The 377,692-nt window shown below is 67.6% G+C and carries 341 protein-coding genes, 11 tRNA genes, 1 other RNA gene, 1 pseudogene and 1 riboswitch; of the genes and pseudogenes, 124 read left to right on the forward strand and 230 right to left on the reverse strand.

Translation table 11 applies throughout. From position 1 onward, the window contains the following. Positions 1–36 precede the first annotated feature (36 nt). From AC6CHY_RS06680 to AC6CHY_RS06745, 14 genes are all read right to left on the reverse strand, one after another. Positions 37–387: a zinc ribbon domain-containing protein YjdM gene (locus tag AC6CHY_RS06680; RefSeq protein WP_217387825.1), complete on the reverse strand. Its 351-nt coding sequence runs from the start codon at positions 385–387 to the stop codon at positions 37–39. A gap of 81 nt (positions 388–468) precedes the next feature. Further along, positions 469–1,017 carry a hypothetical protein gene (locus tag AC6CHY_RS06685; protein ID WP_498226215.1) on the reverse strand — a complete coding sequence of 183 codons (549 nt, stop codon included), beginning with the start codon at positions 1,015–1,017 and terminating at the stop codon, positions 469–471. After that, positions 1,014–1,619, reverse strand: a complete 606-nt coding sequence (locus tag AC6CHY_RS06690) for a SatD family protein (RefSeq protein WP_217387823.1) — start codon at positions 1,617–1,619, stop codon at positions 1,014–1,016. The genes AC6CHY_RS06685 and AC6CHY_RS06690 overlap by 4 nt, the downstream gene beginning before the upstream one ends. Before the next feature lie 244 nt (positions 1,620–1,863). Beyond that, positions 1,864–1,939 (reverse strand) — tRNA-Ala (locus tag AC6CHY_RS06695). A 72-nt stretch (positions 1,940–2,011) separates the two neighbouring features. Next, positions 2,012–2,425, reverse strand: a complete 414-nt coding sequence (gene rsfS, locus AC6CHY_RS06700; protein ID WP_217387822.1) for a ribosome silencing factor — start codon at positions 2,423–2,425, stop codon at positions 2,012–2,014. Between the two features lie 39 nt (positions 2,426–2,464). After that, entirely contained in the window at positions 2,465–4,051 is a 1,587-nt protein-coding gene (locus tag AC6CHY_RS06705) for a hypothetical protein (RefSeq protein WP_498226217.1), read from the reverse strand. A 21-nt stretch (positions 4,052–4,072) separates the two neighbouring features. Then, on the reverse strand, positions 4,073–4,702 hold the full coding sequence (gene nadD / locus AC6CHY_RS06710) for a nicotinate-nucleotide adenylyltransferase (protein WP_256449133.1): 630 nt from the start codon (positions 4,700–4,702) through the stop codon (positions 4,073–4,075). A gap of 4 nt (positions 4,703–4,706) precedes the next feature. After that, positions 4,707–4,931: a hypothetical protein gene (locus AC6CHY_RS06715; RefSeq protein WP_217387820.1), complete on the reverse strand. Its 225-nt coding sequence runs from the start codon at positions 4,929–4,931 to the stop codon at positions 4,707–4,709. A 103-nt stretch (positions 4,932–5,034) separates the two neighbouring features. Next, the gene (locus AC6CHY_RS06720) at positions 5,035–6,354 is read right to left on the reverse strand and encodes a glutamate-5-semialdehyde dehydrogenase (RefSeq protein ID WP_217387819.1); all 1,320 of its coding nucleotides are present in this window, start codon (positions 6,352–6,354) and stop codon (positions 5,035–5,037) included. An 82-nt stretch (positions 6,355–6,436) separates the two neighbouring features. Then, positions 6,437–7,576, reverse strand: a complete 1,140-nt coding sequence (gene proB, locus AC6CHY_RS06725; protein WP_217387818.1) for a glutamate 5-kinase — start codon at positions 7,574–7,576, stop codon at positions 6,437–6,439. 9 nt (positions 7,577–7,585) lie between these two features. Further along, positions 7,586–9,157: a GTPase ObgE gene (gene obgE, locus AC6CHY_RS06730; RefSeq protein WP_498226219.1), complete on the reverse strand. Its 1,572-nt coding sequence runs from the start codon at positions 9,155–9,157 to the stop codon at positions 7,586–7,588. Positions 9,158–9,307: 150 nt separating this feature from the next. Then, a complete protein-coding gene (gene rpmA / locus AC6CHY_RS06735; protein WP_217387816.1) occupies positions 9,308–9,562 on the reverse strand; it encodes a 50S ribosomal protein L27 in 255 nt (84 codons plus the stop codon). 48 nt (positions 9,563–9,610) lie between these two features. Further along, positions 9,611–9,919 carry a 50S ribosomal protein L21 gene (rplU, locus tag AC6CHY_RS06740; RefSeq protein ID WP_217388267.1) on the reverse strand — a complete coding sequence of 103 codons (309 nt, stop codon included), beginning with the start codon at positions 9,917–9,919 and terminating at the stop codon, positions 9,611–9,613. 192 nt (positions 9,920–10,111) lie between these two features. Continuing rightward, positions 10,112–13,498 carry an Rne/Rng family ribonuclease gene (locus tag AC6CHY_RS06745; RefSeq protein ID WP_498226221.1) on the reverse strand — a complete coding sequence of 1,129 codons (3,387 nt, stop codon included), beginning with the start codon at positions 13,496–13,498 and terminating at the stop codon, positions 10,112–10,114. A gap of 552 nt (positions 13,499–14,050) precedes the next feature. Between AC6CHY_RS06745 and AC6CHY_RS06750 the strand changes: the two genes are divergently transcribed. After that, positions 14,051–14,677, forward strand: a complete 627-nt coding sequence (locus tag AC6CHY_RS06750) for a vitamin K epoxide reductase family protein (protein ID WP_418888824.1) — start codon at positions 14,051–14,053, stop codon at positions 14,675–14,677. After that, a complete protein-coding gene (locus AC6CHY_RS06755; RefSeq protein ID WP_217387813.1) occupies positions 14,667–15,092 on the forward strand; it encodes a ribosomal maturation YjgA family protein in 426 nt (141 codons plus the stop codon). The genes AC6CHY_RS06750 and AC6CHY_RS06755 overlap by 11 nt, the downstream gene beginning before the upstream one ends. Before the next feature lie 95 nt (positions 15,093–15,187). On the opposite strand, the gene ndk is transcribed toward AC6CHY_RS06755, so the two are convergent. From ndk to ileS, 4 genes are read right to left on the reverse strand one after another with little or no spacing between them, the layout of a single operon-like run. Continuing rightward, complete coding sequence (gene ndk / locus AC6CHY_RS06760; RefSeq protein WP_217387812.1) at positions 15,188–15,604, reverse strand: nucleoside-diphosphate kinase; 417 nt, start codon at positions 15,602–15,604, stop codon at positions 15,188–15,190. Positions 15,605–15,655: 51 nt separating this feature from the next. Continuing rightward, on the reverse strand, positions 15,656–16,117 hold the full coding sequence (locus tag AC6CHY_RS06765; protein WP_498226222.1) for a DUF4233 domain-containing protein: 462 nt from the start codon (positions 16,115–16,117) through the stop codon (positions 15,656–15,658). 4 nt (positions 16,118–16,121) lie between these two features. Continuing rightward, positions 16,122–17,486: a bifunctional folylpolyglutamate synthase/dihydrofolate synthase gene (locus AC6CHY_RS06770; RefSeq protein WP_217387810.1), complete on the reverse strand. Its 1,365-nt coding sequence runs from the start codon at positions 17,484–17,486 to the stop codon at positions 16,122–16,124. Beyond that, the gene (gene ileS / locus AC6CHY_RS06775) at positions 17,483–20,788 is read right to left on the reverse strand and encodes an isoleucine--tRNA ligase (RefSeq protein ID WP_498226224.1); all 3,306 of its coding nucleotides are present in this window, start codon (positions 20,786–20,788) and stop codon (positions 17,483–17,485) included. The genes AC6CHY_RS06770 and ileS overlap by 4 nt, the downstream gene beginning before the upstream one ends. A 397-nt stretch (positions 20,789–21,185) precedes the next feature. Here ileS and AC6CHY_RS06780 point away from each other — a divergent pair, with 397 nt between their 5' ends. Further along, positions 21,186–22,898 carry an HNH endonuclease signature motif containing protein gene (locus tag AC6CHY_RS06780; RefSeq protein ID WP_498226226.1) on the forward strand — a complete coding sequence of 571 codons (1,713 nt, stop codon included), beginning with the start codon at positions 21,186–21,188 and terminating at the stop codon, positions 22,896–22,898. 53 nt (positions 22,899–22,951) lie between these two features. On the opposite strand, the gene AC6CHY_RS06785 is transcribed toward AC6CHY_RS06780, so the two are convergent. The 14 genes from AC6CHY_RS06785 to AC6CHY_RS06850 form a co-directional block, all read right to left on the reverse strand. Further along, positions 22,952–23,326 carry a DUF898 family protein gene (locus tag AC6CHY_RS06785; protein WP_254455838.1) on the reverse strand — a complete coding sequence of 125 codons (375 nt, stop codon included), beginning with the start codon at positions 23,324–23,326 and terminating at the stop codon, positions 22,952–22,954. Between the two features lie 138 nt (positions 23,327–23,464). Then, positions 23,465–24,970, reverse strand: coding sequence for an FAD-dependent oxidoreductase (locus tag AC6CHY_RS06790; RefSeq protein WP_498226229.1), 1,506 nt, complete (start codon positions 24,968–24,970; stop codon positions 23,465–23,467). A 48-nt stretch (positions 24,971–25,018) separates the two neighbouring features. Continuing rightward, entirely contained in the window at positions 25,019–26,269 is a 1,251-nt protein-coding gene (gene cobA, locus AC6CHY_RS06795; RefSeq protein ID WP_498226231.1) for a uroporphyrinogen-III C-methyltransferase, read from the reverse strand. Between the two features lie 82 nt (positions 26,270–26,351). Further along, entirely contained in the window at positions 26,352–27,254 is a 903-nt protein-coding gene (locus tag AC6CHY_RS06800; RefSeq protein WP_498226233.1) for an ABC transporter permease, read from the reverse strand. Then, the gene (locus AC6CHY_RS06805; protein WP_498226235.1) at positions 27,244–27,966 is read right to left on the reverse strand and encodes an ABC transporter ATP-binding protein; all 723 of its coding nucleotides are present in this window, start codon (positions 27,964–27,966) and stop codon (positions 27,244–27,246) included. Before AC6CHY_RS06805 ends, AC6CHY_RS06800 begins: the two co-directional genes overlap by 11 nt. Then, positions 27,963–29,093, reverse strand: coding sequence for an ABC transporter substrate-binding protein (locus AC6CHY_RS06810; RefSeq protein ID WP_498226237.1), 1,131 nt, complete (start codon positions 29,091–29,093; stop codon positions 27,963–27,965). Before AC6CHY_RS06810 ends, AC6CHY_RS06805 begins: the two co-directional genes overlap by 4 nt. Positions 29,094–29,174: 81 nt before the next feature. Then, entirely contained in the window at positions 29,175–30,554 is a 1,380-nt protein-coding gene (locus AC6CHY_RS06815) for a sulfate adenylyltransferase subunit 1 (RefSeq protein ID WP_498226239.1), read from the reverse strand. Beyond that, a complete protein-coding gene (cysD, locus tag AC6CHY_RS06820; RefSeq protein WP_498226241.1) occupies positions 30,554–31,477 on the reverse strand; it encodes a sulfate adenylyltransferase subunit CysD in 924 nt (307 codons plus the stop codon). Before cysD ends, AC6CHY_RS06815 begins: the two co-directional genes overlap by 1 nt. A gap of 47 nt (positions 31,478–31,524) precedes the next feature. Beyond that, positions 31,525–32,247: a phosphoadenylyl-sulfate reductase gene (locus AC6CHY_RS06825; protein WP_217387800.1), complete on the reverse strand. Its 723-nt coding sequence runs from the start codon at positions 32,245–32,247 to the stop codon at positions 31,525–31,527. Then, positions 32,244–33,959 (reverse strand): nitrite/sulfite reductase, encoded by a 1,716-nt coding sequence (locus AC6CHY_RS06830; protein WP_498226242.1) that lies wholly within the window; start codon positions 33,957–33,959, stop codon positions 32,244–32,246. The genes AC6CHY_RS06825 and AC6CHY_RS06830 overlap by 4 nt, the downstream gene beginning before the upstream one ends. A 76-nt stretch (positions 33,960–34,035) precedes the next feature. Beyond that, the gene (locus tag AC6CHY_RS06835) at positions 34,036–34,776 is read right to left on the reverse strand and encodes a sirohydrochlorin chelatase (RefSeq protein ID WP_498226244.1); all 741 of its coding nucleotides are present in this window, start codon (positions 34,774–34,776) and stop codon (positions 34,036–34,038) included. After that, a complete protein-coding gene (locus AC6CHY_RS06840; RefSeq protein ID WP_498226246.1) occupies positions 34,773–35,543 on the reverse strand; it encodes an SDR family oxidoreductase in 771 nt (256 codons plus the stop codon). The genes AC6CHY_RS06835 and AC6CHY_RS06840 overlap by 4 nt, the downstream gene beginning before the upstream one ends. Positions 35,544–35,634: 91 nt before the next feature. Next, positions 35,635–36,000: a DUF488 domain-containing protein gene (locus AC6CHY_RS06845; protein WP_217387797.1), complete on the reverse strand. Its 366-nt coding sequence runs from the start codon at positions 35,998–36,000 to the stop codon at positions 35,635–35,637. Between the two features lie 106 nt (positions 36,001–36,106). Beyond that, positions 36,107–37,303, reverse strand: a complete 1,197-nt coding sequence (locus AC6CHY_RS06850; protein ID WP_254455837.1) for an ROK family transcriptional regulator — start codon at positions 37,301–37,303, stop codon at positions 36,107–36,109. A 138-nt stretch (positions 37,304–37,441) separates the two neighbouring features. On the opposite strand from AC6CHY_RS06850, the gene AC6CHY_RS06855 reads away from it, so the two are divergent. The 6 genes from AC6CHY_RS06855 to valS all read left to right on the forward strand — a co-directional run bounded on the left by AC6CHY_RS06855 (position 37,442) and on the right by valS (position 47,142). Further along, on the forward strand, positions 37,442–39,589 hold the full coding sequence (locus AC6CHY_RS06855; RefSeq protein ID WP_217387796.1) for an alpha-galactosidase: 2,148 nt from the start codon (positions 37,442–37,444) through the stop codon (positions 39,587–39,589). Between the two features lie 9 nt (positions 39,590–39,598). Further along, positions 39,599–40,894 (forward strand): ABC transporter substrate-binding protein, encoded by a 1,296-nt coding sequence (locus tag AC6CHY_RS06860; RefSeq protein WP_217387795.1) that lies wholly within the window; start codon positions 39,599–39,601, stop codon positions 40,892–40,894. A gap of 2 nt (positions 40,895–40,896) precedes the next feature. Further along, complete coding sequence (locus AC6CHY_RS06865) at positions 40,897–41,811, forward strand: carbohydrate ABC transporter permease (protein WP_254455836.1); 915 nt, start codon at positions 40,897–40,899, stop codon at positions 41,809–41,811. Between the two features lie 71 nt (positions 41,812–41,882). Then, positions 41,883–42,713 carry a carbohydrate ABC transporter permease gene (locus AC6CHY_RS06870; protein ID WP_217388262.1) on the forward strand — a complete coding sequence of 277 codons (831 nt, stop codon included), beginning with the start codon at positions 41,883–41,885 and terminating at the stop codon, positions 42,711–42,713. Beyond that, positions 42,713–44,401, forward strand: a complete 1,689-nt coding sequence (locus AC6CHY_RS06875; RefSeq protein WP_498226249.1) for a glycoside hydrolase family 13 protein — start codon at positions 42,713–42,715, stop codon at positions 44,399–44,401. The genes AC6CHY_RS06870 and AC6CHY_RS06875 overlap by 1 nt, the downstream gene beginning before the upstream one ends. A gap of 113 nt (positions 44,402–44,514) precedes the next feature. Further along, positions 44,515–47,142: a valine--tRNA ligase gene (valS, locus tag AC6CHY_RS06880; protein WP_498226251.1), complete on the forward strand. Its 2,628-nt coding sequence runs from the start codon at positions 44,515–44,517 to the stop codon at positions 47,140–47,142. Between the two features lie 423 nt (positions 47,143–47,565). On the opposite strand, the gene AC6CHY_RS06885 is transcribed toward valS, so the two are convergent. From AC6CHY_RS06885 to AC6CHY_RS06930, 10 genes are all read right to left on the reverse strand, one after another. Further along, entirely contained in the window at positions 47,566–48,213 is a 648-nt protein-coding gene (locus tag AC6CHY_RS06885) for a mycothiol-dependent nitroreductase Rv2466c family protein (RefSeq protein WP_498226253.1), read from the reverse strand. Between the two features lie 85 nt (positions 48,214–48,298). Next, positions 48,299–49,591: an ATP-dependent Clp protease ATP-binding subunit ClpX gene (gene clpX, locus AC6CHY_RS06890; protein ID WP_217387791.1), complete on the reverse strand. Its 1,293-nt coding sequence runs from the start codon at positions 49,589–49,591 to the stop codon at positions 48,299–48,301. Between the two features lie 165 nt (positions 49,592–49,756). After that, positions 49,757–50,419 (reverse strand): ATP-dependent Clp protease proteolytic subunit, encoded by a 663-nt coding sequence (locus AC6CHY_RS06895; protein WP_217387790.1) that lies wholly within the window; start codon positions 50,417–50,419, stop codon positions 49,757–49,759. Positions 50,420–50,464: 45 nt separating this feature from the next. Beyond that, positions 50,465–51,061, reverse strand: a complete 597-nt coding sequence (locus AC6CHY_RS06900) for an ATP-dependent Clp protease proteolytic subunit (RefSeq protein ID WP_217388261.1) — start codon at positions 51,059–51,061, stop codon at positions 50,465–50,467. A gap of 277 nt (positions 51,062–51,338) precedes the next feature. Continuing rightward, a complete protein-coding gene (gene tig / locus AC6CHY_RS06905) occupies positions 51,339–52,712 on the reverse strand; it encodes a trigger factor (protein WP_498226255.1) in 1,374 nt (457 codons plus the stop codon). 86 nt (positions 52,713–52,798) lie between these two features. After that, positions 52,799–52,873: transfer RNA gene (locus tag AC6CHY_RS06910), tRNA-Pro, on the reverse strand. 322 nt (positions 52,874–53,195) lie between these two features. Further along, positions 53,196–53,269: transfer RNA gene (locus tag AC6CHY_RS06915), tRNA-Gly, on the reverse strand. A 142-nt stretch (positions 53,270–53,411) separates the two neighbouring features. Continuing rightward, a complete protein-coding gene (locus AC6CHY_RS06920) occupies positions 53,412–54,374 on the reverse strand; it encodes an Fpg/Nei family DNA glycosylase (RefSeq protein ID WP_498226256.1) in 963 nt (320 codons plus the stop codon). Positions 54,375–54,394: 20 nt separating this feature from the next. Next, positions 54,395–54,868 carry a ribose-5-phosphate isomerase gene (locus tag AC6CHY_RS06925; protein WP_217387787.1) on the reverse strand — a complete coding sequence of 158 codons (474 nt, stop codon included), beginning with the start codon at positions 54,866–54,868 and terminating at the stop codon, positions 54,395–54,397. Between the two features lie 222 nt (positions 54,869–55,090). Continuing rightward, a complete protein-coding gene (locus AC6CHY_RS06930) occupies positions 55,091–55,915 on the reverse strand; it encodes an aspartate dehydrogenase domain-containing protein (RefSeq protein ID WP_498226258.1) in 825 nt (274 codons plus the stop codon). Between the two features lie 195 nt (positions 55,916–56,110). Here AC6CHY_RS06930 and pepN point away from each other — a divergent pair, with 195 nt between their 5' ends. From pepN to AC6CHY_RS06950, 4 genes are all read left to right on the forward strand, one after another. After that, entirely contained in the window at positions 56,111–58,654 is a 2,544-nt protein-coding gene (gene pepN / locus AC6CHY_RS06935) for an aminopeptidase N (RefSeq protein WP_217387785.1), read from the forward strand. A 79-nt stretch (positions 58,655–58,733) separates the two neighbouring features. Continuing rightward, positions 58,734–59,207 (forward strand): OsmC family protein, encoded by a 474-nt coding sequence (locus tag AC6CHY_RS06940; protein WP_498226259.1) that lies wholly within the window; start codon positions 58,734–58,736, stop codon positions 59,205–59,207. A 3-nt stretch (positions 59,208–59,210) separates the two neighbouring features. Further along, on the forward strand, positions 59,211–59,909 hold the full coding sequence (locus tag AC6CHY_RS06945; protein ID WP_217387783.1) for a DNA alkylation repair protein: 699 nt from the start codon (positions 59,211–59,213) through the stop codon (positions 59,907–59,909). Between the two features lie 125 nt (positions 59,910–60,034). Next, complete coding sequence (locus AC6CHY_RS06950) at positions 60,035–60,616, forward strand: globin (protein ID WP_336245029.1); 582 nt, start codon at positions 60,035–60,037, stop codon at positions 60,614–60,616. Here AC6CHY_RS06950 and AC6CHY_RS06955 read toward each other — a convergent pair. Then, on the reverse strand, positions 60,613–61,272 hold the full coding sequence (locus AC6CHY_RS06955; RefSeq protein WP_217387782.1) for a DUF8185 domain-containing protein: 660 nt from the start codon (positions 61,270–61,272) through the stop codon (positions 60,613–60,615). The genes AC6CHY_RS06950 and AC6CHY_RS06955 overlap by 4 nt on opposite strands. Positions 61,273–61,434: 162 nt before the next feature. Between AC6CHY_RS06955 and AC6CHY_RS06960 the strand changes: the two genes are divergently transcribed. Further along, the gene (locus AC6CHY_RS06960; protein WP_217387781.1) at positions 61,435–62,319 is read left to right on the forward strand and encodes an acyl-CoA thioesterase; all 885 of its coding nucleotides are present in this window, start codon (positions 61,435–61,437) and stop codon (positions 62,317–62,319) included. Positions 62,320–62,436: 117 nt separating this feature from the next. Here AC6CHY_RS06960 and ettA read toward each other — a convergent pair whose 3' ends face one another. Both ettA and AC6CHY_RS06970 read right to left on the reverse strand, forming a co-directional pair. After that, positions 62,437–64,119, reverse strand: coding sequence for an energy-dependent translational throttle protein EttA (ettA, locus tag AC6CHY_RS06965; RefSeq protein ID WP_217387780.1), 1,683 nt, complete (start codon positions 64,117–64,119; stop codon positions 62,437–62,439). A gap of 150 nt (positions 64,120–64,269) precedes the next feature. After that, positions 64,270–64,764: a single-stranded DNA-binding protein gene (locus tag AC6CHY_RS06970; RefSeq protein ID WP_217387779.1), complete on the reverse strand. Its 495-nt coding sequence runs from the start codon at positions 64,762–64,764 to the stop codon at positions 64,270–64,272. A gap of 363 nt (positions 64,765–65,127) precedes the next feature. Between AC6CHY_RS06970 and AC6CHY_RS06975 the strand changes: the two genes are divergently transcribed. Beyond that, on the forward strand, positions 65,128–65,973 hold the full coding sequence (locus AC6CHY_RS06975; RefSeq protein ID WP_217387778.1) for an aldo/keto reductase: 846 nt from the start codon (positions 65,128–65,130) through the stop codon (positions 65,971–65,973). Here the strand turns inward: AC6CHY_RS06975 and AC6CHY_RS06980 are convergent. Next, positions 65,970–67,217: an MFS transporter gene (locus tag AC6CHY_RS06980; protein WP_217387777.1), complete on the reverse strand. Its 1,248-nt coding sequence runs from the start codon at positions 67,215–67,217 to the stop codon at positions 65,970–65,972. The two genes, AC6CHY_RS06975 and AC6CHY_RS06980, sit on opposite strands and share 4 nt — an antisense overlap. A 188-nt stretch (positions 67,218–67,405) precedes the next feature. Here AC6CHY_RS06980 and AC6CHY_RS06985 point away from each other — a divergent pair. After that, positions 67,406–67,478 (forward strand) — tRNA-Arg (locus tag AC6CHY_RS06985). Positions 67,479–67,593: 115 nt separating this feature from the next. On the opposite strand, the gene AC6CHY_RS06990 is transcribed toward AC6CHY_RS06985, so the two are convergent. Further along, positions 67,594–67,821, reverse strand: a complete 228-nt coding sequence (locus AC6CHY_RS06990; protein ID WP_217387776.1) for a hypothetical protein — start codon at positions 67,819–67,821, stop codon at positions 67,594–67,596. A gap of 209 nt (positions 67,822–68,030) precedes the next feature. Further along, on the reverse strand, positions 68,031–68,477 hold the full coding sequence (locus AC6CHY_RS06995; protein WP_217387775.1) for an Lrp/AsnC family transcriptional regulator: 447 nt from the start codon (positions 68,475–68,477) through the stop codon (positions 68,031–68,033). A gap of 185 nt (positions 68,478–68,662) precedes the next feature. Between AC6CHY_RS06995 and AC6CHY_RS07000 the strand changes: the two genes are divergently transcribed. Continuing rightward, entirely contained in the window at positions 68,663–69,439 is a 777-nt protein-coding gene (locus tag AC6CHY_RS07000) for a LysE family translocator (protein ID WP_217387774.1), read from the forward strand. Between the two features lie 138 nt (positions 69,440–69,577). Here AC6CHY_RS07000 and AC6CHY_RS07005 read toward each other — a convergent pair whose 3' ends face one another. From AC6CHY_RS07005 to soxR, 3 genes are all read right to left on the reverse strand, one after another. Continuing rightward, positions 69,578–70,207: a superoxide dismutase gene (locus AC6CHY_RS07005; RefSeq protein ID WP_217387745.1), complete on the reverse strand. Its 630-nt coding sequence runs from the start codon at positions 70,205–70,207 to the stop codon at positions 69,578–69,580. A gap of 58 nt (positions 70,208–70,265) precedes the next feature. Then, a complete protein-coding gene (locus AC6CHY_RS07010) occupies positions 70,266–70,784 on the reverse strand; it encodes a flavin reductase family protein (protein ID WP_217387772.1) in 519 nt (172 codons plus the stop codon). A 76-nt stretch (positions 70,785–70,860) separates the two neighbouring features. Then, complete coding sequence (gene soxR / locus AC6CHY_RS07015; protein WP_217387771.1) at positions 70,861–71,340, reverse strand: redox-sensitive transcriptional activator SoxR; 480 nt, start codon at positions 71,338–71,340, stop codon at positions 70,861–70,863. 216 nt (positions 71,341–71,556) lie between these two features. On the opposite strand from soxR, the gene AC6CHY_RS07020 reads away from it, so the two are divergent. The 3 genes from AC6CHY_RS07020 to AC6CHY_RS07030 are packed head-to-tail and all read left to right on the forward strand — an operon-like array spanning position 71,557 to position 73,562. Next, a complete protein-coding gene (locus tag AC6CHY_RS07020) occupies positions 71,557–72,168 on the forward strand; it encodes a biotin transporter BioY (protein ID WP_217387770.1) in 612 nt (203 codons plus the stop codon). A gap of 57 nt (positions 72,169–72,225) precedes the next feature. Further along, positions 72,226–72,939, forward strand: coding sequence for an energy-coupling factor ABC transporter ATP-binding protein (locus AC6CHY_RS07025; RefSeq protein ID WP_217387769.1), 714 nt, complete (start codon positions 72,226–72,228; stop codon positions 72,937–72,939). Then, on the forward strand, positions 72,936–73,562 hold the full coding sequence (locus AC6CHY_RS07030; RefSeq protein ID WP_217387768.1) for an energy-coupling factor transporter transmembrane component T family protein: 627 nt from the start codon (positions 72,936–72,938) through the stop codon (positions 73,560–73,562). Before AC6CHY_RS07025 ends, AC6CHY_RS07030 begins: the two co-directional genes overlap by 4 nt. 40 nt (positions 73,563–73,602) lie before the next feature. On the opposite strand, the gene AC6CHY_RS07035 is transcribed toward AC6CHY_RS07030, so the two are convergent. Continuing rightward, positions 73,603–74,496, reverse strand: a complete 894-nt coding sequence (locus AC6CHY_RS07035) for an SDR family oxidoreductase (RefSeq protein ID WP_498226263.1) — start codon at positions 74,494–74,496, stop codon at positions 73,603–73,605. Then, on the reverse strand, positions 74,493–74,942 hold the full coding sequence (locus tag AC6CHY_RS07040) for a nuclear transport factor 2 family protein (RefSeq protein WP_498226265.1): 450 nt from the start codon (positions 74,940–74,942) through the stop codon (positions 74,493–74,495). Before AC6CHY_RS07040 ends, AC6CHY_RS07035 begins: the two co-directional genes overlap by 4 nt. A gap of 55 nt (positions 74,943–74,997) precedes the next feature. Between AC6CHY_RS07040 and AC6CHY_RS07045 the strand changes: the two genes are divergently transcribed. Together AC6CHY_RS07045 and ypfJ are read left to right on the forward strand one after the other, a co-directional pair. Beyond that, complete coding sequence (locus AC6CHY_RS07045; protein WP_217387765.1) at positions 74,998–75,654, forward strand: TetR/AcrR family transcriptional regulator; 657 nt, start codon at positions 74,998–75,000, stop codon at positions 75,652–75,654. Between the two features lie 94 nt (positions 75,655–75,748). Beyond that, entirely contained in the window at positions 75,749–76,663 is a 915-nt protein-coding gene (gene ypfJ, locus AC6CHY_RS07050; protein ID WP_217387764.1) for a KPN_02809 family neutral zinc metallopeptidase, read from the forward strand. 72 nt (positions 76,664–76,735) lie between these two features. Here ypfJ and AC6CHY_RS07055 read toward each other — a convergent pair whose 3' ends face one another. The 5 genes from AC6CHY_RS07055 to AC6CHY_RS07075 form a co-directional block, all read right to left on the reverse strand. Then, positions 76,736–77,080, reverse strand: a complete 345-nt coding sequence (locus AC6CHY_RS07055; RefSeq protein ID WP_217387763.1) for a metal-sulfur cluster assembly factor — start codon at positions 77,078–77,080, stop codon at positions 76,736–76,738. A gap of 2 nt (positions 77,081–77,082) precedes the next feature. Beyond that, positions 77,083–77,841 (reverse strand): Fe-S cluster assembly ATPase SufC, encoded by a 759-nt coding sequence (sufC, locus tag AC6CHY_RS07060; RefSeq protein WP_217387762.1) that lies wholly within the window; start codon positions 77,839–77,841, stop codon positions 77,083–77,085. 75 nt (positions 77,842–77,916) lie between these two features. Further along, complete coding sequence (gene sufD / locus AC6CHY_RS07065; RefSeq protein ID WP_498226268.1) at positions 77,917–79,200, reverse strand: Fe-S cluster assembly protein SufD; 1,284 nt, start codon at positions 79,198–79,200, stop codon at positions 77,917–77,919. A 2-nt stretch (positions 79,201–79,202) separates the two neighbouring features. Next, positions 79,203–80,663 (reverse strand): Fe-S cluster assembly protein SufB, encoded by a 1,461-nt coding sequence (gene sufB, locus AC6CHY_RS07070; RefSeq protein WP_254455834.1) that lies wholly within the window; start codon positions 80,661–80,663, stop codon positions 79,203–79,205. Beyond that, on the reverse strand, positions 80,660–81,448 hold the full coding sequence (locus tag AC6CHY_RS07075) for a helix-turn-helix transcriptional regulator (RefSeq protein WP_217387760.1): 789 nt from the start codon (positions 81,446–81,448) through the stop codon (positions 80,660–80,662). The genes sufB and AC6CHY_RS07075 overlap by 4 nt, the downstream gene beginning before the upstream one ends. 158 nt (positions 81,449–81,606) lie before the next feature. Between AC6CHY_RS07075 and AC6CHY_RS07080 the strand changes: the two genes are divergently transcribed. The 4 genes from AC6CHY_RS07080 to AC6CHY_RS07095 all read left to right on the forward strand — a co-directional run bounded on the left by AC6CHY_RS07080 (position 81,607) and on the right by AC6CHY_RS07095 (position 84,592). Continuing rightward, positions 81,607–82,554, forward strand: a complete 948-nt coding sequence (locus tag AC6CHY_RS07080) for an ABC transporter ATP-binding protein (protein ID WP_498226479.1) — start codon at positions 81,607–81,609, stop codon at positions 82,552–82,554. Further along, entirely contained in the window at positions 82,544–83,317 is a 774-nt protein-coding gene (locus AC6CHY_RS07085; protein ID WP_498226270.1) for an ABC transporter permease, read from the forward strand. Before AC6CHY_RS07080 ends, AC6CHY_RS07085 begins: the two co-directional genes overlap by 11 nt. Positions 83,318–83,336: 19 nt before the next feature. Further along, positions 83,337–84,269 (forward strand): COX15/CtaA family protein, encoded by a 933-nt coding sequence (locus tag AC6CHY_RS07090; protein WP_217387758.1) that lies wholly within the window; start codon positions 83,337–83,339, stop codon positions 84,267–84,269. Between the two features lie 182 nt (positions 84,270–84,451). Then, positions 84,452–84,592 (forward strand): hypothetical protein, encoded by a 141-nt coding sequence (locus tag AC6CHY_RS07095; RefSeq protein ID WP_217387757.1) that lies wholly within the window; start codon positions 84,452–84,454, stop codon positions 84,590–84,592. 106 nt (positions 84,593–84,698) lie between these two features. Here AC6CHY_RS07095 and AC6CHY_RS07100 read toward each other — a convergent pair whose 3' ends face one another. Continuing rightward, complete coding sequence (locus AC6CHY_RS07100) at positions 84,699–85,682, reverse strand: heme o synthase (protein ID WP_217387756.1); 984 nt, start codon at positions 85,680–85,682, stop codon at positions 84,699–84,701. A 325-nt stretch (positions 85,683–86,007) separates the two neighbouring features. Between AC6CHY_RS07100 and tkt the strand changes: the two genes are divergently transcribed. The 6 genes from tkt to pgl all read left to right on the forward strand — a co-directional run bounded on the left by tkt (position 86,008) and on the right by pgl (position 94,239). Next, positions 86,008–88,119 (forward strand): transketolase, encoded by a 2,112-nt coding sequence (gene tkt, locus AC6CHY_RS07105; RefSeq protein WP_498226272.1) that lies wholly within the window; start codon positions 86,008–86,010, stop codon positions 88,117–88,119. Between the two features lie 28 nt (positions 88,120–88,147). Next, positions 88,148–89,263 (forward strand): transaldolase, encoded by a 1,116-nt coding sequence (gene tal / locus AC6CHY_RS07110; protein WP_498226274.1) that lies wholly within the window; start codon positions 88,148–88,150, stop codon positions 89,261–89,263. After that, entirely contained in the window at positions 89,260–90,891 is a 1,632-nt protein-coding gene (locus tag AC6CHY_RS07115; protein WP_217387753.1) for a phosphoglucose isomerase-related protein, read from the forward strand. The genes tal and AC6CHY_RS07115 overlap by 4 nt, the downstream gene beginning before the upstream one ends. Positions 90,892–90,987: 96 nt before the next feature. After that, positions 90,988–92,547: a glucose-6-phosphate dehydrogenase gene (gene zwf, locus AC6CHY_RS07120; protein ID WP_217387752.1), complete on the forward strand. Its 1,560-nt coding sequence runs from the start codon at positions 90,988–90,990 to the stop codon at positions 92,545–92,547. Next, positions 92,544–93,485 carry a glucose-6-phosphate dehydrogenase assembly protein OpcA gene (locus AC6CHY_RS07125; RefSeq protein ID WP_498226276.1) on the forward strand — a complete coding sequence of 314 codons (942 nt, stop codon included), beginning with the start codon at positions 92,544–92,546 and terminating at the stop codon, positions 93,483–93,485. Before zwf ends, AC6CHY_RS07125 begins: the two co-directional genes overlap by 4 nt. After that, positions 93,469–94,239: a 6-phosphogluconolactonase gene (pgl, locus tag AC6CHY_RS07130; RefSeq protein WP_498226277.1), complete on the forward strand. Its 771-nt coding sequence runs from the start codon at positions 93,469–93,471 to the stop codon at positions 94,237–94,239. The genes AC6CHY_RS07125 and pgl overlap by 17 nt, the downstream gene beginning before the upstream one ends. Before the next feature lie 92 nt (positions 94,240–94,331). Here pgl and secG read toward each other — a convergent pair whose 3' ends face one another. The 13 genes from secG to AC6CHY_RS07195 form a co-directional block, all read right to left on the reverse strand. Continuing rightward, positions 94,332–94,583 carry a preprotein translocase subunit SecG gene (secG, locus tag AC6CHY_RS07135; RefSeq protein WP_217387749.1) on the reverse strand — a complete coding sequence of 84 codons (252 nt, stop codon included), beginning with the start codon at positions 94,581–94,583 and terminating at the stop codon, positions 94,332–94,334. Between the two features lie 28 nt (positions 94,584–94,611). Beyond that, entirely contained in the window at positions 94,612–95,427 is an 816-nt protein-coding gene (gene tpiA, locus AC6CHY_RS07140; protein WP_498226278.1) for a triose-phosphate isomerase, read from the reverse strand. Continuing rightward, positions 95,424–96,656 carry a phosphoglycerate kinase gene (locus AC6CHY_RS07145; RefSeq protein WP_498226279.1) on the reverse strand — a complete coding sequence of 411 codons (1,233 nt, stop codon included), beginning with the start codon at positions 96,654–96,656 and terminating at the stop codon, positions 95,424–95,426. Before AC6CHY_RS07145 ends, tpiA begins: the two co-directional genes overlap by 4 nt. A 28-nt stretch (positions 96,657–96,684) precedes the next feature. Continuing rightward, on the reverse strand, positions 96,685–97,698 hold the full coding sequence (gene gap, locus AC6CHY_RS07150; RefSeq protein WP_498226280.1) for a type I glyceraldehyde-3-phosphate dehydrogenase: 1,014 nt from the start codon (positions 97,696–97,698) through the stop codon (positions 96,685–96,687). A gap of 240 nt (positions 97,699–97,938) precedes the next feature. Continuing rightward, a complete protein-coding gene (locus AC6CHY_RS07155; protein WP_217387745.1) occupies positions 97,939–98,568 on the reverse strand; it encodes a superoxide dismutase in 630 nt (209 codons plus the stop codon). Between the two features lie 92 nt (positions 98,569–98,660). After that, positions 98,661–99,641: a DNA-binding protein WhiA gene (gene whiA / locus AC6CHY_RS07160; protein WP_217387744.1), complete on the reverse strand. Its 981-nt coding sequence runs from the start codon at positions 99,639–99,641 to the stop codon at positions 98,661–98,663. A 10-nt stretch (positions 99,642–99,651) separates the two neighbouring features. Continuing rightward, positions 99,652–100,692: a gluconeogenesis factor YvcK family protein gene (locus tag AC6CHY_RS07165; RefSeq protein ID WP_498226282.1), complete on the reverse strand. Its 1,041-nt coding sequence runs from the start codon at positions 100,690–100,692 to the stop codon at positions 99,652–99,654. A 6-nt stretch (positions 100,693–100,698) separates the two neighbouring features. Continuing rightward, positions 100,699–101,592, reverse strand: coding sequence for an RNase adapter RapZ (gene rapZ, locus AC6CHY_RS07170; protein ID WP_498226284.1), 894 nt, complete (start codon positions 101,590–101,592; stop codon positions 100,699–100,701). 36 nt (positions 101,593–101,628) lie between these two features. After that, positions 101,629–103,590, reverse strand: a complete 1,962-nt coding sequence (gene uvrC / locus AC6CHY_RS07175; protein ID WP_498226285.1) for an excinuclease ABC subunit UvrC — start codon at positions 103,588–103,590, stop codon at positions 101,629–101,631. A gap of 16 nt (positions 103,591–103,606) precedes the next feature. Continuing rightward, positions 103,607–104,275 (reverse strand): lysophospholipid acyltransferase family protein, encoded by a 669-nt coding sequence (locus AC6CHY_RS07180; RefSeq protein WP_498226287.1) that lies wholly within the window; start codon positions 104,273–104,275, stop codon positions 103,607–103,609. Continuing rightward, positions 104,276–104,995 carry an HAD hydrolase-like protein gene (locus AC6CHY_RS07185; protein ID WP_498226480.1) on the reverse strand — a complete coding sequence of 240 codons (720 nt, stop codon included), beginning with the start codon at positions 104,993–104,995 and terminating at the stop codon, positions 104,276–104,278. It abuts the gene before it with no gap. Between the two features lie 80 nt (positions 104,996–105,075). Further along, positions 105,076–107,958 carry an excinuclease ABC subunit UvrA gene (gene uvrA, locus AC6CHY_RS07190; protein WP_217387738.1) on the reverse strand — a complete coding sequence of 961 codons (2,883 nt, stop codon included), beginning with the start codon at positions 107,956–107,958 and terminating at the stop codon, positions 105,076–105,078. A 62-nt stretch (positions 107,959–108,020) separates the two neighbouring features. After that, positions 108,021–108,404: a GntR family transcriptional regulator gene (locus tag AC6CHY_RS07195; protein ID WP_498226289.1), complete on the reverse strand. Its 384-nt coding sequence runs from the start codon at positions 108,402–108,404 to the stop codon at positions 108,021–108,023. Positions 108,405–108,490: 86 nt separating this feature from the next. Between AC6CHY_RS07195 and AC6CHY_RS07200 the strand changes: the two genes are divergently transcribed. Then, a complete protein-coding gene (locus AC6CHY_RS07200) occupies positions 108,491–109,153 on the forward strand; it encodes an MBL fold metallo-hydrolase (RefSeq protein WP_498226290.1) in 663 nt (220 codons plus the stop codon). On the opposite strand, the gene AC6CHY_RS07205 is transcribed toward AC6CHY_RS07200, so the two are convergent. The 3 genes from AC6CHY_RS07205 to AC6CHY_RS07215 all read right to left on the reverse strand — a co-directional run bounded on the left by AC6CHY_RS07205 (position 109,140) and on the right by AC6CHY_RS07215 (position 111,866). After that, entirely contained in the window at positions 109,140–110,495 is a 1,356-nt protein-coding gene (locus AC6CHY_RS07205; protein ID WP_498226292.1) for an HNH endonuclease, read from the reverse strand. The genes AC6CHY_RS07200 and AC6CHY_RS07205 overlap by 14 nt on opposite strands. A 232-nt stretch (positions 110,496–110,727) precedes the next feature. Then, entirely contained in the window at positions 110,728–111,039 is a 312-nt protein-coding gene (locus AC6CHY_RS07210; RefSeq protein ID WP_498226294.1) for a hypothetical protein, read from the reverse strand. Between the two features lie 38 nt (positions 111,040–111,077). Further along, the gene (locus AC6CHY_RS07215) at positions 111,078–111,866 is read right to left on the reverse strand and encodes a trans-aconitate 2-methyltransferase (RefSeq protein ID WP_498226295.1); all 789 of its coding nucleotides are present in this window, start codon (positions 111,864–111,866) and stop codon (positions 111,078–111,080) included. 52 nt (positions 111,867–111,918) lie between these two features. Here AC6CHY_RS07215 and AC6CHY_RS07220 point away from each other — a divergent pair, with 52 nt between their 5' ends. Beyond that, complete coding sequence (locus AC6CHY_RS07220) at positions 111,919–114,450, forward strand: DEAD/DEAH box helicase (RefSeq protein WP_498226297.1); 2,532 nt, start codon at positions 111,919–111,921, stop codon at positions 114,448–114,450. A gap of 56 nt (positions 114,451–114,506) precedes the next feature. Here the strand turns inward: AC6CHY_RS07220 and AC6CHY_RS07225 are convergent, their stop codons facing one another. Further along, positions 114,507–115,358, reverse strand: coding sequence for a metal-dependent hydrolase (locus tag AC6CHY_RS07225; protein ID WP_498226299.1), 852 nt, complete (start codon positions 115,356–115,358; stop codon positions 114,507–114,509). A gap of 118 nt (positions 115,359–115,476) precedes the next feature. Between AC6CHY_RS07225 and AC6CHY_RS07230 the strand changes: the two genes are divergently transcribed. Together AC6CHY_RS07230 and AC6CHY_RS07235 are read left to right on the forward strand one after the other, a co-directional pair. After that, a complete protein-coding gene (locus tag AC6CHY_RS07230; RefSeq protein WP_498226300.1) occupies positions 115,477–115,956 on the forward strand; it encodes a GNAT family N-acetyltransferase in 480 nt (159 codons plus the stop codon). After that, positions 115,953–117,248, forward strand: coding sequence for an alpha/beta fold hydrolase (locus AC6CHY_RS07235; protein ID WP_498226302.1), 1,296 nt, complete (start codon positions 115,953–115,955; stop codon positions 117,246–117,248). The genes AC6CHY_RS07230 and AC6CHY_RS07235 overlap by 4 nt, the downstream gene beginning before the upstream one ends. Here the strand turns inward: AC6CHY_RS07235 and AC6CHY_RS07240 are convergent. The 7 genes from AC6CHY_RS07240 to AC6CHY_RS07270 all read right to left on the reverse strand — a co-directional run bounded on the left by AC6CHY_RS07240 (position 117,245) and on the right by AC6CHY_RS07270 (position 125,694). Further along, on the reverse strand, positions 117,245–118,561 hold the full coding sequence (locus AC6CHY_RS07240; protein ID WP_498226303.1) for an MFS transporter: 1,317 nt from the start codon (positions 118,559–118,561) through the stop codon (positions 117,245–117,247). The genes AC6CHY_RS07235 and AC6CHY_RS07240 overlap by 4 nt on opposite strands. 108 nt (positions 118,562–118,669) lie before the next feature. Next, positions 118,670–119,704 (reverse strand): TerC family protein, encoded by a 1,035-nt coding sequence (locus AC6CHY_RS07245; protein WP_498226305.1) that lies wholly within the window; start codon positions 119,702–119,704, stop codon positions 118,670–118,672. Positions 119,705–119,907: 203 nt separating this feature from the next. After that, a complete protein-coding gene (gene uvrB, locus AC6CHY_RS07250; RefSeq protein ID WP_217387728.1) occupies positions 119,908–122,010 on the reverse strand; it encodes an excinuclease ABC subunit UvrB in 2,103 nt (700 codons plus the stop codon). A gap of 47 nt (positions 122,011–122,057) precedes the next feature. Then, positions 122,058–122,531 (reverse strand): hypothetical protein, encoded by a 474-nt coding sequence (locus AC6CHY_RS07255; protein ID WP_498226307.1) that lies wholly within the window; start codon positions 122,529–122,531, stop codon positions 122,058–122,060. Continuing rightward, on the reverse strand, positions 122,528–122,863 hold the full coding sequence (locus AC6CHY_RS07260) for a hypothetical protein (RefSeq protein WP_217387726.1): 336 nt from the start codon (positions 122,861–122,863) through the stop codon (positions 122,528–122,530). The genes AC6CHY_RS07255 and AC6CHY_RS07260 overlap by 4 nt, the downstream gene beginning before the upstream one ends. After that, entirely contained in the window at positions 122,853–123,461 is a 609-nt protein-coding gene (gene coaE, locus AC6CHY_RS07265; RefSeq protein ID WP_498226309.1) for a dephospho-CoA kinase, read from the reverse strand. Before coaE ends, AC6CHY_RS07260 begins: the two co-directional genes overlap by 11 nt. Positions 123,462–123,465: 4 nt before the next feature. Further along, a complete protein-coding gene (locus tag AC6CHY_RS07270) occupies positions 123,466–125,694 on the reverse strand; it encodes an FAD-binding protein (protein WP_498226311.1) in 2,229 nt (742 codons plus the stop codon). 117 nt (positions 125,695–125,811) lie between these two features. Here AC6CHY_RS07270 and AC6CHY_RS07275 point away from each other — a divergent pair, with 117 nt between their 5' ends. Next, positions 125,812–126,486, forward strand: a complete 675-nt coding sequence (locus AC6CHY_RS07275; RefSeq protein WP_217387723.1) for an IMPACT family protein — start codon at positions 125,812–125,814, stop codon at positions 126,484–126,486. Next, entirely contained in the window at positions 126,483–127,622 is a 1,140-nt protein-coding gene (locus AC6CHY_RS07280) for a class I SAM-dependent methyltransferase (RefSeq protein ID WP_498226313.1), read from the forward strand. The genes AC6CHY_RS07275 and AC6CHY_RS07280 overlap by 4 nt, the downstream gene beginning before the upstream one ends. Positions 127,623–127,643: 21 nt before the next feature. On the opposite strand, the gene AC6CHY_RS07285 is transcribed toward AC6CHY_RS07280, so the two are convergent. Further along, positions 127,644–128,435 (reverse strand): PIG-L deacetylase family protein, encoded by a 792-nt coding sequence (locus tag AC6CHY_RS07285; protein WP_217387721.1) that lies wholly within the window; start codon positions 128,433–128,435, stop codon positions 127,644–127,646. Between the two features lie 98 nt (positions 128,436–128,533). Here AC6CHY_RS07285 and AC6CHY_RS07290 point away from each other — a divergent pair, with 98 nt between their 5' ends. The 5 genes from AC6CHY_RS07290 to AC6CHY_RS07310 all read left to right on the forward strand — a co-directional run bounded on the left by AC6CHY_RS07290 (position 128,534) and on the right by AC6CHY_RS07310 (position 132,193). Further along, positions 128,534–129,103, forward strand: coding sequence for an isochorismatase family protein (locus AC6CHY_RS07290; protein ID WP_498226315.1), 570 nt, complete (start codon positions 128,534–128,536; stop codon positions 129,101–129,103). A gap of 108 nt (positions 129,104–129,211) precedes the next feature. Further along, positions 129,212–130,543 (forward strand): S8 family serine peptidase, encoded by a 1,332-nt coding sequence (locus AC6CHY_RS07295; RefSeq protein ID WP_498226317.1) that lies wholly within the window; start codon positions 129,212–129,214, stop codon positions 130,541–130,543. After that, positions 130,536–130,802: a hypothetical protein gene (locus tag AC6CHY_RS07300; RefSeq protein WP_498226319.1), complete on the forward strand. Its 267-nt coding sequence runs from the start codon at positions 130,536–130,538 to the stop codon at positions 130,800–130,802. Before AC6CHY_RS07295 ends, AC6CHY_RS07300 begins: the two co-directional genes overlap by 8 nt. 180 nt (positions 130,803–130,982) lie before the next feature. After that, positions 130,983–131,786, forward strand: coding sequence for an FHA domain-containing protein (locus tag AC6CHY_RS07305; protein ID WP_498226321.1), 804 nt, complete (start codon positions 130,983–130,985; stop codon positions 131,784–131,786). A 17-nt stretch (positions 131,787–131,803) separates the two neighbouring features. Next, positions 131,804–132,193: a hypothetical protein gene (locus tag AC6CHY_RS07310; RefSeq protein ID WP_498226323.1), complete on the forward strand. Its 390-nt coding sequence runs from the start codon at positions 131,804–131,806 to the stop codon at positions 132,191–132,193. A 78-nt stretch (positions 132,194–132,271) separates the two neighbouring features. Here the strand turns inward: AC6CHY_RS07310 and AC6CHY_RS07315 are convergent, their stop codons facing one another. Further along, complete coding sequence (locus AC6CHY_RS07315) at positions 132,272–132,733, reverse strand: AfsR/SARP family transcriptional regulator (protein ID WP_217387716.1); 462 nt, start codon at positions 132,731–132,733, stop codon at positions 132,272–132,274. Between the two features lie 744 nt (positions 132,734–133,477). Between AC6CHY_RS07315 and AC6CHY_RS07320 the strand changes: the two genes are divergently transcribed. The 3 genes from AC6CHY_RS07320 (at position 133,478) to AC6CHY_RS07330 (ending at position 136,552) form a co-directional block, all read left to right on the forward strand. Then, positions 133,478–134,848 carry a PLL family lectin gene (locus AC6CHY_RS07320; protein ID WP_472857760.1) on the forward strand — a complete coding sequence of 457 codons (1,371 nt, stop codon included), beginning with the start codon at positions 133,478–133,480 and terminating at the stop codon, positions 134,846–134,848. Positions 134,849–134,857: 9 nt separating this feature from the next. Further along, entirely contained in the window at positions 134,858–135,439 is a 582-nt protein-coding gene (locus AC6CHY_RS07325; protein ID WP_217387714.1) for a hypothetical protein, read from the forward strand. An 84-nt stretch (positions 135,440–135,523) separates the two neighbouring features. Continuing rightward, positions 135,524–136,552, forward strand: coding sequence for a M12 family metallopeptidase (locus AC6CHY_RS07330; protein ID WP_498226326.1), 1,029 nt, complete (start codon positions 135,524–135,526; stop codon positions 136,550–136,552). 131 nt (positions 136,553–136,683) lie between these two features. Here AC6CHY_RS07330 and rpsA read toward each other — a convergent pair whose 3' ends face one another. From rpsA to polA, 4 genes are all read right to left on the reverse strand, one after another. Continuing rightward, positions 136,684–138,150 carry a 30S ribosomal protein S1 gene (gene rpsA / locus AC6CHY_RS07335; protein ID WP_217387712.1) on the reverse strand — a complete coding sequence of 489 codons (1,467 nt, stop codon included), beginning with the start codon at positions 138,148–138,150 and terminating at the stop codon, positions 136,684–136,686. Positions 138,151–138,339: 189 nt separating this feature from the next. Beyond that, positions 138,340–139,635 carry a GNAT family N-acetyltransferase gene (locus AC6CHY_RS07340; protein WP_498226328.1) on the reverse strand — a complete coding sequence of 432 codons (1,296 nt, stop codon included), beginning with the start codon at positions 139,633–139,635 and terminating at the stop codon, positions 138,340–138,342. 52 nt (positions 139,636–139,687) lie between these two features. After that, positions 139,688–140,983, reverse strand: coding sequence for a GNAT family N-acetyltransferase (locus tag AC6CHY_RS07345; protein ID WP_498226330.1), 1,296 nt, complete (start codon positions 140,981–140,983; stop codon positions 139,688–139,690). Then, entirely contained in the window at positions 140,983–143,604 is a 2,622-nt protein-coding gene (gene polA / locus AC6CHY_RS07350) for a DNA polymerase I (RefSeq protein WP_498226481.1), read from the reverse strand. Before polA ends, AC6CHY_RS07345 begins: the two co-directional genes overlap by 1 nt. Before the next feature lie 85 nt (positions 143,605–143,689). On the opposite strand from polA, the gene AC6CHY_RS07355 reads away from it, so the two are divergent. Continuing rightward, positions 143,690–144,208 carry a hotdog fold thioesterase gene (locus tag AC6CHY_RS07355; protein ID WP_336245027.1) on the forward strand — a complete coding sequence of 173 codons (519 nt, stop codon included), beginning with the start codon at positions 143,690–143,692 and terminating at the stop codon, positions 144,206–144,208. Then, positions 144,201–144,770: a P-loop NTPase family protein gene (locus AC6CHY_RS07360; protein WP_217387707.1), complete on the forward strand. Its 570-nt coding sequence runs from the start codon at positions 144,201–144,203 to the stop codon at positions 144,768–144,770. The genes AC6CHY_RS07355 and AC6CHY_RS07360 overlap by 8 nt, the downstream gene beginning before the upstream one ends. Here the strand turns inward: AC6CHY_RS07360 and AC6CHY_RS07365 are convergent. The 3 genes from AC6CHY_RS07365 to AC6CHY_RS07375 all read right to left on the reverse strand — a co-directional run bounded on the left by AC6CHY_RS07365 (position 144,767) and on the right by AC6CHY_RS07375 (position 146,923). Then, positions 144,767–145,330: a dihydrofolate reductase family protein gene (locus AC6CHY_RS07365; RefSeq protein WP_498226333.1), complete on the reverse strand. Its 564-nt coding sequence runs from the start codon at positions 145,328–145,330 to the stop codon at positions 144,767–144,769. The genes AC6CHY_RS07360 and AC6CHY_RS07365 overlap by 4 nt on opposite strands. A gap of 148 nt (positions 145,331–145,478) precedes the next feature. Further along, positions 145,479–145,718, reverse strand: coding sequence for a hypothetical protein (locus AC6CHY_RS07370; RefSeq protein WP_217387705.1), 240 nt, complete (start codon positions 145,716–145,718; stop codon positions 145,479–145,481). Beyond that, positions 145,718–146,923, reverse strand: a complete 1,206-nt coding sequence (locus tag AC6CHY_RS07375) for an inorganic phosphate transporter (RefSeq protein ID WP_498226335.1) — start codon at positions 146,921–146,923, stop codon at positions 145,718–145,720. Before AC6CHY_RS07375 ends, AC6CHY_RS07370 begins: the two co-directional genes overlap by 1 nt. Before the next feature lie 347 nt (positions 146,924–147,270). On the opposite strand from AC6CHY_RS07375, the gene AC6CHY_RS07380 reads away from it, so the two are divergent. After that, the gene (locus AC6CHY_RS07380) at positions 147,271–147,891 is read left to right on the forward strand and encodes an L-threonylcarbamoyladenylate synthase (RefSeq protein ID WP_217387703.1); all 621 of its coding nucleotides are present in this window, start codon (positions 147,271–147,273) and stop codon (positions 147,889–147,891) included. 13 nt (positions 147,892–147,904) lie between these two features. Here the strand turns inward: AC6CHY_RS07380 and AC6CHY_RS07385 are convergent, their stop codons facing one another. From AC6CHY_RS07385 to AC6CHY_RS07395, 3 genes are all read right to left on the reverse strand, one after another. Beyond that, a complete protein-coding gene (locus AC6CHY_RS07385) occupies positions 147,905–148,333 on the reverse strand; it encodes a VOC family protein (RefSeq protein WP_217387702.1) in 429 nt (142 codons plus the stop codon). Between the two features lie 49 nt (positions 148,334–148,382). After that, a complete protein-coding gene (locus AC6CHY_RS07390; protein WP_498226337.1) occupies positions 148,383–149,315 on the reverse strand; it encodes an aldose 1-epimerase family protein in 933 nt (310 codons plus the stop codon). Between the two features lie 187 nt (positions 149,316–149,502). Next, the gene (locus AC6CHY_RS07395) at positions 149,503–150,123 is read right to left on the reverse strand and encodes an ANTAR domain-containing response regulator (RefSeq protein WP_217387700.1); all 621 of its coding nucleotides are present in this window, start codon (positions 150,121–150,123) and stop codon (positions 149,503–149,505) included. 157 nt (positions 150,124–150,280) lie between these two features. Between AC6CHY_RS07395 and AC6CHY_RS07400 the strand changes: the two genes are divergently transcribed. Next, positions 150,281–150,361 (forward strand) — tRNA-Leu (locus AC6CHY_RS07400). A 229-nt stretch (positions 150,362–150,590) separates the two neighbouring features. Beyond that, entirely contained in the window at positions 150,591–150,998 is a 408-nt protein-coding gene (locus tag AC6CHY_RS07405) for a RidA family protein (RefSeq protein WP_498226339.1), read from the forward strand. A gap of 86 nt (positions 150,999–151,084) precedes the next feature. Here the strand turns inward: AC6CHY_RS07405 and pyk are convergent, their stop codons facing one another. The 11 genes from pyk to hisI form a co-directional block, all read right to left on the reverse strand. Then, the gene (pyk, locus tag AC6CHY_RS07410) at positions 151,085–152,602 is read right to left on the reverse strand and encodes a pyruvate kinase (RefSeq protein ID WP_498226341.1); all 1,518 of its coding nucleotides are present in this window, start codon (positions 152,600–152,602) and stop codon (positions 151,085–151,087) included. 66 nt (positions 152,603–152,668) lie between these two features. After that, complete coding sequence (locus AC6CHY_RS07415) at positions 152,669–154,126, reverse strand: glutamate synthase subunit beta (RefSeq protein WP_498226343.1); 1,458 nt, start codon at positions 154,124–154,126, stop codon at positions 152,669–152,671. Further along, positions 154,119–158,723 carry a glutamate synthase large subunit gene (gene gltB, locus AC6CHY_RS07420; protein ID WP_498226344.1) on the reverse strand — a complete coding sequence of 1,535 codons (4,605 nt, stop codon included), beginning with the start codon at positions 158,721–158,723 and terminating at the stop codon, positions 154,119–154,121. Before gltB ends, AC6CHY_RS07415 begins: the two co-directional genes overlap by 8 nt. 577 nt (positions 158,724–159,300) lie before the next feature. Next, positions 159,301–160,302, reverse strand: coding sequence for a prolipoprotein diacylglyceryl transferase (gene lgt, locus AC6CHY_RS07425; protein ID WP_498226345.1), 1,002 nt, complete (start codon positions 160,300–160,302; stop codon positions 159,301–159,303). After that, positions 160,299–161,132 carry a tryptophan synthase subunit alpha gene (gene trpA / locus AC6CHY_RS07430; RefSeq protein ID WP_498226347.1) on the reverse strand — a complete coding sequence of 278 codons (834 nt, stop codon included), beginning with the start codon at positions 161,130–161,132 and terminating at the stop codon, positions 160,299–160,301. Before trpA ends, lgt begins: the two co-directional genes overlap by 4 nt. Further along, entirely contained in the window at positions 161,090–162,373 is a 1,284-nt protein-coding gene (gene trpB, locus AC6CHY_RS07435; protein WP_498226482.1) for a tryptophan synthase subunit beta, read from the reverse strand. Before trpB ends, trpA begins: the two co-directional genes overlap by 43 nt. A gap of 58 nt (positions 162,374–162,431) precedes the next feature. Next, positions 162,432–163,262 (reverse strand): indole-3-glycerol phosphate synthase TrpC, encoded by an 831-nt coding sequence (gene trpC / locus AC6CHY_RS07440; RefSeq protein ID WP_217391002.1) that lies wholly within the window; start codon positions 163,260–163,262, stop codon positions 162,432–162,434. A gap of 2 nt (positions 163,263–163,264) precedes the next feature. Beyond that, positions 163,265–163,516 (reverse strand): HGxxPAAW family protein, encoded by a 252-nt coding sequence (locus AC6CHY_RS07445; RefSeq protein WP_217391003.1) that lies wholly within the window; start codon positions 163,514–163,516, stop codon positions 163,265–163,267. A 113-nt stretch (positions 163,517–163,629) separates the two neighbouring features. Continuing rightward, a complete protein-coding gene (locus tag AC6CHY_RS07450; protein WP_217391004.1) occupies positions 163,630–164,235 on the reverse strand; it encodes a Trp biosynthesis-associated membrane protein in 606 nt (201 codons plus the stop codon). Next, positions 164,232–165,791, reverse strand: a complete 1,560-nt coding sequence (locus AC6CHY_RS07455; RefSeq protein ID WP_217391005.1) for an anthranilate synthase component I — start codon at positions 165,789–165,791, stop codon at positions 164,232–164,234. The genes AC6CHY_RS07450 and AC6CHY_RS07455 overlap by 4 nt, the downstream gene beginning before the upstream one ends. 46 nt (positions 165,792–165,837) lie before the next feature. Then, the gene (gene hisI, locus AC6CHY_RS07460; protein ID WP_217391006.1) at positions 165,838–166,239 is read right to left on the reverse strand and encodes a phosphoribosyl-AMP cyclohydrolase; all 402 of its coding nucleotides are present in this window, start codon (positions 166,237–166,239) and stop codon (positions 165,838–165,840) included. Between the two features lie 143 nt (positions 166,240–166,382). On the opposite strand from hisI, the gene AC6CHY_RS07465 reads away from it, so the two are divergent. Further along, positions 166,383–167,015, forward strand: coding sequence for a TIGR03085 family metal-binding protein (locus AC6CHY_RS07465; protein ID WP_217391007.1), 633 nt, complete (start codon positions 166,383–166,385; stop codon positions 167,013–167,015). A 62-nt stretch (positions 167,016–167,077) separates the two neighbouring features. Here the strand turns inward: AC6CHY_RS07465 and AC6CHY_RS07470 are convergent, their stop codons facing one another. After that, positions 167,078–167,485 carry a winged helix-turn-helix transcriptional regulator gene (locus tag AC6CHY_RS07470; protein WP_217391008.1) on the reverse strand — a complete coding sequence of 136 codons (408 nt, stop codon included), beginning with the start codon at positions 167,483–167,485 and terminating at the stop codon, positions 167,078–167,080. Positions 167,486–167,754: 269 nt separating this feature from the next. Between AC6CHY_RS07470 and AC6CHY_RS07475 the strand changes: the two genes are divergently transcribed. Next, positions 167,755–168,432, forward strand: a complete 678-nt coding sequence (locus AC6CHY_RS07475; RefSeq protein WP_217391009.1) for an FMN-dependent NADH-azoreductase — start codon at positions 167,755–167,757, stop codon at positions 168,430–168,432. Here the strand turns inward: AC6CHY_RS07475 and AC6CHY_RS07480 are convergent. Together AC6CHY_RS07480 and AC6CHY_RS07485 are read right to left on the reverse strand one after the other, a co-directional pair. Continuing rightward, on the reverse strand, positions 168,422–170,461 hold the full coding sequence (locus tag AC6CHY_RS07480) for an amidase (RefSeq protein ID WP_498226351.1): 2,040 nt from the start codon (positions 170,459–170,461) through the stop codon (positions 168,422–168,424). The genes AC6CHY_RS07475 and AC6CHY_RS07480 overlap by 11 nt on opposite strands. 108 nt (positions 170,462–170,569) lie before the next feature. Continuing rightward, positions 170,570–171,652, reverse strand: coding sequence for an agmatine deiminase family protein (locus tag AC6CHY_RS07485; RefSeq protein ID WP_498226352.1), 1,083 nt, complete (start codon positions 171,650–171,652; stop codon positions 170,570–170,572). A 201-nt stretch (positions 171,653–171,853) separates the two neighbouring features. Here AC6CHY_RS07485 and AC6CHY_RS07490 point away from each other — a divergent pair, with 201 nt between their 5' ends. After that, the gene (locus AC6CHY_RS07490; RefSeq protein ID WP_217391012.1) at positions 171,854–172,489 is read left to right on the forward strand and encodes a TetR/AcrR family transcriptional regulator; all 636 of its coding nucleotides are present in this window, start codon (positions 171,854–171,856) and stop codon (positions 172,487–172,489) included. Between the two features lie 44 nt (positions 172,490–172,533). On the opposite strand, the gene AC6CHY_RS07495 is transcribed toward AC6CHY_RS07490, so the two are convergent. From AC6CHY_RS07495 to AC6CHY_RS07560, 14 genes are all read right to left on the reverse strand, one after another. Then, a complete protein-coding gene (locus AC6CHY_RS07495) occupies positions 172,534–173,310 on the reverse strand; it encodes a GNAT family N-acetyltransferase (RefSeq protein WP_217391013.1) in 777 nt (258 codons plus the stop codon). Continuing rightward, positions 173,285–174,055 (reverse strand): imidazole glycerol phosphate synthase subunit HisF, encoded by a 771-nt coding sequence (hisF, locus tag AC6CHY_RS07500; protein WP_217391014.1) that lies wholly within the window; start codon positions 174,053–174,055, stop codon positions 173,285–173,287. Before hisF ends, AC6CHY_RS07495 begins: the two co-directional genes overlap by 26 nt. A 70-nt stretch (positions 174,056–174,125) precedes the next feature. Continuing rightward, complete coding sequence (gene hisG, locus AC6CHY_RS07505) at positions 174,126–174,974, reverse strand: ATP phosphoribosyltransferase (protein ID WP_217391015.1); 849 nt, start codon at positions 174,972–174,974, stop codon at positions 174,126–174,128. A 108-nt stretch (positions 174,975–175,082) separates the two neighbouring features. After that, entirely contained in the window at positions 175,083–175,346 is a 264-nt protein-coding gene (locus tag AC6CHY_RS07510; protein ID WP_217391016.1) for a phosphoribosyl-ATP diphosphatase, read from the reverse strand. A 232-nt stretch (positions 175,347–175,578) separates the two neighbouring features. Beyond that, positions 175,579–176,061: a 6,7-dimethyl-8-ribityllumazine synthase gene (gene ribH, locus AC6CHY_RS07515; RefSeq protein WP_217391017.1), complete on the reverse strand. Its 483-nt coding sequence runs from the start codon at positions 176,059–176,061 to the stop codon at positions 175,579–175,581. Next, a complete protein-coding gene (gene ribB, locus AC6CHY_RS07520; protein WP_217391018.1) occupies positions 176,058–177,341 on the reverse strand; it encodes a 3,4-dihydroxy-2-butanone-4-phosphate synthase in 1,284 nt (427 codons plus the stop codon). The genes ribH and ribB overlap by 4 nt, the downstream gene beginning before the upstream one ends. Next, on the reverse strand, positions 177,338–177,970 hold the full coding sequence (locus AC6CHY_RS07525) for a riboflavin synthase (protein ID WP_217391019.1): 633 nt from the start codon (positions 177,968–177,970) through the stop codon (positions 177,338–177,340). Before AC6CHY_RS07525 ends, ribB begins: the two co-directional genes overlap by 4 nt. Before the next feature lie 11 nt (positions 177,971–177,981). After that, entirely contained in the window at positions 177,982–179,034 is a 1,053-nt protein-coding gene (gene ribD, locus AC6CHY_RS07530) for a bifunctional diaminohydroxyphosphoribosylaminopyrimidine deaminase/5-amino-6-(5-phosphoribosylamino)uracil reductase RibD (RefSeq protein ID WP_217391020.1), read from the reverse strand. After that, positions 179,034–179,735 carry a nicotinamide riboside transporter PnuC gene (pnuC, locus tag AC6CHY_RS07535; protein ID WP_217391021.1) on the reverse strand — a complete coding sequence of 234 codons (702 nt, stop codon included), beginning with the start codon at positions 179,733–179,735 and terminating at the stop codon, positions 179,034–179,036. The genes ribD and pnuC overlap by 1 nt, the downstream gene beginning before the upstream one ends. Positions 179,736–179,889: 154 nt before the next feature. Next, positions 179,890–180,035, reverse strand: a riboswitch (FMN riboswitch). Between the two features lie 21 nt (positions 180,036–180,056). Then, the gene (rpe, locus tag AC6CHY_RS07540) at positions 180,057–180,728 is read right to left on the reverse strand and encodes a ribulose-phosphate 3-epimerase (protein ID WP_498226356.1); all 672 of its coding nucleotides are present in this window, start codon (positions 180,726–180,728) and stop codon (positions 180,057–180,059) included. Positions 180,729–180,762: 34 nt separating this feature from the next. Continuing rightward, complete coding sequence (locus tag AC6CHY_RS07545; RefSeq protein ID WP_217391023.1) at positions 180,763–182,316, reverse strand: RsmB/NOP family class I SAM-dependent RNA methyltransferase; 1,554 nt, start codon at positions 182,314–182,316, stop codon at positions 180,763–180,765. Continuing rightward, positions 182,313–183,251, reverse strand: coding sequence for a methionyl-tRNA formyltransferase (fmt, locus tag AC6CHY_RS07550; protein WP_498226358.1), 939 nt, complete (start codon positions 183,249–183,251; stop codon positions 182,313–182,315). The genes AC6CHY_RS07545 and fmt overlap by 4 nt, the downstream gene beginning before the upstream one ends. Continuing rightward, positions 183,248–183,823 carry a peptide deformylase gene (gene def / locus AC6CHY_RS07555; protein WP_217391025.1) on the reverse strand — a complete coding sequence of 192 codons (576 nt, stop codon included), beginning with the start codon at positions 183,821–183,823 and terminating at the stop codon, positions 183,248–183,250. The genes fmt and def overlap by 4 nt, the downstream gene beginning before the upstream one ends. A 116-nt stretch (positions 183,824–183,939) precedes the next feature. Beyond that, the gene (locus AC6CHY_RS07560) at positions 183,940–184,791 is read right to left on the reverse strand and encodes a PD-(D/E)XK nuclease family protein (RefSeq protein ID WP_498226360.1); all 852 of its coding nucleotides are present in this window, start codon (positions 184,789–184,791) and stop codon (positions 183,940–183,942) included. Between the two features lie 210 nt (positions 184,792–185,001). On the opposite strand from AC6CHY_RS07560, the gene AC6CHY_RS07565 reads away from it, so the two are divergent. The 6 genes from AC6CHY_RS07565 to AC6CHY_RS07590 all read left to right on the forward strand — a co-directional run bounded on the left by AC6CHY_RS07565 (position 185,002) and on the right by AC6CHY_RS07590 (position 185,743). Then, a tRNA-Gly gene (locus tag AC6CHY_RS07565) sits at positions 185,002–185,074 on the forward strand. Between the two features lie 63 nt (positions 185,075–185,137). Continuing rightward, a tRNA-Cys gene (locus AC6CHY_RS07570) sits at positions 185,138–185,208 on the forward strand. Positions 185,209–185,231: 23 nt separating this feature from the next. Next, positions 185,232–185,303 (forward strand) — tRNA-Val (locus tag AC6CHY_RS07575). 34 nt (positions 185,304–185,337) lie between these two features. Then, positions 185,338–185,410: transfer RNA gene (locus AC6CHY_RS07580), tRNA-Gly, on the forward strand. Between the two features lie 151 nt (positions 185,411–185,561). Further along, positions 185,562–185,633: transfer RNA gene (locus AC6CHY_RS07585), tRNA-Val, on the forward strand. A gap of 34 nt (positions 185,634–185,667) precedes the next feature. Continuing rightward, positions 185,668–185,743, forward strand: a tRNA-Gly gene (locus AC6CHY_RS07590). Between the two features lie 143 nt (positions 185,744–185,886). Here the strand turns inward: AC6CHY_RS07590 and AC6CHY_RS07595 are convergent. Beyond that, entirely contained in the window at positions 185,887–187,047 is a 1,161-nt protein-coding gene (locus AC6CHY_RS07595) for an IS1249 family transposase (RefSeq protein WP_498226362.1), read from the reverse strand. A 376-nt stretch (positions 187,048–187,423) separates the two neighbouring features. Between AC6CHY_RS07595 and AC6CHY_RS07600 the strand changes: the two genes are divergently transcribed. Continuing rightward, positions 187,424–187,651, forward strand: a complete 228-nt coding sequence (locus AC6CHY_RS07600) for an antitoxin (protein WP_217389791.1) — start codon at positions 187,424–187,426, stop codon at positions 187,649–187,651. Positions 187,652–187,813: 162 nt separating this feature from the next. After that, entirely contained in the window at positions 187,814–188,953 is a 1,140-nt protein-coding gene (locus tag AC6CHY_RS07605) for a benzoate/H(+) symporter BenE family transporter (protein WP_217389792.1), read from the forward strand. Between the two features lie 132 nt (positions 188,954–189,085). Here AC6CHY_RS07605 and zapE read toward each other — a convergent pair whose 3' ends face one another. Beyond that, complete coding sequence (gene zapE / locus AC6CHY_RS07610; protein WP_217389793.1) at positions 189,086–190,123, reverse strand: cell division protein ZapE; 1,038 nt, start codon at positions 190,121–190,123, stop codon at positions 189,086–189,088. A 268-nt stretch (positions 190,124–190,391) separates the two neighbouring features. Between zapE and AC6CHY_RS07615 the strand changes: the two genes are divergently transcribed. The 3 genes from AC6CHY_RS07615 to ybaK all read left to right on the forward strand — a co-directional run bounded on the left by AC6CHY_RS07615 (position 190,392) and on the right by ybaK (position 192,337). Continuing rightward, positions 190,392–191,300 (forward strand): sulfurtransferase, encoded by a 909-nt coding sequence (locus AC6CHY_RS07615; RefSeq protein ID WP_217389794.1) that lies wholly within the window; start codon positions 190,392–190,394, stop codon positions 191,298–191,300. A gap of 13 nt (positions 191,301–191,313) precedes the next feature. Then, a complete protein-coding gene (locus tag AC6CHY_RS07620; RefSeq protein ID WP_217389978.1) occupies positions 191,314–191,754 on the forward strand; it encodes a SufE family protein in 441 nt (146 codons plus the stop codon). A 76-nt stretch (positions 191,755–191,830) separates the two neighbouring features. Further along, on the forward strand, positions 191,831–192,337 hold the full coding sequence (gene ybaK, locus AC6CHY_RS07625) for a Cys-tRNA(Pro) deacylase (protein ID WP_498226365.1): 507 nt from the start codon (positions 191,831–191,833) through the stop codon (positions 192,335–192,337). Here the strand turns inward: ybaK and AC6CHY_RS07630 are convergent. After that, positions 192,334–193,581, reverse strand: a complete 1,248-nt coding sequence (locus AC6CHY_RS07630) for an alpha/beta hydrolase (RefSeq protein ID WP_498226366.1) — start codon at positions 193,579–193,581, stop codon at positions 192,334–192,336. The two genes, ybaK and AC6CHY_RS07630, sit on opposite strands and share 4 nt — an antisense overlap. 163 nt (positions 193,582–193,744) lie before the next feature. On the opposite strand from AC6CHY_RS07630, the gene msrB reads away from it, so the two are divergent. From msrB to AC6CHY_RS07680, 10 genes are all read left to right on the forward strand, one after another. Then, on the forward strand, positions 193,745–194,143 hold the full coding sequence (gene msrB, locus AC6CHY_RS07635) for a peptide-methionine (R)-S-oxide reductase MsrB (protein ID WP_217389979.1): 399 nt from the start codon (positions 193,745–193,747) through the stop codon (positions 194,141–194,143). 228 nt (positions 194,144–194,371) lie between these two features. Further along, positions 194,372–195,745: a DUF6421 family protein gene (locus AC6CHY_RS07640; RefSeq protein ID WP_217389797.1), complete on the forward strand. Its 1,374-nt coding sequence runs from the start codon at positions 194,372–194,374 to the stop codon at positions 195,743–195,745. Positions 195,746–195,786: 41 nt separating this feature from the next. Beyond that, entirely contained in the window at positions 195,787–196,515 is a 729-nt protein-coding gene (locus AC6CHY_RS07645) for an SDR family NAD(P)-dependent oxidoreductase (protein WP_217389798.1), read from the forward strand. A 44-nt stretch (positions 196,516–196,559) separates the two neighbouring features. After that, positions 196,560–197,621, forward strand: coding sequence for a threonine aldolase family protein (locus tag AC6CHY_RS07650; RefSeq protein ID WP_498226369.1), 1,062 nt, complete (start codon positions 196,560–196,562; stop codon positions 197,619–197,621). 96 nt (positions 197,622–197,717) lie between these two features. Beyond that, positions 197,718–198,344: a DUF3000 domain-containing protein gene (locus AC6CHY_RS07655; protein ID WP_336245127.1), complete on the forward strand. Its 627-nt coding sequence runs from the start codon at positions 197,718–197,720 to the stop codon at positions 198,342–198,344. 64 nt (positions 198,345–198,408) lie between these two features. After that, on the forward strand, positions 198,409–199,725 hold the full coding sequence (locus AC6CHY_RS07660; RefSeq protein ID WP_498226371.1) for an HRDC domain-containing protein: 1,317 nt from the start codon (positions 198,409–198,411) through the stop codon (positions 199,723–199,725). A gap of 145 nt (positions 199,726–199,870) precedes the next feature. Beyond that, the gene (locus AC6CHY_RS07665) at positions 199,871–201,109 is read left to right on the forward strand and encodes a thiolase family protein (protein ID WP_498226373.1); all 1,239 of its coding nucleotides are present in this window, start codon (positions 199,871–199,873) and stop codon (positions 201,107–201,109) included. Between the two features lie 4 nt (positions 201,110–201,113). Beyond that, positions 201,114–203,252 carry a 3-hydroxyacyl-CoA dehydrogenase NAD-binding domain-containing protein gene (locus tag AC6CHY_RS07670; protein WP_498226375.1) on the forward strand — a complete coding sequence of 713 codons (2,139 nt, stop codon included), beginning with the start codon at positions 201,114–201,116 and terminating at the stop codon, positions 203,250–203,252. 91 nt (positions 203,253–203,343) lie between these two features. Further along, positions 203,344–203,775: a QcrA and Rieske domain-containing protein gene (locus AC6CHY_RS07675; RefSeq protein WP_498226377.1), complete on the forward strand. Its 432-nt coding sequence runs from the start codon at positions 203,344–203,346 to the stop codon at positions 203,773–203,775. A 79-nt stretch (positions 203,776–203,854) separates the two neighbouring features. Then, complete coding sequence (locus AC6CHY_RS07680) at positions 203,855–204,334, forward strand: Rieske (2Fe-2S) protein (RefSeq protein ID WP_498226379.1); 480 nt, start codon at positions 203,855–203,857, stop codon at positions 204,332–204,334. Positions 204,335–204,369: 35 nt separating this feature from the next. Here the strand turns inward: AC6CHY_RS07680 and AC6CHY_RS07685 are convergent, their stop codons facing one another. The 6 genes from AC6CHY_RS07685 to AC6CHY_RS07710 form a co-directional block, all read right to left on the reverse strand. Next, the gene (locus AC6CHY_RS07685) at positions 204,370–205,032 is read right to left on the reverse strand and encodes a hypothetical protein (protein WP_498226381.1); all 663 of its coding nucleotides are present in this window, start codon (positions 205,030–205,032) and stop codon (positions 204,370–204,372) included. A gap of 99 nt (positions 205,033–205,131) precedes the next feature. Next, on the reverse strand, positions 205,132–206,526 hold the full coding sequence (locus AC6CHY_RS07690; protein ID WP_498226382.1) for an ATP-binding cassette domain-containing protein: 1,395 nt from the start codon (positions 206,524–206,526) through the stop codon (positions 205,132–205,134). Further along, a complete protein-coding gene (locus AC6CHY_RS07695) occupies positions 206,523–207,281 on the reverse strand; it encodes a CbiQ family ECF transporter T component (RefSeq protein WP_498226384.1) in 759 nt (252 codons plus the stop codon). Before AC6CHY_RS07695 ends, AC6CHY_RS07690 begins: the two co-directional genes overlap by 4 nt. A gap of 10 nt (positions 207,282–207,291) precedes the next feature. Continuing rightward, positions 207,292–208,098, reverse strand: coding sequence for an ECF transporter S component (locus tag AC6CHY_RS07700; RefSeq protein WP_498226386.1), 807 nt, complete (start codon positions 208,096–208,098; stop codon positions 207,292–207,294). A gap of 129 nt (positions 208,099–208,227) precedes the next feature. Beyond that, complete coding sequence (locus tag AC6CHY_RS07705; RefSeq protein WP_498226388.1) at positions 208,228–209,292, reverse strand: nucleoside hydrolase; 1,065 nt, start codon at positions 209,290–209,292, stop codon at positions 208,228–208,230. A gap of 3 nt (positions 209,293–209,295) precedes the next feature. After that, positions 209,296–210,279: an aldo/keto reductase gene (locus AC6CHY_RS07710; protein WP_498226390.1), complete on the reverse strand. Its 984-nt coding sequence runs from the start codon at positions 210,277–210,279 to the stop codon at positions 209,296–209,298. A 183-nt stretch (positions 210,280–210,462) separates the two neighbouring features. Here AC6CHY_RS07710 and argG point away from each other — a divergent pair, with 183 nt between their 5' ends. Next, on the forward strand, positions 210,463–211,890 hold the full coding sequence (gene argG / locus AC6CHY_RS07715; protein ID WP_217389811.1) for an argininosuccinate synthase: 1,428 nt from the start codon (positions 210,463–210,465) through the stop codon (positions 211,888–211,890). A gap of 144 nt (positions 211,891–212,034) precedes the next feature. After that, positions 212,035–212,712 (forward strand): maleylpyruvate isomerase family mycothiol-dependent enzyme, encoded by a 678-nt coding sequence (locus AC6CHY_RS07720; RefSeq protein WP_498226392.1) that lies wholly within the window; start codon positions 212,035–212,037, stop codon positions 212,710–212,712. 63 nt (positions 212,713–212,775) lie between these two features. On the opposite strand, the gene AC6CHY_RS07725 is transcribed toward AC6CHY_RS07720, so the two are convergent. The 3 genes from AC6CHY_RS07725 to dxs are packed head-to-tail and all read right to left on the reverse strand — an operon-like array spanning position 212,776 to position 215,925. Beyond that, entirely contained in the window at positions 212,776–213,348 is a 573-nt protein-coding gene (locus AC6CHY_RS07725) for a hypothetical protein (protein WP_217389813.1), read from the reverse strand. 13 nt (positions 213,349–213,361) lie between these two features. Then, a complete protein-coding gene (locus AC6CHY_RS07730; RefSeq protein ID WP_217389814.1) occupies positions 213,362–213,961 on the reverse strand; it encodes a DUF402 domain-containing protein in 600 nt (199 codons plus the stop codon). Beyond that, positions 213,958–215,925: a 1-deoxy-D-xylulose-5-phosphate synthase gene (gene dxs, locus AC6CHY_RS07735; RefSeq protein ID WP_217389815.1), complete on the reverse strand. Its 1,968-nt coding sequence runs from the start codon at positions 215,923–215,925 to the stop codon at positions 213,958–213,960. The genes AC6CHY_RS07730 and dxs overlap by 4 nt, the downstream gene beginning before the upstream one ends. Positions 215,926–216,129: 204 nt before the next feature. Between dxs and AC6CHY_RS07740 the strand changes: the two genes are divergently transcribed. Further along, positions 216,130–216,558 (forward strand): arsenate reductase/protein-tyrosine-phosphatase family protein, encoded by a 429-nt coding sequence (locus tag AC6CHY_RS07740; RefSeq protein ID WP_498226395.1) that lies wholly within the window; start codon positions 216,130–216,132, stop codon positions 216,556–216,558. Positions 216,559–216,689: 131 nt separating this feature from the next. Here the strand turns inward: AC6CHY_RS07740 and AC6CHY_RS07745 are convergent, their stop codons facing one another. From AC6CHY_RS07745 to AC6CHY_RS07760, 4 genes are all read right to left on the reverse strand, one after another. Next, positions 216,690–217,085, reverse strand: coding sequence for a hypothetical protein (locus AC6CHY_RS07745; RefSeq protein WP_498226397.1), 396 nt, complete (start codon positions 217,083–217,085; stop codon positions 216,690–216,692). Between the two features lie 312 nt (positions 217,086–217,397). Next, on the reverse strand, positions 217,398–220,103 hold the full coding sequence (acnA, locus tag AC6CHY_RS07750) for an aconitate hydratase AcnA (RefSeq protein WP_336245128.1): 2,706 nt from the start codon (positions 220,101–220,103) through the stop codon (positions 217,398–217,400). 180 nt (positions 220,104–220,283) lie between these two features. Next, a complete protein-coding gene (locus AC6CHY_RS07755; RefSeq protein ID WP_217389819.1) occupies positions 220,284–221,636 on the reverse strand; it encodes a class I SAM-dependent RNA methyltransferase in 1,353 nt (450 codons plus the stop codon). Continuing rightward, complete coding sequence (locus AC6CHY_RS07760) at positions 221,633–223,681, reverse strand: APC family permease (RefSeq protein WP_498226399.1); 2,049 nt, start codon at positions 223,679–223,681, stop codon at positions 221,633–221,635. Before AC6CHY_RS07760 ends, AC6CHY_RS07755 begins: the two co-directional genes overlap by 4 nt. Positions 223,682–223,839: 158 nt before the next feature. Here AC6CHY_RS07760 and AC6CHY_RS07765 point away from each other — a divergent pair, with 158 nt between their 5' ends. After that, positions 223,840–224,523, forward strand: a complete 684-nt coding sequence (locus AC6CHY_RS07765) for a potassium channel family protein (RefSeq protein WP_217389820.1) — start codon at positions 223,840–223,842, stop codon at positions 224,521–224,523. Beyond that, positions 224,523–225,194, forward strand: a complete 672-nt coding sequence (locus tag AC6CHY_RS07770; RefSeq protein WP_217389821.1) for a potassium channel family protein — start codon at positions 224,523–224,525, stop codon at positions 225,192–225,194. The genes AC6CHY_RS07765 and AC6CHY_RS07770 overlap by 1 nt, the downstream gene beginning before the upstream one ends. A gap of 60 nt (positions 225,195–225,254) precedes the next feature. Here AC6CHY_RS07770 and AC6CHY_RS07775 read toward each other — a convergent pair whose 3' ends face one another. Genes AC6CHY_RS07775 through dut form a run of 4 tightly spaced genes read right to left on the reverse strand, consistent with a single transcriptional unit; the run spans position 225,255 to position 227,760 of the window. After that, positions 225,255–225,980 (reverse strand): DUF3159 domain-containing protein, encoded by a 726-nt coding sequence (locus tag AC6CHY_RS07775; RefSeq protein ID WP_217389822.1) that lies wholly within the window; start codon positions 225,978–225,980, stop codon positions 225,255–225,257. Positions 225,981–226,034: 54 nt separating this feature from the next. Next, positions 226,035–226,424 carry a hypothetical protein gene (locus AC6CHY_RS07780; RefSeq protein ID WP_336245130.1) on the reverse strand — a complete coding sequence of 130 codons (390 nt, stop codon included), beginning with the start codon at positions 226,422–226,424 and terminating at the stop codon, positions 226,035–226,037. 22 nt (positions 226,425–226,446) lie between these two features. Continuing rightward, a complete protein-coding gene (locus tag AC6CHY_RS07785; RefSeq protein ID WP_217389823.1) occupies positions 226,447–227,241 on the reverse strand; it encodes a DUF3710 domain-containing protein in 795 nt (264 codons plus the stop codon). A 48-nt stretch (positions 227,242–227,289) separates the two neighbouring features. After that, positions 227,290–227,760 carry a dUTP diphosphatase gene (gene dut, locus AC6CHY_RS07790; protein ID WP_217389824.1) on the reverse strand — a complete coding sequence of 157 codons (471 nt, stop codon included), beginning with the start codon at positions 227,758–227,760 and terminating at the stop codon, positions 227,290–227,292. A gap of 135 nt (positions 227,761–227,895) precedes the next feature. Between dut and AC6CHY_RS07795 the strand changes: the two genes are divergently transcribed. Next, positions 227,896–228,447 (forward strand): DUF3093 domain-containing protein, encoded by a 552-nt coding sequence (locus AC6CHY_RS07795; protein WP_217389825.1) that lies wholly within the window; start codon positions 227,896–227,898, stop codon positions 228,445–228,447. A gap of 100 nt (positions 228,448–228,547) precedes the next feature. Here the strand turns inward: AC6CHY_RS07795 and AC6CHY_RS07800 are convergent, their stop codons facing one another. Then, the gene (locus AC6CHY_RS07800; RefSeq protein ID WP_217389826.1) at positions 228,548–228,856 is read right to left on the reverse strand and encodes a DUF4193 domain-containing protein; all 309 of its coding nucleotides are present in this window, start codon (positions 228,854–228,856) and stop codon (positions 228,548–228,550) included. A gap of 332 nt (positions 228,857–229,188) precedes the next feature. On the opposite strand from AC6CHY_RS07800, the gene sepH reads away from it, so the two are divergent. Further along, positions 229,189–230,280, forward strand: coding sequence for a septation protein SepH (gene sepH / locus AC6CHY_RS07805; protein ID WP_498226403.1), 1,092 nt, complete (start codon positions 229,189–229,191; stop codon positions 230,278–230,280). Positions 230,281–230,378: 98 nt separating this feature from the next. Here sepH and AC6CHY_RS07810 read toward each other — a convergent pair whose 3' ends face one another. The 3 genes from AC6CHY_RS07810 to AC6CHY_RS07820 form a co-directional block, all read right to left on the reverse strand. Continuing rightward, on the reverse strand, positions 230,379–231,563 hold the full coding sequence (locus AC6CHY_RS07810; protein ID WP_498226405.1) for an alkaline phosphatase family protein: 1,185 nt from the start codon (positions 231,561–231,563) through the stop codon (positions 230,379–230,381). A 24-nt stretch (positions 231,564–231,587) separates the two neighbouring features. Further along, a complete protein-coding gene (locus tag AC6CHY_RS07815; RefSeq protein WP_217389829.1) occupies positions 231,588–232,265 on the reverse strand; it encodes a DUF5998 family protein in 678 nt (225 codons plus the stop codon). A 72-nt stretch (positions 232,266–232,337) separates the two neighbouring features. Next, positions 232,338–235,040 (reverse strand): bifunctional acetate--CoA ligase family protein/GNAT family N-acetyltransferase, encoded by a 2,703-nt coding sequence (locus AC6CHY_RS07820; protein WP_498226407.1) that lies wholly within the window; start codon positions 235,038–235,040, stop codon positions 232,338–232,340. A 125-nt stretch (positions 235,041–235,165) separates the two neighbouring features. On the opposite strand from AC6CHY_RS07820, the gene AC6CHY_RS07825 reads away from it, so the two are divergent. Beyond that, positions 235,166–237,823, forward strand: a complete 2,658-nt coding sequence (locus tag AC6CHY_RS07825) for a DNA gyrase/topoisomerase IV subunit A (RefSeq protein ID WP_217389831.1) — start codon at positions 235,166–235,168, stop codon at positions 237,821–237,823. Positions 237,824–237,943: 120 nt separating this feature from the next. Next, entirely contained in the window at positions 237,944–238,462 is a 519-nt protein-coding gene (locus AC6CHY_RS07830; protein ID WP_217389832.1) for a hypothetical protein, read from the forward strand. 16 nt (positions 238,463–238,478) lie between these two features. On the opposite strand, the gene cydC is transcribed toward AC6CHY_RS07830, so the two are convergent. From cydC to AC6CHY_RS07845, 3 genes are read right to left on the reverse strand one after another with little or no spacing between them, the layout of a single operon-like run. Next, positions 238,479–241,832, reverse strand: a complete 3,354-nt coding sequence (cydC, locus tag AC6CHY_RS07835; protein ID WP_498226409.1) for a thiol reductant ABC exporter subunit CydC — start codon at positions 241,830–241,832, stop codon at positions 238,479–238,481. Positions 241,833–241,858: 26 nt separating this feature from the next. Further along, positions 241,859–242,881: a cytochrome d ubiquinol oxidase subunit II gene (gene cydB, locus AC6CHY_RS07840; protein WP_498226411.1), complete on the reverse strand. Its 1,023-nt coding sequence runs from the start codon at positions 242,879–242,881 to the stop codon at positions 241,859–241,861. 30 nt (positions 242,882–242,911) lie between these two features. Further along, positions 242,912–244,486, reverse strand: coding sequence for a cytochrome ubiquinol oxidase subunit I (locus AC6CHY_RS07845; RefSeq protein ID WP_498226413.1), 1,575 nt, complete (start codon positions 244,484–244,486; stop codon positions 242,912–242,914). Between the two features lie 203 nt (positions 244,487–244,689). On the opposite strand from AC6CHY_RS07845, the gene AC6CHY_RS07850 reads away from it, so the two are divergent. Continuing rightward, positions 244,690–245,064 (forward strand): BlaI/MecI/CopY family transcriptional regulator, encoded by a 375-nt coding sequence (locus tag AC6CHY_RS07850; protein ID WP_217389836.1) that lies wholly within the window; start codon positions 244,690–244,692, stop codon positions 245,062–245,064. Positions 245,065–245,088: 24 nt separating this feature from the next. After that, entirely contained in the window at positions 245,089–246,051 is a 963-nt protein-coding gene (locus tag AC6CHY_RS07855) for a M56 family metallopeptidase (protein WP_498226415.1), read from the forward strand. A 118-nt stretch (positions 246,052–246,169) separates the two neighbouring features. Here the strand turns inward: AC6CHY_RS07855 and AC6CHY_RS07860 are convergent, their stop codons facing one another. Beyond that, a complete protein-coding gene (locus tag AC6CHY_RS07860; RefSeq protein ID WP_498226417.1) occupies positions 246,170–248,275 on the reverse strand; it encodes a DNA gyrase/topoisomerase IV subunit B in 2,106 nt (701 codons plus the stop codon). Between the two features lie 199 nt (positions 248,276–248,474). On the opposite strand from AC6CHY_RS07860, the gene AC6CHY_RS07865 reads away from it, so the two are divergent. Next, positions 248,475–248,699, forward strand: coding sequence for a DUF7455 domain-containing protein (locus AC6CHY_RS07865; RefSeq protein WP_217389839.1), 225 nt, complete (start codon positions 248,475–248,477; stop codon positions 248,697–248,699). Between the two features lie 188 nt (positions 248,700–248,887). On the opposite strand, the gene AC6CHY_RS07870 is transcribed toward AC6CHY_RS07865, so the two are convergent. The 4 genes from AC6CHY_RS07870 to AC6CHY_RS07885 form a co-directional block, all read right to left on the reverse strand. Beyond that, positions 248,888–250,111, reverse strand: coding sequence for an RNA polymerase sigma factor (locus AC6CHY_RS07870; protein ID WP_217389840.1), 1,224 nt, complete (start codon positions 250,109–250,111; stop codon positions 248,888–248,890). A gap of 294 nt (positions 250,112–250,405) precedes the next feature. Then, positions 250,406–251,563: a DUF4192 domain-containing protein gene (locus AC6CHY_RS07875; protein WP_498226419.1), complete on the reverse strand. Its 1,158-nt coding sequence runs from the start codon at positions 251,561–251,563 to the stop codon at positions 250,406–250,408. A 148-nt stretch (positions 251,564–251,711) separates the two neighbouring features. After that, a complete protein-coding gene (locus AC6CHY_RS07880) occupies positions 251,712–253,031 on the reverse strand; it encodes an MFS transporter (RefSeq protein WP_217389842.1) in 1,320 nt (439 codons plus the stop codon). Then, positions 253,031–253,966, reverse strand: coding sequence for a proteasome assembly chaperone family protein (locus AC6CHY_RS07885; RefSeq protein ID WP_498226422.1), 936 nt, complete (start codon positions 253,964–253,966; stop codon positions 253,031–253,033). Before AC6CHY_RS07885 ends, AC6CHY_RS07880 begins: the two co-directional genes overlap by 1 nt. Positions 253,967–254,374: 408 nt before the next feature. Here AC6CHY_RS07885 and AC6CHY_RS07890 point away from each other — a divergent pair, with 408 nt between their 5' ends. The 5 genes from AC6CHY_RS07890 to AC6CHY_RS07910 all read left to right on the forward strand — a co-directional run bounded on the left by AC6CHY_RS07890 (position 254,375) and on the right by AC6CHY_RS07910 (position 260,565). Continuing rightward, positions 254,375–255,889: a leucyl aminopeptidase gene (locus tag AC6CHY_RS07890; protein ID WP_498226424.1), complete on the forward strand. Its 1,515-nt coding sequence runs from the start codon at positions 254,375–254,377 to the stop codon at positions 255,887–255,889. A 302-nt stretch (positions 255,890–256,191) separates the two neighbouring features. Beyond that, positions 256,192–257,571 carry a dihydrolipoyl dehydrogenase gene (gene lpdA / locus AC6CHY_RS07895; RefSeq protein WP_217389845.1) on the forward strand — a complete coding sequence of 460 codons (1,380 nt, stop codon included), beginning with the start codon at positions 256,192–256,194 and terminating at the stop codon, positions 257,569–257,571. Between the two features lie 148 nt (positions 257,572–257,719). Beyond that, positions 257,720–259,471: a 2-oxoglutarate dehydrogenase, E2 component, dihydrolipoamide succinyltransferase gene (gene sucB / locus AC6CHY_RS07900; RefSeq protein ID WP_498226426.1), complete on the forward strand. Its 1,752-nt coding sequence runs from the start codon at positions 257,720–257,722 to the stop codon at positions 259,469–259,471. A 125-nt stretch (positions 259,472–259,596) separates the two neighbouring features. Continuing rightward, positions 259,597–259,947, forward strand: a complete 351-nt coding sequence (locus AC6CHY_RS07905; RefSeq protein ID WP_217389847.1) for a hypothetical protein — start codon at positions 259,597–259,599, stop codon at positions 259,945–259,947. Between the two features lie 180 nt (positions 259,948–260,127). After that, complete coding sequence (locus tag AC6CHY_RS07910; protein ID WP_217389848.1) at positions 260,128–260,565, forward strand: OsmC family peroxiredoxin; 438 nt, start codon at positions 260,128–260,130, stop codon at positions 260,563–260,565. Between the two features lie 56 nt (positions 260,566–260,621). On the opposite strand, the gene AC6CHY_RS07915 is transcribed toward AC6CHY_RS07910, so the two are convergent. Next, positions 260,622–262,235 carry a serine/threonine protein kinase gene (locus AC6CHY_RS07915; RefSeq protein ID WP_498226428.1) on the reverse strand — a complete coding sequence of 538 codons (1,614 nt, stop codon included), beginning with the start codon at positions 262,233–262,235 and terminating at the stop codon, positions 260,622–260,624. A gap of 103 nt (positions 262,236–262,338) precedes the next feature. Here AC6CHY_RS07915 and lipB point away from each other — a divergent pair, with 103 nt between their 5' ends. Genes lipB through AC6CHY_RS07930 form a run of 3 tightly spaced genes read left to right on the forward strand, consistent with a single transcriptional unit; the run spans position 262,339 to position 264,804 of the window. Further along, on the forward strand, positions 262,339–263,019 hold the full coding sequence (gene lipB, locus AC6CHY_RS07920) for a lipoyl(octanoyl) transferase LipB (RefSeq protein ID WP_217389982.1): 681 nt from the start codon (positions 262,339–262,341) through the stop codon (positions 263,017–263,019). After that, positions 263,016–264,017, forward strand: coding sequence for a lipoyl synthase (gene lipA / locus AC6CHY_RS07925; protein ID WP_498226429.1), 1,002 nt, complete (start codon positions 263,016–263,018; stop codon positions 264,015–264,017). The genes lipB and lipA overlap by 4 nt, the downstream gene beginning before the upstream one ends. Positions 264,018–264,048: 31 nt before the next feature. Beyond that, a complete protein-coding gene (locus tag AC6CHY_RS07930; RefSeq protein ID WP_217389851.1) occupies positions 264,049–264,804 on the forward strand; it encodes a DUF4191 domain-containing protein in 756 nt (251 codons plus the stop codon). A 111-nt stretch (positions 264,805–264,915) separates the two neighbouring features. Here the strand turns inward: AC6CHY_RS07930 and AC6CHY_RS07935 are convergent, their stop codons facing one another. Next, positions 264,916–265,305, reverse strand: a complete 390-nt coding sequence (locus AC6CHY_RS07935; RefSeq protein ID WP_217389852.1) for an RDD family protein — start codon at positions 265,303–265,305, stop codon at positions 264,916–264,918. A gap of 326 nt (positions 265,306–265,631) precedes the next feature. On the opposite strand from AC6CHY_RS07935, the gene glnA (AC6CHY_RS07940) reads away from it, so the two are divergent. After that, positions 265,632–267,056, forward strand: a complete 1,425-nt coding sequence (gene glnA, locus AC6CHY_RS07940) for a type I glutamate--ammonia ligase (protein ID WP_217389853.1) — start codon at positions 265,632–265,634, stop codon at positions 267,054–267,056. Positions 267,057–267,173: 117 nt separating this feature from the next. Here the strand turns inward: glnA (AC6CHY_RS07940) and AC6CHY_RS07945 are convergent, their stop codons facing one another. The 4 genes from AC6CHY_RS07945 to glnA (AC6CHY_RS07960) all read right to left on the reverse strand — a co-directional run bounded on the left by AC6CHY_RS07945 (position 267,174) and on the right by glnA (AC6CHY_RS07960) (position 272,232). Further along, a complete protein-coding gene (locus AC6CHY_RS07945) occupies positions 267,174–267,377 on the reverse strand; it encodes an Lrp/AsnC family transcriptional regulator (protein ID WP_498226430.1) in 204 nt (67 codons plus the stop codon). A 91-nt stretch (positions 267,378–267,468) separates the two neighbouring features. Next, positions 267,469–267,798, reverse strand: a complete 330-nt coding sequence (locus AC6CHY_RS07950; RefSeq protein ID WP_498226431.1) for a cupin domain-containing protein — start codon at positions 267,796–267,798, stop codon at positions 267,469–267,471. A gap of 55 nt (positions 267,799–267,853) precedes the next feature. Further along, a complete protein-coding gene (locus tag AC6CHY_RS07955) occupies positions 267,854–270,883 on the reverse strand; it encodes a bifunctional [glutamine synthetase] adenylyltransferase/[glutamine synthetase]-adenylyl-L-tyrosine phosphorylase (protein WP_498226483.1) in 3,030 nt (1,009 codons plus the stop codon). Positions 270,884–270,891: 8 nt separating this feature from the next. Further along, positions 270,892–272,232, reverse strand: coding sequence for a type I glutamate--ammonia ligase (glnA, locus tag AC6CHY_RS07960; RefSeq protein WP_217389856.1), 1,341 nt, complete (start codon positions 272,230–272,232; stop codon positions 270,892–270,894). Between the two features lie 120 nt (positions 272,233–272,352). Between glnA (AC6CHY_RS07960) and panB the strand changes: the two genes are divergently transcribed. After that, positions 272,353–273,210, forward strand: a complete 858-nt coding sequence (gene panB, locus AC6CHY_RS07965; protein WP_217389857.1) for a 3-methyl-2-oxobutanoate hydroxymethyltransferase — start codon at positions 272,353–272,355, stop codon at positions 273,208–273,210. A 3-nt stretch (positions 273,211–273,213) separates the two neighbouring features. Here panB and AC6CHY_RS07970 read toward each other — a convergent pair whose 3' ends face one another. Then, a complete protein-coding gene (locus tag AC6CHY_RS07970; protein WP_217389858.1) occupies positions 273,214–273,408 on the reverse strand; it encodes an SPOR domain-containing protein in 195 nt (64 codons plus the stop codon). Positions 273,409–273,560: 152 nt separating this feature from the next. Between AC6CHY_RS07970 and map the strand changes: the two genes are divergently transcribed. Both map and ppgK read left to right on the forward strand, forming a co-directional pair. Then, positions 273,561–274,436, forward strand: a complete 876-nt coding sequence (gene map, locus AC6CHY_RS07975; protein ID WP_217389859.1) for a type I methionyl aminopeptidase — start codon at positions 273,561–273,563, stop codon at positions 274,434–274,436. A 47-nt stretch (positions 274,437–274,483) separates the two neighbouring features. Then, the gene (ppgK, locus tag AC6CHY_RS07980; protein ID WP_498226432.1) at positions 274,484–275,269 is read left to right on the forward strand and encodes a polyphosphate--glucose phosphotransferase; all 786 of its coding nucleotides are present in this window, start codon (positions 274,484–274,486) and stop codon (positions 275,267–275,269) included. A 118-nt stretch (positions 275,270–275,387) separates the two neighbouring features. Here the strand turns inward: ppgK and nrdR are convergent, their stop codons facing one another. Together nrdR and hisD are read right to left on the reverse strand one after the other, a co-directional pair. Further along, positions 275,388–275,876 (reverse strand): transcriptional regulator NrdR, encoded by a 489-nt coding sequence (nrdR, locus tag AC6CHY_RS07985; RefSeq protein ID WP_217389861.1) that lies wholly within the window; start codon positions 275,874–275,876, stop codon positions 275,388–275,390. 148 nt (positions 275,877–276,024) lie between these two features. Further along, positions 276,025–277,383 carry a histidinol dehydrogenase gene (gene hisD / locus AC6CHY_RS07990; RefSeq protein WP_498226433.1) on the reverse strand — a complete coding sequence of 453 codons (1,359 nt, stop codon included), beginning with the start codon at positions 277,381–277,383 and terminating at the stop codon, positions 276,025–276,027. Between the two features lie 150 nt (positions 277,384–277,533). Here hisD and AC6CHY_RS07995 point away from each other — a divergent pair, with 150 nt between their 5' ends. After that, positions 277,534–278,031, forward strand: coding sequence for an SRPBCC domain-containing protein (locus AC6CHY_RS07995; RefSeq protein ID WP_498226434.1), 498 nt, complete (start codon positions 277,534–277,536; stop codon positions 278,029–278,031). Between the two features lie 21 nt (positions 278,032–278,052). Here AC6CHY_RS07995 and dnaE read toward each other — a convergent pair whose 3' ends face one another. From dnaE to dinB, 22 genes are all read right to left on the reverse strand, one after another. Beyond that, complete coding sequence (gene dnaE / locus AC6CHY_RS08000; RefSeq protein WP_498226435.1) at positions 278,053–281,619, reverse strand: DNA polymerase III subunit alpha; 3,567 nt, start codon at positions 281,617–281,619, stop codon at positions 278,053–278,055. A gap of 97 nt (positions 281,620–281,716) precedes the next feature. Next, positions 281,717–282,655, reverse strand: a complete 939-nt coding sequence (locus tag AC6CHY_RS08005; protein WP_498226436.1) for an RluA family pseudouridine synthase — start codon at positions 282,653–282,655, stop codon at positions 281,717–281,719. Beyond that, positions 282,652–283,254 (reverse strand): signal peptidase II, encoded by a 603-nt coding sequence (gene lspA, locus AC6CHY_RS08010; protein WP_498226484.1) that lies wholly within the window; start codon positions 283,252–283,254, stop codon positions 282,652–282,654. The genes AC6CHY_RS08005 and lspA overlap by 4 nt, the downstream gene beginning before the upstream one ends. Positions 283,255–283,341: 87 nt before the next feature. After that, positions 283,342–284,031, reverse strand: coding sequence for a DivIVA domain-containing protein (locus tag AC6CHY_RS08015; protein WP_217389865.1), 690 nt, complete (start codon positions 284,029–284,031; stop codon positions 283,342–283,344). A gap of 214 nt (positions 284,032–284,245) precedes the next feature. Continuing rightward, entirely contained in the window at positions 284,246–284,551 is a 306-nt protein-coding gene (locus AC6CHY_RS08020; protein WP_217389866.1) for a YggT family protein, read from the reverse strand. A 21-nt stretch (positions 284,552–284,572) separates the two neighbouring features. Then, positions 284,573–285,106: a cell division protein SepF gene (locus AC6CHY_RS08025; RefSeq protein ID WP_217389867.1), complete on the reverse strand. Its 534-nt coding sequence runs from the start codon at positions 285,104–285,106 to the stop codon at positions 284,573–284,575. 177 nt (positions 285,107–285,283) lie between these two features. Beyond that, entirely contained in the window at positions 285,284–286,024 is a 741-nt protein-coding gene (locus tag AC6CHY_RS08030) for a purine nucleoside phosphorylase YfiH/LACC1 family protein (protein WP_498226437.1), read from the reverse strand. Positions 286,025–286,060: 36 nt separating this feature from the next. After that, the gene (gene ftsZ, locus AC6CHY_RS08035; RefSeq protein ID WP_217389869.1) at positions 286,061–287,245 is read right to left on the reverse strand and encodes a cell division protein FtsZ; all 1,185 of its coding nucleotides are present in this window, start codon (positions 287,243–287,245) and stop codon (positions 286,061–286,063) included. A gap of 199 nt (positions 287,246–287,444) precedes the next feature. Next, positions 287,445–288,200 (reverse strand): cell division protein FtsQ/DivIB, encoded by a 756-nt coding sequence (locus tag AC6CHY_RS08040; protein ID WP_217389870.1) that lies wholly within the window; start codon positions 288,198–288,200, stop codon positions 287,445–287,447. Continuing rightward, positions 288,200–289,600: a UDP-N-acetylmuramate--L-alanine ligase gene (gene murC, locus AC6CHY_RS08045; protein ID WP_498226438.1), complete on the reverse strand. Its 1,401-nt coding sequence runs from the start codon at positions 289,598–289,600 to the stop codon at positions 288,200–288,202. Before murC ends, AC6CHY_RS08040 begins: the two co-directional genes overlap by 1 nt. A 5-nt stretch (positions 289,601–289,605) precedes the next feature. Beyond that, the gene (murG, locus tag AC6CHY_RS08050) at positions 289,606–290,736 is read right to left on the reverse strand and encodes an undecaprenyldiphospho-muramoylpentapeptide beta-N-acetylglucosaminyltransferase (protein WP_498226439.1); all 1,131 of its coding nucleotides are present in this window, start codon (positions 290,734–290,736) and stop codon (positions 289,606–289,608) included. Between the two features lie 36 nt (positions 290,737–290,772). Then, positions 290,773–292,074: a putative lipid II flippase FtsW gene (ftsW, locus tag AC6CHY_RS08055; protein WP_498226440.1), complete on the reverse strand. Its 1,302-nt coding sequence runs from the start codon at positions 292,072–292,074 to the stop codon at positions 290,773–290,775. Positions 292,075–292,083: 9 nt separating this feature from the next. Next, positions 292,084–293,628, reverse strand: coding sequence for a UDP-N-acetylmuramoyl-L-alanine--D-glutamate ligase (gene murD / locus AC6CHY_RS08060; protein WP_217389874.1), 1,545 nt, complete (start codon positions 293,626–293,628; stop codon positions 292,084–292,086). Further along, on the reverse strand, positions 293,610–294,713 hold the full coding sequence (gene mraY, locus AC6CHY_RS08065) for a phospho-N-acetylmuramoyl-pentapeptide-transferase (protein WP_217389875.1): 1,104 nt from the start codon (positions 294,711–294,713) through the stop codon (positions 293,610–293,612). The genes murD and mraY overlap by 19 nt, the downstream gene beginning before the upstream one ends. Further along, complete coding sequence (locus AC6CHY_RS08070) at positions 294,710–296,188, reverse strand: UDP-N-acetylmuramoyl-tripeptide--D-alanyl-D-alanine ligase (RefSeq protein WP_498226441.1); 1,479 nt, start codon at positions 296,186–296,188, stop codon at positions 294,710–294,712. The genes mraY and AC6CHY_RS08070 overlap by 4 nt, the downstream gene beginning before the upstream one ends. 13 nt (positions 296,189–296,201) lie before the next feature. Next, entirely contained in the window at positions 296,202–297,827 is a 1,626-nt protein-coding gene (locus AC6CHY_RS08075; RefSeq protein WP_498226442.1) for a UDP-N-acetylmuramoyl-L-alanyl-D-glutamate--2,6-diaminopimelate ligase, read from the reverse strand. Beyond that, a complete protein-coding gene (locus AC6CHY_RS08080; RefSeq protein WP_217389878.1) occupies positions 297,827–299,659 on the reverse strand; it encodes a peptidoglycan D,D-transpeptidase FtsI family protein in 1,833 nt (610 codons plus the stop codon). The genes AC6CHY_RS08075 and AC6CHY_RS08080 overlap by 1 nt, the downstream gene beginning before the upstream one ends. Before the next feature lie 76 nt (positions 299,660–299,735). Beyond that, positions 299,736–300,473: a cell division protein FtsL gene (gene ftsL / locus AC6CHY_RS08085; RefSeq protein ID WP_498226443.1), complete on the reverse strand. Its 738-nt coding sequence runs from the start codon at positions 300,471–300,473 to the stop codon at positions 299,736–299,738. A gap of 2 nt (positions 300,474–300,475) precedes the next feature. Beyond that, positions 300,476–301,471: a 16S rRNA (cytosine(1402)-N(4))-methyltransferase RsmH gene (rsmH, locus tag AC6CHY_RS08090; protein WP_498226444.1), complete on the reverse strand. Its 996-nt coding sequence runs from the start codon at positions 301,469–301,471 to the stop codon at positions 300,476–300,478. Between the two features lie 172 nt (positions 301,472–301,643). Next, positions 301,644–302,072 carry a division/cell wall cluster transcriptional repressor MraZ gene (gene mraZ / locus AC6CHY_RS08095; protein WP_217389986.1) on the reverse strand — a complete coding sequence of 143 codons (429 nt, stop codon included), beginning with the start codon at positions 302,070–302,072 and terminating at the stop codon, positions 301,644–301,646. A gap of 588 nt (positions 302,073–302,660) precedes the next feature. Beyond that, on the reverse strand, positions 302,661–303,035 hold the full coding sequence (locus AC6CHY_RS08100) for an SCO2097 family morphological protein (protein ID WP_217389881.1): 375 nt from the start codon (positions 303,033–303,035) through the stop codon (positions 302,661–302,663). 175 nt (positions 303,036–303,210) lie between these two features. Further along, positions 303,211–304,413, reverse strand: a complete 1,203-nt coding sequence (dinB, locus tag AC6CHY_RS08105) for a DNA polymerase IV (protein ID WP_498226445.1) — start codon at positions 304,411–304,413, stop codon at positions 303,211–303,213. 98 nt (positions 304,414–304,511) lie between these two features. Between dinB and AC6CHY_RS08110 the strand changes: the two genes are divergently transcribed. After that, complete coding sequence (locus tag AC6CHY_RS08110; protein WP_217389883.1) at positions 304,512–305,618, forward strand: polyprenyl synthetase family protein; 1,107 nt, start codon at positions 304,512–304,514, stop codon at positions 305,616–305,618. Positions 305,619–305,730: 112 nt separating this feature from the next. On the opposite strand, the gene AC6CHY_RS08115 is transcribed toward AC6CHY_RS08110, so the two are convergent. Further along, complete coding sequence (locus AC6CHY_RS08115) at positions 305,731–306,087, reverse strand: Rv2175c family DNA-binding protein (RefSeq protein ID WP_217389884.1); 357 nt, start codon at positions 306,085–306,087, stop codon at positions 305,731–305,733. A gap of 200 nt (positions 306,088–306,287) precedes the next feature. Here AC6CHY_RS08115 and AC6CHY_RS08120 point away from each other — a divergent pair, with 200 nt between their 5' ends. After that, the gene (locus AC6CHY_RS08120) at positions 306,288–307,808 is read left to right on the forward strand and encodes a LysM peptidoglycan-binding domain-containing protein (protein WP_217389885.1); all 1,521 of its coding nucleotides are present in this window, start codon (positions 306,288–306,290) and stop codon (positions 307,806–307,808) included. Positions 307,809–307,908: 100 nt separating this feature from the next. Here AC6CHY_RS08120 and AC6CHY_RS08125 read toward each other — a convergent pair whose 3' ends face one another. The 5 genes from AC6CHY_RS08125 to AC6CHY_RS08145 all read right to left on the reverse strand — a co-directional run bounded on the left by AC6CHY_RS08125 (position 307,909) and on the right by AC6CHY_RS08145 (position 316,938). Beyond that, entirely contained in the window at positions 307,909–309,381 is a 1,473-nt protein-coding gene (locus AC6CHY_RS08125; protein WP_217389886.1) for a sensor histidine kinase, read from the reverse strand. Between the two features lie 3 nt (positions 309,382–309,384). Then, positions 309,385–314,199 (reverse strand): NAD-glutamate dehydrogenase, encoded by a 4,815-nt coding sequence (locus tag AC6CHY_RS08130; RefSeq protein ID WP_498226446.1) that lies wholly within the window; start codon positions 314,197–314,199, stop codon positions 309,385–309,387. 105 nt (positions 314,200–314,304) lie between these two features. Beyond that, positions 314,305–315,555: a CpaE/TadZ family protein gene (locus tag AC6CHY_RS08135; protein WP_217389888.1), complete on the reverse strand. Its 1,251-nt coding sequence runs from the start codon at positions 315,553–315,555 to the stop codon at positions 314,305–314,307. Beyond that, on the reverse strand, positions 315,552–316,208 hold the full coding sequence (locus AC6CHY_RS08140) for an SAF domain-containing protein (RefSeq protein ID WP_217389889.1): 657 nt from the start codon (positions 316,206–316,208) through the stop codon (positions 315,552–315,554). Before AC6CHY_RS08140 ends, AC6CHY_RS08135 begins: the two co-directional genes overlap by 4 nt. 184 nt (positions 316,209–316,392) lie before the next feature. Then, the gene (locus AC6CHY_RS08145; protein WP_217389890.1) at positions 316,393–316,938 is read right to left on the reverse strand and encodes a hypothetical protein; all 546 of its coding nucleotides are present in this window, start codon (positions 316,936–316,938) and stop codon (positions 316,393–316,395) included. Between the two features lie 119 nt (positions 316,939–317,057). Between AC6CHY_RS08145 and AC6CHY_RS08150 the strand changes: the two genes are divergently transcribed. Further along, positions 317,058–317,843, forward strand: coding sequence for a LysM peptidoglycan-binding domain-containing protein (locus AC6CHY_RS08150; protein ID WP_217389891.1), 786 nt, complete (start codon positions 317,058–317,060; stop codon positions 317,841–317,843). Positions 317,844–317,894: 51 nt separating this feature from the next. Further along, positions 317,895–318,578 (forward strand): Rv3235 family protein, encoded by a 684-nt coding sequence (locus tag AC6CHY_RS08155; protein WP_217389892.1) that lies wholly within the window; start codon positions 317,895–317,897, stop codon positions 318,576–318,578. Here the strand turns inward: AC6CHY_RS08155 and secA are convergent. The 7 genes from secA to mtrA form a co-directional block, all read right to left on the reverse strand. After that, positions 318,575–321,298 (reverse strand): preprotein translocase subunit SecA, encoded by a 2,724-nt coding sequence (secA, locus tag AC6CHY_RS08160; protein ID WP_498226447.1) that lies wholly within the window; start codon positions 321,296–321,298, stop codon positions 318,575–318,577. The two genes, AC6CHY_RS08155 and secA, sit on opposite strands and share 4 nt — an antisense overlap. Before the next feature lie 77 nt (positions 321,299–321,375). Continuing rightward, positions 321,376–322,596 carry a winged helix-turn-helix domain-containing protein gene (locus tag AC6CHY_RS08165; RefSeq protein WP_498226448.1) on the reverse strand — a complete coding sequence of 407 codons (1,221 nt, stop codon included), beginning with the start codon at positions 322,594–322,596 and terminating at the stop codon, positions 321,376–321,378. A gap of 24 nt (positions 322,597–322,620) precedes the next feature. Then, positions 322,621–323,331: a ribosome hibernation-promoting factor, HPF/YfiA family gene (gene hpf / locus AC6CHY_RS08170; protein WP_217389895.1), complete on the reverse strand. Its 711-nt coding sequence runs from the start codon at positions 323,329–323,331 to the stop codon at positions 322,621–322,623. A gap of 151 nt (positions 323,332–323,482) precedes the next feature. Then, positions 323,483–324,364: a ComF family protein gene (locus AC6CHY_RS08175; RefSeq protein ID WP_498226449.1), complete on the reverse strand. Its 882-nt coding sequence runs from the start codon at positions 324,362–324,364 to the stop codon at positions 323,483–323,485. Positions 324,365–324,444: 80 nt separating this feature from the next. Continuing rightward, entirely contained in the window at positions 324,445–326,160 is a 1,716-nt protein-coding gene (locus tag AC6CHY_RS08180; protein WP_498226450.1) for an LpqB family beta-propeller domain-containing protein, read from the reverse strand. After that, positions 326,153–327,964, reverse strand: coding sequence for an MtrAB system histidine kinase MtrB (gene mtrB / locus AC6CHY_RS08185; RefSeq protein ID WP_217389898.1), 1,812 nt, complete (start codon positions 327,962–327,964; stop codon positions 326,153–326,155). The genes AC6CHY_RS08180 and mtrB overlap by 8 nt, the downstream gene beginning before the upstream one ends. 20 nt (positions 327,965–327,984) lie before the next feature. Further along, on the reverse strand, positions 327,985–328,662 hold the full coding sequence (mtrA, locus tag AC6CHY_RS08190) for an MtrAB system response regulator MtrA (protein ID WP_217389899.1): 678 nt from the start codon (positions 328,660–328,662) through the stop codon (positions 327,985–327,987). Positions 328,663–328,886: 224 nt separating this feature from the next. Between mtrA and AC6CHY_RS08195 the strand changes: the two genes are divergently transcribed. Continuing rightward, positions 328,887–330,062 carry a hypothetical protein gene (locus AC6CHY_RS08195; RefSeq protein ID WP_498226451.1) on the forward strand — a complete coding sequence of 392 codons (1,176 nt, stop codon included), beginning with the start codon at positions 328,887–328,889 and terminating at the stop codon, positions 330,060–330,062. Here AC6CHY_RS08195 and AC6CHY_RS08200 read toward each other — a convergent pair whose 3' ends face one another. The 6 genes from AC6CHY_RS08200 to AC6CHY_RS08225 form a co-directional block, all read right to left on the reverse strand. Then, the gene (locus tag AC6CHY_RS08200; protein ID WP_217389901.1) at positions 330,063–331,118 is read right to left on the reverse strand and encodes a uroporphyrinogen decarboxylase/cobalamine-independent methonine synthase family protein; all 1,056 of its coding nucleotides are present in this window, start codon (positions 331,116–331,118) and stop codon (positions 330,063–330,065) included. It abuts the gene before it with no gap. Positions 331,119–331,130: 12 nt separating this feature from the next. Then, positions 331,131–331,523 carry a chorismate mutase gene (locus tag AC6CHY_RS08205; protein ID WP_217389902.1) on the reverse strand — a complete coding sequence of 131 codons (393 nt, stop codon included), beginning with the start codon at positions 331,521–331,523 and terminating at the stop codon, positions 331,131–331,133. Between the two features lie 197 nt (positions 331,524–331,720). Continuing rightward, positions 331,721–333,403 (reverse strand): dipeptide ABC transporter ATP-binding protein, encoded by a 1,683-nt coding sequence (locus tag AC6CHY_RS08210; RefSeq protein WP_217389903.1) that lies wholly within the window; start codon positions 333,401–333,403, stop codon positions 331,721–331,723. Next, positions 333,400–334,374 (reverse strand): ABC transporter permease, encoded by a 975-nt coding sequence (locus AC6CHY_RS08215; RefSeq protein ID WP_217389904.1) that lies wholly within the window; start codon positions 334,372–334,374, stop codon positions 333,400–333,402. The genes AC6CHY_RS08210 and AC6CHY_RS08215 overlap by 4 nt, the downstream gene beginning before the upstream one ends. A gap of 2 nt (positions 334,375–334,376) precedes the next feature. After that, on the reverse strand, positions 334,377–335,462 hold the full coding sequence (locus tag AC6CHY_RS08220; RefSeq protein ID WP_217389987.1) for an ABC transporter permease: 1,086 nt from the start codon (positions 335,460–335,462) through the stop codon (positions 334,377–334,379). Between the two features lie 131 nt (positions 335,463–335,593). Further along, positions 335,594–337,231, reverse strand: a complete 1,638-nt coding sequence (locus tag AC6CHY_RS08225; RefSeq protein ID WP_498226452.1) for an ABC transporter substrate-binding protein — start codon at positions 337,229–337,231, stop codon at positions 335,594–335,596. A 224-nt stretch (positions 337,232–337,455) separates the two neighbouring features. Here AC6CHY_RS08225 and AC6CHY_RS08230 point away from each other — a divergent pair, with 224 nt between their 5' ends. Together AC6CHY_RS08230 and AC6CHY_RS08235 are read left to right on the forward strand one after the other, a co-directional pair. Beyond that, a complete protein-coding gene (locus tag AC6CHY_RS08230; protein WP_217389906.1) occupies positions 337,456–337,821 on the forward strand; it encodes a hypothetical protein in 366 nt (121 codons plus the stop codon). A gap of 443 nt (positions 337,822–338,264) precedes the next feature. Further along, on the forward strand, positions 338,265–338,447 hold the full coding sequence (locus tag AC6CHY_RS08235) for a hypothetical protein (protein ID WP_498226453.1): 183 nt from the start codon (positions 338,265–338,267) through the stop codon (positions 338,445–338,447). Positions 338,448–338,646: 199 nt separating this feature from the next. Here AC6CHY_RS08235 and AC6CHY_RS08240 read toward each other — a convergent pair whose 3' ends face one another. From AC6CHY_RS08240 to srmL, 5 genes are all read right to left on the reverse strand, one after another. Next, positions 338,647–339,261: a dihydrofolate reductase family protein gene (locus AC6CHY_RS08240; protein ID WP_498226454.1), complete on the reverse strand. Its 615-nt coding sequence runs from the start codon at positions 339,259–339,261 to the stop codon at positions 338,647–338,649. Between the two features lie 210 nt (positions 339,262–339,471). Then, the gene (locus AC6CHY_RS08245; protein WP_498226455.1) at positions 339,472–339,888 is read right to left on the reverse strand and encodes a DUF4259 domain-containing protein; all 417 of its coding nucleotides are present in this window, start codon (positions 339,886–339,888) and stop codon (positions 339,472–339,474) included. 263 nt (positions 339,889–340,151) lie between these two features. After that, positions 340,152–340,532, reverse strand: coding sequence for a VOC family protein (locus AC6CHY_RS08250; protein ID WP_498226456.1), 381 nt, complete (start codon positions 340,530–340,532; stop codon positions 340,152–340,154). A gap of 138 nt (positions 340,533–340,670) precedes the next feature. Next, positions 340,671–341,159 carry a GNAT family N-acetyltransferase gene (locus tag AC6CHY_RS08255; protein ID WP_498226457.1) on the reverse strand — a complete coding sequence of 163 codons (489 nt, stop codon included), beginning with the start codon at positions 341,157–341,159 and terminating at the stop codon, positions 340,671–340,673. Between the two features lie 149 nt (positions 341,160–341,308). After that, complete coding sequence (gene srmL / locus AC6CHY_RS08260; protein ID WP_217389911.1) at positions 341,309–342,427, reverse strand: PheS-related mystery ligase SrmL; 1,119 nt, start codon at positions 342,425–342,427, stop codon at positions 341,309–341,311. 356 nt (positions 342,428–342,783) lie between these two features. Between srmL and AC6CHY_RS08265 the strand changes: the two genes are divergently transcribed. Further along, complete coding sequence (locus AC6CHY_RS08265; protein WP_217389912.1) at positions 342,784–343,332, forward strand: GNAT family N-acetyltransferase; 549 nt, start codon at positions 342,784–342,786, stop codon at positions 343,330–343,332. 492 nt (positions 343,333–343,824) lie between these two features. On the opposite strand, the gene mnmA is transcribed toward AC6CHY_RS08265, so the two are convergent. From mnmA to AC6CHY_RS08280, 3 genes are all read right to left on the reverse strand, one after another. Then, positions 343,825–344,961 (reverse strand): tRNA 2-thiouridine(34) synthase MnmA, encoded by a 1,137-nt coding sequence (gene mnmA / locus AC6CHY_RS08270; RefSeq protein WP_498226458.1) that lies wholly within the window; start codon positions 344,959–344,961, stop codon positions 343,825–343,827. Next, a complete protein-coding gene (locus AC6CHY_RS08275; RefSeq protein ID WP_498226459.1) occupies positions 344,958–346,193 on the reverse strand; it encodes a cysteine desulfurase family protein in 1,236 nt (411 codons plus the stop codon). Before AC6CHY_RS08275 ends, mnmA begins: the two co-directional genes overlap by 4 nt. Before the next feature lie 91 nt (positions 346,194–346,284). Further along, positions 346,285–347,196: a hypothetical protein gene (locus AC6CHY_RS08280; protein ID WP_498226460.1), complete on the reverse strand. Its 912-nt coding sequence runs from the start codon at positions 347,194–347,196 to the stop codon at positions 346,285–346,287. A gap of 133 nt (positions 347,197–347,329) precedes the next feature. Here AC6CHY_RS08280 and folP point away from each other — a divergent pair, with 133 nt between their 5' ends. The 5 genes from folP (at position 347,330) to AC6CHY_RS08305 (ending at position 351,316) form a co-directional block, all read left to right on the forward strand. After that, positions 347,330–348,298, forward strand: a complete 969-nt coding sequence (gene folP, locus AC6CHY_RS08285) for a dihydropteroate synthase (protein WP_217389915.1) — start codon at positions 347,330–347,332, stop codon at positions 348,296–348,298. Further along, complete coding sequence (locus AC6CHY_RS08290) at positions 348,298–349,080, forward strand: dihydrofolate reductase family protein (RefSeq protein ID WP_498226461.1); 783 nt, start codon at positions 348,298–348,300, stop codon at positions 349,078–349,080. The genes folP and AC6CHY_RS08290 overlap by 1 nt, the downstream gene beginning before the upstream one ends. A 63-nt stretch (positions 349,081–349,143) precedes the next feature. Next, positions 349,144–350,067 carry a J domain-containing protein gene (locus AC6CHY_RS08295; protein ID WP_498226462.1) on the forward strand — a complete coding sequence of 308 codons (924 nt, stop codon included), beginning with the start codon at positions 349,144–349,146 and terminating at the stop codon, positions 350,065–350,067. 96 nt (positions 350,068–350,163) lie between these two features. Continuing rightward, a complete protein-coding gene (locus AC6CHY_RS08300; protein WP_498226463.1) occupies positions 350,164–350,634 on the forward strand; it encodes a tRNA (cytidine(34)-2'-O)-methyltransferase in 471 nt (156 codons plus the stop codon). A 124-nt stretch (positions 350,635–350,758) separates the two neighbouring features. Further along, complete coding sequence (locus AC6CHY_RS08305; protein WP_336245134.1) at positions 350,759–351,316, forward strand: anti-sigma factor domain-containing protein; 558 nt, start codon at positions 350,759–350,761, stop codon at positions 351,314–351,316. Between the two features lie 110 nt (positions 351,317–351,426). Here the strand turns inward: AC6CHY_RS08305 and AC6CHY_RS08310 are convergent, their stop codons facing one another. From AC6CHY_RS08310 to AC6CHY_RS08325, 4 genes are all read right to left on the reverse strand, one after another. Further along, a complete protein-coding gene (locus AC6CHY_RS08310) occupies positions 351,427–352,188 on the reverse strand; it encodes a PIG-L deacetylase family protein (RefSeq protein WP_498226464.1) in 762 nt (253 codons plus the stop codon). A gap of 3 nt (positions 352,189–352,191) precedes the next feature. After that, positions 352,192–353,145 carry an electron transfer flavoprotein subunit alpha/FixB family protein gene (locus AC6CHY_RS08315; protein ID WP_498226465.1) on the reverse strand — a complete coding sequence of 318 codons (954 nt, stop codon included), beginning with the start codon at positions 353,143–353,145 and terminating at the stop codon, positions 352,192–352,194. Positions 353,146–353,164: 19 nt separating this feature from the next. Beyond that, a complete protein-coding gene (locus AC6CHY_RS08320; RefSeq protein ID WP_217389920.1) occupies positions 353,165–353,986 on the reverse strand; it encodes an electron transfer flavoprotein subunit beta/FixA family protein in 822 nt (273 codons plus the stop codon). A 344-nt stretch (positions 353,987–354,330) separates the two neighbouring features. Beyond that, positions 354,331–355,926, reverse strand: a complete 1,596-nt coding sequence (locus AC6CHY_RS08325) for a S1C family serine protease (protein ID WP_498226466.1) — start codon at positions 355,924–355,926, stop codon at positions 354,331–354,333. Between the two features lie 331 nt (positions 355,927–356,257). Here AC6CHY_RS08325 and AC6CHY_RS08330 point away from each other — a divergent pair, with 331 nt between their 5' ends. The 3 genes from AC6CHY_RS08330 (at position 356,258) to AC6CHY_RS08340 (ending at position 361,140) form a co-directional block, all read left to right on the forward strand. Then, positions 356,258–358,258, forward strand: coding sequence for a TPM domain-containing protein (locus AC6CHY_RS08330; protein ID WP_254456251.1), 2,001 nt, complete (start codon positions 356,258–356,260; stop codon positions 358,256–358,258). 120 nt (positions 358,259–358,378) lie between these two features. Further along, the gene (locus tag AC6CHY_RS08335; protein ID WP_217389923.1) at positions 358,379–359,119 is read left to right on the forward strand and encodes a PspA/IM30 family protein; all 741 of its coding nucleotides are present in this window, start codon (positions 358,379–358,381) and stop codon (positions 359,117–359,119) included. 251 nt (positions 359,120–359,370) lie between these two features. Next, positions 359,371–361,140 carry an HNH endonuclease signature motif containing protein gene (locus AC6CHY_RS08340; RefSeq protein WP_498226467.1) on the forward strand — a complete coding sequence of 590 codons (1,770 nt, stop codon included), beginning with the start codon at positions 359,371–359,373 and terminating at the stop codon, positions 361,138–361,140. An 85-nt stretch (positions 361,141–361,225) separates the two neighbouring features. On the opposite strand, the gene ssrA is transcribed toward AC6CHY_RS08340, so the two are convergent. The 13 genes and pseudogenes from ssrA to AC6CHY_RS08405 all read right to left on the reverse strand — a co-directional run. Then, positions 361,226–361,595, reverse strand: a transfer-messenger RNA (tmRNA) gene (ssrA, locus tag AC6CHY_RS08345). Between the two features lie 155 nt (positions 361,596–361,750). Next, positions 361,751–362,233: an SsrA-binding protein SmpB gene (gene smpB, locus AC6CHY_RS08350; RefSeq protein ID WP_217389925.1), complete on the reverse strand. Its 483-nt coding sequence runs from the start codon at positions 362,231–362,233 to the stop codon at positions 361,751–361,753. A gap of 56 nt (positions 362,234–362,289) precedes the next feature. Next, positions 362,290–363,741: a peptidoglycan DD-metalloendopeptidase family protein gene (locus tag AC6CHY_RS08355; RefSeq protein WP_217389926.1), complete on the reverse strand. Its 1,452-nt coding sequence runs from the start codon at positions 363,739–363,741 to the stop codon at positions 362,290–362,292. Between the two features lie 55 nt (positions 363,742–363,796). Further along, positions 363,797–364,711 carry a permease-like cell division protein FtsX gene (ftsX, locus tag AC6CHY_RS08360; RefSeq protein WP_217389927.1) on the reverse strand — a complete coding sequence of 305 codons (915 nt, stop codon included), beginning with the start codon at positions 364,709–364,711 and terminating at the stop codon, positions 363,797–363,799. Continuing rightward, positions 364,708–365,535: a cell division ATP-binding protein FtsE gene (gene ftsE / locus AC6CHY_RS08365; RefSeq protein WP_217389928.1), complete on the reverse strand. Its 828-nt coding sequence runs from the start codon at positions 365,533–365,535 to the stop codon at positions 364,708–364,710. Before ftsE ends, ftsX begins: the two co-directional genes overlap by 4 nt. Positions 365,536–365,831: 296 nt before the next feature. Continuing rightward, positions 365,832–366,461: a CoA transferase subunit B gene (locus tag AC6CHY_RS08370; RefSeq protein ID WP_498226468.1), complete on the reverse strand. Its 630-nt coding sequence runs from the start codon at positions 366,459–366,461 to the stop codon at positions 365,832–365,834. A 3-nt stretch (positions 366,462–366,464) separates the two neighbouring features. Next, positions 366,465–367,271: a CoA transferase subunit A gene (locus AC6CHY_RS08375; protein ID WP_498226485.1), complete on the reverse strand. Its 807-nt coding sequence runs from the start codon at positions 367,269–367,271 to the stop codon at positions 366,465–366,467. A 362-nt stretch (positions 367,272–367,633) separates the two neighbouring features. Beyond that, on the reverse strand, positions 367,634–368,749 hold the full coding sequence (gene prfB / locus AC6CHY_RS08380; protein WP_498226469.1) for a peptide chain release factor 2: 1,116 nt from the start codon (positions 368,747–368,749) through the stop codon (positions 367,634–367,636). A gap of 167 nt (positions 368,750–368,916) precedes the next feature. Next, positions 368,917–369,321, reverse strand: a complete 405-nt coding sequence (locus AC6CHY_RS08385; RefSeq protein WP_498226470.1) for a hypothetical protein — start codon at positions 369,319–369,321, stop codon at positions 368,917–368,919. An 85-nt stretch (positions 369,322–369,406) separates the two neighbouring features. Next, positions 369,407–369,874, reverse strand: a complete 468-nt coding sequence (locus AC6CHY_RS08390) for a hypothetical protein (RefSeq protein WP_217389933.1) — start codon at positions 369,872–369,874, stop codon at positions 369,407–369,409. Beyond that, positions 369,867–370,274: a TadE family protein gene (locus AC6CHY_RS08395; RefSeq protein ID WP_217389934.1), complete on the reverse strand. Its 408-nt coding sequence runs from the start codon at positions 370,272–370,274 to the stop codon at positions 369,867–369,869. Before AC6CHY_RS08395 ends, AC6CHY_RS08390 begins: the two co-directional genes overlap by 8 nt. Before the next feature lie 11 nt (positions 370,275–370,285). Then, positions 370,286–370,480 carry a hypothetical protein gene (locus AC6CHY_RS08400; RefSeq protein ID WP_254456278.1) on the reverse strand — a complete coding sequence of 65 codons (195 nt, stop codon included), beginning with the start codon at positions 370,478–370,480 and terminating at the stop codon, positions 370,286–370,288. A 205-nt stretch (positions 370,481–370,685) separates the two neighbouring features. Then, positions 370,686–370,880 (reverse strand): annotated as a pseudogene (locus AC6CHY_RS08405) (type II secretion system F family protein); the annotation flags it as partial. 23 nt (positions 370,881–370,903) lie between these two features. Here AC6CHY_RS08405 and AC6CHY_RS08410 point away from each other — a divergent pair. From AC6CHY_RS08410 to AC6CHY_RS08445, 8 genes are all read left to right on the forward strand, one after another. Further along, positions 370,904–372,511, forward strand: a complete 1,608-nt coding sequence (locus AC6CHY_RS08410) for a recombinase family protein (protein ID WP_498226471.1) — start codon at positions 370,904–370,906, stop codon at positions 372,509–372,511. Positions 372,512–372,572: 61 nt separating this feature from the next. Next, positions 372,573–372,902, forward strand: a complete 330-nt coding sequence (locus AC6CHY_RS08415; RefSeq protein ID WP_498226472.1) for a hypothetical protein — start codon at positions 372,573–372,575, stop codon at positions 372,900–372,902. A gap of 1,143 nt (positions 372,903–374,045) precedes the next feature. Next, positions 374,046–374,855 carry a hypothetical protein gene (locus AC6CHY_RS08420; RefSeq protein WP_498226473.1) on the forward strand — a complete coding sequence of 270 codons (810 nt, stop codon included), beginning with the start codon at positions 374,046–374,048 and terminating at the stop codon, positions 374,853–374,855. A gap of 64 nt (positions 374,856–374,919) precedes the next feature. Then, positions 374,920–375,654: a hypothetical protein gene (locus AC6CHY_RS08425; RefSeq protein ID WP_498226474.1), complete on the forward strand. Its 735-nt coding sequence runs from the start codon at positions 374,920–374,922 to the stop codon at positions 375,652–375,654. A 30-nt stretch (positions 375,655–375,684) separates the two neighbouring features. Further along, positions 375,685–376,005, forward strand: a complete 321-nt coding sequence (locus tag AC6CHY_RS08430; RefSeq protein WP_498226475.1) for a hypothetical protein — start codon at positions 375,685–375,687, stop codon at positions 376,003–376,005. 103 nt (positions 376,006–376,108) lie between these two features. After that, positions 376,109–376,432 (forward strand): hypothetical protein, encoded by a 324-nt coding sequence (locus AC6CHY_RS08435; RefSeq protein WP_498226476.1) that lies wholly within the window; start codon positions 376,109–376,111, stop codon positions 376,430–376,432. A gap of 300 nt (positions 376,433–376,732) precedes the next feature. Continuing rightward, positions 376,733–377,020 (forward strand): hypothetical protein, encoded by a 288-nt coding sequence (locus AC6CHY_RS08440; protein WP_498226477.1) that lies wholly within the window; start codon positions 376,733–376,735, stop codon positions 377,018–377,020. Further along, positions 377,017–377,346, forward strand: a complete 330-nt coding sequence (locus tag AC6CHY_RS08445) for a hypothetical protein (RefSeq protein WP_498226478.1) — start codon at positions 377,017–377,019, stop codon at positions 377,344–377,346. Before AC6CHY_RS08440 ends, AC6CHY_RS08445 begins: the two co-directional genes overlap by 4 nt. The last annotated feature ends 346 nt before the right edge of the window (positions 377,347–377,692 follow it).

Raw genomic sequence — 377,692 nt, forward strand, 5'->3', positions numbered from 1 at the left:
AGAGGTGGCGCTTGGCCAATGGCTGAATGCGGCGTATCAGACCTTTTTTACGACGGAAGACTTGAGCTGCATGGGCCCGAACCCATCGACCTTGCAGTCGATGTCGTGGCCGTCGACGCCGTTGACCAGACGGATGTTGCGCACCTTGGTGCCGACCTTGATGGACTGGGCTTGCCCCTTGACTTTCAGGTCCTTGACGATGGTGACGGTATCGCCGTCGGAAAGCACCTTGCCGACGGAATCCTTGATAACGGCTTCCTTCGGCTCGTCCACTGCGTCGGCTTCGGCCGACCATTCGTGGGCGCACTCGGGGCAAACCAGCAGGGCGCCCATTTCATACGTATAGGGGCTTGAACACTGCGGGCACGATGGCAATACGTCACTCATGCCCATCATTCTAGTACGACCGCAGAACTCGTCCGCCTGGCCGTAAACGCCACGCGGCAGTACATCCCCGCGGCCCCTGGCCTAGAGACTGATGATCCGGCCCACTCCAACTGCCGCGCATGCCCACAAAACGCTGACGAAGGTTCCCAGAATGAACTGCTCCGCGGCCGCGTGTTGCTTAAGCTCGGAAAATCGCCCCAGACCCTTCACCGCCAGAACCACTGCCAGGCCCTCCGGCCAGGAGGCCCACAGGGTCGAGGCTATTGCCGCGCGTTCCAACAACCCGATCCACATGCCTCCGCGCAGCGGGCTCGGCTCCACATCATCGGAAGCGTCGTCCCCGGCGGCCCTTTTGAAGGCCGCAAGCCGGAAGACCGTTTCGGTGACCGGGCCCCCACCCAGGGTTGCGGCCGCAACGCTTGCCACGACCACAAGTCCATGCGGGATGGAGGATGCGGCGGGAAGGTGGTCGCCGATCGCAGCGGCGAGACCTGCCAGGCCAAGCACGGCCACGAGCAGGTAGCTGGCGGTCGACTGCTTCAACGGCCAGCGAAAGCCGGAATCCGCGAAGTATCTAGGGGTGCCCAACGGAATAACACTGACCAGCAAGGCCCAGGCAATCCAGCTCATGAACCCTGCCCGCCTTCCATCGTCATCGAATAGTCTGCCAGCGCCCGACCCGCCAGATCGGTGAGCCTGGCGGTCTCGTACCAGAGGCCCGAGGCCAGGCGCGCCGAAACGGCCTGCTGCGTGATCTCCAGACGTGCAGCGACCTGCTGCTGGGTCAGGCCCTGTGACACCAGTGTGCCGGCCTCGGCCGACGTTTTGGTTCGTCGGGCGTTGACCAGCGCGAGGAGCTGCAGTTCGGCCTCGATCCGCTCCGCTTCCGGCCCGGGGCCCGACAGCGCCAGGGCGCCACTTGAGTTCTTTGCCCGCTCGACCGAATCCCGCGCATATTCAAAGGCCTGCCCTCGTCCCGCCCGGGTTTCCCGGGGCATCGGGGTCTGCACCGACCCCACCCCGATTCCCACGCTCCACTCCCCCGTGTGTGCGACGTCCAGGGCCAAGGCAACGGCCATGGCACCGTCGTCGAGCACTCCCTGCAGCTCATCGCCCGCGGTTCTCTCGAATCCCCGCACCGCGTTGTACTCGCCGTCCAGTCGGCGCAGCAGGGACTCGACCTTGTCCGGCCCCGAGCGGGACCTACGCTGGTCTATGGTGATGACAATCATGACACAAACTTACAGACTTGTAGCGAGATTCACAATGCCTAGGACTTGTCGACCCTTTCACAAAGGCGAGCACATGCGAGGCCCCCACACCATCTGCAGAAAACGATGGGCCTTTTCCGCACGGGACCCGGCTACGCTCGGGTCATCTTCCCGCTTCCGGGCCCGGAACCGGGCCCGAAGACAGGGCCTTGGGCAAGCAAAAAGGTCCCCGGCCGAAGCCGGGGACCTTTTCATTCATACATTTTGGTGGAGGTAAGGGGATTCGAACCCCTGACCTTCTGCATGCCATGCAGACGCGCTACCAACTGCGCCATACCCCCAAATGAGAGCCGCCCTTGCGGGCAACTCAACCATCATAGGCCACACAAAACGTGTGGCGCAAATCGAGGGACCTAGAGCGAATCCGGGAGCGTTTCGACGTGCGACATGTCGGTGGCCGGCTCGCCCGTGGTCGGCAGTTCGATGACCGGGCAGTCGCCCCAGAGGCGCTCCAAGGCGTAGAAAACGCGGTCCTCGTTGTGCTGGACGTGAATGACGACATCCGCGTAGTCGAGCAGGACCCAGCGGCCCTGGCCGCGACCCTCGCGGCGAACCGGACGGATCTCGAACTTCTCGGCGAGCTTGTCTTCGATCTCGTCAACAATGGAATTGACCTGGCGCTCGGAAGCGGCCGAGGCGATCAGGAACGCATCGGTGACGCCGAGGCGTTCGGAAACGTCCAATGCGACCAGGTTTTCAGCCTGCTTCTCGGCAGCGGCGAGGGCAGCGGTCTGCACCAGGTCGATGGAATGTTCGTGGGCGCTCATGGGGTTCTCCTTGAGAAATTGGGTGCGACGCGGTGGGCGCTAGTTTGAGTTCAGGAACATAATGAGACCGGCAACAAGTGCCGCGCCTCCAACGGACAAAGCCGCGATGACCATCAAGTACATGTTGTTGGCACGGCGCATTCCGGCGGTCTGCACATCCAGTGGCTCAAGCCCCTGCGCGCGAACGGCACGCACGGGTGGGCGAGCCACCGAAGACCCAACATTTTCGGCGGGGGCATCCTTGGTATCGGGTGCTTGCCCTGCCTTGCCGGCGCCCGGGGCCACGGGGGCCTTGGGGCCGGCGGGTGCGGAGGCAGCGGGCCTGGCCGCCGCCGTCCGTGCCGGTGCTGCTGCGGCAGCTTGTGAAGCGGCGGGCGACGTGGAGTCGCGAGCCGGTGCCTGGGCCGGAGTAGCAGCCTTTGGCTTGTGCGCAGGTGTGACCGCCGGGGCTTTCGCTGCCGGGGTCGTCGGCTTCGGCGCGCGGGGCGCCGATGCCGGAGTCTTGGTGGCCGGAGCCGCGGGGGTTTGCCGATTCTCGACGATGGTGCCCTGGTCGGTCATGGCAATGTTGTAGCCGCGCGTCAGCGGACCGGTGATGCCGGTGTTGACCAGCTTCTTCTCGATGTCCTCTTCGCGCAGGTGGTTCATCGCCCCGGTAAAGGGGTCGGAGCGGCGGGCGCCGGCACGCTGGCTGTTTTCTTCCTGCATGCGCTGGCGTTCGGCGGCGCGGCGGGAAATGATGGCCGCACGGGCGGCAAGTTCGCGTTGCTGGGCCAGGACCTCCAGGTCCACGTCGGCCAGGTCTTCCTCGGGCTGGATCAGCAGCGGCTCGCTCGGGGCCGCCCCGCCGGAGCGCCGGCGCAGCGCCAAGGCCTCTTCGACGCTCATCTGGGGTGCCACGGCACCGGGTGCCTGCGCCGCGGGATCAACACGCGGCTTGGCGGGAGCCTTCGCTGCGGCAGCGGGCTTGGCGTCCTCTGGCTTGGATGCAGCAGGCTTGGCCGTTGCACTGGCTTGGGGCTGTGCAGGGGCGTTGGCCGGGCCCGGTTCGGCGCCGGAGCCTGCCTCCTTGGCGGTGCTGAGCGCCTGCAGGCGCATCTGCTTGCGCGTCAGCGGTGCGGGGTCGTCGGCCGGAGACGGATCCTTGGGGGAAAGCTCGGAGACTTCCTGTTCCAGCCGGCGGCGGGTACGCAGTGCCTCGCGGTCGCGGGCACGCTGTAGCGAGGTGCGTTCGGTGCGCTGGGACACGGCGTCCACCACGCCGGCGGCGGCGCGGCGGCTGCGCACGGGCTCATCGGCTTGCGGCGCTGACTTGGCGGCGGGCGCAGGTGCGGCCGGGGCTGCCGGCTTGGCGGCCGGAGCCGGGCTCTTCGCCGCGGGTGCTGGGGTCTTGGTCCCGGGAGCAGGCGTCTTTGCCGCGGGTGCGGGAGCCTTGGGCGCCGGCGGGGTCTTTGCAGCCGGAGCGGCGGGAGCGGGCACGGAAGGCTTGGCGTTGGCCGGCTTGCCGGCGGGGGTCGCGGGCGCCTGGCCCTGCGCCTGCTCTTGGGCAAGCTGGGCTTCGGCCTCGGCACGTCGCTGCTCCCGCAGGGCTCGCCTGCTGAGCGCGGGCCCGGTCTCGTCGCTCATCTTGTCCATTCCCGGCCGTCTCTATACCTGGCCGTTGCTTACTGCGTTGTTCTTGTCGTTGTACAGCTTGTACTTGGCGATGTATTGCACCACGCCGTCCGGCACCAGGTACCACACCGGATGTCCGGTCCGCACCCGTTCCCGGCAATCAGTCGAGGAAATCGCCATGGCCGGGACCTCCATCAACGAGACGTCGTTGCGGTCAAGCACCGGCAGCTCGTGGCCGGGCCTGGTGACCCCCACGAAGTGCGCCAGCTGCCAGAGCTCCTCGGCGTCCTTCCAGCCCAGGATCTGGGCCATGGCGTCCGCGCCGGTGATGAAGAACAACTCGGCGTCCGGACGCTGCGCGCGCAGGTCCCGCAGCGTATCGATCGTGTACGTGGGGCCGGGACGGTCGATGTCCACCCGGCTCACGGTGAATCGGGGATTCGCCGCCGTGGCGATCACCGTCATCAGGTAGCGATGTTCGGCCGGGGCCACGTCGCGGTCCAGCTTCTGCCAGGGTTCCCCGGTGGGCACGAACACGACTTCGTCCAGGTCGAAGACCGCTGCAACTTCGCTGGCGGCCACCAGGTGGCCGTGGTGGATCGGATCGAACGTGCCGCCCATGACGCCCAGGCGAAATGGGCGGTCCGTTCGTTCGGCCGTCAGACGGCTAGTGATGGCCGTGCTTGTTGGTGTGCGTGCGGTGCGTGTCCTCGGGCTCCGGCTTGACCTGGTGGCGGTTGCCGACGTTGGAGTAGGACATCGTGATCAGCAGCATCACCATGAAGAGCAGGAAGATGCCGCCGCCGACAATCAGTGCCTGCGTTTCGGTGGACATGCCGCCACCGGCGTTTTCGGAAGCGGCGAGGGCCGCGTTCAGGGACTGGGTAAACATGTTTCTCCAGGTTGTTGCGTGCCGGACGCGCACATGCGTGGGCGGCACTGTGTTGTATCTTTTATGACTCGTTAGCCTCTATCGTACCCACCTTGGCACGCGGCTACGAACGAACATGCCCATCGCCCTGCACAATCCACTTGGTGGTGGTGAGCTCGCGCAGGCCCATGGGACCGCGCGCATGCATCTTCTGCGTGGAAATGCCGACCTCCGCCCCCAGGCCCAGCTGCCCGCCGTCGGTGAAGCGGGTGGAGGCGTTGACGATCACCGCGGCCGAATCGACCTCGGCAATGAAGCGCTCGGCGTGCGAGAGATTGTTGGTCAGGATTGCCTCGGTGTGCCCGGTGCTGTGCGCCCGGATGTGCTTGATGGCGCCGCCCAGGTCATCGACCACGGCAACGGCCAGGTCAAGGTCCATGTACTCGGTGTCCCAGTCCGCCTCGACCGCGTCGACGGTGGGTGTCGCGCCGGCAAGCGCCTTGGCGCGGGCGTCGACGTGCAGGCGCACCCCGGCCTTGTGCAGGGCCGCGAGGACCTCGCCGGAGGCCTTGGCGTTCGCGTTGAGCAGCAGCGTCTCCACGGTGTTGCACACCGAGGGGCGCTGGGTCTTGGCGTTGAGCAGGATCGGCACCGCCATCGCGGCGTCGGCCGATTCGTCGAGGTAGATGTGCACGTTGCCCTCGCCGGTCTCGATGACCGGGACGCTGGCGGTGGTGACCACGCGCTGGATCAGCTCGCGGCCGCCGCGGGGAATCAGCACGTCGATCTTCCCGCGCGCACCCATCATCGCGTCGGCGCCGTCGCGTCCCCAGGCGTCGACCGAGGCCACGGCGTCGGCCGGCAGACCCACGGATTCCAGGGCGTCGCGGATCAGCGCCAGCAATGCCACGTTGGAGTGCGCCGCGGCGCTTCCCCCGCGCAGCAGCACCGCGTTGCCGCTCTTCAGGGCCAGCCCGGCGATGTCGACGGTGACGTTGGGGCGGGCCTCGTAGATCGCGCCGATGACGCCCATCGGGACGTGGACCTGGCGCAGCCGCAGCCCGTTGGGCAGGGTCTGGCCGCGCAGCACGGTGCCCACGGGGTCCGGCAGCCCGGCCAGTTCCTCGAGCGCGGCGATCAGCGCGTCCACGCGCGCGTCGTTGAGCTTGAGCCGGTCCAGCAGCGCGTCGGAGGTGCCGTTGGCGCGGCCCGCGGCAATGTCCTTGGCGTTGGCCTTGATGACGGCGGCGCGGTTGGCATCCAGCGACGCGGCAATGGCCAGCAGCGCCCGGTCCTTCCAGTTGCGGTCGGCGCGGGCCAGCACGCGCGAGGCGGACCGGGCCCGGTCGGCGAGCTTGCCCACGGCCACCGTGGCGGCCGCGATGCCGTCGGCGGGACCTGCTACGTCGGTAAGATTCAGCGATGCGTCAATGTTCTGGCTCATGATCACCCATTCTACGGTGGATGCACAGCGGCCCGCCCCCATGTTAAGCACGGGGACGGGCCGGGCATCGCGTGCCCGGGTCCTAGACGACGACCAGGTCGTCGACGTGCACCACGGCGCGTTCGAATTGGCTCCCCAGGTCCTCGCCGAGTTCCCGGGTGGAGCGGCCCAGCATCTGCGGCAATTCCGCGGAGGAGAAGTTCACCAGTCCCCGGGCGATGACCCGCCCGGCGGCGTCGGTGATTTCCACCGCGTCCCCGGCCTCGAAGGACCCCTTGACCCCGGTGATCCCGGCAGGCAGCAGCGAGGCGACACCCGAGGCCACGGCGCGCACGGCCCCGGGATCCAGCAGCAGCCGCCCCTGGGTGGTGGCGAGGTGGGCCAGCCACAGCATCCGGGTGGAGCGCCGTCCGCCGCGGGCGGAGAACCAGGTTCCCACGTCCGCCCCGGCCAGCGCGGCTGCCGCGTTGGCGGTGGAGGTGACCAGCGTGGGGATGCCCGATTCGGCGCTCATGGTGGCGGCCTCGACCTTGGTGGCCATGCCGCCGGTGCCCAGCCCGGCTCCCCCGGTGGAGCCGATGCGCAGGCTCGCCAGGTCCTCGGCCCGGTCGACCCGGGAGACGCGCACTCCCCCGGCGTTCGGCGGTGCGTCGTAGACCGCGTCGACGTCGGAGAGCAGCAGCAGCGCATCGGCCTTGACCAGGTGCGCCACGAGGGCCGCCAGCCGGTCGTTGTCGCCGAAGCGGATCTCGTGGGTGGCCACCGTGTCGTTTTCGTTCACGATCGGCACCACGCCCAGGGCCAGCAGCCGGTTCAGCGCGCGGAACGCGTTGGCGTACTGCTGGCGGCGGATCAGGTCGTCGGCCGTCAAAAGCACCTGGCCGACGGTGACCCCGTGGGCGGAGAACGCCTGGGTGTACTTGGCCATCAGCAGCCCCTGGCCCACCGAGGCGGCTGCCTGCTGCGTGGCCAGGTCCCGCGGGCGGCGCCCCAGGTCCAGGGGTGCCAGCCCGGCGGCGATGGCGCCGGAGGAGACCAGGATCAGCTCGGTCCCGGCGGTGTTGACCGCGGCAAGGCGGTCAACCAGGGAACTGAGCGCCTCCTCGGAGATGCCCCCGGCCAGCGTGGTCAGGGACGAGGAACCGACCTTGACCACGATGCGTGAGGCACGGGGCAGGTCCTGGCGTTGCGTGATGCCCGAGGGCTGGTGGGTGGCGCGCACGGTGCTGTGTTACTCCCCGGACTTGGGAAGCTGGTGCTTGTAGTTGACGGACTCCGTCCAGATTCCGGCCTTGCGCTCGGCTTCCAGGTCCTCGCGGGCCGCGGCCTTGGCGCCCTTGCGCGCCTCGTGCTGCGCACGCTTCTCCTCGCGGGAGGGGCGTGCGCCGAATTCGGCCAGGCGCTCGTCCTGTCCGCGGCGCGAGCCCAGGAGCTCGGCACCGGCGGCCATCGTCGGCTCCCAGTCGAAGACCACGGCGTCGACCTCGGAGCCGATGACCACCGCGTCGCCGGGCTTGGCACCCAGCTTGTACAGCTGGTTTTCGACGCCGAGCTTGGCCAGGCGGTCGGCGAGGTAGCCCACTGCCTCGTCGTTGCGGAAGTCGGTCTGCATGATCCAGCGCTCGGGCTTTTCGCCGATGACGCGGAAGAGCGGCTCGAGGTTGCGCTCCTCCTTGCGGATGATGAATCCGGCCTTGCTGGCCTTGCTGCCGCGCGGGCGCAGCACCTCGACGGGAACGGGCAGCGGGGCTGCCTCGATCTTGGCGCGCGCCTCGGTGACCAGCTCGGACATGGCGAAGGAGAGCTCGCGCAGCCCCTCGCGGCTCATGGCCGAGACCTCGAAGACGCGGTAGCCGCGCTTCTCCAGTTCCGGGCGCACGAATTCTGCCATGTCACGGCCGTCCGGCATGTCGACCTTGTTCAGGGCGATCAGGCGGGGGCGTTCGTTCAGCGGAATGATCTGGCCGTCGGCGCCGGCAAACGAGGAGTCGACCTCGTAGGCGTCAAGCTCGGCCTGGATGGTTTCCAGGTCGGCAACCGGGTCGCGGTCCGTTTCCAGGGCGCCGCAGTCAAGTACGTGCACCAGGGCGGCGCAGCGTTCGACGTGGCGCAGGAACTCCAGGCCCAGGCCGCGGCCCTGCGAGGCTCCGGGGATCAGGCCAGGCACGTCGGCGACGGTGTAGCGCACGTCGCCCGCCTGGACCACGCCGAGGTTCGGGACCAGGGTGGTGAAGGGGTAGTCGGCGATCTTGGGCCGGGCCGCGGAGAGCGCGGCGATCAGCGAGGACTTTCCGGCCGAGGGGTAACCCACCAGGGCGACGTCGGCGACGGACTTCAGCTCGAGGATGACCTCGGCGGCGGTGCCGGGGGTGCCCAGCAACGCGAACCCGGGGGCCTTGCGGCGCTGGCTGGAGAGCCCTGCGTTGCCCAGGCCGCCCAGGCCGCCGGAGGCAACGACGTATTCGGATCCGTCACCGATCAGGTCGGCCAGGATGTCGCCGTCGCGGTTCTTGACCACGGTGCCCTCGGGCACGGGCAGGACGAGGGACTCGCCGTTCTTGCCCGGGCGCAGGTCGCCCTTGCCGCCCTCGCCGTTTCCGGCGTGGCGGTGCGGCGAGTGGTGGTAGGAAAGCAGGGTGGTGGTCTGCGCGTCTACACGCAGGACCACGTTTCCGCCGTCGCCGCCACTGCCGCCGTCGGGTCCGCCGAGGGGCTTGAATTTTTCGCGTTTGATGGAGACACAGCCGTGCCCACCGGTACCACCGGAGACATGGAGGACCACTCGGTCGATGAAGGCTGCCACGGTTGAAAGCTCCTAGCAAAAAAGGATGGTGTTTTCCGCTGCCCGCCCGGGGGCGGGGTGCGGCAAAACACTGGGGGTTTTGGAAAAACACATAGAGGGTGAGCCGTGCGGCCCACCCTCTACAGTGTAATGAATGCGGTTACGCGCTAGTTAGCCAGCGGTAACGATGTTCACGACTTTACGGCCGCGGCGAGTGCCGAATTCGACAGCCCCGGCTTCCAGTGCGAACAGGGTATCGTCCTTGCCACGTCCCACGCCGGCGCCCGGGTGGAAGTGGGTGCCACGCTGGCGAACGATGATTTCGCCGGCCGAAACGACCTGACCACCGAAGCGCTTGACGCCAAGGTACTGGGCGTTGGAATCGCGACCGTTGCGAGTGGAACTCGCGCCCTTCTTATGTGCCATTGAAAATGCCTACCTTCAGGTAATGAGAATTCTTGGAATCAACCGCAATTAAGCGATCGAGGTGACCTTGACCTTGGTCAACATAGCGCGGAAACCCTGGCGCTTCTTGTAACCGGTCTTGTTCTTGAACTTCTGGATGACAATCTTCTGGCCGCGAAGGTTCTCAATGACCTCAGCGGTCACCTTAACCTTGGCAAGCTCATCGGCTGCCGAAGTTACCTTCTCGCCATCAACCAGCAACAGGGCTGGCAATTCAATGGAGGCGCCTGGGGCGGCCTTCAGGCGGTCAAGGGTAACGAGGTCTCCAACAGAAACCTTTTCCTGGCGGCCGCCAGCGCGGACAATTGCGTACACCACGTGGGTACTCACTTCTACTCGACGTTCAATCTGTCTTGCTGCGCATCACTACCCCAAAACAAACCGGGGATTGCGCTGTGCTGGCACGCCGAGCGGAAGAATCCGATAGCTGGCGTTCGCACCGAGGATCTAGACTACGCTAAAAAGCGCTGCGGGGGCAAATACAGACTGCCCCGCGAGTCGTCAAGACCCCTACTCTTTCAACTCTTTGACCGGCACCCCGACACCCAGCATAATCGGCGCATTGGCGGCGATTGGCGGCTGCGGGGCCTTGGTTGGGTCAGCGAGCGAAGCGACATGGGAGGTACCCGATGCCGCAAGCGTGTCCGATGCCACAGAAACTGCGGTGTCGGATCCACCCTGCGGGCTCGTGGCACGGCGGCTGCGCTTGGCGCGCGCCACCGGCTCGATGCCCGAAGTCTTTTTGGTTGAGGTTGCCGCCGGCGCCTCGGAAGGCGCATCGTCGGAGGCCTGCCCGGCCACACCCGAGATCACGGGTGCCGATGCCGCAGCCGGCTGTTCGGCGGCGGGGGCGGCACTTGCCTCGGGAGCCTTGGCACGGGCCTTGCGGCGGGTGCGGGAGCGGGCCGGACGCGATTGCGCGGACTCGCCTTCCTCGGCCTCGGCTGGCGCGTCGGCCACCGGGGAGTTGTCCGGCAGCGCGGCTTCCAGGTTCTCCAGGGTCAGCGACGGCGCGCTGGCCTCGGAGGAGGCGGCACGGCGGTTGCGGCGCGCGGCGGGAACCACCACCGACTCCCCTGCCACGGTCAGCGTCGCGCCGCCGTCGGCGGCTTCCGCATCGTCGTGTTCGTGGGCTGCATGTGCCGCCGCGGCGATCGTGGCAAAGGCGTTGCGCGTGGCGGTGGCCTTGGCCTCGTTCGGCGCGGACACCGCTGCGGGGGCCTCGGTGGTTTCCTCGGCACCGCCTTCGGTGCCGGCCTCGCCGTCGGTGGAACGGTTGCGGCGGCGGCGCTCGGCCCGCGAGGGCTTCTCCGCGGCGCGGCTGCTCGGGCCGTGGGCCTCGCCGGCCGAGTTGAAGGACCGGCGGTGTTCCACCGGCACGTCGTGGGTGATCACGCCGCGGCCGTTGCAGGCCTCGCAGTTCTCGCCGAAGACCTCCAGCAGACCGGTGCCCATGCGCTTGCGCGTCATCTGGACCAGGCCAAGGGAGGTGACCTCTGCAACCTGGTGCTTGGTGCGGTCGCGGCCCAGGCACTCGACCAGGCGGCGGAGCACCAGGTCGCGGTTGGACTCCAGGACCATGTCGATGAAGTCGATGACGATGATGCCGCCGATGTCGCGCAGGCGCAGCTGGCGCACGACCTCCTCGGCCGCCTCCAGGTTGTTCTTGGTGACGGTTTCCTCGAGGTTTCCGCCGGATCCGGTGTACTTGCCGGTGTTCACGTCGACCACTGTCATGGCCTCGGTGCGGTCGATCACCAGGGAGCCGCCGGAGGGCAGGAAGACCTTGCGGTCCAGGGCCTTGTGGATCTGCTCGTCGAGGCGGTAGTGGCCGAAGATGTCCTCGTCGGACTCCCACTTCTCCAGGCGCGAGACCAGGTCCGGGGCCACGTAGGTCACGTAGGCCTCGATGGTGTCCCAGGCCTCGTCGCCGGAGACGATGAGCTTGGTGAAGTCCTCGTTGAAGACATCGCGGACGACCTTGATGGTCAAATCCGGCTCCCCGTAGAGCAGCTCGGGCGCCAGCGTCTTGGTGGAGGTCGAGGCGGCCTCGATCCCTTCCCACTGGGCGCGCAGGCGGTTGATGTCGTTCATCAACTCTTCCTCGGAAGCCCCCTCGGCGGCGGTGCGCACGATGACGCCCGCGTTCTCCGGCAGGTGGTCCTTGAGGATCTTCTTCAGGCGGTTGCGCTCCACGTCGGGAAGCTTGCGCGAGATCCCGGTCATCGAGCCGCCCGGCACGTACACCAGGTAGCGGCCCGGAAGCGAGATCTGGGAGGTCAGGCGGGCGCCCTTGTGGCCCACCGGATCCTTGGTGACCTGCACCAGGACGGTGTCCCCGGACTTCAGGGCGTGCTCGATGCGGCGCGGCTGGCCGTCCAGGCCCGCGACGTCCCAGTTGACCTCGCCGGCGTAGAGTACGGCATTGCGTCCGCGTCCGATGTCAACGAAGGCGGCCTCCATCGACGGGAGCACGTTCTGCACCTTGCCGACATACACGTTGCCGATCAGGGAGTCCTGCTGGGTCTTGGAGACGAAGTGCTCGGCCAGGATGCCGTCCTCGAGGACGCCGATCTGGATGCGGTCCTCGCGCTGGCGCACGATCATCTGGCGGTCGACGGATTCGCGGCGGGCCAGGAACTCCGCCTCGGTGATGACCTGGCGGCGGCGGCCGGACTCGCGGGAGTCGCGGCGGCGCTGGCGCTTGGCTTCGAGGCGGGTGGATCCGCGCACGGCGGTGACCTTGTTGGAGACCACCGGTTCCAGGGTGGTGCGCGGGGCGCGGACCCTGGTGATGGTGTTGGGCGGGTCGTTTTCGGATCCGCCGGCCAACTCGAGGTCGGCCTCGCCGCGGCGGCGACGGCGACGGCGGCGCGAGACGGCTCCGGAGCCGTCCGCGTTTTCGTCATCGGCGTCCTCGCCGGCCGCGTCGGAGCGGCCACGGCGGCCGCTGCCGGCCGCTTCCTGGTGCTCGTCCCCGTCGGCGGGGGCGCCGGCGGCGGGCAGGCTCGGTGCCTGGAAGATCAGCGACAGCGCGGATTCGGGGATGGCGAACGGGTCGGAGATGGTTGCCGGCTCCGGTTCGATTGCTGCCTCGGCGGCAGCGGCCTCGGCGGCAGCGGCCTCGGGTTCGGCGGACTCGGCGGCCGGGGTTTCGGCGGCGGCTTCCTGGGCGGCGCGGGTGCCGCGGCCGCCTCGGGCCGGACGGCGGCGGGTGGCCTTGGCCGGCTCGGTGCCTTCGGCCTGCTCCTCGGTGGCCTCGACGGCTGCCTCGGCGGCCGGAACCTCGGGGGCCTCCTCGGCGGCGGGCGCCTCGGTGTTCGAAGCCGGGGCAGTGGCCTTGCGGCCGCGGCCGCGGGCCGGGCGCTTGGCGGCGGTCTTCGGCTCTGCGGCCTCGGCGGCCGGGGCCGCTGACTTCTCGGCAACGATTTCGGTCTGGGCCTCGGCGGCGGCCAGCGCGGCCGGGGCCTCGATGACTGCCGGCGCCTCCACGGCTGCCGCTCCCGGGGAGGTGACCCCGGAGGTGGCGCGGCGCGGGCCGCGGCGGGCAGGTGCCTTCGCGGGGGCTGTCACTGCCTCGGCGGCAGGTGCCTGGACCTTGGCGGCCGGGGCCTTGCCGGTCGCCTCGGCGACGACCGATTCAACCGTCGCTTCCCGGGCGGGGGCGTTCCGGGTGGCAGGGGCGCGGCGCGCGGTGGCGGCGCGCGGGGAAACGTTGGCGCGCACCTTGCGCGTCGGTGCGGCTGCTGCGTCGTTGAGCTCGGCCAGGGTCATGGCCCGGCGCGGCGGCGGCGGTGACGGTTCGTTGAAGTTGCCGCGCGGCGGGCGGGAGGTACGGCTGCGGCCCTTTGGCCCCTGGCCCATTGCTGCCTTTGATTCGTCGCGATTCAGTGCCATGTTAAAAGAGTGCTCCTCGGCGGGTCGGCTGCTCCCACAGATAGCGCGTCTCCCCTGGTTGGTTCGCCGGACCGGGCCTTGTGGCCGCGTGTCCCAGCGGAAGTCCTTGTAGATGTCTTGAACGGGTGCGCCCACCATTGCGGGGCGCGGCATCCGTGCAAGGCCAACGGCGCTTTTCCAAGCAAGCCGCTTTACGTTGCGGCGACCATATCGCGGTATTCGCTCAGACCTTCGTATAGGCGGTCTCTACGCAGCAGATGCATCGCAATCGGGCTTGAAAGCCTGTCGTTGGGTTGAAAGCAGACTGTGGATCCACGAACAACCACTGCAATTGTCTCACATCGACACGCCGACGGGCACCGCGCGCGCCGCGCATTGCCCCTTCCCTTGTGCCAACCCCCGGCGCGGGGCAGGATCCGCGCCGCCGGGGGCCACTAGACTTCAGCTGTGGCCACCCGCAACTTCCCGGCCCGGCGTGGCATCCACGCCGGAAATCCCGGGTGGCCGCACGCCGGGGGAAAACCGAACCGCCACGAGGGAGCACCGATGAGCATGTCCGAAGCAGCAGCCGCGCCACCACGCGACGGGGACGCGGTGCCGCGCATGGCCCGGGACCGGCCCTTTGGCCTGTTCCTGGTGCTCGCCGGCGCGGTGGCCTGGATCGCCTCGGGGATCCTGGTGCTCGAGCGCATCGCCCTGTACAAGGACCCCGACTACGTGACCAGCTGCGACTTCAACCCCTGGGTCTCCTGCGGCACCGTCATGAAATCCACCCAGGCTGCCCTGCTGGGCTTCCCCAACCCGTTCCTGGGCATCGTGGGCTTCGGCATCGTGGTCACCATCGGCATGGCGCTGCTGGCCGGGGCCCGCTTCGCCCGCTGGTACTGGGTCGGCGTGCAGGTCGGAGTCACCCTGGCGATGGTGTTCATCGTGTGGCTCTGGTCCCAGGCGCTCTACGAGATCAACGCCCTGTGCCCCTACTGCATGGTGGTTTGGGCGATGATGATCCCGATGTTCATGTACACCACGGCCCGCAACATCGCCCACGGCGTGCTCCCCGCGCCGGCGGCACTGCGCCGCGCGGCCGGCGAATGGACCTGGGTTGCGGTGGTCGTGCTGCTGGTCATCACCGCCGCCACCGTCGTCCTGCGCTTCCCCGGCGCCTTCGTTGGCGCCTGAGGCCCCGGCCGCCGGGCGGCGGCACGGAGCGCGGCGGCTGGCGGCCGCCGCCCTGGTGCCGCCGGTCGTCGCGGCGGGCCTTGCCTCGCGTTTCCTGGGTGCCGGGTTGCCGGCCGACCTTTCCGGTGGCGTGTTCTACGCGGTGCTCATCTACCTGCTGCTCACGGTGCTGCGCCCCCGGGCCGCGGCGCTCTCGATTGCCGCCGCCGCCCTGGTGCTCTGCGTGCTCATCGAGCTGCTGCAGCTCACCGGCATTCCCGCGGACCTGGCCCGCGCCTTCCCGCCGGTCCGGCTGGTGTTGGGCACGGGCTTCGCGCCCCTTGACCTGCTGGCCTACGCGATTGGCTCCGCGCTGGCGCTCGGCGCGGATGTGCTGGCGGGCAGGATCCGGGTCCGGCGGCCAACCGCGGGCTGAACGCGGCTTGCGCGGAGGCGAAAGAGGGCCCGGCATTTTCCACTCGCGTGGAAGTGCCGGGCCCTCTCTGCGGGGGTGGGTACCCCCCTCTTGGATCAGGAGAACCAGATGCCGATTTCGCGGGCGGCGGATTCCACCGAGTCCGAGCCGTGGACCAGGTTCTGTTGGACCTTCAGGCCCCAGTCGCGGCCCAGGTCCCCGCGGATGGTGCCCGGGGCCGCGGTGGTCGGGTCGGTGGTGCCGGCCAGCGAGCGGAAGCCGGGGATGACGTTCTGGCCCTCGGCGATGAGCGCCACGAGCGGGCCGGAGAGCATGAACTCGACCAGCGGCTCGTAGAACGGCTTGCCCACGTGCTCCTCATAGTGCGCCTCGAGCAGTTCGCGGGTCGCGGAGACCTGCTTGAGCTCGGCGATCACGTAGCCCTTGGCCTCGATGCGGGAAAGGATCTGGCCGGTCAGCTGGCGCTTGACGCCGTCGGGCTTGATGAGGATCAGGGTGCGTTCAATGGCCATGGGTGCGGCTCCTTCTGTGGTGGTGGTGCACATGTGTCGTTGGTCTTGATTCTACGGTTGCGCAGTCGGTGCGCCGGGATCTTCCGGCGGGTGCGCCGCCTCCCAGGCGGCCTGCTCGCGGGCCCGGCGGGCCGTCTCCAGGTCCATCGACCGGCCCTTGGTGACGGCGTACCACCAGGTGGCGGCGAACGCGGCCCCGATGAAGAACATCGAGGTCAGCAGGAACCCGGTGAGGATGAACAGCAGCTGCAGCGCCCAGCCGATGGCGTATCCCAGCGGTTTCTTCAGCAGCGCGCAGGTGAAGACGCAGATGAGCGCGACCACCGCGCCGGCGCCGATCACCAGGACCGGGGACAGCTCCTCGCGCTTGAGCCCGAAGAGGGCAAGCGCCACGAAGATCGCCAGGAACGCCTCGAGCACCAGCACCGTGGAGGCGAACATCACACGGGTCGAGCGGGCCTTCTTCGGCACTCCCGGACGCCATTCGCGCTGCGCCTTGGTCATTTTCGCCATGTGGCTAGGCACCTCCCAGCAGCATGCGGGCCTCGCCGACCAGCGTGATGGACCCGGTGACGAGCACGCCGCCGCCGAAGTCCTCCCCGGCCTCGGAGCGTCCCACGGCCCATTCCAGGGCGTCGTCCAGGCGCTCGGTGACGAAGATGTCCTCCTCGTTGAACCCGGCCTCCAGCGCCATTCCCGCCAGTTCCCCGGCGGGGATGGCCCGCGGGGAGTTGGACTGGGTGATGCAGATGTCCTCGGTGAGGTCCAGGTAGGATTCGCGCAGCTGCGCGAGCATGGCCGGGGCGTCCTTCTCCGCGAGGATCCCGATGACCAGCACCAGCTTGGTGAAGCCGAAGGATTCCTTCACCGCGGCCGCCGAGGCGCGGATGCCGTCGGGGTTGTGCCCAGCGTCAAGCAGCACCGTCGGGGCCTTGCGGATGACCTCCAGGCGCCCGGGGCTGGTGGCGGCGCCGAAGCCCTCCATCACCAGGTCGTGGTTCAGCGGGGTTTCCCCGCCGCCGATGAACGCCTCGACCGCGGCCAGGGCCACGGCGGCGTTCTGCGCCTGGTGCTCGCCGTGCAGCGGCAGCAGGATGCCGGGGTAGCGCCCGGCCAGGCCCTGCAGGTCGATCTGCTGGCCGCCGACGGCCACGGTGCGGTTTTCGACGCCGAACTCCACGCCCTCGAACCTGTAGGGGACCTCGAGCCCGCGGGCGCGTTCCAGCAGCACCTGGGCCGCGTCGGCGGGCTGCGCGCTGGAGACCATGAAGCCGCCGGGCTTGATGATGCCTGCCTTCTCGTCGGCGATCAGCTCGACGGTGTCGCCCAGCAGGTCGGTGTGGTCTAGGGAGATCGGGGTGAACACCGAGACCTGGCCGTCGCCCACGTTGGTGGCGTCGGTGATCCCGCCCAGCCCGACCTCGATGATCGCCACGTCCACCGGGGTGTCGGCGAAGACCGCGAAGCCCAGGATGGTCACTGCCTCGAAGTAGGTCAGCCGGTTCTCGCCCTTGGCGGCGAGCTCGTCGTCGACGATCTGCAGGTAGGGGCGGATCTCGTCCCAGATCCGCACGAACGTCTCATCGTCCACCGACTCCCCGTCGATCGCGATGCGCTCGGTGACCGAGACCAGGTGCGGGGAGGAATAGCGCCCGGTGCGCAGGTCGTGGGCGCGCAGCAGGGATTCGATCATCCGCGCCGTGGAGGTCTTCCCGTTGGTGCCGGTGACGTGGATGATCGGGTAGGCCTTGTTCGGCTCCCCCAGGATCTCCATGGCCCGGCGCATGGGTTCCATGCGCGGCTCGATCTTGTTCTCCGGCGCGCGGGCCAGAAGCTCCGCGTAGACGCTCTCTACCGAGAACCTGTCAAAGGTGTTGCTCATGTGGTGGGTCCCATTTCCTTGTCGGCGGCCTCGGCCGCTGCAACGGTTTCAACGCTGACCACGGGGGCCTGGCCGTCGGGCCCGGCCACCAGGACCAGCCCGAGGCTGAGCGTCTCGCCCTTGATGAGCTCGGCGTTGGCGTGCAGCGCCGCCACGGTGGCGGCGTCGGCGGTGATCTCGGTGCGGATGCGGTCCGAGACCAGAAGGTCGGCGTCCTTGCGGGCCGACTGGATGGCGCGGATCATGTCCCGTGCCGTGCCCTCGGCCGCCAGCTCCTCGGTGACTTGCGTGTCAAGCACCAGGAAGCCGCCGCCGGGCAGCACCGCTGCGGCGATCGAGTCGGCGCCCTCGGTGGCCTCCACGACGGTCTCGAGCGTGTACTCGTGTTCCTGGAGCCCCAGTCCCCCGGCGGTGACCACTCCGGCCTCGTCCACCGACCAGTCCCCGGACTTGGCGCCCTTGATGGCCACCTGCACGTTCTTGCCCAGGCGCGGGCCCGCGGCGCGGGCGTTGACGACCAGGCGCTGGCTGATGCCGTATTGCCCGGCGTCGGCCTGGCCGGCGTCCAGGAGCGTGAGCGAGCGCAGGTTCAGCTCGTCGCGGATGATCCCGGCGAACGTCCCCTCCAGCGCCGCGGCGCCCGGCACGGCCACGGTCATGCCGGCCAGCGGCAGGCGCACGCGCAGGTTCGCCGCCTTGCGCAGCGAGGAGCCGACCGAGGCGATCTTGCGGGTGGTCTCCATCGCGGCGACCAGCTCGTCGTCGCGGAGGAAGAGCTCCGCGTCGGGCCACTCGGCCAGGTGCACCGAGCGCCCGCCGGTCAGCCCGCGCCAGATTTCCTCGGTGGCCAGCGGCAGCAGCGGGGCCGCGACGCGGGTCAGGGTCTCCAGCGCGGTGTACAGGGTGTCGAAGGCGCGGGTGTCCTCGTCGAAGAAGCGCTGGCGGCTCCGGCGCACGTACCAGTTGGTCAGCGTGTCCATGTAGCGGCGGATCGTTTCGGCTGCCTCGGAGATGTCGTAGGCATCCAGCGACGCGGTGACCTCGCGGACCAGGTCCCCGGTGGCAGCCAACATGTACGCATCGAGCGGGTCGGTGGAGCTGTGCGCGATCTTCGCTTCGTAGCCGGCGCCGCCGTTGGCCGCGTTGGTGTAGAGGGAGAAGAAGTGCCAGACGTTCCACATCGGCAGCAATACCTGGCGCACGCCCTCGCGGATGCCCTGCTCGGTGACGACCAGGTTGCCGCCGCGCAGGATCGGGGAGGCCATCAGGAACCAGCGCATGGCGTCGGAGCCGTCGCGGTCAAGGACCTCGTTGACGTCCGGGTAGTTGCGCAGCGACTTGGACATCTTCTGTCCGTCGCTGCCCAGCACGATGCCGTGGCTGATCACGTTCTTGTATGCGGGGCGGTCAAAGAGCGCGGTGGAGAGCACGTGCATGGTGTAGAACCAGCCGCGGGTCTGCCCGATGTACTCGACGATGAAGTCAGCCGGGTGGTGGGTGTCGAACCAGTCCTTGTTCTCGAACGGGTAGTGCGCCTGGGCGTAGGGCATCGACCCGGAGTCGAACCACACGTCCAGCACGTCCTCGACGCGGCGCAGCGTGCCGGCATCGGCGCAGCCCTCATGCGCGCGGACCAAATCGTCGATGAACGGGCGGTGCAGATCCGGCTGTCCCTCGTTGTTCAGCGGCAGGCGCCCGAAGGCCGCCTTGATCTCATCCAGCGAGCCGTGGACCTCGCGGTGGGTGCAGTTCGCGCCGTCGCATTCCCAGACCGGGATCGGGGATCCCCAGTAGCGGTTGCGGGAGATCGACCAGTCCCGGGCGTTGGCCAGCCACTTGCCGAACTGGCCGTCCTTCACGTTCTCCGGGATCCAGTTGATCTGCTGGTTCAGCTCCAGCATCCGGTCCTTGACCTTGGTCACCTCGACGTACCAGGAAGAGATGGCGCGGTAGATCAGCGGGGTGCGGCAGCGCCAGCAGTGCGGGTAGGAGTGCACGTAGGAGGCCTGCTTGATGAGCCGCGCATCGCCCTTGAGCACGTTGGTGATGGCCTTGTTGGCCTCGAAGGCCTGCACGCCGACGATTTCCGCCAGCTCGCCACCTTTGAACACCGGCAGGAACTTCGCGCCCTCGTCGATGGAGAGGATCACCGGGATGCCGGCGGCCTCGCAGATCTTCTGGTCCTCCTCGCCGTAGGCCGGGGCCTGGTGGACGATGCCGGTGCCGTCGGTGGTGGTGACGTAGTCGGCGACCAGCAGCTGCCACGCGTTGCCGGTGTTCCAGGTGTCCGCGTCGGCGAAGGTGTCCCAGAGCGGTGCGTACCTGATCCCGGCAAGGTCCGCACCGGTGTGGCGCGCGGTGATGGCGGCGGCGGCCGCGGCGGCATCGGCGTAGCCCAGGTCCTTGGCGTAGGAGCCGAGCAGGTCCTCGGCCAGCATGAAGCTTCCGGTGGCCCCGGAGGCCTTCACGCCGTTCTCGCCGGCGGGCAGCACGACGTAGACGACGTCGGGTCCCACGGCCAGGGCCATGTTGGTCGGCAGCGTCCAGGGGGTGGTGGTCCAGGCCAGGGCCTGCACGCCGGCGAGCTCCTTGGAGACCGCGGACTCCCCGGCCAGCAGCGGGAAGGAGACGGTGACGGTCTGGTCCTGGCGGTCCTTGTAGACGTCGTCGTCCATGCGCAGCTCGTGGTTGGACAGCGGGGTCTCGTCCTTCCAGCAATACGGAAGCACGCGGAAGCCCTTGTAGGTCAGCCCCTTGTCGTGCAGCTGCTTGAAGGCCCAGATGACCGATTCCATGTACTCGACGTTCAGCGTCTTGTAGTCGTTCTCGAAGTCGACCCAGCGCGCCTGGCGGGTGACGTAGTCCTGCCACTCGTCGGCGTACTTCATCACCGAGGAGCGGCAGGCGTCGTTGAACTTGTCGATGCCCATGGCCTCGATCTGCGCCTTGTCGCTCATGCCCAGCTGCTTCATGGCCTCGAGCTCGGCCGGCAGTCCGTGGGTGTCCCAGCCGAAGCGGCGCTCCACGCGGGAGCCGCGCTGGGTCTGGTAGCGGGCGACCAGGTCCTTGACGTACCCGGTGAGCAGGTGGCCGTAGTGCGGCAGGCCGTTGGCGAAGGGGGGGCCGTCGTAGAAGACGAACTCGTTGGCCCCGTCAACACCTGCATCGCGGGCGTCAATGGAGGCCTGGAAGGTCGAATCGTCCTTCCAGTAGGAAAGGACCCGTTCCTCGATCTCCGGGAAGCGGGGAGAGGATGGCGTTGTGCCATGCGGGTCGGTCGAGGCCTTGGGGTAGCTGGTCATCTGCGGCAGTCCTGGTGATCGAAGGCGCGTGGGCGCTTAGGCGTTCTCCAACACAGGGACGAGTCGAAGCAATTGGTCGCTCCACCTCGCGGTACCACCCCGCTTGCCCGGTTCGCCCCGGAATTACCCGGACCGTCCCTGGCCGCTCGTTGACTGCTGTGACGGGCTTACCCGCTTGGTTCTACCGGGTTCTCCCCCGGCACGCCGGGTGTTCACCGTTCTTCCAAGGACTCGCCGGTGATTGCCGGGTCGACGTCATGTTGCCACAAGTCTAGCGCGCCTTGGCGCCCGGCGCTCAATCCCGGCGATCGCGGTGATCCGGGAGCCGCCGGAGCGGGTTATCCACAATTTCCCCGCGGCCGCCCCGCGGGCGGCGTTCCCGGCCCATGCTGGATCCATGACCAACACGCCAGCGCTTGCGGCGACGGTGCTGGACGCCATGTCGATGGCACTTTCCTGCACCACCGCTACCCCGGACGAGCGGGCCTCGGAGCCCTGCACCCGGGGCGATGGGTTGCGCGAGCTGGCGATCCTCGCGCCGGTTCTTCGGGCGGTGCTCAAACGGGCAGCCGCCTCCGTCGGCTCGTCCCCGGTGCTTGCCGCGGCCTTCGTGGCGCTCACCGAGGCCATCCACCGGCAGGCCGGCTACGGCCAGCTGCTGGCCGCCTCCCGCGCCGTCGACGCGCAGGTGCACACCATCACCGAGGCGCCGCTGGCCGAACTCAACGAGCTCCTGCGCGATCCGGTCGCCTTCGCCGCCGCACCGGAGCTGCCCGTCGATGTGCCGACGCGTCCCGGGACCACGCCGCTGTTCCGCGACGACACCGATTTCCTGGCCGGCGAGCTGAACCTCACGCACTTCCAGGCCCAGCACCGCGTGCAGAGCGCCGAGAACCTGGTCCCGCACACCGGGTTCAACGGCTCCCTCGTCCCGCCGAGGTTCCCGCTGCTGGGCCAGGTGCTCGACGACGCCGCCGCGGACCCGAAAGCGCTGGCCACGCTGGCCCGGAAATTCGATAATCTCGCCCCCTCCCGCGACCGGATGGACGACGGGGAGGCCGGCCGGGCGCTGGAGGCGGAGCTGGCCGAGGCCGCGCGCACCCGCAATTCCCAGGGCACCGAGAAACTGCTCAAGGACCAGGCGAAGCGGCTCGACGATGCGACGGCGACCCGCCGCGAGGCGGCCGAGGAGATGTTCGTCGGCGCCTACTACCTCGGACACACCCGCAAGGGCTACGAGTACAAGGTCATCACCACCGCGGAGGGCCACGAACTGCTGGCCACCGCCGCCGACATCCTCAACAGTCCCAGGACCAGGGCCGGGACTGCGCCCGCTCCCGTCCCGGAGGCGGGCCCGCCCATCCCCGAATGGGCCATCGACCAGAACACCCCGGTCGGGGAACGGCCCGTGGCAGGGTTCACCGACCTGGGGCAGCCCCCGCAGCTGGAGCCCGCCGTCGAGATGCGGCCCGGGGAATCGATCGAGGCTGCGCTGAGCCGCCAACGGGCCCGCCGCCTGCACCAGCTCATCATCGATTCGGTGCGCATCACCACCAGCCCGGCGGAACCCGGCTCCCCGGATGCCGCCGACGGGCAGATGCCATTGGCCCCCAACTTCACGATGAACGTGACCATCACCCTGGAAACGTTCATGGGCCAGCTCGATGCCGCCGGGATCACCGACCACGGCGAAGACATTTCACCGGCCAGCTGCCGGCGCATCGCCTGCAACGCCGGGATCATCCCGAGCGTGCTGGACGGTGCCGGGGTCCCGCTCGAGCTTGGGCGGACACGACGATACTTCAACCGCGCCCAGCGCCGCGCCATCGCGGTGCGCGACAAGGGCTGTGCCAACCCCGGGTGCACCATGCCGCCGAACCGGTGCGAGGCGCACCACGTGGATGCCTGGAACCTCGGCGGCAGGACCGATGTCTCGCGGGGCTGCCTCTTGTGTCCAATGTGCCACCAGGCGTACCACGCGGGCAGGTTCCGGATCGAGATGATCCGCGGGAGGCCCTATGTCATCCTGCCCGCATCCCGCGATCCCCTGCAGCTGCCGCGGCTCAATTGGATCTTCCACCCCGCGGCCGAACCCCAGCGGGCGGCCTGATCCCCTCACCTCGGGAGCGGCAGGCCGCCCGCGGCACGGCGCAAAAGTGACGTCTAGTTCAACACGGTGTTTTCGACCTTCCACGCCGTCAGGCGCGGGTACACCCAGAACGAATAGATGCCCAGGGTGATGATGCACAACAGGAACCACTTCACCCACAGCCCGAAGATACCCCACCCGGTGCCGGCGAACTGCAGCGGCCTACCCATCAGGAAGGTGTTCCTGGCCCGCCAGCGCTCCACCAGCACCACCGCAAAGGGATAGCAAATCCCCAGCGTGAAGATGGTGATGGCCATGCCCAGCAATTGCGTGCCGAACCACGTTGCCGCTCCCCCGCGGAATTCGAAGACCGGTGTTCCGGGCGGGAAGTTCCCCAGTGCCGCAACACCCGTTCCGGGCTGGTTGTTTCCGCTGGCCTGCATGCTCATGACGCTTCTCCCCCTGGTGCCGAACGGATGGCCGGCGAGGTGCCGACCATCCGCGCTTGTCCCCCGAGCCTAGCCGGGCACGACCACGTTTTGCCGACACCCGCCGCCGAACGCCCGTCCGGCCCGGTGGCCGCCGGCTCAGCCGCGGGAGGCCGCCGGCTCGTCCACCGCGCGGGACACTGCAACCATCTCGGCGCGGTCAACGACCTTGACCCGCTCGCGCGCCACCGGTCCCTGCGGGGTAGGCGCCGGGTCTGCCGCGGTCCCGAGCGCCTGCTCGTGCGCATCCAGCGCGATCCAGCCGTCCCAGCTGGTGTAGGCGACTTTCTTGGCGTCCAGCAGCGCGGTCACCGCATCGGGTGCGGGGTTCGCTGCAACCGGCAGCTCGTTGAGGTCCGCGAGCAGGTGGGCGATGGTCTCGGCGGCGTCGGACTTGGTGTGGCCGATCAGCCCGATGGGGCCGCGCTTGATCCAGCCGGTGGCGTAGAGCCCGGGCACCTGGGTGCCGGCGGCATCCAGCACCTTGCCCTCGAGGTTGGGCACCGTGCCGGTGCGCCCGTCGTATTCGATCTCCGGCAGCGCCGAGCCGAAGTAGCCGATGGCGCGGTAGATGGCCTGGACCGGGTAGTCGATGAGCTCGCCGGTGCCGCGCGCGTTTCCGGTGCCGTCGAGCTCCTGGCGCTCGAACCTGATGCCGGCGACCTTGCCGTCGGTGCCGGTGACCTCCACCGGGGAATGCAGGAAGTGCAGGTGCAGCCGGCGGCGCGGGCGCCCGGACTCGGTGGCGTCGACGGCCTCCCCGCGTTCCTCGCGCTCCTCCTGTTCGATCAGCCAGTTGGTCAGCGTGCCGACCATGGTCTTGACCTGGTTGTTGGTCTTGATCGCGGCGTCGGAGGCGGCGTCGAACTCGAAGTCCTCCGGGTAGAGCACGATGTCCACGTCCTGGCTGTGCGAAAGCTCGCGCAACTCCAGCGGCGTGAACTTGACCTGGGCAGGTCCCCGGCGGCCGAAGACGTGCACGTCGGTGACCGGGGAGGCGGCCAGGCCGCGGTACACGTTCTCGGGGATCTCGGTGACCAAGAGGTCCTCGGGGTGCTTGGAGAGCACGCGGGCCACGTCCAGGGCCACGTTGCCGTTGCCGAGCACCGCGATTTCCGTGGCCTCCAGCGGCCAGGTGCGCGGCACGTCCGGGTGCCCGTCGTACCAGGAGACGAAGTCCGCGCCGCCGTGCGAGCCCTCCAGCTCGATGCCCGGGATGTTCAGGTCCGCGTCGTTGATGGCGCCGGTGGCGAAAATGGCGGCGTCGTAGTGCTCGCGCAGCTCCGCGATCGACAGGTCGGTTCCGTAGTCCACGTTCCCGAAGAAGCGGATGTCCCCGCGGTCCAGCACCTTGTGCAGCGCCTTGACGATGCCCTTGATGCGCGGGTGGTCCGGGGCGACGCCGTAGCGGATCAGCCCGTACGGTGCCGGGTAGCGGTCGAAGAGGTCGATCGCGAGCTCGAAGTCGCGCTCGGCCTTGGTCAGGATGTCCGCGGCGTAGACTCCGGCGGGGCCGGCGCCGATGATGGCAACGCGCAGCGGGCGGCCGGCGAAGGCGGCGGGTGTCGCCGCCGGTGCCGGTGCGGATGGGTGTTTCTGGGGCATGGGGGTCCTCCTGGGGTATGGCCGGTTTGGTGGGGTGTTGGGGTGTGCTCAGCCGGCGGGCAGCAGCTGCCGGGTGCCGGCCGGCGCCAGGGCCCCGGCGGCGTGCGGGCTGATGCGCACCACGTCGCCGATGACGATCACCGCGGGGTTCGCCACGCCGATCCGCGCGGCGGTGTCGGCGATGGCATCGAGCCGGTCGATGGTGATGCGCTGGTCCGGGCACCAGCCGCGCTCGATGATCGCCACGGGGGTGTCGGCGGGCAGCCCGCGGCCCAGCAGCGTGGCGGCGTTGCGTGCCAGCCGGGCCACGCCCATGAGCAGGACCAGGGTGTGGTCGGGGCGGGCCGGCAGTTCGGCCAGCTCCTCGTGGCCGGTGGCCATCGAGAAGCCGGTGGCCACCCCGCGGTGGGTGACGGGGATTCCGGCGGCGGCGGGCACCGAGATGGCGCTGGTGACCCCGGGGACGACGGACACCTCGACGCCGTGCGCACGGCAGTGGGCCGCTTCCTCGCCGCCGCGGCCCAGCACGAACGGGTCCCCGCCCTTGAGCCGCACCACGCGGTTGCCCGCCCGTGCCTCGGCGACCAGCACCGCGTTGATCTCATCCTGCGTGGCCAGGTGGTCGCCGGGGGCCTTGCCGACCTCGATGACGCGCACGGACGGGTCGAGTTCGCCCAGCAGCCCGCGCGGGCCGAGCCGGTCGGCGACCACCACGTCGGCGGCGGCCAGCAGCCGGCGCCCGGTGACGGTGATGAGCCCGGGATCGCCCGGGCCTCCCCCGACCAGGGCCACGGAGCCGGGCCCGGAGCGGCGGCGGCGCAGCGGCAGCAGCCCGGTGTCCGCTGCCAGCGCGATGGCGTTGCGCAGCCCGGCGGCCCGGCGCGGGTCCCCGCCGGCGGTGACCGCCACGGTGGTTCCCTCCCCGGTCCGCGCGACGGCGGGGGTCCAGGCGCTGGAGGCGGCGTGGTCCGAGGCGTTGACGCACCAGGTCTGCCGCGCGTCGGCATCGGCCGAGACCCGGGCGTCCAGCTCCGTGTTCCCGGTGGCGGTGTGGGCCAGCCACATGCCCTCCAGGTCCCCGGGCGCATAGCCGCGCCTTAGCCAGAGCAGCTTCCCGGCGGCCGCTGCCTCGGCGATGGGCCCGACGGCCTCCGGGGCGATGACGGTGATCTTCGCGCCGGCCTCCAGCAGCTGGGCGATGCGTCGTGCCGCCACCTTTCCGGCGCCCACGCAGAGCACGTCCTTTCCGGCCAGGCGCAGGGCCAGCGGGTGGATGGGTGAATCGTTGGATGCCGTCATGGCCTGCTCCCTGGGGTGGGTCCGATGGTGGGTGGGGTGGTGCGTGCGGTGGGGTGGTGCGGGTGGGGGGATTGCCGCCGGCTCATCGCCCGGCCCCCGGGGCCAGGCCGCGGCGGCGCAGCAGCCTGCGCTCCAGCGGGGCGAAGACCAGCAGCTCGATCACGATGCCGACGACCAGGATGGCCAGGATCGCGCAGCAGACCACCGCCATCGAGGACAGGTCCCGGCCCTGCTGCAGCAGCGAACCCAGGCCGAAGCCGATCGACCCGCCGACGGCGATGATCTCCGCCGCCATCAGCGAGCGCCAGGAAAACGCCCAGCCCTGCTTGAGCCCGGCCAGGTAGCCGGGCAGCGCCGCCGGCAGCACGATGCGCAGCAGGCCCTGGGCGCGGGAGGCGCCGAGCACCGTGCCGAGCCGCCGGTATTGCGGCGGGACGGTGTCCACGCCGGAGAGCAACCCGTTGATGATCGACGGGGTGGCGCCCATGACGACCACGAAGTAGACGGTGGCGTCGGTGAGGCCGAACCAGATGATGGCCGCCGGCACCCAGGCGACGCTGGGCAGCACCTGCAGGCCGGAGACCAGCGGGCCGATCCCGCGGCGCAGCACGGCGGAGGCCGAGAGCAGCAGCCCCAGCGGGGTGCCGATGGCCAGTGCCAGCAGGAAGCCGAGCACGCCGCGCTGCAGCGAGGTCGCCACGGCCTCGGCCAGCCTGCCGTCGGCGGCCAGCGTCGCGGCGGCGCCCAGGACCTCGCCGGGGCCCGGGACCAGGTCCACGCGCGGGGAGGCGAACCAGGCAACCAGTTGCCACAGGCTCAGCAGGGCCAGCAGCGTGCCCAGCGGCAGCAGCACCCGCGTGGCGGCGGGCCGCCGCGGGGCCGCGGGGCCCTCCTGCAGGTGGTCCAGGCCGGCCTCGAGTTCCCTCAGGTCCTCGACGGTGCCCTCGATCCGGTTTTCGACGGTCGCGGTGGCGCTAGTGGGCATGGTGGCGGATCTCCTCGCGTAGCCGGGCGGTGATGTCTTGGGTCAGTGCCGCGGCCGCGGCCGGGTCGCTGCGCACCGATGCGTCGATCTGCCATTGGGCGGCAACGCGCCCGGGGCGGGAGGAGAGCAGCAGCACGCGCTGGCCCAGCCGCACGGCCTCGCGGACGTTGTGCGTCACGAACACCACGGTGCGCCGGTGGGCGCGCCATAGCCGTTCCAGCTCGTCGTGCAGCAGGTCGCGGGTGATCGCATCCAGCGCCGCAAACGGCTCGTCCATCAGCAGCACCGGCCTGTCCTGCCCGAGCGCGCGGGCCAGCGAGGCGCGCTGGCGCATGCCGCCGGAAAGCTCGTGCGGGCGCTTGGCCCCGGCATCGGAGAGGTGGACCAGCTCCAGCAGACCGTCGGCCCGTTCCCGGCGTTCGGCGCGCGGGATGCCGCGCAGTTCCAGGGCGAGCTCGATGTTGGCGCGGGCGGTGAGCCAGGGCAGCAGCGCGGCGTCCTGGAACATGAAGGCGGCACCTCCCGCCGGGACGCTGACGGATCCGGCCGTGGGCGGTTCGAGCCCGGCGATCACGTTCAGCAGCGTGGACTTGCCGCAGCCCGAGGCGCCGAGCACCGCCACGAACTCGCCCGTCGCGATTGTGGTGCTGATGCCGGAGAGCACCGGCGCGGCGCCGTAGTCCTTGGAGAGGTTCTCGATGACGATGCTCATGCCCCCGCCCCCGCTCCGCCATCGGCGCGTGCGGTCCGGGCCGCTTCCAGGAACGAGGTGTCCACCAGCCCGTCGAGGCCTGCGGGCTCGGCCAGCGATGCGGCGACGGCGTTGGCCTGCAGCCGCGGGTAGGCGCCTGCCAGCGGGTCGGCCGTGAAGGACAGATTTCCCAGCGCGCGTTCCAGCACGGCGGGCTCCAGCGCGGCACCGGCGCCGGCGGCCAGCTGCTTGTTCAGCGTCGTGAGCACCTCGGGCCGGGCCGCGGTGTTGATCCAGTCCAGCGCGGCAAGGTGGCCGCGCAGCAGCGCGTCGACGGTTTCCCGGTGGCGGGCGGCGAAGTCCGGGGAGACGGCGAGGACCGTGGTGGGGAATTTGCCCGGCGCGCCGGTGTCCTTCCCGTCCCACAACTCGGCTTCGTCCACCAGCACGCGCGCGCCGGCCTCCAGCACCAGCCGGGAGGACCATGGCTCGGGCAGCCAGGCGCCGTCGATGGCCCCGGAGCGGAAGAGCTCCAGCGTCTGCGCATTGGCGGTGGGGGTGATCGCCACCTCCCCGCCGCGCAGGTCGGTTTCCAGCCCCCGGGCCGCGAGCCAGGTGCGCAGGGCGACGTCCTGGGTGCCGCCGAGCTGCGGGGTGGCCAGCGTCGCCCCGCGCAGGGCTGCGGCGTCGGCGATCCCGGCGCGGACCACCAGCTGGGCCCCTCCCGCCGCGGCCCCGGCCACCACGCGCAGCCCGCGCCCGCCGCTGGAGGTGAACGCCGCGATCGCCGGGTTGGGCCCCAGGTAGGCGGCGTCGATGGCCCCGGCGTTCAGCGCCTCGACGGCGGCGGGGCCGGCCCCGAAGATGCTCGTTTCCAGCGTGGTGCCCGAGCCCTCCAGCTCGCGGGCGAACAGGCCCCTGGCGGTGCCCACGAGCGCCGGGGCGTGCGTGAGATTGGCGAAGAAGCCCAGCCGCAGGGCGGGCGCGCCAGAGGCCGGCGCGGCGCCCGCCGACCCGGGCCGCGGCACCGTGGTGGTGGCGGCGGCCCCGAGCACCAGCAGGCCCAGCAGCCCGGTGCCGCCGGCGAGCAGGGCACGCCGGCCGGGGCCGCGGTGCGGCCCGGCGGCGGTGTACCGGATGGTGTCCATGGCGCAGGTGTCCTTCGTTGTCGATGTGGTGCGGGAGCGGGGTGGGCGAAAAGCGGGGTGCGGCGGTGCGGACCGGCGGCGCTAGCCGGCGGTCGCGGGCCGGTCGCCGATGAGCCCGGCGGCCAGCGTGTTGCCGTCCTGCGGGTCGATGACCAGGAACGCCCCGGTGCGGTGGTGGCGGGCGTAGGGCTCGGTGGGCAGTTCGCCGGCCAGCCGCAGTGCCACCGCGCCGATGTCGTTCAGTTCCAGCCCGGCGGCGGGCAGCAGCCCGAAGTCCTCCAGGTCCAGCCGGCCCTCGATGGCGGTGACCTTCGCCCGCACCGTCGCGGTCCCGTGCTTGATGAGCACGCTCGCGCCGGGGTGCAGCGTTTTGGGCGAGAGCCAGCACAGCCGGGCGGACAGGTCAGCCGAGGAGTCCGGCAGCGTGCCGGCCGCCGCGATGGTGTCCCCGCGGGCGATGTCCAGCTCGTCGGCAAGCCGCAGCGCCACCGAGGCCGGCGCCGCGGCGGAATCCAGCCGGACCCCGGCGGCATCGATCGCGGTGACGGTGGTGTCCCGGCGCGGCGCCCCCGGGGAGGCGATGGTGACGGCGTCCCCCACGGCGATCGAGCCCTCGGTGATGGCCCCGGCGTAGGCGCGGTAGTCGCGGAACTCCTCCGCCGCCAGCCCCGGGGCCAGCGCACCCTGGGGGCGCAGCACCAGCTGGACCGGGAAGCGGAAGTCCTCGGCGATGGCCTGTGCCTCATCGCGCGTGGGCAGCGACTCGAGCAACCCCAGCAACGTTTCCCCGGTGTACCAGGGGGTGCGCGCGGAGCGCTCCACCACGTTGTCCCCGACCAGCGCGGAGACCGGCAGGGTGTGCGGCACCGGCAGCCCCAGGCCCGCGGCCACCGCGGCCACGTCGGCGGCGATGTCCGCGAAGCGCCCGGCGTCGTAGTCGATCAGGTCGATCTTGTTCACCGCGATGACCACGTTGGGCACGCGCAGCAGGCCGATCACGCCCAGGTGCCGGCGGGTCTGCTCCAGCACCCCCTTGCGGGCGTCGATGAGCACGATGGCGGCATCGGCGGTGGAGGCGCCGGTGACGGTGTTGCGGGTGTACTGCACGTGTCCGGGGCAGTCGGCGAGCACGAAGGAGCGCTCCCCGGTGGAGAAGTAGCGGTAGGCCACGTCGATGGTGATGCCCTGTTCGCGTTCGGCGCGCAGCCCGTCGGTGAGCAGCGCCAAATCCAGGGTGCCGTCCCCGCCGCCGAAGCCGGTGGCGGCGGAGGTGCGGGCCAGGGTCTCGAGGGTGTCGGCGAGGACCACCTTCGCGTCGTGGAGCAGCCGGCCAACGAGTGTCGACTTGCCGTCGTCCACCGAGCCGGCGGTGGCGAAGCGGAAGAGCCCGCGTCGGCCGAGCTGCGGCGCGGCGGTGTCCGCGGCGGTGTCCGCGGCGGTGTCCAGGTTCGTGGTGCTCATTAGAAATACCCGTCCTTCTTGCGGTCTTCCATGGCCGCCTCGGAGATGCGGTCGTCCGCGCGGGTGGCCCCGCGTTCGGTGATGGTGGTGGTGGCGACCTCGGCGATGACCTTCGCGACCGTGTCGGCCTCGGAGAGCACCGCCCCGGTGCAGGACATGTCCCCCACGGTGCGGTAGCGCACGGTGCGGCGCACCGTGGGCACCCCGTCCCCGGGCCGGCTGAATGCGCCGACGGCCCGCCACATGCCGGAGTGCTCGAAGACCTCGCGCTGATGGGCGTAGTAGAGCGGGGGCAGCGCGATGTTCTCGCGCTCGATGTAGCGCCAGATGTCCAGCTCGGTCCAGTTGCTGATGGGGAAGGCGCGGACGTGCTGGCCCGGGGTGTGGCGCCCGTTGTACAGGTTCCACAGTTCGGGGCGCTGGTTGCGCGGGTCCCACTGCCCGAACTCGTCGCGCAGCGAGAGGATGCGTTCCTTGGCCCGCGCCTTGTCCTCGTCGCGGCGCCCGCCGCCAAAGAGCACGTCGAACCTGTTGGCCTCGATGGCGTCGAGCAGCGGGGTGGTCTGCAGCGGGTTGCGGGTCCCGTCGGCACGCTCGGTGAGCCGGCCGTCGTCGATGTAGTCCTGCACGCGTGCCACCTCCAGGCGCAGCCCCAGCTCGCGGACCGTGGCGTCCCGGAACTCGATGACCTCGTCGAAGTTGTGCCCGGTGTCCACGTGCAGCACCGGGAAGGGGACAACCCCGGGCCAGAAGGCCTTGGTGGCCAGGTGCAGCATGACCACCGAGTCCTTGCCGCCGGAAAACAGCATGGCGGGGCGTTCGAACTCGGCAACGACTTCGCGCAGAATGTGGATGGATTCGGCCTCCAACGCGTCCAGCACGTCGACGGACGGTGCCGTGATCTCCGGTGCGGTGATGCTCATCTCTGGCTCCTTCGTGGGTGGGAAGTGGTAGGGGGTGCGGGCGAGGCTCATTGGTGGATGCCGCATTCGGTCTTGGCGACCCCGGCCCAGCGGCCTGCCCGCGGGTCCTCGCCCTCGGCCACCGGCCGGGTGCAGGGGGCGCAGCCGATCGAGGGGTAGCCGTTGGAGAGCAGCAGGTTCACCGGGACGCTGTGCGTGGTGGCGTGGGAAATCAGCTCGTCGAAGCTCCAGCCGGCCAGCGGGTTGACCTTGATCAGTCCGTGCGCCGCATCCCAGGTGATCAGCGGGGTGTTGGTGCGGGTGGGGGCCTCCTCGCGGCGGACCCCGGTGAACCAGAGCCGGTAGCCGGAGAGCGCCCGGGCCAGCGGTTCCATCTTGCGCAGCCGGCAGCAGGTGCCCGGGTCGCGCTCGTGCAGCCTGGGCCCGTACTCGGCGTCCTGCTCCTCGACCGTGCGCACGGGCAGGACGTCGACGATCCGCACGTCCAGGGAGGCCGCGACCTCGTTGCGGGTCGCGTGGGTTTCGGCGAAGTGGTAGCCGGTCTCCAGGAAGAGCACGTCGACACCGGGCAGCTGTTCGGCGACGACCGCCGGCAACACGGCGTCGGCCATCGAGCAGGCGACCGCTACCTCCGCAACGGAGAAGTTCGCCGCCACCCAGGCGATGACCTCGGTGGCGGAGGCGTCAAGGCCCAGCTCGGCGGCGCCGGCCTCGGCCAGCGCGCGGTCAGCGGCCACGCTGTCAGCGGTCTTTAGGTCGGCGGCGTTCATACAACGTCCTCATCCGCGGCGCGGTGTGACCAGGTGGCGAAGGATTCGCCGTCCTGGGAACCGGCCGAGTAGTTTTCCAGTACCCGCTCGATGTAGTCGGGCAGCTCCTGCGCGGTGACCTTGAGTCCACGCACGGTGCGGCCAAGCCCCGCCTCCCCGCGTTCGCTGGAGGCAAGTCCCCCGCCCAGGTGGACCTGGAATCCGGGGGTCTGCCCGCCGTTGCCATCTGGCAGCAGCTGGCCCTTGAGCCCGATGTCGGCGGTCTGGATCCGGGCGCAGGAGTTCGGGCAGCCGTTCACGTGCAGGCTCAGGGCCGCGGGCAGCCGCACCGCCGATTTGGCGGCGAAGCGTGCCTCGAGTTCGGCCACAGCCGCGATGGTGGTGTCCTTGGTGTCAACGATCGCCAGCTTGCAGAACTCGATGCCGGTGCAGGCGATCGCGGAGCGGCGGAAGATCGAGGGAGCCGTGGCCAGACCCAGGGCATCAAGCTCCGCGGCTGCGGCGGCCACCGACTCACCCGGGATGTCCAGGGCCAGCAGCTTTTGGTGCGGGGTGGTGCGCAAGCGCCTGGAGCCGTGGCGCTCCAGCAGGTCGGCCAGTTCCAGCAGCAGCGTGCCGGAGAGACGGCCGGCGTTCGGGCTGGCGCCGATGTAGAAGCGTCCGTCCTTCTGCTCGTGGATCCCCACGTGGTCCCCCGGCGTGGTGGGAGCATCCGGCACCGGCCCGTCGGGCAGTGCGTAGCCCAGGTACTCGGTTTCCAGCACTTCGCGGAAGCGCGCGGGTCCCCAGTCGGCCATCAGGAACTTCAGCCGCGCCTTGTTGCGCAAACGCCGGTACCCGTAGTCGCGGAAGATCGACACGACCCCCAGCCACACGTCCGCGGCGATCTCGGGGCGGATAAATGTACCAAGCCGCTCGGCCAGCCGGGCGTTGGTTGACAGTCCGCCGCCGACCCACAGGTCGTAGCCGGGTCCGAGCTCGGGGTGAATGGCGGCGATGAGCGCGATGTCGTTGATCTCGTGCACCACGTCCTGGGACGGGTGACCGGAGATGGCCGTCTTGAACTTGCGCGGCAGGTTCGCCAGTTCGGGATCCCCGATGAAGCGCTCACGGATCTCGGCGATGACCGGGGTCGGGTCCAGGATCTCGTCCTTCGCGATGCCCGCCACCGGGGAGCCGAGGATGACACGGGGCACGTCCCCGCAGGCCTCGGTGGTGTCCAGGCCCACGGCCTCGAGCCGACGCCAGATCTCCGGCACGTCCACCACATCGATCCAGTGCAGCTGGATGTTCTGCCGGTCGGTCACGTCCGCGGTGTCCCGGGCGAAGTCGCGGGAGATCCCCCCGATGGTGCGCAGCTGGTCGGTGGAAAGGGTGCCGCCGTCGATGCGCACGCGGAGCATGAAGTAGCGGTCCTCGAGCTCGTGCGGCTCCAGGGTGGCGGTGCGCCCGCCGTCGATGCCGGGCTTGCGCTGGGTGTAGAGGCCCCACCAGCGGAAGCGGCCGTGCAGGTCGGTGGGGTCGATGGAGTCGAAGCCGCCGCGGGCGTAGACGGTTTCGATGCGCTCGCGCACGTTCAGCCCGTTGTCGTCCGCCTTGAACGCCTCGTTGGCGTTCAGCGGGGCGGGCCCGTCGATCTTCCACTGTCCGTGCGGCTTGGCCGCCGGGCGGGCGGGCCGGGTGCGTGCCGGGGTGTCGGTTGCCTGTGTCATGGCTTCGACACTAGGGCGGGTCCGCGGCGGCCCGCCAACGCCACCGACCCGCGGCGTCACGCCGTAACGCGGCGACCTATTCGGTGTCGGCGGACCCCGCGGACAGGGCCTCTGAGAGTCTTCCGGCGACACATTTCGCGATTGTGACGCCCGGGAGCAGCGCCCCCGACACATAGTCGGCGCCGCTTCCGGCCAGCCGGTCGTGGAAGAACCCCGGGGCCAGCAGGAAGCTGGCGACGCCCACCCGGCGGGCCCCCGCGGCGCGGGCCGCGGCCACGGCCTCGGGCACCGACGGCGCGGCTGCCGAGCAATAGGCCACCGCGACCTCCTGGCCCAGTTCTGCGGCGAGCAGCCCGGCCATCCGGGCCGCCTGCAGTGCTCCGGCCTCGACGCGGGTGCCCGCCGCGGCGAGCACCACCGCGTCCCCGGGCCGGTGCCCTGCCTCGGCCAGCCGGCGGGCCAGCACCGCGGCCAGTCGCGGGTCCGGGCCCACCGGTGCGCTCACGCCGGTGTGCGGGCGCGCGGCCGCGGCATCGGCGATGTCCACGCGGCTGTGGAAGCCCTCGGAGAGCAGCAGGGGTGCCACGATGGCTTCCTCGCCGGGAGGCAGTGCGGCAAGCACCGCTCCCAGCCGGGGTTCCTGCACGTCGACGTAGGCCTCGTGGACGGCCGCATCGATGCCGTCGGCCGCGAGCTGCACGGCAAGGTCGTCGCGCAACCCGTCGACGAGCCGCCGCCCGTGGGGATTGTCGGTGCCGTGGGCGCAGGCAACCACGTGCAGCCGCCCCGGCCCCGGGCCGCCGGCGGTGCCGCTCACGCCTGGCCGCGGATCAGTTTGTGGGCCGCGGCCTGCGCCACCGGGCGGACGACGATCTCGTCGAGGTTCACGTGGTGCGGGGCGTTGACGGCGTAGGAAACGACGTCGGCGATGTCCTCCGCGGTCAGCGGCCTGGCCACCCCGGCGTAGGGCTTTTGGGCCAACTCGCGGTCCCCGCCCATGCGGCGCAGCGCAAATTCCTCGGTGTGCACCAGGCCCGGGAGCACCTCGATGACCCGCACGTTGTGCTCCACCTCCTCCAGCCGCAGCGCCTGGGTGAGTGCGCGCTGCGCCGCCTTGGCTGCGTTGTAGCCGGACCCGCCCTCGTAGCTGACCAGCCCGGCGGTCGAGGTCAGGTTGAGCACGGTGCCCTCGCCGTGGGCGCGGAGCATCGGCAGGAACGCGCGGGTCATCTTCATCGTGCCCATGACGTTGGCCTGGAGCATGAAGTCCCAGTCCTCGTTCTTGGCCTCGGCCAGGTAGTCGGCGCCGCGGGCGCCGCCGGCGATGTTGATCAGCGTGTCGATGCCTCCGCCGGCCTCGACGGCCGCCAGCAGGGCGGCGACCTGGGCGTCGTCGGTGACGTCCGCGGGAACCGGCACGGCGCCGGTTTCCCCGGCGAGCGCCGCAAGCCGCTCGGCGCGGCGGGCAACCGCGTAGACCTTCCATCCGGAGGCGGTCAGGGCGCGGACGGTGGCCTCCCCGATGCCGCTGGAGGCCCCGGTGACGACGGCTGCGTGCTGGATGACTGGATTCTGTGATGACATGACCAAAGCCTATCCAGCAGGTCGGCCGGCCCCCAAGCGCCATGTCGGTTCGTGGCGCGGGGAGGCACCGGTCCCGGTTGCCCGTCCCGGCCTAGGTCCCCTGCTGCGCCTCGCGCAGGAAATCGAGGAGCACCACCGCGTGGTTGTGCACGGTGTCGCGGGCCGCGTAGAGCAGCACCACGTCCTGGTGTTCCCGCGCGATGCCCAGCAGCCGTTGCGCCCCCGCGGCGGCGGACCCGGCCTCCAGCTCGTGGCGGTAGTGGTCGGTGAACTCGGTGAAACGCTCGGCCTTGTGGCTGAAGGCGACGCGCAGCTCGGTGGAGGGGGCGACGTCCTTGGCCCAGTCATCGAGCGCCGCCCGCTCCTTGCCGAGTCCGCGTGGCCACAGGCGGTCAACTAGGATCCGATAGCCGCCATCGGCGGGCTCGTAGGCGCGCAGCAATCGAAAAGTACCCATCCCAAGACCCTAGGACCAAATCGGCAATTCTTCCAGAGAGTCGGCTGGTCGCATCCGGCCCGGTGCGTTGCGCGGACCGGGCCGTGGTGGTTTCGGTTTCGTGACACTAGGCGAAGGCGTATTTTTGGATCGCTACCGCCGCCGCACCTCTTGCCCATTGATCGAACTCCGGGGAAAGGACCGCAATCCGCACCTCGGATGCCTCGGGGTCCCTATCCGCGGCAAGTGCACTGCGTACGGTCTGCTCGAACCTGCTGAACAGTTCGATGCCTTCCCCGCCCAGGACCACCACATTGACCATGGTCAGGTTCGCTGCGGCGGCAAGGAACCGCCCGAGTGCCAGCGCAGCAGCTTGAAGCACCGAGTGGGCCACCTTGTTCCCCGCAGCGGCCAGCGCAAACGCCTCCCCGTAGCCGACTTCGCGAAGCAGGGCGGTGGAAATCTGCGCACAGATGCTGGGGATCGTAAGCATCGCCGTGGAGCAACCGCGGTGCCCCTCCATACACAGGGGGCCGTTGGGATCGAGCGGGAAATGTCCGCCCAGGCCCAAACCTGCATCCCGGCCACGCACCACCTGCCGGTGAATGGCCAATCCGTACCCGACGCCCGCGCCGATGGTGACCACAGCGAAATTCGCCGCCTCGCGCCCCACGCCGAACCACTGTTCGGCGGCAACGAGTGCCGTCACGTCGTTTTCGACCAGGACCGGCAGGCCCGTGCGTTGATGCAACAGGTCTCCAAGCGGGACATTGCGCCAGCCCAGGAACGGTGCCCGTTCGATGGCCATCCCGTCGGATATCTGGCCGCCGAGGGAGATGCCCACCCCCGATATTTGCTGGCCGGCCCGCTCGCGGAGATCGCCGATCAGCTCCACCAGGACCTCAAGCACGTCCGCGACCTCGCGGGTTGGCAGGTCACGCGTGGCGCTTACCCGAGATTTGGCGCGCAGGTCGGTGAGCACCCCTTGCGCCAACTGGCCGGTGATCTTGATGCCAACGAAGAAGGTGGCCTCCTGCCGGATATCGAGCAACCGGACGGGGCGCCCCACGCTTCCATTGAGGACCAGCTCGCTTTCGCTCACGATTCCCGCATCCAGCAATGGCTTGCTCAGCCGGGTCAGGCTGGCTGCACTGAGATTCAGCCGCTGGGAGAGCTCCCCCCTGGAGCTGGGGCCATGGATCAGAATGGCCCTGGCCACTTCCAATTCCGGTTCACTGAGCAACGGAATCCGGTCGGCCGACTGCCCAGCGGGCTGGTTGCGTGTGGCGATTGAGTCGCTGCTCGTCATGGCTTCGGGTGACATGCGACCAGTTTATTTCATTTCGGTCATAAATATCGACTCAACCCGCCAAAGGATCTAGGCGCGGGCGATCAAATACCCACTTTTCGCCTGGTTGTGTGGTGCTTGACACACTCATTAGTTTTGGAGTAAAAATAATAGATGACCACGACAGACCACCCCTTCGCGCCGTACCACCAGCTCCACCGCGGTGGCACCTCCGTCATCATCGATGCAACCACCGCCGGGATGCCAACGATCATCCACTGGGGCCCGGACACCGGTGAGCTCGATGAAAACGAACTGCGGGATCTTGCCAGCGCAGCACGTCCCCAACGCGTCTCCGGCGGGATCGACCAACCTGCCCGGTTGGGCATCTTCCCCCAGGAACGCTTCGGATGGCAGCACTCTCCTGCACTCGAGGGACACCGCACCTCCCGGTCATGGGCCACCGCCCTGGCCACCAGCAGAATCCGGTCCGACGAACACGCCCTGTCCATCAGCGCCGATGACCCCGACGCCGGCCTCGAATTGGTCACCGAGCTTCGGCTCAGTGCCAACGGAGTGCTCTCCCAGCGCCACACGCTGACAAACTCCGGTCCCGGTGCCTACCTGGTCAACAGGCTCTCCACCGTGTTCCCGCTGCCGCACACCGCAACCACGATCCAGGACAGCACCGGTCGCCACCTCAAGGAACGCAGCGCCCAGCGCCGACCCCTGACGGTCGGCTCGCACGTGAGGGAATCTCGTCGCGGCCGGCCCGGCGCCGACGCCAGCCTATTGATGCTGGCCGGGGAGACGCAGTTCGGACACCGCTCGGGCCTTGTCCACGGCGTCCACCTGGCGTGGAGCGGCAACCACCGGCTAAGCGCCGAGCGAACCATCACCTCCGACAACTTCATCACCGCCGGGGAACTGCTGCTGCCCGGGGAACTCACCTTGGAACCGGGGAGCAGCTACAGCACCCCGTGGGCGCTCGGCTCCTGGGGGCATGGAACGGACCAGCTCTCTGCCCGATTCCACAAGGACCTGCGGGGCCGGCCCCAGCACCCGCGAAGGCCACGCCCCGTCACCCTCAACACCTGGGAGGCCGTGTACTTCGACCACGACCTGCAGACCCTCAAGGACCTTGCCGACAAGGCAGCCACCGTGGGCGTCGAACGCTTCGTACTCGACGACGGCTGGTTCAATGGCCGCCGCGACGACACCGCCGGACTCGGCGACTGGTTTGTCGACCCGGGCGTTTGGCCCCACGGACTGTCCCCGCTCATCGACCACGTGACCGGGCTCGGCCTGGAATTCGGGCTTTGGTTCGAACCCGAAATGGTGAATCCGGACAGCGACCTGGCACGCAACCACCCCGACTGGATCCTGCACACGGCCGGCCGCTGGCCGGTGGCCGCGCGCCAGCAACAGGTCCTCAACCTTTCGCATCCCGATTGCTACGCGTACCTCCTGGAACGCCTCGACAGCCTGCTCACGAAGTACCCCATCGGCTACATCAAGTGGGACCACAACCGCGACCTGCTCGAAGCGTCCCACGCGCACAGCGGAACCGCCGCGGTCCGCGAAACCACGCTTGCGCTCTACCGGCTGCTCGCCGAGCTCAAGGCCCGGCACCCGGGACTTGAAATTGAAAGCTGCGCATCCGGTGGCGCCCGCGTCGACCTGGGCATCCTCGAACACACCGACCGCATCTGGACCTCCGATTGCATCGATCCGATCGAGCGGCTGGACAACCAGGAAAACACCAACCTGCTGATCCCCTACGAACTCATGGGTGCCCATATCGGCGGGCCCCGTTCCCACTCCACCGGGCGCAGGCACGACCTGGGGTTCATGGCACGCACCGCGATCTTCGGCCACTTTGGGATTGAATGGAACATCGCCCGGATCGACGATTCCCTGAGCGCCGAGCTCGCGCAGTGGGTGGACTTCCACAAGGAAAATCGAGCCCTCTTCCACAGCGGGGACAGCGTCCACGCTGATCATCCCGATGCCGCCATCGACATCCGGGGCGTGGTTGCCGCCGATGCCACGCGGGCAGTCTTCGCCTTCACGCTGCGGGAGGCCTCGCTCACCTACCCCGCCGGACGTTTCACCCTGCCTGGCTTGAACCCCGCGGCCAGGTATCGGGTGCGACTGAGCGAACCGCTGAATGATGCGGTGGGCAATGGCCAGTCAGCGCTTTCCTGGACACAAACCCCGCACGTCCTCAGTGGTGCCACCCTGGGAACGATGGGCCTGCAGTCGCCCGTCCTGTTCCCCGAGCAATCGGTACTGATCATGCTTGACCGGACCGACGGCTAAGGAGCAACCGTGAACAACGAAAAACCCCGCCCGAGCACCTGGCGATGCCTCGCCGGCGCCTTCCTGACGGTGGCACTCGGAGCCTCGTTGGCTGCCTGCGCCCCGGCCGGCGAGGGCCGCGTGACGTTGGACTTCTTTCAGTTCAAACCCGAGGCCGTCACCGAATTCAAGGCCCTTGTCGCCGAATTCGAAGCCCAGAATCCGGATGTAGACGTGGTCATCAATGCCGTTCCCGACCCGGATACCGCCATCCGCACACTGCTCGTCAAGGGCAAAACCCCCGACGTGCTCACGCTCAACGGCAACGGGAATTTCGCGGACCTGGCTGGGTCCTGCGTGTTCGCTGACCTATCGGCCTTTCCCTCCGCCTCCCGGGTCAAACCCGAGGTCCAGGAAATCCTGAACTCCTTGGGAACCTGCCACGGCAGCGAGACCAACGGCCTGCCCTTTGCAAACAACGCCAGCGCGATCCTCTACAACCCCGACATCTTCGCCAAATACAACGTCGAGGTTCCACGTACCTGGGATGAGCTCATTGCCGCGGCGGACACCTTCAAGGACAACGGGGTGGCACCGTTCCACCTGACGCTCAAGGATGCATGGACGGTCCTGCCCACCTATGTGAACCTTGCCGGAAATCTCAAACCGGCTGGATTCTTCGAAGATATCCGCTCCTCCTCGTGGAGCCCGCAGACAGGGACACATAGTTTCGCCGCGGACGGGGTGGAGGCCGCCGAGAAGCTCAAGCAGCTCTTCGGCTACCGCCAGCCCGGTGCAGACAGCGACGGCTACAGCGACGGGAACGCCGCCTTTGCCGCGGGAAAATCGGCCATGTACCTCCAGGGCAGCTTCGCGATTCCCGCTATCCGGGCCGCAAACCCCGAGGCAAGGATCGCGTCGTTCCCCTACCCGACCACCAACGACCCGGCCGACACAACCCTGGTCACGGGTGTCGACGTCACGTTGGCGATGGGACGGGACACCAAGCATCCGAAGGAAGCCGCGGCGTTCATAGAGTTCCTGATGAGCAGCGAGGCGATGAAAAAATACGCCGCGGGACAGTCCGCACTCGTGCCGCTGACGGATGCCGGGCCAATCACGGATCCGGCCCTGGCCGGAGTCCAGGAAATTTTCGATCAGGGCAGGGTGATCGGCTACTTCGACCACCAGGTACCCACCAGCATTCCGTTCACGGCAATGCTGCAGCAGTTCATGCTTGACGGCGACACGGCCGCATTCCTCGACCGGGCGGACCGCGAATTTGCGAAGGCCGCCGCCCGCACCTCAACGAAGAAAGGGGAATGACCATGGGCGCACCACGCCTCGCCGCGGGCCCCGCAAGGAACAAACTGCGCAGCGAAACAGTGAATCGAACGTTCTACTGGATGGTGATCCCTGCCCTCCTGCTCTTCGTCGTACTTCACACCATTCCGGCGCTGACCGGCATCTTCTATAGCTTCACCAACTACGCGGGATACGGCGAATGGAATTTTGTCGGCTTCGGGAACTACGTGAATTTGTTCAGGGACGACAGGATTCTCTCCTCGTACGCGTTCACCTTCCTCTTCGCCACGACCACCACGATCGTGGTGAACGTCGGCGCCCTTTTCATTGCCCTGTTGCTGAATGCGAAAATCAAGTTCCAGACCGCGTTCCGCGGGATCTTCTTCATCCCGAACGTGCTTTCGGTGCTGATCGTCGGCTACGTCTTCAACTACCTGCTCTCCAACAACCTGCCGCTCATTGGCCAGGCGCTGGGTATCGAGTGGCTTTCCTCCTCTATTCTCACCAACCCCGATCTTGCGTGGTTGGGCATCGTCGGGGTGACGGCCTGGCAGTCGATCGCCTTTAGCGTGATCATCTACCTGGCAGGACTGCAAACGGTCCCCGCGGAACTCTACGAGGCTGCAAGCCTCGATGGGGCGTCGCACTGGCGGCAATTCACCTCCATCACCTTTCCCATGATTTCCGCGTTCTTCACCATCAACATGGTGCTCGCACTCAAGGGCCTGCTGCAGGCCTTTGACCAGATCGTTGCACTGACAGGCGGCGGACCGGGCACCAGCACTGAATCGGTGGCCATGGTCATCTACCGGGGCGGATTCCAAGGTGGGGAATACGGCTACCAAATGGCCAACTCGGTTGTTTACCTGATCGTCATCGTGGTCCTTTCGCTGCTGCAGATGCGGACCCTACAACGCAAGGAGGCCGATTTCTCGTGAGCACACAACCCATAACCAAGCAGTCCGTGAGCGGCGAACAGGATTCCGGATCCACTCCGCCGCACGGTCCGGTGGAGAAGCGAAGAATTTCCAACGTCAATGTTCCGCTCACCGCCCTGGTGGCAGTGCTTTCGCTGACTGTCCTCATCCCGTTGTACTTCACCGTGGTCACCGCGTTGAAGTCTTCGGACCAGCTCGGCGGAACCGGATTCGAGCTGCCCACCAGTATCCACCCCGAGAACTTCACCAAGGCCTGGGAACTCACCAACTTCCCCAACGCCCTGCTGGTCTCCGGAATCGTGACGGCCTCGGCCGTGGTCCTGACGATCATCACCAATTCCATGGTTGCCTACGCCATCGCACGCAACATGAATCGGCCATTCTTCAAGGCCCTCTACTATTTCTTCATCGCCGCGCTCTTTGTCCCGTTCCCCATCATCATGCTGCCGGTGACCAAGGAAACCGCACTGTTGGGCCTGGACAACCCGGTCGGGCTGTTCCTTCTCTACACGGTCTACGGGCTGAGCTTCAACATCTTCGTCTACACGGCATTCATCAAGTCGATCCCCCCGGAACTCGAGGAGGCGGCCATCATGGACGGGGCCAGCCACTGGACCACCTTCTGGAAGGTCATCTTCCCGTTGTTGACGCCCATGAATGCGACGGTGGGAATCCTGACCTGCCTCTGGGCCTGGAACGACTTCCTGCTACCCCTGGTGATTCTTTCCGATCCGACCACCCGCACCCTCCCCCTGGTCCAGTACGTCTTCCAGAGCCAGTTCAACACCGACTATTCCACCGCATTCGCCTCGTACCTGATGGCGATGGCACCACTTCTGCTGGTCTACCTATTTGCACAACGCTGGGTTATTTCCGGTGTCATGAGAGGATCCATCAAATAATGAACGAGCACGCTGAAACCACCGCACTCGATGCCAATTGGTGGCGCCAGGCCGCCGTCTACCAGGTCTATCCGCGCAGCTTCGCCGACGCCTCGGGTGACGGGGTGGGCGACCTGCCGGGGGTGACCTCGCGCATGGGCTACCTCGCGAACCTGGGCATCGACGCGATCTGGCTCTCCCCGTTCTACCCCTCCGCCCTGGCCGACGGCGGGTACGACGTCGATGACTACCGCAACGTGGACCCGCGCCTGGGAACGCTGAAGGACTTCGACGCCCTGGTCGCGGCCGCCCATGCCGCAAACATCAAGGTCATCGCCGATGTGGTGCCCAACCACTCCTCCAACCGCCACGAATGGTTCACCGCCGCCCTGGCAGCGGCTCCGGGCTCCCCCGAGCGGGCCCGCTACCACTTCCGCGACGGGCTGGGCGAAAACGGCGAACTCCCGCCCTCGGACTGGCCTTCGCATTTCGGCGGACCGGCCTGGACCCGTGTCACCGAAGCCGCCGGGGAAAACGCCGGGGCGCCGGGGCAGTGGTACCTGCACCTCTTCGCCTCCGAACAGCCGGACCTGAACTGGGACAACCCGGAGGTCCGCGAGGACTTCCACACCACGCTGCGCTTCTGGGCGGACCGCGGCGTGGACGGCTTCCGCGTCGACGTGGCGCATGCGCTGGTCAAGGACATGGCACATCCGCTGCGCTCCAAGCCCTCGCTGGAAATCATCGTCGATGACGGCAGCGACGTGCTCTTTGACCGCGACGAGGTCCACGAGATCTATGCGGGCTGGCGTTCGGTGCTCAACGAATACGACCCGCCGCGCATTGCCGTGGCCGAGGCCTGGGTTCCCTTCACCGACCGGCGCCTGCGCTACGCCCGGCCCACCGGTCTGGGGCAGGCCTTCAACTTCGATCTGTTGCAGGCCCCCTTTGCGGCCGCCGCGTTCCGCGACATCGTGGCGCGGTGCCTGGAGGAGGCCGAAGCCTCCGGCGCATCCTCCACCTGGGTGTTCTCCAACCACGACGTGGTGCGCCATGCCTCGCGCTACTCCCTGCCCGACGGCACCGACGCCGCTGCCCAGGATGCGTGGCTGCTCTCCGGCGGCAAGGAACCCGCAACCGATCCGGCGCGCGGGCTGCGACGGGCCCGCGCGGCGACGCTGTTCATGCTGGGCCTGCCGGGCTCCGCCTACCTCTACCAAGGCGAGGAACTTGGCCTCCTGGAGGCCGCGGACCTGCCCCTGGACGCACTGCGGGATCCCACCTGGTTCCGCACCGGGAACAGGGTCAAGGGCCGCGACGGCTGCCGCGTGCCGTTGCCCTGGAATGCGCAGGAAGAGCACCTGGGCTTCGGCGGCCCGCCGTGGCTGCCCCAGCCCGACTGGTTTGCCGACCACGCCGTCAACGCCCAGGACGGGGTGAAGGACTCCACCCTGGAGTTCTATCGCAGCGCCCTGGCATGGCGCCGCACGCTGCAAACCACCGAGTCCCTCCACTGGGTATCGGCACCCGATGCCACGCTCGCGCACTACCGCCGGCCCAACGGGTGGGAGGTGCTCACCAACTTCGGCGCCACGCCGGCGGCGCTGCCCGAGGGACTGGACGCGGAAAGGATCGTCGTGGCCAGCGGTGCGCCGCCCGTGCCGCCCGCGCTGGTCCCGGGGGAAACCACGCTCTGGTTCGCACCGTAGTCCCGGGCCCGGGGCGCACGCGGCATCGTGGCGTGCGCCCCCGGCCTCCCTGTGGCGCGCATCAACCGGGCCCGACTGGGGGGAATGCCCGCGCTCATGGGAGAATGGTCAACATGGCAGAAGACACCTTGGGCACAGACACGCCCGTCATCGTTTCCGTTCCGGACAAGCCCGTTCTTGAGGGCCTGGAGGAACGCCTTGGCGCCCGCTGGCGCGAGCAAGGCACCTACAAATTCAACGCAGAGACCACGCGCGAGCAGGTCTACTCGATCGACACTCCCCCGCCGACGGCCTCGGGCTCGCTGCACGTGGGACACATGTTCTCCTACACCCAGACCGACGTGCTGGCCCGCTACCAGCGCATGCGCGGCAAGAACGTGTTCTACCCGATGGGCTGGGACGACAACGGCCTGCCCACCGAGCGCCGCGTGCAGAACTACTACGGCGTGCGCTGCGACCCCACGTACGCCTACGTCGAGGGCTACCGCCCCCCGGCGACCCCGGCGAAGAACCAGCGCGACTGGGACGTCGTGTCCCGCAAGAACTTCATCGAGCTCTGCGAGGAACTGGCCGTCGAGGACGAGAAGGTCTTCGAGCACCTCTTCTCCACCCTGGGCCTGTCCGTCGACTGGGACCTGACCTACCGCACCATCGACGACGTTTCCCGCTCGGTCTCCCAGCGCGCCTTCCTGGCCAACCTGGCAGCCGGCGACGCGTACATGGCCGAGGCGCCCACGCTGTGGGACGTCACCTTCCGCACCGCGGTGGCGCAGGCCGAGCTCGAGGACCGGGAAATGCCCGGCGCGTACTACCGCTACCCGTTCACCGCCGAGGACGGCACCCAGGTCTTCATCGAGACCACCCGTCCCGAGCTGCTGGCCGCCTGTGCCGGCCTGGTCGCAAACCCGGACGACGAGCGCTACAAGCCGCTCTTCGGCAAGACCGTCACCTCCCCGCTCTTCGATGTGCCCGTCACGGTCTACCCGCACGCGCTGGCCAAGATGGACAAGGGCTCGGGCATCGCGATGGTCTGCACCTTCGGCGACTTGAACGACGTGACCTGGTGGCGCGAACTGCAGCTGCCGACCCGCGCCATCATCGGCCGCGACGGCCGCGTCATCGCCGAGACCCCGGAGTGGATCACCACGCCGGCAGGCGCCGAGGCCTACGCGCAGATCGCCGGCAAGACCGTGTTCTCCGCCAAGGAGGGCGTCGTCGAGCTGCTGGCCGCCGCGAACCTGCTCGACGGGGAACCGAAGAAGATCAGCCACCCGGTGAACTTCTTCGAAAAGGGCGACAAGCCCCTGGAGATCGTCTCCTCCCGCCAGTGGTACATCCGCAACGGCGGGCGCGACGAGGAGCGCCGCGAGCGTTTGATCAAGCGCGGCGAGCAGATCGAATTCCACCCCGCCTTCATGCGCTCGCGCTACGAGAACTGGATCTCGGGCCTGAACGGCGACTGGCTGGTCTCCCGCCAGCGCTTCTTCGGCGTTCCCGTGCCGGTCTGGTACCCGCTGGACGCGGCAGGGGAACCGGACTACGAGAACCCGATCCTGCCGACCGATGAGATGCTGCCGGTCGATCCCGCGGCAGACGTGGCCCCGGGCTACGAGGAGTCCCAGCGCAACGAGGCCGGCGGCTTCGTGGGCGATGCCGATGTGCTCGACACCTGGGCCACCAGCTCGCTGACCCCGCAGATCGTCGGCCGCTGGTCCCGCGACGAGGACTTCTTCAACAAGGTCTTCCCGTTCGACCTGCGCCCGCAGGGCCACGACATCATCCGCACCTGGCTGTTCTCCTCGGCCGTGCGCGCCGACGCGCTGCACGATGTCGCCCCGTGGAAGCACGCGGCGATCTCCGGCTGGATCCTGGATCCGGACCGCAAGAAGATGTCCAAGTCCAAGGGCAACGTGGTGGTCCCCACCGACGTGCTCAACGACTTCGGATCCGACGCCGTGCGCTACTGGGCGGCCAGCGCCAAGCTGGGTGCCGACACCGCGTACGAGATCAACCAGATGAAGATCGGCCGCCGCCTGGCGATCAAGATCCTCAACGCCTCCAAGTTCGTGCTGAACCTGGGCGCCACCGAGGCCAACGTCATTTCCGGCGATGCCTCGGTGGTCACCAACGGCCTGGACAAGTCGCTGCTGGCCCGCCTGTCGCAGGTCATCGACGACGCCTCCCGCGCCTTCGACGCCTATGACTACGCACGTGCACTGGACATCACCGAGTCGTTCTTCTGGTCGTTCACCGACGACTACGTCGAATTGATCAAGGACCGTGCCTACGGTGCCCGCGGCGACGAGGAGCAGGCCTCGGTGCTTGCCACCCTGGCCACCACGCTGGATTCGGTCCTGCGCCTCTTTGCCCCGTTCCTGCCCTTCGCCACCGAAGAGGTCTGGGGCTGGTGGCGCGCCGGCTCGGTGCACCGCGCTCCGTGGCCCGGCTCCGCCCACTTGGCCGGCGCCATCGAAGGTGCCAACACCGCGGTGCTGCCGATCGTCGGCGAGGCGCTCTCGGGAATCCGCAAGGCCAAGTCCGAGGCCAAGGTCAAGCAGCGCACCGCGGTGCTCTCCGGCGTGATCTCCGCGCCCGAGGCCACCTTGGAGCTGCTGCGCAGCGGACTGGGCGACCTGCTGGCAGCCGGCAACGCCAAGGACATGAGCCTGGTTGCCGTCGACGGCGACCTGACGGTCAGTGACGTGGTGCTGGCACCGGCCGAGGACACCGTCCAGGCCTAGCTTCCAGGTGCCGGGGGTCCCGGCAACGAGGGCGCCGTGCCCCACCCCGCGGGGTGGGGCACGGCGCCCTCGTCTTTTTCAACCGGGACCGTCCCCTCTTCCGGCATCGCACCAGGCGGCAGACAGAGGGGAAGCCCCTTCGGCTGACAAACTAATGTCGGAGGGGCTTCGACTCGGTGATGGTTCTCGTACAGCGTTGATTTAGAGAACCGGACAAAATCCTCGTTGCGTGGGTCTTGCTGCTTCGCTGCTGCAGCCGAGCTAGAAGAGATTCCAATAGCTCGTCACCGCGAATTCGGTTTTTGTTCGGCATCATTCCGGTAGTGATGCGTATTACTTTTATACGCTCCGCCCTGCGAACCAGCAAGGGGCCGAAGCAAACTTTGTGGTTTGCTCCGGCCCCTTGGTTCATTTATTGGATATTTAGGCCCTTGACAGGCTTTCCTGTTCGCTGGCCGGGACGTCGAACTGCGGGCTCTCGGTCCGGCTCCGCTTGATTTCGAAGAAGTACGGGAAGGAGGCCAGGGTGACGGCGGCGTCAAAGAGCTTGCCGGCTTCCTCGCCCACCGGGACGCGGGTGATGACAGGTCCGAAGAATGCGGTGCCGTTCAGGGCCATCACCGGGGTGCCGACATCCTGTCCGACCTGGGAGATCCCGTTCTCGTGGCTGGCCTTGAGTGCCTGGTCATGCTCGGTGCCGGTGGCCGCGTCGGCCAACTCCGGTTCGAGGCCGACCTTGGCCAGTGCACGGGAAATGACCTCGCTGTAGTCCTCGACCTTTTCGTAGTGCAGCAGCTCGCCCATGGCGGTGTAGAGATCGCCGAGTACCGCGTCGCCGTGCTTCTGCGCGGCAGCGATCAGGACGCGCACAGGTCCCCAGCCCTTGGCCACAAATTCACGGTAGTGGTCGCTCAGGCCCTCGCGGCCGTCGTTGAGCACGGAAAGCGACATGACATGCCACGCCACCTCGATGTCGCGCACCTTCTCGACCTCCAGGACCCAGCGGGAGGTCGCCCAGGCGAAGGGGCAGACCGGGTCAAACCAGAAATCAACGTGAGTCTTCTCGGACAACGTACTACTCCTTCGATTGGATGACATGGGTGGTCGAGCCCCGGGCTTCCCCGTGGGGCCGGACCCGGGGTTTACAACGTAATTGCTAGGCGGTTTTCTTCCCGCGCTTGTCGACGACCTGCGCGGAGATCAGGGACGGTTCGGCCCCATTGAGCACCACATCGGCCGTGATGACGACCTCGGCGACGTCGTCGCGGCTCGGCATTTCGAACATGGTGGCGCTGAGGGTTTCCTCCAGGATCGCGCGCAGTCCCCGGGCTCCGGTGTCGCGGGCCAGGGCGAGGTCGGCAATGGCTTCCAGGGCACCCAGTTCAAAGGTCAGCTCGACGCCGTCCATGCGGAACATCTTTTGGTATTGCTTGATCAGCGCGTTCTTGGGTTCGGACAGGATCTTGATCAAGGACTCGCGGTCAAGCTTTTCCACGGTGCTGATCACCGGGAGCCTGCCGATGAATTCCGGGATGAGCCCGAACTTCAGCAGGTCCTCCGGGCGCACGTCCGAATACGAGGCGGCCTCGGACTTCAGCGCCGACAGCGGTGCGCCGAAGCCAATTCCCTTGCGCCCGGCACGGGAGGAAATGATCTCCTCGAGTCCGGCAAAGGCGCCCGCGACGATGAACAGCACGTTGGTGGTGTCCAACTGGATGAATTCCTGGTGCGGGTGCTTGCGTCCGCCCTGCGGCGGCACCGCGGCGACGGTGCCCTCAAGAATCTTCAACAGGGCCTGCTGGACTCCCTCGCCCGAGACGTCCCTGGTGATCGAGGGGTTCTCGCTCTTGCGAGAGATCTTGTCGATCTCATCGATGTAGATGATCCCCTGTTCGGCCCTCTTGACGTCGTAGTCCGCCGCCTGGATGAGCTTGAGCAGGATGTTCTCGACGTCCTCGCCCACGTAGCCGGCCTCGGTCAACGACGTGGCGTCGGCGACGGCGAAGGGAACGTTGAGCCGCCGGGCCAGCGTCTGGGCCAGGTAGGTCTTGCCGCAGCCGGTGGGCCCGATCAGCAGGATGTTGGACTTGGCGACCTCGACCTCGTCGAGGGAGTTGGCGTCGGAAAGTGCCGAAACGGACTTGGCCGCCGCGCCGCCCTGGATGCGCTTGTAGTGGTTGTAGACGGCCACCGCCAGCGAGCGCTTGGCGCCTTCCTGGCCGATGACGTATTCCTGCAGGGAGTCGAAGATTTCCTTCGGCTTGGGCAGTTCGAAGTCAACGCCCTCTTCGACCTCGGCGAGCTCTTCCTCGATGATCTCGTTGCAGAGTTCGATGCACTCGGTGCAGATGTAGACGCCGTGGCCGGCGATCAGCTTGCGAACCTGCTTCTGGCTCTTGCCACAGAAGGAACACTTGAGCAGATCAGACCCTTCACCCATGCGTGCCATCGTATTGGTCCCCTTATCTGGTACCGGTAAGACCGGCCCGAGAGAACCGGAAATGCTGAACTGCCTTAACTCTATGACAGAGCGCCGTCAGAATGGGCGAACGGGCGGCCCGTGGTGCGCATGTTTCGCGCCCCGCGGAAGCCGCCCGCCCGCCGTGTCCCGCACCTAGCGGGTGATGCTGCCCTGGGACTTGATCTTGCGCGGGGTCAGGACCTCGTCGATCAGGCCGTAGGTCTTGGCCTCGGCGGCGGTCATGTACAGGTCGCGTTCGATGTCGTTGCCGACCTCTTCCGCGGTCTTGTTGCTGTGCCCTGCCAGGGTGGTCTCGAGCCAGGCACGCATGCGCATGACTTCCTCGGCCTGGATCTGCAGGTCGCTCGCGGTGCCGCGTTCGCCGCCGCCCATGGCGGGCTGGTGGATCAGCACGCGTGCGTTGGGAAGCGCCAGGCGCTTGCCCGGGGTGCCGCCGGCCAGCAGCACCGCGGCGGCGCTGGCGGCCTGGCCCAGGCAGACGGTCTGGATCTCGGGGCGGACGAACTGCATCGTGTCGTAGATGGCCGTCATCGCGGTGAACGAACCGCCTGGCGAGTTGATGTACAGGGTGATGTCGCGCTCGGGGTCCATGGACTCCAGGACGAGCAGCTGGGCCATGACGTCGTCTGCGGAGGCGTCGTCGACCTGGGCACCAAGGAAGATGATGCGGTCTTCGAACAACTTCGCGTAGGGGTCCTGGCGCTTGAACCCGTACGGGGTGCGCTCCTCGAACTGCGGAAGGATGTAGCGTGCCGAGGGCATTTCGCCGGAGGTGGCATGCGGGGTGAAATTCATCGTATCTCCTGGGAAATAAGTTAGGTCTGCCGGGGTTCCGTCGCGTTACTTTGCTGCAACCCCGCCGCCACCGGAGACGATGCCGGAGGACTGGGCGATGTGGTCGAAGAAGCCGTATTCGAGGCCTTCGGTGGCGGTGAACCACTTGTCGCGCTCGTTGTCCTTGAGGATGGTCTCAACGGTCTGGCCGGTCTGCTGAGCGGTCAGCTCGCTCATGACCTTCTTCATGTGGAGGATCAGTTCGGCCTGGATCCGGATGTCCGAGGCGGTGCCGCCGATGCCGCCGGAGGGCTGGTGCATCAGGATGCGGGCGTTCGGGGTGGCGTAGCGCTTGCCCGGGGTGCCCGAGGAGAGCAGGAACTGGCCCATGGAAGCGGCCAGGCCGGTGGCGACGGTGACGACATCGTTGGGGATGTACTGGATGGTGTCGTAGATCGCCATGCCGGCGGTGATGGATCCGCCCGGGGAGTTGATGTACAGGTAGATGTCCTTCTCCGGGTCTTCCGCGGAGAGCAGGAGCAGCTGCGAGCAAATCGCGTTGGCGTTGTCGTCTCGGACTTCCGAGCCGAGCCAAATGATCCGCTCCTTGAGGAGTCGATTGTAGATGTAGTCCTCGCGATTGGCCGGATCTACCGAAGCCATCGTGGGAGTGCGGGAGTCACTGGACATGTTCTGATACCTCTCCGTGATGCCGAGCCCCGATGTTCTGTCCGTCGGGCCACCGGCTCTTTACTTCCTTGAACATTACTGCCTTGGCCAGTGACTTTGGCGGTGCAGGGGCAGCTGTTCGCTGTCGGCGCATGGTGCGCGGGGCTGCCATCGCCATGGGCTTAAAACCGGGGTTAAATACAGGCGCGGAGCCACCTTTTGCAGGTGGCTCCGCGCCTGGGGAGTTCAATGCCGGGTCAACGGCGCCTCGCTACTTGGCGGATGCTGCCGAGGCCGAGGAGGCGGAGGAAGCCGAGGAGGCCGACGATGCGGAACCTTCTTCTTCTTCGCCTGCCGGGCGCACGAAGTCGCTCAGGTCAACGACGTTGCCGTTGGTGTCGGTGACAACAGCCAGCTCCAGGACCTTGGCAAGTGCCTTGCGGCGGCGAACTTCGCCAACCAGCATCGGGACCTGGCCGGCGCCGTCGAGCATCTGCGCGAACTGGTTCGGGTCCATGCCGTACTGGCCGGCGGTCTGGACGATGTAGTCGATCAGTTCGGACTGGGCAACGCCAATCTTCTCTGCTTCGGCGACGGCGTCGAGCACGATCTCGTTCTTGAAGGCCTTGGCGGTGTTCTCGCGAACCTCGGTGCGGTGCTCTTCGGTGTCGTGCTCTTCACCCTCGTTGTGGGCGCCCTGCTCGAAGTGCTGCTCGACCTGCTCGGTGATGACGGATTCCGGAACCGGAACCTCGACGAGCTCCATGAGCTTGTCCAGGACGAGGTCGCGGGCGGCAACGCCCTGGTCCATGACCTTGGACTCGGCAGCGTCCTTGGCGAGGGATTCGCGCAATTCGGCCATGGTGTCGAACTCGGAAGCCAGCTGCGCAAAGTCGTCGTTGGCCTCCGGGAGCTCGCGCTCCTTGACGGCGGTGACGGTGACCTTGACCTGTGCGTCGGCACCTGCGTGCTCGCCGCCTGCAAGCTTGGTGACGAAGGTGGCGTCTTCGCCTGCGGACAGGCCGGTGACGGCCTCGTCCATGCCCTCGAGCATGGTGCCGGAGCCAACCTGGTAGGACAGGCCGGTGGCCGAGTCGACTTCTTCGCCTTCGACCGAAGCGGTCAGGTCAAGGGTGATGAAGTCCTGGTCGGCGGCCGGGCGCTCGATGGACTTGAGCGTGCCGAAGCGGCCGCGCAGGTCATCCAGTGCCTTCTCGATGTCGGCTTCGCCGGCTTCGGTGGCGTCAACGGTGACTTCCAGGCCCTTGTATTCCGGCAGTTCAATGCTCGGGCGGATGTCGATCTCGACCTGGAAGGCCAGCTGGCCTTCGCCTGCAACCTCTGCGGAGGGCTGCTCGGTGATTTCGACCTCGGGGCGCGAAAGCGGAACGATCTCGTTCTCGGTGACGGCCTGCTGGTAGTAGGTGTTCATGCCTTCGTTGATGGCAGTTTCCAGGACGTAGCCACGGCCGACGCGCTGATCAATCATGCGGGCCGGGACCTTGCCGGCGCGGAAGCCGGGAACCTGGATCTGCTTGGCGATGGTCTTGTAGGCCTCAGCGATACGCGGCTTCAGTTCCTCGTAGGGAACTTCAACGGTGAGCTTGACCCGGGTGGGGGTGAGGGTTTCGACGGCGCTCTTCACAGCGGTGTACTCCTGGTGTGTGATGTTTGGTCTGAGCTGGACTTCAACCCCGCAACGGTATCCGTTGCGGGGTTGAAGGTACAGAGTCGGGGTGACAGGATTCGAACCTGCGACCTCACGCTCCCAAAGCGCGCGCTCTAGCCAAGCTGAGCTACACCCCGATAAGTGCAGAAACAGTCTATGCAAAATAAACAAGTTTCCACTAATCGGCCCGTCAACCAGAAGTTTGGATTTCGTCGACGGCGCGGAACAACCATACAAGCAATCGCGGGAAAACAAAATTCGTGCTTTCGCATGGGGAAAAGCCCCGAATTGCCGCAGTTTCCGGGGTCAGGCGACCATGAGAGGAGACGGGAAATCCCTCACGGCGCCGCCCCGCGGGGCAAAAAGGGAGCGACGTCACAATTAGGTGCAAGGGGGTGGAATTCCACTGCCCGGGGAAAGAAAAACGACCTGGTTCGCACTGAACCAGGTCGATCTTTTTGGAGGGGATGACGGGAATCGAACCCGCATCATCAGTTTGGAAGACTGAGGCTTTACCACTAAGCTACATCCCCGCATTTGCCCACCTCGTCGGTGGCAACGGATAAAACCTTAGCACCACAATTCCACACCGTGCAAATCCGGGCCCGGACTTGCACAGATCCTTGTCAATCCGTGTGTTCGGGATTCGAACGGGGACATGTCCACCGAGGGTGCTCAGCCCCGGGATCGGCTGGCGGGCTGGCAGCCCGGGCACCAATACAGCTTGCGCCCGGCGACCTCGGCCAGTGAAATTGCGGCGCTGCACCGGCGGCAGCCGCGGCCCTGCCGCTGGTAGGTGTAGTAGGCGTTGTCGGGCCAAAGAGGCCCCACCGCATCGCGGTGTTCGGCCAGGGTGGTGATGATCTTTCCCTCCCGGACCCCGTCGGCCATGATCGAGGCGATGTCGTCCCACAGCATCCCGGCCTTCCGCGCGGACAGCTCGCAACTGGGCAGGAACGGGTCGATCCGCGTGCGGAACAGCACCTCGGCGCGGTAGATGTTGCCCACCCCTGCGAGCACGCCCTGGTCCATCAGCGTGGTTCCGATCGGGGTCCTCTTGCGTGCCAGGCGCGCCACGAAGTCCTTGCAGGCAGCACGAGCCGCGGCCTGGTTGGCCTCGCCCGTGCCTCTGCCCTTGGCCAGGTTGAATTCGCCGGCGGCAGCCACCAGGGGATCGGGCCCAAGTTTGGCACGCACGGCCAGCGCCTGCACGTCGCTAAGCACCTCGCAGGCGCTGGGCCCGCGCAGGTCCGCCCAGCCGTGCTCGGACACCAGCCGGGCGCGCACCTGGCCGACAGGTTCGGGAGGGCCGGTGTAGGGGCCGGTCTCCTCGTCGGGACCCTGCTCGCTCTCCCCCACCTTGCGCGGGGCGCCGATCGAGGAGGCACCGGAGAAGTGTTCGTCGCCGCCGAAGCTCCAGGCACCATAGAGCCCCAGGTGCACCCGCAGCACCAGGTCGTTTTCGAAACCCAGGAAGAGCTGCTTGCCATGCGCCTGGGAGGAGATGAGGCGTTGGGCGTCGATCATCCGGGCCGCGGGCCCGAAGCGGCCCTGCGGGGAGGAAACGGCAAGGACTTGCCCGCCAAAGACATCGTCAAATTGGCGGGCAAGCCGGTGTACGGAGTGGCCTTCGGGCATGGTGGTGTGCCGTGGCCTGGTTAGGCCACGACCTCGCCGGTGGTTTCGTAGGTGGCGATCTTGCCGATGCGGCGGATGTGGCGCTCGACGTTGGAGAACGGCTCGGACAGGAAGGCCTCGATGATGCCCGTGGCTTCCTCCAGCGAGTGCTGGCGGCCGCCGACCGCCACGACATTGGCGTCGTTGTGCTCCCGCGCCAGGCGCGCGGTGTCGAGGTTCCAGGCCAGTGCGGCGCGGATGCCCGCGACCTTGTTGGCGGCGATCTGTTCTCCGTTGCCCGAGCCGCCCAGCACGATGCCCAGCGAGTCCAGGCCTGCGGCCCGGTCGGCAACCACGGCCAGGGCGGCGTTGATGCAGAAGGAGGGGTAGTCGTCCTCGGCATCGTATGCGGTGGGACCGTGGTCCACCATCTCGTAGCCCTTGGCGCCAAGGTGTTCGATGAGGTGGGCGCTGAGCTCGAGGCCTGCGTGGTCGGTGGCAATGTGAACGCGCATGTTTTGTGTCCTTAGACCGTGGAGGGGGAAGATGCAGGCACAAGCCTAGCGCCGGGTGCGCCAAGGCACTAAGTCGATGACCCCGCCGGGCGCCGGCCGACTGCCCCGGGGCTCGGTGGGGGGCCCCGGCACCGGGCGCACGGAGGCACGCTCGCCGGCGTCTGGATCCACCACGACGACGGGCCCGGACCCGCATTGAGGGCGAGGGCGGAGGTGCGGCCGCTAGATGAAGTGCGGCCCGCGCCCGCCCAACCGAAGCAGGCCGGAGACCATCGAGCGCGCGGTCAGGACGCTGGTGGCGGGGTTCGCGGGGTCCGGGAAATTCTCGATCGCGAACCGGTAGTTCCCGCCGCGCCCGTGCATCTCGATCACATGGCTGGTCAGCGTCGCACCCGGATCGGCAACGATGTCCACGCGGACCAGGCCCATGTCCCCGGCCGCCAGCCCCAGCGCCGCCGCGACGTTGATGTTGGAGGGAAAGAGCCGGACGGCATCGGCCACGGAACCGCCAAAGACGTGTCGGGGCACGCCCGCGGTGCCGGCCGCGGCAATCGATTCCCGCAGTTCATCCGTCAGTCCGGGGTGAAGCAGTGCAGCAGGGGGCTTGCGCGTGCCCAGGGCGATGCGCTCGATGGTTCCCGCCGAGGCGCGGATCAGGTCCAGCCCGCCGATGGCGCCGGTGGACAGGTGGCAGCGTCCGGGCCCTTCTTCCAGCAAGGTGGTGCGCAGCCGGTCATCGACGAGCGCCCCCAGGGAGGCGACGAGCAGGTCGGTGCCCGCCCCAACGATCCCGGGGCCATAGGTGCGCACCGCCGCCGGGGAGGCGCATTCGACAATGACGTCGGCCCGTTCCGTGGCAGTTTCAAGATCCAGCACCGGGACCAGGTGCCCGTCGGGCCCGGCCACGCGGGCAGCTGCGGTCCGGCCCTCTAGGGCGGCCCGGTCAAGCACCCCGAGCACCCGCACGACCTGCGCATGCGGCGCCAGCATCCGGTGGACCGCCTGGCCGATTGCGCCATATCCCAGAAGAACCACATCAATTCCCATGTCATCCATCAAACCAGTCCCGCGCCACTTGCGGCACCGTGGGGTGTTGGTGAGACAATGGGCACACTGTTCAAGGCTTGTTTCACACTCCGGTGCCGCCCCGCAATCCACACCGCCGCGGCGCCACGCCGGGTGGCAGGCCCGGAACACCAAGATTTTCGCCACCGGCAACCATCGAAAGGCGCGTTAGCGACCATGCCAGGAATGAACCTCACCCGCGAAGAGGCCCGCACCAGGGCCGCATTGATCACCGTCCACTCCTACGACGTCGAACTGGACCTGACCGGGTCCGACACGGTCTTCTCCTCGCGCACCACCGTGCGTTTCTCCGCCGCCGAGGGTGCGGAATCCTTCATCGACGCCGTCACCTCCGCCGTCCGCTCGGTGAACCTCAACGGCACCGAGCTGGACCCGGCCGAGGTCTCCGACGGCGTGCGCATCGCCCTACCGGGGCTCGCCGCGGAGAACACCCTGGTCATCGACGCCGATGCGCTCTACATGAACACCGGCGAGGGCCTGCACCGGTTCGTGGACCCGGTGGATGACGAGGTGTACCTGTACTCGCAGTTCGAGGTGCCCGATTCCCGGCGCATGTTCGCGGTCTTCGAGCAACCCGACCTGAAGGCCACCTTCGCATTCACGATCACCGCACCCGCGCACTGGGACGTCATCTCCAACGCCGCCACCCCGGCGCCGGTCGACGCCCGCGACGGAGCCAAGACGTGGGCCTTCGCGCCGACGGCGCGCATCTCCTCCTACATCACCGCGCTCATCGCCGGCCCCTACCAGTGCGTCCGCTCCGAGCTGACCAGCAGCGACGGACGGGTGATCCCGCTGGGCGTCTTCGCCCGCGCCTCGCTCATGGAGCACCTGGACGCCGAGAACATCTTCACGCTCACCCGCCAGGGCTTCGAGTTCTTCGAGAAGCAGTTCGGCACGCCGTACCCGTTTGAAAAGTACGACCAGCTCTTCGTGCCCGAGTTCAACGCCGGGGCCATGGAAAACGCCGGAGCGGTGACGTTCCTGGAGTCCTATGTCTTCCGTTCCCGGCCCACCGATGCCATGGTCGAACGCCGCGCCATCACCATCCTGCACGAACTGGCCCACATGTGGTTCGGCGACCTGGTGACCATGCGCTGGTGGAACGACCTGTGGCTCAACGAGTCCTTCGCCGAGTTCATGTCCACGCTCGCCGCCGCGCAGAACACCGAATTCACCTCCTCGTGGACAACCTTCAACATCCTGGAGAAGAACTGGGCCTACCGCCAGGACCAGCTGCCCTCCACCCACCCGATCGTCGCCGAGATCCGCGACCTCGAGGACGTCCAGGTGAACTTCGACGGGATCACCTACGCCAAGGGCGCCTCCGTGCTGCGCCAGCTGGTCGCCTGGGTCGGCCAGGAGGAATTCATGGCCGGGGTGCGCAGCTACTTCACCAAGCACGCCTGGGGCAACACCGAGCTGCCGGACTTGATGCGCGAGCTTGAGACCTCCAGCGGGCGCGACCTGTCCGAATGGTCGAAACTGTGGCTGGAAACCGCCGGCGTCAACACGCTGCGCGCGGTGATCTCCACCGACGAGTCCGGGCTGATCACCGACTTCGCGATCACCCAGACCGCCGTCGCCGAACACCCCGTGATCCGCCCGCACCGCCTGGCCGTGGGCTTCTACGACCTTGATGCCGAAGGCTCCCTGGTCCGCGTGCACCGTGAGGAACTCGACGTCGCCGGCGCATCCACCTCCGTCCCGGCGCTGGCGGGACACCGGCGGCCGGCGTTGGTGCTGGTCAACGACGACGACCTTGCCTACGCCAAGATCCGCCTCGATGAGCGGTCGCTGGCCACGGCCACCGCACACCTGAAGGACTTCGGCCAGTCCCTGCCGCGCACCCTGGTCTGGGGCGCCGCCTGGGACGCGGTCCGCGACGCCGAGACCGGCGCCCGCGCCTACCTGGAACTGGTGCTGAACAACATCGGGCACGAAACCGATTCCACCGTGATCATGGTGCTGCTGCGCCAGCTGAACACGGCCCTTGACTACTACGTCGACCGCGCCCACGCCCCGGCCGCGCGGCAGTCCGCCGCCGACAGGCTCTGGGACCTGGCGCGGGCGGCGGCGTCCGGCTCCGACGCGCAGCTGCAATTCGTCGGCGCCTTCGCCCACCTGGCGCACACCCCCGGGCAGCTCGACGCCGTCGCCGCGCTGCTCTCCGGCGAACAGGTGCTGGAGGGGCTGGCGGTGGATGCGGAGATGCGTTGGGACCTGCTCACCTCCCTGGCCGCCGGCGGCCGTGCCGATGCCGCGGCAATCGACGCCGAGCTGGAACGCGATGCCACCGCCACCGGGCAGCTCGCCGCGCACACGGCCCGGGCAGCCATGCCCACGGCCGAGGCAAAGCGCGCCGCCTGGGACGCGGTGATCGGCGGGAAGCTCTCGAACCTCGAACAGCGGGCGGCCATCACCGGCTTCAACCACGTGCACGATGCGGCCCTGATCGCCGACTACGTCGACGAGTACTTCGAGGCCGCCCGCACGGTGTGGGAGACCAAGAGCTACGAGATCGCCCAGCAGATCGTGACCGGGCTCTACCCGGCGGCACAAACCACCCCCGAAACGCTGGCCGCAACCGATGCGTTCCTGCAGCGGCTGGGCGACGAATCCCCCGCCCTGCGCCGGCTCGTCATCGAGGCCCGCGATTCGGTGGTCCGCGCGCTGGCCGCCCAGGCAGCCGACGCCTAGCACCGTCGCGGCCGCGGGAGGCGGGGGTGCCGGAGCGTCAGGTGCACCGGAACCCCCGCCCTTCGGCGAGAATGGAGCCATGAACCTGGCACTGCACAACTATCGCGTCGACATTTCCTGGACCGGCAACCGCGGCGAGGGCACCAGCTCCTATCGCGGCTATGGGCGCGACCACGTGATCCGCGCGGCTGGGCTTCCGGACCTGCCCGGCACCGCGGACCCGACCTTCCACGGGGATAAGGACAGGTGGAACCCCGAGCAGCTGCTGCTGGCGGCGCTGTCCCAGTGCCACATGCTTTCCTACCTGCACGTGGCCGTGAAGCATTCGGTGGTGGTGACCGGGTACACCGACGCTGCCGCCGGGGTGCTGCGGCTGAACCGCGACGGCAGCGGCGAGTTCCTTGAGGCGGCGCTTGCCCCGCGTGTGGAACTGCAGGACGAGTCCCAGCGCGAACTTGCCGATTCGCTGCATGCCGAAGCCAACGCGGTGTGCTTCATCGCCCGCAGCGTGAATTTCCCGGTGCACCACGCCCCCGTGGCCCCGGGCGCCTGAACCATGGACGTGGCGGCGGAGCGTGCTGCGGTCGACCTACTCACCGCGAGGCTGCTGCCCCTGGTCGTGGACGGCAAGGCGGCGGCTGCGCAGGCCTACATGAAGACCACGCAGCCCTTCCTGGGCGTGCCCCTCCCCGAGGTGCGCCGCGTGGCCCGCGAGCTGGCCAGGGATGCGGGAGCGGCAAGCGCGGCCGACCGACTGGCACTTGCCACCGGGCTCTGGTCAAACGCCACGCACCGGGAACACTGGTACGCCGCCCAGGAAGTCTGCGCCGCCGCACCCTGCCGCGGGCGCCTGGAATTCCTGCCGCTCTATGAGCGCATGGTCACCGAGGGCGCCTGGTGGGACATCGTCGACGGCTGTTCGCGGCGCTACGGCGAGCTGCTGCGCGCCCACCCGGAAACCATCGCCCCAATGATGCGCCAGTGGTCGCGGGATGCGAACCCGTGGAAGCGCCGCCAGTCGATGATCTGCCAGCTGCACCTGGGGGCCGGAACCGACACCGCCCTGCTCGACGAGGCGCTGCTGGCCAATCTGGGCGACCCCGGGTTCTTCATCCGCAAGGCCATGGGTTGGGCGCTGCGGCAATACGGCAAGACCGACCCCGGATGGGTGCGCGCCTGGGTCGCCGGGCACCGGGCCGACATGAGCCCGCTGTCGGTGCGCGAGGCACTCAGGCACCTGGGCGAGGCGACGTAGCCGGATCGGTGCCCAGGCTGCCGCGTTCTCACGCCCTGCGCGAAAGCCCGGCCGCCCGCGCCGCATCCACGGGATAATGGGCACAGAAGGGTCCCGGGCACCAGCCGGGAACTGAAAGGACATTCGTGAACGAGAAGAACCCGCAGGCAGCATCCGCACCCAAGCCGGTCCTGTTGCAGGCCGGCGAGAGCCTCGGCAAGCCCGTGGCGCAATTGCGCCCGGTGGGAGCCTCGCTGTCCAACGCGTTGCCCGAGGGCAGGCTCTCCCCCAACGACGACCACGACCCGGCCGCCTACGAGGGCACGTTCTACGCCCAGGTCGGCGGACGCGAGACCTTCCGCCGGCTCGCGGAGAAGTTCTACGAATCGGTCGGGGCGGACGCGGAATTCCGCGCCATGTACCCGGAAACCGACCTGCGCCCCGCGACCATGCGCCTGCAGCTCTTTCTGGAACAGTACTGGGGCGGGCCCACGACCTACTCCGAGCGCCGCGGCCACCCGCGCCTGCGCATGCGGCACGTGCCGTACACCATCAACTCGCACAACCGCGACGTCTGGCTGCACCACATGCGCATTGCCGTGGACTCGCTGGAGTTGCCCCCGATGCAGGCCGAGACCCTCTGGGACTACTTCGACCGCGCCGCGCATTCGCTGATGAACGCGCCGGACGAGGCGCCGGGCTGCCCCGCCTCCGCCCCGGCCCCCTAGCCCAGGATGCCGCCCTGGCGTGCCAGTACGTGCCCGCCGCCGCTGCTCAGGCGCAGCCACGGCCCGGAGGCATACAGCGTGGACCCCGCCCCCGCGCGCAGGAACCCCAGGGCATGCGCGCCAAAGGCCATGCCCAGCGGAATAGGCGTCTGCACACCCTCGACGGGCGAGGACCAGATCCTCGCACGCACGGTCTTGAGCACCGGCTTTCCGGCGTTCTCGGGCAGCGCCTGGGCCACCACGCCGATCCCGCGCATCGCCTCGGCCAGCAGCGCGTCGTCGTCAACCGTCTCGCGCTGTTCCCAGCCGCCGCGCGGCACCTGCTGGCCCGCCCACGACGCGCTGACCTCGGCGGGGGGCATCGAAAGCTCCAGCGCGGACCCGCCCATCCGGGCCAGCCTGTCGGTCAGCGCGGAGATGGCATAGACCCCGTCGGCCTTGGCCGGTTGGCCCAGGCGCACCGCGCGCATCCCCAGCACGGTGGGCACCGGATCGCCCAGGAATTCCGGATAGAGCACCGGCACATAGAGCGCCAGGGCGCTGCCGGCGGCCTGCAGCAGAACCGCGCCGTCCTCGATCGAGCGGGCGCGGGAGAAGAAGGTGGCCAGGTCCGCAACGGTTTCCTGGTCCTCGAGCACAACGGTTTCACTAGCCATGCCTTCATACTTTCATGTCTGGGACCGCGCGGCTCAATGCCGTTGCCCGCGGTGACATGCGCCGGAACACGGGTGCCGGCCGCGCCAGCGGATACGGCGAACCCACGGCGGGGGCGATAGTGTCTTAGCAGATCGATATTCCTGGCCCCAAGGAGCAGACCCGTGACCATCAACGACACCACGACGCAGAAGCTGATTGAGCTGCTGGAGCTCAGCGGGGATCCCGAGGCCCGCACCGACGAGGACATCTTCGTGGGCCACACCCCGCCCCAGGCCCGCAGCCGGGTCTTTGGCGGACAGGTGCTGGGGCAGTCGGTGATGGCCGCGTCCAAGACCATCACCGAGGACCGCCCGATCCATTCGATGCACGGATACTTCCTGCGCGCCGGAGACGCGGCCCTGCCCATCACCTTCGGCGTGCAGCGGCTGCGTGACGGCAGGTCCTTCTCCGCCCGCCGGGTCCACGCATACCAGAACGGCGTGCCGATCCTGTCGATGATCGCCTCCTTCCAGGCGCCCGCGGAGGGCCTTGACCACCAGGACACCATGCCCGAGGGGGTGCCGGACCCCGAATCGCTGCCGACCACCGCCGAGCTCATCGGCGACCTCGACCATCCGGTCGCGCAGGAATACGCGTTCAACCGGCCCTTCGACATCCGCTACATCAGCGAACCGCTGTACTTCAAGGGCCCCCAGGATCGCCGTGCCGTGAACGCGGTGTGGATGAAGACAACGGCCGCGATGCCCGAGGACGATGCCATGCACCGTGCGGCCCTCGCCTATGCAAGCGACTACACGCTGCTGGAACCGGTGCTGCGCCGCCACGGGCTGACCTGGATCACCCCCGGGATGTCGGTGGCGAGCCTGGACCATGCCATGTGGTGGCACCGCCCGTTCCGGGTGGATCAGTGGTTGCTCTATGTGCAGGAGTCCCCCAGCGCCTCCGGTGCCCGCGGCCTGGCCACCGGAAGGATCTTCAACCGCGAGGGCCAGCTCGTTGCCACCGTCGCCCAGGAGGGCATGGTGCGCGTGCCCGAGGACGGCTAGAGGACCCGGCTGCACAAAAAAGGGGCCCGTGGTGCGGATGAAACCAAATTCATCCGCACCACGGGCCCCTGTCGCAGGTGGCTGCCCCGGGATCCCCGGGCCGCCACCGGGCGACTGTTAGTCGCGGGTCAGGCGGCGGTGGGTGACGCGGTGCGGCTTGGCAGCCTCCGGGCCCATGCGCTCGACCTTGTTGGCCTCGTAGGATTCGAAGTTGCCCTCGAACCAGTACCAGTTGGCCGGGTCCTCATCGGTGCCCTCGTAGGACAGGATGTGGGTCGCAACGCGGTCCAGGAACCAGCGGTCGTGCGATACGACCACTGCGCAACCCGGGAATTCGAGCAGCGCGTTCTCCAGCGAAGAGAGGGTCTCGACGTCGAGGTCGTTGGTCGGTTCGTCAAGGAGCAGCAAGTTGCCACCCTGCTTGAGGGTCAGGGCCAGGTTCAGGCGGTTTCGCTCACCACCGGAGAGCACACCTGCCTTCTTCTGCTGGTCCGGGCCCTTGAAGCCGAACGCCGAGACGTAGGCACGCGAGGGGACTTCGACCTGGCCGACATGGATGTAGTCGAGTCCGTCGGACACGACCTCCCACAGCGACTTTTCCGGGTCGATGCCGCCACGGTTCTGGTCGACGTAGGAGATCTTGACCGAATCGCCGATCTTCAGCTCGCCGCCGTCGATCGGCTCCATACCGACGATGGTCTTGAACAGCGTGGACTTGCCCACGCCGTTGGGGCCGATAACGCCAACGATGCCGTTGCGCGGCAGCGAGAAGGACAAGTTGTCGATCAGTACGCGGTCGTCGTAGCCCTTCTTCAGGTCCTTGGCCTCGATGACCAGGGAACCCAGGCGGGGACCCGCAGGGATCTGGATTTCCTCGAAGTCCAGCTTGCGGGTGCGCTCGGCTTCCGATGCCATTTCCTCGTACCGGGCCAAACGGGCCTTCGACTTGGTCTGGCGGCCCTTGGCGTTGGAGCGAACCCATTCGAGTTCCTCGCTCAGGCGCTTGGCAAGCTTCTGGTCCTTCTTGCCCTGGACCTCGAGGCGCTCGCGCTTCTTCTCCAGGTACGTGGAGTAGTTGCCTTCGTAGGGGATCAAGCGTCCGCGGTCGACCTCGGCGATCCACTGGGCAACGTGGTCCAGGAAGTACCGGTCGTGGGTCACGGCCAGGACTGCGCCGTGGTAGGCCTGCAGGTGCTGCTCGAGCCACAACACGGACTCGGCGTCCAAGTGGTTGGTGGGCTCGTCAAGGAGCAACAGGTCCGGCTTCTGCAGCAGCAGCTTGCACAGCGCCACTCGGCGGCGCTCACCACCGGAAAGGGTGGTCACCGAGGAATCTCCCGGCGGGCACTGCAGTGCATCCATGGCCTGCTCGAGCTGGGAGTCGATGTCCCACGCGTCGGCCGTGTCGATGGCTTCCTGCAGGTGGCCCATTTCCTCGAGCAGTGCATCGAAGTCGGCACCGTCCTGTGCCATCTCTTCGGAGATCTCGTTGTACCGGGTGATCTTTTGGTAGATCTCCCCGACGCCTTCCTGGACGTTGCCCAGAACGGTCTTTTCTTCGTTCAGCGGCGGTTCCTGCAACAGGATCCCGACGCTGTATCCGGGGCTGAGACGCGCCTCGCCGTTGGAGGGCGTGTCCAGCCCTGCCATGATCTTGAGGATCGTAGACTTGCCGGCACCGTTCGGACCCACGACGCCAATTTTTGCGCCTGGGTAGAAGGACATGCTGACATCGTCGAGAATGACTTTGTCGCCAACGGCCTTGCGAGCCTTGGTCATCGTGTAAATGAATTCCGCCATGCCCTCAAGGCTAGTGCCTCGGGGAGACTTACTCCCAATTATCGCGCCCGGTTTAAGCGTATGCGGCATGTTCCTGCGCACATCGGGCGGCCACGGCCACCATGGACCGTGGCCGCGCACACATTCGCGGCCGCGTGGCGCCCGGGGAAACTAGGCCGCCTCGGTATCCGCGCCGGACTCGGAATCAGGCCAGCCGGTCACCGGGAATTCGTCACTCGATTCCGCTGGCTCCCGGGCCGGTTGGCCGTGGCGCAGGTGTTGCTCGGCGTTGTCGTCTCCCCCGGCGCGCCTGACCCTGTCAAAGCGGCTGACCCCGAACCGCAGGTCGTGGCCCAGCGCCATGGCCTCGATGTCCACGCTGAAACCCCGGGTTCCATCTTGGCGGTCATATTCACGAACCTGCATCTTGCCGTAGACCACGACGTGGTCGCCCATGTGGATGCTGGCAAGCATGTTGGTGGCCATGGCCCGGAAGCAGGAGACGGTGTACCAATTGCTGTGTACATCCGACCATTGCCCCGTCTCCGGGTCCTGCCGCCGCTCGTTGCTGACCATCCGGAACTTTGCAATTAGCGTTCCGCTGTTTCCCCCGCTGGTGCGGGGCTCGGTTCCCACCACACCGCGCAACGTTATGTGGTCCGTCATGGTGCACTCCAATGTTCGACTCTGGGCAAGTACTTCTTGCCTCGTCACCCCAGTGTGATCCCGCGCCCGGGCCACCTCGCAGCGGGGGCCCGGGGCTGTGGGCAAGCGCCGCGGGGCAAGGCAGCAGGGCACCCTTCCGCGGGCCGGCTGTGCGGGGAACTTGGGCCCCATGGCCTTCGCCGGTCCGATCGGCCACGACACACCGTCTGTGCAGCCATCACGGGCTTCGGGCATCCCCTTCCCGCCTCCGCAATCCCCCGGCCGCAGTTGGCCCCGGTCCTGACACGGGGCCGGCACATCGAAGCATTGGGACCACGGTGCGCCCCCCTATCGGTATTCCGGCCGGTGCCATAGCATGGCCAAATGCCAGACAACTATGCATCGGTCCCGTTACGTGAACTCAACAATGGCGCCTTCATGCCATCCATCGGCCTGGGCACGTGGCCGCTGGATGACATCCAGGCCGGAGCAGCAGTCGCCCACGCGTTGGATGCCGGATACCGGCTTATCGACACCGCGGAGAACTACGGCAACGAGGAAGGCATCGGAGAGGGCATCGGCTCCACGTCCGTTCCCCGCGAGGAATTGTTCATTACCTCAAAGTTCAATGTGCAGTGGCATTCGGTCCAGGGAGTGAAGGACGCCTGGGAGAACAGCTGCAAGCGGCTGGGCATGGAATACCTCGACCTATTCCTGATCCACTGGCCCAACCCGCAGGAGGGCAATTACGTCCAGGCCTGGGAGGGACTGGTCAAGCTGCTCAAGCGCGGCAGGGTCCGGGCCATCGGCACCTCCAATTTCACCGTCCCGCAACTGCAGGAATTGATCGACGCCACCGGAGTCGTTCCGGACGTCAACCAGATCCAGCACGCGCCGTTTTGGCTTGACGACGACCGTCTGGCCTTCCACGCCGAACACGGGATCCTCACCGAGGCATGGGCTCCGCTGGGGCGCGGAAAACATGACCTGCTCGACTCCGCACCGGTGCTGGCCGCGGCGGCCGCGCACAAGGTCACGCCCGCGCAGGCCGTGATTCGCTGGCAGATCGAGCGAGGGGTCGTGCCCATTCCGAAGACCTCGAGCCCCGAGCGCATGGCCGAGAACCTCGACGTCTTTACGTTCAATCTTTCCCCCGAGGAGATCCACGCCATCGATGCGCTGGACGGAACCGGCGACGAGCCGTCCGATCCCATGCGCTTCGGGCACTAGTCCACTCGCTGCGGTTCCGGGGTCCTCGGAACCGCAGTGGCCTTCGGCGTGATCAACAACGTGATGAAGAGGATTCCCGCGACAAGGACGAAGGCGTTGAGCACCCCGTAGTGTTCGCCGAGGAAGCCCAGGACCGGCGGACCGATCAGCATGGAGGAGTAGCCGAAGACGGCAACGATGCCCACGCGGCGCGGTCCGTCGGTGGGGTGGGCCGCCGCCACGCTCATGCCAACCGGGAAACCGAGCGATCCGCCCAGGCCCCAGAGCAGTGCGCCGGTAAAAACCGCCCACGGGGCAGGTGCCAAAATGAACAGCACGATGCCGCAGAGCCCAAGCACGCCCATGAACACCAGGACGCGCTTGTGCCCGATCCTGTCAATCAGCGGTCCGCCGAAGATGCGGCCGGCGGTCATGGCGGCCACGAAGGCGCCGAACACCAGGGCCCCGGAGGCCTCGCTGAATCCGTGGTCGTCGACGGAGGCAATGGTGAGCCAGTCGTTGGCGGTGCCCTCGGCGAAGGCCAGTCCTGCAACCATGATCCCGATCAGCATCAGGTGGCCGTCGCGGAACGTGCCGACCAGGCGCCGCCACCACGACTCGGCTTCCGGCGCCCTGTCGGCCTCGAGCGCCGCCGGGGGCTCGAGACCCGAAACGTTGCGTACGAAGTACAGGCCAAGGCCCATGATGAGGACACCGACGACGGCGAAGTTCCACATCACATCGATCCCCAGGCGCGCGGCACCGGCCCCCAGGACGGCGCCGATGATCGTGCCAAAACTGAAGAAGGCGTGCATCAGCGGCAGGAGCGTCTTGCCCAGTGATCGTTCCACGGCAGCACCATCGACGTTCATCATCACGTCGGTGGTGCTGAAGACAAAGCCGTAAAGAACCAGGATCGCCATCGCACCCACGGTGCTGCCCAGCACCTCGGTCACGGCGCCCAGCACGGCCAGCGCCGCACCCAGAATCAGCAGCCCCAGCATGATTCCGCGGCGGATGCCCATTCGAGCCAGGATCCCCGGCGCAAATGCCAGCCCACCGATGGAGCCGATCGCCAGGGCAAAGAGCAGGATGCCAACATCGGCGGTGGAAAGGTCGAGCTGCACCCGAACCGCCGGGAGGCGGGCAACCCAGGTGGCAAAAGCGAAGCCACACAAAAAGAAGATGCCGAAAATGGAGTTGCGCCATGCCGCGCTGTTTGGCCTTCGGTCAAGTTCAACGGGTGCAGCGGATTGGCGTGGCAATGGCATCCTTTCGGCTTCGAAACAGTGGATCAGGGCGACTCTGGCCGTTCCTGCCCGGCCAGCTCTCTTACTGTTTCATCATACGTCCGGAGTAATTCTTTTTCACGGTCCCACGCGCGTCCAAAACCCAGTATCGCCATCGGTGAAATATCAACCCGCCTCAGGTTTGGGCTATGATTCTTGTGCCCGCCTCCGTAGCTCAGTGGATAGAGCAACAGCCTTCTAATCTGTCGGTCGCGCGTTCGAATCGCGCCGGGGGCACCCAAAAGAAACGGTCTTGACCAGGTGTTTACCCGGTCAAGGCCGTTTCCCTTCGGCGCGAGGCAGCTGGTCCGGAGCACTGCCCTCATTCGCCGTCACGTGCGTGCGCGGTCCCTCAGGCGTGGTGGATCCCGCCGATACGATGGGCTCCATCCCAGACCATCACCCGGGGCCCGGAATCCGGCGGGAGGTCGGCGACCGCCAGGTAGCGTGCGCGGACCCGGGCCTCGACGTGCAGGTCCTCGGGCAGGGACTCCACCGTCAGCGGTTCCGGCCAATCCGGGACCGTCAGCTGGCGGCCGTCAAACGGGCCGCCACGCAACACCACCAGAACGGTAGTCATCGTCGGGACGTCGTTCCCGGGACTCCGGCTACGACGCCGGGACGAGACAGCATTGGCACCCCGGGGGTCGCTGCGTCATCGGCAGTGGCGGCTTCGCGGGATTTCATGTTCTTGTCCTCGATCGCTGATTGTCCGCCGACGCAAGAAGTTGCCGCGTTCTCCCCAGCTTCACGCAGCCGGCCGAAATCCGCAAGAGCCGGATTCGTCGCCTAGATCGGGAGCCGTCCGCCGGACTTGAGGTTTTTCATGACTATCGTGCTCGTGAGTTTTTCCACCCCGGGCAGCGCCACCAGCACGTCGTCGTAGAAACGCTGATATGCCGGCAGGTCGGCGGCCATGACCCGCAACAGGAAGTCCGGTTCCCCGAAGAGCCGCTGCGCGTCGATGATCTGGCCGATCTGGCCGACCTCGCGCTCGAAGTCCTTCATGGTCAACCGGTCCCGGAGGGTGACAAACACCAGCGCCTCGAAGGCGAGGTCCACCTTCGCAGGATCGACGTCCGCACGGTAGCCACGAATCACACCGCGGTTTTCCAGTTCACGCAACCTCCGATGGCAGGGCGCCAAGGTGAGACCGACGTCCTCCGCCAGGGCGGTTGCGGTCATGCGTCCATCGTCCTGCAGGCGTCGCAGGATAGCGCGGTCGATTCCGTCCATGCGGCGGCTCCCCTCGTGTGTTTTCCCGGTGATTTCAAATCTGCGCGCTAGATTCTTGCGCACAATTAAACATATCAGGAGATTTCTTCTTAGTTGACGGAAATCGGAGCGAGAACCGGCAAGCACATTTCGTCTATTTCTTCCTAAGCTTGCGGGTAGATTCCCGGCAGGAAAGAGATTCGGTCATGGACCTTCAAGTCATCTACGGCTTCATCGCGGTGTCATTTGCCCTGGCCATGACGCCGGGTGCCGATTGGGCGTACGCCATTTCCGCGGGACTCGGCCGGCACCGGGTGTCCTCGGCGGTGGCGGGACTGTGCAGCGGGTACATCTTTCACACCCTGCTCATTGTCGGCGGAATGGCGGCCCTGATTGCCGGGATGCCGCAACTGCTTTCCTGGCTCACGCTCATCGGCGCCGCCTACCTTCTCTGGCTGGGAATCGGCACCGCCCGCTCCTGGCGCGGCGCGGGCTTCAGCGCCGAGGAGGGCACCGAACCGGAGCCGTATGGCAGCGGCATGGACCCGACGGAACCGGGCACGGCCGGCGGCGGGGCCGACACGCTCCGGCGAACGACCACCATGGTGGCAACCACCGCCGAGGCCAGGGAGCGCTTCCTCGGCCCCGCCTTCTTCCGCGGGCTGGGAACCAGCGGCACGAACCCCAAGGCCCTGCTGCTTTACCTGGCCCTTATCCCCCAATTCATCCACGCGGACGCAGCGTTGCCGGTCCCGGTGCAAACGGCGATCCTCGGCACCAGCCACATGGTGCTCTCGCTGTTCATCTACACGGGCGTGACCCTGGGCGCCCGGGCGCTGCTGCGCCAGCGCCCCACCGCGGCACGTTTCATCACCCTGGCAAGCGGCCTGATCATGATTGCGCTGGGCCTGCTGCTGCTCATCGAACAAGCCCCGACCCTGCTGGGCTCGATCCAGATGCTGGCGGCAATGCTTGGCCACTGACGCTTGGCCACCGACCGGATGCGGTGGGCACCGTTGACGTCGAACGATCGACGCAGCCGGGCCACGGGCCAAGCGGGCCGCCGGTCGGAGCTGCTCCGGCCGACGGCCCGCTTCTAGCCCGCCTCCGGCGGTGGCGTGTTACTTGCCGGGGACCACGAGCTTCGGGGCACCGGCACGCGCCGCCTCGAAGCGGGCCGAGACATCCGCCCAGTTCACGATGTTCCAGAACGCCTTCACGTAGTCGGCCTTCACATTCACGTAATCCAGGTAGAACGCGTGCTCCCACATGTCCAGCATCAACAACGGCGTCGTCGCCACCGGCACATTGCCCTGCTGGTCATACAGCTGCTCAATGACCAGCTGGGATCCCAGGCCCTCAAAGCCCAGCAACGCCCAACCCGAACCCTGCAGGCTCATCGCCGCCGCCGTGAAGTGCGCCCGGAACGCGTCAAACGAGCCAAAGGCATCGTCGATCGCCGCGGCCAACTCGCCCTCGGGCTTGTCCCCGCCCTCCGGGGACAGGTTGTTCCAGAAAATCGAGTGGTTCGTGTGACCGCCCAGGTGGAACGCCAGGTCCTTGGACAACTTCGGCACATTCCCGAACTCGCCCTTCTCGCGGGCCTCGGCCAGCTGCTCCAACGCCGCATTCGCCCCCGCGACATACGCCGCATGGTGCTTCGAGTGGTGCAGCTCCATGATCCGCGCCGAAATGCTCGGCTCCAGGGCCGCGTAATCGTACTGCAGCTCGGGCAAGGTATAAATAGCCAAAATGACTCCTCAACTCATGTTTCGTGGACACCCGGCCGCGGGATTTCCCGGGGGCCGGTCAAGCGGTGAGGCGGGTGTGCTCACCGATGCTGTGGTAGCCGCGCCGGTGGTAAACCAACGGTGCGGCGGTGGACTGGCCGGAAATGACGTCGAGCACCGAGGCAACGACCACCGTGGCCGGCCCGGCGGCAACGCGCGACTCGATGGAACAGCGCATCGCCACACCCACGCCGTGGATCAGCGGCTCCCCGGTGGCCAGCTTCTCCCATCCCGGCAGCTTGGCAAAGCGCTCCTCGCCGGGGCCGGCGAACAGAGCGGCCACATCGGCGTTCCGGGCCGTCAAAAGGTGGACGAGGATGTGCTCGGCGTCCAGGATGGCCTCGGCGGCGCCGGAGCGCCGCGCAATGTTGAACGCCAGGTATGCGGGATCGGCCGAAACCGAAATCAGCGACGAGGCGGTGATTCCGACCGGTCCGCGGGATCCGGCCGCCGTCACCACTGCGACTCCAGCGGGATGGTTGCCAAAGGCGAGGCGAAACTGGTCCGCGATCGTGGCGGCCGGAAGGTGGGTTTGCACGGCGGGTCGAGGTTCCTCTCTTCGGGGCGTCCACCGGGTGTGGCGGGTTGGCCCGTTACTCCACCACGCTAGAACCTCAACCTTGGTTGAGGTCAAATTGCGTTTCCTCCCGGAACAAGCTGGCGCCGCCCCGGCCGTCGGCGAGCCGGTCGTTGGGATTTACGAATCCGCATTCGGCCAGCGAGAGGCAGCCGCAGCCAATGCAGCCACCCAGCCCGTCGCGCAACGACTGAAGCTGGTGGATCCGCTCCTGGAGGTCCTCGCGCCAGGCCGCCGAGACCGCCTGCCAGTCCTCCTTGCGCGGCGTCCCGTCGGCGGGCAGCCCGGCAAAGAGCTCGGCGATAGAACGCAGCGGAATGCCGGCCCGCTGGGCGGCCCGGATCACGGCCACGCGGCGCAGCACGCTGCGGTCGAAGCGCCGCTGGTTGCCGGTGGTCCGCCACGAGGAGATCAATCCCTCGCGCTCGTAGTAGTGCAGCGCCGAGACCGCGACGCCCGCCCTTTCGGCCAGCTGCCCCACGGACAAATCCAGCGAGGTTCCATCACCCGTATCCATGACTCCATTCTCCCCCGCGGCATCGCGTCCCGCCCGCAGAGGCTCGCGACCCGCGACCGTTCACGGTGCCGCCGTTGACTTTTGTGACGAATCCGCCGGACGTCGATCACCACATTTGAACGGTGTTCAAGTATTCTGTTTGCAGGACCCGCACGCGGCGCAGCGACACCACACACCCGCACACCGCCCCTGAACGCTTAGGAATCCCCCACCGCCATGACCACTCCCGGCCAGCACCTCTACGTACAGTCCCCCGCCCGCATTGGCGCCCGCGACCTCGCACTCGTGTCGGTCTTCGCCGCCCTCATCGCCGTGCTGACCCTGGTTCCGGCCGTGCCGGTGGGTGCCCTGGGCGTTCCGATCACCCTGCAGACCATGGGCGTGGCGCTCACCGCGCTGATCCTGGGCTCGCTGCGCGGCGGCTCGGCCACCGCGCTGTATGTGCTGGTGGGACTGGCCGGCGTGCCGATCTTTGCCAAGTTCTCCGGCGGGCTCGGCGCGCTCGCGGCGCCCAGCGCCGGCTACCTGCTCGCCTTCCCGCTGGCGGCCCTGGTGACCGGCGCGCTGGCCACGCTGGTGCTGCGCAAGGCGACACGGCGCCGCTTCCCCTGGCTGTTCCTGGCGGCCATGGGCGGCTCGATCCTGGTGATCCACCCGCTGGGCATCCTGGGCATGAGCCTGAACGCACAGATCCCGCTGGAAAAGGCCTTCATCCTCGACATGGCGTACTGGCCCGGCGACGTGGTCAAGAACCTGCTTGCCGCCGCCATCGCCGTCAGCGTCTTCAAGGCCTTCCCGGCCTTCGCCCGCCGCCGCTTCCGGGCCTAGCTTCCGCCGACAGCGGCACAATTCCATCCACGACGGCAGCAGGGAATACGGTTAAGCGTGATCCGTTTCAACAACGCGGGAGTCTTCGTCCCCGCCGACGACCAAGCACAGGAGCCGCGCACCATCCTGGCCCCGTGCACCCTCGAGCTCACCGAGTCGCGGATTGCCGTGATCGGTGCCAACGGCTCGGGCAAGTCCACGCTGCTGCGCCTGCTCAACGGGCTGGTCTCCCCCTCGACCGGGACCGTCACCGTCCATGGCTTTGACACCGTGCGGCAGGCCAAGGCCGTGCGGCAGCGCGTGGGTTTCCTCTTCACCGATCCGCTCTCGCAACTGGTGATGCCCATCGTCGCCGAGGACGTCGAGCTCTCGCTCAAGGCCAGCCACCGAAACCGGGCTGCGCGCAGCGCCGCCGCCCAACAGGCGCTCGCCTCGCTGGGCCTGGGACACCTGGCCCGGCGCAGCATCTACGACCTCTCCGGCGGCGAGCGGCAGCTGGTGGCGCTGTGCAGCGTGCTGGCGGCGGGCCAGGACATCCTGGTCGCCGACGAACCGACCACGCTGCTGGACTTGGCCAACAACGAACTGCTGCAGGCCACCCTGGGCACGCTGGAGCAGCAGGTCATCTACGCGACCCACGACCTGGACTTCGCAGCGGCGGCCGACCGCGCACTGCTGGTCGCCGGAGGCCGGGTGGTCTTCGACGGTGCAGCACCGGAGGCCGTGGACACATACCGCCGACTGGTCCGCAACGGGAGCCTGGCCTCGTGAGCGCCTCCCACCAGATGCTGCTGGGACACTACCTGCCCGGCACCAGCCCCGTGCACCGCGCCCCGCTGCTGGCCAAGTACCTGGTGGTCGTGCTGGTGGGCACCGCGGTGCTCGCCTTTCGCGTCCCCGCCGTCGGGCTGGGCACGCTGGCGCTGGGCGTGGGGCTCTTTGCCCTGGCAGGTCCCCGGGTGCTGCGTGCCTGGGCCGCGCCGCTGCGCCAACTCTGGTGGATCTTTGCGATCCTGGGCATCTACCAATCGATCCTGAACACCCCGCTCTTCGCCCTCACCCTGGTCAGCGGCATGCTCGCGGTCATCCAGTGCGGGCGTCTGGTCCTGCTGACCACGACCCAGGCCGCCCTGCTCGACGGACTGGAGCGCGCGGCGGCCCCGGTGCGCCTGGTGGGAGGGAGTCCCGCCACCATCGCGCTGGCCGTGGCCCTGATGCTGCGCAGCATCCCGGCGATCGCGACCTCGGTGCAGGAGCTCTCCGATGCGGCCAGGGCCCGAGGCATCGGACGCAATCCGGCGACCCTTGCCGCGCCGGTGGTCATCAACACCGTGGCCTACGCCCAGCGCACCGCCGATGCGCTGGCCGCCCGCGGCATCATGGAGCGCAACTAACCGGAGCCGTGCACCCCGCGCGAGCTGCCCATCGGCCTAATTACGCCATTCGCAGCCGGTCGCCGTGGCGGGCTGCCTCCACCACGCCGCGCACGAAGTCATCCAATGATGTCGGAACCACCCCGTAGCGACGGGCCAAGGCAGCGGTGTCCAGCTCTGAATCATAGGTCTCCAGCGCTGCCAGCATTCCGGCGAGCATCTCGGGCATTTCGTCCACGGGCAGCCCCGGCGCAATAAAGCGGACCGGGACCGCCCGGCCCATGTGCCGTTCGAAGGCCGCAAGCACATCAAGCCACGACACGGCCTCGGGTCCGCCGAGCCGCAGCGCCCGGCCCATGGCGTCGTCCCGGCCATATGCCGCAAGCGCATAGTCTGCGACATCGGACATCGCCACCATCGAGTGCCTGCGCCGGCCCTCGCCGATGAGCGTGACGGTGTCCCCTGCCAACGCCGGGGCACCCACGACGGCCATCGGCAGCAGGTCCATGTAGAAGTCCGGCTGCAGCGCCGTGAAGTCCAGCCCGCTCTCCCTCAGGCGCTGCTCGGTCTCGCCCTTGGCCCGCAACAGGGGCATCGGGCTCTGTGGATCCGCGCCGAGCGCGGAGATGAAGACGAAGCGCTGCACTCCGGCACCGCCAGCCGCATCGATGAGGTTCGCGTTGCCGCGGCGATCGACGGAGTCGATGGTGTCCGGCCCGCCGCGTGACATCGAGTTCGCGGTGGTGATGACACCCTGCACCGATTCGCATGCCGCCCGCAGCGATGCAGGGTCCGACAGGTCGCCGGGAACGGCCTGCGCGCCGGCCCGAACAAGGGCACGGGCCGGCGGCGCGTCAGGGTCGCGCACCAGCACGCGCACGTCTTCGCCGCGAAGCAGGAGCCGTCGGGCGATGAGGCCGCCGAGTTGGCCGGTGGCTCCGATGACGAGAATCATGGCAAGTCCTTTTCCGGTGCCGCCGCGGCACCCGCTATCAGTTCGATGGCGGCATCGACATCACCGCCGGCTTCATCCACCGGTTCCAGATAGAGTCGCACGCAATCCAGCAACCCGTCGGCAGCGGTGAAGATCATGACGCCGCGCATCAGCTGCCGCGCACCGTCGACCCTGGTGCCGCGCAGCTCCCATTCGGTCCAGGCCGTTCCGCCGTCGATGGCTTGGCGCAGGACCCGCGCGCCGAGGTCGGGGATCCCGGCGAACATCCGCCCCCAATTGCTTCTGACCTGCGAGGACCCGGTGAAGCCGCGGGCGGGGTGGGCGGGCGTCTCGTTGCGGTAGCCGGGGGCGAAGCAGGCAACGAGCGCGTCGAGATCGTGTGCATTGACGGCGTCCACCAGGCGTCCCAGCAATGCCGCCAGGTCGCGCGTCGCCGGGTCGTCCATGACAGCTCCTATTTGATACAGTACGGTGTAACCAATACGAAGTATGGAACCAGAAATGCCCACAGTCAAGACCCCGCGTGGATATGATTCCCGAGGCCGGCGCGCGGCCGCACAGAAGACCCGGGACGCGATCCTTGACGCCGCCGAAGCGCGGCTCCTGGCCCGGGGATACCCGGGAACAACGATCGCCCTTATCGCCGACGACGCCCAGGTCTCGGTGGAGACCATCTACAAGTCGTTCGGCGGCAAGCCGGGGCTGGTCCGGGCCATCTACGCACGCGGTTTGCGCGGCAGTGGTCCCGGGGCGGCCTTCGACCGCTCGGATCGGCTCCGGCAGCACGCAGCCGACGCCGAGTCGCTGATGTCGCTGTGGGGACGGCTCACCGCCGAGGTCGCGGTAACGCTGACCCCGATCCTGCTGCTGGTGCGCTCCGCCGCGGCGAGCGATGCGAACATGGCCGGGCTCCAGGCCCAGTCCAACGCCGAGCGACTGGAACGGATGCGCCACAACGCTCGATTCCTGCAGGAGCGCGGTTACCTCAGGGACGATGTCGGTTTCGACGAGGCCGTCGACATCATGTGGCTGCACAGCTCCCCCGAGCTCTACGAACTGCTGGTGCTGCAGCGCGGATGGGACTCCGAGCGCTTCGCCCGCTACGTGGCTGATTCCATGGCGGGCGCGCTTGTGCGCCCGGCGTCTCCGCGCCCCTGACGCGTCCGGGCCATTGCGGCAGGTCATGACGCAAACGGGGACCCGGAGCGCGACACGCCACCAAAAACCCAGGTGCGCACGTATTGTATGAACCATGAGTTTCAACGACGACGCACAACTGGATTCGGGCCGCATCAGGGACTCCCGCGGGCGCGGCCGCGGGGGAAAGATCGCCGCCGGGGGCGGCGGAATCATCGTGGTGCTGATCGCCGCGTTGCTGGGCATCAACCCCGACATGCTGACGCAGCTGGGGCTCGGCGGGGATCCCGGCATCGAGCAGGGCCCGGGCGAGACCGGCCCGTCGGCCATCTCCGAATGCAAGACCGGGGCCGACGCCAACGCCCGCACCGACTGCCGGATCCTTGCCACGACGCAGTCGCTGGACAGCTTCTGGCTCAACTACCTGCCGCAATACGACGTGGCGGTGCAACGCCCCGGGGTCGAGGTCTTCGACGGGCAGGTGAGTACCGAGTGCGGGACGGCCACCAGCGCGGTGGGCCCGTTCTACTGCCCCGCGGACCGCGTCGCCTACTTCGACACCGGCTTCTTCGCCGACCTGAGCACCAACTACGGCGCCGACGGCGGGCCGCTGGCCGAGGAATACGTGGTGGCCCACGAGTACGGCCACCACATCCAGAACACCATCGGCACCCTGGCCGCCTCCCAGCAGGGCGGGACCGGGGCGACCTCCGGCGCGGTGCGCGTGGAGCTGCAGGCCGATTGCTTCGCCGGGATGTGGGCCGCTCACGCGGCGAACACCAAGGATGCCAACGGCAACACCTTCATGGATCCGTTCACCGAGGCCGACCTGAAGTCGGCGCTTTCGGCGGCCTCCGCGGTGGGCGACGACAGGATCCAGGAGGCGGCCACCGGGCGGGTGAACCCCGAGGGCTGGACGCACGGTTCCTCGGCGCAGCGCCAGGCGTGGTTCCTGCAGGGGTATTCGACCGGGGACATCAACCAGTGCGACACGCTCTCGGCGCGCAGCCTGGACAAGCCCGGAGCCTGAGCACCCAACGCAAACAAGCGAGGTGCGCTTCCCCGAAGGGAAGCGCACCTCGCTTGTTTGCGTTGCGGTTGGCTAGATGTTGAAGCCCAGGGCCCGCATCTGGTCGCGGCCGTCGTCGGTGATCCGCTCCGGACCCCAAGGCGGCATCCAGACCCAGTTCAGCCGGTAGGAATCGACAACCGATTCCAGTGCCTGGCTGACCTGTTCCTCGATGACGTCGGTCAACGGGCAGGCGGCGGTGGTCAGGGTCATGTCAATGAGCAGTGCACCGTCATCGGCGTACTTCAGCCCGTAGAGCAGGCCCAGGTCGACGATGTTGACGCCGAGCTCGGGGTCGATGACGTCCTTGAGCGCCTCTTCGACGTCCTCAAGCTCGGTTTCCGCCGACCCGCTGGTCGTTTCGTTCGATACGCTCATGACTAGGCCGGAACGTTCAGGAAGCGGTCGTAGCCCTCGTCCTCGAGGCGGTCGGCCAGCTCGGCGCCACCCTGCTCGGCGATCTTGCCGTCAACGAAGACGTGCACGAAGTCGGGCTTGATGTAGCGCAGGATGCGGGTGTAGTGCGTGATGAGCAGCGTGCCCATCTCGTTCTCCTCCTGGGCGCGGTTGACGCCCTCGGAGACGACCTTCAACGCGTCGACGTCCAGGCCCGAGTCGGTCTCGTCCAGGATGGCGAACTTCGGCTTGAAGAGCTCGAGCTGCAGGATCTCCACGCGCTTCTTCTCGCCGCCGGAGAAGCCCTCGTTGACGTTGCGCGAGGCGAACTCGGCATCGATCTTCAGCTTTTCCATGGCGCTCTTGACGTCCTTGGTCCAGGTCCGCAGCTTCGGGGCTTCCCCGTCGATGGCGGTCTTGGCGGTGCGCAGGAAGTTCGTCATCGAGACGCCCGGAACCTCGACCGGGTACTGCATGGCCAGGAACATGCCGGCGCGTGCGCGCTCGTCAACGCTCATCTCCAGGACGTCGGCACCGTCGAGGGTGATCGAGCCGGAGGTGACGGTGTAGCGCGGGTGTCCGGCGATGGTCGAGGCCAGGGTGGACTTGCCCGAGCCGTTGGGGCCCATGATGGCGTGGGTTTCACCGGTCTTGATGGTGAGGGAAACGCCCTTGAGGATTTCCTTGTTGCCCTGCTCGGTCTCGATGGAGACGTGCAGGTCCTTGATTTCCAGAGTAGACATGCCTTGGGTCCGTTCTCTTTCCGTGAATGTCGATGTGGATCGACGAAGTTTTTGTGTTGGTGGGAAAAGCCTGGATTAGCTGTCCGTGGCGGCGAGCTCGCGCTCGATCGTCTCGGCCAGGCGTTCCTCGATCTCCGGGACCCGGATCTGCTGCACGATCTCGTTCAGGAAGCCGCGCACCACCAGGCGGCGCGCTGTCTTCTCGTCGATGCCGCGGCTCATCAGGTAGAAGAGGTGCTCGTCGTCGAAACGGCCGGTCGTGGAGGCGTGTCCGGCTCCGTCGATCAGTCCGGTCTCGATCTCCAGGTTCGGCACCGAGTCGGCGCGTGCGCCCTCGGTGAGCACCAGGTTGCGGTTGGCCTCGTAGGAGTTGGTCCCCTTGGCTTCCTTGCGGATCAAGACGTCCCCGACCCACACGGTGTGCGCGTCCTTGCCCTGCAGTGCGCCCTTGTACAACACGTTGGACTTGCAGTTCTCGGTGGCGTGGTCAACGAACAGGCGGTGTTCCAGGTGCTGTCCGGCATCCGCGAAGTACAGCCCGAAGAGCTCCACCTCGCCGCCCTCGCCGTCAAAGTGCGCCGACGGGGTCAGGCGGACCAGGTCGCCGCCGTAGGTCACCGCGATGTGCTTCAGGTGGCCGTCCTTGCGGACCTTGGCCAGGTGCGAGGAAGCGTGGATCGCGTCATCGGCCCAGGCCTGCAGCGAGATCACGGTCAGCTTGGCACCTTCGCGGACATCGATTTCGATGTTCTGCGCCAGCACCACGGACCCGACGTGGTCAATGACCACCACTGACTCGGAATTGGCCTCGGCGACCACCACGAGGTGGCTGGCCGCCGCCTCGGTGGAGGTGCCGGTGTAGGTCAGCGTGACCTGTTCGCCGCTGGAGTTCGCGGGAATGGTCAGCACCTTGGCCTCGGCCGCATGCTTCCAGGCGTTGGCCGAGATGCGGTCCTCCGGGATTCCGGCGGAACCGACGCGGGCGTCGGTCATCGCAACGGTTTCCAGGGTGGCGGCCTTGGCGCCCGAAAGCGCCAGCTCGGGGGCGGGACCGGCCAGCTCGTTCTTGTGCAGGCCGCCCATGCGCTTGAGCGGGGTGAAGCGGAAGTCCTCTTCACGACCGGTCAGCGCCGGGAAGTCCTCGACGTTGTAGCTGGTCTTGCGACCGGCGCGGGAGGAATCGGGGATTCCGGCCCCGCCGCCGTGGCTGTGCGCCTTGGAGGCGTCGCCGCCCAACGGCGCGGTTGCTTCTGCTTCGTTCAACGGAGAGAGGTTTTCGCCCTCTTCGGTGAAACCGGAAATGCTGGGTGCACCGAGACGGGCCTTTTCGCCCGTTACGTGAGTTGCGGTATCAGTCATGATTAACCGACGGATCCTTCCATCTGCAGTTCAATGAGGCGGTTCAGTTCCATGGCGTACTCCATCGGGAGCTCGCGGGCAATCGGCTCGACGAAGCCGCGCACGATCATGCCCATGGCTTCCTCTTCGGTCATGCCGCGGCTCATCAGGTAGAAGAGCTGCTCCTCGGACACGCGCGAAACCGTCGCCTCGTGGCCCATGGTCACGTCGTCCTCGCGGACGTCGATGTACGGGTAGGTGTCCGACCGGGAGATCTGGTCAACCAGCAGCGCGTCGCACTCGACCGAGTTGCGTGCGCCCTTGGCACCCTCGCGCACCTGGACCAGGCCGCGGTAGGCGGCGCGGCCGCCGTTGCGGGCCACCGACTTGGAGACGATCTTCGAGGACGTGTTCGGGGCGATGTGCACCATCTTGGACCCGGTGTCCTGGTGCTGGCCCTCGCCGGCGAAGGCGATCGACAGGGTCTCGCCGCGTGCGTGCTCGCCGACCAGGTAGACGGCCGGGTACTTCATGGTGACCTTGGAGCCGATGTTGCCATCGACCCATTCCATGGTCGCGCCCTCTTCGCAGACGGCGCGCTTGGTGACCAGGTTGTACACGTTGTTCGACCAGTTCTGGATCGTGGTGTAGCGGACGCGGGCGCCCTTCTTCACGATGATCTCGACAACTGCCGAGTGCAGCGAGTCCGAGGTGTAGATCGGGGCGGTGCAGCCCTCGATGTAGTGCACGTAGGAATCCTCGTCGGCGATGATGAGGGTGCGCTCGAACTGGCCCATGTTTTCCGTGTTGATGCGGAAGTATGCCTGCAGCGGGATCTCCACGTGGACGCCCTTGGGGACGTAGACGAAGGAACCGCCGGACCAGGTCGCGGTGTTCAGCGAGGCGAACTTGTTGTCGCCCACCGGGATGATCGTGCCGAAGTACTCCTTGAAGATGTCTTCGTGCTCGCGCAGGGCGGTGTCGGTGTCAAGGAAGATGACACCCTGCTTCTCCAGGTCCTCGCGCAGCTGGTGGTAGACGACCTCGGACTCGTACTGGGCGGCGACACCGGAAACCAGGCGCTGCTTTTCGGCCTCGGGGATGCCGAGCTTGTCGTACGTGTTCTTGATGTCCTCGGGCAGGTCCTCCCAGCTGGTGGCCTGCTTCTCGGTGGAACGCACGAAGTACTTGATGTTGTCGAAGTCGATGCCCGAGAGGTCTGCGCCCCAGGTGGGCATGGGCTTGCGATCGAAGTACTTCAGGCCCTTCAGGCGCATGTCCAGCATCCACTGGGGCTCGGACTTGAGCTCCGAGATGTTGCGGACAACGTCTTCGTTGATGCCGCGGCGCGCATTGGCGCCCGCGTCGTTCTTGTCGCTCCATCCGTACTCGTAATTACCGATTCCTTGGAGTTCTGGGTTCTTCTCCAGGATCTCGGTAATCACGCCGGCGTCGGGGGACTCCTGTGCAATCTGATCCGTCATCGCGGCCTCTCCTGCTTCGTGATCTTGATTCGAGTTCTCTTCTCAGCACGCTGAGGAGTTTGGTTCCGGCCCACGGGGACGTGGGTCGTACACACATGCCCGCCGCTGGCAAGTGTCGAGAGCCTTCGCACATCGACACCCAGCAGACGGGAAAAGGCCTGGGTTTCCATCTCGCAAAAGACGGGGAATTCCCTGGCCAAATCTTGGATGGGGCAGTGCCCCTGGCACAGCTGGACGCTGAGCATGGTGGCGGTCGGCGAATCCGCGCCGACCTTGCGGGTGGAGGCAACGAATCCGTCCGCGCTGAGCGCCTCGCTCAGCGCGTCGGCGCGTTCCTCGAGGCCCTCGATCTCGGCCACCACGGGACGGTAACGCCGTTCCATGGCGGCAAAGCGGCGGGCGGCAAAGGCCTCGACGGCCGCCGGTCCGGCAGCCCGGCCAAGTTCGGCCAGTGCGTCGGTGGCGATGTCCAGGTAGTCGTTGCCCATCTTGGTTTGGCCGCGGTGCGACAGCACGTAGCGGCGTGAGGGCCGGCCGGCGCCGGTGCGCTGGTTGGCCACGAGCTTGACCTCGACGAGCCCCTGCTTGGAGAGCGCATCGAGGTGGCGACGGACGGCTGCAGGGGTAAAGCCCAGGCGCTCGCCCAGTTCGGCGGCGCTGACCGGGCCGTCTTCCAACACGGAATACAGGACTCGGTCGCGGGTGCGTTCTTCGGCTTCCCCTGTCGCGGGAATGTTGGGTGCCGGGGCGTCGCCGACCGGCACTGTCTGATTCGATGAATACACAACACAAGCATGCGCTAATCCAGCACGCCCGTCTAGTAAGGCACTGCTTACCTCGCCGCGGGCTTAATGCCGCACCCGGCCACCGGGGCCCGGGGAGACCGGCGCCACACCCCGACCGCCCCATCTTCTACCTGACATAGAATAGCCGGGTGTCCAATGTGTCTCCAAGCCTCGTGATCGAGGACTTGCTCAAAGATTTCGGCCCCGTCCCCGCCCTGGACGGCCGCATGATGCGCGTGCTCTACGGCATCAGCCTCAAGGCCGACCCCGGAACCGTCACCACCCTGCTGGGCTCCAACGGCGCCGGGAAGTCCACCACCCTGGCATGCGCACAGGGCTTGCTGCGTCCCAACGGCGGAACCGTCCGCCTGCTGGGCGAGGATCCCTACGGCGCCAGCCCGGCGCTGCGCTCGCGCGTGGGCGTGATGCTGCAGGACGGCGGGTTGCCGCCCTCGCTGCGCCCGATCCCGCTGCTGCGCCACGTCGCCTCGTTCTACCGCCGCCCGGCGGACATCGATTCCCTCATCGAGCGCCTGGGCATCGACGAGTTCGCCACGACGTCGATCCGCCGGCTTTCCGGCGGCCAAAAGCAGCGCGTGGCCCTGGCCGCCGCCCTGGCCGGGAACCCGGAAGTCGTCTTCCTTGACGAGCCAAGCGCCGGCCTGGATCCGCAATCGCGCCAGGTCGTCTTCGAGCTCATCGGCGAACTGCGCGAGGCCGGAATGTGCATCGTGCTGACCACGCACCTCATGGAGGACGCGCAACGGCTTTCCGACTACGTCTACATCATCGACGAGGGGCGCAACGTCGCCCAGGGAACCGTCTCGGAGCTCACCGCGCACGCCGCGCACGAGGCACCGGCCCAGGCCGTGACCTTCACCGCGGCGGCGGCCATGGCGCTGCCCGCACTTCCGGAGCACCTCACGCTCGCCGAGGCGACGCCCGGGCACTACCGGCTCGACGGGGTCCGCTCCCCCGGGGACCTGGCGGAACTGACCACGTGGTGGACCCGCGAGGACATCCTGCCCCACGCACTGACCATGCAACCGCGCACGCTTGAAGACGTGTTCCTGGAGATTGCCGACAAGGGAAACAATGCCAACTAGTACGCAGGCCGCCCCGGCGACCGCCAACGCGCAGGGAACCCTCCGGCGCATCCTGCTGCAGGGACGCTACGAGACCCTGGGCATGATCAGCAACGGCGAGCAGCTCGTCGTGGCCGTGGTGCTGCCGCTGATGGCCCTCTTCGGACTGGTCTTCACCGACCTGCTCAAGGACGTTGCCGCCAACCCCATCGACGCCGCCGCCCCCGGCGTGCTGGCCCTGTGCGTGGTCTCCACCGCGTTCACCGGGCAGGGCATCGCCACCGGATTCGACCGCCGCTACGGGGTGCTGCGCTTCCTCTCCACCACCCCGCTGGGCCGTGCCGGCCTGATCTACGGCAAGGTCATGGCGGTGTTGGCAGTCCTCTTCCTGCAGGTCCTCGTCATCGGCGGCACCGCGCTGCTGCTCGGATGGCGGCCCGCGCCCGCGGGCATCGGCTGGGCCCTGGCGCTGCTGGTGCTCGGCGCGGCGGCGTTCACCGCCCTCGGCCTGCTGGTCGCCGGCACCGTGCGCCCCGAGGCCACCCTGGCCATCACCAACCTGGCGTGGGTCCTGCTGGCGGCCGTCGGGGGCATCCTGTTCCCCAGCACCCGGGCGCCGGACTACCTGCAGCCGATCGTCGACCTGCTGCCCTCGGCCGCCCTGGGCGATTCCCTGAGGGCCGCCCTGATCACCGGAACCGGGTCGGTCTCCGGGATCCTCATCCTGCTGGCATGGACCCTCATCGCCGGCTTCGCCGCAACCCGCTGGTTCAAGTGGAACTAGAATCCTGGAGCACAACACCATGAGCACCACCTCCCCCGCCGCCAACCGCTGGACGGACAAGTTGCCCGCCACCGTGAACACCACGGTGCACCGCCTGGCCATTGCCTCCCTCGCATCCCAGATCGGCATCATCATCACCGGCGGCGCCGTGCGCCTGACCAAGTCGGGGCTGGGCTGCTCGCAGTGGCCCAACTGCGTGCCAGGCTCCATGACCCCGGTGGCCGAGATGGGGATCCACGGGCTCATCGAGTTCGGCAACCGCCTGCTGACCTTCATCCTCGCGGCCATCGCGGTGGCCATGATCGTGTCGATCTGGCGCATGCGCTCCACCCACAAGACCATCTACCGCCTGTCGATCGCGCTGCTTGCAGTCATCCCGGCCCAGGCGGTCATCGGCGGCATCACCGTCTGGTCCAACCTGAACCCGTGGGTCGTGTCCCTGCACTTCCTGGTCTCGGCGGCACTGGTCATGGCCGCGACGCTGCTGGTCAACCGCACCGGCGCACTGCGCCGCGGCGAAACCTCGCTGGGCGCGCCCGCCGGCGCCACGCAGCGCTTCCTGGCCTGGACCATGTTCGCCGCCTCCGCGCTGGCCCTGGTGCTGGGCACCATCGTCACCGGCACAGGTCCGCACGCCGGCGACGCCGATGCCCCGCGCCACATGTTCGACCCGTACATCGTCACGCGCATCCACGTGGTCCCGGTCTACCTGCTGGTCGCGGCAACCCTCGTCGCCCTGGTGCTGGCGTTCCGCCACGCAGCGGAGGCGAAGCTGCGCACTCCCCTGCTGCTGCTGGCCGGCGTCGTGCTGCTGCAGGGCGTCATCGGCTACGTCCAGCACTTCACCGGGCTGCCGATCCTGCTGGTGCTCGCCCACATGCTCGGAGCCTCGCTGCTGGCCGCGGCCGCCGTGAACGTCTGGGACAGGACCACCGGGAAGTTCCCGTTCTGACACTCCCCGAACCCCCGCAGTCCCGAGGAGGCCCCGGCTCGCTGAAAGCGTGCCGGGGCCTCCTTGCGCATCCGGCGCCCCTGCGCCTCGAACTCCGCCTCATCGGCACCGGCAGCTGTCGCCTGGGTGCCGGCGTATTCCGGCCCCTCGGGGCGCTGCCGGCACTGGAGATCCCATCCGCCGTGGTGCTGCGTCCCGGAAACATGGCCGCCATCGACATCGAGGGCGGCGCCGAGGACCTTTCCGGCACGCTCACCGTCGACGGGACCCGGCACCCCGGCGGATATGCCGATGCGGGCGAGGAGAACCGCGGGGCACGCTGAGCGCCGGCCGCCGGCCCTGGCGCGCGCCCAAGGCAACTCGGCGCAGCCGACAACGAAACGGCCCCCGGATAGTCCGGGGGCCGCTTGCGTGAATGACGGGGTGGGGTCAGCCGAAGAGCGGGCCGCCCACGAACGGATCGATGGCCAGCGCCACGAACACCAGCGTCAGATAGGTGATGGAGATGTGGAAGACCTTCATGGCCTTCTTGTTCATGTCCGCCGGCTCGTGGTCGCGCTGCGCCTCGCGGTAAAGCACGTGGCACTCGTAGACGAACCACAGGCCCGAGACGCCGGCAAGCACGGTGTAGACGATGCCCGCGTAGCCCATCGGCACCAGCAGCAGCGAGCACACCAGCGTGGCCCAGGCGTACAGCACGACCTGCACCGAGACCCGGCGGGCGCTGGAAATCGCGCCGAGCATCGGCACGCGTGCGGCGTTGTAGTCATCGGCGTACTTCATCGACAGCGGCCAGTAGTGCGGCGGGGTCCACAGGAAGATGATGAGGAACAAGATGATGGCCGGCCATTCGATCTTGTTGGTGACGGCGGCCCAGGCGATCAGCACCGGCATGCAGCCGGCAATCCCGCCCCATACGATGTTCTGTGCGGTGCGGCGCTTGAGGATCAACGTGTACAGCACCACGTAGAAGAGGATGGCCGCCAGCCCGAGGGCGGTGGTCAGCGGGTTGGTCCCGAACCAGAGCACCGCCAGCGAGGCGATGGCCAGGACCCAGGAGAAGACCAGCGCCTCGCGCTCGGTGACTTCGCCGGTGACCAGCGGACGCCCCTTGGTGCGCTGCATGACCCTGTCCATGTCGCGGTCGATATAGCAATTGAAGGAGCCCGAGGCCCCTGCCGCCATAGCACCGCCCAGCAACGTGGCCAGCACCAGGGAAATCGAGGGGAAACCGCGTTCGGCGAACATCATGGTCGGCAACGTGGTCACGAGCAGCAGCTCAATGACGCGCGGCTTCGTCAGGGCCACATAGGCCTTGGCCTTGCGCGAGACGAATTCGCCGGCCGATTCGTTCGGCTGGCGAGCTGCGCGAGCCCTCGTTGCGGAGTCAACGGACACGGTCTTCACAGACATCTACTCAGTTCTACGGGGGTAATTAGGACAATCACCCCCCATCATACCCTTTTACGTGTTGTAGAAATGGGCCGCGATCTTTGCCTGCGGGCGACACGCGGGTGCACCCTCCCGCCGGGTGCGGCACCAATTGTTTTCGCCATGCCTCAACAAGCGGTCTCAAACAGGCACTTTTGCACCCAATGGCGCTAAGCTGGAAGCGTTGCGCCGCCGCCGAAACTGTCCTGTCAACCACCGGACGGACGGCGGCGTTGTGCTTACAGGGCGGGACGCCGGCGCAACCAACAGACTTTGAAATGCACACCGTACAGGGAGGACCCACAACGTGGCGCCACTAGCAGACAACAGCGAATTCGCTTGGACCGATCTTGACCAGCGAGCCGTCGACACCGCCCGCGTGCTCGCCGCGGACGCGGTTGAGAAGGTGGGGAACGGGCACCCCGGAACGGCGATCTCGCTGGCCCCGGCCGCGTACCTGCTCTTCCAGCAGCACCTGCGCCACGACCCGTCCGACCCGGCATGGATCGGCCGCGACCGCTTCGTGCTCTCCCCCGGCCACACCTCGCTGACCCTCTACCTGCAGCTCTTCCTCTCCGGCTACGGCCTGGAACTCGAGGACCTCCAGGCGCTGCGCACCTGGGGGGCCAAGACCCCGGGACACCCGGAGTACGGCCACACCGCCGGCGTGGAGATCACCACCGGCCCGCTGGGCCAGGGCCTGGCCTCGGCCGTGGGCTTCGCCTACGCCCAGCGCCGCATGCGCGGCATGATGGACGCCGACGCCGACGCCGGCACCTCGCCGTTCGACCACACCGTGTGGGTCATCGCCTCCGACGGAGACCTGCAGGAGGGCGTCACCTCCGAGGCCTCCTCGCTGGCAGGCCACCAGGAACTGGGCAACCTTGTTGTTGTCTATGACGAGAACCACATCTCCATCGAGGACGACACCGACGTTGCGTTCACCGAGAACGTGCTGGGCCGCTACGAGTCCTACGGCTGGCACACCCAGCGCGTGGACTGGACCAAGACCGGGAACTACGTCGAGGACCTCGCCGAGCTGGACGCCGCGCTGCGCGCCGCCAAGGCCGAGACCTCCCGCCCGTCGATCATTTCCCTGCGCACCGTCATCGGCTTCCCCTCCCCGACCAAGGCGGACACCGGCGGCATCCACGGCTCCAAGCTGGGAGGCGACGAGGTCGCCGGCCTGAAGAAGGCCCTGGGCTTCGACCCCGAGGCCCACTTCGCCATCGACGACGAGGTGCTGGCCCACGCCCGCTCCGTGCAGGAGCGCGGCACGCAGGCCCGGGCCGCCTGGCAGGAGGGCTTCGACGCCTGGTCCGCGGCCAACCCGGAGAACGCCGCCCTGCTGGCTCGCCTGGAATCCGGCGAGCTTCCGGCCGGCTGGGACGAGAACCTGCCGGTCTTCGAACCCGGCAAGGACGTCGCCACCCGCTCGGCCTCCGGCAAGGTCATCAACGCCGTTGCCGGCGTGCTGCCCGAGCTCTGGGGCGGCTCGGCCGACCTGGCCGGCTCGAACAACACCACCATCGAGGGCGCACCCTCGTTCATCCCGGAATCGCGCTCCACCGACTCCTGGAAGGGCAACCCGTACGGACGGGTGCTGCACTTCGGCATCCGCGAGCACGCGGCCGCCTCGATCGTCAACGGCATCACCCTGGCCTCCCCGACGCGCGCCTACTCGGGCACCTTCCTGATCTTCTCCGACTACCAGCGCCCGGCCATCCGCCTCTCCGCGCTGATGGGCGTGCCCTCCATCTACGTGTGGACCCACGACTCCATCGGCCTGGGCGAGGACGGACCGACGCACCAGCCGGTCGAGCAGCTCGCCTCCCTGCGCGCCATCCCGAACCTGGACGTGGTCCGCCCGGCCGACGCCAACGAGGTCTCCTTCGCCTGGAAGAAGATCCTGGAGACCACCTCCAACCCCGCCGGCATCATCCTCTCGCGCCAGAACCTGCCGGTCTACGACCGCAGCGAACTGGGCTTCGGCGCAGCATCGGGCACCGAAAAGGGCGCCTACGTGCTGGCCGACGCCACCGCCAACGGCGAGGTAGTGACCCCCGAGGTATTGCTGCTGGCCACCGGCTCCGAGGTCTCCCTGGCCATCGAGGCCCGCGAAGCACTCCAGGCCCAGGGCGTGCCCGCCCGCGTGGTGTCCATCCCGTGCCTGGAATGGTTCAACCAGCAGGACGCCGCCTACCGCGAATCCGTGCTGCCCGCGGCAGTGAGGGCCCGCGTCTCCGTCGAGGCCGGCGTGGCCATGGGCTGGCGCGAACTGGTGGGCGATGCCGGACGCATCATCTCCCTTGACCACTACGGCGCCTCCGCCGACTACAAGCGCCTGTTCACCGAGTTCGGGATCACCGCGGAGGCCGTCACCGCCGCCGCCCTCGACTCCATCTCGGCCGCCAAGTAACACCCCCCACACGCAAAGGATTTTTACCGTGAGCAACGCAAACACCCAGGCCCTCTCCGACGCCGGCGTCTCGATCTGGCTCGATGACCTCTCCCGCGAACGCCTGACCTCCGGTTCGCTGGAAGCCCTGATCAAGGAAAAGAACGTCGTCGGGGTCACCACCAACCCCTCGATCTTCCACGCCGCCCTCCAGGACGGCGAGTCCTACGCGGCCCAGGTCGCCGAGCTGGCGGCAGCCGGCATGGACGCCGAGGAGGCCGTCTTCAAGATCACCAGCGACGACGTCGCCGCGGCCTGCGACCTGTTCGCGCCGATCGCCGCCGCCACCAACGGCGTCGACGGACGCGTCTCCATCGAGGTCGACCCGCGCCTGGCCCGCAAGACCGCCGAGACCATTGCCGAGGCCAAGGTCCTGCACGAGATGGTCGGCCGCGAGAACGTGCTGGTCAAGATCCCGGCAACCGTCGAGGGCCTGGAGGCCATCGCGCAGACGCTGGCCGCCGGCATCTCCGTGAACGTCACGCTGATCTTCTCCCTGGAGCGCTACCGCGCGGTCATCAACGCCTTCCTCACCGGGTTGGAGGCAGCCAAGGCCAACGGCCACGACCTGTCCAAGCTGCACTCGGTCGCCTCCTTCTTCGTCTCCCGCGTGGACACCGAGATCGATGCGCGCCTGAACGCCATCGGCACCGACGAGGCACTGGCGCTGCGCGGCAAGGCAGGGGTGGCCAACGCCCGCCTGGCCTACCAGGTCTACGAGGAGACCTTCACCTCCGAGCGCTGGAACGTGCTGGCCGCCGCCGGGGCCAACGCCCAGCGCCCGCTGTGGGCCTCCACCGGCGTGAAGGACCCGGCCCTGCCGGACACCCTCTACGTCACCGAGCTGTGCGCGCCGAACACCGTTAACACCATGCCGGAGAAGACCCTCGAGGCCACCGCCGACCACGCGGAAATCACCGGCGACGCCGTCTCCGGGACCTACGAGCAGGCCAACGCCGTGCTCGACGCCCTGGCCGCCCTGGGCGTGAGCTACAACGACGTCGTGGCCAAGCTCGAGGTCGAGGGCCTGGAAAAGTTCGAGGCCGCCTGGAACGAGCTGCTGACCGACCTCGACGCCTCGCTCAAGAACGCGAACGTGAAATGAGCTCCCTCGGGTTCATAGCCACGGGGGCCGCGCAGGCGGCCATCGAGGCGCATGTGCCGTCCCTGGTGGCCGAAAAGGTCGCCAGCCGCATCGCGGCCAAGGACACTACGGTGTGGGTCGAATCGGCCCGCGCCGAGGCCGCCGTCCGCCTGGGCTGGGTCGACGCGCCGGAGGTCTCCCGCGCCCTGGTGCCGGGCATCCTGGCGCTGCGCGACGAGCTGCGCGCCGAGGGAGTGAACCGCATCGTGCTCGCGGGCATGGGCGGTTCCTCGCTGGCGCCGGAGGTCATCTGCGCGACCAACGACGTGGAACTGGTCACCTGCGACTCCACCGACCCGGAAATGGTGGCCGGCATCCTGGCCGACCGCCTGGCCACCACCGCCCTGGTGGTTGCCTCCAAGTCCGGCTCCACGGTGGAAACCGACTCGCAGCGCCGGGTCTTCGAGCAGGCGTTCAACGACGCCGGCCTCGACGCCGCCTCGCGCATCATCGTGGTCACCGACCCGGGCTCGCCGATGGACGAGGCAAGCCGGGCGGCCGGCTACCGCGCGGTGTTCAATGCGGACCCGTCCGTGGGCGGGCGCTACTCGGCGCTGACCGCCTTCGGGCTGGTTCCCGCCGGCCTCGCGGGCGTTGACATCGAGGCGTTCCTGGACGAGGCGGCGGCCGCCGCCGAGTTCCTGGCCGAGGACGACGAGGACAACATCGCCCTGGCCCTGGGCGCCGCGATGGCGGGCACCTCCCCGCTGCGCGACAAGCTCATCTTCGCCGACGAGGGCTCGGGACTTGCCGGTTTCGCCGACTGGGCCGAACAGCTCATTGCCGAATCCACCGGCAAGGAGCAGACCGGCGTGCTGCCGGTCGTCGTGGAGGACCGGGCACCGGAAACCGTCTCCGGCGCCGCCGATTTCCTGCAGGTGCGCCTGGTCGCCGACACGGGCATGCTCACCGACGACGACATCGATGCTGAAGCCGCCTCGGTCGCCATCTCCGGCGCCCTGGGCGCACAGATGCTGCTCTGGGAGTACGCAACCGCGATCGCCGGGCGCTTGCTGGAAATCGACCCGTTCGACCAGCCGGACGTGGAGGCCGCGAAGGTCGCCGCCCGTTCACTGCTCGACGGCACCCCGGAACCCGTTCCGGCGGCGTTCACCGAGGGCGCCATCGAGGTCCGCGGCTCCGCGGGGCTGTTGGAGGGCTGCGATTCGCTCGCCGGCGCGCTGGCGGCCTTGGTGGCCGCGTTGCCGGCCAACGGCTACCTCGGCATCCAGGCCTACCTGGACCGCCGGGCCGACACCGAGCTGGAGGCCATCCGTCCGGTGCTTGCCGCCGCGGCCGACCGCCCGGTGACCTTCGGCTGGGGACCGCGCTTCCTGCACTCCACCGGACAGATCCACAAGGGCGGGCCGCGCACGGGCGGCTACCTGCAGCTCACCGCCGAATCCTCGATGGACCTGTCCATCCCGGGCCGGGCATTCACTTTCGGGGAGCTGATTGCCGCGCAGGCAAGCGGCGACGCGCAGGTGCTGGCCGACCTGGGCCGCCCGGTGCTGCGCCTGCACCTGACGGACAAGGAAGCCGGCATCCGGCAATTGGACAAGCTGGTCCGGGAGATGGCCCAGGCCTGATCCCCCGCCCCGGCTTTTCGCCGCGCACCGGGTGCCTCCAGCACCCGGTGCGCGTCCCCCGGCACCCCCTCCCAACACCTGAAGGTTCCCCTCCTGATGCCCGAAACCTCCCGGCGCCCCGCGCGCAACCACCCCAATCCGCTGCGTGATCGGCGGGACCGCCGCCTTGACCGCATCGCCGGCCCCTCCGCCCTGGTGTTCTTCGGCATCACCGGCGACCTGGCCCGCAAGAAGCTCATGCCCGCCGTCTACGACCTGGCCAACCGCGGCCTGCTGCCGCCGAACTTCGCCGTCGTCGGCTTCGGCCGCCGCTCCTGGAGCGCCGGGGAATTCGCCGCCGAGGCCAAGGCCTGGGTGCAGGCCCACGCGCGCACCCCGTTCAACGAGACCGTGTGGGAGCAGCTGGCCAGCGGCTTCAGGTTCATTTCCGGCGGGTTCGACGACGACGACGCCTTCGTGAACCTGCGTGAGACCCTCGATGACCTGGCGCAAAGCCGCAGCACCGGCAAGAACCACGCCTTCTACCTCTCGATCCCGCCGAACTCCTTCGAGACCGTCTGCGAGCAGCTCTCCAGGCACGGGCTGGCCAACGACGACTCCGCCGACGCCGGCTGGTCGCGGGTGGTCATCGAAAAGCCCTTCGGCCACGACCTGGCCTCCGCGCGCGAGCTGAACGAGATCGTCGAGTCGGTCTTCCCGCCCGACGCGGTCTTCCGCATCGACCACTACCTGGGCAAGGAGACGGTGCAGAACCTGCTCGCCATGCGCTTCGCCAACCAGCTCTTCGAGCCGCTGTGGAACGCCAACCACGTGGACCACGTGCAGATCACCATGGCCGAGGACATCGGCATCGGCGGGCGCGCGGGCTACTACGACGGGGTGGGCGCCGCCCGCGACGTCATCCAAAACCACCTGCTGCAGCTGCTGGCGCTGACCGCCATGGAGGAACCCATCTCCTTCGACGCCGACCACCTGCGCAGCGAAAAGGAAAAGATCCTCGCCGCCGTGCGGCTCCCGGAGGACCTGGCCGCGGCAAGCGCGCGCGGGCAGTACACCTCCGGCTGGCAGGGCGGGGAGGAGGTCACCGGATTCCTGGACGAGGAGGGCTTCAACCCCGCCTCCAAGACCGAGACCTACGCGGCGATCAAGCTGGAGATCAACACCCGCCGCTGGGCGGGCGTGCCGTTCTACCTGCGCGCCGGCAAGCGCCTGGGCCGTCGCGTCACGGAGATCGCGGTGGCCTTCAAGCGCGCCCCGAACCTGCTCTTCACCGACCACAAGGACGACGAGTTCGGGCAGAACGCCATCGTCATCCGGGTCCAGCCCGACGAGGGCGTAACCATCCGCTTCGGCTCCAAGGTCCCGGGGACCTCGATGGAGGTGCGCGACGTGACCATGGACTTCGGCTACGGGCACGCGTTCACCGAGTCCTCCCCCGAGGCCTACGAGCGGCTGATCCTCGACGTGCTCCTCGGCGAGCCGCCGCTGTTCCCGAGGCACGAGGAGGTCGAGCAGTCCTGGCGCATCCTTGACCCGTTCGAGGAACATTGGGCGGCGCTGCCCGAGCAGCCCGAACCCTACGCCCCCGGCTCGTGGGGCCCGGCCTCGGCCGACGAATTGATGGCCCGCGACGGAAGGACATGGCGCCGCCCATGATTGTGCAGATGCAGGACACCACGACCTCGAAGATCTCCAAGGAACTGGTCACCATGCGCCGGGCCGGCGGCTCCTCCGCGCTCTCCCGCGTGCTCACGCTGCTGGTGATCACCAGCGCCGGGTTCGAGGAGGACGCCATCGCCGCGGCCTCGCTGGCCAGCCGCGAACACCCCTGCCGCATCGTGGTGGTGGTCCAGGGCGCCAGCACCGGGACCACCCGGCTGGACGCGCAGATCCGCCTCGGCGGGGACGCCGGCGCCGCGGAGGTCATCGTGCTGCACACCTTCGGGCCCGACGCGCACGTGGACGAATCCCTGGTCTCCGGGCTGCTGCTGCCCGACGCCCCGATCGTGGCCTGGTGGCCGCACGGGGTGCCGGCCGACGCCTCGGCCAGCCCGCTGGGGAGGATCGCGCACCGCCGCATCACCGACTCCGGCGCCGAGGAGGACCCGCGCGCCGCGCTGTTCTCCCTGGCCAAGTCCTACCGGGCCGGGGACACCGACCTGGCCTGGACCCGGCTGACGCTCTGGCGCGCCCAGCTGGCCTCGGTCTTCGACCAGCTGGACCCGGCCGAGGTCACCTCCGCCACCGTCACCGGTGCCGTGGACTCCCCCTCCACCGTGCTGCTCGCCGCCTGGCTGCGGCTGTGCCTGGGGATCCCGGTCACCCTGGCCTCCTCCCCCGAGGGCACCGGCGTCCGCTCGGTGCGCTTCACGCGCGATTCCGGGGACGTCGAGCTGTCCCGTCCCCCCGGGGACGTGGCCGAGCTGTACCAGCCGGGCCAGAAGGCCCAGCTGATTTCCCTGCCGCAGCGCTCGCTCTCCGACTGCCTGGCCGAGGAAATGCGCCGCCTCGACCCGGACGAGGTGTTCGGCGAGGTCGTGCGCGAGGGCCTGAAACGCACCAACCTGAGGAGCATCCGTGCCAGCGAACGCTAGGCGACACGTCGTCATCCACCCCGACCTTCCCGCCACCGCGGCGGCCGTTGCCGCAAGGCTGCTCACCGCGGTGCTGGACGCCCAGGCCGCGCGCGGCGAGGCGAGCATCGTGCTCACCGGCGGAACCCTGGGCATCGCCTCCCTCGCGCAGGTCGCGGCCTCGCCCGCGCTGGGCGCGGTGGACTGGTCCCGGGTGAACATCTACTGGGGAGATGAGCGCTTCGTCGACTCCGCGTCCCCGGAGCGCAACGCGGTGCAGGCCGAGGTGCTGCTGGGCGCGCTCGATGGCCACGGGCTTGACCGCGGCCGCGTCCACCCGATGGGCTCCACCGACGACTTCGCCACCCCGGAGCTCGCCGCCGAGGCCTACGCGCGGCTGCTCGCGGAGGAGGCGGGCAACGAGGGCACGGCGGGACCCGTCCCGGTCTTCGACGTGCTGATGCTGGGCATGGGCCCGGATTCCCACGTGGCATCGCTCTTCCCGGACCACGAGGGCGCCACCCGCACCGGGGCAACGGTCATCGGCGTGCGGGATTCGCCCAAGCCGCCTCCGCTGCGCGTCTCGCTGACCTTTGAGACCATCAACACCGCCCGTGCCGTGTGGCTGGTGGTGGCCGGCGCCGACAAGGCCCCGGCGGCCGGCGTCGCCCTCGGCGAGGCCCCCGCGGCGCGCGAACGCGTCCCGGCCTCCGGGGTTGCCGGCACGCAGGGCACCTGGTGGCTCATGGACGCCGCCGCAGCGGCCCTTCTCTAGCACCGGAGCGCACACGCAAAAGCGCGACCCGCCGCATCCCGAAGGGATGGGGCGGGCCGCGCTTTTTTGCCTTGGCGCCTGGTTGCCGAAGGCTAGGACTCGACGCTGAAGCGCATGACCAGGCCCAGCCCGATGATGACGACGGCCCAGGTGATGCCCAGGACGATGGTCACGCGGTTGAGGTTGCGCTCGGCGACGCCGGAGGAACCCAGCGAGGTGGTCATGCCACCGCCGAACATGTCTGACATGCCGCCGCCGCGGCCCTTGTGCAGCAGGATCAACAGCGTGAGCAGCAGGCTCGTGATGAGCAGCAAGATCTGCAATACCAACTTGATGACGTCCATAATTGCCCTTCAATCAGCTCGGTGGCGATTAGTCGGTCACCAGGTGGTGCTCGAACCTAACAATGTTAGCAAATTCCGCCGCGTCCAGGGACGCCCCGCCGACCAACACGCCGTCGACGTCGCGTTCGGCCAGGATCTGCGCCACGTTCGACGCCTTGACCGAACCGCCGTAGAGCACCCGGACCCGGGCGGCCGTCTCGGCGCCGAAGAGCTGCGCCAGCTCGGCGCGGATGGCGGCACAGAGTTCCTGCGCGTCCTTCGGACCCGCCACCTCCCCGGTGCCGATCGCCCACACCGGCTCGTAGGCCACGACCAGGGTCTGCGCCTGTTCGGCGGTGATGCCCTCGAGGGAACCGCGCAGCTGCTCGAGCGTGTGCTCCACGTGCGTGCCGGCCTGGCGGATCTCCAGGCCCTCGCCCACGCAGAGCACCGGGTCGAGCCCGTGGCGGTATGCGGCGGCGACCTTGGTGGCCAGCAGCGCGTCGGTCTCCCCGTGCAGGGCACGGCGCTCGCTGTGGCCGACCAGCACGTAGCCGCAGCCCAGCCGGGCAAGGAACTGCCCGGAGATCTCCCCGGTGTACGCGCCCGAGTCGTGGGCGGAGAGGTCCTGGGCGCCGTAGCGCACCGGGAGGTCGTCGCCCATGGTCAGCGTCTGCACGCCGCGCAGGTCGGTGAACGGCGGGAAGACCGCCACCTCGACCCGCTCGAAGTCGTGCTCGGCGTCGGCCAGCGTCCAGGCCAGCTTCTGCAGCAGCGTGATGCCCTGGACGTGGTCCATGTTCATCTTCCAGTTGCCGGCAATCAGCGGCTTCCGGTCGAATTTCCCGTTGGTCGATGTGGTCACTTACGCGCCTCCAAGGCAGTCAGGCCTGGCAGTTCCTTGCCCTCGAGGTACTCGAGGGAGGCACCGCCGCCGGTGGAAATGTGTCCGAAATCGTCGTCGTGGAAGCCCAGCGTGCGCACCGCCGCGGCGGAGTCGCCGCCGCCGACGACGCTGAATGCCTCCGAGTCGGCCAGCGCGCCGGCCACGGCACGGGTGCCGTTCGCGAACGCCGGGATCTCGAAGACGCCCATCGGGCCGTTCCAGAACACCGTGTTGGCGCTGCGGATGTAGCTGGCGAACTTTTCCCCGGAGTCCGGGCCGATGTCCAGGCCCAGGCCGGTGGCGCCGAAGGCCCCGCCGGTGATGTTGTCCGCCGCCAGCACCTCATGCTCGGCGTCGGCCCCGAACTTGGAGGCCACGACCACGTCGGTGGGCAGCACGATGTCGCAGCCCAGTTCCCTGGCGCGCTTGAGGTAGCCGCGGCAGGTCTCCAGCTGGTCTTCTTCCAGCAGCGAGCCGCCGACCTCATGGCCCTGGGCCTTGAGGAAGGTGAAGGCCATGCCGCCGCCGATCAGCAGGTGGTCGGCGCGTCCGAGCAGGTTGTCGATCACGGCGAGCTTGTCCGAGACCTTGGACCCGCCCAGCACGACCACGTAGGGGCGCTTGGGTGCCTCGGTGAGGGTCTTGAGGACCTTCACCTCGGTGGCCACCAGGTCGCCCTGGTAGGCCGGAAGCAGCGCCGCCACGTCGAAGACCGAGGCGTGCTTGCGGTGCACGGCTCCGAAGGCGTCGTTGACGTAGGCGCCATTCGCGCCGGTCAGCGCCGCAAGCTCGGCGGCGAATTCGGCACGTGCCGCGCCGTCCTTGGAGGTTTCCCGCGCGTCGAAGCGCACGTTTTCCAGGACCAGCACGGAGCCGTCGGTCAATTCCCCGGCCAGCTGGCGGGCCGAGGGGCCCACGACGTCGGTTGCCGTACGCACATTGAGCCCGGAGAGCTCGGCGAGGCGGTTCGCCGCGGGGGCGATGGAGTATTGGGGGTCGGGTTCGCCCTTGGGGCGACCCAGGTGGGCCATGACTATGACGCGTGCGCCGGCCTCGGCCAGCTTCTGCACCACGGGTATGGAGGCGCGAACACGCCCATCGTCGGTGACGGTGAGGCCATCGAGCGGCACGTTCAGGTCGCTGCGGACCAGAACGTGCCGCCCAAGGACACCATCGGCGATCAATTCGTCGAGAGTGTGGGAAGTCATTTGACTAGGTTATCGGAAGAGTCCGGGACTAGCCGAGCCGCGCGCCGACATAAACCGTGAGGTCAACCAGTCGCGTGGAGTATGCCCACTCGTTGTCGTACCAGGCGACGACCTTTGCGGTGGTGCCGATGACGGAGGTGAGGCCGGCATCGAAGACCGCGGAGTGCGGATCGTGGACGATGTCGGTGGACACCAGCGGATCCTCGGAGTACTTCAGGAAGCCCTTGAGCGGGCCTTCCTCGGATGCCTTCTTGAACGCGGCGTTGATCTCCTCGACGGAGGCCTCGCGGGCCAGGTTCACGGTCAGGTCGGTGGCCGACCCGGTGGGGACCGGGACGCGCATGGCGTAGCCGTTGAGCTTGCCCTTGAGCTCCGGGAGCACCAGGCCGATGGCCTTGGCCGCACCGGTGGAGGTCGGGATCATGTTCAGGGCGGCAGCACGGGCGCGGCGCGGGTCCTTCTTGTGCGGGGAGTCCTGCAGGTGCTGGTCCGCGGTGTACGCGTGGATGGTGGTCATCAGGCCGTCGACGATGCCGAACTGGTCGTTGAGCACCTTGGCCACCGGGCCCAGGCAGTTGGTGGTGCAGGAGGCGTTAGAGATGATGTGGTGCTTGTCGGCCTCGTACTTCTCGTGGTTGACACCCATGACGATGGTGATGTCTTCCTTGGAAGCGGGGGCGGAAATGATGACCTTCTTGGCGCCTGCCTGCAGGTGCTTCTCGGCGTCCGCGGCCTTGGTGAACAGGCCCGTGGACTCGATGACGACGTCAACCCCGAGTTCGCCCCAGCCCAGGTGTGCGGGGTTCTTCTCCGAGAGCACCTTGATGCGCTTGTCGCCGATGACGATGAAGGCACCGTCAACGCTTACGTCCTCGGCCAGGCGGCCCATGATCGAGTCGTACTTGACCAACATGGCCAGGTCGTTGATGGACCCGAGGTCGTTTACTGCGACAACTTCGATGTCTGCGCCGTTCGCGAGGGAGGCTCGCAGGAAGTTGCGACCGATGCGTCCGAAACCGTTAATGCCAACACGGGTAGTCACGTGTATTTCTCCTTGACAGAGTGGTGTTGCCACTGCCGCGAAAAGAGGGCCCCGGTGTTGGGACACAGGAAACGGAGTGGCTTGGAAAAATTGGACACTCCGTTGTGTCGTCAGCGGGATGCTGACCGGGTTGTTGCGTGTCTTGCGGAATTCACCGCAAGACACGCAAAACACGATGTTTACATCTTACGCCATGAAGGCGAAAAATGTGAGGAGGCTTACGTCTCCGGCGGTGGCGTGTTACTTGCCGGGGACCACGAGCTTCGGGGCACCGGCACGCGCCGCCTCGAAGCGGGCCGAGACATCCGCCCAGTTCACGATGTTCCAGAACGCCTTCACGTAGTCGGCCTTCACATTCACGTAATCCAGGTAGAACGCGTGCTCCCACATGTCCAGCATCAACAACGGCGTCGTCGCCACCGGCACATTGCCCTGCTGGTCATACAGCTGCTCAATGACCAACTGGGATCCCAGGCCCTCAAAGCCCAGCAACGCCCAACCCGAACCCTGCAGGCTCATCGCCGCCGCCGTGAAGTGCGCCCGGAACGCGTCAAACGAGCCAAAGGCATCGTCGATCGCCGCGGCCAACTCGCCCTCGGGCTTGTCCCCGCCCTCCGGGGACAGGTTGTTCCAGAAAATCGAGTGGTTCGTGTGACCGCCCAGGTGGAACGCCAGGTCCTTGGACAACTTCGGCACATTCCCGAACTCGCCCTTCTCGCGGGCCTCGGCCAGCTGCTCCAGCGCCGCATTCGCCCCCGCGACATACGCCGCATGGTGCTTCGAGTGGTGCAGCTCCATGATCCGCGCCGAAATGCTCGGCTCCAGGGCCGCGTAATCGTACTGCAGCTCGGGCAAGGTATAAATAGCCAAAATGACTCCTCATTCTCTTCGGCACCCCGCGGGAAGCGGGTGCGCTGTTCTTCGTTACTGCATCTCCGCGCAGCTGGCGGAAAACTCGTGTATCAGTGCTCGAGCATATCCAAGGGAACGCTCGCCTCGGTGCCGGGTATTCCCAACTCGGAGGCCCTTTTGTCGGCCATGGCCAAAAGCCGGCGGATGCGCCCGGCAATCGCGTCCTTGGTCATGGGCGGCTCGGCCATGCGGCCGAGCTCATCCAGGGACGCCTGCTTGTGCGCCACGCGCAGGGCGCCGGCGTACTTGAGATGCTCTGGCACTTCCTCGCCCAGGATCTCCAGGGCGCGGTCGACCCGGGCCCCGGCGGCAACGGCGGCCTGGGCCGAACGGCGCAGGTTTGCATCGTCGAAGTTGGCCAGGCGGTTGGCCGTGGCACGCACTTCCTTGCGCATCCGGCGCTCTTCCCAGACCATCAGCGCGTCGTGGGCACCCATGCGGGTGAGCAGCTGCGCGATGGCCTCGCCGTCGCGGATCACCACCCGGTCCACGCCGCGGACCTCGCGCGCCTTGGCCACCAGGCCCAGGCGCCGTGCGGCGCCGACAAGTGCCAGCGCCGACTCGGGTCCGGGGCAGGTGATTTCCAGTGCGGAGGAGCGTCCCGGCTCGGTCAGGGAGCCGTGGGAGAGGAAGGCGCCGCGCCACACGGCCTCGGCATCGGCGGTGGAGCCGTTGACGATGACCGAGGGAAGCCCGCGCACCGGCCGTCCGCGCCCGTCGAGCAGGCCGGTCTGGCGCGCCAGGGCCTCGCCGTCGCGCACCACCCGGACCACATAGCGGTTGCCGCGGCGCAGGCCGCCGCCGGAAACCACGATGATCTCCGAGGTGTGGCCGTAGACCTCCGCAATGGCGGCACGCAGCCGCCGGGCGGTGGAGGCGAGGTCGACCTCGGCCTCGATGACGATACGTCCGGAAATGATGTGCAGTCCACCGCAAAAGCGCAGCATGGTGGATACCTCTGCCTTGCGCTCGGATGACCGCCGGATTTCAAGCCGGGACAGTTCGTCCTTGACGGAAGCCGTCAGTGCCATGGATTGTTTCCTAACTGCTGGGCTCGTCTGTGCTGAACGTGGTGAACACGTCGTGGTATGCGGCGGCAAGTCTCAAGGGGTCGTGGACTGCGCGTCCGGCACCAACCCCTACTTTACCGAAAAAGGTGCGGGCTCCTAGCCGGGCGGCCGCCTGGGTGAACGACTCGTGGTCCGAAATGGTCGCCGGATCGGCCAGCACGGCGTCCAGCCGCAGCTGGGGCGCGTACCGGGAGATGACCTCCAGGTGGGCCGCCGCGTCCATGCCGCCGGTCTCGGCGGTGGTGGTGGACAGGTTCATGGTCAGCAGCCGGCGGGCGGGCGTGTGCTGCAGCGCCTCGCGCATTTCCGGCAGCAAAAGGTGCGGCAGCACCGAGGTGTACCAGGACCCGGGGCCCAGCACCACCCAGTCGGCCAGCTCGATGGCGTCAAGTGCCTCGGTGCAGGCGGCGGCGCCGTCGGGCTCCAGGCGCACGTTGGAGACCAGGGCGGATTCTCCGGCCTCGGCCAGTTTCGCCTGCCCCGAGATGCGCCGCCTGACCAGCCCGGAGCCGGCGTCCTCCTGCAATACGTCCCCGGTGATGGTCAGCGGGGTGATGCTCATGGGCAGCACCTGGCCGCGGGCCCCGAGCAGCGCCCCTGCCCAGCGCAGCCCGGCCACCGGGTCCTTGAGCAGTTCCCAGAGTGCCACGATCAGCAGGTTGCCCACGGCGTGCTTGTCCAGCGAGGCAGTCGTTCCGGGCTTGGAGGTGAAGCGGTGCTGCATGACGTCGCGCCAGGTCCTCCCCCAGTCGGTGTCGTCGCACAATGCGGCAAGGGCCATGCGCAGGTCCCCGGGCGGCAGCACGTCAAGCTCCTCGCGCAGGCGCCCGGAGGAGCCCCCGTCGTCTGCAACCGTGACAATGGCGGTCAGGTCCGTGGTGAGCCGGCGCAGCGCCGAGAGGGAGGCGGAGAGCCCGTGGCCGCCGCCGAGGGCGACGACGCGCACCGACTGGTTGTCCTCGGCGGAACGGGCGGGGGGCTGGATCGGGATGGGGCCGGTGAAAAACGCCACGGCGGACTACTCGCGCCCCAGGTCCCGGTGGGTGATGTTCACGCGCACGCTGGGCAGCTGGGCCAGCCGGCGCCCGATCTCCTCGGCCGTGGCCACGGAGCGGTGCTTGCCGCCGGTGCAGCCCACCGCGATGGTGGCGTAGTGCTTGTTTTCCCGGCGGTAGCCCTCGAAGACCGGCTCCAGGGCGCCGATGTAGCGCTCGATGAATTCGGCCGCGCCCTTGGCCCCGAGCACGTAGTCGGAGACCTGCTTTTCCTTGCCGGTGTGCGGGCGCAGTTCCGGGACCCAGTGCGGGTTGGGGATGAAGCGCACGTCGGCGACGTAGTTGGCGTCGGTGGGCAGCCCGTACTTGAAGCCGAAGCTCATCACGTTCAGCCGCAGCACGATGGGTCCCGACTCGGAGAAGAGTTCGGTGATGGAGCGGGCCAGGTCGTGCACCGACATCTCGGTGGTGTCCAGGACGATTTCCGCCGCTTCCTTCAGCTCGCGCAGCACCTCGCGCTCGCGGTTGATCCCGTCGACGATCCGCTCGTCCTCCTGCAGCGGGTGCGGGCGCCTGCCCTGCTCGAAGCGGCGCACCAACAGGTCGTCGTCGGCGTCAAGGAAGAGCACGCGGTAGGCGATGCCGGCGCTGGTGAGCGCGTTCAGGTTCTCGCGCAGCTGCGGGAAGAGCGACTTGGAGCGCACGTCCATCACCACGGCAAGCTTCGGGATGGAGCCCCCGGAGTGGGCGACGATCTCGGTGAGCATGCCCAGCAGCGTCGGGGGCAGGTTCTCCACGACGTACCAGCCGTGGTCTTCCAGCGCGTGGGCGGCGGTGGTGCGGCCGGCACCCGACATGCCGGTTATCACCAGGAGTTCGGACTCGGGGGGTTTCACGGGGGCAAGCTCGGAGGTCATGACCCCTAGCCTAGTCGCCTCTTGGGCCGGAACCGGCTAGTCAAGCACCTCTCCGGTCGTCATGTTCACTGCCGGCGCACCGGTGCCGGCGGCCGCCAGCGCGTCGAACACCGTGGCTGCAAGCACCGGACCGATGCCCGGGACGGCAGTGAGTTCCTCCACGGAGGCGGCGCGCATCTTCTTCATCGACCCGAAGTGCTTGCGCAGCGCCTCGCGCTTGGCCGGGCCCAGGCCGTCGATGGTGTCAAGCAGCGAGGTGGTCATCGAGGCCGAGCGCTTCTTGCGGTGGAAGGTGATGGCGAAGCGGTGCGCCTCGTCGCGGATCCGCTGGACCATGTACAGCGCGTGCGAGGCCCGCGGCAGGATCACCGGGAACTCGTCCTCCGGCAGCCAGAGCTCCTCCAGCCGCTTGGCCAGGCCGACGACGTAGATGTCGTCGATGCCCAGGTCGGCCAGCGCGCGGGAGGCGGCGGCGACCTGTGGCGGGCCGCCGTCGACGATGACCAGCGAGGGAGGGTAGGCGAACTTGCGCGCCGGCATGCGCGCGGAGGCGTCGGCGATGTCGATTTCGCCGCTGACCACGGGTACGGTGTCGGCCATCTCCGCCAGGTAGTTCCTAAAGCGGCGCGAGATCACGTCGTACATCGAGGCGGTGTCGTCGCGCGCCGCGTCCCCGGTGATCGCGAACTTGCGGTAGTCGCTCTTTTTCGGCAGCCCGTCCTCGAACACCACCATGGAGGCGACGACATTGGTGCCCTGGGTGTGCGAGGCGTCGTAGCATTCGATGCGCAGCAGCGGGGTGGGCAGCCCGAGCGCGTCCTGGAGTTCCTGCAGCGAGGCCGAGCGCGTGGTCAGGTCCCCGGCACGCCGGGACTTGTGCAGGCGCAGCGACTGCTCGGCGTTTTCCCGCACGGTTTCGGCCAGCGTCGCTTTGTCCCCGCGCTGGGGCACGCGCAGCGAGACGGCCGAGCCGCGGCGTTCGTGGAGCCACGCGGCGACCTGCCCGGCGTTCTCCGGCAGCACCGGGACCAGCACCTCGCGCGGAATCCGGTCGTCGCCCGCCGCCTCGCCGTAGACCTGGGTGAGCAGGTGCTCGATGAATTCCGCGGGCGTGGAGTCCTCGACCTTTTCCACGACCCAGCCGCGCTGGCCGCGGATGCGCCCGTTGCGCACGTGGAAGACCTGCACGGCCGCCTCGAGCTCGTCCTCGTGCACGGCGAAGATGTCGGCCTCGGTGTTTTCGGCCAGCACCACGGCGTTGCGTTCGAAGACCCTGCGCAGCGCGGCGATGTCGTCGCGGTGGCGGGCTGCCTGCTCGTACTCGAGCCTGGAGACGGCATCGGCCATCTTGGCTTCGATCTCCTTGATGAAGCGGGTGCCCTCCCCGCCCATGAACTGGCAGAGGTCCGCGGCGAGCTGCTTGTGGTCCTCGGGGCTGATCCTGCCCACGCAGGGGGCGGCGCACTTGTCGATGTAGCCCAGCAGGCAGGGCCGTCCGGAGGATTCGGCGCGTCTGAACACCCCGGCCGAGCAGCTGCGCACCGGGAAGACGCGCAGCAGCGTGTCAAGGGTCTCGCGGATGGCCTTGGCCGGGTAGAACGGGCCGAAGTACTTGGTGTCCTTGCGCTTGTCCCCGCGCATCACCTGGGCGCGCGGGTACTTCTCCCCCATGGTCACCGCGAGGTACGGGTAGGACTTGTCGTCGCGGAAGACGATGTTGAAGCGCGGGTTGAATTCCTTGATCCAGGTGTATTCCAGCTGGAGGGCCTCGAGCTCGGAGCCCACGACCGTCCACTCCACACTCGTGGCGGTGTGCACCATGGCGTGGGTCTTGGGGGTCAGCCCGGCGGGGTTGGCGAAGTAGGAGTTCAGCCGGGAGCGCAGCACCTTGGCCTTGCCGACGTAGATGACCCGTCCCACCTCGTCGCGGAAGCGGTACACCCCGGGGTTGGTCGGGATGTCCCCCGTCGCGGGGCGGTAGCTGCTTGGGTCTGCCACGGGTTCGCCTTGGGTGCTAGTCGGTGATGGGGGTCTGGTTGTAGGCGTCCACGCGTTCCTGGCCGGTGAGTTCCGCGATGGCGTCGACGATCGCATCGGTGGCGGCGCGGCGCTGCGGCAGCGGGTGCTTGCGGCCCAGGTGCTCGAATTGCAGCGGCTTGCCAAAGGCCAGGGTGAAGTGGTGCGGCTTGATGGTGTTGCGCCCGGCCGGCTGCAGGTTCTCGGTGCCGATTAATCCCACCGGGACCACCGGGGCCCCGGTGCTCAGGGCCAGCCAGCCCACCCCGGTGCGCCCGCGGTAGAGCATGCCGTCGCGGGAGCGGGTGCCCTCCGGGTAGATGCCGATGCCGCCGCCGGTTTCCAGGATGTCGACCAGGGATTCCAGTGCCGCCACGGAGGCGGCCTGTTCCCCGCGCTGCACCGGGATGGAGCCCACGGACTCGAAGAAGGTCTTCATCGCCCTGCCCTTGAGGCCGGGGGTGGTGAAGTACTCTGCCTTGGCGAAGAACGCCACGTCGCGGGGGGTCAGCGCCTGGATGATGATCGAGTCCAGGAAGGAGAGGTGGTTGGAGGCGATGATGACCGGACCGGTGCGCGGCACGTTCTCCAGGCCGGTGACGGTGGGACGGCACAGCCCCGAAAGCAGCCCGCGGATCGAGGAGCGGGTCATGGTGTACAGGCTCATTTAGGCACTGGCTCCCTTGGTGGTGGCGGCCATCAGCGATTCGCGCACCGCTTCCCCGGCGGCGTTGCCCAGCAGCAGGTCGGCGAGTTCGGCAAGGTCGGCGGCGTGGGCCCCTGCCCCGGCGGCGGCCAGTTCGCCGGCCTCGGCGAACCCCCAGCCGGCGCCGATGGACGCCATGTTGTTCTCGCGGGCGGCCTCGATGTCGTAGCGGCGGTCCCCCACCATCACGCAGCGTGCCGGATCCAGGTCGTGTGCGCGGATGGCCGCGGCGATGATGTGGGTCTTGGACGAGGAGGTCCCGTCGCCCTCGTCGTCGTTGCCGAAGATGCCGTCGAGCAACGGGGTGATTTCCTGCACCGCGAGCAGTTCGCGGGCAATGTGCGTGGGCTTGGCCGTGGCGACCAGCACCGTGGTGCCGGCGGCGCGCAGTGCGGCCAGCACGGCCTTCACCCCGGGGTAGGGACGCGAGGCGGCCATGCCGGTTTCGGCATATTGCGCGCGGTAGGTGGCGATCAGGAAGCCGATGTCCTCGGCGGTGACGCCGTCGATGGTGGCCAGCCCGATGGTCAGCGGGGGTCCGATGAGGGAACGAAGTTTTTCTTCACCCGGGTCGGCGATCCGTGCCTGCGTCAACGCATGGCGGATACCCGAGGTGATGGCCCCGGCCGGATCCACGAGGGTTCCATCGAGGTCAAGGAGCACGGCGAAGGGAGCAATCATCACTGTTGTATTCTCGCATGGACTGGGCGCTGCCACCGTTCGTGCATGCCCCGGAAGGCATACACGAACGGCCACGGCAGCTAGCCAAGCAGCGGCGCGAGGAACTTTCCGGTATAGCTGCCGCTCACCTTGGCGACCTCTTCCGGGGTGCCGACGGCAATGATTTCGCCGCCGCCGGAACCGCCCTCGGGCCCCAGGTCGATGACCCAGTCCGCGGACTTGACCACGTCGAGGTTGTGCTCGATGGTGATGACCGTGTTGCCCTTGTCGACAAGACCCTGCAGCACCAGCAGCAGCTTGCGGATGTCCTCAAAATGCAGGCCGGTGGTGGGCTCGTCGAGCACGTAGATGGAGCGGCCGTTGGAGCGTTTCTGCAATTCGGCCGCCAGCTTCACGCGCTGCGCCTCGCCGCCGGAGAGCGTGGTGGAGGCCTGTCCGAGACGGACGTAGCCGAGCCCCACGTCCACCAGCGTGCGCAGGTGGCGGGCGATCGGGGTGAAGGCGGCGAAGAACTCCGCGCCTTCCTCGATGGGCATGTTCAGCACGTCGGCGATGGATTTGCCCTTGTAGTGCACCTCCAGGGTCTCGCGGTTGTACCGCGCACCATGGCAAACCTCACAGGGAACATACACGTCCGGCAGGAAGTTCATCTCGATCTTCAGCGTGCCGTCGCCCGAGCAGGATTCGCAGCGCCCGCCCTTGACGTTGAACGAGAAGCGGCCCTGCAGGTAACCGCGGACCTTGGCCTCGTTGGTCTCCGCGAAGAGCTTGCGGATGTGGTCGAAGACCCCGGTGTAGGTGGCCGGGTTGGAGCGCGGGGTGCGGCCGATGGGCGACTGGTCGACGTGGATGACCTTGTCCAGGTGCTCCAGGCCCTCGACGCGGGTGTGCCGGCCGGGCACCTGCTTGGCGCCGTTGAGCCGGTTGGCCAGCACCTTGTAGAGCACGTCATTGACCAGCGTGGACTTGCCCGAGCCGGAGACGCCGGTGACGGCGGTCAGCACGCCGAGCGGGAAGCGCGCGGTGAGGTCCTCGAGGTTGTTTTCGCGGGCTCCGACGACGGTGACCTGGCGCTTCTTGTCGATCTTGCGGCGCTTGGCCGGCACCTCGATCTGCCTGCGGCCGGAGAGGTAGTCGCCGGTGATCGAGCGGGTGTTGGCCTTCAGGTCCTCCAGGGACCCCGAGTGCACGACCTCGCCGCCGTGTTCCCCGGCGCCGGGACCGATGTCGACGATCCAGTCGGCCTCGGCAATGGTGTCCTCGTCGTGTTCGACCACGATCAGCGTGTTGCCCAGCGAACGCAGGCGGGTGAGGGTCTCGATGAGCCGGCGGTTGTCGCGCTGGTGCAGGCCAATGGAGGGTTCGTCGAGCACGTACAGCACGCCCACCAGGCCGGAGCCGATCTGCGTGGCCAGCCGGATGCGCTGGGCCTCGCCTCCGGACAGCGTTCCGGCGGCGCGCTCCAGGTTCAGGTATTCGAGCCCCACGTCCAGCAGGAAGCGCAGGCGGGCCTGGATCTCCTTGAGCACCTGGGTGGCGATCTGCGCCTCGCGGCCGGTGAGCACCAGATTGTCGAGGAAGTCTGCGCACTCGCGCATCGGCAGGGCGGAGACCTCGGCAATTGACTTGCCGTTGATCAGCACCGAGAGGGACGCGGAGTTCAGGCGCGCGCCGTTGCACTCCGGGCACGGGATCTGACGCATGTACTCTTCGTACTTGTCGCGGGCATTGTCTGACTCGGTTTCCAGGTGCTTGCGGTGGATGTACTGCACCACGCCCTCGAAGCCGGTGGAGTACTTCCGTTCCCGGCCAAAGCGGTTCTTGTACTGCACGACGACCTTGTGGTCCTTGCCGTGCAGGATCGCCTGCCGGGCCACCGCGGGCAGCTTGTTCCAGGGGGTCTCGAGCGTGAAGTCGAGTTCGGCACCAAGTCCCTCGAGCAGGCGGTTCCAGTATTCGCTGGTTGCGGTTCCGAGGGACCACGGGGCGATGGCGCCTTGGCCCAGCGGCATCTCGACGTCGGGAATGATCAGGTCTTCGTCGACCTCGAGGCGCGTGCCGATGCCGCTGCAGGCGGGGCAGGCGCCGAAGGGGTTGTTGAAGGAGAACGAGCGGGGCTCGATCTCGTCGATGGCCAACGGGTGTTCGTTGGGGCAGGCAAGGTTTTCGGAGAAGGCGCGCACGCGGCCCTCGTCTTCCGGATCGAGGTCCACGAAATCTATCAGGACCCGGCCCTCGGCAAGGTTGAGCGCGGTTTCGATCGAGTCGGTCAGGCGCTGGCGAACGCTGTCGTTGATGGCCAGCCGGTCAATGACGACCTCGATGGTGTGCTTGAACTGTTTTCCGAGTTTGGGCGGATCGCTGAGCTGGATCGTTTCGCCGTCGACCCGAGCCCTGGAGTAGCCCTTGGATCCCAGCTCCTTGAACAGGTCAACGAATTCACCCTTGCGGCCGCGCACGACCGGGGCCAGGACCTGGAAGCGCGTCTTGGGTGCGAGCTCGAGCAGCTGGTCCACGATCTGCTGCGGGGTCTGCTTGGTGACGGCCTCGCCGCAGACCGGGCAGTACGGCCGGCCCACGCGGGCCCAAAGCAGGCGCATGTAGTCGTAGATTTCAGTGATGGTTCCCACGGTGGATCGCGGGTTCTTCGAGGTCGATTTTTGGTCGATCGACACCGCCGGCGAGAGGCCCTCGATGAAGTCCACATCGGGCTTGTCCACCTGGCCGAGGAACTGGCGGGCGTATGCCGACAGTGATTCGACGTAGCGCCGCTGCCCCTCCGCAAAGATCGTGTCGAACGCGAGGGATGACTTGCCCGAGCCGGAGAGGCCGGTAAATACGATCATCGCATCTCGCGGCAAATCCAGGTCGACATTGCGTAGATTGTGCTCGCGCGCGCCCTTGACCACCAAGCGGGTCAGGTCGTGCGGACGGAGGGTTTCAGGGGAGCGGGAAGTAGCCACCAGAACATGCTAATCGAAAACTGCTTCGAATTGCGCGTCCTTGTGAGGAACAAGACTTGGGTCTATCCAACCTGGGAACTGAACGCTGCGCGAACGTAGCCAACAGCCGCCTTTTCGGAGATCCCCCAGCGTGTCGCAACGGCCGCAAATTCCGAGGCGGCGTCAGCCACCGCAACCGACCCCTCGTCGCCGGTGGCCTGGACAATGGTGCCGTGTCGCCCGCGGGTCACGACCGCTCCGCTGGCTTCCAGTTCTTTGTAGACCTTGGCCGCGGTGTTGACAGCGAGGCCCAGCTGCTCGGCGAGCGCACGAACCGACGGCAGCTTGGTTCCTGCCTTGAGGCGCCCTTTCGAGATGGCGACCAGGATCTGCTGCCTGACTTGTTGGTAGGGCGGCATTTTGTCGGTGCCGTCGAGAGTGATGAATGCCAGTGGGTTGCTATCCATGCGAGCCGTCCTTCGTAGATACTGGGGGCAAGGCCTTGGTTTTTAGACTATCGCGCGGCCATGGACGCGCCACGTAAGGTGTTGTCATGAGTGAATTCTTCCTTGACCTCACCGACGTTACCGTACGGTCCGTGAGCGTCTCCGAAATGGCCAACAACATTTACCTGGTGACATCGAAGGGTGACGGCTCGCAGCTGTTGATTGATGCCGCCGACGATGTGCCGGCCATCGACCGCCTGGTCGAGTCGGCTTCCTCCGATGCAGGGGTTGCCACGAAGCTTGAGGGCATTGCCACGACCCACCAGCATTGGGACCACGTCAGGGCGCTGCATGAGTACGCGGAGCGCACCGGGGCCAAGACCTATGCGGGTACTGAGGACGTTAAGGGAATTGCGGACGGTGCCGATGTGGCCATTGACGTTCCGCTCAATCACGGCGACACGGTAACGGTGGGGACGACGATCATGGAGTGCGTGCACCTGCGTGGCCATACTCCCGGATCCATCGCCTATGCACTTCGCGACAGCGGAGGTACCACGGTGATCTTCAGTGGCGACTCGCTGTTCCCGGGCGGTGTGGGAAACACCGAAAACGATCCCCAGCGCTTCACTTCGTTGCTTGATGACGTAACCACGCGGCTCTTCGAGCAGTATCCCGATGAGGCCCTGGTGCTTCCGGGTCACGGGGCCACGACGACGTTGGGTGCGGAGCGGCCAAGCCTGGAGGAATGGCGCGCTAGAGGCCGGTAGTCACAACACTGTCGGTCGAGCCAGGCGGAGGTGATTCCGGTGTCCCCGGCAACGGCGGGGCCATGGCTCGGTACATCTGCCCACTGGGCGTTTTTATCAGGATCGTGTGCCGGGGACCCAGAATCACGAATTCTTCCCAACCGGATGTTTCCTTCGTGTGGTTGCACCGAACGCATCGGCCATCGCCATTGACTTCCGTCGTCTCTCCGCCCCTGGCCACTTGGTAAACGTGGTCATAGTGGCGAATCGGAGCGTCGCAATAGGGCGTGCGGCAGAATTGATCACGTACAGAAATCAAGTCCTTGAGTTTCTGCGGAAGAATCCGCGCCTCCGACTCCATGGCCACCAGCTGACCGCTGACCGGCGCCGTATAGAGGCGTCGGACCCAGGCTTCGGCTTCGTTTTCACCGTCAGGACCGGTGCGGTCACCAGCGATCAACCAACGTGAGTATGCTGCGGATACAGTCCCGTAGCCTTTGATGAACGCCGGCTCCCCATCACCGGCAAGTAGGGATCGGTCCGTCATAACGACGTGAATCATCAGTGGCGGGCGCGAGGCCAGTTCCTGCCCGGTGACACGCTCCACGACGGTGTCGGCCATGACCTGCGCATCGGTGCGCTCGTCATTTGTCGAGCGGAGCCTGGCGGCCTCCTTGCTCAACGCCTCCTGGAATGCGACGCCTTGAATCACCGGGAGCAGGCCGCTCACTCGCATCATCCCGTCGGGGGTGGGCGTTACGGATATGCGTCGCTTGTTCATCGCGTCGGCGTGGTTGTTCATGTCTTTGCTGTTGTCGAACGCCAGAACTTCCTTCTTGGCCCGAGCCAGCAGTTGCTTGTCGCCTACGCCTTCCAACGCCCCGCGCTCACCGGCGATTTCCCGGTCTATGATTTCGCGGACGCCGGGGTCCAACTGGTTCGTTTCGCGCACCAGGAGCATGGCCCGATCTTCGTTGAGTTCTCCGCGTTCCAGGGCGTTGTAGGTATAGGGCATGTGCTCGATCATGGATTTCGAGTAGGAGATGAAGCTCGACCCCAGGCGTTGTGCGGCCTTGCGAGCCAGTGCTACTTCGGCGCCTGCACCGCGGTTCGGGTTTTCCTTGTAGATGCCCTCGTCCTCATGCCGGGCAATGATGTCCTGCTCGAGCCCGTAGGCTTCCTTGGCCTGGGCCGCGCAGATTGCCGACTTGGCCCTTTCGAGTGCCGAAATCCGCGCCACCCTGACCTGCTCTCCCACATTTTGCGGCAGGAGAGTCATGGCAACGCCAACGTCATCGATGAAATCTACGTATTCGTCACCGGGCCTTTGCGCCAACGCGCGTTCCCTGGCGGGCATTTCCATGCCTACGGGTATATGGCGGTGGCCAAGGAGTATTTCCCCGGCGGCCTCGGCGGAGAGCGAGCTCGGGTTCGACAAGTAGCTTTCGCACTCTTCGAACATATTTACTACTATACGCCTGCTGGAGGTGATTGTGAAGAGCTTGATGAATTTTCTGGCTCCCAAAAATCCATGTCAACCCGGGATCAAAAATCCACCTTGGGCAGCGTGCGGCGACGCACGTTGGACGTCCTGTTTACCTGAAGCGCATCCCCTGCGCTTCACACGCGCTCTTGAATGATTCCTCTTCTGTGATGACCGGGACTCCGGCGGCATCCGTGGATACCGCCGCTCGAATCGACTCCGTTGACGACGCAGCACCATGTTCCGCTGCCTTGGCCATATTGGCGCGTCCTACGTTTCCGTCGTCCGTGTACCCGCTGCCAAAGTGGATGCAGGCGGTGTTTCCTTGGACATCGCGCTGGCGGAATTCGTCAGCGGATGGGCCCGCACAGGCACCGAGCATCAAGGTGGCCACGGCGAGCGCAGGCAAGAGCTTTCTTCGCATGCCCCCACCCTATGAGAGGGCACTGCCATTGGGGCAATCTAGCGCTTGCGGCCCACCATGAAGATGCGACGGAAGGGAAAGAGCGTGATGCTTCCGCCACGATGGTCGTCAACGGCCGGATACGCCTCGCCGACCAAATCTCCATACTGGGTCTCGAATTCGGCGGCGTCTTTCTCGCTGAGCCGGGCCAGCACAGGCCGCAGCGCGGTGCCGCGGACCCACTCCAGCACGGGGTCCGGTCCGGAGAGGATCTGCCCGTAGGTGGTCTCCCAGACGTCTGGTTCAAACCCGGCATCCAGCAGGATCTTCAGGTAGTCCGAGGGTTCCCCCGACGCGTCGTCGTGCCGCAGCACGCCGGACAGTTGCGGCGCCCAGCGCTCCGAATCCGCGAGCTGCCTCATCAGCGTGTGCGAGGGAGAATGGAAGTTGCCCGGGACCTGCGCGGCAAACCACGCCCCCGGGGCCAGCGCCTCCAGCCAGCGGGCGATCAACTGCCGGTGTTCGGGAATCCATTGGAGCATGGCGTTGGAGACCAGTACGTCGGTTTCGGGCTCGGGCATCCACTGCGTCGCGTCGGCGGATTCAAAGGAGAGGTTCTCCGCATGGTGCTTGGCGCGCGCCCGCTCGATCATTTCCACCGACGAGTCCAGGCCCACCACGCGGGCGTCCGGCCAGCGCTCGGCCAGGGAATGGGTCAGCGGTCCGGGACCGCACCCCATGTCCACCACCAGCTGCGGTGTCGCGGCGGTGATGCGGGCCGTCAGATCGTAAAACGGACGATCTCGGTGATCGGCGAACTGCACGTACTTGTTCGGGTCCCATTTCATAACCACAGCGTAGGCGGAAAGGCCCACGTAAACCGATAGTCTTGGACACATCATGAAACTTACCGAGTTGCTGCCCAACACTCCCCCACGCGGTGCCACCGCCGAATCGACCTACGAAGCCTTCATCAAATGGGTGGAGGACCGCGGCATCGGGCTCTACCCGGCGCAGGACGAGGCCGTGATGGAATTCGTGGCCGGCAACAACGTCATCCTGGCCACCCCCACGGGATCCGGCAAGTCGTTGGTTGCGGTCGCCGCGCACTTCCACGCGCTGGCACGCGGGGAGCGCAGCTACTACACGGCCCCGATCAAGGCGCTGGTCTCGGAGAAGTTCTTCGACCTGTGCAAGATCTTTGGCGCGGAGAACGTCGGCATGGTCACCGGCGACTCCTCGGTGAACCAGGATGCCCCGATCATCTGCTGCACCGCCGAGATCCTCGCCAACATCGCCCTGCGCGAGGGCAAGAACGCCGACCTGGGGCCCGTGGTGATGGACGAGTTCCACTTCTACTCCGACCCGCAGCGCGGCTGGGCCTGGCAGGTGCCGCTGCTGGAACTGCCCCAGGCGCAATTCCTCATCATGAGCGCCACCCTGGGCGACGTGGGCAGGTTCGAGGACGAGCTGACGCTGCGCACCGGGCGCGAAACCACCACCGTCGCGCACGCCGAGCGCCCCATCCCCCTGCACTACTACTACTCGCAGGACCCGGTGCAGGAAGCCATCGAGGAGCTGCTCTCGACCAAGCAGGTGCCGATCTACGTGGTGCACTTCAGCCAGCTCGAGGCCATCGACCGGGCCAGCGGGCTGATGAGCATCAACGTGTGCACCCGCGAGGAAAAGGACAGGATCTCCGAACTCATCGCCGGATTCAGGTTCGCCCCGGGCTTCGGCAAGACGCTGAACCGGCTGGTCCGCCACGGCATCGGCGTGCACCACGCCGGCATGCTGCCCAAGTACCGGCGGCTGGTAGAGCAGCTGGCCCAGGCCGGCCTGCTCAAGGTCATCTGCGGCACCGACACCCTGGGCGTGGGCATCAACGTGCCCATCCGCACGGTGCTGATCACCGCGCTGTCCAAGTATGACGGGGTGCGCACCCGCATCCTCAACGCCCGCGAGTTCCACCAGATCGCCGGACGCGCGGGCCGCGCCGGGTTCGACACCGCCGGGACCGTCGTCGTGCAGGCGCCCGAGCACTCCATCGAGAACAAGAAGGCCATGGAGAAGGCGGTCGCGAAGTTCGGCGACGACTCCAAGAAGATCCGCCAGGTGGTCAAGAAGAAACCGCCGCAGGGCTTCGTGACCTGGGGCGAGAAGACCTATGAGCGGATCATCGAATCCACCCCCGAGACGCTGAACTCCTCCTTCGCCGTGACCCACTCGATCCTGCTGAACCTGCTGGCGCGCGAGGGCGACTCCTTCGCCGCGGCCCGGCGGCTGCTCACCGAGAACCACGAGCCGCCCGTGCGCCAACGCGCCCTGCAGCGCAAGGCGCTGGGCATCCTGCGCGAGCTGCTGGCCACCGGCGTCGTCGAGCGCCTCGAACACCCCGACAAGCACGGGAACATGCTGGCGCTCACGGTGCACCTGCAGGAGAACTTCGCGCTGAACCAGCCGCTGTCCCCGTTCGCGCTGGCCGCCCTGGAGCTCTTCGACGCCGAGTCCCCCGGCTATGCGCTGGACGTGGTCTCGGTCATCGAGGCGACGCTGGAAAAGCCGCGCCAGGTTCTTTCGGCCCAGGAGAAGAAGGCCCGCGGCGAGGCGATCGCCGCGATGAAGGCCGAGGGCATGGAGTACAACGACCGCATGGCGGCGCTCGAGGAGGTCAGCTACCCGCAGCCGCTGGCCGAGGTGCTGGGCAACGCGTTTGAGCAGTACCGCGCCGGCGCCCCCTGGCTCGGCGACTTCGAGGTGGCCCCCAAGTCGGTGGTCAGGGACATGTACGAGCGCGCCATGAGCTTCAGCGAATACGTGCAGTTCTACTCGCTGGCCCGCTCCGAGGGCGTGCTGCTGCGCTACCTCACCGACGCCTTCAAGGCGCTGCGCCAGACCGTGCCGCAGGACGCGCTGCGCGAGGACCTCGAGGACCTCATCGAATGGCTCGGGGAACTGATCCGCCAGATCGACTCCTCGCTGCTGGACGAATGGGAGGAACTGGCCAACGGGGTGCTCCACGAGCCCGACGCCGAGATCATCCCGCCGGCCCCCGAGCGCCTGACCTCCAACGAGCGCGCCTTCCGTGTGATGGTGCGCAACGAGATGTTCCGCCGCGTCAAGCTCTTCGCCGACGAACAGGACGGGGCGCTGGCCGAGCTGGACGGGCACAGCGGCTTCGGCGCCGACCAGTGGGCCGACGCCATGGACGCGTACTTCGAGGAGCACGAGGACATCGACGACGGCCCCGGCGGCCGCGGACCCAACCTCTTGCTGATCACCCCGTCCAAGGAGTCGTGGAAGGTGCGCCAGGTCTTCGCGGACCCGGCCGGGCACCATGACTGGGGCATCGACGCGACGGTGAACCTCGCGGACTCCGACGAGGCGGGATACCCGGTCATCACCGTGACCGGCGTGGGACGCCAGGACTAGGTTCCGCAGAGACAAATGCGCCCGCCGGATGATTCCGGCGGGCGCATCCCGTGTGCCTAGAAGCCCAGCAGCTTGGTCATCGGCAGCACCTGGTTGCGGGCCAGCAGCACGATCGGCACCACCAGCCCCGCCAGCGCGTACGCGGAGACGGGCACGCAGAGCAGCCACTCGCGCACAGACCCGGCCCGCCCCAGCACCGGGATGGCAATGCGTCCGCCGGGCTTCCACACGTCCTTGAGCAGCGGCAGGCGGCGGATGAGGCGCGGCGAACGGATCCGCACCGGCCAGATCAGGTTGCAGCCGCCGACGGTGAGCATGTCCCCGGCGATGTGCACCGCGCAGCCCACGGCCACCGCGATCACCAGCCAGTTCTGTTCGTCCGGAGAGAACACCGCGACGAAGATCCCTGCCGGGACGGAGATCAGCCACGGCAGCTTCGCCATGGTGTCGGGAATGAACTTCAGGGCCTTCAGCGCGAAGGAGACCAGCAGCACCGCCAGCAACCCGGCACCCGGGTAGATCAACCCGAAGCGGGCGGTCTCCATGGTCCACAGCCCCAACACCCACGCCATGAACGTGAACGCCGCGATGCCCAGCAGCGAGTGCGTGCCGTTGCGGTGCCCGCCGGAAACCTCGCCGATGCCGGCGCAGATCGCGTTGGACACCGGCGGCAGCGAGTGCGCGATCGTGGCCCGGCGGTGGTCTGCGTCGGGCAGCAGCGCCGCCCCGGCGCAGACCATCGCGCCGGCCACCCCGGCTATCGGGCTCTGTTCCAGCAGGCCGAAGCCCAGCGGGATGGCCCCGGGAAGCCAGGGAAGGTGCTCGGGGAGGCTCCCGGTGGGGAGCATGAAATTCGTGGTCAACGCGATCCAGGCTGCTGCGCCGGTGGCCGCGTGGTGGCCGCCCATCATATTGCTTGGTGCCGTCCTTGCTTTTGTTCTTGCTTCTCGATCGCCCCCTACATTAGGGGCGCGCACCCACGCGTTGGATTCACGGCACGCTTTGGCTCCCGGTAGGCTTGGTCACATGCCTCTGATTCGCCCAGCACAGCCCTCCGACGCCGCCGCAATCCTGGATCTGATCCACGAATTGGCCATCTTTGAGCGCGAGCCCGACGCGGTGAGGAACACCGAGGCCGGCCTCGTTGCCCACCTCTTCGGCCCCGAGCCCCAGGTGTATGCCCACGTGGTCGAGGAGCACGGAATGGTGCTCGGCTTCGCCCTGTGGTTCCTGACGTATTCGACCTGGGAAGGCACCCACGGGATCCACCTGGAGGACCTGTACGTCCGCGAATCCGAGCGCGGCGCCGGACACGGGAAGGCGCTGCTGGCCACCCTGGCGCAGATCGCGGTTCAGCGCGGCTACCGGCGCGTGGAATGGAGCGTGCTGGACTGGAACTCCCCCGCGATCGGCTTCTACGACTCGCTCGGCGCCGGTTCCATGGACGGCTGGACGGTGCGCCGGCTCGAGGGGGCCGCCCTGGCCGAACTGGGGAACCCGGCATGAGCACCACCCACGTCTTCCGCGGGATGCGGAGCACCGAGCACTTCTTCGAGCTCCCGCTGGACCATGCGCGCCCGGAGGGTGAAACCCTCACGGTCTTCGCGCGTGAGATCTCCTCCACCGCGCACGAGGACCCCTCGGCGCTGCCCTGGCTGCTCTTCCTGCAGGGCGGGCCGGGCGGGAAGTCCCCGCGCCCGGCATCCCTCACCGGCTGGATGGCCGAGGCCGCCAAGACCTTCCGGATCCTGCTGCTTGACCAGCGCGGCACCGGCCTGAGCACCCCGGCAAACCGGCAGTCCCTGCCGCTGCGCGGGGACGCCGCGGCCCAGGCCGCCTACCTCACGCACTTCCGCGCCGACTCGATCGTGCGCGACGCCGAGGCGATCCGCCGCGAGCTGGGGATCTCCTCCTGGAGCACCTTCGGGCAGAGCTACGGCGGCTTCTGCACGCTGACCTACCTGTCGCTGGCCCCGGCGTCGCTGGACCGCGCACTGGTCACCGGCGGGCTGGCCTCGCTGGGGGCCGACGCGGACACCGTCTACCGGGCGACCTACCGGCGCATGGCCGAGCGCAACGCGGAATACTTCGACTGGTACCCGCGCGACCGCCGGGTGCTGGGTGAGATCGTGGAGCACCTGGCCCACACCGAGGAGCACCTGCCCGGTGGCCGGGCGCTGACCGTGCCGCTGGTGCAAATGCTCGGCCAGTTCCTGGGCGGCAACACCCGGGTGCATGCGCTGCACCACGTCTTCGAGGGCGCCTTCATCGACACCCCGGGCGGCAGGCGGCTCTCGGACACCTTCCTGGCGACGATCGCCGAACAGGCCGACCGGGCCGCGAACCCGCTTTACGCGCTGCTGCACGAGTCGATCTACGCCCAGGGGTCCGCCACCAACTGGGCCGCCGAACGCGTGCTGGCCGAGTTCCCGGCATTCTCCCCCGACGCAGCTCCTCCGCTGCTGACCGGGGAAATGGTGTACCGCTGGTACTTCGACGCGGACCCGGTGCTGCGCCCGCTGGAGGAAACCGCGCGGGTCCTGGCCGAGCACGAGGGCTGGGAACCGCTCTACGACCCCGAGGTGCTTGCTGCCAACACCGTGCCCGTCGCGGCGGCCGTCTACACCCACGACGTGTACGTGGACCGGGACCTGTCGCTGGAAACCGCCGCCGCGGTGGGCAACATGCGCGTGTGGGAAACCGACGAATTCCACCACGACGGGATCGGCGACGAGGGCGCCATGATCTTCGCGAAGCTGCTGGGGATGGCCAACGAGGAAACGCCCGTCCGCGCCTAGGGGCGCAGGACCTCGCGCAGGCAGAAGGCGGCAACCACCACGATGAAGGCCAGGCAGAGGTAGCCGAGCCCGGCGTAGCCCAGCCAGGCCAGCAGCAGTCCGGAGCCGGCGGCACCCAGCGCCCCGGCGGCACCCATCAGGGTGTCCGAGACGCCCTGTACCAGCACCCGGCGGCCGCGATCGACCCGCGAGGCCAGGAACGCGGAACCGGACACCGTGCACATGGACCAGCCCAGGCCCAGCAACACCAGCCCGGTGGTGACCGCGGCACGCGAGTCGGCGCCCAGCCCGGCCACCAGCACCGCCGCCACCAGCACGCCCTGGCCCGCCAGCATCATCCGCGGCTGCCCGATCCTATCGGCCAGCGAGCCGACGAGCGGTGAGAGCGCATACATGCCGGCGATGTGCAGCGAGATCACGAACCCGATGACGACCAGGATGTCGGCGGTCCCGCCGTGCATCTCGTGTCCCGGGATGGCCGCAAGGTCCTTGAGGTGCACCGGGGTCATCGACATGACCCCGACCATCACCAGGTGCGCCACCACGATGGTGGAGATGCCCAGGGCGGCCCCGGGAGAGGCCCGCACGGCCACCAGCCCGGTGGCCAGCGAACCGCGGCGCCGCCCCACGGCAGGTGCGTGCGGGGCGACGCCGTCGGCGGCCTCCCAGACGCGCGCCAGGTCGATGGGGTCCGGGCGCAGCCCGATGTTCAGCACCAGGATGGCCAGCGCCATGCCGGCCAGGGAAAAGAGGAACGGCCCGCTCATCGCCGGCAGCCCCAGCCCGGCGCCCAGCACCGCGCCGGGGCCGATGAGGTTCGGGCCGGCCACCGCGCCGATGGTGATGGCCCAGACCACCAGGCCCAGGTCGCGCCCGCGGGTCGCGTCGTCGGCCAGGTCGGTCGCGGCGAAGCGGGCCTGCAGGTTTGCCGCGGACCCCACGCCCAGCAGCGCCGCCCCGAGCATCAGCACCGCAAAGCTCTGCAACACCGGCGCCAACATCATGCCGACGGCACCCAGCGCGGCCAGGAAGTAGCCGAAGGACAGCGCCACGCGGCGTCCGCGCTTCACGGCAAGGGCGGCCAGCGGCAGCGCACTGAGCGCGCCGGCGACGGAGATCGCGGTGGTCGCCGCCCCGGCAAAGGCATTGGACCCGGTCAGCTCCACGGCCATCAGCGAGCCGATGGCCAGCCCCGCGCCGTTGCCCACGCCGCTGAGCAGCTGGGAGGCGGAGAGGGCCGCCACGGTGCGGCGCTGGGCGCGCGCCCGCTCGGGCGCGACGTGGACGGCTGCGGGGATCGGGGAAGTGTTCACGCGCCCCAGCCTACCAATGCCCGGTCCGGCTTAACGGCCGTCGGGGCCCGGCTTCCGTGGTGGAAGCCGGGCCCCGACGGGCGCGCAGTGAAGGGTGGGGCCGGAAGGCTACTCGCCCTTGCCGACCTGCTCCGCTTCGGCGGCCTGTGCCGCCTTCGTGGCCTTGTGCTCCTCGGCGGCGCGGCGGCCTGCCGGGGAAAGCAGCGAGGCTGCCGTGGCAACCACGATGGTGCCCAGGATGACCACCAGCGAGACGGTGATCGAGATGTCCGGAACCCACTCGATGTGGCGGCCGCCGTTGATGAACGAGAGTTCGTTCACGTGCATCGCGTGGAAGACCAGCTTGATGCCGATGAAGGCCAGGATGATCGACAGCGCGTGCTTGAGGTAGATCAAGCGGTCCATCAGGCCGCCGAGCAGGAAGTACAGCTGGCGCAGGCCCATCAGCGCGAACAGGTTCGCGGTGAAGACGATGAACGGGGACTGGGTCAGGCCGAAGATCGCGGGGATCGAGTCCACGGCGAAAAGCAGGTCGGTCATGCCGATGGTCACGAAGACCATGACCATCGGGGTGAACATCTTCTTGCCGTCGATCGTGGTGCGCAGCTTGTTGCCGTCGTAGTCCTTGGAGATCGGCAGGTTCTTGGTCAGCTTGTAGACCAGGCCGTTGTTGGCGCCCTCGGACTCGTCCTCGCCGTCGTCGGTGGCCTGCTTCCAGGCGGTCCAGAGCAGGAACGCACCGAAGATGTAGAAGACCCACGAATAGTTTTCGATGACAGCGGCACCGAGGATGATGAAGATGCCGCGCAGGATCAGGGCGATGATGATGCCGAACATCAACACTTCCTGCTGGTATTTACGCGGCACCGAGAAGCGGGCCATGATGATGATGAACACGAAGAGGTTGTCGATGCTCAGCGAGTATTCGGTCACCCAGCCGGCAATGAACTGCTGGCCGATGTCCGGGCCCGCCTGCCACCAGACCACGGCGCCGAAGATCAGTGCCAGGGTGACATAGAAACCGACCCAGAGGCCGGATTCCTTCATCGAGGGTTCGTGTGGTTTCTTGACCACGTAAAGCAGGTCAAGCAGAAGAATGATGCACAATGCAGAGAGCGAAATAATCTCAAACTGCAGCGACAAGCCGTGGTTTCCCAATGTGGGGCCTTTCAAAACGGGGTACGTGGAATTACCGCAAGTCTCTCCGCCGCCCGTTCAGATTGGGTCGGCTGCTGCGCCCGGCGGGGCATCGTTGCCCCGCGTGTTGACGATCACAGCACAAGTGGGATACTCCCCTACGCTGCAACCAGTCTAACGTATCCATGTTTCAGTCCCGTGAACGCCCCCTACGCGTGGCCGGCGTTCTTCATCTGCCGCAGTTCCTTCTTCAGCTCCGAGACCTCGTCGCGCAGCCGGGCCGCGACCTCGAAGTGCAGCTCGGCCGCCGCGGCGTGCATCTGCTCGGTCATCTGCTCGATCATGTCCACCAGGTTCTCCGCCGGGGCCGCTGCAAGGCCGTCGGCGCGGACCGTCTCGTGGGCCTTCTTGGTGCCGGCGGCCGAGCGCTTGGCGGTCTTGGCCAGGCGCTGGTTGTTCAGCAGCTCCTGCGTGTCGGCGTCCTCGCGGGCCAGCGAATCGGTGATGTCGGCGATCTTCTTGCGCAGCGGCTGCGGGTCCACGCCGTGGTCCAGGTTGTACTTCTGCTGCACCTCGCGGCGGCGGTTGGTCTCCTCGATGGCCTGGGCCATGGCGTCGGTGATCTTGTCCGCGTACATGTGGACCTGGCCGTCGACGTTACGCGCGGCGCGGCCGATGGTCTGGATCAGCGAGGTCGCCGAGCGCAGGAAACCCTGCTTGTCCGCGTCCAGGATCGCCACGAGCGAGACCTCGGGCAGGTCAAGGCCCTCGCGCAGCAGGTTGATGCCCACCAGCACGTCGAACAGGCCCATGCGCAGCTCGCGCAGCAGCTCCACGCGGCGCAGCGTGTCGACGTCCGAGTGCAGGTACTGGACCCGCACCCCGTGTTCGGTGAAGTAGTCGGTGAGGTCCTCGGCCATCCGCTTGGTCAGCGTGGTGACCAGGATGCGCTCGTTGCGCTCCACGCGCGCGCGGATCTCGTCGAGCAAATCGTCGATCTGCCCCTTGGTGGGCTTGACGATGATCTCCGGGTCGATCAGGCCGGTGGGGCGGATGATCTGCTGGACCACGCCGTCGGCCTTGCCCAGCTCGTACTTGCCCGGGGTCGCCGAGAGGTACACGGTCTGTCCGATGCGCTCGAGGAACTCGTCCCACTTCAGCGGCCGGTTGTCCATGGCCGAGGGCAGCCGGAAGCCGTGTTCCACCAGGGTGCGCTTGCGCGACATGTCCCCCTCGTACATGGCACCGATCTGCGGGACGGTGACGTGCGATTCGTCGATGACCAGCAGGAAGTCGTCGGGGAAGTAGTCGATGAGGCAGTGCGGGGCGGTGCCGGCGGCACGGTCGTCGATGTGCCTCGAGTAGTTCTCGATGCCGTTGCAGAAGCCCATCTGCTCCATCATCTCCAGGTCGTAGGTGGTGCGCATGCGCAGGCGCTGGGCCTCCACCAACTTGTTCTGGGTCTCCAGGGTGGACAGGCGCTGCTGCAGCTCGTCCTCGATGTCCTTGATGGCGCGGTTCATCCGGTCGGCGCCCGCCACGTAGTGGCTGGCCGGGAACACGTACATCTCGTTCTCCTCGCGGATCACCTCGCCGGTGACCGGGTGCAGCGTGTGGATCGACTCGATCTCGTCGCCGAAGAACTCGATGCGCAGCGCCTGCTCCTCGTACATCGGGATGATCTCCACGGTGTCCCCGCGCACCCGGAAGGTGCCGCGGTGGAAGTCCATGTCGTTGCGCGCGTATTGCATGGAGACGAACTTGCGCAGCAGCGTGTCGCGGTTCAGCTCGGCACCCTTCCTCAGGGTGACCATGCCCGCCACGTACTCCTCGGGGGTGCCCAGGCCGTAGATGCAGGAGACCGTGGCGACCACGATGACATCGCGGCGCGTGAGCAGCGCGTTGGTGGCCGAGTGGCGCAACCGCTCGACCTCCTCGTTGATGGAGGAGTCCTTCTCGATGAAGGTGTCGGTCTGCGGGACGTAGGCCTCGGGCTGGTAGTAGTCGTAGTAGGAGACGAAGTACTCCACGGCGTTGTTGGGCAGCAGCTCGCGGAACTCGTTGGCCAGCTGCGCGGCCAGCGTCTTGTTCTGCACCATCACCAGGGTGGGGCGCTGCACCTGCTCGATGAGCCAGGCCGTGGTCGCCGACTTGCCGGTGCCGGTGGCGCCGAGGAGCACCACGTCCTTCTCCCCCGCCTTGATGCGGCCGGTCAGCTCCTTGATGGCAGCGGGCTGGTCGCCGGCGGGCTTGAACTCGCTGATGACCTCGAAGGGGGCGACGACGCGGTTGATCTGCTGCGCAAGACTCATGTATCTAGGCTACGCCCTGGCACCCCCGCTATGCCCGCGCTCTCGCCTCAGGCTGAAAGACCGGCAGCGGCGGCCCGCGCACGCAGCCGGCCGATGCGGGCGATGGCAGCGTCCGGCGCGCCCGAGGCGAAGCCGAAGTAGTCGGCCGCCCCGCCCAGGATGCCGTCGATGAGCTCGCCGGCGTCCACGATGTGGCGCACCTTCCCGGCGGTGAACTTGGCGACGCCGCCGCTTGCCTCCAGCCGGAACCCGGCATCGATGGACGGGTAGCGCGCCTCGGCCAGGCCGTCGGCCAGGAAACCCTCGACGGTGTCCAGCAGCGCGTGCCAGGTCCCGGGCAGGTCGTCGAGAAGGTCCACGGGGACCAGCTGCAGCGAGTGGTAGCGCAGCTGGATGGATCCGATGGTGCCTTCAAGCGCCGCTGCGCGTTCGGGGTCGCGCTGGATGCTCACCAGGTGGGGCGCCGACCCGTCGGCGGGTGCGTGCCGGAGGAATGACTCGGCGACCATGGCGGTGTTCACTTGCGGGCCTGTTTCTCCACGATGTTGCCCAGGGCGCCGCGCATCAGCCGGACCATGAACAGCACGGTTGCGGCCGAGGCGGCGAGCAGCCCGGCAAGGGCCAGCCAGGCCGGGAGCAGCACCTGCGCGTCGTAGCCCGAGGCGCGGGCGATGAACTGGTCGCGCCCGCCGAAGAGGAGCCAGAGCACCACGGCCGCGGCCAGGGTGATTGCCGCAAGCACCCACAATCCGCGGATCACGCGCATCTCGGTGCGGGCCTTGGCCATTTCGGCCGCCAGCAGCGCCGCCAGTTCCTCCCTGGCCCCCTCGTGCTCGGCGTTCTCAGCGGGCATGGCTGGTGGATGGGGCAATGTGGGTCTCCCAGATTTCGTTGACGCGTTGGCGCAGCTCTTCGAGCGTGCCGGAATTGTTGATGACCACGTCGGCGACTGCCGCACGCTGCTCGTCGGTGGCCTGCGCGGCAATGCGGGCCCGGGCGTCGGCCTCGGCCATCCCGCGGTCTTCGACCATGCGGCGCAGGCGCTCGGCCTGCGGGGCGGCGACCACGAGGACCACATCGAAGTTGCCTGCCTGTCCGCTCTCGACCAGCAGCGGGATGTCCTGGACCACGACGGCATCGCCCGCGGCGGCGGCGCGCAGCCGTTCCGCCTCTGCGCGCACGCGCGGGTGGACGATGGAGTTCAGCACCTGGCGCTTGGACTCGTCGGCAAAGACCAGCGCCCCGAGCGCCGGGCGGTCCAGGGCCCCGGCATCGTCCAGGATGCCGGGGCCGAAGGCGGCAACGACCTCCGCCAGTCCCGGGGTCCCGGGCTCCAGAACGGCGCGGGCAATCGCGTCGGCGTCGATGAGCACGGCGCCGAGCTCCACCAGCCGGCGCGCCACGGCGGATTTACCGGCGGCGATTCCGCCTGTCAGACCAACATTGAGCATGCACCTAGCCTACAGTCGCGGGGGCGATGTTTTGGTTGTGGTGGAACAGGTTCGCCGGGTCGTATTGTGCCTTGACGCGGGCCAGACGGTCGTAGTTGTGCAGGTAGGAGGCGCGGATCCGGTCGGTGCCCTCCTCCATCATGAAGTTCACGTAGGCCCCGCCGGCCGTGGTGGGGTGCAGCTCGTCGTAGTAGGACTTGGTCCATGCGGTGATGAGTTCCGCGTTGGCCGCATCGGGGTCGACCCCCACGATCACCCCCGCCCAGCCGCCGTCCCGGTAGGCGAAGGCGGTGGCATCGGCGGGAACCCTGGCGGCTGCCCCGTCGATCGGGTACAGGTGCATGGTCGAGTACCCGGTGGGCAGCGCCGCCCCGTACCTGGCGTGGATCCCGATGGCGGCGTCGGAGATCTCCTTGACGAAGTCCGCGCGCCAGTACCACTGCAGGCCGGCCGGGAAGAGCGGGTCGAAGGTCCGCTGCAGGGCGTCGAACGGCATGGGGGCCAGGCCAACCACCAGCGGGGACCCGAACCCGCGCACCGGGGCCAGCACCTTCTCGGCCATCTCGTGGGCCCCGGTGTAGCACCAGATGATGCCGCAGACCTTCCGGCCCCAGAGCTCCTCGGGGAAGGGCGGGGCCGGCGGGATGGTGAGCAGGCCGAACCAGCCGGAGAGCTCCTCGGGAAGGGCGGGCAGCAGTTCCCGGTACCAGCGCATCACCGCGGGCGTGTCGGCCAGGTCGTAGAACACCGGCCCGCCGATGATCGTCCCGTGCTCGCCGATCTCGTTCATGCGGAAGGTGAAGGAGGTGACGATGCCGAAGTTCCCGCCGCCGCCGCGCAAAGCCCAGAACAGGTCGGCGTTGTGCGCCTCGTCGGCCTTCACCAGCGTTCCGTCGGCCAGCACCACGTCGGCGGCCAGCAGGTTGTCAACGGTCAGCCCATAGCGCCGGGTGAGGTAGCCGATGCCGCCGCCCAGGGCCAGCCCGCCGACCCCGGTGGAGGCGATGAACCCGCTGGGCACCGCCATCCCGAAGGCCACGGTCGCGTGGTCGACATCGCCCCAGACGGCGCCGCCGTCCACCCGCACGGTGCGGGCCGCCGGGTCGACGGTCGTGGAGCGCAGGGCGCCGAGGTCGATGACCAGCGAGCCGTCGGCCACGGACATGCCGGAGGCCTGGTGGCCGCCGCCGCGCACCGCCGGTTCCAGCTGGTTGGTGCGGGCGAAGTTGACGCAGGCGATGATGTCCGCGGTGTCCGCGACCCGGGCAATCGCGGCCGGGCGGTGGTCGACCATCCCGTTGTAGACGGCGCGTGCCGCGTCGTACCCCGGATCCTGCGGCAGGGACAGTGTCCCGCGCAGGGATGCGCGCAGCGGGGCAAAAAGTTCCTGCGCTCCCGTGGCGCTCGTGCTTTGCTCTTCCATGGTCTTGCCTCCCGTGGCGGTGTGGGTTTCGGTGCCGGTGCCCACGCTAGGCGCGCCCCTGTTCGCCAGGCGTTCGCCCCGGGACGGCACCGCCATGCCCAGCAACGCGCGGGTCTCGGCCGCGGGCAACACGCCCAGCTCGCCCTCGAGGACCTCGGCGCAGCGGCGGAAGGCGTGCAGCGCCGCGGGCCGGTCCCCGAGCGCCAGGTGGGCGCGGATCAGCCCCCGGTGCCCGACCTCTTCCAGCGGCTGGATGGTGACCCGCCGCCCTGCCACCTCCAGTGCCGCCTGCCCCTCGCCCGCCGAGCTCAGTGCCGCGGCGGTCGCGTCGCACAGGGAAGTGCATTCCCGCAGGATCCGCTCCCGCGGCTCGGGCACCCAGTCGGAGTAGTTCCCCGGCATCAAATCCCCCCGGTACTGCCGCAGCGCGGCCTGCGCATGTGCCAGGAAACCGGCAGGGTCGTGCGCTTGCGCCGCCAGCAGCGCCGCGGCCCGCTCGGTGGAAAAGACGTGCACGTCCACGCCCAGCCCCGCCCGCGGCACCCAGCCGATGGCGCCGTCGGACGCGCCAAGGACCTCGATGCCGCCCAGCAGCAGGCGCAGGTTGTGCAGTTCGCGGCGCAGGTTGGTCATGGCCTGCGGCTGCGGGGTGTCGGGCCAGAAGGTCCCGGCAAGCACCGCCCGGGGCACCTGGATCCCGGGGTGCAGGACCAGGTAGGCCAGCAGCTCCACTGCCCGCGACCCGCCCGCCGCCAGGTCGGTGCCCCGGCGGGTGAGGCGTTGCTCGCCCAGCAGACTCAGTCGCAGCACTTTTTCCCGCCCCAATTCGGCTTCCGGTCCCCCGCACCGATTCTTCCACCGCGCACCTTTACCGACAATGCCCGGGAGCGAGAAGCCCCGGCGCCGATTGACTAGACTGGATCGGTAATGGACAACGATTCTGTGGCGACGGCCTACACGACGGTGGACGGCGACTTCGTCCGCGAGCTGGAGATCAAGCGCTCGCGCTTCATCACCTACCTGCGCCGGGTCGAATCCGAGGCCGAGGCCCGCGCCCTGGTGGCCGAGCTGCGCAAGAAGCACTTCGACGCGCGCCACCATTGCAGCGCCTTCATCCTGGGCCCCGACCGCACCGCGATGCGCAGCAACGACGACGGCGAGCCCTCGGGCACCGCCGGCATCCCGATGCTCGACGCGCTGGCGAAGCGCGAAACCGCGCCGGGTGTCACCGATCTGTCGGACATCGTTGCGGTGGTGGTGCGCTACTTCGGCGGGATCCTGCTGGGCGCCGGGGGGCTGGTGCGCGCCTACTCGGAGTCGGTCTCCGGCACCCTGGATGCGGCCCCGCTGCTGCGCCGCGAACGCCTGCGGATCCTGGGCGTCGATGCCGACCATGCCGCGGCCGGCAGGCTGGAAAACGACCTGCGCGCCGGCGGCGTCCAGGTCCTGGGCACCGACTACGGGCCGCGGCTCGCCACGCTGAGGCTGGCGCTTAACGACGATCCCGCGGTCCTCGCCGCGTTCCGCGACCGGCTGGCGACCCTGAGCTCCGGGGCCAGCGCCGCAACAAACCTTGGAACCGAATGGGTGGATGTCCGATGAGCCTTGATTTTGGGAAGTTGCGCCGCTGGCCGGACGTGGAGGCGGAAAACCTGCAGGCGGTCGATGCCGCCGACAGGCTGCTGCTTGACGTTGCCGGCGCGGCCGGATGGCCGCCGGAGCCGGGCCGGGTGGCGATCCTGGGCGACCACTACGGTGCGTTGGCGCTCGGCGCCCTGGACGCCGGGGTCCGCGGGCTGCGCGTGCACCAGGATGCCCTCTCCGGCGCCCGCGCCACCGACGCCAACGCCGCCCGCCTGCTGCCCGGGCTGGTAGGCGAATACCGGCAGCTGGGCCTCGGCGGGGAGCTGCTTGCCGGCGCCTCGCTGGTGCTCGTGCAGTTGCCGCGGTCCCTTGACGCCCTGGAGGAGATGCTTGGCTTCGTGGCCGGACACGCCGGGCCGGAGGTGACGGTAATGGCCGCCGGGCGCATCAAGCACATGAGCCTGTCGATGAACGAGGTGCTGGGCCGCTATTTCACGTCGGTCACCGCCTCGCTGGGACGCCAGAAGTCCAGGGTGCTCACCGCCACCGGCCTTCGCCCCGCGGCGCAGCTCCCCGCCCCGCGCTTTCCGCTGCAATCGAGCCACGACCTCGGGCTGCCCGAACCGCTGCAGCTGCGCGCGCACGCGCACACCTTTGGCGGGGCCAAGCTGGATCCGGGGACCCGCTTCCTGCTGGCGCACCTCGAGGTTCCCCGCGACGCCGGCCACGCCGTGGACCTGGGCTGCGGCAACGGGACGATCGCCGCGTTCCTGGCCGTGAGCCACCCGCAATTGAGCGTGCACGCCTCGGACCAGTCGGCATCCGCCGTGGCCTCCACCCGCGCCACGGCCGCCGCCAACGGGGTTGCCGAGCGGATCACCGCGGTGCAGGACGACGCGCTGGCCTCGCTGCCCGCCGCCTCAGAGTCCCTCGTGGTCCTGAACCCGCCGTTCCACATGGGCAACACCGTGCACGCCGGGATCGCCCTGAAGCTGATTGCCGACGCCGGCCGGGTGCTGGCCCCCGGCGGGGAGCTGTGGTGCGTCTGGAATTCGCACCTGGGCTATCGCGGGCAGCTGGAAAAACTGGTCGGCCCCACCCGCCAGGTCGCGCGGAACCCGAAGTTCACCGTGACGGTGTCGACGCGGGCGTAGTCCCCGCGCACCCGGGGCGGCTCAGAGGCCCTCAAAAAGGTCACTGAGCACCGGTTCCCAGGCGGCGCGGGCAGGCCAGGCCATGACCGCGGGTTCCCGGGAGACCACCCGCTCCCAGCGCCGCACGCTCGCGCCCGGTTCGATGAGCACCTCGCGCTGGCTGCGGTGTTCCAGCAGCCCGGCAACGATGCGTGAACGCACCGCGGAGGTGTCGACCTCGATGTCAATGGCATCGTCCGGGACCGGGCGCAGGTGGTATTCCCGGCTCGGGTCCCACGCCTCGCCCCCTGCGCGCCGCCGGGCAGTGTTCCACCGTTCAAAGACCGAGGCGCGGACGGCGCCGTGGACCAGGCGCCGCAGCCCCGGTCCCGGAACCTGCCGGGCACGCAGGAACGCCTCGTCGGTGGCGCGTCCGATGGCGATGTGGTCGCGGTGCCCGGTGATCCCGTCGGGACCGAAGGTCGCCACCACCTGGGGCCGCTCGGCCAGCAGGATTCCCTGCACCCGCCCGACAAGCTCCTCGAAGTCCACCTCCGGGACATGCCCGTCGTCGTAGCCCAGCCATTCGTGGCGCACCGGGATCGTGCCGTGGGCGCGCCACGCGTTGGCGCTCTCCACGCGGCGCCACGCACCAAGGGTTTCGGGGGTGGCGGGCACGCCGGCCGAGATCTGGCCGGCTGCCCCGTCCGTGGCCAGCACCAGCACGAACCGGAACCCGGGGTCGTGTTCGTGCAGGGCAATGGAACCGGCACACCCGTAGGCATCGTCGTCCGGATGGGCGACGATGACCGCGATGGAATGCGGCTCGGTCATGGGCACATTTTAGTCCCGGCGGCCGCCACGTGACAGGGCGCGGACCCGCCCGGGGGCGAATCACGGGCCAGCGGCCCGCGGGGTGCAATACTGCTTCCATGGACGAGCAACTCGAAGGATCAAAAACTGCACTTCTCATCATCAACATGCAAAACGGCGTGATGGAATACTGCGTGCATCCCAAGAAGGTCGTCTCGCGCATCCAGGACCTCCTGATGCGGGCACGCGACACCGGCACGCCGGTCTACTGGGTGCAGGACGAACGTGAATTCGAGCGCCACTCCCCTGCCTGGCGGCTGGTTTCCCCGTTGGAGCCGCTGGACCGGGAGCACCGGATCCACAAAACGTACCGCGACGCCTTCACCGGCACCGGGCTGCACGCCTCGCTGATCGCCGAGGACGTGGGACGACTGGTGGTCTGCGGCGCGCAATCGGATTATTCCCTGCGCACCACGGCCGGGCGCGCGGCTGCCATGGGCTACGACGTCACGGTGGTGCGCGATGCCCACACGACCGGGGCTGCGACCTTCGAGGGCCAGTCGCTGACCGGGGACCAAATCATTGCGCACACCAATGCGTACTTTGCCTCGCTGGACTACCCCAACCAGGAGTTCTCGCTGGAGCGCTCCGAGGAGATCGGCTTCCGTCCCGTGGTGCTGAACGACTGAGGTGCCGGCAGTCGCCGAACCGCCCGGCGCATTGGCTACCCAAGTCACCGGTGCGGGCGGTATGGTGCTAGGAACGTGTCCGCAGGAGAACCAGCCTGAGTTGCCGCCATGGCCATTGACGGACGGCAACGCACCCTTGAGGAGCAAGCCATGTTCAACACCGACGAATCCCCCTCGGCCAACGGCGCCACTCCCGTCCCGGGACGGTATGTGGTCGTCTTCGCCGACCCGCATCCCTCCGCCGGCGACAGGTTGGGCACCCGCGTGCTGCAGGACGAGGCGCCGCGCATGCTGGAACAGGAGGGCTTCTCACTCGAGACGTACTTCCCGCGCCTTGGCGTGGCGGTCGTGGACGGGGACTCCGGGCAGCTCGGGGAATTGCGCGCCCGTTGCGCATCGCGGAGCATGCCGCTGCGCATCGTGCCGGAATTGGTCTACCGGATCCTGTCGAGCCCGCCGGAAGAGCCCGGAACCCCGGCGGGACCGCCATTTGCCGACACCGACGACCTTACCTGGGGCCTGCAGGCGGTCCGCGCCCGGGAGTCCGGATACACCGGCCGCGGCATCCGCGTGGCGGTGCTGGACACCGGTTTCGACGCCGGGCACCCGGATTTCGCCGGACGCGACGTCACCACCATGTCCTTCATCGAAGGCGAGGACTCCCACGACGGCCACGGCCATGGAACCCACTGCATCGGCACCGCCTGCGGTCCGCGCCCGCTGCCGGGCGCCCGCGGCTACGGCGTGGCGCCGGAGGCCTCCATCTTTGCGGGCAAGGTGCTCAGCAACGAGGGGTCGGGTTCCGACACCGGAATCCTCGCCGGCATCGACTGGGCCCTGCAAAACGACTGCCACATCATCTCGATGTCCCTGGGTGCCGACGTGCGGGAGGTGCACCCGCCCTATGTCGCCGCCGGCCACCGGGCCCTCGAGCGCGGAACCCTGATCGTCGCGGCCGCCGGCAACAACGCCCGGCGTTCGGCGGGCAATCCGGGATTCGTCGGCGCACCGGCCAACAGCCCCTATGTCCTGTCCGTCGGCGCGCTGGACGAAAATCTGGACATCGCGGACTTCTCCGCCCGCACCCTGCCGGGCCGGGGCGGCCAGGTAGACGTCTCCGGACCCGGCGTTCGGGTGCATTCCTCGTGGCCGATGCCCAAGCGCTACAACACCATCAGCGGCACGTCGATGGCCACGCCGCACGTCGCCGGCATCGCGGCGCTCCTGTCCGAGGCCACCGGTTTCCGTGGCCGGGAACTCTGGGCGGAACTCGTCCAGGAAGCCGAACGGCTCGAGCAGTTCTCCGTCGACGTCGGTTCCGGACTGGCGCTGGCCCCGCCACCTGCCCAGGTTCCGGCCGAGCCCGCTCCGGCACCGGCCTCCGAACCCGTGCCCGTGCCCGAGGACGATTCGCCGGAAAGCTTTTACGGCCATGGGTGAGCAGCCGGAGGATTCGACGCCGGAGACGATTGGCTACATCGTCACCGTGCAAAGCCAGTACCTGGGCCGGGTGCAGGAAGTCACCGAGATGCTCGAATCGGCCGGTATGCAGGTCGAACGGGTCCTGGGCACCCTGGGCCAGATCATCGGCCGCGCCGAGGAGGCAAAGCGCCCGACGCTGGCCGGGGTGGAAGGCGTGCAATCCGTCGACCGGGCACGGCAGGTTCGAATCCCACCTCCCGACAGCCAGATCCAATAGGCGAACACCGGATCCTGCCACCGGGTCACCGATTCCGGCAGGAAGCGCTGCCGCGTGGATCCGGTTGCTTGACCCAAAAGACGGCGTCCGCGAGTGGCTGTCGAGGGAGGCGCTTTCGCCGGCGCCGGGAGTATTCTTGGAGTAATCGGGCTGGCGCACGAATTACAGAGGCGCATTGGGATGGGCGAAACTTCACAGGACAGTCAACCTCGTCTCTACATGCTCGACGAAAACGGGAATCGCGGCCACCAAGTGCAATTTTCCGGCGCTTCGTTGCTCGTGGGCCGCGAAGCGGGCTCCGACCTGCTATTGGGTAGTCCAGATGTGAGCCGGCGGCATGCCCTGCTGTGGCGCGATGGAAGCCAACTTTATGTGGAGGACTTGGGTTCCACCGCCGGCACCCGGGTAAACGGGACGCCACTGACCGGTCCGCAAGCGCTGCGTGCCGGCGATGTCATCACCTTCGCGTCGACGGGGGTCACGGTTGATGGTGCTCCCGATCCGTCAAATCCCCTAGAAGACAATTCGTCCCGGCGGAATGCTCCGCCCACCGAGACCGGGGCGCACTTTGGGGTTCGGGACCAGCGCGCGGAGTGGATCAACATGATTGGCGGGAACCAATACAACACGCACATTCTTGAGGAACGGCGCAGCCTGCTCCTGGATGTGGCCGCCGCCAAGACGAGGGCCCGCTGGATCTTGTTGTCCGGCTTCCTCATCTCCTTGGCCGGTGCGGCCTTCTTCGCGGCCGGTATCCTTCGCTTCTTCATGGCCATAACCGATGCGGCAAGCAGTGGAGAGGTGCCCGAGAACTTCATCGATCCGTTCGGGGTTGAGATCCTCGGGTTTCCATCCGGACTCATCGGCTGGGCGGTGGCGGGCATTGGGATGGTCCTGATGCTGGTTGGAGGCGTGCTGCACCTTGTGGCCATCGGGCGGCAGAAACGCGTGGATCGCGAGCTGCCGCTTCCTCCGCCGTATTGAATATTTGAGGACACAACATGAGCTTCAACATCAGCAACCAAACCGGCGGCGTGATCAACAACGTCGCAGGCAACCAGCAAATATACGGAGGCCAGCGGGGACAAGCGATCGGCCCCAACACCGTTCGCGAGGCGGTGCAGAAATTGCGCAGTGCCGTCGACGACGCGGGCCTGGACCCCGCCACCTCTGCTGCGGTTTCCGCCGGACTGGGCGAGATCGAATCCGAGGTCCAGGCAAGGGAACCGGACCGCTCCAGGGTCGGGGAAGCCCTGGAGAAAGTCACGGGGCTCCTGACCTCTGCAGGCGCAATTGCTGTCGCGGGACAAGCGCTGATCGGTCCCATCCAGGCGGTTGCGACGTGGGTCGGGAGCTGGGGACCTGCGGTTGCCCACCTGATGCGTTTCTAGGGCCGGAAAACGGGGTGGCCGCGGCGAGCGGGGATGCGGGGACCGCCTGCATTCCGATCCGGTGACCGGGGACCCCTGTCAGTGACGGTTGCCGCGGAAATGCAATGCCAGGCGGTCTGCCAATGCCGGGGAAGGTTCGATTCCCAACTCGTCCAGCACCTGGTGTCGGTACTTCTCATACCGGCGTTGGGCCACCAACGGATTTCCCTCGCACAAATACGTTTCAATCAGCGATTCCTGGGCGGACTCGCGCAGCGGATCGGCCTGGCACACGACCAGGGCGGCGTCCAGGGCCTCAGCGAGTCGGCCGGCCAGCCTGAGTTCGCGGCTCATGCATTCCAAGGCGTGGAGCAATCGCTGTTGTAGCCTTTGGCGTTCCAGATCGATCCAAACGTCGCAGAGTCCGGGCAGGATCTCCTCCGTATCGACGCTTCTGGGCACCCAGGCCAGGTCGCTGGTCCGCGGGTTGCCGGCGATGAGCCTGGTGGCCCAGTCGTCCAGCAACTGGACGTCCACCGTGACTCCGTCTCGGAGGGACAAGAGGTGCTCATCGGAATCGACCAACTCGATGCCGTCGCGGCGGAGCCGCCACAATTCCGCCCTCAGATTGCCCGCGGCCCGATCCGCCCAAACGTCCGGCCACAAGGTACTGGCCACAAAACGGCGATCGTGTCCCCCACGGTTGAATGCAAGATATCCGAGCAGCCGGGAATGGCCGTCCGTCAAGTGCTGCCTCCTCCCGCCTAGGGTGGCGGCAGGTGGCCCGAAGAGGTGAAGCAGAGGACGCACGTCATTCAGGAAGCCAGATTCCAACGCTCGGACCAGCTCCAAAGTCATGGCGTCCCCCAAAGAGAATAAGACTATAGACAACGCCACCATACAAGCCATCCCAACCGCTTACTATTGGTCGAAAGACTACTGACAACAAGCTTCCTTGGTGGTATAAGCGGGTCGCCTTGAGAGCGCCATCACCACGGCCATCCCCCGGGCCCTCGGGAACCGGCAGCCGGCAGCCGGCCCAGTTTCCCCGGGCACTCAAACACACCGCGACGCCGGTCCCGATGAACTCCTCTGATCGGGTAAATGGCCTGCAACCGGCGGGGAACGAACCCATGGGCCCGGACTTCCCGCCCCCGTGAGGAGGGCCCACTGCGCGCACCCCGGCGCATCACCGTGCGGCGAAATGACCTGCCTGCGCGACTGCCCCGGTGGCCGCACACCACAGTAACGGCGCAATAACGCGGCATGGGCTGAACTGGATGCAGCTGCTAGGCGCATGGGCATATGTCGTCTCGATGCGCAGTGGAAAACGGCCGCCCCTGGCGGGCCGTCAAGGTGAAAGGTTGCGAAATGAGCTGGTTTGGGTGGGAAAGCCTGGGCGGGGTCCTGACAAGCGCCCCGAGCGTTTCGTCATGGTCGTCCGGGCGGCTTGACACGTTCGTGCGCGGCACGGACTCGGCGCTGTGGCACAAATGGTTCCAGAACGGCTGGTCCGGCTGGGAATCCCTGGGCGGGGTCCTGACTTCGGACCCGGGAGCCGTCTCCTGGAGCGATGGCCGGATCGATGTTTTTGTCCGCGGCACGGACTCGGCTCTCTGGCACAAATGGTTCCAGAACGGCTGGTCCGGCTGGGAGTCCCTCGGCGGGCTGCTGACCAGCGCGCCCAGCGCCTCCAGCTGGGCCGGCGGCAGGCTGGACGTTTTTGTCCGCGGCACGGACTCGGCTCTCTGGCACAAATGGTTCCAGAACGGCTGGTCCGGCTGGGAATCCCTGGGAGGAACACTCACCAGCGCCCCCGCGGCCGTCTCCTGGAGCAACGGCCGGATCGATGTGTTTGCCGTGGGCACGGATTCGGCCCTTTGGCACAAATGGTTCCAGAACGGCTGGTCGGGCTGGGAATCCCTGGGCGGGACGCTCACCAGCGCCCCCACGGTCTCCAGCTGGGCCCACGGCCGTCTGGATGTTTTTGCCGTGGGCACCGATTCGGCGCTCTGGCACAAATGGTTCCAGAACGGCTGGTCGGGCTGGGAATCCCTGGGCGGGACGCTCACCAGTGCACCGGGTGCCGTGGCCTGGGGACCGAACCGGATCGACGTATTCGGCGCGGGAACCGACAGCGCCATGTGGCACCGGTGGTGGGCAGTTCGGCAAACGGTAAGGCTGCATGCCAAGGTCTTGACGGCGCCCAGCGTGCCGGTGGCCACGGCCGTGCAGCGCATGCGCGATGTCTATGCCACCGCCGGCATCGGGGTGGAACTGGTTTCCACGGAGAACCTGACCCTGCCGCCACTGAACGACATTGACGTCGGGAGCTGCGTCAGCGGGACGACGACGGCCGAGCAAAACCAGCTTTTCGCCAACCGCAACAACGTCGGAGCCAACGACGTCGTGGTGTACTTCGTCCGATCCACGGTGCCTCCCTTCAACGGCTGTGCCGCACATCCCGCGGGACGCCCCGGTGCGGTCGTCGCCCAGGGCGCGACGCAGTGGACGCTCGGGCACGAGGTGGGCCACGTGCTGAATCTCCGGCACGTCAACGACAACAACCGCCTCATGACGGGCAACGGCACCGGCAACATCACCAATCCCCCGCCCGATCTGGTCAGCACCGAGGTTTCGACCATGATCGGCAGCCCGCTCACACAGGACATTTAGGAGGACATCATGGGCGTGTCAATGAAGGAAGTGCTCGAGGTCCTCGAGCCCGACGAACCGAGCTATCCCAAGGCCGCGGCATTGGGGCCGGAAAGCCTGCCCCACCTGCGAACGCTGGTGGGGGGAAACGACCCGATGCTGGCGGCAAAGGCAGCCTATGCCGCAAGCCTCCTCGAGGGAGGTGCGGGACGCGACGTGGTCGCCGCGGCAGCACATAGCGACACGGCGAGCGTACGGGTCGCCGCCGCCGCGGCGGCCGGAAACCTGCCGACGGACTCCGCCGCGCCGGTCCTCATGGACCTGGTGGACGACAATGACGCGGGGGTGCGGAAGGTGGCGCTGTCGGCGGTGCCCCAGGATGCCCCGCGCCAGCTGACCGAGAAGGCTGCCGCCCGCTCCAGCGAGGAGGCCGGGGGCGGGCCGAACGCCGCACCGCGGGATTTGGGGCTTGGCGGCGGCTCAATGCCCGGCGAGCACCATGACGCACCGGCAGCAGGGGCGCCGGCACCGGGGCTGATGCCCGGCGAGAAGCCCGGGCCACCGGCCAACGGCGAACAGGGCCAGGGCCTGATGCCCGGCGAGACCGGATAAGGACCTTCCGCCCCCACGGGCGAGAGAACCGGGCCGCCGCACCATTCCGGCGGTCCGACGGAACCGAAGCAAAGGAGACCTCCGATGGGCGGAAAGATTGAAAGGCCGGCCTGCACCGTCAAGCCACGGACCCCCCGGACCTTGCCGCCCGGATTGCCCGAAGAGCGCTCACGCCTCATACGGCTCTTTGCCACCGCATGGGTCAACGGCACGGTGTTGCATTACTGGTTCCTGAACGGCCCCGCCGCCCAGCTTCAGGCCGTCAGGGATTCCTTCACCGAATGGAAGTCGCTGGCCATCGGCCTGGAGTTCGTCGAGGTGCCCGACAGCGGCGAGGCCGAGATCCGCATCGGCTTCGACCAGGCCGATGGCTCATGGTCGTATGTCGGCCGCGATGTCCTGGGAATCCCCACCACGCAGGCGACCATGAATTTCGGCTGGGACCTGACGACCGAGTATGGACGCACCACCGCGTTGCACGAAATCGGGCACACCCTGGGCATGCCCCATGAGCACCAGAACCCCTTTGCGGGGATCGTCTGGGACGAGCAGAAGGTTTATGACTACTTCACCGGCGCCCCAAACAACTGGACCCGGCAACAGGCCTTTTCAAACGTCCTGCGCAAGATCGACTCCAACGATGTTGAGGGATCCAATTGGGACCCCGATTCGGTGATGGAGTACTGGTTCCCGGCAGGGTTGATCGTCGAGCCTGCCAAGTACAAGAACGGGCTCGAACCGCCCGGCGGGCTCTCGGCCGCCGACAAGGAGTGGGCGCTGCGCTTCTACCCGACGCTCAAGACAACCGTTCCGGCGCTGAATCCCTTCGTTTCGGTTCCGCTGTCCCTTGGCCCCGGTGACCAGGCGGATTTCAGCATCGTGCCGGGCGAGACCCGGCGGTACGAATTGGGAACCTTTGGCACGGCCGACACCGTCCTGGTCCTGTTCGAGGAGGTCGACGGGCAGCTGCGCCAGCTGGCTGCCGACGACGACAGCGGCACCAATCTCAACTCGAAGATCGAGGTCAAGCTCTTCAAGGACAGAAAGTACGTGGCACGCGTCCGGCTTTACTGGGCGGGGGCTTCGGGGCAAAGCGCGATCATGCTCTGGTAGTCGACAGACCGGTGCAGGGGCCAACCGCCACCTAGGCGGGCGTACAAAAGGACCACCCGTTCCATTGCTGGAACGGGTGGTCCTTTTCGCGTTACTTCAGGTGGATCGGTGATCCATCAAAAGTGTGTGGCTTAGGCGCCGGCAAGCTTCTCGCGCAGTGCTGCGAGGGCCTCGTCGGATGCCAGGGTGCCTGCCTCGGTTGCCGGAGCATCCGAGGAGTAGCTGCTGGAAGCGGACTCGGCCGGAGCCGATTCTGCTGCAGCGTCGTCGGCAAGGTGCTGTGCAACCTGCTTCTTGTGGGCTTCCCAGCGGGTCTGGGCGTCAGCGTACTGCTGCTCCCAAGCCGAACGCTGGGTCTCGAAGCCTTCGAGCCACTCGTTGGTCTCCGGGTCGAAGCCCTCCGGGTACTTGTAGTTGCCCTCTTCGTCGTACTCTGCGGCCATGCCGTAGAGTGCCGGATCGAATTCGGTGCCTTCGGGATCGACGCCCTCGTTGGCCTGCTTGAGGGACAGCGAGATGCGGCGACGCTCGAGGTCGATGTCGATGACCTTGACGAACAGCTCGTCGCCAACGGAGACGACCTGCTCTGCAAGCTCCACGTGGCGCACGGCCAGCTCGGAGATGTGCACGAGGCCTTCGATTCCGTCTTCGACGCGCACGAATGCACCGAACGGAACAAGCTTGGTGACCTTACCCGGAACAACCTGCCCGAGGGCGTGGGTGCGGGCGAAGGTCTGCCACGGATCTTCCTGGGTGGCCTTGAGCGAGAGCGAAACACGCTCGCGGTCCAGGTCGACCTCGAGAACCTCGACGGTGACTTCCTGGCCAACTTCGACAACCTCGGACGGGTGGTCGATGTGCTTCCAGGACAGCTCGGAAACGTGGACGAGGCCGTCTACGCCGCCAAGGTCCACGAATGCACCGAAGTTGACGATGGAGGAAACGACGCCGGGACGAACCTGGCCCTTTTCCAGCTTGTTGAGGAACGTGGAGCGCACCTCGGACTGGGTCTGCTCGAGCCATGCACGGCGGGACAGCACAACGTTGTTGCGGTTCTTGTCCAGCTCGATGATCTTGGCTTCGATTTCCTGGCCGATGTACGGAGCCAGATCGCGCACACGGCGCATTTCGACAAGCGATGCCGGCAGGAAGCCGCGCAGGCCGATGTCGAGGATAAGGCCGCCCTTGACCACCTCGATGACGGTGCCGGTGACGACGCCGTCCTCTTCCTTGATCTTCTCGATGTCGCCCCAGGCACGCTCGTACTGAGCGCGCTTCTTGGACAGGATCAAACGACCTTCCTTGTCCTCCTTGGTAAGGACGAGGGCCTCGACGTTGTCGCCGACGGCGACAACGTCGCCCGGGTCAACATCGTGCTTGATGGAAAGTTCGCGGGAAGGGATGACACCTTCGGTCTTGTAACCGATGTCGAGCAGAACTTCGTCGCGGTCAACCTTGACGACGATGCCTTCGACGAGGTCGCCATCGTTGAAGTACTTGATGGTGGCGTCGACGGCAGCGAGGAAGTCTTCAGCAGAGCCAATGTCGTTGATTGCAACGACCGGGGCACTGGTCTTCTCGTTGGAGGTGATGGTCATGTAGTAGGGACTCCGATGTGGATAGTCTGTGTGAGTCGGTCAGCCGGAAGCCCCGGCATATTCCGAATTTAGATTGGGTGCGGGCACGGCAATAGCCGAAACACGCCCCCTTAGTCTATTCCTCCATGCCCGCAGGGTCAAAACGGGAACCGCCTCGGTTGTCAAGCCGGGCCGGGGTCCTCGGCAGGCCTAGAAATCGGCCTGGCAATACGGAACGGTGGCGGTGGCGAAGAGGGAGTCGAGGATCCGCACGGCCCCGGGGTCGTGGACCTCAAGCACGCCGGCCTCCGCCAGGTGCGCGGCACTGAAGCCGCCGAGATACAGCGAGCCGAGATCGCGGACATCGAGGCCCGCCGCGGGTTCGACGCCCTCCGGGGCCCGGCGCACGCTGGCCGCGGAATCCTCGACCGCCAGCTCCCAGGTTCCCTCCGCCATGCCCAGCGAGTCGCGGATGCGCAGCACGATCCTCCCGTCGCCGGCGTAGGTGCGCGCGGTCAGCGCCGTTTCAAGGTCCAGGATGCGCAGCCACAGGTGGTCGCCGAGTGCGGTTGCCTTGTACGCCCTGGCGTTCTCCAGCGCGGTGGGCAGCACGTCGTCCACCGGGCCGCGGCCGGTGATCTTCTCCACCAGGTCGTGGGCGCCCAGGTAGGCGATCAGCTCGCGCCGCGCGGCACCGCCCACCGTGCACATCTGGCCGATCTCCATGGTGGGCGGCTCCACCTTCCACCCGGAAAACAGGTAGCTCATGAATCCGTCGGGCTTGCCCTGCGCATCCAGGTGCAGGGCGGCGCGCAGGTTGGGCACCGGCTTGAGCGAGTCGTAGTCAGCCCATTCGCCCGCGGCCTGTCCCACGTCGAACCGGGTGGCGCTGATGGAACCGAGCGTGCGGGCATGCGCCGCGGCAAAGATCGCGGGGGCATATTTCTTCAGCTCGGCCGGTGCAACGGCGACGACGCTTCCCTCGGCGCGGCCGCGCAGGGGCACGCCCTGGTCGGTCTTGAGCTTGAACCGGGCCCGCTGCGTGGCCCGGCCGAACCCGAAACGTCCGTAGATGGTGGCCTCCGAGGCCGTCAATGCGGCGAACACGGCACCTGACTCGCGGGCCCTTTCGAGGTCAGGGGTGATCATCCGGCGCAGCAGGCCGCGGCGGCGGTGCGTGGGGCTGACGGTGACCGAGGTGATCTGGTGCACCGGCATCAGGTTTCCGCCGCCGATATTCAGCGTTCCGGGGAAGGCCGCGTAGGTGGCGACGGGGGCATCGGCGTGCAGGGAGGGCTGCACGGCCGCCTCGTCGTAGACGGCGGTGAACACCGTGTTGTCCGAGATTTCCAGCCCCGCCAGCACCCCCAGGTCGTCGGCGTCCAGCTGCGATTCGTGGAATCCGCGGCTGACGGCCCTCAGGAAGTCGAGGGTTGCGGCGGCCGGGACTCCGTCGATGAGCTCGGGTTCGAATCGTTCAACGCGGATCGCGGAGTTGTCGCTCATGCTCGTGGGCTGCCTTCCGGGGTTGGGGGGGGGACGTGGTGGCGGATCGTTCCTAGAAGCCGTTGATGGCGTGTGGCACGCCGGGCAGGTCCAGCAGGGCGGCAAGCGTGGCCGCCGGGGCGGCCCCGGAGGTTTCCAGCACTCCGGCGGAGACCAGGTCCCCGACCCCGCAGGCGCCCAGCAGCAGCGGACCCAGGGCGGGTGCGCCGCAGCAGAGGTCGGCCGGCGCGTCGCCGGCCACCGGCGTGACGGTTGCCCGGCCGTCGCGGATCTCGAACGCGTAGCTGCCGGCGACCAGGGACTGCGGGTCGGAAACGCGCAGCGTGAAGTTCCCCGATCCGCGGTACTCCCGGGCGGCGAAGGCCGCGGGGACATCGAGCACGCGCACCCACAGGCCGTGCTGGCGCCCGCTGTAGCTGATCCTCGCGGGGTCTTCCAGCGCCCAGCCCAGCGGGTCGTTTGCCGCGGCGTAGGGGTGGCTGACCCGCTCGATGAGGTCGATGCGGGACAGGAAGCGGAACAGCTCGCGCCGGGCAGGATCGCCGGTGGCCACGAGGTCGCGGACGTTGAGTGTGAGGGGCTTGGCGTCCCAGCCGTCGAAGGCGTAGGTCACGTAGCCCTGGATCTCCCCCGCGTCGTCCCGGTACACGGCGGCGCGCAGCTTCGGATCGGGGTCCGGGCCCTCTTGGCCCCAGCGCCCGGTGGCGTGGCGGAGGTAGGCCTCCTGGCGGCCGACCGAGCCGCGGCGGGAAGCGTGGAAGGCCTCGAACACGCGGGGCGCGATTCCCGCCAGTGCCGACGGGGCGACCTGGACCACCGAACCGACGGGGGCAGCGTGGAAGCCCACCTCCCCGCGGACGTCCAGGTGCAGGGTCTGCTGCTCGGTGACCCGGCCGAAGCCGAACCGGCCGTAGATCGTCGCCTCGGACGCGGTCAGTGCCGCGACGGGGAATCCCGCGGCCTTGGCCCGGGCAAGGTCCCCGGTCATCAGCTCGCGCAGGATGCCGCGGCGCCGGTGCGTGGGGCGCACCGTGACCAGGGTGACCAGGTGCGCGGGAACCAGGCCCGCCCCGATGTTCAGCGTCTTGGCGAAGCTGGCGTAGGTGGCCACCGGCAGCAGCGGGTCCACCAGGTCGGCGGGCAGGGAGTCGTCGTAGACCCCGGTGAGCACCCGCGCATCGATCTCGTGGGCTTGCAGCATTTGCTCCAGCTGGTCCGCCGTGGCGGGCTGCTGGTGGAACCCCTCCCAGCCGGTGTTCAGCCAGGCGGCATACCCGCCGGACGCGGCGCCGGTGTCGGCGTCGCGTGCCAGCGGGACCTCCTCGATGCGCAGCGGCCGGTCGAACATTAGTGCCCGGCGTCCTGCCAGGACGTGCCGATGCCCACGTGCACGTCGAGGGGCACCTTGAGCTCGGCGGCGGCGCCCATCTTCTCCCGCACGATCCTTTCCACGGTTTCCAGCTCGCCGGCGGCGACCTCGAGGACGAGTTCGTCATGGACCTGCAACAGCATGCGGGACTTCAGGCCGGCCTCGGCCAGGCCCTCCTCGACCCCGAGCATCGCGCGCTTGATGATGTCCGCGGCCGAGCCCTGGATCGGGGCGTTCAGCGCGGCGCGCTCGGCGATGTCGCGCAGCTGGCGGTTGTCGCTGGCAAGCTCCGGCAGGTAGCGGCGGCGCCCAAAGATGGTCTCGGTGTAGCCGTCCTTGCGTGCCTGGTCCACCACGGCGCGCAGGTAGTCGCGCACCGCCCCGAAGCGGGCGAAGTAGTCCTTCATCAGCGTGCGGGCCTCGTCGACGGAGATCTTCAGCTGCTTGGACAGCCCGAAGGAGCTCAGCCCGTAGGCCAGGCCGTAGCTCATGGCCTTGACCTTGGAGCGCATCTCGGAGGTGACCTCCGCCGGCTCGACGCCAAAGACGTGGGAGCCGACGAAGCGGTGCAGGTCCTCGCCGTCCTGGTAGGCCTGGATCAGGCCCTCGTCCTCGGAGAGGTGCGCCATGATGCGCATTTCGATCTGCGAGTAGTCGGCGGTCAGCAGGGTCTCGTAGCCCTCGCCGACGACGAAGACCTCGCGGATGCGCCTGCCTTCCTCGGAGCGCACCGGGATGTTCTGCAGGTTCGGGTTCAGCGAGGACAGCCGCCCGGTGGCGGCGACGGTCTGCGCGTAGGTGGTGTGGATGCGGCCGTCGGAGGCCACGGCCTTGCGCAGGCCCTCGACGGTCTGGCGCAGCTTGGTGGCGTCGCGGTAGGCCATCAGCGCCACCAGGAACGGGTGCCCGGTCTTGACCAGCAGGTCCTGCAGGGACTCGGCGTCGGTGGTGAAGCCGGTCTTGATCTTCTTGGTCTTGGGCAGGTCGAGTTCCTCGAAGAGCACCACCTGCAGCTGCTTGGGGCTGGAGAGGTTGACCTCGTGGCCGATGGCCGCATAGGCCTCTTCGGTGGCCTGGTTGATGGTCGCGGTGAAGTCTTCGTAGAGGCCGTCGAGCTTGGCGGAGTCGATGCAGATGCCAGCCATTTCCATGCGGGCCAGGACCAGCGAGAGCGGCATTTCCAGGTCCTTGAGCAGGTTCTCTCCCCCGCGCTCGACCAGCATGCCCGCCAAATGCAGGCTCAGGGAGCGCACCACGTGGGCGGCGCGGACCGCCGGGGTTGCCAGGTCCGGGCCCTCGAAGTCCAGGGCCAACTGGCCATTGGCCTGCGCCTTGGAATCATCCAGCGCGATCCGCAGGTGCTGCTGGGCGATGTCGGGCAACTCGTGGCTGCGGCGGTCCGGCTGGATCAGGTATGCGGTGATCATGGTGTCGTCCACGACCCCGGCCAGCTCCAGCCCCCGGTTCTTCAGCAGCTTGTAGGTGCCCTTGAAGTCATGCACCGCCTTGGAATGGCTCACCGAGGAGAGCACCTTGGCCAGTGCACCCTCGGTTTCCCCGTCGATTTCCTCGAGCGAGACGAACGCGGTGGCATCGTTCGAGGCGAACGCCAGCCCCGCCACGTCGGTGCCGCCGACGGTGGACGCGTGCAGGCCCAGCAGCTGCCCGCCGTGGGCGGCGAACCACGCCTCGAGTGCGGCGGCATCGCCGAGCAGCTCGTGGGCGGGGATCTCCGCCTCCTCGGCGGCGTCCTGCGGATCGTCGCCAAAGAGGTCGAAGAGGCGCTTGCGCAGGGTGTTGAACTGCAGTGCGTCGAACAGCTCCTCGATGGCCTCGCGGTTCGGGCGGTCCAGGACCATCGCCTCGAAGGCCACCGGCAGCTCAAGGTCGCGCAGCAGGTGGTTCAGGCGGCGGTTGCGGGTGACGTTGTCCACATGCTCGCGCAGCGAGTCGCCGACCTTGCCCTTGATGGCATCGATGTTTTCCAGGATGCCCGGCAGGCCACCATAGAGGTTGATCCACTTGGCCGCGGTCTTCGGGCCGACCCCGGGAACACCCGGGAGGTTGTCGGCGGTCTCGCCGACCAGCGCCGCAAGGTCCGAGTATTGTTCGGGTCGCACGAAGTACTTGGCCTCGACCGCGTCGCCGTCCATGGGCGGAATGTCGGAGATGCCCTTCTTGGGGTAGAGCACCAGGGTCTTCTCGGTGATCATCTGGAAGGCGTCGCGGTCCCCGGAGACCACCAGGACCTCGAAGCCCGCCGCCTCGCCCTTGGCGGCCAGGGTGGCGAGGATGTCGTCGGCCTCGTAGCCGTCCATGGAAATGGACGGGATGTTCATGGCTTCCATGACCTTGCGGATCAGGTCGATCTGGCCGTGGAATTCCTCGGGTGTCTTGTTGCGCCCGCCCTTGTACTCGGTGTATTCCAGTGAGCGGAACGTGGGGGTGTCAAGGTCGAAGGCAACCGCCACGTGGGTGGGCTTCTGCTGCCGAATCATGGTCAGCAGCATCGACACGAATCCGTGCACGGCGTTGGTGTACTGGCCGGTGTCGGTTGAAAAGTTTTCCGCCGGCAAGGCGTAGAAGGCACGGAAGGCCATGGAGTGCCCGTCAATGACGAGCAGGCGCTGGGGATCGGTTGCCACAAGTTTGGTTGATTCGCTCACAGGTGCCAGCCTAGTTGGCATGGGCAATAATTTCACTGAAGACAACGCGTCGGCACTCGAGACATCTGGCACCTTTGCCTCCAACGGGGCGAACCGGGGCAATCCCTTTGCCCGGCAACTCTCCGAGCACGGGGTTCCGGAGGCAATGTGGCCGATGCTGGCAAGCCACGGCGTCGGGCCGCTGGTGGAGAAGCTGGGGATCCATTTTTCGGAAATCACGCGTGACCGCGTGGTCGCCACCATGCCCGTCGAAGGCAACCAACAGGTCGCCGGCATCCTGCACGGTGGCGCATCGGTGGCGTTGGCCGAGACGCTGGGATCCTTTGCCGCTGCAGTGCACGGGAAGGGCGCGAAGAAGCCGGTCGGCGTGGATATTTCCGCCACGCACCACCGCGCCGGGGTCAGCGGGCTGGTGACCGGCGTGTGCACGCCGATCCATCTGGGCCGCACCTTGACCACCCATGAAATCGTCATCAGCGACGAGGCCGGCCGGCGCCTGTGCACCTCGCGCATCACCAACATGCTGCTGGATGGCTAATCCCCCGGAGCGGAATGCCCCTGAACGCATTCTCTGCCACGGTGTCACCGGAAGCGGAAAATCCACGCTCGCGCGGGACCTTGGCCGCATCCTGCAGATACCGGTGCACTATGTGGACGAGGAGATCGGGTGGCTGCCCGGCTGGGTGCAGCGCGACCCGGAGGAGCAGAAGGCCCTTGCACTGGAGGCCGCCGCCGCCCCTCGGTGGATCTTTGATTCGGCTTATGGCCACTATCGACAGGACATCATTGAGCGCTGCGATCTCATCGTCTGTCTTGACTACCCGCGCGCCGTCTCGTTGTTTCGGCTTCTGCTGCGCACCGCGACACGAATCAGGCACCGCGAACCGGTGTGCAATGGCAACTTTGAGACCTGGGGAAGGGTCCTGGACCGCGACTCCATCGTGCTCTGGCACTTCAAGACCTTCGGTGCGAAGCGCCGGAACATGCGTGAGCTGGTAGACGCACTGGGGCCCGAGCGCGTCAGGCGTTTTTCCAGCCCCCGGGAAACCGAACGGTGGCTCGCGGGGTTGGAGGCGCATCGGCGCGCGCCGGGTTCCTAGTATTCGCGGCTCTGCCCGGGGGCCTTCTTCACCGCGTAGCGGGTCTCCCGGATCCCGCCGGGATATTCGCGTGTGTATGTCGGGTTGAGCCTTGCGGTTCCGCGCATGGCAAAGAGCGGCCGCCCGCCACCGAGCAGGACCGGCATGGAATAGAGCAGAACCTCGTCGAGCAGTCCCTCGTCCACGAACTGCCCGGCCAGCGAGCCGCCGCCCACGACCCAGACGTCCTTGCCGTTGGCGCTGCGGGCGATGTCCCCCGCCCATTCGGTCACGTCCCCCCGGACGAAGGTCAGATCCGCTCCCGGGAAGGCGGCGAGTTCTCGGTGCGCGAAGACCCAGACCGGCAGCCCCTTGTAGGGCCATTCCTCGCGTATCTCATTGAGCATCCAGGAATAGGTGTCCGCCCCCATGGCGATTGCACCGATTTCCGCCATGAACGCATCGTAGCTTTCGGTTTGGCCGGCGAAGCCGTCAAAGTCCATGAGCCAGTCGAGTCGCTCGTTTTCATCGGCAATGTAGCCATCTGCCGAGGCTGCCACGTAATACCTAAATTGCGTCATGGTGCCCATCCTAACCACGCAGGCGCCGCCGTCGAAGGCATTCGCCACGGGGTTTCCCCGGCTGACGGACGGTGCCGACGGGCGTTAACGCCATTCGCCCGCCCGGATCCTTGGATCCGGGCGGGCGAATTCGCAGTCGTGTTGTTGCTCAGGCGCCGAGGATTCTTTCGCTGAGCGACGGCACGATGAGAATGATGCCGAAGATGACCACGATGCCGCACAGCGCGAAGCAGCCGTAGGCCGCAAGCCTGGCAGGCATGGCCGAGCGCTTGGCATCCTCACCAACGGCAAGCATGCGCACGCCCAGGGAGTATGCACCGACGATGAAAAGTGCGGAGACCCAGGTGGTCACGGCGACGATCAGGAATGCATCCCACTGAATTGTCATTACTTGACCTCCTGCTCGGCCTTGGCGCGCTCCATCTTGCGGCGCTGCTTCTTGCTGGGGATGTTCACTGCGGCCCCGGAGACATCCACATCACTGATCGCGTTGTTGTGGCCCACGAGTTCACGGCGCGAGAGCACCCAGATCACCAGCAGGGAGCCAACTCCCAGAATGGTCACGATGACCAGTCCGCCGGTGCCGAAGTGGGCAAGTGCTGCGGCTGCTGCGCCGATGATCCCCGCGGCCGGAAGCGTAAAGAGCCAGCCCAGGGCGATGCGGCCCGCGGTTCCCCAGCGGACCTCCGCTCCCTTGCGGCCCAGTCCGGAACCGATCACCGATCCGGAGGCGACCTGCGTGGTCGACAGGGCGAAGCCCAGGTGCGAGGAAGCCAGGATGGCGGCGGCGGTGGACGTTTCGGCGGCGAAGCCCTGGGCGGGCTTGACGTCGGTCAGGCCGGAGCCCATGGTGCGGATGATGCGCCAGCCGCCCATGTAGGTTCCCAGCGCTATGGCCAGGGCACAGGAGGCGATGACCCAGAAGTGGGGGCCGGTGCCGGAATCCTGCAGTCCCGAGGCGACCAGGGTCAGGGTGATGACGCCCATGGTCTTCTGTGCGTCGTTGGTGCCGTGGGCCAGTGCCACGAGCGAGGAGGAGAAGATCTGTCCGTAACGGAATCCGCCGCGCTTCGGGGATGCCAGGCCTGACTGGCGCTTGGTCACGGAGTAGGCGAGCTTCGTGCAAAGATATGCCGAGGTTCCCGCGATCACGGGAGCCACGAGTGCCGGAAGCAGCACCTTGGACATCAGCACGTTGTAGTCGATGGCACCGAATCCGGCGCCCACGATCGCGGCGCCGATGAGCCCGCCGAAGAGGGCGTGCGAGGAGCTGGACGGCAGGCCCAGCAGCCAGGTGATCATGTTCCAGACGACGGCGCCCATCAGGCCGGCGAAGATCATGGCCGGCATGATCTGCACACCGGTTTCCCCGCCTTCCTTGATGATGCCGCCGGATATGGTCTTGGCGACCTCCGTCGAGAGGAAGGCACCAACGAGGTTCAGGACCGCGGCCAGCGCGACTGCGGTCTTCGGCTTGATGGCACCGGTGGCGATGGGCGTGGCCATCGCGTTTGCGGTGTCATGGAAGCCATTGGTGAAATCAAAGAACAGGGCAAGTGCAATGACCAGGACGACGATAAGCGTCAGATCCATGTATAAACCAATCGTGGGATTGCGGGCGAGGGCCGAGTCGCGCTGGTTGCTCCGGATGCCCTCATTGTTTACCCAATGTTGGGGTTCCGTTCACCTAAGTCGCAGATTCATCATATGGCCTGCTTCGAACTAGTCAATTCACGCAGCGTGGATCAACGCCCTTGCTTGCCCCGTGGTCAGGCATGGCGCGGGGACCAGGCCGCAGCGACGTGAGCGACTTCACGAACGACTTGACCCGGTCGTGCGAGGTGCGGCACCGTTGCGAGCAGCCGGTCGCCGGCAATGATCCAGGTGGCTATCCCGGTGTTTCGGGTGCGTGAATTGGCGCGGGGCCGTAAGCTCGTGAAATGGCCAGATTCTTTGACGTTCACCCCGATAACCCGCAGCCACGTGCGATTGCACAGGCCGTTGACCTGATACGCAACGGCGGGCTGATCGCGTACCCCACGGATTCCTGCTACGCGCTGGGCGCCCAGATCGGCAACCACGAGGCGCTGGACCGCATCCGGACCATCCGCCAGGTCGGCGACAAGCACCACTTCACACTCGTCTGCAAGGACTTTGCCCAGTTGGGCCAATACGTGGAGGTCAACAACCAGGTGTTCCGCAACATCAAGGCGGTCACCCCGGGCAGCTACACCTTCATCCTCCCGGCGACCAAGGAGGTGCCGCGGCGACTGATGCATGCCAAGAAGAAGACGATTGGCGTGCGCATCCCCGACAACCCGGTGGTCCGCGCCCTGCTGGAGGAACTGGGCGAGCCCATGCTCTCCAGCACCTTGTTGCTTCCGGGCGAAGAGGACCCGATGACCCAGGGATGGGAAATCAAGGAGGCCCTTGACCACGTGGTCGAGGGGGTCATCGATTCCGGTGAATGTGGCATCGAACCCACCACGGTCATCGATTATTCCAGCGGCGAGGCAGTCGTTGCCCGCGTCGGCCTGGGCGACCCCTCGCGCTTCGAATAGCACGGGGGCGCCCCTAGATTGGTTCGCCCCGGGTGTCGGTGAGGTTGCACGCCAACTGCCAGAGGTGGCCGTCCGGATCGGTGAAGGTCCCGACATACTGCAGCCGGCCGCTGGTGTGCCCGATCGAGCGGGGCACGAAGCCCTTCCCTTCTGAAGCGGATACCGCGGCAATAATCTCATCGACCTCGGCGACGGTGGCGATGGCGCAGCTGAGGAAGGCGTCGGTGGCCGGAACCGGGAGCAATGGCGTGCGCTTGGCCTCGCGCGAGTACTTGGTGAACGCCTCGGTCTCGGCCAGGAAAATCGTCATCCCCGGCAGCTCCAGGCAGACCATGCCCATCTCCAGCCTGGCGCTTTCGATTCCCACGACGTCCCGGTAAAAGGCCAGGGAGCGACCGGCATCCGCCACGGCCAGGCTCAGGACAACACCTTGGGTTTTCATCGGGCTTCGGTTTCCTTCCACGGGGTGTACAGGGTCTTGGAACCATTATTCATCGGGGACCGGTCGCGGTGATGTGCCTGATCCCCCACGAACTTTCCCACACTTCGCCCGGCGCCAGCCAGCGCAGGCCCAGCCCGTTGTTGAAGGCGTTCGCCGGCGCGGTCATTGGCTCCATGGCCACGGCGCGCACCGGTCCGGAAGGACCAGGGAATGCCGGGGCGGTGAACACCTGGATGAAACCGTAGTTCGCGTCCATGTGCAATTCCACACGGCTGCCGTCGGGGGCCTCCAGGGAGTGCCTCGTGTTTCCGTCGGGGCCGCGGGACAGTTCGCTCCAGGTGTCGTCCAGCGCGACATCGTTGAGCGGCCGGCCCTGGCGATAGTCGTAGCGCGTCCCGGCCACCGGGTCCTGCCCGCCGGTGGGGATCATGGATCCGTCCACCTCCAGGTGCCGTTCGGCGTTGACCAGCAGTTTCAGGTCCGCCGCCGGAGTATCACCGACCCGCAGGTAGGGGTGGGCGCCGACGGCGACCGGAGCCTTCCGGTCTCCGAGGTTTTCCAGCCGGTGGGTTACCCGCAAGCCGTCCGCCACCAATTCGTAGCGCACGGACGTGGCCAACTCGAAGGGGTACCCCGGCGCCGCGGAAATTTCCGCCGCCAGCACCACGCTGCCTTCGGTCCGCCCGACCTCGCGATAGCTGCTGTGCCGCAACAGGCCGTGGATGGCGTTGCCCCGAGCCGGCTCCGTGACCGCGAGCCGTTCCTCCGCGCCCTCATAGGTCCAGGTCCCTCCGGCCACCCGGTTCGGCCATGGCACCAGGACCACTCCGGCAGCGGAGGGCGCGGCGATATTCCCGGGATAGTCATGGACCAGCTCGACTCCGTCAATCACCAGCCTGCGCAGCGACGCCCCGACCTGGTTCACCACCGCGTGCTGGCTGCGTCCGGCGATGGTCCCGGCGAGTACGAATCGTTCACCCATCGGGGAACCCTGCTCTGTCATGAAGGGCCTTTCGTCGCGGCGGTCCACTGTCATGTGGCCTGGATGGAAGCCTGTCCAACCCTCGCCCGTTGTTTCAGGGGGCCCGGAACAAAAGCGGGGTCGCGTGAACCATCGAGTGGTCCGCGCGACCCCGCTGGCGCATGGTTGGAGCAAGTTTCGTGCGTGGTTACTTGACCTGGTCGATGACCGTCTCGGCGACTTCGCGCATGGACAGGCGGCGGTCCATGGAGGTCTTCTGGATCCAGCGGAATGCCTCTGGTTCGGTCAGTCCCATCTTCTCGGTCAGCAGGCTCTTGGCGCGCTCCACAAGCTTGCGGGTCGCGAACTGCTCGGTGAGGTCTCCGACTTCCTTTTCAAGGGCGCGGATCTCCTCGTGCCGGGAAATCGCGATCTCGATGGCGGGGACCAGGTCGGCCGGGGTAAAGGGCTTGACGACGTAGGCCATGGCTCCGGCCTCGCGGGCGCGCTCCACCAGTTCCTTCTGGCTGAAGGCGGTCAACAGGACGACCGGGGCAATGCGCTCCCTGACGATGGTCTCGGCGGCGGTAATGCCGTCCATGACCGGCATCTTGACGTCCATCAGCACCAGGTCGGGCTTGTGTTCCCGGGCCAGCTCGATGGCCTTTTCCCCGTTGTCTGCCTCCGCAACGACCTCGTAGCCCTCTCCGCGCAGGATCTCGACAATGTCCAGGCGAATCAGGGTCTCGTCCTCGGCGACAATGACGCGGCGGGGCGCGCCGGTGTTGGGCTCGGCCTCAATACGGGTTACTTCGGGCAGGTCGCTCATCGTGCTCCTTCAATCCCGGCGTGACCGGGGACATCATCAATACTCGGTTTCGTCGTTAAGCCTATCTGCATGTACAGTGGATAACCGCAAGGACGCGAGGATTTCAGCGCAAAGCTATTATCGGCTACGCTTATTCTCGCTGCTTCCGAATGTGCCCGCCCGAGTGGCGGAATGGTAGACGCGCTGCACTCAAAATGCAGTATCGAAAGGTGTGTGGGTTCGAGTCCCACCTCGGGCACATTTCGGCCCCGATCCCCTGTTTCACAAGGGATCGGGGCCTTTTTCTTTGTCTGCACCGCGGTCCGGCTTGTCGCCGGGCGTCTCCCCCGAGGGGGCGTGCCGAAGGGAAACCTGAAAAAGGCCCCGATCGCCACGTGGCCATCACCGGACCCGCCGTGACGTCCGGAACCACCATGGCTAGGCTTGAGGCAATCTCCCCGAATGCGTCCCTCACCCATAGGAGCACAATGCCCAGCGCAGTCTCATTGATTAGGTCCCCGCAACTCAGCGACGTTGCGCAATATGCGTATGCCGCCACGGCGCCGGCCAACGCACGCCTGATTTTCCTCGCTGGTTCCTGCCCGCTCAATGAGGATGGAAGCACCGCCGGAATCGGCGACTACGCCGCGCAGGCGGCCACATGCATCCGGAACATGAACATCGCACTGGAAGCGGCCGGCGCAAGCCTGACCGACGTCATATCCACGCGTGTGCTGGTTGCCTCCGCAAAACAAGGGGACCTCGTTGCGGCATGGGAAGTCGTTCGTGCCGCTTTTGGAGACCACGAGGTCCCCAGCACGTTGATGGGCACCACCGTCCTCGGGTACGACCACCAGCTCGTGGAAATCGAGGCCATCGCCGCGGTCCTGGACTAACCAGGGGTGCAAGGCACAAAGGCCGGATCTTCATCGCAGTCCCCCAAGGGAACCGCGTTGAAGATCCGGCCTGTGCCAGTCCCAGTCTAGATGGAGAGCGCCTCGGAACCCGCGACGTTTTCCGAGTCCCACGGACCGACCTTCTCACGGGTCGGCATCGGCTTGCCGTCACCGAGCTGGCCTGCATCCGCAAGGTCGCCGACCTTGTGGATGCGCAGCGAGTTGGTGGAACCGGCTTGTCCCGGAGGGGAACCGGCGGCGATGCAGACGATGTCGTTGATCTCGGCCAGGCCCTCGGCCAGCAGCGCGCGGTCAACCTGTGCGGTCATCTTGTCGGTGTGGTCCGCGTACTCGACCAGGCGCGGCTGGATGCCCCACATCAGCGTCATGATGTTGTACGTCTGCGGCAGCGGCGTGAAGGCCAGCACCGGGCGCTTGGGGCGCAGGCGGGACAGGCGCCGGGCCGAGTCGCCGGACTGGGTGAAGGCCACGATGTACTTGGCATCCAGCTGGTCGGCGATCTCCACCGCAGCGCGGGTGATCGCGCCGCCACGGGTCTTGGGCTTGGAGCCCAGGCGCGGAATGCGGTCCAGGCCGTGGGTTTCCGTGGAGGAAATGATCCGTGCCATGGTCTCGACGGTCTCGATGGGGTATTCGCCCACGCTGGTCTCGCCCGAAAGCATGACCGCATCGGCGCCGTCCAGCACGGCGTTGGCGCAGTCGGAGGCCTCGGCGCGGGTGGGCGTCGGGGACTCGATCATGGATTCGAGCACCTGGGTGGCCACGATGACCGGCTTGGCCCAGCGGCGCGCCAGTTCAATGGCACGCTTCTGCACCAGCGGGACCTCCTCGAGGGGAAGCTCCACGCCCAGGTCGCCACGGGCGACCATGATCGCGTCGAAGGCGTCGATGATTTCCTCGATGGCGTCCACCGCCTGCGGCTTCTCGACCTTCGCGATCACCGGAAGGCGGCGGCCCTCCTCGTCCATGATCTCGTGGACGCGCTGGATGTCGGAGGCATTGCGCACGAAGGACAGGGCAACCATGTCGACGCCGGCCCGAATGGCCCAGCGCAGGTCCTCCTCGTCCTTCTCGCTCAACGCCGGGACGTTGACCGCGACCCCGGGCAGGTTGATGCCCTTGTTGTTGGACACCTCCCCGCCCACGACGACCTCGGTGACAACCTTCTCGTCATCGACGGCGGTGGCGCGCAAGGCGACCTTGCCGTCGTTGATCAAGAGGATGTCGCCCACGTTGACGTCCTGCGGCAGGCCCTTGAACGTCGTGGAGCAGAAGGTTCCGTCGCCCAGTACATCGGCGATCACGATGGTGAACATGTCGCCTACGTGCAGCATGTGCTTGGCGTCGTCCACGAACCGACCCAGACGGATCTTGGGTCCCTGCAGGTCGGCAAAGATGCCGACCGGCCGGCCCAGTTCCTCGGCGGCCGCCCGCACGTTGCCGAGGTTCTCGGCATGCATCGAGTGGTCCCCGTGGCTCATGTTCAAACGGGCGACATCCACGCCCGCCTTGAGCACTGCCAATGTCTTGTCGTAGGTGCCGATCGCCGGGCCCCAAGTGGCCACAATCTTTGCGCGTCTCATACGGTTAGCCTATCTGCCTTTCCATTTCTCAGGTCGGGAAAACACCGCATAAGAGGTGCATCCGTCTCACAACATGCTGATGGCCCTGTCCGTTGGTGCAACGGGGGCCGGAAGGCGGGTTTCGCCCATCAGGTACTTGTCCACCGCCGCGGCACAGGATCGTCCCTCGGCGATGGCCCACACAATCAGGGATTGTCCGCGTCCGGCGTCGCCGGCCACGAACACCCCGGGGGTGTTGGTCATGTAGTAACCATCGCGGGCGACGCTGCCCCGGTCATCAAACTCGGTGTTGGCCTGTTCCATGAGACCGGCAGTCTCGGGTCCGGTGAACCCGAGTGCCAGGAAGACGAGGTCGGCGGGTATGACCCGTTCCGTGCCCGGCTTCGGAAGGCGCTGACCGTCTATGAATTCGGTCTCTGCAACTGTAACACCCATCACGCTTCCGTGTTCTCCCGTGAAGTTGACCGTGGCGGCCAGGTACGACCGCTCACCGCCTTCCTCGTGCGCCGACTGGACCTCGAAGAGGGTCGGGGACATGGGCCAGGGCTGGTGCCCCGGGCGCTCGACCGAGGGCTGGGCCCCGATGGCAAGGGTCGTCACGCTGGCGGCACCCTGGCGGATCGCGGTGCCGAGGCAGTCGGCCCCGGTGTCGCCGCCGCCGAGGATGACCACGTGCTTGCCCTTGGCGTCGATGCGCACGGCATCGCGCTCACCGGCAACCACCTCGTTGGAATCCACGAGGTACTCCATGGCGAAGTGGACCCCGGCCAGCTCGCGCCCCGGGACCGGCAGGTCCCGCGGAACGGTGGCGCCGGTGGCCACGATGACCGCGTCATAGGTGCGGTTCAGCTGCTCGAACTCGATGTCCGTGCCCACGGAAACGCCGGCGCGGAACACTGTCCCCTCGGCCTCCATCTGGGCCAGGCGGGTGTCAAGCACAACCTTGTCCATCTTGAAGTCGGGGATGCCGTAGCGCAGCAGGCCGCCGATCTTCTCATCGCGTTCGTACACCGCGACGGTGTGCCCGGCGCGGGTCAGCTGCTGGGCCGCGGCCAGCCCGGCGGGGCCGGACCCGACCACGGCGATGCGCATGTCGGTGTGGCGCACGGCCAGCACCGGCTCAAGTCCGCCGGAGCCAATCAGCGTGTCGGCGATTTCCACCTCGACCTGCTTGATTGTTACGGCCGGCTGGTTGATTCCCAGCACGCAGGAGGACTCGCAGGGGGCCGGGCACAGCCGCCCGGTGAATTCCGGGAAGTTGTTGGTGGCGTGCAGCCGCTCGGCCGCATCGTCCATCCGGCCCTGGTGGACCAGGGCGTTCCACTCCGGGATGAGGTTGCCCAGGGGGCAGCCGTTGTGGCAGAACGCGATGCCGCAATCCATGCACCGTCCGGCCTGCTTGGTCAGCACGTCGGCATTCTGCCGCTCGGTGACCTCCTTGTAGTCCATGATGCGCACCGAGACGGGGCGCTTGGGCGGGGTTACCCGGTCGCGTACCTCTAAGAATCCACGTGGATTAGCCACGGGTCACCTCCAGAATCCGGTTCCAGACAGTTGCTGAATCCGGGTCGAATCCTTCATTGGCGGCATCGTTGCGTGCCTGTGAGACGGCTGCGTAGTCGCGCGGCAGCACCTTGGTGATGCGGGCAGCGGCCACCGGCCAGTCGGCCAGCATGCTGGCGGCAAGTGCCGATCCGGTGTAGGACACGTGCCGCGCAAGCAGGTCCTTGATCAGCGCGAGATCGGCCTCGTCCGGGCCGGAAAGGATCAAGTCGTCGTTGTCCACGGCCAGCGGGTTCAGCGCCGCCATGTCCAGGTCCAGCACGTAGGCCACTCCCCCGGACATGCCGGCGGCGAAGTTGCGCCCGGTGGCGCCCAGGATCAGCGCCGTGCCCCCGGTCATGTATTCGCAGCCGTGGTCGCCGATGCCCTCGACCACCGCGGTGGCGCCGGAGTTGCGCACGCAGAAGCGTTCGCCCACCATGCCGCCGATGAACAGCTCGCCGCTGGTTGCGCCGTAGCCGATGACGTTTCCGGCAATGACCTGCTCGGCGGGGTTGAATCCGCTGCGCTCATCGGCCTTCACGGTGATCCGTCCGCCGGAAAGGCCCTTGCCGACGTAGTCGTTGGAGTCGCCGATAAGGTGCAGTGCCACCCCGGTGGGCAGGAAGGCGCCCAGGGACTGGCCGGCGTGCCCGCGCAGCTTCACCGCGATCGTGCCCGGTTCCAGCTCCTCGGTCCCGAAGGTGCGGGTGACGTGGTGGCCCAGCATGGTTCCCACCGAGCGGTCGGTGTTCTTGATTGGGAGGTCAAGAACGACCTTTTCGCGGCGTTCCAGGGCAGGCGCCGAGGCCTCGATGAGCGCCACGTCGAAGTGGTTGCCCAGGCCGTGGTCCTGGGACCCGGTGCGCGAACGCGGGGCGCCCGGCTTGGAGCCCGAGGTGTTGAAGATCTTCTCCAGGTGCAGCCCCTGGGTCTTCCAGTGGCCCACCGCCGCGCGGGTGTCCAGCAGCTCGGCCTGGCCGATGGCCTCCCCGAGGGTGGCGAAACCGAGTTCCGCCAGCAGCTCGCGGACCTCCTGGGCGAGGAACTCGAAGAAGTTCACCACGTGGTCGGCCTGGCCGGTGAAGCGCTGGCGCAACTCCGGGTTCTGCGTTGCAACGCCCACCGGGCAGGTGTCCAGGTGGCATACGCGCATCATGATGCAGCCGGCAACCACCAGGGGGGCGGTGGCGAAGCCGAATTCCTCGGCTCCCAGCAGCGCGGCGATGACCACGTCGCGGCCGGTCTTCAGCTGGCCGTCGACCTGCACGGTGACGCGTTCGCGCAGCCCGTTGAGCATCAGCGTCTGCTGGGTCTCGGCCAGGCCGAGTTCCCAGGGCACGCCGGCATGCTTCAGCGAATTCAGCGGGGAGGCGCCGGTGCCTCCGTCGTGGCCGGAGACCAGCACCACGTCGGCCTTGGCCTTGGTGACGCCGGCGGCGACGGTGCCGATGCCGACCTCGGAGACCAGCTTCACGTGGACGCGGGCCGAGGGGTTGGAGCACTTCGCGTCGTGGATCAGCTGGGCCAGGTCCTCGATCGAGTAGATGTCGTGGTGCGGCGGCGGGGAAATCAGTCCGACGCCGGGGGTCGAGTGGCGCGTGCGGGCCACCCACGGGTAGACCTTCTGCGCCATCAGCTGGCCGCCCTCGCCGGGCTTGGCGCCCTGCGCCATCTTGATCTGGATGTCGTCTGCGTGCGTGAGGTACATGCTGGTGACGCCGAAGCGGCCCGAGGCGATCTGCTTGACCGCCGAGCGGCGCTCCGGGTCCAGCAGCCGCTCGACGTCCTCGCCGCCCTCGCCGGTGTTGGACTTCCCGCCCAGGCGGTTCATCGCAATGGCCAGGGTCTCGTGCGCCTCGGCGGAGATCGAGCCGTAGCTCATCGCGCCGGTGGCGAAGCGCTTGACGATTTCGGACACCGGTTCCACGGCGTCGATGTCGATGGGCGTGCGCCCGTCGAACTTGAAGTCGAGCAGCCCGCGCAGCGTCATCAGGCCCTTGGCCTGGTCGTCGACGCCCTGGGTGTACTTCTTGAAGATGTCGTAGCGGCGTTCGCGGGTGGCGTGCTGCAGCCTAAAGACCGTCTCCGGGTTGAAGAGGTGCGGGGGGCCCTCGCGGCGCCACTGGTACTCGCCGCCGGTTTCCAGCACACGGTGCGGCTCCGGGTTCAGGTCGGAGGGGTAGGCGGAGGCGTGGCGCATCGCGGTTTCGGTCGCGATGATGTCAAGGCCCACGCCGCCGAGCTGCGAGGAGGTGCCGGTGAAGTACTGGTCGACCACGCGCTGGGACAGGCCCAGCGCCTCGAAGGTCTGCGCTCCGCAGTAGGAGGCGACGGTGGAGATGCCCATCTTGGACATGATCTTCAGCAGGCCCTTGCCCAGCGCCTTGATCACGTTGGTCTGCGCCTTGGCCGGGGTCACGGAGCCGAGCTCGCCCTGCAGGGCCATTTCCTCGACGGATTCCAGGGCCAGGTAGGGGTTGATGGCGGAGGCGCCGTAGCCCACGAGCACCGCGACGTGGTGGACCTCGCGCACGTCGCCGGCCTCGATGACCAGGGAGGTCTTGGTGCGGTTGGCGCTCTTGAGCAGGTGGTGGTGCACGGCCGAGGTGAGCAGCAGCGACGGGATCGGCGCCCACTGGGCGTTGGAGTCCCGGTCCGAGAGCACGATGAACTTCACGCCGCGGTTGATGGCGGCGGAGACCTTCTCGCAGATCTCCTGCAGGCGGGCGCGCAGCTCGGACTCGCCGCCCTCGGGGCGGTAGAGCCCGCGGACGCGCAGCGCCACCTTGGCGCCGTTCTCGTCGCGGATGTTCGCGATCTTGGCCAGGTCGTCGTTGGTGATCACCGGGTAGTCGAGGGACACCTGCTGGGCGTCGACCTTGCCGGTGGCCAAGAGGTTCCCATCCGGGCCGATGCTGGTGCCCAGGGAGGTGACAAGTTCCTCGCGGATGGAGTCCAGCGGCGGGTTGGTGACCTGGGCGAAGGACTGGGTGAAGTAGTCGAAGAGCAGCCGGGAGCGGTCCGAGAGCACGGCGACGGGGGTGTCGGAGCCCATGGCGCCGAGTGGCTCGGCGCCCGCGGAGGCCATCGGGGCCAGCAGGATCCGCAGCTCCTCGGTGGTGTAGCCGAAGGTGCGCTGGCGGATCTGCACGGAGGCGGAGTTGTGCTTGACGTGTTCCAGGTCGGGCAGGTCGCTGAGGCTGATCTTGTTTTCGCCGACCCACTGGGCCCACGGCGCCGAGGAGGCAACCTGCGACTTGATCTCCTCGTCGGAGATGATGCGTCCGGCCTCGGTGTCCACCAGGAACATCTTGCCCGGGGCGACGCGGCCCTTGGTGGCGATGAGTGCGGGATCGAGGTCGATGACCCCGACCTCGGAGGCCAGGACGACCAGCCCGTCGGTGGTGGTCCAGTAGCGTGCCGGGCGCAGGCCGTTGCGGTCGAGCACTGCACCGACCTGCTTGCCGTCGGTGAAAGACACCGCCGCGGGGCCGTCCCAGGGCTCCATGAGCATCGAGTTGTACTCGTAGAAGGCGCGGCGATCCGCATCCATGGCGGCGTGGTTTTCCCATGCCTCCGGGATCATCATCATGATGGCCTGGGCGATCGGGCGGCCGGAGAGCATGAGCAGCTCGGCGACCTCGTCGAAGGAGGCGGAGTCGGAGGCTCCGGGGCTGCAGATGGGGAAGAGTTCCTCGGGCACCTCGCCCAGCAGGGAGGAGGCGAGCTGCGACTGCCGGGCGCGCATCCAGTTGCGGTTGCCCTTGACCGTGTTGATCTCGCCGTTGTGGGCGATGGTGCGGAAGGGCTGGGCCAGCGGCCAGGAGGGGAAGGTGTTGGTGGAGAAGCGCGAGTGCACGATGCCGAGGCGCGAGGCGAAGCGGTCATCGCCCAGGTCCGGGTAGAACTCGGTGAGCTGCTCGGTGGAGAGCATGCCCTTGTAGACCATCGTGGCGGAGGAGAGCGACGGGAAGTACACGCCGAACTTGTTCTGTGCGCGCTTGCGGATCCGGAAGACCCTGGCATCGAGGTCGGCCTCGTGCTCCGGGGCGGCGCCCAGGAAGAGCTGGGAGAAATGCGGCATGGAGCCCAGCGCGGTGGCGCCGATGGACTCGGTGTTCACCGGGACGTCGCGCCAGCCGAGCACTGCCAGGCCTTCTTCGGCGGCAAGTTCCTCGAGGGCGGTGACGGCGGCGGCACGCTGCGCGGCATCCTGCGGAAGGAAGGCGGTGCCGGCGGCATAGCGGCCGGGCACGGGCAGGTCGATGTCGGTGACGGCGCGGAAGAAGGCGTCGGGAATCTGCGTGAGGATGCCTGCACCGTCGCCGGTGCCTGCGTCGGCGCCCACGGCGCCGCGGTGTTCGAGGCGGCGCAGCGCCTCTAGGGCGTGTTCCACGATTTCGTGGCTGGCCTCTTGCGTCAGCGTGGCAATGACCGCCAGGCCGCACGCGTCTTTTTCGTTTGCCGGGTCATAGAGCCCTTGGGCTTCCGGGACATCGGCAAACCGGGTGTAGGGCGAGGAAACCTCCTCGCCTGGATGCGGTGAGGCATTGAGTTGGACTCCGGTCATGCTCATGAGTGGTCCCTTTCTCGGTGTGTGGGCTTAGGCGGTGGATCTTCGGGCGACGCTGGCCGAGGAAAGGCAAGGGTTCCGCAAACCGGCACCCCGAATGCGGGGGGCCTGCGGCGGGGTGGGGGTGACACCTTTTATCCGTGGACGGTATCCGTGCGGTCCGCCGGTTGGCGGAGCAAGGACCGGCTGCTTCCACGTCGTTGTGGTCGCCGACAGCTGGAGCTGCGGAGATTGGGTATTCCGCCCCCGACGCTGCTGCCACGGTGAAGAAAGAGTAGCACCGGCATGTTTCGGAAATGCACCCACTTTTGTTTCCAACAGTTTTCGTACCCCTCACCAAACCCTTGCTGACTTGGGTCTATTAAATTTCCGCAAAGTTTCGTCGCAATGTCATGCGAATCCCTTCATCATCCGCCCGCGCGGCCCGGTGTTCAAGGCGTCTGCGGCCTTCGCGTCACGGGACCTCTGCCCGGCATCGTGGGGGCACAAAGGGGAAGGACCGGTCCCGGCCTTCCCGGTGGGAAGGTTGGGACCGGTCCTTGCCGGGCCGAGCGGACCGGGGGTCCGACGGCGGATGGTTCTACTTGTCTCCTGCTTCGGGACCGTTGTCGCCGGCGTCCGTGGCTTCCGGGCCGTGGTCGGGGTCGGAGGGCTTCTTGGCGGCATCAGCGACCTCGGCCTGGGGCTCGCGCCCGGCCAGGTAGACGCCCGGATCCGGCTGCGGGCGCAGCTTGCGGAGCACGAAGAGCAGCCCGACGGCGCCCATGAGCACCATGGCAATGGCGAGCCACATGTGCACGCGCAGCCCGATGCCCAGGATCACGATGGTGTCGGCGGCGTCGATGCGCATGGTTTCCATGATGATCCGGCCGATGCCGTACCAGATGAGGTAGGACCAGAACATGGCACCGCGGCGCAGCTTGAACTTGCGGTCCAGGGCGATGAGCAGCAGCACCCCCGCAACGTTCCACAGCGATTCATAGAGGAACGTGGGGTGGAACAGCGTTCCGGCCGGCAGTCCAGGGGGGAAGTTGTAGCTGTCCGGATCGATTTCCAGGCCCCACGGCAACGTGGTGGGCGCGCCGAAGAGTTCCTGGTTGAACCAGTTGCCCCAGCGCCCGAAGGCCTGTGCCAGCAGCACCCCGGGGGCGGCGGCGTCCAGGAACGCCGAAAGCCGTACCCCGGCGCGGCGGCAGGCGATCAGCGCGCCGAGGGTGCCGAGGCTGATGGCGCCCATGATGCCCAGGCCGCCGGCCCAGATCTGCGGGATCTCGCCCCAATGGGCCATCTGCCCGTTGAGGCCGAAGTAGTAGTCCGGATCCGTGACTAGCACGTGGTAGAGGCGTCCGCCGACGATCCCGAAGGGGATGGCCCAGATGCAGATGTCCCAGACCACGTCCTCGGGTCCGCCCTTGGCGCGCCAGCGCCGCGCGGTGATCCACATGGCGGCGACAATGCCGAGCATGATGCAGATCGCGTAGGCGTGGATGGTCAGCGGGCCGAGGGAGAACTTCGAGAATTCGGACGGCGGGCTCGGAATCGAGGCGAGAACGTTGGTTCCCGCCACGGCCAGCTGCATCATGCGTTCACTGTCCGCCCGCTGAGCTCGGCGGTGAGCTTGGCAACCGCGTCCACTCCCCCGTCGCGCAGGGCCGCCACCAGGGCGGTGCCCACGATGACGCCGTCGGAGTACGCGCCGATTTCCGTGACGTGCTTGCGCTGCGAGACGCCCAGGCCCACGCAGGCGTTTTCGGCGCCGGCGGCGTGCGCCGCGGCAACCACGGCCGCGGCAGCGTCGGAGACCTCGGCGCGGGCGCCGGTGACGCCCATGACCGAGACGCAGTAGACGAAGCCGCGGCTGGCTTCCACGGTGGCCTTCATGCGGGCCTCGGTGGAGGACGGGGCAACCAGGAAGACGCGGTCAAGCCCGTACTTGTCGGAGGCCTCCATCCATTCGGCTGCCTCGTCGGGCACCAGGTCGGGGGTGATCAACCCGGCGCCGCCGGCCTCGGCCAGGCGGCGGGAGAACTCGTCCACGCCCATGCGCAGCACCGGGTTCCAGTAGGTCATGATCATTACGGTGGCGTTGCAGCGCTCGGTGATGCCCCTGACGATGTCGAAGACCTGGGCAACCTTGAAGCCCTGGGCCAGGGACTGCACCGTGGCGGCCTGGATGACGGAGCCGTCCATGACGGGGTCCGAGTACGGGATGCCGACCTCGATGATGTCGGCGCCGTTCTCGGCCATGGCCACCGCCGCGTCGATGGTGCCCTGCACGTCGGGGAAGCCGGCGGGCAGGTAGCAGATCAGTGCCGGGCGGCCTTCGGCGCGTGCCGCGGCGATCGCCGCGGCACTCTTGGATACGGGGCTCACTTGGCGTCCTTCGCTTCGGTATCGATGAGGTTGAACCATTCCGCTGCGGTTCCGACGTCCTTGTCGCCGCGGCCCGAAAGGTTGGCAATAATGACGGTTTCCTCGGGCTTGGCCCCGGCGGCGATCTTGCGTGCCGCGATCTTCAGCACGCCCGCCAACGCGTGGGCGGACTCGATGGCCGGGATGATGCCCTCGGTGCGGCAAAGCAGCGAGAACGCGTCCATGGCCTCGGTGTCGGTGATCGGTTCGTAGTGCACGCGGCCGATGTCCGCCAGGTAGGCGTGCTCCGGGCCAACGCTCGGGTAGTCAAGGCCCGCGGAGATCGAGTGGGAATCGACGGTCTGGCCGTCGTCGTCCTGCATCAGGTAGCTCTTGGCGCCGTGCAGCACGCCCGGGCGGCCCAGCGTAATGGCCGCTGCGTGGCGGCCGGTGTCGACGCCGTCGCCGCCGGCCTCGAAGCCGAAAAGCTCCACCGAGGGGTCATCCAGGAAACCGTGGAAGAGTCCGATGGCGTTCGAGCCGCCGCCGATGCACGCGGCGACCGCGTCGGGCAGGCGTCCGGCCTGGGCGATGATCTGCTCGCGGGCCTCCTCGCCGATGACCTCGTGGAAGTAGCGGACCATGGCGGGGAACGGGTGCCCGCCGGCGACGGTGCCCAGCAGGTAGTGGGTGTTGTGCACATTGGCGACCCAGTCGCGCAGCGCCTCGTTGATGGCGTCCTTCAGCGTCTGGGACCCTGCGGTCACCGGGACCACGGTGGCGCCGAGCAGCTGCATGCGCGCCACGTTCAGCGCCTGCCGGCGGGTGTCCTCCGCGCCCATGTAGACCACGCATTCGAGGCCCATCAGGGCAGCGGCGGTGGCCGAGGCGACGCCGTGCTGGCCGGCGCCGGTTTCGGCGATGATGCGGGTCTTGCCCATGCGCTTGGCCAGCAACGCCTGGCCAAGCACGTTGTTGATCTTGTGGCTGCCGGTGTGGTTGAGGTCCTCGCGCTTGAGGAAGACGCGCACCCCGCCGGCGGCCTCGGAGAAGCGCTTGGCCTCGGTGAGCATGGAGGGACGGCCCGTGTAGTTCATGTTCAGGTCCTTGACCTGGGCAATGAACTCCGGGTCGGCCTTGGCGGCCTCGAACGTCTCGCTGAGCTCGTCCATGGCGGCAATCAGCGATTCGGGCATCCAGCGTCCGCCGTAGGCGCCGAAGTACGGGCCCGCGGCGTGCCGCAACGAGTGGGAGGGAGAGGATTCGGACTGGCTTTCGCCCAGGTCCGGGTCACCTGTCATCGGGTTCATCTGGCGCATCCTTTTCTTGCTAAGGAATTCTTCGAGGGGTGTGGGGGGGTCAGCTGGCGCGGGCCGGCTTGGCGGCGGTTCCGGAGGCGATGAAGCGCTTGATCGCGGCGCGCGGGTCGTTGTCCTTGACCAAGGCCTCGCCCACCAGGACCGCATCGGCGCCGTGGCTTGCATATTGCTCGACGTCGGCGACGTCGCGCACGCCGGATTCGGCCACGATGACGACGCCGGAGGGGATGAGGGCAGCCAGCCGGGAGAAGTTCCCGCGGTCAACCTCAAGGGTCTTGAGGTTGCGCACGTTCACGCCGATGATCCGCGAACCGAGCGCCACCGCGCGGGCGATTTCCTCCTCGGTGTGCGTTTCGACCAGGGCGTTCATGCCCAGGGCATGGGTCAGGTCGAGGAATTCGCGCAGCTGCGCGTCATCCAGGGCCGCAACGATCAGCAGCACCAGGTCCGCGCCGTGGGCGCGGGCCTCGAAGATCTGGTAGGGATCGACGGTGAAGTCCTTGCGCAGCAGCGGGATCTTCACCGCGGCGCGCACGGCGTCGAAGTCCGCGAGGGATCCGCCGAAGCGGCGCTCCTCGGTCAGCACCGAGATCACCGACGCTCCCCCGGCCTCGTAGGCGGCGGCCAGCTCGGCCGGTTCGCCGATGTCGGCCAGGGCCCCCTTGGAGGGGGACTTTCGCTTCACCTCGGAGATCACGTGCAGGGTGTTCTCGCGCTGGGAGGCATCGAGGTGTCCCCCCAGTGCCGCATAGGCATCGAGGGCCGGAGCCGCGGCGGCGGCTGCCGCCTCGATTTGGGCCTGGTCGATGATGGACCGACGGGCGTCCAGATCAATCTGAACGCCCGCGATGATATCTGTCAGTACACTCACGGCTAGTGCGCGTCGCCAGACCTGGAGCCGTTGACGCCGAAGCCTGCCTTCTTCATGATCCAGCCGACGATCAGGCCCACGACCACGATGGCGCAACCGACGTACACGAAGGTGGGGTTGTGTCCGGCGAAGGCGATGCAGCCGACGACGAAGCCGACCATCATGACGCCGACCATTGACCATGCGGCCTTGGAGTTGCCGTGTCCGATTTCCTCGGCGTGCATTGGGTCGATCTGGGTGTTGGCGTTAGCCATGGTGGGATACTCCTTCTCACCTCGTGCGAATCGGGATTTTTCCCGATAAATATCTTGGTTTCCATTCTGCCATTCTTTGGGGCGATGGCATGCCATGTTGCGCCGCGTGTGCGCTACCCAGTCGGGTCGTCCCCGCGGGAGAGCGAGTCCCAGCCGGAGATCTCGTCGATTTGCCCGTCCTGCGCCGCGGCAGGAAGCCCGGCCGCGGTGGCCGAGGCGTCTCGGGCGTACTTCCGGGACCCCGTCCAGTGGCGCCCGGCGACGGCCAGCAGCACGGCGTTGGCCACGAGCACCGCCCCCGCCAGCGCCGCCGCCCAGGGCCAGAACGTCACGTCGTAGTCGCCGCCGGAGGTGTTCAACCCGGTGGCCTCGCCGACCTTGGTGGCGGCAGCGAGCACCGGGTCGGCAAGCACCGACACCGCAGCGGCGGCGATTCCGCCGCCGACCAGCAACAGGATCGCGGCGATGACCCAGCGGGCGGCCTTCCCGGCGATCATCGCGGCAAGCGAGCCGGCCAGGGCCACCACGGCCAGGGCCGCCACGGCGGCGGCCGCATCGGAGCCCGCCACCTCGATGAGCGGGATCTTCACGGAGCCGACCTCCGGCTGGACGTTGATCCAGGTCCGGGTGCTGGTGGCCAGCGCCAGGACCGCGCCGGCCAGGCCCAGCAGCATGACGTTCTTCTTGGATCCGCGCCGCGTTTTCTGTTGCCCGCTCATGCCTGGGTGCCGTCCACTCGTGCCGGCGCCATGGTCCCGGCGGCCCAGACCGCGCGCAGCGGGGCGGCCGACTTGTTGATGGTTTCCAGCGCCTCGGCGTCCAGGTCGGAGTCGGCGACGATGCCGCCGCCGGCCTGCACGTAGGCACGGTTGCCCTTGATCAGCGCGGAGCGGATGGCGATGGCCATGTCCATGTCCCCGGTGAAGTCCAGGTAGCCCACCACGCCGCCGTAGATGCCGCGGCGGTACGGTTCGTATTCGTCGAGCAGTTGCAGGGCGCGCGGCTTCGGCGCCCCGGAGAGCGTGCCGGCCGGGAAGGTCGCGGCCAGCACGTCGTAGCCGTCGTGGCCGGGTGCCAGCTTGCCGACCACGTTGGAGACCAGGTGCATGATGTGGCTGAAGCGCTCGACCTCCATGAACTGGGTGACCTCCACGGAGCCCGGGACGCAGACCTTGGAGAGGTCGTTGCGCGAGAGGTCGACCAGCATCAGGTGCTCGGCCCGCTCCTTCTCGTCGGCCAGCAGGTTCTTCTCGTGCTGCACGTCGTCCTCGTAGGTGGCGCCGCGCGGGCGGGAGCCGGCGATCGGGTGGGTGACCACGTGGTCGTCGTTCACGGTGACCAGCGCCTCGGGCGAGGAACCGACGATCGAGTACGCCTTGCCGTGGGCGTCCTGCAGGGTGAAGAGGTACATGTACGGGCTGGGGTTGGTGCCGCGCAGGATGCGGTACACGTCCAGCGGGTCGGCGTGGGTCTCGAGCTCGAAGCGGCGCGAGATGACGACCTGGAAGATCTCTCCGTCGACGATGGCCTCCTTGCCGCGCAGCACCGCCCGGCGGTAGGAGTCCTCGTCCCAGGAGTGGGTCACGGCGTTCATGAGTTCGTCGGCCGGGACGTCGGTGCCGGAGAGCACCGAGACCGGGTTGTCCGCCGCCTCGCCGAGCGCCGCGAGCATTTCGCCCAGGCGCTCCACGGCGTGGTCGTAGGCCCCGTCGACGCCCTCGGAGGTGCCGTTGAAGTTGATGGCGTTGGCGATCAGCGTCAGGGTGCCGTCGGTGTTGTCGTGCACCGCCATGTCGCCGACCAGGTTCATGGCCAGTTCGGGCAGGTGCAGGTCGTCGGCCGGCGGGTTGGGCAGCTTCTCCCAGTGGCGCACTGCCTCCCAGCCGATGAAGCCGACCATGCCGCTGGTCAGCGGCGGCAGCCCGTGCAGGGGTTCGGTGCGCAGGGCGCGGACGGTGTCGCGCAGCACCTCGACCGGGTTGCCCTCAGTCGGCATGCCCGCCGGAGGGGTGCCCTGCCAGTGCGCCTTGCCGTCCAGGGTGGTCAGCGTCGCCGGGGAGTTCACGCCGATGAAGGAGTAGCGGGACCACACTCCCCCGGCCGCCGCCGATTCCATCAGGAAGGTGCCGGGGCGCCCGCCGGCCAGCCGGCGGTAGATGGAGATGGGCGTCAGCGCATCGGCCAGCACCCTCATGGTCACGGGAATGACGCGGCGGTCCGCGGCGAGCGCGCGGAATTGCTCGCGGGTGGGTGTCAGGGCGCCGAGAGCTTGCATGAGCGAAGAATGGTCCTTGCGTGTACGGAGTCGAGCGGGGGAAAGATCAGGAAACGCGGCGGCCCACGACGGCGGGCAGTTCGCGGCCGTCGAAGCACGTGTGGGTCCCGGTGTGGCAGGCCGCGCCGATCTGGTCGACGACCACCAGCAGGGCGTCGCCGTCGCAGTCGAGGGACACGGAGCGGACCAGCTGGGAGTGCCCGGAGGTGTCGCCCTTGCGCCAGTATTCCTTGCGGGAGCGGGACCAGTAGGTCACCCGCCCGGTGGTCAGGGTGCGGCGCAGCGCTTCCTCATCCATCCATCCGAGCATCAGCACCTCGCCGCTGCCATGCTGCTGGACAATGGCCGCGACCAGTCCGGCCTCGTCCTTCTTCAGGGCGGCGGAAATCTGGGCGGACAATTTCCCGTCAACGGAGGCGGGAGCGGCGAAGGCTGGGTTCTGCGACATCCATACCAGTCTAGTGCCACGGGCGGCGAAACCGGTCCCAAAACACCTGCGGGTGGTCCCGGGTGCCGATTTGGTCACACACGCCGCGACAAGGCCGCGCCATTGGGGCCAAATGGCCGCCGGAACGTGTTAGTTTCGAAGTGATGCATTTCGTCCCAGCCTCGCGTGAAGTATTGGCCGAAGTCCTGCTGGCTGCAGGGCCGACGGCCCCCACATTGTGCGCCGGATGGCAGACCCGCCACCTGGCCGCGCACCTGGTCCTGCGAGAGCAGTCGCTGCTGGCCGCCGGTCTGGTCCTCAAGCCGCTGGAGCACCGCATGGAAGTCGAACTTGACCGGCGCGCCGAGCTGGCCAGGGAACGCGATGCCTATGCGGGCCTCGTCAAGGAGTTCCTGCGCGGCGCCCCCAGGTTTTCCCCGCTGGCCAACCCGCGCGTTGACCATTCGGCGAACCTCTCCGAGTTCTTCATCCACACCGAGGACGTGCGCCGCGCCTCCGACCGCTGGGTCCCCCGCGCGCTCGACGCCAAGTACGAGGATCTCCTGTGGGAGGACCTGATTCGCCGGGCCGGGCACTACTATCGCGGCGTTGACGTCGGCATCATCCTGGTGCGCCCCGACGGGCGACGCCACGTGGCCCGCAAGGCCAGCGCCTCGGTTGCCATCACCGGACACCCGGGCGAACTCCTGCTGCATGCCTCCGGGCGGCGCGAGGAGGCCCTGGTGACGTTCGAGGGCGCCGAAGAGGCCATCGCGCTGCTCTCGGTCTCGCTCTAGCCCTTCCCCGGCGACCCTGCCCGGGACACGCTGCCCAAAACTGCCGTGCGCGGCGTTCGGCCCTAGTTGACGGCGGGCAGGCCGATGTCATGTTCCAGGCGGGAGGAGGCCACGTCCTCCTTGTTCTCCTCGGCCCAATCCTTCAGTTCGAAGACGATGCGCAGAAGCGAGTGGCCGCGCGCAGTGAGCTCGTAGTCCGTCCGGACGGGAACCTGCGCGGTGAGCTCCCGGGAAACCAGTCCGTCGCGTTCCAGCGAGCGCAGCGTTGAGGTGAGCATCTTCTGGCTGACCCCCGGAATCTTCCTGCGAAGGTCGCTGTGCCGCTGCCGCCCCTCCGCCAGGGCGAGCATGACGAGCGTGACCCATTTGCCGCTGATGGCCTCAAGCAATTGGCGTGCCGGACAGTCGCCCAAGGAGGCGTTGTAGTGCTCCCGAGCAGCCCGGCGCTGCTGGTCGGCCGTGTGGGACATGTGCTCAACACTCTTCCTGTCCGGTTCCCTGGTGCACGCCGCCATGCCCGGGGGTTGTTCCCAATAGAAATATGCCACATCTTCCCCGCGCCGCGAACCATGGGCCGCGCCCGCCGCCGGTTGCCCCGCGAATGGGAGGGCACCACGGGAAGGCACCCCGACGTGCCGTGGGCACAAAATTGTGCCGTCTTACGCGGGGCCGGGCCCTGCGTCAAGATTAGTTCGGGAGGCGCCCGAGGCCTCCCGAACCAATCCCTGAAAGGAAGCCCATGCCCACCCTCCTCCACGTCAATGCCTCCCCCCGCCATGCCAACAGCGAGTCCCTGGGGCTGGCGAGGCATTTCATCGATTCAGTGCAGGCTGCCGCCCCGGCGGCCCTAGACCTGGTGACCCTCGACCTGTTCGACACCGGGGCGCTGCCCGATTTTGGCCGCACCGCGGCGGATGCCAAAATGGCCGTCTTCTCCGGCGGGGAACAAACGCCGGAGCAGGTTGCCGCGTGGAACGCGGCCCGCGCCGTGTTCGACCAGTTCGCCGCCGCCGATGCCTACGTCTTCAACGTCCCCATGTGGAATGCCGGCGTCCCCTACGTCCTGAAGCAGTGGATCGACATCATTACCCAGCCCGGTTGGAGCTTCGGATTCGATCCGGAAAAGGGCTACCGCGGCCTGATGGAGGGCAAGCATGCCCTCGCCATCCACACCAGCGGCGTTTACGCCCCCGGCTTGCCTGCCGCCTTCGGTTCCGACTTCAGCAGCACCTTCTTTGCCGACTGGCTGGACTTCATCGGCGTCCGGGACGCTGCCCACGTGCGCTTCGCCCCCACCGTCCTGAACGCCGATGTCGACGGCTCCCGCCGGCTCGCCGAGGCCGAGCTGTCCGCCGAAGCCATCGGGTTTGCCGGCAAGCTGTTTGCCACCGGCGCCAAAGAGCTCGTCAGCAGCTGAGTCCGGCCCCGGGCGGCGGCCAGATTTCCGTGAAGCCACCCGCCGCGCGCCCGCCCGGGGCCACCACGTGGATCACGGCCAGCACGGCGCCTGCCGGGTTGGACCCGGTGGCCGCCGGTTCCACCGCAGCGGGCAGGACCGCCGTGGCCCTCCACATATTCCCCTCCCGCAGCACTGCCGTTGGTTCCCCGTTGACGGTCAGCCGCAACTCGGCATCCTCCGGCGCCTGGATTTCTCCCTCGAGCAGCAGCCTGCGGGCGCCCTCGTGCTGGGACTGCGGATCGAATCGCGCGTCGATCCCGATCCGCGGCCCCGCTGCGCCGTCGGCGGCCTCCGCGCGGCACCCCGTCCAGTTGCCGTCACCGGGCAGCCCGGGGGCGAGTGCCGGGGCCCGGCGCAGCGTGCCGGCATCCTCGAAGGCCCAGCCCCAGCCCAGGATCGCGTTGTCGGCGTAGGCGGGGCCGGCAAAGGTCAACCCCACCGGCATGCCGGTGTCTTCCATCAAGCCCATGGCCACGGTGACCGACGGGATGCCGAAGTGGCGCATGGCGTAGTTGCCGTGGGAGAAGAAGACCCCGTTTTCCCAGGCCCGGTCCGCCGAGGCCGGGTCGGTGTCGGCATCCGCGGCACCGACGTCGGCATTGGCCGGGAAAACGACCCCGTCGAGGTCGTGCCGGGCCAGCCAGTCCTCGAAGAGTTCCTTGCGCAGGGTTTCCAGGGCAGTGAGCCCGGCTGCAAACCCCGGCAGCGTTGCCGGGTCGGGCAGGCCGTCGCCCGCCATCGCCACCACGTCGCGGTAGCGGTTCTCGTAGTCCTCGACCTCTTCGTAGCGGTCAGGCAGCGATCCGGCCGGGGCCGGGAAGATCCGCAGATGGTCCACCGCGGCCAGCCGGTTCAGTGCGGGGTCGTTGTTTGCGCGCAGGAACGTGTCCCAGCCGTGGGCAAGGATCTCGTTGAATTCCAGCGTCATCCAGCCCTCCGGCAGGACGCCCAGGGCGCCGAGCTGCTCGCCTCCGGGGATGTTGCCCTCGTATTTTTCAATGACCGGGAAGTCGACCTCGACGACCGTGGCCCCGAGGCCCTCGAGCCGCCTGCGGGCAGCGTCCCAGAGTCCCAGCACGCTGGGACGCACGCGGATGGGGAACTTGGGGTCCTGGCCCAGGTACATGCGCGGCACGCCCAGGCGCTTGCCCTTCAACGCCTCGGCGTCGGCCAACGCCGTGTAGCTTTCGGGGCGGACGGCCGAGGCCGCAGGCAGCTTGACGGCCGCTTGGTCGCGCCAGAAATCCCCGGTGGTCTCCGGATCGTCGGCGACGACCACGTCCAGCACGCGGAACATGTCATCCATGGTCCGGGTGTGCGGGACCACGACGTCGCGCGTGGGGAAGAGCGGCCAGTTGCCGCGGATCGAGATGACCCCGCGCGAGGGGGTGTAGGCGCACAGGGAGTTGTTGGAGGCCGGGCTGCGGCCCGAGGACACGGTCTCCTCCCCCATGCCGAAAACGCCCAGGCTCGCCGCGGTGGCAACCCCCGATCCGTTGGAGGACCCGGAGGCGAAGGCGGCCGCCAGGTAGTTGGCGTTGTAGGGGCTTTCGGCGCGGCCGTAGAGACCGCGCTGCATGCCCCCGTCGGCCATGGGCGGCATGTTGGTCTTGCCCACCAGCACTCCCCCTGCCTCGCGGATGCGGGCAACGGTGAAGGCGTCGTGCGTGGCCACCAGGTCCTTGAGGGCCGGCGAGCCGGCGGCGACGGTGAGCCCGGCGACCATGTAGCTGTCCTTGACGGTGAAGGGCACGCCTTCCAGGGAGCCGGCCAACCCCGCGCGGCGGCGGGCGTCGGAGGCGGCGGCCTCGGCAAAGGCGCCCGGGTTCAGCACGGGCACGGCGTTCAGCCGGACCGAGGACCGGTCAAAGCGCCCGATGCGTGCCAGGTGTGCGGCAAGGAGCTCGACGGCCGTCACTTCGCCGGATTCAAGGGCACGAAGGGTTTGTTCGATGGAAGCGTCGTGGATGGTGAACGGTCTGGTCATGGGAAACGTGTTCTTTCTGGGAAGTGCCCCGCGTCCACGCGGCGCACGGGGGAACCGAGGTGATGCACGCGTGGGCAGCGGTGCCGGGCGAAGGCTCCTGGCCGGGGGTCAGGGCCGTTCCTGCGCCGCGGCGGGGACCCCGGATTGGAACGGCTGCGTGGCCGCCGCCCCTGCGGCCATCGGTTCCTGCTGGGTGATGCAGTGGATGCCGCCGCCGCGGGCGAAGAGCTCGCGGGCATCCACGCCCACGACCGTGCGCCCCGGGTAGGCATCGGCCAGGATGGCCAGGGCCAAATCGTCGTTCGGGTCATCGAAGGTGCACGCGACCACGCCGTCGTTGACGACCAGGTGGTTGATGTAGCTGTAGTCCACGAAACCCTCGGCATCGCGCAAGACGGTGGGGGCCGGGACCTCGATGACATTGAAGTGGCGTCCCCTCGCGTCGGTGGCGCCGTGGAAGGTGGCGGCCAGGTCCCGGCAGATCGCGTGGTCGGGGTGCGCGGGGTTCTGCTGGGAGTGGATGAGCACGGTGCCCGGGGAGGGGATGGTGGCGACGATGTCAACGTGCCCGCGGGTCCCGAACTCCTCGCCGTCGCGGGCCAGCCCGCGCGGCAGCCAGTGCACCTTGGTGGCGCCCAGGATTCGGGCGAACTCCGCTTCCACCTCCTTCTTGGTGGCCCCCGGGTTGCGTCCCGGGTCCAGCTGCACGGATTCGGTGGCCAGCACCGTGCCCTGACCGTCTACATGGATGCCGCCGCCCTCGTTGACCAGCGTCGAGGCGATGCGCGGCACGCCGGCCCACTCGGCGACCCTGGCACCGATCTTTTCGTCCTTGTCCCAGGCGGCCCAATCCTGCGCGCCCCAGCCGTTGAACACCCAGTCGACCGCGGCCACGTCGCCGGCCTCGTTGGTGACGAAGGTGGGTCCGATGTCGCGCATCCAGGCGTCGTTGAGTTCCGCGGTGCGGATCTCGATGTGCTCCTCCAGGTAGCGTGCGGCGATCTCCACGTCGGCCGGGTCCACCACCATGGTGACCGGGGCGAACCCTGCCACCGCGTGGGCGACGTTGGCCCAGGTCGAGCGCGCCGCGTGGGCCTCGGCATCGGTGTCCCCGAGCGTGTAGCCCTCGTGGGGAAAGGCCATCCAGACGCGTTTCTGGGCCGAGGTCTCGGCGGGCATGGTCCAGTTCATGGTGGTTCTCCTGCGCGTGCTTGGTGCGTGAACGGTGCTGCTTTGGGTGCCGAAGGGGAATCGGACCGAGACCACCGCCACGATAAACGAATGTGGTTCGTTTAATTATGGCGTCCAGGGACCCCCTCCGCAAGGGGTAAAACGAACTTGATTCGTTAGAATGGTGCTGCCGGCTTTCCCGCGACCCAGGAGGAACGTTATATGGCCCGCCCGCGCACCCCCAAGCTATCCGCGCCCGCCATTGCCGACGCGGCGTTGGCCCTGGTCGACAGGAATGGCGAATTCACGATTCCGGGCCTGGCGAAGGCCATGGGCGTCAGCCCCTCCTCGCTCTACAACCACGTCGCGTCCAAAGACGACATTGTGGAAATGATGCGCGGGGCGGCCATGGGCGAGATCGAGCTGCCGGAACCCGACGGCGATTGGGTGAACACCTTGCGGCAGATCGCCACCGGCTATATGCGTTCCTATGCCAAGCACCCGAGGCTGATTCCGCTGTTCACCGCGCATACCGTCCGGGACGAGGGAACCCTGCGGGTCTACGACCGGCTCGCCGGTGCCTTCGCCGCCGGCGGCTTCACGGCGGCGGACTCGCTGGCCGCGATCACCGTGCTGGATTCCTTTGTCCTTGGATCTGCCCTTGACGCCGCGGCACCGTCCCAGGTCTGGGAGTCGGCCGACGAGAACTCCGGTGCCCTGAATGCCGCCCTGGAGGCGGGGCTTGCCGTGCCGGAGCGGGCCTGGAGGACGTTCGAATACGGCCTGGAGATACTGCTGGCCGGATTCCGGCTGCAGGGGAATTCAGCACAGCCGCAGGAGCCGGCGACGAGCTCCTGAAGGCATCGGCGCAGGATCCCCCGGGGTTCCATGACACCCAGGCCTCACGGACGGGCGGCGGGCTCCACGCGGTAGTGGTAGCGGGAAACGTTTTCAAAGCCCAGGGATTCATAGAGTGCGCGGGCCGCGAGATTTGATGCGACGACCTGCAGCCACACTCCCGCCAGCTTCAGCCTCGACGCCTCGCCGAGCAGTGCCTGCACCACCGCGCGGCCGTGGCCGCGGGAGCGAAACGGTTCGCGGGTGGCCACGGAATAGATCCCGCCCAGGTTCCCCACCAGGGCCAGCCGGGCCACGGCCTCGACGGCACCATCGACGACCAGCGAGGCGTAGATGGAATCGGTGTTGGCCAGGATGGCCCGGGAGGTGTCTTGCTGCGGGGCGTCGTGCGGTCCCTCGACCTCCCAGAAGGCCTCAAGCCAGGCCCCGCCGGGCAGGCAAGAAAGCTCGATGCGCGCGTCGGTGCCCGGGGGCGGCTGGTGGCCGGATTCATCCAGGGGCAGGAACTGGACCAGGGTCGGCGAATCGAGCACGTATCCCCTGGCGGCGAGGGTCGCGTCGAGGGTGCCCGGCCGGCAGTCGGGGCTGATCTGGAACACCGCCGGCAGCCCGCGACGGGCATAGCGGTTCTCCGCCTCGACGATGGCAGCGGCGACGTCGGCAGGACCGGCCAGCGGGAGCAGCGAGTTGGCCCGGCGGGTCACGCCGTGCGAAAAACGGCACACCCATCCGGAAACATCTTCCGTTTCCAGTGCCCGCCAACCGGCGGACATGGTCTCGTCCAGGGACGCGAGTTTAGCGAACGGGGAAACCGGCTTCACGGATGGCGTCCTTGACCTGCTTGATCATGTCGTCGGGGCCGAAGTGGAAGATCGAGGCGGCAAGCACCGCATCGGCGCCGGCAGCGATGGCCGGCGGGAAGTGCTCGGGTCCGCCGGCACCGCCGGAAGCGATCAGCGGAACGGTGACTTCCGCGCGCACGGCACGGATCATTTCCAGGTCGAAACCGTCCTTGGTGCCGTCGGCGTCGATCGAGTTCAGCAGGATTTCCCCCACGCCGCGCTCGGCCGCTTCCTTGGCCCAGGCCACGGCGCAACGGCCGGTGCCGGTGCGCCCGCCGTGGGTGGTCACCTCGAAGCCGGATTCGACGTCCGGGTTGTCCGTGCGCCGGGCGTCCAGGGAGAGCACCAGGACCTGGGACCCGAAGCGCCGGGTGATCTCGTTGATGACCTCGGGACGGTCGACCGCCGCGGTGTTGATCGAGGCCTTGTCGGCCCCTGCCCGCAGCAGGCGGTCAACGTCCTCCACGGCGCGCACGCCGCCGCCGACGGTGAGCGGGATGAAGATTTCCTCGGCGGTGTGGGCCACCACGTCGTAGGTGGTTTCCCGGTTGCCCGAGGATGCCGTGACGTCGAGGAAGGTGATCTCGTCGGCGCCGGCGGCGTTGTAGCGCTTGGCGAGTTCCACCGGGTCACCGGCATCGCGCAGCCCCTCGAAGTTCACTCCCTTGACGACTCGGCCGTTATCCACATCGAGGCACGGGATCACACGGATCGCAACAGTCATGAAGGATCAACTCCTGGAAAAAGTAGTGAAGAGCGTTGTTCTTCGAGGGGCACTGCGCTTGGTTGCCTTGCTAGATGCGGCAGGCGTGGATGTTGGTGACAAGGATGGCGCGGGCGCCGATGTTGTACAGCTCATCCATGATGTTGTTGGTGTGGCTCTTCTTGACCATGGCGCGCACGGCAACCCAGTCCGAGTCCTGCAGCGGGGAAACCGTCGGGGACTCCAGGCCAGGGGTGAGCCGGGTGGCCTCGTCGACCAGGTCCCGGCGCACGTCGTAGTCGAGCATGACGTAGCGGCGGGCCACCAGCACGCCGGTGAGCCGGCGCTTGAGGACCTCGAGCCCGGCGGGGGCGCGGCCGGTGCGGCCGATGAGCACTGCCTCGGACTGCAGGATGGGATCCCCGAAGACGGCCATGCCGGCTGCCTTGAGGGTGTTGCCGGTTTCCACGACGTCGGCGATGGCGTCGGCCACGCCCAGGCGCACCGAGGACTCGACGGCGCCGTCCAGGCGGACCACGTCGGCGGCGATGTTGTTGGTTTCCAGGTACTGGCGCAGCAGCGCGTCGTAGCTGGTGGCGATGCGCTTGCCCTGAAGTTCCTGCTGGGTCGTGAAGACCCCGGCCGGGCCGGCGAAGCGGAAGGTGGAGGCCCCGATGCCCAGCGGCAGGACCTCGTCGACGTGGTCGTTGACCTCGGCGTCCAGGTACAGGTCGCGTCCGGTGATCCCGACATCGAGGATGCCGCCGCCGACGTACACGGCGATGTCACGGGGACGGAGGTAGAAGAACTCCACGTCGTTGTCGGGGTCGACCATGACCAGTTCGCGGTTGTCGCGGCGCTGGACGTATCCGGCCTCCAACAGCATGGTCGAGGCGATTTCGGACAGGGCTCCCTTGTTGGGAAGTGCTACTCGCAACATGGTGCGGTTCTCTTTTCAGACTTTGTGGGGGTGTTACGGCATAGGACAACAAATTGGTGCTTGTTGGCCACCGCTGCGCGGGAGGGGAAAACATCCCGGATGCGGCGGCTAGAGATGCTTGTAAACGTCCTGCAGAGTCAGCCCCTTGGCAAGCATCATCACCTGGAGGTGGTAGAGCAGCTGGGAGATTTCTTCGGAGGTGGCCTCGTCGGACTCGTATTCGGCAGCCATCCAGACTTCGGCGGCTTCCTCCACGATCTTCTTTCCGATGCCATGAACGCCGGAATCCAGTTCGGCGATCGTACGCGAACCTTCGGGGCGGGTCTTGGCCTTCTCGGAGAGCTCGGCGAAGAGAGTGTCAAAAGTTTTCACATAGTCAGGGTATCTTGGCCCGTTGTCCGCATTCACAACCGCGCCCCCAATGTGACGAAGGACTCGCGGCTTCGGGCGAAGATGACGCGGCCCTGTCCCGGCTTCCGCGCGCCGGGCGCATGCGGCCCGTGTCCACCTGCCGGGCACCGATAAACACGCCGCCGCCCGCTCCCCCGGTACGTGTCCCGCCATGCGGGAACCGGCGGTGCGGGCGGCGGCGTGAAGGGTCCTGCTAGCGGCGGGCCAGCGCGACGGCGGTCTGCAGCCCGGCGCTCATGGCCTCGTAGCCCTTGTCCTCAACCGACCCCTCCAGGCCGGCACGGGCAATGGCCTGCTCCTCGTTGTCACAGGTCAATACGCCGAAGCCCACGGGTACGCCGGTGCGCACCGAGACGTCGGTAAGGCCCATGGTTGCACCCTGGCAGACAAAGTCGAAGTGCGGGGTTCCGCCGCGGATGACCACGCCCAGGGCGATGACGGTGTCGTAGGAATGCGCCAGGCGTGCCGCGGCAACGGGCAGCTCGAAGGTGCCCGGGACGCGGATGACCTCGGGGGTCTTGATCCCGGCGTCGGCGGCGGCGCGCAGGGCGCCGTCCAGCAGGCCGTCCATGATCTGGGTGTGCCAGCTGGCAGCGACGATCACCGCGCGCATGCCGGCTTCGCCGGCGGCCGCCAATTCGCTGGCCCCGACGAGGGGTGCTCCGTGTCCGCTCATGATTTCACTCCTGGGTTGGTGTTTTCGGTGGTTGGCAATTGCAGTGAATGGTTCATCAGGTTTTGCTTGGTGCGCAGGTACTCAAGGTTTTCGGGGCGCGCGGCCACGCGGGTGGGGACGCGTTCGGAAACGGCGATCCCCGCCTGCTCCAGCCATTCTTCCTTCAGCGGGTTGTTGGTGATCAACCGGATGCGTTGGATGGACAGCGCGTGCAGGATGGCCGCGGCCGCGTCGTAGTTTCGTGCGTCGACGGGCAGGCCCAGTTGCTCGTTGGCGGCCACGGTGTTGGCTCCGCCGTCCTGCAGCGCGTAGGCGCGGATCTTGTTGGCCAGCCCGATGCCGCGGCCCTCGTGGCCGCGCAGGTAGACCAGCACCCCGCCGTATTCGTTGATGGCCTCCAGCCCGGCGGCGAGCTGCTCCCCGCAGTCGCAGCGGTAGGAGCCGAACACGTCGCCGGTGAGGCACTCCGAATGCACGCGCACCAGCGGTTCGACCGGCATGGTGCCGTCGGGCCCCGCTGCGCTGAGCGAAAGGTGCTCGGTGCCGCTGCCGCGTTCACGCCAGGCGCGGACCATGAACTCGCCGTGCGGGGTGGGGACCCTGACCTCGGGCCCGCCCTGCACCGCGGCGGCACTGGTGCCCACCGCCGGCTCGGCGTCCATGGTGGCCCGCCAGGCGGCCAGGTCCTCGATGCTGATCAGGGGGATGTTCCACAGGTCGGCGAACTCGCGCAGCTCGGGCAGGCGCATCATCGATCCGTCGTCGTGGACGATCTCGGCGATGACCCCGACGGGCTCCAGGCCCGCGGCCTTGCACAAATCGACGCTGGCCTCGGTGTGGCCGCGGCGCACCAGCACCCCGCCATCGACCGCGCGCAGCGGGAAGATGTGTCCCGGGCGGGTGATCAGGTCGGGACCGGAGGCCGGATCAGCCAGGATGCGGGAGGTCAGTGCACGGTCGGCGGCGCTGATGCCGGTGCTGACCCCGTGTGCGGCATCGCAGGAGACGGTGTACGCGGTGCCCTTGGCATCCTGGTTGTCTTCCACCATGGGCGGCAGGCCCATGGCGTCGGCCCGGTCCCCGTCCATCGGGGTGCACACCACGCCCGAGGAATGGCGGATGGTCCAGCCCATCAGCTCCGGGGTGGCGAACTCGGCGGCGAAGATGATGTCGCCCTCGTTTTCGCGGTCCGCGTCGTCGACGACCACGACGGCCTGGCCGGCAGCCATGGCGCTGATCGCGGCGTCAATGGAATCCAGGCGTATGGAATCGGTGCTCATGATGCGCTGCTTTCGATGTTGTTGAATGATGCAAGACGCTCGGCGTACTTGGCCATGACGTCCACTTCCAGGTTGACCGCGGAGCCGGGCACGCGCTGGCCCAGCGTGGTTTCGCGCAGTGTCGTGGGAATGATCCCGACCTCGAACCACTGCTCCTTTTCGTGTGCGTCCGAGACGTCGGTGACGGTCAGGGAGATCCCGTCGATCGCGATGGATCCCTTCCTGGCCACGTACCTGGCCAGGTCGAAGGGGATGGAGAAGCGGAAGCGGTCCCAGGCGCCCAGGGATTCGTGCTCCAGGAGGCGTCCGACCCCGTCGACGTGGCCCTGCACGACGTGGCCGTCGAGCCGGCCGCCGGCCTGCACGCAGCGTTCCAGGTTGATGTCCTCGCCCCGGGCGAGCGAGCCGATGGTGGTGTGGCGCAGGGTCTCGCCCATCACGTCCAGGGACAGGGTGTCCCCGGCAATGGACGTGGCGGTCAGGCAGACGCCGTTGACGGCGATGGAGCCGCCCAGCTCCAGGTTCTCGGTGTGGTTCGGGGCAGTGATGCGCAGGATGACCGAGTCGGTTTCCGGTGTCGCGTCGATTGCCTCGATGCGGCCCATGCCGCTGATGATTCCGGTGAACATGAGTGGATTCCTTAAAGTGTGTCGGTGCCGGTCGGCATGGGTTCAAGATGGGTGAGCGTGTCGGGGCCCAGGATGCGCACCGCCTCCCCGTCCACGGCGTCCAGGCGGAAGCGCCGGGCGGCCGCGAGGGTGTCGACACCCAGCTCCCCCACGCTGCCGCGGCCGGAGCCCAGGAAGATCGGTGCCTGGTAGAGGAAGATCTCGTCGACGAGGTCCGCGGCCAGGAACGCGGTGGCAATGGAGGCGCCGCCCTCGATGAGGGTGTGGCCGATGCCCCGGGACGCGATCCGCGCCAGGACCTCGTGCGGGTCGCGGGAGCGGATTTGTTCCCAGTTCCCGTCGGCCTTCAGGGCGGCGTCCGCGGGGATGTCCCGCCGCCCCATGACGATGCGCCGCGGCTGGGAGCCGAGGGGCTCGCCGTGTTCGTCGCGGGCGTTCAGCCGGGGGTTGTCGGCCATCACTGTTCCGGTTCCCACCACGATCGCGCCCACCCGGGAGCGGACCTCGTGGGCGTGGAGCAGCGAACGCGGCGAGGTGATCCATTGGCTGGTCCCGTCCTTGGCCGCGATCCTCCCGTCGAGGGTCTGGGCCAGGTGCAGCGTGGTGAAGGGCCGGTTGGCGGCGCGCGCGGCGAACCAGCGGTGGTTCAGCTCGGTGGCCTCGGCCTCCAGCAGTCCCTGGGACACGTTGACTCCCGCCGCGCGCAGCGTCTGCGCTCCCCCGCCGGCCTCCGCGCCGCCATCGGCGACGGCGAAGACCACGTTGCCGATGCCGGCGTCGATGATGGCGCGGGAGCAGGGGCCGGTGCGTCCGGTGTGGTTGCAGGGCTCGAGGGTGACCAGCATGGTCGCTGCGCGGGCCGCCGCCGGGTCGATGGCGCCCAGGCGGTTCAGCGCGTCGGCCTCGGCGTGCGGGGTGCCGGCGCCGCGGTGGTACCCGGTGGCCAGGATCGCCCCCTCCGGGTCGATGATGACGGCTCCGACCAAGGGGTTTGCGCCGCGGGTGCCGCGGCGTGCCAGTTCAAGGGAGAGCCGCATCGCGGCCAGTGCCCGTGAGGATTGCATCAGCCCTTCACCTTCACCCTCGGGTCGGGCATCTCGGTTTCAATGCTTGGCTTGGCGTCGTTCTTGGCCTTCCACCAAATGAAGAACCCCACGAGCGTGAAGCACCCGTAGAAGAGGTACATGAAGGCACTGGCGAAGTATCCGGCGCTGAAGAGCAGCGGCACCCCGACCACGTCGACAAGGACCCAGATCAGCCAGAATTCGACCAGCCCCTTGGCCATGCCGTAGGTGGCCAGCAGGGAACCGACGAAGGTCCAGGCATCGGCCCAGACGGGTGCGTAGGATCCCAGGGCTCCGAAGATCGGGGTCAGTGCGACGGTGCCGATGATCATGATTGCGGCAAGGGACAGGCGCTCGGTGCCGGTGGCCCAGCGCGGGGTGACGGCGCCGGCGCCGGATGCCCGGCTCGATTTCCACCGTTTCCAGCCGTAGAAGGACACGGCGATGAACATGACCTGGCGTCCGGCCTGGCCGAGCAGGTTGGCGGTCTGGTCGTTGCCGAAGATGCTGCCCAGGAACACTGTCAGGAGCAGTATGTTGCCCACGATGCCGACGGGCCACGCCCAGACCTTGCGGCGGATGCCGCCCAGGGCGGAGGCAAGTCCGAAGACGTTGCCCACCACTTCGCGTACGAGCAGCGCGCTGCTGCCTACCGTGATGTAAGAATTGAAAGCTTCAATGAGCCACCGCAGAAAATCCATCGTCCTCCTGTCAAGCCGCGATGGCTCCGGGGGTTCGATACGACGGTTCCACCTTCAGGGCCGACCCACTGGCGAAGGTTCAGGATTCGGGGAAATCGCTTGGATTTCCTTCGGTCCGCGCCTTTCGCACTCGCGAGAGCGCTGGTGTTGCGTGTACGTGCTTCTCCCATCCAGACTTTAACTGTCGGTACCGGAATTTCACCAGTTCAACCAGGCTTCAAGATCCCCGGAGGGATCCGTTTGGCTTGGGTCGCGGACTATAACCGCCGGTTCGGACTTACACCGACCCCGGAGCACGTTGTGTAGTTGTAGCTCTTAGTATTACATGGAAACGGGTGTCCGTGCCGCGAGATTTCGCAATGTGACTACCGCCTCGGCGGGGTCCTCGGTCCCGTACACCGAGGAGCCGGCCACGAAGACGTCCGCCCCGGCCTCGGCCGCGCGCAGGATCGTCTCGCGGGTGACCCCTCCGTCGACCTGCAGCGCGATGGGCAGGCCGGTTCCGTCAATGGCACGCCGGGCCCGGCGGATCTTGGGCAGCACGAGGTCCAGGAATGCCTGCCCGCCAAATCCGGGCTCGACGGTCATCAGCAGCACCATGTCCAGTTCCGGCAGCATGTCCAGGTAGGGCTCGATGGGCGTGGCCGGGCGCAGCGCCATCGCCGCGCGGGCGCCGGCGGCCCGAAGGTCCCGCGCCAGCTTGACCGGCGCGGCGGAGGCCTCGGCGTGGAAGGTGACCGAGGCCGCGCCCGCCTCGGCGTAGCCCGGGCCCCACCGGTCCACGTCGCTGATCATCAGGTGCACATCCAGCGGCAACGCGCTGACCTCGGCCAGCCGCTGCACCACCGGCAGGCCGATGGTCAGGTTGGGCACGAAGTGGTTGTCCATGACATCGACGTGCACCGCGTCGGCGGTGTGGATGCGGGTGAGTTCGCGTTCGAGGTTGGTGAAGTCCGCCGAGAGGATCGACGGGTTGATCTGGCAGGTACGCATGGATTCCTTCTGCTTGCCGGGCGGACCGGCGGGTCTAGGCGGTGCGGGTGAACAGCGCCATGAACATGGCATCGGTGCGGTGGATGTGCGGCCACAGCTGGATGGTGCTTCCCTCGCCCACGGCGCGGGCGGCGGATGCGAGTCCCGGCAGGGCGGCGGATTCGAGGGCCGCCCCGGTGTCCAGCAACCTGGCGTTCTTGTTCCGGGCCAGCAGGTCATCGACCACAGCAACGGTTTCCGCCGGGTGCGGCGAACAGGTCACGTAGGCGACCACGCCGCCCACGCGCACGGCGCTGAGTGCCGCGTCCAGGAGCTCTCCTTGCAGGATCGTCAGCTCGGCGACGTCGCGGGGGCTCTTGCGCCACCGGGATTCGGGGCGGCGGCGCAGCGCGCCAAGGCCCGAGCACGGTGCGTCGACCATGATCCGGTCATAGCCCCCGGCGTATTCGGTTTCGCCGTATTCGCGCCCGTCGCGCACCGAGATCATCCAGGTCTCGGGGTCGATGGCCACCAGGGCCTTGTTGACCAGTTCGGCGCGGTGCTGGGCGGGTTCGTTGGCGGTGAGCTTCGCGCCGTGCTCGGCCGCCAGGGCGGCCAACAGTGCCGCCTTGCCGCCGGGGCCGGCGCACAGGTCCAGCCAGTAGGTGTCCTCGCCGTCATCGGGCAGCGCCACCCGGGCCAGGGCGCGGGCGACCAGCTGGGAGCCGGCATCCTGCACGCGGGTGCTTCCGGCGCGCACCGAGGAAAGCCGGGCGATGTCCCCGCCCTGGTAGTAGGCCGAATCGGCCACCAGGGTCCCGGGCTCCGCGCCCGCGTCAAGGGCCTCGTCCAGCGAGCCGACGCCGGGCAGCGCCACGAGGTTGACGACCGGGGCCAGGTTGTCGGCGATGAGCAGGTCGGTGATTTCGGAGGCGTCGCGGCCGTGGGCCACCAGCGCCTGGCGCAGTGCCCGCACGATCCATTCGGGGTGCGAATGCACCAGGGCCGCCGCCGCGCTTTCATCGGCGATCCCGGCGACGAGTTCCCCGCTCCAGGTGTCAAGGTCCTTCAGCGAGACCTTGCGCAGCACCGCATTGATCAGCCCGGACGCGCCGGCGCCGATCACCATGCGCGCCAGCGACACGGTCTCGTCAAGTGCCGCGTGGCTGGGCACGCGCATGGCCAGCAGCTGGTGGGCCCCCAGGCGCAGGGCGTCGAGGACGGCCGGGTCCAGTTGGTCAAGCGGCCGGTCAACGCAGCGGGCCAGGATCGCGTCGTAGAGTCCCTGGCCACGCAGGGCCCCGTAGGTGAGTTCGGTGGCGAAGCCGGCGTCGCGCCGGTCGAGGCGGTGTTCGCGGATCCGGGCCGGGAGCACCAGGTTGGCGTAGGCGTCGTTTTCGGCAACGGCGCGCAGCACCTCGAAGGCCGTCAGCCGGGCCTGGTCGGCACGGCGGTTGCGCGCCGAGGGCGCGGAGGCACTGAATTGGCGTGGCGCGGATCCCCCGCGGTTGCGGGTGCGTCCGGCGTCGTTGCGACGTTCCTGGCCACCGCCGCGGTTCGGTTCGCTGCGTCGCGGACGGTCGGAACGTCCCTGTCCGAATTCGCTCATGCGAATTTCACCTCATCCACGGTTCCAGACGCGAGCATGCCCCGCGCCCAATCTGCTGCATTCATCATTTTTTTGCCCGGCGGTTGCACCTGGGCAAGTTCAAGTCCGTGCGATCCGGTGCCAACCACGACGCGCGGTTGCTTGCCGCCGGTAATCATTACCTGGCCGGGGGCCAGGGAACCAATGTCCTCGGCGGGCACCGGCGGGCCGATCTTGAACCGCTGCCCCTCCAGTTCCGTCCAGGCTCCCGGATCGGGGGTGGTGCCGTTGATCCGGCGCCGGATGGCCAGCGCCGGGGCGCTCCAGTCGATCCTGCCGTCGGCCAGGGTGAGCTTGTGCGCGTAGCTGCCCTCCCCCTGTTGCGGGACGCCCACCAGGGCTTCGGCGTCCAGGCCCGAGAGTGTCTGCGAGAGCAGGACCGCCCCGGAGACCGCCAGCCGGCCCAGGAGCTCACCGGCGGTGTCGGACGGGTCGATCGCCTCGGTCAGGGTCCCGAAGACCGGGCCGGTGTCCAGTCCCTTTTCGAGTTGGAAGGTCACCGCCCCGGTGATGTCGTCCCCGGCCATGATCGAGTGCTGCACCGGCGCGGCTCCGCGCCATGCGGGCAAGAGGGAGAAGTGTAGGTTGACCCATCCCAGGCGGGGAATGCCCAGCGCCTTTTCGGGGACCAGCCCGCCATAGGCGACGATTGCGGCGATGTCGGCGTCCAGGGCGGCAATCCGCTCCTGGGTTTCCGCGTCGATGCGGTTGGCGTGGATGATCTCGATGCCCAGTTCCGCGGCCCGTGCCGCCACGGGCGACGGGGTCATGATGCGCTTGCGCCCGACCGGGGCGTCCTCGCGCGTCAGCACCGCCACCACGTCGAATCCGTCGTTCACGAGCCGATCCAGCGAGGCCACGGCGACCTGGGGGGTCCCGGCGAACAGAACCCTCATGCCTGGCGCCCGAAGCTCGCGCCGGCGCCGAAACTGGATCCCAGCGCCGAGCTGCGCTTGGTCACGGTGTTCGCCGCGACCGAGTTGTAGCTGGTGTCGCGCAGCTTGCGGAAGGCGTCCTTCTTCAGCTCGCCCTCGAGCCGGTCGATGTAGAGGATTCCGTCGAGGTGGTCGGTCTCGTGCTGCAGGCAGCGGGCAAGGAATCCCTCGCCCTCCACGACCACGGGGTTACCGTCCACGTCAACCCCGGTGGCCCGGGTCCATTGGCGGCGGCGCACCGGGTAGCCCAGTCCGGGGATGGACAGGCAGCCCTCGGTCACGTCGTCCTGGTACTCCTCGCCCAGCTCCAGCACCGGGTTGATCAAGTGCCCTCGGTTCCCGGCGATCTGGTAGGTGAAGACCCGCAGGGAGACTCCCACCTGGGGTGCGGCCAGTCCTGCACCCTCGACGTTTTCCATGGTCTCGTCCATGTCGGCGACGAGCTTGCGCAGTTCGGGCCCGAATTCGGTGACCTCGTCCGCGCGGGTTCGGAGGATTGGGTCGCCAACGATGCGAATTCCTAAGACGGCCATGCGGTCCGGTCTCCCTTCGGCCGGCTGGAATCCGGCAATGTGCTGTGGATGAAGGCGGACGGGCACGGCCAAGCTGGCGGCGCACCTGTCCCCTGCCAACCAGTCTACCGACCGGCTCAGGCCACCGGTGGCGGAGGCGGACCCACTTCCCGTAGTGCCATCCCTGCATCGCCGACCCTCTGGGAGGCGCCCCACACCTGGCGCAGGGACCAAAACTTCGACCAGTACGCGGGCAGGACCTCCGGATTGGCCATCACCGTCTGGACTTCCGTTTCGCCGATAGCCACCCCCAGGAGCATCGGGTCCTGTGAGTATTTCCACGGTTCCCACGTGCCCGCGGCCGGGTCAACGACCATTTCCTCGGCCTTGGCACCCGCGGCAAGCTGCATGACCACCTTGGGATCCAGGGGCTTGACCCGGCCATCGCGGTTGGTGCCGCGGGTCTTGTAGTCGATCAGGCACAGCCGCCCGCCAATGGTGGCCACCAAGTCCAGGGTTCCGGCGTACCCGATGCTTGAGTTCCAGACCGTCACCTCGGCGGCCAGCGGCTGCACCTGGTAGGTTTCCCACCACTCGTCAAAGCGCCCGGCAAAGCCTTCCTCCTTGTTGGCGATGAGGGCTTCGCGGGCCTGGGCAGCCTGGTGCGGCCTTCCCATGGCACGCAACGCTATCTGCTCGCAATATTGGTGCACCCGGTCCCCTCGGGCCGCCGCTAGGTCACGGTAGTCCGCGGCAGCGCTTGAGGCCTGGCGTGCCAGCGCCTTGAGCTTGGCGGAGTTCCCGACGGCGTCGCCCAGCCTGGCGTCCTGCACCACAGCCGTGGCGGCCATGTGACCTATCCAACCGTCCATGTCCATTTTTTCCTGCCCGATGACAGTGGTGATGGACGGAACCTCCGGAAGTGCGCCGATTTTTCTCGAATACATGCGCCCGAATTCGGTCTGTTGGGCCAATGCTGGTGAAGTCATATGAAGATTTTTCCACGTTCCGGCGACGTTTTGCCGCCTTCGGGAGTTTCCGGGCCAGTCAAAAACCGCGGGATCACAAGGATCTTTCCTGCATGTCGGCGCAGGAATGCGCCGATTTGGAACTTTGGTGAAACGTCGTATAGAGTTTTTACTCGTTGGAACGCAGCCAAACGGAACGGAAACATTCCAGGCGGATTGCGCTTCTTTCATGTGGACATAGCTCAGCTGGTAGAGCGCGACCTTGCCAAGGTCGAGGTCGCGAGTTCGAACCTCGTTGTCCACTCGCATTTGTATCACCGGATCGGCTTTGCCGATCTAACCAGGAGGTATTTTACCAAATGGTTATGGTGGGGTGGCCGAGAGGCGAGGCACCGGCCTGCAAAGCCGTTTACGCGGGTTCGAATCCCGTCCCCACCTCGTAGGAATTGTGCAAGAAGTATGGGCGATTGGCGCAGCGGTAGCGCGCTTCCCTGACACGGAAGAGGTCACTGGTTCGAACCCAGTATCGCCCACGAATAATCCGCACCTGGTGTGTTGGTTTTTCACGTGGACATAGCTCAGCTGGTAGAGCGCGACCTTGCCAAGGTCGAGGTCGCGAGTTCGAACCTCGTTGTCCACTCTGAAGATCGGGCCTCAATTCTTTTTGAAGAGGGGTCCTTGTTCTTTGCTGTTTCCCTGTGGGAAACACCCGCAGTACCTGAATGAATAAGTGGATTGCCATTTTGCAGATCGCGAATCCAAGCTATAGTTCAGGTGCAACATCCCATAATGGGCGATTGGCGCAGCGGTAGCGCGCTTCCCTGACACGGAAGAGGTCACTGGTTCGAACCCAGTATCGCCCACGAAGAGTCTATACTTTAGGTATTGATTATTCACGTGGACATAGCTCAGCTGGTAGAGCGCAACCTTGCCAAGGTTGAGGTCGCGAGTTCGAACCTCGTTGTCCACTCCAAAAAGTAGATCGTGTGATTTCTCCAAATCACACGATCTACTTGTTTAACATCCCTCCGCCCTGGGCGCCAGCCCGGCCTATAGGACAAAAAGTGTGTCTGCCCCGGGTGTGTCACCCGGGGCTTCGCCATGTCAGGGCCTGGTTTAGCAGGGTCTTCCGGCCCATCCCTTCCGGGCCCAAAGCCCTTCCTCCGCGCTGTATCCCGTGCCCAGTGTTTCCGGTCCGATCCGTTCCTCCCGGGGCACTTCCCTGGGTGCCGGCTTGAGGTGTTCGGGGCGGATGAGCGTGTGCAGCGGGGCAGGGTTTTCGGTGTGGGTGTAGAGCCACCATTCGACGGCGCGTTTTGCGTGGGCCGGCGGCATGCCTCGGTGGTTGCGCAGCAGGGCGCGCAGGTGCGTGTTGACCCCGCCCTCGATCCGGTTGGTCGTCGACTCGACGCCGACGTCGCTGAGTTCCGGGTGCAGGTAGGTGAACAGGTGCCCGTTCCTGGCCAGGCGCTCCATCAGCCGGTAGGCCTTGCGCAGCCTGTCACAGGTGTACCACCAGGCCTGGCCGGACCGGACCCCGGCGGGGCGGAAGCCGGCAGGTCCCTGCTGGTAGGTGCGCTGCCTGATCAGCTCTCCGTGCTCGGTGTGCCACTGGTTGAGCACCTGCACCCAGGCGGCTGCCTGCTCCGTGGTCCTGAGCCGCGTCAGGGCCAGGGAAATGCGGCGCAGGGCCCGCCCGGCGTCGGTGCGCGGCCGCAGCGTCAGGTAGGTGCGCACGTTGCGCTGGACATGGACCAGGCAGCGTTGGATCCGGGTCTCGGGCCAGGCCCGCGACAGGGCGGAGGCGAGCCCCGAGCCGCCGTCGATGACCACCGCGCGCGGGGCGGGGATCAGTTCCATCAGGGCCAGCCAGGCTGCAGTCTTTTCCGTGTCGCACCACTGCCACCCAATGACATGCCCGTTGGCGATCGCGATCAGGCAGCACCACCCCCGGCCCAGGTAGATGCCGTCCATCTGGACTTGGCCGTGGATTTCCCCGGTCACCGCTGCCGCGGGTTCCACGCGCCAGCACCACTGGGTGGAGCGGCGGAAGGTCCGCCCGCCGCCGGGCCCGATCTCGGCCTGGGAGTCCTTGCCCATCAGCCACTGCACGAACCGGTCAAGCTCGGCCCGCCGAGCCAGGTCTTCCCGCTTGCGCACGCTGCTGGCCCCGCAGTCAACACACCTCCAACGCTGGGTGCCCGCGGTGGTCTTCCCGTTGCGTTTGAGGCGAGATCCACATACTTCACAGTGCTTCGAATTTCCAGAACCATTCACGGTTAATGGCCCAAGGCTATAAGAAACCCCGTTCTGCCGCGCCGGCGTTGGGAAGCAGGCCGCTTACGGACACACTTTCTGTCCTATAAGCCGCCAGCCCAGCGCTGAAGGGACCGCCCCATGGGCCCGCACGGTGGCACGCACCCCGCCCCTGAGGCGTCCGAACATGGCCCCACACAGGGAATTTCAGGGTATCCCGCAACCCCTGCGCTTGCTGCAAGGGGCAGTCCCGGCTTTGTTTTGGTCGAATAGTTGCAAGTCAGAGCGACATCGAGGAAGAAATTCACCTAAATTCCCTTGATTCGGACGCGCCTGCGCATAGGATGAATCGTAGACGGGGCCTTTCCATGCCCCCACTATCGAGAGGAGGTGCCTTTTGTCTATTTTTGACGAGCTGAAGGGCAAGGCCGCAGAACTGAAGGACAAGGCGGCCGAGTTGATTCACGAAAACTCGGACAAGATTGGTGGCGCCATTGACAACGCCGGCGACTTCATCGACGAAAAGACCGGGGGCAAGTTCTCCGAGCACGTCGACAGGGTCCAGGATGGCGTCAAGGACCACCTCAACAAGGATCAAGGCGACGGCGGCACGCCGACCGTCTAGGTCCCTGCCTGGTTTACTAGGACTCTTGCCCTAGGCACGACAAACGGGTGCCGGTACCGCCGTGAGGCGGAACCGGCACCTGTCGTTTGCACGGAAAGAAGCGATTTGACCTCCACCGCCATACCCGGCCCTCCACGGCGATCCGCACTTGCGCAGCCGATCATGGCGGGTCTTGTCACCGCCTTGGTCGGATACACCTCGTCCTTTGCCGTGGTGCTGACCGGGCTCAAGGCCGTCGGGGCGACGGACGCTCAGGCCGCCTCGGGGCTTTTCGCCCTCACCATTGCACTGGCCATTTGTGCAGTCGGTCTGGCGTGGTTCACCAAGCGACCGATCACCACCGCTTGGTCGACCCCCGGTGCCGCGTTGCTGGCCGGGGCCGCTGCCGTGAACTTCGGTTGGAACGAGGCGGTCGGCGCCTTCATCATGACCGGCGTGCTGATTGCAGCCACCGGGGCCATCCCCTGGCTGGGCCGGCTTCTGGCCGCAATCCCCGTCCCCCTGGCCCAGGCCATGCTGGCCGGCGTGCTGCTCAAGCTCTGTCTGGCACCATTTGTGGCGCTGTCCACCATTCCGCTGCATGTCGCACCGGTCATCGTGGTGTGGCTGGTCTTCCTGCGGCTGAGTCCGCGGTGGGCGGTTCCCGCCGCGATGGCCGCGGCACTGGGCATAGCAGGCTTTTCCCTGGGGCAGGCCGGCGCAACGGGAATGATCGGTGACTTGCTGCCGGGCCTCGAGTTCACCGCCCCGGCATTCAGCCTCGAAGCATTCACCGCTATCACCCTGCCGCTTTTCGTGGTCACGATGGCGTCGCAAAACGTTCCGGGCGTGGCGGTGCTGGCAAGCTTCAATTACGAAACGCCGTGGCGCGCCTCCATGCTCGCCACCGGCATCGGCAGTTCCGCGGCGGCATTCCTTGGCGGGCATGCCATTAACCTTGCGGCGATTTCCGCCGCCCTGGCGGCCGGGGACGAGGCCGGCGAAGACCGGTCCAGGCGGTGGATCGCGGCGGTATCGTCCGGCGGCTTCTATGTGCTGCTCGGGCTGGCGTCGGCCGCGATCACGGCACTGGCGACCGCGAGCCCCGAGGGCCTGCTGGAAGCCGCAGCGGGCCTGGCCCTGCTGGGCACCCTGGGCGCTTCCGCCTCCTCCGCCCTGTCGGATCCCTCCAGCCGCATGAGTTCCCTGGTCGCATTCCTGATTGCCGGATCCGGCCTGAGCTTCGCCGGGATCGGCGGGGCATTCTGGGCGTTGGTTGCGGGCCTGGCGCTGCGTCTGCTCATCGAACGCAAGCGCCACTGACCCGGCGCAGGTTCCACCCGCGGAGTCGTTGGCCCCGGGGAATGCACGAAAAAGGCCGTGGCGCCCGCCCCGCTCCCCCTCGAAAAGACGGGGCTTGCGGATTCGGGCAGTCACGGCCTTCATGGCTGGAGTCTAGAGCGCCGGTTCCCCGGTCTGGCCTTCGCGGGCCAGTGCGGTGAGGCGCGAGACGGCCCGGAAGTACTTCTTCTGGTAGCCGCCGGCCATCATTTCCGGGGTGAACAGCTCGCTGAACGGCTTGCCCGAGGCGATGATCGGCACGTCCTTGTCGTACAGGCGGTCGGCCAGCACCACGAAGCGCAGCGCAACGGCCTGCTCGGTGATGGTTTCGACGTTGTGCAGGACCAGCACGTCGGTCTCGGCCAGCAAGGCGCGGTACCGGCTGGGGTGGACCTTGGACATGTGCCCGATGAGGTCGGAGAACTCGTCGACGGCGAAGGTCTTGTCCCCGTAGCGCTCGACGGCGAATTCCTCGATGAAGCCGTCCTCCAGGGGCACCGGCGCGTCGGGCAGTCCACGGTGGCGGAAGTCAACGCCTTCGACGCGGTGCACGTCGAACTGCTCGGAGAGCACCTTGATCTCGCGCTGGAAGTCCACCGCGGCAAAGCGCCCCTCCCCCAGTGCGCCGGGCAGGGTGTTGGAGGTCGCCGCGATCTTCACGCCGGCATCGGAGAGCTCGCGCATGAGACGGGACATCAGCACGGTGTCTCCCGGGTCGTCGAGCTCGAATTCATCGATGCAAACCAGCGAGTAGCCGCTGAGCACCTCGACGGTCTGGCGGAACGACAGGGCGCCGACGAGGTTGGTGTACTCCACGAAGGTGCCGAACGCCTTGCGGCCCGGGGCCAGGTGCCACAGCGAGGCCAGCAGGTGGGTCTTGCCGACGCCGAATCCGCCGTCGAGGTACATGCCGGACTTCTCGACCTTCTTTTTGCCAAAGAGCTTGCCCAGGAAGCCGCCCTTGGAATTGCCGATGGTCGAGGCAAAGTGCTTGAGCTTCGTGACCGCCTCGGCCTGGGTGGGCCAGGCCGGGTCCGGCCGGTAGGTGTCGAAGGACACCTCTCCGAAGCGGTAGGACGGGTGGAAGCCGGCAAGCAGGTCGTCGATGGAGACCGTGGGGGTCCGTTGGGAAAGATGCGTAATCGTGGCCATACGGCGGAACGGTCCTTAAATCTTCGGGTGGTGGTGTGCGTGCGCGGCGCAAAGACACGCCCCCGCCATTTTATGCCCACACATTCGACAACCACTAAAACGGGGGTCGCGCCCTTCAGGCGCCGGCCCGCGGCCCCCGGCGCAAAGGCCGACGCTTGGAGCGAAATATGGCGTCGAATGACAGTGGTTCGCCGCCGGCAGGGCCCCGGATCGCTAGGCTGGAAGCAACACCATTTCCCCGATTTTCTTGTTGCGAGGTCAATTCACCATGAGCCTTCCCATCGATTCCAATCCGTCATTCGCCAACTACGCCCACCCCGAACGGCTGGTCTCCACCGAATGGCTGGCGGCAAACCTGTCCACCGAGGGCCTGGTGATTGTCGAATCCAACGAGGACATCCTGCTCTACGACACCGGCCACATCCCCGGAGCGGTGAAGGTCGACTGGCACACCGAGCTCAACGACGAAGACACCCGCGACTACGTCGACGGCGAGCGCTTCGCCGCGCTGATGGCAGCCAAGGGCATCGGCCGCGACTCCACCGTGGTGATCTACGGCGACAAGTCCAACTGGTGGGCTGCCTACGCGCTGTGGGTCTTCACCCTCTTCGGCCACGCGGACGTCCGCCTGCTGGACGGCGGCCGCGACAAGTGGATCGCCGAGGGCCGGGAGACCACCCGCGAAAAGCCCGTGGCCGTGCCGGCCAGCTACCCGGTCATCGAGCGCGACGACACCGTCATCCGCGCATTCCTGCCCGAGGTGCTGGGGCACTTCGGCAAGCCCATGATCGATGTGCGCTCCACCGAGGAATACACCGGCGAGCGCACCCACATGCCCGCTTACCCGGAGGAGGGCACGCTGCGCGGCGGGCACATCCCGACGGCCGCCTCCGTTCCGTGGGCCAAGGCGGCGGCCGAGGACGGCACGTTCAAGTCCCGTGCCGAGCTCGAGGAAATCTACCTGGGCGAGGCCGGGCTGGCGGCGGGCGACGACGTCATCACCTACTGCCGCATCGGCGAGCGCTCCAGCCACACCTGGTTTGCCCTGCAGTTCCTGCTCGGCTTCGAGAACGTGCGCAACTACGACGGTTCCTGGACCGAATGGGGCAATGCGGTGCGCGTTCCCATCGTCAAGGGCATCGAGCCCGGCGCCGTGCCCGCGGGATACGGAGCCTAGGACCATGAGCGAGATGCCCGCTGCCCTGGCCGAGATCGTCGAGGACTTCCAGTCGGTCACCGAGCCCGAACGCCTGGAAATGCTGCTTGACTTCTCCGAGGAGCTCCCCGAGCTCCCGGCACGCCTGGCCGAGCATCCCGACCTGTTGGAGCAGGTCGTGGAGTGCCAGACGCCGCTGTTCCTGAACATCGAGGTGGAGCCCGGGGGCGAGCACCGGGTCTCCCTGTTCTTCTCCGCTCCCCCGCAGGCGCCGACCACCCGCGGCTTCGCCTCGGTCCTGCACCAGGGACTCGACGGGCTGCCGGCCGCGGAGGTGCTTGGCGTCCCGGACGACATGCCGCAGTTGCTGGGGCTGACCCGGGCCCTGACGCCGTTGCGTTTACGGGGCATGAGTGCCATGCTTGCCCGTATCAAGCGACAGGTCAGCGAGCGGGTTGCCGCTGCCGGCTCCTAGGCCGAAACCATCGAGGAAGTTTGGGCGTCGGCACGTGCCGGCGCCCAAACACGTTTTTGGAGGATCCCGAAAGCCCATGTCCAAGAAGAAGAGCACGCATTCGACCGGCACGCCCGCGACCACGCTGCTGGACCGCGAGTCCGTCCCCTATACGGTTCACTCCTACACCCACGACCCGGCCGTGGACAACTACGGGCTGGAGGCCGCCGAGGCCATCGGCGTTCCCCCGGGCAAGGTGTTCAAGACGCTGCTGGTCTCCACCGGAGAACCCGGGCCCGCGGCCCTGGTGGTGGGCATCATTCCGGTCGACCGGACCCTGGACCTCAAGGCCATGGCCACGGCCCTGGGCCTGAAGAAGGTGGAGATGGCGGACCCGGCGGTGGCCGAGCGCCGCACCGGATACGTGGTGGGCGGCATTTCGCCGCTGGCCCAGCGCAACCGCTTGCGCACGCTGCTTGATGCCGGCGCGCTGGCCCATGAGACCGTCTACGTCTCCGGCGGGCACCGCGGGCTTGACCTCGAGCTGGCCCCGGCCGACCTGCAGCGGCTAACCGAGGCAGAGGTTGCCCACATCTCCCACTAGTTCGCGGCGGCATCCCCGGGACGCGGTGCATCGAGCACGCCCGTCACGAACGCGGCGACCTCGGCCTCCCAGCGCTGCGGGTCGACGTTCCACTCGCGGGTGTGCCCGGCGCGGCTGAAGCGGCGCAGGCCCACCAATTGCGGGCTCAGCTCCGCCAGCTGCTCCGAGGGGCCGATCGGGACGAAGTCGTCGTCCTCGCTGTGCAGGATCAGGGTGGGCATGCGCAACTGGTCGTGCCGCTCGACCCAGTTCAGGATCTTCAAGTCCAGGGGGGCCGCGAGCCCGGTCATCCAGCGTCCCGCCTTGTTGCCCAGCAGCCATTGGCCGAACCTGCCCACGGCCTCGGGGATGCGGTTGCGCTTGGCCTGGTGCGAGAGCACGTCAATCCAGTTGATCACCGGCCCGTCCAGCACCAGGGCGCCGATCCTGCGTGCGTGCCGCGACCTGTCCGCCACCTGCAGGGCGATGGCCCCGCCCATGGACCAGCCGAAGAGCAGGATTTCCTTCGCGCCGTGGTCAAGGGCGTAGTCGATGGCGGCCTCGATGTCCGGCCATTCCGTGGCGCCCAGCCCGTAGCGCCCGTCCACCGCCGCCGGGGCCACCCCGTCGTTGCGGTAGGAGACCAGCAGTGCGCTGAGCCCCAGGCGCTGCAGCGTCGGGACGGCACGCAGTCCCTCCTTGCGGTTGGCGCCGCGGCCGTGGACGCAGATGGCCCAGGTGTCGGCCTCCGCGTCCCCCTTGATGAACCAGGCCGGGGCCATGCCGCCCATGATGGGGATCTCGACGTCGCTGTACGCGACGTCGACGTCCTCCGGCGAGTCATAGACGATCCCGGAAAACCGACCGCGGGCGGCGGCGGCAAGGTCGCCGAAGTAGACCTGCTCCACCTCCCGGGTCACGGTGCCGTCGCCCGGTCGGTAGCCCTTGGGCTCGCCCAGGCGCGCGTGCCCGGTGTCGGCCGAGAAGAACAGCGAGTAGCGTCCCGGGGCGGTGGAATCCTTGTTCGCCGACAGGATCACGTCCCTGCCCTTCTCGGTGGGCACCAGGGCCAGGATCTCCAGGCTCTGGTCCGGCTCCGCGTCGGGGGTCACCACGCGGCGCGCGAAGTAGGCCGCCAGCGCCGAAACACTGCCGGCAAACACCGAGCCGGCCGCCGCTCCGATGCCCACGCCCAGCAATGCCCAGCTCAGTCCCTTGCCAGCGGATCGCGCGCGCGGGGGCTTCGGGGAAAGTTGTTCCTTCATGCCTACCATCATTGCAAACAATGGCCACCGTCTTGTGGTTTTGGCGGGCACCGGATTCCGCGCCCGTGTTGCGCCGGGGGCACGCGGGAATGGGCGCGGCCACATAGGTGTTGTGCGTTGTGTGAGTGATATCCAGCCCCCAGAAGAATCCAGCACCCCCGACATGCCAAGCGTCACCAAGACCGACGAACAGTGGCGCACCGAATTGACCCCCGAGGAGTACCAGGTCCTGCGCAAGGCGGGAACCGAGCGCCCCTTCACCGGCGAGTATTGGGACACCACCACCGAAGGCGTCTATGAATGCCGCGCCTGCGGCCAGGAACTCTTCACCTCCAACGCCAAGTTCGATGCCAACTGCGGGTGGCCCTCCTTCTTCGCCCCGTTGGCGGAGGACCGGGTCCGCTACATCCGCGACTCCACGCTCGGCATGGTCAGGGTCGAGGTGCGCTGCTCCGCCTGCGATTCGCACCTGGGCCACGTCTTCGAGGGCGAGGGCTTCAATACCCCCACCGACCAGCGCTATTGCATGAATTCGGTCTCGCTGCGGCTGAAGTCGAGCTAGCCGGCACCCCGCGGTTTGGGCCCGGGCCCGGGGGCATCGCGATGACCCGGGGCCCGAGCATTCCCCGTGCGCATGCCTTGGTGCCCGCCCCACGGCACTTGCAACAGTATTGCTGATGCTAGAGCCGTATTTCAATCAGCAACCATGACCCCTCAGTACGCTGGAGCCAAGCCAAGTTCCGCAGCATCCGCGCGGCGTGTCCGGCCGTACCGAAAGGGGTCCCCCACCATGTCCCAGGCAACTCTTCCCAAGCCGCTGTCCAACGCGGAACTCGTCACCTCCGGGCCCTGGCTGGCACTGAAGAACGCCGCCACCGAGTTCCAGGGCCTGCAGGGACAGGACGGCTCGGTGCCGGTGGATGCCGACAAGCCGCGCGCCGCGGCCCTGGCGGGAACAATCGCCGAGTCGCTGGAGGCACTGGCCCCGCACTTCCCGCACGATGCCGCCTACTTTCGGGGGCTCGCCGCCGACCTGGACAACTGGTCCCGGGCGGGCTTCGGGGTCCCCGACTTCCTCGACTCCCTGCAGGCGTTCGCACCGCAGCTGGCGCGCGAGGACGGATTGCGCCACCTGGTGCTCTTCCCGATGTACACGCAGAACGGGTCCACCGACAGGTTGCTTGAAGCTGTGCTCGTCGAGGTCATCTGGCCCGAGTTCATCTCCGGCCTGGAGTCCGGGGACTACTCCAACAAGCTCTTCGTCCCGCTGCGCTTCCTGGACTTCACCCCCGGCTATGACACCAACTCGGCGGTGCTCTTCCCCGAATCGGTCGCCATCCGCGAAACGCCCGCCTTCACCTGGGGGGCCATCTTCCAGGACCGCGAGGCGGCACGCTTCCGCCGCGTGCTGAAGTCCGCCGCGGAGATCACCAACCTGGAACTGCCCGCGGATGCCGCTGAAATGCTCGGGGACCAAAGCCTCACCGAGGAGACCTTCGTGATGTGGGACCTGATCCACGACCGCACCCACATGCGCGGGGACCTGCCCTTCGACCCGTTCATGATCAAGCAGCGCATGCCCTACTTCCTGTACTCGCTCGAGGAGCTGCGCTGCGACCTGACCGCCTTCCGCGAATGCGTCAAGATCGCCAACGCGGCCTCCGCCGACGAAACCACCCGCCACCGCGCCAAGCTGGTCCAGTATGCGGTGATCTTCGACCGGATCTTCCGCTTCGCCATCACCGGCACGCGCACCCGCAACTACGACGCCGTGGGCGGCCAGCTGCTCTTCGCCTGGATGCACCAGCACCATGTGCTGCACTGGACCGACACCAAGCTGTCCATCGACTGGGACCAGGTCCCCGCGGTGGTTTCGGCCCTGGGCGACGCCATCGACGAACTGTACTGGCGCTCGATCGACCGCCCGAAGATCGCCCACTGGCTGGCGGCCTACGAGCTGGTCTCCGCAACGCTGACCCCGCACCCGGCCTCCGTCTGGGCCAAGGGGCCCGACGCGCTGCCGCTTGCCGGCCCGCTGCGCGAGACGACCAACCAAGTCCTCGACGACGAGTTCCCGCACTCGATGTTCTACGAGGCACTGGCCAAGAAATTGCGTCCCGTCATCGACTCCACCGTCGGCATCACCGGCACCTCGTCCATCTAGCACACCCGCCGACCCCGGAATCGAAGGCTAGAATCTGTTTCATGGCTGACCTCACTGACTTGAGAGTACTCATTGCCGGGGCGACCAGCGCCTCGGGCGTCGCGGCGGCGCACGCGCTGTGCGCGGCCGGCGCCACGGTGCTGGCCGCCGGCTCCAACGCCGGGCGGCTGGCCGAGCGGCTGCCCTTCGTGCACGGGCGCTACGAGGTCGACCTGGCCAACCACGCGGCGGTGACCGAGCTGCGCCAGCTGATCGATGTCGAGCGAGGCCCCATCGACGGGCTGCTGCACCTGGTCGGCGGCTGGCGCGGCGGCAAGGGCCTGGCCGGGCAGGGCGACGACGACTACGAATTCCTGCACACCCAGGTCGTCACCACGCTGCGCAACACCACCCGGGTCTTCCGCGACGACCTGGTGGCCTCGCGGTGCGGCCGGGCCGCCATCGTCTCGGCCACCGCGGTGGACGCCCCGTCGGGTTCCAACGCCAACTACACCACGGCCAAGGCCGGAGCCGAGGCCTGGATGCGCTCGGTGGCCGCGGAACTGCGCACCGCCCAGTCGGGGAACAAGGAGCACCCGGTTCCCCAGCGCGCCGCCGCCGCCGTCTGGGTCGTCAAGGCGTTCACCGACGCCGCAACCCGCGCGGCGCACCCGGAGCGCGGCACCGCCGGCTTCACCGACGTCGCCACACTCGGCGCGGCGGCCATCGAGCTTTTCTCCGGCGATGCCGACGCACTCAACGGCGCGCGGATCCACCTGCCCACCCGCTAGCACCCCTCTCCCCCATCCCCCCTGCAATCCCCCGTAAGGACCCCATGCCAGTGACTTCCATGATCCACGACCCCTCGGTGCGCGGCTTCGCCTCGGACAACTACTCCGGGATCCACCCCGAGGTCCTTTCCGCCCTGGCCGAGGCCAACGGCGGGCACCAGGTCTCCTACGGAGAGGACCAGTACACCGCGGAGCTCGGACGCGTCATCGCCTCGCACTTCGGCGAGACGGCCACGATCTTCCCGGTGTTCAACGGCACCGGCGCCAACGTCACGGCCCTGCAGTCGCTGCTGCCGCGCTGGGGCGCGGTCATCTGCGCCGACAGCGCCCACATCAACGTCGACGAGAACGGCGCACCCGAACGCATCGGCGGCATGAAGCTGCTCTCCGTGCCCACACCCGACGGCAAGCTCACCCCGGAGCTCATCGACCTCGAGGCCTGGGGCTGGGGGGACGAGCACCGCGCCCAGCCGCTTGCCGTCTCGCTGACCCAGTCCACCGAGCTGGGCACCCTCTACACCCTCGGGGAACTGCGGGCCATCACGGACCACGCCCACTCCCTGGGCATGCGCGTGCACATGGACGGCGCCCGGCTCTCCAACGCCGCCGCCGCCCTGGGCACGGGCCTGGGCGAGATGACCACCGGCACCGGGATCGACATCCTGTCCCTGGGCGGCACCAAGAACGGCATCATGTTCGGCGAGGGCATCGTGACCCTCACCGAGGGCCCGGCCGAGTCGATGAAGTACCTGCGCAAGATGAACATGCAGTTGGCCTCCAAGATGCGCTTCATCTCCGCCCAGCTGCTGGCCCTCTACAGCACCGACCTGTGGCTGCGCTCCGCCGCCCACGCCAACGCCATGGCCGCGAGGCTCTCGGCCGCGGTCGCGGCAACCGACGGGGTGGAGCTGGTGTACCCGACCGAATCCAACGGCGTGTTCGCCGCGCTGCCCAACGCGGTGGCGGACCGCCTGCGCGAGCGCTTCCGCTTCTATGACTGGGACCGCTCCGCCGGCCAGGTGCGCTGGATGTGCTCCTTCGACACCACCGAGGCGGACGTCGATTCCTTCGTCGCCGCACTCACCGAGGAACTTGCCAAGCAGTAGGTTGCCACCGGTCGCCGGTGAGCGGGGGCACAACGCCCTTCCGCTCCCCGGCGTGCCGCAGGCGGCCAAGCCATGGCCGCACTTTAGACTCGCCATGTGACATCAAACGGACCAGTCCAAGCAGTGCCGCCAGCCTTCCTCGAGGCCCTGGCCGCGGTTCGCCGCGCCAGCTGCCGGCGGGAGATCCACCTCCAGGAGATCCCGGCCCCGGCCCGGCTGGCACCCTACGCCCTGGCCCTCTCCGCCGACGTCTATGAACGCGTCGCGCGCAGGACCGCGTCCCCCGCGGAGTCCGCCCCGCCGGCGCACGCCGAGGAACTGGCCACCGGCCGCTTCGTGCTGCTGCACGATCCCGCGGGCTCCGCGCTCTGGGACGGCACCTTCCGCATCGTGACCTACATCCGCGCCCGCATGGAATCGGAGATGGGAAACGACACGATGCTCGGCTCGGTCGCCTGGACCTGGCTGCTGGACGCGCTGAACGAATCCGGCGCCGACTACCGGCAGGCCGGCGGCACCGCCACCCGCGTGCTCTCCGAAAGCTACGGCACCCTGGAGCACCGCAACGAGACCATCGACATCGAGCTGCGGGCCTCCTGGACCCCGGGCGACCACGACATCTCCACCCATCTCGAGGCCTGGGCCGACATGGTCTGCACCTTCGCCGGCCTGCCCCCGCTGCCCAGCGGCGTCACCGCGCTGCCGCACCGCCGGCTCTCCTAGAACCCGCGGCCCCGCGGCCCGGCACATCGGGCCCCGGCGCAATCGGTACTAGAATCGTTAGACCATGACCCGTACCCACCACGCCACGAGCCCCAGCCACAGCGCCGTGACGGACGAATCGTCCGCACCGACGCAAGCCCCGGATCCCGCCGACCCCGTGCAGGAGGCTCCCCCGGAGCCCGTCCTGCTGGACATGCCGCGCGACGGGGTGCCCGAGGTCATCACCACCGAGCCCGGCCTGCGCCGCGCCGCGCGTGCCATCGCCGCCGGCACCGGCCCGGTCTCCGTCGACGCGGAGCGGGCCTCCGGCTTCCGCTACGGCCAGCGCGCCTTCCTGGTCCAATTGCGCCGCGAGGGATCGGGCAGCTGGCTGATCGACCCGGTGCCCTTCGAGAACCTGGATCCGATCCAGGAGGCCATCGGGGACGAAACCTGGATCCTGCACGCCGCCTCCCAGGACCTGCCCTGCCTGCGCGAGCTGGGCATGGACCCGGCACGGCTCTTTGACACCGAACTTGCCGCCCGCATTGCCGGGCTGCCGCGCGTGGGCCTGGGCCCGGCCGTGGAGTCCCTGCTGGGGCTGCGCCTGGCCAAGGAGCACTCGGCCGCCGACTGGTCAACCCGCCCGCTGCCCGAGCCGTGGCTGCGCTATGCGGCGCTGGACGTCGAGGTCCTGGACCGGCTGCGCGAGGAACTGATCAAGATCCTGTCGGCCGACGGCAAGCTCGGCTTCGCCGAGGAGGAATTCGAGGCGGTGCGCACCGCTCCCCCTGCCCCTCCCCGCGTGGACCCGTGGCGCCGCACCTCGGGCCTGCACCAGATCCGCGACCGCCGGACGCTGGCCGCGGTGCGCGCCCTCTGGGAGACCCGCGAGTCGCTGGCCCAGACCCGGGACACCGCGCCGGGCCGGCTGATCCCGGACTCGGCGCTGGTCGCCGCGGCCAGGGCCATGCCCAAGAGCGTTCCGGCGCTGCTGAAGACCCCCGGCTTCCACGGCCGCTCCGCGGCCAAGGACGCCCCGAAGTGGCTGCGCGCCCTGCAGGACGCCGCGACCACCTCCGACCTGCCGCCGAACCAGGTGCCCTCCAACTCCCCGCCCCCGCCCAAGGTCTGGGCGGACAAGGACCCGGTGGCCGCGGCGCGGCTGCAGACCGCGCGGGCCCGGGTGGCCCGCACCGCGGAGTCCCTGAACATCCCCACCGAGAACCTGCTCACCCCCGACACGCTGCGCCGGCTGTGCTGGAGCCCGCCGGCGGAGATTGACCCGGACACCGTCGCGGCCGCCCTGCGGGCGCTCGGCGCCCGTGAATGGCAGATCGAGCTGGTGGGCCCGGTGCTCACCGTGGCGCTGCTGGACCCCGACGAGTTGGCCAGGCGCTGATGAACGGCCGGGCAGGCACCTTCCGCAACCGGGAGGAACCTGCCCGGCTTTTTTCTTGCCCGGGCAGGCGCGGCTTGCACTCTAAGTTACTCACCAGTAGCGTATGGGGTGGATCACATCCCCATCCCGATCACAAGGAGTACCGGTGAGCCCCCAGCCAGTGAACACTTCCAACGCGCGGCAGGTCCGCGACGTCGTCTTCGTCGACGGCGTCCGCACCCCCTTCGGCAAGGCCGGAGAGAAGGGCATCTACCACGGCACCCGCGCCGACGACCTCGTGGTCAAGTGCATCCGCGACCTGATGCGCCGCAACCCCTCGCTGCCCGCGTCACGCATCGACGAGGTCGCGATCGCCGCCACCACGCAGACCGGGGACCAGGGCCTGACCATCGGGCGCACCGCCGCGCTGCTGGCCGGACTGCCCCGGTCGGTCCCGGGATTCGCCATCGACCGGATGTGCGCCGGGGCCATGACCGCGGTGACCACCACGGCCGGCTCCATCGCCTTCGGCGCCTACGACGTGGTCATCGCCGGCGGCGTCGAGCACATGGGCAACCACCCCATGGGCGCCGGGGCCGACCCGAACCCGAGGTTCCTCTCCGAACGCATCGTGGACCCGGCGGCCCTGAACATGGGAAACACCGCGGAGAACCTGCACGACAGGTTCCCCGACATCACCAAGGAACGCGCCGACGCCTATGCGGTGGCCTCCCAGGAAAAGCTCGCCGCCGCCTACCAGGCCGGGAACATCCAGCCGGACCTGGTCCCGGTCGCGGCCCGCCGCCCCGGGGAGGGCTTCAAGCTGCACACCGCCGACGAGCCGCCCCGCCCGGGCACCACCCTGGAGTCTCTTGCCGAACTGCGCACCCCCTTCCGCGCCCACGGCCGGGTCACCGCCGGCAACGCCGCGGGCCTGAACGACGGGGCCACCGCCGCGGTGCTCGCCAGCGCGCAGGCCGCCCAGGAACTGGGCCTGGGCGTGAAGATGCGCCTGGTCTCCTACGCCTTCGCCGGGGTCGAGCCCTCGGTCATGGGCATCGGGCCGGTCCCCGCCACCGAGAAGGCGCTGGCCCAGGCCGGCCTGGGCATCGAGGACATCGGGCTGTTCGAGATCAACGAGGCCTTCGCCGTCCAGGTGCTCTCCTTCCTTGACCACTACGGCATCGAGGACACCGACCCGCGGGTGAACCGCTACGGCGGCGCCATCGCCGTGGGACACCCGCTGGCCTCCTCGGGCGTGCGCCTGATGAACCAGCTGGCCCGGCAATTCGAGCAGGACCCCTCGGTCCGCTACGGCCTGACCACCATGTGCATCGGGTTGGGCATGGGCGGGACAGTCATCTGGGAAAACCCCCACCACGCCGACTACGGAAAGGATGCCTAAGGCCATGAGCCAGAGCACCATTGAAAGCTTCGCAGCCCTCGCCTCGCTGGTACCCCACGAGATCATCACCCACTCCCTGGTCGAAGACGTCCAGTTGCCCGGCGGGCGGACGATGGCGCTGCTGACCCTGGACAACGGGTTCGACCACACCAAGCCCACCACCCTGGGCCCCAACACCCTGCTGGAACTGCACGCCGCGCTGTCCGCGCAGAAGCAGCGCGCCGCAGCCGGGGAAATCCAGGCCCTGGGGCTCACCGGGAAGCCCCACTACCTCGTCGCCGGCGCCGACCTCAACGGCGTCAAGTCGCTGGCCTCCCCGGAAAACGGCGCCGCCATGGCAACCCTGGGCCACGCGGCCTACGACCTGCTGGCCGACCTCGGGGTCCCCACCTTCGCGTTCATCAACGGCGTCGCGCTGGGCGGCGGGCTGGAGATCGCCCTGGCCTGCACCTACCGCACCGTCTCCACCGGGGCCAACGGCATCGGGCTGCCCGAGGCATTCATCGGGCTGGTCCCGGGCTGGGGCGGGGTCTACCGGCTCCCGCGCCTGACCGGGCCCGAGGCCGCAATGACCGTGATGATCGAAAACCCGCTGAACAACAACCGCTCCCTGGACGGCGCCGCCGCATTCAAGCTCGGCATTGCCGACGCATTATTCGAACCCGCCGACTTCCTGGAGCAGTCCCTGCTCTGGGCCGACGGCGTGCTCAGCGGTGCAACCACCGTGCAGCGCCCGAACGCCGTGGAGCCGAACGGCAACCCCGACATCGCCGCACGCTGGGCGGCCGCCGCGGCCAAGGCCCGGGTGTTCGTGGAGGCCAAGACCTCCAACGCAGCACCTGCACCGGCCAAGGTGCTGGAGGTCTTCGAGGCCGGCGCCTCCATCACCCAGAAGGAATCCGCCGCACTGGAAATCGCGGCGCTGACCGAACTGATGCAAACCCACGCGTTCCACAACACCGTGTACGCGTTCCTCGACCTGGTGCAGAAGCGCTCCAAGCGCCCCGCCGGCGCCCCGGATGCCAAGCTGGCGCGGCCCGTGACCAAGGTCGGGGTGGTCGGCGCCGGGCTCATGGCCGGCCAGCTGGCCCTGCTCTTCGCCAAGAACCTCAAGGTCCCGGTGGTCATCACCGACATCGACGCCGCACGGGTCACCTCGGGGCTGGCCCACATCCACGGCGAGGTCGACAAGCAGCTCGCCAAGGGCCGCATCTCCAGCGACGCGGCCAACCGCACCAAGGCCCTAGTCACCGGCTCGGTGTCCAAGGACGCCTTCGCCGACGCCGACTTCGTCATCGAGGCGGTCTTCGAGGAACTGGCTGTCAAGAAGCAGGTCTTTGCCGAGGTCGAGGCCGTCGTCTCCCCCGAGTGCATCCTGGCCACCAACACTTCCTCACTCTCGGTCACCGAGATGGGCCGGGACCTGGCACACCCCGAACGCCTGGTGGGTTTCCACTTCTTTAACCCCGTGGCGCAGATGCCGCTGCTGGAAATCGTGCGCGCCGAGGCAACCGGCGAGGTGGCCCTGGCCACCGCGTTCGCCGTGGGCAAGGCGCTGCGCAAGACCAGCGTGCTGGTGGCGGACGAGGCCGCCTTCGTGGTGAACCGCATCCTGCTGCGCCTGATGGGCGAGGTCGCCAAGGCCTTCGACGACGGGACCGACGCCAAGGTGGCGGACACGGCACTGCGCCCCCTGGGGCTCCCCATGAGCCCGTTCACGCTGCTGGCGATGGTCGGGATCCCGGTGGCGCACCACGTCTCCGAATCGCTGCACGCCGCCTTCGGCGAGCGCTTCCACGTCTCGGGCAACCAGGAGGTGCTCATCTCCCACGGCATCAAGTCGCTCTGGGCACCTGCCGCCGACGGCGGGGAGGAGATTCCCTCCTCCACGCTGAAGCTGCTGTCCTTCGGGAACACCCCGAGCACCGGAGCGGAACTGCTACGGCGCACCCAGGACGCTCTGGCCCAGGAGATCGGGTTAATGCTCGCCGAGGGCGTGGTCGCGGGTCCCGAGGACATCGACCTGTGCATGGTCATGGGCGCGGGATGGCCCATGCACCTGGGCGGCATCACCCCGTACCTGGACCAGGTGGGCGCCTCCGAACGCGTCAACGGCGCGAAGTTCCACCGGGACCGGGGCTGATCCCGCCCCCGCGGCACCGGATGGGCCGCCGGAGGAAGATTCCTGCGGCCCATCCATCGACCTCCGATCGATTCTGCGCGACACTTTGGGTATGAAACAAAAGATCACTCTGCTGCCCACCCGCCGCAGTGTCATTGAGGCCTCGCTGGTTGCCGGCGCGGCGGTGACCTTGGTGTCATGCGGCTCCGGCGACAAGGCCCAGGACCTCCCCGAATCCACCGGCACGGCCACCGACGCGATCGACGCGGCGAAGCTGCCGGTGCAGGGCACCGCCTCCGTCACCGTCGACGGGCGCGGCTACCTGCTCTACCGCCCCGACGAGTCAACCGTCCTGGCCTACACCTCGGTGTGCACGCACCAGGGCTGCAAGGTCGGCACCGGCAGCGGCGAGGTCTTCGAGTGCCCCTGCCACGGCTCCCAGTTCTCCAAGTCCGACGGCTCGGTCGCCCAGGGGCCGGCCAAGAAGTCGCTGGCGAGATTCGCCGCGGCCATCGAGGGTGACAAGGTCAAGATCTACCTCTGATCTGCCACCGCCGCGGGTGTAAGTGACATCGCACCCCGCCTCGGCCCTCCCCGTGCGCGTGCATGGAATGATGGGGTGCATGAATCCACTTTCCTCCCCCGGCACGCGCCGGGCCTTCGTCGGCACCACCGTGGCCGCCGGCGCCACCCTGGCCCTGGCCGCCTGCGGCGACGGTTCCTCCGCGGCGCCGAACAACGTGCCCTCAGCCCCGCCCGAGCCCGTCGGGGCCGGCACCGTCGTGGCGACCACCGCGGAATTGGCCGTTGGCACCCGGCTGGCGGTCTCCGCCGTGCGCACCCGGGGCGAGGAAGCCGGCCAGGAGTCGGGCTTTCTGCTTTTCCGTCCCAACCGCCATACCGTGCTGGCCTACACCGCGATTTGCACCCACCAGGGGTGCGCCGTGGGCGCGAAGGCGCCCGAGGGCGAGGCCTTCTACTGCTCCTGCCATGGCTCCTACTTCCAGCCCGAGGACGGCAAGGCCGTTGCGGGACCCGCACGCGGCGCGCTGGAACGCTTCGCCGCGCAGATCAAGGGCGAGCAGGTCCTGCTCTTTATCTAGGTCCCGCCTTGCCCGGCCCCTCGACGGCAGGGCGGCTATCGCCCGTCGCCAAATCCGTGGGTCATGAAGTCGACGGTCGAGTCATCGAGCCCCGACAGCGAGAGCCAGCCGGCGTCGCTGGGGTCCCCGGGCACCCCGAACGCGGTGAGGCTCGCGCCCCAGCGGGTGCACACCAACTCGTTGTCCGCGTTGACCCAGTGGGTGGCAACCAACAACCCATCGGCCCAGGCCTCAAAGCGCCGGGCGGTGAGGGTGGTGCCCAGCGGGATGGAAAGCTCCTCGGGCGGGCCGACCCGCCGGATGTGCGCATTGGGTTCCGCGGGAGGATGGACCCCGGGATCCAGCGCTTCCTGGCCCGCCTCGTTCAGGCGCCAGTACACCATCTGGTTTTCCGGGTCCTCGATGGCGCGCATCACCATGAGGATGTCGGCAAAGCTCGGCATGGAGTCCACGGGTGAACCCTGTGGTTCCCGGCGCATGAGCCGGGCCTGGTCCATGCTCCGGTCCCGGAACCAGCTCAGTTCCCAGCTATTGGCGGCCGGGTCCAGTCGCACCCGCGACTCGGCCCGGTAGGGTTCGACATCGTCCTCCACCAGGACGCGGGTCAGCAAGACATTCGATTCCAGCTTCCGGTAGAGGACCCCGATCCGCTGCCGGTCGCGAACCAGCACATCCCACCGCTCAAAATCCTTTGGCATGTTTTCTCCCGTGGCTCGTTGGCCCCCAAGAAATCCCACAATACCGGCCCGGAGGGCGGATTCGCCGCCCGGGGATCCGTCCCGCCGCAACAGGAGGGCCTAGGCCCGGATGCCCCCTGGCGCTCCCAGCCGGTGCACGCGGTGCGCGGCGGCGGCCATGAACGCCTCGTCGTGGCTGGCGAGCAGCACGGCCCCGCCGCGCTCCAGCACGGCCCCCAGCGCCATGTACAGCCGCTCCACCCCGTGCGCGTCCAGCGCCTCGGTCGGTTCGTCGAGCAACAGCACCATCGGCTCGCGCACCAACACCGTGGCCAGGGCCACGAGGCGGCGGGCGGAGGCGGGCAACTCGTAGGGGTGGGTGTCCGCCGCCGCGGCCAGCCCCAGCGCATCCAGCACCGCCGGGACGCGGGCCGCCGCCGGGCCGCGCCGAGGCAGGCCGAAGGCGACCTCGCGGTGGACGGTCCGCTCGAAGAGCTGGTCGGCGGGATTCTGCAGCAGCATCCCCACTGACCCGCCGGGGTTCGTTCGATGCACGATTTCTCCGGCGCCGGGGCGCAGCAGGCCGGCGGCGGCCTTGAGCACGGTGGTCTTCCCCGACCCGTTCGGCCCGGTGAGCGCGACACACTCACCGGCCAGCAGCCGCAGGTCCAGGCCGGCCACAACGGGGTCGGCCGAAGCGGCGTAGCCGAGGTCGACGCCGGCAAATTCAAGCAGGAGGGACGCATGGGACAGCGGCCGGCGGTGCGCCGCGGTTGCTGTGCGGGGCGCCACGGCGGTGTCCGCCTCGTGGCAGCTTCCCCCGCGCAGGAACAGCACCCGGTCGGCGCCGGCCGCGAGCCGGTCCCGGGAGCGGGTGAGCAACACCAGCGCGGTGCCTGCGGAGCGCAGCCGGCCGACCAGTGCCGAGACGCGGGCCGCCGCCGCGGCGTCGAGCCCCGCCAGCGGCTCGTCCAGGACCAGCACCGGCGGGGCGTCCAGGGCGAGCGCTGCCAGCGCCACGAGGCGCTCCTGCCCGCCGGAGAGCTTCCCCGGATCGCGGGGCAGCAAGGCGTGCAGCCCCAGCCGGTCCGCGAGCGCGGCGATCCGCTCCCGCATCCGCGCGCGCGGCACCCCTGCGTTCTCGAGGCCGAGGGCCAGTTCCTCCTCCACGGTTTCGCGCACCCCGGAGAGGTAGTGCCGGGCGTCCTGGGGCAGCATCCCGACCTGGCGGGCCCACCCCACCGGATCGATGCGCGGCCCGGCACCGGCGGTGTGGCGGATCTCCTGCCCGGCCAGGTGCAGCGTCGCCTCCAGCCCGTCGCCCCCGTGCCGCGGCAGCATCCCGGCCAGCACGGCGCCGAGCGTGGACTTACCCGATCCGGAGTCCCCCGCGATCACCGTCAGCGATCCGGGCTCAAGGGACAGGTCGATGTCGCGCAGCGTGTCGCCTTCGGCCCCGGAATAGCTGAAGCGTTCCAGGGCCAGCCGCAGGACCGTGTCCCGGCCCGCGCTCATGCCAGCTCCATCCAGGCCGGGGCCAGGACCGCCAGCGGGCCCAGGACGATGCAGGCCAGGGCAATGCGGCGCAGCCGGCGCTGTCCTGCCGAGTCCGGCACGCTGCGCAAGCGGGTGTGCGGCCCGGCGGCCGGGAAGCCGCGCGCGGCCAGGTGGGTGGAGCGGTCCGCGGCGTCCTGCAGGGCCGAGAGGACCAGCGGCACCGAGCGCAGCCTCACGCGCCGCCACCAGCCCAGCGGTCCGGCTCCCGCGGCGGCCCCGCGCAGCGCCTGCGCCTCCCCGATGGCCCGCTGCCGCTGCGCCAGCCGGGGCAGCAGGGACAGCGTGGCCGCCACCAGGTAGCCCAGTTGCGGCGGGGCGCCGGAAAGGTCGACGGCGGCGACGAGGTCGTGCCGGTCGATCAACAGCGTGCACAGCAGCCCGGCGACCACCAGCACGGCGGTGCGCAGCCCCAGTTCCGCGGCAAGCCGCAGTCCCTCGGCGGTGATCCGCAGCGGGCCCGCGGCCGCCAGCACCTGGCTGCCGGCGGTGTCGACCATCCCGTGGATGAGCAGCTGGGATCCCCAGGCGGGTGCCAGGATGGCAGCGGCCAGCCCCGCCAGCCTGCGTGCGCGGCGCGCCCACACGGCCAGCAGCAGGCAGCCCAGCAGCACCGTGCAGCTCAGCCACCAGCGGCCGGCCGCCGTGGTGGTGGCCACGACCGCCGCCGCGAGGGCGAGCACGGTGAAGGGATGCAGCGGCGCGGTGCGGGGCACGGGCACGTTCCTAGCGGGAGCCGCGGCGGCCAAGCACCCGGTAGCGGCGGACGAACGCGAATCCGGCGGTCAGCCGCCCGGGCAGCGCGTAGATGAGCAGCGCGGCGAGCAGGAAGACGATGGCCTTGTCCCCGGGATCCGAGATCAGCGCCTGCTTGGTGACGGCGCCCAGCAGCGAGTCGCCCATCGAGCGGAACGCGGCGACCAGGGCGCCGGTGCCGACCCCGGAGGTCCCGCCGAAGACGAACGCGGCGACGGGTGCGGAGAGCACGCCGACCAGCACGCCGGCGACAAGTCCGGCGACCGGGGCCAGATAGGGGCGGCGCAGCGCGCCGAAGCGGGCGGCGGTTCCGGCCAGGAAGCCGACCAGTGCCGCACCCGCGGCGAAGGGCAGCACCGTCGGGTTGAACAGCGACCAGATGAGCGTGCCGAGCACGCCGGTGGCGGCGCCTGCCCGGCGTCCGGCCAGGAAGCCGACGAGCACGGTGCCCAGCGAGTCCAGGTAGAGCGGGATCATCACGGAGCCGACGAACTGGCCCAGCACGATGTTCAGCGCCAGGGCCACGGGGATCAGCGTGAGGGTGGCGACGGGAAGCTCGGGCAGCACGGCTGCCAGCAGCAGGATCGCGGCGGCCAGGTAGGCGGCGAAGGTGGCCAGGGCGACGCCCTGGCCGAGGCCGTCGATGAGGCCGGCCGGCTGGGCCAGAACCAGGGCGGTGTAGGTGCCCATCAGCAGGAGCACTCCGGCGGCGGCCATCAGCCGGCGGCGCAGCGGGTGCCCGGTGGCGTTCTCGGGCAGGGTCAGGTTCGGTGACATGGGGGGTCATTCCTCGGGTGCGGGTGGGCGCCGCCGGGGATGCCGGTGGCGCCGGGAAGCGGGAACAGGGCCTAATGTCACCTCGGCCCGGAGAACGATTCTAGCCGACGCGGTCGGCGGCCGCTTCGCTCAGGAGGCCGTATCGATCCGCCTGGCCAGGGCACCGAGCCGCGCGACGAGCTCGGCGAACCCGGCTTCCGGGTCGTTCCAGGACACGACGTGCGCGTTGGCCGGCTTGCCCCAGAGCGAGCGGAAGTCCGCCACGGTGGTTCCGATGAGCAGCGGGGAGTCGGTTTCGACGTCCACGGTGGCAGGGGCGCTGCGGTACTCCAGGGTGCCGGCGGCGATCCCGGCCGCAAAGTAGTCGTGCACGTGGGCAATGTAGCCCTGGTCGTAGGCGCGGTGGAACTCGAAGTAGAAACGCAGGGCATCGGAGAGGTAGCGCACCAGCGGGTTCGGGGACGTGCTGCGCTTGCCTTCCGGGTCCCCGGGCAGCACGATCTCGGGTTCGGCGCAGCCGGCGGCGGCGGCCAGGTCGGTGAGCAGGCCCGGGCGCATCTCGAACCGCTCGGTGCTGTCCAGCGAGCACACGACCGGCAGCCTCTCTGCCTCCAGCCCGGCGGCGGCTGCAGCGGTGTAGGCGGCGTAGACCTCGGCGGCGGCATGCGGGTCGACGTGCGTGTTCCACTCCGCGGTCGGGGTGGTGTTGCCCTGGTGGTAGAAGGCCCCGCCCATGATCACCACCCGGCCCAGCAGCCACGGCAGCCTGGGTTCGCGGCGCAGGGCGAGCGCAAAGTTGGTCAGCGGGGCGCTCAGCAGCGCGGTCAGTTCCCCGGGGGCGGCCCGCGCTGCCTCGATCCAGTACTCGACGGCGCCATCCCGGTCCGTGCGCGCGGGGCCGGGGTCCGGCAGCGTGGCATGGCCGACGCCCTGCGGGCCGTGGGTTTCCGGGGTGGTGACCAGCGGGACCGCCAGGGGTTCGCGTGCACCGATGAGCACCGGCACCTGGGGCTGCCCGCACAGCGCCAGCAGCGCCCGGTTGTTCGCGGCGACCCGGTCGGCGTCGACGTTTCCGGGCGTGGAGGTGACCGCCACGATTTCAACGTGCGGGCAGGCGGCCAGGTAGGCCAGGGCGAGGGCGTCGTCGATCCCGGTGTCGTTGTCGACCAGGATCCGGGTGCGCGGGAATGCCATGGCCTAGAAGAGCGCGATCTTGGGCACGGCGGGGAAGATCGCCTCCAGCTCGGCCAGGTCCCCGGCGCCCGGCTTCCAGCCGGCGGAGTCGGCGTTTTGCCGCACCTGTTCGGGGCGGGTGGCCCCGGCGATGACGCTGGCGACCGAGGGCCGGGAGGCGAGCCAGGAGAAGGCGACCTGAAGTTCGGTCAGCCCGCGGGCGGCGGCGAACGCGCCGAAGTCGCGCAGCTGCCCGAAGTCCACGGTGTCCATCAGGTGCCTCCGGGCATGCGTCAGCCGGGAGCCCTCGGGGGCCGTGCCGCCGGAGTACTTGCCGGTGAGCAGTCCGTTGGCCAGCGGGAAGTACGGCAGCAGGCCCAGCGAATAGGCCTCGGCCGCGGGCGCGACCTCGAGCTCGGCGCGGCGGTCCAGCAGGTTGTAGTGGTTCTGCGTGGAGATGAAGCGCGCCCCGCCGGCGGCGCGGGCGGTGAACTCGGCCTCCGCGATCTGCCATCCGGCGCGGTTCGAGTGCCCGCTGTAGCGCACCTTGCCGGAGCGGACCAGGTCATCGAGGGCCGCGAGGGTCTCGGCGATGGGGGTCAGCGGGTCAGGGGTGTGGAATTGGTACAGGTCGATGTACTCGGTGCCCAGGCGCCGCAGCGAGGCCTCCACGGCGCGGACGATGTAGCGGCGCGAGCCGCGGGCACCGAAGTCGTTGCCGTTGGCCCCACCCATGTCCATGCCGAACTTCGTGCCGATCACGACCTCGTCGCGGCGCTTGCCCAGCGCCTTGCCGAGCATGGTTTCCGAGAGCCCGGGCTCCCTGCCGTAGGTGTCGGCCACGTCGAAGAATGTGATTCCGGACTCAAGGGCGGCGTCGATCACGGCGTCGGTTCCGGCTTGGTGCTCGGTTGCGGTGCCGGCACGGCCCAGGTTGTTGCAGCCGAGCCCGACGGCCGAAACCACCAGCCCGGAATTGCCCAAACGGCGATACTCCACAGTGCTCATAAGGATTCATCCCTTCAAATAATTATGCATACGGTGCCACCCGCGCAGGCGCCACCGGCACGGGCCCGTGACCACGGCCCCCGGAAAACTCAAGTATGGCCTGCTTTTCGGGCCGTTGCATGTCGCCCTGCAGTCTTGTCATTGTTCCGCGGAAACTCCCTTGCACGCTATAGGATGGGGAGCATGTCTAAAGTCCTCACCTCCCTGCCCGTTGGCGAACGCGTAGGTATCGCGTTCTCCGGTGGCCTTGATACTTCCGTCGCCGTTGCCTGGATGCGTGAAAAGGGTGCGATCCCTTACACGTACACCGGCGACCTTGGCCAGTACGATGAACCGAATATTGATGCAGTCCCGGGCCGCGCCCTGGAATACGGCGCCGAGGCGGCCCGTCTGGTCGACTGCAAGCCGGCCCTGGTCGAAGAGGGCCTCGTGGCCCTGGCCTGCGGCGCCTTCCACATCCGCTCCGGCGGCAAGGCCTACTTCAACACCACCCCGCTGGGCCGCGCCGTGACCGGCACCCTGCTGGTGCGTGCCATGCGCGAAGACGGCGTGGACGTGTGGGGCGACGGTTCGACCTACAAGGGCAACGACATCGAGCGGTTCTACCGCTACGGACTGCTCTCCAACCCGAAGCTGCGCATCTACAAGCCGTGGCTCGACCCGGCCTTCGTCCAGGAACTCGGCGGCCGCTCGGAAATGAGCGAATGGCTCGTCGAGCGCGACTTCCCGTACCGCGACTCGGCCGAGAAGGCCTACTCCACCGACGCCAACATCTGGGGCGCAACCCACGAGGCCAAGACCCTCGAACTGCTGAACACCTCCCTGGAGTCGGTTGAGCCGATCATGGGCGTGCGCTACTGGGACGAGTCGGTCGAGGTCAAGACCGAAGACGTTTCGGTGACCTTCGAGGCCGGCCGGCCGGTCGCCATCAACGGCGTGGTCTTCACCGACGCCGTTGCCCTGGTTGACGAAGCCAACAAGATCGGTGGCCGCCACGGCCTGGGCATGAGCGACCAGATCGAGAACCGCATCATCGAGGCAAAGTCCCGCGGCATCTACGAGGCCCCGGCCATGGCGTTGCTGCACATCACCTACGAGCGCCTGCTCAACGCCATCCACAACGAAGACACCGTGGCCAACTACCACGCAGAGGGCCGCCGCCTGGGCCGCCTGATGTACGAGGGCCGCTGGCTGGACCCGCAGGCACTGATGCTGCGCGAGTCCCTGCAGCGCTGGGTCGGCTCCGCCGTCACCGGCACCGTCACCGTGCGCCTGCGCCGCGGCGACGACTACACCGTGCTCGACACCGTGGGCCCGAACCTCAGCTACCACCCGGACAAGCTGTCCATGGAGCGCGTGGGCGACTCCGCCTTCGGCCCGCTGGACCGCATCGGCCAGCTGACCATGCGCAACCTGGACATCGCCGATTCCCGCTCGCGCCTGGAGCAGTACGCGAACCAGGGCCTGCTGGGCGAGAAGACCGTGAAGCTGGTCGGCGAGCTGGAGGCCGGCGGAGCCTCGGCGATCGTCGACGCCGAGGCTGTTGACGCCGACGAGCTCGCAGGCGACCGCGCCCTGGAGCGCGCCGCCTTCGATTCGGGCACCGACTAAGTAGCAACACCGGCGGCCTGTTGAGGCGGCCATGGCGGGCGGGATCCTTTTGCCGGGACTAATCGGCGAGGGACCCCGCCCGCTTTTTCATCCCCCGGCCACGGCTTGCTAGACTCCGGTCCATACGCCGAGATCGGAGAATCCTTGACCAGGAACGCCGCACGCCGCCAACTCTGGAACGCTGCACACGTTGAGCGCGCCGTCCTTGCCGAGGACCTCGCCACGCTCGAGGACTCCCAATGGGCCACACCCTCGCTGTGCGGCCGCTGGAGCGTCAGGGAAACCCTGGCCCACCTCACCGCCGCGGCAAGCATCGGACCGGCTCGTTGGTTCGGCAGCGTCCTGGGTGCCCGGTTCGACTTCGGCCTGCACAACGACAGGCGGCTGGCCGAACACCTCGGCGCCACCCCGGCCCAGACGCTCGAGGGCTTCAAGGAAATCATCACCAGCACCACCGCGACCTTCGGTCCGGACGAGGCCTGGCTGGGCGAGGTCATCATCCACTCCCAGGACATCCGCCGTCCGTTGGGGATCGCGCAACGAGTAGGAATCGAGGCAGCAACGGCCGTTGCCGGCTTCCTGGCCAAGGGCGACTTCACCGTCCCCAGCAAGACCAACGCCGCAGGATTGCGCCTCGAGGCCACCGACGGCCCGTTCGCGATCGGCGACGGCCCCCTGGTAGCCGGCACCACCATGGCGCTGGTGATGGCCATGGCCGGACGCGGCGCCTATTGCGACGAGCTCACGGGCCCCGGCGTCCAGGCCCTGCGCGCCCGCTGCCTCCCGCCGCCAGGCACCGGGACGCAGGATCGCAGGGCCTGAGGAGCCCCGGGCAGCACGATGCCCGGCAACGATTCCTCGCTGCCGGGCATCGGGTCGGGGTTGCTAGGCCAGGGTGAACGGCGCCTTGGCCGGCAGCGGGTAGGCCTGCCTGGCCTTCTCGACGTCCTCGAACGGCGCGGTCGCAATCGACAGCTTGGTGAAGTCCAGCTTGGCCTCGCGCAGGCACGTCTTGATGGCAGCAACTGCCTTCTTGGGCTCCGGGGAGAGGATGCGGATGTTCAGCTTGTGCGGGGCGTAGTCGGAGGACTCCACGGTGCCCAGGCCGCGCCAGGCCAGGTGGCCGACGAGTGCTTCCTTCGCGGTGGTTTCCAGGTACTTGTCCCTGTCGGTGCCGGTGGCGGTCTTCAGCGCGTACTGCACGATGACCCACCCCTGGTCTTCCTCGGCCAGCGGCACGAAGCCGTCCTCCTGGCAGGCCTCGGTGAACGCCGCCAGCAGTCCCTCGGCCGTCGCCGCGGTGACGTCCTTGGCGGTCTCGGTCTTGGACTGGTGCCCCACGGTGCCGTGGTTCACGACGAACTGGCCGAGCTCCTCGCCCTCGTAGGTGGAGAACCAGGCCTCGCGGAAGTACATGGTTCCGTCTTCGTCGCGGCGGTAGGTGCGGACTATTGACATGCGGTGGTGCTCCTTAGCGGGATGATGCGTCTGAAAATGCGGTGCGGCCGCGGACCAGCCAGCCGGTCGCGGTGCCGTCGTAGGGGGCGCGCGACTCACTGAGGGAACTAAGCAGCGCCCTGGCCTCGTCGCCGATGGACTCCACGAGTTCCCGCGGATAGTCCATGAGGGCGGCGTGCTCCGCGAATTCGTCCTCGTCGTCAAGGAAGATCCCGCGTGAGCGCGAATCTATGACATCGAGGTCCATGTCCACGGAGTTCGCTTCCCACCCGCCGCGGGAAAGTTCCCGCCAGCCGATCTGGGTGGACAGGTCCAGGTACACGCGGAAGTCCTCGGCGGGGTCGTCGTAGAAGGTGCCCAGCCACTGCCCGGCGCGCGGAACCAGGCACACCGCGTCGGTGTCGGCCCAGTGCCCGTGGCCCGGGCGCGAGACCAGGGAGCCGGCGGGCTGGTAGATCCAGTGGCCATGGGCATCCGCGCCGAGGTAGCGCCCGGGAACCACCCAGTGCGGGGTCCCGTTGTATTTCCAGGCGCGCACCACCACCAGGTCCCCGGGGACGGCCCCGGCCGGGTCCCGGGGCAGGTTCGCGGGCACGGGCGCTGCGGCGCTCACAGCTGCGGGATCTGTCCGGTGGGCATCTCGGCCCCCGGCAGCGGACGGGCGAAGGGGACCTTGGTGCCCAGCACCTGGGCCAGGGTGTCGTTCGCGATCCGGTCGGCGGTCAGCCCCACCCGCTCCATGACCTGGTCGCGGGTTCCGTGGGCGAGGAACTCGGTGGGCAGGCCCACCTCGTTCAGGGCGGTGTCGACTCCGGCGGCCCGCATTTCCTGGCGGATGCGCGAACCCACGCCGCCGGCGCGGACCCCGTCCTCGACGCAGACCACGATGCGGTGGCGGGCGGCCAGGCCGATGATGGAGCGCGGCACCGGCAGCACCCAGCGCGGGTCGACCACCGTGACGGTGATGCCCTGGGCGTTCAGGCGCGCGGCGACGTCCAGGCAGAGTTCGCTCATGGCACCCACCGAGACGATGAGCACGTCGCGTTCCTCGCCGGAGCCGAGCTTGGCCAGCACGTCCACCCCGTCGTGCAGGCGCTGGATCGCCACGATCTCCGCACCGACATTGCCCTTGGAGAAGCGCACGACCGAGGGTGCGTCGGAAATGGCCACCGCCTCGCGCAATTCCTCGCGCAGCCGCACCGCGTCGCGGGGGGCTGCGAGGTTCAGGTTGGGCACGATCTGCATCAGGGCCATGTCCCACATGCCGTGGTGGCTGGGCCCGTCCGGCCCGGTGACCCCGGCACGGTCAAGCACGACGGTGACGCCGGCCTTGTGCAGGGCGACGTCCATGAGCAGCTGGTCGAACGCCCGGTTCAGGAAGGTCGCGTAGACGCAGACCACGGGGTGCAGGCCGCCGAAGGCAAGGCCCGCGGCCGAGGTCATGGCATGCTGTTCGGCGATTCCCACGTCCAGCACGCGTTCGGGGTGCCGCTCGGACATGGTCTTCAGGCCCACCGGCTGCAGCATCGCGCCGGTGATCGCCACGATGTCCGGGCGCTCATCGGCGATGTCGGCGATCTCCTCGCCGAAGACCGAGGTCCAGGAACGCGCCGAGGCCTTGGAGACTGGTTCGCCGGTCTGCGGGTCGATGACCCCGACGGCGTGGAACTGGTCGGCCTCGTCGGCGCGGGCCGGGGCGTAGCCGCGGCCCTTTTCGGTCAGTGCGTGCACGATGACCGGTCCGCCGAAGTTGCGGGCCTGCTGCAGCGCCTGATCGACGGCGGCCTGGTTGTGCCCGTCGATGGGGCCGATGTATTTCATGCCCAGGTCCTCGAAGAGGCCCTGGGGTGCCCACCAGTCCTTGATGCCCTTCTTGGTGGCATGCAGGGACTTGTAGGTGAACTGGCCCACGGGGCCGGAGTCCTTCAGGCGGTTCTTCAGCCTGTCCATGGTGTTTTCGTAGGCCGGGTGCGTGCGGAACATGTCCAGGCGCTGGCGCAGCCCGGCCAGTTGGTCGGCGAGGCCGCCGATGGTCGGGGCGTAGGAGCGGCCGTTGTCATTGACCACGATGACCACGCGGCGGTCCTTGTCGGCGGCGATGTTGTTCACTGCCTCCCAGGCCATGCCGCCGGTCAGGGCGCCGTCGCCGACCAGGGCCACAACGTAGCGGTCGGCTTCCCCGGTGAGCTTGCGGGCGCGGGAGATCCCGTCGGCCCAAGACAGCGAGGAGGAGGCGTGGGAGGACTCGACGATGTCGTGCACGGACTCGGCACGTTCGGGATAGCCGGAGAGCCCGCCGGCCTGGCGCAGCGTGGAGAAGTCCTGGCGTCCGGTCAGCAGCTTGTGCACGTAGGACTGGTGCCCGGTGTCGAAGATGATGGAGTCGGTGGGTGAATCAAAGACCCGGTGGATGCCCAGGGTCAGCTCGACCACGCCGAGGTTGGGGCCCAGGTGGCCCCCGGTGCGGGCCACGTTCTTGATCAGGAAGGAGCGGATTTCCTTGGCCAGCTGGTGCATTTTAGCCGCGTCCAGGCCACGCAGGTCCCGCGGTTCCTTGATGGTCGGGAGCAGTGGCACGGAGGCATTCCTTTCGCAGTGGCAAATACCCGTTCAATCTTACCGCTCGTCCCTTGCCGCCGGGCACCATGGCGGTGCACGCCACAATGTCCCGCCCCACCCCCCGCGGGTGTTGGCCCGGCGGGGCCGCCCTTGCGTAGGATCATGTTGTGGGCAAACCACGTCCTTCAGCACCCCCTACCGCGACCAAGGATCCCCAGCGCCATGAGCACTTCGCACCCCCGGACCCCCTCGGTTCTCTTTGTCTGCAACACCAATGGAGGCAAGTCCCAGCTGGCCGCGGCGCTGCTGCGCCAGGCGGCGGGCGATGCGGTGGCGGTGGAATCCGCCGGGCTCATTCCGGCCCACCGCATCAACGAGCTTGCAGCCTCGGTGGTTGAGGAAGTCGGCGCCGACATGCGTGCCGAGGTCCCCACCGCGTTGACCGAGGAGGCGCTGCGCGCCGCGGACCGGGTCATCATCGTCGGCGGGGCGAAGGTTCCCGGGCTCGAGGGCGTCGCCATGGAGCGCTGGGTTCCCGCCGAGGCCCCCGCTGGCCCGGCCACCGAACGGGAGCGCATGGAATTCCTGCGGGATGACATTGCCGCTCGGGTGGCGGCGTTGAACGATGAGCTCGGGACCGCAACCGTTTAGTCGCCATTGTCCCGGAGCCGCACTTCGAAGCCGTCGCGGGCCGGGCATCCACGAATGAGGCCGCCCCCCCGCTCTCCCCCGGGCCAACGAACGCCGGGAACACGCCACGGTGGCCTTGGTGATGGCACAGGTCAGTGCCCGGCGGCGCCGTCGTCCCGGTCCACCCTTCCACCGCCGGTTCCGTCCGCCCTCCTTGGCTGGCGGGGATCGTCGGCCGGGTCCCGTGGTGCGACGGAGCCGTCGAGATCCCGGCCGTCCCCGGGTTCGGCATCCGGGTCAAGCGATTGGGCCCTGGTGGCCTGTTCATGGGCGCTGGCGCGTGCCGACTGGGCGTCCGCGGTCTGGTTGCGCGCCTCTGCCTGCAGGCGATCCGCGTCAACCTGGGCCTGTTTGGCGTCTGCGGCCGCCCGGGCGGCCTTGGCCTCGCTCTCCCGGGCATTGAGCTCGTCGTCTGCCGCCGACTCGCGGAGGGTTTCCGCCCGCTCGTGGTCCTTCTCCTTCTTCCGCCGCTGGCCAAGGAAAAACACGAGTCCAAGGGGACTGCCAAGACGAGAACGATGATGACGATGGTCCACACCAGCTGGCCTGAATCCATGATTTTCGACCTCGTTCCAATTGCAGCAATGGGTGTGGGACCAGTAAAGCCCAAAACAGGAACGGCCGCCATGGATATGCCGCCGCCCATCGCGCTGCCCCGAGGCGAACTCTTGTTTCCCGCGATTCCCTGGACGTTGAAGAAGCCAAGGGCGCCAAGGCCGGGTTAAAGACCGCAAGGGCGGGCCGTTCCGGATTTCTCCGGTACGGCCCGCCCTTGCGAGCGTGGATCTGGCGCTAACCGATTAGTTGGCGGAGATCTGACGCAGGACGTATTGCAGGATGCCACCGTTGCGGTAGTAGTCTGCCTCGCCCGGGGTGTCGATGCGCAGGACGGCATCGAAGGAGACGCTCTTGCCGTCTTCCGCCACGGCGGTGACCTTCAGGGTCTTGGGGGTGGTGCCGTTGTTGAGTTCGGTCACTCCCTCGACGGAGAAGGTCTCGGTGCCGGTCAGGCCCAGGGTCTCGGCGTTTTCGCCGGCCGGGAACTGCAGCGGGAGAACGCCCATGCCGATCAGGTTCGAGCGGTGGATGCGCTCGAACGACTCGGTGATGACGGCCTTGACGCCCAGCAGCGCGGTGCCCTTGGCAGCCCAGTCACGCGAGGAGCCGGAACCGTATTCCTTGCCGCCCAGGACGACCAGCGGGGTGCCGGCTTCCTTGTAGTTCTGCGCAGCGTCGTAGACGTAGGCCTGCGGAGCACCTTCCTGGGTGAAGTCGCGAGTGAAGCCGCCCTCGACGTTGTCCAGGATCTGGTTGCGGATGCGGATGTTCGCGAACGTGCCGCGGATCATGACCTCGTGGTTGCCACGGCGCGAGCCGTAGGAGTTGAAGTCCTTGCGGTCCACGCCGTTGGCCAGCAGGTACTGGCCGGCCGGGGAATCGGACTTGAAGGAACCCGCCGGGGAGATGTGGTCGGTGGTGACCGAATCGCCCAGCTTCAGCAGTACGCGCGCACCGGAAATGTCCTCGACAGGAGCCGGGGTTGCCTGCATGCCCTCGAAGTATGGGGGCTTGCGGACGTAGGTCGAATCCTCGGCCCACTCGAAGGTGTTGCCTGCCGGGGTGTCGAGCGCCTTCCAGCGGTCGTCGCCGTCAAAGACGCCCTCGTAGCCGCGGGCGAACATGCCCTCGTCGATGGAGGAATCGATGGTCGCCTGGACCTCGGTCGGGGTCGGCCAGATGTCCTTGAGGAACACCTCGTTGCCGGCCTCGTCGGTGCCCAGGGAATCGTTCTCGAAGTCGAAGTCCATGGTGCCGGCCAGGGCGTAGGCGATGACCAATGGCGGGGACGCCAGGTAGTTCATCTTCACGTCCGGGTTGATGCGTCCTTCGAAGTTGCGGTTGCCCGAGAGCACCGCGGTGGCGGAGAGGTCGTGGGCCTGGATGGCCTCGGAGATCTCAGCGTCCAACGGGCCGGAGTTGCCGATGCAGGTTGCGCAGCCGTAGCCCACGATGAAGAAGCCGAGCTTCTCCAGGTACGGCATGAGGCCGGACTTCTCGTAGTACTCGGTGACGACCTTCGAGCCCGGGGCGACCGAGGTCTTGACCCACGGCTTGGCCACGAGGCCCTTTTCCACTGCCTTGCGTGCCAGCAGTGCTGCGGCAAGCATGACCGAGGGGTTGGACGTGTTGGTGCAGGAGGTGATCGAGGCGATGGAAACCAGGCCGTGGTCGATCGAGAAGGACGTTCCGTCGGCCTTGGTGACCTCAACGCTGGTCGACGGGCGACCAATGTTCAGCTCGTCGGCTGCGCCTGCGGCGTAGTTGTGGATGTCCTTGCGGAACTGCTCCTTCGCGCTGGAGAGCTCGATGCGGTCCTGGGGACGCTTCGGGCCGGCGATGGAGGGAACCACGGTGGACAGGTCCAACTCGAGGAACTCGGAGAAGCGGATCTCGCGGCTCGGGTCGTGCCACAGGCCCTGCTCCTTGGCGTAGGCCTCGACGAGGTCCACGTTCTCCTGGGAGCGGCCAGTCAGGCGCAGGTAGTCCAGGGTGACATCGTCAATCGGGAACATGGCCGCAGTGGAACCGAATTCCGGGGACATGTTGCCGATGGTCGCGCGGTTTGCCAGCGGAACCTCGGCAACGCCCTGTCCGTAGAACTCCACGAACTTGCCCACAACTCCGTGCTTGCGCAGCATCTCGGTGATGGTCAGCACAACGTCGGTGGCGGTGGCGCCGGCGGCGATCGCGCCGGAGAGCTTGAAGCCCACCACGCGCGGGATCAGCATGGAAACCGGCTGGCCGAGCATTGCTGCCTCGGCCTCGATGCCGCCCACGCCCCAGCCCAGCACGCCCATGCCGTTGACCATGGTGGTGTGCGAGTCGGTGCCGACGCAGGTGTCCGGGTAGGCACGCAGCACGCCGCCGACCTCGCGGGTCATCACGGTGCGGGCCAGGAACTCGATGTTCACCTGGTGCACGATGCCGGTGCCCGGCGGGACGACCTTGAAGTCGTCAAACGCGGTCTGGCCCCAGCGCAGGAACTGGTAACGCTCGCCGTTGCGCTGGTACTCGATCTCCATGTTGCGCTCGAGCGCACCGGCGTTGCCGAATGCGTCGATCTGCACGGAGTGGTCGATGACCATTTCGGCAGGTGCCAACGGGTTCACGCGGGTGGGGTCGCCACCCAGGTCCTTGACGGCCTCGCGCATCGTGGCGAGGTCAACGATGCACGGAACACCGGTGAAGTCCTGCATCAAGACGCGTGCCGGGGTGAACTGGATTTCGGTGTTGGGTTCGGATGCGGGATCCCACTGGCCCAGGGCCTTGACGTGGTCCGCGGTGATGTTCGCACCGTCTTCGGTGCGAAGCAGGTTCTCCAACAGAACCTTGAGGCTGTACGGAAGGCTTTGCGCACCTTCGACGGCGTTCAGCCGGTAAATTTCATATTCGTTGCCCTTGACGTCCAATACGCCCTTGGCACCAAAACTGTCCACATTGCTCACGGGGACTCCTCTCGCCGGATTCTTCATCTTCGTTGCACGCCCACAAGGAAATCCAGTTAGGCGATCCTAACTGAGTTTACCTGTGGTTTATTGCGGCAGAGCTATAGACAGTCTATCCCCCGCCGCCCCTACAACCCCGCCAACCCGACATTTTCGAGCCGGACGGAGTCACATCATCGCCTAGTGGCGGACAAAGAGTCCCACGGTTTCCATGTGGTGCGTGTGCGGATAAAGGTCGATGACATCGACCTCTTCCAAGCGGAACCCCGAGGCCATGAGATCGGCCGTGTCACGGGCAAATGATGCAGGATCGCAGGAAACGTAGGAGATCTTCTTAGCGCCCGAGCGCACCATCGCGGAAACGGCGGTCTTGCCTGCACCGGTGCGCGGCGGATCAAGCACAATCGAATCCAGCTTGGCCTTGCGCGTATTCAATTCCCGCGACAAGGTCTTCTCGACCCGCCCCTGGGAAATGATCGCCTGCGGGAATTCGCGCAGGTTCTTGACCGCGTCCTTGCTGGTTCCGGGGGCGCCCTCGATGGACAGCAGCATGCCGTCATCGCCCACCGCCTTGGCCAGGGGGGCGCTGAAGAGACCTGCCCCGGCGTAGAGGTCGGCGATGCGCGTCCCGTAGCCCGGCGCCAACTGGCTCATCACGCGCTCGACCAGGGTGACCGGGGCCAGGCGGTGGATCTGCCAGAAGCCCTCGCCGGTGATCCGGTAGTCGTGTCCGGCCACGGCCTCCGAAAGCCAGGTGCGCCCGCGCAGGCGCTGCAGCGCGCCGCGGCCGTCGGCCACCGAGCCGCCGACCTGTGTGACGGAGGCCGCGGAAACCCCTTCCGGCAGGCGCTTGGCCGCACGCCCGGCGGCCCCGGCGACGGTGCCGTCCTCGACGAAGAGCACCAGCACGCCGGAGTCCTCCCCCGAGCCGACGGCAACCTCGACGCGGCTGATGCCCACCAGAGGCAGCTCCCAGAGCTTGAGCTCGTTGATCTTCGGGTGCGCCAGCGGCATTTCCTTGACCGGTACCAGGTCGTTGGAGCGGAAGGGGCTCATGGCCAGGCGGCCCTTGGCATCGACGGCGAACGCCGTGCGGGTGCGCCAGCCCAGCGCGTCCGCGCTCTCGCCTTCGGGGGCCCGCACCGAGGTGAAGCCGTGTTCGGCCGCGTTGATGCCGCCCAGGCGTGCCAGCTGCTCAACGAAGATCTGGCCCTTGATGTCGCGCTGAGCCTCCAGGGAGATGTGCCCGAACTCGGCGCCGCCCACCGGCAGCGCACCGCGTGCGGCGGCGTGCAGGGAGTCGGCCTGGGTCCAGAAGTGCGGCACCCGGTGTTCGGAGGCCTCGTGGACCTCGACGACGTCGCCGCGCCAGAAGCGGGCCTTCTCGCCGTCGTCGCGCACGGCGACGGACACCAGCTCGCCCGGGATGCCGTGGCGCACGAAGATCACGCGGCCCTCGTGTCGGGCGACGGTGTGGCCGCCGTGGGCCGGTGCGTCGAGGCGCACCTTCAGGATGTGTTCTGCGGGGCTCATGGCTTGTCTTTCAGCTTGGAAATCGGGGGTGATGCCGGAGGTGTCTTGGTCTTGGGGCCGGCCGAGCCCTCTTCGGTGGGTCCCAGGAAGGTCGAGACGTCGGAGGAGGCCAGGCGCCAGGGCACCGAGGCCACCACGACCCCGGGCTCGTAGTGCAGGCGGTTCTTGATGCGCATGGCGGTCTGGTTGTGCACCAGCTGCTCCCACCAGCGGCCCACCACGTATTCGGGGATGTAGACGACGATCAGGTCGCGCGGCGAATCGCGCTTGATCGAGCGGATGTGCTCGATCAGGGGCGCGGAGATCTCGCGGTAGGGCGAGGCCAGCACCGTGATCGGCACCGGGATGCCCAGGGCCTCCCATTGCCTCAGCGTCGCCTCGGTGCGTTCCGAGTCCGCGTCCACCACGATGGCATCCAGCTTCGAGGGGCGCGCGGCGCGGGCGAAGGCCACGGCGCGCAGCACCGGCTTGCGCAGCGTGGAGACCAGCACCAGCGCGTGGACGCGGGCCGGCAAGGCGGTGGCGGAGTCGTCCCCGCCGATGGCAAGTTCCTCATCGACCTGCACGTAGTGCCGGTGCAGCGAGTCCATCATGAGGAACAGCACCGCGATGCCCAGCACCGCAAGCCAGGCGCCGTGGACCAGCCGCGTGCCCAGCACGATGACCAGCACCGCGGCGGTGAGTGCGAAGCCCGCCAGGTTCAGCAGCCGCGAGCGGTGGATCCGGGCGCGCACGCGCTTGCCCGGGGTCTGGGCCAGCTCCCTGCCCCAGTGCCGGATCATGCCCAGCTGGCTGAGCGTGAAGGACACGAAGACGCCCACCACGTAGAGCTGGATCAGGGTCGGCACGTGGGCATCGAACACCCAGATCAGCACGATGGCGGCAATGGACAGGGCCAGGATGCCGTTGGAGAACCCCAGCCGGTCCCCGCGGGTGCGCAGCTGCCGCGGCAGGTAGCCGTCGGTGGCCAGGTGGGAGGCGAGGTTGGGGAAGGAATTGAAGGACGTGTGCGAGGCCATCAGCAGCACCGCGACGGTCAGCGCCAGCACCAGGTACAGGCCCAGCGAACCGGGACCGAAGATCGCCTCGGCCAGCTGCCCGAGGACCGGGTGCTGGATGTAGTCGGCCGGGATCGGCCCGCCGTCCAGGCGCAGGCCGGTGGCGGGGTCCTCGACGACGTGGACCCGGGCGGCCCGCGCCAGGTACATGGTGCCCAGGGTCAGTGCGCCGGCAAAAAGGCCCAGCAGCAACAGCACCGTCGCCGCGTTGCGGGCCTTGGGCGCGGCGAGGGTGTGGACGTTGGAGATCGGGACCTCGACGCCGGTTAGCGCGGCGGATCCGGTGGAGAAGGCGCGCAGCACCAGCAGCACCCCGGCCAGGCCGGTGAGCCCGTGCGGGTAGTCGGGATCGGGAACGACCTCGAAGCCTGCGCTGGGTGCGCTGCCCAGGGTACCGGTGGCGGCAAGGATCCCGCCGGCGGCCAACATCACCAGGACCACGCCGATGAACAGGTAGACCGGCGCGGCGTTGCCGATCTTGGACCTGCCTCGCCCGCGCAGGTTCAGCACCGTCAGGACCACCACCCCGGCCGTGGCAATCCATGCCTGGCTCCCGGCCATCGCGGGGAACGCGGCAACCACGTAGTGCGAGGCCGAGGAAATCGACACCGCCACGGTGAGCACGAAGTCAACCAGCAGTGCCGCGGCCACCGTGGTCCCGGCCCGCGGGCCCAGGTTGACCGAGGCGATCTCGTAGTCGCCGCCGCCGGAGGGGTAGGCCTTCACGGACTGGCGGTAGGAGGCGATGATGACCAGCATCACCACCATGACGGCCAGGCCCACCGAGGGCGAGAACGCCATGGCGCCCAGCCCTGCCAGCGCCAGGGTGAGGATCACCTCGTCCGGCGCATAGGCGATGGAGGAGAGGGCGGAGGCGGAGAAAATCGGCAGCGCAAGGCGCTTGCGCAGCGGGGCCTGCTTCAGGCGCTCGGTCCTGAAGGGGCGCCCCACCAGAATCCGCTTCAACGCGTCGAGGAATGAAAGCACGATCCAAAGCTAGCCCCCTTTGCCCGCACCTGTCATACACCACACCGTCGGCGGCGACGTGAAGAATCACGCATCGGGGACCCGAATCGTGAAAGACTGGTGCACGAACCGTGCCGCGGAGGACCGCAGGCAGCTCGGTGGGAACCAAAGGATGGATCATGGCGCACTTCGTCATCATGGGCTGCGGACGGGTGGGAGTGACCCTTGCCCACACACTCGACGACGCCGGGCACTCGGTGGCGATCATCGACCAGGACGACCGGGCCTTCCGCCGCCTGCGCCGCAGCTTCTCCGGCCTGAAGGTCTCCGGGGTCGGCTTCGACAGGGAAACCCTGGAGCGGGCGAAGATCTCCGAGGCCTACGCCTTTGCCGCGGTTTCCAGCGGCGACAACTCCAACATCCTGGCCACCCGGGTGGCCCGCGAGACCTACCACGTCCCGCACGTCGTGGCCCGGATCTACGACCCGGGACGTGCCGAGATCTACCAGCGCCTGGGCATCCCCACGGTGGCGGCGGTGCGCTGGAGCTCCGACCAGGTGTTGCGCAGGATCCTGCCCGAGCACTCGCTCCACGGGGACTACCGCGAGGCCTCGGGCCGATTGTTTCTCGGCGAGGTGAACATCCACGAGGGCTGGTACGGCTACGGACTCGAGGAGCTCGAGGCCGCCGCCCCGATCCGCATCGCCTACCTCTCGCGCTTTGGCGAAGGCGTGCTGCCGGTGCCCGGCATGCGGCTGCAGCAGGGCGACATCGTCCACGCCATGATGCCGGTGGACGCCGGCAAGGACATCGAGAAGGTCCTCTCGGCCGCCCCCAAACCAACCACGGAGCAAAACGCGTAATGAAGGTCATGATTGCCGGAGCAGGGTCGGTGGGCAGCTCCATCGCCAAGGAATTGATCAGCCACGGGCACGAGGTGCTGCTCATCGACGAGAAACCCGAGGTGGTCTCGCGCGCCGGGGTGCAGGGGGCCCGCTGGCTCTTCGGGGACGCCTGCGAACTCTCGGTGCTCAAGGAGGCCAGGCTCGAGGAGGTCGACGTGGTGGTCTCCGCCACGGGCGACGACAAGGTGAACCTGGTCGTCTCCCTGCTGGCCAAGAGCGAGTTCGGGGTCGGTCGCACCGTGGGCCGGGTCAACAACCCGAAGAACGACTGGATGTTCGACGACGCGTGGGGCGTTGACGTCGCGGTGAGCACCCCGCGGCTGATGACGGCCCTGGTCGAGGAGGCCGTGGAGGTCGGCGACCTGGTGCGGCTGATGACGCTGCAGTCGGGCGTGGTCTCCATGGTGGAGTTCACCGTCCCGCATGATTCGACGATGATCGGGCGCACCATCGGCTCGGTGCCGTGGCCGGCCGGGGCCACGGTGGTGGCGATCCTGCGCGACGACGTGCCGCTGGCACCCAGCCAAGACGACGTCATCGAGGGCGGTGACGAGTTGTTCTTCGTGACCACGATCGTGGCCGAGGACGAGCTGCGCACCGTGTTGCGCGACGCGCGCGTCGATTCCTAGCGGCATCGGGCCGCCTCCGGGCCCCTCCCCCGCCGCGCGGCGGCCGGGCGGAAGGGCCGGCTAGGCGCGAGGTCCCGGCGTCGGCCCGGCGGTCGTTGCCTTCTGCGGCCGGGAGATCATCCAGGCGATCCACAGTCCGGCCGCGTAGAGCGGCACTCCCATGGCCAGGCGCGCAGCACCCAGGGCCGGGACATTGTCTGCCAGGTACAACGGCACCTGGACGGCCAGCCGGGCGGCAAAGACCGCCACCACGATCCAGGTCGCCCAGGCATACTGCCGGGCGCGAAGCCGGTGCTCCCGCCATTGCATGTTTTCCGAGCGGATGAATCCGAAGATCACGCCCATCAGCGGCCAGCGGACCAGGATGGAAACGACCAGCGCGCCGCCATAGGCCAGGTTCGTGTAGAAGCCGGGGACGTAGTAGTCCTTCGCCTCCCCGGTGACCCGGGAGAAGACCGCGCAAATGGCCACGCCCGCCAGGCCGGTCAGCGCCTGGGCGAGGGTCCCGCGGCGCACCAGGCGCAGCACGGTGAACACCAGGGCCACGGCGACCGAGGCGATCAGCGCCGTGTTGAGTTGCTGCCACAGCGTGAAGATGACCAGGAAGACCAGGCCGGGCAGCAGCGACTCGACGAGCCCCCGCACCCCGCCAATGGTCTTGAGCACGTCGATCTGGCCGTCGTCGCGGCGTTCGATGCCGGCGTTGGCGCCGATGCGCCGGGCCACGTCCTCGGCACCGGGGCCGTGCTCCTGCGGCTGGGGCGTTTCTTCGTTGTGCTCGCTCATGGCGTTCGGTTGTCCTTGGGGCGACTCGAGGGTGTGATTCGGCGGTGCGCGGCGCTAGCGGGCGGTGCGCTCGGGGAGGATCTCGTAGCGCGGGTTGAAGACCGTGGGCACCAGGTCGATGGGCGCGACCATGCCCTGGTAGCTGATCCGGGAGCCTGCCACGAGTCCCGGGACCCGGCGCTGGCCCACGAAGACCAGCCGCAGGTGCGGCACCGCATTCCGGCGGCCCCCGGGCGGGGCCGGGTGGTCAACGACCGTGACGGTGAAGGCCGGGGCCTGCGCCGGGGGAAGGATCGTCATCGATTCGACATAGCCGCGGTGGGAGATGCGCCCGCGCACCGGAAGCTCCGCCAGCGACGCCAGCGGCTGGATTCCCTCCCCCGCCGGTTCGCCGGGCTGCTTGGCGGCTTCGTCCCGGGGGGCCTGCGGCCGCTTGGCCTTCACCGGTTTGTCCTTGGGCAACGGATCAGCCGATCTGCGTGATTTCCGGGCCGCGTTCGGGACGCTCGGTGCCGGGCTGCTGGTCCGCGTCCGGCCGGGCCAGGGCCCCGGAGGGCACGGTCAGCGGCAACAGCTCGGTGGGGGGCATCGGCGTGTCGCCGCGCACCACCACGACCTGGGCCAGGGCGTCCTCCATGGTCTTGGACTCGGCCGTGTCGGTCAGCGCGGCCCCGCCGATGACGGCGCGCAGGAACCAGCGCGGCCCGTCGATGCCCAGGAAGCGCAGTGCCACGTGGCCCTGGCGTCCGTCGGGGGCCGCCTGCGGGACGCGGGCGAGCAATTCGTTGCCGAAGCGGCCGGGCACCATTTCGGTTTCCCCGCCCTGGTCGGCGATGCCGGTGGCGATCTGCGTGGAAATGCCCGGCCACAGCTCATCGGTCTTGGGGGCGGCGAAGACCTGCAGCTGCATGCGCGAGCCGCCGATCTCCAGGGCCACGGCGATGACGCGCTGCGTGGATTCCTCGACTTCCAGACGCAGCTGCAATCCGGGAACCGGCTTGATCAGCAGGGCGCCCAGGTCCAGGTAGCCGTCGTGGTCCTCGAAGTCGTCCCCGTCGAACGGTCCCCCGGTGCGTACCGGCGCGGTGCGCGCGGAATCCGCGGCTGCCGCGGGGCCGCCCCGGGGTGCGGCCTCAGGGGCGTCCGCCGTAATGTCGCCCGCGGCCTGCCCGGGCTTGCTGGAGGCGGCGGCGTTGAGCCCGGCGATGGTCTGCTCGGGCTGCGCTTCGGCGCCGGCCTTCTTCTTGCGCTTGAAAATCATGGAAGTTGCCTTCTTGCTGTATCGACCGTGAGATTTCGGTGGTCGGCCCTAGTGGCTGCTGTTTGCGGTTTCAAAGCCACCGGTGGAACCAAAGCCGCCGGCGCCGCGCGAGGAGTCGTCCAGGTCCTGGACCTGGATGAAGTGGGCCCGCTCGACCTTCTGGATCACCAGTTGGGCGATGCGGTCCCCGCGCTTGAGCACGATCGGGGTGGCTGCATCCGTGTTCAGCAACGTGACCTTCAACTCACCACGGTACCCGGCGTCCACGGTTCCCGGCGCATTGACCACCGTCAGTCCGTGCTTCGTGGCCAGGCCCGAACGCGGGTGGATCAGCCCCACGTAGCCCAGGGGCAGGGCCAGGGAGACACCGGTGGGCACCAAGGCCCGCTGCCCCGGCGCCAACGTCACGTCCTCGCGGGCACACAGATCGGCACCCGCATCGCCCTCGTGTGCATAGCTCGGGACCGGGAGGTCCGGATCAAGCATTTTCAGGGCGATATCGACTCTCGATTCGGACATGTATTTTCCACTCCAGGGGGTTCGGGATTGAGGTGCCGGCCGCGTCGCGGCCTCTGCCGTTCCCCATTAACTCTAGTCCCTTGCGCGCCTGTGCGCTGGCCGGGAGGCGACACCCAACCGCCTATGCTTGTGGGTATGGCCGAGAACCCTTCACCACAGCACCCTGCCCCCGTCCACTTCCGCGAAAGGCTCTGGCCTTCCTGGTGGATCTGGGTCGTGACGCTGGGCCTGGGCGCCACCGCCGCCGTCGCATTCATGCCGGTGGGCATCGGCTGGGGCGTGGTCGCCGGCATCATCGCCCTGGGCCTGATTGCCTTTGCCCTGGTCATCAGCACCCCGACGATCGAGGTCCGCGATGAAACCGTGCGCGTGGGTCGTGCCACCATCGAACGCGAGTTCATTGGCGACGTCACCGGATACCGCGGGGCGGCCGCCTACCACCAACGCGGTCCGGGCCTGAACGGGATCGCCTACATGTGCATCCGCGGCTGGATCGACCCGGTGGTGCGCATCGGGATCACCGACGAGCGCGACTCCACTCCGTACTGGCTGACCTCGACCCGGCGGCCCGAGGAGCTCACCGCGGCCCTGGGCGGGGTCATGGTGCAGTACCGCGAACCGGTGGAGAGCAGCGAGGCGGAAGCCGGCAGCTCCCCCGACGCCACCGACGAACCCGGCACCGCATAGGCCACCGCGCCCCGCAGGAATTGCCACAACGCCCGCCACCCGTTTCGGGTGGCGGGCGTTGTGGCGTGCGCCGTGCGCGGTCAGTGCCCGCGCACGGCGCCTAGCCCTCGCAGTCGGTGCAATAGAGCAGGCCGTCCTTCTCCAGGGCGATCTGCGAGCGGTGCCGCACCAGGAAACAGGAGGCGCAGGTGAACTCGTCCGCCTGCGCCGGCAGCACCATGACCGCAAGCTCTTCGCCGGACAGGTCGGCACCCGGCAGCTCGTAGCTGTCGGCCAGGGCCGCCTCGTCTTCGTCAATGAGGTTCGAGGCGTTGGTGTTGGTGTTGCGCTGCGCCTTCAGCTCGGGCACGGCCTCGGGCTTCTCATCGTCTTCGGCATGCTTCCGAGGTGCATCGTAGTCGGTTGCCATAATTGCTGCTTCACACTCCGCTTGGTTCAAGCTGTTGTTCGTATCGGGTCGCCCCGGGGTCCGGTTCCGGCCCCCTGGTCAACCCACGCGTATGGATGCGCTTATGATTCAACGCAGAATGACGCATTTTTGTGCCCGGTCGGGAACCGACTGTTCATCATTGCATCTTCGGGTCCAAAGGCGGGATTTTTTACCCGGTTTAACCGACTTTTCCGCAGCTCCGTGGGAATAATCATGAAGCCGGTCCGCGCCACACCAATGCACCTCTTAGGTAATTGACCCTGCAGGTGGCAGAGTTTTAGTCACAACACGACGGTTTGTGGAGGATAGTCATGCGTCAACTCCGACTGGTGGGAATCCACGAGAACGGTGAGAGCCTGCACCTGAGCAGCGATGACGGGAACAGCTACGTGCTGCCCGTCGATGAAGCGCTGCGCAGTGCATTGACTCGAGCAGCCCGGGCCGATCGTTCGGAGGCCCAGGCCGCGCCGTTGTCGCCTCGCGACATCCAGTCCCGGATCCGTTCCGGTGCCACGGCGGAGGAAGTGGCGGCCATTTCCGGCATGTCCCTGGAGCGCATCATGCGCTACGAGGGCCCGGTGCTGGCCGAACGCGAATACATTGCCTCCCAGGCACGCAACGTGGAGGTCTCCGCCCCGCAGACCCACGACGGCTACCGCAGCATTTTCGGCGAGGAGCCGGCAAACCTCGGCGAGATGGTCGCCTACCGCATCCACTCCCTGGGCATTGACAACGAATCCCTTGCCTGGGACGCCTGGCGTGCCGCCGATGGCTCCTGGGAGGTCGTCGCCCGCTTCGACCTGCCGGAAACGGACGCGAGCATCGCCCTGGACTCGGGCGCCGAGGAATCGATGGCGCGGTGGTCCTTCCACCCCAACCGCAAGTCGCTGCAAAACGCGAACCGCTGGGCACAGGTCCTGAGCGAACTCGAGCCGCTCGACGCGCCCGTGGGCGCCCGCCGCCTGACCGCCGTCGCCGACGACCCCTTCGACATCGAGGCGGACGGGGACGACGTCGACTTCGAGGCGGCAGTTGCCGATTCCGAACAGCTGCTGGACGCGCTCAGCGCCCGCCGCGGGCAGCGCCTGGGGATCGATGAAGAGGGCGACGATGCCCTGGCCGCGATGCTGTCGCGCTCCCCGCACCCGGACGACGACCCGCGCCTGGCCGGCCCCAAGCCGCAGGACGACGGGCTGCCCAGGCTCTACGACGGCGTCAGCACGCGCACCACCTCCATCTCCCTGGTGCCCAACCTGCGCCCGGAGGCCCCGGAAGCCGGGGAAGGACCCGAGGATTCCGAGCCCGCCACCGACGAGGAGGCCGGCGGCAAGAAGAAGGCCAAGCGCTCCTCGGTGCCCAGCTGGGACGAGATCGTCTTCGGGCGGCGCAACAACAACGACTGATCCCCGCGGCGACGCCGCCGGCGCGGAAAAGGCCCGGTCCGGCAAGGATTTCCTTGCGTGGGCCGGGCCTTCGCTTTGCCGCGCTACTGCCTGCTGCGCTACTTCCGGGATCCCGGGCGCGCCAAGGTCAGCAGCGGGACCTCGCACTCGGCGCGGGTGAGCGAGCCGTGCTGGCCGATCATGGTGAAGGCCGCCGGCTTGACCCGCCGCCCGTCAAGGAACGCGATCTCCTCCGCGGCCAGGATGAGCAGGTCGCCGATGCGTTCGCGCACCGCGTCGTCCACGGGGCCGAAGAGTCCCAGGTCGATGGCTTCGTCGCGGCCCAGCACCCAGGCCTTGGCACCGAAGCGTTCCCGCCAGGCCTCGGCCACCGCCTCGCGCTGCGCCGGCGGGGTCTGGGCGGCGAAATGCAATTGCACCCCGCGCGGCTCGCCGGCAGTGAGTTCGACCCCGTCCACGAGCTCCGGGAACTCGGAGTAGTCGATCCGCCATTGCTCGTCCACGTCGACCATCCCGTGGTCGGCGGTCAGCAGCAGCAGCGTGCCGGCCGGCACCCGGGCCGCCAGGGTGCGCATGACCGAGTCAAGGTCCTCAAGTGCGTTGCCCCATTGCGCCGAGTCCTTGCCGTAGCGGTGCCCGGCCTTGTCCAGTTCGTTGAAGTAGCAGTAGACCAGGGAGCGGGGATTTGCCGCCAGGATCTCGCAGGTGGCGCGCACCCTGGCGTGCGGGGATTCGGCGGCCGTGAAAACGGGTCCGCGCAGTGCGGCCTTGGTCAGTGCCGAGTCCTTGAATTGGGACAGGGACACCGTGGCGGTGTGCACCCCGGCGGCTTCCGCCCGCTCGAACACGGTCGGGTGCGGCTGCCAGGAGACCGGGTCCAGGTCCCTGGGCCAGCCGCCCAGCTGGTTCACGACCCGGCGGCGCACCGGGTCCACCACGTCGTAGCCCACCACCCCGTGCTGCCCCGGCGGCAGGCCGGTGCCCATGGAGGTCAGCGAGGCCGCGGTGGTGGAGGGGAATGACGCGAGCAGGGTCTGCGAGTTTTCCATGAGCTTGCGCAGGAACGGGGCATGTCCCCCGCGGGCCTTGAGCAGGGCCTTGCCCAGTCCGTCGACCATCACCACGGCGATGCGGTTCGCCGCCGGAAGCCCGAGGGCGTTTTCAAAGCCCTCGACGCCCAGGGCCGCCGCGGCGCTGGGCAGCAGCTCGGCGATGGTCCTGCTGCCATAGGGCGGGGCCGCCGGCAAGGCGGTGGCCGGGGTTCTGCGGGTGCTGGTTGCCACGAGGCCGTGTTCTCCCTTGTGGCCTTAGCCCTGGTGGGTGTTTCGCCCGAAGCGCGAGCCGACCCGTCCGCGCACCTCGGCGGCCGGTGCCGGCGCTGCCGCGGGCCGTGCCTCAGTGCCGCGGGGGGCCGAGGCCCGGCGCATGGCCTTGGCAAAGCTGCGGGCGGCGGTCACTGCCTTGACGCCGTCGGCCTCGGCGCTGACGCGCAGCACCAGGTCCTCCTGCTGGGAGGTTCCGGTGTAGCCGTGGTCGGCGTCGCACGCGGGGTCGGCACAGCCGGCCGGTGCCAGGTCGATGCGCTGGGCACCGGCCCAGGCGATGCCCAGGGTCAGTTCCTTGACCATGTCCCCGCTGCGGTAGTTCTGCGGCTGGTGGTAGACGTAGCTGGTGGCCACGGTGGTGACCTTGGACAGCTGGACCAGCTCGGTGGAGACCTGGGCCATGACTTCCTTGCCCTTCTCGTCCAGCTGCTGGTCATCGACGTGGGCCACCAGCAGCACGTCCTCCGCCAGCACCAGGACGGTGATGTGCCGGTGCACCTCGTGCTGGTCGAAGTGGGTTTCCAGGTGCACCAGGTGGGCGCCGGTTGCCCGGCCGTCGAGGGCCTCGTCGATGATGTCGGCAACCATTTTGGGGTAGAACCCGGCACGGTCGAGGTCAGCTTGCAGGTCGGGGCCCGTGGCCGAAGAAAGGGGGGTCATGCCCTCCAGTCTACCCAAGGGCGCGAATCGGCTGGTTCCGCCCGGCGCGGCACCCCGCCCGCGGGCACGGGGTCACTGGCTCATGGCACGGCGTGCGGAATCGGTGCGCTGCTCCGGGTTGCCCAGCCACAGCTCGACGGCCAGCACGGTCGTGCCGTCGGCGGCGGCCATCACCGGGTTGATTTCCAGCAGGGAGACCTCCGGGTGGTTGTCCTTCAAGGTTGCCACGCGGTTCAGCAGGTCCTCCAGGGCACCCAGGTCCACGGCCGGCAGCCCCTGGTAGCCGCGCAGGCGGGCGGCGGCCCGGGGTGCGCCCACCAGGTCGGACAGGTCGGTATTGGTCAGCGGCGGGATGCCGTGGGCCCAGTCGTCCAGCAGGTTCACCGCGTCCCCGGCCAGCCCAAAGGAGACCACCGGACCCAGCAGCGGGTCCTCGACGGCACGGATCACACAGCCCTGGCCGGCGGGGGCCATCGACTGGACCTCGAGGTCCCTGGCCGCGTACGGGGCCAGGACCTCCCGCATGTGCCCGATGTTCGAGCGCAGGGAAGCCTCGTCGGTGATGTTCAGCCTGACGCCGCCCAGATCCAGACGGTGGCGCAGGTGCTCGTCGCGGGCCTTGAGGGCCACCGGGAAACCGAGCCGGGTTGCCGCGGCCACCGCCTCGTCGCTCGTGTCAAAGCGCGCCGATTCGAGGACCTGGATCCCGTAGAGGCCCAGCAGCTGCGCGGCCTTGGCCTTGGGCAGCCGCAACAGCTCAACCCCCTGCACCGACGCCAATGCATCCTCGATGAAGTCCTCGGCGGCCGCCACGTTGATGCCGGCCGGCTCGGTGACCTCGCCGTGTTCGCGGGAGCGCCACGTCGCGTAGCGCACGACGGCCGCCAGCGCGTTCACCGCCACGCCCGGGCTGGAGTAGCAGGGCAGCTCGAGGGCGTGCCCCTGCGGATCCGTTCCGGCATCGAGCAGGCCATCGGCCCGGCTGGCGGCATCGATGATGCCGGGGAAGACCGCGACAACGGTTTTCCCCGCCGCCGCGGCTGCCTCGCGAATGCAGGTGGCCAGGACCGCGGTACCCAGCCCGGGCGTGGGCAGCAGGGTGACGATGGCGCAGTGGACCGCGGGGTTTGCCAGCGCACGGTGCAGGGCGGCGGCGAGGCGGGGCAGCGCCTGCGACTGGCCGTCCTCGAGCGTGATCTCGGCATCCGACACCACGACGTCGAGGCGGTTCTGCTCCGCCGCGTCCGCCACCACGGAGGCCAGCGCATCGGAGTTCGAGAGCACGGCGAGCCCGTTGCCGGCCGGCAGCACCTGGGAGGCAACCACCTGGGCGATTTCCATCAATTCCTCGTTGGTGCGGACCCGGATGACCCCGGATTGGCGCAGCATCGCATCCACCGCCGCGGTGGGCGCCTGGGTGGTGCGCACCGCATGGCCCGGGGGCAGCCGCAGCCCCATGACATCTGACTTGGCCACAATGACGGGCTTGGAGTGCGAGAGCCGGCGGGCAATGCGGGAGAACTTGCGCGGGTTGCCGAAGGATTCGAGGTACAGGCCCACGGCGCCGGTGCCGGGGTCGTCCTCCCAGAACTGCATGGCGTCGTTGCCCGAGACATCCGCCCGGTTCCCGGCCGAGACGATCGAGGAGACCCCGACCCCGCGACGCACCGAGGCCGCATAGAGCAGCACCCCGATGGCGGCGGACTGGCTGAAGAGCCCCAGGCTGCCGTGCTTGGGCATGCCGGGGGCCATCGAGGCGTTCATGGACGTTGCCGGGTCCGTGTTGACAAGGCCCAGGGATGCCGGGCCGATCACGCGCATGCCGTTGCCCCGTGCCAGGCGCACCAGCTCGCGCTGGCGCAGCAGCCCGGCCTCGCCGTCCTTTTCGAAGCCGCCGGTGGCAATCAGCAGGCCCTTGGCCCCGGCGCGCGCGCACTGCGTGATGACCTGGTGGATCTGGTCCTGCGGCACGGCGACGACGGCGAGGTCGACGGGGCCCGGGACCTCGGCCACCGTGGCGTAGCTGCGCATCCCGCCGAGTTCGAAGGCCTGCGGGTTGATCCCGTAGACGGGTCCGGTGAATCCGCCCTCGATGATGTTGTGCAGCAGGGTGTGGCCGATGGTGCCCCATTCGCGGCTGGCTCCGATGACCGCGATGGAAGCCGGGGCCAGCAGGCCGGCGAGCGATTTGGCCTCGGCGCGGTGCTCGCGGGATTCCATCACCGCACGGGACTTCTCCGTGGGGTCGATGGGGAACTCGAGCATCACCACGCCCTCGTCGAAGTGCCGCTTGACCGCGTACCCGGCCTCGGCGAAGACCGTGAGCATCTTCCGGTTCTCCGGCAACACCTCGGCGGAGAAGCGCTCGATGTCGTTTTCGCGCGCCGCGGCGGCCAGGTGCTCGAGCAGGATCGAGCCCACGCCCATGCCCTGGTAGGCGTCGGAGATGTTGAAGGCGACCTCGGCGTCCGCGGGGTCATCGAGCCTGTCGTAGCGACCCACCCCGATGATGTCCTCGCCCCGGATGACCACGAAGGCGACCCTGTCGACGTGGTTGACCTCGGTGAAGCGCTTGAGCTCTTTGGCGGTGAGCGAGGATTTGTACGTAAAATAGCGCATGTAGACCGAAGCCTCGGATTGTCCCCGGTGCATTTTTTGCAAATTGTCGGCGTCACCGGGTTGAATCGGGCGTAGATGTGCCGTGGATCCGTTTCGCAGGACAACGTCCGCTTCCCAATGGGACGGATATTCACCGGGTTTACGACCATCCACCATAGGCTTAGCCTAGCGGTCGGCGTTGCGCGAGCACTTGGATCGACGCGCCGGAACCGCAGCACGAGATGAAACCCGACCTTGCCCAAGGTCGGGCATCAGTACCGAATCGAGGATTCACACCAAATATGGCGCGCAAAAAGCCCGAACCACTGCCCGCAGACTTCGTGGAGCACATCGTTGACATCGATGTGACCAAGGAAATGGAGGGATCCTTCCTCGAGTACGCCTACTCGGTGATCTACTCCCGCGCCCTGCCCGATGCCCGCGACGGGCTCAAGCCGGTGCAGCGGCGCATCCTGTACATGATGTCCGAGATGGGCCTGCGCCCGGACAAGGGGCATGTGAAGAGCGCCCGCGTGGTCGGCGAGGTCATGGGCAAGCTGCACCCGCACGGCGACACCGCCATCTACGACGCGATGGTGCGCATGAGCCAGGGCTTCGCGCTGCGCCTGCCGCTGATCGACGGGCACGGAAACTTCGGTTCGCTGGACGACGGGCCGGCGGCCCCCCGCTACACCGAGGCGCGGCTTGACGCCTCCGCCGTGGCGATGACCGCGAACCTGGACGAGGACGTCGTGGACTTCGTCCCGAACTACGACAACCAGTTCATGCAGCCCTCGGTGCTCCCCGCCGCCTTCCCGAACCTGCTGGTCAACGGCACCACCGGCATCGCGGTGGGCATGGCCACCAACATGGCCCCGCACAACCTCGGCGAGGTCGTCGCCGCGGCCCTGCACCTGATCGCCCACCCGGACGCCGACCTGGCCGCCATCATGAAGTTCGTCCCGGGCCCCGACATGCCCACCGGCGGCAAGATCGTGGGCCTGGACGGCATCCGCGACGCCTACCGCACCGGACGCGGCACCTTCAAGACCCGCGCCAAGGTGGAGCTGGAGCAGATCACCGCCCGCCGCGCCGGCCTGGTGGTCACCGAGCTGCCCTACATGGTCGGCCCGGAAAAGGTCATCGAGAAGATCAAGGACGCGGTCAACGCCAAGAAGCTCACCGGCATCGCCGACGTGGTCGACCTCACCGACCGCAACCACGGCCTGCGCCTGGTGATCGAGCTGAAGAACGGGTTCAACCCCAACGCGGTGCTGGCGGCGCTGTACAAGTTCACCCCGATGGAGGATTCCTTCGGCATCAACAACGTGGCCCTGGTCGAGGGCCAGCCGCGCACCATGGGGCTGCTGGAGCTGCTCACCGTCTACGTCGAGCACCGGCTGCTGGTGGTGCGCCGGCGCACCGCCCACCGGCTGGCGAAGAAGCTTGACCGCCTGCACCTGGTCGAGGGCCTGCTCATCGCGATCGTCGACATCGACGAGGTCATCGCCATCATCCGCTCCTCGGACGAGACGGCCCAGGCCCGCGAGCGCCTGATGGCCATCTACGACCTCTCCGAGCTGCAGGCCAACCACATCCTGGAGCTGCGGCTGCGCCAGCTGACCAAGTTCTCCCGGCTGGAGCTGGAGAAGGAGGCCGAGGAGCTGCGCGCGGCCATCGAGGAGCTGAAGGCGATCCTGGACTCCGACACGCTGCTGCGCGAAGTGGTCTCCGGCGAGCTGGCCGAGATGGGCGAGAAGTTCGCCACCCCGCGCCGCACCGTGCTGCTGGAAACCGAGTCCGGCTCCCCGCTGAAGGGCACCTCCATGCCCGCGGTCGCGGGCACCGGCAAGGCAGCGCCGCTGAGCCTGGAGATCGCCGACGACCCCTGCCGGGTGCTCCTCTCGGCCACCGGCCAGGTGGCGCGCACCGGATCCGCCGAACCGCTGGACGGCGCCGGGGCACGGGTGAAGCACGACGTGCTTTCCTCCGTGGTGGCCACCAGCGCGCGCGGCGAGATCGGCGGGATCACCTCCACCGGCCGGATGCTGCGGCTGCAGGTCGTGGACCTGCCGATGCTGCCCCCTGCCCACGGCTTCCCGCAATTGACCGGCGGGGTGAAGGTCGACGAGTTCGCCCAGCTGGCCAAGGGCGAGAAGATGGTCGCACTGGTGCCGCTGGATGCCGTCGTGGCCCTGGGCACCGCCAACGGCGTGGTCAAGCGGCTGAGCCCGGACTACCCGCTGAACCGGGACGAGTGGGAGGCCATCACGCTCAAGGACAAGGACACCGTGGTGGGCGCCGCGGTGGGGCCTGACGGCGCCGACCTGGTCTTCGCCACCCGCGCCGCGCAGCTGCTGCGCTTCGCCGCCTCCGCGGTGCGCCCGCAGGGCCGCACCGCCGGCGGCATGGCCGGCATCAAGCTGGGCGCCGATGACAAGGTGATCTTCTTCGGCGTGGTCCCCGCGGACGCCCAGGCACCGGTCTTCGTCTCCATCGCCACGGGATCCAACACGCTGCCGGGCACCGCCTCGCACTCGGTCAAGGTCACCGACTTCGCCGAGTACCCGGCCAAGGGCCGGGCTACCGGCGGGGTGCGGGCGCACCGCTTCCTGAAGGGCGAGGACCACCTGGAGCTGGCCTATGCCGGCGCCGGGCCGGCCCGGGCGTCCTCCGCCGCCGGCGTGGTGCGCGCCCTGCCCACCGAGTACGCCAAGCGCGACGGCTCCGGGGTCCCGCTGGCCCAGGGCATCGACCTGCTCGGCGGCACCCCGGCCTCCGAGGGAACGGATGCGCAGGATGCCCCGGCACCCGCGGGGCAGCTGCCGCCGCCCGGCTCCTCCGGGCGCGCGCCGCTCGCAGCGCCCACCGAGGACAGCGTGCCCTTTGCCGATTCCGGGGCGGTCGAGGTCGAGGCCGCCCGCCGGGTCGCCATCCAGGACTCGCTGCTGGACGGCTAGCAGCGGCGAACCGCCAACCGGCGTGGTCCGGGGCCGCCCCGGACCACGCCGGCATCCCCGGCCGGGTCCTGCGGGCCATGGACCACCGGGCGTTTGATCCCCGAGCGAAAGAGGAACCACATGATCCAGGAACCATTGGTCTTCGTGGGGATCGTGCTGTTTGCCGTGGTCTTGGCCAGTTCCGTGGGCCAGTGGTCCACGCGCCGGCCGAAGCGGGACCGGATGAACCCCGAAGCGATCCGCCAGCCGAAGGTCCTGGCCGTGGCGGGCTGGCTGGTTGCGCCGGTCGGGCTGCTGCTCGTGCTCTCCGCAATCGCCGGCACCTCCGACCCGGAGGACCGCATGCCGATGCTCATCATCGGCATCTTGCTGCTCGCCACGGCTGCATTCCTGGTGGCCACCTACCTGAACTCGTACATCGTCATCCGCGATGACGAGATCATCCAACGCACCATCTTGCGCCGGCTGCGCACCATCCGCTACGACAACATCGACAAGTGCCGGAGGCTCCGCAACGGCCCGGTGCCGCTGCTCAAGCTGTGGGGCTACGACGGGGTCGTGATCCGGTTCCAGGCTTCCGCCTCCGATGCATCCCCGGTTCTCGCCGCCCTCAAGCGACGCCAGACCCCCGGCGCCTGAGGGTATCATTCCGGGCTCATGCCGGCACCGCGACCCGGTGCGCCGGATCCGCCAGGTCCAGCACCGCGTCGCCCAGGGCGGCGACCGCTGCGTCGTGGGTGACCAGCAGCACCGCCTGCCCGGTGAGCGCGGCACGCAGGTCGGCCACGAGCTCCACGGCCTCGTCCGCACCCAGGTGGGCGGTGGGCTCGTCCAGCAACAGCACCCCGGCCCGGGCCACCAGGGCGCGTGCCACGGCCAGGCGCTGGCGCTGCCCGCCGGAGAGGTGGTGGCCGCCGGAGCCGATCCGCGAGTCTAGCCCCGCCGGCAGCGTGGCGAGCCAGGAACCCAGTCCCACCCGGGCCAGCACCGCTTCCAGCTCTGTGTCCCCGGGCTGGTCCCCGGTGTCCCGGCCCAGGGCCAGGTTGGCGCGCACCGAGGAATCGAAGAGGTGCGCTTCCTGCGGGCACCAGGAAACCCGCGCCAGGTCCCCCGCGCGTGCCGCCGCCCAGGGACCGCTCCCGCGCCGGGCCTGCAGCGTTCCGGCCAGCGGTTCCAGGGCGCCGAGCATGGCGGCCAGCAGCGTTGACTTCCCCGTTCCCGAGGGCCCTGTCACGCAAACCCAGCGGCCGGGTACCAGCTCCACGTCCAGGCCCCTGAGCACCGGGCTGTTGGCCACCCAGCCGATGTCGGCGCCGCGCAGGCGCATCCCCAGGGCACCGGCGGTGTCCGCCGGCGCTGTGCTCGCGTCAGTGCCCGCGCCGGAGGGGGCCGGCTTTCCGTCCGCGAGGTTTGACCAGACGCGGCGCAGCACCGCATCGAGCTGCGGCAGCTGCTGGATGGCGATGGCGGTGTTGGCGATCGGCTCGCCCAGGGCCAGCAGCAGCAACCCGGCGACGGCCGCCTGCTCTCCCCCGGTGCCCACCGTCATCACGGCCAGCACCGCCGCCGTGGCGGACAGCAGCGCCGCGCCGCCCTGGGCCAGCCCGGCGCCGCGTGCCGCAGCCCGCAGCGATGCCGTGGCGGCGGCGTCCTGGTCGGTGAACCTCTCCAGCGCGCGTTCCGCTGCCCGGTTGGCGCGCAGGTCACCTGCCGCGCGCAGCAGCGTGGGCACCCGCGTGCCGAGCCACATGCGGTGTTCGGCCACCTCGGTGGTGCTGCGCTTTTCCACGGCCAGCACGGCCAGCGGCAAGCCGATGAAGGCCGCCGCCCCCAGGCCGAGGGCCAGCGGCAGGGCTGCGGGCGCCCAGAAGCCGATCCCCACGGTGACGGCAGTCCAGGTGGCGATTCCGGCCACCGGCGGCACCAGGACCCGGGGCACTGCGTCGCGCACCTCGTCGACCTCGGCCACCAGGTGCCCCAGCGCCGCGCCCGAGCGGGTGATCCTGCCCCAGCTGTGGGGCCGGGCCACCAGTGCATCCCAGAGGCGCTGTCGCAGCGTGGAGGCGAAACCCATGACCGCGTCGTGCACGCGCAATTGTTCGGCATAGCGCAGCACCGCGCGGCCGATGCCGAAGGCGCGCACGCCCACGATGGCAACCATCAGGTGCAGCATCGGGGGCTGGTGGCTTGCGGAGACGATGAGCCAGCCGGAGATCCCGGTCAGTCCGGCGCCGAAGATCGCGGCGGCCGCGGCCAGCAGCAGGCCCGGGACCATGCCGTGGCGCAGCCACGGCATGGAGCCCAGCAGCCGCCAGTGCGCGGCCCGCGCGCCGGTGCCCCGGCTGTGCCCCTGGCGTTCTGCGCCCGGGATTCCGGGAGCCGCCGGGGATTTTGGGCCCACGGAATCCGGTGCAGGCTCTTCGGCGGCCGATTGCCCGGCGGCGTGCCCGTCGCGCAGCTGCGTGGCCAGGGCACGGTCGTGGGTGGCCACCAGCAGCGCGCATTGCCCGCGCAGGGCACAGAGGGAACGGCGGATGCCGGAGGCGGATGCCTCGTCAAGGTGCGCCGTCGGCTCGTCGGCCAGCACCAGGTTGACCCGTGGATCGGCCGCCACCCGGGCGAGCACCCGAGCCACGGCGAGGCGGCGCAGCTCGCCAGGGCTGCAATCGACCAGGTTCCGTGCCGCCAGGTGGGAGATGTTCGCCTCGGCCAGCACCGAGTGCAGCATCGCCGCGGAGAGTTGCTCCCCGGCGTGCAGCCGGATTTCCTGCTCCACGGTGGCCTCGGTGAACAGCGGGTGCTGGGAAATGTATGCCATGCGGGAGCGGTCCACCCTGATCCGGCCGGTGGTCTCGGCCCCCGGCTCGAGCTGCCCGAGGACCGCATGCAGCAGCGTGGTCTTTCCGCTCCCGCTGGCGGCATCCAGCACGTGCGCGGATCCGGCGGCCAGCGCCAGGTCCAGCTCCCTGACCACCGGTTCGGTGCGTTCGGCGTGCCGGATGGAGAGGTTCTCCAGCTCCAGCACGCGGGAGGCCGAGGCGGGTGCCGGGCCGGCGGTTTCGCGGGCGCCGGCGGGATCCGACCCGATGAATCCCTCGCTGCGTTCCAGGGCCTCGACCCCGTCCTCCGAGGAGTGGAAGGCCGCTCCCAGGGCGCGCAGCGGCAGGTAGCATTCGGGGGCCAGGATCAGGGCCACCAGCCCGGCCTCCAGGCCCATGTGCCCGTAGACCAGTCGCACGCCGATGAACACGGCAACGACCGCCACCGAGATGGTGGCGATGAGTTCCAGGGCGAGGCCGGAGAGAAATGCGGTGCGCAGCGTCTTCATGCTGGACTCGCGATAGTCCTCGGATACCCGGGCCAGGGCGCGGCCCTTGCCCTCCGCCCGGCGCAGGCCAATCAGGGCGGGAAGTCCCTGGGCCAGTTCCAGCAACTGGTTCGAAAGCCGGTCCAGCCCGGCGGCGGCCGCCTTGATGCGGTCCTGGGTGTGCAACCCGATCAGGATCATGAAAACCGGGATGAGCGGGACCGTCAAGACGACGACCAGCGCGGAAACCCAGTCGGCGACCAGGATCCGGACCCCGACGAGGATCGGGATGACCAGCGCCGAGACCAGCGCGGGAAGGTACTTGGTGTAGTAGTTGTCCAGCCCGTCCAGCCCGCGGCTGGCCAGGGCCGCCAGCGCGCCGTGGCCGGGGTCGGTGGCCGCCGCCCTGCCCTCCAGGCCCGCGGCCAGGAGCCGGGCACGCAGGTGTTCCTTGGCCCCGAGCCCTGCCCGCTGGGCAGCGAATTCCGTGCCCCACACGGCCGCGGCCCGCAGCATCGTTCCGCCCAGGCCGAACACCAGCAGCCGCTGGACATCGAGGTCGATTCCGGCCGCCAGTTGGCTGATCGAGGTGGCCAGGGCGTCGGCAACCAGGACCAGGCCGGCGGCCTTGAGTGCGGCGAGTCCGGCCAACAGGGCCAGGACCTTCCGGGAGCCGGTCCCGGCGGGAAGAGCGGGTTTCATGGCGGGTTTTCTTCTCCTGGCTCCGTTTAGACGATCGGGGTCACGTTGTGCGCCTCGGGGATGTGCTCCTCGGTGACGCGCTTGCGGAACACCCAGTAGGTCCAGGCCTGGTAGGCCAGGACCAGCGGCAGCCCGAACGCCGCGACGATGCTCATGAGCTTGAGCGTGTAGGGGGTCGAGGATGCGTTGGAAACGGTCAGGTTGAAGGCCGCGTCGATGGTGGAGGGCAGGACGTTGGGATAGGCCGCCGTGAATATCGCCGCAACACCGGCCAGCAGGAAAACGCCCAGTCCGATGAATACCAGGCCCTCGTTGTTCCTGCGTGCCCGGAACCAGGCGAACAGCAGTGCGCCCACCGCCAGTCCCAGCGGTGCCAGGGCCACCACGCTCCGGTTCAGCAGGACCACGGCCACGGCCCAGGCCGCCAAAGGCGTCAGCGCCACCGGCAGCCAGCGCGCTAGGAGCCTTGCCGCCCGGGCACGGATGTCGCCGTCGGTCTTCAGGCCCAGGAAGGCCAGCGCGTGGATCAGGCAGAATGCGACGACGGCGAGCCCGCCCAGCACTGCATACATGTTGAACCAGGCGAATGGTCCGCCGACGCGGTCGCCGTTGGCGTTCAGCGGGAGCCCGGTGGTGCTCAGGGCGAGCATCGCCCCGACGCCGAAGGCTGCAATAAAGGAGCCCAGGAAGATGGCCCAGTCCCAGGCGTTTCGCACGGCAAGGGTGTGGGCCTTGCCGCGGTATTCGAAGGCCACGGCGCGGAAGATCAGGGCCACGAGCACCAGGGTCAGCGGGACGTAGAGAGTTGAGAAGAGCGAGGCGTACCAGTACGGGAAGGCCGCGAAGGTCGCGGCGCCGGCGGTGATGAGCCACACCTCGTTGCCGTCCCAGACGGGGCCGACGGTGTTCAGCAGCACGCGGCGCTGCTTCTCGTTTTTGGCGAAGGTCTTCATGAGCATCCCCACGCCCAGGTCGAATCCTTCAAGGAACAGGTAGCCGCCCCAGAGCACGGCTATCAGGATGAACCACAGGGTGGGCAGGAAATCCACGGTCAGAGTCCTAACTCGTAAGTAGTCGGGTCAGTAGGCGAAGGACAGCACGTCGGTGTCCTTGTCGCCGTCATCGGGGTGTTCATGCAGTTCGGGCATGGCCGAACCGATTCCGCCGCGGACGTACCGGATCAGCAGGACGACCTCGACGACCAGCAGGAACGCATAGATCGAGACGAGGGCGATCAGCGAGAAGAGCATCTCCCCCGCGCTGACCCCCGGGGAGACAGCGGCGGCGGTGTACATGAACACCTGGTCGATGCCTTGAAAGCTGGGATTGGGGGCGACGACGAATGGCTGGCGACCCATTTCGGTGAAGATCCATCCGGCGGAATTCCCGCCCAGTGGGGCCAGGATTCCGAGGACGGCCAGCCGGGACATCCATTTGCTGTGCGGAACGGTTCCCTTGCGGGTCAGCCACAGGGCCACGGCGGCGGCAACCGCCGAGAGCCCGCCCAGGGTGATCATCAGGCGGAAGCCCCAGTAGGTGACCTCCATGACCGGCAGGTAGTTGATTTCGCTTCCGGCGCGTTCCCCGTACATCGGGTCATCCGGGAGGTGGGTGCCGTACTTTTCCTGGTACTCGGGCAGGAGGGTGTTCACGCCCTTGACTTCGGTCGTGAAGTTGTCGTGGGCGAGGAATGAAAGCAGCCCCGGGATTTCGAAGACTCCGACGACGTTGTCGCAGGTCGTTGCCCCGCCGCCCCGCAGGTCGCTGACGGACAGGAGCGAGAATCCCGTCCCGTCGTGGCATGCCGCCTCTGCCGCCGCCATCTTCATGGGCTGCTGTTGGATCATCAACTGGGCCTGAGCGTGGCCGGACAGGGCAACCCCCATGAAGGAAACCATCGCAACGGCGGCGCCGATGCGCAGGGACTTGATCCAGACCTGGTAGTCGACCTTGTCGCGGTTTTTCCCCAGCGTGTCTGATTCCCCGACGATGACCTTGCCCGCGGCGTCCACGGAGTCGATTCCCGCCTGGCGGCGCTTGTAGAGGTGGAACCAGGAGATGCCCAACAGGAACCCGCCGGCCACGGCGAAGGCCCCGAAGATGGTGTGCGGGAAGGTGACCAGGGCGGTGTTGTTGGTAAAGACCGCCCAGGCATCGACCATCGTGGCTCGGCCGTCGACGATTTCGGTGCCCACGGGGTGCTGCATCCAGGAGTTGGCCACCAGGATGAAGTAGGCCGAGAAGATGCTGGCCAGCGAGGCAATCCAGATGGTGGCCAGGTGGATGCGTTTGGGCAGCCGGTCCCAGCCGAAGATCCACAACCCAAGAAGCACGGATTCCAGGAAGAAGGCCAGCAGCGCTTCCATGGCCAGGGGTGCGCCGAAGACGTCGCCGACGAAGCGGCTGTATTCGCTCCAGGCCATGCCGAACTGGAATTCCTGGACGATGCCGGTGGCCACGCCCATGATGAAGTTGATGAGGAAGAGCTTTCCCCAGAACTTCGTCATGCGCAGGTATTCCTCCTTGCCGGTGCGGTGCCACGCGGTCTGCATGACCGCAACGGTGAGACCCAGGCCGATCGTCAGGGGAACCATCAGGAAGTGATAAACGGTCGTGATACCAAATTGCCATCTGGCAATTTCCAGTACATCCATGCCAAGCCCTTCAGTCCAGAAATTCGCGGCGTCGAGGCGAACCCGCGCCCCAAGTTCTACGATCCGTAGAACTCCTTTCTACTCACTGTAGAACATTTGGCCCCGACGCGGTAAACTGGTGCCAACGGGAAGCGTCCACGACGGGGACCGTTGGCCCCTGCGTTAGCTGCACGGGTCTTGGAACACTTTGTTAGGAAATGAGATTGGCCACTCTTGGCGACCTTGAACGCGCAGTAATGGAACTCCTTTGGGATGCCGAATCCCCGCTCACGGCCAATGAACTTCGCGACCAACTTGCAGCACCCGGCGACGTCGAGGGCAAGGAACTTGCCGTGACCACCGTCCTGACGGTGCTGGCGCGGCTGGAGAAGAAGGGCCTGGTGGCGCGCGAGCGCGACATCCGCCCGCACCGCTATACGTCGGTGACAAGCCGTGAGGACCACACCGTGTCCTTGATGAACGAAGCCCTGGGTACCGTGCTGGATCGCGAAGCCGTGTTGGCTCGCTTCATCGGCGGCATTTCCGCCGAGGAAGCACAGTCCTTGCGCCTGCTCCTCGATACACCACGTAACGCCTAGCGACGATCGGCACGGTCACCAAACGTGCTGCTGACGTCCTATCTCCTGGCGGGGCTGGCCATTCTTCTGGCATGGCCCATACCCGTCGCACTCTCGCGCGCACGCTGGACGGCCCGATCCCCCTTCGTCGCGATGGTTGTTTGGCAGGCCATAGCATTGGCCGGCGGCCTGTCCATGATTGGTGCGATGCTTTTTTGGGGCCTCGAACCATTGGGAGATTCCCTTTTGGGAGCCCTGCACGGAGGGCTGAGGCTTGTCCTCGGTGATCCAGACGTCCGGTCTCCGGGAACCATCCACGTCTTTGCCTTGAGCACCGCGGCGCTGCTGGGTTTCCATCTGGTCCTCACCTTGATCAGGGCCGCCTGGCGCATTACCCGCCAGCGGGCACGACACCGGCACATCCTTTCGCTGCTCAGCGAGAAATCCACCGCCAATCCCGGCACCTTGGTGTTGGACCACGAAACCCCCATTGCCTATTGCCTGCCGAGCTTCACCGGTTCCGTCACGGTTCTTTCGCGCGGCCTGGTCCAACGGTTGAACGAGGATGAACTTCGGGCGGTTCTTGCCCACGAAAAGGCGCATCTTGAGCAACGCCACGACCTGCTGTTGCTGGCCTTTACCTCTTGGAATGACGCCCTGCCCTGGCTGCCCACCGCGAAGCACTCGCTGGCTGCGGTCCAGGAACTGGTGGAGATGCTCGCCGACGACGCCGCCCTGCGCGTCGTCACTGCCCCCGTTTTGCTGCGTGCCCTCTTGACTGTCGCCACCGGTGCCCTGGGGGAACCGTCGGAGCGGGAGAATGCTGTCCTGCCCGGCGCGGGGACCGGCGGAGCACCGACCGAAGAGCTTTCATCGCATCGCCTGCGACGGCTGTTGACCCCCGAGAGGCCGCTCTCCGCCACGATGCGCACCCTGGTTCTCACGGCCGCGCTGCTCCTTCTGGCGTTGCCGACCACCATGTTGGTGGCACCGGGGTTTTTCAGCTAATCCTGCCGAGGTCCCTCGTGCGCTCATCGCCGGCCGTCGCCGGACACGCCAATGGCCGGCAGATGCCCCCGGAATTCAATATCCCTAGGGTGCACCCGCCGGCCATGTCGTTTTCCCGCTACGCGTCGATCCGGTCGCGTTCGAGGCGCTCGGCCCCGGAGATGATGAATTCCTTGCGCGGCGCTACATCCGAACCCATCAGCAGGTCAAAGACCCGCTCGGCCGATTCGGCGTGCTCCAATCCCACCCGGCGCAGCGTGCGGTGGCGCGGATCCATGGTGGTTTCGGCCAACTGGTCCGCATCCATCTCGCCCAGGCCCTTGTAGCGCTGGATGGGTTCCTTGTAGCGCTTGCCGGCCTTTTCCAGGGCGGCCAGCACCTCGTGCAGCTCGTTTTCCGAGTATGTGTACACCATTTCATTGTCCTTGGCCCCGTGGTTGATGACCTCGACCCGGTGCAGGGGCGGCACCGCCGCATAGACCCGCCCGGCTTCCACCATGGGGCGCATGTAGCGGAAAAACAGCGTCAGCAGCAGGGTGCGGATGTGCGCGCCGTCGACGTCGGCGTCGGTCATCAGCACGACCTTGCCGTAGCGGGCCGCGGAGATGTCGAAGCTGCGCCCCGATCCGGCCCCGACCACCTGGATCAAGGCGGCGCATTCGGCGTTGGAGAGCATGTCGGCAACCGAGGCCTTTTGCACGTTGAGGATCTTGCCGCGGATCGGCAGCAGCGCCTGGAAGTCCGAGGACCGCGCCAGGCGGGCGGTCCCCAGGGCGCTGTCACCCTCGACGATGAACAGTTCGGTCTTCTCGGTGTCGGTGCTGCGGCAATCGGCCAGCTTGGTCGGAAGCGAGGAGGTTTCCAGCGCGTTCTTGCGGCGCTGGGTCTCCTTGTGGACGCGCGCGGAAATGCGCGACTTCATCTCGCTGACGACCTTCTCCAGCAGCATCGCCGCCTGGGTCTTGTCGCCCTTGGCCGTGGAGTTCAGCTTCTCCGTGAGGCTTTTCTCGACCACCTTGGCAACGATCAGGCGCACCGCCGAGGTGCCGAGGATCTCCTTGGTCTGCCCCTCGAACTGCGGCTCGGCCAGCCGCACCGTCAGGACGGCGGTCAGCCCGGCGCCGACGTCGTCCTTCTCGATCTTGTCGTTCCCCGCCTTGAGCTTGCGGGCGTTGGCCTCGATGACCTTGCGGAAGGTCTTGAGCAGGGCCTGTTCGAAGCCGGTCTGGTGTGTTCCGCCCTTGGGGGTGGAAATGATGTTGACGAAGGAGCGCAGGTTGGTCTCGTATCCGATCCCCCAGCGCAGGGCGATGTCCACCTCGCAGGTGCGTTCGACTTCGGTGATCCGGCTGTGTCCGGAGTCATCGATGACCGGCACCGATTCCTTGAAGGTCCCCGAGCCGTGGAAACGCCAGATGTCGGTGACCGCCGCGTCATTGGCCAGGTATTCCACGAATTCGGAAATGCCGCCATCGTGGTGGAAGACCTCCTCGTAGGGGCCGTCCTCGCCCAGCGTGCCGGCCAGGCCGCGCTCGTCACGCAGCGTGATCTTCAGGCCCGGCACCAGGAACGATGTCTGGCGGGCGCGTGCCTGCAGTTCGGTGTAGGAGAACTTGGCGTCGGGCGTGAAAATCTGTCGGTCGGCCCAGTAGCGCACGCGGGTTCCGGTCACGCCGCGCTTGGCCTTGCCCACCACGTCGAGCACCGAGGCGGTGGAGAACGGCTCGAAATTGGAATCCGGCTTGGGCTTGCCCGCGTCGGCGAAGCGTCCGGGCTCGCCGCGGCGGAACTGCATCCCATAGGTCTTGCCGCCGCGGTCCACCTCGACATCGAGCCGGGACGACAGCGCGTTGACCACGGAGGCGCCCACGCCGTGCAGGCCGCCCGAGGCGGTGTACGAGCCGCCGCCGAACTTGCCGCCGGCATGGAGCTTGGTGAAGACGACCTCGACGCCGGAGAGCCCGGTCTTGGGTTCGATGTCCACCGGGATCCCGCGACCGTCGTCGTGGATCTCCACCGAACCATCCGGGTGGAGGCTGACCTTGATGGATTGTCCGTGGCCCGCCAGCGCCTCATCGACGGAGTTGTCGATGATCTCCCACAGGCAGTGCATGAGTCCGCGCGAATCGGTGGAACCGATGTACATGCCCGGACGTTTGCGTACCGCCTCGAGCCCTTCCAGGACGGACAGGTGTCGGGCGTTGTAGTCAGTGCTTTTGGCCACGGTGATAGAACTCCTCAAAAACGTCGGAACGACGCTAACCACAATAGTCTCTGGCCCCGCCATTTCGCTGATGCGTGCCGCCAGTGAGCGGCAGCTCACCCCCGGATGGGCTACGCGGTCAGCGAAAGAGCGAACTTTCAAGAAGAAAAATGCCGCGTTGCTGGTTGTATTGGATACACATCGAATGAAGGAGGTCATCATGACAACGACCGCAGTAACCCGAGAGCTGAATGCCCTTGATCGTTGCGACCGGTGCGGTGCACAGGCTTTTGTGCGTGCGGTATTGGAGACCTCCGGTGGTGAGCTATTCTTCTGCGGACACCACGCTCGCGCGGTAGAGGAAAAGCTGCGCCCCTTGACCAACGAATGGCAAGACGAAACAGCGCGTCTCTACGAGAAGCCTGTTTACGACGACGAGGACTAATACGGTCGCCAGCCTCTTGCTGAGCTGACTGACGAGCGGGACCCCGGCAACAAGCCGGGGTCCCGCTGTCGTTTGGTGAACACTCAACGCGAACTGGAGACTCACGGCTTAAACGCGAGGTGCCGGTGTCCCCCGCGGACTTGCTGGGGAAAACACCGGCACCTGCATCGGGCCCTCGGGCCGAACTCCTAGTCCAGGTAGTCGCGCAGGACCTGGGAACGGGAGGGGTGACGAAGCTTGGACATCGTCTTGGACTCGATCTGGCGGATGCGTTCACGGGTGACACCGTAGACCTTGCCGATTTCGTCAAGGGTCTTGGGCTGGCCGTCGGTCAGGCCGAAGCGCATGGCCACGACACCGGCTTCGCGCTCGGAGAGCGTGTCAAGCACCGAGTGGAGCTGTTCCTGCAGCAAGGTGAAGGACACCGCGTCGGCGGGGACAACGGCCTCGGAGTCCTCGATGAGGTCACCGAATTCGGAGTCGCCGTCTTCACCCAGCGGGGTGTGCAGGGAGATCGGCTCGCGGCCGTACTTCTGGACCTCGACGACCTTTTCGGGGGTCATGTCCAGTTCCTTGGCGAGCTCCTCCGGGGTGGGTTCGCGGCCCAGGTCCTGGAGCATCTGGCGCTGCACGCGGGCCAGCTTGTTGATGACCTCGACCATGTGCACCGGGATGCGGATGGTGCGGGCCTGGTCGGCCATCGCGCGGGTGATCGCCTGGCGGATCCACCAGGTGGCATAGGTGGAGAACTTGAAGCCCTTGGTGTAGTCGAACTTCTCGACCGCGCGGATCAGGCCCAGGTTGCCTTCCTGGATCAGGTCCAGGAAGAGCATGCCGCGACCGGTGTAGCGCTTGGCCAGCGACACCACGAGGCGGAGGTTGGCCTCGAGCAGGTGGTTCTTGGCGATCTTTCCGTCGTGGACGATCTGCTCGTAGTCCCAGCGCAGGCGCTTGTCCATCTTGCCTTCGTCGGCGGCGAGCTTCTCGTGGGCGAAAAGGCCGGCCTCGATGCGCAGGGCCAGATCGACTTCCTGCTCGGCGTTCAGCAGGGCGACCTTGCCGATCTGCTTCAGGTAGTCCTTGACCGGGTCGGCGGTGGCGCCGGCGACCATGACCTGCTGCTGCGGGGCGTCGTCTTCGTCTGCGGTCAGGACAAAGCCCTTGGAGTTCTCGTCTACCGCGGGTGCCTTGGGGGTCTCGTCGGCATCGTCGGCGTCGGTTTCAGCTTCTTCGGACTCTACGTCCTCATCGGCCTTGGCACGGGACTTTGCAGGAGCGCGCTTCGCAGCAGGCTTCTTCGCGGTGGCGGCCTTTGCGGCAGCCGGCACGGCAGCTGCCTTATCCGTAGTTGCATCCTGCGGATCGGCGGCAGCATCCGCTGCCTGGCCATTGGTGGTCGTCTCAGAAGACACGAAATACCTTTCTCACGGTTCGTCCGCGATGCCACCTACCGGTAACACCACTATGACCCTGTCAAGTCCGCGTCCCGCCGAATAACGGCGAGTCGGGATCCAGGGTCCAATTAGTTGAACGCCTTTTTCCCGCCATTTGTTCCCATCGAACCAACTCGATGGTGCCGGCTTGATAGCCATGGAACACGAACCCAACCGGGTCTGTTGGTTAACAGTGTCTCACGTTTCAGTGTCACGGAGATTCATCGGGAACGTGTTCCGACGAATTATCTGCCACGGGGTCCCCCGCCGGGCTCAGGCGCTGAGCCGTCCTTCCAGCCGGAGCCGCCATGCGCGTGCCGGGTCCGCCACCCACGACGGCATTTCGCCCGATTCCACCAATTTGCCCATGAGCTGTGCGAGCCGGTATTCCGGATCGTTTTTCAGCGCCGATCCAAAGAGCCTTAGCGCGGAGCTCCCCTTTCCCTTGGCCCAGTTCACCCAGCCCAGCAGGCACAGGAGCGCGCAGGCCTCCTCCCCTTCCGCAACGCCGAGCAGGTCGCGGCAAAGGAACCACAGGCGCTCAATCCTGTCCCAGTCGGGGGTGCATGGCGCCGTTCCCAGCAGGAAGTCGGAGAAGTCCTGCGATGCCCGCCCGAAGTCGGAGGCGCGAGAGACCTCTTTCAACGCCTCGAACGCGCGCAGGGTTCCGCGGCCGGCCAGGTAGGGAAGGATGTCGCGAATCATGCGGTCGCTGAGCGAGAGCAGGAGCGAAGCGCACAATACGTCGTCGGACCGCAGCCGGCGTTCGGCGACGGCCGGATCCGCATCCAGCAGCCCGGCCCAGTCCTTGACCAACGACTCCCGCGGGACGGATCCGGACAGTTCCCGGGCCAGGATTTCCTGGTTCATCCTGACCGCGGACTTGTTGCCCCATTCGGCAACGCCGCCGCCGTCCCAGATTTGTTCCTCGGGTGCCGATCCGGCGACAACCATCCGCAGGTGGGTCTCCGTCAGCGCGAGGTCAGGCAGGTCGAATCCCTCACTGGGACAGCAGTTCTCGCTGAGGCAGAAGTAGCTGTGCCAGCGGTTGGCACCCACATACCAGGCGTCCCGCACCTGGATTCCCGAGTGCACGAGCTCGGGGGCCAGCCGCTCGACGAGTTCGTGCTTGGGCAGGGAATCGTGGCTCCCGCCGGGGACCTGCCCGGTGTAAACGGCGGCAAAGACGGCGGTTGCGTCCGGTACCTTGTGCACCAGCTGAACCAGCTGTTCGGCCCATTGGGCCGCCGTCGCGTTGCTGCATTCCGTTCGCGGCAGGTCAACCCGCAGCGTGGCAGCCAGGCACGAGCCCTGCATGATCAGCAGCACCACGGCATTGCGGGGGTAGAACCCCAGGGCGTGGGGAATGTAGGCCAGCACCTCTTCGGGGCTGGCCAAGGAAAAGTTAGACGCTGAGGGTGTAGTAGTCATGCACCCCATGCTGCGCCCGGCCCAGGGCCGCCGGGAGGCGACCATGGTTTCATGTGGATACCGCCGACCGGGGCCGGCCCGGCGTCCTGCGGCGTGTGCGGAGCAGTCGCGTTCCCGGCTGCGGCCAGACGCGCGGCAGCGGCCGGCGCTACTCGATTTCGGTGCGCCTGGACATCTCCCGGGCCGAACGCGGCGGGTACTCGCCCCGCAACGCCATGCCGCGGCGCGCCTTGTTGCGGGTGAGGATCATGCCGACCACGCCACCGAGGATCACGACGAACTGAAAGGACAATGCCCACCGGAACGCGTCAAGGGAGTACAGCTCGGCGCCGGGTCCCGCCGCCTTCTGCTGGAGGTCAAGCAGCCAGCCCACCACGTACACGGTGACCAGTGCGGCCAGGAACCCGCCGACATTCACGATGCCGGTGGCGGTGCCGATGACATGTGGCGGGTTGAAGGTGCGGGCGAAATCAAACGCGATCATGGAAGCCGGGCCACCCAGCGCAACGGACACGATCAGGACCACCAGCAGCCACATTGGTGCCTGCCCGGGCCAGAGCAGCACAACGATCCAGCTCAGGGCGATCGCCCCGATGACGTTGAACGCAATCGCCGAGCGCCGTTGCGGATGCCGCGCCACCGCCGCACCGAGGACGGGTCCGGCTACCAGGGCGACGACCACGAAGATGGAGAGCAGCCCCGAAGCGGTGGCCGGGCTGACTCCCTGGCCGGAAACCAGGAAAGGATACCCCCAGGTCAGCAGGAAGACGTTGGTGGTGAACTGGGTGGTGAAGTGCGTCCAGAAACCCAGCCTGGTCCCCGGTTCCCGCCAGGCGTTGGAAAGCAGCACCCTGGCCCGGGCCGGTGCCCGCGGTGCCTCGCTGCTGCGCGGGCCGTTGCTGATCAGCACCAGGGCAAGGGCAAATCCGAGCACCGACAGCGCCGCCAGGGAAAGGAACGCCGGAGTCCAGCTCCACAGGTGCAGCAGGGCAACGAACGGGATCAGCGAGAGCAGCTGGCCCAGTTGGCCCACCATCCCGGTGGCCTGGGTGAGCATCGGGATGCGGTAGCCGGAAAACCAGATCGGCAGCAGCCGGATGACCGAGACAAACGTCATCGCATCGCCCGCGCCGACGAAGAACCGCCCGACCAGGCCTGCACCGACCGAATCGGCCATGGCAAGCAGCAGCTGGCCGACCATCATCAATGCCGCGCCGCCGGTGATCATGGCCCGCGGCCCCCACCTGTCCACCAGGATGCCGACAGGAATCTGCAAGCCCGCATAGACAACCAGCTGCACCACGGAGAACGTTGCGAGGATCGAGGCGGAGGCGTCAAACCTGTCGGTGGCCTCCAGGCCGGCCACGCCGAAGCTGGTCCGCTGGGTCACCGCGATGAGGTAGGCCGTGATGCTGACAATCCACACCACCCACGAGCGGGCGGAGTCCAGGTGTTCGGCCTTGGTCACTAGGAATCCTTGGCGGCCGTGCCACCCTGTTCGGGGAAGCCGGAGAGGAACGCCTCGACGGCCAGGGCGAGTTCGTCGCCGTCGGGGACCTCCGCATCGGGCGTGACCAGCAACGAGCGACGCTCGACATCGGGGACGTGCTGGTCAAAGCGTTCCTCGAAGTTTTCCACCATCCGGGCGACGTCGGGGGTGGCGGCAACCTGTTCGGCGATCTGCGATTCGAGGTTGCGCCCGGCCTCGCGCAGGCGGTCGGTGGGCAGGCCCAGTTCCATGGCGGCACCGACGTATTCCAGGACGCCCACGGCAACCTGGGGGTATTCGGCCTCGGAGAGGTAGTGGGGCACGTGGATGGAGTAGCCCACCGCGTCCCTGCCGGCCTCGACCAGGCGGACCTCGATGAGGCTGGCCAGGCTCGCCGGCAACTCCGCCGTCGGGGTCCAGGTGGAGATCCCGTCGATCAGGTCCTTGCGGTTGCCGTGTGCAGTGACACCCAGCGGGCGCGTGTGCGGAACCGGCATCGGCACGGCATCAAAGGAGACGGTCAGGCGCACGTTGAAGGCATCGACCAGCGCAATGACCGCGGCGGTGACCCGTTCCCAGGCCAAGTCCGGCTCGGTCCCGGTCAGGAAGAGGAAGTTGCGCTCCAGCCCGTCGGTGAGCCGGTAAAGCTCAAGGCGCGGGGCCTGATACGCGGCGAAGTGGTCGCCGAGGAAGGAAATCTGGGGGCGCCGTTCGCGATAGTTGACGAGCTGGTCCGTATCGAACGAGGCGATGAGCTGAGGATCCAGCGCATCCAGCAGCTCGGTGCGCACTTGGGACAGCGCATGGCCGGCATCGGCGTGGCCGCGAAGGCCGATGAGCAGGTCAAGGCCCTGAAGCTCGAGTGCATCCAGGTCGAGGTCTTCGAACCTGATCAGGGAATTGTGGTCAAGCATTGCCGCTGCTCCTTTCGGGTTGCGTCGCTGGGTTTCACCGGCCACCACCTGCGCCCTGGGTTTGACTCAGGATGGCCACCGGTCCCCGGGCGAGGCCGGATCGGGGCAACGCCAACTGCGGGGAAACCATGGAACGGGTGCGGGCCGGATGATCCCAGTCGGGATTCGTTCGGTCGCGTACTACTGGGGGTCAACCCCAATGGCAGGCGTTTTCTTCCCGTGGCCCGCAACCAATTCTAGGCCGCTTGCCAGGCGAATGCGCTGTGGGATCGGTCTCAGCGATACGATCGGTAAAGGCCAATCGGCTTTTGCGTCCCGGCGACCCCGGAACGCGGCCGCCATCCCGGCCCCTTCGATGCATGCGCATCTGACGTGCATGCACAGAAACCTATGAAGAGGAATCGTTCCGTGATCAACTCCATCGATCTCAAGCTGACCGCCGTTTCGACCGACATCAAGCGCATCGGCGCGGACGCACTGGTTCTCGGTGTCGTCAAGGGCACCGATGGTCCCGTCCTGGTGGCCTCGCCCTTCAGCGCCAAGGTCACCGAAGCCCTCCAGGGTTCCCTGTCCGGCCTGAACGTCACCGGCGCCGCCGACGAACTTGTCCGCATGCCGGCCCCCGCCGAAACCAAGGCCCTGGTCCTGGCCCTCGCCGGCCTGGGGTCATTCGAGGAATCCACGCTGAGCGCGGAGGCGCTGCGCCGCACCGCGGGCTCGGCCGCGCGCCAGCTTGCCGGGCTCTCCACCGTGGTCTTCGCCCTGCCGGCGGCCACCCTCGAGCAGGCCGCCGCCGTGGCCGAGGGGGTCGCGCTGGGCGCCTACCACTTCAACAGCCACCGCTCCACCCCGGCCGCCAAGCTCCCGCTGACCGAGGCCATCATCGCCACGGCGGCCTCGGCGGATCCGGGCCTGCCGGCGGCGCTGAAGCGTGCGGCAATCCTGGGCCGCGCCGTCCGCGCCACCCGCGACCTGGTCAACGTCGCGCCCAACGTGCTCTACCCGGCGTCCTTCGCGCAGGAAGTCAAGGACTCGACCAAGGGACTGCCGCTGAAGGTCACGATCCTCGACGAGAAGAAGCTGGAGAAGGACGGCTACGGCGGCCTGATGGGCGTCGGCGGCGGGTCCGATCGCAAGCCGCGCATGATCAAGGTGCAGTACGCGCCGGCCAAGGCAACCCGGCACCTGGCGCTGGTGGGCAAGGGCATCACCTTTGACACCGGCGGCATCTCCATCAAGCCGGCCGCCGGCATGCACGCCATGAAGTGCGACATGGCCGGGGCCGCCACCATCTTCCAGGCCATTGTTGCAATCGCCGAACTCAACCTGCCGATCACCGTCACCGGCTGGCTCTGCCTGGCCGAGAACATGCCCGGCGGCGCCTCCACGCGCCCGGGCGACGTCATCACCATGTTCGGCGGCAAGACCGTCGAGGTGCTGAACACCGACGCCGAGGGCCGCCTGGTGATGGCCGACGGACTCGTGGCTGCCAGCGCAGAAAAGCCCGACGCCCTGATCGACGTGGCCACGCTCACCGGTGCCCAAATGGTCGCCCTGGGCCTGCGCACCGCCGGAGTCATGGGCGACGAGGCGCTGCGCAACGCCGTGGTCGCCGCCGCCGGCAAGGCGGGCGAGGCCGCCTGGGCCATGCCGATGCCCGAGGAACTGCGCCCCACCATCGATTCGCAGGTCGCCGACCTGGCCAACATCGGTGAGCGCATGGGCGGGATGATGACCGCCGCGGTGTTCCTCAACGAGTTCGTGGGCGAGGCCAACGGGGCCAAGATCCCCTGGGCGCACCTGGACATTGCCGGCCCGGCCTTCAACGAGCAGGCCCCGTACGGCTACACCCACAAGAACGGCACCGGATCCTCGGTGCGCACCCTGGTGGCGCTGGCGGAGGAAATGGCCTCCGCCAGGTAGGCCGCGGGCACAGTCCCCGGACCCGATCTTTTCTACTCTCCGTAGTAGAAATGCGCGCAAGCACGGCGGCGGCGCCCCCTCGGGCGCGCCGAATCGCCGCCGCCGCTGTGCGACCGGTCACAGGTACGCGCAATCTGCCTCACCGTATGTGGCCGAGCGCGTTTCGGGGGGCTAAGGTAAACCTGATAGATCACTAGCATGACCGTATTTTCGCGCCCGTTGAACCGGGCGCGCAGGTACACCCAAACAGACCCCTGGTCGACCACGACGTCGGCCACAACTCATAACGAGGGAGCGTTCACGTGGCCGAATCGGCAGCAACGCAAGAATTCGACATCCTCATTCTCGGTGGCGGTTCCGCCGGCTACTCGGCAGCATTGCGCGCCGTCCAGCTGGGGTTCACCGTTGGCTTGATTGAAAAGGCCAAGCTCGGTGGCACCTGCCTGCACACCGGTTGCATCCCCACCAAGGCGTACCTGCACTCCGCCGAATTGGCCGAGAACGCTCGCGAAGGCGCGAAGTACGGCATCAACACCACCCTCGATTCCATCGACCTGGGTGCAGTGCGCAGCTACAAGGACGGCATTGTCGCCGGCAAGCACAAGGGCCTGACGGGTCTGCTGAAGATGAAGAAGGTGACCGTTATCGAAGGTAACGGCCGCCTGGTCTCCCAGGACACCATCGACGTTGACGGCGTGGCGTACAAGGGCAAGAACATCATCCTCGCCACCGGTTCCACCTCCAAGACCATGGGCATCGAAATCGGCGGCCGCGTGCTGACCAGCACCGAGGCACTGAACATGGACACCCTGCCCAAGAGCGCCATCGTGCTCGGCGGCGGCGTCATCGGCGTCGAGTTCGCTTCCGTGTGGAAGTCCTTCGGCGTAGACGTCACCATCGTTGAGGGCCTGCCCTCGCTGGTCCCGAACGAGGATCCGGCGATCATCAAGAACCTGGAGCGCGCCTTCAAGAAGCGCGGCATCAAGTTCAACACCGGCGTCTTCTTCGAAAAGGTCGAGCAGGACGCCAACGGCGTCAAGGTCTCCCTGGCCGACGGCAAGACCCTCGAAGCGGAGATCGTCCTCGTGGCCGTGGGCCGCGGCCCGGTCACCGAGGGCCTGGGCTACGAAGAGCAGAACATTCCGATGGACCGCGGCTTCGTGCTCATCAACGAGCGCTGCCACACCGGCGTGGGCAACATCTACGCGATCGGCGACATCGTCCCGGGCGTGCAGCTGGCCCACCGCGGCTACCAGCACGGCATCTTCGTCGCCGAGGAAATCGCCGGTCTGAACCCGGTGGTCGTCGAGGACATCAACATCCCGAAGGTCACCTTCTGCGAGCCGGAAATCGCTTCGGTCGGATACTCCGAGCCGGCCGCGAAGAAGAAGTTCGGCGACGACCAGATCGAAACCACCGAGTACAACCTGGCCGGCAACGGCAAGTCCTCGATCCTGGGCACTTCCGGCCTGATCAAGATGGTGCGCGTGAAGAACGGCCCCATCGTGGGCGTTCACGGCATCGGCGGGCGCATCGGCGAGCAGATCGGCGAGGCACAGCTCATCGTGAACTGGGAAGCCTACCCGGAGGATGTTGCGCAGCTCATCCACGCACACCCGACGCAGAACGAATCGCTCGGCGAGGCCGCCATGGCCCTGGCCGGCAAGCCACTGCACGGTTAGTCACATTTGCTTCACCGGGCATGCGTTCCCCCGCGGTACGCATGCCCGGTGCACTAAGCTCGGAGGCACTGACCTCCCACGGGATGTGCGGGAAACCGCGGATCTCTCGCACACAAATTTTTTAGATTTTTAGGAGAACGGGAACAAGATGTCTGAAACCGTGAACTTGCCCGCCCTGGGTGAAAGCGTCACCGAAGGCACCGTTACGCGCTGGCTCAAGCAGGTCGGCGACCGCGTCGAGGTCGACGAGCCGTTGCTGGAGGTCTCGACCGACAAGGTTGACACCGAAATCCCCTCGCCGGTCGCCGGCGTCATCGAGGAAATCCTCGTGGCCGAGGACGAGACCGCCGAAGTTGGAGCCGCATTGGTTCGCATCGGTGATGGCTCGGGCTCCGGCTCGGCACCCGCCGAAGCTGCCCCGGCCGCAGAGGCACCGGCCGCACCGGCCGAGGCCCCGGCCGCAGCTGCACCGGAGGCACCGGCACCCGCCGCCGCACCGGCTGCTCCCGCCGCACCGGCGGAAGCCGCATCGGGCACCGAGATCACCCTCCCGGCACTGGGCGAGTCCGTCACCGAAGGCACCGTCACCCGCTGGCTCAAGGCCGTCGGCGAAGAGGTCGCCGTTGACGAGCCGCTGCTCGAGGTTTCCACCGACAAGGTCGACACCGAGGTTCCGTCCCCGGTCGCCGGCACCCTGTTGGAGATCCGCGTTCCGGAAGACGAAACCGTTGAGGTCGGAGCCGTCCTGGCGATCGTCGGCGCCGCGGGTGCAGCAGCACCCGCAGCCCCGGCCGAGGCCGCACCGGCCCCCGCCGCCGAGGCCGCTCCGGCCCCGGCAGCTCCCGCAGCAGCTCCGGCTCCCGCCGCCGAGCCCGCTCCGGCCCCGGCAGCTCCCGCTGCAGCACCTGCCGCCGCCCCGGCTGCCCCGGCCGCTGCCCCTGCCGCTGCTCCGGCCGCCGGCAACGACGGCTACGTGACCCCGCTGGTTCGCCGCCTGGCCAACCAGAACAACGTCGACCTGGCGACCGTCACCGGCACCGGTGTCGGTGGACGCATCCGCAAGCAGGACGTCATCGACGCGGCCGCCGCCGCAACGACCGCTCCGGCCGCCGCCACCTCCACGGCTCCTGCCGCGGCACCGGCAGCCAAGGCAGCGGCACCCGTCGTGGCCTCCTCGCTGCGCGGCACCGTCGCCAAGGCACCGCGCATCCGCCAGGTCATTGCCCGCCGCATGCGCGAGTCGCTGGAAATCTCCACCCAGCTGACCCAGGTCCACGAGGTCGACATGACCCGTGTCGCCAAGCTGCGCAATGCCGCCAAGAACGAGTTCGCGGCCGTCAACGGCTCCAAGCTCACCTTCCTGCCGTTCATCGCCAAGGCCGTGGCCGAGGCGCTGAAGCAGCACCCGAAGCTGAACGCCGAGTACGACGAGTCCAAGCAGGAGATCACCTACCACAACGCCGAGCACCTGGCGATTGCGGTTGACACCGACAAGGGCCTCCTGGTTCCGGTCATCTCCAACGCCGGCGACCTGAACCTTGCCGGCCTGGCCGGCAAGATCGCCGACGTGGCAAAGCGCACCCGCGACAACAAGATCGGTCCGGACGAACTCTCCGGCGGAACGTTCTCGATCACGAACATCGGTTCGGTCGGTGCGCTCTTCGACACCCCGATCATCAACCAGCCGCAGGTTGCCATCCTGGGCACCGGTTCCATCGTGAAGCGCGCTGTCGTCGTGTCCGGCGTCGACGGCGACGACACCATCGCCATCCGCCACATGATGTACCTGTCGCTGACCTACGACCACCGCTTGGTCGACGGCGCCGATGCGGGACGCTTCCTGCAGACGCTGAAGGCACGCCTTGAAGAAGGCGCATTCGAAGCCGACCTGGGCCTCTAACCCCGGTTAGCCACTGAAGGGGACGGTCACCGCTGAACGCGGCGGCCGTCCCCTTTGCTATGTCGTCGACCACCTTCGGACGGCCGGATTCTGTGCGGTGTGCAGTTTCCATTAGGCTGGCTGGCATGACCTTTTTGCATGCATTCCTCGTATTCCTGCACGTCCTGGGTGCGGCGGCGCTCGTTGGCGGCTGGCTCGCAACATTCAAGACCCCGACGGTGAACGTCTGGCAATGGTATGGCGCCATCGCCCAGCTGGTAACCGGCCTGTTGCTGGTCGGCCTGGCCGAAATGGGTGACGGGCCGGTCAACCACGCCAAGATCGCCGTCAAGCTCCTGCTGGCCATCGGCGTCTTCGTCGCAGCCCTTCTGGGCCGCCGCAAGATCAAGAACGGCCTCGAGGTTCCGACCGGCCTGGCCCACGGCACCGGCGGCACCGCGTTGATCGCCATCGCCGTGGCGACCCTCTGGGTCTAGCCACCGGCGCACCGCCTGCTCCGGCAAGGCACAGGTGGACAGGGGCGGCGTGCCATCGGGATTCCCGGTGGCACGCCGCTTCGCCGTTTAACCAGGTCCTTTGGTTCGGTTGCCCCGGGCCATAGGATGGCCGTGGAGGCGTTCGCCTCCATCCCGTTGCAGATTCAAGGAGTTGTCACCATGGCAGTCACCACCAGAAGCGCAAGCACCGTTTGGACCGGGGACCTGGCTTCCGGGTCGGGGGAAACCACGTTCGAGACCTCGGGCATCGGCACGTTCCCCGTCACCTGGCGTGCCCGCACCGAGGCGTCCGAGGGCAAGACCAGCCCGGAGGAATTGATCGCCGCGGCCCATGCATCGTGCTTCTCGATGGCACTGAGCAATATCCTCAAGCAGGCAGGACACGTCGCCGAGAAGCTGGAAACCTCGGCAGAGGTCGACTTCGACACCAGCGACGGAGCCAAGATCAGCGGCATCCGGCTGTCGCTGAGCGCCACGATCCCGGGCATCGATGCCGCGGAATTCCAGAAGCACGCAAACGCCGCCAAGGAGGGCTGCCCGGTCTCCGCCGCACTGGCGGCCGTCCCTTCCATCACCCTTGACGCCCACCTGAACTAAGCTGCCGGACTGCCGGTGTGGGCGCCGTGAACTCGGCCCACACCGGCCCCCGCGCCTCACCGGACCGGCGATACCTGCCACATGCGCCATGCGCCATCCAGGTGCCGCAGGACCATGCGGACCCTCTGGCGTTCGGATTCCCTGGCACTCACGATGACGGCTCCCTCGCTGTCCACATAGCGATAGCCTCCCTGAACGCTGGTGGCCTCGATGGCCGCCTCCCCCGGATTGGCTCCGGGGAGGACGGCAACATCGCTCAGGCGCGTCTCCAGGGCCTCCAGCCGCAGCCCCAGCTTCCGCATGCGTGCCACGACCTTTTCATCCGCTGCAAGCGCCGGGGAACCCGCCGCATGGACCTTCCCCAATTCCTTGAGGCTTCCGGCCATCAGGCCCCGGTCGCGGCGGGCGGACAAGTCGGCCGCCACCAGCACCAGTTCTCGGCCCGGATCCGGGGTCGCCTCGGGAGCCGTCGGCATGAGCTGCACAGGAGCTTGCGGCGCCCCTGCCACGGCAGGCTCGTAGGCGTCGTTGAGCGTGCTGGAAGCCACCGCGGCCAGTGCCACCGCCAACAACCCGAGGGCCACGGCCGCGGCAATGCGGCGATTTCCGCGCTTCAGGCCGTGGATCCGATGTTGCCTGGCCCAGCGTTCCTCCCCGCCGGGCTCCTGCTTCGGTGACGGCGGCCTTGCATCGCCCTCAAACACGGCCCGGAGCCGCCGCGGCACAGGCCTCCGCTGGGCCTTGATCTGGGCCTTGCGTTCCTTCAGCATTTCCCTGTCCGCCGCCGAGGGGCTGCCGGCGCGTCGCACCCCGCCCAGAAATCCTGCGGCGGCGGGGGCTTGCCGGGTGGTGAGCATATGCTTGAGCGCGTCTGGTTCAATCGCAGCGCTCAGCTCAACGGCCTCAGGATCCCCCGCGACAAAGATCCGCTGCCCAAACTGGGCCGCACTTGGTCGCCGCTCCGGATCCGGGTCCAGCCCCTGCTCCAGCAATTTAGCGAATTCGTCGTTCACCTCCGGAACCATGGCGCCCAGCGGAACCCTGCTGTTCGTGGCGTTGGGGGGCCTGCCAGTCAACAGGTACCACGCACAAGCGGCCAGGGAATAGAGATCCCGCGCCGGTTCCAGCCCTCCTGCACCCGGGCCTAAAACCGATTCGGGGGCGCGGAATCCCTGGGTGCCGTACTCCCCCGGGGTCTGGCCCACAACACGATGCGTACCGAAGTCCCCAAGTTTTGGCTTGCCTGCCGCAGTGAAGAGGATGTTGCGCGGGCTCAGGTCGCCGTGGGTCAGCCCCCGTGCGTGCAGGAATGCGAGCGCCTCGGCGATCGGTGCCATTACGGTGATGGTTTCCCCCACGTTCAGCGGTCCGCGTACCGACACCACCTGGGCCACGGATCCGGCGGGGCAGTATTCCATCAAGATGCCCGGTCCGAGGGAGGTCTCAAGCAACCCGAACGATTGCACAAGAAACTCGTGCACCAGCTGTAGCGCCTCGGACTCGACGACGCTTTCGGGAGCGTCGCCGCCGGGGATCTTTACGACCATTTCCTTATGCGTCGTGTTGTCCTCGACGACCCACACGCTGCTGCCCGAGCCCTCATCCAAGTGCCGAAGTACGCGAAATCCATCGATTCGCGGGAATGGCAATGGCTCTATCTGGGATTCCATGGTTCTGTTCTACGCCCAATGCAATTCCGGTGCTCAAGTTATCCACAAGCAACAATGGGTAGCGGATTCGAGGGCGCCCCGGGAAGCGCGTACTGTTGTCGCCATGACCATCAAATTCGAGCGAATTGGCCATGCCCCCGAGCTGGTCGATTACCGCGTTGCATGGGACATGCAGCGCCAGGTACACAATGACGTGACCGAAGGGAATTCGGGGCCCGTTGTTTTCCTCCTGGAACACGCGGCCGTTTACACGGCCGGCCGCAGAACGGAACCTGAAGACCTGCCGGTTGACGGCACCCCGGTGATCGATGTCGATCGCGGAGGCAAACTCACCTGGCACGGCCCCGGCCAGTTGGTGGGGTACCCGATCGTCCGCCTGTCCGACATGAAGGGCATCCGGGAATACGTCTCGATTCTCGAAGAAGCCCTGATCAACGTCGCAGTTGGCTACGGCATTGCCGCTACCCGCATCAAGGGCCGCAGCGGTGTGTGGGTTGCCGGGACGGACGGCGGCCAAGACCGCAAGCTTGCCGCGATCGGGATCCGCGTCGACCACGGCGTGACCATGCACGGTTTCGCCCTGAACTGCTCCAACGACCTGGCGCCCTATGCACAGATCATCCCCTGCGGAATCACCGACGCCGGCGTCACCAGCATCAGCCTGGAAACCGGAACCACCGTCACCCCTGCCGATGTCCTCGACCGCGTTGAGCAGGAGCTGGATGCCTTGTTGAGCCCGATCGTGTCGTTGACAGCCACAATCCCCGAAGGAGCCCGTTCATGAGTGCCGCACCCGAAGGTCGCCGCCTGCTGCGCATCGAGCAGCGAAATTCCGAAACACCGGTCGAGCGCAAGCCCGAGTGGATCAAGGCAAAGATCAACATCGGCCCCGAGTACGTGGGCCTGAAGAAGCTGGTCAAGTCCGAGGGCCTGAACACCGTCTGCGAAGAGGCGGGCTGCCCGAACATCTTTGAATGCTGGGAAGACAAGGAAGCAACCTTCCTCATCGGCGGCTCGGAATGCACCCGCCGCTGCGACTTCTGCCAGATCGACACCGGTAAGCCCCAGCCCATTGACCGCGCCGAGCCGTTCAAGGTCGCCATGAGCGTGAAGAAGATGGGCCTGCGCTACGCCACCGTCACCGGCGTTGCCCGCGACGACCTCGCGGACGAGGGCACTTGGCTCTACGCCGAGACGGTGCGCCGCATCCACCAGCTGAACCCCGGCACCGGCGTGGAGCTGCTGATCCCGGACTTCTCCGGCAAGCCCGAGCACCTGGACGAGATCGCAGCGTCCGCCCCCGAGGTGTACGCGCACAACCTCGAGACGGTTCCCCGCCTGTTCAAGTCCATCCGCCCCGCGTTCCGCTACGACCGCTCCCTGGATGTCATCTCGCAGGGCCGTGCCAACGGCATGATCACCAAGTCGAACCTGATCCTCGGCATGGGCGAAACCCGTGAGGAAATCACCGAGGCCATCAAGGACCTCGTGGATGCCGGCTGCGACCTGCTGACCATCACCCAGTACCTGCGCCCCACCGAGCGCCACCACCCGGTCGAGCGCTGGGTCAAGCCGCAGGAATTCGTGGAGCTGCAGCAGGAAGCCGAGGAATTGGGCATCCTGGGCGTCATGAGCGGGCCCCTGGTGCGTTCTTCCTACCGCGCCGGTCGTCTCTGGGCCGCCGCCATGCGCAAGAAGGGCAATGCAATCCCGGAGGCCCTGGCGCACATTGCCAGCTCCGGCGACACCCGCCAGGAGGCTTCTTCGCTGGTCGGCTCCTAGCCGGTTCCGGATCGCGTAGAATTAAACCACTATGGCCAAAAACACCGATAACGCCTCGTCCGAGGCTGCAAGTCCGAAGCGCGGACTGTTCTCGCGCAAGCCGAAGGCCGAAAAGGCCAACAAGGAACCGGGCCGGCTGAAACAGCTGGGCCAGGTCTTCCAGATGACCCGCAAGAACGACCCCATGGTCGTCTGGCTGATGATCCTGGCTGCCCTCGGCATCCTTGTTGTGGGCCTGATCATTGGCCTGCTGATCAACAACTGGATCACCGCCGTGCTGATCTCACTGCCGCTCGCCCTGCTGGCGGCAACCATGATCCTTTCCCGACGCGCCGAAAAGGCTGCCTTCACGCAGCTTGAGGGACGCCCGGGAGCGGCCGGCGCCGCCATGAGCGTGTTGCGCCGCGGCTGGATCCTGAAGGACGAGCCGGTTGCAGTGAACCCCCGCACCAAGGACCTGGTGTTCATGGGCATTGGCCGCGCAGGCGTCGTACTTGTCACCGAAGGTCCGAACACCCGTGTTCGGACCCTGGTCGACGCCGAGCGCAAGCGCATGGGTCGCGTGCTTCCCAACGTTCCGATCCACGTGATCAACGCCGGAAACGACGAAGGGCAGACCCCGCTTGCCGAGGTCGGCAAGAAGATGAAGAAGCTTCCCAAGTCGATCACCAAGCTGGAGATCAGCGCCGTCGACAAGCGCTTGAGCACCCTTGGCAGCGCAAAGCTCCCGATTCCGAAGGGCATCGACCCCAACCGGGCCCGTCCGAACCGCAAGCAAATGCGCTGACGCCAGGGCACGAATTCCGTTAACGTACAAGGGCGGGTGTTGGAACCATTGGTTCCAACACCCGCCCTTGCTTAATGCTGCCGCCCGCTGCGTCCGGATGATCCGGACCGATCAGATGCGCACCAGGATCGTCTTGCCGATCCGGTCGTGATAGCCGCGCTGGTCCGAGTCGCTAAACAGGACCGGGATGACCAGGCAAAGCAGCACGGTGCGCACGACTCCCGTCAGGGGCTTCACCGCAGTGCCGTCCAGGCCCTGGACCTGCATTCCGAAGACGCGATGGCCGATGGAGTGCCCGGTAATCCCGACAAACAGCATCTGCGTGGCGGCAAAGATGACCAGGTTGGCGGTGGGGTCCGACTTGAAGAAGAACATGGAGATCAACATCGCGATCCCCCAGTCCACCAACAGTGCCGCGACACGCCGGCCAATGCGGGCGACGGATCCGGGCCCCTTTTCCGGGCGGCCCAATTGCTTGCCGGGCCATTCTTGGTTGCTCATTTGCGGCGGGCCCTCGAGCCACGAGCCAAAGTCTTTTCTTTCCACTCCCCCAGCCTACCGGGGCAGGTCGCGTCCATCCGCGGCCGGGGACGGGATTTCGCACGGGGCGCAGACACACCTCGCACAAGGGGCGCATCGAGTGTGATCTAACCGACATCGCATTCGCGGTATTCGCCGCCTATGTAACGTAATGGAAACAATAGAGACACAGGAGAGTAATCGCTAGGGTCTAGTGTTGATAACACAGGAAGAAAAACGTTGGCATACGTTTTACGGCACGGCACGCAAGCCGTCACAGCAGAAATCCCACACAGGAGTCCCTGACCATGTTCAAGAGTCCAGAAGAAGTCATCGCATATATTGCCGAAGAAGACGTCAAGTTCGTTGACATCCGCTTCACCGACCTTCCCGGCGTCCAGCAGCACTTCAACGTCCCGGCCCGCACCGTCGACGCAGATTTCTTCCTCAACGGCCAGCTCTTCGACGGTTCCTCGATCGCCGGCTTCGCCGGCATCGCCGACTCGGACATGCAGCTCATCCCCGACGTGACTTCCGGATTCGTTGACCCGTTCCGTCTGGAAAAGACCCTCGCGTTCAACTTCTCGATCATCAACCCGCGCACCGGCGATCCGTACCACCGCGACCCGCGCGGTGTGGCAGAGCGCGCCGAGGCCTACCTGTCCTCGACCGGCATCGCCGACACCGCCTTCTTTGCCCCCGAGGCCGAGTTCTTCATCTTTGACAACGTCCAGTACGAGTCCAAGCCGCAGGGTTCCTTCTACAAGGTCGACTCGATCGAGGCTCCGTGGAACACCGGCAAGAAGGAAGAGGGCGGCAACCAGGGTTACAAGACCCCCTTCAAGGGCGGTTACTTCCCGGTCTCCCCGACCGACAAGCAGGCCGACCTGCGCGACGCCATCTGCCTGGAACTGGAAGCAGCCGGCCTTGAGGTCGAGCGCAGCCACCACGAGGTCGGCGCAGCCGGCCAGGCCGAGATCAACTACAAGTTCAACACGCTGACCCACTCGGCCGATGACATCCTGAAGTTCAAGTACATCGTCAAGAACGTGGCCGACGCCTGGGGCAAGTCCGCAACCTTCATGCCGAAGCCGATCTTCGGTGACAACGGCTCGGGCATGCACTGCCACCAGTCGCTGTGGGCCAACGGCGTTCCGCTGTTCTACGACGAGAAGGGCTACGCCGGCCTGTCCGACACTGCCCGCTGGTACATCGGCGGCCTGCTGAAGCACGCCTCCGCAGTGCTGGCCTTCACCAACCCGACCGTGAACTCCTACCGCCGCCTGGTCAAGGGCTATGAGGCGCCGGTCAACATGGTGTACTCGCAGGGCAACCGCTCGGCCGGTATCCGCATCCCGATCACCGGTTCGAACCCGAAGGCCAAGCGCATCGAGTTCCGCGCACCGGATGCCGCTTCCAACCCGTACCTGGCCTTCGCCGCCCAGCTGATGGCCGGCCTCGACGGCATCAAGAACCGCATCGAGCCGGCGGACCCGATCGACAAGGACCTCTACGAGCTCCCGGCCGAGGAAGCCAAGGACATCCAGAAGGCCCCGGCTTCGCTGGACGAGGCACTCGAGGCCCTGGAAAACGACTTCGACTTCCTGCTCGAGGGCGACGTCTTCACCGAGGACCTGATCCGCACCTGGATCGAATACAAGCGCGAAAACGAAATCAAGCCGCTGTCGCTGCGCCCGAACCCGTACGAGTTCGAGCTGTACTACGGCTGCTAGGTAGGGCGCCGGGACGCCCCGGCCCCGATTGAAAATGTCCGTGTGGACGCCGTGCTTCATTTTGAAGCTCCGGCCCCGCACGGACATTTTTGTTCTCCGGGATGGGTGCGGAATCGGCTAGGACTTCTTCCCGTAGCGCTGGTGCACGGCCTGGCGACTGACGCCCAGGACCTGCGCGATGGCCTCCCAGGAGAAGCCCTCGGCGCGTGCGCGGCGCACCAGCACGGACTCCTGCCGCCTGGCGTCCCGTTGGAGTTCGGCCACCGCGCGCAGGGCGCCCATCGTGCCGCCCTCGCCTTGCTCAAGATTTGCCTTGGCCATCGGACACCCGCCTTCCAACGTCAAGCTATCTTGAAGCCAGCAGCTCGTCAAGGTTTGTTGACACGGGTGTTCGGCGGGCGGCAGTCCTCGGTCAACCCGCCAGCGAGGTGAGCAGGAAGGCGCTGTCTTCGGACGCCACGACGTTGTGCATGGCCGCCGGCAGCACGAACAGGCCTCCGTGGGCGATGGCCCGGGAATCGCCCTCCCAGTTGACCACGATGGATCCGCGCAGCACCTGCAGGGTCGCCGCCTCGGGCTTTTCATGGTCGTTCAGCGCGGACCCCGCCAGCAGGGTGACCAGCGTGTGGCGCAGGCGTCCGTCATTGAGGACCGCAACGGCGCTGCGTCCATTGGTGGAGGCGCCGGCCTTCTCGAATTCCCTGTCGACCAATTGGTCAAGTTCCGCGCTGGTGACGTGCATGGCAATCCCCCGCCCTTTCAAAGACAACTACCTGGCCCCGACTGGTTCCACCAGACTAGGCTCTCTGGTCCTCAAAACCATAGAAGTGCCGCTCAAATACCTGCCGCGATCGCCGCGTCGCCTTGAGGTAGTCGTCCTCCATCACCGAGGCCTCCCCCGGCGCATAGCCGCACCAACGGGCCACTGCTTCCATGTCCCGCCAGGAATTGGGCAACACGTCACTGACCCGGCCGGTGCAAATCAGTCCCGCGCTGCGGATCCTGGTCGCCAGCGACCACGCATGGTCCAGCACGGCCACGTCCTCGGCGGGGATCAGCCCGGCCTCGGCGATGGCCGCCAGCGCCGGACGGGTGGAGGTGGTGCGCAGGTCCGGGTGGTCCTTGGCATGCTGTAGCTGCATGAGCTGGACCAGCCACTCGACATCGCTGAGCGAACCGCGGCCCAGCTTCAGGTGACGTTCGGGCTCGGCTCCGCGGGGCAACCGCTCTGCCTCCACGCGCGCCTTGATCCGGCGGATCTCGCGGACCTGCTCCTCGCCCATGACCTGTTCGTAACGCAGCGGGTCGACCATGGCCATGAAGTCCGCGGCCAATTCCTCCGACCCGGCCATGGGCGTGGCCCGCAGCAGCGCCTGTTGCTCCCAGATCTGGGACCAGCGCCGGTAATACTCCTCGTAGGAGGCCAGCGAGCGCACCAGCGGGCCGCTCTTGCCCTCCGGGCGCAGCGCCGCGTCGATTTCCAGCCGGGGCTCGGCCTGGATGGCCGGCACCATGGGCCTGCCCAGCAGCGACCCGAGGGCCGTGGCGATGCGCAGCGACTGTTCCTGCGCACCCTGCTGGTCTGCCTCGTCGAAGGCGCGCTGGACGAACATCACGTCCGCGTCGGAGCAGTAGCCGATCTCGTGTCCGCCCTGCCGCCCCATGGCCACCACCAGGAACTCGCCCAGTTGCGGGGTCGCGGCGTATTCGGTGCGCTGGGCCACCTCCAGGGCGCCGCGAATGGCGGCCCTGTCGTTGTCGGCCAGGGCCCGCCCCACGGTGTCCTGGTCGATGACCGCGGCGCCGTCGGCCAGGGCGATGCGCAGGATCTCACGGCGCCTGATCACCCGGATCAACCGGATCGCCTGGTCGGAGCCGAGGTTCCGCTTCAGCTTCGAGGAGATCTCGCCCCACAGCGTCTCATAGCCCAGGGGCTGCAATGACTTGTTGGATCCGAGCCAGGCAGCCGATTCCGGGGAGACCTCCAGGAGATCGGTGATGAAGCGGGAGTTGGACAGGATCCTGCACAGGCGTTCGGCGGCCGCGGACGAATCGCGCAGCATGCCCAGGTACCAGTGCGACTCCCCCAGCGACTCGCTCAGCCGCCGGAAGCCCAGCAGCCCGGCATCCGGGTCCACGCCCTCGGCGATCCACCCCAGCAGCACCGGCAGCAGCTGCCGCTGCAGGGCCGCGCGCCGGCGCATGCCCCCGGTCAGGGCCTCGATGTGGCGCATTGCCGCCTTCGGGTCCACGTAGCCCAGCGCCCGCAGCCGGGATTGCGCCGCCTCCGGGGACAGCCTGACCTCGTCGGCCGAAAGATTCGAGGCGCTGTTGAGCAGCGGCCGGTAGAAGATCCGTTCGTGGAGCAGGCGCACCAGGCGCCTGGTTTCGCCCCAACGCTCCAGCAGCCCCGCGGCGGTGGACAGCCCGACCCCCAGGGTGGAGCGCACCGCCCGCGCCAGGACGCGCTGGCCCGATTCCTTGTGCGGCATCAGGTGGGTCCGGCGCAGGTTCACCAGTTGGATGCGGTGCTCGAGCACGCGCAGGAAGCGGTAGGAAAGGTCAAACTTCTCGGCGTCGTCGCGCCCGATGTAGCCGGCCAGGCTCAGGGCCGCGATGGCCCTGGTGGTGGAACGCACGCGCACCGTCTCGTCCACCCGGCCGTGGACCAGCTGGAGCAGTTGCACGGTGAATTCGACGTCACGCAGCCCGCCGGGGCCGAGCTTAAGCTGGTACGCCAACTCGGCGGGCTTGATGTTGGCGGTGACCCGCCGGCGCATGCGCTGCACCGACTCCACGAACCCGTCCCGTTCCGAGGAGGCCCAGACCAGCGGCGCCACCATGGCCTCGTAGGCGGCGCCGAGTTGCGCGTCCCCGGCGATCGCGCGGGCCTTGAGCAGCGCCTGGAACTCCCAGGACGCCGCCCAGCGCGCATAGTACGCGGCGTGGGATTCCAGGGTGCGGCTCAGCGCCCCGTCCTTGCCCTCGGGGCGCAGGTTCGCATCCACTTCCCACAGGCCCGGTTCGATCCCGGCGGTGTCGATGGCCCGGGAGATCCCCGCGGCCAGGTCCCTGGCCAGGGCGTGGGCCAGGTCCTCGTCGAGCCGGTCGCTGGAGTGCACATAGATGACGTCGACGTCCGAGACGTAGTTCAGCTCGTGCGCGCCGCACTTGCCCATGCCGATCACCGCCAGGCGCAGGTCGGAGATGTCCTCGACCGTGTAGCGCTGCCGGGCCTCGGCCCGGCTGATGGCCAGGGCGCCCTCGATGGCGGCCGCGGCCAGGTCGGCCAGTTCACGCCCGACCTCCGGCAGGGCCTCCAGCGCGTCGCCCGCCCCCAGGTCGCGGTGGGCCAGCGAGAGCAGGGCGCGCCGGTAGGCCACACGCAGCACCCGGTGTCCGTCTTCCCCGGAGACCGTGGCCACCGGCGGGATGCCCGAGGCGGGGTCGGCCCCCACGGCCAGCAGCAGCTCCGCACGCAGCTCCTGGGCGCTTCGTCCTTCCATGCGTGCCGGCGCCGGCACCGCAAGGATCTCCAGGCAGGAGGGCTCGCGGATCAGGAAATTCGCCAGCGCGTCCGAGGCACCCAGCAACCGCAGGAACCCCGGCGCGGTGCGCGGGCTTCGGGCCAGCTCCAGGGCCGCCGGGGCATGCGGGATGAGGCGGATCAGCGCCAGCAGCGCCTGGTCGGGGTCCGCGGCATGGGCCAGGTGGCCCACGAGCGCCCGGTGGTCAATGTCCGCCAGTTCCTTGTCGGCCAGGAAGCGCTTGGCCCGCTCCAGGTCGTCGAATCCCGCGGAAATCAGCTGCTTCGTGGAGATATGCAAGGACACCCCTAGAGGATCCCCAGGTAGCGCCGAAGTTCGAACGGGCTCACGTTCTGGCGGTATGCTTCCCACTCGTCGCGCTTGTTGCGCAGGAACGAGGTGTAGACCTGCTCGCCGAGGATGTCCGCCACCAGCTCGGATTCCTCCATGGCGCGGATGGCGTCGTGCAGGGACCCGGGCAGCGGGTCGTGGCCGCTGGCGCGACGTTCGGCGCTGCTCAGGCCCCACACGTCTTCTTCGGCATGGGGTTCGAGCTCATAGCCCTCCTGGATGCCCTTCAGCCCTGCGCCCAGCAGGCAGGCGTAGGCCAGGTACGGGTTGGTGGCCGAGTCGATGCCGCGGTACTCGACACGGGCCGACTGGCCCTTGCCCGGCTTGTACAGCGGCACGCGAACCAGCGCGGAACGGTTGTTGTGGCCCCAGGACCGGTGGCTCGGGGCCTCCCCGCCGCCCCAGAGGCGCTTGTAGGAGTTGACGAACTGGTTGGTCACGGCGGTGAACTCGGGGGCGTGGCGCAGGATCCCGGCAATGAACTGGCGTGCGGTGTCTGAGAGCTGGAATTCGCGCCCGGCCTCGAAGAAGGCGTTGGTGTCGCCCTCGAAGAGGGAGAAGTGGGTGTGCATGCCGGACCCTGGTTCGTCGGAGAACGGCTTGGGCATGAAGGTGGCATAGATGCCCTGCTGGATCGCGACTTCCTTGATCACGGTGCGGAACGTCATGACGTTGTCGGCCGTCTGCAGCGCGTCCGCGTAGCGCAGGTCGATCTCGTTCTGGCCCGGCCCGTTTTCGTGGTGGCTGAACTCCACGGAGATGCCCACGGCCTCGAGCATGGTCACGGCGGTGCGGCGGAAGTCCTGGGCGACGCCGCCGGTGACGTGGTCGAAGTAGCCGCCCCGGTCAACCGGGACCGGGTAGCCGTCCGCGCCCAGCTCGGAGGAGCGTAACAAATAGAATTCGATCTCGGGGTGCGTGTAGCAGGTGAACCCCATGTCGGAGGCGACGGCCAGCTGGCGCTTGAGCACGTGGCGCGAGTCGGCGGCGGCAGGCAGCCCGTCCGGCGTCAGGATGTCGCAGAACATCCGCGACGTGGGCTCGGTCTCGCCGCGCCACGGCAGGATCTGGAAGGTGGAGGGGTCGGGCTGCAGCAGCATGTCCGATTCGTAGATGCGCGACAATCCCTCGATGGAGGACCCGTCAAAGCCCAGGCCTTCCTCGAAGGCGCCCTCGACCTCGGCCGGGGCCAGGGCAACTGACTTCATGGAACCCACCACATCGGTAAACCACAGGCGCACAAATCGTACGTCCCTCTCCTCAATGGTTCTAAGGACGAATTCCTGCTGGCGATCCACGGCGGGTTCCTTCCACAAGCGGTTTTGGCGGCGATTCCCGCCCCACTGACTCACTTTATACGTTTTTGCGGCCAGGACACGGAAGGACAGGTTTGCCGATTGTGCATTAGTCTCTTGCCCATGAGTGCTCATCCTTCCACGCCAGCAAATCCCCCTGCCCCGGGCGCCGTTTCCGGTCCGCGGATCCGCCTCCACCACCTGCAAGCGGCCAAGGACGAGGGCAGGAAATTCGCGATGCTCACCGCCTACGACACGATGATGGCGAACATCTTCGACGCAGCCGGCATCGAGGTGCTCTTGGTGGGTGATTCGGCGGCAAACACCGTAATGGGGTACTCCTCGACGTTGCCGATCACGCTGGACGAGATGATCGTGTTTTCCCGGGCGGTGGTCTCGGGTGCCAAACATGCCCTGGTGGTGTGCGACCTCCCGTTCGGATCCTACGAGGTCTCCCCCGAGCAGGCGGTTGCATCGTCCGTGCGCCTGATGAAGGAGGGCGGCGTTCATGCGGTGAAGCTGGAGGGCGGCCAGTTCTTTGTCCCGCACGTGCGTGCCCTGGTGGCCGCGGGCGTGCCAGTCATGGCGCACATCGGCTTCACCCCGCAGTCCGAACATGCACTGGGCGGCTACCGGGTCCAGGGCCGCGGAGACGCCGCGGCGGCATTGGTCGCCGACGCGCAGGCGTTGGAGGCGGCCGGCGCATTTGCCGTGCTGATGGAAATGATCCCCACCGCGACGGCCCGCCGTGTCGATGAGTCGGTACGCGTCCCCACCGTCGGAATCGGTGCGGGAGCCGTCACCACCGGACAGGTGCTGGTCTGGCAGGACATGCTGGGCCTGGGCAGCGGCAAGAGCGCCCGCTTCGTGAAGAAGTACGCCGACCTGCGCGCCGTGGTGGCGGGGGCCGCGGCCGCCTACCGCGAGGATGTGCTCGCCGGAACCTTCCCGGCGGCGGAACACGAGTTCGGGGACCGGTAGTCCCTAGTCCTCCTCTTCCTCGTCTTCCTCGTCCCACTGCTCGTTGCGTTCGCGCACCTTGGTCATGGCCAGCTCGGCCTCGGCACGGGAGGCGTACGGGCCCAGGAGCTGGGACCAATCGGCCTGCGGCCCCGTCTCCACCTGGCCGGTGGTGATGTTGAACCAGAATTCGCCCTCGCCGGGCAATGCTCCACTCATCGGGATTGATCCCACCTTTCGTATGCGCTGCGTTGATCTCGACATGTTGATCTCGATATGCCACCACCCTACAGCCGATGGGCCGCCGGACGCCCGGGCAACGGCCCGGCACCATGGCGCCGGGCACCAGCGACCCCGCTAGAATGGGAACCATGCCTTTAGCTTCAACCGCACCCATCGGTTCCCTCGTCCCCGGTGCCCCCACCCCGCAGCGAACCGTCCCGAACTCGATCCCCCGCCCCGAGTATGTCGGGCGCCCCGCACCACGCAAGTCCGATGCCCCCGAAGTCCGCTCTGCCGACATCATCGCGCGGATGCGCGTGGCCTCCAAGATCGCGGCGCAGGCCCTGGCCGAGGTCGGCAAGGCCGTCGTCCCGGGTGTCACCACCGACGAACTTGACCGGATCGGGCACGAATTCCTGCTGGACCACAAGGCCTACCCCTCGACCCTCGGCTACCGCGGCTTCAGCAAGTCGCTCTGCGCCTCGATCAACGAGGTCATCTGCCACGGCATCCCCGACACCACCGTGGTGCAGGACGGGGACATCGTGAACATCGACATCACCGCGTTCATCGGCGGGGTCCACGGCGACACCAACGCCACCTTCCTGGCCGGGGACGTCGACGAGGAATCCCGGCTGCTGGTCGAGCGCACCGAGGAATCGCTGCGCCGGGCCATCAAGGCCGTCATGCCGGGACGCGAGATCAACGTCATCGGGCGCACCATTTCCGCCTATGCAAAACGCTTCGGCTATGGCGTGGTGCGGGACTTCACCGGGCACGGCGTGGCAGAATCCTTCCATACCGGATTGATCATTCCGCACTACGACGCGGCACCGGCCTACAGCCAGCTGATCGAACCGGGCATGACGTTCACCATCGAACCCATGCTCACCCTGGGCACCATCGAGTGGGACATGTGGGACGACGGCTGGACCGCCACCACCAAGGACCGCAAGCGCACGGCACAATTTGAACACACACTGCTCGTCAACGAGGACGGCGCCGAAATCCTGACCCTGGCCTAAACCAGGGAGCCCGTTTTAGCCCTCCTTAGAGAAAGAGCCCGACCCGCATGTCTGAACGCGCACTGAACCCTTCGCCCACGGCCATCGGCATCGACATCGGCGGCACCGGCATCAAGGGCGGCATCGTCGACCTTGATGCCGGAAAGCTGATTGGCGAACGCCTCCGCATTGACACCCCGAAGCCTGCGACCCCGGCGGCGGTGGCCGAGGTGGTAGCGCAGATCGTCGCGGAACTCGACGAACGGGACGGCGCCCCGGGGGCCGAGACCCCGGTGGGGGTCACCTTTCCGTCCATCATCCACCACGGAGTGGCCCGCTCGGCCGCCAACGTGGACAAGTCCTGGATCGGCACCGACGTGGATGCGCTGTTCACCAAGCGGCTGGGGCGCGAGGTCCACGTGATGAACGACGCCGACGCCGCAGGACTGGCAGAGGCCCGCTACGGTGCCGGGGCCGGCGTTGACGGGACCGTGCTCGTGATCACCCTGGGCACGGGCATCGGGTCGGCCCTGATCCACAACGGCGTGCTGGTTCCCAACGTGGAGCTGGGCCACCTGGAGATCGATTCGGCGGTGGCCGAGACCCGCGCCTCGGCCTCGGCACGCGAGCGCGACGAGCTGGGCTGGGACGAATACGCGGTGCGGTTGCAGCGCTTCTTCTCCCACGTCGAGTTCCTCTTCTCCCCCTCGCTGTTCGTCATCGGCGGCGGCATCTCCAAGCGCGCTGACGACTACCTTCCCAAGCTCTCGCTTTCCACCCCGATCACGGTGGCGAAGTCAAAGAACAATGCCGGCATCGTCGGGGCGGCCCTGCAGCAGTCGGGCCTTTCCTAGCCATTTGCCGGGCAGGACGCCAATGGCGGGCCTCCCGCTTCCCCAGTCGAATCGGGAAGCGGGAGGCCCGCCATTGGTCTTTGGGCTTCCGGCTGCGGCGCGGGCCTAGCGCTTGGGTCTAGCGCGCACCGAGGGGACGCTGGTGCCCCACCGGCCGGGTGTCGCGTTCGGCCCGCAGCTTCGCGATGGCCCCCTCGAAGTCCTCCAGCGACTTGAAGTCCTGGTAGACGCTGGCGAAGCGCAGGTAGGCGACCTCGTCGAGGCGCTGCAGCGGCGTGAGGATCGCCAGCCCCACCTCGCGGGCGTTGATTTCCGCCGCTCCGCTGGAACGAACGGCTTCCTCGACTTCCTGGGCCAGCAGGGCCAGGTCGTCGTCGGTGACGGGGCGGCCCTGGCAGGCCTTGCGCACGCCGTTGATGACCTTGGCCCGGCTGAAGGGCTCGGCCACCCCGGAGCGCTTGAGCACGTTCAGGCTCGTGGTTTCCGCCGTGCTGAAGCGGCGGCCGCATGCGGCGCATTGCCGGCGGCGGCGAATCGCGGTGCCGTCGTCGGTCAGGCGGCTATCGACGACGCGCGAATCGGTGTGCCTGCAATAGGGACAGTACATGGCACCCCTTCCTCGGGTCTTTATCTGCAAAGCACATGCGTGCTCGGGATCAGTTTAGGGCCACATATAGCGTAATCACAACAATGTCATTACCATATATTGTGGTCTTTGACACATCGGGGGCCTCGCCCCGCCGAATAGGGTTCGGCTAGGCAAAGCGGATGGCCACCGCGTCGCCGTGCGCCGGCAGGTCCTCGGCGTTGGCCAGGGCCACCACGTGGGGGGCAACCACCGACAGCGCGGCTCGGTCGTAGTCGATGACCTGGATTGCCTTGAGGAACGTATTGACGTTCAGCCCCGAGGCGAAGGCGGCGGTTCCGCTGGTCGGAAGCACGTGGTTGGACCCGGCGCAGTAGTCCCCCAGGCTCACCGGCGAATGCGACCCGACGAACACGGCGCCCGCGGCGGTGACCAGCGCCGCGTCGTCGGCGGCCGTGGCGGTGTGGATTTCCAGGTGCTCGGCCGCATAGACGTTGCACACCGCGATGCCCGCGGCCATGTCGTCAACCAGGACGATGGCCGACTGCTTTCCGCCCAGCGCGATGCGCACCCGCTCGGAATGCTTGGTGGTCGCGCACTGGGCCTCCAGCGCGTTGCGCACCGCCTCGGCAAGCTCGGGCGAATCGGTGATGAGCACCGCCGCGGCGTTGGGATCGTGCTCGGCCTGGGAAATCATGTCCGCGGCGATAAAGCCCGGGTTCGCGGCGGCGTCGGCCAGGATCGCGATCTCGGTGGGTCCGGCCTCGGCGTCGATGCCGACCACGCCCTTGACCAGGCGCTTCGCGGTGGCGACAAAGAGGTTTCCGGGGCCGGTGACCACGTCGACCGGCTCGATGGCCAGCCGCGCGTCAACGCCCTCGGGCACCGGCACCCCGTAGGCGAGGGCCGCAATGGCCTGGGCCCCTCCCATGGCGTGGACCTCCTCGACGCCCAGCAGCCGGGCCGCGGCCAGGATCGTGGGGTGGGGCAGCCCGCCGAATTCCTTCTGCGGGGGCGAAGCGATGGCCAGGGAACCGACGCCCGCGGCCAGAGCCGGGACGGCGTTCATGATCACCGAGCTCGGGTACACCGCCAGGCCTCCCGGGACGTAGAGTCCCACCCGGCGCACCGGGACCCAGCGCTGGGTGACGGTGGCGCCCGGGCCGTAGTCCACGCTGGTGTCCTCCGGCACCTGCGCGGCGGCAAAGGCGCGCGCCCGGGCAATGGATTCCTCCAGCCCGGCGCGGACCTGGGGATCGAGCTCGGCCAGGGCGCGTTCCATGGCCTCGGCGGGAACACGCGTGTAGTCCTGCTGCACGCCGTCGAACTTTTCGGCCAGCTCCGACAAGGCGGCGAATCCCTCGGAGCGCACGCGGGCGATGATCGACTCGACGGCTTCCGCGGCGGTGGCGAAGTTCAGCTCGGGGCGCGGCAGCACCGCCTTGAGGCTCGCATGGTCAAGGGGCGCACCCCGCAGGTCGAGGTCCTGGAGCGCGGAAAAGGTCTGGGGGCGTACGTTGCTGGTCACCGAACCAGTTTATAGGGTCAGGGGGTCGCGGCCGTGAAACCCCCGTGCCGGCCCGCCTTAACATTCGCGGCCCCCTCCGCTGCTTCCGCGCACGCGGCCGTTGTGAAATAGTCACAGCGTAAGAGCCACAACAAAACCCGAGGGGCAAAGATGATCAAAGCACACGGTTCGCTGGAGTCGACCGCCGACGGCGTACGGATCGCCATCGAGCGCCACACCGAATTCGACCCGGAAGACATCTGGGAGGCGTTCACCACCGACGCGGGGCTGGCCGGATGGGTCGGGGTGCTGCGCGGTTCCCGGGAGGGCGGCGACCTGAGCTTCTCGATGGTCGAAGACGGCCAGGAATCCCCGCCCGAACCGGTGCAGATCCTGCGCTGCCGGGCACCGCACGAACTGGCCTTCAACACCGTCAGCGAGCATGACACCTGGAACCTCGGGTTCGAGGTCTCCGGGACGCCCGGAGCCGGGAAAATCAGGTTCACCCAGGACCTGGGGCCTGGCCAGGACCCCTGCTCGATCGGTCCGGGGTGGGAGTACTACCTGGAGCGTGCCATCGTCCACCTGCGGGGAGGCGACGTGGCCACCGTGGAGTGGGATCGCTACTACCCCGCCCTCGTCCCGGTCTACACCCCGGCGGCCGGCTGACGTTCCGCCGGGCGCCGACCGCTAGACGTCCAGGCAGGTCGGGCCCAGCAGCACCTTCAGGTCGCCGAACAGCGCCGAGTTCGGGGTCACCCGGTAGTTCAGGCCCAGACCCATCATTGTCACTCCTCGGGTGCTGTGCAGCTTCACGCGCACCTCGGTGGTGCCCTGGTGCACGCGCAGCACGTCGCCGAGTGCGGAGATGACCTCCTCGGTGGCCTTGTGGTTGGCCATCGAAATGACCACCGGGCCGCTCTCCCCGTCCTCGCGGATCTCCGGGACGGTGAGCTCCTGGGCGTTGAGCGTGATCGAGCCGTCGTCGCGTTTCTGCACCCGGCCCTTGACCACCACGATCAGGTCCTCGGCCAGCACGTTGGCGATCGGCGCGTAGGCGTTGCCGAAGAACATGGTCTCCATGGACCCGGAGAGGTCCTCGATCTCGCAGCGCGCGTACGGGTTTCCGCTCTTCTTGGCGATGCGGCGCTGAAGCGAGGTGATCATTCCGCAGATGGTCACGGTGTGCCCGTCCTGCGGTCCGTCGTCGGAGAGCACCTGGGTGACCGACATGTCCGCGTTCTGCTCGAGCAGCCCGCCCAGGCCCTTCAGCGGGTGGTCCGAGACGTAGAGCCCGAGCATGTCGCGCTCGAAGGCCAGCTTGTCCTTCTTTTCCCAGTCGGGCAGGTCCGGGACCGACACCGTCATCCCGGCCGCGGCGGTGGGATCGTCGAAGGCGCTGAAGAGGTCGAACTGGTTGGCCGCCTCGTTGCGCTTGACCGCGATGACCGAATCCACGGCCTCTTCGTGGATGGCGACCAGGGCCCTGCGGGCATGCCCCATGGAGTCGAAGGCGCCGGCCTTGATCAGGGATTCGATGGTGCGCTTGTTGCAGACCACCGCCGGGACCTTTTGCAGGAAGTCGGCGAAGTTCTCGAAGTTTCCCTTTTCGGCGCGGGCCTCGACCAGGGCGTTGACGACGTTGGCGCCCACGTTGCGGATCGCGCCCATGCCGAAGCGGATGTCGTTGCCGACCGGGGTGAAGTTCAGGGCGGATTCGTTGACGTCGGGGGCCAGCACTGTGATGCCCATGTGGCGGCATTCGTTCAGGTACATGGCCGTCTTGTCCTTGTCATCCGCAACGGAGGTCAAGAGCGCAGCCATGTACTCGGAGGGGTAGTGGGCCTTGAGGTAGGCGGTCCAATAGGAAATGACGCCGTAGGCGGCGGAGTGGGCCTTGTTGAAGGCGTAGTCGGAGAAGGGCAGCAGGATGTCCCAGAGGGCCTTTACGGCCTCCATGGTGAAGCCGTTGTCGATCATGCCCTGGGAGAATCCGGCGAACTGCTTGTCCAGCTCGGACTTCTTCTTCTTGCCCATGGCACGGCGCAGGATGTCTGCCTGGCCCAGCGAGAAGCCGGCCAGCTTCTGCGCAATGGACATGACCTGCTCCTGGTACACGATCAGGCCGTAGGTGCCGCCCAGGATTTCCCGCAGCGGTTCCTCCAGGGTCGGGTGGATCGGGGTTTCTTCCTGGAGCTTGTTCTTGCGCAGCGCGTAGTTGTTGTGCGAGTTCGCGCCCATCGGGCCCGGGCGGTAGAGCGCGAGCACCGCGGAGATGTCTTCGAAGTTGTCGGGGCGCATGAGCTTGAGCAACGAGCGCATGGGCCCGCCGTCGAGCTGGAACACGCCCAGGGTGTCGCCGCGGGCCATCAATTCGTAGGCGCCGGCGTCGTCGAGTTCCAGGCGCTCGAGGTCCAGGTCCACGTCCTGGTTCGCCTTCATGTTTTCCAGCGCGTCGGAAATGATGGTGAGGTTCCGCAACCCCAGGAAGTCCATCTTGATCAGCCCCAGGCCTTCACAGGTCGGGTAGTCGAATTGCGTGATGACCTGGCCGTCCTGGATGCGGCGCATGATCGGGATGACGTCGATGATGGGGTCCGAGCTCATGATGACGCCTGCGGCGTGCACGCCCCACTGGCGCTTCAGCCCCTCGATGCCCTTCGCGGTTTCGAAAACTCGTGCGGCCTCGGGGTCGGTGGCGACCAGCTGGCGGAAGTCCCCGGCCTCGGAGTACCGCTTGGACTTGGGGTCCTCAATGTCATTGAGCGGGATGTCCTTGGCCATGACGGCAGGCGGCAGCGCCTTGGTCAGGGATTCACCCATGGAGAAGGGGTAGCCAAGCACACGGGAGGAGTCTTTCAGCGCCTGCTTGGTCTTGATCGACCCGTAGGTCACGATCATCGACACACGCTCGTCGCCGTACTTTTCGGTCACGTACCTGATGACCTCCGAGCGGCGACGATCATCGAAGTCGACGTCGAAGTCGGGCATGGAGACGCGTTCCGGGTTCAGGAACCGCTCGAAGATCAGCCCGTGGACCAGCGGGTCAAGGTCGGTAATGCGCATCGCGTAGGCAACCATGGAACCTGCACCCGAACCACGGCCGGGCCCTACGCGGATGCCGTTGTCCTTGGACCAGTTGATGAAGTCGGCAACGACCAGGAAGTAGCCGGGGAAGCCCATCTTGATGATCACGTCGAGCTCGAAGTCCGCCTGCTTGCGCGAGGCCTCCGGGACGCCATTGGGGTAGCGGTAGTGCATCCCCTTGTCGACTTCCTTGATCAGCCAGCTGGTCTCGTCCTCGCCCGGCGGGCAGGGGAAACGCGGCATGTAGTTGGCGCTGGTGTCAAAGGACACCTCGGCGCGTTCGGCGATCAGCAGGGTGTTGTCACAGGCATCGGGCATCTCGCGGAAGAGGTGCCGCATTTCGGCCGGGCTCTTGAGGTAGTAGCCGGACCCCGAGAAGGCGAAGCGCGAGCCGCCCTGGTCGTAGGTCGGCTCATCGAGGGTGGAACCGGAGTTGATGGCCAGCAGGGCCTCGTGGGCCTTGGCATCGTGCTCGTGGGTGTAGTGCAGATCGTTGGTGGCGACCCTCGGGATGTTCAGTTCCTTGGCCAGACGCAACAGGTCCTGGGTGACCCGGCGCTCGATGTCCAGCCCGTGGTCCATGAACTCGCAGAAGTAGTTTTCCTTGCCGAAAAGGTCCTGGAATTCCGCTGCTGCGGCCTTGGCCTCGTTGTATTGGCCGAGGCGCAGCTTCGTCTGGACTTCCCCCGAGGGGCAACCGGTGGTGGCGATGATCCCCTCGTGATAGGTGTTCAGCAGATCGCGGTCCAACCGCGGGTACTTGCCAAAGACCGAGTCGAGGGAAGCCAAGGAAGAGGCCTTGAACAGGTTCTTCATGCCGGTGTTGTTGTAGCTCAGCAGCGTCATGTGGGTGTAAAGGCCACCGCCGGAGACGTCGTCGCGCTTCTGGCTCTCGTCGGTGCGCCACTTCACGCGGGTCTTGTCGTCGCGTGCGGTGCCCGGGGTGACGTAGGCTTCGATGCCGATGATCGGCTTGATCCCTGCCTGGGTTGCCTTGTTCCAGAAGTCGAAGGCACCAAAGAGATAGCCGTGGTCGGTCGTGGCCAAGGCCGTCATGCCCAGCCGGTTGGTCTCCTCAAAGAGTTCCGCCAGGCGCGCGGCACCGTCAAGCATTGAGTATTCGGTGTGCGTGTGAAGGTGTACGAATCCATCGCGATTAGAGCTAGCCACCGATCCAGTCTAGGCGTTCACACCGACACCCGACCACCGGGGCGCACCGATGTGTGGAGCGGCACCCGGCCATGGGCCGGGTGCCGCCGGGGACACACTAGAAGTTGCCGTCGCGCAGCATCTCCAGGGCGTTGTTCAAATCCAGCGGGTAGTCGCTGGTGTACTCGACCCACTCCCCGTTGACCGGGTGGAAGAACCCCAGCATTTGGGCATGGAGCCACTGGCGGGTCAGCCCGAGGGCGGCCGACAGCTTCGGGTCCGCCCCGTAGGTCTGGTCTCCCGCACAGGGATGCCGCAGGGCACTGAAGTGCACGCGGATCTGGTGGGTGCGGCCGGTTTCCAGGGTGACTTCCACCAGCGAGGCGCGGCCAAACGCCTCGAGGACCTTGTAATGGGTCACCGAGTCGCGGCCGTCCTCGATGACGGCGAATTTCCAGTCGTGTCCGGGATGGCGGCCCAGCGGAGCGTTGATGGTGCCTTCCAGCGGGTCGGGCAGCCCCTGCACGACCGCGTGGTAGATCTTCTTCGGGGTCCGTTCCTTGAACGCGCGCTTGAGCGCCGTGTAGGCGCGTTCGGTCTTGGCGACCACCATCAGGCCGCTGGTGCCCACGTCCAGTCGGTGCACGATGCCCTGGCGTTCGGCCGATCCCGAGGTGGAAATACGGTAGCCGGCGGCGGCCAGGGCGCCGACCACGGTGGGGCCGACCCAGCCCGGCGAGGGGTGTGCCGCGACGCCCACGGGCTTGTCGATGACGACGTAGTCATCGTCGTCGGCAATGATCTTGAGGTCTTCCACGAGTTCTACCCTGATTTCTAGTGGGTCTGGCCGAAGCGGAATGAAGACTTCGATGGTGTCGCCGGCAGTGGTCTTGCGGGACTTGCCCAGTACCTTGCCGGCGAGCGTCACGTTCCCCTCGGCGCAGAGCAGTGCCGCCTGCGCGCGGGAGATCTCGAGCCGCTGGGCCAGGAATGCATCCATGCGCAGTGCCGCCTCTTCCGGCGAGACGAGCAGCGATTCGGTGCGTTCCCCGGTCACTGCTGTTCCCGCGGCTCGGGCCCGGCGTCCTGCTCCGGCTTCTTCTTCGCCACGGACCTGCTGCCATCGAGTTCGCGGCCGGTGAAGAGCAACAGGCAGATCCCGATCATCGAGCAAACAATGAACATGTCGGCGATGTTGAATATCGCGAAGTTCGGCAGGGCAATGAAATCAACCACGTGTCCCTGTCCGAAAGAGGGCGGACGGAAGAGCCTGTCCGTGAGGTTTCCGGCGACGCCGCCCATCAGTCCGCCCAGGGCGAGGGCCCAGGGCCACACGCGGATCTTGCGCACGAGGAACACCGCCACGTAGAGGAGCACGGCCGCCTGGATGATGCTGAAGATCCAGGTGTAGCCCTCGCCCATGGAAAACGCGGCGCCGGAATTCTTGATGTAGTACCAGCGCAGCAACGGAGCGAAGACGTCGACGACTTGGCCCTCGTACATCGACGATTCCACGATGCGCTTGGTGAACTGGTCCAGGACCAGGGCAAACACTGCCAGGACGCTCGTGGCCAGCACGAGGCGCCGTGCGGTTCCACTGCCGGGTGCGGGCTTGGCGGCACCTTGCGGCACCGGTGGTGTGGAGCTGTCTTCCATCATGTCCTTTAACGCATTGTTGGCGGTCGGTAACCCGACCGCCAACAATCTTAAGCCATCAATATGTGCGGCAAGTGCTGAAACAGATTAGCCGTTTTCCTTGGCTTCTGCCGTATCCATGGAGCCCTTGGCTTCCAGATCGCGCAGCTGACCCTCGATGTAGGTCTTCAGGCGGGCGCGGTAGTCGCGCTCGAAGCCACGCAGCTGCTCGACCTTGCGCTCCAGAACAGTCTTCTGCTGTTCCAGTGCCGACAGGGTCTTGCGGCTCTTCTCCTCGGCCTCGGAAACGAGGCTGTTGGCCTCGACCTGGGCTTCGGCGATGATCTTGTCACGCTGTTCAACACCTGCGGAGACGTATTCGTCGTGCAGGCGCTGGGCCATGGCCAGGACGCCGGCGGCGGACTCGGCCGTGGAGGCCGGGGCTGCTGCTGCGGCGGGGGCCGCTGCAACGACCTTGGCCGGCTCGGCTGCCTTGGGGGCTTCTGGAGCCTTGGTCTCTTCCTTCTTGACCTCGGGAGCCTTGGCATCCTTGGGCTTTTCCGCCTCGGCCGGCTTGGCTGCAGGGGCTGCTGCCACAGGGGCTGGTACGGACTGTTCGCCTTCGCTGATGCCGGCTTCCGACAGGCGGCGACGCAGTTCGTCATTCTCCTGCGTCAGACGACGTAGCTCGACAACGATTTCGTCTAGGAAATCGTCAACTTCATCCTGATCGTAGCCTTCACGAAACTTCGTCGGCTGAAATCGCTTGTTGACTACATCTTCTGGCGTGAGAGCCATCTGGTCACCTCGATACTTGGTTCTCTCCTCGAACCGCTGAAGTGCGGCCCGAGTACACTTACCGTTTATTGGTGCGCAACCCGGTGCAGTCGTTGCGCCTAATGTGACAACACTATAACGACTGGGCCGGTAAAGGCTAAAGGAAACGAACTTTCTTTCCGAAAATTCATCGACTTGACCCTTGTCGCACCGTAATTCAGGCCTCTTCCGAGGCCTATCCCTGCGCCGCTGCAACACCCAAACTATTGACAATGATCTTGAGCACTATGACGGCGAAGAACAAAATGATGAACGCCAAATCAAGGCGGATTCCGCCGAGATCTAGCGGTTTAATGCGCGAGCGCAACCAGCGCATCGGAGGATCCGTGGTCTTGGCAATCAATGAGACCGCGACCAGGGCCATACCGCGCGGGCGCCAGGAGCGCGCAAAGGACTCCGTGACATCGAGCACTATGCGCAACAGCAACATGACTTGCAGCACCGTCAGCACCACATAAAGTAGCGCGAAAATAAGCTCCACTATGCCTTCGAACCCTTGGACTTAGCTCTGGTTGAAGAAGGTTGCCTGGTCTTCGGACTGTTTCTTGTCCTCACCCAGGACCTCAACCGTGGAGGGCGAAAGCAGGAACACCTTGTTGGTGACCCGCTCGATGCTGCCGTGCAGGGCAAAGACCAGCCCCGCGGAGAAGTCGACCAGACGCTTGGCGTCCGCTTCGCCCATGTCCGTGACGTTCATGATGACGGGGATGCCGTCACGGAAGTTCTCGCCAATGATTTTCGCGTCATTGTAAGAACGTGGATGAACGGTGGTGATTTGACGCAATGAAGAGTCCTCGTCCCGTGCTGAAGGTGCGCGCTTGATGGGTGTTACCGGAGCCCGGTATTCGTTTTCGATGACAGGGCGGGGTGCCACTTGTGCTACCGGAGCAGGCTGTGCGGCAACCGGCTCTTCGCGGACCGGCTCGACGACGCGCACATCTTCACGCGCTTCAATGTCGTGCTTCTCGGCCTCGAAGTTCTCGTCACCTTCGGCGAGTCCCAGGTAGATCATTGTCTTGCGCAATGCGCCAGCCATGGTCTTCTCCTTTTGATCGTGCGCGGTCGGCGGTCTACCGAACCGCAAATCTCTCCGCTATCTCGACGCTACAGCACCATTTGGCGGTGCCGGAGGACATCGGTGCGATTCGGGCGGTGTGTCGCCCTGTGTCGTTCGGCGCGCCGCGCCGCGGCCCCGTTCCCGGATGGCGGCCGGTCAGGCCCGGGCACCGGCCTCGGCGTGGACATCCCGGCCCGTCGCCTGCCAAACCAATCCGGCCAGGCGGCCGGTGCGCGGGTCGCGGCGGTAGGAATAATAGGTGTCGTCCTCCAGGGTGCAGGCCCCGGATTCGGTGACCGCCACGCCCAGAGCGCGAAGTTCGGATGCCGCGGCCCGCGGCAGGTCCAGTCCGGCGGTGCCCTGGCTGGTGGTGGAGCCGATCCCGGGACGAAGCGCCTCGGCCTCCGCGGCCATGGCCGCGGGAACCTCGTAGCAGCTTCCGCAAATGGCCGGGCCGATCCAGGCCTCGACGCCATCCGCTCCGGCCGCACGCATGCGGTTGAAGGTTGCGGTCAGGATTCCGTCGAGCAATCCGCGGCGGCCCGCGTGCGCGACCGCGGTGACAGATCCCTGCGTGGAGGTCCCCACAAGGACGACGGGTACGCAATCGGCGACCATGACGGCCAGGGGGTGGGCGGCGTCCGCCGAAACCAGTGCGTCGCAGGTGGGTATGGCGGATTCCTGCGGGGGCCCGTCCACGTCAAGCACGGTGGCAGAGTGGATCTGGTCCATGTAGCTGAACCGCTGCTCCCCCAGCCCCAGGCCACGTTCCAGATCGCGACGCCGCAGCAGCACGGCGTCGCGATCATCCGGAACGTGGAAGGCAAGGTTTCCTTCGGCCGTGGATGTGAATGCAATGTGCACGCCGGGGGCAAGCACTGATTGGTATCGCAACATGGGGCTCGGAAGGTTCCCTTCTGCCGTTGGTCCCGCTTACTTCAGGAAGTCCGGGACGTCCAGGTCGTCGTTGGTGGCCGAGAGATCCGGCTCAACGATGGCAGGAAGTTCCTCGAAGCCCGGATCCGCGGTTGCAACCGCAGCGTGGACCTCTTCGCGGCGGGGTGCCGCCTGGGGCGAGGCCGGTGCCGCGGCGGGAGCAGCGGGAGCCGCCGCCGGGGCGGCGGGGGCGTTGCGGACAGCCGGCTGCAGGGTCTGCGGCGCGCTGGTGGCATCGACCTGGTCGAAGCCGGCAGCGATCACCGTCACGCGGGCCTCGTCGCCCAGGGCGTCGTCAATGACGGCGCCGAAGATGATGTTGGCTTCCGGGTGTGCGACTTCCTGCACGAGGCGTGCGGCCTCGTTGATCTCGAACAGACCGAGGTCCGAGCCGCCCTGGATGGACAGCAGGACGCCGTGGGCGCCGTCGATGGAGGCCTCCAGCAGCGGCGAGGCGATGGCGAGTTCGGCGGCCTTGACCGCGCGATCCTCGCCGCGTGCCGAACCGATGCCCATGAGTGCCGAACCGGCTCCCTGCATCACGGACTTGACGTCCGCGAAGTCGAGGTTGATCAGGCCCGGGGTGGTGATCAGGTCGGTGATCCCCTGGACGCCGGAAAGCAGCACCTGGTCGGCCTGGCGGAATGCGTCCAGGACCGAGACGTTGCGGTCGGAGATCGAGAGCAAGCGGTCGTTCGGGATGACAATGAGGGTGTCGACCTCGTCGCGCAGCGCCTCGATGCCGTTTTCGGCGCTGGTCGCGCGGCGGCGGCCCTCGAAGGTGAACGGACGGGTGACCACGCCAATGGTCAGCGCGCCGAGGCCGCGGGCGATGCGGGCGATGACGGGTGCGCCGCCGGTGCCGGTGCCGCCGCCCTCGCCGGCGGTCACGAAGACCATGTCGGCCCCGCGCAGCACTTCCTCGATCTCCTCCGCGTGGTCCTCGGCTGCCTGGCGTCCCACATCGGGGTTGGCTCCGGCACCCAGGCCACGGGTAAGTTCGCGTCCCACATCGAGTTTGACGTCGGCATCGCTCATGAGCAATGCCTGCGCATCCGTGTTGATTGCAATAAATTCGACGCCTCGCAGGCCAACTTCGATCATGCGGTTGACGGCGTTGACGCCACCACCGCCGATGCCGACGACCTTGATGACGGCGAGGTAGTTCTGTGGAGCTGCCACGTCCTGATTCCCTTGTTCGATGTGCTGCTGACCGAGGAAGCTCAACCGGACCAACGTTAACCCTCAACTCGAAGGTTATAGTTATGTCAAGCAACCGCTATGAAAACGCTATGTTTCACAGTTCGTACATGCAACGACCAAGGCCGCGTGTCGCCCCTAAGTCGTTGATTTTTCTTGTATTCGGGCCCCTGGAGGTCCGTTACCGGGCCACCGGGTGCTGCGGGCTGGAAATGTCGTACACCTTGATGGGTGCCTTCTTGTCCTTCGGGGCCCCCAAAAGTGCCTCCAGGACCTGGGTCTTGAGCGCCGCGTCCTGGTCGTTGCCCCAAATCACCAGTTGTCCGCTGTTGAGCTTGAGCTCGACAAAGTCCTTGCTGGTGGCCGTCGCGTGATCCACGTTCGCCAATAGCTTATCCGGTAGTTCTGAGAGAACCCGGGTGAGCATCGAAAACACCTTGGGGTCCTTGGTCACCTTCGAGGATCGGATGGTGGGAAGCTTCGGCTTGTCCTTCGCCCTCAGCGAGGCCAGGACCTGCCCCTCGGGACCCACCAGGGAGCGCTTCTTCCCTTCGAGCAGCACCGCCACGGGGACGAATTCGACGACCTGGACGTGCAGCGTGTTGGGCGCCTCGGCCTGGACGATGGCGTCCTTCACGGCGGGCTCCCCCGCCAGCAGCTCCATGACCCGTCCGGTCCCGACCCGCGAGAGCGGCACGCCGTGCAGCGGCTCGAGGGCCTGTTCGACGGTCCTGTCGCTGACCAGCGAATTGCCCGAGACCGTGACCGACTTGATCGCCAGGATCGGCGAAAACGTCAGCACGAGGACCAGGACGACCACGAGACCTGCGACCACCGATCCGCCGATGAGCCAACGCCGTCTGGCGCGCACCCCGGGATCCTCGGGCAGGTCCAGGACATTGTTGGGGCCCTGCCCGTGCCCGGCCTTGCCTGCCATCAGCTGCCCAGACGTTTTTCCAGCGCGGCCACGATGGCGCCGGCCTGCTCGGTGACGTCCCCGGCGCCGATGGTCATGATCACGTCCCCGGGGCTGGCCAGGTCCGCAAGCACCTCGGCGGCCCGTGCCATGGACACCAGCCCCCCGGCGGTGTTCAGCTCGCGGGTCAGCAATTCGCTGGTCACCCCGGGAATCGGGGTTTCACGTGCCGGGTAGATTTCCAGGACGTGCGCCGAATCGGCCAGCGAGAGGGCCGCGGCGAACTCGCGGTGGAATTCCTTGGTGCGGGAGAAGAGGTGCGGCTGGAACAGGACGTGCACGGCCCCGTCGCCGGCGACCGCGCGGGCGGCGCGCAGGGCGGCGGTCACCTCGGTGGGGTGGTGGGCGTAGTCGTCGAAGACCCGCACTCCCCCGGCCTCGCCGCGGAAGTCGAAGCGGCGCGCGGCACCGGTGAAGGCACCCAGGCCCGCCACCGCCGCCTCGGGCTCCAGGCCGCAGTCCAGGCCCACGGCGAAGGCCGCGGCCGCATTGAGCAGGTTGTGGTTTCCCGGCACGGCAAGTTCCAGTTCCGCCGTTTCACCGCTTCCCCACTCCATGGTGCAGGCGAAGCGCAGTCCGACCGGCTTCGCGTCGCTCAGCCTGCGGTCCGCGCCCTCGGAGAAGCCGTAGGTCTGCACGCGCAACGCCGGGCGCTCGCGGCGCATCCGCACGGCCAGGGCCAGGGAGCCCGGATCATCGGCACAGCAGATCAGCAGGCCGGAATCCGGAAGCAGCGAGGCGAAGTCGTAGAACGCCCGGTGCACCGCCTCGACGCTGCCGTAGTGGTCAAGGTGGTCGGCCTCGACGTTGGTGACGACCGCGACATCGGGGGCGTAGTTCAGGAACGAGGCATCGGATTCGTCGGCCTCGGCCACGAACACCCTGCCCTGCCCGTATTCCGCGTTCACGCCCAGCGAGGCGATGTTCGCCCCGACGGCGAAGGTCGGGGAGATCCCGGCCTCGCGCAGCATGAAGGCGATCAGCGAGGTCGTGGTGGTCTTCCCGTGGGTCCCGGCCACGGTGATGACCCGGTGCCCCTCCATGGTGGCGGCAAGCCCCTCGGAGCGGTGCAGGATGCGCAGCCCGCGGGCCAGGGCCTCGTCGTATTCCGGGTTGCCCCCCTTGATGATCGAGGAGACCACCACGGTGTCGGCATCGCCGAGGTTGGCCGCGGCGTAGCCGACATTGATGCGGGCGCCGGCCTCGCGCAGGTCATCGAGCACCGGAAGGTCCTTGGCGTCGGTTCCCGAGACGTTCAGCCCGCGGGCCAGCATCAGCCTGGCAACCGCCGAGACGCCCACCCCGCCGATGCCCAGCAGGTGGACGTTGCCCAGCGTGGCCAGTGTGTGTTGTTCCTGCATGTCCCTTAGCTTCCCGTGTTGGAGGTTTGTGGCGGTGTTCCGTGGCCGAGCGACTCGCGGATCATGGCGGCCATGACGGCAGCCGCGTCGCTGCGCCCCTGGGCCTTGGCCGCCGCGCCCATGGCGGCAAGCGCCTGCGGGTCCTTCAGCAGCGGCAGCAGCGTCGTGGCCAGGTAGTCGGGGGTGAAGTCGGCGTCGTCCACCAGCAGCGCGCCGCCGGCGGCGACCAGGTCCGCGGCGTTCAGGCGCTGCTCGCCGTTGCCGATGGGCAGCGGGACGAGCACCGAGGGGGTGCCCGCGACCGCAAGCTCGCACACCGTCCCGGCCCCGGAGCGGGCGACCATGAGGTCGGCCGCCGCGTAGGCCTGGTCCATGGAGTCGACGTACTCGACCTGCCGGTATCCGTCCGCGGCCAGCGGCTTGCCCGCGGCGTCGAGCACGGCCTTGCCGCTCCCGGTGATGTGCAGGACCTGCACCCCGGCGCCCGTGAGTTCGCCCAGGCCCGCGGCGATGGTCGCGTTGATGGACGCCGCCCCCGAGGATCCTCCGGTGACCACCAGTGCCGGGGCGTCCCCGGTGAAGCCCAGGGCGCGGCGGGCCCCCTCGCGCTGTGCCTCCCGGTCCATTCCCGCCACGAAGCCGCGCATCGGCATGCCGATGACCTTCGCCCCGGGCAGCCCGGTGCCGCTGAAGGCGGCCCCGACGCCGGCGGCGTACCGGGCACCGACCTTGTTGGCCAGCCCGGCGCGCGCGTTGGCCTCGTGGACGAAGATCGGCAGCCCGCGCTTCTTCGCCGCCAGGTAGACCGGGGTGCACACGTAGCCCCCGACCCCGAGCACCGCCTGGGCGCCCGTGTCGTCAAGGATGGCACCGGCGGCCTTGATCGCGGCGCGGAAGCGGAAGGGCAGCTTGAGCAGGTCCAGGGAGGGCCGGCGCGGCATGGGGACCTTGGCAATGGTGCGCAGCTCGTACCCGGCCTCGGGCACCAGCCTGGTCTCCAGGCCGTTGGCGGTTCCCACCGCGGTGATCTGCGTGCTGGGCGCGGCGTCGCGCAGGGCGTCGGCGATGGCAATCATGGGGGTGATGTGTCCGGCCGTTCCGCCGCCGGCGATCACCACTCGTAGGGGCTCAGTCATGGGGATACGTGCACTACTTTCGGAGGGATCGGTGTTTCAGGCGGATTCCTTGGCCGCACGGCGCTTCGCCAGAAGGGCAGCCATGCCGCGCGGGGTTCCGGCCGGTTGCAGTCTAACGCGTTGTTCCCGGGCAAAGGACAGCACCACCCCGATGCCCAGGAAGGCGGCGAGCAGGGCCGAGCCGCCGGAGGAAATGAAGGGCAGCGGGACGCCGATGACCGGCAGCAGGCCGGTGACCATGCCGATGTTGATGAAGGCCTGGCCAATCAGCCAGGCCATGATGCCGCTGATGGCAACGCGCCCGAACACGGTGCCGGTGCGCACCGCGATGCGGTACATGGCGACCGCCAGCATCCCGTAGAGCACGATGACGAAGAGGGTGCCCAGCAGGCCCATTTCCTCGCCGAGCACCGCGAAGATGAAGTCGTTCTGGGCCTCGGGGATGTGCGACCACTTCTGCCGCGACTGGCCCAGGCCCACGCCGAACCAGCCGCCGGAGGCCAGGGCGAAGAGCCCCTGCTCGGCCTGGTAGCAATAGTCCTGGGGTCCGTCGCCGCAGGCGATGTGCAGCCAGGCCAGGATCCGGCCCATGCGGTTGGGGGCAAGCAGCACCATCGCCACGATCCCCACCACGCCGATGAGGCCCGCGATGCCGAAGAGCTTGGCCTTCGCACCCCCGACGAACATCACCACGGCCAGGATCAGCAGCAGGATCAGCGCGGTGCCCAGGTCGCGGCCCAGCAGCACCAGGAGCACCACCAGCAGCCCGAAGGGCGCCAGCAGCGGGATGACCGCGTGTTTCCACTGGTCCATCAGCTTGGCCTTGCGCTCGACCACCCAGGCGCCCCAGAGGGCGAGGGCGACCTTGGCGAATTCGGAGGGCTGGACCGAGAAGGGACCGAAGTAGATCCAGTTCTTGTTGCCGTAGATTTCCTGCCCGATGAGCAGCACCAGCACCAGCAACAGCCCCGCCGCCCCGAGTGCCGGCCAGGCCAGCTTCTTCAGCGTCGGCAGGGAAATCAGTTGCATGCACCCCAGGCAGACCACGCCGACCAGCGCCCACAGCGACTGCTTGAAGAAGGCGTCGAAGGCCGACTGGTTGCGCGCGATCGCCTCCACCGAGGAAGAGGACAGCACCATGATCAGGCCCATGAAGGTCAACGCCAGCGTGGTGCCCAGCACGACGTAGTAGTTGATTTGGGCGCCGCGCAGCGAGGGGTCCTCGATGCGGGTGAACCACTTCGCCAGTCCACGCGGTTCCCGACCCCGGCCGCGCTTGGGGCCTGCGGTGCCGGCCTTGGCGCTCCTGCCCCGTGGGCTGCGGGATGTGCCGCTCACGACTGCTCCTTACCTGGGGTCGTCCCCCATGAGCGCACGGACCGCGTCGATGAAGGCATTGCCGCGTTGTGCGTATGAGGAAAATTGGTCCATTGATGCCGCCGCCGGCGCCATCAACACGGTGTCCCCGGCCTCGGCGATCCCGGCGGCCGCCTTGACGGCCTGCGCCATCACGGCCCAGCCGCTGGCCGTGCCGGTGGTTCCGGCGCCGCCCTCGACACCATTTTCGCGCACCTCGGCCATGATCACCGGCACCTGCGGTGCGTGTCGTTCAAGGGCGCCGAGCAGCTTGGCGGTGTCGGTGCCGATGACCACGACGGCCTTGAGCCGCTTGGCATGGGACGATACCAATTCGTCGTATTCCACGCCCTTGGACAGCCCGCCCGCGATCCACACGACGGAGGAGAAGGCCCCCAGCGAGGCGCCGGCGGCATGGGGGTTGGTCGCCTTGGAGTCGTTGATCCACAGCACGTCGTCGCGGCGGGCAACGGCCTGGATGCGGTGGTCCCCGGAATCGAAGCCGGACAGTCCCGCGGCCACGGCCGCGGGTTCGACGCCGCAGGCCCGGGCCAGGGCGGCGGCTGCCGCGGCGTTGGCGGCGGTGTGCCGGGGCACGACCTCGCCGATTTGGTCCAGGGCGATGAGTTCGGCGGCGGAGTTTCGCCGGTCCTCGATGAAGGCGCGGTCCACCAGCAGGTCCTCGACCACCCCGACCATGCTCAGCGACGGGACTCCGGTGGTGAAGCCGATCGCGCGGCAGCCCTCGACGACGTCGGCATTTTCGACCATGGCCTCCACGACGGGCTCGTCGGCGTTGTAGATGGCCGCGACGCGGGTGCGCTCGTAGATCTTGGCCTTGTCGGCCTTGTAGTTTTCGAACCCGCCGTGCCAGTCCACGTGGTCCTCGGCGATGTTCAGCACCACGGAGGCCAGCGGGGAGATGGAGTGGGTGAAGTGCAGCTGGAAGCTGGAGAGCTCCACGGCGATCACGTCGAAGCCCTCCGGGTCGCGGACCGCATCCAGGATGGGGGTGCCGACGTTGCCGGCGGCGATGGCGCGCAGCCCTGCCGCCTTGAGGATCGACTCGGTCATGCCCACCGTGGTGGTCTTGCCGTTGGTGCCGGTGATGACGACCCACTCGGCCAGCTTGCGCCCTTCCTTCTCGCGCACCCGCCAGGCCAGCTCCACGTCGCCCCAGATCTCGATCCCGGCCTCTGCGGCCGCGGCGAGCATGGGTTGGCGCGGGTTCCAGCCCGGGGAGGCAATGAGCAGTTGCGGCGCCTGGCCGTCGATGGGCGGCAGCGCGTCGGTGTGCCCAGCACCCAGAAGCACGTCGGCGGCGCCAACGATCTTCAGGGTGTCGGCCCGCGAACGGTTGACCTCGGTGTCCGCACCGTCGATGACGACGACCCGGGCACCGAGTTCGATCAGCGTGTCGGCGGCGGAGAAGCCGGACAGGCCCAGGCCCGCCACGACGACCCGCAGTCCCGCCCAGTTCGATTCCCAGCGGGTGAGGTGGTCCAGGCTGGCGCGGGTCACAGGGCCACGACCCATTCGGAGTAGAAGATCCCCAGGCCGGCGGCCACGAAGAGCCCGCCCAGGATCCAGAACCGTACCACCACGTTCTCCTCGGCCCAGCCGGAGAGCTCGAAGTGATGCTGCAGCGGAGCCATCTTGAAGACGCGCTTGCCGCCGGAAAGCTTGAAGAACCCGACCTGAATGATCACCGAGAGCGCGATGAGGACGAAGAGGCCCGCCAGCACGAGCAGCAGGATCTGCGTACGGGAGAGGATGGCGAAGGCGGCGATGGCGCCGCCGATGGCCAGCGACCCGGTGTCACCCATGAAGATCTTGGCCGGCTTGGCGTTCCACCACAGGAACCCGACCAGCGCGCCGCAAAGGATCGCGCCGAGCATCGCCAGGTCCATGGGGTCGCGGACGGTGTAGCAGACGTTCGAGGTGACGTTGACGCCGCAGGCCTGGTTCTGCTGCCAGATCCCGATGATGGTGTAGGCGCCGAAGACCATGATCGAGGCGCCGGTGGCCAGCCCGTCGAGGCCATCGGTGAGGTTCACGCCGTTGGTGGTGGCGGTGACGATCAGGTTGGACCACAGCACGAACAGGACCAGCCCGAGCAGCGGGCCGGCAAAGGCCAGGTCCACGTTGGTGTCGCGCAGGAAGGAGATCGCCGTCGAGGCGGGGGTCAGCCCCTGGGCATTGGGGAAATTCAGCGCCAGCACGGCGAAGCCGATGCCCACCGCGGCCTGCAGCACGATCTTCTCCCAGGCCCGCAGGCCGAGCGAGCGCTTCTTGGCGATCTTGATGAAGTCGTCCAGGAACCCGACCAGTCCCATGCCGGCGAAGAGCAACAGCACCAGCAGGCCGCTGGCGGTGATGCCGGAGGAGGGCCGCTGCATCAGGGCCAGCAGCCCGTGGGTGGCGAAGTAGCTGAGGATGACCGCGGCAATGATGATGACCCCGCCCATGGTGGGGGTGCCCGACTTGGTGGCGTGGCTGGTCGGGCCGTCGTCGCGGACCACCTGCCCGTACTGCCGGCGGGTGAGCATGCGGATGAACAATGGCATGATGACCATCGTGAAGATCAAGGCAATGCCGGATCCCATGATTAGAGCAATCACTGCGCCGAGCCCTCCTTTGCGGCGGAAGCACCGCTGGTAGTTTCGGCAATTTGGTCGCCCAGGTGCCGAAGCCCCGAGCCGTTGGAAGACTTGAAGAGCACGATGTCCCCGGGAAGCAGGTTCTCGTTCAGGATCCGCGCGGCCGCCCTGGCGTCCTCGGCGTAGTACGCCTCGTCGCCCCAGCTGCCCTCGAGCACCGCGGAGTTGTAGGCCAGCTTGGCACCGCGCCCCACGACGAGCAGCTTCTTGATGTTCATGCGGACCGCGATGCGGCCCAGCATGTCGTGTTCGTGGCGGGAGTCCTCGCCGAGTTCGAGCATTTCACCCAGCACGGCCCAGGTGCGCCGGGCGTTGCCCTGCGCGTCGGGCAGTCCGAGTTCGGCCAGGGTGCGCAGCGCAGCCCGCATCGAGTCAGGGTTGGCGTTGTAGGCATCGTTGATGATGCTCACCCCGTCGGCCCGTTCGATGCGTTCCATCCGCCAGCGGCTGGTCGGGCCCAGGCCTTGGAGGGTCGCGGCGATCGTCGCCGGAGCCAGGCCGAGGTACTCCGCCACGGTGGCGGCTGCAAGGATGTTGGCCACGTGGTGGCGCCCGATGAGCCCGCTGGTCACCGGGTGTTCCGAGGAATCGGCCGCGACCAGGGTGAAGACGGGGTGGCCGTCGGCGTCGACGTCCAGGTCCCGGGCCCAAACTCCCGGCGCGGAGTTCTCGGCGGTGCGCTGCACGCCGAAGGGGCGGACCGGGGCCACGGTGCGGGTGCGCATGGCGGCCACGAGGTTGTCGTCGTTGTTCAGCACCGCAAGACCGGTCGCGGGCAGGGCCTCGACCATCTCGCCCTTGGCCTTGGCAATGTTCTCGATGCCGCCGAATTCCCCGGCGTGGGCCGAGCCGACGCCCAGGACCACCCCGACCTCGGGGTGGACCATGTCGGTGAGGTAGCGGATGTGGCCGACGCCGGTGGCACCCATTTCCATGATGAGGTACTTGGTCTCGGCGGTGGCCCGGAAGACCGTCAGCGGGACGCCGACCTCGCCGTTGTAGGAGCCCACCGGTGCCACCGTGGGGCCCAGCTTCTCCAGTAATGCGGCCAGCAGGTCCTTGGTGGTGGTCTTGCCGGCCGAGCCGGTGATGCCCACCACCCGCAACCCGTTGGAGGCCTTGAGGCGCTCGACGATGGCGGCGGCGATCTGGCCCATGGCGATGACGGCGTCGGGGACGATGATCGCGGGGTGCAGGGCACCGTCGGCGGAGTGGGTCTCGCGCTCGGCCAGGGCCAGCACCGCCCCCTGTTTCAGGGCAGCGTCGATGAAGTGGTGCCCGTCGGAGGACTCCCCCGGCTTGGCTACAAAGAGCCAGCCGGTTTCGCAGCTGCGCGAGTCGGTGTCGACCCCGAGGACGGGTGTGTCGGCGCTAGCCGTTGAGGTGAGTCGCCCGCCGGTGATTTCGGCGATTTCGGCGGAAAGAAGATCAATCATGGCACCTAGGACTTTACCCTTCATCCGTGGGATCGAAGGAATCGGAAACGGCCGACAGGGGGCTGAAGCCGTGTGCCAGCAGTGCCCGGCGCAGTTCCTCGCGGTCGTCGAGTTCCAGGTTCTCGCCCATGACTTCCTGGAATACCTCGTGGCCGCGCCCGGCCACCAGGATGGTGTCCCGTTCCCCCGCCAGGGCTACTGCCGCCGCAATTGCCGCGGCCCGCGGATGGATCTCCCGGACCTCGGTGCGCAGGCCCTGCGCCTGGATTTCCGCACGCGCCCCGGCAGCCACCGCGGCCCGAATGGGTGCGGGGTCCTCGGAGTGCGGGTCGTCATCAGTGACAATGACCACGTCTGCGTGTCTGGCGGCCACGGCTCCCATGATCGGGCGCTTGGTCGCATCGCGCTCACCGGTGGCCCCGAAGACCACGATCACCCGGGATCCGGGTTCCGCCGAGCGCACCGAGGCCAGGGCACGGGCCAGGGCGTCGGGGTTGTGGGCGAAGTCGACGATGGATGCCGGGGCCTCGGCGATGACCTGCATGCGGCCGGGCACCTCGACGGTCAGCGGATTGGCCTCGTTCAGGGCCTCCTGCAGCCGGTCCGGGTCGACCCCGGACGCCAGGACCATCAGGACGGCCAGGGCCGCGTTGGAGACGTTGAAGTCCCCGGGCAGTCCCGTGCCCAGCTCCAGGACGGTCTCCTCGGGCCCGCGCAGCTGGAACCTGTGGCCCAGCCCGGCAGGGACCACGTTGTCGATGACCCAGTCGGCGTCGGTCGCCGGGTCGCTGGCCAGGGTCCAGACCTCGGCCGTGGCCTGTGCGGCCATCTTCCGTCCCCACGCGTCGTCCACGGTGATCACCGCGCGGTCGCTGCGTTCCAGGTCGAAGAGCAGCGCCTTGGTGTCGAAGTATTCCTGCATGGAGCCATGCAGGTCCAGGTGGTCCTGGGTGAGGTTCGTGAAGCCGGAGACGGCGAAGCGCAGTCCGTCGACCCTCCGGTAGGACAGCGAGTGGGAGGAGACCTCCATGGTTGCCGCTGCGACGCCCAGTTCCCGCATGCGTGCCATCAGGCCGTGCAGCTGGGGGGCCTCGGGCGTGGTGAGGATGCTGGGGATCGGTGTCTGCCCGGCGGCAATCTCGATGGTGCCCACCAGGCCGGTCTCCCGCCCCAGGGCGCGGAGCACCGAGCGGATCATGTAGCTGGTGGTGGTCTTGCCGTTGGTGCCGGTGAGCCCGAAGAGTTCGGGACATGACTCATCGGTGCCGTAGACCAGGGCGGAGAGTTCCCCGATGACCTCGCGGACCTGGTCCACCAGCAGCACCGGCAGCCCGAGGGCCGACGCGGCGGCCTCGCCCTCGATGTCCGTCAGGATGGCGGCGGCGCCGGCCTGGAGGGCTGCCTGGGCGAATTGCGCTCCGTGGAACCGGGCACCGGGCGCGGCCACATACAAGTCCCCGGGCTGCACGGCGCGGGAGTCCAGGCAGATCCCGGTGACCGTCGCCCCGCCGTCTCCGATGATGTTCGCGCCGCGCCCGGTCTCATGCAGGTATTCGAGCATTGCGGTCAATGTGGTGGCGCTATTGTCCAGTGGACGCAGCAGGGCTTCCGCCGCGCGGGGGGTGAGGGCTTCAGGCATTACCAAGATTTCTTTTGTTCGGATCCGATGAACACGTCGTAGCCGTTGGGCTTCGAATTGCTCGGCGCAACGTTGTAGGCGCTCAGGGTCTTGCTCATGACTTCGCTAAAGGTGTCGCCAACCGACCACGACTTCCAGTTTCCCTTGGGCCGGTACATCGTGACCACGACTGCAATCTCGGGGTCGTCAAGCGGGGCGACGCCGGCGAACGAGTTGGTGTACCCGTCGTAGCCGCCGTTGGGTCCGGCGGCCTGGCCGGTGCCCGATTTGCCGCCAACGCGGTAACCGGACACTGCCATCTTAGTGCCGGTGCCTTCCTGGACCACAGTCTCCATCATCCTGAGCATCTCCTTCGAGGTCTTCTCGGAGAACACCCGCTCGCTCTTGGGCGCGGCGGCCTTCTCGACGGTGCCGTCGGGGTTGATGAAGGAATCGATCAGCGTCGGGTCGATGCGCACGCCGCCGTTGGCGATCGCCTGGGTGATCTGCGCGGTGTGCAGCGCGGTCTGGGTGTAGGCCTGGCCGAACATGGTCGCATACTGCTGGCGGCGTTCCCAGTCCTGCGGGGCCGCAAGGATGCCCTGGCTGGCCCCGGAAAGTCCGATGTTGATGGCCTTGCCCAGGCCGAGCTTCTTCATGTACTTGTAGCGCGTCTCGTTGCTCATCTTGTTGCCGATCATGACGGTGCCGGTGTTGTAGGAGCGGGCAAAGATGCCCGCGGCCGTCATGTCGTAGGTCGAGTGCTTCAACGAGTCGTTGATGGTTTCCTTGTTGATCGTGTAGGCGTTGGGCACCCTGAACGCGTCGGTGGGCTTCATCACGCCCTCCTCCAGTGCCGCGGCAAAGGTGGGCATCTTGCCGGTGGAACCCGGCTCGAAGGCCTGGGTGATCGAGGCCGAGGTGCGGAAGCGGGCCTCGGTCGCGCTGGGGTCGTTGGGGTCCATCTGGTTTGAGTCCCCGATGGCGATGATGCGTCCGGTCTTCACCTCGGTGACGATCACGGAGACCCAATCCGCGTTGAACTGATTCTGCTTCTTCAGGGCCTCTTCCTGGGCGATGAAGTTGATGTCGCCGTCGATGGTCAGCTTGATGTCCTGGCCGTCGACCGCCGGCACCTCCGTCATTTCCGCCACGGGGATCCGCACGCCGTCGGCACCGATCTCGTAGGTGCGCGTTCCGGCGGTTCCCGTCAGGCGATCGTTCTGGCTCAGTTCCAGGCCTTCGGCGCCGTTGTGGGACTGCTGGTCCTCGGAGTTCTTCACGAATCCCAACAGCGGTCCTGCAACAACCCCGTTGGGGTACTGCCGCTCGCTGCGAAGCTGGCCGGTCAGGGTGGGGATGCGAAGTTCCATGACCGCGTTGCGCACTTCGGGCGTCACGCCCTTGGCCACGACCGAATACGCGTTTTTCTTGGCCCCGGGATCCCCGACGATGGCGGTGCGCACAGTGTTGACGTCCTGGTCGAGGATTCCGGCCAACTCGCCCACGGCTTGTTCGATGCTGACCTTTTCGCGGGTGGCGCCGCCGGACGGCTTGTTGCGGACGATTGGCTTGTCCGCATTGACCTTGCGTTGGTCGATGACCAGGTCATAGCGATCGACACTGGTGGCCAGGATGGTGCCCTTGGTATCCAGGATCTGTCCGCGCTTGGGCTGGGTTTCCTGGACCCGGGTGCGATTCTTGACCGCGTCGGCCGCGACCGCCTGGGCATTGAGCGACTGGACGAAGAACAGGCGGCCGCCGATAAGCAGGAGCAGTACCAACGCGAAGACCACGACCATGCGCAGGCGCGGATGCGTGGCTCCGGTGTTGGATGCGGATTTTTTGGGCATACTGTCCTCAGCTCATACCGGGTGGGCGTGGTGGTGCTAGTCGTGGCCCGGGGATGGCCCGGGATCCAAGATACCCCTATTGTCCCGGGGTCTTCAGGCTCGGCGCCGGGATCGTTCCGCCGTTGAGCTCGGACTTGGAAAACTTGGGGCGGGCACCGTCGGTCGTCTCGGGGGCGTCGGCTTTGGAAACCGGGGTATTTGCTGCATCCCAGTTGTCCGCCGGGGCCTCCGGCGCAATCGCCGGGGTTGTCGGCACCGCGGTGGGGGCCGGGGCCTTCGCGGCGACCGGGGCCTCGGGCTTCGCGGGTGCCTTCAGGGCGAGGGCCTTTGCTGAGGCGTCCTTGGCCGGCTTCTCGGCCGCGGTCGCTGTCCCGCTGACCTTTCCGGTTTCCAGGTTGATGGCCGCGGGCGCGCCGGGCTTGACCATGCCCAGTTCGGCGGCCTTCTTGGCGACCACCTGGGGCGCTCCTAGGTACAGGGCCTCCTGGCGCAGCGCCTCGTTTTCCTGCGAGAGCGTGCGTTCCTGCCCACGCAGGTCAACCGCCGTGTACTGGCCGTTGGCAATGTACACGTTGATCAGCAACACGGCCACCACCGAGGCGATGACAAGGGCGAAGATCGAGACGATGAACGGGACCCGGCGCTTGGACCCGAGCGCCGGAACCACCGAGAGCGTCGTGCGGCGCCTGGCTGCCGGTTCCTGGGGGCGGGTCGCCGGCACGGGCTGCGGGGCATGGCTGAGCGCGTTGGCACCCTGGGTTGCGGGAAGCTCGATGACGCGAGAACGTACGCGGTTGGGTGTCCGGTTGCTCATAATCAGCTCCTCTTCAGGATGCGTTCCACGGCTCGCAGCTTGGCTGAGGCTGCACGTGAGTTTTCTGCGATTTCTTGGTCGGTTGGCTTCTCGGTTCCCCGGGTGAGGACCTTGAACTGCGCCTTGTGCTCCTCCAGCTCGACGGGGAAACCCGCCGGTGCCGAGGATTTGGATCCGGCGGCGAAATGCCGCTTGGTGATCTTGTCCTCCAGCGAGTGGTAGCTCATCACCACCACCCGCCCTCCGACATGCAGGGAATTCATGGCTGCCGGAATGGCCCGATCCAACACGTCGAGTTCCTCGTTGACTTCGATGCGAAGTGCCTGGAACGTCCGCTTGGCGGGGTGTCCCCCGGTGCGGGCGGCCGCGGCCGGAACGACGGAGCGGATGGCCGCGACCAGCTCCTCCGTGGTGCTGAACGGCTTGGTTTTGCGTGTCTCGACGATTGCCGAGGCGATGCGTCCGGCGAACTTTTCCTCGCCCCAGGCCCGGATGATGCGCACCAATTCCGCTTCGCTGTATTCATTGACGATGTCGGCCGCGGTTGGGCCGCGCGATGTGTCCATGCGCATGTCAAGCGGCGCGTCGTAGGAGTAGGCGAAGCCGCGCTCCCGTTCGTCCAGCTGCAGGGAGGAAACCCCAAGGTCAAAGAGCACGCCGTCGATCCCGTCAAACCCGAGATCGTCCACGACGTCGGCGATCTCGTCGTAAATGGCATGGACGAGGTCCGTGCGGGTTGCATAGGGTTCCAGGCGAGCCCCGGCCAAGGCCAGTGCCTGTTCGTCACGGTCAAGCCCGATCAGGTGGAGGTCGGGGAACCGCTGCAACAGGGCCTCCGAGTGTCCACCCATGCCCAGGGTGCAATCCACGACCACGGCACGGCCGCGCGCGGCAATGCCGGCTTCAATCCCCGGCTCCAAAAGCCCTACGCATCGATCGAGCAGTACTGGAACATGGCGTTCCGAGGCGGGTCGCTCTGCGGCTCCGTCTAAATTCACCGCTCCCCCTTTCGCGTGGGCGTTGTGCTTCAGGTTTTGGCTGGAATCAGATCCCCCTCCGACCCGCTGTGGCCCAGCCTGGCTCCGGGGAAGTGGAGTCAGGATGCGCGTTGCACGGGCGGCTGGAGATCTCATCCAAGCCACTTTCGGGCTTACAACCACTGTGTTGTGGCTAGAACCCCGGAAGTACTTCGTCATCCGTTTCGGAGAACACGTTCTCCTGTTGTTCGAGGTAGGAATTCCACGCGGTGGAATCCCAAATCTCGACCCGGTTGCCCGCGCCGATCACTGTGACCTCGCGGTCCAGCCCCGCATATGTTCGAAGCATGGACGGAATGGTGACCCGCCCTTGCTTGTCCGGCAATTCATCCGAAGCACCGGAGAGAAAAACACGTGCATAGTCCCTCGCCTGGCGTGACGAGATGGGAGCCTGGCTCATTTGCTCATGCTGCTTCTCGAATTCACGTTGGCTAAAGACGTAGATGCAGCGTTCCTGGCCACGAGTCAGAACCAAACCATTGGCTAATTCGTCCCGATACTTGGCCGGGAGGATCAATCGCCCCTTCTCGTCCAGGCGCGGCGTATACGTTCCAAGGAACATACAGACCGCCTCCCGGTTGAAAGAAGCAACTTGCTCCATTCCCCTCTATTTCGCTCCACTTTACTCCACAACCCTCCACTGTCAACGACCGATCCGGCATTTTGGCGTGAAAATAGAACGAAAACTGTTGATTTTCCGCGGAATTCCAGCGGGGGGCGAAGTGGAGGGGATCTTATTCAGATCAAACTCCCAGAAAACACTGGGTGACGGGCGACACATTGGAGATTTTGAAAAAACCCCGATTCATAAGGCAATTCAGCGAACCACGGCAGGAGGGGCCCGGCGCGGAGCGGTGGACGTGGGGCAAAGTGGAGGAAAACGGGGGCGGCCACTGTGGGGCTGCGCGACTGGCGGGGAATAAAATTTACGCCGATTGGTCATACTCGGCGCGTCGCCGACATCCCCCGGCCCCTGCGGAGGGGAATTTCACTTCCTGCGGGCACCCGGCCAGTGGCGCACTCCGATGGAGCCGCGCCCCGTTGGGTCCGGAACCGCCGGGGCATTAAGAAGCCAAGGCCCCGCGATTGCGGGGCCTTGGCCGAAAGGTTGTGGCGGAGCGTGAAGCTCCGGCGAATCTGTTATCGAGTACTAGGAACCGTGCTCGTCACGCTTGCGCTGTTCCCACTTGTTTTCCAGATCGCTCATGAATCCGGGCTTCTGCGGATTCTTGGCGGCTCCGGGGGCGCCGTTCTTCTTGGTGCCGCCCTTGCGCGAAAGAGCCAGGTACACGCCGCCAAACATGACAATGAAACCCAGGACGCCAACCATGATCACTTGGCTTGAAACGCCAAAGATCAGCACACCAAGCCCAACGATACCGATCAACGCACCCAGTGCTAGGTTGCGCGTTGAATAGTTCCCCGCCGTCGACGCAGATTTCATCGTCGAGGCGAAGCGATGGTCCTCATGTAGCTGCTTTTCCAGCTGCTCCAGAAGACGCTGCTCATGCTCGGAAAGTGGCATCGTCTCTTCCCCTTCACTTCACGGTCCCGGCTTTCGCCTTTACCTACTTGAACGTTGTACGCCTTGGCAATGTTCCCGGCCGATCCGGCTGGCTAACGTCTACTTCCAGAATAGTCCCGAAACTCGCTAATAAGGTAGTCAGGATTCAACTCTGGGCAGACTCACGGCGAATGTGTCAAGATGGCTGCCCGGGTTTTTTCTCATTTTGCCCATGGTCCAGCAGTGATGCCGGCCGAAGGGCGCCCGCGGGGAACCGGGACCGGATTAAATCCATGGTTGCCTCGGCCGCCCGCCAATTGTCATCGCGCGGGTCGATGCTCAATTGCATCCCGCCCCCGGCGTGCCCCAGCTTTTCCGCCCGGATCCCCACGAGCCGCACGGCCTGGGGTCGTGTGCCGAGCTTTTCCAGCAGGCCCTCGGCGGCTCCCACAAGGTCCCCTGCCGCGTTGCTGGGCACCGGAAGCGTCCTGCTGCGCGAAAGAGTGGAGAAGTCGCTGTAGCGCAGCTTCAACGCCACCACCCCTGCCACCTTCCCGGCCTCGCGCAGTCGAGCCGCCACGCGATGCCCGAGATGCAGTATCTCGCGGCGCAACGCAGCTTCGTCCCACAGGTCGATGGCGAAGGTCTCCTCCGCCCCGATGCTCTTTTCCTCGCGTTCGGTCTCCACCGATCGGTCATCGAGCCCCCAGGCGAGATTGTGCAGGTGGATCCCGGTTGCCCCCAGCTTCCTGCTGAGCGTGTCCCGGGGCGTCTGCGCCAATTGGGCAACGGTGGTGATGCCCATTTCTCGCAGTACCCCGGCGGTCTTGGCTCCGACTCCCCACAAGGCCCCAACGGGCAGGGTATGCAAATAGGACAGGGTCTGCTCGGGCCGGATCACCAGCATGCCGTCGGGCTTGGCCCCGGTGGAGGCGACCTTGGCCACGAACTTCGAGGCGGCGAGTCCCACGCTAGCGGGCAGGCCCAGCTCGTTGCGCAGCCTCGCACGGATCATTTGGCCGATTGCCTCGGGGGGACCCAGACGGCGGATGCTGCCTGTCACATCCAGAAAGGCCTCATCGACGCTCAGTTGCTCCACCAACGGGGTGATGTCGCGGAAGATCTCCATGATCCGGGCGGAGTATGCCGAATACAGTGAATGTGTCGGCTTGATGATGACGGCGTGCGGCGCCATCCTCATGGCCACGGACATCGGCATGGCCGATTTCACGCCCAGGGCACGGCATTCATAGGAAGCAGAGAGCACGACGGAGCGCTCCCCCGGAAACCCGACGATCACTTGCTTTCCGACCAGTTCGGGCCGGGTCAACAGCTCCACCGATACGAAAAAGGCATCCATGTCGATATGCAGTATCGCCCGTGCCTTGCCCTGAACCATGGATGAAGTCTAGCCAACGGGTCCGACAATCCGATGTGCGGCGGCGGCCCGGCTAGAGTTAAGGTGACACCACGCTGCGCGATCTTTGGATGGGAATCATGACACTTTATGCTGCGGACACCTCCGACCCCGAACAGGCACGGGAACTTTCCGCAGGCTTCTCGGAACGGCTCGAGACGTTGCTCTCGACCTTCCTTGCAGAACAGCATGAAGTCATCTCGGACATCGCCCCGGCGGCCGCGGAAATCGTCACCGCCATCGAGGACCTGACGCGGGGCGGAAAGCGCCTGCGTCCGCTCTTTGCCTTCTGGGGGTACCTGGGGGCCGGCGGCGACGCCCAGGCCGCCGACATCGTGCAGGCAGGGGCGGCCATCGAGCTCTTTCAGGCCGCCGCCTTGATCCATGACGACCTCATCGACCGCTCCGACACCCGCCGGGGCCAGCCCAGCATGCACCGTCGATTCGAGTCCATGCACCGCGCCTCGGGATGGCACCGCGATGCCTCGCGCTTCGGCGAGGCAGCCTCCATCCTGGCCGGGGACCTCTGCCTCTCGCTCAGCGAACAGCTGTTCGCCACCATCAACCCCATGGTTCCCGAGGCACGGACCATCTTCGACCGCATGCGCGCCCAGGTGATGGCCGGACAATACCTCGATGTCCTGGAGGAGTCAGCCGGCCCCTCCTACGGGCCGGCCGAGGCCGTCAAGCGGGCGCGGACCATCGTGCGCTACAAGTCCGCGAAGTACTCCGTGGAGAACCCGACGCTTCTCGGCGGCGCGCTGGCCGGCGCCCCGGAGGATCTCCTGGACCAGTACTCCCGGTTTGCGCTGCCGCTGGGCGAGGCCTTCCAGCTGCGCGACGATGTCCTGGGCGTCTTCGGAGACCCGGCCATCACCGGCAAGCCCGCCGGCGATGACCTGCGCGAGGGCAAGCGCACCGAGATCATCGCCCATGCGCTGACCCTGGCCTCCGAGGCGGACCAGGCGTTCATCCAGTCGCGGCTTGGGGCGGACGACCTGCAGGAAGACGAAGTCAGGCGCATGAGCACCCTGCTGGAGTCTTGCGGGGCGCTGGCCGCCACCGAGGCCTCGATTGCAGAGCTTTCCGAACAGGGCCTTTCAGCACTTGAGGAACTCACCGTCGCGCCGCTGGCACGCCACGGACTGCGGACCCTTGGCTTGGCGGCGATTCGCCGCACGTCCTGAACCCGCCAGGAAGAACAATAAGAGCGAAGGTCCCCTCCCAATTTCCCGGGAGGGGACCTTCGCTCTTGGGACGGTGTCGGCGGTTCGGCCGGACACCTGAAAACCTCGCTGGCTACCAGCTCAGCGCCTGGGCACGGCGGCGGATTTCGGTCTTGCGTCCTGCACGCAGGGCGTCCATGGGCGTTCCGGCCAACGATTCGTCCGGGGTAAAGAGCCACACCAGCAGCTCGTGGTCCTCATAACCGGAATCCTTGAGGACGGAGATCGTGCCCTTCAAGCTCTCGACAATGCCGCCGTCCTGCAGGAAGGCCGCGGGCACGCTGCGGATGTTTCGTGGGCCCACGCGCACGGCAATGATTGCCCGCTCATCGATCAGGCTATGGACTCGTTTGATGGAAACGTCCAGCGCTTCGGCCAGGTCGGGCAGGGGCAGCCATTCGGCCACAAGATTCTCAAGATTGCTCACCATTCCAGCGTGCCACATATACGGGTCATTCTGGGGCCAAATGAATGATTTTCTCGTGGGATCTTTCACAATGTCGACTCCGTGGTGTAAATTCACAATAGTCACAACCGCACCATGAGTCACATACCCCACATGGGCCACACCCATGTGAGTTCAATTGCGACCGAACGATTCGTCCTTGCCCCAACCCAAAGGATCGCTCCATGTCCCTTGCACATAACAATCGCGTCAGAGCCATTGGCAGCGCCGTTGCCACGGCAGCAATCCCGGCGGTAGTCCTTGGTTCCCTAGCAGTCCCGGCCGAGGCAGCCCCGCTGCCCACCCGCGACGCCCTCCTGCCGAAGATCGCCACCCCGGCGATGGTGAAGGCTGCCGAGGCACGGATCAGCGCTCATTTGGTCGCCTCCCACGTTCCGGGGTCGGTCATTCCCCTGGCCAAAAAGGGCGGAACCGCCACGGTCAAGAAAAACGACACCCTTTCGCACATTGCCGCCCGCACCGGAGTCTCGGTGGGCGACCTGAAGAAGTTCAACAAGCTCTCCTCGGACCTGATCAAGCCCGGGCAGGTGCTGCGCCTTGGCGGCAGTTCCTCGTCCAAGTCCTCCCCCAAGGCCTCGTCGAGCAACAACGGCTCCTCGGCCAAGGCGCAGACCTACAAGGTCGCCCAGGGCGATGTCATGGGCTCGATCGCCAAGAAGCTCGGTGTGTCCCTTTCGGCGGTGCGCACCGCCGCGGGCAACCCGGCCAACGACACCATTTACGTCAACCAGACGCTCCGCTTCGGCTCCGCCGGCGCGGCAAAGTCCTCCCCGTCGTCCAACTCCGGCGGCTCGCAGGGCACCTACACCGTCAAGTCGGGCGACAGCCCCTCGATGATCGCCATCCGGCACAACATGTCGGTTTCCGCCTTCATGAAGCTGAACAACCTGTCAAACGGCGACATCATCCGTCCCGGCGACAAGTTGAAGATCAGCGGCTCCTCGTCTTCCTCGCCGTCCAAGTCCGCGGCCCCGTCCGCGCCCAAGGCCAAGTCCGGCGGCTCCAGCTACAAGGTGGTTTCGGGCGACACGCTCGGACACATCGCCCAGAAGACCGGGACCCCGCTGAACACCATCCTGCGCCTTAACCCGGGCCTGAGCTACTCGACCGTGCTGAAGATCGGCCGGACGCTGAAGGTCAACGGCGGCGGATCGGCTGCCCCGCAGTCCTCCGACGTCAACCCCACCAGCTCCAAGCCGTTGGTGGGCAACTCCTTCCTGGGCCGCACCTACAAGTCTGACGTGGTGGGTTCGGCGAACGACAACAAGCGCGAGCTGCTCTCGCGGGACCTGCCCTCCCGTGCCGCCATGCAGTCGATGGTGGCCAGCACGGCCCGCCAGATGGGCGTGGACCCGGCCCTGGCCATGGCCCATGCCTTCCAGGAATCCGGTTTCAACATGAGCGCCGTCTCCCCGGCAAACGCCGTGGGCGTCATGCAGGTCATCCCGTCGGCCGGCGAATGGGCCGAGGGACTTGTCGGGCGCCAGCTCGACCTGCTCGACCCGCAGGACAACGTCACCGCCGGCGTGGCCATCATCCGCTCGCACCAGCGCACCGCACCGTCCGTGGAACTGGGCATCGCCTACTACTACCAGGGCGCCACCGGCGTGAAGCGCAACGGCATGTACGCCGACACCAAGCGGTACGTGGCCAGCATCATGGCCCACCGGAGCAAGTTCAACTAGCCTTCCGGCCCCCAAGGCGGGTGTGGCCCGGTTCCCTCACGGAACCGGGCCACACCCGCCTTTTTGCCATTGTCCCCGCCGGCTCCGGCGGTTGCCGCGGCTAGCGCCTGGCCGCCACCGGCAACTCGATGACGACCCGGGTGCCCGGGCCGGAGCGATCCTCCCAGTGGATGTCCCCGCTCAGTTCGCTGGTGACCAGGGTGCGCACGATCTGCAGCCCCAGGCCCTCCTGCCGGGGCTCGGGGGGCAGGCCCACCCCGTCGTCGCTGATGGCCACCCGCAGGATGTCGGCCCCCACGGCGTTGCGCCGGCGTCCGGCGTCCAGCACCACCGTGCCGTCACGCTCGGCCAGGCCGTGCTCCACGGCGTTGGTGACCAGCTCGTTGATGACCAGTGAAAGCGGGGTCGCCAGCTCCGCGGGCAGTTGTCCGAAGGCCCCGGTCCGCTCGGTCTTGACCTTCTGCCCCGGCGAGGCGATTTCCACGATGAGCCTGAACTGCCTGTCGATCAGCTCGTCGAAGTCGACGTTCTCGCTCAGCCCCTGCGAGAGCGTCTCGTGGACCGCGGCGATGGTGGCCACCCGGCGCATCGCCTGGTCCAGGCCCTGGCGGCCCTCTTCCGACTTCATCCGGCGCGACTGCATGCGCAGCAGCGCCGCGACGGTCTGCAGATTGTTCTTCACCCGGTGGTGGATCTCGCGGATGGTGGCGTCCTTGGACACCAGTTCCTTCTCGCGGCGCCGCAGCTCGCTCACGTCGCGGCACAGCACCAGCGCGCCATAGCGCCCCTTGGCGTTGCGCAGCGGGATCGCGCGCAGCGACAGGGTCACCCCCAGCGACTCGATCTCGGTGCGCCAGGGCATCTTGCCGGAGACGACCAGCGGCAGCGCCTCGTCGGTGAGCCGGCGGTCCTTGACCAGCGCCATGGTCGCCTCCGAGAGCGACTTGCCCTCGAGCGTCGCCGCGGCCCCGAGCCGGCGGTAGGCGGAGACCGCGTTCGGGCTGGCGTACTGGACCACCGCGTCGGCATCCAGCCGGATGAAACCGTCGCCCACGCGCGGGGCGCCGCGGCGGGACCCGGTGGGCGTGGCGAAGTCCGGCCACAGCCCGCGGGTGCACATCCGCAGCAGGTCCTCGGCGCACTGCTTGTAGGTCAGTTCCAGGCGCGAGGGCATGCGCGACCCGGCCAGGTCGAAGTGCACCGAGAGCACCGCCAGCGTGCGCCCGTTGCGGACCATCGGCACGGTCTCGATGAGCATCGAGTGCTCCCCCGAGGAGGGGGCCCCGGCGTCGGAGCGCATGATGTCCTGGGTGCGCCAGGCCTGCTCGACCAGCGGCTTGAGGTCCTTGCGGATCCGCTCCCCCACGAAGTCGGTGTGGAAAACGGTGTGCGAGGTGGAGGGACGCACATGGGCCAGGGCCTTGTACGTCCCCTCCACCGGAAACCACAGGACCAGGTCGGCAAACGCCAGGTCCGCGATGAGCTGCCAGTCCCCCACCAGGAGGTGGATCCAGTCTTCATCCCCCGGACCAAAATCGGCCGACTCTCGAATTTGGTCCGTGAAGATGGCCAAGGTTTACCTCCGTACGATGGAACGCAACAGCCGCAGTGCCACCGACAGGGACGCCATGTCATCGCGTTCCAGGCGGTTCACTTCCGCGAACATGTTCTGTGCACGATCAAGATTAGCCGCGTTCGCGTCCAACCACTGCTTCACCCGTGCGGCCGGGTCCGTTTCGCCCCCGTCGGTCGCCGCCACGACGTCGCGGGTGAAGTCGATGATCGTCGAGTACAGGTCGTCGCGCAACGCCGCGCGGGCCAGCGCCTTCCACCTGTCGTCGCGCGGCAGCGCGGTGATCCGCTCGAGCAGCGAGTCCACGCCGAAGCGGTCGTAGAGCACGTAGTAGACCTTGGCCAGCTCAACGGCGTCGGTGCCGGTGCGCGAGGCCAGCGCCGCGATGTCAAGCAGCACGAAGGTCTCGAACTGCTCTCCCCACAGCGTGGCCAGGTCGCTGCCCAGGCCCCATCCCATGGCCTCGGCCTTCCAGGAGGCGGCGCGCTCGGCGTCCACCCCGCGCAGCAGCGAGCCGACCAGCGGGCGCAGCGACTGCACGGTCGGGGCCAAGGCGGCCACGGCGCCGTCGACCGGCTCGTCGCGGTCCACGTGGTGGACGTACCAGCGGGTCGCGCGGTCCAGCAGCCGGCGCAGGTCCAGGTGCAGGCGGCACCAGTGCTGCGCGTCGAAGGATGCGGGCAGCTCGTTGATTGCCGCGATCTGCTCGTCGAAGGAATAGATCTCGCGCAGCGCCACGAAGGCCTTGGCGACCTGCGCCTCGTCGGCGCCGGTCTCCTCCATGACCCGGAATGCGTAGGTGGTGCCGCCGATGTTGACCATGTCGTTGGCCACCACCGTCGCGATGATCTCCCGGCGCAGCGGGTGGTTCGCCAGCTCCGCGCCGAAGCGCTCGGCAAGCTGCACCGGGAAGTAGTTGCGCAACGTCGCGGCGAAGTGGGGGTCGTCGGGCAGGTCGGACGCCGCCAGGGCGCCGGCCAGCTGGATCTTCGCGTAGGCGACCAGCACCGACAGCTCGGGGGTGGTCAGCGAGCCGCCGGCGGCCAGCCGGTTCTCGAGCACCTCGGTGGAGGGCAGGAACTCCAGGTCCCGGTCGAGCTCAGCATGCTCCTCCAGCCAGTCCATGAGCCGTTCGTAGGCCGGGGACATCGCGGCGAGCTCCTGCTTGTCGTTGAGCAGCAGCACGTTCTGGTCGAAGTTGGTCTTCAGCACCAGCCGGGCGACCTCGTCGGTCATCGAGTGCAGGAAGTCGGCGCGCTCCTCGGCCGCCAGCTTCCCGGCGACGACCATGCGGTCGACGAAGATCTTGATGTTGACCTCGTGGTCCGAGCAGTCGACGCCGGCGGAGTTGTCGATCGCGTCGGTGTTCAGGATGACCCCGTGCAGCGCCGCCTCGATGCGGCCGCGCTGGGTCATGCCCAGGTTGCCGCCCTCTCCGATGACGCGGGCGCGGATCTGCGCCCCGTCCACGCGGATGGCGTCGTTGGCGCGGTCCCCGACCTCGGCGTGGGACTCGTCGGAGGCCTTGACGTAGGTGCCGATGCCGCCGTTGTAGAGCAGGTCGACCGGTGCGCCCAGGATGGCCCTGAGCAGCTCGTTGGGGGCCATCGAGCTGACCGTGGTGCCCAGGCCCAGGGCCTGGCGGACCTCTGGGGAAATCGGGATGGACTTCAGCGCGCGGGAGTACACCCCGCCGCCGGCCGAGATCAGGTCCCTGTTGTAGTCGGCCCAAGAGGAGCGGGGCAGCTCGAAGAGGCGTTCGCGCTCGTCGAAGGCGGCCGCCGGTTCCGGGCTGGGGTCAAGGAAGATGTCGCGGTGGTCGAAGGCCGCAAGCAGCTTGATGGTGCGGGTGCGCAGCAGGCCGTTTCCGAACACGTCCCCGGACATGTCGCCCACGCCGACGGCGGTGAACTCCTGGGTCTGGGTGTCGACGCCGAACTCGGTGAAGTGGCGCTTGACCGATTCCCAGGCGCCGCGGGCGGTGATGCCCATGGCCTTGTGGTCGTAGCCGATCGAGCCGCCGGAGGCGAAGGCGTCGCCCAGCCAGTGCCCGCGCTCCTCGGAGATCGCGTTGGCGATGTCGGAGAAGGCCGCGGTGCCCTTGTCGGCGGCGACCACCAGGTAGGTGTCGTCCCCGTCCAGGCGCACCACGTTGGCCGGCGGCACCACGCGTTCGCCGTTTTCGTCGGCCACCAGGTTGTCGGTGATTTCCAGCAGCGAGCGGATGAAGATCCGGTAGGCGGCCTTGCCCTCCTCCATCCAGCCGGCGCGGTCCAGCGCGGGGCTGGGCAGCTGCTTGGCAAAGAAGCCGCCCTTGGCGCCGGTGGGCACGATCACGGCGTTCTTCACCATCTGGGCCTTGACCAGGCCCAGGACCTCGGTGCGGAAGTCCTCGCGGCGGTCGGACCAGCGCAGCCCGCCACGGGCGACCTCGCCGAAGCGCAGGTGCACGCCCTCCAGGCGCGGGGAGCAGACCCAGATCTCGTACTTGGGGCGCGGGAAGGGTGCGTCGGTGATCTTCCCGGGCATCAGCTTGAAGGCCAGCGCGGCCGGGTCGGCGTAGTAGTTGGTGCGCAACGTGGCCTCGATGAGGTTCACGAAGCGACGCAGCAGCTTGTCCGCGTCCAGCGTCGGAACCTTCTCCAGGGCCTCGGCCAGCACCGCGTGGGCGCCCTCGATGGCCCGGGCGGACTCCTCCGCGCCCAGGGTCGGGTCGAAGGTGCCCTCGAAGAGCGCCAGGATCCCGTGGGTGACATCGGGGTTGCCCACCAGGGTGTCTGACATGAAGGTGTAGGAGTTCGAGACGCCCAGCTGGTGCAGGTACCGGCAGTAGGCGCGCAGCAGCGCGACCTGCCGCCAGGACACGCCCTCGAGCAGCACCAGGCGGTTCATGTGGTCGGACTCTGCCTCGCCGGTGACGACGGCGCCGTAGGCCTGCGCGAGCAGCGGCTCGGCGGCCAGCGGGTCGATTCCGGCGGGGAACTTCAGCCCCAGGTCGTAGAGGTAGCGCTCCTCGGCGCGGGAGGGGGTCACGGCGAAGGGGCGCTCGTCGATGACCTCCAGGCCCAGGTCCTGCAGCACGGGCAGGATCTTCGAGAGCGAGAGCGGGGCGGTGAGATAGAGCTTCATCCGCGCGTTGATCTCGGAGTCCTCGTCCTCCTCGGGCACGTAGAACCTCACCACCGGCCCGACGTGGCCGGGCTTTTCATAGAGCCCGAAGCGCTCGATGTCGGCCAGGGCGTCCTCGACCTCGAACTCGACGCGGTAGGCGGCGGGGAAGGCCTCCGCCCAGTGGGCGGCCAGCTCGGTGCCCTGTTCGGGGCCGTAGTGCTCGTTGGCGGCCACGGCGATGCCCTCGGACCAGGAGCGCACGGCGGCGACGAGGCGGGTTTCCAGTGCCGCGCGGTCGACCACCGGGGTCAGCCCGTGGCGCTGCAGGCGGATCCGGTAGAACAGGCGCACCAGCGAGGACTCCGACATGCGGACCTCGAAGTCCATCGACTCGGCGTTGAACGCCGCGGTCAGTTCCTTCTCGATGCGCAGCCGCACGCCGGTGGTGTAGCGGTCGCGGGGCAGGTAGACCAGGGCGGACATGAAGCGCCCGTAGACGTCCGGGCGCAGGAAGAGCGAGGTGCGGCGGCGTTCCTGCAGGCGCAGGATGCCCAGCACCGTGGTGGTGAGGTCCCCCACGGAGATCTGGAAGAGCTCGTCGCGCGGGTAGGTCTCCAGGATGGTGACGATGTCCTTGCCGGAGTGCGAGTCGGGGGCGAAGCCGGCGCGCTTGAGCACCGCCTCGACCTTTTCGCGGACCACCGGGACGCTGCGCACCGAGGAGGTGTAGACGCTCGAGGCGAAGAGCCCGATGAAGCGGCGTTCGCCGTTGACGTTGCCCTGGGCGTCGAAGCGCTTGACGCCCACGTAGTCCAGGTAGATCCCGCGGTGCACGGTGGAGCGGGAGTTGGCCTTGGTGATCACCAGGGCGCGCTTGTCGCGGGCCATGGCCCGCCCGCGCTTGGTCAGGTGCTGCAGCCCGCTGGCCGGCTGCGCGTTGCGCATCAGCCCCAGACCGGACTCGACCTGCAGCCGCAGCACGTCCTCGTTGTTCTCGGTGATCAGGTCGTATTCGCGGTAGCCCAGGAAGGTGAAGTTCCCGTCGTCGAGCCAGTGCAGCAGGTCGATCGCGGCATCCAGGTCGGGGATGTCCTGCGCGCCGGTGACGGTGGCCAGCGAATCGGCGATCTCGTGTGCCTTGTTGCGCATCGGCACCCAGTCCTCGACGGCGGCGCGGACGTCCTTCAGGATGCGTTCGAGCCCGGCCACCAGCGCGGAGACGGCCTCGTCGCTCGGGTCCCCGCCCAGTTCCACGGAAATCCACGATTCGATGGCGGTGTCGCGGTTTTCGGCGACCAGCGCGGAGATCGAGGGCATGGCGGCGGTGTCGCCGCTGGCCAGGTGGCTGTTGGCGGAAACCGTGTGAAGGGTGGTGATGTGTCCGTCGGAAGCGTCGCGGGTCACCAGGAACGTGGGGTGCACGACCACGTTGATGGCAAGCTTTTCCCGCACGATTTCCGCGGTGACCGAGTCGACGAGGAACGGCATGTCGTCGGTGACCACGTATGCAATGGTCGATCCTGCATGTCGGGTGACTGCCACGCGTGCCGTCTTGGGTTCGCGCTTCCAGCCGACGGCCAGGTGCGCCGCGACCCGGGTTTCAAGTTGCTTCGGCGCGTACGCCGCCGCGTCCTCCGCTGCCAACTGCCCGTAGTAGGTATCTACCAAATTGGGCGTGAGTGTCTCAGCGATGAAAGTTTCGGACATGCTGGACTCCGACGAGTTCAAAAGAACGCCTCCGTGGATCGAGTGTGCGTTTCGCTCCGTTGCGCAACGCTTGTGTTACAACACTATCCCGCCAGGTTACGAACGTCACATCGAGGGTGCGAAGCGGCGCAGAAGCGGCATCTTTGCCTTGATCTTGTGTCCGGCAAGCGCCGCGATCGCCACCCGGAGACCCGAATGCGGGGCGATCTCTGCTAGGGCGCTGCCGGCCAGCAATGCCGCGTCGACCGCCGCGGGGTCGTGCGGCAGGTACCCCGCAACCGGGACATCGGGCCCGAAGCGCGCCCAGGTCTCGGCCAGCGCCTGGCGCGGGGAGGCGCCCACATTGGCCGCGGAGACCTTGTTGAACAGCACCTTCACCTCCAGTTCCCCCAGCACCTCGCGCATCTCCTCCAGCGCCCGGATCAGCCGCGGCACGCCGATGCTGTCCGCGGCACCGACCGCGTAGATCTCATCGGCAATGCGCAGCATCGCCGCGGTGACTCCGTTTCGTTGCGGGGCCGCGGTGTCGAAGGACAGCTCCTCGTCGAGCTCCAGGGCAGCCGCGACATCGATGACGATCATGTCGCACCCCTCCTGCAGCGCCAGCACCGCCCGGCGCAACGCGGTCGGGCGCAGCTCCGGCCAGCGGCTGGCCCGCGGCAGCCCGGTGGCCACGCGCATCCGCGCCCCGGCAATCACCACCGGGGCGCAGCTTCGTTCCAGCTTCGTGGCATCGAACCTGCCCGAATCCACGGTGCGGCAGATCTGGGCGATGCCCGCCGCCTCGTCGAGCAGGCCCAGCTGCACCGCCTGGGAGGCCCCGTAGGTGTCCGCGTCCAGCAGCACCACGTCCTTGCCGTCCAGGGCACACTCCACCGCGTAGTTCAGCGCCAGCAGCGAGCGCCCCGGCGATCCGACCGGACCCCAGAAGACCACGATGCCGGCGCGCTTCGGGGTGCCACCGCCCGCAGGCTCCCCCGGCTGGACCGGTTCCGGGGCGTGTTCGCGGTGCCCCAGCTCGGCGCGGGCCCGGCCGACCAGGATGCCCAGCTCGGCCGCCGGGGTCCCCGTCGCCGCCACGTAGGCGCCGGCGGCCGCCAGCCGCTTGCCCTGGGCCGCGTCGTCGCAGAGCACCACCACCGGCACGCCGCGTTCGATCATGGCATCGATGTCGTGGGTTTCCACCTCTTCCGGCGGTCCGGCCAGGATCGCCGCGTCGGCCAGCCCGGTCTCGCACAGGGCGATCACCTCGGCTATTTCCGCGCAGGTGCGGGCCACCGTGAGCACGCCGCGGTGGCTCTCCAGCCGGTCCACCACGGTCCCGTCGTCCCCGTGCACCACCACGGAAATGTTCATGACGCACTGGCCCCGGGATTGAAGACCACGGTGATGCGCGCATCGTTGGCCATGGCCTCGAGCAGGCCCGCCAGCCCGGTGTCCACCACCAGGATCTCCACGAGGGTTCCGGCCGTGCCGCCGAACCCGGTGGCCCGTTCGGTCCGTGCGGTGACTTCCGCCGCGGGCAGCAGGAGCGTCGGCGGTGCGTAGGCGTTGGCGGAGCGGTCCTTGAGGGACACCCACACATCCACGTGGGCACCGGAGGTGATGGCCGAGGGCAGGGCGTCGGGCAGGTCGATGGACACCGGGCGGCGATTGGTTCCATCGTCCAGGCCCAGCGCGCTGCGCGGGAGCAGCTGCCCGGCGCGGATCAGGGCGTTCGCCCGCGTACCGGACAGCAGGCCGGCGTCCGCCGGGACATAACCGGCTTCCAGGGCGTCGAGCTTCACGTTGACCACGTTGAGTTTCTCCGCGGTGATCTCCTCGCCCAGCGAGATGTCCGACTTGGCCGAGTACATGGGCGTGGTGCGGTCCATGGAACTGGTCAGGGCAACCACCCCGACACAGGAGGCCAGCACGATGAGGATGCCCAGCAGCAGGCGGGGGTCCTTCCAACTGGGCTTGCCCAGCCGGCTTGCCGCAACGGCCACCTGATCGCGCGCCTTCTCCATCTCGCCATTCCCCCTCCGCCACCCGTCCCCGCACACGTGTTCCGTCGCTTGCCCGGCGCGCACGATGACTGGAATGCTCCGACCCGGGACCACAGGTCCCGTTTCCGGTCCTTGGGGGCCACCCTACGCCGCGGCGGCGATCGGTGAACAGGGGGCGGGCAACAATGGTGGATAACCCGCCGCCTCACTCCTCGCGGCGCACCCGGGCCAGCGCGGCGAAGGGGATCACGGTCCGGCCCAGCACGGCGGCGGACCGGCGGAACTCGTCGCGGGAATGCAACGCCACCTCGAGGAAGTCCTGGCCCACCTGGTCCAGGGTTCCGCTGGCCAGCAGTTGGCCGTCAAGCCCGCCGATGCTGACCCTGGCGCGGTCACGCACCAGTACGCGCAGCGCCTGGGAAAAGCCCACACGCCGCTCCCCCGGCGGCGGACCTGCGCCCACCTCGAGTGCCGCCCACCAGGCCAGCGCCTGGATGGGGATGAGCTCCTCGCTGCCGCCGTGGTGGAGCACCAGCCAGTCCTTGCCGATGCCCGCCAGCCGCCCGCCGACGCGCTCGCCCCCGAGCAGCTGCACGTCGACCCGGGTGCCCAGGTGCCGGGCCAGTCGCTGCATCAGGGTTTGCCGGGCGCGTTCGATCCGCACAAATTCCTGGATTTCACTGTCCTGGTTGCGGGCCTCATCGGCCTCGAACTGGGCTTCCAGGTCCGCGAAGAGCGATTCCCATCTCATGAGCACACCCTAGAGGCTCAAAAGATTTCCGCCTACCCCTAGCTTCTCCGTGCACGAAGTGTCATCATGCTCATACAAATATCAACAAATGACATCAAACATCATCAAAGGAGGTCAAGATGCGCACTCAACGCGTCCGTGACGCCCTGTCCCTCACCGGCATCGCCGCACTCTCGCTGGCCATGCTTGGTGCAAGCCTTGGCATCTGGCGTTCGCTGCACGCACGCTCCTTCACCGAGACCACGCTGGATGCCCGGTCGCTGGAACAACTCACGGGACTGGCCCTGGGCCTGCTGGGAGGTCTGGTGCTCACCTGGCTGCTCACGTGTCTCGGGCTGGCCCTGGTCGCCCGCGTTGCCTGCGCCCGCGGCCACCGGCTCCACGCCGCCGCCATGCTCGGACTCGTCCCCGGATGCGTTGCCCGGCTGGCGCTGGCGGGACTGGGCGGATCGATTGCCCTTGCGGGGTGTTCACTCGGTGCCGGGCCTGCCGGCACCGACGTCACCGTTGCCGTCGCCACGCCCCTGCAACCGCACCGGGAAGTTGCGCCGGATTCCGGGCCGGTCATCGAGGCCAAGGAACCTCCGGCCGGATCCCTGGAGCCTGCCGGTGCAGAGACCGAACTGCTGAGCCCCGGGTGGGTCCCCCACCGCGTTCCGCTGCCGTTGCAGCGGGTCGTCGGCGGCGGCAACACGCGTCCGGACGACGAGGTGGTGGTGGGCCCCGGCGACAGCCTCTGGGCCATTGCCGCCCGGCACCTTCCGGCCGGCGCTTCCGCCGAGGAAATCTCCGCCGCCTGGCCGCGTTGGTACGCGGCCAACCGCCGGCTCATTGGACCGGACCCCAATCGGCTGGACGTCGGCATGGTGCTCGAGGCACCACTCCCCGCGCCCCTGCGGTCCTGATCCGCCCCAGCCACCCAACCCCGACGCACCGCCGCCAACCAGGAGCCCGCCATGTCCATCACAGCGATCACGCCGTCCACCGCGAACGCCGAGCCGCTGCTCTTGCACGAGAACGTCTTTGCAACGCCCGGGGATGCAGCCCCTCCGCGGATCGAGGTCAGGCGATTCCCCGAGGCCTTGCGCACCGATCTCGCACCGCGCCGGCGGCGGTGCCTCCGTCCGGAAACCGGGACCGAGGCCCCGCCACCCGGCTTCCCGTCGCCCGCGGAGCCCGAAGCCGACGTCCCCGCGGAATTCGGGCGCGGATGCGACGAGGATTTTCCGGAAACGGTCCCCAACCCGGCCGCCCGGATGGTTCTTGAACAACTTTTCCCGCCCACGAACGCCCTGCTGGGCCTGGAGGAATCCGTGGCGGCAATCGTGCACGCTGCCGCGCCCGCGGTCCTGGAGGTGCTGGCCGGTGCCCGGCCGGCCCGCCAGTTGCTTCATGCCCTGAGCCCCACGTGCATGAGCAAGCTGGAACAACACATGCGGCTCGGCGCGGGCAACCTGCCCGACCCGCAGAGCCGTTGCTATTCCAATCCACGGGTGATGCGCATGCGCATCACCCAGGTCCTGCCTCTGGTCTTCGAGGCCGCCGTGATCCTGCGGGACATGCAAAAAGTCCGTGCCACCGCCCTGAGAATAGAGCGGTGGCACGGACGCTGGCAGGTGACTGCCCTGGAAATCGGCTAGCGGCGCTTGCCCTTTTTCTTCTTGTTCCCGCCGGCCGGCTTCGTGGAGTCGGCACCGGAGGTGCGCTCGACGTGCGTGGCGGCCTCGCCGCTCTCCTCCGGCGCCGTGTAGCGCAGGGTGGCGGGCCGGGCCGGGGCGTCGAGCCCCGGGGTGCTCAGCACCGGTTCGTTGGTCACGGAACGGGCATCGGTGACACCGGGCAGCGAGACCGCCGGGGCCTGCCTGGTTTCCACCTCGATGTTGAAGAGCATGCCGATGCTTTCCTCGCGGATGGATTCCATCATCGTCTGGAACATCAGGAAACCCTCGCGCTGGTACTCGACCAACGGGTCGCGCTGGGCCATGGCGCGCAGGCCAATGCCCTCCTTGAGGTAGTCCATCTCGTAGAGGTGTTCCTGCCACTTGCGGCCGATGACCGAAAGCACCACGCGACGCTCAAGCTCGCGCATGTTTTCCGACCCGACCGACTCTTCGCGTGCCACGTATTGCAGGCGTGCGTCGGAGAGGATCTCGCGCTCGAGCAGCTCGGGAGTGATCGCGTCGCGGTGCCCGGCCTCCTCGGCAACCTCCTCGAGGGTGATGGAAATCGGGTACAGCTGCTTGAGGTTCCCCCACAGCCGCTTCAGGTCCCAGTCCTCGGCATGTCCCTCGCCGGTGGCCTCGGCGACCATGGCCTTGACCACGTCTTCGAGGAAGTGCGCGACCTTCTCGTGCAGGTCCCCGCCCTCGAGGATGCGTCGGCGGTCGCCGTAGATGGCCTCGCGCTGGCGGTTCATCACGTCGTCGTACTTCAGCACGTTCTTGCGCTGCTCGGCGTTGGTGCCCTCCACCTGGGCCTGCGCGGTCTCGATGGCCTTGGAGACGATCTTCGATTCCAGGGCCACGTCGTCGGGCATCGAGGGGTTGTTCATGATCCGCTGGGCGGCGCCGGCGTTGAAGCGGCGCATCAGCTCATCGGTCATCGACAGGTAGAAGCGGGATTCTCCCGGGTCGCCCTGGCGGCCGGAGCGGCCACGCAGCTGGTTGTCGATGCGGCGTGACTCGTGGCGTTCGGTGCCAAGAACATAGAGTCCGCCGGCCTCGGAGACTTCCTTCGCCTCGTTCGCGACCTGCTTCTTTGCGTCCTCGAAGACGGAGTCCCAGACGCGCTCGTATTCCTCGGAGTTCGTTTCCGGGTCAAGCCCGCGGCGCTCCATCTCGGCGACGGCCAGGAATTCGGCGTTGCCGCCGAGCATGATGTCGGTGCCGCGGCCGGCCATGTTGGTGGCCACGGTGACCGCGCCCTTCTTGCCGGCCTGGGCGACGATGGCGGCCTCGCGGGCGTGCTGCTTGGCGTTGAGGACCTCGTGGCGGATGCCCTGCTTGGCCAGCAGGCGGGCCAGGTATTCGCTCTTTTCCACGCTGGTGGTGCCCACGAGCACAGGCTGCCCGGTGGCGTGGCGTTCGGCGATGTCCTGGACCACGGCGTCGAACTTGGCGATCTCGTTCTTGTAGATCAGGTCCGCCTGGTCCTTGCGCAGCAGCGGCTTGTTGGTGGGGATCTCCACCACGCCGAGCTTGTAGGTCCCCATGAATTCGCCGGCCTCGGTCTGCGCGGTGCCGGTCATGCCCGCGAGCTTCTTGTAGAGGCGGAAGTAGTTCTGCAGGGTCACGGTCGCCATGGTCTGGTTCTCGGCCTTGATCTCCACCCCTTCCTTCGCCTCGATGGCCTGGTGCATGCCCTCGGAGTAGCGGCGACCGGCCAGCGAACGGCCGGTGTGCTCGTCGACGATCATGACCTCGCCGTTGATCACGACGTAGTCCTTGTCGTTCTTGAACAGTTCCTTGGCCTTGATGGCGTTGTTCAGGAACCCGATCAGCGGGGTGTTGGACGCCTCGTAGAGGTTGTGGATGCCCAGGTAGTCCTCGACCTTTTCGATGCCGGGTTCCAGCACGCCGATGGTCCGCTTCTTCTCGTCGACCTCGTAGTCGGTGTCGAGGCTCAGGCGGGTGACCAGCTTGGCGAATTCGGTGTACCAGCGGTTCACGTCGCCGGAGGCCTGGCCCGAAATGATCAGCGGCGTGCGGGCCTCGTCGATGAGGATCGAGTCGACCTCATCGACGATGGCGAAGTTGTGGGCGCGCTGGACGAGCTCGTCGGAGCTCCAGGCCATGTTGTCGCGCAGGTAGTCGAACCCGAATTCGTTGTTCGTGCCGTAGGTGATGTCGGCTTCGTATTGCTTGCGGCGCATCGCCGGATCCTGGTTGGACAGGATGCAGCCGTTGGTCAGGCCCAGGAAGCGGTAGACCCGGCCCATCAGGTCCGACTGGTACTCCGCCAGGAAGTCGTTGACCGTGACCACGTGGACGCCCTTGCCGGACAGCGCGTTGAGGTAGGCCGGGGCGGTCGCGACCAGGGTCTTGCCCTCGCCGGTCTTCATTTCGGCAATGTTGCCCAGGTGCAGGGCGGCGCCGCCCATGAGCTGGACGTCGAAGTGGCGCATGCCCAGGGTGCGGTCGGCGGCCTCGCGGACCGCGGCAAACGCCTCGGGCAGCAGGTGGTCAAGGGACTCACCGTCGGCGATGCGCGCCCTGAACTTGTCGGTTTCACCACGCAGCTCCGCATCGGACAGGGCACGGAATTCGCCATCAAGCACGTTGATGGCGTCGGCGTACCCGCGCAACGTCTTCAGCGTTTTCTTGTCGCCGGTACGCAGGATACGTTCAAGCAGTGATGCCACGAGGCAGCTCCCAAATCTCAAGCACAGGAATTCTGGCGTGTTCAGTCTACGTGAGAGATTGCTTTCACCTGTGGCTTTTAGCTGGATTCGGGCGAGCTAAGTGAAAACTCCAAGGCGGCTGCCAGATTCCCCCGCGCCGAAACCACCACCTCGCCAAGCCCCAGCCAGTTCGCCATGAGCCGCAATTCGGCCGCCAGTTCCCCTGCGGTGTTCGCCGGAGCGCCGGGCTCGGCGAAGGCCCCGCGGACCAGGAGCTGCCCGGTGGCCCGGTCGGCCTTCAAGTCGACGCGGGCCACCAGCTGCTCGCCCAGCAGGAAGGGAAGGACGTAGTAGCCGTAGACGCGCTTGGCCTCCGGGGTGTAGATCTCCAGTCGGTAGGTGAACCCGAACAGCTTTTCGATGCGGCGGCGGTTGAACACCATCGAGTCAAAGGGGCCCAGCAGGGCCCTTCCGCCGGCGGACCGGGGAACGACGGTGCCGGGCAACAGGTAGAAGGTTTCCTTCAGCCCCTCGATGCCCACCCGCTCCAGGGCCCCGCGCCCGGCCAGGTCCTCAAGGACCTCGGCGCTTTGCCTCAAGGGCAGGCGGAAATAGTCGGCGAGGCAGTGCACGCTGCCCACCCCGTGCGACTTGGCGGCGGCCAGCAGCAACCGTTCCATCCCCAGCCGCCGCTCGTGCTCCGCCGCGGGACCCGGGGTATCGGGGAATACCCGGTGAAGCGAGGTGTAACGGCGCTCGAACGCGCCATTGCGGCCCTCGGTGCTGATCATTCCCTCCGCAAACAATGCCTCCAGGGCGCGCTTGACCGCCGACCAGTTCCATCCCCAGGATTCCTGGTCCCTCACGTGTTCGTGGCCCAGTTCGGCGGAGACCTCGCGAGAGGTCAGCGCGGTGCCCCGGGCCAACAGCTCCAGGATCCGGTGGGCCAGCACGCGCCCCTCGTCGTCGATGGTCTTCATGCTTCCGGGCCATGAACGTTGCTGCCAGGGCACAAGGTCGTGGAAATGTTCACTGCGCACCAGCGATGCCTCGTGCGCCCAGTATTCAACGACCTTGCGCGGGCGCTTCACCGCAAGCCTGTCCAGGAGGTCCGGGGCGTAGGGGCCCAGGCGGGAAAAGATCGGCAGGTACTGGGCGCGGGCGAGGACGTTGACCGAGTCGATTTGGATCAGTTCCAGACGCGCAAAGGTCCGGCCCACCGCCCCCAGGTTGATGGGAGTGGTGGGCCGGACCTTGTGCAGCCCTTGGGCTGCCACGGCGATCCGACGGGCCTGCGAAGAAGTAAGATTCCTGCTCATGAGCCCATCGTAGGTCCCGCGATGCTAGGCGTTGGCCGGTTCCGGGTCGCGGTACCGGCGTGTCTCCAGTGTCGCCTCATCGGTGGCATCCGGGTCCAGGGTGATGGTTCCGTAGGAGTACTGCTGGTTGCCCTTGCCCTTGCGGGCGTAGACCACCGAGTGTGCCCCGGTCGCCGCATCCACGAAGAGGTAGAAGGGGTGCCCGATCATTTCCATGCGGTCAACGGCGTCGTCGACACTCATGGTTTCCGCAGGGAAGACCTTGCGGCGGATCTCGATGGGCGGTGCGCCGTTCTGGTCGGCTTCGGCGGCCTGGCGGGCTTCTTCCTCCTGCTGGGCCAGACGCGTTGATTCGTGCAGCGGAAGCGAGCTGTCGGCCGGTTCCAGGCGGCTGGTGGCCTGGTGCACGGCTGTCGGGGTCTGGCGTCCGTGGTGGATCTTGCGACGATCCCGGGCCTTGCGCAAACGCTCGAGGAGCTTTGCGAACGCGGTGTCAAAGGCTGCGAACTTGTCCGCGGCCTTGGCCTCGGCGCGGATCGCGGGGCCACGACCCAGGACCGTCAATTCGACGGTCAGAGCAGTGTCCGCATTGCGTGCGTGCTGCTCCTTGGTGACCTTGATGTCCAAGCGCTGGATCTTCGTTGCAAGTTGATCGACCTTGTCGATCTTCTCGTCCACGTACTCGCGGAACCGATCCGTGACACTGACATTGCGTCCGTTGATCGTCATCTCCATGGTGTCCTCCATCATTGCTCAGGTGACACAACAGCGACCGAAGAATTCACTCCTTCCGGTCGCTGAAGATGGGTTCGTTTCCCCTCGCGGGGTGCCCATACCTCACCCTATGACACCTGCCAAGATAATCAAGGATGTGCGCATTATTACTTCATCGCGTTGAGCGAACACCGCGCTTTTCATCCGGTGCGGGTGTCGCCGCCAGCACCACGGCACCGCAGGCCGGGAGACCTGCCTCGGCCAGCGCGCGTTGCGCCTCGGCCAGCGTCGATCCGGTGGTGAGCACATCGTCGATGAGCAGGACCCGGGCGCCCCGGCCGGCGAGCCGGTCCAGCGTTCGCGTGCGCCGCGCGCACATGGAATTCCGCACCGCGCCCCGGGCGCGCCGTCCCTTGCCCTTCTGGGCCGCGGTGAATTGCCGCGCGGCCCGATAGCGCACCAACCGGGCAACCCGCACCCCCTCCGGCAACACCCCCGCCCGCCGCAGCCGGCCCAGCAACAGGCCCACCGGGAAGTATCCGCGCCGGTTCCTCGCCTGCAGCCGGGTGGGCACCGGAACCAGCACCACCGGGGCGCCGGGCGCGGCCAGGGTGTCCAGGGCGGACTTCACGGCGCGGGCCAGCGGCGGCACCAGCATCCCGGCCAGGCCCGGCATCTGGTGGTTCTTGTAGGCCAGTACGACGGCGGCCAGCTCGTGTTCGTAGGAGCCGGCGGCAATCACCGGCATCGGCTCGTTGCCGGGGTTCAGCGGGAGGGCCTCGGCCCGGTGCTCGACCCTCCGGGGACGAAGGCACGCGGTGCGCAGGGCCCGGGCGCACCGCCCGCACACCACGGCATCGGGGCGTCGGCAGCAGACGCATTCGACAGGCAGCAGCAGGGCCGCGGTGCCGCGGAGCGCGGAACGCACCGCACGCGGGGACCCGTGCACCCACCATGCGTCGAGGCGCCGGAGCCAGTCTCGCGCCGGCGCTCCGCCGGCGGGAACCGCACGCCTGAACGCGGCATCCGGATCGGGGCGCACCCAGTTCGTCATGTCAACCAGCATGGGCCCGCGGGCCGCCCTCCAGTCTCCCGCCGCCTGCGGGCTGTGGATGGCCGCGGCCCGGGAGCTGCTCAGCCCGGGTAGGACAGGTCCCGGACCATGTCTTCCATGATGTGCCAGGAGTTGCCCACGCGCGAGTGGATCTTGTCCGTGGTCTCGGCGTAGACCGGGCGGCGCTCCCCGGGCCCTGCGGACAGGCCAACCATGCCCAGCAGCGGCAGGTACTTCACACGGGTGCCGGTCAGGCTGATTTCCTCGGCCGCGACCTTCTCGGTGGTGCTGGTCGAGGAGACGATGACCGAGACGTCGGAGTTCCACACCGCCTGGGTCGCCGGGACCTCGGGGTAGATGCGCTTGGGCGGGGCGAAGCCGCGCGGGGCGCCGTCCACATCGCGCAGGATCCCGCTGATCGTCACGCTGGTTTCCCCGTCGCGGGAGGAAACGATCAGCGCCCGGGTCCCGTCGCGCGATACCCGCAGCGAGGTGACCTTGGAGTCGGCGAGCCCGTCGGCGGTGACGGGGCGGACCTTGCCGTTCAGGTCCGTGTCGGCCGGCACCGCCAGGACCCTGGTGGTCGCCGAGTTATCCACGGTCCAGGTCCACCCGTGGGCGTCCATGGACGGGCGGACCAGGTCCTTGCCGGTGGCGACCACGGAGTTGCTGCCGTCCTCGTCGACGACGACCAGGGAGGTCCGCGACCCGTTGAGGAACGCGTAGCGGTTGCCCAGCGGGCTCATCGCCGGCAGCCGCGGGTGGTAGCCGGCGATGTCGCCGATGCCGCCAACCAGCCGCAGGGAATTGCCCTTGAGGTAGTACAGCGCGTGGTCAACCACGCCGATCTGGGTGTCGGGCACCGCGGGGTTGATCTCCGCGACCACGAATTCGGGGTCCTTCGGGCCGACCTTGAGCTCGGACTGCTCCTCGGTCATCACCACCGAGCGCACGCTGCCCAGCCCGCCGAGGGTCAGTTCAAGCTGCTGCTGCATTTGCTGCCGCGACAGTTCGGTGGCGTCAAGGAACGTCTCCGAGCTCAGGTCGACGGTGGCGCGCTGCGACTCGATCGGCACCGAGGAACGGACCAGGCCGCTTCCGCTCGGGAAGGCGGAGACCACCGCGTTTTCCAGGTAGTCGGCGGGGCCCGCCAGCAGCGCCTCGACCATGGCGGCGGCGACGCCCGTGCGGGTCGGGAACCAGCGCACGTCGGGCACCGCATAGTGGAAGCTGACGTCGTAGAAGTACAGGGTCTGCGCGGCAAAGAGGTGGGTGAAGTTGGCCGTGTCCAGCATGATGCCGTCGGGCAGCTGCGAGATCCGCCACTGCCCGTCGACCTTTTCCAGGGACACGTCAAGGGCGCGGGTGGTGTGCGGCGGCATCTCGGTCATGATGCCCGCCGCGTCGATCTCGGAGACGACCTCCAGCTGGATCGTGTAGCTGTTGGCCTTGGCCCCGGGGATCACCGAGGGGCGGTCGTCGTACACCAGCGTCCGCACCGAGCCCTTCCAGATGCCTGACTGCTTCGGGGTCAGGAAGTCGCGGGCGACCTTGTAGTCGTCCTGGGCCGCGACGCCGGCCTGGATGAAGCCCTCGACGATTTCCCTGGCGTTGGCGTCGGCCGTCGGCCCGGGGGCGGTGAACTGCACGTCGCCGTTCTCCGCGGCGTCGCTCCCGTCCAGCGCGATGGACTGGACCGGGGAGTTGCGCGGGATCTCCGAGCAGCCGGTGAGCACCAGCGCCACGCCCAGGAGCACTGCCAGCATCCTTGCGGGAGTCGGGAGTTTCCTAGTCATGCGGGTGGTGCCTTCCTGGGGTGTGTGCCGCGGCGCCCGGCGCGCCGGCGTCGGTGCCCGGGGATGCCTCGGGGATCAGCGGCGGGGCGGGCTTGAATCCGATGGCCGGGATCTCCCCGGTCAGCGGGAAGGAGACGACCTTCCCGGCCTCCAGGACGGCGTCGGCGAGCACGATCGGTTCCAGCGGGAGCGGCGAGGCGACGATCTGGTTGCCCAGGATCCGCGGCAGGGTCAGCCGGAAGCACGATCCCACGCCGCGCTCCCCCCAGGCCTCGAGCCGGCCCTCGTGCAGCCGGGTGTCCTCCATCGCGATGGACAGGCCCAGTCCCGAGCCGCCGGTGGTGCGCGCCCGGGCGGGGTCGGCCCGCCAGAACCTGTCGAAGACCCGGCCCGCGGCCTCCGGGCTCATGCCGATGCCGCGGTCGCGCACCGTGATGGCCACCGCGTTCTGGTTCCCGGCCACGGTGATGTCGATGGGGTTTCCCTCGCCGTGCTCGATGGCGTTCATCACCAGGTTGCGCACCACGCGTTCGATGCGCCGCGCGTCCATTTCCGCCACCGCTCCCCCGGACGGGGTGCCCAGGCGCAGCACCGAGCCCATGGCGTCGGCGTGCGGGGTGGCCGCGTCGATCACGCGCCGGGCCACGGTGACCAGGTCGTTGGGCTCGGCATCGAGCACCGCCACCCCTGCATCGAAGCGGGAGACCTCCAGCAGGTCGTTGAGCAGGATCTGGAAGCGCTCGACCTGGTTGTAGAGCAGCTCGGCGCTTCGCTTGTTGATGGGGTCGAAGTCCTCGCGTGCATCGTGGAGCACCTCGGCGGCCATCCGCACGGTGGTCAGCGGGGTGCGCAGCTCGTGGGAGACGTCCGAGACGAAGCGCTGCTGCATCTGCGAGAGCGTTGCCAGCTGGTTGATCTGGTCCTGCAGGGACTCGGCCATGTGGTTGAAAGAGTTCCCCAGCCTGGCGGTCTCGTCCTCCCCGGAGACGACCATGCGCTCCTGGAGCTGGCCGGCGGCAAGCTTCTCCGAGACCTGTGCGGCGGCCGCCACGGGGCGAACCACGGCGCGGGTCACGTACCAGGTGATGCCGCCGACAACCAGCAGCAGCAGCCCGCCGACCAGGCCCATGGCCCGGTTGATGAAGTCGAGGGTCTTTTGCACGCTGGTGAGGTCATAGACCAGGTACAGGCCGTACTCGCGCCCCGGCGGCAGCGTCACCTTGGTGCCGAAGATCAGGCCCGGCCCGGCGCTGGCCCCGGCGTTGACCTCGATGGACTGCCAGTAGGTGGCGTTGGATTCCCGGACCTGGGCGGCCAGCGCCTCCGGGACGATGCGGGAGGTCAGGTTGCCGCTGGCGGTGGGCCCGACGTACAGGTCGTCGTCGCCCGGCAACGGGACCAGCACGAAGTCGCGCGGCACCAGGGCGGTGTCGCCCTCGAGGATCTTCAGCGTGCTGGTCACCAGCGAGTGCGTGCTGGAGCGGTCGGTGGTGGCGGCCGAATCGAAGATCGCGCGCACCTGGTTCAGCCCGCGCAGGGACTCGGACTCGACCTGGTTGAAGCGTTCCTGGAACAGGCCGATGGCAATCTGGTTGGACAGGAACGCGCCGGCGCCCAGCATTGCCACGGCGCTGAGCAGCATCGCGGAGGTCACGGTCCGGAAAAGCAGCGAGCGGGTCCAGCGCGAGCGCATGGTGTTGCGCGCGCGCACCAGGGCCGCGAGCGCACGGCGCGGCCAGTCCCACGTGCGCGGGTGGTGCGCCGGGGCCGCGGGGGCGGCCCGCGCCGGCTCGACGGTTTCCATGCTTCCCGTCATCTCCTGGCTCAGGCCTGGCCCGCCTTGTATCCCACGCCGCGGACGGTCAGCACGACGCCCGGGCTCTCGGGATCAAGCTCGACCTTGGAGCGCAGGCGCTGCACGTGCACGTTGACCAGCCGGGTGTCGGCGGCGTGGCGGTAGCCCCACACCTGCTCGAGCAGCTGCTCGCGGGTGAACACCTGCCACGGCTTGCGGGCCAGGGCCACCAGCAGGTCGAATTCCAGCGGGGTCAGCCCGATGGGCTCCCCAGCGCGGGTGACGCGGTGTCCGGCGACGTCGATGCTCAGGTCCCCGATCTTCAGGGTCTCCGGGGCGTGCTGTTCGCCGGGGCGCAGACGGGCGCGCACGCGGGCGACGAGCTCGGCGGGCTTGAAGGGCTTGGGGACGTAGTCGTCGGCGCCGGACTCCAGGCCGCGGACCACGTCGGCGGTGTCGGACTTGGCGGTCAGCATGACGATCGGGACGTCGTCCTCGGCGCGGATGAGCTTGCAGACCTCGATGCCGTCGAGCCCGGGAAGCATCAGGTCAAGCAGCACCAGATCGGGCTTGACCTCGCGGAAGACACCCAATGCCTTGGCACCGTCGTAGCAGAACACGGCCTCGAAGCCGTCGTTCTGCAACACGATGCCGATCATTTCGGCCAGCGCCTCGTCGTCGTCGACAACCAGGATGCGTGCCTTCATAATCTGCCCTTCCGTAGCGCTGCGCTGGGCGCTGAGAAGACCACGCGCCCGGATACCTCAAGACTACATGAGCAAGCCGGGCAAATCGCCGCGGAAACGGCAATCCACCTCACCCTTAGCCCCGCCTGCCCCGGCGCTAGACTGGAGCAAACGCGGGGGTCCGGCGCCTTCCTGGACGGATACCCGGACCGCATCACGGAACGCGAGGGAGAGCTGACGCTGACATGAGTACACACGGTGATCCACCGACGCCGCCCCGGGACGCCGCCGGAACCCCGGGAGGCTGGGGCCAGCCGCCGCCCGGGTGGAACCAGCCGCCGGCCGGCGGCACCCGGGGCCCGGAGCCGCGGCCCGGCCCCTCGGGCTGGTGGCAGGCGCCCAAGCCCGGCGTGGTGGAATTGCGGCCGCTGGGCTTCGCCGACCTGCTCGATGCCACCTTCGCCGTGGTGCGCCGCGCACCGCTGGCCACCGTCGCCAATGCGATGCTCGTCCAGTTGTTGCCGGTGCTGGCCATGGTGTTGCTGGTGCAGTGGCTGGATTTCTCGGTCGTTGCCCTGGAACGCGCCCTGGATGCGCTGGCCTCCGACCCTGGATCCGACCCGCTGGGCCCCGGCGTGTGGGCCGAGGCCTTCCCCCACCCCTGGCTGGCCTATGCCGGCGCCGGCGTCGCCGTGCTGGTGGTGCAATTGCTGGCCAACGTGCTGGTCGTGGGTCCGGCCACCGTAGCCGCGATGCGTGCGGTGCTCGGGCTGCCGACCGGCTGGGGCCAGTCGCTGGCGCTGGCGCGCGGCGGGATGCTGCGCATCGCGCTGTGGAACGTGCTGCTTGGTGCAGCGGGCACCGCGCTCGTCGCGGTCCCGGTGGCGGTTTCGCTGCTGCTGGCCGGCGCCCTGGGCGTTGCTGTGGCGTCGCTCGGAATTGTGGCCATGTTCCTGGTGCTGGCACCGCTGTGGCTGTGGGTCGCCATCCGGATCTGCCTGGTCCCCGCGTTGCTCATCACCCGGCCGCCGGGGATCGCCCGCGCGGTGCGTTCCTCGTGGTCGCTGACCCAGGGCTCCTGGTGGCGGACGCTGGGGATCCTGCTCGTCGTCGCCGTGGTGCTCGGCATCATCGGCGGGATCCTCTCGCAGCTGGCCGCGGTGCTCGGCGGCCAGCTCTTCGGCGCCGCGTCCGCGCCGGATGCCGTGGTGGCCCTGGGCATCGTGGTCAACGCGCTGGTCGGCGCCGCCGGCATGGTGCTGACGCAGTTGATGCTCACCATGTTGCAGGTTGACCTGCGCATCCGCCGCGAACGCCTGGACCTGGTGCTGGCCGCCGGGACGCAGCACCCCGGCAACCTGCCGATCCCCGGATACGGGGCGCCGGGCGCGATCCCCGCGGCCGGGCCGCCCGCCGCCTAGCTAGCCGTCGACGCGGACCTGGTTCAGCGCCTCAGCATAGGAGGCCAGACGCCCCAACACGGCGGTGGCACGTGCCGGGGACAGCCCCTCGAGCCCGCCGGCGGGGGTGAGCACCAAGGCGCCCAGGGCCGCATCGGGCAGGCCGAGCTGGCGCCAGGGCCGCCGGATTGCGTTGACCGCCTCCACGACGCCGGGCGGGTTCGCGGCCGCGTCCAGGCACCCCAGCCAGAGACGGCTGCCGGATTCCACGGCGGCGGCCAGCAGTTCCCAGCCCGGGACGGTGAGCGATGCGGCGTTGGCGCCCAGTCCGTCGGCCCCGGCCTCCAGGGCCGTGGTGGCAAGCTTCGTCCAGGTTCCGGGTTCGGCGTCGGCGCCGATGACCACGGCCGCGGCACCGGCCCCGTGCAGCGAGTCGGCCAGTTCGCTCCACCAGCCGCGGATCTCGGCGGCCGGGACCGCGCGCAGCGTGCGGTAGCCGCTGGCGGTGGGCAGCGTGCCGTTGAGCACCGCGCCGGCGTCCGGCTCGTCGATGTACACGGTCACTCGCTCGGCGCCGGTCATCCTGGCCACCGACTGCAGGTGCCGCACGGCGCCCAGCGCCAGGGACTGGGCCAGGTCGCGGCGCGCCCCGTGGTCGGAGACCGCGCGTTCCCCGTGGTGCAGGTAGAGGTTGGCCGCCAGCGTGGCGGGACCCGGGAACTGGATCTTCAGCTCGGTGCCCGGGGCTTCCTCGGCGCCGATGGCATCGGAGAGCACGTTCAGGTCGGTGCGCAGCGCCGAGGCGGCCCGCCGCGCGTCGATGCCGGGTGCGGCGGCCAGCCGCCAGCCATAGGGCTGCAGGTCTACGGCGAGGTCCTCGAGCAGCTGCGCTCCGCGGCCGATGGCGTCGGAGCCGACGCCGCGCTCCGGTAGCTCGGGCAGGTGCGGCAGGTTCGGGGCCCCGATCTCGCCGCGGATCACCAGCACCGATTCCATCGGGTCGGTTCCGGGCATGGGGCCGTGCGCGCTGGCCTGGACCTGGGGCACGGCGGGCGCCGCCTGAAGTTCCTCGGGCATCGGGGGCATCGACTAGTTTCCGGACTCGGCGTGCGTGGCGGAGATGTTGTTGTGGTGCCGGATGACCTCGGAAATGATGAAGTTCATGAATTTCTCCGCGAATTCGGGGTCTAGGTGCGCTTCCTGGGCCAGCCGGCGCAGGCGCTCGATCTGTGCCTTTTCCCGTCCCGGGTCGCTCGGCGGCAGCGCGTGCACCGCCTTGAGGTGGCCCACCCGCTGGGTCGCCTTGAAGCGTTCGGCCAGCAGGTAGACCAGGGTGGCGTCGAAGTTGTCGATGCTGCTGCGGATCGACAGCAATTCCGCCATGACCTCGTCGGGGACGGAGTCGGCCAGGGAGCTGGCAGTGGGGTCGTAGGCACCGGTGTCCGCGGGGTCCGCAGCCTGCGGGTTCTTCTGTTGGCTCATGGCTTCAAGTCTAGGGTTGCCCGCTTCAATGCGCCCAACCGTGACGCGCGACTCCGGGACCAATCAGCTTTGGGCTGACAGATCCCTTCCCCGGCCGCCCCGTTCCGCTCCCCCGCGGCGGCTCCGGGACGGCCACGGGGGCGGCCCGCACGTGGCGGGCCACCCCCGTTTCAGTGCCCTGCGGGCCACTTTCCTGCCTATACCGCCTTGAGGAATGCCTCGCGGCGCAGCGCCTGCTCCACCGGGTCGGGCACCGGCAGCGAGGCGATCAGCCGGCGGGTGTACGGGTGCTGCGGGTCGCCCATGACTTGGTTGCCGATGCCCTCCTCGACGAGCTTGCCGCGGTAGAGCACCCCCACCCAGGTCGAGAGCATGTCAACCACTGCCAGGTCGTGGGAGATGAACAGGGCCGCAAAGCCAAGTTCGGCCTGCAGCTCCTTGAACAGCTCCAGCACCTTGGCCTGCACCGAGACGTCCAGCGCACTGGTCGGCTCGTCGGCGATCAGCAGCTTCGGGTCCAGCGCCAGCGCCCGGGCCAGCGAGGCGCGCTGGCGCTGGCCGCCGGAGAGCTCGTGCGGGAAGCGGGCGGCGAAGGCAGCCGGCAGCTGCACCGCCTCGAGCAGCTCGTCGACCCGCCTGCGGGCGGCACGGGCATCGAGCGCCTTGTGCACCAGCAGCGGCTCGGCGACGCACTCGCCGATGCTCAGCTGCGGATTGAAGCTGGCCGCCGGGTCCTGGAACACGAACCCGATGTCCTGGCGCAGCTTCTTGAAGGTGCGCTCCCTGAAATCGAGCATCTCGTAGCCGAAGACCTTCAGCGAGCCGGCGCTGACCTTGTTCAGCCCCGCAATGGCGCGTCCGATGGTGGTCTTCCCGGAGCCGGATTCGCCCACCAGCCCGTAGACCTCCCCGGCACAGATGTGCAGGGAGACATCGTCGACGGCGGTGAACGATGGCGTGCCCAGGCGCCCGGGATAGACGATGGACAGGTTCCTCGCCTCGACCAGCACCTCCTTGCCCTGGCCGGAGCGCTCGACCATGCCCTCGGAAGCCGAGTGCCGGCCCAGGTGCGGCACCGCGGCCAGCAGCGCCTTGGTGTAGTCCTCGCGCGGGGCGGCGAAGAGCTCCGAGCTCGGCGCACTCTCCACGATCTTGCCTTGGTACATCACCACCACGCGGTCGGCCAGGTCCGCGACCACGCCCATGTTGTGGGTAATCAGCACGATCCCGGTGTTGAAGTCGTCGCGCACCTCGCGCAGCAGCTCCAGGATCTCGGCCTGCACCGTGACATCCAGCGCCGTGGTCGGCTCGTCGGCGACGATCAGTGCCGGGTTCAGGGCCAGGGCCGCGGCGATGATGACGCGCTGCTTCTGCCCGCCGGAGAACTGGTGCGGGTAGTAGTTCACCCGCTTCTCCGGTTCCGGGATGCCGACCTTGCGCAGCACCTCGATGGCGCGGGCCTTGGCCTCCTTGCGCCCGACCTTGCCGTGGGCGCGGATGCCCTCGGCGATCTGCCAGCCCACGGTGTACACCGGGTTCAGCGCGGTGGAGGGCTCCTGAAACACCATGGAGACCTCGTCCCCGCGCACGGCGCGCAGCTCGCGGGCGCCCAGGGTGAGCATGTTGCTGCCCTTGAGCACCACGGCCCCGCGGGCGACCGCGGTCTCGGCGAGCAGCCCCAGGATGGTGCGGGCCGTCACCGACTTGCCGGAGCCGGATTCGCCGACCACGGCGACGACCTCCCCGGCGGCCACCTCGAAGCCGACCCCGCGCACGGCCGGAACCTCGCCGGCGTCGGTGGTGAAGGTGACCTCGAGGTCCTTGATTTCCAGGACGGTGCCGTCGGCGCGGCCGATCACGTCCCTGCGGTGTGCGTTCATGCTGTGGCCTTTCCGCCGCGACGCTTTGCTTTTCGGCGCATCCGCAGGCGCGGGTCTGCCAGGTCGTTCATGGATTCGCCCACCAGGGTCAGCCCGAGCACCGTGAGCACGATGGCGGCGCCCGGGAAGACCCCGGTCCACCAGATGCCGCTGCTGGCGTCGCTCAGGGCGCGATTCAGGTCAAAGCCCCATTCGGCGGCCTTGGTCGGTTCGATGCCGAATCCCAGGAATCCCAGGCCCGCCAGGGTCAGCAGTGCCTCGGAGGCGTTGAGCGTGAAGATCAGCGGCAGCGAGCGGGTGGCGTTGCGGAAAATGTGCTTGGCCATGATCCGCACGTTGGAGGCGCCGACGACCTTGGCGGATTCAACGAAGGGCTCGGCCTTCAGCCGCACTGTTTCGGCTCGGATCACGCGGAAGTACTGCGGGATGAAGACCACGGTGATGGAGATCGCCGCTGCCATGATTCCGCCCCACAGACTCGATTGGCCTTGGGAGATCACGATGGACATCACGATGGCCAGCAGCAGCGAGGGGAAGGCGTAAATGGCGTCGGCCAGCACCACCAGCACCCGATCCAGCCAGCCGCCGATGTACCCGGAGATCAGGCCCAGGATCACGCCGAGGAAGATGGAGAAGACCACGGCGACAACGATCACGGCGACGGCGGTCTGCGCTCCCCAGAGGGTGCGCGAATACACGTCGAATCCGCTGACGGTGGTGCCCCACAGGAATTTATCGCCCGGCGGCTCCTGGGTGGGGAAATTGCCCTGCGCGTCGGAGAGCTGTGAGAATCCGAAGGGTGCCAGCACCGGGGCGAGAAGTGCGGTGAGCAGGAAGACTGCGGACAGGACCAGTCCCGCCACCAGCATCCCGCGCTGCAGCCCGGCGCTCATCCGGTAGTGGGAGACGATCGGCAGGCGCGTCCACAGCGGCTTCCTGGCCCCGAGGGCCGTGGGGGTTGTGGTGGCCATGGCTAGAACCTCACTCGGGGGTCGATGAGCGCGGCAATGATGTCCACGATGAAGTTGGTGACCGCGACGATGACCGCCAGCAGCACCACAATGCCCTGCACGGCCACGAAGTCACGGGCCGTGAGGTACTCGGCCAACATGAAGCCCAGCCCCTTCCACTCGAAGGTGGTCTCGGTGAGCACCGCGCCTCCGAGCAGCAATGCGATCTGCAGGCCCATGACCGTGATGATGGGGATCAATGCAGGGCGGTAGGCGTGCTTGGTGAGCAGCCGGTATTCGGAGACGCCGCGGGAGCGACCTGCTTCCACGTAGTCGCGCCCCAGGGTGCCGATGACGTTGGTGCGCACCAGGCGCAGGAACACCCCGGCGGTGAGCAGGCCCAGGGCAACGGCGGGCAGGATTGCGTGCTGGATGACGTCGGAGGCCGCAGCCATGTTCCCCGAGCGCAGCGCGTCAAGCAGGAAGATGCCGCTGGGCTGCTCCAGGGAAGTTAGCGCGAGTTCGGCATTGATGCCCGCCCGCCCGGCAATCGGCAGCCAGCCGAGCCACACCCCGAAGATGAGCTTGAGCAACAGCCCGGCGAAGAACACCGGGGTGGCGTAGCACAGGATCGCGAAGACGCGCAGGATCGCGTCGGGCCAGCGGTCGCGCAGCTTGGCCGAGAGCAGTCCGAAGGGGATGCCGATCAGCAGGGCGATCACGAGCGAATTGAAGGCCAGCTCGGCGGTGGCCGCCCCGTAGGTGGCCAGCACCTCGGTGACGGCGCGGTTGTCGGTGAGCGTCCGGCCGAAGTTGCCGGTGAAAACCTGCCCGAGGTACTCGAAGTACTGGACGAGGACCGGGCGGTCGTAGCCGGCGGCGGCGATGCGCTCGGCCAGCTGGTCGGGGGTTAGGCGGCCGCCGAGGGCGGCGGTGATCGGGTCGCCGGTGACGCGCATCAGGAAGAAGACGAGCGTCACCAGGATGAAGATGGTGGGGAAAATCAGCAGGAAGCGAGTGACGAGGTAACGTACAAAGCTGCCTCCTGCCTTGGTAGCCGTTGCCACCGGTGTCGGTTGTGGCGACTCGGCTTCGGCAAGATCGGTCATGATGGCCATGAATGGTGCATCCTAGCTAGTTTGGGGCTATGGGTGGCGGGCCCCGACATGGCCCGCCCCGGCTCCCCTCCGACGGAGGGGAACCGGGGCCGGGGTGTCGGTGGATCCCGACGGGTGTCTGCCTACTTGGAGATGACGCCCAGGCGGAACTTGAAGGACGGGTCGAGGGTCTTCTCGACGCCGGTGACGCTGGCTCCCGCGACGGCAACCTGGGCACCCTGCAACAGCGGCAGGGTGGACAGGTCGCCGGCGACCTTGGTCTGGATTTCCTCGATCAGGGCGGTGCGCTTGGCCGCGTCCGTTTCCACGCGCTGCTCGTTGATCAACGTGTCGACTTCCTTGTTGTCGTAGGCATTGCCCAGGAAGTTGTTCTTGGCGAAGAACGGGCTCAGGTAGTTGTCCGCATCCGAGTAGTCCGGGTACCAGCCCAGCTGGTACGACGGGTAGTCGGTGACGCGCGACTTCTGGTAGGTCACCCATTCGGTGGACTGCAGGTCCACCTTGAACAGGCCGCCCTTTTCCAGCTGGCTCTTCACCAACGCGTATTCGTCGCCCGAGCTCGGTCCGTAGTGGTCCGGGTTGTACTGGAGCTTCAGGTCGACCGGGGTGCTGACGCCTGCCGCCTCGAGGACCGCCTTGGCCTTGTCCGGTGACGGCTTGCCGTCTTCCCCGTACATTTCCTTGAGCGGCTCAATGGCCCCGGTGAAGCCCTGCGGCACGTAGGAGTACGCCGGGAGGTAGGTGCCCTTGTAGACGCCGGTGGCGATCGCCTCGCGGTCAACGAGGTTGGCGGCCGCCTGGCGGACGGCAAGGGACTTCGCCGGGTCGGCGTCATCGGTCTTGGCACCGAACGGCATGATGTCGAAGTTGAAGACGATGTACCGCAGCTCGCCGCCCGGTCCGGTGAGGACCTTGACCTTGGAGTCCTTGCCCAGGTCTTCCACGTCGGTGGATGAAAGTGCGCGCCAGGCGACGTCGATGTTGCCCTGCTGCACGTCCAGCTTGAGGTTGTTCGAATCCGCGTAGTACTTGATGTTGGCGGCGTTGTTCGCCGGCGCCCCCAGCAGGCCCTTGTATCCTTCATACGGCTTGAAGGAAACCAGCGAGTTCTTGGCGTAGCTTTCAATCGTGTACGGTCCGTGGAAGGCCTTGCCGGCGACGATGTCCTCGTCCGGGATGACCTTGTCGGCGGGGAAGACCTCGTCGTCGACAATCGGGCCCACGGGGCTGGTGAGCACCTGCGGGAAGGTCTGGTCGTTGCCGCTCTTGAGCTTGAACACCACGGTGGTGGCGTCCGGGGCCGACACGCTGTCGAGGTTGCCCAGGAGCGAGGACGGCCCGTTGGGATCGGCGATCTTCACCTGGCGGTCGAACGTGTGCTTGACGTCCTTGGAGTCAAGGGCCGTGCCGTTGGCCCATTTCAGGTCCGCCTTGAGCTTGACGGTGTATTCGGTTGGCGTGGTGAACTCGGCCGATTCGGCAATGTCGTTTACCGGGTCCGCCGAACCGGGCACGGAGTTGAGCAGGAACGGGAAGACCTGGTTCATGACCATGAACGAACCGTTGTCGTAGGATCCTGCAGGGTCGAGCGAGGTGACCTTGTCCGTGGTTCCCACGGTGATCGGGCCGCTGGCTGGGGCGGATTCGCCTCCGGTGCCGGCGCCTGGAGTTTCGGCCGGACCGGTGCAACCGGTCAGGGCCAGGGCGGAGATGCCGATAACGGCTGCGGCGAGGCGCATCCCGTTTTTCTTGCGGGCCATGAGCATTCCTTATCTGTCAGCGAGCATGCGAGGTGATAGAAAACACATGCTTCACACAGCTTAGGTGATCGTCGTCACTAAGCGCCATTGCCTGCGGCATTCGACCGAATTGAAATGAAAATGCAACCAGGTCCCCACTCAATCGCGCCCCGCGGCGCCACCGCCCCCTGGCCGCCGCCCCTCCCGTCCCCGGGCCGCGGCGAAGTGGCCTAGGGTTAAGCACGATGATGACACGAAGAGACGCTGCGATTGCGTTGGATATCCCCATGGAAATGGCCAAGCGGCACGGCATTCCGCCACGCCTAAGCGAAGCCGCATTCGCCGAATTGAACGCCAATCCCCCGGCTTGGCTGATCCAGTCGCGCGCCAACCGCACGGGCAAGCGCGCCGTGTGGGTGCATCTGACCTGCGCCGTTTGCGGTTTCACCGAGGCCGAACGACCCAAGAAGTGGTGGCCTGAATTCGACTTCGTGCACTGCGCCGAGCACGGCCCGGCCCAGCTGCCACGGCTCGAGGCGGGCAAGACGCGCCTGGAATACCCGGACATCACCCCGCGCATGTACGGGATCGTCGACGAGGCGAAGGCCTAGCTAGCCGCACCCACAAGGTTTCCAACGTTCCGTCTGCCCGCCGCTTTCCGCGGCCGGCGGGCGGGACGTTTTCATGTGGGATGCAGCACGCGAATGCGAATAGGTTCCACCGGGTGCGCCGTCAGGAACCGATGCCACCCATTCCACCCAAGGCCGACCACCGACGGATGCTTCGAACCGGTGTAGGTGCATCCGTCGATGGACGGCGCATCCGCCTGCTGATTCCAGGTCGGGCGACGATTCAGAGGCGCATCGGAACAGGCGAGCCCTTCACGCGTACATCGACGCCATTCACGGTGCTGCGTCGATTCGCTGGGTGCTTCAAGGACACCGCGAATTCTCTGTTGGCCAACGCATTGCAGGAGTAGCCTTAAAGGGCGATCCTCACAGTGATCGCCAGTTATATCCTCAGTTGCCCTACGAGCTTCGGGAGAGAACCGTCCATGGACTTCGTCTCCGTTTTGATCATTCTAGGGATTATCGTTCTTTGCCTGTTGCCGTTCTTGTTTGGGGCCTGGCGAAACATTGATAGGCGGGCAAACGATATTCAGGGCAGGGATCCTGATACCGCACGTGCGCTAAGGGAAGCGCGGAAGAACATCGATCGCGGCAAGGGCTGGAATTGACCGTATTTCCCCGCGAGGAACACCCTGCGGAAGTGAACCCACATTTTTTGCGTCACGTCAGCCGGAGCCTCCCTCGCCCCGGGGTGGGGCAAACGGGGGTAGGCAAACCCGAAGCACGGGGTTCCCGTGCAGCCCGCGGAATACAGGATGCCGAGGGATCGGTTCGCGCAAGCCTCGCCTTTCGGCGACTTGGTCCTGTCTAGGCGCCTGTGGCGTCGGCCGCGTTTCCCGTCTCAGGAGGCCCCTCCAGGCGCCGGTAGCGAAGCAGCATGACCCCGCTTCTGAAGGCTTTCGGCGGCTCGACCAATTCGAAGCGGCTGGGAGTGGTGCCCGCAGGAAAAAGCCGCTTGCCTTCCCCGATCACGACCGGGCACATCCACAGGTTCACTCGATCTACCAGGCCCTCGCTAAACAGGGTCTGCAGTAGATTCGCGCTTCCCCACGTGTGGATCTGCTCATGCCGTTGCCGCAGGTCACGAACGTCCTCGGCGGCATCGGTGATCTGGGTGCTGGTGGCCCAGGTCAGCTCCGGGGTGCCGCGGGATGCCACATATTTAGGCACCCGATTGAAAACCTCGCCGATTTCGTCGGTCGCACCGGGCCAGTACCCGCGGAAGATGTCGTACGTCGTGCGGCCCAGCAACAGCGCGTCCGATGCCTGGACATCGAGTTCCAGCAGGTCTGACGACTCCCGGTCCCAAAACGGTCGTTCCCAGCCGGCGTATTCGAAGTCCCCGTCTTGTTCGTTGGGGCCGCCGTTGGCCTGGATCACCCCATCGAGTGTGATGTTCATGTTGACGTGCAGTTCACCCATGATTCCGTCTCCTCGGCATTCGCGCGGTGTCCATCCCTACCCTGCAGCCAGTATCCGACCGGCAGTTCGATTCGACAACAGGTCGTGCTTGTTTCCGGGGATGGACCGCAGGGTGCGCCTGCACGCCCTTGTTCCAACGAAGCGCGCCGAACTCGAGCGGCTCGGGCAGCCTTCTTTCGGGGCGCCAGAGCCGCCTCACCACCACATCGCCTAAGGCAAACGTGACCGCCAGCGGAGGAGCTCGGCCTCGAATTCGGCGGACTCTCCCGCCTCGGCCCACAGCCCGGCCAGCTCATTCCCATCCGCATTGCCCATGCGGTCCAGGGCACCTGCCGCCTTGGCATTCAGGTGTTCGGGCAGCGGGTCCGATGATCGCGGCCATGGCTCCGGGGCGCTGCCACCGTCCGTTCCCAACAGCTCCGGTTCATTCCACGAAACCACGAGTGCAGCGGCCGCCAGGCCCACCGCGCCGTCCGAGGCCTCGACCTCGGGTGCCGCGTTGAGTACCGTGTCGAGGGCTTGCTCCAAAATCGGCGCAACCTTGGCAGCGGTGTTGGCGTCGTCAAATTCGTAAATGAAGTCAGCGGCATCATCGTTTCCAAAGACCGATGTGTCCCAAGCGCCCATAAGAAATTCTCCTGATTCGACTTCGGCCGACCATATTCAGCCACGTTGCGATTCTGTCATTCACACGACCCAATGCCAATGGACTACTGGCGAAACAATCAACCAGCCATCAGGACCGGAGGATCCCCGATGCCCGGCCTTTCGAGCGAACCTTCGCCCCGGCCCGCGCCGCCGCGCAGGTTCCCCTGGCGGGAGCGTTGGGTCTTCGGGGAGCGCCGACGACCGGCCGCCTGCGCCCCGCGCGCTCGAGGTTGCCCCGGATCCTAGTCCAGGTTTTTAACATCCTGCACGGTGCGCGACAGCAGGCAGAATTCGTTGCCCTCGGGATCGCACAGGACGACCCAGCTGACTCCTTCGCCCTGGCCCACGTCCGTGCGCCTGGCACCCAGGGCAAGCAGGCGCTCGAGCTCCTCGGCGGTGGACAGGCCGTCCGCCCGCAGGTCGAAATGCAGCCGGTTTTTCACGCTCTTGCCCTCGGGCACCGCGAACACATCGATGGAGGGCCATGCCTTGTCGCGCGGCGCGATGCTGATTCCGTCGCTGTCTTCGTCGACAAGCTGCCAGTCGAGGACAGCGCACCAGAACTCGGCCACGACCCGTGGCCGGATCGCATCGATGGCAATGGCGGCTATGCGACTGGACATGGGACCACAGTAGACCACAAGGTGCGGCCCTGGGCAGACCCTCCGACTCAGGATTTTCCCCCAGGCCCGTGGCCACCTGCCGGCGGAGGGTGAGGGTTGCAGGCGTGGCAACGACGGCCCGCTACCGCGTGCCTGATGCTATGGCTTGGGAAGTTCCAGTGCGTACCTGTCCAACCCGCGCTGGTGGGATTTACGCTGGAAGCCGCGGCGGGTGAGAAGCCTGGACGAGGCCGTGTTGGCCGGGTCCACGCGGGCGAAGAGTTCCCGGGTTTCGTAGACCTCGGGGATCGTGGTCAGCGCTCCATCGACCATGGCCCCGGCAATGCCGCGTCCCCAGCAATCCGGCGACACCCAGTATCCGATCTCGACGCCCTCCTCCGTGCGGGTGGACACCACGATGCCGACTGGTTCGCCTGCCTCCTTCGCCAGGAACCAGCGGGAAGCTCCCGCGCGATGTGGTGGGTCCTGTCGCAGGGCTGCGCGGATGCGGTCCTGGGTGATTTGCCGGTCCCACGGCCGCCCGTCCCCGATGAAGCGGGTCACCCTCTCGTCGGAGGCCATGGACGCGAAAAATGCCGCGTCGGCCGCCTGGAACGGCTGGAGGGTGATCGAAGGGGTTTGCGGCATTGGATCTCTTTCGGCGATGGCGGGCTCCTGGCCAAGCTATCAAGCACCCGGGCGATGGCCGAATCCGTCCGGAGCATCCGGCGCATTTCGGTTGGCGGCTGTTGGCCGCGGCAGGCCCGCTGGTTGCCGCCGACCGCGACCATGCCGCGCTATTCCGCGATGAGCTCCATGACACTGCCCCGGTGGAGCGCCCTGTAGATGTCGTCGCGCATGAGGTTGGCCTCCAGGGCGGTGAGGGTCCTTTCGATTGGCCGGAGTGTTATGCGAACCAGGGCGTTGGCTTGCCCGGGGTCCAGCTGCAGTCGCTCCCGGGCCGCCTCGGGCAGGTCCTCGTAGTCGGTCAGCCCCAGCAACTCAACGGATTCCAGGTCATCCGACCGGGTCCCCAGCGCCCGGCGGACTTCGTCGCCCAGGACTTCCTCGTCGAAGGATTTCGGGACGACGATGGAGATGTCGCGCCGGATCGAAGGAAGCAGCGAGACAGGTTGCCACGGTTCCAGATGGAGCATTTGGGATCCGATGCGCTGGTCCCGGGCGCGCAGCAGACGTATGTCCGGGATGCCCTTGCGCAGCATCAAGGCCCGGTCCAGGCCCATTCCCAGGGCAAGGCCCGACCACCGTTCCGGGTCGAGTCCCGCATCGGTGAACAAACGGGGCGCCATCATGCCGCATTCGGCAAGTTCCAACCATTCGCTTCCGACCAGGACATCCACTTGCATCCCCTTGGTCGTGTACGGGTGAACGGCCGGCACCGTGCGCCATTTGGCCCCGGGCAGGACCGCGTCGACAAGCACGGCGACCATCGATTCCAGGTCGTCCGGCGTCAGTGCGGTGGATGAAGATATCCGCCAGAGGTCAACCTGGTGGGGTGTGCCGACGTGGGTACGGTCAATGGCGTCCCGGCGGTACACCAGTCCGGGCATGACCACCAGGTCGTCCATGGAGATGGATCGCGGTAGATTCCGCAACAGCGAGGGGACCGACGCCGAGGTGTGGCTCCTGAGCATGACCGAGGGGCTCACATATCGTGAATACCTTTGGTCGCGGGTCACCGTCGACGGGGCGAATCCCAGATTGTCGTAGTTGTCGGTGACCGAAACCAGCGGACTGTCTCGCACCATCCTGGCAGGCACGCCCCAACCATGGGCGAGAACGCTTGTGCATTGCCCCAGCAGCTCTTGCATGGCGTGCGGACCATGTGCAGGATCCGAGAGGTCGCGCAGTGTCAGGGCGTCGTGAAGTTCGTTCGCGGAGAGATACGTTGTCATGGGAAGTCCTTGGTGGGGTTTGGATCGGTGAACAATCCCCCGATCCGCTCCGCCGCCAGGACTTAGGCGCGCGCCACGAAGCCCTCGCGACCGGTAACCGGTCGGGGGCTGGTAAATCGCTGTGGGGTACGCATATCGCCAAGGCTAACAGGCTGCCCGTCCCGGTCCAAGGAACACCTGGCCATGCGCTGAAGGCAAGCGCATGTGCGACGGTGTTTGCGTCCGGCCCGGCAAGTGGTGTCTTGGGCAGAGTCCGCGTCGGCAGTCGGTGGCTGCTGCGCGCGGCCATTTAGCGGGTCGGGGTCTGGTGCGCGAAGCACCGCCACGGGATCATTGCAACGGAGTAGGGTTGCAACGTGCCCACATTGCAGCTCCTGCGAGCCGAACATTTTCCGGCCGTCCTGGCCTTTGAGCTGGCCAACCGCGCCTTCTTCGCTGCCCGGGTCCCCGACCGGGGCGATGCGTACTTCGAAGATTTCGACCACCGGCTCCAGACTTTGCTGGAGGAACAAAACGCCGGAGACGGCGCCTTCTACCTGCTCGTCGACGGGGAAGGCCATGTCTTGGGGCGATTCAATCTGGAGTTCATTGGCGACGGCATTGCAGAACTCGGCTACCGCGTCGCCGAACGGGAGACAGGACGGGGTGTGGCGACAGCCGCCGTTCGTGAAGTCTGCCGACTGGCAGCTGAATCGCATGGCCTACGCGCACTCAGGGCAGTTGCCGCCACCCGGAATCCGGCGTCCCGGAAAGTCCTGACCAAGGCAGGGTTCCTGGCCGCCGGCCAAGCCGACCCGGCAAGTCTCGACGGTCAACCGGGAACCCGCTACTCGCTCGAACTAGGTCGAGCAGGACAGTTTGCCTTGGGTGACCCCACCCGTCCCGATTCCGGGCACAGCGCGTAGTTGCCCTTGTTTCCCGGGGGTCGGATGCCGACCATGGCGATGTCCCTGGCGGCCGTGCTGCCGGTCCCCCTGCGGCGGACTGGTCACGTTCCGGACGGCGCGCAGGGTCCTCGGTTTGGGGAATCTTCACCGGATGGGCACCGACACAGCTGGGTGCCCGGCGGCCTTGATCCTGGACCAGATCGACATCACGCGTGATTTTCCGGCATCGGATGACTCAAGGGCCATGAGGAGTTGGTTGCGGCACTGGCTCATTCGGCCAACGAACTCCGAAGTCGAATGACACCGATGGGCACCCCGTGGGAGCCCCAGCACCATGAACGTGATGCCGGGGCACAACTCATCGGCGGAAAGTTGCCGTGTTCCAATCGGGAAGGATTACGGCGCCAGGCCGAACGCCATTCGGGGGCCGATGGCTGTATGCCGCCTCGTTCAATTTGCCGCCATGGACGGTCCCCCGGGACTTGGCGGCTTCCCGGATGGCAATACCGTTCAGGAGACCAGGCTCGGGTCCCAGGCGGTGGAGCGGGCCGAGTCGATGGTGGCCTGGCCCAGCACGCGGGTGCCCTGGTAGATCACCATGGTCTGGCCCGGGGCGACGCCGCGCATCGGCTCGATGAGCGTGGCCACCAGGACATTGCTGCCGTCTTCCTGCGCCTCGACGCGGGCGCGGGCATCGACCGGGTCCCCGTGCGCGCGAACCTGGACCATGCAGTCGAACTCGGTGCCTGCTGCCGCGTCGGCGATCGGCAGCCCGGCCCAGGAGATCCGGATGCCGCGCAGCTCGTCGACCGCCAGCAGGGCCTCGGGGCCGACGATGACCTTGTTTTCCTTGGGCCGGATCTCGAGCACGAAGCGCGGCTTGCCGTCGGCGGCCGGGGTGCCCAGCTTCAGGCCCTTGCGCTGTCCGACGGTGAAAGCGTGGGCGCCCTCGTGCTCGCCCAGGGCCTTGCCCTCCTGGTCGACGATGGCACCGGGTTCCATGTCGATGCGCTCGGCCAGCCAGCCGCGGGTGTCCCCGTCGGGGATGAAGCAGATGTCGTGGCTGTCGGGCTTGTTGGCCACCGAGAGCCCGCGGGCCTCGGCCTCGGCGCGGACCTCGGCCTTCGAGGGGGTGTCGGCCAGCGGGAAGATGCAGTGCTCCAGCTGCTCACGGGTGAGCACGCCCAGCACGTAGGACTGGTCCTTGGCCCAGTCGGCGGCGCGGTGCAGCTCCGGGTTGCCCTCGGAATCGCGGATCACCTTGGCATAGTGCCCGGTGCAGACCGCGTCGAAGCCCAGCGCGATGGCCTTTTCCAGCAGCGCGGCGAACTTGATCCGCTCGTTGCAGCGCATGCACGGGTTGGGGGTGCGCCCGGCCTCGTACTCGGCGATGAAGTCGTCGACCACGTCCTCCTTGAAGCGCTCGGAGAAGTCCCACACGTAGTAGGGGATGCCGAGCACGTCGCAGGCGCGCCAGGCGTCGTTGGAGTCCTCCACGGTGCAACAGCCGCGGGACCCGGTGCGCAGGGTGCCGGGCATGCGGGAAAGGGCCAGGTGCACGCCGACGACCTCGTGGCCTGCCTCGACCGCGCGTGCCGCCGCGACCGCGGAGTCGACCCCGCCGCTCATTGCTGCCAAAACCTTCATCGTGTGAACCCTGTCCCTGCCGTTTGGATGCTGCTGACTTGTGCGGCCATGCCGGCCTTTTTGGCGCGCGCGTATGCCTCGGGCAATGCGGCCACCAATTTCCCAACGTCGGCGGCGCCGGTTGTATGCCCGAGCGTGAAGCGTTGTGCGCCACGTGCCGTCGCCTCGTCCCGGCCCATGGCCAGCAACACGTGCGAGGGCCGCGGCACCCCGGCGGTGCAGGCCGAGCCGGTGGAGGAATGGATCCCGAGCATGTCCAGCACGAAGAGCAGCGAGTCGCCCTCGCAGCCCGGGAAGGTGAAGTGCGCGTTTCCCGGCAGCCGGGTGCCCGCGTGCCCGGGGTCCGCGGTGCCGTTGAACACGGCCTCGGGGACCAGCTGGCGCACTCCCTCGATGAGGGTGTCGCGCAGCGTGGCCAGGCGCTCGGACTCTGCCTCAAGGTTTGCCGCGGCCTGCGTGGCCGCGGCGGCGAACCCGGCTGCGGCAGCTGCATTCAGCGTGCCCGAGCGCAGGGCGCGTTCGTGCCCGCCGCCGTGCTGGACGGGGGTGAGCACCACGTCGCGGCGCACGAAGAGGGCGCCGATTCCCACCGGCCCGCCGATCTTGTGCCCGGAGACGGCCATGGTGGCCAGCCCGGAGCCGGCAAAGTCGGTGGGCACCGAGGTGAAGGCCTGGACCGCGTCGGAGTGCACCGGAATGCCGTGGGCGTCGGCGAGCGCAACAACCTTGGCCACGGGCTGGACGCTGCCGACCTCGTTGTTCGCCCACATGACGGTGACCAGGGCGATGTCGCGGGGGTTTTTCGCAATTTCGCATTCGAGCGCGGCGAGGTCGATGACGCCGTCGGCATCCACCGGCAGCCAGGTGACCTCCGCCCCCTCATGGGCCTGGAGCCACTCCACGGTGTCAAGGACCGCGTGGTGCTCGATGACCGAACAAATGATGCGGGTGCGCGCGGGGTCCGCGGCGTTCCGGTTCCAGTACAGGCCCTTGAGGGCGAGGTTGTCCGATTCGGTGCCGCCGGAGGTGAAAACGACCTCCGAGGGGTGCGCCCCGGCGGCGGCGGCCAGCCGTTCGCGGGCCTCCTCGGTGACGCGGTGGGCGCGGCGGCCGGCGCCGTGCAGCGAGGAGGGGTTGCCGGTCTGCGCCAGCTCATGGGTCATGGCGGCGAGCGCGGGGCCGGACATGGGTGTCGTGGCTGCGTGGTCTAGGTAAATGGGGCTCGTGGACACCGAACAATTCTAGCCCTGTTGCCGGTTGGGCGGGCGGAGTGATTGCTCACAGCTCCCCGCCCGCCCAACGGTGCACGTCCCGGAGGGAAAGTTAGTTCCCTTCCCCCTGGAAGTACTCCCCCGCCAGTTCCTCCGGGTCGAAGGGTTCGGTGTCGGGCGCGGGCAGCTCGTTGCGGGTGTCCCCCGCCGCATCGAGCCGGGAGTCGGCGTCGACTTCCCAGGCCTCGATGCCGGGGCAGGCCAGCAGGGCGTCGATCAGCCCGCGGCTGCCTCCGACGATGGTGGAGTCCTCATACAGCTCCGTGGACATCAGCCAGGCACGGTCCGCCGGCCAGGCCAGGTTGGGCGACTGGCGCTGTTCGCCCTGGGAGGTCCGTGCCCACAGCGGGCTGGCCAAATCCTGCCCATCGCCGCGGAAGACGTAGAAGGAGCGGTAGCCGGAGCCGATCTGCAGCGTCGGGGCATTCCTGATCTCGTCGGAGAATGCCGGGGCCTTCGCCTGGGCGGCGAGCTCCGCGGTGCGCCGCGCGTTCTCCTCCTCGCCCAGTGCGGGGTCCTCCTCGATCACGACCTCGACCTGGTCCCCGCCGTGGATGAACGCCAGGCCGTTCCACAGCGCCAGGTGGATTTCACCGGGGGTACCCGTGTGCGCCGCGAGCACCGGGGCGATGGCGCGCAATTCGTTGGCACCCAGGCCGTCCCAGCCCGGTGCCTCGCCCTCCCAGGAGTCCTCCGCCAGCGGCACCCCGTCCTCGCCGATCCCGGAGAGTGCGGCGAACTGCGCCAGGGCGTGCATGGTGCTGCCGCGCCGCTTGGCGATCGCATCCCAGCGCACGGGCTGCCCGTCCGGGCCCATGGCCGGGTGGAAGATCCGCACGTAGGCGGCGAAACCGCGCGGCACCTGCCCGGCCACCAGGTTTGCGGTGTCCGCGTCCCGGCCTTGTTCCTGCAGGGCCTGCACTATCCATGCGCCGGCATCGGGGGCGACGAAGTTCAAAGTCATTAGTACAGGGTACCCAAGCCCGCGCCCGTGGCGCGCCCGGTGGCCCGGAGCCGCCGCCGGGACTCCGTTGTGCCCTCCCAAAGCCTTCTAAAACTGGTATGAATGATCTAACAGATCATTGCAAGGAGCCCGCATGAGCATGTACCTACCCGCACTTCGCCATCCGGTCCACCGCTTTGCGCACCGCAGCATCGATTTCAACACGCAGGTCGCGTTGATGGCGATCATCAACCGCACCCCGGACAGCTTCTACGACTCCGGGGCGACCTTCGCCCTGGGCTCCGCGGTGGACGCGGCCCTGGAGGCAGTCGAGGCCGGTGCCGACTGGATCGACATCGGCGGGGTTCCCTTCTCCCCCGGGCCCGCCCTGTCCTGGCAGGAGGAGGCGCAGCGGATCGTCCCCGTCATCAAGGCGGTGCGCGCGCAAAGCAACGTGATCATCTCCGCCGACACGTTCCTGCCCGAGGTCGCCTCCGCCGCCATGGCGGCGGGCGCGGACGTCATCAACGACACCACCGGCCTGAGCAACCCGGAGCTCGGGCGGGTCGTGGCCGAGGCAGGGGCCCACCTGGTCATCACCCATTCGCTGGCCGCACCGCGCACCGTCTACCCGCGGCCGACCTATGACGACGTGGTGGCCGAGGTCACCGCCTACCTGCGCCGGAAGGTCGACTTCGCCCGCTCCCTGGGAATCGCCGAGGAGAAGATCATCGTGGACCCCGGGCACGACCTGAACAAGAACACGCTGCACACCCTGGCCATCACCGCCGGGTTCGAGGCCATCGCAGCACTGGGATACCCGAGCCTCGCGGCGGTCTCCAACAAGGACTTCATCGGCGAGTCACTGGACCTGCCCAAGTCCGAACGCACCGCGGGCTCCATGGCGGCGGCCACCATGTGCATCATGAACGGGGCGCGGATCATCCGCATGCACAACATCCCCGAGTCCGTCTCCACCATCCGGATGCTCGAGGCCGCGATGGGCTGGCGCGAGCCGGCCTATCTGGTGCACAACATGGGCGACGTCAATCCCCCGGCCCACCCCGGCCCCGCTTCGGCCCGCCTGGGCTCCGGGCGCCCGGCCGCCCGGGAAGGGGCCTGATGCGCCGCCTGCTGCCGGACCCGGCCCCGGACCTCGACGACGCCGGCGTGCTTCGCTCCTACGCGCCCCCGTCTGGCACCGACCCGTTCGTCCGCTTCAACTTCGTCTCCTCGATCGACGGGGCCGCGACGCTCGGCGGCCTCTCCGGTGGCCTGGGCGCCCGGGCGGACAAGCGCGTGTTCATGCTGCTGCGCCGGTCCGCCGACGTGATCCTGGTCGGTGCCGGAACCGTGCGGGCCGAAGGCTACGACGGGGAGCTGCTCGATGCGGCCTCGCGGGCCTGGCGCCTGGAGCGCGGCATGGCCGAGCGCCCGGTGCTGGCGGTGGTCTCCGGGAGCCTTGACCTGGACCCCGACGGCGAGCTCTTCACTGCGAACCCCGGCCAGATCCTGGTGCTCACCTCGGGCGCCGCGGACAGCGGACGGGCAGCGGCCCTGGGCGCGGTGGCCGAGGTCATCGCCGCCGACGCACCGAGTACCGCCATCGACCCCCGGTGGATCATCGAGACGCTGCACGGCAGGGGGCTGCGCGTGATCCACTCCGAGGGCGGGCCCACGCTCCTTGGCGACTTCCAGCGGGCGGATGCCGTGGACAGCCTCTGCGTGACCTACTCCCCCCTGCTGGTGGCCGGGGACTCGCGCCGGATTTCCCGCGGCACCCCCGCCGACGTGCCCCGGGAAATGGCGCTTCGCCTCTTGTTCGAGGAGGAGGGCAGCCTGCTGGCGGAATACCGCCGCCCCGATTCCGGCACCGGGCGGGACGGGCCAACACCCACCGGCTAACGGTAGGATCGCTTGAGCAACATCGCGCATCGATGCCTGCTCCCCGATCCGAAAGGCAGCCACGTGGCCCAGCGGCAAACCCACTATGAGGTACTGGGCGTTGCCCCCACCGCCAGCGCCACCGAGATCAAGTCGGCCTACCGCCGCGCGGCCCGGCTGACGCATCCGGACCACGGCGGAAACGCCCAGGACTTTGCCCGCGCCACGCTGGCCTACGAGACCCTCATCGACCCGGCGGCCCGCACCCGGTACGACCGCAGCTACGGCACCGAATCAAGCTACCTGCGCGGCAATGCGCCCGCCCCCGGCCCCGGCGGCGCGGCCGGCGGTGGCTCGATGCGCTTCGAGACCGGCGGCAGCCGCCCCGCGGCAACCGACGCCACCGTCTATGTGCCGGGCCTCGAGGACCCCGGTGCCGTGGACCGGGCGACCTCCGTCCGCCAGGTGCACGGCACCCCGCGCAAGCGCGGGATCTTCGGCGCCCAGGCCCGCCTGGCCCGCGAGAACCGCACCGTGCAATTGCTGACCCGCCAGGTGCTGCCCTCGCTGCCCTCCACGCGCCTGGTCAACGGGCTGCACGCCCCGGGCGGCGGCTACATCGACCATGTCCTGCTCGGCGGCTACCGGCTGGCGCTGATCCACTCCATGATGCTGCCCAAGGGCGTGTACCGCTGGGACGGGGCCTCGCTGCTGCGTGACGGCAAGCACATCGACCCGCCGCGCATCGCGCCGCTGGTGCACGACATGCAGCGCCTGTTCCCCGAGCTGAACGTCACGGGGTGGACGGTCATCCTGTCCCCGGACGGGAACCTGCACGAACCGGTCATCGACTACGCCCGCGGCGGCGAACCCGGGCCCATGAACGTGCTGAACGTCGTCAACGCCATCAACCTGGTGCGCGAAATGAAGATGTTCCTGGGCACCGGGCCGGCCCCGCATGTGGTGGATCGCACGATTTTGGCCCGCCTGCTGGGCGGAATGTACTAGCCGCGTGCGCCCCCGCGCCCCGCGCGGGGCGGGCGGGCCGCGCCACGGACGGGCCCGCTGCCGGCGGCGGGCCCCGCGCACCGTAAACTGGTGTGCGTGTTCCGAATCCTTTTTTACACTCCCGAAATTCCCGGCAATACCGGCAACGCCATCCGCCTGGCCGCGGTCACCGGCGCGCAGTTGCACCTCGTCGAGCCGCTGGGCTTCGACTTCGAGGACTCGAAGCTGCGCCGCGCCGGCCTTGACTACCACGACCTTGCCGTCGTGACCGTCCACAAGGACCTGGCCTCCGCCTGGGAGGCACTGGCCCCCACCCGTGTCTTCGCGTTCACCTCCGAGGGCGAGACGATGTACACGGACGTTTCCTACGAGCCGGGCGACGTGCTGCTCTTCGGCCCCGAGTCCGTCGGCCTGCCCGCCGAGGTCAAGGCAGATGCCCACGTCACCGCCACGGTGCGCCTGCCCATGCTGGAGGCCCGCCGCTCGCTGAACCTGGCCAACTCGGCCTCCATCGCCGTGTACGAGGCCTGGCGCCAGCACGGATTCGCCGGCACCGCCGCGCGCTAGGCGCCGCCCCTCGCCGGGCAGCCGAGACCCGGCCGGCACACAAGAAACACCTAGGCTTCTGGCCTATGCTTACACGTGGCCTTCCCCGGCCACCCAACTCGATTTCCAAAGGACGGCAACCCTCATGACCGGCATCGATCCCTCCATCCCCGCGCACCGCGGCGACGAGAACGACGAGAACCTCGGCATGGACCTCGTCGACCAGGTTTCCACCCAGGCCGAGCGCCCGGCCCGGCGCCCGCTGAAGCGCTGGATGTTCGTGGTCGCGGCCCTGGCCGTGGTCGTCATCGGGCTCGTCGCCGGGCTGGTGAACCTGATTCCGACCAACTACGTCTCCAAGGTCGAGCGCGCCTCCGACCAGGTTGTCGCGCAGGCGGATCTGGAGGACGGCGGGCACGCCGTGCTCACCACCTCGGCCAAGGCCGACGCCGGCATGGTCGAACTGACCGACCTGCCGCGCCTGGAAGCCAGCGAAACCTACGCGGTGTGGCTCATCGAGGCCTCCACCGACAGGCCCACCCTGCTGGCCAACGTGCTGCCCGACGAGGATCCCATCCGGGAGGGCTTCAACGGCGTCGGGAAGATCGGCTCGGTGATGGTCTCGCTGGAGCCGGCCGACGGCAGCAGCACCGCCCCGAGCACCGAGCCGCTCGCGGTCCTCGACCTCCCCGAGGCCAAGTAGCGCAGTTCCGGCGCCCCCGCGCCGCATACGACCGTGGGCCGGTCTCCCCTTGGAGGGAGACCGGCCCACGGTCGTATGCCGCCGGAATGGCCCGGGGCCCGGTCCGCCGGCTAGAAGCCGGCGATGGTGTCGGCGGCGTTGACCGCGACCACGTGGAAGGCCTCGGCCAGGGCGCCGGGGGCAAGGCCCGCCGCCGCGCCCTGGGCCTCGGACTGGGCGCGCACGTAGCGCTCCATGGCCGGCACGTCGGGGTGCTGGCTCAGGTGCTGGCGCAGCGCCGCAAGCTTCTTCTCGAACACCTGGGTGATTTCCACCCGGTGGTTCTCCCGCTCCGCCGGCGCCCCGTAGAGCCACAGCCACGGCAGCTTGTACGCCGCCAGGCCCTGCTCCAGCAGCTCCGGGTAGGAGAAGGGGTTCTCCACCGCCGGGTAGATCGCGCGGGTCACCGCCTCCCCGCACGCCAGGTGGTCGGGGTGCGAGCGCTGGATCCGCTCCCAGTTGCGTTCCGGGTGCATGGCCAGCACCACGTCCGGGCGCAGCGCGCGGATCAGCGCGACGACCTGCTTCATGACCCGGTGGTTCGGCTCCAGGAAGCCGTCGGCCTCCCCCAGGAAGTGCACGGTGTCAACGCCCACCAGGGCCGCGGCGGCACGCTGCTCGGCATGCCGGGTGGCGGTGATCTCCGCCGCGGTGCGCGCGTCGAAGCCGCCGGCGTCCCCGTCGGTCATGATGCAGTACTCGACCTGCACGCCCGCCGCGGTCCACGCCGCCACGGTGCCCGAGGCCCCGAAGTCCAGGTCGTCGGGGTGCGCGCCGAAGCACAGCACCCGCTGCACCCGGTGCACGGCCGGATCAAACAAACCCTGTCCCACGCCCTAGCCCTTGCGCCGGCGGATTTCGGCGGCGGCCTGCGGCAGCACCTGGGCCAGGTCGCCCACGATGCCCAGGTCCGCGATCTCGAAGACCGGCGCGTCGGGGTCCTTGTTGACCGCAATGATGGTCTTGGCTGTCTGCATGCCCGCCTTCTGCTGGATGGCCCCGGAGATGCCGGCGGAGATGTACAGCTGCGGGGAGACCGTCGTGCCGGTCTGCCCCACCTGGGCGGAGTGGTCGATCCACCCGGCGTCGGTGGCCGCGCGCGAGGCGCCCACCGCCGCGCCCAGGGCGTCGGCCAGGTCCTCGACGGGGCCGAAGTCCCCGTCAACGCCGCGGCCCCCCGCCACCACGAAGCGGGCCTCGGAGAGCTCCGGGCGCCCGGTGGCGGTGTGCTCGGCGGTGGCGGTGATGCGCGCCGCGACGGCGGTGTCCCCGAGCTCAAGCTCGTGCACCGGGGCCGCGGCGCCGGCGGCGGGCAGCTCCCCGGGCAGCTCGACGCTGTTGGCCTTCAGCGTGATCAGCGCCGGGCCGCGGGTCACCTGCGCCTTGACGGTGTAGCTGCCGGCGAGCACCGGCTTGGTCACGGTGAGGTCGGCGTCGACGTCGATGGCGTCGGTGATGACCCCGGCGTCAAGGCGCACGGCGGTGCGGGCGGCGATTTCGCGTCCCTCGACGGTGTTGGGCAGCAGCACCGCCGCGGCGTCGGAGGCGCGCACCGCGGCCTCCAGCAGCGAGACGGCGGGGGCAATGAGCCCGCTCGCGTCCAGGCCGCCGGCTGCGGCATAGAAGCCGGTGGCGCCGGCGGCGGCAAGCGACGCCAGCGCGGCGTCGTCGGCAGGACCGCCCAGCACCGCGGTGGCCTGCCCCAGGCGGGCGGCAAGGGCCAGCAGTTCGCGCTGCCCCTTGCTTGGAGTGCCGGCGGGGGCGTGGATGTATACCAAGATGTTCGACATGTTTTTCCCCTTGTTGGTGCTAGATCAGCTTGGCGTCGGCCAGGAAGTCCACCAGCGCGATGCCGGCGTCACCGGAATCGGTGATGACCTGCCCGCCCGCACGCGGCGGGCGGGGCGCGGCCTCGAGCACGCGGGTCGCGGACCCGGCGGCGCCAACGGCAGACCCGGCCAGGCCGAGCTCGGCGAGCGTGAGCGTGGTGGTCTTCTTCTTCTTGGCCGCCAGGATCCCCCGGAAATTCGGGTAGCGCGGCTCGTTGGCCTGGTCGGTGACGGAGACCAGCACCGGAAGCTCCGCCTCCAGCGTCTGCTCCCCGTCCTCGCCCTGGCGCACGCCGGTGACGACGCCGGAGCCGGGGGCGAGCTCCACCTTGGACAGGTTGGTCAGCTGCGCCACGCCCAGGCGTTCGGCCAGCTGCGCGGGGACCAGCGAGGTTTCGGCGTCGGTGGACGCCATGCCGGTGAGCACCACGTCGAAGCCGCCCAGGTGCTTGATGGCGGTGGCCAGCACCAGGGAGGTGGCCCCGGCGTCGGAACCGGCCAGCGCCGGATCACAAATGTGCACGCCCGCGGCCGCCCCCATCTGCAGGGATTTCTTCACGGCGTTTGCCGCCGCCTCCGGCCCCATGGTCATGGCCGTGACGGTGTTGCCGGCCTTGTCCCCGCCGCGGGACTCGGCCAGTGCCAGGGCCGCCTCGATGGCGTACTCGTCGAGTTCCGACAGGACGGAATCCTTGCGGTCAAGCCGCTGCCCCGGGCCGGTCAGGTGCCGCTCGAATTGGACATCGGGAACGTGTTTGACCAACACGAGAATGTTCAAGGGCGTGCCGGTGTTCTGGCTCATTGCTGCCTTTCTGGAAACTTGGACAGATCTGCGTGGGAAACGGCGGCCGGTGCGCACCGGTTGCCGCCAGGGGCGGGCGGGACCGGCCATGTTCCCGGACTCCATCGTATCGGTGCCCGGCACCGTCCGATGGCACGGCCCGGGCACCCCGTGCGGCGGGTTACATGCCAGGTTCGCGGCACCGACGCGGCAAACGCGGCGTGCCGGCAGCAGAGTCAATCCCCGCCCCGGCACGCCGCGCCTGCCCAGATTTCGCCGCGTTGCGCAGCATTTCGCCGTGTGTCACCCGGCGTCGCCGGCAGTGTTGCGCCGTGTGTCGGCCCCGCGGGGGCATCGCCCGGCTATCAGGTGGCCGGGGATTCCCCGACCGTCACCTTCGCCGTGGCCTCGGACCCGCCGCGGGTGTAGTGGATCTCGGCGGTGCCGCCCGCGGGGATTTCGCGGATCGCCGCGGTCAGCGAGGTGCTGTCGGAGATGATGCGGTCATCGACCCCGGTGATGATGTCCCCTTCCCTCAGGCCGGCCTTGGCCGCCGGGCTGTCGGCAACGACCTTCCTGACCTCGGCGCCGACGCTGAAGGAGGAGGATCCGCCGTCCTTCACGGTCGCCGGCTTGGCCATGACCTCGACGCCGAGCATGCCGTGCGAGGCGGTGCCGTCGGCGATGATGTCGTTGGCGATGCGCTTGGCGTAGTCGATCGGGATGGCGAAGCCCACGCCGATCGAGCCGCTGTCCGAGGAGCCCTCGGAGCCGGATCCGGAGGAGGCGATCGCGACGTTCACGCCGATGATGTCGCCGTTGACGTCGACCAGGGCACCGCCGGAGTTGCCGTGGTTGATGGCGGCATCGGTCTGGATCACGTTGATGAAGATCGAGCCCGCGGCCTTGGAACCCTGTTCGTCGGGGACGCCGGGGAACTCGAAGTTGAACTGGTTTCCGTTCCCCTCCTTCTCCGCACCCTCGCCTTCCTTGGGCACCGCCGAGGAGGCGACCGAGATGGTGCGGTTCAGCGTGGAGATGATGCCGTCGGTGACGGTGCCGCTCAGGCCCAGGGGGGCGCCGATGGCAATCGCGGTGTCGCCCACGTTCAGGGTGCCCGAGGCGCCCAGCGTGGCCGGAACCAGGTTCTGCGCGTCGATCTTGATCACTGCCAGGTCCGAGAGCGGGTCTGTGCCCACCAGGGTGCCGTCGTGCACCTTTCCGTCGGAGGTGCGCACCGAGATCGCCGGGCTGCCGGTGGTGCCGCCGAGGGTCACTACGTGCGTGTTGGTGAGGATGTGCCCGGCGGTGTCCAGGATGATCCCGGAGCCCGAGCCGGCTGACCCCGATCCCGAGACGTCCAGTGTCACGACGCTGGGGCTGGCCTTGGCAGCGGCCGCGGTGACCGCGGTGACGTTCTTCGGGTTGTTGATGACCACGTCGCCCTGCGGGGTCTGGGTGCTCGAGGTCACCGTCGATCCGGTGGACGACATCACGTAGTTGGCGCCCACGGCCCCGCCTGCACCCACCAGGGCGGCGGCGACCATGCCCACGATCAGGGCGCCGGAGGTGAACTTCTTCGGCGCGTTGTTCCGTGCCGGGGGCACGGGGAGCGCGAAGGCGGAGGCGTGTTCCTCGGGAGTCGGGGTCCCATAGGGCGAGTCGGCGTGCGCCGGCGGCGTGTTCCACGCGTGTGGCGGTGCCGGCTGCTGGGCGGGTTGCTGCGGTTGCGCGCCGGGCGCGGATTCCTGCCCGGGCGCACCGGTGTGGCGCGGCAGTGCCTGGGTTGGGTCGGCTGCACCGTCGATCCTGGCCACCGGGGCCTGTGGTTCGGCCGCGGCATCCGGCGCGCTGGCCGGGGTGGTTGGCGGTGCCACGGGGCGCGGCGGCACAGCCCCGGACTCGGGCTGCGATTCGCCGTCGGCCGGGGTGCCCGGGTTCTTTGACTCGTTCTCGCTCATGGCTCTGCTTCCCATCCTGAAGGTGGACAATCCTGCGTTTCCTGGTATCAACTATGCCCGTTTGGGCTGTGGCGGCGAAAAGGAAGACCTGAGTGTCAGCTGTGAGAATGCGCTATTCCGCAACCCCCTGCCCGATGCACCGGCGATTCTGTGGACTCGCGCCGATCGCACCCATAGAATCAACATCGACAGCAGAAACCGGAAAGTTGCGAGTATCCATGCTCCCGGCCCGGTGCCTCTGCGGCCGACCATGCAAGGGTGAAGGAAAAATATGAAGTCGCTCCCCCGGCGGATGGCAGTTGTTGCCTCCGCAGGAATCTTGTCCCTGTTCATGCTTGCACAACCGGCCTCGGCCGACTCCCCGGTGCAGATTCCCCCGGGCGAATTCGTGGTGGACCAAGCGCGGGTTCTGGGGTCCGACGCCACCGAGGTGACCGACGCGGTGAACCAGCTGCGCCTTGACACCGGGCAGTCGCTCTTCGTGATCTACGTTGACACCTTTTCCAATCCCGACGACCCCGACGACTGGGTTCGCGAGGTGGCCGCGAACAAGCAGATGGGCAGCAGCGACTCGGTCCTGGCCATTGCGGTCGAGCAGCGCCAGGCGCGGTTCGTGTCCCAGGAGAATGGCGACATCGTCGAACACGACCAGGAAATCTTCACCAAGCTGGTCAGTCCGCAATTGTCGCGTGACGACTGGGCCGCCGCGGCACTCGGCGCCGTCACCGGCATCGAGAACGTCGCCGAGGGCAACACGCCCACCGGGGAAGAGGCGCCGAGCGGTTCCGAGGGCTCGGGCGGATCCGGCGGCGGCGCCGGATGGATCCTGGTCGGCGGCGTCGCGGTCGTCGGCGGCGCCACCGCGTGGGCGCTGGCGCGCCGCAAGAAACTGCCGGCCGGTCCCCCGCAGGTGGCCACGGGCCCCGACGGCAAGCCGCTGGACCCGTTCGCATCGCTCAGCATCCCCGACCTGCGCACCAAGGCCGGCAGCCTGCTCATTGCCGCCGACGACGCCATCCGTTCCTCCGAGCAGGAGGTCGGCTTCGCGCAGGCGCAATTCGGCGAGGCGGCAGTCAAGCCCTTCGCCGAGGACATCGAGGCGGCCAAGGCCCACATGTCCGAGTCCTTCAAGTTGCAGCAGCAGCTCGACGACCACATCCCCGACACCGAGGCCGACCAGCGCTCCTGGCTCGGGGAGATCATCCGCCGCTGCGAGGCGGTGAACGAAACCCTGGAGGCGCACACCGAGGAATTCGCGTCGCTGCGCGAACTCGAGAAAAACGCCCCCGAGGCGGCCGCCTCGCTCAAGGCGCAGATCGACCCGATGCGCCAACGCGTCAGCTTGGTCCAGGACCAGCTCACCGAGCTCGCCGCCCGCTACACCGACGGTGCGCTGCACCAGGTCCACACCAACATCGCCGAGGCCACCGACCGGCTGGACTTCGCCAACACCGCGGTGCTCACCGCGGAGGCGAAGATCGCGGCCTCCGAATCATCCGAGGCCGCCGTGGCGGTGCGCGCCGGCGAGGACGCCGTGCACCAGGCCACCGTGCTGCTTGACGCTGTGGCCCATGCCGGGGACGACCTCGACAAGGCCCGGGCCGACCTCGAGTCCCTCGTTTCCACCGCCGCCAAGGACCTGGCCCAGGGCCGCGCCCTGGTCGCCAACGGCTCCAACCCCGAGCTTGCGGGTTCCGTCGCCGTCCTGGAGGCCGCGCTTTCCTCGGTCCAGTCCCAGGTAGGCAGCGGCCGGGTGGACCCGGTGGCCCTCGTTGCGGAGGTCGACGCGGGACTGCGTCCGCTCAATGAGCAGCTGAACCAGATCCGCGACCAGCAGGAACGCGCCAACCGTGCCGCCGAGTCGCTGCAGGCGGCCATCCGCACCGCGCAGATGAAGATCAGCGGCACCGACGACTTCATCCGGGCACGGCGCGGCGGAGTCGGCGCCACGGCGCGCACCCGCCTGGCCGAGGCCCAGCGCAACCTCGAGGAGGCCCTGCGCCTCGCTCCCTCGGACCCGCTCAATGCCCTGTCCCATGCCGAGCACGCCTCCGCACTGGCCGACCAGGCAGCACGCGAGGCGGAAAGCGACGTCGACGGCTTCGGCGGCGGTTTCGGCGGCGGCGGCTTTGGCGGTGGACGCGGCGGAGGCAGCGGGCTGGGGGGTGCCATCCTCGGCGGCATCCTCATCGATTCCATCCTGCGCGGCGGTTCGCACTCGGGGGACTCCGGCGGAGGCCTCTTTGGCGGCGGCGGCTTCGGCGGCTTCGGCGGGGGCGGCGGCGGAGGGTTCGGCGGCGGCTTCGGCGACGGAGCGGGCGGCAGCTTCTAGGGGCCGGCCTGCAGCACGGACCCCGGGCGGGCCCGTTCCAAAGATTGCAGCACTGCGGTTCCGGAACCCGGAAGCGCGACAGGGAAAAGTTCAACAAGTCAGTCAACGAAAGGTCTCACCGTGGTAAAGCAGTCTATTTTTGGTCGTGTAGCCCAGCTGGCCAAGGCCAACATCAACGCCATGCTCGATTCGGCGGAAGATCCGCAGAAGATGCTCGACCAGATGGTGCGCGACTACACCGACAACATCGCCGAGGCCGAAACGGCGGTGGCGCAGACCATCGGCAACCTGCGCATGATCGAGGAAGACTACACCGAGGATGTCCAGGCCGCCTCGGACTGGGGCAACAAGGCGCTGGCTGCCTCGGGCAAGGCGGACGAGTTCCGTTCCTCCGGCGACGGCGCAAACGCCGACAAGTTCGATTCGCTGGCCAAGGTCGCCATCCAGCGCCAGATGCAGGCGGAGGCGGAGGCGAAGTCGGCCGAGCCGACCATCACCTCGCAGCGTGACATCGTGGATAAGCTCAAGACCGGCCTGGACGCCATGAAGTCCAAGCGCCAGCAGCTGGTCTCCAAGCGCGACGAACTCGTTGCCCGTGCCAAGTCCGCCCAGGCGCAGAACCAGGTGCAGGAGGCCGTGAAGAGCATCGACATCATGGACCCCACCAGCGAGGTCAGCCGCTTTGAGGAAAAGATCCGCCGCGAGGAAGCCCGCGTGCGCGGCGCCGCCGAGCTTGCCTCCTCCTCGCTCGACGCCCAGTTCAACTCGCTGGAGGACCTGGGCGAGCAGACCGAGATCGATGCCCGCCTCGCCGCGCTGAAGGCTCCGAAGGCCGCGCCTTCGATCACCACCGGCGAATAGCCCCGCCGGACCGATCTTCGACCGCCACCTGCGGGCTGGCGCCTGAGGGGGCGGACGGAGGCGACACCCCGGCATCATGCCCGGGGTCCCGCCACCGTCCGCCCCCTTTTTTGCTGCCCGGATGCTTCCCCGCACAAATTGGAGGCACGGCTGGCGCCGGGTCGGCTGGATGACCGGCCGGATCACGTTGTTGTCCACAGATTTCCACCGGGTCTGGAAACCCGGCCGCGTCATCGGCCATGCTCAATGGCATGCACAACGACGAGTACTTTCGGATCTCTAGCCCGGGCCGAGGGCACGCCGGCCCAGGCCAAGGTCGCACATCGGGCGGGGCGGATCGCCTGCGCTCGCTGCTCGCCGCGCAGGACTACTTCGTCGCCACCGCCACGGAGCTGTCCGCCGCGGCGAGCTCCCCCACCGAGGCCGCAGCGCTTGCGCTGATAATTGAGCAGGCCCACCGGCGCGCTTCCTACCTGCAGATCCTCGCCGCCCAAGGTGCCCGGAAGACCCTCGCGCATGAGCTGCCCCTCGAAACCCTGGAGCAGCTCTCCGCGGCGATCACCTCACCGGCCCCGTTCCTCGCCGGTGAGGTGGAGCTCCCGGCGGATCCCGCGACCACACCGACCGGACGGCTGCCCCATAAGGACACCGCCGACCTGCTGCAACACTTGTTGGGGACCGGCTACTTCGAGGCCCGCGATCGCGTCAAGGCCGCGGACGCGCTCCTCCCCCAGACTGATGTCAACGGGATCGGCCGCGCGGCGCGCTATCCGCAGCTTTCAGCCGATGCCCAGGCAGGGACGATCGATCCCAGGCATGCAATGCAGGCCGCGAGAAAGCTCGACAAGGCCGCGCCTGTCATCCGAAAACAGCCCGATCCCGCGCAGCTGTCCCGCATCCTGGAGTCCCAGGTCCTGGAGTCATTGCACGCCCAGGGTCCGCAATCCACCGGCAAGTTGATCACCGCCTGGCAACGCACCCTCGAGGAGTCCGCCCCCGGCGAGCCCGATGCCGAAGAGATCTGCGCCAAGACCGGGATCTTCCTCACCCGACGCACGGAACACTTCTCGTACTTCAGCCTCTGCATGCTCAATGTCGAGGCTGAGATCTTCCTGTCGCACTTCGCGAACGCCGACAACCCCCGCACCGCCGCCGGCAACCGCGAGGCTCTTGCCCGCGACGCTGCCAACCGCGCCGGGACTCCGGCGGCAAACAGCTCCGGCAACGTTGGGGAGGACGACGACGCACCCCGCCTCCCCGCGTGGGCAGCCGACCCGACGACCCCGGTTGGCGAACTCCCCCGCGCCGCCTACACGGACCTCGGCATGGCGGCGGGCCAAGGACATACGTCGGCATCTTCAGCGCAGGGCCCACGGGCCGCAGAGCCCTCCGTTGACTGGCAACCGAACTCTCCGGGAGGCGACGGGCTCACACCGGCTCGGCGCCGCCTGCAGTCAATCCTCAACGTCCTGCGAAGAGTCGGGGAAAGCACCGGGAAGAACGGCAAGGGCCTTGCCCGGTCCACCTTGGTGGTCCATTGCCAACTCGAAACCCTCCTGGGTCTGGCCGAGCGGGCCGGCATCACTTCCCACGGACTGGATGTCAGTCCGGGCGAGCTCAGGCGACTGCTGTGCGATGCCGGCGTATTGCCCATCGTTTTCAACAGCAAAAGCCAGATCCTCGATCTTGGTCGCGAACAGCGCTACGTGCCCGACCACATTCGAGAAGCGGTTCTGGCCAGGGACGGCGGTTGCCTGGTTCCGGGATGCACGGTGCCGCCCGAACACTGCGAAATCTGCCATATAGATGCGTGGGAAGACGGCGGGGTCACCAGTGCAGAAAACTCCGGTCCGGCCTGCAGCGCCCACCACCATGATTTCCATTCCGGAAAGCTGGGTCTGGTCCGGGACGGCAATGGCTTGCCGGCGGTCTTGTTGCCCAAATATCTCGACCCAGAACAACTTCCGAGACGCAACGACCATTGGCAACGGAGACGGCAAACCATACCCACATTGTTCTAGGCGGCTCGACTGCTATGCCCCAGATCGGACGTGCATGGTTAACGCAAGAAAGGCCCTGCAGATCCGAAAATCCGCAGGGCCTTCATTGTGGAGATGGGGAGAATTGAACTCCCGTCCGATGTGGTGTTGCCAGGTCTTCTCCGGGCGCAGTTTGCGTTGGAATTTCTCTGCCCCAGCCGTCATGCAAACAAGCGGCTGGTCCGGGCACAGTTACCTAAATTATGCGGGTTGTTCCGGTAACACTAACTTCCCGCAGTGGCTATCTAAATGACGTAAGGATCAGGGGCGATAGCATCCCCTGGCTTACGGACTGTCTGGCTGCTTAGGCAGCGAGAGCGAAGTCAGTGCGCTTTGAGTCGGCACTTATTGTTTTGCAAAGAGCGTTTACGAGATAACTTTGCATCCTCGGCCCGCTTCACATGTCGCGACTCACACCGTCGAAACCGATCATCCCCGTATTTTGTTGTCAACGGGCAACTTGCGTCACCCCAACCACACGGATTAACCGCGTGCATCTAGTCTAACGCACAATCGCCCCACGTCTATTCCCCCTCGGCTTCCGCCCAATCGGTGCAGGCAGACGGTGAATTTCGGCCTCGGCAGCGAGCAGTTACTCGCGCGCTCCTCGATTGCGTTCCCGCATGGTGCGCAGGGCCTCGCGGTTGTCCTGCTTCTCACGCAGGCTCTGGCGCTTGTCGTATTCCTTCTTGCCGCGCGCCACACCGATTTCGATCTTGGCGCGCCCGTTCTTGAAATACAGGCTCAGCGGAACGATTGTGAGACCGGATTCGTTGATCTTGCGTTCGATCTTCAGTAGCTCCTGGCGATGCAGGAGCAGCTTGCGACGCCGCCTTGCTGCGTGGTTTGTCCACGAGCCATTGAGGTATTCCGGAATGTAGACGTTCTCCACGTACAACTCATTGCGGTAGAACTGGCCGAATCCATCAACCAGCGATGCCTTGCCCTCACGTAGGGACTTCACCTCGGTGCCGCTAAGCACCATTCCGGCTTCGTAGGTATCGAGAATCTCGAAATCATGTCGGGCCTTGCGGTTGCTGGCAACAATCTTCTGTTCCGGGTCTTTTTTAGACACGTGGTCAACTCCTCTCCGCGAGTGGTTTCGCCACTTGGCGAGCTTATAGCTTACCGCTAGAGAAGTCCCAATGGGTTGACGGCCGCACCGTTGACAATGGTTTCAAAGTGCATGTGGCAACCGGTGGAGTTGCCCGTCGTGCCGACATACCCGATCAACTGGCCCTGATTCACGTTCTGGCCGACTCCGACCACGACGCGTTGCATGTGGTGGTAGTTTGTGGCCAGTGCCCTGCCCTTGACCACGCCATGGCTGATGGTGACCTTGTTTCCGGAGCTTCCGCCCCAACCGGCCATCCAGACTTCGCCGTCCGCGGCGGCAAACACCGGCGAGCCGCATTGACCGCCGAAGCCCCAGTCGACCCCGGCGTGCACGTAGCCACCCCGCCCGCCGTAGTCGATGGTTCCGGCGGGGGTTGGCCGCCAGCCAAAGCCCGAGGTCTGCCGTCCACCGGAAACCGGCTTGACAAGGCCCCAGGAGCTGCGCTCCGGCACGGCCTGCGGCGCAGGGGCTACATACTTGGGCTTGACGTACGTGTTCTTTTTCTTCTGGCGCGCGGCTTCTTCCCTGGCTTCCTTCGCCCGGGCCGCTTCCTCACGTTCCCACTTGGCCTTCGCTTCAGCAATACGCTTGCGCTCGGCCTCCGCCGCCTTGCGCTTGCGCTCGGCTTCCTCGCGGATCAAGCGCTCTTGACGTTCCTTGATCTGCCCGTTGATCTTTACCTGGTTCGCTTCCTCGGCGCGCAGTTTCTGCTGGATACGCGGACGCTGGGCCAGCAGTTCGGCGCTCAAGGCATCGGTCTGGGAGATGATCCCATCGAGCTGCTTCTTCTTGGACTCGGCATCATCTCGGGCAACTTGCTCACGCGCCAGTGCCGCATCGGCGGCGGCCTTGAGATCGGTGATCTCGGCTTCCACCGCAGCCAGTCGCAATTTCGCATTGGCGTCTGTCGCCGACTGTTCTGACAAGGCATCGAGAGCGGCATTCTGTGACCGCATGGCCTGGTCGGCAAGATCCATGCCGGCCGCCAGATTGCCGTCGGATGTGGCGTTCAACAGGAGGGAAAGATCGGAGGAAACACCTCCGCGCTTATAGGCTTCCGTTGCTATCTGCCCGATGATTTCCTTGGAATCCTCGAGCTTCGCCTTGCCCTCGGCAATCTTCACGTTTAGCTGGTCGCGCGTTTCGCGGGCCGCCTGGACCCTTCGGGCAAGATCGGCTGCCTCATCGGCTGCCCGGCGCACCCTGCCCTGGGCATCGGCCAAGGCTTGTTCTGCGCCGGGAAGCTGTGCCTGCAACCCACGAAGCTTGGCATCGGTGACCTTGATGTCGTCGTCCAGGACCTCCAGGTCCTCGGAAAGGTGGTCGATGTTCTGTTCAACCTGAACCTTGCGGTCATCTAGCTCATCGGCGTGGGCGCCTACGCCTCCGGAAACCAAGAGTGCGATCGACAACGCACCCACCGTTCCCGAACGCGCCATTCGGCACCATACTGCTTTGGCTAACATAAATGTCCTTTGAGTCTTCGGTGGTGAACTGAATCTTTCATAAGTAAGTGACGCACTAAACCTTCAAGTACCGCCGTAAGGTTACCAACGACGATACACCAGCCAAAACCACACCCAGCAGAATCAGCCACGGCGCGACCAGGAAAACTTCTCCAGTGGATATGAATGCCGTGTCCTTGTATTCAAGGGCAAGCTTGTCATCGATGAGGAACCTCACCGCCGCCCACAGGACGCCGCAGGCTAGCAGCGCACCGATCAGTGCCGAGATGACGCCCTCCAAGACGAATGGCAATTGGAGCGATGACTTCGACGCGCCGACCAGGCGCATGATGCCTGTTTCGCGGCGGCGCAAATAGGCCGACAAACGAATCGTCGTGCCAACCAACAACACCGCACACAGGATCATGACCCCGGCAATACCGATGGCAACGAAGGAAGCGATGTTGATGATGGAGAAGATCTTTTCGAGCAGCTCCCGCTGGTCAACCACCACGTCGACGCCGTCCATCGACGAGAAGAGTTCCTTGATGATCTGGTATTTTTCCGGATCAACCAGGGAAACCCGGAACGATTCCGGAAGTTGGTCAGCGGTCACGGTTTCACTCATCGAAGAGTTCTCGAACTGTTCCCGGAAATGGGTGAGGGCCTGATCCTTCGATTCATATTCGAAGTTGTCCACGTACGGCTTGACTGCCGCCGAACCGAGCATCGAATCGATTTCGCCACGTTGGTCGGCCGTTACCGCGCCCTCTGCGCAATTGGTGCCTTCGTTGTGTTCACCGCATAGGTAAATGGCTACCTGGACCTTGTCGTACCAGTAGCCCTTCATTTGCGTGATCTGCATCTGCATGAGTGCAGCGGTGCCCACGAACGTCAACGATATGAACGTAACCAAGACGACTGAAACCACCATGGAGAGGTTTCGGCGGAGGCCAGTGCCTACTTCGCCGAGAATAAATCCGAGTTTCATGGCATATCGTCCTCAGTGTCAAACGGCGCGAAGGCCTGGCTACGGTCCGAGGGTTTGTGCCAAGTGCTGTGGTCTGCCTGGCGCAATTCGCGTGTGCCGTCCTGATTGATCACGGGGATCATCGAGGTGTATTCGCCGGCGCTTTCGTCGCGCATGATTTTGCCCAGGGAAAGTTCAACGACGCGCCGACGCATCGAGTTAACGATTCCGTCATCGTGCGTGGCCATGAGGACCGTGGTGCCGTTTTGGTTGATCCGGTCCAAGACGTTCATGATTCCGACGCTCGTGGCCGGGTCAAGGTTGCCGGTCGGCTCGTCGGCGAGCAGGATTTGTGGCTTGTTGGCAATGGCGCGGGCAATGGCCACACGCTGCTGTTCGCCGCCGGAAAGCTCATCCGGTTGGCGCTTTTCCTTGCCTTCCAGCCCCACGAGCTTCAATACCTCCGGGACGTGGTCACGGATTGCGCTTCGGCTCTCCCCCACTACCTGCATGGCAAAGGCAACGTTTTCAAAAACATTCTTCTGCGGCAGCAGGCGGAAATCCTGGAATACGACGCCGATGCCGCGACGCAACTTGGGCACACGCCACGAGGGAATGCGGGCAACGTTTTGCCCTGCAACGTGAACGGATCCTCCGGTGGCGACTATTTCGCGCAAGATCAGCCGGAGGAAGGTGGATTTGCCGGAGCCCGAGGCACCAACAAGAAACGCGAAGTCACCACGGTCAATTTCAATGCTTACGTCGTCGAGGCCAGGGCGCGCGTTTTCCGAGCCAAGGCGTGACTTTTGGTCATAGACCATCGTGACGTTTTCGAATCTAATCATCGCAGCTCTGCCCGCGGGATCGCCGGCGCATGATCCAGGCACGGGACTTTGTTGAAGGAAGTTGCAAAGCCAGCTCTTGCACTCTATCGGGCCGGGTGGCGCGCAGTCGGCACAAAAAGCGGGTGTGTCACGAATCTGTGAGCCAGGTGAACGCCCGCTGCGTGACAGACACCGGGTGCGGGGGCATCGCCCGGCGCGACAATCACCCGTGGGGCAGGACGTCGGGCGGAGCCTCGACCGAACTGTCGATTGGCCTCTGGTTTTTCGGTCCCGGCGATGGTCTTCGGAACTCTTGACTAGGACAGCAGCGGAGCGTCCGTAGCGTCGCGGACCTGTTCCGGCGTGACACCGGGGGCGCACTCAACCAGTCGGAGACCGGCATCTGTGACGTCTATTACTGCAAGATCCGTAATGATGCGCTGCACCACCCCGCGGCCGGTCAAGGGCAAGGTGCACTCGCGGACGATCTTTGCACTGCCGTCCTTGGCGACGTGCTCCATCAGGACGATGACACGCTTGGCTCCGTGGACAAGGTCCATGGCGCCGCCGGGGCCCTTGACCATTTTCCCGGGGATCATCCAATTGGCGAGGTCCCCGCCCTCGGAAACTTGCATCGCGCCGAGGATCGCAGCATCGATCTTGCCGCCGCGTATCATCGCAAAACTCGTGGCGGAATCGAAGTAGCTGGCGCCGGGAAGCACCGTCACGGTTTCCTTCCCCGCGTTGATCAAGTCTGGGTCGACATCCGCCTCGGCGGGATAGGGGCCGACACCAAGGATCCCGTTTTCCGATTGCAGCACCAGCGTACGGTCGGCCGGAACATAGTTTGGTACGAGCGTCGGCAGGCCGATGCCGAGATTTACATAGGCGCCATCGGGCAGTTCCAGTGCGGCCCGGGCCGCCATTTCATTGCGTGACCAAGGCATTGCCTAGCCTTCCTTAACGTGTGAGGTGTCGTTCGATCCAGCTGCGGCCACCTGGACCGTCCGCTTTTCAATGGGCTTTTCAATGTCTGGCCCGACCTCCACCACACGGTGCACGAAGACCCCCGGCAGGTGGATGGCATCGGGGTCAAGCTCGCCGGGCTCTACCAGTTGCTCCACTTCAGCGATGCAGATCTTTCCCGCCATCGCGGCTACCGGGGAGAATTGCCGCGCGGCCTTGTTGAATACCAGGTTTCCGTGGCGATCCCCGTATGCGGCGTGAACCAATGCGTAGTCGGCGACGATGGCTTCCTCCAGCACGAAGGTCCCCAGTTCTCCGCCGGGCGCGAAGTCACGCTGGTCCTTGGGTTGGGAGGCCTGCACGATCTCGCCGTTTTGGCCATATCGCTGTGGCAATCCGCCCTCGGCCACCTGGGTTCCGACGCCGGTGCGCGTGTAGAAGGCAGCAATGCCAGCCCCGCCCGCACGCAGCTTTTCGGCCAGCGTTCCCTGCGGGGTGAGTTCCAGTTCCAATTCGCCGCTGAGGTAGCGGCGCGCAAATTCCTTGTTTTCGCCGACATAGGATGAAGTCATCTTCGATATCCGTCCAGCCCGCAGCAAGATGCCCAGCCCGTGTTCGTCGGTTCCGCAGTTGTTCGAAACCACCTTCAAATCGCCCACTCCGGTCTGCAGCAACGCCTGAATCAGTACGTTGGGGTTGCCCGAAAGCCCAAATCCACCCACCGCGATGGACGCCGACTCGGGAATGTCCGCCACGGCCGCGCTGGCCGATTCATAGGTCTTGTCTAACATTCCTGCACTCCTGGGATTGCGGGTGGATGATGAGGCGAAACCACGGTCTGCCTGCACCAGGCATTTCGCATGGCGGTCTTTCGCCAACGGCCTGCGAGTACCTCGTAGCCACATCGTAGGACGTCCCGGCCAGAAATTCACCCATCGGGACGCAACTGCTCCCCCAATGGGCCACGATTCGGCTGCGCCCGCTGCCCACGGCACGAACGGCTAGCTGGATGATGAGCCGTCGGGTTCAGGAAATGCGGAAGGAGGTCCCGCGGGCACGTGGGGAAACGTGTCTGCGGAACCTCCCTGAGCTGCACTGCGCCCCTACGTCAACACGGGCGCTACGGGCCTGCCAGACCCAAGCTTGCGTGTGCCTAGGACTGTGGACGGCGCTGTGCAGCCCGCCACCGGATCCCGGCATCAATGAAATCGTCAAGTTCGCCGTCGAATACGGCGGAAGTGTTTCCGACCTCGTGTTCGGTGCGCAGGTCCTTGACCATTTGGTAGGGGTTAAGCACGTAGGAGCGCATTTGGTCGCCCCACGAGGCTTTAACGTCGCCTGCCATTTGCTTCTTTTGCGCATCCTGCTCGGCCTTCTTCACCAGGAGCAACCGTGACTGCAGCACGCGCAGTGCGGCAGCACGGTTCTGGATCTGCGACTTTTCGTTCTGCATCGACACCACGATGCCGGTGGGTATGTGGGTCATGCGCACGGCCGAGTCGGTGGTGTTCACGGATTGTCCACCAGGGCCCGAGGAACGATACACATCGACGCGGATCTCGTTTTCCGGGATCTCTATGGAGTCGTTCTGTTCAATCAGCGGAATGACCTCGACAGCGGCAAAGGATGTCTGGCGGCGGCCCTGGTTGTCGAAGGGCGAGATGCGCACCAGTCGGTGGGTACCGGCCTCGACCGACAACGTTCCGAACGCGTAAGGCGCGTTGATTTCGAATGTGGCGGATTTCAGGCCCGCTTCTTCGGCGTAGGACGTGTCCATGACCCGCGTCGGGTAGCCGTGCTTTTCGGCCCACCGCATATACATGCGCATAAGCATTTCGGCGAAGTCCGCGGCATCCACTCCGCCCGCCCCGGCCCGGATCGTGACGACTGCCTCACGTGAATCGAATTCACCGGAAAGCAGGGTCACCACTTCCAGGTTGGCCAATGCCTTGCGCACCGACTTGAGCTCGGTTTCGGCCTCTTGCATGGCATCGGCGTCACCCTCCATTTCGGCGAGCTCGACAAGCACCTCCAAGTCATCGATGCGGGTGCGGATGCTCGTGAGTCGCTCCAGCTCCGATTGGCGGTGAGAGAGCTTGGAAGTGACCACCTGCGCGGCGGCCGGATTGTCCCAAAGATCGGGAACACCGGCTTCCTCGGAGAGCATCGCAATGTCCGCACGGATGCGCGGCACATCGGAGACCTCTTCAATGGAGGCGTAGGTGGAGCGCAGTGATTTGATTTCGGCAGAAAAGTCAGTTGAAGCCATGGTAGTTTCCAGCCTACGACATTTACGGCGCCCGCTTTGCGTCGGCCCACGTTTCTGCCCGACGGATCCACGACCAACGGCTCCCCTGGAACGCCGGACGCCAACCGTCGAGCGCGGATCAACGCGTCGGTCCCCGAATGCAGCTTGGGCCGGTTGCCCACCGGATTTCAGCGCGAGAGCAGCGTGCGGGCAAAGGAATCGACATGGATGGACACCCCGCGCGGAACCACCCAGCCGATGATGGGCGGATGCACCACGGCGCCGAGGCGCACGTGCGCGGTCACCGCATCGGGTTCCACGCCAGCGCTGATGATGTGCAGGTTCGAAAACCCTGCCCCGGCGTTGACGTCCGCGAGGTACTTCTCGGCGGCGTTCCGCACCTCGGAGGGCTGCAATCGGAGCGTAGCGACGCTCTCGCCTCCAGCCGTGAGCTCGAAGTTGTCGGCTGCCGCGGCGACGGCCCCGTCTGCCACCGACAGGAGCTTGTGTGCCTGCACGTTGACCGCCGTGGCAGCCAACACCACGCTGATGGCCAGCATCGCGATGGCGATCATCCCGATGATCAGGATCATTGTCTGCCCCGTTTCCTTGCCTGAAGAGGCAGGGGCGCCGGGCGAGGCACCGGTGGCCGCGGGGCGTGGCAGGTCTCCGCTGCTGCTAACCATATCGATCGACCCGCTGGGTTGCGTTCGAGCCCACGTTTCCGGTGCGCCAGCTCCATCCCTGAGGGAGCAGTGGAAGGACGGTCTCTATGGATACCCGGACCGTCACGGTGCTTCCCGCCGAGAGACAGGTCCCCTGGCAGCTGTAGCTAAAATTCGTGCGTCCGGGCCCGATCTGCATGTTGGCGGCCGCCCGTTGGACGGCGTCTGCGGCCCGGGCCCGGCCCTGTCCCTCGCTTTGTGCCGTCACGAATACCTTGGCGGCGTGGTCCGCCGCTCCGACCGCCGCGTAGCTCGCGGCCTGGACCTGCGCGGCACCCACGACCAGATAGACCAGTGGCACCAGGAGCAGGACCACCAGAAAGATGAATTCGATGATTGAAGACCCGGACTGTGGCCCATGTTGCTCGCGTCCGGCCTGGCGGTTGCCCGGCTTCACGTCGCCCCGCGGCAGACTAGCCATAGCGCACCGATTCCCCGTGCACCACGAACTCCCCGGCGAACGGAATCATGCCAATGAGCGGAATCCCCGCCCGAACTGTAATCCGAACACCGGGGGTTCCACCGACACTGATGGCTGTGGCCTGCACGTTGGAAGCGAAGCGGTCGCTCAGAGCCCCGCGGATGATGTCCTGGGTGCGTCCCACCCCGTCGCCGGGACCGCGGTCTGCCAACGTGCCGTATCGGGCACCTGCGGCCGCGGCGTCCATCAGGGTGTTCCTTACGTGAAGCGCGAGCGTGAGCTGCAGGATCGCCAGGAACACGGCAATGAGCAGCGCGGAGACCATCACGAATTCGGCAACAGCCGACCCTCGCTGGCCATCCCCCGCGCCGTCCCTCGGAGCCACGACGAACCCTGGCATGCCGGTAGTCTCTAGCCCAGGCCCGCAACCCGGTTGATCGCCTGGTTGAACAGCTCCTCCAGCCGGGGTCCGGCGATGGCCAGCAGAGCGGCAACCAGCAGCGCGCTCATCAAAGTGATCATTACCCACCCCGGCACGTCGCCGCGCTCGTTGCGCTTCACGCGTCCGGCCAATGCCGTGGCGCGGGCTCCTGCCCATACGCCCATGCCGAACATCAACAATCCAAACTGCCGTGCGATCCTCATGTTGCTTCTCCTTGCCGGTTTGTTCCCTCGCCGTTCGCCGACGCGAGAGCCTGCTGCTGCATGCCTGAAGTTTGTTCCGGTCCGTGCCTGGTCATGCCCGGCGGCCGGCGGACCCGGACTGACCCTATTCGGGTGCCACTGCGTATGTCGTGGTTTGCGCCTCCCGTTAGTAGTTCATGTCGATCAGCGAGAGCCCCGGGTACACCGCGAAAACGATGGTCAAAGGCAGGATGCCGAAAACTATGGGTACCATCATGCCAATTTCCTTTTTTCCCGCGGTTTCCATCAGCTCCCTCTTGGCTGCATCACGCACATCCTGGGCCTGGGCCCGCATGACCGCGGCGATAGGGGTCCCGCGTTCACTGGAGTGCGTACAATAGGCGCATGAAAGCGAAGTCAGCTATCTCCTATGCCCGCCAATCTAAGCAGCGGGAAGACGAATCTCAAGGTTCGCCCGAGGCCCAGCGGGAGACCTGCGCTGCCCTCATTGCCGCGCGGGGATGGACCCACGCGGGGCACTTCGAAGACTTGGGCGCGTCCGGCTACGACCCCAAAACGGCCCGGCCCGGACTCGACGCCGCACTGGCGGCCATCGCGAACGGGGAGGCCTCGGCCCTTGTGGTCTACCGCCTCGACCGCCTGACCCGTCGCGGCGTGGCAGAGGCGCTCAGGATCGTTGCCGCCCTGCGAGCGCATGGTGCCGCGCTGGTGTCCGTCAACGAACCGTTCCTGGACACCACCACAGCGATTGGAACGGGCATCTTCGGGTTGTTCGCCGCCATGGCCGAGCAGGAATCCGAGAACATCTCCAACCGTTCCAAGTCCGCCAAGGCGGCGCTTCGCGCGGCTGGTTCCCATGCCGGGGGCCGCCCGCCGTTCGGCTTCAACTCCGAGCGCGTGCTGCAAGGCAAGCTGGTGGTAAACCGCCTGGTTCCCAACCCGGCCGAGGCCGGGATTTTGCGCGAGGTGGCCGCCCGCGTGCTGGACGGCGCAACCGTCGTCTCCTTGGCTCGCGAGCTGAACGCCCGGGGCCTGCGCCCGCGCTCCGGCGCGGACTGGCACACGTCTACGCTCACACGCCAGCTCCGCGCGCCGCAGATCGCCGGTTTCATGCCCGCGCACCGCCAAGGCCGGAATGTCGAAGTCCCCCGGGACTCCCGCGGCCGCGTGCTCCTGGAATTGGACGCTAACGGCCAGCCACTCCAGCCGTGGGAGCCCATCATTGCCCCGGCGGACTGGTTCAGGTTGCAAGACGCCCTGGACGCGCGCCCGGCCGTCCGGGGCAAGTCTCGCGGCCCCAGCCTGTTGTCGGGCGGCGGTTTCCTCCGTTGTTCACTGTGCGGCAGCGGCATGGCGGCGTCGGTCCGCGAGGTTTCCAGCGCCTACCGCTGCATGCGGCACCGGACGGGCGGCGCATGCAAGGGCACGAGCGTCTCGCTGCCCCGCGCCGATGAATACGTGGCCCAGGCGGTATTCTCCCGCCTGGCCGCACTTGACCCCTCCGATGCCGACGACGCCGCATTGCTGGCGGTGCTGACCGAGCGATTCGCCGCCCGCAACGCCGACCCGGAGATTCTGGCCGAACGCACCTTGCGGACCGTGGCGATGGATACCGCGAGGCTGGCGCTTGAGCGATTGGACGATGACCGAGCCGCCGGTTTGTTCCCCGGCGAGACCGGCGCGGCCCGCTATGCCCGGCAGGTGCGAAATCTGACTGCTCAATTCGAGACGGCGCAAGCCGCATTGGCTGCGCTTCCCGCAGACGCCCCCCCGCTGATTCCATGGCTGGACATGGCGGCCTACGGCGACACCGGCCCCATTGGACCGGACTCGTCATGGGCCAGTTGGGGCATCCTCGAACAGCGCGAGTTCCTGAAGATGGCGATTGACCATATCGACGTCTTGCCCTCCCCCACAGGCCACGGGGGCGGCAATAAGGAATTTCGCGGGGACCAACGACTCAAAATCCACTGGGCAGGCGAAGATGCGTAGGCGTCTAGACGGTAAGCAACCGTCCCCAGTGAATGACAACAGGCATCACCCCCAACCCGAGATGTTCACCCTCACCTACGCAGCGCCGCACTACAACGCGCCGGACTGGGACGGCATGGCCACCGTCGCCCGCGTATGGGTCCCGGACAACGAAACCGTCGGATGGGTCGTCTGGCAGGACCCCAACCGCCTCGCCTGGCTGCCGCTGCCAGCCCTGTCCCCGCTGGCAGCCGTCGTCGGCGAGCAGGTCCGCGCCGGGCTCGCCGAGGCGGCCGCGTCCGGCGTCGCACCCCTGGGAGCCTGGCACGCCGCGCTGTCGGCCACGCTCCACACGACGCCCGCAACGGACTACCTGCCCGCCCTCGTGGCCGAATACCGCTCGCGTCTCTAGACGGGCGCAGCTCCCTTGGAGCCCCGTTCCCTCCCGCCGGAGAGGAGCGGGGCTCCTTTGTGCCCGGCGACCGCCGCGTACCGGACCGTGTAAACGACTCCACGACGCCCCGGCGTGACGAAAGTGGTGGTTTAGGCCCCTTCTCCTATTCCTTCTTAAAGACACACACTCCTTAAGGGGTAATAGGAAATATGCGTTAAACCACCACTTTCGTCACTCTCCGCCCCCGCGCCCCTGCCGCGGCACAGTGAGCACCGTCCACCCGAAAGTTTTTACCCGGAAAGTGAGCAGCAACGGGCACCCTGGCCCTCTTCCTATGCATAGGGCTGGATGCTGTCCTTCGTCGGCATTCGTCCCTCCTGACCCGCGCTGGGCATGGCGCGGTTCCTCGATTCCGGCTCCGCACGGGCCGGAAGGTATGGGCATCCCTTCGAGGGGATGGGGCAGGCCGCGCGCGTCACAGCACCGTTGACGGCGCGGCCGCCTCGCCCCCGAACGCCCCGCCACGCGCCCCGGTCCGGGGCTCCCCTTTTTTTGCGCTCCAAACGCAAGCTTCGCTTTGAAAGGAGGCAAGCATCGTGCCTCACGAAACCCTCTGTTCCCACTGCCGACGCCCCTTCGAATCCGTCCGGCCACACGCCGCCCACTGTTCCGACAGTTGCCGCGCTATGGCCTCACAGGCCCGCCGGAAGGCGCGCACCACCGCCACGGAGACTCTCCTCCGCCGCATGACCGCCCTCCTCGCCACCGGCGGCGACGAAACCGCGCTAGAGGCCCTGAGGTCGGAAGCCGAGCGGCTTTTGGCCGGTGACGGAAAGTGACGAAAGTGGTGGTTTAGACCCTTTTCCAGATCGGTCTTAAGGGTTTCTCTCTACACAGCTTGCACCTTTTGCACCTTTACACCTTCAATTCGCTGACTTGGCACAATGCGAGAGAGCTAGGTGCAATTCCATGTCGCCGAGGTGCAAATCCCGCCCGCTTCCTCGCCTATTAGCAAGTTGACTGGCAATTCACGCCGGAGGGGCTCCGCCCCGGTTCCTCGGCCGGAGGCCGCCTAACCACCCAAGCCCTTCGGCCATTCCCCTCAAAGTGACCGCCCACCGGGCGGCACGCCCGCCTCCCCCAAGATGAAAGGACCGCCCCGTGCGCTCCCTCCTCGACTGGTCAGCCGACCCCCTGGCCGCCCCCTCGCCCCTGCCCTCACTCAGCGCCCGCCGCCGCACTGGAGCCTGGCCCGTCGGACTGCTTCCCATCCCCGAACTCGCCGCCGACCTCGCCCGGCGCGGCCTGCGCTACCGCCGCGTCCCCGGCTTCACCATCCTCGGCGAATCCGTCGACGCGTACGAAGTCGCCCGGATGGCCTCCGCGACGCTCCAAATCGCCGCCGAGCAGCTCGCGCCCGCACCCCCGCGCTCCCGCGTCCTGCTCGACCACCAGGACCGTCTCGGCGACGAACTGGAGCGCATCCAGCGCGACGCCCACGCCGCCGAGGACGACTACGAAAGCGCCGAAGCCCTCGCCGAGGCGCTCGGCACCGGCCCCGCCGGACTCCTCTACGGCATTCTCACCGCCCTCGCCGCGCCAAACGTCCTGGCCCTTGACAACACGCCAGCCGACGCCCGGCCCACCGACAACGCCGACGCACTGGCCCGCACCGCCCGCGACATCAAGGCATCCGCCGCCGCCCGCTCCGCACTCCTGGCCGCCCTGCGTGCCGTGCTCCCCGCCCCGGAGACCCCCACGGCGGACGAGACAGCCGCCTCGGCGTTCCTGGCGACCCACGACGGCGCGCCATTCCTGCGCCGTCCGGACCTCGCCCGGCTCTACGCCGAGGCAGGCTGCCCCGGCGGCCTCACCGCCTCGGAGCTCCGCAGCCTGGCCGCCGCGCGCTGGGGCGAGCCCCGCCCCTACCAGGGCCACTACCGCTACACGCCCGCCCGCACCGGCGTGTAAACGCCCCGTCCCTCAGACCCCCGGCCGCCACCTCCGGCGTCCGGACACCCCGAAAGGAAAACCCATGTCCGACACCATGCCCATCTACTCCTCGAACACCTCCCGCCCGAAGCTGGTCACCACCGGCAAGGGCGGCGCACAGTTCCTCTTCGAGCACGACGCACCCCAGGAATTCCTCGTTGCCGTCGTCCCCGGCGCTGCCGACGCCCGCGCCGCATGGCAGGCCGAGAACGCGACAGGTGAGGAACTCTGCCGCGAGCGCCGGGCCTCCAGCCGCGCCCTGGTCGACCTGCGCAACTCCCACCCGTTGGCCGCCGACCTGGAAGCCGCCGAACGCGCCCACGACGCCATGGACAAGATGGTCAGCGCCCAGGCCCGCCGAGCCCTCCGCGCCCTGGAAAAGTACGTCGACCTCTTCCACGGCCTCGACGCGCGGGAGGTCCGCCGCCTGGCCGCCGCGTACGCCCTCGAAAAGCACGAGGAGGCAAAGTTGGCCTTCGCCGCCCTGTCCGCCGCCCTGAGAGCCCGTGACGCCGCCTGGCAGGCCGCTGGAAGCCCCGGCACCGCAATCGGCAGCCGCACAGGTTTCTACGGCACGCTCTACACCGCCGACCTGGCGCTGGCGAAGGCGCGCCTCGCCGTCGACCTCTTCGACGCCGACGCCACCGGAAAGGCCGCCGACGGCGAGAACGTCCCCACCGACGCACAGCGACAGGCCGAAGCCGATGCCGCGGCCGCCGAAATTACAACACGCGTCGCCCAGGAAGCCCGCGCCCGCTCCCGGCGCGAAGGCTACTAGGAACACGCCCCACCGAAAGGACACCCGCCCATGAATGACCCGACCTTCGACCTGGTCTCCAGGATCGTCCACGACGTCACCACGGCAACCGACCTGCCCGAGGACTGGCACGACCTCGACACCCCGGCCAAGGCCCGGCTGGAGCGCATGGCCCAGCAGCAGGACACCAGCCCGGCGACAATCTGGGCCGCCGTCCGCGCCCAGCACGAGCAGTCCAAGCGCGCCGCCGACGGCTTCGACCCGGCGGCCATCGCCCGCGCCGCCCGCCGCGGCAACACCTACCGCCCATACGACGCCGACACCGACGCCATCGCCCGGCAGGCCCGCCGCCCAGGCGCTGTCCGGCGGTAACACCCCCACCCCTCGCCGAGTGGCCACGGGTCCCGAACCACGAGCCGACCCCCGGTGGCCCTCGGCACTCCCTTCCTGCCCTTATCTACCCAGAGAAACACCAGTGACCATCAAGCCCATCCCCATCTCGAAGCGCGCGCTGGCCCGCTACATCGGCAGCACGGCGCAGGCCCATCTGCCCCGCCTCCACGACCTCGCCGCCACGCGGCCCAGCAAAGTCCCCGACGTGCTTCGGGCACCATACGACAAGCGCGCCTGGCTGGAGCTGTCCGCCGACCAACGCAGCGAACACGTCACGCGAATGTTCAAGGCCGCGCTCTTCGACCGCGTCGTGGCCGAGCGCGGCGTGGTGATCGACGGTGTCATCCTTGGCGGACCGAACGACGGCAAACCATTCGCGGTCCCTTCCGTCAACCGCCGTCGCTAACGGGGCAACGACCACCGAGCTTTCCCCTCGGCGACCCGCACCCCTGGGGGGCACCTCCCCCCGCCCCCTCCCACCCGGATCGAAGGGGCATAGCAGCGCGCCCCGGCTGCGCAGGCCCTTTCGGATTTCCCCCAGGCCCGTTTAAACCCCTCCCTCACTGAAAGGAACCCCAAACTGACCTACCTACACCCTGCCCCGGCTCCCGCCGCGGACCCGGCCAGCCCCTACGACGGCCTTCCGGCGTCCTGGAGCGACTCCGCCAAGGAAACCTATTGCCAGGTCGAGGCCGAGAACCCCAACATGGACGCCGCAACGGCCGCGACCCTCTACGAATCCTGCCAGCTCCTGGCCATGGCCGACCGCATGGAAGAGCGAGTCAACGCCGACGGCCTCATGATCCCCGGCTCCAACGGCCAAATGGTCCCCCACGGGCTGCTCACCGAGATACGCCTCGCCCGCGTCCAGGCCATGGGCGCACTGAAGGCGTTCGGCGTCGCCCCGGGCCAGAACGGCGCAAGCCGCGCCGGGGCGGCCCTGGCCATGAAGCGGCACCACGGCCGCACCCCCGGCGTCAGGACCGCCGAGTGATCGGCCGCCGGACGCGCCGGGCCACCGCACGGCAAACCGCCCTGGTCATCGTTCCGCGCGACCGCTCCGGTGACCTGCCCGCTTGGTCGCCGCTCCCGCCGCCCGGCGGCTGGACCCCGGCCTCGGCGTTCGACGCCGCCCTGGACTACGCCGACGGATACGCCAGCCACGGTCCGCGCCGCAGCCTGGCCAAGGCCGCCTACTGCGCGATTCTCGCGGCGGTCCCCGGACTGAAGCGCGCCGAGGTCTACGAGCGCCTCGGCGGCATGGACCGCTTCCGCCATGAATTCAACGACAACGACGACAACCGTGCGGCCGCACGATGAACACGGCTGCCGATCCACCGAAAAGGACATTGCCTTGACCGCCACAGTCCACCGCACCGAGAAGTTCGGAACACTCGCCCAGGAAACTGCGGACACCGGCGAGCTCCTGTCCCAGGAGTGCTGCCTCTGCCATGAGGTACGACCAGCGGCTAATTTTCCGCGAAGTCGCACCTCGCGGACAGGCCGCGCCCTCCGCTGCCGACGCTGTCGGCGGGCTGCCCGCGCCACACGAGAGCGCGAAGCGTGGCAACGCGACCACAACAGTTGAACCTTCGCCTCGCGCAATGCGCCTGACAAATCACTAGCGCCCCGCTGCACGCACGAAAGCCCCCTCCGTGGCAATTTT

This window comes from Paeniglutamicibacter sp. GQ140 (genome assembly GCF_059759235.1).

What these genes read in the sequence shown, in the direction of transcription:
- AC6CHY_RS08025 (WP_217389867.1), bottom strand. Translation starts at nt 285,106, where the DNA reads ATGGCTGGCGCATTGCGCAAGACAATGATCTACCTGGGACTCGCCGAA.
- murG (WP_498226439.1), bottom strand. Translation starts at nt 290,736, where the DNA reads ATGACTGAGCCCCTACGAGTGGTGATCGCCGGCGGCGGAACGGCCGGA.
- AC6CHY_RS07295 (WP_498226317.1), top strand. Translation starts at nt 129,212, where the DNA reads ATGGCCATTGACGGACGGCAACGCACCCTTGAGGAGCAAGCCATGTTC.
- AC6CHY_RS08290 (WP_498226461.1), top strand. Translation starts at nt 348,298, where the DNA reads ATGCGCCGCCTGCTGCCGGACCCGGCCCCGGACCTCGACGACGCCGGC.
- AC6CHY_RS08340 (WP_498226467.1), top strand. Translation starts at nt 359,371, where the DNA reads ATGCACAACGACGAGTACTTTCGGATCTCTAGCCCGGGCCGAGGGCAC.
- AC6CHY_RS07630 (WP_498226366.1), bottom strand. Translation starts at nt 193,581, where the DNA reads ATGAAGGAACAACTTTCCCCGAAGCCCCCGCGCGCGCGATCCGCTGGC.
- AC6CHY_RS08165 (WP_498226448.1), bottom strand. Translation starts at nt 322,596, where the DNA reads ATGAGCAGGAATCTTACTTCTTCGCAGGCCCGTCGGATCGCCGTGGCA.
- lipA (WP_498226429.1), top strand. Translation starts at nt 263,016, where the DNA reads ATGAGTGCCGCACCCGAAGGTCGCCGCCTGCTGCGCATCGAGCAGCGA.
- AC6CHY_RS06720 (WP_217387819.1), bottom strand. Translation starts at nt 6,354, where the DNA reads ATGAGCCAGAACATTGACGCATCGCTGAATCTTACCGACGTAGCAGGT.
- rsfS (WP_217387822.1), bottom strand. Translation starts at nt 2,425, where the DNA reads ATGAGCGCCCACGAACATTCCATCGACCTGGTGCAGACCGCTGCCCTC.
- AC6CHY_RS08415 (WP_498226472.1), top strand. Translation starts at nt 372,573, where the DNA reads ATGTTCACCCTCACCTACGCAGCGCCGCACTACAACGCGCCGGACTGG.
- AC6CHY_RS06765 (WP_498226222.1), bottom strand. Translation starts at nt 16,117, where the DNA reads ATGGCGAAAATGACCAAGGCGCAGCGCGAATGGCGTCCGGGAGTGCCG.
- murD (WP_217389874.1), bottom strand. Translation starts at nt 293,628, where the DNA reads ATGGGTCGTGGCCCTGTGACCCGCGCCAGCCTGGACCACCTCACCCGC.
- AC6CHY_RS07795 (WP_217389825.1), top strand. Translation starts at nt 227,896, where the DNA reads ATGGCCGAGAACCCTTCACCACAGCACCCTGCCCCCGTCCACTTCCGC.
- AC6CHY_RS07705 (WP_498226388.1), bottom strand. Translation starts at nt 209,292, where the DNA reads ATGGCATTCCCGCGCACCCGGATCCTGGTCGACAACGACACCGGGATC.
- AC6CHY_RS08200 (WP_217389901.1), bottom strand. Translation starts at nt 331,118, where the DNA reads ATGCCCGAGGAACTTCAGGCGGCGCCCGCCGTGCCCCAGGTCCAGGCC.
- AC6CHY_RS08175 (WP_498226449.1), bottom strand. Translation starts at nt 324,364, where the DNA reads ATGACGAACTGGGTGCGCCCCGATCCGGATGCCGCGTTCAGGCGTGCG.
- AC6CHY_RS08110 (WP_217389883.1), top strand. Translation starts at nt 304,512, where the DNA reads ATGACACTTTATGCTGCGGACACCTCCGACCCCGAACAGGCACGGGAA.
- AC6CHY_RS07470 (WP_217391008.1), bottom strand. Translation starts at nt 167,485, where the DNA reads ATGTCCCACACGGCCGACCAGCAGCGCCGGGCTGCTCGGGAGCACTAC.
- AC6CHY_RS08030 (WP_498226437.1), bottom strand. Translation starts at nt 286,024, where the DNA reads ATGTTGCGATACCAATCAGTGCTTGCCCCCGGCGTGCACATTGCATTC.
- AC6CHY_RS06920 (WP_498226256.1), bottom strand. Translation starts at nt 54,374, where the DNA reads ATGCCCGAAGGCCACTCCGTACACCGGCTTGCCCGCCAATTTGACGAT.
- AC6CHY_RS07300 (WP_498226319.1), top strand. Translation starts at nt 130,536, where the DNA reads ATGGGTGAGCAGCCGGAGGATTCGACGCCGGAGACGATTGGCTACATC.
- AC6CHY_RS07930 (WP_217389851.1), top strand. Translation starts at nt 264,049, where the DNA reads ATGGCCAAAAACACCGATAACGCCTCGTCCGAGGCTGCAAGTCCGAAG.
- AC6CHY_RS07045 (WP_217387765.1), top strand. Translation starts at nt 74,998, where the DNA reads ATGCCCACAGTCAAGACCCCGCGTGGATATGATTCCCGAGGCCGGCGC.
- AC6CHY_RS07770 (WP_217389821.1), top strand. Translation starts at nt 224,523, where the DNA reads ATGAAGGTCATGATTGCCGGAGCAGGGTCGGTGGGCAGCTCCATCGCC.
- secG (WP_217387749.1), bottom strand. Translation starts at nt 94,583, where the DNA reads ATGGACGTCATCAAGTTGGTATTGCAGATCTTGCTGCTCATCACGAGC.
- AC6CHY_RS07865 (WP_217389839.1), top strand. Translation starts at nt 248,475, where the DNA reads ATGACAACGACCGCAGTAACCCGAGAGCTGAATGCCCTTGATCGTTGC.
- AC6CHY_RS07235 (WP_498226302.1), top strand. Translation starts at nt 115,953, where the DNA reads ATGAGCACCACCCACGTCTTCCGCGGGATGCGGAGCACCGAGCACTTC.
- AC6CHY_RS07290 (WP_498226315.1), top strand. Translation starts at nt 128,534, where the DNA reads ATGGACGAGCAACTCGAAGGATCAAAAACTGCACTTCTCATCATCAAC.
- AC6CHY_RS07225 (WP_498226299.1), bottom strand. Translation starts at nt 115,358, where the DNA reads ATGGGCGGCCACCACGCGGCCACCGGCGCAGCAGCCTGGATCGCGTTG.
- AC6CHY_RS08145 (WP_217389890.1), bottom strand. Translation starts at nt 316,938, where the DNA reads ATGAGATGGGAATCGCTCTTCGCGGACCTGGAAGCCCAGTTCGAGGCC.
- rapZ (WP_498226284.1), bottom strand. Translation starts at nt 101,592, where the DNA reads ATGACCTCCGAGCTTGCCCCCGTGAAACCCCCCGAGTCCGAACTCCTG.
- AC6CHY_RS07230 (WP_498226300.1), top strand. Translation starts at nt 115,477, where the DNA reads ATGCCTCTGATTCGCCCAGCACAGCCCTCCGACGCCGCCGCAATCCTG.
- AC6CHY_RS06895 (WP_217387790.1), bottom strand. Translation starts at nt 50,419, where the DNA reads ATGAATTTCACCCCGCATGCCACCTCCGGCGAAATGCCCTCGGCACGC.
- AC6CHY_RS07345 (WP_498226330.1), bottom strand. Translation starts at nt 140,983, where the DNA reads ATGTTCGACCGGCCGCTGCGCATCGAGGAGGTCCCGCTGGCACGCGAC.
- AC6CHY_RS07660 (WP_498226371.1), top strand. Translation starts at nt 198,409, where the DNA reads ATGACCCGTACCCACCACGCCACGAGCCCCAGCCACAGCGCCGTGACG.
- AC6CHY_RS08395 (WP_217389934.1), bottom strand. Translation starts at nt 370,274, where the DNA reads ATGCCAGGGTTCGTCGTGGCTCCGAGGGACGGCGCGGGGGATGGCCAG.
- AC6CHY_RS07915 (WP_498226428.1), bottom strand. Translation starts at nt 262,235, where the DNA reads ATGGAATCCCAGATAGAGCCATTGCCATTCCCGCGAATCGATGGATTT.
- ribH (WP_217391017.1), bottom strand. Translation starts at nt 176,061, where the DNA reads ATGAGCGGACACGGAGCACCCCTCGTCGGGGCCAGCGAATTGGCGGCC.
- AC6CHY_RS07560 (WP_498226360.1), bottom strand. Translation starts at nt 184,791, where the DNA reads ATGACTTCACCAGCATTGGCCCAACAGACCGAATTCGGGCGCATGTAT.
- ybaK (WP_498226365.1), top strand. Translation starts at nt 191,831, where the DNA reads ATGTCCAAGAAGAAGAGCACGCATTCGACCGGCACGCCCGCGACCACG.
- def (WP_217391025.1), bottom strand. Translation starts at nt 183,823, where the DNA reads ATGGCCGTCTTAGGAATTCGCATCGTTGGCGACCCAATCCTCCGAACC.
- AC6CHY_RS08315 (WP_498226465.1), bottom strand. Translation starts at nt 353,145, where the DNA reads ATGTCGAACATCTTGGTATACATCCACGCCCCCGCCGGCACTCCAAGC.
- panB (WP_217389857.1), top strand. Translation starts at nt 272,353, where the DNA reads ATGAGTGCTCATCCTTCCACGCCAGCAAATCCCCCTGCCCCGGGCGCC.
- AC6CHY_RS08155 (WP_217389892.1), top strand. Translation starts at nt 317,895, where the DNA reads ATGTCCATCACAGCGATCACGCCGTCCACCGCGAACGCCGAGCCGCTG.
- AC6CHY_RS07525 (WP_217391019.1), bottom strand. Translation starts at nt 177,970, where the DNA reads ATGTTCACCGGAATCATCAGCGGCATGGGCCGCATCGAGGCAATCGAC.
- folP (WP_217389915.1), top strand. Translation starts at nt 347,330, where the DNA reads ATGAGCATGTACCTACCCGCACTTCGCCATCCGGTCCACCGCTTTGCG.
- AC6CHY_RS07195 (WP_498226289.1), bottom strand. Translation starts at nt 108,404, where the DNA reads ATGGATAGCAACCCACTGGCATTCATCACTCTCGACGGCACCGACAAA.
- AC6CHY_RS06790 (WP_498226229.1), bottom strand. Translation starts at nt 24,970, where the DNA reads ATGCCCCAGAAACACCCATCCGCACCGGCACCGGCGGCGACACCCGCC.
- AC6CHY_RS08040 (WP_217389870.1), bottom strand. Translation starts at nt 288,200, where the DNA reads ATGGCAGGCAAGGCCGGGCACGGGCAGGGCCCCAACAATGTCCTGGAC.
- ftsX (WP_217389927.1), bottom strand. Translation starts at nt 364,711, where the DNA reads ATGAAACTCGGATTTATTCTCGGCGAAGTAGGCACTGGCCTCCGCCGA.
- AC6CHY_RS07670 (WP_498226375.1), top strand. Translation starts at nt 201,114, where the DNA reads ATGAGCCAGAGCACCATTGAAAGCTTCGCAGCCCTCGCCTCGCTGGTA.
- mraZ (WP_217389986.1), bottom strand. Translation starts at nt 302,072, where the DNA reads ATGTTCCTTGGAACGTATACGCCGCGCCTGGACGAGAAGGGGCGATTG.
- AC6CHY_RS07100 (WP_217387756.1), bottom strand. Translation starts at nt 85,682, where the DNA reads ATGTCTGTGAAGACCGTGTCCGTTGACTCCGCAACGAGGGCTCGCGCA.
- AC6CHY_RS08390 (WP_217389933.1), bottom strand. Translation starts at nt 369,874, where the DNA reads ATGGCTAGTCTGCCGCGGGGCGACGTGAAGCCGGGCAACCGCCAGGCC.
- AC6CHY_RS08430 (WP_498226475.1), top strand. Translation starts at nt 375,685, where the DNA reads ATGAATGACCCGACCTTCGACCTGGTCTCCAGGATCGTCCACGACGTC.
- AC6CHY_RS07185 (WP_498226480.1), bottom strand. Translation starts at nt 104,995, where the DNA reads ATGATTGCTCCCTTCGCCGTGCTCCTTGACCTCGATGGAACCCTCGTG.
- AC6CHY_RS08375 (WP_498226485.1), bottom strand. Translation starts at nt 367,271, where the DNA reads ATGTTAGACAAGACCTATGAATCGGCCAGCGCGGCCGTGGCGGACATT.
- AC6CHY_RS07485 (WP_498226352.1), bottom strand. Translation starts at nt 171,652, where the DNA reads ATGAACTGGACCATGCCCGCCGAGACCTCGGCCCAGAAACGCGTCTGG.
- AC6CHY_RS07645 (WP_217389798.1), top strand. Translation starts at nt 195,787, where the DNA reads ATGGCTGACCTCACTGACTTGAGAGTACTCATTGCCGGGGCGACCAGC.
- AC6CHY_RS07640 (WP_217389797.1), top strand. Translation starts at nt 194,372, where the DNA reads ATGTCCCAGGCAACTCTTCCCAAGCCGCTGTCCAACGCGGAACTCGTC.
- coaE (WP_498226309.1), bottom strand. Translation starts at nt 123,461, where the DNA reads ATGCTCAATGTTGGTCTGACAGGCGGAATCGCCGCCGGTAAATCCGCC.
- AC6CHY_RS07275 (WP_217387723.1), top strand. Translation starts at nt 125,812, where the DNA reads ATGGACAACGATTCTGTGGCGACGGCCTACACGACGGTGGACGGCGAC.
- AC6CHY_RS08425 (WP_498226474.1), top strand. Translation starts at nt 374,920, where the DNA reads ATGTCCGACACCATGCCCATCTACTCCTCGAACACCTCCCGCCCGAAG.
- AC6CHY_RS06685 (WP_498226215.1), bottom strand. Translation starts at nt 1,017, where the DNA reads ATGAGCTGGATTGCCTGGGCCTTGCTGGTCAGTGTTATTCCGTTGGGC.
- AC6CHY_RS07490 (WP_217391012.1), top strand. Translation starts at nt 171,854, where the DNA reads ATGGCCCGCCCGCGCACCCCCAAGCTATCCGCGCCCGCCATTGCCGAC.
- glnA (WP_217389853.1), top strand. Translation starts at nt 265,632, where the DNA reads ATGTTCAAGAGTCCAGAAGAAGTCATCGCATATATTGCCGAAGAAGAC.
- AC6CHY_RS06875 (WP_498226249.1), top strand. Translation starts at nt 42,713, where the DNA reads ATGAACGAGCACGCTGAAACCACCGCACTCGATGCCAATTGGTGGCGC.
- AC6CHY_RS07215 (WP_498226295.1), bottom strand. Translation starts at nt 111,866, where the DNA reads ATGAAATGGGACCCGAACAAGTACGTGCAGTTCGCCGATCACCGAGAT.
- AC6CHY_RS08305 (WP_336245134.1), top strand. Translation starts at nt 350,759, where the DNA reads ATGACCGGCATCGATCCCTCCATCCCCGCGCACCGCGGCGACGAGAAC.
- sufD (WP_498226268.1), bottom strand. Translation starts at nt 79,200, where the DNA reads ATGACTGATACCGCAACTCACGTAACGGGCGAAAAGGCCCGTCTCGGT.
- AC6CHY_RS08330 (WP_254456251.1), top strand. Translation starts at nt 356,258, where the DNA reads ATGCTTGCACAACCGGCCTCGGCCGACTCCCCGGTGCAGATTCCCCCG.
- AC6CHY_RS08225 (WP_498226452.1), bottom strand. Translation starts at nt 337,231, where the DNA reads ATGGCCCGCAAGAAAAACGGGATGCGCCTCGCCGCAGCCGTTATCGGC.
- AC6CHY_RS07395 (WP_217387700.1), bottom strand. Translation starts at nt 150,123, where the DNA reads ATGAGCGACCTGCCCGAAGTAACCCGTATTGAGGCCGAGCCCAACACC.
- AC6CHY_RS06865 (WP_254455836.1), top strand. Translation starts at nt 40,897, where the DNA reads ATGGGCGCACCACGCCTCGCCGCGGGCCCCGCAAGGAACAAACTGCGC.
- AC6CHY_RS08230 (WP_217389906.1), top strand. Translation starts at nt 337,456, where the DNA reads ATGATGACACGAAGAGACGCTGCGATTGCGTTGGATATCCCCATGGAA.
- AC6CHY_RS06925 (WP_217387787.1), bottom strand. Translation starts at nt 54,868, where the DNA reads ATGCGCGTTCACATTGCCACCGACCACGCAGGCCTCGAGCTCAGCGCC.
- AC6CHY_RS08015 (WP_217389865.1), bottom strand. Translation starts at nt 284,031, where the DNA reads ATGGCTCTCACGCCAGAAGATGTAGTCAACAAGCGATTTCAGCCGACG.
- AC6CHY_RS08140 (WP_217389889.1), bottom strand. Translation starts at nt 316,208, where the DNA reads ATGGAGAAGGCGCGCGATCAGGTGGCCGTTGCGGCAAGCCGGCTGGGC.
- dut (WP_217389824.1), bottom strand. Translation starts at nt 227,760, where the DNA reads ATGTCCGAATCGAGAGTCGATATCGCCCTGAAAATGCTTGATCCGGAC.
- AC6CHY_RS08255 (WP_498226457.1), bottom strand. Translation starts at nt 341,159, where the DNA reads ATGCCGCAAACCCCTTCGATCACCCTCCAGCCGTTCCAGGCGGCCGAC.
- AC6CHY_RS07825 (WP_217389831.1), top strand. Translation starts at nt 235,166, where the DNA reads ATGGCGCGCAAAAAGCCCGAACCACTGCCCGCAGACTTCGTGGAGCAC.
- ettA (WP_217387780.1), bottom strand. Translation starts at nt 64,119, where the DNA reads ATGGCGGAATTCATTTACACGATGACCAAGGCTCGCAAGGCCGTTGGC.
- pepN (WP_217387785.1), top strand. Translation starts at nt 56,111, where the DNA reads ATGCCAGGAATGAACCTCACCCGCGAAGAGGCCCGCACCAGGGCCGCA.
- AC6CHY_RS06785 (WP_254455838.1), bottom strand. Translation starts at nt 23,326, where the DNA reads ATGAGCATGCAGGCCAGCGGAAACAACCAGCCCGGAACGGGTGTTGCG.
- AC6CHY_RS08195 (WP_498226451.1), top strand. Translation starts at nt 328,887, where the DNA reads ATGAGTACACACGGTGATCCACCGACGCCGCCCCGGGACGCCGCCGGA.
- AC6CHY_RS07145 (WP_498226279.1), bottom strand. Translation starts at nt 96,656, where the DNA reads ATGACTTCCCACACTCTCGACGAATTGATCGCCGATGGTGTCCTTGGG.
- whiA (WP_217387744.1), bottom strand. Translation starts at nt 99,641, where the DNA reads ATGGCACTGACGGCTTCCGTCAAGGACGAACTGTCCCGGCTTGAAATC.
- AC6CHY_RS06840 (WP_498226246.1), bottom strand. Translation starts at nt 35,543, where the DNA reads ATGTCATCACAGAATCCAGTCATCCAGCACGCAGCCGTCGTCACCGGG.
- lspA (WP_498226484.1), bottom strand. Translation starts at nt 283,254, where the DNA reads ATGGAAGACAGCTCCACACCACCGGTGCCGCAAGGTGCCGCCAAGCCC.
- zapE (WP_217389793.1), bottom strand. Translation starts at nt 190,123, where the DNA reads ATGGCCACGATTACGCATCTTTCCCAACGGACCCCCACGGTCTCCATC.
- AC6CHY_RS07180 (WP_498226287.1), bottom strand. Translation starts at nt 104,275, where the DNA reads ATGAGCCTGTACACCATGACCCGCTCCTCGATCCGCGGGCTGCTTTCG.
- AC6CHY_RS07950 (WP_498226431.1), bottom strand. Translation starts at nt 267,798, where the DNA reads ATGCACGTCACCAGCGCGGAACTTGACCAATTGGTCGACAGGGAATTC.
- AC6CHY_RS08220 (WP_217389987.1), bottom strand. Translation starts at nt 335,462, where the DNA reads ATGACCGATCTTGCCGAAGCCGAGTCGCCACAACCGACACCGGTGGCA.
- AC6CHY_RS08205 (WP_217389902.1), bottom strand. Translation starts at nt 331,523, where the DNA reads ATGAGCCAACAGAAGAACCCGCAGGCTGCGGACCCCGCGGACACCGGT.
- AC6CHY_RS06955 (WP_217387782.1), bottom strand. Translation starts at nt 61,272, where the DNA reads ATGGCTAGTGAAACCGTTGTGCTCGAGGACCAGGAAACCGTTGCGGAC.
- AC6CHY_RS08075 (WP_498226442.1), bottom strand. Translation starts at nt 297,827, where the DNA reads ATGCCTGAAGCCCTCACCCCCCGCGCGGCGGAAGCCCTGCTGCGTCCA.
- ppgK (WP_498226432.1), top strand. Translation starts at nt 274,484, where the DNA reads ATGTCTGAACGCGCACTGAACCCTTCGCCCACGGCCATCGGCATCGAC.
- AC6CHY_RS08070 (WP_498226441.1), bottom strand. Translation starts at nt 296,188, where the DNA reads ATGATTGATCTTCTTTCCGCCGAAATCGCCGAAATCACCGGCGGGCGA.
- rpsA (WP_217387712.1), bottom strand. Translation starts at nt 138,150, where the DNA reads ATGACCATCACCTCCAACGAGAAGACCAGTGCCCCGGTCGTTGCAATC.
- msrB (WP_217389979.1), top strand. Translation starts at nt 193,745, where the DNA reads ATGCCAAGCGTCACCAAGACCGACGAACAGTGGCGCACCGAATTGACC.
- cysD (WP_498226241.1), bottom strand. Translation starts at nt 31,477, where the DNA reads ATGAGCATCACCGCACCGGAGATCACGGCACCGTCCGTCGACGTGCTG.
- AC6CHY_RS07885 (WP_498226422.1), bottom strand. Translation starts at nt 253,966, where the DNA reads ATGCTTGACCACAATTCCCTGATCAGGTTCGAAGACCTCGACCTGGAT.
- AC6CHY_RS06830 (WP_498226242.1), bottom strand. Translation starts at nt 33,959, where the DNA reads ATGACACAGGCAACCGACACCCCGGCACGCACCCGGCCCGCCCGCCCG.
- polA (WP_498226481.1), bottom strand. Translation starts at nt 143,604, where the DNA reads ATGGCCTTCCGTGCCTTCTACGCCTTGCCGGCGGAAAACTTTTCAACC.
- AC6CHY_RS08100 (WP_217389881.1), bottom strand. Translation starts at nt 303,035, where the DNA reads ATGCCACTTTCCGAGCATGAGCAGCGTCTTCTGGAGCAGCTGGAAAAG.
- AC6CHY_RS07480 (WP_498226351.1), bottom strand. Translation starts at nt 170,461, where the DNA reads ATGACCAGACCGTTCACCATCCACGACGCTTCCATCGAACAAACCCTT.
- dinB (WP_498226445.1), bottom strand. Translation starts at nt 304,413, where the DNA reads ATGGTTCAGGGCAAGGCACGGGCGATACTGCATATCGACATGGATGCC.
- pnuC (WP_217391021.1), bottom strand. Translation starts at nt 179,735, where the DNA reads ATGGATTTTCTGCGGTGGCTCATTGAAGCTTTCAATTCTTACATCACG.
- AC6CHY_RS07775 (WP_217389822.1), bottom strand. Translation starts at nt 225,980, where the DNA reads ATGAGCGAGCACAACGAAGAAACGCCCCAGCCGCAGGAGCACGGCCCC.
- AC6CHY_RS07875 (WP_498226419.1), bottom strand. Translation starts at nt 251,563, where the DNA reads ATGACTACTACACCCTCAGCGTCTAACTTTTCCTTGGCCAGCCCCGAA.
- AC6CHY_RS07035 (WP_498226263.1), bottom strand. Translation starts at nt 74,496, where the DNA reads ATGATTCTCGTCATCGGAGCCACCGGCCAACTCGGCGGCCTCATCGCC.
- AC6CHY_RS06945 (WP_217387783.1), top strand. Translation starts at nt 59,211, where the DNA reads ATGGACGTGGCGGCGGAGCGTGCTGCGGTCGACCTACTCACCGCGAGG.
- AC6CHY_RS07360 (WP_217387707.1), top strand. Translation starts at nt 144,201, where the DNA reads ATGGCTAATCCCCCGGAGCGGAATGCCCCTGAACGCATTCTCTGCCAC.
- AC6CHY_RS08440 (WP_498226477.1), top strand. Translation starts at nt 376,733, where the DNA reads ATGGACGCCGCAACGGCCGCGACCCTCTACGAATCCTGCCAGCTCCTG.
- sufC (WP_217387762.1), bottom strand. Translation starts at nt 77,841, where the DNA reads ATGTCTACTCTGGAAATCAAGGACCTGCACGTCTCCATCGAGACCGAG.
- sepH (WP_498226403.1), top strand. Translation starts at nt 229,189, where the DNA reads ATGCGTCAACTCCGACTGGTGGGAATCCACGAGAACGGTGAGAGCCTG.
- AC6CHY_RS08135 (WP_217389888.1), bottom strand. Translation starts at nt 315,555, where the DNA reads ATGAACATTTCCGTGGTGGTGCACGGGGACGACGGGACCGTGGTGGAC.
- hisI (WP_217391006.1), bottom strand. Translation starts at nt 166,239, where the DNA reads ATGTCGCAGAACCCAGCCTTCGCCGCTCCCGCCTCCGTTGACGGGAAA.
- clpX (WP_217387791.1), bottom strand. Translation starts at nt 49,591, where the DNA reads ATGGCACGCATGGGTGAAGGGTCTGATCTGCTCAAGTGTTCCTTCTGT.
- ribB (WP_217391018.1), bottom strand. Translation starts at nt 177,341, where the DNA reads ATGAGCACCGATTCCATACGCCTGGATTCCATTGACGCCGCGATCAGC.
- AC6CHY_RS06975 (WP_217387778.1), top strand. Translation starts at nt 65,128, where the DNA reads ATGCCAGACAACTATGCATCGGTCCCGTTACGTGAACTCAACAATGGC.
- AC6CHY_RS07650 (WP_498226369.1), top strand. Translation starts at nt 196,560, where the DNA reads ATGCCAGTGACTTCCATGATCCACGACCCCTCGGTGCGCGGCTTCGCC.
- AC6CHY_RS07910 (WP_217389848.1), top strand. Translation starts at nt 260,128, where the DNA reads ATGGCAGTCACCACCAGAAGCGCAAGCACCGTTTGGACCGGGGACCTG.
- AC6CHY_RS07205 (WP_498226292.1), bottom strand. Translation starts at nt 110,495, where the DNA reads ATGGAAATGCCCGCCAGGGAACGCGCGTTGGCGCAAAGGCCCGGTGAC.
- AC6CHY_RS07200 (WP_498226290.1), top strand. Translation starts at nt 108,491, where the DNA reads ATGAGTGAATTCTTCCTTGACCTCACCGACGTTACCGTACGGTCCGTG.
- AC6CHY_RS06940 (WP_498226259.1), top strand. Translation starts at nt 58,734, where the DNA reads ATGAACCTGGCACTGCACAACTATCGCGTCGACATTTCCTGGACCGGC.
- AC6CHY_RS07220 (WP_498226297.1), top strand. Translation starts at nt 111,919, where the DNA reads ATGAAACTTACCGAGTTGCTGCCCAACACTCCCCCACGCGGTGCCACC.
- AC6CHY_RS07125 (WP_498226276.1), top strand. Translation starts at nt 92,544, where the DNA reads ATGATTGTGCAGATGCAGGACACCACGACCTCGAAGATCTCCAAGGAA.
- AC6CHY_RS08250 (WP_498226456.1), bottom strand. Translation starts at nt 340,532, where the DNA reads ATGTCCAGTCGCATAGCCGCCATTGCCATCGATGCGATCCGGCCACGG.
- AC6CHY_RS07475 (WP_217391009.1), top strand. Translation starts at nt 167,755, where the DNA reads ATGCCCACCCTCCTCCACGTCAATGCCTCCCCCCGCCATGCCAACAGC.
- AC6CHY_RS07040 (WP_498226265.1), bottom strand. Translation starts at nt 74,942, where the DNA reads ATGGACGACCCGGCGACGCGCGACCTGGCGGCATTGCTGGGACGCCTG.
- AC6CHY_RS07615 (WP_217389794.1), top strand. Translation starts at nt 190,392, where the DNA reads ATGAGCCTTCCCATCGATTCCAATCCGTCATTCGCCAACTACGCCCAC.
- AC6CHY_RS07690 (WP_498226382.1), bottom strand. Translation starts at nt 206,526, where the DNA reads ATGAGCGCGGGCCGGGACACGGTCCTGCGGCTGGCCCTGGAACGCTTC.
- AC6CHY_RS07320 (WP_472857760.1), top strand. Translation starts at nt 133,478, where the DNA reads ATGTCGTCTCGATGCGCAGTGGAAAACGGCCGCCCCTGGCGGGCCGTC.
- AC6CHY_RS06900 (WP_217388261.1), bottom strand. Translation starts at nt 51,061, where the DNA reads ATGGCTTCGGTAGATCCGGCCAATCGCGAGGACTACATCTACAATCGA.
- AC6CHY_RS07280 (WP_498226313.1), top strand. Translation starts at nt 126,483, where the DNA reads ATGAGCCTTGATTTTGGGAAGTTGCGCCGCTGGCCGGACGTGGAGGCG.
- AC6CHY_RS06780 (WP_498226226.1), top strand. Translation starts at nt 21,186, where the DNA reads ATGACCAACACGCCAGCGCTTGCGGCGACGGTGCTGGACGCCATGTCG.
- AC6CHY_RS07355 (WP_336245027.1), top strand. Translation starts at nt 143,690, where the DNA reads ATGGGCAATAATTTCACTGAAGACAACGCGTCGGCACTCGAGACATCT.
- AC6CHY_RS06855 (WP_217387796.1), top strand. Translation starts at nt 37,442, where the DNA reads ATGACCACGACAGACCACCCCTTCGCGCCGTACCACCAGCTCCACCGC.
- AC6CHY_RS07785 (WP_217389823.1), bottom strand. Translation starts at nt 227,241, where the DNA reads ATGATTTTCAAGCGCAAGAAGAAGGCCGGCGCCGAAGCGCAGCCCGAG.
- AC6CHY_RS08370 (WP_498226468.1), bottom strand. Translation starts at nt 366,461, where the DNA reads ATGCCTTGGTCACGCAATGAAATGGCGGCCCGGGCCGCACTGGAACTG.
- AC6CHY_RS08245 (WP_498226455.1), bottom strand. Translation starts at nt 339,888, where the DNA reads ATGGGCGCTTGGGACACATCGGTCTTTGGAAACGATGATGCCGCTGAC.
- AC6CHY_RS06715 (WP_217387820.1), bottom strand. Translation starts at nt 4,931, where the DNA reads ATGTTTACCCAGTCCCTGAACGCGGCCCTCGCCGCTTCCGAAAACGCC.
- sufB (WP_254455834.1), bottom strand. Translation starts at nt 80,663, where the DNA reads ATGACGGATCAGATTGCACAGGAGTCCCCCGACGCCGGCGTGATTACC.
- AC6CHY_RS07765 (WP_217389820.1), top strand. Translation starts at nt 223,840, where the DNA reads ATGGCGCACTTCGTCATCATGGGCTGCGGACGGGTGGGAGTGACCCTT.
- AC6CHY_RS08325 (WP_498226466.1), bottom strand. Translation starts at nt 355,926, where the DNA reads ATGAGCGAGAACGAGTCAAAGAACCCGGGCACCCCGGCCGACGGCGAA.
- prfB (WP_498226469.1), bottom strand. Translation starts at nt 368,749, where the DNA reads ATGGCTTCAACTGACTTTTCTGCCGAAATCAAATCACTGCGCTCCACC.
- AC6CHY_RS06745 (WP_498226221.1), bottom strand. Translation starts at nt 13,498, where the DNA reads ATGGCACTGAATCGCGACGAATCAAAGGCAGCAATGGGCCAGGGGCCA.
- AC6CHY_RS06970 (WP_217387779.1), bottom strand. Translation starts at nt 64,764, where the DNA reads ATGACGGACCACATAACGTTGCGCGGTGTGGTGGGAACCGAGCCCCGC.
- srmL (WP_217389911.1), bottom strand. Translation starts at nt 342,427, where the DNA reads ATGACAACGTATCTCTCCGCGAACGAACTTCACGACGCCCTGACACTG.
- AC6CHY_RS07675 (WP_498226377.1), top strand. Translation starts at nt 203,344, where the DNA reads ATGAAACAAAAGATCACTCTGCTGCCCACCCGCCGCAGTGTCATTGAG.
- AC6CHY_RS07340 (WP_498226328.1), bottom strand. Translation starts at nt 139,635, where the DNA reads ATGAGCGACAACTCCGCGATCCGCGTTGAACGATTCGAACCCGAGCTC.
- lgt (WP_498226345.1), bottom strand. Translation starts at nt 160,302, where the DNA reads ATGATGCAGCTGGCCGTGGCGGGAACCAACGTTCTCGCCTCGATTCCG.
- AC6CHY_RS07680 (WP_498226379.1), top strand. Translation starts at nt 203,855, where the DNA reads ATGAATCCACTTTCCTCCCCCGGCACGCGCCGGGCCTTCGTCGGCACC.
- mnmA (WP_498226458.1), bottom strand. Translation starts at nt 344,961, where the DNA reads ATGAAGGTTTTGGCAGCAATGAGCGGCGGGGTCGACTCCGCGGTCGCG.
- AC6CHY_RS06770 (WP_217387810.1), bottom strand. Translation starts at nt 17,486, where the DNA reads ATGAGCAACACCTTTGACAGGTTCTCGGTAGAGAGCGTCTACGCGGAG.
- AC6CHY_RS07085 (WP_498226270.1), top strand. Translation starts at nt 82,544, where the DNA reads ATGCCAACTAGTACGCAGGCCGCCCCGGCGACCGCCAACGCGCAGGGA.
- trpB (WP_498226482.1), bottom strand. Translation starts at nt 162,373, where the DNA reads ATGACAGGTGACCCGGACCTGGGCGAAAGCCAGTCCGAATCCTCTCCC.
- AC6CHY_RS07815 (WP_217389829.1), bottom strand. Translation starts at nt 232,265, where the DNA reads ATGACCCCCCTTTCTTCGGCCACGGGCCCCGACCTGCAAGCTGACCTC.
- AC6CHY_RS07375 (WP_498226335.1), bottom strand. Translation starts at nt 146,923, where the DNA reads ATGGATCTGACGCTTATCGTCGTCCTGGTCATTGCACTTGCCCTGTTC.
- AC6CHY_RS07055 (WP_217387763.1), bottom strand. Translation starts at nt 77,080, where the DNA reads ATGAGCGTATCGAACGAAACGACCAGCGGGTCGGCGGAAACCGAGCTT.
- AC6CHY_RS06825 (WP_217387800.1), bottom strand. Translation starts at nt 32,247, where the DNA reads ATGAACGCCGCCGACCTAAAGACCGCTGACAGCGTGGCCGCTGACCGC.
- AC6CHY_RS07260 (WP_217387726.1), bottom strand. Translation starts at nt 122,863, where the DNA reads ATGCCCGCTGAGAACGCCGAGCACGAGGGGGCCAGGGAGGAACTGGCG.
- AC6CHY_RS06805 (WP_498226235.1), bottom strand. Translation starts at nt 27,966, where the DNA reads ATGAGCATCGTCATCGAGAACCTCTCCAAGGACTACGGCGCCGCGCCG.
- hpf (WP_217389895.1), bottom strand. Translation starts at nt 323,331, where the DNA reads ATGGAGATGACGATCAACGGACGCAATGTCAGTGTCACGGATCGGTTC.
- AC6CHY_RS07405 (WP_498226339.1), top strand. Translation starts at nt 150,591, where the DNA reads ATGCCCAGCGCAGTCTCATTGATTAGGTCCCCGCAACTCAGCGACGTT.
- murC (WP_498226438.1), bottom strand. Translation starts at nt 289,600, where the DNA reads ATGCAGGAACAACACACACTGGCCACGCTGGGCAACGTCCACCTGCTG.
- lipB (WP_217389982.1), top strand. Translation starts at nt 262,339, where the DNA reads ATGACCATCAAATTCGAGCGAATTGGCCATGCCCCCGAGCTGGTCGAT.
- pyk (WP_498226341.1), bottom strand. Translation starts at nt 152,602, where the DNA reads ATGAGACGCGCAAAGATTGTGGCCACTTGGGGCCCGGCGATCGGCACC.
- AC6CHY_RS06815 (WP_498226239.1), bottom strand. Translation starts at nt 30,554, where the DNA reads ATGAGCACCACGAACCTGGACACCGCCGCGGACACCGCCGCGGACACC.
- AC6CHY_RS06705 (WP_498226217.1), bottom strand. Translation starts at nt 4,051, where the DNA reads ATGAGCGACGAGACCGGGCCCGCGCTCAGCAGGCGAGCCCTGCGGGAG.
- AC6CHY_RS06990 (WP_217387776.1), bottom strand. Translation starts at nt 67,821, where the DNA reads ATGACTACCGTTCTGGTGGTGTTGCGTGGCGGCCCGTTTGACGGCCGC.
- AC6CHY_RS07945 (WP_498226430.1), bottom strand. Translation starts at nt 267,377, where the DNA reads ATGGCCAAGGCAAATCTTGAGCAAGGCGAGGGCGGCACGATGGGCGCC.
- AC6CHY_RS07115 (WP_217387753.1), top strand. Translation starts at nt 89,260, where the DNA reads ATGAGCTCCCTCGGGTTCATAGCCACGGGGGCCGCGCAGGCGGCCATC.
- AC6CHY_RS06680 (WP_217387825.1), bottom strand. Translation starts at nt 387, where the DNA reads ATGAGTGACGTATTGCCATCGTGCCCGCAGTGTTCAAGCCCCTATACG.
- rpmA (WP_217387816.1), bottom strand. Translation starts at nt 9,562, where the DNA reads ATGGCACATAAGAAGGGCGCGAGTTCCACTCGCAACGGTCGCGATTCC.
- AC6CHY_RS08410 (WP_498226471.1), top strand. Translation starts at nt 370,904, where the DNA reads ATGAAAGCGAAGTCAGCTATCTCCTATGCCCGCCAATCTAAGCAGCGG.
- uvrB (WP_217387728.1), bottom strand. Translation starts at nt 122,010, where the DNA reads ATGAGTCTTGCGCAGCAGATCAACCGCGTCGTCGCCCCCTTCGAGGTC.
- AC6CHY_RS07455 (WP_217391005.1), bottom strand. Translation starts at nt 165,791, where the DNA reads ATGCAAGCTCTCGGCGCCCTGACACCCACCCGCGAGCAATTCCGCGCG.
- AC6CHY_RS07285 (WP_217387721.1), bottom strand. Translation starts at nt 128,435, where the DNA reads ATGACCGAGCCGCATTCCATCGCGGTCATCGTCGCCCATCCGGACGAC.
- AC6CHY_RS07710 (WP_498226390.1), bottom strand. Translation starts at nt 210,279, where the DNA reads ATGAGCACTGTGGAGTATCGCCGTTTGGGCAATTCCGGGCTGGTGGTT.
- AC6CHY_RS06690 (WP_217387823.1), bottom strand. Translation starts at nt 1,619, where the DNA reads ATGATTGTCATCACCATAGACCAGCGTAGGTCCCGCTCGGGGCCGGAC.
- AC6CHY_RS07365 (WP_498226333.1), bottom strand. Translation starts at nt 145,330, where the DNA reads ATGACGCAATTTAGGTATTACGTGGCAGCCTCGGCAGATGGCTACATT.
- AC6CHY_RS07935 (WP_217389852.1), bottom strand. Translation starts at nt 265,305, where the DNA reads ATGAGCAACCAAGAATGGCCCGGCAAGCAATTGGGCCGCCCGGAAAAG.
- AC6CHY_RS07210 (WP_498226294.1), bottom strand. Translation starts at nt 111,039, where the DNA reads ATGCGAAGAAAGCTCTTGCCTGCGCTCGCCGTGGCCACCTTGATGCTC.
- AC6CHY_RS08355 (WP_217389926.1), bottom strand. Translation starts at nt 363,741, where the DNA reads ATGTTAGCCAAAGCAGTATGGTGCCGAATGGCGCGTTCGGGAACGGTG.
- AC6CHY_RS08080 (WP_217389878.1), bottom strand. Translation starts at nt 299,659, where the DNA reads ATGCCCAAAAAATCCGCATCCAACACCGGAGCCACGCATCCGCGCCTG.
- AC6CHY_RS07330 (WP_498226326.1), top strand. Translation starts at nt 135,524, where the DNA reads ATGGGCGGAAAGATTGAAAGGCCGGCCTGCACCGTCAAGCCACGGACC.
- ndk (WP_217387812.1), bottom strand. Translation starts at nt 15,604, where the DNA reads ATGGCCATTGAACGCACCCTGATCCTCATCAAGCCCGACGGCGTCAAG.
- AC6CHY_RS07390 (WP_498226337.1), bottom strand. Translation starts at nt 149,315, where the DNA reads ATGGGTGAACGATTCGTACTCGCCGGGACCATCGCCGGACGCAGCCAG.
- ypfJ (WP_217387764.1), top strand. Translation starts at nt 75,749, where the DNA reads ATGAGTTTCAACGACGACGCACAACTGGATTCGGGCCGCATCAGGGAC.
- AC6CHY_RS07325 (WP_217387714.1), top strand. Translation starts at nt 134,858, where the DNA reads ATGGGCGTGTCAATGAAGGAAGTGCTCGAGGTCCTCGAGCCCGACGAA.
- AC6CHY_RS06800 (WP_498226233.1), bottom strand. Translation starts at nt 27,254, where the DNA reads ATGCCCACTAGCGCCACCGCGACCGTCGAAAACCGGATCGAGGGCACC.
- AC6CHY_RS07740 (WP_498226395.1), top strand. Translation starts at nt 216,130, where the DNA reads ATGAGCACTTCGCACCCCCGGACCCCCTCGGTTCTCTTTGTCTGCAAC.
- AC6CHY_RS08150 (WP_217389891.1), top strand. Translation starts at nt 317,058, where the DNA reads ATGCGCACTCAACGCGTCCGTGACGCCCTGTCCCTCACCGGCATCGCC.
- AC6CHY_RS07685 (WP_498226381.1), bottom strand. Translation starts at nt 205,032, where the DNA reads ATGCCAAAGGATTTTGAGCGGTGGGATGTGCTGGTTCGCGACCGGCAG.
- argG (WP_217389811.1), top strand. Translation starts at nt 210,463, where the DNA reads ATGTCTAAAGTCCTCACCTCCCTGCCCGTTGGCGAACGCGTAGGTATC.
- AC6CHY_RS08240 (WP_498226454.1), bottom strand. Translation starts at nt 339,261, where the DNA reads ATGGGTGAACTGCACGTCAACATGAACATCACACTCGATGGGGTGATC.
- zwf (WP_217387752.1), top strand. Translation starts at nt 90,988, where the DNA reads ATGCCCGAAACCTCCCGGCGCCCCGCGCGCAACCACCCCAATCCGCTG.
- AC6CHY_RS06845 (WP_217387797.1), bottom strand. Translation starts at nt 36,000, where the DNA reads ATGGGTACTTTTCGATTGCTGCGCGCCTACGAGCCCGCCGATGGCGGC.
- cobA (WP_498226231.1), bottom strand. Translation starts at nt 26,269, where the DNA reads ATGACGGCATCCAACGATTCACCCATCCACCCGCTGGCCCTGCGCCTG.
- AC6CHY_RS07545 (WP_217391023.1), bottom strand. Translation starts at nt 182,316, where the DNA reads ATGAGCGAATTCGGACAGGGACGTTCCGACCGTCCGCGACGCAGCGAA.
- AC6CHY_RS07310 (WP_498226323.1), top strand. Translation starts at nt 131,804, where the DNA reads ATGAGCTTCAACATCAGCAACCAAACCGGCGGCGTGATCAACAACGTC.
- AC6CHY_RS07995 (WP_498226434.1), top strand. Translation starts at nt 277,534, where the DNA reads ATGATCAAAGCACACGGTTCGCTGGAGTCGACCGCCGACGGCGTACGG.
- AC6CHY_RS08400 (WP_254456278.1), bottom strand. Translation starts at nt 370,480, where the DNA reads ATGGGCGTATGGGCAGGAGCCCGCGCCACGGCATTGGCCGGACGCGTG.
- AC6CHY_RS08210 (WP_217389903.1), bottom strand. Translation starts at nt 333,403, where the DNA reads ATGAACGCACACCGCAGGGACGTGATCGGCCGCGCCGACGGCACCGTC.
- soxR (WP_217387771.1), bottom strand. Translation starts at nt 71,340, where the DNA reads ATGGATACGGGTGATGGAACCTCGCTGGATTTGTCCGTGGGGCAGCTG.
- map (WP_217389859.1), top strand. Translation starts at nt 273,561, where the DNA reads ATGCCTTTAGCTTCAACCGCACCCATCGGTTCCCTCGTCCCCGGTGCC.
- AC6CHY_RS07970 (WP_217389858.1), bottom strand. Translation starts at nt 273,408, where the DNA reads ATGAGTGGAGCATTGCCCGGCGAGGGCGAATTCTGGTTCAACATCACC.
- AC6CHY_RS07620 (WP_217389978.1), top strand. Translation starts at nt 191,314, where the DNA reads ATGCCCGCTGCCCTGGCCGAGATCGTCGAGGACTTCCAGTCGGTCACC.
- ftsE (WP_217389928.1), bottom strand. Translation starts at nt 365,535, where the DNA reads ATGATTAGATTCGAAAACGTCACGATGGTCTATGACCAAAAGTCACGC.
- AC6CHY_RS07020 (WP_217387770.1), top strand. Translation starts at nt 71,557, where the DNA reads ATGACCACTCCCGGCCAGCACCTCTACGTACAGTCCCCCGCCCGCATT.
- AC6CHY_RS07380 (WP_217387703.1), top strand. Translation starts at nt 147,271, where the DNA reads ATGGCCAGATTCTTTGACGTTCACCCCGATAACCCGCAGCCACGTGCG.
- AC6CHY_RS07385 (WP_217387702.1), bottom strand. Translation starts at nt 148,333, where the DNA reads ATGAAAACCCAAGGTGTTGTCCTGAGCCTGGCCGTGGCGGATGCCGGT.
- AC6CHY_RS08180 (WP_498226450.1), bottom strand. Translation starts at nt 326,160, where the DNA reads ATGACTAGGAAACTCCCGACTCCCGCAAGGATGCTGGCAGTGCTCCTG.
- mtrB (WP_217389898.1), bottom strand. Translation starts at nt 327,964, where the DNA reads ATGGAAACCGTCGAGCCGGCGCGGGCCGCCCCCGCGGCCCCGGCGCAC.
- rpe (WP_498226356.1), bottom strand. Translation starts at nt 180,728, where the DNA reads ATGCGTACCTGCCAGATCAACCCGTCGATCCTCTCGGCGGACTTCACC.
- AC6CHY_RS07090 (WP_217387758.1), top strand. Translation starts at nt 83,337, where the DNA reads ATGAGCACCACCTCCCCCGCCGCCAACCGCTGGACGGACAAGTTGCCC.
- AC6CHY_RS07845 (WP_498226413.1), bottom strand. Translation starts at nt 244,486, where the DNA reads ATGGATGTACTGGAAATTGCCAGATGGCAATTTGGTATCACGACCGTT.
- AC6CHY_RS08385 (WP_498226470.1), bottom strand. Translation starts at nt 369,321, where the DNA reads ATGATCCTGATCATCGGGATGATCGCCATCGCGATGCTGGCCATCAGC.
- trpA (WP_498226347.1), bottom strand. Translation starts at nt 161,132, where the DNA reads ATGGTTCAACCTCATCGATACCGAAGCGAAGGACGCCAAGTGAGCCCC.
- hisG (WP_217391015.1), bottom strand. Translation starts at nt 174,974, where the DNA reads ATGTTGCGAGTAGCACTTCCCAACAAGGGAGCCCTGTCCGAAATCGCC.
- hisF (WP_217391014.1), bottom strand. Translation starts at nt 174,055, where the DNA reads ATGACTGTTGCGATCCGTGTGATCCCGTGCCTCGATGTGGATAACGGC.
- AC6CHY_RS07305 (WP_498226321.1), top strand. Translation starts at nt 130,983, where the DNA reads ATGGGCGAAACTTCACAGGACAGTCAACCTCGTCTCTACATGCTCGAC.
- AC6CHY_RS07830 (WP_217389832.1), top strand. Translation starts at nt 237,944, where the DNA reads ATGATCCAGGAACCATTGGTCTTCGTGGGGATCGTGCTGTTTGCCGTG.
- AC6CHY_RS08115 (WP_217389884.1), bottom strand. Translation starts at nt 306,087, where the DNA reads ATGGTGAGCAATCTTGAGAATCTTGTGGCCGAATGGCTGCCCCTGCCC.
- AC6CHY_RS07445 (WP_217391003.1), bottom strand. Translation starts at nt 163,516, where the DNA reads ATGGCTAACGCCAACACCCAGATCGACCCAATGCACGCCGAGGAAATC.
- AC6CHY_RS08215 (WP_217389904.1), bottom strand. Translation starts at nt 334,374, where the DNA reads ATGGCCACCACAACCCCCACGGCCCTCGGGGCCAGGAAGCCGCTGTGG.
- fmt (WP_498226358.1), bottom strand. Translation starts at nt 183,251, where the DNA reads ATGAGGGTTCTGTTCGCCGGGACCCCCCAGGTCGCCGTGGCCTCGCTG.
- AC6CHY_RS07370 (WP_217387705.1), bottom strand. Translation starts at nt 145,718, where the DNA reads ATGACAATTCAGTGGGATGCATTCCTGATCGTCGCCGTGACCACCTGG.
- AC6CHY_RS07755 (WP_217389819.1), bottom strand. Translation starts at nt 221,636, where the DNA reads ATGAGCCCCGCAGAACACATCCTGAAGGTGCGCCTCGACGCACCGGCC.
- AC6CHY_RS08280 (WP_498226460.1), bottom strand. Translation starts at nt 347,196, where the DNA reads ATGACTTTGAACTTCGTCGCCCCCGATGCCGGCGCATGGATAGTGCAG.
- AC6CHY_RS06930 (WP_498226258.1), bottom strand. Translation starts at nt 55,915, where the DNA reads ATGGGAATTGATGTGGTTCTTCTGGGATATGGCGCAATCGGCCAGGCG.
- sucB (WP_498226426.1), top strand. Translation starts at nt 257,720, where the DNA reads ATGTCTGAAACCGTGAACTTGCCCGCCCTGGGTGAAAGCGTCACCGAA.
- AC6CHY_RS07605 (WP_217389792.1), top strand. Translation starts at nt 187,814, where the DNA reads ATGGCGGGTCTTGTCACCGCCTTGGTCGGATACACCTCGTCCTTTGCC.
- AC6CHY_RS08235 (WP_498226453.1), top strand. Translation starts at nt 338,265, where the DNA reads ATGGACTTCGTCTCCGTTTTGATCATTCTAGGGATTATCGTTCTTTGC.
- AC6CHY_RS07465 (WP_217391007.1), top strand. Translation starts at nt 166,383, where the DNA reads ATGCATTTCGTCCCAGCCTCGCGTGAAGTATTGGCCGAAGTCCTGCTG.
- AC6CHY_RS07800 (WP_217389826.1), bottom strand. Translation starts at nt 228,856, where the DNA reads ATGGCAACCGACTACGATGCACCTCGGAAGCATGCCGAAGACGATGAG.
- ribD (WP_217391020.1), bottom strand. Translation starts at nt 179,034, where the DNA reads ATGCAATCCTCACGGGCACTGGCCGCGATGCGGCTCTCCCTTGAACTG.
- ileS (WP_498226224.1), bottom strand. Translation starts at nt 20,788, where the DNA reads ATGACCAGCTACCCCAAGGCCTCGACCGACCCGCATGGCACAACGCCA.
- AC6CHY_RS06850 (WP_254455837.1), bottom strand. Translation starts at nt 37,303, where the DNA reads ATGTCACCCGAAGCCATGACGAGCAGCGACTCAATCGCCACACGCAAC.
- AC6CHY_RS08130 (WP_498226446.1), bottom strand. Translation starts at nt 314,199, where the DNA reads ATGTCCGAAACTTTCATCGCTGAGACACTCACGCCCAATTTGGTAGAT.
- AC6CHY_RS06750 (WP_418888824.1), top strand. Translation starts at nt 14,051, where the DNA reads ATGTCCGAAGCAGCAGCCGCGCCACCACGCGACGGGGACGCGGTGCCG.
- AC6CHY_RS07000 (WP_217387774.1), top strand. Translation starts at nt 68,663, where the DNA reads ATGGACCTTCAAGTCATCTACGGCTTCATCGCGGTGTCATTTGCCCTG.
- ftsL (WP_498226443.1), bottom strand. Translation starts at nt 300,473, where the DNA reads ATGAGCAACCGGACACCCAACCGCGTACGTTCTCGCGTCATCGAGCTT.
- AC6CHY_RS06995 (WP_217387775.1), bottom strand. Translation starts at nt 68,477, where the DNA reads ATGGACGGAATCGACCGCGCTATCCTGCGACGCCTGCAGGACGATGGA.
- gltB (WP_498226344.1), bottom strand. Translation starts at nt 158,723, where the DNA reads ATGAGCATGACCGGAGTCCAACTCAATGCCTCACCGCATCCAGGCGAG.
- mtrA (WP_217389899.1), bottom strand. Translation starts at nt 328,662, where the DNA reads ATGAAGGCACGCATCCTGGTTGTCGACGACGACGAGGCGCTGGCCGAA.
- nrdR (WP_217389861.1), bottom strand. Translation starts at nt 275,876, where the DNA reads ATGTACTGTCCCTATTGCAGGCACACCGATTCGCGCGTCGTCGATAGC.
- AC6CHY_RS08320 (WP_217389920.1), bottom strand. Translation starts at nt 353,986, where the DNA reads ATGAGCCAGAACACCGGCACGCCCTTGAACATTCTCGTGTTGGTCAAA.
- AC6CHY_RS06810 (WP_498226237.1), bottom strand. Translation starts at nt 29,093, where the DNA reads ATGGACACCATCCGGTACACCGCCGCCGGGCCGCACCGCGGCCCCGGC.
- AC6CHY_RS08120 (WP_217389885.1), top strand. Translation starts at nt 306,288, where the DNA reads ATGTCCCTTGCACATAACAATCGCGTCAGAGCCATTGGCAGCGCCGTT.
- AC6CHY_RS07700 (WP_498226386.1), bottom strand. Translation starts at nt 208,098, where the DNA reads ATGTCACCGAACCTGACCCTGCCCGAGAACGCCACCGGGCACCCGCTG.
- valS (WP_498226251.1), top strand. Translation starts at nt 44,515, where the DNA reads ATGGCAGAAGACACCTTGGGCACAGACACGCCCGTCATCGTTTCCGTT.
- AC6CHY_RS07905 (WP_217389847.1), top strand. Translation starts at nt 259,597, where the DNA reads ATGACCTTTTTGCATGCATTCCTCGTATTCCTGCACGTCCTGGGTGCG.
- AC6CHY_RS07820 (WP_498226407.1), bottom strand. Translation starts at nt 235,040, where the DNA reads ATGGTGGATGGTCGTAAACCCGGTGAATATCCGTCCCATTGGGAAGCG.
- AC6CHY_RS07450 (WP_217391004.1), bottom strand. Translation starts at nt 164,235, where the DNA reads ATGAGCGGGCAACAGAAAACGCGGCGCGGATCCAAGAAGAACGTCATG.
- AC6CHY_RS07725 (WP_217389813.1), bottom strand. Translation starts at nt 213,348, where the DNA reads ATGTCAATAGTCCGCACCTACCGCCGCGACGAAGACGGAACCATGTAC.
- cydC (WP_498226409.1), bottom strand. Translation starts at nt 241,832, where the DNA reads ATGAAACCCGCTCTTCCCGCCGGGACCGGCTCCCGGAAGGTCCTGGCC.